Origin of the sequence: Amycolatopsis sp. WAC 04182 (assembly GCF_003947465.1) — a bacterium.
GTDB lineage: Bacteria > Actinomycetota > Actinomycetes > Mycobacteriales > Pseudonocardiaceae > Amycolatopsis.
In genome coordinates this window covers 1-461373 of record NZ_QHJJ01000006.1, presented here as the reverse complement: position 1 = coordinate 461373, position 461373 = coordinate 1, and the positions used below count along the sequence as shown (strand labels likewise).

General features: G+C 68.8%; 396 protein-coding genes, 3 tRNA genes, 1 rRNA gene, 1 other RNA gene and 2 pseudogenes (1 of these 403 only partly in view). 147 read left to right on the top strand and 256 right to left on the bottom strand.

Annotation, left to right across the window (positions count from 1 at the left end):
- A protein-coding gene (locus tag DMH01_RS31280; protein ID WP_125681064.1) for a serine hydrolase crosses the window boundary here: on the bottom strand, positions 1–603 show its 5' end (the start). The gene continues 735 nt to the left of window position 1, outside the view; only the first 603 of its 1338 coding nucleotides appear in the window; the start codon lies at positions 601–603; its stop codon lies off the left edge, out of view.
- A 275-nt stretch (positions 604–878) separates the two neighbouring features.
- Here DMH01_RS31280 and DMH01_RS31275 point away from each other — a divergent pair, with 275 nt between their 5' ends.
- Complete coding sequence (locus DMH01_RS31275; protein WP_125681062.1) at positions 879–2513, top strand: DEAD/DEAH box helicase; 1635 nt, start codon at positions 879–881, stop codon at positions 2511–2513.
- Between the two features lie 171 nt (positions 2514–2684).
- Here DMH01_RS31275 and DMH01_RS31270 read toward each other — a convergent pair whose 3' ends face one another.
- The 4 genes from DMH01_RS31270 to DMH01_RS31255 form a co-directional block, all read right to left on the bottom strand.
- Positions 2685–3617, bottom strand: coding sequence for an acyl-ACP desaturase (locus DMH01_RS31270; RefSeq protein WP_125681060.1), 933 nt, complete (start codon positions 3615–3617; stop codon positions 2685–2687).
- 89 nt (positions 3618–3706) lie between these two features.
- Positions 3707–4600 carry an ABC transporter permease gene (locus DMH01_RS31265; RefSeq protein WP_125681058.1) on the bottom strand — a complete coding sequence of 298 codons (894 nt, stop codon included), beginning with the start codon at positions 4598–4600 and terminating at the stop codon, positions 3707–3709.
- On the bottom strand, positions 4587–5369 hold the full coding sequence (locus DMH01_RS31260; RefSeq protein WP_125681056.1) for an ABC transporter ATP-binding protein: 783 nt from the start codon (positions 5367–5369) through the stop codon (positions 4587–4589). The genes DMH01_RS31265 and DMH01_RS31260 overlap by 14 nt, the downstream gene beginning before the upstream one ends.
- A gap of 16 nt (positions 5370–5385) precedes the next feature.
- Positions 5386–6447: an ABC transporter substrate-binding protein gene (locus tag DMH01_RS31255; RefSeq protein ID WP_125681054.1), complete on the bottom strand. Its 1062-nt coding sequence runs from the start codon at positions 6445–6447 to the stop codon at positions 5386–5388.
- A gap of 216 nt (positions 6448–6663) precedes the next feature.
- On the opposite strand from DMH01_RS31255, the gene DMH01_RS31250 reads away from it, so the two are divergent.
- Positions 6664–8184 carry a sensor histidine kinase gene (locus DMH01_RS31250; protein WP_125681430.1) on the top strand — a complete coding sequence of 507 codons (1521 nt, stop codon included), beginning with the start codon at positions 6664–6666 and terminating at the stop codon, positions 8182–8184.
- A gap of 8 nt (positions 8185–8192) precedes the next feature.
- Here the strand turns inward: DMH01_RS31250 and folP are convergent, their stop codons facing one another.
- Entirely contained in the window at positions 8193–9059 is an 867-nt protein-coding gene (gene folP / locus DMH01_RS31245) for a dihydropteroate synthase (protein WP_125681052.1), read from the bottom strand.
- 158 nt (positions 9060–9217) lie between these two features.
- Between folP and DMH01_RS31240 the strand changes: the two genes are divergently transcribed.
- Both DMH01_RS31240 and DMH01_RS31235 read left to right on the top strand, forming a co-directional pair.
- Complete coding sequence (locus DMH01_RS31240; protein WP_125681049.1) at positions 9218–10378, top strand: glycoside hydrolase family 105 protein; 1161 nt, start codon at positions 9218–9220, stop codon at positions 10376–10378.
- Between the two features lie 143 nt (positions 10379–10521).
- A complete protein-coding gene (locus tag DMH01_RS31235; RefSeq protein WP_125681047.1) occupies positions 10522–11526 on the top strand; it encodes a helix-turn-helix domain-containing protein in 1005 nt (334 codons plus the stop codon).
- A gap of 1 nt (position 11527) precedes the next feature.
- Here DMH01_RS31235 and DMH01_RS31230 read toward each other — a convergent pair whose 3' ends face one another.
- Both DMH01_RS31230 and DMH01_RS31225 read right to left on the bottom strand, forming a co-directional pair.
- Positions 11528–13099, bottom strand: a complete 1572-nt coding sequence (locus tag DMH01_RS31230) for an alkaline phosphatase (protein WP_125681045.1) — start codon at positions 13097–13099, stop codon at positions 11528–11530.
- A gap of 43 nt (positions 13100–13142) precedes the next feature.
- A complete protein-coding gene (locus DMH01_RS31225; RefSeq protein WP_199745694.1) occupies positions 13143–13799 on the bottom strand; it encodes a hypothetical protein in 657 nt (218 codons plus the stop codon).
- Between the two features lie 143 nt (positions 13800–13942).
- On the opposite strand from DMH01_RS31225, the gene DMH01_RS31220 reads away from it, so the two are divergent.
- The 4 genes from DMH01_RS31220 to DMH01_RS31205 all read left to right on the top strand — a co-directional run bounded on the left by DMH01_RS31220 (position 13943) and on the right by DMH01_RS31205 (position 21112).
- A complete protein-coding gene (locus DMH01_RS31220; protein WP_125681043.1) occupies positions 13943–16894 on the top strand; it encodes a BTAD domain-containing putative transcriptional regulator in 2952 nt (983 codons plus the stop codon).
- Positions 16895–17029: 135 nt separating this feature from the next.
- Positions 17030–18256, top strand: a complete 1227-nt coding sequence (locus tag DMH01_RS31215; RefSeq protein ID WP_125681041.1) for a hypothetical protein — start codon at positions 17030–17032, stop codon at positions 18254–18256.
- Positions 18257–18414: 158 nt separating this feature from the next.
- Positions 18415–19800: an FAD-binding oxidoreductase gene (locus DMH01_RS31210; RefSeq protein ID WP_125681039.1), complete on the top strand. Its 1386-nt coding sequence runs from the start codon at positions 18415–18417 to the stop codon at positions 19798–19800.
- A 94-nt stretch (positions 19801–19894) separates the two neighbouring features.
- Entirely contained in the window at positions 19895–21112 is a 1218-nt protein-coding gene (locus tag DMH01_RS31205) for a glycoside hydrolase family 88 protein (protein ID WP_125681426.1), read from the top strand.
- Positions 21113–21145: 33 nt separating this feature from the next.
- Here DMH01_RS31205 and DMH01_RS31200 read toward each other — a convergent pair whose 3' ends face one another.
- A complete protein-coding gene (locus tag DMH01_RS31200; protein ID WP_125681424.1) occupies positions 21146–21610 on the bottom strand; it encodes a DUF4396 domain-containing protein in 465 nt (154 codons plus the stop codon).
- A 269-nt stretch (positions 21611–21879) separates the two neighbouring features.
- Between DMH01_RS31200 and DMH01_RS31195 the strand changes: the two genes are divergently transcribed.
- Positions 21880–22899, top strand: a complete 1020-nt coding sequence (locus DMH01_RS31195) for an autoinducer 2 ABC transporter substrate-binding protein (protein ID WP_370323567.1) — start codon at positions 21880–21882, stop codon at positions 22897–22899.
- Between the two features lies 1 nt (position 22900).
- Here DMH01_RS31195 and DMH01_RS31190 read toward each other — a convergent pair whose 3' ends face one another.
- Together DMH01_RS31190 and DMH01_RS31185 are read right to left on the bottom strand one after the other, a co-directional pair.
- Positions 22901–24109: a serine protease gene (locus DMH01_RS31190; protein ID WP_125681035.1), complete on the bottom strand. Its 1209-nt coding sequence runs from the start codon at positions 24107–24109 to the stop codon at positions 22901–22903.
- A gap of 4 nt (positions 24110–24113) precedes the next feature.
- Complete coding sequence (locus DMH01_RS31185) at positions 24114–24878, bottom strand: DUF4239 domain-containing protein (RefSeq protein ID WP_125681033.1); 765 nt, start codon at positions 24876–24878, stop codon at positions 24114–24116.
- A gap of 453 nt (positions 24879–25331) precedes the next feature.
- On the opposite strand from DMH01_RS31185, the gene DMH01_RS31180 reads away from it, so the two are divergent.
- The gene (locus tag DMH01_RS31180) at positions 25332–26357 is read left to right on the top strand and encodes a family 2 encapsulin nanocompartment cargo protein polyprenyl transferase (RefSeq protein ID WP_125681031.1); all 1026 of its coding nucleotides are present in this window, start codon (positions 25332–25334) and stop codon (positions 26355–26357) included.
- A 56-nt stretch (positions 26358–26413) separates the two neighbouring features.
- Here the strand turns inward: DMH01_RS31180 and DMH01_RS31175 are convergent, their stop codons facing one another.
- Positions 26414–27541 carry a CapA family protein gene (locus DMH01_RS31175; protein WP_125681029.1) on the bottom strand — a complete coding sequence of 376 codons (1128 nt, stop codon included), beginning with the start codon at positions 27539–27541 and terminating at the stop codon, positions 26414–26416.
- Between the two features lie 89 nt (positions 27542–27630).
- Between DMH01_RS31175 and DMH01_RS31170 the strand changes: the two genes are divergently transcribed.
- A complete protein-coding gene (locus DMH01_RS31170; RefSeq protein WP_125681027.1) occupies positions 27631–27981 on the top strand; it encodes a hypothetical protein in 351 nt (116 codons plus the stop codon).
- A 99-nt stretch (positions 27982–28080) separates the two neighbouring features.
- Here DMH01_RS31170 and DMH01_RS31165 read toward each other — a convergent pair whose 3' ends face one another.
- From DMH01_RS31165 to DMH01_RS31140, 6 genes are all read right to left on the bottom strand, one after another.
- A complete protein-coding gene (locus DMH01_RS31165; RefSeq protein WP_125681025.1) occupies positions 28081–29397 on the bottom strand; it encodes a DNA polymerase IV in 1317 nt (438 codons plus the stop codon).
- Entirely contained in the window at positions 29384–29707 is a 324-nt protein-coding gene (locus tag DMH01_RS31160) for a transcriptional regulator (RefSeq protein WP_125681023.1), read from the bottom strand. The genes DMH01_RS31165 and DMH01_RS31160 overlap by 14 nt, the downstream gene beginning before the upstream one ends.
- A complete protein-coding gene (locus DMH01_RS31155) occupies positions 29704–30333 on the bottom strand; it encodes a hypothetical protein (RefSeq protein WP_125681021.1) in 630 nt (209 codons plus the stop codon). The genes DMH01_RS31160 and DMH01_RS31155 overlap by 4 nt, the downstream gene beginning before the upstream one ends.
- Before the next feature lie 20 nt (positions 30334–30353).
- A complete protein-coding gene (locus tag DMH01_RS31150) occupies positions 30354–31085 on the bottom strand; it encodes an ABC transporter permease (RefSeq protein WP_125681019.1) in 732 nt (243 codons plus the stop codon).
- Positions 31082–31984 carry an ABC transporter ATP-binding protein gene (locus DMH01_RS31145; RefSeq protein ID WP_125681017.1) on the bottom strand — a complete coding sequence of 301 codons (903 nt, stop codon included), beginning with the start codon at positions 31982–31984 and terminating at the stop codon, positions 31082–31084. The genes DMH01_RS31150 and DMH01_RS31145 overlap by 4 nt, the downstream gene beginning before the upstream one ends.
- 145 nt (positions 31985–32129) lie before the next feature.
- On the bottom strand, positions 32130–33638 hold the full coding sequence (locus DMH01_RS31140; protein WP_125681015.1) for an alpha/beta hydrolase: 1509 nt from the start codon (positions 33636–33638) through the stop codon (positions 32130–32132).
- A gap of 232 nt (positions 33639–33870) precedes the next feature.
- Here DMH01_RS31140 and DMH01_RS31135 point away from each other — a divergent pair, with 232 nt between their 5' ends.
- Positions 33871–35043, top strand: coding sequence for a macrolide family glycosyltransferase (locus DMH01_RS31135; protein ID WP_125681013.1), 1173 nt, complete (start codon positions 33871–33873; stop codon positions 35041–35043).
- Positions 35044–35117: 74 nt separating this feature from the next.
- On the opposite strand, the gene DMH01_RS31130 is transcribed toward DMH01_RS31135, so the two are convergent.
- The 5 genes from DMH01_RS31130 to DMH01_RS31110 form a co-directional block, all read right to left on the bottom strand.
- Entirely contained in the window at positions 35118–36845 is a 1728-nt protein-coding gene (locus DMH01_RS31130) for an aminotransferase class V-fold PLP-dependent enzyme (protein WP_125681011.1), read from the bottom strand.
- Entirely contained in the window at positions 36842–37609 is a 768-nt protein-coding gene (locus DMH01_RS31125; RefSeq protein WP_125681009.1) for an amino acid ABC transporter ATP-binding protein, read from the bottom strand. The genes DMH01_RS31130 and DMH01_RS31125 overlap by 4 nt, the downstream gene beginning before the upstream one ends.
- Entirely contained in the window at positions 37602–38501 is a 900-nt protein-coding gene (locus DMH01_RS31120) for an amino acid ABC transporter permease (protein WP_125681007.1), read from the bottom strand. The genes DMH01_RS31125 and DMH01_RS31120 overlap by 8 nt, the downstream gene beginning before the upstream one ends.
- Positions 38488–39456 carry an ABC transporter substrate-binding protein gene (locus DMH01_RS31115; protein ID WP_125681005.1) on the bottom strand — a complete coding sequence of 323 codons (969 nt, stop codon included), beginning with the start codon at positions 39454–39456 and terminating at the stop codon, positions 38488–38490. Before DMH01_RS31115 ends, DMH01_RS31120 begins: the two co-directional genes overlap by 14 nt.
- Positions 39457–39803: 347 nt before the next feature.
- Complete coding sequence (locus tag DMH01_RS31110) at positions 39804–41021, bottom strand: glycosyl hydrolase family 8 (RefSeq protein ID WP_199745693.1); 1218 nt, start codon at positions 41019–41021, stop codon at positions 39804–39806.
- Positions 41022–41163: 142 nt separating this feature from the next.
- Here DMH01_RS31110 and DMH01_RS31105 point away from each other — a divergent pair, with 142 nt between their 5' ends.
- Entirely contained in the window at positions 41164–41565 is a 402-nt protein-coding gene (locus DMH01_RS31105; RefSeq protein ID WP_034320079.1) for a PPOX class F420-dependent oxidoreductase, read from the top strand.
- On the opposite strand, the gene DMH01_RS31100 is transcribed toward DMH01_RS31105, so the two are convergent.
- The 5 genes from DMH01_RS31100 to DMH01_RS31080 form a co-directional block, all read right to left on the bottom strand.
- A complete protein-coding gene (locus DMH01_RS31100) occupies positions 41562–42101 on the bottom strand; it encodes a TetR/AcrR family transcriptional regulator (protein ID WP_125680998.1) in 540 nt (179 codons plus the stop codon). The genes DMH01_RS31105 and DMH01_RS31100 overlap by 4 nt on opposite strands.
- Entirely contained in the window at positions 42101–43666 is a 1566-nt protein-coding gene (locus tag DMH01_RS31095; protein WP_125680996.1) for a long-chain-fatty-acid--CoA ligase, read from the bottom strand. Before DMH01_RS31095 ends, DMH01_RS31100 begins: the two co-directional genes overlap by 1 nt.
- Before the next feature lie 69 nt (positions 43667–43735).
- Positions 43736–44938 carry a GTPase gene (locus DMH01_RS31090; RefSeq protein WP_125680994.1) on the bottom strand — a complete coding sequence of 401 codons (1203 nt, stop codon included), beginning with the start codon at positions 44936–44938 and terminating at the stop codon, positions 43736–43738.
- The gene (locus tag DMH01_RS31085; RefSeq protein WP_125680992.1) at positions 44935–46701 is read right to left on the bottom strand and encodes a dynamin family protein; all 1767 of its coding nucleotides are present in this window, start codon (positions 46699–46701) and stop codon (positions 44935–44937) included. Before DMH01_RS31085 ends, DMH01_RS31090 begins: the two co-directional genes overlap by 4 nt.
- A gap of 121 nt (positions 46702–46822) precedes the next feature.
- Entirely contained in the window at positions 46823–47908 is a 1086-nt protein-coding gene (locus DMH01_RS31080) for an IniB N-terminal domain-containing protein (RefSeq protein WP_125680990.1), read from the bottom strand.
- 295 nt (positions 47909–48203) lie between these two features.
- Between DMH01_RS31080 and DMH01_RS31075 the strand changes: the two genes are divergently transcribed.
- Together DMH01_RS31075 and DMH01_RS31070 are read left to right on the top strand one after the other, a co-directional pair.
- On the top strand, positions 48204–49349 hold the full coding sequence (locus DMH01_RS31075) for a molecular chaperone DnaK (protein WP_125680987.1): 1146 nt from the start codon (positions 48204–48206) through the stop codon (positions 49347–49349).
- Positions 49346–51697 (top strand): LuxR C-terminal-related transcriptional regulator, encoded by a 2352-nt coding sequence (locus DMH01_RS31070; RefSeq protein WP_125680985.1) that lies wholly within the window; start codon positions 49346–49348, stop codon positions 51695–51697. The genes DMH01_RS31075 and DMH01_RS31070 overlap by 4 nt, the downstream gene beginning before the upstream one ends.
- A gap of 16 nt (positions 51698–51713) precedes the next feature.
- Here the strand turns inward: DMH01_RS31070 and DMH01_RS31065 are convergent, their stop codons facing one another.
- Complete coding sequence (locus tag DMH01_RS31065; RefSeq protein WP_125680983.1) at positions 51714–52727, bottom strand: NAD-dependent epimerase/dehydratase family protein; 1014 nt, start codon at positions 52725–52727, stop codon at positions 51714–51716.
- Between the two features lie 38 nt (positions 52728–52765).
- On the opposite strand from DMH01_RS31065, the gene DMH01_RS31060 reads away from it, so the two are divergent.
- Positions 52766–53218 (top strand): VOC family protein, encoded by a 453-nt coding sequence (locus DMH01_RS31060; protein WP_125680981.1) that lies wholly within the window; start codon positions 52766–52768, stop codon positions 53216–53218.
- Positions 53219–53269: 51 nt separating this feature from the next.
- On the opposite strand, the gene DMH01_RS31055 is transcribed toward DMH01_RS31060, so the two are convergent.
- The gene (locus tag DMH01_RS31055; protein WP_125680979.1) at positions 53270–54154 is read right to left on the bottom strand and encodes a CU044_5270 family protein; all 885 of its coding nucleotides are present in this window, start codon (positions 54152–54154) and stop codon (positions 53270–53272) included.
- Positions 54147–54719 carry an RNA polymerase sigma factor gene (locus tag DMH01_RS31050; protein WP_199745692.1) on the bottom strand — a complete coding sequence of 191 codons (573 nt, stop codon included), beginning with the start codon at positions 54717–54719 and terminating at the stop codon, positions 54147–54149. Before DMH01_RS31050 ends, DMH01_RS31055 begins: the two co-directional genes overlap by 8 nt.
- 114 nt (positions 54720–54833) lie before the next feature.
- Between DMH01_RS31050 and DMH01_RS31045 the strand changes: the two genes are divergently transcribed.
- On the top strand, positions 54834–55238 hold the full coding sequence (locus tag DMH01_RS31045) for a hypothetical protein (RefSeq protein WP_125680978.1): 405 nt from the start codon (positions 54834–54836) through the stop codon (positions 55236–55238).
- Positions 55239–55441: 203 nt separating this feature from the next.
- On the top strand, positions 55442–56623 hold the full coding sequence (locus DMH01_RS31040) for an HNH endonuclease signature motif containing protein (protein ID WP_125680976.1): 1182 nt from the start codon (positions 55442–55444) through the stop codon (positions 56621–56623).
- A 46-nt stretch (positions 56624–56669) separates the two neighbouring features.
- Here DMH01_RS31040 and DMH01_RS31035 read toward each other — a convergent pair whose 3' ends face one another.
- Complete coding sequence (locus DMH01_RS31035) at positions 56670–57833, bottom strand: HEAT repeat domain-containing protein (protein WP_125680974.1); 1164 nt, start codon at positions 57831–57833, stop codon at positions 56670–56672.
- 155 nt (positions 57834–57988) lie between these two features.
- On the bottom strand, positions 57989–58162 hold the full coding sequence (locus DMH01_RS43360) for a hypothetical protein (RefSeq protein ID WP_233621720.1): 174 nt from the start codon (positions 58160–58162) through the stop codon (positions 57989–57991).
- A gap of 3 nt (positions 58163–58165) precedes the next feature.
- Between DMH01_RS43360 and DMH01_RS31030 the strand changes: the two genes are divergently transcribed.
- The 3 genes from DMH01_RS31030 (at position 58166) to DMH01_RS31020 (ending at position 61093) form a co-directional block, all read left to right on the top strand.
- On the top strand, positions 58166–59344 hold the full coding sequence (locus tag DMH01_RS31030) for a M28 family metallopeptidase (RefSeq protein ID WP_233621719.1): 1179 nt from the start codon (positions 58166–58168) through the stop codon (positions 59342–59344).
- A gap of 38 nt (positions 59345–59382) precedes the next feature.
- Positions 59383–59973, top strand: coding sequence for a hypothetical protein (locus DMH01_RS31025; protein ID WP_125680972.1), 591 nt, complete (start codon positions 59383–59385; stop codon positions 59971–59973).
- Between the two features lie 85 nt (positions 59974–60058).
- Positions 60059–61093 carry a LacI family DNA-binding transcriptional regulator gene (locus DMH01_RS31020; protein ID WP_125680970.1) on the top strand — a complete coding sequence of 345 codons (1035 nt, stop codon included), beginning with the start codon at positions 60059–60061 and terminating at the stop codon, positions 61091–61093.
- Here DMH01_RS31020 and DMH01_RS31015 read toward each other — a convergent pair.
- Complete coding sequence (locus tag DMH01_RS31015; RefSeq protein ID WP_125680968.1) at positions 61080–61784, bottom strand: trans-aconitate 2-methyltransferase; 705 nt, start codon at positions 61782–61784, stop codon at positions 61080–61082. The two genes, DMH01_RS31020 and DMH01_RS31015, sit on opposite strands and share 14 nt — an antisense overlap.
- A 175-nt stretch (positions 61785–61959) precedes the next feature.
- On the opposite strand from DMH01_RS31015, the gene DMH01_RS31010 reads away from it, so the two are divergent.
- Positions 61960–62214, top strand: a complete 255-nt coding sequence (locus DMH01_RS31010) for a hypothetical protein (RefSeq protein ID WP_026467456.1) — start codon at positions 61960–61962, stop codon at positions 62212–62214.
- A gap of 45 nt (positions 62215–62259) precedes the next feature.
- The gene (locus tag DMH01_RS31005) at positions 62260–63054 is read left to right on the top strand and encodes an LmeA family phospholipid-binding protein (protein WP_125680966.1); all 795 of its coding nucleotides are present in this window, start codon (positions 62260–62262) and stop codon (positions 63052–63054) included.
- Between the two features lie 31 nt (positions 63055–63085).
- Here DMH01_RS31005 and DMH01_RS31000 read toward each other — a convergent pair whose 3' ends face one another.
- The 7 genes from DMH01_RS31000 to DMH01_RS30970 form a co-directional block, all read right to left on the bottom strand.
- The gene (locus DMH01_RS31000) at positions 63086–64198 is read right to left on the bottom strand and encodes a peptidase inhibitor family I36 protein (protein WP_125680964.1); all 1113 of its coding nucleotides are present in this window, start codon (positions 64196–64198) and stop codon (positions 63086–63088) included.
- A 130-nt stretch (positions 64199–64328) separates the two neighbouring features.
- Positions 64329–64925, bottom strand: a complete 597-nt coding sequence (locus DMH01_RS30995) for a hypothetical protein (protein ID WP_125680962.1) — start codon at positions 64923–64925, stop codon at positions 64329–64331.
- Positions 64922–66547 carry a substrate-binding domain-containing protein gene (locus tag DMH01_RS30990; RefSeq protein ID WP_125680960.1) on the bottom strand — a complete coding sequence of 542 codons (1626 nt, stop codon included), beginning with the start codon at positions 66545–66547 and terminating at the stop codon, positions 64922–64924. The genes DMH01_RS30995 and DMH01_RS30990 overlap by 4 nt, the downstream gene beginning before the upstream one ends.
- On the bottom strand, positions 66544–67698 hold the full coding sequence (locus tag DMH01_RS30985; RefSeq protein WP_125680958.1) for a toxic anion resistance protein: 1155 nt from the start codon (positions 67696–67698) through the stop codon (positions 66544–66546). The genes DMH01_RS30990 and DMH01_RS30985 overlap by 4 nt, the downstream gene beginning before the upstream one ends.
- Positions 67698–68786 (bottom strand): hypothetical protein, encoded by a 1089-nt coding sequence (locus DMH01_RS30980; RefSeq protein WP_125680956.1) that lies wholly within the window; start codon positions 68784–68786, stop codon positions 67698–67700. Before DMH01_RS30980 ends, DMH01_RS30985 begins: the two co-directional genes overlap by 1 nt.
- Before the next feature lie 139 nt (positions 68787–68925).
- The gene (locus DMH01_RS30975; RefSeq protein ID WP_125680954.1) at positions 68926–70347 is read right to left on the bottom strand and encodes an ATP-binding protein; all 1422 of its coding nucleotides are present in this window, start codon (positions 70345–70347) and stop codon (positions 68926–68928) included.
- Positions 70344–71999: an FAD-dependent oxidoreductase gene (locus DMH01_RS30970; RefSeq protein WP_034320127.1), complete on the bottom strand. Its 1656-nt coding sequence runs from the start codon at positions 71997–71999 to the stop codon at positions 70344–70346. The genes DMH01_RS30975 and DMH01_RS30970 overlap by 4 nt, the downstream gene beginning before the upstream one ends.
- A gap of 26 nt (positions 72000–72025) precedes the next feature.
- On the opposite strand from DMH01_RS30970, the gene DMH01_RS30965 reads away from it, so the two are divergent.
- Complete coding sequence (locus tag DMH01_RS30965; RefSeq protein ID WP_125680952.1) at positions 72026–72751, top strand: hypothetical protein; 726 nt, start codon at positions 72026–72028, stop codon at positions 72749–72751.
- Here DMH01_RS30965 and DMH01_RS30960 read toward each other — a convergent pair.
- Both DMH01_RS30960 and DMH01_RS30955 read right to left on the bottom strand, forming a co-directional pair.
- Positions 72738–73292 (bottom strand): HdeD family acid-resistance protein, encoded by a 555-nt coding sequence (locus DMH01_RS30960; RefSeq protein WP_125680950.1) that lies wholly within the window; start codon positions 73290–73292, stop codon positions 72738–72740. The genes DMH01_RS30965 and DMH01_RS30960 overlap by 14 nt on opposite strands.
- A 104-nt stretch (positions 73293–73396) precedes the next feature.
- A complete protein-coding gene (locus tag DMH01_RS30955) occupies positions 73397–75550 on the bottom strand; it encodes an RICIN domain-containing protein (protein ID WP_125680948.1) in 2154 nt (717 codons plus the stop codon).
- 270 nt (positions 75551–75820) lie between these two features.
- Here DMH01_RS30955 and DMH01_RS30950 point away from each other — a divergent pair.
- Positions 75821–75893 (top strand) — tRNA-Ala (locus DMH01_RS30950).
- A gap of 230 nt (positions 75894–76123) precedes the next feature.
- Here the strand turns inward: DMH01_RS30950 and DMH01_RS30945 are convergent.
- The 6 genes from DMH01_RS30945 to DMH01_RS30920 form a co-directional block, all read right to left on the bottom strand.
- The gene (locus tag DMH01_RS30945) at positions 76124–76468 is read right to left on the bottom strand and encodes a hypothetical protein (protein ID WP_125680946.1); all 345 of its coding nucleotides are present in this window, start codon (positions 76466–76468) and stop codon (positions 76124–76126) included.
- Between the two features lie 177 nt (positions 76469–76645).
- Entirely contained in the window at positions 76646–76915 is a 270-nt protein-coding gene (locus tag DMH01_RS30940) for a hypothetical protein (protein WP_125680944.1), read from the bottom strand.
- 283 nt (positions 76916–77198) lie between these two features.
- Positions 77199–78041 (bottom strand): hypothetical protein, encoded by an 843-nt coding sequence (locus tag DMH01_RS30935; protein WP_125680942.1) that lies wholly within the window; start codon positions 78039–78041, stop codon positions 77199–77201.
- A gap of 79 nt (positions 78042–78120) precedes the next feature.
- Positions 78121–78684, bottom strand: a complete 564-nt coding sequence (locus DMH01_RS30930) for a hypothetical protein (RefSeq protein WP_125680940.1) — start codon at positions 78682–78684, stop codon at positions 78121–78123.
- Positions 78685–78709: 25 nt separating this feature from the next.
- The gene (locus tag DMH01_RS30925; protein WP_125680938.1) at positions 78710–80332 is read right to left on the bottom strand and encodes a PrsW family intramembrane metalloprotease; all 1623 of its coding nucleotides are present in this window, start codon (positions 80330–80332) and stop codon (positions 78710–78712) included.
- A gap of 47 nt (positions 80333–80379) precedes the next feature.
- Complete coding sequence (locus tag DMH01_RS30920) at positions 80380–81060, bottom strand: hypothetical protein (protein WP_125680936.1); 681 nt, start codon at positions 81058–81060, stop codon at positions 80380–80382.
- Between the two features lie 135 nt (positions 81061–81195).
- Here DMH01_RS30920 and DMH01_RS30915 point away from each other — a divergent pair, with 135 nt between their 5' ends.
- Complete coding sequence (locus tag DMH01_RS30915; RefSeq protein ID WP_125680934.1) at positions 81196–83970, top strand: BTAD domain-containing putative transcriptional regulator; 2775 nt, start codon at positions 81196–81198, stop codon at positions 83968–83970.
- Positions 83971–84070: 100 nt separating this feature from the next.
- Here the strand turns inward: DMH01_RS30915 and DMH01_RS30910 are convergent, their stop codons facing one another.
- The 9 genes and pseudogenes from DMH01_RS30910 to DMH01_RS30870 form a co-directional block, all read right to left on the bottom strand.
- Positions 84071–85177 (bottom strand): cytochrome P450, encoded by a 1107-nt coding sequence (locus DMH01_RS30910; protein WP_125681417.1) that lies wholly within the window; start codon positions 85175–85177, stop codon positions 84071–84073.
- Positions 85159–86538, bottom strand: coding sequence for a cytochrome P450 (locus DMH01_RS30905; RefSeq protein ID WP_125680932.1), 1380 nt, complete (start codon positions 86536–86538; stop codon positions 85159–85161). Before DMH01_RS30905 ends, DMH01_RS30910 begins: the two co-directional genes overlap by 19 nt.
- Positions 86535–87131: an ATP/GTP-binding protein gene (locus tag DMH01_RS30900; RefSeq protein ID WP_125680930.1), complete on the bottom strand. Its 597-nt coding sequence runs from the start codon at positions 87129–87131 to the stop codon at positions 86535–86537. The genes DMH01_RS30905 and DMH01_RS30900 overlap by 4 nt, the downstream gene beginning before the upstream one ends.
- Positions 87109–87462, bottom strand: coding sequence for a DUF742 domain-containing protein (locus tag DMH01_RS30895; protein WP_125680928.1), 354 nt, complete (start codon positions 87460–87462; stop codon positions 87109–87111). The genes DMH01_RS30900 and DMH01_RS30895 overlap by 23 nt, the downstream gene beginning before the upstream one ends.
- Entirely contained in the window at positions 87459–87887 is a 429-nt protein-coding gene (locus tag DMH01_RS30890) for a roadblock/LC7 domain-containing protein (RefSeq protein ID WP_005153253.1), read from the bottom strand. The genes DMH01_RS30895 and DMH01_RS30890 overlap by 4 nt, the downstream gene beginning before the upstream one ends.
- Complete coding sequence (locus tag DMH01_RS30885; protein ID WP_125680926.1) at positions 87884–89224, bottom strand: ATP-binding protein; 1341 nt, start codon at positions 89222–89224, stop codon at positions 87884–87886. The genes DMH01_RS30890 and DMH01_RS30885 overlap by 4 nt, the downstream gene beginning before the upstream one ends.
- A gap of 634 nt (positions 89225–89858) precedes the next feature.
- Positions 89859–89975 (bottom strand): annotated as a pseudogene (locus tag DMH01_RS30880) (FAD-dependent oxidoreductase); the annotation flags it as partial.
- A complete protein-coding gene (locus tag DMH01_RS30875) occupies positions 89962–90990 on the bottom strand; it encodes a DUF5914 domain-containing protein (protein WP_199745690.1) in 1029 nt (342 codons plus the stop codon). The gene DMH01_RS30875 and the pseudogene DMH01_RS30880, both read right to left, overlap by 14 nt.
- Positions 90991–91059: 69 nt before the next feature.
- Entirely contained in the window at positions 91060–91950 is an 891-nt protein-coding gene (locus DMH01_RS30870; protein ID WP_125680922.1) for a MerR family transcriptional regulator, read from the bottom strand.
- A gap of 420 nt (positions 91951–92370) precedes the next feature.
- Here DMH01_RS30870 and DMH01_RS30865 point away from each other — a divergent pair, with 420 nt between their 5' ends.
- From DMH01_RS30865 to DMH01_RS30835, 7 genes are read left to right on the top strand one after another with little or no spacing between them, the layout of a single operon-like run.
- Positions 92371–93471 (top strand): polyprenyl synthetase family protein, encoded by a 1101-nt coding sequence (locus tag DMH01_RS30865; protein WP_125680920.1) that lies wholly within the window; start codon positions 92371–92373, stop codon positions 93469–93471.
- Positions 93468–94985: a phytoene desaturase family protein gene (crtI, locus tag DMH01_RS30860; RefSeq protein ID WP_125680918.1), complete on the top strand. Its 1518-nt coding sequence runs from the start codon at positions 93468–93470 to the stop codon at positions 94983–94985. Before DMH01_RS30865 ends, crtI begins: the two co-directional genes overlap by 4 nt.
- Positions 94982–95944: a phytoene/squalene synthase family protein gene (locus DMH01_RS30855; RefSeq protein WP_125680916.1), complete on the top strand. Its 963-nt coding sequence runs from the start codon at positions 94982–94984 to the stop codon at positions 95942–95944. The genes crtI and DMH01_RS30855 overlap by 4 nt, the downstream gene beginning before the upstream one ends.
- Positions 95945–96286: a lycopene cyclase domain-containing protein gene (locus DMH01_RS30850; RefSeq protein WP_125680914.1), complete on the top strand. Its 342-nt coding sequence runs from the start codon at positions 95945–95947 to the stop codon at positions 96284–96286.
- A complete protein-coding gene (locus DMH01_RS30845; RefSeq protein WP_125680912.1) occupies positions 96283–96603 on the top strand; it encodes a lycopene cyclase domain-containing protein in 321 nt (106 codons plus the stop codon). The genes DMH01_RS30850 and DMH01_RS30845 overlap by 4 nt, the downstream gene beginning before the upstream one ends.
- Positions 96600–97319, top strand: coding sequence for a class I SAM-dependent methyltransferase (locus tag DMH01_RS30840; protein ID WP_125680910.1), 720 nt, complete (start codon positions 96600–96602; stop codon positions 97317–97319). Before DMH01_RS30845 ends, DMH01_RS30840 begins: the two co-directional genes overlap by 4 nt.
- Positions 97316–98845, top strand: a complete 1530-nt coding sequence (locus tag DMH01_RS30835; RefSeq protein WP_125680908.1) for an FAD-dependent oxidoreductase — start codon at positions 97316–97318, stop codon at positions 98843–98845. The genes DMH01_RS30840 and DMH01_RS30835 overlap by 4 nt, the downstream gene beginning before the upstream one ends.
- A 75-nt stretch (positions 98846–98920) precedes the next feature.
- Here DMH01_RS30835 and DMH01_RS30830 read toward each other — a convergent pair whose 3' ends face one another.
- Positions 98921–100015: a hypothetical protein gene (locus DMH01_RS30830; RefSeq protein WP_199745689.1), complete on the bottom strand. Its 1095-nt coding sequence runs from the start codon at positions 100013–100015 to the stop codon at positions 98921–98923.
- Between the two features lie 100 nt (positions 100016–100115).
- Here DMH01_RS30830 and DMH01_RS30825 point away from each other — a divergent pair, with 100 nt between their 5' ends.
- A complete protein-coding gene (locus DMH01_RS30825; protein WP_125680906.1) occupies positions 100116–100343 on the top strand; it encodes a hypothetical protein in 228 nt (75 codons plus the stop codon).
- A gap of 50 nt (positions 100344–100393) precedes the next feature.
- Here the strand turns inward: DMH01_RS30825 and DMH01_RS30820 are convergent, their stop codons facing one another.
- On the bottom strand, positions 100394–101458 hold the full coding sequence (locus tag DMH01_RS30820) for a DUF5925 domain-containing protein (protein WP_233621718.1): 1065 nt from the start codon (positions 101456–101458) through the stop codon (positions 100394–100396).
- A 134-nt stretch (positions 101459–101592) separates the two neighbouring features.
- Here DMH01_RS30820 and DMH01_RS30815 point away from each other — a divergent pair, with 134 nt between their 5' ends.
- Both DMH01_RS30815 and DMH01_RS30810 read left to right on the top strand, forming a co-directional pair.
- Positions 101593–102768: a 26S protease regulatory subunit gene (locus DMH01_RS30815; RefSeq protein WP_125680904.1), complete on the top strand. Its 1176-nt coding sequence runs from the start codon at positions 101593–101595 to the stop codon at positions 102766–102768.
- Positions 102765–104474 (top strand): tetratricopeptide repeat protein, encoded by a 1710-nt coding sequence (locus DMH01_RS30810; RefSeq protein WP_125680902.1) that lies wholly within the window; start codon positions 102765–102767, stop codon positions 104472–104474. The genes DMH01_RS30815 and DMH01_RS30810 overlap by 4 nt, the downstream gene beginning before the upstream one ends.
- Positions 104475–104706: 232 nt before the next feature.
- Here DMH01_RS30810 and DMH01_RS30800 read toward each other — a convergent pair whose 3' ends face one another.
- Together DMH01_RS30800 and wecB are read right to left on the bottom strand one after the other, a co-directional pair.
- Positions 104707–106434 carry a DUF2334 domain-containing protein gene (locus DMH01_RS30800; RefSeq protein WP_125680900.1) on the bottom strand — a complete coding sequence of 576 codons (1728 nt, stop codon included), beginning with the start codon at positions 106432–106434 and terminating at the stop codon, positions 104707–104709.
- Complete coding sequence (wecB, locus tag DMH01_RS30795; protein WP_125680899.1) at positions 106431–107630, bottom strand: non-hydrolyzing UDP-N-acetylglucosamine 2-epimerase; 1200 nt, start codon at positions 107628–107630, stop codon at positions 106431–106433. Before wecB ends, DMH01_RS30800 begins: the two co-directional genes overlap by 4 nt.
- A 427-nt stretch (positions 107631–108057) precedes the next feature.
- Between wecB and DMH01_RS30790 the strand changes: the two genes are divergently transcribed.
- Together DMH01_RS30790 and DMH01_RS30785 are read left to right on the top strand one after the other, a co-directional pair.
- Positions 108058–109554 (top strand): glycosyltransferase family 2 protein, encoded by a 1497-nt coding sequence (locus DMH01_RS30790; protein ID WP_125680897.1) that lies wholly within the window; start codon positions 108058–108060, stop codon positions 109552–109554.
- The gene (locus DMH01_RS30785; RefSeq protein WP_233621717.1) at positions 109554–110225 is read left to right on the top strand and encodes a hypothetical protein; all 672 of its coding nucleotides are present in this window, start codon (positions 109554–109556) and stop codon (positions 110223–110225) included. The genes DMH01_RS30790 and DMH01_RS30785 overlap by 1 nt, the downstream gene beginning before the upstream one ends.
- A 3-nt stretch (positions 110226–110228) precedes the next feature.
- Here the strand turns inward: DMH01_RS30785 and DMH01_RS30780 are convergent, their stop codons facing one another.
- Genes DMH01_RS30780 through DMH01_RS30770 form a run of 3 tightly spaced genes read right to left on the bottom strand, consistent with a single transcriptional unit; the run spans position 110229 to position 112221 of the window.
- The gene (locus DMH01_RS30780; protein ID WP_125680895.1) at positions 110229–111317 is read right to left on the bottom strand and encodes an MAB_1171c family putative transporter; all 1089 of its coding nucleotides are present in this window, start codon (positions 111315–111317) and stop codon (positions 110229–110231) included.
- Positions 111314–111796 carry an ImmA/IrrE family metallo-endopeptidase gene (locus DMH01_RS30775; protein WP_125680893.1) on the bottom strand — a complete coding sequence of 161 codons (483 nt, stop codon included), beginning with the start codon at positions 111794–111796 and terminating at the stop codon, positions 111314–111316. The genes DMH01_RS30780 and DMH01_RS30775 overlap by 4 nt, the downstream gene beginning before the upstream one ends.
- A gap of 2 nt (positions 111797–111798) precedes the next feature.
- Positions 111799–112221, bottom strand: coding sequence for a helix-turn-helix domain-containing protein (locus DMH01_RS30770; RefSeq protein WP_125680891.1), 423 nt, complete (start codon positions 112219–112221; stop codon positions 111799–111801).
- Positions 112222–112375: 154 nt separating this feature from the next.
- Between DMH01_RS30770 and DMH01_RS30765 the strand changes: the two genes are divergently transcribed.
- The 5 genes from DMH01_RS30765 to DMH01_RS30745 all read left to right on the top strand — a co-directional run bounded on the left by DMH01_RS30765 (position 112376) and on the right by DMH01_RS30745 (position 114534).
- On the top strand, positions 112376–112642 hold the full coding sequence (locus tag DMH01_RS30765; RefSeq protein ID WP_034313443.1) for a hypothetical protein: 267 nt from the start codon (positions 112376–112378) through the stop codon (positions 112640–112642).
- A 17-nt stretch (positions 112643–112659) separates the two neighbouring features.
- Complete coding sequence (locus DMH01_RS30760) at positions 112660–112941, top strand: hypothetical protein (RefSeq protein WP_125680889.1); 282 nt, start codon at positions 112660–112662, stop codon at positions 112939–112941.
- A 104-nt stretch (positions 112942–113045) separates the two neighbouring features.
- Positions 113046–113486 (top strand): hypothetical protein, encoded by a 441-nt coding sequence (locus DMH01_RS30755; protein WP_125680887.1) that lies wholly within the window; start codon positions 113046–113048, stop codon positions 113484–113486.
- A gap of 139 nt (positions 113487–113625) precedes the next feature.
- Positions 113626–113817 (top strand): hypothetical protein, encoded by a 192-nt coding sequence (locus DMH01_RS30750; RefSeq protein ID WP_125680885.1) that lies wholly within the window; start codon positions 113626–113628, stop codon positions 113815–113817.
- Between the two features lie 159 nt (positions 113818–113976).
- Positions 113977–114534, top strand: coding sequence for a M23 family metallopeptidase (locus DMH01_RS30745; protein ID WP_199745688.1), 558 nt, complete (start codon positions 113977–113979; stop codon positions 114532–114534).
- 3 nt (positions 114535–114537) lie between these two features.
- On the opposite strand, the gene DMH01_RS30740 is transcribed toward DMH01_RS30745, so the two are convergent.
- On the bottom strand, positions 114538–114975 hold the full coding sequence (locus DMH01_RS30740; protein ID WP_125680883.1) for a hypothetical protein: 438 nt from the start codon (positions 114973–114975) through the stop codon (positions 114538–114540).
- Between the two features lie 161 nt (positions 114976–115136).
- Here DMH01_RS30740 and DMH01_RS30735 point away from each other — a divergent pair, with 161 nt between their 5' ends.
- Both DMH01_RS30735 and DMH01_RS30730 read left to right on the top strand, forming a co-directional pair.
- On the top strand, positions 115137–115877 hold the full coding sequence (locus DMH01_RS30735) for a hypothetical protein (protein WP_125680881.1): 741 nt from the start codon (positions 115137–115139) through the stop codon (positions 115875–115877).
- A gap of 197 nt (positions 115878–116074) precedes the next feature.
- The gene (locus DMH01_RS30730; protein WP_233621716.1) at positions 116075–116572 is read left to right on the top strand and encodes a hypothetical protein; all 498 of its coding nucleotides are present in this window, start codon (positions 116075–116077) and stop codon (positions 116570–116572) included.
- 143 nt (positions 116573–116715) lie between these two features.
- On the opposite strand, the gene DMH01_RS30725 is transcribed toward DMH01_RS30730, so the two are convergent.
- Positions 116716–118068 (bottom strand): flavin monoamine oxidase family protein, encoded by a 1353-nt coding sequence (locus tag DMH01_RS30725; RefSeq protein ID WP_125680879.1) that lies wholly within the window; start codon positions 118066–118068, stop codon positions 116716–116718.
- A gap of 112 nt (positions 118069–118180) precedes the next feature.
- Here DMH01_RS30725 and DMH01_RS30720 point away from each other — a divergent pair, with 112 nt between their 5' ends.
- The gene (locus DMH01_RS30720) at positions 118181–118807 is read left to right on the top strand and encodes a TetR/AcrR family transcriptional regulator (protein ID WP_125680877.1); all 627 of its coding nucleotides are present in this window, start codon (positions 118181–118183) and stop codon (positions 118805–118807) included.
- Positions 118808–118859: 52 nt separating this feature from the next.
- A complete protein-coding gene (locus DMH01_RS30715) occupies positions 118860–119846 on the top strand; it encodes a glycosyltransferase (RefSeq protein WP_125680875.1) in 987 nt (328 codons plus the stop codon).
- Between the two features lie 4 nt (positions 119847–119850).
- Here DMH01_RS30715 and DMH01_RS30710 read toward each other — a convergent pair whose 3' ends face one another.
- The 4 genes from DMH01_RS30710 to DMH01_RS30695 form a co-directional block, all read right to left on the bottom strand.
- Complete coding sequence (locus DMH01_RS30710) at positions 119851–120261, bottom strand: hypothetical protein (RefSeq protein WP_125680873.1); 411 nt, start codon at positions 120259–120261, stop codon at positions 119851–119853.
- A 78-nt stretch (positions 120262–120339) separates the two neighbouring features.
- Positions 120340–121551 (bottom strand): peptidoglycan-binding protein, encoded by a 1212-nt coding sequence (locus tag DMH01_RS30705; protein ID WP_034313465.1) that lies wholly within the window; start codon positions 121549–121551, stop codon positions 120340–120342.
- 34 nt (positions 121552–121585) lie between these two features.
- Positions 121586–121900, bottom strand: coding sequence for a hypothetical protein (locus DMH01_RS30700; RefSeq protein ID WP_125680871.1), 315 nt, complete (start codon positions 121898–121900; stop codon positions 121586–121588).
- 275 nt (positions 121901–122175) lie between these two features.
- Entirely contained in the window at positions 122176–122832 is a 657-nt protein-coding gene (locus tag DMH01_RS30695; RefSeq protein ID WP_125680869.1) for a response regulator transcription factor, read from the bottom strand.
- Positions 122833–122918: 86 nt separating this feature from the next.
- Here DMH01_RS30695 and DMH01_RS30690 point away from each other — a divergent pair, with 86 nt between their 5' ends.
- Positions 122919–123806: an oxidoreductase gene (locus tag DMH01_RS30690; protein WP_125680867.1), complete on the top strand. Its 888-nt coding sequence runs from the start codon at positions 122919–122921 to the stop codon at positions 123804–123806.
- Positions 123807–123928: 122 nt separating this feature from the next.
- Here DMH01_RS30690 and DMH01_RS30685 read toward each other — a convergent pair whose 3' ends face one another.
- The 15 genes from DMH01_RS30685 to DMH01_RS30615 form a co-directional block, all read right to left on the bottom strand.
- Complete coding sequence (locus DMH01_RS30685) at positions 123929–125005, bottom strand: 3-deoxy-7-phosphoheptulonate synthase (RefSeq protein WP_125680865.1); 1077 nt, start codon at positions 125003–125005, stop codon at positions 123929–123931.
- A 172-nt stretch (positions 125006–125177) separates the two neighbouring features.
- Positions 125178–125975, bottom strand: coding sequence for an enoyl-CoA-hydratase DpgD (dpgD, locus tag DMH01_RS30680; RefSeq protein ID WP_125680863.1), 798 nt, complete (start codon positions 125973–125975; stop codon positions 125178–125180).
- A complete protein-coding gene (gene dpgC, locus DMH01_RS30675; RefSeq protein WP_125680862.1) occupies positions 125972–127189 on the bottom strand; it encodes a (3,5-dihydroxyphenyl)acetyl-CoA 1,2-dioxygenase DpgC in 1218 nt (405 codons plus the stop codon). Before dpgC ends, dpgD begins: the two co-directional genes overlap by 4 nt.
- Entirely contained in the window at positions 127186–127848 is a 663-nt protein-coding gene (gene dpgB, locus DMH01_RS30670) for an enoyl-CoA-hydratase DpgB (RefSeq protein ID WP_125680860.1), read from the bottom strand. The genes dpgC and dpgB overlap by 4 nt, the downstream gene beginning before the upstream one ends.
- A complete protein-coding gene (dpgA, locus tag DMH01_RS30665) occupies positions 127842–128942 on the bottom strand; it encodes a 3,5-dihydroxyphenylacetyl-CoA synthase DpgA (protein ID WP_125680858.1) in 1101 nt (366 codons plus the stop codon). Before dpgA ends, dpgB begins: the two co-directional genes overlap by 7 nt.
- Positions 128943–129227: 285 nt before the next feature.
- Complete coding sequence (locus DMH01_RS30660) at positions 129228–130931, bottom strand: glycosyltransferase family 39 protein (RefSeq protein ID WP_125680856.1); 1704 nt, start codon at positions 130929–130931, stop codon at positions 129228–129230.
- Between the two features lie 196 nt (positions 130932–131127).
- Complete coding sequence (locus DMH01_RS30655) at positions 131128–131745, bottom strand: dTDP-4-dehydrorhamnose 3,5-epimerase family protein (protein ID WP_125680854.1); 618 nt, start codon at positions 131743–131745, stop codon at positions 131128–131130.
- Between the two features lie 16 nt (positions 131746–131761).
- Positions 131762–132871 carry a DegT/DnrJ/EryC1/StrS aminotransferase family protein gene (locus DMH01_RS30650; protein WP_125680852.1) on the bottom strand — a complete coding sequence of 370 codons (1110 nt, stop codon included), beginning with the start codon at positions 132869–132871 and terminating at the stop codon, positions 131762–131764.
- Positions 132868–133833 carry an NAD(P)-dependent oxidoreductase gene (locus DMH01_RS30645; protein WP_125680850.1) on the bottom strand — a complete coding sequence of 322 codons (966 nt, stop codon included), beginning with the start codon at positions 133831–133833 and terminating at the stop codon, positions 132868–132870. The genes DMH01_RS30650 and DMH01_RS30645 overlap by 4 nt, the downstream gene beginning before the upstream one ends.
- 1 nt (position 133834) lies before the next feature.
- On the bottom strand, positions 133835–135244 hold the full coding sequence (locus DMH01_RS30640; protein ID WP_125680848.1) for an NDP-hexose 2,3-dehydratase family protein: 1410 nt from the start codon (positions 135242–135244) through the stop codon (positions 133835–133837).
- A 5-nt stretch (positions 135245–135249) separates the two neighbouring features.
- On the bottom strand, positions 135250–136320 hold the full coding sequence (locus tag DMH01_RS30635) for an alpha-hydroxy acid oxidase (protein WP_125680846.1): 1071 nt from the start codon (positions 136318–136320) through the stop codon (positions 135250–135252).
- Positions 136317–137378 carry a 4-hydroxyphenylpyruvate dioxygenase gene (gene hppD, locus DMH01_RS30630; RefSeq protein ID WP_125680844.1) on the bottom strand — a complete coding sequence of 354 codons (1062 nt, stop codon included), beginning with the start codon at positions 137376–137378 and terminating at the stop codon, positions 136317–136319. The genes DMH01_RS30635 and hppD overlap by 4 nt, the downstream gene beginning before the upstream one ends.
- Positions 137379–137480: 102 nt before the next feature.
- Positions 137481–138671 carry a cytochrome P450 gene (locus tag DMH01_RS30625; RefSeq protein ID WP_125680843.1) on the bottom strand — a complete coding sequence of 397 codons (1191 nt, stop codon included), beginning with the start codon at positions 138669–138671 and terminating at the stop codon, positions 137481–137483.
- A gap of 14 nt (positions 138672–138685) precedes the next feature.
- Positions 138686–140422 carry an amino acid adenylation domain-containing protein gene (locus tag DMH01_RS30620; RefSeq protein WP_125680841.1) on the bottom strand — a complete coding sequence of 579 codons (1737 nt, stop codon included), beginning with the start codon at positions 140420–140422 and terminating at the stop codon, positions 138686–138688.
- The gene (locus tag DMH01_RS30615) at positions 140419–141249 is read right to left on the bottom strand and encodes an alpha/beta fold hydrolase (RefSeq protein ID WP_125680839.1); all 831 of its coding nucleotides are present in this window, start codon (positions 141247–141249) and stop codon (positions 140419–140421) included. Before DMH01_RS30615 ends, DMH01_RS30620 begins: the two co-directional genes overlap by 4 nt.
- Before the next feature lie 170 nt (positions 141250–141419).
- Between DMH01_RS30615 and DMH01_RS30610 the strand changes: the two genes are divergently transcribed.
- Entirely contained in the window at positions 141420–142706 is a 1287-nt protein-coding gene (locus tag DMH01_RS30610; RefSeq protein ID WP_125680837.1) for a PLP-dependent aminotransferase family protein, read from the top strand.
- Between the two features lie 345 nt (positions 142707–143051).
- Here DMH01_RS30610 and DMH01_RS30600 read toward each other — a convergent pair whose 3' ends face one another.
- The 24 genes from DMH01_RS30600 to DMH01_RS30485 all read right to left on the bottom strand — a co-directional run bounded on the left by DMH01_RS30600 (position 143052) and on the right by DMH01_RS30485 (position 194822).
- Positions 143052–144092, bottom strand: a complete 1041-nt coding sequence (locus DMH01_RS30600; RefSeq protein ID WP_125680833.1) for a methyltransferase — start codon at positions 144090–144092, stop codon at positions 143052–143054.
- 63 nt (positions 144093–144155) lie between these two features.
- Positions 144156–145985, bottom strand: coding sequence for a glycosyltransferase family 39 protein (locus tag DMH01_RS30595; protein WP_125680831.1), 1830 nt, complete (start codon positions 145983–145985; stop codon positions 144156–144158).
- A gap of 13 nt (positions 145986–145998) precedes the next feature.
- Positions 145999–146808, bottom strand: coding sequence for a PIG-L deacetylase family protein (locus tag DMH01_RS30590; RefSeq protein ID WP_125680829.1), 810 nt, complete (start codon positions 146806–146808; stop codon positions 145999–146001).
- 276 nt (positions 146809–147084) lie between these two features.
- On the bottom strand, positions 147085–148212 hold the full coding sequence (locus DMH01_RS30585; protein ID WP_125680827.1) for a glycosyltransferase: 1128 nt from the start codon (positions 148210–148212) through the stop codon (positions 147085–147087).
- Between the two features lie 20 nt (positions 148213–148232).
- The gene (locus tag DMH01_RS30580) at positions 148233–149045 is read right to left on the bottom strand and encodes a class I SAM-dependent methyltransferase (RefSeq protein ID WP_370323564.1); all 813 of its coding nucleotides are present in this window, start codon (positions 149043–149045) and stop codon (positions 148233–148235) included.
- 25 nt (positions 149046–149070) lie between these two features.
- Complete coding sequence (locus DMH01_RS30575; RefSeq protein WP_125680826.1) at positions 149071–150285, bottom strand: glycosyltransferase; 1215 nt, start codon at positions 150283–150285, stop codon at positions 149071–149073.
- 16 nt (positions 150286–150301) lie between these two features.
- Positions 150302–151519 (bottom strand): glycosyltransferase, encoded by a 1218-nt coding sequence (locus DMH01_RS30570; RefSeq protein ID WP_199745687.1) that lies wholly within the window; start codon positions 151517–151519, stop codon positions 150302–150304.
- A 21-nt stretch (positions 151520–151540) separates the two neighbouring features.
- Positions 151541–152698: a glycosyltransferase gene (locus DMH01_RS30565; protein WP_125680823.1), complete on the bottom strand. Its 1158-nt coding sequence runs from the start codon at positions 152696–152698 to the stop codon at positions 151541–151543.
- Between the two features lie 12 nt (positions 152699–152710).
- Complete coding sequence (locus DMH01_RS30560; protein ID WP_125680821.1) at positions 152711–153952, bottom strand: cytochrome P450; 1242 nt, start codon at positions 153950–153952, stop codon at positions 152711–152713.
- 209 nt (positions 153953–154161) lie between these two features.
- On the bottom strand, positions 154162–155358 hold the full coding sequence (locus DMH01_RS30555) for a cytochrome P450 (RefSeq protein ID WP_125680819.1): 1197 nt from the start codon (positions 155356–155358) through the stop codon (positions 154162–154164).
- Entirely contained in the window at positions 155348–156505 is a 1158-nt protein-coding gene (locus tag DMH01_RS30550) for a cytochrome P450 (RefSeq protein ID WP_125680817.1), read from the bottom strand. Before DMH01_RS30550 ends, DMH01_RS30555 begins: the two co-directional genes overlap by 11 nt.
- A 23-nt stretch (positions 156506–156528) precedes the next feature.
- A complete protein-coding gene (locus tag DMH01_RS30545) occupies positions 156529–157704 on the bottom strand; it encodes a cytochrome P450 (RefSeq protein WP_125680815.1) in 1176 nt (391 codons plus the stop codon).
- Between the two features lie 354 nt (positions 157705–158058).
- Positions 158059–158268 carry an MbtH family protein gene (locus DMH01_RS30540; protein ID WP_034313535.1) on the bottom strand — a complete coding sequence of 70 codons (210 nt, stop codon included), beginning with the start codon at positions 158266–158268 and terminating at the stop codon, positions 158059–158061.
- Between the two features lie 14 nt (positions 158269–158282).
- Positions 158283–163844 (bottom strand): non-ribosomal peptide synthetase, encoded by a 5562-nt coding sequence (locus DMH01_RS30535; protein WP_125680813.1) that lies wholly within the window; start codon positions 163842–163844, stop codon positions 158283–158285.
- Between the two features lie 48 nt (positions 163845–163892).
- A complete protein-coding gene (locus tag DMH01_RS30530) occupies positions 163893–175874 on the bottom strand; it encodes a non-ribosomal peptide synthetase (RefSeq protein WP_125680811.1) in 11982 nt (3993 codons plus the stop codon).
- Between the two features lie 784 nt (positions 175875–176658).
- Positions 176659–179808 carry a non-ribosomal peptide synthetase gene (locus DMH01_RS43355; RefSeq protein WP_125680809.1) on the bottom strand — a complete coding sequence of 1050 codons (3150 nt, stop codon included), beginning with the start codon at positions 179806–179808 and terminating at the stop codon, positions 176659–176661.
- On the bottom strand, positions 179805–185987 hold the full coding sequence (locus tag DMH01_RS30520; RefSeq protein ID WP_158633264.1) for a non-ribosomal peptide synthetase: 6183 nt from the start codon (positions 185985–185987) through the stop codon (positions 179805–179807). Before DMH01_RS30520 ends, DMH01_RS43355 begins: the two co-directional genes overlap by 4 nt.
- A 2-nt stretch (positions 185988–185989) precedes the next feature.
- The gene (locus DMH01_RS30515; RefSeq protein WP_125680805.1) at positions 185990–187942 is read right to left on the bottom strand and encodes an ABC transporter ATP-binding protein; all 1953 of its coding nucleotides are present in this window, start codon (positions 187940–187942) and stop codon (positions 185990–185992) included.
- Positions 187943–188248: 306 nt separating this feature from the next.
- On the bottom strand, positions 188249–189091 hold the full coding sequence (locus tag DMH01_RS30510) for a prephenate dehydrogenase (protein WP_125680803.1): 843 nt from the start codon (positions 189089–189091) through the stop codon (positions 188249–188251).
- 131 nt (positions 189092–189222) lie between these two features.
- Positions 189223–190020 (bottom strand): helix-turn-helix domain-containing protein, encoded by a 798-nt coding sequence (locus tag DMH01_RS30505; protein WP_370323563.1) that lies wholly within the window; start codon positions 190018–190020, stop codon positions 189223–189225.
- 1276 nt (positions 190021–191296) lie between these two features.
- Positions 191297–191905 carry a D-Ala-D-Ala dipeptidase VanX gene (gene vanX / locus DMH01_RS30500; protein WP_125680799.1) on the bottom strand — a complete coding sequence of 203 codons (609 nt, stop codon included), beginning with the start codon at positions 191903–191905 and terminating at the stop codon, positions 191297–191299.
- On the bottom strand, positions 191902–192942 hold the full coding sequence (vanA-Ao2, locus tag DMH01_RS30495) for a D-alanine--(R)-lactate ligase VanA-Ao2 (RefSeq protein ID WP_125680797.1): 1041 nt from the start codon (positions 192940–192942) through the stop codon (positions 191902–191904). The genes vanX and vanA-Ao2 overlap by 4 nt, the downstream gene beginning before the upstream one ends.
- Position 192943: 1 nt before the next feature.
- Positions 192944–193975, bottom strand: coding sequence for a VanH-AOV family D-lactate dehydrogenase (vanH, locus tag DMH01_RS30490; RefSeq protein WP_125680795.1), 1032 nt, complete (start codon positions 193973–193975; stop codon positions 192944–192946).
- A 121-nt stretch (positions 193976–194096) separates the two neighbouring features.
- Positions 194097–194822, bottom strand: coding sequence for an alpha/beta fold hydrolase (locus tag DMH01_RS30485; protein ID WP_125680793.1), 726 nt, complete (start codon positions 194820–194822; stop codon positions 194097–194099).
- Positions 194823–194891: 69 nt separating this feature from the next.
- On the opposite strand from DMH01_RS30485, the gene DMH01_RS30480 reads away from it, so the two are divergent.
- Positions 194892–195494 (top strand): TetR/AcrR family transcriptional regulator, encoded by a 603-nt coding sequence (locus DMH01_RS30480; protein ID WP_233621715.1) that lies wholly within the window; start codon positions 194892–194894, stop codon positions 195492–195494.
- A gap of 21 nt (positions 195495–195515) precedes the next feature.
- Here DMH01_RS30480 and DMH01_RS30475 read toward each other — a convergent pair whose 3' ends face one another.
- Positions 195516–196856, bottom strand: a complete 1341-nt coding sequence (locus DMH01_RS30475) for a hypothetical protein (RefSeq protein WP_125680789.1) — start codon at positions 196854–196856, stop codon at positions 195516–195518.
- A gap of 197 nt (positions 196857–197053) precedes the next feature.
- On the opposite strand from DMH01_RS30475, the gene DMH01_RS30470 reads away from it, so the two are divergent.
- From DMH01_RS30470 to DMH01_RS30460, 3 genes are all read left to right on the top strand, one after another.
- Complete coding sequence (locus DMH01_RS30470; protein WP_125680787.1) at positions 197054–197935, top strand: AraC family transcriptional regulator; 882 nt, start codon at positions 197054–197056, stop codon at positions 197933–197935.
- Positions 197936–198092: 157 nt separating this feature from the next.
- Entirely contained in the window at positions 198093–200273 is a 2181-nt protein-coding gene (locus DMH01_RS30465; RefSeq protein WP_125680785.1) for an RICIN domain-containing protein, read from the top strand.
- 146 nt (positions 200274–200419) lie between these two features.
- Positions 200420–201109 (top strand): VCBS repeat-containing protein, encoded by a 690-nt coding sequence (locus DMH01_RS30460; protein WP_125680783.1) that lies wholly within the window; start codon positions 200420–200422, stop codon positions 201107–201109.
- Positions 201110–201229: 120 nt separating this feature from the next.
- Here DMH01_RS30460 and DMH01_RS30455 read toward each other — a convergent pair whose 3' ends face one another.
- The 3 genes from DMH01_RS30455 to DMH01_RS30445 form a co-directional block, all read right to left on the bottom strand.
- Positions 201230–201526: a DUF1540 domain-containing protein gene (locus DMH01_RS30455; RefSeq protein ID WP_016331847.1), complete on the bottom strand. Its 297-nt coding sequence runs from the start codon at positions 201524–201526 to the stop codon at positions 201230–201232.
- Positions 201527–201634: 108 nt separating this feature from the next.
- The gene (locus DMH01_RS30450; protein WP_125680781.1) at positions 201635–202531 is read right to left on the bottom strand and encodes a PDR/VanB family oxidoreductase; all 897 of its coding nucleotides are present in this window, start codon (positions 202529–202531) and stop codon (positions 201635–201637) included.
- 13 nt (positions 202532–202544) lie between these two features.
- Positions 202545–203174, bottom strand: coding sequence for an MSMEG_1061 family FMN-dependent PPOX-type flavoprotein (locus tag DMH01_RS30445; protein WP_125680779.1), 630 nt, complete (start codon positions 203172–203174; stop codon positions 202545–202547).
- A 67-nt stretch (positions 203175–203241) separates the two neighbouring features.
- Here DMH01_RS30445 and DMH01_RS30440 point away from each other — a divergent pair, with 67 nt between their 5' ends.
- Positions 203242–203859 (top strand): TetR/AcrR family transcriptional regulator, encoded by a 618-nt coding sequence (locus tag DMH01_RS30440; protein WP_125680777.1) that lies wholly within the window; start codon positions 203242–203244, stop codon positions 203857–203859.
- 41 nt (positions 203860–203900) lie between these two features.
- Complete coding sequence (locus tag DMH01_RS30435; protein ID WP_233621714.1) at positions 203901–204140, top strand: hypothetical protein; 240 nt, start codon at positions 203901–203903, stop codon at positions 204138–204140.
- Position 204141: 1 nt separating this feature from the next.
- Here DMH01_RS30435 and DMH01_RS30430 read toward each other — a convergent pair whose 3' ends face one another.
- Positions 204142–204957, bottom strand: coding sequence for an oxidoreductase (locus tag DMH01_RS30430; RefSeq protein ID WP_125680775.1), 816 nt, complete (start codon positions 204955–204957; stop codon positions 204142–204144).
- Between the two features lie 147 nt (positions 204958–205104).
- Between DMH01_RS30430 and DMH01_RS30425 the strand changes: the two genes are divergently transcribed.
- Positions 205105–205776, top strand: a complete 672-nt coding sequence (locus DMH01_RS30425; protein ID WP_125680773.1) for a helix-turn-helix domain-containing protein — start codon at positions 205105–205107, stop codon at positions 205774–205776.
- Positions 205777–205834: 58 nt separating this feature from the next.
- Here DMH01_RS30425 and DMH01_RS30420 read toward each other — a convergent pair whose 3' ends face one another.
- The gene (locus DMH01_RS30420; protein WP_125680771.1) at positions 205835–206653 is read right to left on the bottom strand and encodes a peptidoglycan-binding protein; all 819 of its coding nucleotides are present in this window, start codon (positions 206651–206653) and stop codon (positions 205835–205837) included.
- Positions 206654–206908: 255 nt separating this feature from the next.
- Between DMH01_RS30420 and DMH01_RS30415 the strand changes: the two genes are divergently transcribed.
- The 3 genes from DMH01_RS30415 (at position 206909) to DMH01_RS30405 (ending at position 211530) form a co-directional block, all read left to right on the top strand.
- On the top strand, positions 206909–207670 hold the full coding sequence (locus DMH01_RS30415; RefSeq protein ID WP_125680769.1) for an NBR1-Ig-like domain-containing protein: 762 nt from the start codon (positions 206909–206911) through the stop codon (positions 207668–207670).
- A 132-nt stretch (positions 207671–207802) separates the two neighbouring features.
- Positions 207803–208372: a YbhB/YbcL family Raf kinase inhibitor-like protein gene (locus DMH01_RS30410; RefSeq protein WP_233621713.1), complete on the top strand. Its 570-nt coding sequence runs from the start codon at positions 207803–207805 to the stop codon at positions 208370–208372.
- A 32-nt stretch (positions 208373–208404) separates the two neighbouring features.
- Positions 208405–211530, top strand: a complete 3126-nt coding sequence (locus DMH01_RS30405) for a BTAD domain-containing putative transcriptional regulator (protein WP_125680767.1) — start codon at positions 208405–208407, stop codon at positions 211528–211530.
- On the opposite strand, the gene DMH01_RS30400 is transcribed toward DMH01_RS30405, so the two are convergent.
- Both DMH01_RS30400 and DMH01_RS30395 read right to left on the bottom strand, forming a co-directional pair.
- Complete coding sequence (locus tag DMH01_RS30400) at positions 211514–212257, bottom strand: ABC transporter permease (RefSeq protein WP_125680765.1); 744 nt, start codon at positions 212255–212257, stop codon at positions 211514–211516. The genes DMH01_RS30405 and DMH01_RS30400 overlap by 17 nt on opposite strands.
- Positions 212254–213186 carry an ATP-binding cassette domain-containing protein gene (locus DMH01_RS30395; protein ID WP_125680763.1) on the bottom strand — a complete coding sequence of 311 codons (933 nt, stop codon included), beginning with the start codon at positions 213184–213186 and terminating at the stop codon, positions 212254–212256. The genes DMH01_RS30400 and DMH01_RS30395 overlap by 4 nt, the downstream gene beginning before the upstream one ends.
- Positions 213187–213319: 133 nt before the next feature.
- Here DMH01_RS30395 and DMH01_RS30390 point away from each other — a divergent pair, with 133 nt between their 5' ends.
- Entirely contained in the window at positions 213320–214531 is a 1212-nt protein-coding gene (locus DMH01_RS30390; protein ID WP_125680761.1) for a cytochrome P450, read from the top strand.
- Positions 214532–214549: 18 nt separating this feature from the next.
- On the opposite strand, the gene DMH01_RS30385 is transcribed toward DMH01_RS30390, so the two are convergent.
- Both DMH01_RS30385 and DMH01_RS30380 read right to left on the bottom strand, forming a co-directional pair.
- Complete coding sequence (locus DMH01_RS30385) at positions 214550–215110, bottom strand: NADPH-dependent FMN reductase (protein ID WP_125680759.1); 561 nt, start codon at positions 215108–215110, stop codon at positions 214550–214552.
- A gap of 15 nt (positions 215111–215125) precedes the next feature.
- The gene (locus DMH01_RS30380) at positions 215126–216031 is read right to left on the bottom strand and encodes an EamA family transporter (RefSeq protein WP_125680757.1); all 906 of its coding nucleotides are present in this window, start codon (positions 216029–216031) and stop codon (positions 215126–215128) included.
- A 93-nt stretch (positions 216032–216124) separates the two neighbouring features.
- Between DMH01_RS30380 and DMH01_RS30375 the strand changes: the two genes are divergently transcribed.
- A complete protein-coding gene (locus DMH01_RS30375; RefSeq protein WP_125680755.1) occupies positions 216125–216631 on the top strand; it encodes a MarR family winged helix-turn-helix transcriptional regulator in 507 nt (168 codons plus the stop codon).
- A gap of 172 nt (positions 216632–216803) precedes the next feature.
- On the opposite strand, the gene DMH01_RS30370 is transcribed toward DMH01_RS30375, so the two are convergent.
- Positions 216804–219335 carry a phosphocholine-specific phospholipase C gene (locus tag DMH01_RS30370; RefSeq protein WP_125680753.1) on the bottom strand — a complete coding sequence of 844 codons (2532 nt, stop codon included), beginning with the start codon at positions 219333–219335 and terminating at the stop codon, positions 216804–216806.
- A 245-nt stretch (positions 219336–219580) separates the two neighbouring features.
- Positions 219581–219994, bottom strand: a complete 414-nt coding sequence (locus tag DMH01_RS30365) for a hypothetical protein (RefSeq protein ID WP_125680751.1) — start codon at positions 219992–219994, stop codon at positions 219581–219583.
- A 185-nt stretch (positions 219995–220179) separates the two neighbouring features.
- Here DMH01_RS30365 and DMH01_RS30360 point away from each other — a divergent pair, with 185 nt between their 5' ends.
- The 3 genes from DMH01_RS30360 to DMH01_RS30350 all read left to right on the top strand — a co-directional run bounded on the left by DMH01_RS30360 (position 220180) and on the right by DMH01_RS30350 (position 222985).
- A complete protein-coding gene (locus tag DMH01_RS30360) occupies positions 220180–220893 on the top strand; it encodes a Crp/Fnr family transcriptional regulator (protein ID WP_125680749.1) in 714 nt (237 codons plus the stop codon).
- 77 nt (positions 220894–220970) lie between these two features.
- The gene (locus DMH01_RS30355) at positions 220971–221168 is read left to right on the top strand and encodes a hypothetical protein (protein ID WP_199745685.1); all 198 of its coding nucleotides are present in this window, start codon (positions 220971–220973) and stop codon (positions 221166–221168) included.
- Positions 221168–222985, top strand: a complete 1818-nt coding sequence (locus DMH01_RS30350) for an HEXXH motif domain-containing protein (RefSeq protein WP_125680745.1) — start codon at positions 221168–221170, stop codon at positions 222983–222985. The genes DMH01_RS30355 and DMH01_RS30350 overlap by 1 nt, the downstream gene beginning before the upstream one ends.
- 1 nt (position 222986) lies before the next feature.
- Here the strand turns inward: DMH01_RS30350 and fxsT are convergent, their stop codons facing one another.
- From fxsT to DMH01_RS30325, 5 genes are all read right to left on the bottom strand, one after another.
- Entirely contained in the window at positions 222987–227378 is a 4392-nt protein-coding gene (gene fxsT / locus DMH01_RS30345; protein WP_125680743.1) for an FxSxx-COOH system tetratricopeptide repeat protein, read from the bottom strand.
- Between the two features lies 1 nt (position 227379).
- Positions 227380–228462 (bottom strand): MoxR family ATPase, encoded by a 1083-nt coding sequence (locus tag DMH01_RS30340; protein ID WP_125680741.1) that lies wholly within the window; start codon positions 228460–228462, stop codon positions 227380–227382.
- A gap of 13 nt (positions 228463–228475) precedes the next feature.
- Positions 228476–230287, bottom strand: coding sequence for a hypothetical protein (locus DMH01_RS30335; protein ID WP_125680739.1), 1812 nt, complete (start codon positions 230285–230287; stop codon positions 228476–228478).
- Positions 230288–230455: 168 nt separating this feature from the next.
- Positions 230456–231172, bottom strand: a complete 717-nt coding sequence (locus tag DMH01_RS30330) for a trypsin-like serine protease (RefSeq protein ID WP_125680737.1) — start codon at positions 231170–231172, stop codon at positions 230456–230458.
- A gap of 172 nt (positions 231173–231344) precedes the next feature.
- Positions 231345–232379: a CdaR family transcriptional regulator gene (locus DMH01_RS30325; protein WP_125680735.1), complete on the bottom strand. Its 1035-nt coding sequence runs from the start codon at positions 232377–232379 to the stop codon at positions 231345–231347.
- 96 nt (positions 232380–232475) lie between these two features.
- On the opposite strand from DMH01_RS30325, the gene DMH01_RS30320 reads away from it, so the two are divergent.
- The 4 genes from DMH01_RS30320 to DMH01_RS30305 all read left to right on the top strand — a co-directional run bounded on the left by DMH01_RS30320 (position 232476) and on the right by DMH01_RS30305 (position 238209).
- Positions 232476–233378: an alpha/beta hydrolase gene (locus DMH01_RS30320; protein ID WP_125680733.1), complete on the top strand. Its 903-nt coding sequence runs from the start codon at positions 232476–232478 to the stop codon at positions 233376–233378.
- A complete protein-coding gene (locus DMH01_RS30315) occupies positions 233375–235117 on the top strand; it encodes an ABC transporter ATP-binding protein (protein WP_125680731.1) in 1743 nt (580 codons plus the stop codon). The genes DMH01_RS30320 and DMH01_RS30315 overlap by 4 nt, the downstream gene beginning before the upstream one ends.
- Positions 235114–236814 carry an ABC transporter ATP-binding protein gene (locus tag DMH01_RS30310; RefSeq protein WP_125680729.1) on the top strand — a complete coding sequence of 567 codons (1701 nt, stop codon included), beginning with the start codon at positions 235114–235116 and terminating at the stop codon, positions 236812–236814. Before DMH01_RS30315 ends, DMH01_RS30310 begins: the two co-directional genes overlap by 4 nt.
- A 189-nt stretch (positions 236815–237003) precedes the next feature.
- Positions 237004–238209, top strand: a complete 1206-nt coding sequence (locus tag DMH01_RS30305; protein ID WP_125680727.1) for an acyl-CoA dehydrogenase family protein — start codon at positions 237004–237006, stop codon at positions 238207–238209.
- 14 nt (positions 238210–238223) lie between these two features.
- Here DMH01_RS30305 and DMH01_RS30300 read toward each other — a convergent pair whose 3' ends face one another.
- A complete protein-coding gene (locus DMH01_RS30300; protein ID WP_125680725.1) occupies positions 238224–238760 on the bottom strand; it encodes a dihydrofolate reductase family protein in 537 nt (178 codons plus the stop codon).
- 55 nt (positions 238761–238815) lie between these two features.
- Between DMH01_RS30300 and DMH01_RS30295 the strand changes: the two genes are divergently transcribed.
- Positions 238816–239403 (top strand): TetR/AcrR family transcriptional regulator, encoded by a 588-nt coding sequence (locus DMH01_RS30295; RefSeq protein WP_125680723.1) that lies wholly within the window; start codon positions 238816–238818, stop codon positions 239401–239403.
- A 39-nt stretch (positions 239404–239442) separates the two neighbouring features.
- On the opposite strand, the gene DMH01_RS30290 is transcribed toward DMH01_RS30295, so the two are convergent.
- The 4 genes from DMH01_RS30290 to DMH01_RS30275 all read right to left on the bottom strand — a co-directional run bounded on the left by DMH01_RS30290 (position 239443) and on the right by DMH01_RS30275 (position 243901).
- Positions 239443–240426: a sporulation protein gene (locus DMH01_RS30290; RefSeq protein WP_125680721.1), complete on the bottom strand. Its 984-nt coding sequence runs from the start codon at positions 240424–240426 to the stop codon at positions 239443–239445.
- Between the two features lie 126 nt (positions 240427–240552).
- Positions 240553–241878: an erythromycin esterase family protein gene (locus tag DMH01_RS30285; protein WP_125680719.1), complete on the bottom strand. Its 1326-nt coding sequence runs from the start codon at positions 241876–241878 to the stop codon at positions 240553–240555.
- A 193-nt stretch (positions 241879–242071) separates the two neighbouring features.
- The gene (locus DMH01_RS30280; RefSeq protein WP_125680717.1) at positions 242072–242917 is read right to left on the bottom strand and encodes a carbohydrate-binding protein; all 846 of its coding nucleotides are present in this window, start codon (positions 242915–242917) and stop codon (positions 242072–242074) included.
- Positions 242918–242995: 78 nt separating this feature from the next.
- Positions 242996–243901, bottom strand: coding sequence for an AraC family transcriptional regulator (locus DMH01_RS30275; RefSeq protein WP_125680715.1), 906 nt, complete (start codon positions 243899–243901; stop codon positions 242996–242998).
- 135 nt (positions 243902–244036) lie between these two features.
- Between DMH01_RS30275 and DMH01_RS30270 the strand changes: the two genes are divergently transcribed.
- The 3 genes from DMH01_RS30270 to DMH01_RS30260 all read left to right on the top strand — a co-directional run bounded on the left by DMH01_RS30270 (position 244037) and on the right by DMH01_RS30260 (position 247349).
- A complete protein-coding gene (locus DMH01_RS30270; protein ID WP_125680713.1) occupies positions 244037–245215 on the top strand; it encodes a glycosyltransferase 87 family protein in 1179 nt (392 codons plus the stop codon).
- Entirely contained in the window at positions 245203–245952 is a 750-nt protein-coding gene (locus DMH01_RS30265; protein ID WP_125680711.1) for an SDR family NAD(P)-dependent oxidoreductase, read from the top strand. Before DMH01_RS30270 ends, DMH01_RS30265 begins: the two co-directional genes overlap by 13 nt.
- 140 nt (positions 245953–246092) lie before the next feature.
- Positions 246093–247349, top strand: coding sequence for an HNH endonuclease signature motif containing protein (locus tag DMH01_RS30260; RefSeq protein ID WP_125680709.1), 1257 nt, complete (start codon positions 246093–246095; stop codon positions 247347–247349).
- Between the two features lie 236 nt (positions 247350–247585).
- On the opposite strand, the gene DMH01_RS30255 is transcribed toward DMH01_RS30260, so the two are convergent.
- The 4 genes from DMH01_RS30255 to DMH01_RS30240 form a co-directional block, all read right to left on the bottom strand.
- Positions 247586–248029, bottom strand: coding sequence for a hypothetical protein (locus DMH01_RS30255; protein WP_125680707.1), 444 nt, complete (start codon positions 248027–248029; stop codon positions 247586–247588).
- Positions 248030–248197: 168 nt separating this feature from the next.
- Positions 248198–249394 carry an FAD-dependent monooxygenase gene (locus DMH01_RS30250; protein ID WP_125680705.1) on the bottom strand — a complete coding sequence of 399 codons (1197 nt, stop codon included), beginning with the start codon at positions 249392–249394 and terminating at the stop codon, positions 248198–248200.
- 19 nt (positions 249395–249413) lie between these two features.
- The gene (locus DMH01_RS30245) at positions 249414–249974 is read right to left on the bottom strand and encodes a TetR/AcrR family transcriptional regulator (RefSeq protein WP_125680703.1); all 561 of its coding nucleotides are present in this window, start codon (positions 249972–249974) and stop codon (positions 249414–249416) included.
- A gap of 80 nt (positions 249975–250054) precedes the next feature.
- A complete protein-coding gene (locus tag DMH01_RS30240; protein ID WP_125680701.1) occupies positions 250055–250753 on the bottom strand; it encodes a type 1 glutamine amidotransferase domain-containing protein in 699 nt (232 codons plus the stop codon).
- A 120-nt stretch (positions 250754–250873) separates the two neighbouring features.
- Between DMH01_RS30240 and DMH01_RS30235 the strand changes: the two genes are divergently transcribed.
- The 3 genes from DMH01_RS30235 to DMH01_RS30225 all read left to right on the top strand — a co-directional run bounded on the left by DMH01_RS30235 (position 250874) and on the right by DMH01_RS30225 (position 252580).
- The gene (locus tag DMH01_RS30235; RefSeq protein WP_125680699.1) at positions 250874–251776 is read left to right on the top strand and encodes a LysR family transcriptional regulator; all 903 of its coding nucleotides are present in this window, start codon (positions 250874–250876) and stop codon (positions 251774–251776) included.
- An 84-nt stretch (positions 251777–251860) separates the two neighbouring features.
- Positions 251861–252049 carry a hypothetical protein gene (locus DMH01_RS30230; RefSeq protein ID WP_125680697.1) on the top strand — a complete coding sequence of 63 codons (189 nt, stop codon included), beginning with the start codon at positions 251861–251863 and terminating at the stop codon, positions 252047–252049.
- 36 nt (positions 252050–252085) lie between these two features.
- On the top strand, positions 252086–252580 hold the full coding sequence (locus DMH01_RS30225) for a hypothetical protein (protein WP_125680695.1): 495 nt from the start codon (positions 252086–252088) through the stop codon (positions 252578–252580).
- A gap of 7 nt (positions 252581–252587) precedes the next feature.
- Here DMH01_RS30225 and DMH01_RS30220 read toward each other — a convergent pair whose 3' ends face one another.
- Complete coding sequence (locus tag DMH01_RS30220) at positions 252588–253544, bottom strand: GlxA family transcriptional regulator (protein WP_125680693.1); 957 nt, start codon at positions 253542–253544, stop codon at positions 252588–252590.
- Between the two features lie 86 nt (positions 253545–253630).
- On the opposite strand from DMH01_RS30220, the gene DMH01_RS43095 reads away from it, so the two are divergent.
- On the top strand, positions 253631–253774 hold the full coding sequence (locus DMH01_RS43095; RefSeq protein ID WP_199745684.1) for a hypothetical protein: 144 nt from the start codon (positions 253631–253633) through the stop codon (positions 253772–253774).
- 220 nt (positions 253775–253994) lie between these two features.
- Positions 253995–255740, top strand: a complete 1746-nt coding sequence (locus tag DMH01_RS30215) for a BCCT family transporter (RefSeq protein WP_125680691.1) — start codon at positions 253995–253997, stop codon at positions 255738–255740.
- A 64-nt stretch (positions 255741–255804) separates the two neighbouring features.
- Here the strand turns inward: DMH01_RS30215 and DMH01_RS30210 are convergent, their stop codons facing one another.
- From DMH01_RS30210 to DMH01_RS30105, 22 genes are all read right to left on the bottom strand, one after another.
- The gene (locus DMH01_RS30210; RefSeq protein WP_125680689.1) at positions 255805–256170 is read right to left on the bottom strand and encodes a DoxX family protein; all 366 of its coding nucleotides are present in this window, start codon (positions 256168–256170) and stop codon (positions 255805–255807) included.
- The gene (locus tag DMH01_RS30205) at positions 256170–256646 is read right to left on the bottom strand and encodes a carboxymuconolactone decarboxylase family protein (RefSeq protein WP_125680687.1); all 477 of its coding nucleotides are present in this window, start codon (positions 256644–256646) and stop codon (positions 256170–256172) included. The genes DMH01_RS30210 and DMH01_RS30205 overlap by 1 nt, the downstream gene beginning before the upstream one ends.
- A gap of 28 nt (positions 256647–256674) precedes the next feature.
- Positions 256675–257538 (bottom strand): sigma-70 family RNA polymerase sigma factor, encoded by an 864-nt coding sequence (locus DMH01_RS30200; protein ID WP_125680685.1) that lies wholly within the window; start codon positions 257536–257538, stop codon positions 256675–256677.
- Positions 257539–257610: 72 nt separating this feature from the next.
- A complete protein-coding gene (locus tag DMH01_RS30195) occupies positions 257611–259503 on the bottom strand; it encodes a chitobiase/beta-hexosaminidase C-terminal domain-containing protein (protein ID WP_125680683.1) in 1893 nt (630 codons plus the stop codon).
- 70 nt (positions 259504–259573) lie between these two features.
- On the bottom strand, positions 259574–263539 hold the full coding sequence (locus DMH01_RS30190) for a ThuA domain-containing protein (RefSeq protein WP_125680681.1): 3966 nt from the start codon (positions 263537–263539) through the stop codon (positions 259574–259576).
- A gap of 19 nt (positions 263540–263558) precedes the next feature.
- Positions 263559–264572 (bottom strand): multicopper oxidase domain-containing protein, encoded by a 1014-nt coding sequence (locus DMH01_RS30185; protein ID WP_125680679.1) that lies wholly within the window; start codon positions 264570–264572, stop codon positions 263559–263561.
- Between the two features lie 14 nt (positions 264573–264586).
- Entirely contained in the window at positions 264587–265480 is an 894-nt protein-coding gene (locus DMH01_RS30180) for a sugar phosphate isomerase/epimerase (protein ID WP_125680677.1), read from the bottom strand.
- 10 nt (positions 265481–265490) lie between these two features.
- Entirely contained in the window at positions 265491–266495 is a 1005-nt protein-coding gene (locus tag DMH01_RS30175; protein WP_125680675.1) for a sugar phosphate isomerase/epimerase, read from the bottom strand.
- On the bottom strand, positions 266492–269587 hold the full coding sequence (locus tag DMH01_RS30170; RefSeq protein WP_125680673.1) for a ThuA domain-containing protein: 3096 nt from the start codon (positions 269585–269587) through the stop codon (positions 266492–266494). Before DMH01_RS30170 ends, DMH01_RS30175 begins: the two co-directional genes overlap by 4 nt.
- A 316-nt stretch (positions 269588–269903) precedes the next feature.
- Entirely contained in the window at positions 269904–271277 is a 1374-nt protein-coding gene (locus tag DMH01_RS30165) for an alkaline phosphatase family protein (protein WP_125680671.1), read from the bottom strand.
- A complete protein-coding gene (gene eboE, locus DMH01_RS30160) occupies positions 271274–272344 on the bottom strand; it encodes a metabolite traffic protein EboE (protein WP_125680669.1) in 1071 nt (356 codons plus the stop codon). The genes DMH01_RS30165 and eboE overlap by 4 nt, the downstream gene beginning before the upstream one ends.
- Positions 272341–273204, bottom strand: a complete 864-nt coding sequence (locus DMH01_RS30155; protein ID WP_125680667.1) for a TatD family hydrolase — start codon at positions 273202–273204, stop codon at positions 272341–272343. The genes eboE and DMH01_RS30155 overlap by 4 nt, the downstream gene beginning before the upstream one ends.
- Positions 273205–273206: 2 nt before the next feature.
- Positions 273207–274610: an EboA domain-containing protein gene (locus DMH01_RS30150; protein ID WP_125680665.1), complete on the bottom strand. Its 1404-nt coding sequence runs from the start codon at positions 274608–274610 to the stop codon at positions 273207–273209.
- Between the two features lie 65 nt (positions 274611–274675).
- The gene (locus DMH01_RS30145) at positions 274676–275524 is read right to left on the bottom strand and encodes an SCO3242 family prenyltransferase (protein WP_125680663.1); all 849 of its coding nucleotides are present in this window, start codon (positions 275522–275524) and stop codon (positions 274676–274678) included.
- Positions 275521–276678 (bottom strand): inositol-3-phosphate synthase, encoded by a 1158-nt coding sequence (locus DMH01_RS30140; protein ID WP_125680661.1) that lies wholly within the window; start codon positions 276676–276678, stop codon positions 275521–275523. The genes DMH01_RS30145 and DMH01_RS30140 overlap by 4 nt, the downstream gene beginning before the upstream one ends.
- A 109-nt stretch (positions 276679–276787) precedes the next feature.
- Positions 276788–277957, bottom strand: a complete 1170-nt coding sequence (locus DMH01_RS30135; protein ID WP_125680659.1) for a Gfo/Idh/MocA family protein — start codon at positions 277955–277957, stop codon at positions 276788–276790.
- 38 nt (positions 277958–277995) lie between these two features.
- Entirely contained in the window at positions 277996–279048 is a 1053-nt protein-coding gene (locus DMH01_RS30130) for a substrate-binding domain-containing protein (protein WP_125680657.1), read from the bottom strand.
- Between the two features lie 189 nt (positions 279049–279237).
- A complete protein-coding gene (locus DMH01_RS30125) occupies positions 279238–280212 on the bottom strand; it encodes an ABC transporter permease (protein ID WP_370323569.1) in 975 nt (324 codons plus the stop codon).
- Between the two features lie 35 nt (positions 280213–280247).
- The gene (locus tag DMH01_RS30120) at positions 280248–281750 is read right to left on the bottom strand and encodes a sugar ABC transporter ATP-binding protein (protein ID WP_125680653.1); all 1503 of its coding nucleotides are present in this window, start codon (positions 281748–281750) and stop codon (positions 280248–280250) included.
- Positions 281747–283009: an ROK family protein gene (locus DMH01_RS30115; protein ID WP_125680651.1), complete on the bottom strand. Its 1263-nt coding sequence runs from the start codon at positions 283007–283009 to the stop codon at positions 281747–281749. The genes DMH01_RS30120 and DMH01_RS30115 overlap by 4 nt, the downstream gene beginning before the upstream one ends.
- Positions 283010–283348: 339 nt before the next feature.
- Positions 283349–284551, bottom strand: coding sequence for an ROK family transcriptional regulator (locus tag DMH01_RS30110; protein WP_034317955.1), 1203 nt, complete (start codon positions 284549–284551; stop codon positions 283349–283351).
- Between the two features lie 93 nt (positions 284552–284644).
- A complete protein-coding gene (locus DMH01_RS30105; protein WP_233621712.1) occupies positions 284645–285991 on the bottom strand; it encodes a DHA2 family efflux MFS transporter permease subunit in 1347 nt (448 codons plus the stop codon).
- A 92-nt stretch (positions 285992–286083) separates the two neighbouring features.
- Here DMH01_RS30105 and DMH01_RS30100 point away from each other — a divergent pair, with 92 nt between their 5' ends.
- Positions 286084–286650, top strand: coding sequence for a TetR/AcrR family transcriptional regulator C-terminal domain-containing protein (locus DMH01_RS30100; protein WP_125680649.1), 567 nt, complete (start codon positions 286084–286086; stop codon positions 286648–286650).
- A 27-nt stretch (positions 286651–286677) separates the two neighbouring features.
- On the opposite strand, the gene DMH01_RS30095 is transcribed toward DMH01_RS30100, so the two are convergent.
- Both DMH01_RS30095 and DMH01_RS30090 read right to left on the bottom strand, forming a co-directional pair.
- Positions 286678–287340, bottom strand: coding sequence for a response regulator (locus tag DMH01_RS30095; RefSeq protein WP_125680647.1), 663 nt, complete (start codon positions 287338–287340; stop codon positions 286678–286680).
- Positions 287337–288869: a sensor histidine kinase gene (locus tag DMH01_RS30090; protein ID WP_125680645.1), complete on the bottom strand. Its 1533-nt coding sequence runs from the start codon at positions 288867–288869 to the stop codon at positions 287337–287339. The genes DMH01_RS30095 and DMH01_RS30090 overlap by 4 nt, the downstream gene beginning before the upstream one ends.
- Positions 288870–289001: 132 nt before the next feature.
- Here DMH01_RS30090 and DMH01_RS30085 point away from each other — a divergent pair, with 132 nt between their 5' ends.
- From DMH01_RS30085 to DMH01_RS30065, 5 genes are all read left to right on the top strand, one after another.
- Positions 289002–289970 carry a tripartite tricarboxylate transporter substrate binding protein gene (locus DMH01_RS30085; RefSeq protein WP_125681403.1) on the top strand — a complete coding sequence of 323 codons (969 nt, stop codon included), beginning with the start codon at positions 289002–289004 and terminating at the stop codon, positions 289968–289970.
- Positions 289967–290464 carry a tripartite tricarboxylate transporter TctB family protein gene (locus tag DMH01_RS30080; RefSeq protein WP_125680643.1) on the top strand — a complete coding sequence of 166 codons (498 nt, stop codon included), beginning with the start codon at positions 289967–289969 and terminating at the stop codon, positions 290462–290464. The genes DMH01_RS30085 and DMH01_RS30080 overlap by 4 nt, the downstream gene beginning before the upstream one ends.
- Entirely contained in the window at positions 290464–291981 is a 1518-nt protein-coding gene (locus DMH01_RS30075; protein WP_125680641.1) for a tripartite tricarboxylate transporter permease, read from the top strand. The genes DMH01_RS30080 and DMH01_RS30075 overlap by 1 nt, the downstream gene beginning before the upstream one ends.
- A gap of 118 nt (positions 291982–292099) precedes the next feature.
- Entirely contained in the window at positions 292100–292654 is a 555-nt protein-coding gene (locus tag DMH01_RS30070) for a hypothetical protein (protein ID WP_125680638.1), read from the top strand.
- Between the two features lie 168 nt (positions 292655–292822).
- The gene (locus tag DMH01_RS30065; protein ID WP_125680636.1) at positions 292823–294268 is read left to right on the top strand and encodes a DUF1996 domain-containing protein; all 1446 of its coding nucleotides are present in this window, start codon (positions 292823–292825) and stop codon (positions 294266–294268) included.
- A 148-nt stretch (positions 294269–294416) separates the two neighbouring features.
- Here DMH01_RS30065 and DMH01_RS30060 read toward each other — a convergent pair whose 3' ends face one another.
- From DMH01_RS30060 to DMH01_RS30035, 6 genes are all read right to left on the bottom strand, one after another.
- Complete coding sequence (locus tag DMH01_RS30060; RefSeq protein ID WP_034317906.1) at positions 294417–295106, bottom strand: hypothetical protein; 690 nt, start codon at positions 295104–295106, stop codon at positions 294417–294419.
- A 121-nt stretch (positions 295107–295227) separates the two neighbouring features.
- Entirely contained in the window at positions 295228–295929 is a 702-nt protein-coding gene (locus DMH01_RS30055; RefSeq protein ID WP_125680634.1) for a Crp/Fnr family transcriptional regulator, read from the bottom strand.
- 29 nt (positions 295930–295958) lie between these two features.
- Entirely contained in the window at positions 295959–296324 is a 366-nt protein-coding gene (locus tag DMH01_RS30050; RefSeq protein WP_016331763.1) for a hypothetical protein, read from the bottom strand.
- A gap of 50 nt (positions 296325–296374) precedes the next feature.
- A complete protein-coding gene (locus DMH01_RS30045) occupies positions 296375–296881 on the bottom strand; it encodes a hypothetical protein (RefSeq protein ID WP_125680632.1) in 507 nt (168 codons plus the stop codon).
- Between the two features lies 1 nt (position 296882).
- Positions 296883–298637 carry a substrate-binding and VWA domain-containing protein gene (locus tag DMH01_RS30040; protein ID WP_125680630.1) on the bottom strand — a complete coding sequence of 585 codons (1755 nt, stop codon included), beginning with the start codon at positions 298635–298637 and terminating at the stop codon, positions 296883–296885.
- Between the two features lie 54 nt (positions 298638–298691).
- Positions 298692–301295 (bottom strand): P-loop NTPase fold protein, encoded by a 2604-nt coding sequence (locus DMH01_RS30035; RefSeq protein WP_125680628.1) that lies wholly within the window; start codon positions 301293–301295, stop codon positions 298692–298694.
- 137 nt (positions 301296–301432) lie between these two features.
- On the opposite strand from DMH01_RS30035, the gene DMH01_RS30030 reads away from it, so the two are divergent.
- Positions 301433–301984, top strand: a complete 552-nt coding sequence (locus tag DMH01_RS30030; protein ID WP_125680626.1) for a snapalysin family zinc-dependent metalloprotease — start codon at positions 301433–301435, stop codon at positions 301982–301984.
- A 44-nt stretch (positions 301985–302028) separates the two neighbouring features.
- On the opposite strand, the gene DMH01_RS30025 is transcribed toward DMH01_RS30030, so the two are convergent.
- Both DMH01_RS30025 and DMH01_RS30020 read right to left on the bottom strand, forming a co-directional pair.
- Complete coding sequence (locus DMH01_RS30025) at positions 302029–302208, bottom strand: ferredoxin (protein ID WP_125680624.1); 180 nt, start codon at positions 302206–302208, stop codon at positions 302029–302031.
- Between the two features lie 5 nt (positions 302209–302213).
- Positions 302214–303416: a cytochrome P450 gene (locus DMH01_RS30020; protein WP_125680622.1), complete on the bottom strand. Its 1203-nt coding sequence runs from the start codon at positions 303414–303416 to the stop codon at positions 302214–302216.
- A 183-nt stretch (positions 303417–303599) separates the two neighbouring features.
- On the opposite strand from DMH01_RS30020, the gene DMH01_RS30015 reads away from it, so the two are divergent.
- The gene (locus DMH01_RS30015) at positions 303600–304517 is read left to right on the top strand and encodes a helix-turn-helix domain-containing protein (protein ID WP_125680620.1); all 918 of its coding nucleotides are present in this window, start codon (positions 303600–303602) and stop codon (positions 304515–304517) included.
- Between the two features lie 287 nt (positions 304518–304804).
- On the opposite strand, the gene DMH01_RS30010 is transcribed toward DMH01_RS30015, so the two are convergent.
- The 4 genes from DMH01_RS30010 to DMH01_RS29995 all read right to left on the bottom strand — a co-directional run bounded on the left by DMH01_RS30010 (position 304805) and on the right by DMH01_RS29995 (position 313716).
- On the bottom strand, positions 304805–306028 hold the full coding sequence (locus tag DMH01_RS30010) for an HNH endonuclease signature motif containing protein (RefSeq protein ID WP_233621732.1): 1224 nt from the start codon (positions 306026–306028) through the stop codon (positions 304805–304807).
- 196 nt (positions 306029–306224) lie between these two features.
- On the bottom strand, positions 306225–311108 hold the full coding sequence (locus DMH01_RS30005; protein WP_125680618.1) for a DNA repair ATPase: 4884 nt from the start codon (positions 311106–311108) through the stop codon (positions 306225–306227).
- On the bottom strand, positions 311105–313114 hold the full coding sequence (locus DMH01_RS30000) for a flotillin family protein (protein ID WP_125680616.1): 2010 nt from the start codon (positions 313112–313114) through the stop codon (positions 311105–311107). Before DMH01_RS30000 ends, DMH01_RS30005 begins: the two co-directional genes overlap by 4 nt.
- Before the next feature lie 17 nt (positions 313115–313131).
- On the bottom strand, positions 313132–313716 hold the full coding sequence (locus DMH01_RS29995) for a hypothetical protein (protein ID WP_125681399.1): 585 nt from the start codon (positions 313714–313716) through the stop codon (positions 313132–313134).
- 234 nt (positions 313717–313950) lie between these two features.
- On the opposite strand from DMH01_RS29995, the gene DMH01_RS29990 reads away from it, so the two are divergent.
- The 8 genes from DMH01_RS29990 (at position 313951) to DMH01_RS29955 (ending at position 323014) form a co-directional block, all read left to right on the top strand.
- The gene (locus DMH01_RS29990; RefSeq protein ID WP_125680614.1) at positions 313951–314388 is read left to right on the top strand and encodes a hypothetical protein; all 438 of its coding nucleotides are present in this window, start codon (positions 313951–313953) and stop codon (positions 314386–314388) included.
- 23 nt (positions 314389–314411) lie between these two features.
- The gene (locus DMH01_RS29985) at positions 314412–316511 is read left to right on the top strand and encodes a heterodisulfide reductase-related iron-sulfur binding cluster (RefSeq protein ID WP_125680612.1); all 2100 of its coding nucleotides are present in this window, start codon (positions 314412–314414) and stop codon (positions 316509–316511) included.
- A gap of 48 nt (positions 316512–316559) precedes the next feature.
- Positions 316560–317486 carry a metal ABC transporter substrate-binding protein gene (locus tag DMH01_RS29980; RefSeq protein ID WP_125680610.1) on the top strand — a complete coding sequence of 309 codons (927 nt, stop codon included), beginning with the start codon at positions 316560–316562 and terminating at the stop codon, positions 317484–317486.
- Entirely contained in the window at positions 317483–318226 is a 744-nt protein-coding gene (locus DMH01_RS29975) for a metal ABC transporter ATP-binding protein (RefSeq protein ID WP_125680608.1), read from the top strand. The genes DMH01_RS29980 and DMH01_RS29975 overlap by 4 nt, the downstream gene beginning before the upstream one ends.
- Positions 318223–319092 (top strand): metal ABC transporter permease, encoded by an 870-nt coding sequence (locus DMH01_RS29970; protein ID WP_199745683.1) that lies wholly within the window; start codon positions 318223–318225, stop codon positions 319090–319092. The genes DMH01_RS29975 and DMH01_RS29970 overlap by 4 nt, the downstream gene beginning before the upstream one ends.
- A 72-nt stretch (positions 319093–319164) precedes the next feature.
- On the top strand, positions 319165–319980 hold the full coding sequence (locus DMH01_RS29965; RefSeq protein ID WP_125680606.1) for an ABC transporter ATP-binding protein: 816 nt from the start codon (positions 319165–319167) through the stop codon (positions 319978–319980).
- Positions 319981–319997: 17 nt separating this feature from the next.
- The gene (locus tag DMH01_RS29960; protein WP_125680604.1) at positions 319998–320975 is read left to right on the top strand and encodes an iron-siderophore ABC transporter substrate-binding protein; all 978 of its coding nucleotides are present in this window, start codon (positions 319998–320000) and stop codon (positions 320973–320975) included.
- Positions 320975–323014: an iron ABC transporter permease gene (locus DMH01_RS29955; RefSeq protein WP_125680602.1), complete on the top strand. Its 2040-nt coding sequence runs from the start codon at positions 320975–320977 to the stop codon at positions 323012–323014. Before DMH01_RS29960 ends, DMH01_RS29955 begins: the two co-directional genes overlap by 1 nt.
- 62 nt (positions 323015–323076) lie before the next feature.
- Here DMH01_RS29955 and htpG read toward each other — a convergent pair whose 3' ends face one another.
- Genes htpG through DMH01_RS29935 form a run of 4 tightly spaced genes read right to left on the bottom strand, consistent with a single transcriptional unit; the run spans position 323077 to position 328454 of the window.
- A complete protein-coding gene (gene htpG, locus DMH01_RS29950; protein ID WP_125680600.1) occupies positions 323077–324942 on the bottom strand; it encodes a molecular chaperone HtpG in 1866 nt (621 codons plus the stop codon).
- Positions 324943–324971: 29 nt separating this feature from the next.
- Positions 324972–326558 carry an alkaline phosphatase D family protein gene (locus DMH01_RS29945; RefSeq protein ID WP_125680598.1) on the bottom strand — a complete coding sequence of 529 codons (1587 nt, stop codon included), beginning with the start codon at positions 326556–326558 and terminating at the stop codon, positions 324972–324974.
- 49 nt (positions 326559–326607) lie between these two features.
- Complete coding sequence (locus DMH01_RS29940; protein WP_125680596.1) at positions 326608–327228, bottom strand: hypothetical protein; 621 nt, start codon at positions 327226–327228, stop codon at positions 326608–326610.
- Positions 327225–328454 (bottom strand): YncE family protein, encoded by a 1230-nt coding sequence (locus tag DMH01_RS29935; RefSeq protein WP_125680594.1) that lies wholly within the window; start codon positions 328452–328454, stop codon positions 327225–327227. The genes DMH01_RS29940 and DMH01_RS29935 overlap by 4 nt, the downstream gene beginning before the upstream one ends.
- Positions 328455–328598: 144 nt before the next feature.
- On the opposite strand from DMH01_RS29935, the gene DMH01_RS29930 reads away from it, so the two are divergent.
- Positions 328599–329738, top strand: a complete 1140-nt coding sequence (locus tag DMH01_RS29930) for a CdaR family transcriptional regulator (RefSeq protein WP_125680592.1) — start codon at positions 328599–328601, stop codon at positions 329736–329738.
- A 62-nt stretch (positions 329739–329800) separates the two neighbouring features.
- On the top strand, positions 329801–331462 hold the full coding sequence (locus DMH01_RS29925) for a sulfatase (RefSeq protein ID WP_125680590.1): 1662 nt from the start codon (positions 329801–329803) through the stop codon (positions 331460–331462).
- On the opposite strand, the gene DMH01_RS29920 is transcribed toward DMH01_RS29925, so the two are convergent.
- The gene (locus tag DMH01_RS29920; RefSeq protein WP_125680588.1) at positions 331459–332415 is read right to left on the bottom strand and encodes a YafY family protein; all 957 of its coding nucleotides are present in this window, start codon (positions 332413–332415) and stop codon (positions 331459–331461) included. The two genes, DMH01_RS29925 and DMH01_RS29920, sit on opposite strands and share 4 nt — an antisense overlap.
- Positions 332416–332476: 61 nt before the next feature.
- On the opposite strand from DMH01_RS29920, the gene DMH01_RS29915 reads away from it, so the two are divergent.
- Positions 332477–333634 carry an epoxide hydrolase family protein gene (locus tag DMH01_RS29915; RefSeq protein WP_125680586.1) on the top strand — a complete coding sequence of 386 codons (1158 nt, stop codon included), beginning with the start codon at positions 332477–332479 and terminating at the stop codon, positions 333632–333634.
- A 234-nt stretch (positions 333635–333868) separates the two neighbouring features.
- Here the strand turns inward: DMH01_RS29915 and DMH01_RS29910 are convergent, their stop codons facing one another.
- Positions 333869–334411 (bottom strand): transcriptional regulator, encoded by a 543-nt coding sequence (locus tag DMH01_RS29910; protein WP_125680584.1) that lies wholly within the window; start codon positions 334409–334411, stop codon positions 333869–333871.
- A 75-nt stretch (positions 334412–334486) separates the two neighbouring features.
- Between DMH01_RS29910 and DMH01_RS29905 the strand changes: the two genes are divergently transcribed.
- On the top strand, positions 334487–335686 hold the full coding sequence (locus DMH01_RS29905; protein WP_233621711.1) for an MFS transporter: 1200 nt from the start codon (positions 334487–334489) through the stop codon (positions 335684–335686).
- A gap of 25 nt (positions 335687–335711) precedes the next feature.
- Here the strand turns inward: DMH01_RS29905 and DMH01_RS29900 are convergent, their stop codons facing one another.
- Together DMH01_RS29900 and DMH01_RS29895 are read right to left on the bottom strand one after the other, a co-directional pair.
- Positions 335712–337868: a DUF6461 domain-containing protein gene (locus DMH01_RS29900; RefSeq protein ID WP_125680580.1), complete on the bottom strand. Its 2157-nt coding sequence runs from the start codon at positions 337866–337868 to the stop codon at positions 335712–335714.
- A gap of 67 nt (positions 337869–337935) precedes the next feature.
- Entirely contained in the window at positions 337936–338295 is a 360-nt protein-coding gene (locus DMH01_RS29895; protein WP_125680577.1) for an arsenate reductase family protein, read from the bottom strand.
- 92 nt (positions 338296–338387) lie between these two features.
- Between DMH01_RS29895 and DMH01_RS29890 the strand changes: the two genes are divergently transcribed.
- A complete protein-coding gene (locus DMH01_RS29890) occupies positions 338388–338957 on the top strand; it encodes a YdeI family protein (protein WP_125680575.1) in 570 nt (189 codons plus the stop codon).
- Position 338958: 1 nt separating this feature from the next.
- Here DMH01_RS29890 and DMH01_RS29885 read toward each other — a convergent pair whose 3' ends face one another.
- The gene (locus tag DMH01_RS29885; protein ID WP_125680573.1) at positions 338959–340164 is read right to left on the bottom strand and encodes a PP2C family protein-serine/threonine phosphatase; all 1206 of its coding nucleotides are present in this window, start codon (positions 340162–340164) and stop codon (positions 338959–338961) included.
- A gap of 9 nt (positions 340165–340173) precedes the next feature.
- Positions 340174–340869 (bottom strand): TetR/AcrR family transcriptional regulator, encoded by a 696-nt coding sequence (locus DMH01_RS29880; RefSeq protein WP_125680571.1) that lies wholly within the window; start codon positions 340867–340869, stop codon positions 340174–340176.
- 58 nt (positions 340870–340927) lie between these two features.
- Between DMH01_RS29880 and DMH01_RS29875 the strand changes: the two genes are divergently transcribed.
- From DMH01_RS29875 to DMH01_RS29840, 8 genes are all read left to right on the top strand, one after another.
- Entirely contained in the window at positions 340928–341725 is a 798-nt protein-coding gene (locus DMH01_RS29875; protein ID WP_125680569.1) for a thioesterase family protein, read from the top strand.
- A 78-nt stretch (positions 341726–341803) separates the two neighbouring features.
- Positions 341804–343846, top strand: a complete 2043-nt coding sequence (locus DMH01_RS29870; protein WP_125680567.1) for a hypothetical protein — start codon at positions 341804–341806, stop codon at positions 343844–343846.
- A 55-nt stretch (positions 343847–343901) separates the two neighbouring features.
- Positions 343902–344327 carry a DoxX family protein gene (locus tag DMH01_RS29865; RefSeq protein WP_125680565.1) on the top strand — a complete coding sequence of 142 codons (426 nt, stop codon included), beginning with the start codon at positions 343902–343904 and terminating at the stop codon, positions 344325–344327.
- A gap of 307 nt (positions 344328–344634) precedes the next feature.
- Positions 344635–345927, top strand: a complete 1293-nt coding sequence (locus DMH01_RS29860; RefSeq protein WP_125680563.1) for an extracellular solute-binding protein — start codon at positions 344635–344637, stop codon at positions 345925–345927.
- Entirely contained in the window at positions 345924–346910 is a 987-nt protein-coding gene (locus DMH01_RS29855) for a carbohydrate ABC transporter permease (protein WP_125680561.1), read from the top strand. Before DMH01_RS29860 ends, DMH01_RS29855 begins: the two co-directional genes overlap by 4 nt.
- Positions 346907–347737 (top strand): carbohydrate ABC transporter permease, encoded by an 831-nt coding sequence (locus DMH01_RS29850; protein ID WP_125680559.1) that lies wholly within the window; start codon positions 346907–346909, stop codon positions 347735–347737. The genes DMH01_RS29855 and DMH01_RS29850 overlap by 4 nt, the downstream gene beginning before the upstream one ends.
- 3 nt (positions 347738–347740) lie before the next feature.
- Positions 347741–349186 (top strand): glycoside hydrolase family 3 protein, encoded by a 1446-nt coding sequence (locus DMH01_RS29845; RefSeq protein WP_125680557.1) that lies wholly within the window; start codon positions 347741–347743, stop codon positions 349184–349186.
- A gap of 124 nt (positions 349187–349310) precedes the next feature.
- Positions 349311–350282, top strand: a complete 972-nt coding sequence (locus tag DMH01_RS29840; protein ID WP_370323562.1) for an LLM class flavin-dependent oxidoreductase — start codon at positions 349311–349313, stop codon at positions 350280–350282.
- Between the two features lie 14 nt (positions 350283–350296).
- Here the strand turns inward: DMH01_RS29840 and DMH01_RS29835 are convergent, their stop codons facing one another.
- The 4 genes from DMH01_RS29835 to DMH01_RS29820 all read right to left on the bottom strand — a co-directional run bounded on the left by DMH01_RS29835 (position 350297) and on the right by DMH01_RS29820 (position 354248).
- Positions 350297–351172, bottom strand: a complete 876-nt coding sequence (locus tag DMH01_RS29835; RefSeq protein WP_125680555.1) for an NAD(P)-dependent oxidoreductase — start codon at positions 351170–351172, stop codon at positions 350297–350299.
- Between the two features lie 321 nt (positions 351173–351493).
- Complete coding sequence (locus tag DMH01_RS29830) at positions 351494–352231, bottom strand: GNAT family N-acetyltransferase (protein ID WP_125680553.1); 738 nt, start codon at positions 352229–352231, stop codon at positions 351494–351496.
- Positions 352232–352285: 54 nt separating this feature from the next.
- The gene (locus tag DMH01_RS29825; RefSeq protein ID WP_125680551.1) at positions 352286–353380 is read right to left on the bottom strand and encodes a glycosyltransferase family 4 protein; all 1095 of its coding nucleotides are present in this window, start codon (positions 353378–353380) and stop codon (positions 352286–352288) included.
- A 79-nt stretch (positions 353381–353459) separates the two neighbouring features.
- Positions 353460–354248 (bottom strand): inositol monophosphatase family protein, encoded by a 789-nt coding sequence (locus DMH01_RS29820; RefSeq protein WP_125680549.1) that lies wholly within the window; start codon positions 354246–354248, stop codon positions 353460–353462.
- An 18-nt stretch (positions 354249–354266) separates the two neighbouring features.
- On the opposite strand from DMH01_RS29820, the gene DMH01_RS29815 reads away from it, so the two are divergent.
- Positions 354267–354962, top strand: coding sequence for a creatininase family protein (locus DMH01_RS29815; RefSeq protein WP_125680548.1), 696 nt, complete (start codon positions 354267–354269; stop codon positions 354960–354962).
- Here the strand turns inward: DMH01_RS29815 and ribA are convergent.
- The 6 genes and pseudogenes from ribA to DMH01_RS29785 form a co-directional block, all read right to left on the bottom strand.
- A pseudogene (gene ribA, locus DMH01_RS29810) lies at positions 354918–355502 on the bottom strand (GTP cyclohydrolase II); the annotation flags it as partial. The gene DMH01_RS29815 and the pseudogene ribA overlap by 45 nt on opposite strands.
- Positions 355396–356508, bottom strand: coding sequence for a lysylphosphatidylglycerol synthase transmembrane domain-containing protein (locus DMH01_RS29805; RefSeq protein ID WP_233621710.1), 1113 nt, complete (start codon positions 356506–356508; stop codon positions 355396–355398). The pseudogene ribA and the gene DMH01_RS29805, both read right to left, overlap by 107 nt.
- Complete coding sequence (locus tag DMH01_RS29800; protein ID WP_125680545.1) at positions 356505–357323, bottom strand: class I SAM-dependent methyltransferase; 819 nt, start codon at positions 357321–357323, stop codon at positions 356505–356507. The genes DMH01_RS29805 and DMH01_RS29800 overlap by 4 nt, the downstream gene beginning before the upstream one ends.
- Positions 357320–358387, bottom strand: a complete 1068-nt coding sequence (locus tag DMH01_RS29795) for a glycosyltransferase family 4 protein (protein WP_125680544.1) — start codon at positions 358385–358387, stop codon at positions 357320–357322. Before DMH01_RS29795 ends, DMH01_RS29800 begins: the two co-directional genes overlap by 4 nt.
- Entirely contained in the window at positions 358384–358782 is a 399-nt protein-coding gene (locus tag DMH01_RS29790) for a 6-carboxytetrahydropterin synthase (protein ID WP_125680543.1), read from the bottom strand. The genes DMH01_RS29795 and DMH01_RS29790 overlap by 4 nt, the downstream gene beginning before the upstream one ends.
- Before the next feature lie 23 nt (positions 358783–358805).
- On the bottom strand, positions 358806–359786 hold the full coding sequence (locus tag DMH01_RS29785) for a zinc-binding alcohol dehydrogenase (protein ID WP_125680542.1): 981 nt from the start codon (positions 359784–359786) through the stop codon (positions 358806–358808).
- A 60-nt stretch (positions 359787–359846) separates the two neighbouring features.
- Between DMH01_RS29785 and DMH01_RS29780 the strand changes: the two genes are divergently transcribed.
- Entirely contained in the window at positions 359847–360542 is a 696-nt protein-coding gene (locus DMH01_RS29780; protein WP_125680541.1) for a CDP-alcohol phosphatidyltransferase family protein, read from the top strand.
- Here DMH01_RS29780 and DMH01_RS29775 read toward each other — a convergent pair whose 3' ends face one another.
- From DMH01_RS29775 to DMH01_RS29760, 4 genes are all read right to left on the bottom strand, one after another.
- A complete protein-coding gene (locus tag DMH01_RS29775) occupies positions 360543–360905 on the bottom strand; it encodes a tautomerase family protein (protein ID WP_125680540.1) in 363 nt (120 codons plus the stop codon).
- Between the two features lies 1 nt (position 360906).
- Complete coding sequence (locus DMH01_RS29770) at positions 360907–361470, bottom strand: TetR/AcrR family transcriptional regulator (protein ID WP_199745682.1); 564 nt, start codon at positions 361468–361470, stop codon at positions 360907–360909.
- 573 nt (positions 361471–362043) lie between these two features.
- Positions 362044–362625 carry a hypothetical protein gene (locus DMH01_RS29765; RefSeq protein WP_125680538.1) on the bottom strand — a complete coding sequence of 194 codons (582 nt, stop codon included), beginning with the start codon at positions 362623–362625 and terminating at the stop codon, positions 362044–362046.
- Positions 362626–362746: 121 nt separating this feature from the next.
- A complete protein-coding gene (locus DMH01_RS29760; protein WP_125680537.1) occupies positions 362747–365323 on the bottom strand; it encodes an EAL domain-containing protein in 2577 nt (858 codons plus the stop codon).
- A gap of 134 nt (positions 365324–365457) precedes the next feature.
- Here DMH01_RS29760 and DMH01_RS29755 point away from each other — a divergent pair, with 134 nt between their 5' ends.
- From DMH01_RS29755 to DMH01_RS29745, 3 genes are all read left to right on the top strand, one after another.
- Complete coding sequence (locus DMH01_RS29755; protein WP_125680536.1) at positions 365458–366609, top strand: beta-ketoacyl synthase N-terminal-like domain-containing protein; 1152 nt, start codon at positions 365458–365460, stop codon at positions 366607–366609.
- 109 nt (positions 366610–366718) lie between these two features.
- The gene (locus tag DMH01_RS29750) at positions 366719–367384 is read left to right on the top strand and encodes a DUF998 domain-containing protein (protein WP_125680535.1); all 666 of its coding nucleotides are present in this window, start codon (positions 366719–366721) and stop codon (positions 367382–367384) included.
- 55 nt (positions 367385–367439) lie between these two features.
- Positions 367440–368066: an AAA family ATPase gene (locus tag DMH01_RS29745; RefSeq protein ID WP_125680534.1), complete on the top strand. Its 627-nt coding sequence runs from the start codon at positions 367440–367442 to the stop codon at positions 368064–368066.
- A 146-nt stretch (positions 368067–368212) separates the two neighbouring features.
- On the opposite strand, the gene DMH01_RS29740 is transcribed toward DMH01_RS29745, so the two are convergent.
- The 4 genes from DMH01_RS29740 to DMH01_RS29725 all read right to left on the bottom strand — a co-directional run bounded on the left by DMH01_RS29740 (position 368213) and on the right by DMH01_RS29725 (position 373676).
- Positions 368213–369367, bottom strand: a complete 1155-nt coding sequence (locus DMH01_RS29740) for a 4-hydroxybenzoate 3-monooxygenase (RefSeq protein ID WP_125680533.1) — start codon at positions 369365–369367, stop codon at positions 368213–368215.
- 72 nt (positions 369368–369439) lie between these two features.
- Entirely contained in the window at positions 369440–370387 is a 948-nt protein-coding gene (locus DMH01_RS29735; RefSeq protein WP_125680532.1) for a DNA polymerase domain-containing protein, read from the bottom strand.
- A gap of 71 nt (positions 370388–370458) precedes the next feature.
- The gene (locus tag DMH01_RS29730; RefSeq protein ID WP_016331699.1) at positions 370459–370974 is read right to left on the bottom strand and encodes a lytic polysaccharide monooxygenase auxiliary activity family 9 protein; all 516 of its coding nucleotides are present in this window, start codon (positions 370972–370974) and stop codon (positions 370459–370461) included.
- A gap of 212 nt (positions 370975–371186) precedes the next feature.
- Positions 371187–373676, bottom strand: a complete 2490-nt coding sequence (locus tag DMH01_RS29725; protein WP_233621731.1) for a CHAT domain-containing protein — start codon at positions 373674–373676, stop codon at positions 371187–371189.
- Between DMH01_RS29725 and DMH01_RS43350 the strand changes: the two genes are divergently transcribed.
- The gene (locus tag DMH01_RS43350; RefSeq protein ID WP_233621735.1) at positions 373653–373802 is read left to right on the top strand and encodes a hypothetical protein; all 150 of its coding nucleotides are present in this window, start codon (positions 373653–373655) and stop codon (positions 373800–373802) included. The two genes, DMH01_RS29725 and DMH01_RS43350, sit on opposite strands and share 24 nt — an antisense overlap.
- Before the next feature lie 88 nt (positions 373803–373890).
- On the opposite strand, the gene DMH01_RS42790 is transcribed toward DMH01_RS43350, so the two are convergent.
- Positions 373891–374064, bottom strand: coding sequence for a hypothetical protein (locus tag DMH01_RS42790; RefSeq protein ID WP_158633263.1), 174 nt, complete (start codon positions 374062–374064; stop codon positions 373891–373893).
- 367 nt (positions 374065–374431) lie between these two features.
- Here DMH01_RS42790 and DMH01_RS29720 point away from each other — a divergent pair, with 367 nt between their 5' ends.
- A complete protein-coding gene (locus tag DMH01_RS29720; protein ID WP_125680530.1) occupies positions 374432–375064 on the top strand; it encodes a hypothetical protein in 633 nt (210 codons plus the stop codon).
- Positions 374982–375395, top strand: a complete 414-nt coding sequence (locus DMH01_RS29715) for a hypothetical protein (protein ID WP_125680529.1) — start codon at positions 374982–374984, stop codon at positions 375393–375395. The genes DMH01_RS29720 and DMH01_RS29715 overlap by 83 nt, the downstream gene beginning before the upstream one ends.
- 69 nt (positions 375396–375464) lie before the next feature.
- Here DMH01_RS29715 and DMH01_RS29710 read toward each other — a convergent pair whose 3' ends face one another.
- Entirely contained in the window at positions 375465–375923 is a 459-nt protein-coding gene (locus DMH01_RS29710; RefSeq protein ID WP_125680528.1) for a hypothetical protein, read from the bottom strand.
- A gap of 156 nt (positions 375924–376079) precedes the next feature.
- On the opposite strand from DMH01_RS29710, the gene DMH01_RS29705 reads away from it, so the two are divergent.
- Positions 376080–376976: an ABC transporter ATP-binding protein gene (locus tag DMH01_RS29705; protein WP_125680527.1), complete on the top strand. Its 897-nt coding sequence runs from the start codon at positions 376080–376082 to the stop codon at positions 376974–376976.
- The gene (locus DMH01_RS29700; protein WP_125680526.1) at positions 376966–377790 is read left to right on the top strand and encodes an ABC transporter permease; all 825 of its coding nucleotides are present in this window, start codon (positions 376966–376968) and stop codon (positions 377788–377790) included. Before DMH01_RS29705 ends, DMH01_RS29700 begins: the two co-directional genes overlap by 11 nt.
- Positions 377791–377849: 59 nt before the next feature.
- Here DMH01_RS29700 and DMH01_RS29695 read toward each other — a convergent pair whose 3' ends face one another.
- From DMH01_RS29695 to DMH01_RS29680, 4 genes are all read right to left on the bottom strand, one after another.
- Positions 377850–378707, bottom strand: a complete 858-nt coding sequence (locus tag DMH01_RS29695; protein WP_125680525.1) for an oxidoreductase — start codon at positions 378705–378707, stop codon at positions 377850–377852.
- An 86-nt stretch (positions 378708–378793) separates the two neighbouring features.
- A complete protein-coding gene (locus tag DMH01_RS29690) occupies positions 378794–379468 on the bottom strand; it encodes a TetR family transcriptional regulator (protein WP_199745681.1) in 675 nt (224 codons plus the stop codon).
- A 29-nt stretch (positions 379469–379497) separates the two neighbouring features.
- Positions 379498–379911: a PGPGW domain-containing protein gene (locus tag DMH01_RS29685; protein ID WP_125681394.1), complete on the bottom strand. Its 414-nt coding sequence runs from the start codon at positions 379909–379911 to the stop codon at positions 379498–379500.
- A 75-nt stretch (positions 379912–379986) separates the two neighbouring features.
- A complete protein-coding gene (locus DMH01_RS29680; RefSeq protein ID WP_125680523.1) occupies positions 379987–380625 on the bottom strand; it encodes a TetR/AcrR family transcriptional regulator in 639 nt (212 codons plus the stop codon).
- 86 nt (positions 380626–380711) lie between these two features.
- Here DMH01_RS29680 and DMH01_RS29675 point away from each other — a divergent pair, with 86 nt between their 5' ends.
- The gene (locus tag DMH01_RS29675; protein WP_125680522.1) at positions 380712–381539 is read left to right on the top strand and encodes an NmrA/HSCARG family protein; all 828 of its coding nucleotides are present in this window, start codon (positions 380712–380714) and stop codon (positions 381537–381539) included.
- Between the two features lie 64 nt (positions 381540–381603).
- Positions 381604–381945: a YciI family protein gene (locus DMH01_RS29670; protein WP_125680521.1), complete on the top strand. Its 342-nt coding sequence runs from the start codon at positions 381604–381606 to the stop codon at positions 381943–381945.
- Positions 381946–382046: 101 nt separating this feature from the next.
- Here DMH01_RS29670 and DMH01_RS29665 read toward each other — a convergent pair whose 3' ends face one another.
- Together DMH01_RS29665 and DMH01_RS29660 are read right to left on the bottom strand one after the other, a co-directional pair.
- Positions 382047–382631: an FMN reductase gene (locus DMH01_RS29665; protein ID WP_125680520.1), complete on the bottom strand. Its 585-nt coding sequence runs from the start codon at positions 382629–382631 to the stop codon at positions 382047–382049.
- Positions 382628–383704 (bottom strand): LLM class flavin-dependent oxidoreductase, encoded by a 1077-nt coding sequence (locus DMH01_RS29660; RefSeq protein WP_125680519.1) that lies wholly within the window; start codon positions 383702–383704, stop codon positions 382628–382630. The genes DMH01_RS29665 and DMH01_RS29660 overlap by 4 nt, the downstream gene beginning before the upstream one ends.
- 135 nt (positions 383705–383839) lie before the next feature.
- Here DMH01_RS29660 and DMH01_RS29655 point away from each other — a divergent pair, with 135 nt between their 5' ends.
- Positions 383840–385264, top strand: a complete 1425-nt coding sequence (locus DMH01_RS29655; RefSeq protein WP_125680518.1) for a glycoside hydrolase family 76 protein — start codon at positions 383840–383842, stop codon at positions 385262–385264.
- Here the strand turns inward: DMH01_RS29655 and DMH01_RS29650 are convergent.
- On the bottom strand, positions 385248–386189 hold the full coding sequence (locus DMH01_RS29650) for a hypothetical protein (protein ID WP_233621709.1): 942 nt from the start codon (positions 386187–386189) through the stop codon (positions 385248–385250). The genes DMH01_RS29655 and DMH01_RS29650 overlap by 17 nt on opposite strands.
- Positions 386190–386419: 230 nt before the next feature.
- Between DMH01_RS29650 and DMH01_RS29645 the strand changes: the two genes are divergently transcribed.
- The gene (locus DMH01_RS29645; RefSeq protein WP_125680516.1) at positions 386420–388471 is read left to right on the top strand and encodes a type IIA DNA topoisomerase subunit B; all 2052 of its coding nucleotides are present in this window, start codon (positions 386420–386422) and stop codon (positions 388469–388471) included.
- 29 nt (positions 388472–388500) lie between these two features.
- Positions 388501–390987 (top strand): DNA topoisomerase (ATP-hydrolyzing) subunit A, encoded by a 2487-nt coding sequence (locus DMH01_RS29640; RefSeq protein WP_125680515.1) that lies wholly within the window; start codon positions 388501–388503, stop codon positions 390985–390987.
- Positions 390988–391148: 161 nt separating this feature from the next.
- Here the strand turns inward: DMH01_RS29640 and DMH01_RS29635 are convergent, their stop codons facing one another.
- The 5 genes from DMH01_RS29635 to DMH01_RS29615 are packed head-to-tail and all read right to left on the bottom strand — an operon-like array spanning position 391149 to position 395728.
- A complete protein-coding gene (locus DMH01_RS29635; protein WP_125680514.1) occupies positions 391149–392363 on the bottom strand; it encodes an acyl-CoA dehydrogenase family protein in 1215 nt (404 codons plus the stop codon).
- On the bottom strand, positions 392360–393229 hold the full coding sequence (locus DMH01_RS29630; protein WP_125680513.1) for an SDR family oxidoreductase: 870 nt from the start codon (positions 393227–393229) through the stop codon (positions 392360–392362). The genes DMH01_RS29635 and DMH01_RS29630 overlap by 4 nt, the downstream gene beginning before the upstream one ends.
- An 11-nt stretch (positions 393230–393240) precedes the next feature.
- Entirely contained in the window at positions 393241–394086 is an 846-nt protein-coding gene (locus tag DMH01_RS29625; protein WP_125680512.1) for a MaoC/PaaZ C-terminal domain-containing protein, read from the bottom strand.
- Positions 394083–394514 (bottom strand): SRPBCC family protein, encoded by a 432-nt coding sequence (locus DMH01_RS29620; protein ID WP_125680511.1) that lies wholly within the window; start codon positions 394512–394514, stop codon positions 394083–394085. The genes DMH01_RS29625 and DMH01_RS29620 overlap by 4 nt, the downstream gene beginning before the upstream one ends.
- Before the next feature lie 20 nt (positions 394515–394534).
- The gene (locus tag DMH01_RS29615; protein ID WP_199745680.1) at positions 394535–395728 is read right to left on the bottom strand and encodes a lipid-transfer protein; all 1194 of its coding nucleotides are present in this window, start codon (positions 395726–395728) and stop codon (positions 394535–394537) included.
- A 127-nt stretch (positions 395729–395855) separates the two neighbouring features.
- Between DMH01_RS29615 and DMH01_RS29610 the strand changes: the two genes are divergently transcribed.
- A complete protein-coding gene (locus DMH01_RS29610) occupies positions 395856–396563 on the top strand; it encodes an RraA family protein (RefSeq protein WP_125680509.1) in 708 nt (235 codons plus the stop codon).
- Positions 396564–396773: 210 nt separating this feature from the next.
- Here DMH01_RS29610 and DMH01_RS29605 read toward each other — a convergent pair whose 3' ends face one another.
- Positions 396774–397595 (bottom strand): ThuA domain-containing protein, encoded by an 822-nt coding sequence (locus DMH01_RS29605; protein ID WP_125680508.1) that lies wholly within the window; start codon positions 397593–397595, stop codon positions 396774–396776.
- A gap of 125 nt (positions 397596–397720) precedes the next feature.
- Between DMH01_RS29605 and DMH01_RS29600 the strand changes: the two genes are divergently transcribed.
- Complete coding sequence (locus DMH01_RS29600; RefSeq protein ID WP_125680507.1) at positions 397721–398605, top strand: LysR family transcriptional regulator; 885 nt, start codon at positions 397721–397723, stop codon at positions 398603–398605.
- A 274-nt stretch (positions 398606–398879) separates the two neighbouring features.
- Here DMH01_RS29600 and DMH01_RS29595 read toward each other — a convergent pair whose 3' ends face one another.
- Together DMH01_RS29595 and DMH01_RS29590 are read right to left on the bottom strand one after the other, a co-directional pair.
- Entirely contained in the window at positions 398880–399674 is a 795-nt protein-coding gene (locus DMH01_RS29595; protein WP_125680506.1) for a thioredoxin domain-containing protein, read from the bottom strand.
- Between the two features lie 2 nt (positions 399675–399676).
- Entirely contained in the window at positions 399677–400165 is a 489-nt protein-coding gene (locus DMH01_RS29590; protein ID WP_125681392.1) for a MauE/DoxX family redox-associated membrane protein, read from the bottom strand.
- Between the two features lie 91 nt (positions 400166–400256).
- On the opposite strand from DMH01_RS29590, the gene DMH01_RS29585 reads away from it, so the two are divergent.
- Positions 400257–401084: a glutamate ABC transporter substrate-binding protein gene (locus tag DMH01_RS29585; RefSeq protein WP_125680505.1), complete on the top strand. Its 828-nt coding sequence runs from the start codon at positions 400257–400259 to the stop codon at positions 401082–401084.
- Positions 401081–403465 carry an ATP-dependent helicase HrpB gene (hrpB, locus tag DMH01_RS29580; protein ID WP_125680504.1) on the top strand — a complete coding sequence of 795 codons (2385 nt, stop codon included), beginning with the start codon at positions 401081–401083 and terminating at the stop codon, positions 403463–403465. Before DMH01_RS29585 ends, hrpB begins: the two co-directional genes overlap by 4 nt.
- Before the next feature lie 4 nt (positions 403466–403469).
- On the opposite strand, the gene DMH01_RS29575 is transcribed toward hrpB, so the two are convergent.
- A complete protein-coding gene (locus tag DMH01_RS29575; RefSeq protein ID WP_125680503.1) occupies positions 403470–404258 on the bottom strand; it encodes an ion transporter in 789 nt (262 codons plus the stop codon).
- A gap of 135 nt (positions 404259–404393) precedes the next feature.
- On the opposite strand from DMH01_RS29575, the gene DMH01_RS29570 reads away from it, so the two are divergent.
- Genes DMH01_RS29570 through DMH01_RS29560 form a run of 3 tightly spaced genes read left to right on the top strand, consistent with a single transcriptional unit; the run spans position 404394 to position 407085 of the window.
- Entirely contained in the window at positions 404394–405311 is a 918-nt protein-coding gene (locus tag DMH01_RS29570) for an ATP-binding cassette domain-containing protein (protein WP_125680502.1), read from the top strand.
- The gene (locus DMH01_RS29565; RefSeq protein WP_233621708.1) at positions 405308–406342 is read left to right on the top strand and encodes an acetylhydrolase; all 1035 of its coding nucleotides are present in this window, start codon (positions 405308–405310) and stop codon (positions 406340–406342) included. Before DMH01_RS29570 ends, DMH01_RS29565 begins: the two co-directional genes overlap by 4 nt.
- On the top strand, positions 406339–407085 hold the full coding sequence (locus DMH01_RS29560; protein WP_125680501.1) for an ABC transporter permease: 747 nt from the start codon (positions 406339–406341) through the stop codon (positions 407083–407085). Before DMH01_RS29565 ends, DMH01_RS29560 begins: the two co-directional genes overlap by 4 nt.
- Positions 407086–407453: 368 nt before the next feature.
- Here DMH01_RS29560 and DMH01_RS29555 read toward each other — a convergent pair whose 3' ends face one another.
- Positions 407454–407999: a TetR/AcrR family transcriptional regulator gene (locus DMH01_RS29555; RefSeq protein WP_125680500.1), complete on the bottom strand. Its 546-nt coding sequence runs from the start codon at positions 407997–407999 to the stop codon at positions 407454–407456.
- A gap of 43 nt (positions 408000–408042) precedes the next feature.
- Between DMH01_RS29555 and DMH01_RS29550 the strand changes: the two genes are divergently transcribed.
- Entirely contained in the window at positions 408043–409161 is a 1119-nt protein-coding gene (locus DMH01_RS29550) for an FAD-dependent monooxygenase (protein WP_125680499.1), read from the top strand.
- Here DMH01_RS29550 and DMH01_RS29545 read toward each other — a convergent pair.
- Both DMH01_RS29545 and DMH01_RS29540 read right to left on the bottom strand, forming a co-directional pair.
- Positions 409106–409780, bottom strand: a complete 675-nt coding sequence (locus DMH01_RS29545) for a response regulator transcription factor (RefSeq protein ID WP_125680498.1) — start codon at positions 409778–409780, stop codon at positions 409106–409108. The two genes, DMH01_RS29550 and DMH01_RS29545, sit on opposite strands and share 56 nt — an antisense overlap.
- Complete coding sequence (locus DMH01_RS29540) at positions 409755–411335, bottom strand: sensor histidine kinase (protein ID WP_125681388.1); 1581 nt, start codon at positions 411333–411335, stop codon at positions 409755–409757. The genes DMH01_RS29545 and DMH01_RS29540 overlap by 26 nt, the downstream gene beginning before the upstream one ends.
- Positions 411336–411474: 139 nt before the next feature.
- Between DMH01_RS29540 and DMH01_RS29535 the strand changes: the two genes are divergently transcribed.
- Together DMH01_RS29535 and DMH01_RS29530 are read left to right on the top strand one after the other, a co-directional pair.
- Positions 411475–411684, top strand: a complete 210-nt coding sequence (locus tag DMH01_RS29535; RefSeq protein WP_125680497.1) for a hypothetical protein — start codon at positions 411475–411477, stop codon at positions 411682–411684.
- A complete protein-coding gene (locus tag DMH01_RS29530) occupies positions 411681–412439 on the top strand; it encodes a hypothetical protein (protein WP_125680496.1) in 759 nt (252 codons plus the stop codon). Before DMH01_RS29535 ends, DMH01_RS29530 begins: the two co-directional genes overlap by 4 nt.
- Before the next feature lie 27 nt (positions 412440–412466).
- Here DMH01_RS29530 and hutI read toward each other — a convergent pair whose 3' ends face one another.
- From hutI to hutH, 5 genes are read right to left on the bottom strand one after another with little or no spacing between them, the layout of a single operon-like run.
- Entirely contained in the window at positions 412467–413633 is a 1167-nt protein-coding gene (gene hutI, locus DMH01_RS29525) for an imidazolonepropionase (protein WP_125680495.1), read from the bottom strand.
- Positions 413621–414925 carry a formimidoylglutamate deiminase gene (locus DMH01_RS29520; protein WP_125680494.1) on the bottom strand — a complete coding sequence of 435 codons (1305 nt, stop codon included), beginning with the start codon at positions 414923–414925 and terminating at the stop codon, positions 413621–413623. The genes hutI and DMH01_RS29520 overlap by 13 nt, the downstream gene beginning before the upstream one ends.
- Positions 414922–416118, bottom strand: a complete 1197-nt coding sequence (locus DMH01_RS29515) for an allantoate amidohydrolase (RefSeq protein WP_125680493.1) — start codon at positions 416116–416118, stop codon at positions 414922–414924. Before DMH01_RS29515 ends, DMH01_RS29520 begins: the two co-directional genes overlap by 4 nt.
- On the bottom strand, positions 416115–417767 hold the full coding sequence (gene hutU, locus DMH01_RS29510; protein ID WP_125680492.1) for a urocanate hydratase: 1653 nt from the start codon (positions 417765–417767) through the stop codon (positions 416115–416117). Before hutU ends, DMH01_RS29515 begins: the two co-directional genes overlap by 4 nt.
- Positions 417768–417771: 4 nt before the next feature.
- Positions 417772–419298, bottom strand: a complete 1527-nt coding sequence (hutH, locus tag DMH01_RS29505) for a histidine ammonia-lyase (protein ID WP_125680491.1) — start codon at positions 419296–419298, stop codon at positions 417772–417774.
- Positions 419299–419636: 338 nt separating this feature from the next.
- Here hutH and DMH01_RS29500 point away from each other — a divergent pair, with 338 nt between their 5' ends.
- Complete coding sequence (locus DMH01_RS29500) at positions 419637–420422, top strand: IclR family transcriptional regulator (protein ID WP_125680490.1); 786 nt, start codon at positions 419637–419639, stop codon at positions 420420–420422.
- Here the strand turns inward: DMH01_RS29500 and DMH01_RS29495 are convergent.
- The 4 genes from DMH01_RS29495 to ssrA all read right to left on the bottom strand — a co-directional run bounded on the left by DMH01_RS29495 (position 420410) and on the right by ssrA (position 423042).
- Positions 420410–420625: a hypothetical protein gene (locus tag DMH01_RS29495; protein ID WP_125680489.1), complete on the bottom strand. Its 216-nt coding sequence runs from the start codon at positions 420623–420625 to the stop codon at positions 420410–420412. The two genes, DMH01_RS29500 and DMH01_RS29495, sit on opposite strands and share 13 nt — an antisense overlap.
- A gap of 164 nt (positions 420626–420789) precedes the next feature.
- Positions 420790–421587, bottom strand: a complete 798-nt coding sequence (locus DMH01_RS29490) for a nucleotidyl transferase AbiEii/AbiGii toxin family protein (protein ID WP_158633262.1) — start codon at positions 421585–421587, stop codon at positions 420790–420792.
- Entirely contained in the window at positions 421556–422536 is a 981-nt protein-coding gene (locus DMH01_RS29485) for a type IV toxin-antitoxin system AbiEi family antitoxin (protein WP_158633261.1), read from the bottom strand. The genes DMH01_RS29490 and DMH01_RS29485 overlap by 32 nt, the downstream gene beginning before the upstream one ends.
- Before the next feature lie 133 nt (positions 422537–422669).
- Positions 422670–423042, bottom strand: a transfer-messenger RNA (tmRNA) gene (ssrA, locus tag DMH01_RS29480).
- 155 nt (positions 423043–423197) lie between these two features.
- Here ssrA and DMH01_RS29475 point away from each other — a divergent pair.
- The 5 genes from DMH01_RS29475 to DMH01_RS29455 all read left to right on the top strand — a co-directional run bounded on the left by DMH01_RS29475 (position 423198) and on the right by DMH01_RS29455 (position 427457).
- Positions 423198–423875, top strand: coding sequence for a sensor domain-containing protein (locus tag DMH01_RS29475; protein ID WP_125680486.1), 678 nt, complete (start codon positions 423198–423200; stop codon positions 423873–423875).
- Positions 423872–425011 carry a sensor histidine kinase gene (locus DMH01_RS29470; RefSeq protein WP_125680485.1) on the top strand — a complete coding sequence of 380 codons (1140 nt, stop codon included), beginning with the start codon at positions 423872–423874 and terminating at the stop codon, positions 425009–425011. The genes DMH01_RS29475 and DMH01_RS29470 overlap by 4 nt, the downstream gene beginning before the upstream one ends.
- A 52-nt stretch (positions 425012–425063) precedes the next feature.
- Entirely contained in the window at positions 425064–425705 is a 642-nt protein-coding gene (locus DMH01_RS29465; RefSeq protein ID WP_125680484.1) for a response regulator transcription factor, read from the top strand.
- An 81-nt stretch (positions 425706–425786) separates the two neighbouring features.
- Positions 425787–426038 (top strand): hypothetical protein, encoded by a 252-nt coding sequence (locus DMH01_RS29460; RefSeq protein WP_125680483.1) that lies wholly within the window; start codon positions 425787–425789, stop codon positions 426036–426038.
- A gap of 93 nt (positions 426039–426131) precedes the next feature.
- Complete coding sequence (locus DMH01_RS29455) at positions 426132–427457, top strand: acyltransferase (RefSeq protein ID WP_125680482.1); 1326 nt, start codon at positions 426132–426134, stop codon at positions 427455–427457.
- Here the strand turns inward: DMH01_RS29455 and DMH01_RS29450 are convergent.
- From DMH01_RS29450 to DMH01_RS29415, 8 genes are all read right to left on the bottom strand, one after another.
- Positions 427447–428343, bottom strand: a complete 897-nt coding sequence (locus DMH01_RS29450; RefSeq protein ID WP_125680481.1) for an amidohydrolase family protein — start codon at positions 428341–428343, stop codon at positions 427447–427449. The two genes, DMH01_RS29455 and DMH01_RS29450, sit on opposite strands and share 11 nt — an antisense overlap.
- Positions 428340–428822 (bottom strand): SsrA-binding protein SmpB, encoded by a 483-nt coding sequence (smpB, locus tag DMH01_RS29445; RefSeq protein WP_034322147.1) that lies wholly within the window; start codon positions 428820–428822, stop codon positions 428340–428342. Before smpB ends, DMH01_RS29450 begins: the two co-directional genes overlap by 4 nt.
- A 51-nt stretch (positions 428823–428873) precedes the next feature.
- Positions 428874–429767 (bottom strand): permease-like cell division protein FtsX, encoded by an 894-nt coding sequence (gene ftsX / locus DMH01_RS29440; protein WP_125680480.1) that lies wholly within the window; start codon positions 429765–429767, stop codon positions 428874–428876.
- A 51-nt stretch (positions 429768–429818) separates the two neighbouring features.
- A complete protein-coding gene (gene ftsE / locus DMH01_RS29435) occupies positions 429819–430508 on the bottom strand; it encodes a cell division ATP-binding protein FtsE (protein WP_005168409.1) in 690 nt (229 codons plus the stop codon).
- A gap of 135 nt (positions 430509–430643) precedes the next feature.
- Positions 430644–431747 (bottom strand): peptide chain release factor 2, encoded by a 1104-nt coding sequence (gene prfB / locus DMH01_RS29430; RefSeq protein ID WP_125680479.1) that lies wholly within the window; start codon positions 431745–431747, stop codon positions 430644–430646.
- Between the two features lie 66 nt (positions 431748–431813).
- On the bottom strand, positions 431814–432314 hold the full coding sequence (locus tag DMH01_RS29425) for a PadR family transcriptional regulator (RefSeq protein ID WP_034322153.1): 501 nt from the start codon (positions 432312–432314) through the stop codon (positions 431814–431816).
- A 279-nt stretch (positions 432315–432593) separates the two neighbouring features.
- Positions 432594–432667: transfer RNA gene (locus DMH01_RS29420), tRNA-Met, on the bottom strand.
- Between the two features lie 83 nt (positions 432668–432750).
- Entirely contained in the window at positions 432751–433344 is a 594-nt protein-coding gene (locus DMH01_RS29415) for a TetR/AcrR family transcriptional regulator C-terminal domain-containing protein (RefSeq protein ID WP_125680478.1), read from the bottom strand.
- A 93-nt stretch (positions 433345–433437) separates the two neighbouring features.
- Here DMH01_RS29415 and DMH01_RS29410 point away from each other — a divergent pair, with 93 nt between their 5' ends.
- Complete coding sequence (locus DMH01_RS29410) at positions 433438–434889, top strand: FAD-dependent monooxygenase (RefSeq protein ID WP_125680477.1); 1452 nt, start codon at positions 433438–433440, stop codon at positions 434887–434889.
- 197 nt (positions 434890–435086) lie between these two features.
- Here the strand turns inward: DMH01_RS29410 and DMH01_RS29405 are convergent.
- Positions 435087–435160, bottom strand: a tRNA-Met gene (locus DMH01_RS29405).
- A gap of 67 nt (positions 435161–435227) precedes the next feature.
- On the bottom strand, positions 435228–438224 hold the full coding sequence (locus tag DMH01_RS29400) for a UPF0182 family protein (protein ID WP_125680476.1): 2997 nt from the start codon (positions 438222–438224) through the stop codon (positions 435228–435230).
- 156 nt (positions 438225–438380) lie between these two features.
- On the opposite strand from DMH01_RS29400, the gene DMH01_RS29395 reads away from it, so the two are divergent.
- On the top strand, positions 438381–438929 hold the full coding sequence (locus DMH01_RS29395; protein ID WP_125680475.1) for a PPA1309 family protein: 549 nt from the start codon (positions 438381–438383) through the stop codon (positions 438927–438929).
- Between the two features lie 86 nt (positions 438930–439015).
- Here DMH01_RS29395 and DMH01_RS29390 read toward each other — a convergent pair whose 3' ends face one another.
- Positions 439016–440020 (bottom strand): PDZ domain-containing protein, encoded by a 1005-nt coding sequence (locus DMH01_RS29390; protein ID WP_199745707.1) that lies wholly within the window; start codon positions 440018–440020, stop codon positions 439016–439018.
- A 203-nt stretch (positions 440021–440223) separates the two neighbouring features.
- Here DMH01_RS29390 and DMH01_RS29385 point away from each other — a divergent pair, with 203 nt between their 5' ends.
- On the top strand, positions 440224–441573 hold the full coding sequence (locus DMH01_RS29385) for a zinc-dependent metalloprotease (protein ID WP_034322171.1): 1350 nt from the start codon (positions 440224–440226) through the stop codon (positions 441571–441573).
- A gap of 6 nt (positions 441574–441579) precedes the next feature.
- Here DMH01_RS29385 and DMH01_RS29380 read toward each other — a convergent pair whose 3' ends face one another.
- A complete protein-coding gene (locus DMH01_RS29380; protein ID WP_016331633.1) occupies positions 441580–442143 on the bottom strand; it encodes a M48 family metallopeptidase in 564 nt (187 codons plus the stop codon).
- Positions 442144–442306: 163 nt separating this feature from the next.
- Here DMH01_RS29380 and DMH01_RS29375 point away from each other — a divergent pair, with 163 nt between their 5' ends.
- The 3 genes from DMH01_RS29375 to DMH01_RS29365 all read left to right on the top strand — a co-directional run bounded on the left by DMH01_RS29375 (position 442307) and on the right by DMH01_RS29365 (position 445813).
- On the top strand, positions 442307–443341 hold the full coding sequence (locus DMH01_RS29375; protein WP_125680473.1) for a hypothetical protein: 1035 nt from the start codon (positions 442307–442309) through the stop codon (positions 443339–443341).
- 77 nt (positions 443342–443418) lie between these two features.
- Positions 443419–444759 (top strand): AarF/ABC1/UbiB kinase family protein, encoded by a 1341-nt coding sequence (locus DMH01_RS29370; protein ID WP_125680472.1) that lies wholly within the window; start codon positions 443419–443421, stop codon positions 444757–444759.
- Between the two features lie 142 nt (positions 444760–444901).
- Positions 444902–445813 (top strand): hypothetical protein, encoded by a 912-nt coding sequence (locus DMH01_RS29365; protein ID WP_125680471.1) that lies wholly within the window; start codon positions 444902–444904, stop codon positions 445811–445813.
- Between the two features lie 3 nt (positions 445814–445816).
- Here DMH01_RS29365 and DMH01_RS29360 read toward each other — a convergent pair whose 3' ends face one another.
- From DMH01_RS29360 to DMH01_RS29335, 6 genes are all read right to left on the bottom strand, one after another.
- Positions 445817–445996, bottom strand: coding sequence for a hypothetical protein (locus DMH01_RS29360; protein WP_125680470.1), 180 nt, complete (start codon positions 445994–445996; stop codon positions 445817–445819).
- On the bottom strand, positions 445993–446862 hold the full coding sequence (locus DMH01_RS29355) for a bifunctional 2-polyprenyl-6-hydroxyphenol methylase/3-demethylubiquinol 3-O-methyltransferase UbiG (protein WP_125680469.1): 870 nt from the start codon (positions 446860–446862) through the stop codon (positions 445993–445995). Before DMH01_RS29355 ends, DMH01_RS29360 begins: the two co-directional genes overlap by 4 nt.
- Before the next feature lie 104 nt (positions 446863–446966).
- A complete protein-coding gene (locus tag DMH01_RS29350; protein ID WP_125680468.1) occupies positions 446967–447218 on the bottom strand; it encodes a hypothetical protein in 252 nt (83 codons plus the stop codon).
- Positions 447215–447598 (bottom strand): WhiB family transcriptional regulator, encoded by a 384-nt coding sequence (locus DMH01_RS29345; RefSeq protein WP_125680467.1) that lies wholly within the window; start codon positions 447596–447598, stop codon positions 447215–447217. Before DMH01_RS29345 ends, DMH01_RS29350 begins: the two co-directional genes overlap by 4 nt.
- Positions 447599–447765: 167 nt before the next feature.
- Complete coding sequence (locus DMH01_RS29340) at positions 447766–448032, bottom strand: hypothetical protein (protein WP_125680466.1); 267 nt, start codon at positions 448030–448032, stop codon at positions 447766–447768.
- Positions 448033–448248: 216 nt separating this feature from the next.
- A complete protein-coding gene (locus tag DMH01_RS29335; protein WP_125680465.1) occupies positions 448249–450336 on the bottom strand; it encodes an ATP-dependent DNA helicase UvrD2 in 2088 nt (695 codons plus the stop codon).
- A gap of 63 nt (positions 450337–450399) precedes the next feature.
- Between DMH01_RS29335 and DMH01_RS29330 the strand changes: the two genes are divergently transcribed.
- Together DMH01_RS29330 and DMH01_RS43345 are read left to right on the top strand one after the other, a co-directional pair.
- Positions 450400–451128, top strand: coding sequence for a DUF4191 domain-containing protein (locus DMH01_RS29330; RefSeq protein ID WP_125680464.1), 729 nt, complete (start codon positions 450400–450402; stop codon positions 451126–451128).
- Between the two features lie 549 nt (positions 451129–451677).
- On the top strand, positions 451678–452187 hold the full coding sequence (locus tag DMH01_RS43345; RefSeq protein ID WP_233621707.1) for a hypothetical protein: 510 nt from the start codon (positions 451678–451680) through the stop codon (positions 452185–452187).
- A 52-nt stretch (positions 452188–452239) separates the two neighbouring features.
- Here DMH01_RS43345 and DMH01_RS29320 read toward each other — a convergent pair whose 3' ends face one another.
- A complete protein-coding gene (locus DMH01_RS29320) occupies positions 452240–452725 on the bottom strand; it encodes an RDD family protein (RefSeq protein WP_233621706.1) in 486 nt (161 codons plus the stop codon).
- A gap of 172 nt (positions 452726–452897) precedes the next feature.
- On the opposite strand from DMH01_RS29320, the gene glnA reads away from it, so the two are divergent.
- Entirely contained in the window at positions 452898–454322 is a 1425-nt protein-coding gene (gene glnA / locus DMH01_RS29315; protein ID WP_007033879.1) for a type I glutamate--ammonia ligase, read from the top strand.
- Positions 454323–454413: 91 nt separating this feature from the next.
- Here the strand turns inward: glnA and DMH01_RS29310 are convergent, their stop codons facing one another.
- The 5 genes from DMH01_RS29310 to DMH01_RS29290 all read right to left on the bottom strand — a co-directional run bounded on the left by DMH01_RS29310 (position 454414) and on the right by DMH01_RS29290 (position 460570).
- A complete protein-coding gene (locus DMH01_RS29310) occupies positions 454414–454848 on the bottom strand; it encodes a thioesterase family protein (RefSeq protein ID WP_020633826.1) in 435 nt (144 codons plus the stop codon).
- A 127-nt stretch (positions 454849–454975) separates the two neighbouring features.
- The gene (locus DMH01_RS29305; protein WP_125680462.1) at positions 454976–457948 is read right to left on the bottom strand and encodes a bifunctional [glutamine synthetase] adenylyltransferase/[glutamine synthetase]-adenylyl-L-tyrosine phosphorylase; all 2973 of its coding nucleotides are present in this window, start codon (positions 457946–457948) and stop codon (positions 454976–454978) included.
- A 105-nt stretch (positions 457949–458053) separates the two neighbouring features.
- Positions 458054–459184, bottom strand: a complete 1131-nt coding sequence (locus DMH01_RS29300) for an inorganic phosphate transporter (protein ID WP_125680461.1) — start codon at positions 459182–459184, stop codon at positions 458054–458056.
- A gap of 93 nt (positions 459185–459277) precedes the next feature.
- Positions 459278–460033, bottom strand: a complete 756-nt coding sequence (locus tag DMH01_RS29295; RefSeq protein WP_125680460.1) for a type 1 glutamine amidotransferase — start codon at positions 460031–460033, stop codon at positions 459278–459280.
- 84 nt (positions 460034–460117) lie between these two features.
- Positions 460118–460570: a rhodanese-like domain-containing protein gene (locus tag DMH01_RS29290; RefSeq protein WP_125680459.1), complete on the bottom strand. Its 453-nt coding sequence runs from the start codon at positions 460568–460570 to the stop codon at positions 460118–460120.
- A 107-nt stretch (positions 460571–460677) separates the two neighbouring features.
- On the opposite strand from DMH01_RS29290, the gene DMH01_RS29285 reads away from it, so the two are divergent.
- A complete protein-coding gene (locus DMH01_RS29285) occupies positions 460678–461124 on the top strand; it encodes an Lrp/AsnC family transcriptional regulator (RefSeq protein ID WP_125680458.1) in 447 nt (148 codons plus the stop codon).
- A gap of 126 nt (positions 461125–461250) precedes the next feature.
- Here the strand turns inward: DMH01_RS29285 and rrf are convergent.
- A 5S ribosomal RNA gene (gene rrf, locus DMH01_RS29280) occupies positions 461251–461367 on the bottom strand.
- Positions 461368–461373: the final 6 nt, after the last annotated feature.

Below are 461373 nucleotides of genomic sequence, written 5' to 3'. Positions count from 1 at the left end.
GGCGTGACGGCGCGTGAGCACCTCCCACGGCAGGTAATACGACTCGGTCATGCCGAGGGGTTCGAGCAGCCGGGCGCGGACCACGTCCTCGAAGGGTTCGCCCGCCACCACCTCGACGACCCGGCCTGCCAGCTGGAATCCGGCGTTGCAGTAGGAGAACACCTCGCCGGGCGGGAAGTTCTGCGGCAGGTCGCCGAACTTCGCGATCGCGAGGGCCAGTGCGTCGTCTCCCCACCCGGTGGTGAAGTCGACGTCGCCGAGGAAACCGGCCGAATGCGTGAGCAGCTGACGCAGGGTCACCGTCTTCCGCGCCACCGGATCCGCCAAGGGGAGGTCGGGCAGGTACTCGACGACCGGCCTGTCCAGGTCCAGCGCACCGTCTTCGACCAGGGCCAGCACGGCGGCCGCGGCGAAGGTCTTGCTGGTGGAGCCGATCATGAACAACGTGCCGGGATCGACCGGAAGTCCGGTGTCCACACTGGACACACCGGTGGCGAAAACCGACTCCTCTCCCCGGTACGTCACCCCCACCACCGCGCCGGGGACGCTCGCGCGACGCGCCTCCTCGTCGAGCACCCCTTGCAGATCCTGAACGTTCGACACCCGTGTCCCCTTTCGTCCGGTCAGGCCAGCGTTTCACCGCGACGCCGCGCCCGGTTCGTCCGAGCCGACGAACATCACCGGACCGGTGCGGGCGATATCACGTAGCCCGGGAGATCAGGACCCAGTACACTGGACGACGCGGTCCGCTCAGTTCTGCCTCGGGCCGCGTTTCGTTGTCGAAGACCACGCGCCGCGGCCCCCCGAGGTCTGCGCCGGGCAGGACAACCGTTCCTATCCTTACGGAGATACCAGGGCGCCCGTGCGCCCACACGCTTATGAGCACACCTACTTTCACCGAACTCGGCCTGCCCAAGACCCTCGTGGACTCGCTCGCCGAACAGGGCGTCACCAGCCCGTTCCCCATCCAGGCCGCCACGCTGCCGCATTCGCTGGCAGGCCGGGACGTCCTCGGCCGCGGCCGCACCGGCTCCGGCAAGACCTACGGCTTCGTGCTGCCCGTCCTCGCCCGGCTCGCCGAAGGCCCGACCCGCCGCCGCCCCGGCCGCCCGCGTGCGCTGGTCCTGGCGCCGACGCGCGAACTGGCGACCCAGATCGAGGCGTCGTTCCTGCCGCTGGCGAAACCGCTCGGCCTCCGGGTCACCACGATCTTCGGCGGCGTCAGCCCCAACCCGCAGATCACCAGGCTGCGTGACGGCGTCGACATCGTCGTCGCGTGCCCCGGCAGGCTCGCCGACCACATGCGCTCCGGCGAGGCGAAACTCGACCACGTCGAGATCACCGTGCTGGACGAGGCCGACCACATGGCCGACCTCGGCTTCCTGCCCGACGTCCGGCGCATCATGGCCGAGACCCCGGAGCGCGGGCAGCGGCTGCTGTTCTCCGCGACCCTCGACGCGGGCGTCGACGTGCTGGTCAAGCGCTTCATGCACGACCCGGTCACGCACAGCGTCGACTCGGCCCAGTCGCCGGTCTCCACGATGAAGCACCACGTGCTGCACCTGGAGGAGACCCACCGGCTGCCGGTGCTGATCGACCTCACCGCCGCGCCCGGCCGCACGCTCGTGTTCACCCGGACGAAGCACCGCGCCAAGCAGCTGACGCGCAAGCTCATGGCTTCCGGCGTGCCGGCGGTCGAACTGCACGGCAACCTCGGCCAGACGGCCCGCACCCGCAATCTGGAGGCGTTCGCCTCCGGCGCGGCGAAGACGCTGGTCGCGACCGACATCGCCGCACGCGGTATCCACGTCGACGACGTCACGCTGGTCATCCACGCGGACCCGCCCGTCGAGCACAAGGCGTACCTGCACCGCTCCGGCCGGACGGCGCGGGCCGGTGCGTCCGGCACCGTCGTCACGCTGATGACCGACGCGCAGGTCGGCGACGTCCGTGACCTCACCCGCAAGGCGGGCATCAAGCCGACCACGACGCAGCTCGGCCCCGGCCACCCGCTGCTTTCGGAGCTGGCGCCCGGTGAGCGTTCGTTCACCGCGTCGCCGCGTCGGCCGATCGTGGACACGCGGCCGAAGCGGGTCAGCGCCAGCGGTGAAGCCATCCCGGGCAAGGGCGACGACGAAGATCGTCCGGCGAGCGGTGGACGCGGCCGAGGTGGTCGCGGCCGGGGTCCCTCCGCCGGTGGCCGTGGCGCTTCCGGTGGCCGTCGCAGCGGCTCTTCCGACGGCCGTTCGCGTCAGCCTCGCACCGAGGGCGACCGTCGCGGCGCTTCCGCCGGTCAAGGCCGTCGCGCGGCCGAAAGCACCGGACGTCGCGAAGGCGCGCCCAAGGGCGGCGGCCAGGCCCGTCGCGGTTCCGCCGAATCCCAGCCCCGCCGGGGCTCCGGTGCCGCCAAGTCGCAGTCCTCGCGGAACCAGTCCGGCGGCGCTCCGGCCCGTCGCGGCGGTGCCGCCGCTTTCTCCTCGGGGACCCGTGCCGGCTCGCGCCGCTCGCGCTAGCCCTTCACGCGAGTTACGCCTCTGAACACGCGAGTTACGCCTTCCATCACGCGAGTTACCCCTCTAGTCACGCGAGTTACGCCTTCCGTCCCAGCACGGCCGGCCCGACTCAGCGTGCTTGGAGGCGTAACTCGCGTGTTTGAGTGCGTAACTCGCGTGCTTGGGGGCGTATCACGCGTTTCGGGCGGCGGCGCGGGCCTCAGAGGCCGCGCGGCGCTCCTCGAAGCGCGAAGCCTGGGTGTCGAGGGCCTTCAGGAACTGGTCGAGTTCGTCCCGCGCCTTCTCCCCCACCTCGCCGAGCCCTTCGAGCTCGAAGATCTTCCACTGCCGCAGCAACGGCCAGATCACCTCGTCGTGGTGGATCCGCAGGTCGTAGATGCCCGCCTTCGCGATCAGCGCGGCCTTCCGCACGAAGCTCGGGATCACCGCGCCCGGCATCTGGAACTGGACGACCTCGTCGGTGATGGCGCGCATCATCGCGTCGGGTGACAGCTCCAGCGACGCCTGCACCAGGTTCCGGTAGAAGAGCATGTGCAGGTTCTCGTCCATCGCGACCCGCGCGAGCAGCTTCTCGCACAGCGGATCCTGCGTGTACTTGCCGGTGTTGCGGTGCGAAATCCGCGTCGCCAGCTCCTGGAAGGACACGTACGCGAAGACGTTCAGCAGTTCCTTGTCGCCGCTGTCGTACCCGGCTTCCATGGTCTGCATCCGCGACCGCTCCAGCTCGACCGGGTCCACCGCGCGCGTCACCAGCAGGTAGTCGCGGATGCAGATCCCGTGGCGGCCCTCTTCGGCGGTCCAGCGATGCACCCACGTGCCCCACGCGCCGTCGCGGCCGAAAGCGCGCTCGATCTCACGGTGGTAGCTCGGCAGGTTGTCCTCGGTGAGGAGGTTGACCTCCAACGACGTCCGCGCGATCGGCGACACCCGGGACTGCTCGGGATCCCACGCCTCACCGCCGAGATCGGCGAAGTTACGGCCCTCGTCCCAGGGCACGTACTCGTGCGGCATCCATTCCTTGGCGACCGAGAGATGCCGATTGAGGTTCTCCTCCACCGTCCCCTCGAGCTCGAGCATCAGCCGGGTGGTTTCGGGGACCGCCATGCGTTTCGTCCTTCCAGGGTACGGAAAACGCCTACCTACGACACCGTAACTTACGGTGTCGTAGGTTTGCCACCTCCGGAAGGTGAACGCTAAAGCGAGGCCGTCAGCCCCCGTGCCCGCAGGACCGACCGTTCCAGCGGCCGGAACAGCACCAGCTCGATACCGACGCCGACCAGCAGGATCAGGAAGATGGCCGACATCACGGCCTCCATGCTGTTGAACGACGAGCCTTCGTGCAGGTAGGCGCCGAGTCCCTTGCCGAGCGCCGGCGACAGCGCGATCAGCTCGGCGGCCATCAGCGAACGCCACGAGAACGCCCAGCCCTGCTTGAGCCCGGCGAGGAATCCGGGCAGCGCGGCGGGCAGCAGGATGTGCCGCGCGGACGAAAGCCTGCTCGCGCCCATCACCTGGCCCACCCGCGGCAGTATCGGCGGGATCTGGTCGATGCCGGCGACCAGGCCGTTGGCGATCGAAGGCACCGAACCGAGCAGGACCACGAAGTAGATCGACGCGTCGTTCAGCCCGAACCACAGGATCGCCGCGGGCACCCAGGCCACCGACGGAAGGCTCTGCAGCCCGGTCAGGAACGGTCCGACCGCGGCCCGGACGACCCGGACCTTCGCCACCAGCAGCCCGAGCGGGGTCCCGATGACCACGCCGATCAGGAAGCCCAGCGCGGCGCGGTGCACCGACGTCCAGACGAACTCGAAGATCTCCCCGTCGACGGTGATGCCGACGAGCTCGTCCCAGACCGCGAGCGGCGCGGGAAGCATGGCCTCCGGCCAGAACGCGGCGGCCCACAGGGCCTGCCACAGCGCGACCAGAAACACCAGGAAGACCACCGGCGGCACGAAGCCGCGCAAGAATCGCTTTCCCCGGCTTTCCCGGCGTTCCCCGGTGGGGGTGTCGAGCGAGTCGAGTCCCGCGCCGACGGCCTCGTCGGCGTCTTCCGCCGCGGTTGCGGGGCGGTCAAGCCGCGGCATGGGTACTGATCACCTCCCGGAGGTGACCGGTGATCTCCAGCGTCAGCTCTTCGGCGTCGGAGGCCTGGACGTCGCGCCATTCCCGCACGACCCGGCCGGGCCGCGACGAAAGCAGCACGACCCGCTGGCCGAGCCGGACGGCCTCTCGGACGTCGTGGGTCACGAACAGCACCGACGTGCCGGTGCTGCGGTAGACGCGCAGCAGTTCACCCTGCAGGACGTCGCGGGTGATGGCGTCGAGCGCGGCGAACGGCTCGTCCATCAGCAGCAGCGACTGCTCCGGGTCACCGCCGACGCGCAGGGTGGCGGCCAGTGCCCTGGCGAGCGCGACGCGCTGCCGCATCCCGCCGGACAGCTCGTGCGGCCGCTTGTCGCCCGCACCGCCGAGGCGGACGAGTTCGAGCAGTTCGGCCGCCTTTTCGCGACGCTCGGACCGGCCGAAACCGGCGAGGCGCAGCGGCAGTTCCACGTTGCGGGCCGCGGTCAGCCACGGCATCAGCGCGGCCTCCTGGAACATGACCGCGGGCCGCGAGGTCTCGAGCGTGATCGAGCCCGACGTCGGCCGGTCGAGCCCGGCGACCAGGTTGAGCAGGGTGCTCTTGCCGCAGCCGGAGGCGCCGAGGAGACAGACGAACTCGCCGGGGGCGACCGTCAGATCCATCCCGTCGAGGGCCACGACGGCGCGGCCGGTCGGCCCGAAGGCCTTCCGCACCCCGTCGAGGCGCACGGCGACACCGGTGGACAGGCCGGGCTCCAAGGTGGTCGTCATCGCTGATCCCCTCCGGTCACTTCGTCAGCCCGGGCGCGTTCACGCCGGGCTTGCCCTGCTCGGAAAGCACGGCGTTGAGCGGGCCGAAATCGGCGAACCCCTTGAGGTCCACCGCAGACTTCACCACGCCCGCGGTCACCGAGTCCTGTGCGAGCTGGGTGAAGGTCGACGCCACCGGGTCGATGCCGAGTTCGATGCCGGAGAACGCGCGATCGAGAACGGCCTCGCTCAGGGTGCTGCCCGCGAGCGCCTTGAGCTCGCCGTTGACGACCTTCTTCGCCTCGACGGGGTTGGTCTTCGCCCACTCGATGGCGGCGAGTTCACCCTTGAGGATGGCGGTGACGGTCTCCGGGTGCTGCTGCAGGAACTCGCTGCGGACGATCACGACCGTGGTCGGGAACTTGCCTTCCGGCCACAGCGTCTTCTCGTCCAGCAGGACCTTCGCGCCCGCGTCGAGCACGAGCCGCGAAGACCACGGCTCCGGCAGCCAGCCGCCGTCGAGCTCGCCCTTCTTGAAGGCGTCGAACGTCTTCGGGTTGTCGAGGTTCGTGACCTTGACGTCGGACAGCTTCTTCTCGGCGACGAACTTCTTGAGCGCGACGTCCTGGGTGTTCGCCAGCGACGGCGTCGCGATGTTCTTCCCGGCGAGTTGCTCCGGCGTGGTGATCTCCGGCTTCACGACCAGCTGGGCGCCGCCGGTGACCGCGCCGGAGACCAGCTGGATGGCGCCCTTGGACTTGGTGAAGGCGTTGATGGCCGGGCCGGAGCCGATGAACGCGATGTCGAGCGAGTTGCCGAGCAGCGCGTTGACCTCTTCGGGTCCGGCGTTGAACGTCTGGGTGGTGAGCTTCGTCGAGCCGAGTTCCTTGGCGAAGAAGCCGTTCTTGGTCCCGATCAGCGCGGGCGCGTGCGTCACGTTGGGGAAGTACCCGACGCGCACCTCGGCCGCGGCGCCCTGGCTCTTCTGCTCCGCCGGAGCGGCGCCGCTGTCCGCACGCGAACACCCCGCGATCCCGCCGGCCAGTGTCAGGGCGGCGAAGGCCGCGGCCAGCAAGCGGGTTCTGTGGTGGGTGCGCACGGAAGGTCGCCTTTCGGAGGATACGACTCGGCTCGGGTGGTGGCGCGAGAGTCGCATGTTCACCCACGTGCCTGCATCGCCATCCGAATGACGGGAAAGATGCTGAGAATCCTTGACACCAGGCGGAACTCCTGTTCCACATTTCAGGACCGGTGTAACGGATCGGGCCGAACGGGCGAATCACGCTTAGTGGTGACGCACCCTCGTACCGTCGCGATGGCGGGCGTGCTGACCGCCGGGATCGGCATGGGCGTCGTCGCGTCGACGCTCAAGATCGCCGACGGCACGCACACCGTGCTCGACACCACCCTGTCCACGGCGACGGGGTTCCTCTTCCTTCTCGCCGGCGCCGTCGCGCACGTGCGCCGCACCTCGAACCCCATCGGGCTGCTCATCGCGCTGGCCGGGCTCGCGTTGTTCGCCGAGGACCTGCAGTTCGCCGAAGACCCGCTCATACATACGGCGGGCTTGGCGCTGTCGGCCGCGTCGAGCCCGGTGATCGCGCATCTGGTGCTCGCCTTCCCGCACGGGAAGCTCCGGTCACGCTCCGAACGGGTGCTCGCCTTCTCCGCGTACGCCGTGGTCTTCGGGTCGGCCGTCCTCGGCCTGCTGGTCAACGACGATCCGAAGAACCTCGCCGCGGTCGCCGCGTCGCCGGAGGCCGAACAGCTGGTCAAACGGCTGCTGGAGCTCGTCGGCGCGCTGATCGGCGGCGGGGTCGTGGTGGTGCTGCTCTACCGCTGGCTCACCGGACGGATTCCGCAGCGGCGACTGCTCTCCCCCGTCCTCGCGATCGCCGTGGTCGGCGCGCTGAGCACCACGGTCGGCAACGCGCTCGGCTCCGGGCACCCGTTGTCCGGACCGCTGCTGGACGTCTACCGGATCTCGTTCTGCCTGTGGCCGCTGACGTTCCTGATCGGCGTGCTGCGGGCCCGGGTCGGCAACGCGGAGATGATCCGGCTCCTGCTGGAACGCGACGGCTCGGGGCTGGCCGCGCTCGTGCAGGACGACGAAGTGTGGAAGGACAGCCGGTCGATCGACGCGCTCAACGCGGCGGCCGGGCTGGTGCTGGACAACCAGCGGCTCGCCGCCGAACTGGAGGAGCGCCTCGTCGAGGTCCAAGCCTCCCGTGCCCGCATCGTGGCCGCCGCCGACGACGAGCGGAGGCGGGTCGAGCGGGATCTGCACGACGGCGCCCAGCAACGCCTGGTCAGTGTCGTCCTGCTGCTGCGGATGGCGGAGCGACGGCTCGGCGGCGAACTCACCCCCGCCGTCGCGACCCTGCTGAGGAGCACCATCGACGAACTGCAGGCCACGGTCACCGAACTGCGCGAACTCGCGCGCGGGCTCCGGCCCGCGATCCTCACCGAAGCCGGGCTGATCCCCGCGGTCCGGTCACTGCTGGACCGCGTCCCGCTCACCGTCGATCTCGCGGGCGCGGACGTGCCGCGGCTCAGCGGCGCCGTCGAGGCGACGGCCTATTTCGTCGTCTCGGAGGCGGTCACCAATGCGTTGAAACACGCGCGGGCGGGGGAGGTCCGCGTGTGCATCCGCGTCGAGGACGACGGCCTGCGGGTGGACGTCCACGACGACGGCACCGGCACGGCCGACATCGGCGGCGGCTCCGGGCTGTACGGCCTCCGTGACCGGGTCCGCGCGCTCGGCGGCGAACTGACCGTCGCGAGCGAACCCGGATCGGGCACCACGGTTTCGGCCGTCATCCCCTTGGACGGCTAGGCCGTGTCCTAGGCCAGCCCGCGGATGGCGCGCGCGGGCGGCCGCGTCCCCTGGATCGACGCGACCATCTCCAGCACCTGCCGGGTGCGCCGTACCTCGTGGACCCGGAACACCTTGGCCCCCTCGGCCACCGCCCAGGCCGTGGCGGCGAGGGTGCCGTCGACCCGCTCCGCGAGTTCCACGCCGAGTGTCTCGCCCACGAAGTCCTTATTGGACAGTGCCATCAGGACCGGCCAGCCGGTGTCGGCCAGTTCCCGCGCGTGCCGCAGCAGCGCCAGGCTGTGCCACGTGTTCTTGCCGAAGTCGTGCGTCGGGTCGATCAGCACCCCTTCACGCGGGACACCGAGCGCGACGACGGCTTCGGCGTGCGCCGTGGTCTCCGCGACGACGTCCGCGACGATGTCCGGGTAGTGCACCCGGAACGGGCGGGTGCGCGGGACGGCGTTCCCGGTGTGCGAGCAGACGTAACCGGTGCCGAACTCGGCGGCGACCTCGGCCAGTTTCGGATCGGCTCCCGCCCAGGTGTCGTTGATCAGGTCCGCGCCCGCTTCCGCCGCGCGCCTGCCGACCTCGTGGCGCCAGGTGTCGACACTGATCACCAGGCCGGAGTGCAGTTCGCGGATCCGCTCGACGAACGGAACCACCCGTCGGATCTCTTCCTCGACATCGACCTCAGCGCCGGGGCCTGCCTTGACCCCGCCGATGTCCACGATGTCGGCGCCGTCGGCCACCGCCCCGGCGACGGCGGCGAGCGCGGCCGGATCCGAGAAGGTCGCCCCCTTGTCGTAGAAGGAGTCGGGGGTACGGTTGACGATCGCCATGACCAGGGCGCGGTCCCGGGCGACGCGGCGGCCGCGGAAGGTCAGCTCGTTCACGCACCGATCGTAGGCGAGCCGGCGGCTTCGCAGGAGAGTGCCGCCCAGCGGGAAGAGATCGGATCTCTCTTGACTCGCCGACGAGCACCCGGGTAGACGTTGTCCCACAAGGAAATTCAGCCCAGCGACCCGTTTCCCGACGTAGGAAAGGGCCCCGAATGTCCCCAGATCCTCTTCGCGCGGCACGGCTTTCCCGGCGCACGATGCTGGCGGGAACCGCGGGCGCCCTCGGCGCTCTCGCCCTGCCCGGCGTGGCGTCGGCGGCTCCGGTGGATTGGTCGCGCGCCGTCGTCGATTCGACGATGAAGCGGCACACCCCGGCCACCCTCGGCGGCTGGGGCTACACCCGCGGCCTCTACCTGTACGGCCAGTACCTGGTGTACCGGCGCACCGGCGAGAAGTCCTACCTCGACTACATCCTCGCCTGGTACGACCGCTTCGTCACCGAAAGCGGGATCTCGAACAATTTCACCAACCTGGACGCGATGCGCTCCGGGCAGATGTTCCCCTTGCTGTATACCGAAACCGGGCAGGCGAAATACAAGACCGCGGCGGACCAGTTGCGCGCGCGGTTCCCGTCCTATCCCCGGACGTCCGACGGCGGGATGTTCCACGCCACGAGCAGGGTCGGACAGTTATGGGCGGACGGCGTGTACATGGCGCAGCCGTTCCTCGCCCTGTACGGCAAGACCTTCGGGGATGCCGCCTACTGCTATGAAGAGGCCGCGAAGAACGTCAGCGTCTACTTCGACCGGCTCAAGGAGCCCGCGAAGGGCCTGCTGTACCACGCCTACGACGAAGACGGCTCGGAACCGTGGGCGTCGGGCCCCGGACGGCATTCGAAATTCCACTGGGGCCGTGCGATCGGCTGGCTCGGGATGACGGCGATCGACCTCCTCGAAATCCTCCCCCGCGACCATCCGCGACGCCGCCGGCTCGTCGACGTCGTGAAATTCCTCGCCGCGGGGTACACCCGCTGGCAGGACCGGGCTTCGGGCCGCTGGTTCCAGGTCGTCGACCGGGGCGGCGACAAGGACAACTGGCTGGAGACCTCGGCTTCGGCGATGTACACCTTCCTGCTCTCCCGCGCGGTGGAACGCGGCTACGTCGGCGCCGAGTACCGGCCCGTGGCCGCGAAGGGTTATCGCGGGGTTTTGTCCCAGGTTTCGACCGGATCCGACGGATCGACCGATATCTCGAACATCTCCGAAGGCACCAACGTCGGCGATACGGCGTATTACTACGCACGAAAACGCAACACCAACGATTTCCACGGTCTCGGCGCGTTCCTCATCATGAATGAGCAACTCGCCCACTGAGGTCGCCGCACCGGCCGAAGGGCGCTTTCCCCGCTTCCGACCTGGGAAAGCGCCTTTCGGCCTTTTTCCGGCCGGGTGCCGGGTATTGACCGGAGGCGCTAACATCGCGTGCTGCGACGCCCACTCCCAGGAGGGACGACCGGATGCGCGAGACGCCGCCCCCGGCTTCTTATACCCGGCTCGAACTCGGTGACACCAGCACGATCCCGGTCGGTGTGACGGTTTCCCCGCACATCTCGCTGGTTTCGATGCTCGTCGAGGTCGTCGGGGGGTACGACCGCGGCCTGCCCGCCGCCTGGCGCCGTCAGGTGGGTTCGGCGATCCCCGAGCAGGGATACCGCGCGGCGAGCTCACTCGCCCGCCGCGGCACCTCGGTGCAACCGGACTTCATCGTCCCGATCAGTCCCGGGGAGGACTGTTCCGCCGCGGCCCAGGCGGAAATGCTGCGGGAACTGACGGAATCCGACGTCCTGAAAGGCCTGGAAGAGGTCTTCGGAGACCAGGTGCCCGCGCAGTGGCGGCAGGCCGCCGACCATCCGAGACGCTGGGCCGCCTCGCTCGCGGACGCCTTCACCGCGACGAGGCTGGCGACCGAAAACCTCTGGACCAAGGCCCGGCCCCTGCTCGATCGCGAGATCGAACGGATCGGCGTCGCCTCCGTCCGCGGCGGGACGGACGCGGTGCTCGGCCTGCTGCGGCCGCATTTCCGGTTCAGCAACGGCTGTCTGCTGCTGCCCGACGCGGAGCCGGCGAAGTACGCCGTCCACGGCCGCAAACTGATCCTCGTCCCGATGCTCGCGGGCAGCCGCTCGGTGGTGTCCAATTTCGACGAAGAGGACGCCATCTGGATCGGCTACCCGCTGCCCGGACTCGACGGCCTGCTCGACGGCGGCAAGGCCGAACCGGCCCCCGGTATCGACGGACTCGATCTGGTCGTCGGCGCCCACCGCGCGAAACTGTTGCGGCACTTGGGAAAGCCCGCCCGGATGGGCGAGATCGCGAATCTGTTGTCCTGTGCCGCGAGCACCGCGACCTACCACTGCGAACAGCTCGTCTCGGCGGGGCTGATCCAGCGGCACCGCGAGGGCCAGGTGGTGCTCGTGGCCCGGACTCCTCGCGGTGACGCGCTGGTGGATCTGCTGTCCTGACTCAGACCCGCTGCAACCCCGGCTTCCCCGCCTCGACGACGTAACTGCGGTCCGCGGCCAGGACCACCTTCGAGAAGTCGTACTCGGTGGTGTCCGAAACCGTCATGAAATCCGCCCGCATCTGCGTTTGCGACGCCGTCACCCGGACATAACCGCGCTTTCCCCGGCAGTACTTGATGTGCGGGTTGTTCGACAGCCACGTCGACGACGGATCGGTCGCGGTGTCGCTGTTGCTCGTGACCGAGGTCGTCACCAGTTCCGAACCGAACACCGGATCGCTGTGGTTGAAGTAGTCGCGGCGCAGGTCGGCCGCCCAGTGCCGGTGGACGTCGCCGGTCAGCACGATCGGGTTCGGCACCTTGCGGTCCACGATGCCCTTCGCGATCCGGTCGCGGGAAGCCTCGTAACCCTGCCAGGAATCGGGGCTTTCACAGGTCGCCTTGTTGCCGTCTCCGTCACGCGTCGCGAAGAAGACCTGCTGACCGAGGAAGTCCCACTTCGCCGGATGCGTCTCCAGCGCCTTCAGCAGCCAGGCCTCCTGCGTCGTGCCCAGGATGCTGCGCGACGTCGACCGCATGTCGGTGCACGACGGGCCCGCCGAACCGGACGGGTCGGGCACCTGCGCGTTGCGGTACTGGCGGGTGTCGAGCATGTGGAACCGGGCGAGGTTGCCCCAGCCGAACTGCCGGTACAGCCGGATCGACGCGCCGCTCGGCTTGGCGGTGGACCGGATCGGCATGTTCTCGTAGAACGCCTGGAAACCGGCGGCCTTGCGGTCCGCGGTGGCCGGGCTGGCGGTGCCGTTCCAGTTGTTCATCACCTCGTGGTCGTCGAAAACGACGACCCACGGCGCCATCGCGTGCGCGTTCTGGAGGTCGGCGTCGGTCTTGTGCTGGGCGTGCCGGGCGCGGTACTGGGCCAGCGTCGTCACGTCCTCGGTGAACGCCAGCCTGCGCGGATTCCGGTCGGCGGCGGCGCGGCCGGATTTCCGCTCGTACATGTAGTCGCCGAGGAACAGCACCAGATCCGGGTTGTCGGCGAGCATGCCCTTGTACGAGTGGTACCAGCCTTCCTCCCAGTGCTGGCAGGAGGAGAAGCAGTACTTCAGCTGGTTCACCGCGGCACCGGCGGCGGGCGCGGTCCGCGTCCGGCCGACCGGCGAGATGTAGCCGCTGGTCTTGAACCGGTAGAAGTACTCCCGTCCCGGCTCGAGGCCCACCGGTTCGATGTGGACGCTGTGCCCGGAGGCACGGGTCGCGGTCACGGTTCCCTTCTGCGCGATCGAGGAGAACGCCTGGTCGTTGGCGATTTCCCAGTCCACTGTGTACGAAGCGTCCGGCATGCCGCCGAAGCCGTCGGGGTTCAGCGGGGCGGGAGCGAGCCGCGTCCACAGCACGACACTGTCCGGCAGCGGGTCACCTGACGCGACACCGAGCTGGAACGGGTCGTGGATGGCGGGTGCCGCCGCCAGTGTTCTCGCGCTCGCCCACGAAGGCACGGTCGACGACAACGCCGCCGCCGAAACCGCAGCGGCTCCCCCGAGGAGTACCGCCCGCCGATTCACCTGGCCCATGAAAATTCAACCTTTCGAAGTGGGGAAAGAACGGGGAGGGATTTCACGCGGCGTAATCGGTGATGCCGCCACTACAGGCCTCGAGCGTCGGATTCGCGGCGGCGTCGGCGACGCAGACCTTGTAATAGACCCACGATCCCTTCGCGACCGGCACGGCCTTGTCGACGTGGGTGCCGTTGCCGCCGGAGGCCCAGACGTAGAACGGGCCGGCGCCGCCCTTCAGCCAGTACGCGACCACGGCGGACTTGCCGTCGGCGTTCCTGTCGTAGACGAGGAAATGCGCGTCCGACGAGCGGAACTGCCCCTCACCCGCGCAGACGCCGGTGGAACATTCGGCGCTGCCGGAACCGACTCCGCAGTCGGGCGCGATCCGCTGGTCCGAGCCGGTGTAGACGTAGCTGTCCGAGATGTAGCCGCCGAGCGCGGGGACGTAGTCCCACAACGTCGTGGTGCCCAGCGGACCGGTGACCGAGGTCCCGATCGTCTGGCAGTCGATGGTCACCGTGGCGCCGTTGGCCACCGTGCGCACCGCGGTCGCGGAGGTGCTCGGGGCGCGGCGGACGTTCAGCGGATCACCCGCCGTCTTCACGGTCCCGGTGGCCGCGGCCAGTGCGGGAGTGGCTCCGGCGAGGCCCAAGGCGCCCGCCGTCACCAGCACGAGAAAGAAACCGGCGAGCCGCCGGACACTTGAACGCTTCATGACCGCAGCGTCGACCGGCGTCGTACACATCACGTACAAACGCCGACCGCTGTCTGCACATGCATGCGAATGGATCTAGCCAACCATGGCGGGACGGCAATATTATCGGCGGATATGGGGCTCCTGCCGTATTGGCGGTTTAGGTGACTATTCTCGGGTTTCGCGTTCTCGGTCCGCTCGAAGTGGCGGTGGACGGGCAGGTGGTGCCGCTCGGCGGGCCCAAACCCCGGCTGCTGCTGGCCGCTCTCCTGCTCCAGCCCAACGTCGTCGTCTCCACCGAACTGCTGATCGAGGTCCTGTGGCCTTCGTCCGCGCCCAGGTCGGCGGCGGCGAACATCCGCACCTACGTCCATTCACTCCGCAAACGCCTCGCCGACCACGACCCCGAACTCGGGGAGCGCATCGGAAGCCGGGCATCCGGATACATCCTCAAGGCCGCGCCCGACGAGATCGACCACATCCGCTTCGGCGAATTGGCCGCCCGCGCGCAGGACGCGCTCGGCCACGGGGAAGCCGAATCCGCGCTGGGCCTGCTGGATCAAGCCGAAGCGCTGTGGCGCGGCGAGGTCCTCGAAGGTCTCCCCCACGACCACGGCTGGGGCGCGACCGTCGCCAGGCTGACGGAATTGCGGCTCGCGGTCCAGGAACAGCGGCTGCGGGCGAGGATCGAACTCGGCCGGACCGCCGAGGCCGTCGCCGAACTGCGCGGCCTGGTCACCGAGCATCCCCTGCGCGAGGAGCTCTGGCAGCAGCTGATCGTCGCGCTGCGGGCCGACGGCCGCACGGCCGACGCGATCGAGGCCTACGAAACGGCCGAGAAGGTGCTGGCCGACGAGCTCGGCACCGAGCCGGGGCCGCGGCTGCGGGAACTGCGGGCGTCGCTGGTCCTCACGCCGTCCGCGACCCAGGACGCGGTGACCGCCGCCCTCACCGTGCCGATGACGCCGGTCTGCCAGCTGCCGCTGGACCTGCCGGACTTCACCGGCCGCGACGAGGTCGTCAGCGCACTCGTCGCCCTCTTCCACGACCGCCGTGAACAGGGAAAACCCGCGATCGCGGTGCTGTCGGGGGCGCCGGGGATCGGCAAGTCCTCCGTCGCGATCCGGGTGGCGCACGCGGTCCGTGACGACTTCCCGGACGGTCAGCTGCACGTCGACCTCGCCGGGACGTCGTCCTCACCCAGGCCCCCGATGAGCGTGCTCGCCGAGTTGCTCCGCGCCTTGGGTGTTCCCGACGCGGGATTGCCGCGCGATCTTCCCGAGCGCGCGGCGTTGCTGCGTTCCCGGCTGGCGACCCTCCGGATGTGCGTCGTCCTCGACGACGCCGGCAGCGCGGCACAGGTCCGCCCGCTGCTGCCCGGCGCGGGTTCCTGCGCGGTGCTGATCACCAGCCGGATCCGGATGCCGGATCTGGCCGGAGCCACCCCGGTCGACGTCGACCTGCTGCCCGAAGCCGAGGCCGCGAAGCTGCTCGAAGGCATCGTCGGCACCGAAAGGGTCGCCGCGGAGCCGGAGTGCGCGACCGCGATCCTGCGCCACTGCGGGTATCTGCCGCTGGCGATCCGGGTCGCCGGGGCGAAGCTGACCCATCGGCCGGGCTGGACGTTGCGCGTACTGGCCGACCGGCTGCGGGACGAAAGACGAAGATTGGACGAACTCCGCGTCGGCGATCTCGCCGTGCGGGCCAGTGTCACGCTCAGCTACGACCTTCTGCCGATGTCGGCGGCGACCGCGTTCCGCGGCCTCGGCGGGCTCGGCTCGGTCCAGTTCCCCGGCTGGGTGGTCGCGGCCCTGCTCGGCCGCACGCACGGTGAGGACGTCCTCGATGTGCTGGTGGACGCTCATCTGGTCGAGCTCAGCGGCTCGGATGCCACCGGTGAGCCCCGCTACCGCCTGCACGACCTGTTGCGGTGTTACGCCCTCGAACTCCGGGCGCAGGACGTGCCGGCGAAGGCGCGCGACGCCACGAAACGGGTGCTGGAGGGCTATCTCGCGCTCGCGGTCGAAGCCGCGGACCGGATGCCGATCCATTTCTTCGGGCTCTACCGGGACGACACGGCCGTCCAGCCCACGCTGCCGCCGGGCACCGCGCAGCTGATCGGGGATCCGGCCGCGTGGTTCGCCGCCGAGCGGCACACCTGCGTCGCCGCCGTCGCGCTGGCCGCCGACCTGGGCCTCGACTCGCTGGCCTGGCGGCTCGCCGCCGCGCTGGCGCCGTACTTCGACCAGCGCGGTCACCAGGACGACTGGATGCACACGCACGCCGTCGCGCTGGCCGCCGCCCGGCGGTCCGGCGAGGTCCGCGGCGAGGCGATCATCCAGCGCAATCTCGGACAGATCCAGCTGTACCAGGACAGTTACGCCGAGGCCCTGGTCGCGTTCGAGCAGTCGCAACTGCTGTTCGACAAGATCGGCGACGCGCGGGGCGCGGCGATCGCGCTGGCCGGGCTCGGCACCGTGCTGCGGATCAAAGGCGAGGACACCGTCGCGCTGGAGCACTGTCACGCGGCGCTCGACCAGTTCACGGCGGCGGGCGATCCGCACGGCGAGGCCGTCGCGCGGATCGCGATCGGCGCGGTGTGGCTGGCGCGGCGCCGGTTCGCCGACGCGGAACGCTGGTTCACCGAGGCGCTCGACCAGTCCGCCCGGATCGGCGACCGGCATCGCGAGGCGCACGCGTTGAAACGGCTCGCCATGCTGCGCCAACACCAGGGGAACCTCGCGGGGGCACGGGAACGGGTCGACCGTGCCATCGCGATCTTCAACGAACTCGGCGACGACCACTGCGTCGGCTACGCGAACCAGAACCTCGGCGAGTTGTATCTGCACAGCGGCGACCTGGCCCACGCGCAGCTGCTGCTGGTCAATTCGCTGAGCGTGCACCGGCGCAACGGGGACCGCCGATCCGAAGCCGAGGTGTCCCAGCTGCTCGGCGAACTGCACGAGGCGCTGAGCCAGCCCGAGCGGTCGCGGACGTATTCCGAGCGCGCGCTGGCGTTGTGGCGGGAACTCTCCGCGCGGCCACAGGAATCCGCTCTCGCTTCGCGCCTGCAGGAATCGGCCGAAGCCTCGTACAACGATTCCGCGAGCGCCTGACCTTTTCGCCCTTCGGCACCTGTTTGCGGGGTTCACCCACCGCAACCAGGTGCCGACTTGCTTTTGTATCGATCGTGTACACGCCCCGGCGAAGCTCCCTTCGTAGCAACCGAGAGTGCTCGAAGGGAGACCGGAATGGTCCGGACCGTTAAGGCCCGCCGGGTGATGGCGGCCGTGCTGGCCGTGGGGGCGGTCACCGCCTTGGCCGCCAGCCCCGCGAACGCGGCGCCCGAGGGAAGCTGGCGCGCCGACCTGTCCACTGTGGACGGCGACGACGTCAACGTCCGCAGCGACGGCGGCGTGCTCAGCCTGCAAAACGCCGCCTGGCACAGAAAACCCGACTCCATCGGCAGCCAGGGTTACCTGCTGCTGGCCGAGCAGAAGCTCGGGAAGCCGGTCAACCGCGTCACCGCCCAGGTGACCGCCGACGCGCCGAAGGGCACCGAGGTCGAGGTCGACGTCCGAGGCAAGCTCAACTCCCAGGACTGGACGGAGTGGACGCCCACCGAGGGCGGCGCCGCCCAGCTGTCCGCCTCGGTCTCCACGGTCCAGGTCCGCATCGGACTGCGCACGCTGACCGACGGCGTGACCGCGAAGGTCAGCGACGTCACCCTTCAGGGTGAGCTCGGCCCGCAGGTCAACGCGATCGGCGCGGCAGCGGCCCCGCTCACGTACAAGGTCTACGGCACCCGCGAGGGCCTCGTCGGCGGCACCACCGCCAACGGCCACGTGATCAAGTCCCGCGACCACTTCGTCGCCCTCCCCTCGGGCCGCGGCCTGGCGCCGAAGAACACCGGCAACTACACCGTCCGCATCTGCCGCACCGACAACAGCCGCTGCGAGTACGCGCCGGTGTGGGACGTCGGCCCGTGGAACACCAAGGACGACTACTGGAACCCGTCGGCCACCCGCCAGATGTGGAAGAACCTGCCGCAGGGCAAGCCCGAAGCGCAGGCGGCGTACCAGGACGGCTACAACGGCGGCAAGGACGAGTTCGGCCGCAGGGTGGCCAACCCGGCGGGTATCGACCTCGCGGACGGCACCTTCTGGGACGGCCTGAAGATGACGGACAACGGCTGGGTCAACGTCTCCTACCTGTGGACCGGCTCCGGCCCGACCGGCGTCGTCAGCACCGCGGGCGACCCGATGAACGTCCGGGCTTCGGCCAGCACCACCGCGGCGATCAAGGGCCTCGCGGCGAACTACGCGAAGGTCAACATCGAGTGCTACGTCGAGGGCGAGACCGTCACCGGCAAGTTCGGCACCAGCAAGATCTGGGACCGGATCGGCCCCGGGCACTACATCTCCGACACCTACGTGCAGACCGGCTCGGACCTGCCGGTGGCGCCCAAGTGCTCGTGACCCCCTGATCCGCTCGTAATCCCCTGATCGCGAAGGCCCGGCGTACCCCATAACGCCGGGCCTTCGCCCTTTCGTCCGCCCTTTCGCCCACGCGGACGGACCTTGGGCGTCGCTCGCCGCTCGGAGACCGTGCGGTAGCCACGACCTGAGGGGGTCCCATGAATCCGCCTGAAACGACCACGTTGCGCGAGAAGCTCTCCGGCGCGGTGGTCACCGCCGCCGATCCGGGGTACGACGCGGCCCGCGCCGTATGGAACGGGGACATCGACCGGCGCCCGGCGGTGGTCGCCGAATGCGCCACGCGCGAAGACGTCGTCACCGCACTGGCCTTCGGCCGCGAAAAGGGCCTCGAGATCACCGTGCGCGGCGGCGGGCACAGTTTCAGCGGTTCCGCCGTGGCCGACGACGGACTGGTGATCGACCTCGGCGGGCTGCGCCGGATCACCGTCGACCCGGACACCCGCACCGCCCTGGTCGGGGGCGGCGCGTTGTGGGCGGATGTCGACGAGGCGACCCAGCGGCACGGGCTCGCGACGGTCGGCGGCACGGTGAGCGACACCGGCGTCGGCGGCCTCACCCTCGGCGGTGGTTTCGGCTGGCTGACCGCGAAACACGGGCTCACGATCGACAATCTGCTCTCCGCGGAGGTCGTGACGGCCGACGGCCGGATCCTGCGGGCATCCGAGGCGGAGCATCCGGACCTCTTCTGGGCGCTACGCGGCGGTGGCGGGAACTTCGGTGTGGTCACGGAATTCGAGTTCCGGCTGCACCGGGTCGGCCTCGCCGAGGTCGGGATGTTCTTCTGGACACTGGCGGACGCGCCCGAGGCGATGCGCTTCGCGAAGGACGTGATCGCGTCGCTGCCGCCGGGCACCGGTTCCATGCTCGTCGGGCTCAACGCGCCACCCGCGCCGTTCGTTCCGCCGGAGCACCATCTCACGCCGGGTCTCGCGCTGGTCGTCGCCGGCTTCGACGGTCCCGAACGGCACGCCCGGCTGGTCGAGCGGCTCCGGAGCGGGCTGCCCACGGCGTTCGAACTGGTCACCCCGATGCCGTACGCGGCGCTGCAAAAACTGCTCGACCCGACCGCGCCACGGGGCATCCTCGCCTACGAGAAGTCGCTTTACGTCGCTTCCCTGTCCGAAAAGGTCATCGACCTGATCGCCACGCGCCTGCCGGACAAGGCGTCTCCGACGACCGTGATGCCGATCGTGCCGCTGCAGGACACGTTCTCGACGGTGCACGACGACGCGACCGCGTTCGGCGGGCCGCGGACGCCCGGCTTCGTCGTCGGCCTGGCGGCCACCGCCCCGACGCCGGAGCTCCTGGCCGCGGACCGCGTCTGGGCGCGGAGGCTGTGGGAGGAACTTTTGCCGCATTCCAACAACTACGGCGGCTACCTGAACTTCATGAACGAATACGACGAAGACCGGGTGCGCACGGCGTTCGGCGCGGAGAAGTACGCGCGGCTGGCCGCGATCAAGGCGGTGTACGACCCGGACAACGTGTTCCACCACAACGCGAACATCCGTCCCGCTGAGTGAGCCATTTATTCACAACCGCGAATGGTCTTCACAATGCCGTGATCGTCGTGCGAAACTCCCGTGACGCATTTCCCACTGACGAATGGCGGGCATTGTGAGCGTTTCCCGGCGAACCCTGCTGACCACCGCTGCCGGTGCCGCCGTCGCGGCGACGACGATCACTCCGGCCGCCGCGGCCGAGGAAGTATCCGACGGGCTAAGGACTTTCCGCCGAACGGCCGACTACGCGGTGACCAAGCTACGGGCCGTCGCGCCCGGCGTGACGGCCTTTCCGGAGATCACCCGTTTCGAGAAATGGACCTATTCGCAGAACGGCGGCTGGATCGGCGGATTCTGGCCGGGGACTTTGTGGCTCGCCTCGATCTACAGCGGCGATCCGCAATTCCGCACCCTCGCCATGGCGTCGGCGGAAAAGCTCGCTCCGCGCCAGCACGAGACGCGGGACCATGACCTCGGATTCCTCTTCTACCCGTCGTGGGTGACCGGCTGGCGGCTCACCGGCGACGAGAAATGGCGCACCGGCGCGCTCAATGCCGCCGCGTCGCTCATCCAGCGCTACAACGAAAAAGGGAAGTTCATCCGGGCGTGGGGCGCGCTCGGCACGCCCACCAACGCCGGCCGGGTCATCATCGACACGATGATGAACCTGGACCTGCTGACCTTCGCGAGCAAGCAGACCGGTGACCGGAAGTACCTCGACATCGCCGTCTCCCACGCGAAGACCACCGAACGGGTCTTCCTGCGTCCCGATGGTTCGACGCCGCACGTGGTCGATTTCGACCCCGGCACCGGCGCCGAAATCGGCCCGGACACCGTGCAGGGTTACAGCCCGACGTCCTGCTGGTCGCGCGGTCAGGCGTGGGGGATCTACGGGTTCACCACGATGTACCGGCGTTCCGGCGACCCGCTGTTCCTGCGGACCGCGCAACGCCTGGCCGACTTCGCGCTGCGCGCGCTGACCCCCGACAACGTTCCGGTGTGGGACTACCTCGCGCCGCAGGCGCCGCACGACATCAAGGACTCCTCCGCCGGTGCGGTGATGGCGTGCGGCCTGCTCGACCTGGCGAAGGTCGCGAACCGGCCGCACTACCGCGAGGCGGCGATCCGGATCCTCACCGCGTTGTGCGACACCTGCCTGACCACGAAGTCCACCCGTGCCGAGGCGATCGTGGCGCGGGGCACGCGCAACCGCCGGGCGGAGGACGGCGTCGAGGTTTCGCTGCCCTACGCCGACTACTACCTGCTGGAGAGTCTTTTGCGGGTGCTGATGCCGAAGGAGATCGACAAGGCGATCGACCTGTCGAGCGTCTGACCCGGCGGCCGCGAGCCGTGCAGCGAAGAGCGCTCAGTGCGCGTGGTGCCCTTCGTGACCACTGTGGCCACCGTGCCCGCCGTGGTGCGCGTGGACCTTCGCGTGCCCCAGCCCGCGCCCGATCATCCACTTGTTCACCGGCACCGTCAGCACGAACGCGACGGCCAGCGCGAACGCCAGCGCACCCCAGAACAGCGGGCTCGCCAGCCCGGCCTCCATGGCACCCGGCACCACCAGCATGACCCCGTTGTCCACGATCTCCATGACCGCGATCGACACGGTGTCGGCCGCCAGCGCCACCTTGAGCGCGGTGCCGAACGGCAGGCCCGACTTCAGCACGCCGCGCATGGTCAGCGCGTAGCCGAAGACGAAAGCGAGCGCCACCGCGAGGATGATCGTCGCCACGTTGCCGAGGCCGAGCGCCGTGCCGATCACCATGCCGAGGACCTCACCGATCGCACAGCCGGTGAGGCAGTGCAGGGTCGCCGACGCCGCCATCGACCAGCTTGCTCCATGCCGTGTCTCGTTCATGCGGACACCATACCCCCCACCCGTATGGATGGCGCAGTGATCCGCATCTCGCGGTCGCTCACCGTCACCCCCGTAGGCCGACCCGGTAATCAGCCCAGGTCGATGAACTCACTTACGTAACCCTTTGCGCTCATCCGGTTGACCGGGGTAACCGAAGACCCCTAGTTTCGCCGGAGGTCTCCACCGCGCGTAGACCGATCGGCTGGTTCAGGTAGTTCCGTGACTATGGGGTGGAGATGCGAGGGCCGACGAAGACGCTCGTCGTTGCCACTGTGCTCGCTTGGGGCATGGTGTTCGGGCTGACCGGCTGTGGCGGTGGTGACGAACCGGCGGAGACGGCGGTGAAGCCGATCCGGATCGCTTTCGTGCCGAAGGTCGCGGGTATCCCGTACTTCGAGGCGATGAACACCGGCGGGCAGGCCGCGGCCAAGCAGCTCGGTGTCGAATGGTCCTCGACCGGGCCGGTCACGGTCGACCCCGCGGCGCAGGTCTCGATCGTGCGCGGCCTCGTCGACCAGCAGGTGGACGTCATCGCGATCGCGCCGAACGACCCGAGGGCGATCGCCCCCGCGATCACCGAGGCGCGGGCCAAGGGCGTCCATGTGATCACCTCGGACACCGACGCGCCCGGCACCGATCGCGAGCTCTTCGTCAACCAGGCGACCCCGGAGGGCATCGGCAAGGCGCTCACCGACGCTCTGATGAAGAAGATGGGGAACGCGGGCAAGTACGCGATCGTCTCCTGCGGCGAGACCGCCGAGAACCTCAACGCGTGGATCGCCGTCCAGCGTGCGTATACCGCTACGGAGTACCCCCATGCACAGCTCGTCGAAACGGTCTACGCCGGCGAGGACAAGGACAACGCCACCGCGCTGGCCAAAGGCCTGATGGCCAAGTACCCGGACCTCACCGGCCTGGTCGGCGAATGCACGACGTCCGCGCCCGGGGTCGCCGAGGCGGTGCGGTCGCAGCAGAAGATCGGCCGCGTCTTCACCGTCGGCGTCGGGACGCCGCAGGCGATCAAGCCGTACCTGCTGGACGGTTCCGCGTCGCTGTCGGTGCTGTGGAACGTCGAATCGCTCGGCTACCTCACCGCGTGGGCGGGCAAGCAGATCGCCGAGGGCAAACGGCTCGGCCCGTCGAACAAGGTCAACCTCGAACTCCCCGCGATCAAGTACGAGGAGGACACGAAGACCGTGCTCCTCGGCGACCCGCTGCTCATCACGCGCGAGAACGTGGACCAGTTCAAGTACTGACTCACCGGCCCCGCCGGACGGCACCCGCCGCCGCGCCGCCGCCGAGGATCAGCACCAGCGCGGTCAATCCCCACCGCCGCTTCTCCTTCGTACGGGCCAGGGAGTCGGTCTCGGCCGCCTCTTCCTTCCGTTCCCGGGGCGCGGCCGAACGAGACGGCTTCGGCGCGGGAGCGGGCGGCGGGACCACCTGAGGTGCCGGAGTGGGCGCCGGGCTCGACGACGGCGTCGGCGAGGGAGTCGGTGAAGGACTCGGCGACGAAGACGGGCTGGGCGATGGCGTGGACGACGGGCTGGGAGACGAAGTGCGTGACGGCGTGGGCGAAGGCGTGGGAGTCTGCGTGGGTGTCGGAGTCGGCTTGGGCGGCTCGGGTTTCGGCGGTTCGGGCGCGGTGAGGCAGCCCGCGGCGTCCGAACCCGCCAGCGGCGGCCCCGAACGCACCACGGTCACCTGCCCGCCGCGGTCGAGGCGGTAGAGCACGCTGCGCCCGCCGATCCGGTTCGCGGTGGCGTACAAGGCGCCGTCGCGGCCGAGTACGACGGAGCCGTAGACGTCGGCGGGCGGGAAACGCGCGTCTTCGGCTTCGCGGACTTTGCCGGACGCGGGATCGATGGTGATCACGGCGCCCTTCCCCCGCCAGGTGGTGGACACGCCGTAGAGCAATCCGTTGTGGTACGCGAAATCGTTGACGTCGTGGGCAAGCGTGATCGGCCGGAGGAACACGGTCCTGATCACCCGCAGGTACCGCTCCCCCGGCGTCAAGTCCACTGTGTACAGTGTGCCGTTCCTGAGCAGATACCAGGAATTCCCGCCGATCGCGCCGGCGGTCACCCCGGCGACGGGGCTCCACAACGGCAGCCGGTTCCCGGCGCGGGTGATCGGACCGAGGTCCTGTGCCTTCCCGTCACGGTCGATCGTCACCGCGTGCGCGCCCCGGCTGAGTCCTTCCGCGACACCGAAGACCAGGTTCCGCGTCGCGGAGTACCCGAGCGCGTTGAGCCGGTAGCCCGGCTCGGTCACGCGCGAAGTGGTCCCCGATCCGGCATCGAGCCAGCGCAGCTTCGACTTCCCGTGCGACTCGGTCTCCGCCTGCACCATCAGGCAGGCCTCGGCGGCGCGCGCGGCCATCGGGGCCAGCAAGGCCGACGCCCCCACCAGACCGGCGACGGCCACCGTCGCCGCCGTCCGCGTCACCCGGTCCACAGTGCTCACCGGCTCAAGCGATCCTCGCCAGCGCTGAGGTGAACGCGTCCGGCGGGATCCGCACCCCACCGCCGAACGGGTTCTGGAGCTGGTAGATCGCGAACAGCAGCAAGGTGACCGTGCCGGCCAGAGTGGACACGATCACCAGATGGGCGGCCAGCCGGGTACCGCCGAACAGGTTGGGCAACAGCGCCGAGACGAGGCTGCCGAGAATGAGCGCGAACCAGACGACGCCGCCGACCCGGCCGCCGACGACCGCGTTCAGCCGGTCCTGCCTGGCCTCGTAGACCTGCCAGAGCTGGGTGGACGCCTCGGCCTTGCGCTCACGGACCCAGTCGTCGTCCGACGGGGCCTTGTCCACCGCCTTGCGCAGGTTGTCGAGCTGCGTCCAGCCGAGATCGGGGATGCTCGTCTGTCCCCCGGCCATCAGCGGCCACTCCTTCTGCTCGACCGTGGTGATGTACTCCGCGCTCAGCTTCCGCACCTCGTCCTTGACCTCGGTGCCCAGCGAATCGGCGGCCCAGACCGCGGCGACCAGGCTGTCCGCCTCGTGGTACGAGCCCTCGCGCGCCGCGCTCGCGGAGTCGAAGAGCGAGATCAGGATGAACGCGACCAGGACGGCGTGCAGCCCGCCGACGATGGTGAACACCTGACCGGCGGCGTCGTTGTTGTCGGGCCGTCCCTCGTCCCAGCCGAACCTGCGGACGAGGTAGCCGACGAAGCCCGCGAGGGCCGCCGCGCCGACGACCCACGCGATGCCGGTCAGGTAAATACCCATTCGAGTCCTTCCCACGGAGACTGCTGAAGCTAGTTCACCGCTCCACGAGCGAAAAGACCGGTTGAATCAATTCATACCAGCGGCGGACCACGGCGAGTGGATCATCACCGGCTCGGCCCAATTTCCCAGCACTCGAAACAATTTCCGATACACGGCGGAAAGGCGCGTCACCGGTCGGAGAGCGCGGCTTCACGACCGGGTGAGCGGCCACCACAAGACGTCACCAACCCCGTCGTATACCGGCATTTCGCGTAGTGCCGACACCCGAACGGCCGCCCCCGCGGCACGCGTCCGGGGCAGTCCGGCAATCAGGTGAACCTCTCCGCAGACCCGATCGAGTTGTTTGTCCGGGCATTACCCCTTGCTATGTTGACTTTGCACCTGTCCCACCCGAATGGGTATCCACGAATTGCGAAAAACAGCAGTTCACCGGGTCGACTGAAAGGGAGTCCGTTGACGACAACCGAGACCCATACCGGCGCCCGGCCAGCCGGTGAAGTGCTGAGCTGGAGCCGGAATCTGCTCGACCCGGCACTGCGCGACGCCGTCGACGGCCTGCCGGAATCGATGCGGCTCATCGCCGGCTACCACTTCGGCTGGTGGGACGAACACGGTCGTCCGTCCACTTCGGACAGCGGGAAGGCCTTGCGGCCGTCGCTGGCGCTGTTGTCGGCACAGGCGGTCGGCGGGGACGCCGAGATCGCCGTCCCGGTGGGTGTCGCGGTGGAGCTGGTGCACAACTTCTCCCTGCTGCACGACGACGTGATGGACTCCGACACCACCCGGCGGCACCGCCCGACGGCGTGGACCGTTTTCGGCACCGGCGCGGCGATCCTCGCCGGGGACGCCCTGCTGTGCCGGGCCTTCGAGGTGCTGTCCCCGTTCGGGCAGACCGCGCTGCGCGTGCTCAGCACCGCCGTGATCGACCTGCTGGAGGGCCAGAGCGCCGATCTGAAGTTCGAGGAACTCGGTGACGTCGACACCGCCGAATGCGTACGGATGGCCGAGGGGAAGACCGGCGCGTTGCTCGGGGCGTCGTGCACGCTCGGAGCGCTCGCCGGGGAAGGGAGGCAGGATCAGATCGACCGGCTGACCGAGTACGGGAGGGCACTCGGGCTGGCGTTCCAGCACATCGACGATCTGCTCGGGATCTGGGGCGATCCGGCGGTGACCGGGAAACCGGTCCACTCGGATCTGTCCAACCGGAAGAAGTCCCTGCCCGTGGTGGCCGCGCTCCACTCGGGGACCGAAGCCGGGCGAGAACTGGATGCCTTGTACCGCAAGGAAAACCTCGACGCCGCGGAATTGCCCCACGCGGCCGAGCTGGTGGAACGGGCGGGCGGCCGGGCGTGGAGTCAGGAGCAGGCCGACGCGCTCCTGACCGGCGCGCTGCACCATCTCGCCGTCTCGAACCCGGTGCCCCGCCCAGGCGCCGAGCTCGCGGCCCTCGCGAAACTGGTGGTGCGGCGACGGTATTGAAGGCGGGCGCGGTAAGGCAGGGGTGGGCGGGATGAGCCCACCCCTGTTCCCTCGGGTCAGCGGCCGGGGCGGGTCAGCCCCCGGTCGCCCGCGCCACGGCTGAGGACGACCTCGTCGGTGGCCTTGAGCGCTTCCGCGCCGGCGTTCCCGGCCTGCCCCGCGGTCAGGTCGAGCAGGCGGATCGGCGGGCCGAGCTGGACCAGCGTCGGGACGTATTCGGCCTTGTCGACCTTCCAGCGTTCGCCGTCCCGCACGAACCGGAACCGCGCGGCCGCGCCCTGTTCGGTCGACCCCTTCGGCTCCGAATGCCGGGCGACGCTGTTGCCGAGGCCGTAGGCCACCCATTTGCCGTTGATCTGCTCGAAGGGCTGCACGACGTGCGCGTGATGGCCGATGATCAGGTCGATCGAGTCGTCGCCGAGGAGCTTCTTCGCCAGCGAGCGCTGTTCGGCGGTCGGGTCGTGCTGGTATTCGGTGCCCCAGTGCAGGCTCGCGAGGACGACCTGCGCGCCCGCCTTCCGCGCGGCCTTGGCCTCGGCGATCACGTCTTCGGCGTCGATCTGGTTGACCAGCCAGGGTTTGCCCGCGGGCACCTTGATCCCGTTGAACCCGTAGGAGAAGGAGAGCTGGGCGACCTTGACGCCGTTGACGTCGACGATCAGCGGCTTCTTCGCCTCTTCGGCCGAACGCGCCGAGCCGGTGTGCTTGATCCCGGCCTCGTCGAGTTCGTCTAGTGTCCTGGTCGCGCCGTCCACGCCCTGGTCGATCGTGTGGTTGGACGCCGTCGAACAGTTGTCGTACCCGGTGTCCTTGAGCGCGCCGGCGATCTCGGGCGGCGCGCTGAACGACGGGTAGCCGCTGTACGGCCCGCCCTTCGGCGCGAGCGGGGTCTCCAGATGGCAGATGCCGAGGTCGGCCCCGGAGACCAGCGGTTTGATCCCGGCCAGCAGGGGCCGGTAGTCGATCTTGCCACCGCCGTCCGCCTTCGCCTGCTCGGTCAGCGCGGGGTGGATCAGCACGTCACCGGTCGCCACCACGGTGAACGACCCGTCCGGCGCCTGGCTCGTCCTCGGCGCCTCGGACGTCGCAGGCGACGGCGGCTGTTCCGGAGCGCCGCTGCACCCCGCGAGCAGGAGTGCGGCGCCGAGGAGGGCGGTGGTCTGACGGGCACGGGAGCTGAACATCTGTTCCCTCGATCGGGTGAAGGTCTCTCCATCCTGCCTTACGGCCGGTCACTGGACAGCGTCACGCCTGATCGCGGAGTATCGCTGCCATGTCCGCGCACTCCCGGTGGGGCCTGATCGGTTTCGTCGTCGTCGCGTTCTGGGTCGCCGCCGCGTGCGGTTCGTCGCCCGACCGGACGACGGCGGACGGCACCGCCGGGGCGATCGCGAAGGCGATGACCGACGGTGACAATCCCGCGCTTCTGGCCTTGACCTGCCCACGCACGCCGGATAAGCCCGCCGCTCCGGACGAGCTGGTCTCAGGCGAAACGCCGGTCGCCGTCGGCAGTGTCGACCAGAAGGGGCAGGCCGCCATGGCGGTCCTGAACGACCAGCGGAACGAGAAACGCGCGTACGGCGCGCTGCTGATCGAAGGCGACGACGGGAACTGGTGCATCTGACCGGGACACCGTGATCGCCCTCCAATCACGCGAGTTCGCTCTTCAATCACGCGAGATACGTCTCTGATCACGCGAGTTACGCGTTCGAGCACGCGACCCTCAAGCCAGGCAGTCGCCGGGTTCACCCCGCCGCAGCGCCGGATCCTCCTGCGGGAACGTCCGCGCCACCCCGGGCCCGCTGGTGCGCGTCTCGAACCGGACGGTCACCCGCCCGTGCCCGGCGCCCTGCACCCATCCGGCCCCGTACGACTCGTGCACGACGTCGTCCCCGGGCCGCCAGCTCGACGTCGCCACCGGTACCGGCGCGGGCGCTCGTTCGACCACGGGTGTCTCGGCGGCCGGAACGGAAAGAGTGAACAGCGGATCCTGATGCGGCACCGAAAGCCCGGAGAACGCCACCCCGGCCAGCCGCACCCCGCCGAACTCGGTGGGATCGATCAGCAGCCGTTCCGCCATCGCGGCGAGCTGGTCGAATTCGTCGGTGGGCGAGGCCATCGTCTCCGAACGCGTCACGGTGCTGAAATCGGTGTGCCGCAGCTTCACCACCACCGTCCGCGCGACGCGTTCGGCGTTGACGAGGCGCCGGTGCGCGTGCACGGCGAGGTCGCGGACCTCGCGGCGCAGGCTCACCAGATCGATCAGGTCGCGGTCGAAGGTCGTCTCCGCACTGACCTGCTTGAGCTCCGCGCGGTCGGACACCGGCCGGTCGTCGACGCCGGTGGCCAGCCGCCGCAGGTCCCGCCCGACCACACTGCCCAAAGTGGACACCGCGTCGGCGTCGGAGAGCGCGGTCAGCTGACCCAGTGTGCGGACGCCGATCGCCCGCAGTTTCCCTTCCGCCACCGGGCCGATCCCCCACAGGACCCTGGTCGGCAGCGGCGCGAGGAAGTCGCGTTCGGTGCCCTGGTCGACGACGAGCAGCCCGTCCGGTTTCGCCAGATCCGACGCGACCTTCGCGACCTGCTTTCCCGACGCCGCCCCGATCGACGCCACCAGGCCGATTTCGGACCGGATGTGCTCACGCAGGCGCGTACCGAACTCCCGCACCTCGTCGGAAGAGGCACCGGCCAGCGAAGGCGGTTCCGCGAAGGCCTCGTCGAGGGAGATCCGTTCCAGCACAGGCGCGTACTTCGCGACGAGGTCGAACACCTGGGTGCTCAGCAGCTCGTAGAGTTTGAACCGCGGCGGCAGGATCACCCCGGTGGGCGGCAGCAACCGCCGGGCCTGCGACATCGGCATCGCCGATTTGATCCCGTGTTCGCGCGCCTGGTAACTCGCTCCGGCGACGACGCCGCGCGGGCCCGCGCCGCCGACGAGCACCGCACGCCGCGCCAAGGTCGGCCGGGTCAGCTGTTCACAGGAGGCGTAGAACGCGTCCATGTCGAGGTGGATGACCCACCGGTCATGCCCGCCCATCGCCCGGCACCTCGAGAAGACGATGCAGGGCCTTCGTGTACTCCTCGAACGCGGCCCGGCCACGGGTGGTCAGCTCGACCAGGGTCACCGGCGTGCGGTGCTCGAACGCCTTCGTGATGTCGACGTAGCCCGCGTCCTCGAGTTTGCGCAGATGGGTCGACAGGTTGCCCGGGGTCATGTCCAGCAGTTGCTGCAGCCGGGGGAAGGTGATGCTGTCCCCCGGCCCCAGGCTCGACAGCGCCACGGTGACCCGCAGCCGAGCCTGCGCGTGGATCACCGGATCGAGCTGGGGCAGCCCGTCTTCGCTCATCGCGCCCGCACCAGGAAGACCAGCGCCGCCACCAGGAAGCCACCGCCGCCCGCGAGGCTCAGCACGAGGAAGTTGTGCGGTCCCCCGGCCAGCACGCTCGCCGCGCCGCACGCGATGATCCACACGCCGAGGCCGTACTGCAGTCTGCTCTGCCACAGCATCCCGCCGGCGAGGTACATCAGGCCGGTCAGGATGAGCGCGGTCCCGGACCACAGCAACGGGATCAGTCCGGTGTCGAGGCCGAGGCGGATCAGCGCGGTGTTCACCACCGTCAGCCCGCCGAACGCGATCATCCAGCTCCACCCGTACATCGCCCCGACGAGCCGGGACGGCCCGCGCACGCCGCGGCCCGAACGGATGCCGTAGATCGCCGAATACGCCATGGCGCCGAGGAAACCGGCGGCGGCGATCGCCCCGGCGGCCCACATCGGCAGCAGCGCGGTCGGCGGGGCGGAAAGGTAGACGAGCCCGAAGCCGAGCAGCCACACCGAACCCCACACGGCGAGCAGCACCGCCGGATTCGGCCCGATCTCGCGCCGGGTCTTCTCGGACTCCGTGGCGATGAGCGCGAGCGACTCCTCGGGCGTCATCGGCCGCTCGTCGCCGTCCCGTTCATCCTCCACCACCTCGGAAAACTAACACGGGTTCACAGTCTCGCCGTGTCGAGCCGGAACCTCGCCATCACCACGAGCGCGGGGACCACGAGCCACGCCGCGAGCACCGCGACGGCGGTCAGCGTGCCCGAACCGCCGAGCACCGGCGCGCGGCCGATCTCACCGAGCCAGTACGTCGGCATGAGGTGCCCCGCGGTGTTCATCCAGCCGGGCAGGACCTGCAGCGGGATCCACAGTCCGCCGAACATGCCCAGCGGCAGCATCAGCGCGCCGGTCACGGCCTGGACGGTGTCGCCCTTGCCGAACAGGCCGATCATCAGGCCCAGCACCGCGAAGGGCAGCGCACCGAGCCAGAGCGCGCCGAAGATCGTCAGCCATTGGCCGGTTTCGAGCCGGATACCGCGGATCATGCCGGCCGCGAAGATCACCAGCAGTACGGGCAACGCGACGAACAATCCCGCCGCCACCTTGACCATCAGGTAGCCGGGCGCCCGCATCGGTGTCAGCCGCAAGGTGCGCTGCCAGCCGTCGGTGCGTTCGGTGGCGACACGGGTGCCGGTGAACAGCGCGGCGGTCATGGCGCCGTACGCGGCCATGTTCACCATGGTCACCGTCGCGGTCGAGACCCCCGGAGCGATGTCGCGGGCGCCGAAGATCCCGCCGAACAACAGGAACATCGCCAGTGGCATGCCGATGGTGAACAACGCGAACTGCGGGCTGCGGACGATGCGCTTGATCTCCAGCGCCAGGTAGTTCAGGTTCATCGCAATGCTCCTTCAGCCACATCGGCGGTCAGTGCGATGAAGGCTTCTTCCAGTCCCACAGCGGTGATTTCGATGTTCGAGGCGAGCGGGAACTCGCGCAGCAGGCCGCGGATGGCGGCGTCGGAGTCGGCACAGCTCAGCTCCGCGTGCCCGGCGCGCAGCACCGCGCGCGACACCCCGGGCAACGCGGCGAGCGTGGCTTGGGTGGCATTCGGGACGACGGCACGCAGCACGCGTCCGGCGACCGCGGCCCGGACCTCGCCGACCGGACCGTCCGCGACCACCCGGCCGTGCCGCATGAGCACGACGCGGTCCGCGTAGTCCTCGGCCTCGGCGAGGTAGTGCGTCGCGAAGAGGACCGTGCGGCCCGTCTCGGTGTACTCGCGCATCGACGCCCAGAACCGGCGCCGCCCGTCGACGTCCATGGCGGCGGTCGGCTCGTCGAGCACCAGCAGGTCCGGATCACCGACCAGCGCGAGCGCGAACCGCACCCGCTGCTGCTCGCCACCGGAGAGCTTCCCGCAGCGGCGATTCGCGTATTCGGTGACGCCGGCGCGTTTGAGCACCTCACCGACCGGCAGCGCGTTCCGGTGCAGCGAAGCGAACAGGCCGACGAGTTCGGCGACCGTGGCGTCCCTCAGCAACGTCCCGTTCTGCGCCATCGCGCCGACCATCCCCCGGTCCATCGCTTCGGCCGCGGTGAGCCCGGCGACCCGGACCTGACCGGCGTCCGGCCTGCTCAGGCCCAGCAGCATGTCGATGGTGGTCGATTTGCCCGCACCGTTCGGCCCGAGCAGCGCCACGACCTCCCCCGGTGCGGCCCGCACACTGACGTCGTCGACGGCCAGGACGTCGCCGAAGCGCTTGACCAGCCCTTGGAGGCTGAACGCGTCCGCCATGACTTTCCCCCTTCGAGCACTCTGAACTACAAAGCTCACTTCCACTTTGTAACACAAAGTCCCCTGCCGTGGAAACCCCGGGAGTACATGAAGGCCCCCTTCCTGTACCTGGGCGCAAGGAAGGGGGCCTTCATGTACTCCCGGGTTAGGCGGGTACCGGGAGTGGTAGCGGCGCGCATTCGACGTCGGCCGTCCGCCCGGGCTTGCGCTCGGGCAGTGCCCCGGTCGCCAGGTAGTCGGCGATCCGGTTGTCGACGCACGCGTTGCCGCGCGGGGTGATGGCGTGGCTCGTGCCGCCCGGCTGACCGATCAGGCGAGCGCCGGGGAACCGGCTACGCACTTCGAGGCTGCCTTCGTACGGCGTCGCCGCGTCGAGGGTCTCGCCGATCATCAGCACGCTCGGCACCTTCGAGCCGTCGACCTTGACCGGCTTGCCGGGCTTCGCGGGCCAATACAGGCAAGGCGCGTTGAACCAAGCGTTCTGCCAGGTGAAGTACGGCGCCTGCTGATAGGTCCGCCAGTTGTCGCGCTTCCACTGCTGCCAGCTCGGCGGCCACTTCACGTCCGTGCACTGGACGGCGAGGTAGACGGCATAGCCGTTGTCGTCACCACGGCCGCCGAAGCCCTCGAACAGGCCCTTCATCGTCTGCCAGTCGCCCTTGTTGACGAACTTCGCCAGCGCGTCCCCGAGCAGCGGCCAGCGCAGCTGGTAGTAGGAAGCCTGCTGGAAGACGTCGAGGAACTCGTCGGGCCCGATGTAGCCGCCCGCCGGAACCGCCGCCAGCTTCTTCAGCTGCTCGTCGAAGACCTGCTTCACCGCGGCCTGGGTCTTGCCGAGGTGATAGACGCCGTCATGCGACGCGACCCAGCCGAACCAGATGTTGAGATTGACGTCGAACGCCACGTCCTGATTCAGATTGGCCTGGTACCAGACGTTGCGAGGGTCCACAGTGGAATCGAGGACCATCCGGCGGACGTGCTGCGGGAACAGTGTCCCGTAGACCTGGCCGAGATACGTGCCGTAGGAGTACCCGTAGAAGTTCAGTTGCTCCGCGCCGAGCGCCTTGCGGATGCTCTCCATGTCCTTGACCGTGTCGGTCGTCTTGATGTTCTCCAGCAGCGCGCGGCTGTTCTTCTCCGCGCACGCGTCGGCGTAGGACTTCGAGCGCTGCAACCAGGTCTGCTCCAGCTGCCGCGTCGTCGGCACGTAGTTCGGCCGGTTGTAGTCCATGTAGTTCGGGATGCAGGAAAGCGCGGGTTTGCTGGAGCCGACGCCGCGCGGGTCGAAACCGACCCAGTCGTAGGCGTCGCCGGCGTGGTTCGGCACGCGCGTCCCGCGAGTGGCGAGCAGCAGCCCGGAACCGCCGGGCCCGCCCGGGTTGGTGAGCATGACGCCCTGGTACTGCGCGTCGGGTGTCTTGTGCTTGACACGGCTGAGCGCGAGCTGGATCTTTTCGCCACGCGGCCGCGAATAGTCCAGCGGAACGGGCAGGTAGCCGCATTCGGCACCGGCCTTGATCAAGGTCTCGTCGGTACAGGCGCCCCAGGTGATCGTCTCGGCGGGCTGCGTCTCTTCCGCCGCGACGGCGGGCGCGGTCACCGCGACCGACGCCAGCGTGGCGACGGCCAGCGCGGTGATGAGCACACGTCTCAAAGGTTTCTCCCTTTCCCTCCAAAGGTGAAAGCCCCGAAACCCTATCCACGTCCCTGACCCGCGGAAGCCTTGCGGCGAAGGTCCCTACCAACGGCGGGTCCCGATCGCGGCAAACCGGGCAACCCGTTAATCGGTTGGGCGGTCTCGCGGGGCTCGCTACGCTGACGATCATGATCTGCCACGTCCCCATGCCCGCCGTCTGACACCCCTTCACGGAACCGGACAGGACATCATGCGGAACAAGCACATCGCCATGATCGGCAGCACCGCGCCGAGCCATGTCTATCCGTCGCTGGCGATCATCCGTGAGCTGGTCGCTCGCGGGCACCGGGTCACCTACGCCGTGGGCGAACCGCTCACCGGGTTGATCGAGCCGACCGGGGCCGAGGTCGTCCCGCATCCGTCGATCCTCCCGCTCGGCGATCAGGCGGCGTGGCCGGAGGATCCGGCGTCGCAGATGCGGGTCTTCCTCGACGAGGGCATCCAGGCGATGCCGGTGCTCACCGGCTTCTACGACGAGAACCGCCCGGACCTGCTGCTGTACGACATCGGCGGCCTCCCGGCTCCGTTGCTGGCCGAGCGCTACGACGTTCCGGCGGTGCAGCTTTCCCCGACGTATGTCGCCTGGGAAGGCTACGAAGAGGACATGGGCGAGATGCTGACCGCGATCCGGACCTCACCGTCCGGAAAGGACTATTTCGCCACGTTCACCCGATGGCTGCACGAGAACGGCATCGAGGCCGACGCCTGGGACTGGATCTCCCATCCGCCCCAGGTGCTCGCGCTGCTGCCGAAGGCGATGCAGCCGAACGTCGAGCGCGTGCCGTCCACGGTCCGGTTCGTCGGCCCGGCGCTGGACCCGGAACGCCTCGCCGACCGGAGCTGGACCCCGCCGTCGAACGGCAGGAAGGTCCTGCTGATGTCGCTCGGCACGGCCTTCACCGACCAGCTCGACCTGTTCCGCGCTTGTGTCGACGGCTTCCGCGACTCGGACTGGCACGTCGTCATCTCCATCGGCCAGACCGATCCGGCCGCGCTCGGGCCGCTGCCCGAGCACATCGAGGTGCATCCGTTCGTGCCGCAACTCGCCGTGCTGGAGGCCGCGTCGGCGTTCATCACGCACGCCGGCATGGGCGGCAGCACGGAATCGCTCTGGTACGGCGTGCCGACCGTCGCGATCCCGCTGGCCACCGACGGTTTCGGCAACGCCGCGAAGCTGGCGGAACTCGGTGTCGGCGAGCAGCTCCCGGCGGACGAGGTGACGGCCTCGACGTTGCGGGCCGCCGTCGATCGGGTCTCCGGGTCGCCCGAGGTGGCCGCGCGGCTCGCCGAGGTCCAGGCCGAGACGCGCGGGAACGGCGGAATCGACAAGGCGGCCGATGCCGTGGAGTCCTTCCTCGCCTAGCCCCCGCTGCAATGAAGGACGCTTTCATAGCAAATTTTGCTATGAAAGCGTCCTTCATTGCGCGCGCGAGAGCGTCAGGTTCCCCGGATCTCGTTCAGATAGTTGTAGATCGTGTACCGCGTGACGTCGAGTTCCCCGGCGAGGTGGTCCACGGAGTCCTTGATGAGGAAGAACCCGGCCTCGTCCAGTTCCCGGACCACGGCCGCCTTGTGCCGCTTCTTCATCAGGTCCACCGGGATCCCTGCCTTCGCCACGGCGCGCCCGACCAGGAACCGCTGCAGGCTGTCGACGTCCGGCGGGAACGTCTCCGGCTCGTGCCCGTTGGCCTTCGGCGCACCGTCGGACAGCCGGTTGACGCACAGGCAACCGATCGCGACCCCGTCGGCGTCCCGCAGGAACAACGTCGACGAGCGGATCGCGCGCCCGTCGGGGCCGTGGGTCTCGTAGTTCGTCAGGTCCTGCGTGGTACCGCGACGGACCAGGCCCAGCAGCAGATCCGTCATCGGCCCGCCGACCGTCCGGCCGGTGAGGTCACCCGCGATGGCGACGATCGAGTCCGGGAGCCTGCTCAGGTCGTGCAGCAGGACTTCGTTGCCCGGCCCCAGCATCGCCGCGAGCGCGTGCACCGCCGGGACGAGCGCGGTGAGCAGATCCCCTGAAGCCGCCGAAGCGACGACCGGCGCTTCGACCACCGTGACCGGCTTCTTCAGCCGCTCCAACACCGAACGCACCTGTTCGGCCGCGCTCGCCGGAGTCGACGCGTGCGGCGACAGCCGGACATGTTCCGGACGCACGGTCGCGGCGATCCCGGCGTTCGCCAGCGCGGAACCCACCTGTTCGGCCGCGTGCCCGGGAAGCGTGAAGGCGAGGATCCCCGCCCGCCGGTCGACGGCCGAAACCACTTCCCCGCCCACGGATTTCACGGCCTCTTCGAGTTCGCCGACCCGTTCGGCGATCCGTCCGGCGATGGCGCCGACGCCCGCTTCCTCGACCAGTTCCAGCGCGGCCGCGAACGCGCCCGAGGTGATCGGGCTCAGGTTCGAGAGGGACCACGAGGCCGCGGTCTCGTCGGCCGGATGGATCTCGTCGTCGAACAATCCCGGATCGCGGGCGCCGGTCCAGCCGGAGAGGATCGGTTCCATCCGCTCCAGCGCGCGATCGGACAGCACGGCGAAACCGGTGCCCCACCCCGCCCGCAGCCACTTCTGTCCGCCGACGACGAGCACGTCCGCGACCTCCCAGGGCGCTTCGGTCACCCCGAAGCCCTGGATGCCGTCGACCACGAGCAGCCTGTCGCCGACCACTTCACGGATCGCCGCGAGATCGGCGCGGTACCCGGTGCGGAAGTCGACCGCGCTCACGCTGACCAGCGACGTCTCCGGCGTCAGCGCCGCCTTGACCGCGCCCGCGGTGACGTTCCCCAGCGGCAGCCGCCGCACGGTCAGCCGTCCCGCCTGTTCGGCCCGCGCCCACGGGTAGGTGTTGGCCGGGAACTCCGCCGCCGACACCAGCGCCTGGCCGCCGGGCGCGTTGAACGCCGCCTGGAACAACCCGAGACTGGTGTGCGGCAGCAGCACCGTGTGGTCGGTGTCGCTGCCGGAAAGCCGCGCGGCGGCGGCCTTGGCCCTGGTCTCCTGCCGCATCAGGTCGTCCACAGTGGACGGACCGGCCTTGGTGGCGGCGTCGAGCAGGCTCGCCGTCGTGTCGAGCACGGCGTGCGACGGCGGCCCGAACCGCGCGAAGTCGAGGTACCCGGCCGGCTCGTCGAACTGCAGCAGGTACCGCGGGGAGATCCGCGTCATGCGAGGACCCGTGCCAGGAACTGCTTGGTCCGCTCGTGCTTCGGCGCGCTCAGGATCTCCCCCGGCGGCCCGGTCTCGACGACCACGCCGTCGGCCATGAACACCACCTCGTCCGCGGCCTCGGCCGCGAACCCCATCTCGTGCGTCACCACGACCATCGTCATCCCCTCCGCGGCCAACGTACCCATCACCGCCAGCACCTCGCCCACGAGTTCCGGATCGAGCGCCGACGTCGGCTCGTCGAACAGCATCAGCTTCGGTTTCATCGCGAGCGACCGGGCGATCGCGACCCGTTGCTGCTGCCCGCCGGACAACTGCGCCGGATAGGCGTCGGCCCGGTGCGCGAGGCCGACCCTGTCGAGCAGTTCGAGCGCTTGCTCCTTGGCCTCGTCCATGGGGACGCCGAGCACCCGCACCGGCCCTTCGACGACGTTCTGCAGCGCCGTCCGGTGGCCGAACAGGTTGAACCGCTGGAACACCATGCCGATGTCGCGCCGCTGCCGGGCGACCTCGCGTTCCTTCAGCTCGTACAGTTTTCCGTTGCGCAGCCGGAAACCGATCGGCTCGCCGTCGACCCAGACCTGCCCGGCGTCGATCGTCTCCAGGTGGTTGACACAGCGCAGGAAGGTGCTCTTCCCCGCGCCCGACGGGCCGAGCAGGCAGACCACCTGTCCTTTGTGGACTTCGAGGTCGATCCCGCCGAGTACTTCGGTGTGGCCATAGCTCTTGCGGACGCCGACGGCTTTGAGCAGCGGCTCAGACACGTTCACTCCTCACCAGCGGCGCGGTGCGCAAGGCCTTGGCGGCACGGGAGAACGGGCTCCTCGACCGATCCTCGGAGTCGAAGGCTCGCTCCAGATAGTGCTGCCCGACCCCGGCGACGGTCACCACGACCATGTACCAGACGGCGGCGGCCAACAGGGTCTCCATCACCAGCAGGTTGTTGGACGAGATGTTGTTGGCGGCGTGGATCAGCTCGGTCACGCCGATCACCGACGCCATCGACGTCCCCTTGAGCATGTTGATGAAGTCGTTGCCGGTCGGCGGGATGATCACCCGCATCGCCTGCGGCAGCACCACGCGGCGCAGTGTCGCGCCCGGCGACATCCCGATCGACTTCGCCGCCTCGGTCTGTCCACTGTCGACACTGTTCAGCCCGGCGCGGACGATCTCCGCCATGTACGCGCTCTCGTTCAGCGCCAAGCCCAGCAGCGCGGCGGTGAACGCGGTGATCAGCACGTTGGTCTGCTCGTGCAGCAGGTAGCCGCCGAACGGCAGCGGGATCGAGATGAACTCGAAGACCAGCGCCAGGTTGTACCAGATCAGGATCTGCAGCAGCACCGGAAGCCCGCGGAACAGCCAGATGTAGCCCGCCGCGAACCAGCGCGCCACCGGATTCGCCGAGCGGCGCATCAACGCGATCACGATCCCGATGACGATCGCCGAACCCTGCGCGATCACCGCGAGCAGCACGGTGTTGAGCAGACCGACCGCCATCACCCGGTACCACAGGAATTCCGGGACGGAATCCCACTGGATCTGCGCGTTCGCGAGCGCGATCCCGAGCAGCACCAGCAGCGCGAGGATGACGACGGCGCTGACCCAGCGGCCCCAGTGCCTCAGCCGGACGATCGGCAGCGGCTCAGCTTCCGCCATTGAGCTTCGCCTCCTTGACCGCGCCCTGCTCGACGCCCCAGGCCTGCAGGATCTTGCCGTAACCGCCGTCGGCGATCAGGGACTGCAACGCCTTCTGGATCGACTCCGCGAGCGGCTTGTTCTCCTTGTTGACGCCGATCCCGTACGGCCCGCCGTTGATCGGCTCGCCGGGGACGACCTCGAAGAACTTGCCCTCGCCCGCGGTCCGCGAGATGTAGACCGCGCTGGGCAGGTCGTTGAGGATGACGGCGACCCGGCCGGTGCGGAGCTGGTTCTGGTTCTGGGTGTCGGAATCGGTCGCGGTCACCGTCAGCGCGGGCTTCCCGGCCTGCGTGCACTTGCCGTTCTGCTCTTCGGCGAACTTCTGGTGGCTCGTCCCCTGCACGACCGCGACGTTCTTGCCGCACAACGTGTCCGCGCCGGAGATCCCGTCGGGGTTGCCCTTGCGGACCATGATCGTGATACCGGAGGAGAAGTAGTCGACGAAATCGATCTGCGCCTGGCGGGTCTTGGTGTCGTTCATCGCGGCCATCGTGAGATCGACGCGGCCGGACTGGAGGCTGGTGATCAGCGAGCCGAACGCCATGTCCTGGTGGTGCACGGTGACGCCCAGCTTCTTGCCGATGGCCTTGGCGAGGTCGACCTCGTAGCCGATCGGGGTCTTGCCGTCGGCGGCGTAGAAGTTGTTGGGCGCGGACTGCAGGTTCGAGGCCAGGTGCAGCATCCCGGCCTGCGCGTACTTCGCGGGCAGGGTGCCGGCGACGGCGGCGTCCTTCTGGACGGACTCGATCAGCGCGGCCGTGTCCGGGATGGCGGCGGGCGCGCCCGGCGCGGCGGGTTCCTGGCCACCGGCACCGTCGGGCCCACCTCCGCAGGCCGCGGTGACGAGCGCGGCCACGCCGGTGAGCACGGCCAGGCGCCAGGTTCGGGTCAGGGTGAGCGGCGTCGACGGCATGACGGACCTCCACGGGGGCTTCAGGTGGTCGCCGACGCTACAACTGGGTGTTGAAGAGGTCAACTCGCAGTTGAAATCCTGTCCGGTGGATGTCCGTTTCGCGCGTGAAGGCCCCCTTCACGCGGCTTCCGTGGCCCGGGGTCGTGAGTGGTAAGGACGGTTCTAACCGTCCTCACCACTCACGAGACCTTGACCAGCTCGGTACCTGCACCTTGCTCGCCTGAGGTACATGAAGGCCCCCTTCCTGTACCTAGGCGCAAGGAAGGGGGCCTTCATGTACTCGGGAACGCGTGAAGGTCGAGTTTCCTCGGCTGAGCCGAGGGAAGGAGGCCTTCGCGCGAGTTACCTCAGACCGCGACGTAGTTCCCCGACAGGATGATCAGGACCTGCACGGTGATGCCGGTGCCGTAGTAGTCCTTGGCGTTCGGCGACCAGGTGGTGATCGACGTCCACAGCTTGTCGAGCCAGGCCTGGCTGCCCGGGTCGTTCATCGCCGCAATGGCGAACGACGCGGTGAAGCAGGGGTGCTGACCCGTCTCGCCCGGCAGCTTGGACCCGGACAGCGTGTAGCCGGTGGTGATCTTGGCCGGGTTGCCGCCGGTGTTCTGCTGGATCCAGGTGTTCATCTTCCGCACCTGACCCTGCGCGGGGCTCCCCGAAACGGTGATGCCGTCGACGCCGAGCCGCCACGGGTCACGGCAGGCGTTGTAGCCGTAGTGCGGGTCGTGGTCCTCGAGGAAGCCGTCTGGAGCGGGCTTCGGCGTGGAGTTCGTGTTGACGACGAAGTCCGGGATGAGGCCGGTCTTCGGCGCGTACTGCTGCTGCAGCTGCGTGACGGCCTTCTCCTGCCGCGTCCGGACCTGGCCCCAGAACGAGTCGCCGGTGGCCTTTTCGAACGCGCGAAGGTGCCCCGGCATCCAGTCCGAGGAGCGCGAGCTGTTGATGTACTTGCCGCTGTCGGCCCAGTCCGCCAGCCGCATGAACTTGGTGTCGGGGTTGACCTCGCTGCGCTTGATCGCCTTGATGATCCGCAGCGCCTCGGCCTTGTAGTTGACCGAACCCCCGCTGCCCCAGACCTTGTCGGCGAGGAGCAGGCCGTACGCGATCTCGAGGTCGCCGTCGGTCGCCGAGTCACTGCCGTTGTCGCTCTGGCAGCTCTCGTTCTGCTCGGCGGCGTGCAGATCCTTGTCGATCACCGACGGGTGCGCCTTGACGAACTTCAGGATGCCGTCGAAGACCGTGCGCGCCTGCGGGTCCTTGCCCGCCATCATCGCCGCGATGGTCATGCCGTAGCCCTGCCCCTCGGCCACGAAGGCATGGTCGGCGTCCGGCGCCTTGACCGCGTACGTGCCCGCCCCGCACTTGGTGGTCAGGAAGTTCTTCTTCCAGTAGTCGTAGTACTTGGCGAGCGCCGCGTCCTGCGCCGACTGGGCTACGGACGGGCGCAGAACGCCTGGCAGGTAAGGGGTCCCCTGAGCGGTCACCGCGGTGGCGGGGGCGGTCGTGGCGACCAGCCCGGCGGTCAGCGCGGCCGCGGCCAGCACTGTCCGAACGGTCTTTCTCATCGGCTCCTCCGGAAACGTCGTTGATGGCGGCGGCGCGTTTCGAGAGTGACAGCCGGGTGGGGCAAAAACAAGAGAGTTAAGAAAGTTTCCTTACTATTACCTCAAAGGACGCCTGCGTGACGCGTACTTTAGCGTTGACGCCATGACGATCGACCTGAGCGCGCGCGGCGAGTCCTTCCGGGACTTCTGGACCGAACGGCACCTCGCCACCCTGACCACGGTCCGCCCCGACGGGACCCCGCACGTCGTCGCGGTGGGGGTCACGGTGGACTTCGAGGCCGGGATCGCCAGGGTGATCACGTTCCGCTCGTCCAAGAAGGCCCGGCTGATCAAGGAAGCGGGCGAACAGGGCATTCCGGTCGCCGCCTGCCAGATCGACGGGCCGCGCTGGTCCACTTTGGAGGGACGCGCCGTGCTGCGCGAAGACCCGGAGTCGGTGCGCGACGCCGAGAACCGCTACGCCGCGCGCTACCGGCAGCCCAAGCCGAACCCGGAACGCGTGGTCGTCGAGATCACCGTGACCCGGGTGCTCGGCAACGCCTAACCCGCGAGCACGAGCCGGGTGTACTCGTCGAGGATCTCGCCGAGATCGGTGAAGCCGCCCGCCGAGGCCACCTGCTGATACCCCACCAGCATCGCCAGCCCGAGCGAGGTCACGACCTCGGCGCGGCGCCGGTCGGGGATCAGCTCGGCCACCACCTTCCCGACCGTCTTGACCCGGGCGTCGTCGACGCGTTTCTGCGCCACGCGAACGGTTTCGTCGTTCGCCGCCCAGGCGCGGATGGCGGCCTCCGCGCGATGCCGGAGGCCGCGCGTCAGGCTCATCAGCGCGGCGAAGTCCGCCTCGGGTCCGCCGGAACCGAAGTCCAGGTCCCGCAGGATCCGCACCTGCCGTTGCGCCCAGAACTCGAGCAGCGCGCCGACGAAACCGGGCCAGCCGCCGAAATGGTGGTAGAAGGATCCGCTGGTGACGCCCAGGCGTTTGCCGAGCGTGCCGACGTTGAGCCCGGCGAACCCGGACTCGGCGAGGAGGTCCAGCGCCGCGTCGAAGTACTTCTCGCGGCTGACGGTCGACGGCATCAGACGGCCCGCTCCCGCCCCTCCCAGTACGGGCGCCGCAAGGTGCGCTTGAGGATCTTGCCGGTCGCGTTGCGCGGCAACGCTTCCACGATCTCGACCGTACGCGGGCATTTGTAGTGCGCCAGGCGTTCCCGGCAGTACTCGACGAGTTCGTCGACGTCGACCTCTTGCCCGGGCACGGGCGCGACGACCGCCTTGATCTGTTCGCCCCAGCGCTCGTCGGGAATCCCGATCACGGCGACCTCGCCGACCGCGGGATGTTCGGCGAGGACCCGTTCCACCTCGGGCGAGTAGACGTTCTCGCCGCCGGTGATGATCATGTCCTTGACGCGGTCCTCGATGAAGACGAAGCCTCCGTCGTCGACCCTGCCGACGTCGCCGCTGCGGACCCACCCGTCGACGATCGTCTCCGCGGTCGCCTCGGGTTTGCCCAGATAGCCCGCCATCGCCTGGTCGGTGCGGAACCACAGCTCACCCGGGGTCCCCGGTTCGGTGTCTTCGAGGGTCGCCGGGTCGACGACGCGCATCCGCACCGCGGGCAGCACCGTGCCCGCCGACGCCAGCCGCTCCGGACGGGCGGTGTCGCGATGCGCCTCCGGATCGAGCGCCGTCACCACTCCCGACAGTTCCGTCATGCCGTACACCTGCACGAACCTGGTGCCCGGCCAGGCCGCGAGCGACTTCCGCAGCAACGGGAGCGGCATCGGCGACGCACCGTAGCCCAGGTACTTCAACCGCGAGAACGCGGCGACGGCCTGCTCCCCCGCCTGCATGATCCCGGCGACCACTGCGGGCACCAGGAACGCGTGCGTGACACCCTCGGCCAGCGCGCCCAGCAGGGACTTACCGTCGGGCTCGCGGGTCATCGTCGTCGGCTGCCCGTAATGGAAACCGATGATGGCGTAACAACTCCCGCCCACGTGGAACAGCGGCATCGCGACCAGGTTGCGATCGCCTTCCCCCATCGGGAACTGGGCACCGGCGTTCCTGCTGTGCGCCAACAGGTTCCGGTGCGTCAGCACGGCGCCCTTGGGGAAACCGGTGGTACCGCTGGTGTAGATGATCAGCGCGCCGTCGTGTTCGCCGACCTCGGGTGACGGCCCCGCGGGGTCAGCCCCGGCCAGGAAGTCCTCGTACTGGTTGTCTTCCCCGCCGACGACGATCACGCGCTCGACCGACGGCAGCCGATCACGCAGCGCCTCGACCGCGGCCAGCGATTCGGGACCGGCGAAGACGATCCGCGCGCCGCTGTCGCCGAGGACGTACGCCAGTTCCTCCGGGGCGAGGCGCCAGTTGACGACCGCGTTCGCCGCCCCGAGCGAGGACGCGCCGAAGGTCACCTCCAGGCAGGCCGGCGTGTTCTTGTCGACGAAGGCGACCCTGTCGCCCCTGCCGAGCCCGGCGGCCCCGAGCGCACCGGCGACCCGCCTCGCCCGCTCGTCGAGCTGTGCCCAGGTGAGCCGCCGCCCCTGGAACGAGAGGGCTTCCCGCTCGGGGATCGTCTCCGCCCAATACGCGAAAAGTTCACCGAGAAGCCGTACATCCGGACGCGCGTCGTCGGGCATGCCGGACCCCTTTCGCCTGGTCAGAGCCGCCATAGAGAGGTCTATGGTGACTCGGGGGACCGGCAGGCGTCAAGCCACGAACAGGCTGAGCAGCCCTTCGACCGAGCGCACGATCACCCGGGCGGCCGCGCGTTCGGCGTGCGCGGCGTCGGCCCGTTCCGCCTCGTGCCGCCAGCGGACGAGCGCGCTTTCCGCGGCCGCGTGGATCTCGGCCGGCTCCGCGTCGGGTTCGAGACCGAGCCGCTCGGTGGGCGCGAGTCCCTGCGCGCCGAGCAAGCGGACGGCCTCCTCGGCAACCTCTCCGGTCAACGCCGTGCGGCCGCCGCGGATACCGGCGATGAGCCGCAGTTCCCGGAAGTCGTGCGCCGCCGCGGCGAACCGCTCCACCCGCGCGGCGAGCCGATCGCCGTGCGGAAGTGGTTCGGCGGCGAGAAGACCTTCCAGCCGCACGACCGCCGTGCGCGCCTTCAACGCCTCGGCCCGCGCGACGAAACACCCCGCGAGCGTATCCCTCAGGTCGCCGAGACCGCTGCGGTGCACGAGTTCCGCCGAGAGTTTCAGCCTGCTCTCGCACCCGGTGCGGATCAGGGTGATCGCCAGGCGGACCCCGTAGAGTCCGAACCGCGACACCAGGTGCTTCCTCGATTCCGGCGGGACCCCCACCGGGAACGGATCGTCCACAAAGGAATCGACGGACAGGAGGTACCGTTCCAGCTCCGGCCGGGAGACCGACGCGAGCGCGCGCAGCACCTCGAATTCGTCGTCCCGCAGCGCACGCCCCGCGTAACCCAGTTGCCCGGCGACCGCGATGACTCCCTGGAATCCCGCGCAATCAGGGTTCTCGCGCCAGGCCCGCCGCGCCAGCTGTTTCGCGGTGAGCAGGGCGTCGATCCGGCCCGCGCCGACCTCGTCCGCCCTGCCGAGCACCAGCACGGAGTTCACCGCCGTCTGCCGCGCGAACGCCGAACCGCCCACCGGCCGGGTGCCCGCGAGTTCGTCGGGTTCGAGATGGCGCACCAGCCGCACCGTCGCGTCGACGTGTTCGGCGGGCGCCGGGGTGTCGAACAGTTCGATTTCGCGCAGGGCCCGCGTCGGCCATTCCGCGAGCGCGGAGACCAAAGTGGACTTTCCGGTTCCCGGTGTGCCGGTGAAACCGACGCGCAGCGGTTCTTCCAGGCGCTCCAGGCATTCCCGCAGCATCGACACCGCGTGCGGGCGATCCCGGTAGTGCGCCGCGGCTTCGTTCAGGAGTTCCCGTACGTCGGCGGTCACGCCGAAAGCTCCCGGCGCGGCGTGGCGCCGGTGCCGAGCGCCCCCGCCTTCCGGTGCAGGGCGGCCAGCCGGTCGATCTCCTTCTTGACCCGCTGGGTGCGCCGGTCCCGTTCGGCGGATCCGGCGATGATCAGTTCCCGTTGCCGCGTCAGCTCTTCCGACAGCTGGTCGGACACCGCGGCGAAATGGTCGCGCAGGCGCCGCTGCACCTGACGGACCTCGTCCTTGATCTCCTTGCTGAACCGGATGAACACGTCGTCGACGTGGCGCTGCGCGGCGGCCTTCGCCAGCGCCTGACGTCGCTGCAACCGCGTCCCGCCTTCGTCGCGCACGCTCTTCGTCGCGAACGCGACGCCGGCGCCGAGCGACACCGGGTTGATCAGCGGCAGCCCGGCGAGACTGGTGACCAGGCCGAACATCAGCACGCCGCCGTAGGAACCGCGCAATCCGGTGAAGAGTTTCTGCCCGATCTTGAACCGCTCGATCTTGGGAGCGCCGACCTCGGGGATCGAGTCCACTCCGGACCCGGTCAGCGGTAGTTCCGGCGCTTGGCCGTAATGCGACCCGAACGTCGAGGCGACCGCTTGCGCGATCCACTCCGACCGGTCGGACACCCAGTTGTAGTTCGTCTCGACGGCCTCGGCGAGGTTCTCTTCCAGCCAGGTCTGGAAATCCGGCCAGATCTGCACGGGGTCGCCTTCGTCGAAGGTGCGGTCGATATGCCGCACGATCATCCGCGTCCGCTCGCGCAGGTCGTATTCGGCGTCGGAGATCAGGTCGGTGATCTCGTCCGACAACATGTTCTGCCAGCGGACGTTCTGCCGCCGCAGCTCCTCGCTGCGCCGTTGTGCCTGGTGCAACAGCGTGACCTGGTCGACGCCGTTGTCCTGTGAGACCGCGTTGAGCCGCGTCTGCAACGTCTCGACCAGCTCGACCGCCGCCGCGCGGACACTCACCGCGGCGGCGAGCGCACGGGTGCGTTCGATCGGGCGTGCGGCCTGCTCTCCCACCCAGTTCAGCAGTTCCGGGAAACCGGACCGTCCGTTGAGGACGGCGTCACCGGCCTTCGCGGCGGCCTGGCGCACCGTCGCGGACACCGGGAAGACGTCGGCGACGACGCCGGTCTCCGACAGCGCGGCGCGATTGCGGGCGGCGAGTTCCCGCCAGTCCGGGCTCACGTCGATCTTGGTCAGCGCCAGCACCAGCGCCGGGCACCAGGTGCGGATGTGCCTTGCCAGCGCGAGTTCCGCGGGCTGGAGTTCCTGTGTCGCGTCGGAGACGAGGATCACCGCGTGCGCGTCGGCGAGGACATCGAGGGTGGCGGCGGTGCGCGGCGATCGGGGATCCCCTATCGCCGGGGTGTCCACCAGCACCAGTCCCGTGCCGAGCAGTTCGCGCGGCAGGCCGACTTCGACCCGGCGCAGGGAACCGGGCGGCCGGACTTCGAGTTCCTTGGCCAGGTCACCGACCGGGACGCTTTCCCTGGCGTGCCCGACCAGCGTCGCGGCGGGATCAGCGGCGTAGCCGATCTCCGTGGGCACGGCGGGCGTGCTCGCGTCCCCGACCGCGCAGACCGGCGCGTTCAGCAACGCGTTGAGCAGGTAACCCTTGCCCTGCTTGGGAAAACCGACCACCGCGATCCGGGTGCCCGGCGCCCGTTCGTCTCGTCTGCGCCGGAGGCGTTCGGCCAGGTCGGCGCGACTGTGGGCGGCACAGGCGTCCAAGGTCTCGTTGAGCACGTCGAGCCAGGCTGGGGCTGTCACGGGGATGCAGTGTTCCCTTAACCAAGCGCGGAATCAATGTGGCATGGGCCAACAATGCCGTGCGGGCCCCGCGACCTGCTGCGGTCGCGGGGCCCTGGCACAAAGCTGAAAGATGTTCGTATCAGCCGATGTGGATGTCGTTGTTCGACGCGATGTCGCCGGCGCCGATGTTGACGTCACCGATGTGGCCGATGGTGCTGGTGACGTCGGAAACCGTGTCGTGGACCTCGGTGACGCCCGCGTGGTTCGCGACGTTGGCGACCTCGTTGGCCACGTTGCCCGCGACCTCGCCGGTCACGTCGCCGTGGTTGTTGGCGACGTCACCGTAGTTGTTCGCGATGTCGTGCACCTTGGTGGTGACGTCGGCGACGTCGACGTGACCGATGGTGCTGGTCAGGTCGCCCACCTCGGACAGGAAGTTCGGGGCGTCGCCCGCGCCACCGTCGGTGCGCGGCAGGTCACCGGTCAGGTCGCCGACGGCCGGGACCGAGTCGACGGCCGGGAGACCGGCGGTGTCCACGGCGGGGACGCTGTGGGCCAGGTCGGTGGCGGTGCCGACGGCACCGGTGGCGAGGTCGCCCGCCTGTCCGACGGACGCGGCGTCGAGGCCACGCGACAGGTCGTTGGTCAGCCCGAAGCTGCCGACGGTGTTCTGCGCGAGGGCGGTCACGCCGGCGGCGGCGTTCGACACGTCGGTCACGTCGGAGACGGCCGGGACGGCGGGCAGGCCCGGGACGTCGACCGGCAGGTCGCCCACGGCGGGCACGGCCGGGACGGCCGGCAGGCCCAGCTCCGGCAGGCCCGGCACGGCCGGGACACCCGGGAGACCGGCCTCGGGCAGCCCCGGGAGGGCGTCGGCGCCGGGGACGGCGACCGGCAGGCCGGCGGTCAGCGCGGTGAGCTGGTCGATCGCACCCTGGACGCCGTCGGCGCACTCGCCGTCGGTGCCGTCGACGACGTTCGTGACGCCGCCGAAGCCCGCCAGGTTGTCGGCGGTGGCCGCGGTGGTTCCGGTGAGGCCGGTGGCGGTGTCGACCGGGACGAAGTCGAGCACCAGCGGGACGACCTCGTGCACGTCGGCGGCGTTGATGTCACCGAGGCCGGCGTCGGCCAGCACCTGCTGCGGGTCGTTGGCGAACGCCGTGCGGGCCGCGGTGTCGTTCAGCAGGTTCAGCGTGAAGTCGTGCAGGGTCTGGACGGAACCCATGAAAGGACTCTCCTGGAGGTCTAGGTCGGTGGGGCCGGCTCAGCGGCCGGAGGGCACGGCTGAGCGCAGGTCACCGAAGTTAGTGAGCCGGTGCCACTGGGCACATCGGGGATCACTCCTGGTCGTCGCTCACTCAGCCAATAGGGGATCGGTATGACATCGTTAGGGCGTTAGGGGCTTAACCGAGACGCACTCGGTTGGGTTTAATGCCAACCCTCACCCGGATGGGTCAAGCCGTTCAGGTGAGTGGCCCTATTTGGTCCTTAGGGGCTGGTCAAGCGAAGGAGGATGCTCGTTGCCCTACGTCCTCGGCATCGATATCGCCTCGACCCGCACCACCGCCGCCACCTGCGTGGACACCGGTGACGGCTGGGGCGTGCCCGAGCCGTCGTGGCTCGGCGCGCGCGGCCCGGCGGCGGCGTCCGCGGTGTTCCTCGACGACGACGGCTACCTGCTCACCGGCGACGCCGCGGTCGAGGCGGGCCGGTCCGCGCCCGCCCGTCTGCTCACGGGGTTCCACGAACGGGTCGGCGACGACGTCCCCGTGATCGTGGGCGGCGAGCGGTTCCCGCCCGAATCCCTCAGCGCGGTCCTCGTGGACGCCGCGGTGGATCAAGCGGCCGAACGTTTCGGCGAGAAACCGCGCCACATCGTGCTCACGCACCCCGTCGGCTGGGGTTCGTTCCGCCGGGACCTGCTGCGCCGGGCACTGGCCGAGGCCGGATTCCCCCGTGCCGCGCTGGTGGCGGCGCCGGTCGCCGCCCTGCACGCGTACCTCGCCCCGCACGGCGACGTCACCGCCGGTGTCTGCGAATTCGGCCCGGACGGCGCGGTGGTCACGATCGCCGCCGCCGGCGTCAACGGCTGGCAGCCGGTCAAAACGGTGGAAGGCGTCGACCCCGGTGAGGCCGTCGGCAAGGTCTTCGAACTCGCGCACGGCGCCGGGATCCCGCCCCAGGCGCTGGCAGGCATCGTGCTCTGCGGTGAGGCCCCGCCGATCCCCGGCCGAACCCCGTGCCCCCTCTTCGCTTCGAGCGACCCGGTGCTGACGGTGGCGACCGGGGCGGCCAACATCGCCGCGCGACGTGACGTTCCTCAACCCGGCGGGGCCGCGTCGAACGCCGTCGCGACCATCGAAACCACCCTGCTCCCCCGGGTCGACATGCCCGAAGAGCTCACCGAGCGACCCGAACGGCCGCCGGTGGACATCACCCCCTTCCCCTTGCCAGAACGCACCGGGGCGGCGAAACTGCTCAGCCGGCGCAAGCCTCTCGTCGCCGGGGCCGCGGTCGTGGTCCTGGCCGCGAGCACCCTGCTGCTCACCCTGACCACTCGAGAAGCCACCGCGGACAAGGGTCCCGAAGCCCCTCCCACCACTTCGAGCTCGTGCGCGCCGCCCACCCCCGGTGCCACCCCGTCCACCCCCGAAGGTCGCTGTTGAACGCACTGCTCGACAAGCCCGGCATCATCCATCCGGGTGCCCGGCGCCTGCTCGACGAGGTGACCACCGCCCCGGATCTCCCGGTGCGGGTCACCGTCGTCGCCCCCGGCGGGCACGGCAAGACCCATCTGCTCGGCCAGCTCGGACGTCACTACGCGGACGCGGGGGTCGAAGCGCTGCTGGTCGACGACGCCGATCAGCTCGACGACGACGAGATCGCGAAGATCAAGGCACAGGCCGAAGAAACCACCGCTCCCGTGGTGCTGGCCTTCCGGCCGGCGGCGCGGACGACGACCCTGCGCGTGCTCGCCGATTCCTTCGGCAGGTCGGTGGCCTTGGGCGCGTTCGGCGTCGACGACGTCCGGCGGCTCGTCGAGCACGCCGGCGGTGACGCGGCCACGGCGGAGGACGTCCACGCCAGGACCGGCGGTGTCCCGGGATTCGTGCTCCGCGCGGTCACCGGCAGGCTCGCGGACTTCCGCGGTGAGCTGGAACAGCTGGACGACGACGTGCACCGCTACCTGATCGCGGCGGAAGCGGGCGCCGGCCGCAATCTCGATCTGCTGGCCGCGTTGCTGAACCGCGATCGCGAAGGGCTGCCCGAGGTCTTCGACAGCGCCAGGGCGACCGGTCTGCTCGGCGAGGACGACGTGCTGCTGCCGATCGCCGCCGAAGCCATCCGGACCTGGGGTTCGCCAGGGCGGCGGCTGACGGTGCTGCAGCGACTGGTGGAACTCCAGCTGCGGGACGGGCTTCCGGTGCTGGAGCTCGCTCGTTCCTTGCTGGGGACGGGAAGTTCGGGCGCGAGCGCGGCGGCGGCCTTCGAGGCGGCCGCCCGCGAGGCGATGTCCGACGACACGAAACTCGCGGCGCGGTTCTACGAAGCCGCGTCCGAGGCCGGTGGGCGCGGCGCGGCGCTCACCGTCGGCTGGGCGCACGCCGCGGCGCTGGCAGGGGACCTCGACACCGCGCTCCGGCTCGGCGACGGCATGCTCGGCAGCACGTCGGACACCGATGCCAGGGCAGCGGGCGCCGAAGTGGCGGCGACCGTGCTGGCGCACCGCGGCGAACTAGCGCACAGCGCGGAGCTGTACCAATGGTCCGGCCGGGCGGGATCGAAGGCGTTCGCCGCGATCGCCTTGCTGGGCACCGGAAAACTCGAAGCCGCCCGAGGTGTGCTGGAGACTCCGGAAGTCCCGACCCTGTTCGCGGGCGCCGCTTCACGGATGGCGCGGGCGATCACCGGCTCGGTGTCCGGCTGCGGCGCGGAGACGCTGTCGGCCCTGCTGGGCGCGGCCTCGATGCTCGAATCGGCGGGCGCGCCCGCTCCGCTCCCGGACAGCCCGGCGGCCCTCGCGGCGTTGGTGGGCCTGCATTCCGGCGAACTCGCCCTGGCCGAGTCGGTGCTGAGACGCGCGGTGGACGGGCGGATCGGCGGCGACCTGCTCGCGAAACGGCACCGGCTGCTGCTCGGCTGGGTCGCGATGACCGCGGGCGACCTCAAGACGGCCGCCGAGGCCTTGATGCCGCCGGACGGTCTCGAAGCGCGCGACGAACTCTTCGCCGCCACCCTGCAACTGGGCCTGGCGCGGCGGGCGAGCGATCTTCCCGGCCTGCAACGTTCCTGGGACCGGGCGTACCAGGCGTCGATGCGCCAACAGCCGGACCTGTATTCGTTGCTGCCGCTGGGAGAACTCGCGATCGCGGCCGCACGGGGCGGCGCGGGCGCCAAACTGGCTGGCCGGCTGGAGCGGGCGCATTCCGTACTCGACGCGCTCGGCAATCCTCCATTGTGGACAGCCACCCTGCGCTGGCACGAACTCCACGCCGCCATCACCGTCGAAGATCACGCGTCGGCGGGCGACCATCTGGCCGCACTCGACGATTTCGCCTCCTGCGGCCGCTATCCGGCCGCACTCGCCGCCGCCGCGACCGGCTGGCTCGCCGTCTTGACCGGCTCCTTCGACCCCGAAGAGATCACCGCGTCCGCCTCGGAACTGCACGAACTCGGCCTCTGCTGGGACGCTTCGCGGCTCGCCGGGCAAGCGGCGATCCGGACCTCGGACCGCAAGGCGATGGTCCAGCTGCTCGAAGCGGCCCGCCAGTTCCAAGGGCGGGCACCGGAACCCACCACGGCCACCGGGCTGAGCGCGTTGAGCGAACGGGAACTGGAGGTCGCCCGGCTGGTCGTCGACGGGCTGACGTACAAGCAGGCCGGCAGCAAACTGTTCATCTCGGGGAAGACCGTGGAGCACCACATGGCGCGGATCCGCGGGAAACTCGGCGCCGGGGACCGGCGGGAGCTGCTGGCCATGCTGCGGGAGTTGCTTCCCGCGGGCGAGGGCTGAGGCGGATTCGGGCCTGCTACCGCGCCGCGAGGTAGGCGTCCTCTGCGGCGTAGTCGAGCATCGGCGCGAAGTCGTGGTCGAAGCCTGCCGGGAGCCGATCGGTGGAGACCAGCCAATCCAGTTCGGCGGTCACAGTGGTGGCGTAGTCGCCGGCCGGCCGGTAGCCCAGCCGCCCGGCCGCGGTCATGTCCAGCCGGATACCCGGTATGCGGTCCCAGGGATGCAAGCCGAGTCCGGCGGGGGCGTGGTCGTCGAGGAGCACTTCCTCCCACCGATGGCCGAGGTGTTTCGCGACGGTTCTCGAGATGGCCAGGGCGTCGGGTGCGTCCGGGTCGGCGCAGTTGAGGACACGCCTGCCGCGGTTTTCCGCGGCGGTTTCGATCAGCGCGGCGATGTTCCCGGCCGCACTCGGATGGTCGACGCCGCGGCCACCGCGGGACAGGAGCAGGACTTCGCGCCGGTCGGCCACGCGTTTGACGAACACCCATTCGCCGGGCTTGGCCGACCCCTCACCATGGACTTTGGACGGTCGCAGCACGGTGACCGGGTGTCCGCTGTCGAGCAGGACACGTTCCGCGGCCACCTTGTTGGCGCCGTAGCCGTCGCGAGTGCGGTAGTCGACGTCCTCGCGTGGGGCCATGGTGGGCTGCGACTCACGGATCGGGCCGTCGAAAACCGGCGCGACGGCCGAGTTCACGTGGTTGCCCGCCGCGTCGACATACACGGCCTTGCTGGAGATCATCACCGTGGACCCCACATCGTCCAGCAGTGGCAGCAGATCACGGGCGTGTGCGGCGGTGAAACACAGACAGTCGACCACCAGATCGGCTCCCCCACCGAGCGCCGCCGCGAGTCGGCCGGGTTCGCCGCGGTCCGCGGCGACGAACCGGCCACCCGCGAGCGCGATGTCCTCGGGCATGCGCGAGGAGTCTCGGCCGATCACGGTCACTTCCCAACCGGCGGCCAGCAACCGGCGTGCCGTGGCGCAGCCGATCAGCCCGGTCCCACCGAGAACGACCGCGCGCGACATCGATCAACGATAGCGCAGCGAGTTGATAGACAGGACGGGTGAACGCCTTCTACCACCTGTGCTTCGTCGTCCGAGATATCGGACAGGCGACCGAGGACCTCACTCGCACTCTCGGCGTGACTTGGAGTCCGGTCCGTGCGGGCACCCTCGGCGATTGGGACTACGACATCGTGTTCTCGACCGGCGGGCCACCGTTCTTCGAGGTGATCCAAGGACCCGCCGGCAGTCCGTGGGACGCGACCGACGGGTCTCGCTTCGACCACATCGGCTACTGGTCCAAGGACGTCGAGACGGACAAACAGCGCCTGGCGGATCGAGGCGCGCCGATCGAGTTCGACTCCTGCCCCTACGGCCGTTCCTTCACCTACCACCGGCTCGACAGCATCGGGGCCAGGATCGAGCTGGTCGATCTCGCGGTCCAGCCTGGTTTCCGAGACGTCTGGGCCCAGGGCGTGGCGACGATGCCGCCACTCGACCTCGATGGCCCATGACGGTCAGCCCGCGGTGGCCGGGAGCGGGGCACGCTCCCGGCCACCGATTCGCTACTCGGGCAGGGTGTCGGTCCACTCGGCGTTGATCCTGGCGCCGGCGGGGTTGGCCACCTTGTACACCGCCCCGTCCATGGTGACGAAGACCGACGTCCCGTTCACCCGGCCGGTCGCCGGATCGACGACGAGCCGCTCGCCCGTGGGCAGCACCAGGCCTTGCCCGCCCGGCACCGTGCCGAGGTTTTCGACACCTGGGTAGGCGGCGATCATGCGGAAGGCCGTGGCCCGGACCTCCGGCGTGGCCGGCAGTGTGGACACCAGCGAGATCAACGACTGGAAGGCGGCTTGTTCCCGGTCGCTCGCGGTGAACTTGCCCGCGCTCGTCCTGGCGTCACTGCGCTCGAGGGCCTCGGCGATCCAGGCCTTCAACGCGTCCGGGTCCGTCGGCAGGGCACGCAACTGTTCGAGGGTCAGATCGACGGCGACCAGCGAGAACGGGGTGGCCGAGAGCGCCTTGATCGGCATGACCTTGCCTCCCGTCTTCGCTCCCCGCATCCACGACTGACCGTCCGGCTTGATCCAGTACTCATACTCACTCGCAGCAGCGGCGGCGTCCGCCTCAGTCACCTTCACGTGCCAGTAGGTGCCGGACCCCTCGGGGGAACGCTCGGCGGCGGTGGCGGCCGCGAGCAGGATCTGCTGCCCACTGACCGTTTGCACCGGCGGACCGTCGACCGATGCGGCAGGCATGACCGCGATCGCCACGGCGGCAGCGGCGGCCGCCGTGAGTCCGGCTCCCGCGATCAGCCATCCGGTCCGCCGCTGGGAAGTCCGGCCACCGCGAATCCGGTTCTGGAGCCGGTGACGGCTGCGGTCGATCACGTCCTGGGACGGCTCGTCGACGGCCAGCGCGGCGCGCAGTGTCTGCAGGTCATTCATCGAGTGCCTCCGGGGTGAGGATGAGGTTGAGTTTCTTGCGTGCACGGTTGAGCCGGGAGCCGACCGTGCCGGAGGAGATACCGAGCGCCGCGGCCACTTCCTCATACCCGAGCTGGCCGAGCGCCACGAGCAGCAACACGTCCCGTTCCCCCGCGGAAAGCCGGGACAGCGCGTTCGCGAGTTGAGGAAGCAACCGCCGGGCGGCCACCGACGCGACCACCCTGCTCTCGTGGCCCTCGACCACTGGTGCGGCGCTCACCCGTGCCAGCGCCCGATAGTGCCGAGCCTCCCTGCGGCGGTGCCTGGCCACCAGATTCGTGGCGATGCCGAACAGCCAGACCCGCACCTCACCGCGTTCGGCGTCGAACGTGGCGCGCCGGTCGAACGCGACGAGGAACGTCTCCGCCGCGATGTCCTCCGCGGTCTGCGCGTCCAGCCGGCCGGCCACATAGCGGTAGATGGCCGCGAAGTAGCGATCGTGCACTTCGGTGAACAGTTCCGGGTCTTGCGGCAACCGGGCGGCCAGGTCGGCGTCGGTCACCTGCTCCCCCGTTCCCGCTGTCATATGCCCGCCTCTGACATGTGGATCCTTCCCGTCGACGGTCAGCTTTCACCACCACTTCGCCGTCGGCCGGTTTCTTCTTCCCTCGAAGCTCGGTCTCACCGGCATACTCTGGTCGTGACCGATCTTCCGGCGGACGTGGAGACGCGCTACCGACGTCTGGCCGCACAACGGCGCTGGCCGCGGGAGACCGAAGCCGCGTTCCGGGCGAGCGTCGCGCGATACCGGGCGTTGGACCAGGGCTCCGAGCTTCGCCAGTACTACGAGTACGTGGATCATGAGGGCCTGGTCGACGAAGGAGCCCGCTGGCTGTGGGAGGCGGTCGTGGTCGACCACGAAACAGTGGCCATCAAGCAAATCGAGCAGGATTCGTCCGGGGCTGCTCACCGCTACTGGTGGCGGAACATCGAGGATGACGCCGGCGGACTCACCGACCAGGCGCTCGACCTCGCCGAACCCGGCCTCACGCCAGTTTCCCGAGCCACGTTCTACGCGCTCTGGGAGAGCATCACCGACAAGTGAGGCTCGGCGATTCGTCCCGAGTGGCCGGTAGCCCCGTCGACGTGATGGGAGGCGTCGGTCAGTGCAACCGAGAACCGATGGCGACCCACCAGTACGGCCACATGGCCGGCGTTCCGCATGCATGAGAGTACCGTTCACTCTCCGCTTAAATTCGATCACGCTCTCGATCGCATTCGAACGTAAGTTCGAGTATGATCATCGGCATGACCACAACTCTCCCTTATAACCCGAAAGCCGCTCGCTTTCTTGACACCGCGTTCGACGAAGAGCTTTCGCTTCGTCGGACACAGGGACGTCAGGTACGGGCGTTAGCCGACTTCGCCACTCGCGGCGGGTCACGAAGATCTGTGACCGAGGAGGTCGCCCTGCGCTTCTCGGTCACCCGCAATCACGCGTTCCTGCTCGTCGAGACCTCTTGCGCTCTCGTCGCCCGCCTGCCGAACACTCTGGCGGCGTTGGAGCGTGGCGATATCGACCTGTACAAGGCTTCCAAGGTCATGCAACTGACACGGGAAGTATCGGACGAAGTCGCGGCGCAGGTCGACGCCTGGCTGACCAAACGCCTCGCCGATCGTGATCCTGTCGCGATCCGAGGCTCGGTGAGTTACGCCGTGCAGAAATTCGATCCCGACGGTTATCGCGAACGAGCCGCCAAGAAACGCGCGTCGCGGCATATCTCGTTGGAACACCACGACGGGATCATGTCCACCCTCTCCGGCCATCTTCCCACGGAAGTCGCCAGTTCCCTTTACGCATCGATGAGCCGAGCCGCGCGATCCCGGCGGAACAAGGACAAATCCCGCACCCTCGATCAGCATCGCGCCGATATCTTCGCCGAACGCCTGCTGGCCGAGGACGGACACGGCAAGCCGCGTGCGCACATCCATGTCTATGTCGATTTCTTGACACTCGTCGGCGCCGGCAAGGACCCCGCGACGCTCGCCGGGTACGGGCCCATCCCCGATTGGCTGGTCCGCGAGATCGCCTCCGACCCCGGCTCGACCTGGTCGCGGCTGATCACCGACTCCGCCACGGGCCAGCTGCTGGAAGCCGGCGCCGGCAAATACCGGTCACCGGCGTCCTTGGCACGGTTGATCAAGGCGCGGGATCGCGAGTGCACGCAACCGGGCTGTCACCGGCCTGCCGAGTTCTCCGAGATCGACCACATCACCTCCTGGGCTCGGGACGGCAAGACCAACCATCACAATTGCCACATTTACTGCAAAGGCCACAATTTGCTTCGGGAGGAACCAGGGTGGTCGGCCGTGCCCACCGGCGACGGCGGCATGATCATCACCACGCCGAGCGGGGACACCTACGAGACATCGCCAGAGCCGTTCCACGAACCACGTACGGGTCCCGATGACGACGAACCTCAAGCCTGAGCGCCGGTGCGGAGGCTCTACACCGACGCCCAGACGGCAGCGAACATCAGACCTGTGTCCCCAACGCCTTCAACGCCGCCCTGACCACCCGTCGCGAAGGATCCTCGACCATCGGCCGCACCGAATCGACCGGAACGGCATCCAGAATCCGAAGCGCCCCAACGGCTTGCGCCCGCACCCTGGCCACAGGATGCCTCAGCAACGGATACAGCAACCGCCCGTCCTCTGCTCGCCCCGACTCCGCAAATCCCGCGATGGCTCCGAGAGAAGGGTTCGCGACGGAGACAGCGGACCGGTACCAAACGACAGCGTCGACGCCCGTACGCCGGGTGGCATCCCGTGCGAGCGCGCGGATCAGCGTGGAACGGTCGTCCAGCAGACCCGCGATCTCCTCCCAGTGGCCGAGACGTGCGAGTCCGGTCAGCGCGCTGATCCGTACTTCGCCGTGGCGGCAGGCGGCCAGCTTGCGCAGGACGTCCACGCGACCTGTCCAGACGGCGTCGCGGGCGACGGCCTCGCCGGCTCGTACGCGGATGCCCTTGTCGGAATGCGTCAGAGCGAGCCGGACCAGGTCATCGAGTTTGAGATCGCCACGCCGAGTGCGCACCTCGAACGCGAACCGCGGCACCGCGGAGTTCACCGAGCACATCAGCCGCTCGAGCACCTCCGCCGGGACGTCGTAAGCAGCCGCGTACAGCTGTCGCACGCCGAAGCCACCGCGGCGACGGCGCCCCAGGTGAAGCATCGTTTCGGCAGCCGGCCGCAGGTAGGTCGCCGGATCATCGTGCAGCAGCCGGATGACACCCGCGCGGGCGACATCGCTGACCGGAGATGCCCAGTCCGTCATGCGCAACAGCAGGAACGGAAGTGTCGCCGGGCAAGGTTTCGCCAGCAGTCTCGTGACCGCCAGTTCCCGCATCCGGCCGTTGCGGTGCGAAGCCACGATCGCGGTTGCCAGCAGGCCTGCCTTGCCGACCCTGAGCGACAGAGCGAGCTCATCCAGAGCCCGCTCGTTGCGCCAGTACTCGTCGAGAGTCGCGATGAGCGCCGGTGTCTCAGTGATCTTCTCGAAGGCAGCCGCGATTTCAGCGGCATCGCCGGATTTGTCGACGCGCACGAGCGCTTCGACGAGCATGCCCACACCGCTCCCCCGGCTCTCCAGCGTTTCCTGGAGTGCCTCGGCCAAGGACTTCTTTTTCCCGAAGATCACCCGGTGATCCTCCCGCATCTCCCGCCCGTCGCGCTCATCCTTTTCGCGGGTAGACGCTCGAACACAAGGCGCGTAGGAACAGGAGAATGGTTGAGGAAAGGTCCAGACGAGTTTTCCTGTCCACCTCGGCGGCGCTCTCGGCGGCTGCCCTGTCGTCAACTGCCCTCGCCGGTGTCCCGGCCGGCGCCGAAGAACCAGAAGTTCATGGCCCAGGCGAACTCCTCACTCCGCAACGCCCCGACGCCGAGCTCCGGGCGATTCTGCGGGAGATCGACGAACATCGCATCGAGACCACCGTAAGGAGGCTCGCCGCCTTCGGGACGCGGCACACGTTGTCCTCGCAGACCGATCCCGTCCGCGGAATCGGCGCCGCCCGCGACTGGATCTTCGCGGAGATGACGAAATCCGCGCAGCGGTCGGGCGGCCGGATGACGGTCGAATTGCAGTCGTACCTCCAGCAGCCCGCCCCACCCCGGATCCCGGTGGCCACCACGATCACCAACGTCGTCGCCACGTTGCGCGGTTCTACCACCCCAGAACGGGTCTACGTAGTGTCAGGCCACTACGACTCCCGGTGTTCGGATCCGCTCGACGCGACGAAGGACGCTCCGGGCGCCGACGACGACGCTTCCGGAGTGGCCGTCGCGATGGAACTCGCCCGGGTGCTCGCCACTCGCCGCCCGGCGGCGACCATCGTGTTCGCGGCGGTCGCGGGCGAGGAGCAAGGCCTGTTCGGCGCGCGGCACATGGCGACGCTGTACAAGGCGGCGGGCGCGAACGTGCAGGCGATGTTCACCAACGACATCGTCGGTTCGAGCCGGGCGGACGACGGGACAAGGGATCCGCGCACGATCCGGTTGTTCGCCGAGGGCGTGCCGACGTCGGAGACCCCGGTGCAGGCCGACATCCGGCGCGCGGTCGGTGGCGAGAACGATTCGCCGTCCCGCCAGCTGGCCCGGTTCGTGCGGTCGGTCGCGGAGAACGACGCGACCGGCATGACTGTCCGGGTGATCCACCGCCGAGATCGCTACCTCCGGGGTGGCGACCACATCCCGTTCCTCGAACAGGGCTATCCGGCCGCACGGTTCACCGAACCGCACGAGGATTACGCGCACCAGCACCAGGACGTCCGGGTGGAGAACGGCAAGCGGTTCGGCGATCTGCCCGAGTTCTGCGACTTCCCGTTCATCGCCAGGGTCGCGCGGGTGAACGCGGCCACGATGTGGTCGCTGGCGACCGCGCCCGGCACCCCCGAGGACGTCCGGATCCGCACGAACCAGCTGACGAACGACACGGATCTGGTGTGGCGGCGCGGGACGGACCCGGATCTCACCGGTTACGAAGTCGTCTGGCGGGAGACGACGGCGGCCGACTGGACGCACGTGATCAAGGTCGGCGACACGACCGAGGTTAAAGTGGATCTGTCGAAGGACAACGTGTTCTTCGGTGTGCGCGCGGTCGGGAAGAACGGCCGCCGCGGCCCGGTCGCGTTTCCGACACCTCTGAGTTGAGGGGGCACAGAGTTGAGGGACACAGAGCTGATGCCACGATGACAGTCACCCCCGGCGACCTCGACGCGGCGATCAGGAGCGTGACGGACAGCCTGCGCGAGGCGTCGGGCCGTGACTGGACGGCGGCACCGGGCACCGGCGAACTGAACGCCTGGCGAACCGCCGAGCATCTCGGCGACTGCCTCATCTCCTACGCCGGCCTGCTGATCGCGCGGCCACCGACACCTCGGTTCGTCTGCTTCGAAGCCGTCGCCGACCGGGCCGCGACTCCGTCGGAGATGCTGGAGTTCGTCGCGGTAGGCGGCGGCATCCTGTGCGCCACGCTCCGCACGGTGGCCCCGGACGTCCGCGCGTATCACCCGAGCGGCCGCGCCGACCTCGAAGGTTTCGCCGGAATGGGCTGCGTCGAAGTCCTGGTCCACGGCGAGGACATGGCCAGCGGACTCGACGTCACCCTCGATCCCCCGCGCGACGTCTGTTCGCGGGTGCTCGCGCGGATGTTCCCCGAGGTGGACGTCGACGGCGTCGAGCCTTGGACGGCGTTGCTGTGGGCGACGGACCGGGTGGAGCTACCGGGCCGCCCGTCGCGAGCCGGATGGCAATGGCGAGGCGCACCGCTCGGAGAATGACCGCGTGACCGCGGGACCGAGCGGTACTGAAAGCGCTTTCTCATCCCGTAGAATCCCCTCGCCACCGGAGCCGAGGGAGTAACGAATGGCCCACCAGGCCCAGAACACCCTCGGCGACGTCGCGAAGGCGGCCGGAGTCTCGCTCGCGACCGCCTCCAGAGTGCTCAACGGCACCGCGAGCGTCGGCCCGGCGCTGCGCGATCGTGTCGTGCGAGCGGCCGAACGGCTGGCCTACTCCCCCAACGCGCACGCCCAGGCGCTGGCCCGGTCGTCCAGCCGGACGGTCGGGGTGATCTGTCACGACGTCGGCGACCCGTACTTCGCCGGCATCGCCCGCGGGGTGATGCGCGCGGCGAGCCGTCACGACCTCCAGGTCGTCCTCGGCAGCACGTTCCGCGCCCCGGACCGTGAGGTCGCCTACACCGCGATGGTGCGCGGGCATCGCGTGCGGGCGATGCTGATCGGGTCCGGTTTCGAAGACCGGGAGCGCCAGAAAGTCCTGCGCCGGGAGCTGGACCGCTACCGCGCGACCGGCGGACGGGTCGCCGTGCTCAGCAGGCACCGCGGCCTGCGGGCCGACGCGGTCCTGCCGGAGAACCGGGAAGGCGCCGCCGACCTCGCGCGGGCTTTGCTCACGCTCGGACATCGCCGGTTCGCCGTGCTGTCCGGGCCGACGTCGCTCACCACGGTCGTCGACCGCGTCGGCGGCTTCCTCGAAGCCCTCGCCGAAGCAGGCGTCGCAGTAGAGCGCCAGGACATCGTCGAAGGGCCCTTCACCCGCGACGGCGGTTACGAGGCCGCTCAGCGGCTCATCGGCCGCGGCCTGCGCGCCACCTGCGTCTTCGCCTCGACCGACGTCATGGCCGCGGGCGCGCTCGCGGCCATGCGCGAGCACGGGATCGACGTTCCCGGCGACGTTTCGCTGGCCGGGTTCGACGACATCCCGATGGTCCGCGACCTGACACCACCGCTGACCACCGTGGCCCTCCCGCTGGAAGACCTGGGCGAGCGGGTACTGGAACTGACGACGCTGCCGGAACGCGCCGGCCGGACCCGGACGGAGCGGGTCCGCGGGCGAGTCGTGCTGAGGGAGAGCACGGCACCGTTCAGCGAGGCTTGAAGGCCACCACAGCGGCCTGAATGCCGTTCCGCCAAGTCACGCAGGCATCCAAGGCGCCCAACGCCCCCAAAGCACGAAGGTGCCACTCGGCCGGAGGATGCCATTCGACCGAAGGCGAATCACCGAACAACCGGGCCCGTTCCACCACGGCGGGCCCGAGCACCGGATCCACCGCGGCCTGATCCCACCAATTACTCCAGGGATCTTCGCCGTCGTCGCTCGCGGTCGCCACAACCTCCGCGTCCGGCATGTCGTCCACAGTGGCCACGAATCCGCCCACCCGCACGAGCCCGGCGAGTTCGGCGTACAACTCGGTCAGCCGCCCGGGCGGCAGATAATGCAACGCCATGACCGCCAGAACGGCGTCATAGCCCTCGTACGGCAGTCGCGTGCCCCAATCCGGGTCACGCAAGTCGGCCCGGACCACCTCCACCGAGGACGGCAGGGACGCGTCGGCGATCGTCAGCATCACCGGATCCAGATCGACCAACGTGATCTCCGCCCCGGGAAGGCGCTCGAGCAGCCGGGAACAGAGCGTGCCCGTGCCGCCACCCAAGTCCAGCACCCGCGGCGCCGGACCGTCACAGTGCGACGCGACCAGGTCGATCGTCCGCGCGATCGCCCGCTCGCGTCCTGGATGGTACTTCGCCATGAGGCGCTCCCAGCGGTCGTTCCAGTCCCCAAGAGTCATAGCGACAATGATAATCGATATCAGCTGAGCAGCGTTCCGTCACCGGCCGCCTCCAAGCAGTGGGCGAGGTACGGCCGATCGGCGCAACTTGACCGCTGAAGCGTTTGCCACGGCGGAGCCGGGGAACTTTTCCGATATGTCCAGATGGCGAACCACCAGCAGGAGCAACACCGCCGTGCGGGTCATCACCGGCATCGGCGCGGTGTTCGCTTTCATCGAGTTGCTGTACATGGTGATGGTGCTCGCGGGAGCCAATGCGGGCAACGGTTTCTTCATCTTCATCCAGGCACTGGCCAAACCGCTGGCGTTGTTCTGGCCGGGGCTCTTCCCGGTGAGTGACCCGAATCTCGCGGTCATCCTCGACTACGGTCTGGCCGCCGCGTTCTGGGTGATCCTGGCGGGTGTGATCGCCCGTTTCGCGGCCCGCTGACCCCCTGCGGCGGCGATCGGCGTCCCGTTCGGCGACACTGGACGGATGAGCGACGGCAGATGGTTCGACCTGAACCCGCTTCCCGAGCTGTTCGGCCTGGCCGCCGCCGGACGGGCGCTGCTGCCCAGCGTGCCCGTGACCCCGGCCGCGATCCTGAAGACCGTCACCGAACAGCTGGTCGGGCGGCGGCTGACGACCAAGGTGGACGGGCACGACGTCGGACTCACCCTGACCGGGCTCGACTACGAAACCGACAGCCTCAGCCTGGCCGCGACCGGCAAGGTCGGCGACGTCCGCATCGTCGTCGAGGACGTCGACTGGCCGGAGACGCCGCTCGAACGCATCACCGTGCTGGCGTCGAACGTCCGGCTCCGCTCGCTCCCGTCCCCGGCCGCCATCCCCGAGCAGGTGAAGATGGCGATCCGGGTGTCACCGGAAGTCCTCCAGGCGCGCGTGACCGAGGTCCGGCCGGGCATCATCGTGACCCCCGGCGAGGACGGGCATTTCCACGTCCGCTGGGAAAAGCGGCCCGGCTGGGGCCATCTCGCCCTGGAGTCCACTGTGGAGGGTGAAGCCGTCGTCCTCCGGCCGATGTCCGTCCACATCGGACGACGCCGGTTCGGCCCACCGTCCCGGCTCAAGCCGATCGTCCTGCCGCTTCCCGAACTCCCGCAAGGCATCCGGCTCGTCGCGGTCGAGGCGCACGACGGTCACCTGGTCCTGCACGCGCTGGCGGAGGAATGGCCGGAGAAACTGTCCACCATCCCGCTCGGCGATCTGCTGGGCTGGGTGACGACGGCGGTGGCCACGCTGACCCTGCCGGGACTCGGCGGCCGCTGATCGCTCGCGGCCGCCGAGCCGTACCACCTGGCTAGCTGTGCAGCGGCCCCTGCGCGACGCGCACGGCGGGCGCGGCAGGAACGGCGGGCGCAGACGTCGCGGCGGCGTTTTCCGCCTGCGGGGCGGCGGCGGACCGCACGAGCCCGGCCGACTTCCCGCACACCCTCTTCTTCTCGTCCGAAGTCATCTTCTTGCCGACGGTCCGGGTCTGGCCCACGACACCCGGGGCCGGGCCTTCACCGCTGAAGTTCCACACGTACCACTGGTGGTGGCCCCACCTGCGCTTGTCGTACCACATGTCGTACGAACCGCTGGCCACCTTCATCACCGGCGAGCGGTCCAGGCCCGCCCAGTAGCCGGGGTTGACCTCGATCCGGGTTTCGACGCTCTCGCTGGTCTCCCAGCCCCATTCCTGGCCCCATGTGCGCTTGTACGCGACCGACCAGTCGACGAGGAACTTGAAGCCCGCGCTCACGCTGATCTCGTTCGACACCGTGTTCTTCCCGCTGCGCGTGTCCCGCTTGCCGATCACCTGCGTGATCTTGTTGGCGCTGCAGTTGAACACCGTGTCGACCCGGCCCCAGTTGCCGTAGAAGTCCTGACCGCGCTGGTCGACGTGGGCGTTGCAGGTCTTGGTCGCGTTACCGCAGTCCTTGAGCAGCTCGGCGCGGGACGGTCCGCGCGAATACACCACGGAGCTGCCCTTGTCGTTCATGTTCGACCCGTAGTTGCCGCTGTCGTTGGCGTACCACTCCTGGGTGCCGCCCTGGTATTCGGCGTGCTCGTACATCGTGATGTAGCAGTTGTTGAAGGTCTGGAACGAGGAGATCTTGTCGTTCCAGTCACCGAGGAAGCCGAGGGTCTGGTTGGTTCCCTCGGTGCAGGGCGATCCGGTGACCGTGACGCTCGCACCGCCGAAGTTCGCGTGTTCGTACAGCACGCTGATCACCGTCGCGGAGGCGCCGACCTCGCCCGCCGACGCCGCGGCGAAGGAATCGCCGACGCTGTCGAAGCACCGGAACGCTCCGGTGGCCGTGTCGGCGACGCAGTGGTCGCCGCGCTCCTCGGCGTTCGCCGGGACACCGCCGGCGAGACACATCACCACAGCGGCCAGGAAGGCCGCCCCGAGTCTGTACTTGTGCACGTCTGAACTCCCTGGGGCTGACGGAAACCGACCACGACCGGATCGGCTTCCCAAGTCCACCACGGGAAAACAGCCTTGCCCAGGCAGAACGACCGGCAGACTGTTTTTCGCTTGCCACTGACCGGGACGGCTAAACCGATTCGCCGCGCTCGCGCAGATAGCGCGTGTGGTCGGCCTGCTGGTGGACGTCGCCCGCGTAGAACCGCTCCGCGATGCGGTGCGCTTCGGTCTCCAGCAGTTCCAGTTGCGTGAGGAGTTCGTCGGACGTGCTCGGCTCACCACTGGCCCGGCGTTTGGCGGCGAACCACCACGGCAGATTCAAGTACGTCTCCACCGAAAGCGGCAGATCGGTTCGCGCCAACCGGGTGACGGCATGCTGGACGTCCGGGTTGGCCGCCCACCGCTCCGGCCGCGAAAGCAGGTCGTCGAGCACCTCCGCGATCCGCCGCACACCGTCCACAGAGGACTCCGGCATGCGCTGTGCCCGCGCGGTCACTTTGCCCAGCAACGAGTCGAGATCAGCGCGCAGCTGACCGGCCTCGGCGGCGGCGTCCGCCGAGACCAGCCGGACCCGCTCGGGCGGCGCGAGCAGGGCGAACACCGCGTACAGCCCCGCGACGACGAGCGGCCACAGTCCGCCGACGACGCCGGTCAAGTACAGCGCGAGCCCGATCAGCCCGCCGACGCAGCCGGCGAGATTCTTCGTGGAGCCGAGATACCGGATCACTGGTACCCGCGGATTTCCTGGAACACCTTGGGCAGGACGTCGCCTCGCGCGTCGAACACGTTGCCGCCGGTGCGTTTCGCGACCTCGCCGAGTTCGGTCGAGTCGCCTTCGCCGAAGATCACGGTGAACACCGGAATCTGCCGCACGGCCTCCGGCAGCGACGGGAACCTCAGCTGGAAATCGGAGAACTTGGCACCGTTCGCGTTCTGCCCGTCGGTCATCAGCACGATCGAGGTGAACCGATCGGGGTCGCGCGCGACCAGCGGGCCCATGATGTCGTACGCGCGGTGCAGACTGTCGTAGATCGCCGTACCGCCGTTCGCGTCGAGTCCCTCGGCGAAGCGTTTGATCTTGTCCAGCGCGGATTGTGGATCGCCTTCCGGGACGGTGAACGTCTCCGGGCTGCCGGGCACGGTGTCGAACGGCAGCATCGTGACTTCCTCACGGCTGCGGAACCGGCGGTACCGGCCGGTCAGCGAACCGTCGGCGCCGGTCAGCCCGATCAATGCTGCGCGCAGCGACTCGATCCGGTCACCCGACATCGAGCCGGAGGTGTCGAGCACGTACAGCGTCCGCGACGGCCGCCGGATCTTGTCGAAGTAGGCGCCCAGCAACGCGTCGACCGCCTGCTGCGTCGCCGGGAACGGCAGCTCGACGAGGTCCTTCCGGGCGAACTGCTGTCCCAGCTGGACACCCGGCACGACGGGCCGGCGCTGCGTGGTCTCCATGATCTTGCGCTGGGTGTCCGGTGTGCGCAGCCGCTCGGCCAGCTTGCGATGCGCGTCCCGCCCATCGGAATTCGCGCTCTGCACCAACGTCAGCGGGTAGTCCGCCGTGACGACGCCGTCGGACGGGTACACCAGCGTCAGCGGCTCGGGGAGCTTCCCGCTCGCGTTCATCGACAGCAGGACGGACTCGTAGTTGATCAGGCCGTCGACCTTCTTGCCGGGATCCTGGCCGGTCGCCCGTCGTTGGTAGGCCTCGGAAAGCCAGCCGGACGAGCCCGCGGACATCGCCTGCGCGCTGAAGAACTCGGTCAGTTTCGGGGTGACGGAAGCGATCTGCCGCGCGTCGACCGCGTTGCCCGCCCCCGCGAGCGCCGACGCCACCCCGACCAGTGCCGAGAAACCGGAGTTCGACGCCGACGGATCGGTCATGCCGTAGGTGAAGGCCTTCTTCCCGGCCTGCTCGGCGATCTCTCCCCAGCCCACCGGCCGTCCGGTCCAGCCGAGTCGCTGCGCCGACGACGCGGACAGACCGAGGACCACCGGCGAACTCATGATCTTCACCTGCTCGCCCAGCCGTTTCGCGGCCTCCGGAACCGCCGCCGGGTAGCGGTTCGACGAGAACCAGACGGCGTCGTACTGGCCGTCCACCTTGCCGTTCGCGAGCGCCTCGGTGCCCTCAAGCGTGCCGGTGAACTGGAACTTCACCTTGACGCCGGTCGCGGCCGCCTCCTGTTCCAGCAGCGGCTGCAGATCGGCCAGTTCGCTGCCCGCGAGCACCCGCAACGTGCCCGGCTCGGCCTCCCCCAGGTTCTGCGTCCCGCCTTCGCTCGAATCGCAGGAAACCAGCGACAGCGCGCAAACCGCGCTGATCGCCAAGACCGCCCAGCGTTTCACGATGCCCCCTCGGCCGTCGCCGTCTCGTGAGAGCGGCGCAGATGGTCTTCGGCCCGCCGGATCTCCCCGGACAGCGCCTCCACGGTCGCCGCCATCGTCGAGACGGCCCCCGCCTTGAACTCGTCGATCGCGTCGATGCTCCGGTAGATCCGCTCGAACGACTCGCGGATCGTCTCCACCGCCACCGCCGGATCACTGCCGGCGCGCTGGATCTCGGCGCTGCGCAGTTCCAGCATTTCCGCGTTGGCCCTGATCAGCCCGTCGGTGGTGGCCTGCACGGCCTGGACCTCGTCGAGGACGTCCCGCTGACCGGCGAGCGCCGCGCTCACCAGCAACGCGACCCGCAGCGCCGCGACGGTGGTCGACACCGCCCGTTCGATCCCGCGGATCAGCTCGTCGTTGTTGCGCCGCACCAGATCCAGCGCCAGATAACCCTGCGCGCTGACCGCGAGCTGGGTCAGCAGGTCCTGATGCCGTTGCCGGATCGGGTGCAGCGCGTCGGCCCGCAGCGACTTGGCTCGCGCGGGATCGGTGAAGTCGAAGATCCCGGCCTGGCGCTCGACGGCCGTGTCGACGGCTTCGGCGAACGCGGCCGCTTCCGACAGCTTGCCGAGCGTCGTCCACAGCCGCTCCCGCTCACCCTTGAGCGCGGCGTTGTCCCGGCGCAGGACGTCCTGCCGCGCACGCAGGTCCAGTACCAGCGCGTTCACCGGCTCGTTGGCCGCGCGGTAGCGGTCCAGCGCCTTCTTCGCGCTGCCCGCGACCGGGATCAGCCCCATCAGCTTGCGGCCGGTGATCGGCAGTTTCGCCGGGTCGATCTCCGCCACGGTCCGCCGGAGCCCGGCCAGGCTCACCGCCGCCTGCTGTTGCGGTGACCCGATTTCCGCCAGTGCCCGCGTCGAGCGGTCCAGGAGCGCGCCCGCGACGGTCGCGGCCGCCCGCATGTCGGACTCACCGACCGCGAGCAGTTCGTCCAGCACGCGGGTGAACTCCGGCGATCGGACGTCGAGCGCTTCGAGGCGCCGGGCGAAACTCTCGGCGCGCTTCGCGACCTCGGCGTGGACCTCCGGCGCCAGCGTGACCAGGCCCGCGGCCCGCTCGGCCGGGATCGCCTCCACCGGTTCGGGTGGAGTGAGCGTGAAATCGTCCATCAGTACTGCTTCTTCACGGCGTCGAGCAGCCGCTCCAGCGTTTCGAACGACGGCGGTTCGACGGCGTCCACCAGATCCGCGGGCACCGGCGCCTTGGCCGCGGCGACGACGTCGGCGAACAAACGCGGGTCCCCGGTGCGGAAGCCGAAGGTGGCGGCGAGTTTCCCCAGCTCCGGGTCGGTCGCCAGCAGCCTGCCCACCTGGTCGCCGTTCGGCTTCAACGGAACCAGCGTGTGCTTGGAGTACACCGTCGGCGCCGTGTAGAGCAGGCGCATGTCCGGCCGGATCGAACCGTCGGCGCGGACCAGCCTGTCGACGAACTGCGACTCGTAGATCAGCGCCATCGGCGTCTTGCCCATGCCCGCGGCGAGGTAGTCCTCGAACGGGCCTTCGGTGCTGTTCTGCGTGTAGCCCTGGTCGATGAACAGCTTCGACACCGCGGGCAGCACCTTCGCCTCGGCCTCCGGCGTGCTGACCACGTTGTTCCCGTTGGCGACGAAGGAGACGATCGACAGGTACATCGCCGCCGAGTTCGATTCGCGCGGGTCCGTGGTCGTGAGCAGCACGTTCTTGCGGGCCGGGAAGGCGGTGTTGCCGGGAAGCTGGTCCCAGCGCGTGCTCTTCTGCGCCAGTTCGAGGTACTTCGCGATGTCGAGCACCTGGTAGTCCCCGGCGCCCTTGCGCACGGTCCCGTTGGCGCTCAGGAGGTTCACGATCGGTTCGAAGGTCGCGACGGCCATCGGCGACTGGAACGGCGTGTGCACGCCGGTCACCTTGTGGTCGCGCTGGATCCGCTGCGCGGCCGGCGACGAGGACGGGAACGCGAACTCGTACTTCCCGAGATCCATACTCGCGATCTGCCGCGAGCCGGCGGAGTCGACCTCGACCTTCAGCCCGTGCCGGGCGAACGCGTCCACCACCCGATTGTCGGAGAAGAAGGCCAGTTTCTCCGAACCGATGACACCGCGCACCGTGGTCAGATCGGCCCCCTGCGCGGTGTTCTCGTCACCGTCCCGGCCCCAGACGATCACGGCGACCACGGCCAGCAGCAGTACCACTGCCAGGCCGATCGACAGACGGCGTTTCACCGGCCCACCCCCTCGTTCACCAGCTCGATCTTTCAGCCCGTTCGACTCTTTTGACGCGCGAGTGAGCCATTTCGAAGTGAACGATCGATGAACGAAAGAAGTCGTCAGTTCCTGGCGAACCGTTGGGGTAGAAGGAAAATCAGATCACGGACTGCTCCGAGACCGGCAGGCACACGGTGAAGCGGGTGTCGCCGGGCTCCGAATCGACCCGCAGATCGCCCTGGTGCCGTTCGACGACGATGCGCCAGGAGATGTCCAGGCCGAGCCCGGTCCCCTGGCCCACCGGCTTCGTGGTGAAGAACGGCTCGAAGATCCGCTGCCGCACCTCCGCCGGGATACCGGGCCCGGTGTCCCCGATCTCGACGTGCACGTGATCGTCCACTCTGGACGTCCGCAGGGTCAGCGTGCCGTCGGATCCCATGGCGCCGAGCGCGTTGTCGATGATGTTCGTCCACACCTGGTTGAGCTCGCCCGCGTACGCCGGGATCCTCGGCACCGCGTGGTCGTACTCCTTCACGACCCGGATTCCCGGCCCGATCTTGCCGGCGAGCATGACGAGAGTGGAGTCGAGTCCTTCGTGGACGTCGATCCACTGGTGCGGGGCACGGTCCATCTGGGAGTACTGCTTGGCCTTGCCGACCAGCACCGAGATCCGGGTCGTCGAATCCTCGATCTCGCCCATCAGCATCTCGGTCTCGAGCGCGTACGCCAGCCAGCGGACGGCGCCGTCGAGGAAGGTCTCCCCGACCGAGTCGAGCAGCCGGTCCAGATCCGGCACGGTCAGGCCCGCGCGGACGTAGATGTCGGCGAGGTCCCAGCCCTGGTCGATGCCGTGGCCGTCGAACCAGTCGCCGATCTCGTCCTCGCGGTCGGCCTGCTGCATCGCGGTCAGCTTCGGGGCCGAGGCGACCTGCTTGACCAGCTGTTCCTGGATGTCCAGCAACTGCTCCAGCAACGTCGGATCGACGTTCTTCTTCGCCAGCATCGCGAGCTTGTGCCGCATCCCGGCGACCCGCTCCCGCAGCGCCGCCGTCGCGCGGACGGCCGCCGCGGCCGGGTTGTTGAGCTCGTGGGTCAACCCGGCGGAAAGCTCGCCGAGCGCCAGCAGCCGCCGCCGCGAACCGATCACGGTGTCGCTGTTGCGCCAGCCGAGGTACATGCCCTCCAGCAGATGCGTCGCCATCGGGAACCAGCGGCGGAACTCGGTGGCGAACTCCGCCGCGGGCAGGGTCAGGAAGGTGAGGTCGCTGACCGCGTGCACCGAAGCGCCGTAGGTGTGTTCGGTCTCCTGGTGCACGAAGAACTGCGTCGCACCGCAGTAGGCGCCGCGCTGATCGGACCGGATCGTCTCGACCTCGGTGCCGCCGACGAGCCGCGTCATCCGCAGCGCGCCCGACAGCAGGAGATAGAAGCAGGTGGCCGGTTCGCCCTCGCGCATGACCGTGGTGCCGCCGCTGTACTGCTCCAGTACGGCGTGCTCGTCGATCCAGTCGAGCTGTTCCTCGCTGAGATGCTCGAAGAGGAAGAGCCCGCGCAGTTCCTCCCTGGGCAGAACGCTCATTGCTCCTCCAAGTATCGGTGGACGAGAGTGACCGCCATGGCGCCTTCGCCCACGGCCGACGCGACACGCTTCACCGACGCCGCCCGGACGTCGCCCGCCACGAACACGCCCGGGATGGACGACTCCAGGTAGTGCGGGTCGCGGTCCAGCGGCCAGCCGGGCGGCGGGCCGCCGTCGGTGAGCAGGTCCGGACCGGTCCGCACGAAACCGTGGTCGTCACGCTGGATCTCCGTACCGAGCCAGTCGGTGCGCGGGGCGGCGCCGATGAAGATGAAGAGGTGACCGGTGGGCACGGTCTCGGTCGCGCCGCCGTTCTCGCACAGGGTCAGCCGTTCGAGGTGATCGTCGCCGTGCGCCTCGACCACCGTGGTCCGGGTGCGGACGTGGATGTTCGGTATCCCGGCGATCTGCTCGATCAGGTAATGCGACATCGACGCTTCGAGCGACTGGCCGCGGACGAGGATGGTGACGTCGGCGGCGTGCTTGGAGAAGAACACCGCCGCCTGGCCCGCCGAGTTGGCGCCGCCGACGATGTAGACGTGCTCGCCCTTGCACTCGGGCGCTTCGGTCGCGGCCGAGCCGTAGTACACGCCTCGGCCGGCGAGCTCGGCGACACCGGGAGCCTCCAGCGCCCGGTAGGTGACGCCGCTGGCCAGCACCACGGAATGCGCGGCGATCTCGGTCCCGTCGCCGAACATGACCACGCGCGCGGAGCCGCGGGCCTCCAGGCCCACGACGTCGCGGGCGGTGAGCACCTCGGCGCCGAATTTGAGCGCCTGCCGCCGTGCGCGGTCGGTGAGCTGCGCGCCGGAAACGCCGTCCGGGAAACCGAGATAGTTCTCGATACGGGAGCTGGTGCCCGCCTGCCCGCCGGTCGCCTTGCGCTCGACGATGACGGTGCGCAGCCCTTCCGACGCGCCGTACACGGCCGCCCCGAGGCCGGCGGGCCCGCCGCCGATCACGATCAGGTCGTAGAACTCCTGCGCCGGGCGCGTGGACAGGCCGACGGCGTCGGCGAGCTCCGGCCCGGACGGCTGGCGCAGCACCGTGCCGTCCGGGGTGACCAGCACCGGGATGTCCTGCGGCGCCGCGTCCGCCGCCTCGAGGATCCGGCGGCCCTCGTCGTCGTCCACGGAGTACCAGCGGTACGGCACGGCGTTGCGCGCCAGGAAGTCGCGCAGGTGGAACGAGGGCGAGGAGTACCGGTGGCCGATGAGCTTGATCTCGTCGACCGGCCGCTCCCCCACCGCGCGCCAGGTCTCCACCAGCGCGTCGACGACCGGATAGAGCTTCTCCTCCGGCGGGTCCCACGGCTTGAGGAGGTAGTGGTCGACGTCGACGACGTTGATCGCCTGGATCGCGGCGTCGGTGTCGGCGTAGGCGGTCAGCAGCGCGCGACGGGCGTTCGGGAACAGGTCCATCGCCTTCTCGAGGAAGACGATGCCGTCCATCTGCGGCATCCGGTAGTCGGCGAGGATCGCGGCCACGGCGTCGCCGCGCAGCTTGATCTCGCGCAGCGCTTCGAGGGCGTCGGCACCGGAATCGGCCCGGATGATCCGGTAGTCCTTTCCGTACCGTCTGCGCAGGTCGCGGGCGACCGAACGGGACACGGCGGGATCGTCGTCGACGGTCAACAGGATCGGCTGGCTCACCGGGTCAGCCTATTACGTTGGGGGCCGTGCTGATCGAAGCCGAAGAAGTGATCCACGCCCGTGCCGTCGTCGCGAGCGAGGCGGCCACCGCGGCGGGTCTGCCGGGCACCTTCTCCGCATGGCGTGAGGACGGTCTGCTCGCTGTCCTGGCCACCGCGCCGGAGTTGCGGTTCCTGCGCACGATCACCGGCGTCACCGAAGCGAACCTGCCCAGGGCCGTCCGGCTGGCCGGATCGTCGTGCTGGACCGGCGACCCGCCGACGCTGGTGCTGCCGCCGGGCCTGCTCCCCGGCGTTGGCCTCGTGCCCGCCGGCGTCCGTCCGATCGCGACCCTTCCGCTCACTGAATTCGCGCCGCCGGACGCCGATGTCGACGACTCGCCCGACCTCGACGCGTTTCTCCGCGTCCTGCTCGACGGGTACGAAAGCGACGACGTCGTCACGGCGTTCATGGCCGCCGAACACGCCGATCCACGAATCAGGCGGTCACTGCTGGTCGAGGACGGGGTGCCGATCTCCGCCGCGGCCCTGAGTACGCACGGTCCCGGCGTCCTCCTGGGCGGATCCGCCACACCACGGGCACATCGCGGCAAAGGCGCGCAGGCGCGGCTGCTCCTCCACTGCCTGGCCGCGGCCGCCCGCGAAGGCCGTCGGTTAGCCGTCGCGACCGCTGTGGAAGGCTCGCCGAGCCTGTCGAACCTGCGCCGTGCCGGAGCGCGGGTCCAGCTCCGGCAGGCTTTCAGGCTTGAGTGAGCTTCCGCAGGCGGAGGGCCAGCACGAGCAGCATCACGCCGTACAGCAGGGCGTAGATCCCGACCAGCAACGCGATCCCGTACGCGCCGGCGATCGGGTTGACCACGATCACGATGCCCGCGATCAGCGAAAGCGCGCCCGCCGCGATGAGGAACGCCTCCCCCTCGATCTGCTTGCGCAGCCGGATCGCGGCGACGATCTCGACGATGCCGGTGACGATCGCCCAGAAACCGACCAGCAGTGCCAGCACGAGCACCGTGATCCCCGGCCAGATCAGGACCAGGACACCGGCGATGATCCCGAACGCGCCGAGCACTCCGTAGGCGGCGCGATGGGCGGCGTCGCCCGGCCGGAAGGCCTGCATGATGCCGCCGATGCCGTCGAATATCGCGTAGATGCCGTAGAGGATCGCGAGGGCGAGGACGGTCGTTCCCGGCCAGATCAACGCGAGAACGCCGAAGAGGATGGCGAAAACCCCGCGCACGGCGGCCAGCGGCCAGGCCAGGCGGGGTTCGACGACGGTGAGACCGGCGAGAGGCATGCCCCGAGTATCGGAGCGCCGGTGGGCTTACGCGCGGCACGCCACCCGTAGGGGTGAAGGACCGGTGCGCGCCGCGACCGCCATCCCGGCGCGCACCGGGGTCATCAGGGATAGGCGACCAGGTTGGCCACGGTCGATCCCGAGTTCGCCGGTCCGCCGCGATCGTTGATCACCCGGCTGATCGTCCCGTTCCCGCCGAGGGAGACGGCGACCATGCTGCGGAACCGGACGTTCGGGTTGTTCGGCACCTCGATCGCGCGATCGGCCACCACGCTCGGATTCACGTTGAAGTAGCAGTAACTGCCGAGCCCGTAGGCCTCGTGGTTCGTCACCGAATTCGCCACCTTGTAGGCCGCGTAACCCCGCGTCGACCCGTTCATCCAGGCGGCCTGATTCGGTGGGTCGTAAGGCATTTCGTTCTGATAGAAGTAAGTCCGGCCGCGCTCGCCGTTCCAGATCGTCTGGTACTTCTGGTAGTGCTCGACGAACAGGCCGTACATCGTGATGTCGTCACCGTTGACGATCAGACCGGTGTCGGCGGTGTTGGTGGTCCACCCGACGCCGCTGCCGTGGTCCGCGCGCCAGATCCACAGGTGGTCGCCGATGACGTCGTCGCTGTTGACCACCAGGCTGTTCGTGGCCTTGCCGACGCCCGCCCCGCCGACGCGGAAGAAGACGTCGTGCAGCGAGGTCGGGTTGGCCGCGTGGTCCTGCGCCGAATTCGCCGGGCCGACCTCCATGAGCGTGTTCGAGTTCGTGGTGCCCGCGTCGATCAGCACGCCGGCGATCTTGACGCCGTCGACGTCGGCCACCGTCATCGCGGTGATGCCGTTGTCCGGGATCAGCGTCGCCAGGCCGAGACCGAGCACGACGGTGTCCGGCCGGGTGACACGGAGCGTCTCGTTGAGGTGGTAGACGCCCGGGGTGATCAGGAGGTCCTTGCCTTCGGCGAGGGCCGCGTTGATCTGCGCCGCCGTCGTGCCGGGCTTCGCGATGAAGAACCGGCTGATCGGCAGCGAAGACCCCTGCTGACCGGCGCCCCACGTGATGCCGGAGGCGTTGGTGCGCTGGGAAGGCACGAAGACCTGGTACGCGCCCGCGCCGTCGACGTAGAGGAACGGCTTCTCCCGCACGACCGGCGTAGTGTTCACGGTGGTGTACGGCGGATTCGGGAAACTGGTCGACGGCGCGCCGTCGACGCCGGCGAACACCATGTTCCAGTTGGAGCCGCTCCAGCTCCCGAACTGCGAGTTGCGTGAGATCCACTGCTGCTGCGAGCCGGACCGGACCTGGCCGTCGACCTTCACGTCGGACATCCAGCCGCCGCTCGACCAGCCACCGTCGTCGAGTTGCAGGTTGCCGCGGACATGCATGCGGCGGTACGGCGCGGCCTGTGAAACAGCCCAGCGATCGGTGCCGCCTGTGGGATTGACGGACAGATTTTCCGCGCCACGCCAGAAGTTCTGCGTCGCGTTGCCCTGGAACCAGTCGGCCTCCGCGTGCACCGCGCCGTTGATCGTCACGTTGTCGGGAGAAAGGCCGAGCCCGAGCACCTGCGTGTAGAACCCGACGTTGACGTCGACGTTGTACGAGCCCGGCTTGAACAGCAACGCCTTGCGGTTCGAGCCGAACTGACTGGTCTCCTGCTGCGAGAACACGCTGTCGACCTGGGACTGGACCGCCGCCTGCGACATACCGGGGTCGAAGACGAGCACGTTCGGCCCGAGGTCGGGGTTCGCGGTGCCGGAGACCGGGGTGAGCCGGAAGGACTGGGCGCCGGTGCCGTTGCAGGCGTACTGCTGGAGCTGTGTGCTGTCCTGCGTCGAGAGACCGGGGATGTCCAGGCATTTGCCGCTGTTGCGGCTCACGAAGTGATACGCCCCACCCGATTCCTCGACCGGCTGCCACTGCTGGTTGTTCCCGCCGCCGTAGGCCCACAGATGGATCAGCCCGCCATCGGCCGTCGACACCTCGGCCACGTCCCACACCTGCGCCGGATCGTTGCGCGTGGTGACCCGGTAGTACCCGCCCGAGGCGGGCTGGAACTGCCACTGCTGGGAAAAGGTCTGATTGCAGGCGTACTGCTGGACGACCGTCCCGTTCGCCGTTCCGGCGGCACGCGCGTCCACGCACTTCCCGCCGGTGGTCGACACCGTGTACCAGGTGTCGGGGACGATGGCCGCCTGCGCCGCCGGAGCCACCACGATCAGTGCTCCGACCAGCGAAAACAGGGCTATCAGGGCTGCTCTGGCCCTCATCGGGACCTCCTCCGCGTCGTACGGGCAGGGGCGAGCTGAGGCAGAGCCCAGTGGAGACGCGGCGTAGCGGGCGGGGACCTCGGCGTCACGATGGTCGAAAACGTAACGGCGGTCACACGCGGAGTCAATACACGGCTAAAAATAAGGTGCAAAGATGCAGGTCGGCGCGGTTTGCGGGAGCCAGGGGTGCATAGAGTGACCCCCGCGTGAACGGCCTGCGCGGGCGGTGTAATGTATGGACACACGAGATGCGGAGTACAAAGCCGCTCCGGGGCTATGGCGCAGCTGGTAGCGCACCTCACTGGCAGTGAGGGGGTCAGGGGTTCGAGTCCCCTTAGCTCCACAATCAGAAGACCCTCCCGAATCAGCGGAACTCCCGCAGGTCAGGGAGGGTTTTCTCGTGTGGTAGCAGATCTTCGGTGATCACCTGAAGATCCGGGAGCCTCAGCTGGAGGTTTTCTGGAGGGTCGATCTTGCCGCTCTGCCTGCTCGATGATCAGCAGCAGGCGCCAGGCCGAGGGCGCGCGGTGAAGCGAGGCAGGGGAACGTCTCAGCTACTCCGATTTTCACCGCTCAGATCCGGCCGGCTGTGTCGAGCCGGTGCCCGAGCCGCCGGGCTTGGGCGATCTCGGGGATACCGTCAGCGATCATCCACGTCTTGTGGCTGTGCCGTAGTCCATGGAACGTCAGCCTCTGCCGGACAGGCTCGATCGACACGGCAGCGTCGGAACGTCGAAGGTTTCCGTCCGCCGAGGGCGGAAGACCCGTCGACGGCGGCCCGAGCCAGAGCCGATGATTACCTTCATACAAGCAGCCGGTGTCCGGATCGATGACGATGCACCCGTCGTCGAGGTGCGTGTTGACGCGGCGCAGACCGGTCAGTTCGCCCCAGCGTGCCCCGGTCCAGCCCGCGGTCAAGACCAACAGCCCATAACAGCGGCCGCCGGGCAACTCCGCGTTGTCCGAAATCCGGACGACCTGCTCGGGCGTGGCCCGGACCCGTTCCGTGGGAACGAGTGACCGTTCACGGCGCCGACCACGCCGCGCCCTCCTACGCGCCGGCGTAGCGGCGCCGCAACTCCTTGACCCACAACGTCACCGCCAACGCGGTATTCTGGGATAGTTCTCCTCGGTGCGGACCTCCACGTCGAGAGTTTCGGTCCACAAGGCCACCCAGGCGGACACGCTGGTCTTCGCCGCCTGCGGGTCCAACCAGATACCACGCCGTTGATCGGCCTCAATCCGATTGGCATAGTCATCGGCCAACTTCTTGGTACCGAAACCAGAACGCGACCCGATCCTGCCGTCAGCCGTGGGATAACGGACACGCCACGAGCGCGGGCCGATCTTCTCTGCCCAAGCCATACCAACCTCCCGGGCGCCAGCGTCGAAAATGGACAGACCCGGTATGCGCCACCGCTTGACAGTTCGCAACTTGATCTCGGACCCGCCAGCAAACCCGCGGCCGACTTAGTAGGCCTGATGCACCGTCCTACGTGGTAGCCGCTTTGGGAATTGATCCACCGAACTTTGGTTACTGTCCAGTAGGTGAAGCGAATCAGGAGCACGCCGCCCGCTCCTGCCGATTTCCTCGGCTTGCGACGCGTACCCGGCGACCGAAGTTCGATCGATGACCGATCCAGACGCCTTAGAAGCTGCCACCGCAGTAGTTGCTCGGGGGTCCGCCGTGGTACTTCGACCAGATCTGCGGGCTACTCGGATCGTAGGGACGCGGGATGATCACTTCGCCGGTGAGCCGCGCCCACCCGGATACCACGGTTTCGTATTTCTCCTCCAACGCGCGAGCGGTCTCCTGCCCCCAATGCACTCCGGTGTAGCGATGTTCGGTCCGTTCCGCGGTCAGCGCGGCGTGGACCTCCTGCGCGGTATGCTCATTGCCGCCTTCGGCGTCCAAGCTCCTCAGATAGATCCAGAAGCTGCGGTGCCCGCCTGAGCGCTTGCGAATCTCGTAGGCCCACACCGGGCCGGACGCACCGTCGATGGCTTCCGCACGCTTCTTCCTGGCCTGCTCCTCCTCTCGTCGTTTGCGCGCCTTCTCCCGCATGGCGTACTCCTCCAGGTAACCGGGAAGGTCACCCATGCTCTTCTGGTGGTCCGCGAGAGCAGTCTTGAAGTCCGACCGCAGCCGCGCGCTCGCCGCGTCATATCCCTTTCGCAGCAACCAGTTCCGTCGCGCGTACTTGATCCGCCACCCCAGGCCACCCCGAAATGGCGCCCGCAGGTGGCGGCTGACGGCTTCCTCACGTTCCTGCAAGGCGCGGATCTCCACCAGTAACCGGTCCGTCGCCGAGCACCAGCGATCTCGGTCCTCCCGACTCGCTCTGACGAGCCTGTCCGAGATGGAGTGTGCTGAACAGGAGTCCTTGGCGCACAGCAACCGACTGTGCTCACTCAGTTCGGCGCCGATCACGTTACCCGTCCAGCCGCCCAGCAGGCGCCCGAGCTCAGTGACAGAGAAGTCGAATTCCACTGATTCCCTCTCCAGGATAAGGGGCTCTGGCCTTTGCCGGCACGCCATCGCGCCCCACAGCTGCCCGGCGGTGAGCGCATCACCTGACCGGTGAAGAGATCGTGCGGCCACCGATGGTGATCGTGCCCGTGACACGTCTTGCTTGGACGACATTGCCGCGGACCCCACCACCGATCGAATTCGCACCTGCCGGGCCCATTTCGCCGATGACGTTGTGCCGGCCGAGCTGGGCGACGTCACCGAACACGATGCCGGTGATGGTCGCGCCGTCCCACATGACCACATTGCCGTACACGTTGCCCTCGATGGTCCCGCCCTTCATGAACACGTCGCCACGCACGTCACCCTGGATGAATTCCCCCATGAGGGGATTGGCGCGCAGCTCGTGGCTTCCGTCCGCTTTCAAGTAGGTGCAGGGGTTCTGCTCCTCGGGTAGTTGCGCACGACCTCGTGCATAGCTGAACGCGGCGTGGACCGCGGCGGCACCGAGGGCGGCGACCACCGCGGTCACTGACCCGACCGCGGGGTAGATTCCGCCGCAGCCATCGTTTCCCGGACTGTCCAGGGTGTTGACCAGGCCGCCGGTGCACTGGGCGAGCGCTGTGGCCGGAGTAAGCAGCAGCCCGGTGAAGACGGTGGTCACGAGGAGGGCGGCCCGCCCGAGCACGTTACGCATGACGGACCCTTCCCGTGCGGATTTCTTGGCCGGTCTTGAGGTCTTGGATGTGCCGCCGCAGCAGTGCGAGGTCCACGTCCGCCCGGTCGGGGTCCCGGCGTGCCTGGTGCCAGTGGCACATGCCCAGGTCGAGCTGAGCCCGGTACAGGCGGGACAGTCGGCGGTAGGCACGCGGACCGCCGCACCGGAAGGCGTCGACGCCGGCGCGGAACCGGCGAGCGGGGTTGAGGAGCACCGGCAATTCGGCGGCGGTGACCGCGGTGTGCCCGCTGTTCGCCTCGTGTCGGAGCTCGACGGTGAGCGCGGCGCTCTGGTAACGCAGGCCTCGGCGCAACAACACCAGGTACATGACGAGGAACGGGCCGAGGAGCAGCAGGACCAGGAGTGGCAACACGACCATGGCGAACACCGGCTCGCTGACGCGGAACATCAGCGGCAGCAACGAGATCAGGCTGTTGTACAGATAGTGGCCGCAGATCGCGGTCAGCAGCCCGCAGCCGATCATGGTGCGCCGTGCTCTCGGGTTCCGTACCTGCCGGGCGGCGCCGATCGCCGCGCCGACCAGCGCCGAAAAGGCCACGTGCATCAGCATGATTCCGACCACCTGCCGTACCCAGTGCTGGTACACGGCGCCGCCCGTGCCCGGGGCGGCCATGTACAGCATCGATTCGAGGAAGTGGAACCCGAGACCGACGGCGGCCCCGACCACGAGACCGGATACCAGGTCGGTGACCCACCGCCGCGCCGCGAAGGCGATGAGCAGCACGCCGACGGCTTTGGCCAGTTCCTCGGAGATGGGCGCCTTGAACCCGTCGACGATCGCGACGAACCTGTTGTAGCCCAGCAACTGGTCGCTCAGGTAGGTGTAGAGGATCGGCAGCGCGAGGCCGAGTCCAGCGGCCATCACCGCACCCCAGCCGAATCCGGCGACCAGGATCTTGACCGGGATCCGCCGATGGCGCTGCATCCGGTGCACGACCCAGAGCGCGATCGCCGTCGTGGGCACGCAGAGCAAGGCGGCGGACACCACGTCGGCCCCGCTCTGGACCGCCGCGTGCATCAACTTGATCAGGGCCACCAGCGCCGGCAGACCACAGGCGAACGCCAGCAGCGCCTGACTGGTCTGTTCTCGGCGCCGCAGGCGGTCGCCGCCCAGGACCCGGGTGCCGTGGAGCCGGTCGCCGCCCAGGATCACGCACGCCAGCAGCAGCCCGCTCAACCCGGCGTTCGCGTTCGAGGCGGCCATCTCCGGCATCGGATACCCCGGCTGGACGAACTGCACGGCCGTCACCAGCAGATGGAGCACGGACAACGCGGCCAGCAGCGACGCCATGACCACCAGGACACGCGTCACCGGCGCTCCGGGCGTGGCCAGCCGACGACGGCGCACCGCCCGATACAGGACGAAGAGCATCAGAAGCCGGATGACGAATAGGAACCCGGCCGCGAACGACCGGGCCCCGGGCGCCTTCGCGAGCCCGCCGAACGACACGCCGGCCTGCATCTCCATGGTCGGCTTCGCCAGGAAGAGCACCAGCGGCACCAGCACGAGGACGCCGCCGATCACCGCGCAGATCACCAAGGTCCGCCGGTGCGGGTCGGATTCGTATCCCATCGTCTGCCCGGTACCTCCGCCCCCGGAACCACAGAGGGTTTCCCGGGTCACCACGGACGCCCCCCTTGCGATATCCGTGACCGGCGCCATCGCCGATCTCTCCCTCGCCGAACGTGGCCGCCGAAGGGCGGCCCGTCGTGCACGACCCCGAGCACGCGCGCGACCACGGCGGCCAGCAACGAGGCCGCACCGATCCATGCGGAACGAGTTCCGTCCGACACCTCCCCGGCGGGCTGGGTCGCGACCACGCCGGCGGGGTCGTGGACGACGTCCAGCCGGGCACCTTCACCAGCGGCACGGAACGACAGGGACAGGCTCTCCTCGCGTCCGTCTCCACAGACGAGACGGTGGTCGTAGTAGGTGTCCGTGGTCGTGCTCCATTGCTCCCCGTCATAGGTTCGGATGGGCACGCGGCGGGTCTCGATGTCGAGCACCGTGCAAGACGTGCGTATGCCGCGTTCGTACAGCGCCGCGTCGTTCACCCCCGCCTGCACGGCGAAAGCGGCGATCACCGTGGCCGCCGCTCCCGTCAAGATCCATCCCAGAGGTGCGGCGAGGAGAATGGAGGTCAGCCAGAGCACCAGGCCGATGACGAACAGGAGCCCACCCAGCACGCGCGATGAATGTGCGCTGAACCAGGCCCCGGCCAGGGACAAACCGACCACGAGCGCCGGCTGGCCCACGGCGATGACCAACTGCGCCACCGGACCACCGGGGTGGAGCCTCATGCGTGTCCTCCGTCCTCAGGCCGGTACGAGCATCGGCCTTGGGACTACTACTTTGGGTGATCAGTCCTGCACATATCTCGCGTTAATCTTGAATCGGCAGGTAAGAGAGGTCTTGGAGTGCAGCCAGGAGGTGTTGTGGGGGTCGAGTTCGCCGTCCTCGGCGACGTCCGTGTCCGGATCGACGGACAGGATCTGGACATCGGGCACGCTCGCCAGCGGTCCGTGCTCGCCGTCCTGCTCGCCGAGGCGGGCCGCAAGGTGACCGCCGGTCAGCTGGTCGACCGTGTGTGGGGAGAGCGGGCCCCGCTACGAGCTCGAAATGCCCTCTACAGCTACCTCTTCCGGCTCAGAACCGCCCTGCGGGACATCGCGGGGTTCGACATCGCCCACCGAGGTGGCGGATACGTGCTGCAGGTCGACGTCGACACCGTTGACTTGCACCTGTTTCACAGCCTGCTCGGACAGGCTCGCGAAGCAGCCGAAGGACAGCCGGCGTTGGCCCTGTTCGACCGCGCATTGCGGCTGTGGCGAGGTGTGCCGTTCGACGAGTTGGACAGCCCCTGGCTGGCGTCGGTGCGCGACCGACTGCAGAAAGAGCGGTTCGCCGCCCAGGTCCGGCGTCAAGACATAGCACTGAACCTCGGGATGCACGCCGAACTACTGGCCGAGCTGACCACCGCGACAACCGCGAACCCGTTCGACGAGCGACTCGCCGGTCAGCTCATGCTCGCCCTGTACCGATGCGGGCGCCGGGCGGAGGCGTTGACGCAGTACCGCACGTTCCACGCCCGGCTCGTGGCGGAGATCGGCGTCGAGCCCGGCGATCAGCTGCGACGTCTGCAGCAGCAGATGCTCGCCTCGCAGGTGCCGCCTCCGCCCGCCGCCCAGCAGACGGCCCAGGCCCCGGAACCGGTCCCACAGCAGCTACCGGCGGCGTCACCGTGGTTCATCTCCCGCACCCGTGAACTCGGTCTGCTCGACAACGCGCTGAAAGCCGCCGCCGGCGTCGTTCTGGTGACGGGTACCGGAGGATCGGGCAAGACGTCGTTGGCACTGCACTGGGCACACCGCGAAGCCGGGCGGTTCCCCGACGGGCAGCTGTACGTGAACCTCCGCGGATTCGATCAGGTGGGCAGACCGCTGTCTCCGGACGACGTGCTGCACGGTTTCCTGGAAGCGCTGGGCGTGCCGGCAGAGCACGTCCCGGCCGGTACGGACGCGCGGGCCGCGCTGTACCGCAGTCAGCTGGCCCGCCGACAAGCACTGGTGCTGCTGGACAACGCCTATGACGCCGACCAGATCCGGCCCCTCCTGCCGGGTGGCGCGAATTGCCTCACGGTGATCACCAGCCGTGACCGGGCCACCGATCTGATCACCCACGAGGGAGCCGTGCCCGTCCCCCTGACCGTGCTCGACGAGGCCGAGGCCGTGTCGCTTCTCATCAAGCGGCTGGGATCCGACCGGGTGGCCGCCGAACCCGACGCGGTGGCGCGGCTCGTCGCGCACTCCGCCCGGCTTCCGCTGGCCTTGGCGGTGGTGGCGGGTCGCGCGGTGGCCAACCCGTCGTTCCCGCTGAGCGCACTGGCCGACGAACTACACGAGGAGAGAGCGCGGCTGGACGCGTTGGAAGCGGACGGCACCACATCGAGCGTGCGAACGGTGTTCTCCTGGTCGTACCGGACGCTGAGTCCCGAGGCGGCCCGGCTGTTCCGGCTGCTGAGCCTGCACCCCGGCCCCGACGCGGACCGGTTCGCCGCGGCCGCGCTTGCCGGGATCGACGTGTCACGCGCCCGCGCTCTGCTGGACGAGCTCACGCGGACACACCTCGTGGACGAGCATCGCCTCGGCCGCTTCCGCTCGCATGACCTGCTCCGCGCATACGCGACCGAACTGACCGAGAAGGAGGACACCGAGCACGAACGGCGAACGGCCTTGCGCCGATGCCTCGACTTCTACCTCCACAACGGGTTCGCCGCCGAACGACAACTGGCACCGCACTGGCCACCGATCACACTCACCGCGGCACCGGACCACGTCCCGCACCTTCCCATCGCCGACTATCACCAGGCCATGCACTGGCTCACCGCGGAGCACGCCACACTGCTCGCCGCGACGGCGGCGGCCGTCCGCGCACGCCTGGACGTGCACGCCTGGCAGTTGCCCTGGGTGCACAGCACCTACCTGAGCAGGCGAGGACACCTGGCACAGCGCGCCGAGTCCCAGCGCACAGCGCTCGAAGCGGCCGACCGTCTCGACGACGACCTCGCCCGGGCGACCAGCCGACTTCTGCTCGGCAGAGCCGAAATCCTGTTGGGAAACCAGGACCAAGCCCTGAAGCACCTGCGACACGCGCTCGAGGGTTACACGCACCTCGGCGACACGACAGGCATGGCCATCACCCGTTTTTCCCTCAGCTCGGCCTACGACCTGCAGCAGTGCCACACCCTGGCACTCGAGCACGCCCACGAAGCACTACGGCTATGCCGCGAAGCGGGCGACCACGCTTGGGCAGCGTTCACGCTCACCGCCATCGGCTGGTACCACGGCAAAGCAGGCCACCACGAGCAAGCCCTCGCCCACTGCAGCGAGGCCAAACCCTTACTGGACCGCATCGGAGACCGAGACGGCCGAGCCCACAACCTCCACTGCCTCGCACGCGCACACCACAAACTCGGCCGGCACGCCGAATCCGCGCAGTGCTACCGCGACTCACTCGCCCTCTTCCGCGAACTAGGCAGCCCTTACTTGGAAGCAACGACGCTCGACCACCTCGGCGACGCGTTACAGGCAGCGGGCGACCACCCCGGTGCCTTCGACGCATGGACCCGAGCGCTCGAAATCCTCGAACCACTGGCCCACCCCGACACCGTCGAGATCGAATCCAAGCTCCTCAACACCAGCGCGCGCTGATAGCCGGCAAAGGACAGGGCACACGAGTTCGAGCACCTTCAAGGTGGCTCGGTGGGTGTGGCTTCACCGCGGATCCGCGGTGAAGCCACACCCACCGCATTTACTTGAGGCGTACCGGAAGACTCGTGTGCCCGTTCGAAATGAACGACGGCATCTTCTCCAGCTCGGAAACCTCCGCCGCCAGGGCCAGATCGGGGAACCGCTCGAACAGCGCCGGCAGTGCGAGTTCCGCCTCCAAGCGCGCCAAGGGCGCGCCGAGACAGTAGTGCACGCCGTGCCCGAACGACAGGTGATGACTCTTCGACTCCCGCGACAGCCGGAACTCGTCCGAGTCGGGACCGTGCACCTCGGGACAGCGGCCCGCCGCCGCGTACGAAGCCAGAATCGCCTCGCCCGCCTTGATGTGCACCCCATCGATCTCGATGTCCTCCACCGCGTACCGCAGTGGAAGGTTCGCGATCGGCGCCTGCCACCTCATGGTCTCGTCGATCACCTCGGCCCAGGTGTGCTCCCCGGAGCGCACTTTCGCCAGCTCCTCCGGATGCGTCAGCAGCGCCAGGATCGCGTGGTGCAGCAGGTTCACCGTGGTCTCGTGCCCGGCCGAGATCATCAGGATCAGCGTGTCGATCAGCTCGGCCTCCTCCAGCACCGAACCGTCCTCGTCCCGCGCGGCGATCAGGCCGCTGGCGAGGTCCTCACCGGGGTTCTCCCGCCCGTTCGCCACCAGCTGCCCGAGAATCCCGTACATCAGCACGCCGTTCGCCTGCGCCTCCTCGGCGCTGAGCGAGGTGTTGAACACCCCGTCGACCGCGCGCCGCAGATCGGGCCGGTGCTCCTCGGGTACGCCGAACAGCTCGCAGATCACCTCGATCGGCAGCGGGTAGGCGAAGTTTTCCCGCAGGTCCACCGAATCAGGCCCGGCGGCGAGCCGGTCCAGCAGGCCGGTGGTCAACTCCTCGATCCACGGCCGCAGTGCTTCCACTCGGCGCGGGGTGAACGCCTTCGACACCAGCGAACGGAGCCGCCGATGGTCGCCGCCGTAGGCGGTGAACATGTTCTGCACCGAGACCCAGATCCGCAGCGGCCAGTCCTCGGGGATCTCACCATCGCGGTAGGCCGCCCAGTGCAGGTTCGGGTCCTTCGACACCCGCGGGTCGGACAGCAGTTTCCGCAGCAGCTCCGGCTGGGTTACTGACCACGCCACCACTTCGCCAGGGAGTTCCACCAGCGTCGCGGCTCCCCGGGCGCGGAGTTCGGCGCCTTCGGTGTGGATGTCACGGCCGTTGGGATCGAGGACGAACGGGCGGGCTGGTGCCATGGGTGCTCTCCTGTCGGGTCGGGAACGGGACTGACCGGTGCGACGACGGGGGTGAACAGGACCGGGAGACCGGCCAGCGCGCGGTGGAACGGGCCCGGCCGCCAGCGCAATTCGGCGTCCGGCACAGCCAGGCGCACATCCGGCAGCGCGTCGAGCAGGGTCTCGATGGCGGTGGTGGCGATCAGCCGCGCCGGGCCCTGCGCCGGGCAGGAGTGCACCCCGGCGCTCCAGGCGACGTGCGCCCGGTTACCGGCCCGCTGGGCGTCGCCCAGTTCGGGATCGGTGTTGGCGGCGGCGAAACTGATCACCACGGGCTCGTCGGCCGGCAGGCGCGTGCCCATCAGGTCGGCCGCCGGATAGGGGTAACCGGCGGAGTAGTTGGCCATCGGCGGGTCGCTCCAGAGGATCTCCTCCAGCGCGTCCTCCACGTGCAGGCTGCCGCCTGCCAGGTCCCCGGCGAAACGCTCGTCCACCAGCAGCAGCCGAAGCCCGTTGGCGATCAGGTTCTGCTGCGGTTCGGTGCCCGCGCCCATCAGCAGCACCAGCTGGTGAAGCATCTCCTCGTCGGTCAGCCTCGAGGGATGCGCCATCATCCACGAGGGCACGTCCTGGCCCGGCTGCCGACGCTTGAGCGCCAGCAGGTCCAGCATGGCCGCGGTCAGCTCGGCGTTGGCACGCTCCGGATCCACCATGTCGAAGATCCCGCGCATCCCCGCGGTGAGCCGCTCGCCCAGTTCCGGCGGGCAGCCGAAGAGGTGGTTGAACACCTGAAGGGAAAGAGTTCCGGCGTACTCGGTGAGCAAGTCCGCCCGGCCGTTCCTGGAGAACTTCGCGATCAACTCCCGCGCGGCCTTCTCCACGTAGTCCAGAAGGGCGTGCGGGTTCACCCGCGAGATGCTGTCGGTGACCGCGCTGCGGTAGCGCGCGTGCACCGCGCCGTCGGTGAACAGGCAGTTCGGCCGGTAGCCCATCATCGGCATCACCGGGTTGTCCGGCGACTGGTTGGCCTGCCAGCGGCGCGGGTCCCGCGGATAGGTCTGCGGGGAGCGCAGTACGTCCAGCGCGGCCTCGTAGCTCAGTACCAGGCTCGCGTTCACCCCCGGCGCCAGCTCGACCGGCGCGACGTGGCCGTGTTCCTTGCGCATCCGCGCGTAGACCCCAGCCGGGTTCGCTGCGAACTCCTCGTCGTAGAGCGGGGTTCGCGTGGCGTGAGCGGGACAACCGGGGGGTGGGATGGCGGGAACGGTCACGGATGCTCCTGGCGGACGGGAGTGAACAGGTAGTCGACCAGGCTGATCAGCGCCGAGGCAGCGGACGCGCGATCGCGGGCGTCGCAGGTGACCAGCCGGGTCTGGGGTAGCAGATCGAGCGCCTCGCGCAGCTCGGCCTCGGGGAAACGCGGCGCGCCGTCGAACTGGTTGACCGCCACCGCATAGGGCAGGTCCAGTTCCTCCAGCAGGCCCATCACGTCGAAGGAGTCCTGCAGGCGGCTGGGATCGACCAGCACCAGCGCCCCGAGCGCGCCGTGGGCCAGGTCCTTCCACATCTGCGTGAACCGCTGCTGACCCGGGGCGCCGAAGAGGTAGAGCACCACCTCATCGCTCAGTGTCAGACGTCCGAAGTCCATGGCCACCGTGGTGGTGTCCTTGCCGCGCACGCCGGACAGGTCGTCGACCAGTGCGCCGGCCTGGGTCATCCGCTCCTCGGTGCGCAGCGGGCGGATCTCCGAGAGCGTGCCGACAAAGGTGGTCTTCCCCACCGCGAACGGGCCGACGATGAGGATCTTCACCGAGGTCCGGACCGTGGCGGGAACGTATCGGTCAGGTGAGAGCACGGAGGCCATCGAGTACCTTCTGCAGGAGTTGCTGGTCGGGGACTTCGGTCTCGCGCACCGCGGCCCGTGATTCGATGTGCCCGCTGTCGAGCAGGTCCGACAACAGCACCTTGGTGACGCTGGTGGGCAGCTTGAGATGCGCAGCCACCTCCGCGACGGCCAGCGCGCCGCCCCGGCACAGCTCCATCACCCGCCGTTTTTCCGGGCTCAGCCCGGTCATCGGCGCCCAGGTGGCCAGCACCACGGTGGCCACGTCCAGGGTGTTGCGGGTCGGATGCGCCCGGCCCTCGGTGACCACGTGCGGCCGAACCAGCGCCCGTTCCCGCCGCTGCCCGCTCATGCCGGGTTGCCGGGTCCCTCGGCCGGAAAGCGCGGCGGCGCGGTGAGTTCCTGGCCGAGTCTTTGCACCAGCTCTTGCAAGCGCGAGGAAACGCCCTCGATGTCCACCCGGCCGGTGGTGGACACCGCGACGTAGGCGCCCTGTCCGGCGGAGGTCAGGAAGACGAACCCGCCGTCGAATTCGATCAGCGTCTGCCGCCACTGCTCCGGCGGCTGACGGCAGAACTCGCCGGTGGCGCGGGCGAGCGACTGGAGCCCGGAGACCGCGGCGGCGGTGCGCTCGGCGTCCTCCACGGTGATTCCCTGCGAATGGGCCATCAGCAGGCCGTCGGCCGAGAGCAGCACCGCGGAGATGGTCTCCGGCATCTGCAGGGCCTGATCGAGCATCCAGCCCAACCGGTTGTTGGTGGTGACGGAGCTGCTCACTGGAAATCCCTTTCGTCATCGGTGGAAGAAGCGCGGCCCTGGCGGGTGCCGCGCTGCCAGGCCGTGGCCGTGGCGACCGGGCTGTTGTTCACCGGGGACTCGGTCCCTTCCGGCGCGGCGGACGGCGCCACCGGAACCGACAACGTGGTGCCGGCCGATCCGGACACCGGGGCACGTCGCCGACGGCGGGGCAGTCCGTGCGCGGTCGTGCCCAGGTCCTCGGCCGGTTCGGCCGACTGTGGTTCCGGCGCGGGAACGCGCACGTGCGGGGTCGGGCTGGGAGTGATCGCGGCAGGGCTGGCAGGCGCGACCAGCGACGGGACTTCCTGCGGTGCCGGCGCCGGGGCGGCGGCGCGGGTGAGCAGCTCGCTCGGCAGGAACAGCACCGCGCGCACCCCGCCGAAGGGCGAGCGCATGTCCACCGAGACGCGGAAGCCGTAACGTTGGGAAAGCACGCCGATGACGGCGAAACCGATCCGCGGCGGCACACCGAGCGCGGCGATGTCCCGACCGCCGTGGCCTTCCAGTAGCCAGCCCGCGCGCTGCACCGCTTCCACCGTCATGCCGACCCCGGCGTCGTCGATGACGATCGCCAGCCCGTTGTGTGCCTGCTGGAAGGTGACCTGCACGGGTGAGCCAGGCTGCGAGTGGCGGGCGCCGTTGTCCATCAGCTCCGCCACCGCGAGCACCACCGGTTCCACGGCCTGGCTGACCACCGCGGTGTCCGAAGACACCGGGATCTGCACGCGCGCGTAGTCGCGGATGCGGCTGGTGGCCCCGCGCACCACGTCGGTCAGGGTCGCGGCGGAGCGCTGCAGGCCCGGCCACGAACCGCAGAGCACGGCGGTCGCCTGGGCGCGGCGGCCCAGCTGCGAGTTCGCGTGGTCCAGTCCGAGCAGGCCGTCGAGCACGTCGGGATTGTCGTGCTGCTCCTCCATCGCCGAGATCAGCACCTGCTGCTCCCCCGCGAGGTTCTGCACCGTGCGCATCATCGCGCGCAGGGTGGCGGCGGCGGATTCGGCGGCGTCGCGGCGGGTCTGGCCGGTCAGCTCGCTGATCACCCCGAGCAGTTCGCGGTGGGGGTCCTCGCCGTTGACGGCACGCAAGGGGCCGGGCACGGTCACGGCCTGATTGGTCTGCGCCTCGACGATTGCAGGCAATCGCCTGTGCAACAGGTGCCGGTTCTCCTCATCACGGGCGCGGAGTTCGGCCAGCAACTGCTCACCACGACGGCCGGTGTTGACGGTGACCCGGCGCTGGCGCACCAGCAGCAGCGCGAAGGCCGCGGCGAGCAGCGAGACGCAGACCAGCGCTGCCGTCAGCAGGGGGTACTCCATGAAATCCTCACGATCGACAGGGCAAAGGACGCCTGGGCCGAGCCGGGGATCATGCGGCAGCTCCACGGCAGCGGGGATCGAAGGACGTCATCAGCAGCGAGTACCGTAGCGCAAACACGCCGTGAGCGGCAGCCGCTTCCCGCCAGAAAAATGGTTCTGTGCAGGGTAAGCCCGATCGGCCGGGCCGGGCGGGAAAATCCCGCAACGGCGCGACGACGCAGCGGGGCCGAGGAGCCGTACATTCGGGTCACTACGAGCTCGTCGGCCCCGAACGTCGAGTGGAGGCAGCATCTGCCGCTGACTCGCTCAACTCATTCGACGTCCTCAACTTGGCATGAGCGGATGCTGTCGACAACGCGTGCAACTGGTCGACTCAACGTCGCGAGCAATGGTCCGCAGACACGGGAACCGACACTCGCCGGCGACCAGGCATCGCGTCCACGGCGCTCACTCACGGCTGTCACTGGCAGGCCGGCTCTCGCCAATTTTTCTGGAGCACGCCGTCGGTCACAACAGCGCCCAACGACACCGGACCGCATCGAACTGAGCACAACTGCGCCAGCCGACCAGCGGGTTCTCGATAACCTCAGGTCAGCGCCTTCGTCGAATCTGACTGGCAGTGAGGGGGCCAAGGGTCGTCTCCGGCTTCCAGGACCACGCAGGCGATCCCGGCCCGGTGAAGGTGCAGCGCCGCGGCGAGACCGGCGAGGCCCGCACCCACGATCACGACATCGGTTTCATGCCCGGCCATCGGCGACGTCTCCCGCTCGCAAGGCATAGCGCCGCTCGGCGTAGGCGAGGTCGTCCCGCCAGAGACGCGCGGACGCGCGGCGCATCAGGGGCCGCAGAGCCGGTGCGATCCTCGTGGCCTTGGCGAAACCGGGCCGGTCGGACGTGGCTATCGTCGCCTCGATCACGGCGGTACGCGGTCGTCCGTCGGGGCCGTTCCCGAGCGGGGTGGCGTGGGTTTCGACCACGCTGCCCGCGCCTTCGCCGTCGACGATGGTCATCAGCACCGTGCGCGGCTCGGGGCAGGTGAACTCGGCGATCACCGGCACGCCCAGTTTCCCGGCGAGCCGGAAGGTCACCTCGACGACGAACTTGTCTTCGGCGTCACTGACGTCGTTCCCTTGTGGAGCCGACAGGACCTTCAGCCGGGTGAACGAGTACGGATGGAACCACGCGCCGTGCCAAGGGTCGAGCCGGTTCGCGACGACGTCCATCGGTTCGCAGGTCCCGGTCAGCGTCGCGACCGCGTCGATGGTGACGTCGCCTCGCGGACGGACCGGCACGATCGGCCGCTCGGTGGGGCTTTCACCGCCGAAGCGGTCGAGGCGAGCCCAGGCGAGCACCCCGTCGTCATAGGACGGCAACCGCGACCAGCCCGGCCGTCCGGGCCCGACCCGCAATCCGTGCCACCGGCAGACCAACTCTCCACAATGGACACGAGCCTGCTCGAGCGGAGCACCGAGATGCGGGCAGGCACCGGGGCCGATGACCAGCTCACCGTCCGGACCACGCCAGGCCACCAATTCCCGGCCACCGGCGCGCAAGCCCAGTGGCCGGTCCGCGCCGATCTCACGGCTGGCCGCGACGACGAACCAGTTGCCTGCCGGACGCGCGTCGGCACGTTCGACCGCGGCGTCGATCAGCGCGGGGCTGCATTCCCGGTAGGTCGGTTCCTGCCGGGCCCAGGCCGGTTCCCGGAACGGCTGGACCGGCCATTTCGCCGGCCAGCGCTCGACCACCTGCCGCCTGAGATCCACCGGAAGCCCTTTCTGCCGCGCGTCGTCCCTCCAGCCATCCTCAGGCACCTGAAGCGATCCCGCAACGGTTCAGGCTTTGAAGTGAGCGGCGGCGGCATCCAGCGCGGCGGTCAGGTCGTTGACCCAAGGCGCGCCATGAACGTTGAGTCCCTCCCAGCCGGGACCGGCGACGACGACCTCGGACCCCTGCCGCCGCAGACGCTCGCACAGCAGGACGTCGACGGTGCCGGCGGACATCGACCACAGCACCACCAGCACCGGATCCAGTTTGGACGCCAGGCCGGCCATGGTCTCCGCCGGCACCAGTTGACCGAGGTAGAGAGCGGGAATACCGATCTCCAGCAGCGACGCGCGGAGAACTTCGACCGGCAGGCTGTGCCGCTCGTCCGGGCAACAGGCGATGAGCACCCCCCGTTCGGTGGGCACGGTGGCGAACCGGGCGACATAGCGTTGCAGCGCCAGGGAAACCTCGGTGGTGAGCGCCCACTCCGACTCGAAACACACGTCACCTCCGGCCCAGCGGCGCCCGAGGCGGCGCAGGATCGGCAGCAACACGTCGGTCCACGTCGCCGCCGCGCCGACCCCGTCGAGGGTCTCGTCCAGCAGCGCGGCGAGGGAAGCGAACTCGAGGTCTTCCGCGGCCTGCTCCAGTTCGCCGACCAGCCTGCCGACGGGTACGTCGGGGACCGTGACGTCGGCACCGGAGAAGGCCGCCGCGGCCGCCTCCCTGGCAGGAATCCCCCGGTCGATCAGCCGTTGCATATGTTGCAGCTTGCGAACGTCCGCGTCCGAGTAACGGCGGTGACGCCCGTCGGCCCGCAACGTGGGGCCGACGCCATACCGCGAGGCCCAGGTCCGGAGCGTGACCGGCGAGACGCCCAGCAGCTCGGCGACCTTGCCGGGGGTCCACGAACCTCCGGCTTCGGGGCCGCCACGGCCGTTCATCTCGTCGACGCCCATCCATTCCACGTTTCCGGTGCGGTACCCGCTCACAGGGCCATCACTGCGGGCAGCTTACGAGGTCACCGGACGTGGGCGGGCGCATACGTCCCGGAACGAAGAACGCCCGGCGGCGCCACGGCGGGGCCCCGGGGAGGGGACCGGTCCGCACGAGGCGCCGCCGGGCATCCAGAGCCAGGCGCGAGGGGCGCCGGGCTCCTGAGGGTGGCGGGGTCCGGGCCACCCTCGTCCGCAAGACGGTGTTCTTCGATCCGCGAGCGATCCGGGTTTGCGCCGGGAAATCCCGGGAATCCCAGGACTTCCTTGCCCTACAGGCGATATCGCTCGAGTTGCGGGCGCGCCGCCGGATCTAGTAGACAAGGTACACCAGGCATGAAACGGTTATGAAACGAAATCACCGGATCGGCGGAGGGAAGGCGGATGGCGTCGACCATGACGGCGGGAACGATGCCGTCGAAGGAGGCGCAGGCCGCGTGGCTGGACGCCTTGGGCGGGCGCTGCCTCGCCGAGGCCCACGGTTTCGTCGAAGCACGGGCCGCCGAGCACTTCTCCGGCCGTGGCGAGGGTGAACTCGCGGAAACCGTCCTCCCCGAGTTCCTCGCCGGGGGGAAGTTCCTCCGGCCGATGTTCGCCTATGTCGGCTGGCGGTGCGGAGGCCCGGAATCGAACGCCGCTCTGCGGGCCGCGTCGAGCCTGGAATTGCTCCATTGTTTCGCGCTGGCGCAGGACGACGTCATGGACGCCTCGGCGCTGCGACGGGGCCGTCCCGCGCTGCACGTGCGCTTCGCGCGGTGGCATGCCGAACAGGGGTGGAGTGGCTCCGCCGAGCGGTTCGGCGAATCCGCGGCGACGCTCGCCGGCGACCTTTTCCTGGTCTGGTCGGAGCAGCTGCTCCGGGAGTCCGGTCTGGACGCGGAAACGCTGTCGCGCGGCTGGCCAAGGTACGACGCGATGCGCGCGGAGCTGGCGGTGGGGCAACTCGCCGATCTGGTGAACGACGCCCGGACGCTTCCCGGCTGGGACGCGCTGCTCGACGTGCTGCGCCGGAAGTCCGGCAACTACACCGTCCGCAGGCCGCTCGAGTTCGGCGCCGCGCTGGCGGGCTGCGGGCCGGACGTCATGGCCGCGCTCGCCGAGTACGGCGGCCTGGTCGGAGAGGCGTTCCAGTTCAAGGACGACCTGCTCGGCGTCTTCGGTGATCCCGCGGTCACCGGCAAACCCGCGGGCCAGGACCTCCGCGATCGCAAGGCGTCCAGTGTCGTGGTGCTCGCCGTGGAGATGGCCGACCGAGGGCAGCGCGACGAGTTCGGCGAACTGCTGAACCTGACCACGGTCGACGACGACGCCGTCTCCCGCTGGTGCGCACTGATCACGGCGACCGGCGCCCGCGAACGCCTCGGCGAACTCATCCGGGAACGTGCCGACAAGGCGTTCGCGGTCATCGACCCGGCCGTCGTCCCCCGGCAGGCCGCGGACGCGCTGGCCGTCCTCGCCGCCCGGTGCACGGAGCGCGACCAGTGAAAACGGTGCCCGGCCGGACGGACCGGATCGTCGTCGTGGGAGCGGGGCTGTCGGGCCTGGCGGCCGCGTTGCACCTGGCGGGCCGCGGGCGCGAGGTCGTCGTCCTCGAAAGCGACCCCGGCCCCGGTGGCCGCGCGGGGCGCGTCGAACGCGAGGGCTATCTGCTCGACACCGGCCCGACTGTGCTGACCATGCCGTCGATCCTGCGGGACACCTTCGGCGCCGTGGGCGCCGAACTGGACGACGAACTGCCGCTCACCCGGCTCGACCCGGCCTACCTGGCACAGTTCGCCGACGGCAGCACCCTGCCCGTGCACACCGACGCCGCGGCGATGACGGACACGGTACGCGAGTTCGCCGGACCCGCCGAGGCCGCGGGCTACCTCCGCCTGCGCGACTGGCTGACCCGGCTCTACCGCACCGAGTTCGGCCGGTTCATCGACTCGAACATCGACTCACCGCTGGGCATGCTCAACCCGGACCTGGCCCGTCTGGTGGCGCTGGGCGGATTCCGGCGGCTGGACCCGAAGATCGGGTCTTTCCTGTCCGACGAGCGGCTGAAGCGGGTGTTCACCTTCCAAGCGCTCTACGCGGGCGAGTCGCCGATGCGGGCGCTGGCGCTGTACGCGGTCATTTCCTATATGGACACCGTCGGCGGCGTGTACTTCCCGCCCGGCGGGGTCGCGGCCCTCCCCCAGGCGCTCGCCCGGGTCGCCGCCGAGAACGGTGTCACCTTCCACTACGGCGACCCCGTGCATACGCTCGAACGCGACGGCGGCCGGATCCACGCGGTCCGCACGGCCGCCGGCGAACGTCATCCGTGCGACGCCGTCGTCCTGACGACCGAGTTGCCCGAGAGCTACCGGCTGCTCGGCCGAGCGCCGAAGCGGCCTGTTCCGCTGCGGGCCGCGCCGTCGGCGCTGATCCTGCACACCGGCGGCCCCGATACCCGGCCCGGCGTCGGGCACCACACCATTTCCTTCGGTCACGGCTGGCGCTCGACCTTCGACGAGCTGATCACCACCGGCCGCCGCATGAGCGACCCGTCCCTGCTGATCACCCGGCCGACCGCGACCGATCCGGGCCTCGCGCCGCCGGGCCGTCAGCTCTACTCGATCCTCGCGCCGGTCCCGAATCTCGACCGGGGCCCCGCGGATTGGGCCGCCGACGCCGGGCCGTACGCGGAGGAGATCCTCGCCGTCGCGCGGCAGCGGCTCCTGCCGGATTTCGAACCCGAGTTCACCGAGGTCATCAGCCCCGCGGACTGGGCAGGCCGCGGACACGTGGCCGGAACGCCCTTCGGCTACGCGCATTCTTTCGTCCAAACAGGACCGTTCCGGCCACGGAACCTCCCCCGTGGCACCGAAAACGTCGTCCTGGCGGGAGGAGCAACGGTGCCGGGAGTGGGCGTGCCGACCGTGCTGATCTCCGGCAGGCTGGCCGCCGACCGGATCACCGGCGTGCCCGGGCGCCGCTCGCGTGTCCTCGACCTGGCAGGGGAGGCGAGCCGATGACCAGACGCGAACTCGACGCCGCCGACATCCACGAACCGGGCCTGCGGGCCGCGTACAGCTGGTGCCGCGACGTCAACGCCCGGCACGGCCGGACGTACTTCCTGGCGACCCGCATGCTGACCCCCGCGCAACGGCCCGCCGTCCACGCGCTCTACGGATTCGCGCGATGGCTGGACGACATCGTCGACGAGCCCGACGCGGACGCCACCCCGGAGTCCCTTGCCGCACGACTGTCCGAAGTGGAGGATCGGTTTCTCGCCGACCTGACCGCGGGCACGAGTGACGATCCCCTGCTGACGGCGGTGATCGACACGGCGGCCAGGTACGAGCTGGAGGAACCGCTCTTCCGCGACTTCTTCACGTCGATGCGCATGGACTTGAGCGTCACCGACTACGCCACCAGGGGCGACCTCGACGAGTACGTGCGCGGTTCGGCGGAGGTGATCGGCCTGCAAGTGCTCCCGATCCTCGGCGCGGTCGCGCCCCGCGAAGAGGCGGCACCGCGGGCAGCCGCGCTCGGCAAGGCCTTCCAGCTGACCAACTTCCTCCGCGACGTCGCCGAGGACTTCGAGCGCGGCAGGGTCTATCTGCCCGCCGACGAACTCAAGGAGCACGACGTCGACCGCGAACGGCTCTCCTGGTGCGCCGAGCACGGACGAGCCGACGTACGCTTGCGGGCCGCGATCAAGGAACAGATCGCGGTGACCCGGCGCGTCTACGCCGAAGCGCGGCCGGGAATCGCGATGCTGCATCCGGTCTCACGCCCCTGTGTGGCCACCGCCGCGACCCTGTACGGGGAGATCCTCGACCGGATCGAAGACGCCGACCACGACGTCTTCGCCGGCCGGGCGAAGGTGTCCCGGCGCCGCCGGCTCAAGGTCGCCTGCGGCGCGCTCGCTCGTTCGCAGTGGGCTCGGACGCGGCATCCCGCCCCCGCTCCCCCGTCGGCGGTGGGCTGAGTGGGCAAGGTCGAGTATCTGGTCGTACTGGCGGCCTGCGTCCTGGTGACGCTGCCGCTGGAGATCGCAGGCGCCCGGGTCTACCGGCAGCCGAAACGCCTCGCCCGCGCGCTGCTCCCGGTGGCCGTGGTCTTCCTCGTCTGGGACGCGGTGGCGATCGCCGGCGAGGTCTGGAGTTACGCGCCCGAATTCGTCACCGGTGTCCGCGCGCCGTTTTCCCTTCCGCTGGAAGAGATCCTGTTCTTCGTCGTGATCCCGATCTGCGGGGTGCTGACCTACGAAGCGGTCCAGCTCACCCTCGCCGCGGCCCGGCGCCGGGGAAAACAGGCGGTCCGGCGATGATCCCTTGGGGTTACACCGTTCCGGCCCTCGTCTCGGTGATCGTGGTCGTACTGTTCGAGCTCGCCTTGCTGAAGACCGGGCTGTTCCGCAAACCCGCCTACTGGCTCACCATGGTGATCGTCACCGGCTTCCAGATCCCCGTCGACGGCTGGCTGACCAAGTTGTCCGCGCCGATCGTCCGCTACGCGCCCGAACACATCACCGGCTGGCGGTTCCCGTGGGACATCCCGGTCGAAGACTTCCTCTTCGGCTTCGCCATGGTGACCGCCGTGCTGCTGCTGTGGGAACGAGCCCGATCACGAGAGGATGCGCGATGAACGCCATGGCGCGAGACGGTTTGCCCCGCGAGACCGTGCCTTCGGCCTTCGACACCGAAGCCCGGTTCTACGACCGGCTCGTCGGCGCGAATCCCGGCTACCACGAGCATTTGCGCCTTTCCGCCCGTCGGCTCGCCGCTCCTGGACCGCGGGTGCTGGACGCCGGCTGCGGAACCGGCGCGTCCACGGCCGCCCTCCTTTCAGTGCTGCCGTCCGCCCGGATCACCGCCTTCGACGCGTCCGGCGAAATGCTGGAGCGAGCCCGGAGCAAGACCTGGCCCGGCAGCGTCGAATTCGTGCACACCCCGGTCGAGGAGCTGGCCGGGATCCACGGTCCGTTCGACGGGATCTTGGCGGCGTACCTGCTGCGCAACCTCACCGACCCGACCACGCAGTTGCGCCGGCTGCGCGAACTGCTCCGGCCGGGTGGCCGGCTCGCCGTGCACGAGTACTCCGTCCGCGACTCCCGGCGCGCCCGTTGGGTCTGGAACGCCGTCTGCGCGGGCGTGATCATCCCGCTCGGAAAGCTCACCACCGGCGACACCACGCTTTACCGTCATCTCCGCCGCAGCGTCCTCGAGTTCGACGGCGTCACCGCACTCGCCCGGCGCCTCACCGACGCCGGCTTCACCGACGTCCACACCGCGACCGTCGGCGGCTGGCAGCGGGGCATCGTCCACACCGTCGTCGGCACCGCGCCCCCGGAGACGAGGTGACCCGCCCCAGGGATCCCCGCCGCGTCACCCGGCAGGCCCCACCGGGGCTGGCCGACGCCGGACTGCTCGGACGGCGTCCCACCGCCGCGATCGTGGGCGGCGGCATCGCCGGGCTCACCGCGGCGACCGGACTGGCCGAACGCGGCGTCGCCGTCACCGTCTTCGAACGCGAGAACCATCTCGGCGGGCGCGTCGGCGGCTGGCGGGAACGGCTCGCGGACGGCACCGCGGTGACCATGAGCCGGGGTTTCCACGCCTTCTTCCGTCAGTACTACAACCTGCGCGCCCTGCTCGCGCGCACCGATCCGCGGTTGGACCGGCTCACCCCGCTGACCGACTACCCGCTGCTGGACGCACATGGCCGCATCGACACCTTCGCCGGGCTTCCGCGCACCCCGCCGTGGAACGCGATGGCGTTCGCCTGGCGTAGCCCGACCTTCACCCGCAAGGATCTGCTGCACCTCAGCGGCCGCGAGGCGTTGCCACTGGCGACGGTCAGCGTGCCGGAGATCTACCATCGGCTCGACCGCACCGACGCCTCGACCTTCCTCGAAGCGATCAACTTCCCGCCCGCCGCCAAGCACCTCGCGTTCGAGGTCTTCTCCCGCAGCTTCTTCGCCGACCCGCGTGACCTGTCGGCCGCCGAGCTGGCGACCATGTTCCATCTGTATTTCCTGGGCTCCAGCGAAGGTCTGGTCTTCGACGTACCGACCGAGCCGTTCCCCCAAGCGCTCTGGGACCCGCTCGCCGGCTATCTCACCGGCCGCCGCGCCGACATCCGCACCGGCACGACGGTGACCGGCCTCGGCCGGACCCCGGAAGGGTTCGCCATCGAATCAGGCGGCCGGACGGAGAACTTCGACGGCGTGGTCCTCGCCTGCGACGTCTCCGGGCTGCGCGAAATCGTCGCCGCTTCACCGGATATCGGCACCGAGACCTGGCGAGCCGGCGTCGGCGGTTTGCGTACCGCCCCGCCCTTCCTGGTCCGGCGGCTCTGGCTGGACCGCCCGGTCGAGCCGCGTCGTCCACCGTTCCTCGGCACCGGAAGCATCCCGCCGCTGGACAACATCAGCCTGCTCGACCGGTACGAAGGAGAAGCCCGGCGCTGGGCCGCCCGCACCGGCGGATCGGTCGTCGAACTACACGCCTACGCGGCCGCCACCGAGGATTCGAGCGGGTTGGAAAAGGCGCTGGAAAGCCGCCTCCGCGAGATCTACCCGGAAACCCGGGACGCCCGCGTCGTCGGCGACATCACGTTGTGGCGCGAAGACTGCCCGCTGTTCGGCGTCGGCGACTTCGCCCGGCGGCCCACGGTGGCAACCCCGGACCCGGCCCTCGCGCTCGCGGGCGACGGCATCCGGATCGACCTCCCGGTCGCCCTCATGGAACGCGCGGCCGCCACCGGCTGGACCGCGGCGAACACCCTTCTCGGGCACTGGGGCCTCGCCGGGCACCCGATCCGCTCGGTCCCCAACCACGGCCGGATCCGCCTGCTGAACCGGCTGGCCGCCTCGAAGCCCGGCTGAACGCGTCAGCCGCGCGAGCCGTCGAACGCCACGTCGGAAACCGCCAGCCCTCACCGGGGACGGGGGCTCGGCCCCCTATGCGGTGTCGATGCGCTGTTGCTCCGCATCGCGGAGGTTCCGGTAGTGCTCGGCTCTGGTCTGGTCGCCGATCTTGCCTGCCGCTTCGGCGGCGCTTCGCAACACCACAAGTGACAGGCCGGGCATGTCGCGAGCCTGACGGTCCGCCTCGGCGAACACCACCCCGGCGAGTTCGCCCTCCGCGGAGCCGGCGAGCAGGAACAGTTCCTCCACGTACATCCGGCCCAGCCCCAGCTCCGACCATCCGGACACGTCTTCCAGGGCTCGGCGGCACTCACGCAGCGCTTGCCAGGCGGCTTGGTGGTCGCCTGCCTGGCGTTCCAGCCCGGCAAGGGTCTGCCAAGCCGACGCCGAATCCCGACCGTCGCCGGCGAACGCCAGGGTCTCACGCTGCGCTCGAGCCGCCTCGGCGAACGCCCCCAATCCGGCCAGGTAGTAGCGAAGCCGGCTCAGTGTTTCCTTGTCCCGCTCGCGGCCGGCCGCCCATCGGTCCAGCTCCTGACGGGCCAGTTCGCGGTCGCCGATCTGATGGGCGCGCTCGACCCAGGTGAGCGGGTCCTCGGCGGCCGGATCCGTCGGGAAGCGAGAGCGCTTGCGCTGCGACCACTTCGCCAGGCGCTCCTCGGATACGCAGGGCCTGCCCTTGTCGTCGAGCAAACGCTCGAGTACCGCGGCACGGTCGGTATGCCCGCTGCCGCGGACGAAGGCGGTGGTGACCCGTGCTCCAGCGGCGAACAGGTGTTCAAGATCGTAGCCACCCCAGGTGTCGAAATTCGCCACCTTGATTTCCCAGTGCAGCCACACGTCCTCCACCTGCCGGTATTCGGCGAGCAGGAAACCGGCGAGCTCGGTTTCCTCGCTCAGTCCCTGGAACGGCGCCTCGTGACGGCACGACGCCTCCTGCCGGGCCAACCACCGCACCAGCGGGAGATCTTCGGGACGGCGGTCGTATTGCAGCGCCCACAACACCTTGGCGCGCCGCATCGCGTTCCCGTCGCCATCGGCGTCCACGGCACGCTCATAGCGCAGCTCTCGCCACGCATCGGACGATGCTCGCATCCGTTCCAACTCACGCCGCGCGCTCTCCATCATCTGAGCAGATCCTCACCGCGTTCGGGGAGGGGTGCGGCGCGGGGCCGTCGGGCGATTCGCGGTCGTCGTCTTGCGCTGAGTCGTGGTGTGACGCGTCGTCGTGCGCGTCGTGGTGGGCGTCGTGGTGGGCGTCGTCCTCTGGGTCGTGGTGGTCACCGGGGGCTCCGTCGGCCGCGTCGTCGTCGGCACGAGGCCTGTCGCCGGGGTCGTCAGCGTCGTCGAGGGCACCACCTGGCCCCTCCCCGATCCACCTCCGCCGCACGCGCCGAGCAGCGCGACCGCGCCTATGACCAGGCCACACCACCACACCCGCATGGCCGGACCCTAACAGCCCGGCCTCCGCGAATCCGGCGAACGGCGAACCCCGTCCAGCCCGGCCTAGACCGCGGTTCGCAGGCGATACAGCTCGGCGAGGGTGGCGCCCTCCGCGCCGATCTCCGCACCGGTGCCCAGCCAAGTGGCCGCCTCGGCTTGGGGCAGCGGCGGGATCTCGATCTCCGCGAGGCAGCGGCCCGGCCGGACCACCGCGGGGTGCAACCGCGCGACGTTCTCGTTGGTGGTCAGGCAGACCAGGATGTCCAGGCCCTGCCCGAGCAGGCCATCCGTCAGGTTGAGCAGCCGGGACAGGGCCTGCCCGGAGTCGCGCTTCGCGTCCGCGCCGACCAGTTCGTCGCAGTCCTCGAGGATGAGCAGCCGCCATTTCCGCGCGTCCGCTCGCTCCTCACCGAGCACCACCGACGTCAGATAGCCCGGATCGGCGAACAGGACCTCGGGGTCGAGGACGTTGTCGACCTGGCACCAGTCCCGCCATTCGTGCGCGAGTGCGCGCACGGCGGTCGTCTTGCCGGTGCCCGCGGGGCCGTGGAGGAGTATCAACCTGCCGGTGACGTCCTGCGGGCGCACCGTCATGAGTGTGTCGAGCGCGGTCACCGCCGACCGCGGATAGTTGCCGCGGATCTCCTGCCACGGCGGCAAGTCCATGGTCCGGGGTGCGCGCACGCCGGCGCCACCGCACCCTTGCACGTGCCAGAAACCGACCGGTACGGCCGACTCCCCCGGCGTCCCCGTCCGTGCCGTTCGGACAGCGGCCGCGAGCACCTCGTCCGCCAGCTCGCCGGACGTGGCGGACACGCACACGGTCGCGGCACCGGCTCGTCTCCGCAACGCGACGAGTGTCCATTCAGGTCCGAAGGCGAGGTGTGAGTGCCGCCCGTCGAGTTCGTACGTCAGATCCGCGCTGACTCCTGGGGGCAGCAGCGTCGCCTCCGGGGAGACCTCGGTGATTTCGGCGGCCCGTGAGTGTGGTTGCGCACCGGTGATGAACGGCTCCATCGCCAGCGAATTGAGCACGCCTTCCATCGGCGCGTTGCCGCCGAAGAACATCGCCCGGTCGAGCGTATCGGTCGTCAGAGGTCGGGATGACTCGGTTGTCGTTGCTGTCACCACGCCACGATCCATCCGGCGAGGCCGGCGCACATCAGGGACCGTCCCCGATTCGCCCCTGATAGGGATCATGCTCGGGTACCGTCGCCGGAACTGAACCGGACACGGCCGCGGCGCGGACGAGAGAGAACAGAATGACCAGAGAGAACAGCCCCGAACCGGACGACGGCTTCGTCGAGGTGATCGCGCGCGAGGTGGAGGCCGATCCCGGCAACCTGGCGTTGCGCGAAGACTTCATCACGCTGCTGCTGGAGCGGGAACCGGAACGCGCCGCCACCGAACTGGCGGCGTTCGAGGCCCACGGCGGTGATCCGGCGCGGGTCCGGCTGCTGCGCGCCCGGCTGATGGCGGCGCGGTTGCGCACCTCGACCCCGGTCCCGGCTCCGGCCGACGAGGATCCCGAGGAAACCACTGTGCCGGCGTCGCTGTGGGACGCCGAGCGCCCGGCGGTGACGCTGACCGACGTCGCGGGTCTCGCCGAGGTCAAGCAGCACCTGGACACCGCGTTCCTCGCTCCGCTGCGCAACCCCGAGCTGGCGGCGGCGTTCGGGCAGAAGCCCGGCGGGTCGCTGCTGATGTACGGCCCGCCGGGGTGCGGCAAGACGTTCATCGCCAGGGCGATCGCCGGCGATCTCGGCGCGTCCTTCCTCCACGTGACCCTCGCGGACCTGCTCAGCAAGTGGATCGGGGAGAGCGAGAAGGCGATCCAGAGCGTGTTCCGCCACGCCCGCGCGGCGACGCCGTGCGTGATCTTCTTCGACGAGTTCGACGCGCTCGGCGGACGGCGTACCTCCGGCGGTGGCGGATCGCAGGCGATGCGGATGCTCGTCACCCAGCTTCTGGAGGAGCTCGACGGCATGGCGGGCAGGAACGACGGGGTCTACTTCCTGGCCGCGACGAACCGGCCGTGGGACATCGACTCCGCGCTGCGCCGTCCGGGCCGGATCGACAAGACGGTGCTGGTGCTGCCACCGGACGCGGTCGCCAGGGCGGCGATCGTCCAGGGCGCCCTGGCGGGCAAACCCGCCGCCGATGTCGACGTCGTGGCCGTCGCGGCGGCGACCGAGGGGTTCTCCGGTGCCGACCTCAGCCACCTGACGACCACCGTGCTGCAGAAGGCGATGGTCGAGTCGATGAGCAGGGGCGAACTGGTGCCCGTCACCACCGACGCGCTCCTGGGCGCGGTCGGCGGCGTCACCCCGTCCACGACGTCCTGGTTCGACCAGGTCGCGCCGGTCCTCGAATACGGCGTCGACGACGGGACCTTCGACCAGCTGCGGGCGTACCGGGTGAAGCGAGGCATGCGATGAGCGACGACGTCGAGCGCGACCTCGACCTCGCCTGGGAACTCCTCGAAGCACAGCCGACGCATCCCAAGGTCGCCGAGCTGGCGGTAAAGGTGCTCGCGACCCAGCCGGAGCGAAGCAGCGCGTTGATGGTGCTCGGCTACCACCGTGAGACCTGCGGCGACGCGGACGAGGCGCGGCGTCTCTTCCTTCGGGTAGCCGGTCGCCGCGACAGCCAGTTCATCTGGGCGGCTCGGGCGCTTCGGCGTCTGGCGTTGGCCGGACACGACCATCCCGAGGCGCTGCGGTGGGCGCGCACGGTACTGGCCCACGAGCACGAGGGCTGGGACGACTGGATGCAGTTGGGCTCCGCCCAGGCGCTCTCCGGGGACCACGAGGAAGGGTGGCGCCAACTCGACGAGGCGGTGACTCTGTGCTCGCGGACGGCGCCCGGCCAGCTTCCCAAGGCGCTGGGGAAACGCGCGGAGTACCTGCTGGAGAGTGCCGCACCACCCGAACGGTTCGCTCCCGCGGCCGAAGAGGCCATCCGGGCCAACGCGGCGGACCCCTGGGTCGCCATGTTGCTCGGCTACGCCTACCTGGCGCAGTACCGGTTCGACGACGCGGAACAACTCGGTCTTCGGCTGCTGCGTGAAGATCCGACCGACGACCTGCTGCACAGCCTGGTGGACACCGCTCGGACGATGCTGGGGATCGTCGAGAAGGCACGTGGCGACAACATCACCCTGGACGACATCCGCCGCACCGGCGCGCTCGAGATGGCGTGGCGGCAGATCCGCGACATGAAGATCGGCACCGATCTGGGTTCCGCGCTGACGGCGCTGGAAGCGGTGCTGCCCGACGAGCTGCGCGCCACCCTGCGGCCGGGAGCCACGCCCGCCGAGCTGGCCGAGGGCGACGAGAAGGTCGGCGCCATGGTCGCGGAGGATCTGCTCACCTGGCACAACGGCCAGCAGCCCGGTTCCGGTGCGGCCTGGGGGCTGGCGGAGCCGTTCCGGCTGCTGTCGGCGGCCGAGATCCTCGCCATGGACGCCGAGATCGAGGCCGACCGGGCGGCGCACCCCGACTGGCCCGAGAACGAACTCTGGGAACAGGTGATGACCGACGACGACGGGACGTACCTGGTCGCCGTCGCGTTCGGGGCGCTGGTCCGGCGACGGCCAGGTCAGCCCGACGAGCCCGTCGCCGACTCGATGGCCGACTGGATCTGGGACCGGGTGGCCGGCTTCGGCGGCCGGGACCCGCGACCGGCGCCGCTGAAGACCGAGGAGCCCCCTGCCTCCGGGGAGCCGCTGAGCGGCGTCATCGTGACGATGTGCGACGCGCTGGGTGCGCCCGAGGACTCCGCGGCGTACACGGAACTGCGCGAGCTCTTCCCCGGTTCGACCGTCCGGCGCACTGAGCTGGCCCCGGACATGCCGAATGCCGACGGCGTCAACATCGTGGCGCTCGACGGGCTGGTGAAGAGGGTCACCGTCGATGTCGCGCGCTGCCCGAGCGCCGACCGGGTGATCTCCGGGCTCGACCTCGGCGGATACAGCCACCAGGTCGACGACTACCTGCGGGCGGGCGGCGCGCTCGCGCGGGACAGCTGGGTGAACCGCGCCAACGGCGAGACCACGGTCGACTACGACCTCGCCGGGCATCGGCTCGGTTTGGTGTGGGGAGCCGGGAAACTCGTCCGGATCTTCGTGGCCTCCGATAGCTGAGCGGTGGCCCCGAGTGGCAGGTTGCGAAAGCCACTTTCGCAACGTTGAAGGTTGCGAAAGTGGCTTTCGCAACGTCAGCGGAGGCAAACGATGGCCCGGCCCAGGCGGCGGTGAGACCCATTGCCCGGGCGTGTGTCGCGAAAGCCACTTTCGAGACGTCTGACGTCCTGAAAGTGGCTTTCGCGACACGACCGCGGATGGCCATCGCACCCGACACGCGGGCCACCGAAGGTCAGCCCCGGGCGACCTCGCTGGCGGTGGTGAACTCGTATCCCTGCGCCCGCAGGCCGAGGACGACCGTGCTCAGGTGCTCCAGCGGCAGGAACGGGTGGAAGAAGAAACTCGCCACGTTGTCACGGACCACTTTGGACTTCGCACCGTCGGCGATCAGTTCCGCGGGCAGCCGCGCCGGGTGCTGGTTGAACGGTTCCGGCGCGATGTGGTCCAGATTCTCCGGGATCACCACCGCACCGTAGACATCCCTTACCGGGTAAGGAAAGTACTGACCGTATTTGTTCTGATAGGACACGGTCGAGGTGGAACCGCAGGCGCCGCGCGGGCAGTATCCCGCGAAGTAGCTGCCCTGGTCGTAGCGCGCCGCGAAATGCGAGCTGACCTCCTTGTAGTCCACCGCGGAACCGCCGTAATGCGGGAACTCGAACACTTCCGGCTCCGGCAGCCCGACCCGGCGGAACTCGCCGAGCCCGGTGGCGATCCGCCCGCGGAACCATTCGGCGGAATCCCCGGGGACCGGGCCGGTCTCCACGACGTGGTTGTTCTTGTCCACGATCGCCGTGTAGAACTCGTAGTCCGCGGAGCTCGCCCCGCCGTAGGGGTTCGCCATCTCCTCGAACTGATGACTGTAGCCGTGCATGATCATCGTCGCGCCGCGCCGGATCGCGTGGTGCAGCGCGTCGACCAAGGCCGGGCTGTCCACGAGCCTGGCGAAGGTCGGCCTGCCGCCGTTGGCGACGCCGTGCGGGTCCGCGTAGTACGGATAGACCGCCAGCGAGAACGGAATCCCTTGCCCGCCGAGAAGGTCGGCGATCCGGCGGATCTGGCCGGGATCGGTGCGCGGTCCGATGTCCTCGATCCGCACGAGCGCGCGGTGCCGTTCCGTGGTCTTCGGGGCGAGCGTGCCGAGCAGGATGTCGGCGGCGGCGAGGTACCGGTCTCCCTCGTTGACGTAGGAGAACGGCGCCTCCGCGAGGTAGGTGAACGTCCCGGAGCGCACCGCCCACGGCGTGTGCTCGCCACCCGTGACACCGTCCGCGAGCACTTCGTTGACCGCCGGGTTGTCCCGCCGCACCAACGGAATCGAGCCGATCTCGGGGTTGCGTTCGAGCGGCACGTTCTTGTAGCGGACCTCGGTCGGTGAGGTCGGGGTGCGGCCGACCGGCGTCCATCCCCAGCGCGCGGTGATACCGGGGTCGTGTTCCGCCAGGCGATGGATGTTCTCGCCCATCCAGATGACCGGCACCTTCGCGGCCGCCACGTCCGCGAGCAACGCGGCAGGCAATGCGGCCTCGCTGAGCACGCCGACGTAGACCAGCGCCTGGTATCCGCCGATCTCACCGGCCCGGTAATCGGCCGCGGCGCGCATCGTCCAGCTGCCCGCCCGTGAGACCAGGTTCGCGGTCTGCATCGCGTGCGCCTCGGCCATTCCGGCTTCGTCCGCGCTCGCGGGCGGATTCGGCGCGTCCCGCTCGCCCGCGTCGTAGACCACCAGCGTCCGGTGGTCGCGGTTCCCGCCGGGTCCCGGGCTGCCGACCTCGCTGCCCATCGCCAGCCGGTCGCCGAGGGAGACCGGCGCGGCCGCCGGCGACGCGAGGATCGCGCTGGCCGGGCGCGTGTACACGACCAGCGTCACCAGCCCGGTCGCGACGACGACGGCCAGCGCCGCGAACCTCAGCCCGGCGGGCGTCCGACGGCGCCGGTGTCCCTTCCGCTTCCCGGTCATACCAGCACACCTCCCGAAAGCGCGGCGAACTCCTCCACCGGCTCGGTGCTGAGGCCGAGCAACCGGGCCAGCGCTAGCTCGGTGCGCGACGCGGCCTTTCCGTCGCCGAAGGGGTTGCCGTTGCTCATCATGGCCGCCCTGGCCCGCGGGTCGGCGAGGAGTTCCGACGCCGTCCGCACGATCAGCTCGCGGTCGGTGCCGACCAGCTGGGCACAGCCCGCGTGCACCGCTTCCATCCGTTCGGTGACCTCTCGCAACACCAGCACCGGCACCCCGAAGGTCGGCGCTTCCTCCTGGATCCCGCCGGAGTCGGACAAGACCAGCGTGGCCGCCGCGAGCGCGCCGGCGAGTTCGTCGTAGCGCAGCGGCTCGGTGACGACCACGCGAGACACGTCGCCCAGTTCGGCGCCGACCAGCTCGCGGACGGCCGGATTCGGGTGCGCGGGCAGGACCACGTGCACGCCGGGATGCCGGGCGACCAGTTCGGCGACCGCGCGCAGCACCTGGCGCAGGGGTTCGCCCCAGGATTCGCGGCGGTGCGCGGTCACCAGCACCAGCGGCTCACCTCGGGTGGCCGCCTCCACGGCCGCGGCGACCCGTTCGTCCCGGTAGTCCACCGCCCCGCGGTCGGCGATGGCGCGGATCGCGTCCACGGAAGTGTTGCCGGTGACCACGATGCGCTCGGCGGGGACCAGTTCGCGCGACAGGTTCTCCGCCGCGGCGGGCGTCGGCGGCAGATGCAGGGACGCGGCCTGGGTGACCAGCCGCCGGTTCAGCTCCTCCGGGAAGGGCGCGGCCAGATCGAACGAGCGCAGGCCCGCTTCCAGATGCACCACCGGCACCCGGCGCCAGAACGCGGCGAGCGTGCCGGCCAGGGTGGTCGTGGTGTCCCCCTGGACCACCACCGCGGGCGGTTCACGGTCGGCCAGTTCGTCCAGGCCGGTCAGCATCTGGCCGAGCAGTTCGGGCTGGCCACCGTCACGGCGGTGCAGCGGCAACGTCACGTCCGCGCGGACACCGAACGTCTCCAGCGCCTGATCGACCATCGTCGGATGCTGCCCGGTGGCGACCAGCACGGGTTCCATCCGGCCCGCCGCGACGATCGCCTCCGCGACCGGCGCCAGTTTGATCGCCTCCGGCCGGGTCCCCATCACGAGCCACACCCGCGGCCGGGTTCCTTGTTTATTCCAAACCATTACTCCCCCAAGGTTCGAATATTCTTTTCCGCGACTCCACGCACTTCTCAAGATCCATTGTGCGGGGCGCTGTGCCCGATGCGACGCAGAGTGGTTCTGTCCGGTTCCCGGCGAATTTCCTCACCCGATCGAGGGAACCGGCGCAGGACTCTTCACGTCGTAGTCGACGATGCGGGACCGGCCGGGGGGCCCGGCCGCATCGCGCACAATCCTTTCAGCACAAGGATTTGAGCACTTCTAGCTTGGGGGAGAAAAATGTCTGTGATCCGGATCGGACCGGCGGTGGGGGCGACGGCGACCATGGGGCTCGCCGCGAGCGCCGGGCCCTGGCTGCCACTGTCACTCGCCGCGTTCATTCTGTTGCTTTTCGCCACTCGCTCGATTCTCGTCCGAATCGCGCCCGCGCCGAAAAGGGGGCAGTAGCGAAATGGAAACCAGTCTGTCCGTCATCGCCACCATCATGGTCGGCGTCCTGATCTGGTGGCCGCTGCAGAACCTCGTCCTGGCGGTGTTCGCCTGGCGGTCCCCGCAACGACCGCGCAGTGTGCGCCGGACGCCGGATCCGGTGCCGTTCTGGATCGTCATCCCGGCACTGAACGAGGAACGCGTCATCGCGAACACGGTGCGCAACGCGCTGGCCACGGGAACCCGGTACACCCCGGTCCGGGTCGTCGTCGTCGACGACGCCTCCGACGACGCGACACCGCGTATTCTGGCCGGTATCAGGGATCCGCGGCTGCACGTGCTGCGCCGCGAGCTCCCGATGGCCCGGCAAGGCAAGGGCGAGGGCCTCAACACCGCGTACCGCTACATCCTCGACATCGCCCGCAGGGAGGGCACGATCGAGCAAACGGTCGTCGGGATCGTGGACGGCGACGGCCGCTGCAGCGACGGGATGCTCGACGAGATCGCCGAGCTGATGGCGGAGAAATCGGTCGGCGCCGTGCAATGCCGGGTGCGCATCCACAACCGGCACAAGACGCTGGCCCTGCTCCAGGATCTGGAATTCGGCGCGATCGCCGACTCCGCGCAGTCCTTGCGGGACCTGGTCGGCAGTGTCGGGCTGGGCGGCAACGGCCAGTTCACCCGGCTGTCCGTCCTCGCCCGGTTCCACCCGGGACCGTGGTCGGCCTGCCTCGTCGAGGACCTGGAACTCGGTCTGCGCCTGCACCTGGACGGGATCCGCGTGCGCTACACGAAATCCGCGTGGGTCACCCAGCAGGGACTGACCGACGTGAAAAGGTTGCTGCGTCAGCGAACCCGGTGGGCGCAAGGCAATCTGCAGTGTTTCCGGCACCTTCGCAGGCTGACCACGTCGAGGTTCGTCAGCGGCGTCGGCCTCACCGATTTCCTGATCTACCTGCTCTCGCCCTGGCTGACCGTGCCCATGTCGCTGCTGCTGGTCGGGTTGGTCGCGGCTTCCGCGGTGGCACTGGCCACCGGGAGCACCCTGGGCGGGCTGGTGGCCACAGTGGACACTCTGCCGACGTCGGCCGCGATGCTGGTCGGGCTGGCCATGCTGCCGAGCCTGCTCTGGGGACTGGTCTACTGGGTCCGGCTCCGCGACGAGAACATCTTCCGCTGCCTGTTCGCCGGGCTGCTCTACCCGTGGTTCCTGGCGCTGGGCATCATCGCGACGTGGCGGGCGCTGTTCCGGCTGCTGTCCGGACGCAACGGCTGGGCCAAGACCGAACGGCTGGCCGAAGACGGTCAGGCCCCGCCGCCGATGCCGGCGCTGGTCCCGATGCCCGCGCCCGTATCCGTGCCGCTCCCGCTGCCGCGTCCGACCACGCCGCCGGCGACGGTCGATCCCAGTGTCACCCAGCCGATTCCCTCGGAGGTGCTGGCCGCCGCCGAGCGGACCCGGCCGGTGCCGCATCCGCTGGCCGAAGCCGAACCGACACAACGACTGGAGCGAGTGTGATGGCAGGCCAGCACCGGCGCGGCCCGAAACGGAACAAGCTCGTTCTCGTCCTCGCGGCCGCCGTGCTGGCCCTCGCCGCCGCCTCCGCCATCGACCGCGGCAAGTCCGGGAAGGAGTCGTCCGCCGGGTGGTACGTGACCGTGTACTACACCGCCGTCGAAACGCATCACGACGAAGACCCCGTGCCGGTCACCGGCTGCCTGGTGCTCGACTGCGAACGCGGTGACGACAACCTGGGGCGCTACCCCGAAGGGTTCGTGAAGGCCGTCGAAGACGAAGGGACCGGCCGCATCGTCAGCGGGCGGCACGCCGGCCGTTACCTGAACTGGTCGCACGACACCGGCTTCTGGCTGGACAACGCGCCCCGTGACAGCCACGGGCGCCCGCTGGAACCGTTCGTCTCCGCCGCCGCGGATCCGAACGTCCTCTCCGCCGGGCGCGAACTGCGGATCACCGGCTGCGGCACCGCGGAGGACGGCACGGCGATCGACGCGGGTGTCTGCGACCGGCTGCGGTCGGCCTCCTGGCGGATCATGGACGAGTTCACCCCCGGTCTCGGCGGCGACCGGCACATCGACGTCTACCTCGGCGAAGAGACCGGGCCGGACTTCACTTCCGACCCGATGTACTCGTCCCTGCACAACGCCACACTGGAACTCGGCAAGCCTTGACCGTCAGGGAAGGCGCCCGGCCTCGGCCATCGCGCGTTCCCGTACCTCCCGGACGACGAGGGAGTGCGTGAACGCGGACGACACTCGGCTCAGCCAGGCGCTTTCCTCCCGCACGCCGGGATACGCACCGTCCGGCCCGGCCGGAGGATGCGGCCAGCTGCGGCCCGCCTCACGCATCACCAGCGCCGCCGCGAGTTCGGCGGCGGCGCGCGTGGGTTCGTCGACCGGGGTGCGCAGCCAGTCCCCCAGCTGCGGCGGAACGTGGGCCCGCACCGCGAGCAGACCGTCACGGATCTCGATCACCCTGCGGTACAACGTGAACTCGAGATCGTGGCGCACGGGCAGCGCGATCTGCGGATGGGCGGCGACGAGTTCCTTCCACAACGGTGTCACCGCCCGGATCCCTCGCCACGCGCGCACCAGCCGGAGCGCGCCGTCCCAGGTGGTGAACAGGCCACCGAGGACCCACAGCACCATCGCGCCGAGCCCGACTAGGCGGGCGCGTGGCATGAAGTCGAGGTCCGAGAGGTCGGTGATCTCCAGCCACAGCGTGGGAAGCCCGGAGAACAGGATCCACGCGATGGTCGCGACGGCGGCGCCGATCAGGATCCGCAGACCGGTCCGGAAGGTCCCTTGTGGACGATCGGCGGCGCTGCGGACCAGCGTACGGGTGAACATCACCAGGCAGGTGACCCCGTACGCCGAGAGGACCACCTGATACGCGACGACGCTCAAGCGCCACTGGAACGCGGGCGTGCCCAGCTCGAGCCGATGCGGGACGATGTCCACGTAGCACAGGATCATCACCGCCCAGCAGAGCACGATGGGCCAGAACGGGGTCGGCTTTACCGGTGACCGGGTACTGCGGACCACCTGGACCAGCGCGCGCATCGCGAGCAGTTGCAGCGCGTTGGTGACCAGCCTCGGGATCAGGTCGTCACCGAGCAACCGGACCGTGGCGTCGGCGGAGACGGCGAGGCCCGCCGCCATGCTGAGGAAGAACGTGGTCAGATGCCGCGGCCCGGCGCGAACCGCCAGCAGCCGGGCGAAGCCGATCGACGCCAGCAGCGCGGCCGACAGATAGCTGATCACGAACCGAGGGCATGGCGCAGCCGATCGGATTCCGGTCCGGTGCTCACGGCTCGGCGCATGAGCAACGACGCGAAGAGTTCGGCTTCTTTCTCCTGCTCCTGCGCGTACGTCGTACGGCCGAGGACCCGGCGGACCAGGTCCACCGAAAGCGAGGGCGCGACCATCGCGGCGATCGCCTCCGGCCGCACCTCGCCTTCGACGTGCCCGCACAGCAGATGGCCGAGTTCGTGCAGCAGGATGTGCCGCTGGTGCAACGGAGACGTGTCCCGCGTGTAGAACACGTAGTCCGCCCGATCGGTGGCCGCGAGCACCCCGCACGGCGCCCCCGGCCGCGCCTCGAGCGCCACCAGTTCGATGGGCCGCCCGCGCGTCGCCGCGACCTCGCCGAACAACGTGGTGACGTCGAACGGTTCCGGCAGCCGCACGGTGGCCGCGATCCGCTCACATCTGCGCCAGAGCGCGCTCTTCCTGCCGAACATCGCTACTCCCCCTGGTCACGCATGGCCTCGCGCCGCTTGATCGCCTCGACGATGTCGGACACGGTGCCGAGCCCCTCCTCGGACAGCGTCACCGCGCGCAACGCCAGGTTGCGCACCGCGGTGTTGCGCAACGCTCCCAGCAACTCGACCTCTTCGGCAAGAGCCCTTCCCTGTTCGTCGTCGAAGAAGTACGCGGGCGGCACCTGGAAGAACGCCGCGAGCGCTTCGAGGTGCCGTTTGGTCGGGTTGTCCCGGCGGCCCGTCCGCAGCTGCCAGAGGTAGGCGGCGGAAAACGACTCGCCGGTGCTCTCCCGGCAGGCCCGCGCCACCTCCTCGTGGCTGTGCTGGTCGCCGCCTGCCCGCCGGACCACCTGGAAGAGGCGGTCGATCCGGTCGGTGAGCGTGGTCGCCCGTGGTTCGGTCATCTTCACCTCCGTAAGCTGAAATGAATCTCTTCAAGATTGCCGTTCACATGAGTTGACAGTAGATCCGGCACTCCCTTACGGTCATCACGTTAGCTGAGATGAATGACTGAAGGGAGTCAGTCGATTCTGGCTGACGACTCAGAGGGGAGCTCTCATGAAGAAGTTGCTGACCGCGGCCGCACTGGCGGTGGCCGCGGTGACCTTGTCGGCGCCGCCCGCTTTCGCCGTGGAGACGGGGGACTTCCACGCCACCGGCATCGGACCGTACCCGGCGGACGCCATCAGCTCGGCGGAGAAGGTCGCCCGCACCTTCGCGCGCAACACCGGCTGGCTGGACTCGCAGTGCTATCGGCGCAGCGCCGACGTCCGATCGCACACGAGCTACTACAGCGCGACCGTCTGGCTCTACTGCCAGCGATGAAATCAGGAGGGGAAATCATGAACAGAACGATCGCCCGCGCCACGGGGGCCGCCGTGGTCCTCGCGGGACTCATGACACTCGCACCGGGAGTGGCGAGCGCCGAGGAGACCCGCGCGTTCATCGGGACCACCGTGGAGAAGACGTCGGCCTCGGCCAAGCGGACGGCGTTGCTGCAGGCCTACAACGAGGCTTCGATGTACGGGTTCGCGCAGGAGCGATGCGTGACCATCCACCTGTACTCGGTGAGGATCAGCTCCGTGATGTACCGGGGTGAAGCCGGGATCCACTGCACGAAGTAGGCGACGTCGCGAAAGCCACTTTCGGGACACCAGACGTCCCGAAAGTGGCTTTCGCGACACCCGCGCCCCGGCGAACGCGCGGAGCGGCAGGCTAGGTTGGCCGGATGAGTCTTCTCGATGACGTGGCCGAGCGCGACGGCTGGCGCTGCTGGGTGTGCGACGAACCGGTCGACCCGGACATGTCGGTGAACGATCCGCGCGGGCCGAGTGTCGACAGCCGGACCGCCGATCGGAAGGCCAAGATCCCCGAGCGGCTCGCGCATCGCGGGTGCAACACCCGCAAGGGCGCGGTCAAGGTGGTCATCGCCTGGCCGGACCGCCTGCACGTGGTCGAACCCGCGCCGCTGATCACCGTGGCCGGACGGCTGGAACGCAAGGGCGGCCGCGAACTGGTGGCCCGCTGTCCGACCGAGCAAGACGCCAAAGAAGCGGCCGACTGGCTCGAAGACCGGTTTTCCCGCCTGGTACCGGGATTGCCGGTGACCGCGGGCGTCGAGCCGGGCGGAGGCCAGTTCCTCGTCATCCTGACCGCCGGCCGCCGATGACGCGAGCGGTGGCCCCTCCTCCTCGTCGGCTGCGCCGCGCTCTCGGCCTGCCGGGTTTCGCGGCAGGCGGAACCGGACAGTCCGCCGAGCGTCTCCGGTTTCTCCACAGTGGACACCGCCGGCGTCAGGGAAGATCGCCTTGAGCATCGCCGCGCCCCACGGCACCATCGAGGCCCGCACCGACCGGATCCGGTTCAACAGCGTGCCCACCCGCCAGGACATCAGCGAAGTGACCTACTTCCCGGCCACCGGCTCTCGCGACGAATTCTTCGCCTGGATCCGCGAGGGCGTCGAAAAATACGGCGTCGACGGCGAATCGGCGGAACGCTGAAGTCCAGGTCATCATCGTGCACGTCAGCCCTGTGAAATAACCCTTTCGCCGCCTTCGCGCAAGCCCTGAACGCACCATTGTCCGAGCCGTGCCCTGCCTGTTTAGTCAGGGACGCCCTGCCGACGACAGGGCTTTGATCGCTCGGAAAGCGAGGACACCATGGGCGGAACCAAAAAGGCGTTACCGCGCAGGCTGGTCACGATGGCGGCCGCGGCGCTGATGGCGGCGGGCCTCTCGATCACCGGCTCGGGCACGGCTTCGGCCGCGGACTACTACTACGAACTGCCGTACCCGGCGGGCGAGGCCTACACCGTCTCCCAGGGACCCGAAGGAACCTTCTCCCACACCGGCCCCTACAACGAATACGCCTGGGATTTCGCTCTTCCGGCCAACTACGAGGTTTCCGCCGCGCAGGGCGGCCAAATCCTCGTCTCGGGCTGGTCACCGTACTGGCAGAACGGTATCGAGGTGATCATCCGGCACTCGAACGGCACCTGCACGCACTACGCGCATCTGAACCGGGCCATCTACAACGCGGGCACCTGGGTCCCGCAGGGCAGGGTCGTCGGCTGGTCCGGCACCACCGGGGCGTCCACCGACTATCACCTGCACTACCAGGTCATCAACTGCTCCACCCGGGTCGGCCTCTCTTCCAACCTCCAAGGCGGCGTCCCCCGGACCGGTTCCCGGCCGGTCAGCGTCAACACCAGGGCCTGATCGTCAGCCCGCCGTCTTCGTGATGGTGACGCGCGCCGAGCCGCTCTGTTCGTCCTGCACCAGGATCTTCAGCCCGTTGCCCTCGTAGCGGACGATGGCGAGGTTCGCGTTGTGGGTGTCGGCGTAACCGAGGCCCGGCAACGTCTCCGCGTAGAAGCTCTTCGCGGTTTCGGTGTCCACGCCGGAGATCCGGAACGACACCACGGTGTCGGTCGTATGGGGGCCGGACGCCGTACCGCCCGGCGGCATCGGGAACTCGGGCGACGGCCAGCCCGCGGGCATCGGGTACGCCGACGCCGAACCCGATGCCGCCGGGGTTCCGGTCGCCGATGGGCTCGGTCCCTGGCCCGCCGCCGGAGCGGGCTGCGGATCACCACCACAACCCGCGATGGCCAGGCACGCGACCAGTGCGAGCATCGAAAACCCACGCATTTTCGTCATACCGGGAAAACTACCTCACGGGTCGGCGGCGGCGAACTTGAGCCCATAGCGAAAATTTCACCTGAAAGTGGGTACGGCGGCCGTAATTACCCGCATTTCATCGGTATTTCATCGGGGCTCATTAGCGTTCGGCGGGCCAACCCGACAGTGGGGAGAAACCGATGAAAAGAACCGGAGCACGTCTGCTCGCGACCGCCGTCCTGTCCGTCGTCACCCTGGCCGGCGCGATCGCCGGAGCGGGAGCGGCACAGGCGGCACCCGTGCGGCCCGATGGCCCGTGCGGGCCCGTCATGTTCGTCGTGCCGGGATATCAGGACGGCGGGGCGCAGAAACTTCTGGACCGGGCGTTCGCGCCCGGCGGCGCCGACCCGGTGCGCATTCCGTATCCGAACGGCGCCGGGGACGTGAATCTGTACGCCGACGTCGACGCGGGGGTCGCCAATCTCCGGACGGCGCTTTACAACCTCTATGTCACCTATGGCTGCGACCTCGAAACGAAGGTCTACATCGTCGGGTTCAGTCTCGGCGCGCTCGTCGCGGGCACGGTGCTGGAGACCGAGCCGCCCGGGCGGAACATCCAGGGCGTGCTGTTCGCGGACGGGCGGCGGCAGCCCGTCGAGTCGAACTGGCCGGGTGACCCCGGCGGGCTGATCGGGCACCTGCCCGTTCCCGGCCCCGGCGGTGCCGGTTTCCGGCCGGTGGATTCCTTCCGTTATCCGACGCTCAGCCTGTGCAACGGGCCCAGGGCGGCCGGTGGCGCGGATCTGATCTGCTTCGGCGGCACCAATCTGGACAGTTATTTCAGCTCGCACCCGTATTACAGCTTCGAAGTGAACAACGAGCTGAACATCCACGGCGAAGGCCCGTACCCGAACAACCTGCGCAACCGCGTCATCCCGTAACCGGCTTCGCGATCTCCCCGGCGTCTCGCGTTCCATGCCGGGGAGGTTGCGCGGCAAACCGAGGTCGTGCCCTTGCGGACACGGCGGTCCGAACCTTCGGGCACCCCTGCTCCGCACCGCCTCTTCGAAGCAACCCCATTCCGCTCCCGGCGTCTTCCGGAAAAAGCTTCACCAAGGAATGCGAGAGGGGCGCTGAAATGAAATTCACCGCGAAGAAGACCATCAAAACGGCCATTGTGGGCGGGGCGGTCGCCGCCACCGCACTCCTTTCCGCGTGCGGCGGGAACAATGTCGCGGAAAAGGGTTCTCCGGTGAAGAACGCGGCCGTCGAACAGGCGCAGGCGGGCGGTGGCCAGGGGGCGGCCGCGGGCGGTACCGGTGCCGAATCGTCCGGCGGCGACGTCAACTGCAGCGAGCACGGGGGCCAGGTCGGCGCGCCAGGACGGCCGTGGATGGAGCTGATCGCGGTGGCCGCGACCGACGGCACCACGCCCGGCTGCACCGAGGCGTACAACGTGATCACCGAGTACTACGAGAAACTGCCGCAGGCCGAAGGCCCCGGCGAGCGGGTACTCGACGTGCGGGGCAAGTGGACCTGCGCCCGCCTGACGGAAACCGGGACCGAGGTGGTCTGCGGCGTGCCGAACAGCTCCTTGCAGCTGGAGACCAGGCCTTCGGGCGCCGGGGTCAGCTGATCCAGCAGGTGCGGGAAGGCAACCCGGTGCTCGCGCGGATCAGCGTGAACGGTGAGGACCAGATCGCCACGGTCAAGGAGATCTACCGCCCCTGATATCGGAAACCGGCGGCCGGAAATTGACCCGGCCGCCGGTTTTCGCTTTCACTGTGCCAGAAGCGCGAGCACTTCGGCCGCGGCGCGATGCCCGGAACGGACGGCGCCGTCCATGTAGCCGTTCCAGATGTCGGCGGTTTCCGCGCCCGCCCAATGGATCCGCCCGACCGGCGCGGCCAGCGCGGCGCCGTACTGGGTCCACCCGCCCGCGCCGAGACGGCCGCCGTAACAGCCGCGGGTGTACTCCTCCTCCATCCAGTTCTGTTCGACGTAATCGATCGGTTCCGCCGCTTCCGGCCCGAACTGCTTCACCAGCGTGGCCACCGCGGCCTCGCGGCGTTCCCGGGGCGACAGGCGGGCGACCTCGCGGGCGTGGGCGCCCTCGAAGAAGCCGACGAGGACGCCGCAGGAGCCGTCCGGCGGCGAGTTGTCCAGGGTGACGCACAGCGGGTCGTCCAGGTTGAACGCGAACCCGTTGAGCCCGGCGTCGCGCCAGAAGGGCGCCGGGTAGGCCACCTGGATCTTGATCACGCTGCCCATCGGGATCTGCTGGGTCAGCCCGTCGCGTGCCGCCGGGAGCGCCGGCTCGTAGCGCAGCCGTCCCGCCAGCGTGGGCGGGATCGCCACGATCACCCGCTGGGCGGCGATCCGCCCGCCGTCGTGGCGCACCTCGACCCCGTCCGCGTGGTGGGCGATGCCGCGGACCGGCGCGCCGAGCGTGACGACGTCGCCCAACTGATCCGCGAGCCGCTCGGAGATCAGGTGGGTGCCGCCCACGACGCGCAGTTCCTGCGCACCGCCGGTGGTGCCGACGAGGATGTCCAGCGAGCCCGCGGATTTGACGTAGAACAGGAAGTGCAGCAACGACATCTCCGCCGGTTCCGCGGAGAACACCGCGGGGACGACGGCTCCCCAGAACGCGAGGGCCTCGACGTCGTCCGTGGCGGCGCGAAGCCATTCGTCCAGGGTTACGCGGTCCAGCCCCGCGGCTTCGGGTGACGTCCACGGAGAGGCGAGCGACACGGTGCCCGCCAAGGCCTCGAGTTCGAACTTCATCCGGCCGACTTCGAGCGCCGCCTGATCGGACAGCCCGAACGTTTCGTCGGTGTAGGTGGTGCGCCTGCCGTTGTAGACCGTCACCGCCGCTCCGTCGTCGTAAGTCGGGAACGTTTCGAGGCCGAGTTCGGCGACCAGTTTCAGGACCTCGGTCTGCGTCCGGCCGATCCACTGACCGCCCAGCTCGACCGGGACCCCGTTGACCAGCTCACGACCGAGGTTGCGGCCCGCCACCCGGTCCCGCGCCTCCAGCACGGCGACCGTGCGTCCAGAGCCGGTCAGCGCGCGAGCGGCCGTCAACCCCGCGAGGCCCGCTCCGATCACCACGACATCGACAGTGCGCACGGCAGACTCCCCAAATTGTCGGTCGGTTGTCCGACTTAAAGTAGGACGGGCTTGCACCCGACACAAGAGCCGATATGCGAAACTCGGACACTGTCGACGAAGGAGAAGCCGAATGGCCTACGTGAAGGCGGCGGAACGCGAGGGCCAGATCGTCACCGCGGCGATCCGGGTGCTCAGCACCGTCGGCGTACCCGGGACCACTCTTCGCGCGGTGGCCGCCGAAGCGGGAATCTCGCTGGGCACGCTGCACTACGTCTTCCCGAGCAAGGACCAGCTGTTGCGCGCGGTCATCGGCACGGTCGTCGACGACATCTCCGACGCGCTGCGCAGCGGCCTCGACCCGGACCGGGGTTTCGAGCACGCGCTCCGGACGGGCATGACGACGTTCTGGGACAAACTCGTCGAGGGTGACGTGGGGCTCCAGATCATGCAGTACGAGCTCTCCAGCTATTCGTTGCGGAGCGAAGCGCCGGACCTTGCCCGATCCCAGTACGACGGCTACATCTCGCTCGTGACCAGGCTCTGCGAACAGGCCGCCATCGCCGCCGGCGAACGCTGCGCCGTCGGCTTCGACACGCTGGGCAGGCTCGCGCTGGCCTCCGTCGACGGCCTGATCCTGCAGTACGTGGCCCATCCGGACCCGGTTCGCGCCCACGGTGACCTCGAACGGGCACTGGACATGATCGTCTTACTGGCGGATCCGCAGCCTGTCGCGGCGCGCACCAAGCATCCGCGCTAACCTTCAGATGTTGTCAACATCTGGGTTGAACATCTGAACGGAACTGGTGCGCATGCGAGTCCTCTTCGCCAGCCTTGCGTCGGTCGGCCACACCTACCCGCTGATCCCGCTCGCGATCGCCGCCAGGGACGCTGGGCACGAAGTGCATTTCGCCGCCGGCGAGAACGTCCACGCGCCGCTGCTGAGGAACGGTCTCAGGCCTTTTCGCCCGGCGGACGCGTTCTACGAGATCTACGCCGAGGATCTCGAACCGGATCTGGCACGGCTACGGCCCGACCTCGTCGTGCACGAATGGGGACAACCCGGGGTGGCCATCGCCGCGGAGCGCGCCGGGATCCCCGGCCTCTGGCACGGGTTCGGCCGCCTGTTCCCCGGCGGAATCGGGCTCGAGCCGCCGACACGGCCCGCCCGCCCGCATCTCGACATCTGCCCACAGTCCTTGCAGGACAAGAACTTCCTCGCGACGGCCGAACGCATCGCACTGCGGCCCGTGTCCTACTCCGAACCGGCGGTGCCCCCGTGGCGCGTCGAAAGATCCGCTCGTCCGCTGGTCTATCTGACGCTCGGCACCGCCTTCGGCACGCCGGAAGTGCTCACCACCGTGATCCGTGGGCTGGCCCCGCTCGGCGCGCACGTGGTGGTCGCCTCGGGCCGGGTCCGCCCGGAGGAACTCGGCGCCGTACCGGACAACGTGACGGTGCGACCGTGGATCCCGCAAGCGGACCTGCTGCCGCACGTCGACGTGGTCGTGCACCACGGCGGCAGCGGCACGACCCTCGGCGCGCTCTCCGTCGGCGTCCCGCAGCTGATCCTCCCGCAGGGCGCCGACCAGTTCGCCAACGCCGAAGCCCTCTGCGCGGCGGGTGCCGCGCTGAGTCTCCAGCCCGGCGAACCGAGCGCCGAAGCCGTCACCGAACACGTCGGGACCCTGCTGGGACGGAACGCTCATCGCGACGCGGCCAGGACGATCGCCGAGGAGATCGCCCGGATGCCCTCCCCCGGCGAGATCGCCAGCGCCCTGCCGGACTGGACCTCGTGACGGGTCAGAACCCGAAGAGCTCCTGCGGCACTTCGTGCTCGTCCGGCCAGGTCAGCCAGGCGACGTCGGTCGGGCCGATGGCGCAGTTGGCCACCCGCCAGGACCGCGCGTCGTCGTCGACGTTCGTTTCGCTCCGCTTTTTGAGCAGCGCGACGTAGACGTCGGACATGACGCCGTCGGCGCGCTTGTTCTCGTAAATGGTGCCGGCGTAGTACGACCGGCCGGGTTCGGTGCCGCGCATCGTCCCCTGCAGGAAGACCCAGGGACCCAGCCGGTCGAGCTGTTCCACGGCCACCTGGACCCGATCGCCGAATTCCTGGTCGAGCCGGGCGGTGGCGGCCTGGAGTACCGCTTCCCGGACCGGGTCGCCGGGGTTCAGCGACACCGGGACGGGTCGTGCGGACGGGGTGTACATCAAGCTACCTCCCACTGGCGGGCAGCGACGCGAGCGACCGCGTCAGCCGGCCCGGTGATGCTAGGGCGTTCTGTCGGATCAGGTCGGCGGGGTGAGGATCTTCACGAGGCCGCCACCGCCGCCCATGCTGATCTTCTGCGAACCGTCGGGGTTGACGTTGTTCGAGCCGATGAACTGGCCATCGCCCGCGTACAGCACGACGTGCCCGCCGTTGTTCGAGATCACCACGTCGCCCGGTTTCGCTTCGGAGAGCGGCACCGACTTCCAGCCGTCCGCTTCGAGGTTGGCCGTCAGGCCCGCGACCGAGGCACTGGCCTGCCCCTTGTCGATCAGGCCCGCCGCCTCGAGACAGCCGGAGACGAAGTTCGCGCAGTTGACGTTGTTGGGCACCCACGACTGCATGGCGGGCAGTTCACCACTGCCCTTGAGGTCGCCGGCGTTGCGGCCGAGGAACTGCTCGGCGATCTTCGCCGGGTTGTCGCCCCGCGCGTCGATCGGCTTCGCGGGCCTGCCGTCGCCCGGCACCCCGGCGGGGCCGCCGCCACCGCCGCCGCCTCCACCGCCACCGCCGCCGTCTCCCCCGCCGTAGCTGGGCGCACTGCCCACGTTGGAGTTGACCGGCTTCGCGTTGACGCTCGACGCCGTGGTCTGGCCGTCGTCGGCGGGGATGAGCTCGATGAAACCGCCTTCGATCTCCAGCCCGAGCGGCTTGAGGAGATCGTCGATCTGCTTCTCGGCGTCGTCCAGCGCCTTCTCGATCTCGTCCTTCTTGCCGTTCGAGTCTTTTTCGTTGAGCTGCCGGAGCCGCTCGATGTCCGTCGCGGCGGAGGCGATCTCGTTGTCGTCCTTCGAGCTGTTCTTCCGGCGGCGGGCCGCGTCGATCAGCTTGCGGTTGTCCGCGTCCTTGTCGTTGGCTTCCTGGGCGAGCTGTGCGACCTTCTTCTTGACCTCGTCGAGAATCTCGGAAACCCGCTGGAGGATGTTCTTGGCGGCCTCGGCCTTGTCGCTCACCTTGTAGCTGGCCTTGCCGAGCTTTTCGAGGTGTTCGGCGACGGCGTCGGCGTCCTTGCCCTCCCAGTTGCGCAGGACGTCGTCGCGGAAGACCTTGAGGTCGTCGCCGAGGTCGTTCGCCCTCGTCGCCGCGCCGCCGACCTTCCTCGCCTGGTCGTTGACCGCGCTCGAATTGAGCTTCTGCGCCTGCTGGGCGTGTTTGTCGATGGCGTCCAACGACTTCGGACGATCGTGCGACGGGTCGTCGAGCGTGCTCGGATTCCGCTCCGCGGTGGTCATCGGTAAATCCCCCTGGTTCCCGTCTTCAGTCCGATCAGTCCCGCTCGCGGGCGCCGCCGCGGAGGGTGTCGACACCCGCGGCTTCGTCGTTCCGCATCCGCTGGGCGGCGTTGGCCAACGCGTTCGACGCGGCGTCGACCAGCTTCGCGGCGGCCGCGAGTTCGGCGTTCACGCCGCGGTGGAAACCCTTCATCGTGGTCCCCGTGCTGCCCGCGTTCTTCAGGTCGCCGAACGCGCCGCCGGGGTCGCCGTCGCCGAGGTCCTTGCCCGCGCCGCTGTAGCCGTCCTTGAGCCCGCCGACCTTCTTGGCCAGCGCGGCGATCTGCTCTGGATCGAATCGGCGAGTCATGGATGATCCCTCCAGTCCGGCGCCTGCGCGCGTGCTTGCCTGACCCACACTGCTGTACCGCGCACCCTATGAGTTCACACCCACGCGTGCGCACCGTTTCCCGAAACGCGATGACGCCGTTCGTGTACACCGACGCAGCCGGCCGCGCGTCGGTTCCCGGAAGATTTCACCGGCGTCCTCGGCGGCAAGATCTTACCCTCTCGGCGCCGGTGGACAGCGGCATACCGGACTGCCGGAGCTACTTTCCGTAGCCGATACTCACCCGGTCGGGTGGGCTAAACCAAACCCAGTTCGCGGGCCCGGACGCCCGCCTGGAACCGGGACTCGGCACCGAGCGCCGCCATCAGCTCGGCCACCCGCCTTCGGTAGGTCCGCACGCCGAGGCCGAGACTCCGGGCGGCGGCTTCGTCCTTGACGCCGCTGCCGAGCAGATCCAGCACCGCGGGCGCGAGCCGCCGGATCTCGGACACCTGCGCGTCGAAGACGTCGAGCTCGGTCGCCGCTCGCCAGGTCGCCTCGAACAGCGACATCACGCCCTGCACGGTTTCGGGCTGGGTGATGACGCTGTAGCCGCGCTGCCCGGCGACGAGGTCGCCCGCCAGGATGACGAGCCTGCCGTCCATCACGATCGTCTCGTTGACGGCCTCGGTCGAAATCCGGATCTGGGCTCCGAACCGATCGCGGACCCTCGCCAGCTCCTGCGCGGTTCCCGGGTCGAGCAGCAGGTCGGCCCGGTAGATCTTGCGGATCCGGACCTGGCCCGCCCGGCGTTCGGCGGCCGCGGCGAGTTCGTCCGATCGGCGCTCGGCCACCCAGGTCGCGAGGTCGTTGGCGGCGCACGCCATGTCGGTCACGGTCGAGAACAGATGGCCGACGCGGCGGAACAGCTCCTCCTCGCCGCGCACGACCGTCACCGCATCACTCGTCCGCATGGCATCGATACTGCCCGACCCGCGACCGGCTGGCAGGTTGTTGCCATTTCCTGACTACGGACGGGCCCGTCGCGACGCTGGTGGTCATGACGAACTTTCACGACAACGTCTGGCGGCTCGGCGATCTGACCGTCAACCGGATCGGCCTCGGCGCGATGCGGTTGACCGGGATGCCGTGGGACGAGAAGCCCAAGAGCCGCGAGTCCGCGATCGCCGTCCTGCGCCGCGCGATCGAACTCGGCGTCGACCACATCGACACCGCTTCGTTCTATTTCACGCCGACGCGCTCGGCGAACGAGTTGATCAGCACCGCGCTCCAGCCGTATCCCGAGAACCTGGTGATCACCACGAAAGTCGGCGCGGGCCACTCCCGCGACGGCGAATTCTCCTTCGCACGCCCGGACCAGCTCCGCGGTCAGGTCGAAGAGAACATCCGGCAACTCGGTCTCGACCACCTCGACGTCGTCAATCTGCGCTGGGGCGCCGCGATGGGCAAGGAACCCGGCTCGGTGGCCGAGCACTTCGGCGCGCTGGCGGAGCTGCGCGAGGCCGGCCTGATCCGCCATCTGGGTATTTCCAACGTCGTGGCGGACCAGCTGACCGAGGCACTGTCGATCGCTCCGGTGGTCTGCGTGCAGAACCGCTACGGCCTGGCCGACCGCGAGGACGACGCGCTCGTAGACCTGTGCGGCGAGCACGGCATCGCGTTCGTGCCCTTCTTCGCCGTCACCACTTCGCTACCCGGCGCCGCCACGCCCGACGCCGTTCCGGGGCAGGCCGAGGTCGCGAAAGTCGCCGCGGCACACGACGCGACCCCGGCGCAGATCCGGCTCGCCTGGACGCTGCACCGCGGTGCGCACGTGCTCGCCATCCCCGGGACCGGTGACCCCGGGCATCTGGAGGAGAACGTCGCGGCGGGCGGCATTCGGGTGAGTGAGGAGGAGATGGCTTTGCTGGACGGCGTCGGCGGCTGAGGCGCGGGATACAGGTGCCAAACGGACGACACGCGTGATCAGGCGCGTAACTCGCGTGATCAGGCGCGTAACTCGCGTGATCAGAGGCGTAACTCGCGTGTTTGGAGGCGTAACTCGCGTGATCAGGGGCGTGCAGCCCGGCGAGCGGCGGTCGCCGTGGCCAGAGACTGGAGCACCTCCTGGGTGGCGGCGAGGTCGATGCAGGCGTCCGTGATGGACTGGCCGTAGGTGAGCGGACGGTCGGGGTGGAGGTCCTGGCGACCGGCCTTGAGGTTGGATTCGAGCATGACGCCGACGATGCCGCGCTGGCCGTTCTTGATCTGTTCGGCGATCTGGTCGGCGACGACGGCTTGGCGCAGGTGGTCCTTGCGGCTGTTGTCGTGACTGGCGTCGATCACCACGCGCCGGGGCAGTCCCGCGTTCTGCAGGGTGGTGAGCGCCGCGCGGACGGACGCCGGGTTGTGGTTGGGCGCGCTGTTTCCGCCGCGCAGCACGAGATGGCAGTCCGGATTGCCCGCGGTGTGCAGGATCGCGGGCAGTCCGCTGGGGTCGACGCCGGGGACGACGTGGCGCGCTTCGGCGGCACGGATGGCGTCGACGGCGACGGTGACATCGCCGTCGCGGCGGTTCTTGAAGCCGACCGGCATGGACAGCCCGCTGGCCAGCATGCGGTGGTTCTGGCTTTCCACCGTGCGGGCGCCGATCGCGCCCCACGAGACGGTGTCGGCCAGGTACGCCGGGATGGTGGTGTCCAGCCATTCGCATGCGGCGGGAAGGCCGCCCTCGGCGAGTTCGAGGAGCAGATCCCTGGCGATGCGCAGACCGCGGTTGACGTCGCCGGTGCCGTCGAGGTGCGGGTCGTTGATGAGCCCCTTCCAGCCACCGACCGTCCGGGGCTTTTCGAAGTACACGCGCATGACGACCAGGAGATCGTCGGAGAACCGGCCGGCGAGGGCGGCGAGGCGGTCGGCGTATTCGAGGGCCGCGGCGGGATCGTGGATGGAACAGGGCCCGGCGATCACGAGCAGCCGGTCGTCCGTGCCGTCGAGGACACGCAGGACGTTTTCCCTGCCGTGGCGCACCGTGTCGGCCGCGTTGGCGCCGAGCGGCAGTTCGTGGTGGAGCAGGGCGGGCGTGACCAGCGGGACCATCCGGTCGATGCGCTGGTTGTCGAGTTCGACCGTGGCGAGAGTGGTCATCACAGATATCCAGGATTTCTGCCGGCACCGGGGTGCGGGAAAGCCGGGTTTTCCCGGCCCGGACGGCGGTCTCGGGTGAACGAAGAAACAAGCCCGGCAAGTGTTCGAACCAGAAGTCTCTTACCCGGAATCTTCCACCATCCGGCGCACGGAACAATGGTCCAACCCGAATTCAGTGACCGGTCCAGATCGGATCCCGTTTCTCGGCGAAGGCACGGGCTCCTTCGCTCGCGTCCACACTGGTCCGTCGTCGTTCTTCCCACGGATACGAGGTTTTGAAAGCTTCCTCGAGCGGTAGGTCGAGCGATCGCAGCGCGGCCTCCTTGATCGCGCGGACCGAAAGCGGAGCGGCTCGCACCAGGCTGTCGGTCCATCCGGCGACGCATCGGTCCAATTCGGAGAACGGCACGACTTCGTTGAGCAGTCCGTGGTGCAGGGCCGTCGCCGCGTCCATTCTGCGCCCGGTCAGCAAATAGCCCATCGCCACCTTCAGCGGAAGCTGCCGCGGCAACCGGAACACGCCACCCGCCCCGGCGATCAGGCCGAGCCGGACCTCCGGCAACGCGAAGACCGCCTCGTCGGAGGCGACGACGATGTCGCACGCGAGCGCGAGTTCGAAACCGCCGCCCAGCGCGTAGCCGTGCACCCGGCCGACCACCGGTTTGGACAGGGTGAACCGGTCGGTCAGCCGGGGATGCCCCGGCTGACCGCTGCTGCCGAACGTCGACGCCTCGACGCCTTCCTCGGTCAGCCGCGCGCGTTCCTTGAGGTCCTGTCCGACCGAGAACGCGCGGTCTCCCGCACCGGTCAGGACCACGGCCCGGACGTCGTCGTCGGCTTCGACGTCGTCCCAGATCCCGGCGAGTTCCGCGTGCATCCGCCGGTCCATCGCGTTCAGCACTTCGGGCCGGTTCATCGTCACGTACGCGACGTGGTCCTTCTTTTCGTACCGCACAGCGCTTTCGCTCATCGCGCGCCTACCGCGAAGCCGTCCACCTTGCCGATCACGTCCGCGCCGTAGATGCGCAAAGCCTGCTGTAGCGCGAATTCCGCGATATACCGGCGGAATTCCTCAGTGGGCTCCTCGGCCAGGTTCAGCATGCGCCGGTTGGCGACCACGGCCTCCCCGTCGAGGCGGGCCAGCGCGCCATCGATCGCCGCGTCCATCTCCTCCGGCGCGACGACCTCGTCGACGATCGACCGGGCGTCCGGCTCGTCGGCCCGGAGCTTGCGGCCGCCGAGGATGACCTGCCGGGCCACCCGCGGTCCGGCGATACGGGAAAGCCGGAAGTTCGACACCCCGGGGATGATCCCCTCCTTCGCCGCCGGAAGGCTGAGGTACGCGTCGGACGCCGCCAGCACGTGGTCGAAGACCAGCAGCAGCTGGGTGCCACCGCCGATGGCGAAGGAATCGACGGCCGCCATCCAGGGCTTGTCGGTGAACCTGGAGTGCCAGGATCCGTCGGTCAGCAGACCGCGGAAGATCTTCTGGATGAAGCCCGTTTCGCGCCGCAGCAGGAAATCGACGAGCGGGATCTCGCCGGCGCTGAGCTTCTTGAGGTTGATCCCGGCGCAGAACACCCGGCGGCCCAGATAGCGGGGATGGCTCATCACCCCGCCCCGCAGGAGTCCTGCCCGGACGGACGGGTCGAGGAGCGTCAGGTCGACCGCCGTCTCCATGTCGTCGACCTGCTGAGCGTCCTCGGCGTTCAAGCAGTCGTCGCGGCACAGGGTCAGGTGCGCGACGCCGTCACGGCGTTCCAGCCGGACGGCCTCCATCTCCACGACACCGGTCTCGACGAATTCCGGAAGCAGCCGCTGTGCCCTGGCGGTGGGGCGGAGCATCGCGTCGAGCAGATGCGGGCCGGCCTTCGGTGCACGCAGGATCCCGCGCAGGAAGATGCCCTGGTCGATCTCGCGCCCTTCCTTTTCCGCCTGCGGACGCGAACGCTCGGCCGCCATCTGCTGCTCCGAGGGCACGAGGCCGGGGAAGGCGAGCGCGGCGGCCCGGACGAGTTCGTCGATGCGCAGGTACCGCGTCCGGCCGTCGGTGAGTTCGGCGTAGATCTGTTCGGCGTGTGCCTCGACGAAGGCCGTGCGCGCCGCCCGGATCTCGTCGTCGACCCGATGGGCCTCCCCCGCCAGGGCCCGGAGATCGAGCCCTGGCGCGCTGTCCGTCGTCACGACTTGGCTTCCCGCCGCAGGGCGCGGTCCGCCGCGGCCAGGTGGGAACCGAGTGCCTCCTCGAAGGTGGTCGAGCCGGCTTCGAAGATCAGCTGGCGCCGGATCGCCGCCTCGGCGCCGTCCGTGACACCGTCCAATGAGGACAGTGTCGCGGCCGGATCGCCGGACACCTCGTCGATCAGGTTGAGCGCGAGCGCCCGGTCCGTCCCGATCGGGGTGCCGAGCAGCACGGCCCGCCGGATACCCGCCGCGCCCGCCTGCTTGGTGAGCCGGTACACGGTCATCCCCGGCCAGGTGCCGCCACCCGCCGAGGCGAGCCGCAAGGTGGTGCCCGGCTCGGCGATCCGGACGTCGGCGGCGAGCAGGAGATCCAGTGCCATCCCGGCGCATTCGCCCGACGCCACCACGGCCGTGAGCCTGCCGAGGCGTTCGAACCGGCGCACGACCCGCTCCCATTTGGACACCAGACCGACCGCGAGTCCCTTCGCCCAGCCGGCGGGCGGGGCACCCGTGACGTGGACGGTCACCGGTCCCGGCTCGCGCAGGTCCTCGGCACGGTCGCAGAGCGCGGCGATCTCCTCGACGGCCGTCGGGGACAGCGGACGGGAGCCGTCGAAACGCAGCACCAGGCCGCTCTTGATTTCGTTACGCGTCACCATTGAATAAGCGCCATTTCGATTGTGGAGCCAGGCCCCATGGTCATGAGCACGCCGTAGTCCCCCGGGCGGGCGACGTCTTCGTCGGCGAGCCGCTCGTAGGAGAAGAGGAAGGAGCCGCTGGAAAGGTTCCCGTAATCGCGGAGCACGCCGGTGGTGTGCCGGACGTCGTACCGGCTCAGGCCGAGGTTGACGACGACCGCGTCGATCACCTTCTTCCCCCCGGAATGCACCAGCCAGTGGCCGATGTCGCTGCGGCGCAGACCCGTCCCGGACAGGAGCCGGTCGATGACGATTTCGGCGTGCGCCCCGACCACGTAGGGAATCTGCGGGTCGAGGAAGAAACTGAACCGGTCCTGGTCACGGTCCCAGTCGTAGCGCATCGCGTCGACCGCGTCGGTGATGATGTAGCTGGCGAATTTCAGGACGCGCGGACCCGGCACGCGCCCGTCTCCGGACACGAGCGCGAGCGCCGCGGATCCGTCGCCGAAAAGACTGTTGACCACCGCGGTCCGCATCGTGCCGTCCAGGGCGTAGGCGGCGGAGCACGCCTCGCTGCACAGGACGACGCCGAGTTCGCCAGGGTGCGCCGCGGACCAGCCCGCGACCACGTTGAGCGCGTTGAGACCGGCGTTGCAGCCCATGCCCACGATGTCCGACCGGCTGCAGTGCGGGTCGATGCCCAGCTCACGGATGATGAGCGCGCTGAGGCCGGGGGTCAGGAAACCGGTCGAGGTGACGCAGCAGAGGTGACGCAGGTCGGAAAGCGTCGCTCCTGCCGACTTCAGGCAGGCTTCGAGCGCGCGGCAGCCCATGTCGACGGCGATCTTCTTGTGCTTGTCGAGCAGATCGCCCTGCGGTTCGGCCGCGCGTGCGCCGCCGGGCTCCTCCGGCGGCAGGGTGAGGAAACGCCGTTCGATGGCGCTGTTCAGGAAGACCGAGCGGATCTTCGGGTCTTCGATGCCGAGGATCTCGATGAGTTCGGTCTGCGAGTAGGACGCCGAGGAGACCGCGGTCCCCACGCCGGCGAACCGGGTGATCTCGGTGAGTCCGGTGAGGACGGAAAGGTCTTCGGCCGGTTCGACGATGGCGGTCATCGGTACATCCACCCCCATGTTCTGAGCTTGCTACGAAGCAGCTGCTTGACCTGCGCAGCGGGCATTGGTCTCACCTTTCGCGGATCTCAGTGGACAATTCCGAAATTAGGCTTCGCGGATCTCGATGGTCAACGCGTCCAAGGCCGATGCGACCCCGGAAATCGGTACAGGCTCACGATTCGGGACCGGCGGGACCATGTCGCGAAAGCCACTTTCGGGACATCTGGTGTCTCGAAAGTGGCTTTCGCGACATGCGACGACTGTCTCAAGTGGACCGAACGGGTGTCACGGACGGCGGTAGATCGTCATGGAGTGGCCCACTCTCTCGACCGGCGTGCTGCCGGCGATCAGCGCCGCCAGATCGCCGGTCGCGCCGCCGGTCTGGCCGCCTCCGCCGGTGCCACCACCGCCCATGGGGTCGTCGAAGGCGCCCAAGACCGCGGAATCCGACACGGCGAGCACCCCGTGCACCTGGTCCGCGGGGACCGTGAGCGGATCGGCGGCGTCGATGCCGTAGTGGGACGGCAGACCGCTCCCCTGGTAGACGAGCCAGGTGCGTTCACCCGCGTAGTCCTTCTTCAGCCGGTCCGCCAGGCGGCCCAGGTCCTGTCCCCAGTCGACGTTGGAATCCAGCAGGTACCGATGGGTGTTCTCCGGGCCGCCGAACGCCTCGTTGGAGTACGGGAGGTAGTACGGGAACGTCATCAGCGAACTGACCGCGGCGAAGGCCACCACGAGTACCGCGGCCGCTTTCACCCACCGTTTGCGGACGACGACCACGGCGGCCGCCGCGACGGCCAGGAACATCGGCGCGAAGGCCAGGTACCGCACCCCGTTGTCGCGGACGATGACCATGGCCGTGGCCATCAGCAGGGCAGTCGGGAGCAGCACGTACGGCGCGGCCGGGCGCAGCCGCCGGACCGACAGCAGCACGGCGGCGCCCGCCAGCCAGATCGCCAGCGCGCCCAGCGGCGTCTTCACCAGCAACGCGGCGGGCCCGTAGTACCAGAGCGATCCCGTGTAGTGCCTGCCGAACAGGAAGTTGTGCCACACGTGGTCTTCGAGTTCGAACTGGAACCGCATCCCGTCCTTCAACGGCTGTGGGAACGGCAGCCAGTCGACGAGGGTGCGCATCCCGTGGAGTGGTTGCATTCCCTCCGGCGTCTCCCACCGCAGCCGCGGATCCACGACGAGGTAGGACGCCCACACGACGGCGATCGCGATCAGCGCCATCCCGGCGGCCGCCAGCAGGCCGCGTCCGATCAGCAGGGCGGGGGTCTTCAGGTCCAGGCCGCGGGCACGGCGGGCATGCCAGACGGACAGCACGGCCAGCGGGATCAGCACCGGAACCGCCACCAGGGAAAGCACTTTCGTGGCCGTGGCCGCGCCGAGGGCAAGCCCCGCGAGCGGGAGGTAGAGACCTGGTCTGCGCCGGGCGCGCCACACCAGCCAGACCGACGTCAGCAGGAACCCGGCCACCGGCACGTCGAGCGTCGCCAGCGATCCGTGCGCGATGACGTCGGGCGAGAAGGTGAACAGGGTGAGCGCCAGCAGCCCGCCGGCGCGGCCGGTCAGATCGGACGCGAACGCGAAGACCACCAGGCCGAACAGCAACGTCAGCAGGATCACCGGCAGCCGGGCGAACAGCATCAGCCGTTCCGCATCGTTGCCCGCCTCGTAGACGACGTGCTTGCCGAGTTCCCACTCGTGACCGTTGAAACCGGGGGCGACCTTCGGATCGGTGAAGGCCACCCCGGTCGCGATGATGAGCTTGCCCAGCGGGGGATGTTCGGGGTTGTACCGCAGGCTGTGCTCTTCGAGGTAGACCACCGCGGTGCCGACGTAGACCGGTTCGTCGATGGTCGGGGACTGTTCCACGGCGGTCGTGATCATCGCGATCGCCATCTGCGTGAGCAGGGCGATCACGGCGCCCGCGAGCAACCACCGCTGGTGCCGCCGCACCCAGGCGATCCACTTCGAAGTGTCCATTGACGGCTGAAGGCCATCGGTCGTCAAGTTCGGCGTCCTTCCCCCGGCGGACCGGTGCGCCCGGCCCGCCCTGGATATCGATTACCCGGTAAGGCGCCCGCGCCTTCGAGGGCCATCACGGTCGGCGCCGCCGTTCGGGCGACACCGAGTCGGGTCCGTGATGGCCCTCGTCGGCCGGGCTCGGGTGAAGAGAAAGTCAGACGGAGAGCGGGAGAACGGACAGCCGCCGTTCGATTTCCAGGCTGGCGTTGTAGTCGGGGAGCATTCCCTGCCCCTCCGCCTCGCCGAGCGTCAGTGCCGCCGTGTCGCGCTCGGACAGGATCGGCACGACGTCGGTGTCGATCGGCAGGCCGAGGGCGGGGTCCAGGGGCGAGAGGGCGAGTTCGTTCTCCGCCACGTAGGGCGAGGAGATCATGTACGACATCACGGTGTCGTCTTCGAGCGCCACGAAGGCATGGCCGACCCCGACCGGGAAGTACATCGTCCGGAAGTTCTCCTGGTCCATCAGGACCGCGTCCCATTTGCCGAACGTCGGCGAGCCGACGCGGATGTCGACCACGATGTCCAAGGCCCTGCCGCGGGGGCAGTAGACGTACTTCGCGGTGCCCGGCGGGGTCACGGTGTAGTGGATACCCCGCACCACACCGCGTTTCGACCGGCTGTGGTTCGTCTGCGCCACCGGGAAGAGCGGGCCGCCGTGGGCCTCGATGAACGCCTCCTCCTGGTACGGCGAAACGAACAGGCCCCGGTCGTCGGGGAAGACGCGCGGAGTGAACTCGAGCGCGCCTTCGACGGCGAGTTTGCGTGCTTGCACGGTTTTGCTCCTGTGGTCAGAGGGTGGACAGCACTTCGCGGACCGCGTGGACGACCTTGTCCTGCAGGTCGGGCGACAGCGCGGGGTACATCGGCAGCGAGAAGATCTCGCCTGCCAGCTTCTCGGTGACCGGGAGCGAGCCCTTCTCGTAACCGAGGTGGGCGAACCCGGTCATGGTGTGCACCGGCCACGGGTAGCTGATGTTCAGGTGGATGTCGTAGGCCTTGAGGCGTTCGAGGATCTCGTCGCGGCGCGGGTGCCGCACGACGTACACGTAGTACACGTGCTCGTTGCCGGGGACGGTCTTCGGCAGCTTCAGCTCGGTGTCACCGAGGGCGTCGACATAGCGCTGGGCGACCGCCCGGCGGCCCGCCGTGTAAGCGTCGAGCCGCTTGAGCTTGCGCCGCAGGATCTCGGCCTGGACCTCGTCCAACCGGCTGTTGTGAGCAGGGGTCTCGACCGTGTAGTAGCGCTCCTCCATGCCGTAGTACCGCAGCCGGCGCAGTTTCGCGGCCACGGTCTCGTCGGTGGTGAGGGCCGCGCCGCCGTCGCCGTACGCGCCGAGCACCTTGGTGGGATAGAAGGAGAACGCGGCCGCGTCGCCGGTCGTGCCCGCGATCGTGCCGTTCTGCCGCGCGCCGTGCGCCTGCGCGCAATCCTCCAAAATGGACAGTCCGTGCTTCGCGGCGAGCGCCTTCAGCGGCGCCATGTCCACGCACTGGCCGTACAGATGCACGGGCACCAGGCATTTGGTGCGTTCGGTGATCGCGGCTTCGACCTGGCCGGTGTCCATCAGGAAGTCGTCCTCGCAGACGTCGACGAAGACGGGGGTGGCGCCCGTGCCGTCGATGGCGACGACGGTCGGGGCGGCGGTGTTCGACACCGTGATCACCTCGTCGCCCGGGCCGACGCCCAGCGCCTGGAGGCCCAGCTTGATCGCGTTCGTCCCGTTGTCGAGACCGACACAGTGCCCGACGCCGTGGTACGCGGCGAATTCCGTTTCGAAACCGCGCAGGCTTGCGCCGAGCACGAGCTGCCCCGAGTTGAAGACCGTCTCGACCGCGTCCAGCAGATCGAGCCGTTCGGTCTCGTATTCGGCGAGGTAGTCCCATACGCGCGTGGTCATGTGCGAGCCTTTCCGTGAACTGGGGTGGTCAGCGCGGCGACGGTGCGACGCACTCCTTCGGGCAGTGAGATCTCCGGACGCCAGCCGGTGACCGCCCGGAACGGCGTGGAATCGATGGTGACGCTGCGCAGATCCGTCGACGGCGCGTGCGACGGAGGATCGACGCAGAGCACGTCCACCGGGCCTCGTCCGGTGTGCGCGGCCATTTCCTTCGCCACGAGCCGGAAGACGTCGGCCAGCTGGTCTCCCCGGCCGGCGCCGAGCAGCCAGTGCCCGCCGACGAGTGCCTCCGGGGCGGCCAAGGCCGCGGTGAACGCGGTCGCGATGTCCTCGACGTGGACCAGGTCGCGGCGCACGGTGCCGTCGCCCCAGATGGTGAGGTCCTGCCCGTCGAGCGCGCGCCGCGCCATGGCGGACACGACGCCGCGGTCGGAGTTCGCGCCCTCGGTCAGCGTCTCGCCGAACACCGTGGGCAGCCGCAGGCTGATCCCGCGCACGCGGCCGTCGGCCGTGGCCTTCTTGAGAATCTGTTCCGCCGCCAGTTTCTGCCGGTCGTACGGGGTTCCCGGTTCGTCGGTCTCGCTCCCGTCGATCGGCTCGCGGGGCGGGACACCGACCTGCGACGCGGCACCGCCGTAGAGCACCAGCGGCTGTCCGCTCACGACGTCGACGAGGTCCCGCATCACGCCCAGGTTCACGCGTTCGGCTTCTTCGGTCTCGGCGACCCGCCATCCGCCGTCCGCGAGGAGGAGGTACACGATCGCGTCCGAGCCCGCGACCGCTTCGGCCAACGCGGGGCGGTCGGTGAGATCGGCGGCGACGACGGTCGTTTCGGCCTGGCCGCCCGGCAGAGCGAGCCCCCTGCGCGACACCGCGCGCAACCGGATCGGTTGCCGCGCCAGCGCGCGCGTCACGGCCGAGCCGACGAAACCCGACGCCCCCAGCACGGTGATCTGTTTCATGTCATGCCTCTCGTTGCGGCTGTGCCGTCGCGGCGTTGATACAGGCGAGCAGGGTGCGGGCTTCGACGTTGACGTAATGCCCGTGCCGGGTGAGCGCGGTGAGCTGGCCGGGGGTCACCCAGGCGTAGCCGGGCGGAGCCTCCACCGTGTCGTCCGCCTCGATCGCGAGATACCGGGCGCGGACGTTGAGGAAACGGCCGCCTTCTTCGGAATGCATGGCCTCGTAACGGATCCGCGATCGTGGCGCGTTCAGCACGAAGTCGAGGAACGGCGGGCGGCTCTCCGCGGGCAGATGCGCGTAGTTCTGGGGCGTGCACTGGACGGTCGGCGCCAGCTCCACGGTGTCCAGGAATCCGCCGTCGGCGCGGGCGTGTACCAGGACGTGCGGCACGCCGTCGATCTCGCGGACAAGGAACGCGACCACGCCCGTGCCGACGGATTCCAGCAACGGCTGTGTCCAGCTGATCTTCTCGCGGTTGCTCCCTTTCACCGCGACGGCGAGGACCTTGAAGTACCGGCCGTCCTCGTGCTCGATCGCTTCGACGCCCTGCTTCCAGCCGCAGACGTCCGTGAGCGGGATACGCCGCGCGCGCACGTCGTGGCGTGAACGCTCGTTCGTGAACCAGGACAGGAGCTGGACGTCGGACAGCAGCGCGCCGGGAGCCTCGTCGTGGTACGGCAGACAGGACAACACGCTCCTGGCGTTCATGTTGACCGTCTCGTCCTCGTGCATCAGCTCCGCGATCTGGCCGAGGGTGAGCCAGCAGAAATCGTCCCACATCGGCACGTCGTCGACGGTCTCGACGATCATGTTGCGGTTGGACTTGCGGAAGAACCACGAGCCCTGCTCGGCCTGGAGGACGTCGACGATGATCCGTTCCGGGTCGGGCGGGGCGAAGTACTCGATCAGTTTGACGTTCGTGCCGCCGTGCGCCTTGGTGTAGTTGCTGCGCGTGGCCTGCACGGTCGGCGAGAGCTGCACCAGGTTGGGGTTCCCCGGCTCCATCTTGGCCTGCATGAGGAAATGCAGGACGCCGCCGAACTCCTTCGCCAGGATGCCGAGAATCCCCACCTCGGGCTGTTTGATGACCGGCTGCCGCCATTCGCGGTACGGGCCGTCGCCGTGGGGGCCGTCGGCCTCGACCACGTGCAGCCCCTCGATGGCGAAGAACCGCCCGCTGCTGTGCACGAGGTTCCCGGTCACGTCCTCGAACCGCCACTGATCGAGGTCGGCGAAGGGAATGCGTTCGACGTGGAAGACGTTGGCCTCACGGCGTTCGTCGATCCACAGGCGGACGTCCTTGGTCGGCATGTGGACCCCGCCGGTCGTCGCGGCCGACAACGCGATGCGGTCCGCGTGGTCGCGGTCGTCGCGAGGACGCACCGTCACGGGTGCGAGAAGGGGCAGCATGGACCTCACCTTTCGTACCGAGTGCTCAACCGCCGGATCGCGCTCACCGAATCGCAGCCCGCCAGGCCCATCGCGTTCCGGAGTTCGACGGCGAGCAGGTCGAGCACCTGCCGGGCGCCCTCCTGGCCGTCCGCGGCCAGTCCCCACATGACCGGCCGTCCGATGAGGACACCGGACGCGCCGAGGGCGAGCGCCTTGAGCACGTCCCCGCCGGTCCGGATCCCGCCGTCCAGCAACACTTCGCAGCCACCGGAGACCGCGTCCGCGATCTCGCCCAGCATCGCGATCCCCGGTACGGCGCCGTCCAACTGACGGCCTCCGTGGTTGGACACCACGATCCCGGCGGCACCCGCGTCGACGGCCCGCACGGCGTCCTCCACCGCGAGAATCCCCTTGAGCACCACCGGAAGGTCCGTATGCGCACGGACCGCCTCGACGGATTCCCAAGTGGCCGGGGCGAATTCGCGTGCGGTGTGGTCGGCGACGGCGGAAAGCCCTTCGGTACGGCGATGCGCGGCCGCGCCGGCGTCGAAGTTGGCCGCCGTCACCGATTCCGGCAACGCGAAGCCGTTCCGCATGTCCCGCAGCCGCCGTCCCATCCACGGCACGTCGACGGTGAACACGATCGCCTCGCAGCCGGCGTCCTCCGCCCGGCGTACGAGCTCCAGCGACCGCTTTTCGTCGCGCAGCCAGTAAAGCTGGAACCACGGCCGTCCACCGACGGCCGCGATCTCCTCCAGCGGGACACTGCTGAGCGTGCAGATGGTGTACGGCACACCCGCGTCCCGCGCCGCCCGTGCCGCCGCGAGCTCACCCTCGGGATGGAACAGCCGCTGGTACGCGACCGGCGCGACCGCCACGGGGAGCGCGGCGCGCCGGCCGAGAACCTCGGCCTCGGTGGTGCCGCCGGAGAGTTCGCGCAGCATCCGGGGGATCACGAAGATCCGCTCCAGCGCGGTGCGATTGGCCTCCAGCGAGGCCTCGGTCCCGCTGCCCCCGGCGAGAAAATCCCAGATCTCGCCGGGGAGGACCGCCCGGGCGGCACGTTCGAGGTCGTCGAGGCAGAGAGGGGTCATCGCTGGGCGGGGCCGATCTTGCTCTGCCCGGTGCGCTCCAGCTCAACGGCTTCGTACAGGGCCTTGATGTTGGAGCTGCCGAACGTGCCGGCGCCCTGGCGCTCGATGATCTCGAAGAAGATCGTCTTACGCGGGTGGGTGGAGGCGGTGAAGATCTGGAACAGCTGGCCGCCGTGGTCCTCGTCGGCGAGCAGCTTCGTCTCGCGCAGGTCGTCCAGCGAGTGCGTCTCCAGCTCGATCCGCTCGCCGAGCAGGTCGTAGTAGGCGTCCGGCGTCTTCAGGAATTCCACGCCCCGCGCCGAAAGCTCCTTGACCGCGCGGACCGCGTCCGGGCTGGTGAACGCGATGTGCTGGACGCCGGAGCCGTGGTGCTCCTTGATGAAGTCGTCGATCTGGCCGGGGTCGGCGGTCTTGTCGGGCTCGATCAGGGTGAGGGTGACCGCACCGGAGGTGCTCTGCACGACGGTGGAGTTCATCGCCTGGGCACCGACCACGATGTGCTCTTCGAAGATCTGCTTGAACCCGAGGGCGCGCTCGTAGTACGCCACCGTGGAAGCGAGGTCGCCGGCGTTCAGGCAGACCGCGAAGTGGTCGATGGCGTTCAGGTCCACGCCGCCCTTGCCGCGGAAGACCGCCGCCGTTTCCTCGGTGTCGTCGCTCTGGACCAGGGTGTGCACGACATCGCCGAAACCGCTGACGGTGGCCGTGACGACGGAGTCCGCGCGCTTCTCCGGCTCGCGGATGGGCCGCGCGCCCGCCTTCACGGCGGTCTCGAAGGCGGCGGCCACGTCGGGAGTGCGCAGCGCGATGTCCGCCACCCCTTCACCGTGGGTCTGCAGGTAGGTCGCCCCCGGGTGCCGGTCGGTCAGCGGCTCGGTGAGGACCAGGACGATCTCGGCGTGCCGCAACGTCACGCTCCGGTGGTCGTCCGACCGGTCCGTGGCCGCGACGGAGAAGTCGTACCTGTCCATCCAGCCGGACGCGGCGGCCTCGAGGTCGGCCACGTACATTTCCACATAGTCGATCTCGAAATTCTGCGTGCTTTCGTGAGAAGACAAGACATTCCTCCGTGGAATAGATGTGATCCTCATGCACAGGATGGCGCGAAGCCATTTCCCCATCAATGGTGTCCGCTTGACAGCTCAGTCCATATAGGACACTCAGCGGCTCGTGAACCGCACCGGGAGTTCCCGGTAGCCCTGCACTACGACCGCCCGCAACCAGGACGGCTCCTTCGTCAGCTCCACTCGCGACACTCGCTCGGCCACTTCCCGCAGCACGACCGCCAGCTCGATGCGCGCGAGCGCGGAGCCGAGGCAGTGGTGCATACCGTGCCCGAAAGCGATGTGCCGATTGGGTTTCCGCCCCGCGAGGAACGTGTCGGGGTCCTCGAACACGGCGGGATCCCGGTTCGCCGCGGGCAGCCACGCGACCACCGGCGTGCCCGGTTCGAGGTCACGGCCGTTGAGGGTGACCTCCCCGGTCGTCACACGCAGGACGTGCATCGCGGGTGAGGTCCAGCGCAACACTTCGTCCACGACGGTGTCGACGTCCACGTCCCCTTCCCGCACCTGCGCCAGAAGCCCTGGCACGGTGGCGAAAGCGTGCACCGCGCCGGTGATCGCGTGCCGCGTCGTCTCGTTGCCGCCGATCAACACGTTGTCGCAGTTGAGCAGGACGTCGTCGATCGACAGTTCGTCATCGGAAAGCAGGGTGCTGACGAGGTCTTCGCCGGGGCTCGCGCGGCGCGCGGTGATCAGTTCGTCGAAATAGACGAGGATCTCGGTGTGCGCCTGGCGCGGGGTCATCCCGTCGAACAGCTCGTCCTCGCCGCCGAACGCGTGGTTGGTCAGGTCGATGAGCATGTCCTGGTCCTCGGGCGGCACACCGAGGATTTCGCAGACGACGGCGGCGGGGATCCGCGGCCCGATCGCCGCGGCCACGTCGCATACTTCGCCGTCGAGCACGCGGTCCAGGACGCCGGACACCTCGGCCCGCACCCGCTCCGACAGCTTCCGCGCCGCCGCACGCGAAAGCAGCGGCCCGACCAGTTTGCGCAGCTTCCGGTGCTGATCCTGTTCGGAGACCACCATCATCTGGCCGCCGGAGTTGTCGGGATGCTCGCGGTCGAAACCGATCATCATCCCGTACTCGGAGGTGAACGGTGCCGACGGCCCGAGCACCGCGGCACACGCCCGATGCGAGAACACGGACCAGAATCCGCCGGGTGAGCTGCCGGGCTCGCTCCACACCATCGCGTCTTCCGCCGCGTGTTCACGCCACCGGTCGTGCCGCTCCAAGGTCGTGTAGAGGTCGGGATCGCCGAGGTCGACGGCTGTCGTCGTCTGCATGAATGGTCTCCAGGTCAGGTGTGTGCGCCGTCGAGCACCTTGGCCAGCCGGGCCACCGTCGGCGCGTCGAAGAACGCCTGCACCCTCAGCCGGATCTTCAGGCGTTCCCGGATGCGGCTCACGAGCCGGGTCGCGAGCAGCGAATGGCCGCCGATCTCGAAAAAGCTGTCGTCCACGCCGACACTGCTGACGCCGAGCACTTCGGCGAACAGTTCGACCAGGATGATCTCCGTGGGAGTGAGCGGTTCCCGGCCCGCCGCCGCGCGCCCGGCGTGCTCCTCTTCGGGCGTGGGCAGGGCGACCCGGTCGATCTTGCCGTTGGGCGAGACCGGCAGGCTCGGCAAGCCGACGATCACGTCGGGCACGAGATATCCGGGCAGTTGCGCGCGAAGCGGCGTCAGGAGCCGCTCGGCCGGAACGCGCTCGCCACCGGCGCCGACCACATAGGCCACGAGCCTGTTCTCGTGCTCGGTCACCACCGCCTGGGCCACGCCGTCCACCGCCAGCAGCGCGGCCTCGACCTCACCCGGTTCGATCCGGTGGCCGCGCACCTTCAGCTGATCGTCGACCCGGCCGACGAAGACGTACTGGCCGTCCGCGCGGGTCCGGACCCGGTCCCCGGTGCGGTACATGCGCCCGCCCGGCTCACCGAAGGGATCCGGCAGGAACCGTTCCGCGGTCGCGGCCGCTCTTCGGAGATAACCGCGGGCCAGGCCCGGCCCCACCGTGTACAGCTCGCCGACGTCACCGTCCTCGACCGGCCGCAGCCGATCGTCCAGGACGTAGGTGCGGACACCGGTGATCGGCCTGCCGATCGGCGGCGTCTCCTCTCCGGTCAACGGCTCGCTCGCGGTGACCGCGACCGTGGTCTCGGTCGGGCCGTAGGCGTTGATCATCACGCGGTCCACCGCCCAGCGTTTCGCGACCGGGGCCGGGCACGCCTCGCCGGCGACGAGGAGGGTCAGCCCGGCGGGCAGCCCGCCCGACTCCTCCAGCGGCGCCAGCGCGGACGGCGGCAACGTGACATGGGTGATGCGCTGGTCGCGCACCAGCCGGGAAAGCGGCTCGCCGGGGACCAGATCCGGCGCGGAGGCCAGCACCAGGCAGCCACCCGCCTGCCAGATCGGCCAGAACTCGGCGACCGCGGCGTCGAAACTGGGCGAGGCGAAGGCCAGCAACCTGCTCTCCGGCCCCAGTTCCTGACGGCGCACGTAGTCGTCGGCCAGGTTCGGGATCCCCCGGTGCGTGACCAGCACGCCCTTCGGCCGCCCCGTCGAACCGGAGGTGTAGATGACGTACGCCGGGTGGTCGGGGCGCAACGGGCCGAGGCGGTCGCCGTCGTCCAGGTTCGGCTCGGACGGTCCCGGTTCTCGTTCCACGCTCAGGACGACGGGGGCACCGGCCACGTCCTGCCCCGGCAGGCACAGCAGGCAGTGCGCCGCCGCGTCGTCCAGCATCTGCCGCTTGCGTTCCTCCGGGTAGTCCGGGTCGACCGGCACGTACGCGGCGCCGGCCTTGTGCACGGCCAGGATCGCGATGACGAACTCGATCGACCTCGGCATCGCCAGCGCGACGAGCCGCTCCGGGCCGACGCCGTGCGCGACGAGCCGCCGGGCGAGCCGGTTGGCCTCGCCGTTCAGCTCCGCGTAGGTGAGGGTGGTGGTGTCCATCGCCACCGCCTGCCGATCCGGCAGGACGGCGGCGGTCGCCTCGAACAGATCGGGTGTCGTGGCCGCCGAAAGGACGGTCATACGGTCTCTCCCAGTGTCTCGCGCGATCCGGCGCGGAGGAACCGGATCAGCTCGCGGTTCACCGCTTCCGGGTTCTCCAGGTAACCGAAATGCCCGCACTCGGGAATCGTGCGGTACGTCGCGCCGGGGATCGCGGAGGCCAGCTCCAGCCCGCCGGCCGGGGGCGCCACGAGGTCGTGCTCGAACGAGATGACGTGACAGGGCACCTTGATCGCCTGGTAGGCGTCGAGCCGGTCCGGCAGCGCGCTCACCAACAGCTGTGCCCGGACGCCGGGCCCCCAAGCGCTCGACGCCGCGAACAGGTCGAGCCAGTCGGCCGCGGCGTCGTCGTCGGCGAGGGTCGCGGGCCCCAGGTTGTGCATGGCACGGACGGCGGCGAGGAACCCCGGCGGCAACTCGATGCCCTGCTCGATCAGCTTCGCCTCGCCCTCGGCGAGCTCCCGCTGGACGAGACTGCTCTTGCCACAGGCCGCCATCAACACGACCGAATCGAGCAGTTCCGGTTGGGCGAGCGCGAGTTCCTGCGCGATGTACGAACCCATCGACGTGCCGATCACCCGGCAGGGCACCGCGTCGAGATACTCGATGAGGGAGGCCACGTCGTCGACGAGGTCGGCGATCGTGAACCCGCCCGCGCCGTCGTCGCTCGGCGGGATGCCGCGGTTGTCCATGGTGATCACGCGGAAACCGGCGGCGCGGAGCGCGGGAACCTGATGCAGGTCCCACACCGAACTCGGCGCGCCGGTGCCGGTCAGCAGAAGGACAGGCGGGCCGTCACCACAGTCGTTGTAGGACAACCGGATCCCGTTCTCGGTTGTCATCAGCATGATGCTCCTTGAGGGAAAAGGGCCGCTGCGCCGAGATTCGATGAGGGGGCGCGGAGCCGACCGTACCTTCGGGGATCGAGTGTCCGAACCATCGGCGATGGACATTCTCCGAAAATGGCGTCCACGGCCTGTTCTTGACACCTGAACGGCGTATGGAAATCCTAGTATTCATGGATTCAAACGGTCTGTCCACTCACTGGAACGTGGAAACGCTGCATGGATCGCTCACCGATCCGGCCATCTCGTCGATGAATCTGCTCAACGAACTGATCGACGAATACCCTGTGGCCATTTCCATGGCGGCAGGACGGCCGTACGAGGAATTCTTCGACATCCGGCTCATTCACGAGTACATCGACGCCTATTGCGCACATCTGCGCGAAGATCGAAAACTGGACGAGGCGGGGGTGACCCGCACGCTCTTCCAATACGGCACCACCAAGGGCGTCATCGCCGACCTCATCGCCAGGAACATCGCCGAAGACGAGAACATCGACGCCGCCCCGGAATCCGTCGTCGTCACCGTCGGCGCGCAGGAGGCCATGTTCCTGGTCCTGCGCACCCTGCGCGCGGGCGACCGGGACGTGCTGCTCGCCCCCGCCCCCACCTACGTCGGGCTGACCGGCGCGGCGCTGCTCACCGACACCCCCGTGTGGCCGGTGCGCTCGACCGAAAACGGCATCGACCCGGACGACCTCGTCCTCCAGCTGAAGCGCGCCGACGAACAGGGCAAGCGGGTCCGGGCCTGCTACGTGACCCCCAACTTCGCCAACCCCACCGGCACCAGCATGGATCTGCCTTCGCGCCACCGTCTCCTCGACGTCGCGGAGCAGAACGGGATCCTGCTCCTGGAGGACAACGCGTACGGGCTGTTCGGCTCCGAGCGGCTGCCCTCACTGAAGTCACTCGACCGGTCGGGCTCCGTGGTCTACATCGGATCCTTCGCCAAAACCGGCATGCCCGGCGCCCGCGTCGGTTTCGCGGTGGCGGACCAGCGGATGGCCGACGGCGGCCTGTACGCCGACCAGCTTTCGAAGCTCAAGGGCATGCTCACGGTGAACACCTCCCCCATCGCCCAAGCCGTGATCGCCGGGAAACTCCTGCTCAACGACTTCAGCCTCACCAAGGCCAACGAGCGGGAAATCGCCATCTACCAGCGCAACCTGCAGCTGACGCTGGGCGAACTCGACCGCAGGCTCGGCTCGTGCGCCGGCGTCAGCTGGAACACCCCGACCGGCGGCTTCTTCGTCACCGTCACGGTCCCGTTCGTCGTCGACGACGAACTCCTGGAGATCTCCGCCCGCGACCACGGCGTGCTGTTCACCCCGATGCACCACTTCTACGGCGGCAAGGGCGGATTCCATCAGCTCCGGCTGTCGATCAGCCTGCTCACACCGGAACTGATCGAAGAAGGCGTCGCGCGGCTCGCGGCGCTCATCACGCCGCGGCTTCCCTGAGGTCGCTCTGGTACGGGAAAGGCCCCCATCCTCGCGGGATGGGGGCCTTTTCTTGTCTCGAAGTGTTGCGAAAGCCACTTTCGCAACGCTGGAGGTTGCGAAAGTGGCTTTCGCAACACCTCCGGATCCGCGACCGGCCTCGGAAGTACGTGAAGGCCCCCTTCACTGCGTCTAGCGCGATGAAGGGGGCCTTCACGTACTTCGATATGAGCTGCCATGGCACGCAGGGCGCAACTCGCGTGATTGAGCGCGTAACTCGCGTGATTGGAGGCGATCCGCCTCTGATCACGCGAGTTACGCCTCTGATCACGCGAGTTACGCCTCTGAGCCCTGCACCGGCCGTACTCAGGGCTTCGTGCCGGTCACCAACGCGTGCTCGAACGGCAACTCCACCGAGCGGACGTCGACACAGCCGACGGACTTCAGCCACGCCGAGGCCTCGGCCTGCGGCCAGGCCATCCCGCGTCCGGTGGCGAGAATGTTGAGGTAAAGCGAAAGCCGCGCGGAAAGCGGGCCGCCGGTCTCGTCGTCCGCGGCCGCGAATCCGTAGATCGAGATCTTCCCGCCGGACGGCAGCACCTCGTACGCCTTGGCCAGCAGCATGACAGACTGCTCGGCCGTGAAGGTGTCGAGCACGTGGCTGAACAGGGCGTGGTCGGTGCCGCCGGGGAACGCGTCGGTCAGCAGGTCGGCCGGGTGCAGGGTGAGCCTGTCGGTGACCTCGGCGGGCACGCGCTGCTCGGCCAGCTCCACGCTGCTGGGCAGATCGAGCAGCGTGGCCTTGAGGCCGGGGTTGGCCTTCAGCAGGGCCGCCGCCGTGGTGCCGTCGCCACCGCCGACGTCGAGCAGGTGCCGCGACGACTTCACGTCGATGTGCTCCAGCAGCCCCGGCATCGTCTGCAGCGAGAACGCCGACATCGCCGTGTAGAAGATCCGCGCCTTCTCCGGGTCGTTGCCGAGCCGCGCGTACAGCGTGTCCCCCGGGCCGTCGAGGGCGTCGAGGGCCTCGTTGGTGCCGGCGCGCAGCGCGGAGGTCATCCGCGCGAACGCCGGGTAGTAGATGGTCTTCCAGCTGAGCAGGATGTGCTGCCAGCTCTCCGGACCGCTCGTGGCGAGCAGTTCGGTCGCGACCGGGTGATTCACATAGTCGACGCCCCGCTTCTCGATCAGGCCCGTGGTGGTCAGGGCGAGCATCAGCACCCGGACCTTGTGCGGCTCCAGGCCGGTGAACTCACCGAGTGCCGCCGCGTCGGCGCCGCCGCACTCTTCCAGGAAGTCGAAGATGTCCAGCTCGATACCGGACACCACCGCGTTGAACAGGGCGGGACCGTTGGCGATCAGCTGGAAACGACGGTGAACCTCGGTGGAGTCGAGCGATTCCTGCATCGGCAGTTTTCCTTTCCGGCCGGCGGAGATTTCCGCAGACGTTGAGAACGACACCGGCCCGCCTCAGAAGGAGCCGGACGCCGGTCCGGCATTGGCGTCGAAAGAGCTGCCGGAGTAATCGGGATGGAGTACGGAGAAGGCATAGGTGGCGGGCGCGGCGATCATTGCCGCGACACCGAGGACAAGGGCCGCGGTGACCAGTGACTTCGAAGCGGTCTCACGCATTCGGGCCACGATCAGCACGATGAGGGCGGCCACGCCGAGCACGAGCGTGCCCCATTTCGCCCACGGCAGGAAGTTCGGGTAATGGGACCACAGCCAAGCGCCCCAAGCCAGCTCCGCCGCGATGGCGATCGGCAGGATCCAGCCCTGCCTGCCGCCGTTGCGGTACGCCCGCCAGAAGGTGACGATGCCGAGCGCGGAAAGCGCGGCGATCGCAGGGGCGAGAGAGGCCACGTACGCGGTGTGCGCGACAGCGCTCGCGCTGAAGACGAAGAGGAACGTCACCAGCCAGACGCCCCACATCACCAGCCCGCCGCGTACCTGATCGGTGCGCTCGGCGCGGCGCCACCACCAGAGCCCGCACAGCAGCGACAGCAGGGCGAGCGGGAACAGCCAGGCGATCGCGACGCCGAGGTGACCGTCGAGCAGTTTGGTCGCCCCCATCGGATCCGCTCGTGTCTCCATTTTGGACTCGTCCGGCTGGGGGCCGCCCGGCCCGAGGGGCTGGCCGCCTTCGGCCTTCGGGCCGAAGTCCCCGTTCTGTTCGTCCTGATGCTTGGTCCCGAAGTTCCCGTTCTCGTCCAGGCCCTGACCGCCGCCGGGGCCTTGCGGATCCCCGGGGCCACCCTCGGGACCGCCGGGGCCGTCGCCCGGACCACCCTCGGGACCGCCGGGGCCGTCGCCCGGACCACCCTCGGGACCACCAGGACCACCAGGGAAGTCGCCAGGGCCGCCACCGGGACCACCAGGGCCGAGCGACGGAAGACCACCGCGGCCATTGGGGTCCTCGGCGCCGGGCAGGTGGACGCCGACACGGCCGAGACCGTTGTAACCGAACACCATGGCGAACGCGCTGTTGTTCGTGGTGCCGCTGATATGCGGGCGGGAACTGTCCGGGGTGAAGGTGTAGAGCGCGATCCACGACAGCGACACCGCCAGCGTCACGACACCGGCGAGAGCCAGGTGCTTCGCCCGGCGGCGCAGTTCGACCGGGGCGGTGAGCAGGTAGCCGATCGCCAGCGCGGGCAGGATCATCCACGCCTGCACCATTTTCGCCTGGAAGCCGATACCGACCCAGACACCGGCCCAGACCAGCGACCGGAGCCGCGCTTCGAGCACGGCGCGCTGATAGGCGTCGACGGCGAGCACCAGGCACATCGTCAGCAGACCGTCCTGCATGCTGTGCCCGAACATGGGCGCGAGCACCGGGGTGAGGGTGAAGATGCCGGCGGCGAGCAGGCCGGGCACCACGCCCGCCCAGCGCCGCACGACCCGATACATGACCAGTACCGAGATCACGCCCTCGATCACCTGCGGCAGCGCCAGCGACCATTCGTGGTAGCCGAAGATCTTGGCCGAGATGGCCTGCGGCGCGAACGATCCGGCGAGTTTGTCGAGCGTGTACGTCGCCCCCGGGTCGACGGTGCCGTAGAAGAACGCCTTCCAGCTCTCGGACATGCTCTTGGCCGTGTCCGAGTACAGCGGCGCGAAGTCGACCCTCGGCAGGTTCCAGGCGTAGAGCACCAGGGCTACGAAGGCGATGCCCAGGAGCGCCGGCCGGGCCCACCGCGGCTGATCGGCGGGTGAGCGCCAGAACGCCCAGCGGCCGCGCACACCCTCGGGGGCGGGGTCCAGGGACGGTGACGGCAGATGGGTGAGTGTTGCGGACACTCCGGTACCTCGCTTAACCGTTGTTGTCGTCGAGGAGAACGGGCCAGGTGGTTTCGCCGAATCCGCCCCGCGGCGAATTCTTCCGCGCGTGCTCGTCCAGCCTCTCGAACAAATTCTTGTTCCTGCCGTTGAGCATCGTCAGCTGGGAAGAATAGCACTCGACGGCTTCGCGTTTCCGTTTCCAAGTCTCCGTCGTTGCGGACTCGAATTCGGAAGTGCCGAGCCGGAAACCGATGGGGAGTTCGATCGTTCCCGGTTTGAACATCGAATAGGGAAGGTCTTCCCATAGCCGTATCGGAACGTTCATCGCGCGGGCGGCGGACAAGGCGGCGTCACGGGTGGCCAGGTTGTCGGGATGGTCGACGACAGCCGCGCACGTGACGATCAGCGTCGGCTCGAATTCGGCGACGATCGCCTCGATGTCGTCCTTGATCTCGGCGACGAGACCGTCGTCGCCCGGTGAATCCTGGGCCACCGCGAGCTTTTGCCCGCCCTCCACGTGGTCCGTGAGCCATCGGCCGTCCGGCAGCCTCCGGTAGATGGAGTCGAGGAACCGGCCGTGCCGGTACGCCAGCCCGAGATGGGCGAGCGCGGCGATGTCCTCGTTCCGGCGATGGAGCGGCGCGTCGTCCTCCGGGGAAAGACCCCAGACCGCGTGCATTCGCTCCGCCGCCGCGGAATAGGGAGGCGGCGCCGTTCCGGCGAAGACCGTGTCGACGAGCACCTCCGCGCCGTCCCGCGCCGCTTGGGCGAGACTCGCGCCAAGGGAAAGGACCGCGTCGTCCAAATGCGGGGATATCGCCAGCAGCCGGCGTGGAATCATGGTGCTGATTTTGCTTACCGCCTTGTCACGCTTCAACTGATGAGTCTGGACAGCGCTCGAGACCTCTTGAGCAGCAAGGGGAATGTGGTGCGTTTGGGTGACGCAACGCCGAACTCGCGTGATCAGACACGTATCACGCGTGATCAGAGGCGTAACTCGCGTGATCGGACAGCGCACACTCGAGTGTCGTGTCCAGTCACGTGAGTTACGCCTTCGATCACGTGAGTTACGCCCCTGATCACGCGAGTCACGACTTCGTCCTTACCACTCACGAGGTCAGCGCAGAGCCGCCGCGCGCACGAGTTCCGCGGCCACCGTCGTCCCGTCGGTGCGGATCGTGCTGGCGACGACTTTCGCGCGTGCCGAGGTTTCCGGCGCCAGCGCCGTGACGAGCGCGGCGGAAAGCGAATCGACGGTCGGGTTCGGGCCGTCGTGCGCCACTCCGATGCCCAGTTCGGCCACCTTGGCGGCGAAATGCGGGTGGTCCGCGATCTGCGGGACCACGATCTGCGGGACCCCCGCCAGCGCCGCCACATGCGTCGTGCCGGTGCCGCCGTGATGGACGGCGGCGGCCACGCGGCCGAACAGCGCCCGCAGGTTCTCCTCACCGACGGCCAGGCAGTCGCCGCCGTCGTCGGGCAGCGTCAAACCGGCCCAGCCGTGGGAGAGGACCACCCGGCGGCCCTGGCCGCGGATCGCCTCGACGGCCACCTTGGCGATGTCGGCAGGGGCGGGCGAACAGCCGAAACCGACATACACCGGCGGCGCGCCGGCGGCGAGAAACGCTTCCAGTTCAGCGGAAAGCGGCCGCTCGTCGGGCTCGATCCAAGCACCGGTCTGGACACCGCCGTCGGCCGGTGCCAGCAGCGGGTCCGCCGCCAGGAAGGGCTTGTCGGTGGTGCTGAAGTCGTACAGGTTCTTCACCGGCGGGAGAGCGATCGCGGCACGCAGGTCGTTGAGCGCGCCGCCGAACATCCCGTCGGCACCGTTGTTGTACATGCCCCGGTGTTCCGGCGACGGCACGAGCGCCGGCGAGGGAACGACGTAGAAGTACGGGATGCCCAGTTTCTCGGCCACCGAACGGACCCCGATCGCGCCCGACAGCAGGCCGGTCGTCACCACCGCGTCACAGCCTTCGGCGGCCGCCGGGATCTTGTCGAACTGCTCGGCGATCCCCGCGATCGCGGCTTCGGGCGATTCGGGTGGCCCGCCCAGCTTGCCCGCTTCTTCGAGCACGGGCTTGCCGACGACGACGTGCGGCACGCCGACCTCTGCCAGTCGCCCGGTGTAGTCGGGAGGCGCGCACATCCGCACCTCGTCACCCTGCTCGCGCAGCCGCAATGCCAGTGCCACCAGCGGTTCGACCTCGCCGCGGGTTCCGTACGACCAAAACAACACGCGCATTTCGTATCCCCTGGTGTACTTCAGCGCCGGACCGCGGCGATGCCGACCGTGGCGTAGTTGATGGTGAACGACCCACCGATTTCGTCGATGGCCGAGCCGAGATACGCCAGGAACCGGGCGCGCGCGTCCTCCGCGAGGTGGTTGAGCCCGCCCTGCGTCGGGATCTGGTCCAGCCATTCGTCACGCGTGCAGACTCGCGACCACTCGAAGCGCAGTTCCTCCGGCACACTGAACGCGCCGGTCCGGAGGATGCCTTCGGCGGCCTTCACGTACTGCTTGGCGTAGACCTGCTGGACGTATTCTTCGACGTCTTCGTCCTTTTTGGACGGCGGCTCGAACTTCACGTCCGGCATGGCGTGCCGGTACGCCTCGCCCTGCGCCGTCATGACGGCCTCCGGGAGTTCGAAACCGTTGTCGAACAACGCGATCAGCCCGTGCGGGGCGAGCACCTCCGCCACCTTGGCCGCGCCCGCGAACGGGTCCACCCAGTGCCAGGCGGTCCCCGAGGTGACCGCGTCGAAGGTGCGGCCCGCCGGGTCCCAGTCCTCGAACTTGGCGACCTCGACCTCGAGTCCCCGCCTGCGGGCGACCTCCGCCATCCGCGCGTCCGGCTCGACGCCGAGCACCGTGCAGCCCGCCGCCTGGAACGGGCGGGACGAAAGGCCGGTACCGCAGCCGACGTCGACGAAGTTCTTGCCGGGGCTCATCGAGACGACCCGGTCGACCAGTGCTTCGGGATAGGTGGGCCGGGCGCGGTCGTACCGTTCGGCGTCGGCGCCGAACCACTGCGCCATCTGCCGGTTCTCGTGCGGTGCTGCAGCCAGATCGGACATTTTCCTCACCCTGGTCGGTTGATGGTCAGACGGAAACGCGGCCGACGGCGGCACGCAGGCGCTCCGCGGCCACGGTCGTCCCGTCGCCGCTGAGCGTGCCCGCGACGGCTTTCGCGCGTGCCCGGGTCTCCGGGGACAGCGCGGTGGCGAGCGCGGCGGACAGCGAATCGAACGTCGGAGCAGGCCCGAACTCCTCGAACGCCACGCCGATGCCCAGCGCGGCCACCTGCTCGGCGAAGTACGGCTGGTCGGTGATCTGGGGCAGCACGACCTGGGGGATGCCCGCCCGCGCGGCCACGGTCGTCGTGCCCCCGCCGGCGTGGTGGACGACGGCGGCGACGCGGCCGAACAGCGCCTGCAGATTCACCTCTCCGACGGCGAAGCAGTCGGCTCCGTCGTCGGGAAGGGCCATGTCCGCCCAGCCCCGGGAGAGGACCACCCGGTGGCCCTGCGCGCGGATCGCCTCGACGGCCAGCTTCACCGTGTCCGCGATTTCGGGCGTACTGCCGAAACCGACGTACACCGGCGGCGGACCGGCGGCGAGGAACGCCTCCAGGTCCGCGGGAAGAGGCCGCTCGTCGGGCAGGATCCACGCGCCGGTCTGCACGGCGCCGAGTTCGGGCCGGGGCGGGGCCAGCACCGGATCCGCCGCCATCCAGGGCTGCTCGGTGAAGCCGTACTCGACGAGGTTGTCCACCGGCGGCAGGCCGAGCGCCGCGCGACGGCCGTTGAGCGCGTCCGAGTACCGCCTTGAGAAGACCTCGTTGTAGAAGTCCCACAGGGCCCGGTTGTCGTCCATCGCCTCCTCGGGCGGCCGTCCGTCGCCCCGCGACAGGGGCGGCGGGTAGTACGGCGACGGCAGGTAGATCGGGCAGTACGCGGCGTAGAAGTACGGAATCCCCAGGCTTTCGGCCACCGACCGCACACCGATGGCGGCGGACAGGACACCGGTCGCCAGCACCACGTCACAGCCCTCGGCGGCCGCCGGGACCGCGTCGAACTGCTCGGCGAGCTCGTCGGCGGGGCGCCGCGGCTCCGGGCCTTCCGCCATCCCCTGCATCATGGCGCGCAACGACTGACCGACCGGAACGAACGGGACGGCGAATTCGGCCAGCCGTTCCGCGGTGTCCGGCGGCGCGCACACGCGCACCCCGGTGCCGAGTTCCCGCAACCGCACCGCCAGCGCGACCACCGGTTCGACGTCGCCGCGGAGTCCGGTCGTCGACAACAACACACGCATTTCGTATCCCCTGGCTTCAGACGGAAACGCGGTCGACCGCGTCGAGGAGGAATTTCGCGGCCACGGCGGCCCCGTCGGTGCGGACCGTGCCCGCCACGGCCGTCGCCCGTTCCCGGGTTTCGGGGGCGAGCGCCGTCTCGAGCGCGGCTGACAGTGACTCGAAGGTCGGCGTCGGGCCGTCGTGCGCCACCCCGATGCCCAATTCGGCCACCCGGCCGGCGAAGTACGGCTGGTCCGCGATCTGCGGGACCACGACCTGCGGAACACCCGCCCGGGTGGCCGTGGTCGTCGTGCCCGCGCCACCGTGATGGACGGCGGCGGCCACCCGGCCGAACAGCAGCTGCTGGTTGCCCTCCCCCGCGGCGAAGCAGTCACTCCGGTCGTCGATCAGCGCGAGGTCGGCCCAACCGCGGGAAATGATCACCCTGCGGCCGCGGGCTCGCACTGCTTCGATGGCGACCTTGGCGGCCTCTTCGGGGGCACGCATGCTGCCGAAACCGACGTACACCGGCGGCGGGCCGGCGGCGAGGAACGCCTCCAGCTCCGGGGAAAGCGGCCGCTCGTCGGGCAGTGTCCAAGCGCCGGTTTGGACGACGTCGAGATCCGTCGGCTGGAGAGGCGCGAGGGACGCGTCGGCCGCCAGCAGGGGGTGATCGGTGAAGCCGTAGCCGAAGACGTCCTCGACCGGCGGAAGGCCGATCGCGGCGCGCTGGCTGTTCAGCGGCTCGCCGAAGCGCTTGAGGGCGCTCCGGCTGTTGCGCTCCCACAGCGCCCGGTTGTCGGCCCCTTCCGGCGCGGGAGGTTCGCCGAGCGGAGGCGGCGGCGCGTAATGCGGCGACGGGATGAACCGCGGGCAATAGAAGCCGTAGAAGTACGGGATGCCCAGTTTCTCCGCCACCGACCGGACGGCGACCGCGGTGGCCAGCATCCCGGTCGTCACCACGACGTCACAGCCCTCGGCGGCCGCCGGGACCTCGGCGAACTGGACGGCCATCGCCTCGGCCGAAAGCCGCGGCCCGTCCTCGGGAGACGGCGGCTTCGCCCCCTTGATCGCGGTGCGGGTCGACTGGCCGACCGGCACCAGCGGGACACCGACCCCGGCCAGCCGCTCGGAGGAGTCCGGTGGCGCGGCCATCCGCACCTCGGCCCCCGCCTCCCGCAGCCGCACGGCCAACGCCACCAGCGGTTCGACGTCGCCTCGACTTCCGGACGTCGCCAGCAACACGCGCTTCACTTAATTCCCCGTTCTTTCAGCTCAGGCGGGAACCGACGGTTTTTCCCGGCTGACCGCGTCGCACAGCAGCTCCACGGCGACCGTGGTCCCGTCGGCGCGGATCGTGTCGGCCACGGCGACCGCCTCGGCCTTGGTCTCCGGGGCCAGCGCCGTGGTGAGCGCGGCGGACATGGCTTCGAAGGTCGGCGCCGGCCCTTCGAGGGCGACACCGATCCCCAGCTCGGCGACTCGGTCGGAGTAGTACTGCTGGCCGACGATCGACCGCACGATGATCTGCGGCGAGCCCGCCCGCGTGGCGATGTGCGTGGTGCCCGTGCCGTCGTGGTGGATGGAGACGGCGACCCTCCGGAACAGCTCCTGAAGGTTCACCTCGCCGACGGCGAAGCAGTCGTCCTCGTCCTCGGGCAGGTCCAGACCGGCCCAGCCACGGGAAAGGATCACCCGGTGCCCCTTCGCGCGAATGGCCTCGATGGCCACCTTCGCCGCGTCGGCGGTGCCGGACGAGCTGCCGAAACCGACGTACACCGGCGGCGGACCGGCGGCGAGGAACGCCTCCAGGTCCGCGGGAAGAGGCCGCTCGTCGGGCAGGATCCACGCGCCGGTCTGCACGGCCTCGTGCCGCGGCTCCAGCGGAGCGAGGATCGGATCCGCGGCCAGCAAAGGCTTTTCGGTGGAGCAGTAGTCGAAGAGGTTCTTCACCGGCGGCAGGCCGATCGCGGCGCGCTTGGCGTTGAGCGCGTCGCCGAACAGACCGTCGGCACCCTGGTTGTACATCTCCCGCTGCGGCGCATCGAGGTGGCTCGGCAGGTGGATCGGGCACAAAGCGACGTAGTAGTAAGGAATTCCGAGCTTTTCGGCCACCGACCGCACGGCGACGGCGCCGGACAGCAGACCGGTCGCCACCACGACGTCGCAGCCTTCGGCCACGGCGGGCATCTGGTCGAACTGGTCGGCGATCCCGGCGGCGGCGAGCTCGGGATCCCGGCCCTCACCGTCGTTCATCCCTCGGTCCGGCCGGGCGACCGGCACCAGCGGCACGTCGATCTCGGCCAGCCGCTCCGCGCTGTCCGGCGGCGCGCACACCCGCACCTCCGCGCCGGATTCCTTCAGCCGCGCGGCCAACGCCACCAGCGGCTCGACGTCCCCGCGTGACCCGCACGCCCACAACAACACGCGCATTTCGCTTCCCCTCTACCAGGTGACCGGCAATTGATCCGGGCAGTCGATGAACGCGTTCCGGAGTTCGACCTCGTCGTTGGACACCGCCAGGCGCAGCCCGGGAAAGCGCTGCCACAGGGACTGATAAGCCATGCGCAGCACCGACCTCGCGACCGCGGCACCGATGCAGTAATGGATTCCGTGCCCGAAGCCGACGTCCGAAACCGGAGGGCGCCGCGCGTCGAGGACGTTCGGGTTCGGTGTCAACGCTTCGTCCCGGTTGGCCATCAGGATCGAGCAGAGGACGTAATCCCCCGCCTTGATCAGCTGCCCGCCGACGACGACGTCCCTGAGCGCCATCCGCGGATTCGGCTGCTGCACGGGCGAGAGGTAGCGCAGCAATTCGTTGACGACGCGATCCGCTTCTTCCTTGCCTTCGAAGAGCATCCGCTTCTGGTCGGGGTGATCCAGCAGCGCGAGCACCCCGAAACCCAGCATTCCCGCGACGGTCTCGACACCACCGAGCAGCAGCGCCGTGCACAGGCCCTTCAGCTCGTCGTCCGTGACGTTGTCCCCGTGCTCGCGGACGAGCATGCCGAGGAAACCGTCGTCGGGATCCTCGCGCTGGCGGGAGATGAGACCGAGCAGGTACCGGTTGAACGCCGCGCTGTCGGCCGCCCTCGCCTTGAAACCCCGGCTGAGGTCGACGTTCCGCCGAATGCGCCGGATGAACTCGTTGCGGTCGTCGCGCGGGATACCGAGCAGTTCACAAAGGACACCGCCGCCCACCGGGTCGGCGAAAAGTCCTTGTACGTCAGCGGGTGGGCCCTCGGCTTCCACCTCGTCGAGACGTTCGTCGATGAGTTCCTGGATCGCGGGTTCCAGCCGCCGGATCCGCCGGACGGTGAACTCCGGCGTCAGCATCCGCCGCAGCCGCGTGTGCTCGGGCGGGTCGTAGGTCGAGATCTGGCCGACGAACTGCGGCGCCATGGGCACGTCTTCGCCGTTGGTCGTCCGCTCCGCCTCCGCCTCGGTCAGCCGGGGCCGCGTCGTGAAATTCTCGTGGTCGCCGAGGATCTTGCGTACGACGTCGTAGCCGAGCGCCTGCCAGACGTAGCCCGTGCCGAGCTGGGTGGACGCGTCCCCGAGGATCCGGACCAACGGGCCCTTCTCCCGCAACACGAACATGTCCTCGTGCGGATCGCAGTGCGTCCTCATCATGTAGTTCGCCGTCGGCTCCACGGCCGGCGCGACCTCGTCGATTGCGTGCTCCATACCGAGTGGAAGCTCCTTCGGTGACCAGGAAAGGCGGTCCGGCCGTCTGCCGCGCCGCAATCTTCATCCGCGATCGGGCGGGACGTCCAGCGCCGCCATGGACGGGCGGGTACGGGACTCGTGAGGCCATGTCGCGAAAGCCACTTTCGGGACATCCAGCGTCGCGAAAGTGGCTTTCGCGACACCGGCACGTCACCACCGACCGAGCCTCACCACTCGACCATCAGGCTCGTCAGCCCATAAGCCGGAGTAGTCAGGCGGAACATCGTGTCCTTAGCGGGATCCGCGAGCCTCAAGCCCGGAAAACGCTGCCACAGCAACGTGAAGACCGTCCGCAGTTCGAGCCGCGCCAGCGAAGCGCCGAGACAGTGGTGGATCCCGTGCCCGAACGCCACATGCGGCGCGGGCTCCCGCGTGAGATCGAGCCGGTCCGGATCGGGCACCAGCGCGGGATCGCGGTTCGCCATGGGGAGCGAGCAGAGCACGGTCTCGCCCTCCTTGATCACCTCGTCCCCGATGACGACGTCCTCCATGGCCGTGCGGGGTGTCGGGGCGTACGGGACCGTGAGGTACCGGATCAGCTCGTCGACCGCCCGGTCCGCCGCCTGGCCGTCACCCCGCACCGCGGCGAGTTGTTCGGGATGCCGCAGCAGGGCCAGCACGCCGAGGCCGATCATGCCGGAGATGTTGTCGTCACCGGCCAGCATCACCTGAACGCAGAAACCCCGCAGTTCCTCGTCGGTGGCCTCGTCACCGTGTTCGGCGACGACCGCGCCGATCAGCCCTTCGCCGGGTTCCTCGCGGTTCCTGGCGATCATCGCCAGCAGGTACCGGGAGAACGCCTCGCCGGCGGCCGCCCGTCTCCGCTGGCTCAGCGAGGCGTCGAGATGTCCGTGGCACAGCTTCAGGAACATGGCGCGGTCGTCACGGGGCACCCCGATCAGCTCGCACAGCACCGCTCCCGGCACCTCGTCGGCGACGAGCTCGATCACGTCGGCGGGGGATCCCGCGTCCTCCATGGCATCGAGCCGTTCCGTCACGATCTGCTCGATGTACGGCTCCATGCGCCGCATTTTGCGCAGGGTGAATCCCGGCGTCAGTTTCTGCCGCATCCGGGTGTGCTCGGGCGGGTCGTAGTCCATCAGGTTGCCGACGAGCTCCTGCGGCCGGAAGATGCCCCGCCCGCCGACTTCGTCCTGCTCATGCCACCGGCGCCGGGTGCTGAACCGCTTGTGGTCGCCCAAAACCTGCCGGACGACGGAATGTCCCGCGGCCATCCAGATGGTTTCGGCGTCCGCCCCGGTGCCCACCGTCACCTTCGACAGCGGCCCGGCGGCGCGCAGTTCGTCCGCCGGATCGAGGTCCTGCCTGCGGATGTGCAGCGGGCGCGTGTCCTCACCACTCAACGGGGAGCTCCTCGATGTTGAACGGGGCCGGTTTGCCCGCCACGAACCGCAGTTCCTCTTCCGGGACCGCCAGCCGCAGTGCCGGGAACCGGCGCGCCAGGATCGGCAGCGCCACCCGCAGTTCGAGCCTCGCCAGCGGAGCCCCGACACAGTGGTGGATGCCGTGCCCGAAGGCGAGATGCCCCGGGCTGTTCTCGCGGGTGATGTCGAACTTGTCCCCGAGCGCGCGGTTGACCGTCAGCATCGAACAAGTCAGCACGTCACCGGCGTGGATGTCGTGTCCGGCGATGGTCAGATCGACGAGCGCCGTCCGGGGTGAAGGGGCCTCGACGATCGTCGGGAAGCGGAGGACTTCCTCGGTCGCGCTGTCGACCAGCTCCGGACGCTCGCGCAGCAAGGACAGCTGGGCGGGGTTAGTCGCGAACAGGAGCACCGCCATCGCCAGCTGGGCGGCCATCTGCTCGACCGCCACGATCAGGATCGCCTCGGCGAGCCCCGAAAGTTCCTCGTCGCTGACCTTGTCCCCGTGCTCGCGCACGATGAAACCGATCAGCTCGTCGCCGGGATCACGGCGTTCGCGCGCGGCGAGCTTTTCGCAGTAGTTGACGACGCCGAGGCTCGACTGCGCCCGCTGCTTGGGGATCCGGCTTTCCCGGCTGTCCCGGATCATCCGCGACAGATCGGCCTGATCGTCGCGCGGGACACCGAGGAACTCGCACGCGATGAGCGCCGGGATGGGCCAGCCCGCATACCGGACGAAGTCGATCGGCGAACCCATGCTCTCCAGATCGTCGAGGCCCTCCTCGATGACTTCTTCGACCCGGGGCCGCAACCGCTCGATCCGCCGGACACTGAACGCCCCGGCCACCGTCCCGCGCAGGCGGGTGTGGTCGGGCGGGTCGTAGGCCTGCAGGATCCCCGGCAGGTGGGCGCGGTCCGCCTCGTCGTCGACCGGCCGCATCGAGCTGAACCGCGTGGCGTCGGCGAGGATCTCGCGCACTTCGTCGTATCCGGTGACCAACCATTGCCTGCGGCCGTTCAGCCCGGTCTCCGTGTCATACCGATGCAGCGGGCCTTCCTGGTGCAACGCCCAGAGCTCCGGCGCCGGATCGAGCCGGATCCGCTGATGCGGCAAGGGAACTACCATGATTCTCCTCAGGCTTTCTGGCGCTACCAGTCGAGCAGCAGTGCTTCCACGTCGAACGGTGGTGGTCCGAACTTGAGCTTGCGATCGGGCTCGGCGAGCCTCAGCTTGGGAAAACGCCGGGCCAGCGCGGGAATCGCCTCCCGGAACACCATCTCCGCCAGCGGCCTGCCGAGACAGTGGTGGATACCGTGCCCGAACGAGACGTGCGGCGACTTCTCCCGGGTGATGTCGAATTCGTCGTCCGGCGCGGGGAACTTCGCCCGGTTCGCCCCGAGCAGGGAACACGTGACGGTGTCACCGGCCTTGACGAGACGGCCGCCGATCGTCACGTCCTCCTTCGCGATACGAGGGTGGAGCTTCTCGTCGGTGGTGAGGTACCGGTTCAGCTCTTCCAGCCAGTCCGGGATCGTGTCCGGCTGCTCCCGCAGGATGTCGAACTGCTCCGGGAAATCGACCATCAGCAACGCGCCAGCCGCGAGGAACCGGGCCACCTGGTCGCCACCGGCGCCCATGATGAACGCGGCCACCCCGGCCAGCTCCGCGTCGGTGATCTCGTCGCCGTGTTCGCGCACCACGACCCCGAACAGGTCGTCGCCGGGATCGCGGCGCACGCGGGCGACGGCCTTGTTCATGTACTGCATGTACTTGTTGCCCGCCGCGTTGCGCCGTTTGTCGGTCCGTTCGGTGCGGCTGGCGTGCAGCGTGCGGGACAGGTCCGCCTGGTCGTCCCGCGGGATGCCGAGGAAGTCGCAGGTCGCCGTCGTAGCGATCGCCCAGCCGAAATGCGGGACGAAATCCACCGGGCCGCCCATGTCCTCGATGGTGTCCAAGGCGTCTTCGACGATCTGCGCGACCTCGGGCCGGAACCCCTGCATCCGCCGGATCGCGAACGGCGGGGTGACCAGGCGGCGCAGGCGGGTGTGGTCCGGCGGGTCGTAGTGGGTGAGGAAACCGGGCCAGGCGATACCCGCCGCGGTCCCGCCGTAGATCAGGCGCGCGCTGAACTTGTCCGAGCTGAGGACCTGGCGGACCTCGTCGTATCCGGTGGCCAGCCACGCGGTCCGCCGCTCGCCGTCTTCCTCGGTGCCCAAGGCGGAGAGGGGGCCTTCGGCCATCAGGGCGAGGAGTTCCGCTCCCGGATCGAAGCGGTTCCTCCGGTGGATTTCCAGGCCCTTGACGACGTTGAGCTCCTCGAACACGGCAGTTCCTTTCGCCTCAACCGGCCGTCACGCGCGGGATGATGTTCTCGGCCTGGGCGGACGAGCGTCGAGTTCGTCCAACCATCCGGATCTGGGCGTGCTTCTCGTTCCGGGCCCTCGCCGCTCGCGCCGGAGCGTGTCGCGAAAGCCACTTTCGGGACGTCAGATGTCGCGAAAGTGGCTTTCGCGACACGGTCGCCATCGGCTGTGGGCGGGTCGTCCGACCGCCCGGGCGAAGGGCGCTTTCCCCGCATGCGATGCAGGGAAAGCGCCCTTCGCCGCGTGTTACGCGGGGAAAGTCCCCTTCGCCGAGCTCGTCCAACCGCCCGGATTGAGCGGCTGGACACCCTTCGCTCAGCCGTTGACTTCCGCGATGAGGCTCTTCGGCCGCAGGTCGGTCCAGTTCTCCTCGACGTAGGCGAGGCATTCCTGGCGCGAGGCCTCGCCGTGGACGCGGGTCCAGCCGGCGGGCACTTCGGCGAACGTCGGCCAGAGCGAGTGCTGGCCCTCGTCGTTCACCAGCACCAAAAAGGAACCGTCTTCGTTGTCAAAGGGGTTGCTCATGATCGCTTTTCCTTTCAGGCGCCCGGCCGCGGCCGGAGCTTCTCGGCGACGATGGATCCAATCTGGACCAACGCCGCGGGTTGCACCATGTCGTAATGGTTGGTCGGGATCTCGTGGTGTTCGATCGAGCCGCTGGTGAAGTCCTTCCAGCCGGCGACGGCCTCCGACACGGGCAGGTGCGCCGGCCGGTCCTCGGAAGCCACGAACAGCAGGATGTCGCCGTTGAACGGCGAGGCGGTGTGCTGCGGCCCGACCTTCCAGAGGTTCTTCATGACCGCTTCCAGCCGCTCCCGGGCACCGGGGCCCTGGACCATGCCGCCGGCGAGCTCCAGATCCTGCTGTTTCCGTTTCTGGAGGCCGTCTTCGTCGCGCGCGGCCTCTTCGGTCACCGTGCCGGTCGCGTTCCGTCCCATGTAGACGGGATAGGCGTCGAGCAGGGCGAGCAGGCCGAGCTCTTCCCCGTCGGCTTCGAGCATCGCGGCCATCGCCTGCGCGATCCGGCCGCCGAGCGACCAGCCGAGCAGGTGATACGGCCCGGTCGGCTGCACGGCACGGATGTGCTCGAGGTAGTCGGCCGCCATCTCTTCGACGCTCTCGGGCAGGCGTTCGGTCCGCGCGAGGCCGCGTGCCTGCACGCCGTAGACCGGCTGGTTCGCGGGAAGATGCCGCAGCAGCGGCCCGTAGTTCCAGCTCAGCCCGCCGCTCGCGTGCACGCAGAACAGCGGCGGCCGGTCGCCGCCCGCCTGCAGCGGCAGCAGGATCTCGTAATCACCGGTCTTCACCGAGGTGCTCGATCGCCGCCGTTCCCCCACCACGATCAGGGTCTTGGCCGGGGTCTTGCGGGCGAGCAGGCCGGTATTCAGCATCCGGTGCCCCGGCTCGCCGAACGGGCACGACTCGCCCGTCCTGCCTTCGTCGACCGCCGGTCCGGTGACGTAGAGATCGCCGACGACGCCAGGGGCGACGGGTCGCTTCTGTCCGTCGAGCACCAGCGCGCCGAGCGGACCCAGCTCCGCGACCACCGAAGGCACGTCGCCGGCCCACCGCGCCGGCGCGATCGCCGGACGGCCACGTTCGGTGTCGTCGAGGAAGAGGTCCAGGTCGCTGATCCGCCGCTGGGGATCCTGCGCGACCTGCTCCAGGACGTGGACCAGCCGCCGCGCGACCGATTCCGCCGTCGCCTCGTCGAAAAGGTCGGCGGCGTAACGAAGAGTGCCTTCGAGACCGTCCTCGTTGTCGTCCTCGTCGAGCCGTTCGGTGAGCTTGACCGCGAGGTCCAGTTCCGTGGCCTCGGTTCCGCCGGGTTCGAGGCTGGTGCGCAGGGCGGGCAGTTCCGCCGCGTCCCACGCGCCGATGTCCTCCTCGTCGACCTCCAGTCCCACCTGGAACACGGGGTGGCGGGACAGCGAGGCGGGCAGGTCCAGCAGGTCGGCGATCCGCTCGAACGGGACGTCGAGATGCTGACGCGCGGCCCGGACGGCCTCCTGGACCCGGGTGACGACTTCGAGGAACGTCGGGTCACCGGAAAGGTCCGTGCGCAGGGCGAAGGGCCGCGCGAACGGTCCGATCATCGGTTCGAGATCGATGAGGTCCTCGTCCCGCGCCAGCGTCGTCCCGATCACCAGGTCTTCGCCCGCGCCGAATTTGCTCAGCAGCATGGCGAGCGCGGCGTGCACGACGTGGATCGTGTCGGCGCCGAGCCGTTGCACCGCCTCGGTCAGCCGGTCGTACGGCTCGGCACCCAGCCGCAGCGCGACCGTGCCCGCCCGCCGCGACGGGACGGCCGGACGCGGCCGGTCGAACGGGAGCACCGTCTCCCCTTCGATCCCGGTCAGGGTGTCCCGCCAGAAGGCGACCTGTTCGTTGATCAGGCTGCCTTCTTCGTCCTCGTCCGCGAGCAGCCGCTGCTCCCAGATCGCGTAGTCGGCGAACTGCAGCGCCAGCGGCGCGCGCTCCGGGACCCGGCCCGAACGCCGCGCGCCGTACGCGGCCGCCAGGTCGCGGAAGAACACGTCGAGCGAGTCGTCGTCGGCGAGGATCCGGTGCAGCCGCAGGTGCAGCACGTGTTCCTTGTCCGACAGCGCGAACAGGTCGCAGCGCCAAGGCACCTCACTCGTGAGGTCGAAGACCGACGCGCGCAGCCCGGCGAGCAGACCGGGGAGTTCCTCCTCCGTGGCCGGGATCGGTGACAGCTCGATGGCCGAGGGCTCGTGCACGAACTGCCGGACGTTCTGCGCGTCTCCGGGGAACGTCGTGCGCAGGACCTCGTGCCGGGTCGCGACGTCGCCGAGCGCCGCCGCCAGCGCGGCCACGTCCAGCCTGCCGCGCAGGCGCAGCGCGACCGAGATCTGCAGAGCGGCGGTCTCCTCGCCGGGGCTGGCCAGCAGCCAGGCGCGGAGCTGCCGCGCGGTGAGCGGAACCCGCTCGGGCCGCTCGGCGGGCTCCAGCGCGGGACGGGACTTCGCAGCGAGCGCCCTCGCGACACCGGCGGGCGTCGGCGAGGAGAACAGCTGCCGGATGGGCAGATCCACGCCGATCACCTCGCGGATCCGCGCGATGAGCCGCATCGCCAGCGCCGAACTGCCGCCGAGGTCGTGGAAAGCGTCGTCGACGCCCACGTTGTCGACGCCGAGGATCTCGGAGAACAGCTCGCAGAGCACCTTCTCGGATTCGCTCTCCGGCGCCTTCTCCGACGCGCGGCCCGCGAGATCCGGGGCGGGCAAGGCCCGGCGGTCCACCTTGCCGTTCGGCGTGACCGGCAGTCCGGGCAGCGCGACGACCGCCATCGGGACCATGTACGCGGGCAGCACCAGGCCCATCTGACGCCGGATCTCCTCCGGGCCCGCGTCACCGCCGTCGGAGACGAAGTAGCCCACCAGCCGCTTCTCCCCCGGCTGGTCCTCGCGCGCCATGACGACGGCCTCGACCACGCCCGGCTGGGCCGCCAGCACGGATTCGACCTCGCCCAGTTCGACCCGGTAGCCGCGGATCTTCACCTGGTCGTCGGCGCGTTCGAGGAACACGACCTCGCCGTCGCGGGTCCAGCGCGCCAGGTCGCCGGTGCGGTACATACGTTCGCCGGGGACGAACGGGCACGCCACGAAACGCTCGGACGTGAGGCCCGGGCTGTCGAGGTATCCGCGTGCCAGCCCCGTTCCCGCGATGTACAGCTCGCCCGCCACACCCGGCGCGACCGGCCGCAGGAACGCGTCGAGGAGGTAGATCCGCCGGTTCGTCATGGGGTGGCCGATCGGCAGTTCCCGGTCGACGACGTCGCCGGGTTCGATCGGGAGCCACGTCGCGCACAGCGTGGTCTCGGTCGGCCCGTAGGTGTTGCGCACGCGCAGGTTCGGCTGAGCCCGCCGCAGGTTCTCGACGGACTGCGCGGGCACGATGTCCCCGCCGGTGCCGATTTCGACCAGGCCCTCGAAGCACTCCGGCGACGTTTCCGCGAGCGCGCGGAAGGTTCCGGCGGTGAGGTGCACGTAGTTCGCGCCGCGGGCGACGGCCTGCCGCACTCCGGCCGCGTCGAGCACGCCCGGCTCGGTGAGCAGGACACGGGCGCCCGTCGAAAGCGGCACCCACATCGCGTACAGCGAGGGGTCGAAGACGTGCGTCGCGTGCATGAGCACGCCGTCGCCGGGGCCGATCTGCCAGCCGTGATCGCCGGCCAGACCCGCGACGCCGCCGTGCGGGATCCCCACGCCCTTGGGCAGGCCGGTGGATCCGGAGGTGTACATGACGTACGCCAGGTCGTCCGCGCTCGGCCGGAATTCCGGTGCCGTGGCGGGGAAAGCGTCGATGGCGGCCCACGTTTCCGGCGCGTCGAGGACGATCGTGTCCTTCGGGACGACGCCGCTGGTGGCCTGCGTGCACAGGACGATCGAGACCGTGGAGTCGTCGAGGATGAACGCGATCCGCTCGGCCGGGTACTCGACGTCCACCGGCACGTACGCGGCGCCCGCCTTCCAGATCGCCAGGAACGCGATGAGCAGATCGGGCGACCGCTCCATCGCCACACCGACGCGGTCACCGCGGCCGACACCACGGTCGGCGAGGTACGCGGCCAACCGGTTCGAGGCCTGATCGACCTCGGCGTAGGTGAGATCCGCGCCCGCGGCGTCGGTGATCGCCACCGCCTCGGGCGCCTCGGCGACCCGCCGCGCGAACAGTTCGACGACGGAGTCGCCCGGCACGGGACCCTCGGTCGCGTTGAATTCGTTCACCACCAAGGAGCGTTCGGCCTCGCTCAGCAGCGTCAGGCGGCCGACGAGGACGTCGGGCTCGGCGACCAGCCGTTCCAGCACGCGGGCGAGCGCACCGACGACCGATCCGGCGACCGTCTCGTCGAACAGGCCGCGGTCGTAGTCGAGGATGAGCGGCATCTGCTCACCCGGACCGGTGACCAGGGTGAACGGGTAGTGCGAGGAATTGCGCCCACGCTTGACCGGGCGCAGGGTCAGGCCGTCGTGCGCCTGGCCGAGCCCCTTTCGGGGGAAGTTCTCGTAGATGACGAGCGTGTCGAAGACCGCGCCGGGTCCGACGACGGCCTGCACGTCCTGGAGACCGAGGTGCTGGTGGGCCATGAGGGCAGACTGGTCGCGCTGCAGTTCGGCGAACAGGTCGACCGCTCGCCGGGCGCCGTCGAGCCGGACCCGCACCGGCAGGGTGTTGAGCAGCTGGCCGACCATCGACTCGACACCCGCCAATTCGGCGGGACGGCCCGAAGCGGTCGCGCCGAACACCACGTCGGTCCGCCCGGCGAGCTGCGAGAGCACGACGGCCCACGCGCCCTGCACGACCGTGTTCAGCGTGAGGTCGTGGCTCCGCGCCAGATTCGCCAGCCCGTCGGTGAGTTCCGTGGAGAGCTCGACGATCGTGGTGTCGATCTCCGGCACCCGGCCGGGATCGGCGGGCGCCACCGCGGTCGGCGTGTCGAGCCCGGCGAACTCCTCGCGCCAGGCCGCACGGGCGATTTCCTTGTCCTGCTTGCCGAGCCAGGCGAGATAGTCCCGATAGGACACTGTGGGCGGGAGCCCGGACGCGTCCCCGCCCGCGGCGTAGATCGCGGCGAGTTCGCGGTGGATGATCGGCATCGACCAGCCGTCGGTCAGCACGTGGTGCAGGGTGTGCACGAGCCGGTGGCGGTCCGGGCCGAGCCGGATCAGGTGCAGCTTCATCAGCGGCGCCACCTCGATGCGGAGCCGCTCGGCCAGCTCGTCCGCGGCCAGCCGGTCGACCTCGCTGTCGAGGATCTCCTCCGGCAGCCCGGTGAGATCCGTTTCACGCCAAGGGATCTGCGCGTCCCGCGTGATGACCTGCACCATCTGCGCGCCGCTGACGTAACGGAAACAGGCCCGCAGCGCGGCGTGCCGGTCGACGAGTGCCTGCCACGTCGCCCTCAGCAGCGCGGCGTCGAGCGGGCCGTCGATGTCGTAGACGGTCTGCACGGTGTAAGTGTCGGGCCCCTCGTCGTCGAGGGCGGTGTGATAGAGCATTCCCTCCTGCAGCGGGGAAAGAGGCCAGACGTCCTCCACGCTGGAACGCGGTTTCGCGCGAGTGTCGTCAACGGTCACGATCTGCTCCTTGGTGGGTGGTCGAGTGAACTCGCGTTTCGTGTCTGATCACGAGAATCCGGCCTCGAGTTGGTCCAGCTGGTCGGCGGAAAGCGCGACGAGCGAGCCTCCGGCGGGTTCCGGTTCCGGGGCGGTCTCGCCTTCGGCCGGGATCTCCTTGACGAGCGTCGCCAGCCGTTCCGGTGTCTTCTCTTCGAACACCTGCCACGGGCTCAGTTCCAGCCCTTCGCGGCGGGCGCGGGCCGACAGCTGCATCGAGATGATCGAGTCGCCGCCGAGTTCGAAGAAGCTGTCGTCGGGCCCGACCTGCTCCAGGCCGAGCACCTCCGCGAACAGCTCGCACAGCTTCGCCTCCATGGCCGTGCGCGGGTCGCGACCGGAGGACAGGCCGGAGAAGTCGGGCGCCTGGAGCGCCCGGTGGTCGAGCTTGCCGTTCGGGGTGAGCGGCATCTTCTCCAGCGCCACGAACGCCGCGGGCATCATGTACTCCGGCAGCCGCCCGGCCGCCATCTCGCGCAGCACCGAGGTGAGCGAGCCGTCGGCCTCGTCGGCGGGCACGACGTAGGCCACCAGCCGTTTGTCACCCGGCCCGTCCCGATGGACGGCGACCGCCACCTGGGCGACGCCCGGATGTTCGGCCAGCACGTTCTCGATCTCCGCGGGCTCGACCCGGTAGCCGCGCACCTTCACCTGCGCGTCGACGCGGCCGACGAAGATCAGCTCGCCGTCGGGATCCCAGCGGAACCGGTCGCCGGAGCGGTACATGCGCTCGCCCGGGGTGAACGGGTCGGCGACGAACCGTTCCGACGTCAGCCCCGGCCGTCCGAGATACCCGCGGGCGAGTCCGGCGCCCGCGATGTACAGCTCGCCCGCCACGCCCGGCGGCACCGGCTGCAGGTACGCGTCGAGGATGTAGTGCTTCACGTTCCGGATCGGGCCGCCGAGCGGCACGACCTCGTGGCCCGGTGACAACGGGGCGCTCATGGTCGAGCAGATCGTCGTCTCGGTCGGGCCGTACGCGTTGATGAACCGGCGGCCCGGCGACCAGCGGTCGACCAGCGCGGGGGTGCACACCTCGCCGCCGGTCAGGACGCCGCGCAGGGTGTCCGGCAGATCCTCCTCGACCGCCAGCACACTCGGCGACACCGTGAGATGAGTGATCCCCCACCGCCGCAACGCGTCGCCCAGCGTCACCCGCGGCGGCATAGTCTCGGCGTCGGCCAACACCAGCGTCGCGCCGGCCAGCAGGGACATGTACAGCTCCGAAACGATGGCGTCGAAACCGATCGCGGACAACTGCAGGACCCGCGAGGACGCCGTCACGCCCAGGCGTTCGATATGCGCGGTCGCCAGGTTCCCGAGCCCGGAATGAGTGACCTGGACGCCCTTCGGCACCCCGGTCGACCCGGACGTGTAGATCACGTACGCCGCGTCGGCCGCCTTCACCGACGGCAGCACGACTGACGGATCCGCGGTGGGAAGTTCGTCCAGCAGCAGGATTTCTCCGTCGAACTTCGACGGCACGACCGCTCGGGTCGCCGCCGTGCACACCAGGACTTCCGGCGCCGAACTGGTCAGCATCAGCTCGATCCGCTCGGCCGGATAGTCCGGGTCGACCGGGACGAACGCCCCGCCCGCGAACGTCACGCCCATCATGGTCACCACGAGTTCGGCCGACCGCTCGACCAGCACCCCGACCCGGGTCTCCCGCCGGACACCCAGCCCGACGAGCAACCGCGCCAGCGTTTCGACCTCGTCGAGCAGCCCGCCGAAGGTCAGAGTCCGCTTCGCGTCCTCGATCGCCACCGCGTCGCGCGACCGCTCCACCTGACGGCGGAACAACACCGGCAGGGCCTCGGCCTCGAACGGCACCTCGGTCCGGTTCCACTCCTCGATCACCAGACGGCGCTGCTCCGGCCCGATCAGCGCGACCCGCCCGACCGGCACCCGCGGCTCGGTCACCACCTGGTCGAGCGCCCGGATGATCGACGCGACGATCTCCTCGATCCGGTCCCGGCCGAACACGTCCGGCCGGTAGATGACCTCGCCGTGGACGCCGCCGCCCTCGGACGCGCGGATGGACAGCGGATAGTGCCCGGTGTCGTCCGGGATCCCCGCCGGGCGCAGGGCGAGGACGTCGGGATCGTCGGACGGCGGGGGCGGCGGCGGGTAGTTCTCGAACACCACGATCGTGTCGAAGGCCGCGCCGGGACCGGCGAGCTGGTTGATCTCGGTCAGTCCGACGTGCTGGTGCGGCATCAGCGCGACCTGGCGTTCCTGGAGATCCGTAAGCATTTCGAGGAACGGCTGGGCGCCGGTGAGCCTGGCGCGGACCGGCAGCATGTTCATGAACAGGCCGACCGCGGATTCGACACCGGGGATCTCGACCGGCCGTCCGGCCACCGTGGTCCCGAAGACGACGTCCTCGCGACCGGTCAGCCTGGCCAGCAGAAGTGCCCACACGCCTTGGAAAAGCGTGTTCGTCGTGACGCCGTGCCGCCGGGTGAACTCCATCAGACGGCCGCTGAGGTCGTCGTCGAGTTCGAAGCGGACGCGGTCCGGCTCGATGGGCACGGCGATCGTGTCCGGCGAAACGACGTGGGTCGCCTCGTCGAGCCCGGCGAGTTCGGTCCGCCACGCCTCTTTCGCGGCCGCCGTGTCCTGACGGGAAAGCCAGGCGAGGTACTCCCGGTACGACGTCGGCGCGGGCAGCGTCCGGCCGTCTTCGTACGCTGCCATCACTTCGCCGAGGAAGACCGGAAGCGACCAGCCGTCGGCGGAGATGTGGTGCGACCGGAGCACCAGCCGGTGCCTGCGCTCGGTGAACCGCACCAGGTGCAGATGCAGCAGCGGCGCCTTCGCCAGGTCGAACCGCTCGGCGTGGGATGCCGCCGCGAGCCGCTCGAATTCCGCCAGCGCCTCGTCCTCGGGCAGGTGGGACAGGTCGGTTTCCTGCCACGGCACCGGAACATCGCGGACGACGGCCTGGACGGCGGTCCCGGAGCCGAGGCGGTGGAAACCCGCCCGCAGCGCGGGATGCCGGTCGAGCAGGGTCTGCCACGACGCGCGGAACCGGGCGACGTCCAGCGGGCCGTCGAGGATGATGTCGCGGATACCGGCGTAGACGTCCGGGCCGCGCTCGTCGACCGCGTGGAACAGCAACCCTTCCTGCAGCGGCGAAAGCGGCCAGATGTCGTGCAGGCTCGGCACGAGGGCTTCGACGCCGGCCACTTCCTGCTGCGTCAGCGTGATGAGCGGGAAGTCCGACGGCGTGTGTCCTCCCGCGCCGCCCTCGGTGTGGATGGCGAGTCTGGTCAGCATGTCCAGCCACGCCTGGCCGAGCGCCTCCGCGTCGGCTTCCCCGAGCAGGCGTTCCGCCCAGGTCAGAGTCAGCGTGATCTCCCCGTCGAGCACGACCGCGTCGATCTCGACGGCGTGCCTCAGCGGCAGGTCGTCCTCCGCCGTGCCGCCGATGGTCCCGGCCAGCTGCCAGGGTTCCGCGTCGCCCTCGGGCCGGGGCGAGAACCGCCCGAGGTAGTTGAACCCGATCTCCGGCGACGGCAGCGCCGCGAGCACCTTCCCGGTCTCGTCGTCGAGATACCGCAGCATCCCGTAGCCGAGCCCGCCGTCGGGCACGGCTCGCACGTTCTCCTTGACCTGCTTCAGCAACCGACCAGGTGTGTCCGCCCCGGCGGTGTCCAACCTGAGCGGATGGACATCGGTGAACCAGCCGAGCGTCCGTGACAGGTCCATCCCGTCGAGGGGCTGACGGCCGTGGCCTTCGACGTCCACCACGACGGCGGTGCCGCCACGCCACTGGGTGACCGCACCGGCGAGGGTGGCCAGCAGCACCTCGTGGACGCCGCAGTGGAACGCCGTGGTGGCCTTCTCGGCGAGCACGCTCGCGCGGTCCCGCGGCAAGGTCCACGACTTGCGTCCGGAGGTCGCGATGGTGTCGCGCCGGGGATCGAGTTCACCGATCCGCGCCTGCGCGCCGTCGAGGATTTCCTTCCACAGTTCCAATTCCCCGGTCCGCGACGCCGCCTGGCCTGCCAGCGTCCGCGCCCAGCGCCGGAACGAAACGGGCGGCGGGTCGAGCACCGGTTCCTCGCAGGCCGCTTGCAGATCCGCCAGCAGGACACGCCACGACACGACGTCGACCGCGAGGTGATGGGCGGCCAGCACGAGCCGTCCCTCGGATCCCGCGTCCACCCACACGGCCTGGAACATCACGCCCGCGACGGGGTCGAGCCGTCCGGCTGCCTCCCGTGCGTGGCGTTCCGCGATTTCGTCCAGGGCACCGTCTCCGGCTTCGACCCGCTGGAGCAAGGTCGCCGCGTCGACGGTTCCCCGCTCGGCCACGACCAGACCCGACTCGGTGACCCGGCTCCGCAGCAGGTCATGGGTGTCGATCACCACACGCAGCCCAGCCGTCAGCTTCGTCTCCGTCAGGTCGCCGGGCACACCAGCCGTCACCCACTGCGCCAGCGCGCCCCGCGACATCGCGCCGGGATCGCGTTCGAGCAGCGCCCGCACGACCGGCGTCCACGGCACCTCGCCGACACCGTCGGCGACCTCGGGCTGCCGCACACCGCCGCGTTCGGCGACCGCCGCGATCCCCGCGGGGGTCTTCTGCTCGAAGACCTGCTTGGCACCGAAGACGAAATCCTCGCGCCGGGCGCGGGCGGCCAGCCGCATCGAAAGGATCGAGTCGCCACCCAGTTCGAAGAAGCTGTCGTCCGCGCCGACCCGGTCCAGCCCGAGGATCTCGGCGAACAGACCGGTCAGCACCCGTTCGGCCTCGGTCCGCGGCTCCCGGCCTGCCGGTTTCGCGGCGAAGTCGGGCGCGGGCAGGGCCGCGCGGTCGATCTTTCCGTTGGGCGTCAAGGGGAAGGTGTCCAGCACCAGCACCACCGCCGGCACCATGAACTCCGGCAGCCGATCCGCGAGCCGCGCGCGGACCGTCTCGGAGTCCAGACCCGATTCCGCGGTGACGTAGGCGATCAGCCGCTTCTCGCCAGGACGTTCTTCCCGCGCCACCACGACCGCCTGCGCGACGTCGGGCAGTGCGGTCAGCGCCGCCTCGATCTCGCCCGGTTCGACGCGGTAGCCGCGGATCTTCACCTGGGAGTCGGCCCGGCCGCCGAACAGCAGCTCGCCGTCGCCGGTCCAGCGCGCGAGGTCCCCGGTGCGGTACATCCGCTCACCGGCCGCGAACGGGTTCGCGACGAAGCGCTGCGCCGTCGCGCTCGCGGCGCCCAGATAACCGTCTGCCAGACCGGCGCCGGCGAGGTACAGCTCACCGGTCACGCCCGGCGCCACCGGCTGGAGGAACGCGTCGAGCACGTACGCCTGCCTGCCGGCCAGCGGTCCGCCGATCGGCAGGACACTGCCCGTTTCGGCGCCGGGTTCGAGGACGAGCCACGTGGCGCAGAGGGTGATCTCGGTGGGGCCGTACAGCTGACGGAACCGGACGTCCGGGCAGGCGCGGCGCATCCGCTCGACGGAGGCGAGCGGCACCGCGTCGCCGCCGGTCAGGATCTCCCGCAGGCCGGTGAAGGATTCCGGCGCTTCCTCGGCCACCACCCGGAAGGTCCCGGCGGTCAGGTGGATGGTGGTGACACCGCGTTCGACCGCTTCCCGCACCCGCTGCGCGTCGACCGCGCCCGGTTCCGCGACCACCACGGCGGCCCCGCTCACCAGCGGCACCCAGATCTCGACCAGCGACGCGTCGAACGCGTGGGAAGCGTGCAGCAGCACGCGATCGCCGGGGCCCTGCGACCAGCCCGGGTCACCCGCGAGCGCCGCGACACTGCCGTGCGGCACCGAAACACCCTTCGGTACGCCGGTCGATCCCGACGTGTACATCACGTAAGCCGTGTCGTGCGCGCCGACGACGACCGGCGGCGCCGCGTGCTCCGTCGCGCCCATGACGACCGGCTCGACGCCGTCCGGCACCGAATCGCGGCTCGCCGCCACGCAGATCGCCAGCGCCGCACCGGAATCGGCCAGCATCCGCTCGATCCGTTCCGCGGGATAGTCCACGTTCACCGGGACCTGCGCCGCACCGGCCTTCCAGACCGCGAGCAGCGCGATGAGCAGATCCGCGCCGCGGTCCATCACGACGCCGACGCGGTCACCGCGCCGGACACCCCGCGCGGCCAGATACCCGGCCAGCCCATCGGACTCCCGGTCGAGTTCGGCGTAGGACAGCGTGCGTTCCCCATCGACGACCGCTACCGCGTCCGGGGATTCGGCGGCCCGCCGCCGGAACAGCTCCGGCACCGTGACACCCGTCGTCGCCTCGCCCGTCGCGTTCCACCGCTCCACCACGGATTCGCGCGCCGGTTCGCTGGTCACACCGAGGCGGCCCACGGGAAGCGAAGCCTCCGCCGACACCCGCTCCAGGACCCGCACGACCTGCCTGGCGACCTCCGCCGCCGTTCCGGCGTCGATCCGGTCGGGCCGGTAGGCCAGGCGGATCAGCAGGCTCTTGCCGGGCGAAACGCTCATGGTCAGCGGATAACCGGTGCCGGTCCTGGTCTCGACGGCGCTGATCGCGACACCGCCGTCGTCACCGAGACCGTCGGCGTCGTGCGGGTAGTTCTCGATCATCACGATGGTGTCGAAGACCGCGCCCGCCCCCGCCGCGCGCTGTACCTGCGAGAGCCCCAGGTACTGGTGCTCGGTCAACGCGGACTGCCGGGCCTGCAGATCCTGGAGCATTTCCAGCACCGGCAGGTCGCCGTCGAGGCGCACGCGGACCGGGACGGTGTTGATGAACATCCCCACCATCTGCTCCACGTCCGGCACGTCCGCGGGTCGCCCGGACACGACCGTCCCGAACACGACGTCCGTCCGGCCGGCCAGCCGCGTCAGCACCAGCGCCCACGCGCCCTGCACGATCGTGCTCAACGTCAGGCCGTGACCGCGGGCGAAACCGGTGAGCGCGCGCGTCGCCGCTTCGGGCAGCGATTCGGCGTGCTCACCCGGTACGACCATCGCCTTGTCCGCGTCGGCGTCCACCACGGTCGGCTCGTCGGAACCGGCGAGTTCGGCCCGCCACGCCGCCTGCGTCGCCTGCTCGTCCTGGCGGCTCAGCCAGGTCAGGTAGTCCTTATAGGACGGTGACTTCGACGGGGCTTGCCCGCCCGCGTACGCGATCGAAACCTCACCCAGGACGAGCGGTGTGGACCAGCCGTCCAGGAGGACGTGGTGCGACGTCAGCACGAACCGATGCCGCACCGGGCTGAGCTTGATCAGCATCAGCCGGAGCAGCGGCGCCTTGGTCACGTCGAAGCGCTCCGCCTGGTCCTCGGCGAGCAGCCGTTCGATCTCCGCTGCCGCGTCCGCCTCTCCGACGTGCGAGAGATCGACCTCGCGCCAAGGGATTTCCGCTTCGGCGGCGACGACCTGTACCGGCTCGCCGGAGGCCAGCTGGTGAAAACCCGTCCGCAGCGTCTCGTGCCGCGCGACCACCTGGTTCCACGCGGCGCGCAGCCGACCGGCGTCGAGCGGCCCGTCGAGGTCGAGGATCCGCTGGCTCTGATAGACGTCGACGCCGTCGTCGGCGATGGCCCGTTCGAACAGCATGCCTTCCTGCAGCGGCGAAAGCGGCCAGATGTCGGTCAGCCCCGGTGTCGCGGCTTCCAGCTCGGTCACGTCCTGCTGCGCCAGTTCGACGAGCGCGAAGTCGGACGGCGTGTGCCCACCGGCGGCGGGATCGGCGGCGAGCGCCTTCAACGTTGCCAGCCAGGCCTCGCCGAGGCGTTCCACCGTGGCGGGGTCGAGATCCCGGCCGTCGATGGCGAGCCCCAGCCGGGGTCCGTCCGGCGTGTCCTGGACCTCCGCGCCGACCTCGACGGGGTGGGCCAGGATCATGTCCGGCCCGCCGCCGAGCGGTCCTTCACCCGCCGGCTGCCACGCCCTGTCCTTGGCGGAAAGGCTTGTCCGGCCGAGATAGTTGAAGCCGATCTGCGCGGACGGCAGCTCCGCGAGCCTGGCGCCGGTGTCGGGGTTGAGGTAACGCAGGAGCCCGTAGCCGAGCCCGTCACCGGGAACGGCGCGGATCTGTTCCTTGGCGGTCTTCAGCAACTCTCCGGGGCCGACATCGAAACGCACCGGGTGGACGCTGGTGAACCAGCCGACGGTACGCAGCAGGTCCTCGCCGTCGGCGGCCTCACGGCCGTGGCCTTCGACGTCCACCAATACCGCGCCGCCGGTCCCGCGCAACCGCGTCACCGCACCTGCGAGCCCGGCCAGCAGGACGTCCTGGATCCCGCAGTGGAAGGCGCCAGGCAACCGGGTGAGCAGGTCGTTCGCCACCTCGCAGGATACCGTCGCGGACCACGAGTGCGTCTTGCCCGGGCTCAGGTCCACGGCCGGTTCCGCACCGTCGAGGAGGGCGATCCAGCGTTCGGTTTCGGCCACGGTGCGCTCGTCGCGCGCCTGCTCGGCCAGCCGCCGCGCCCACTGCCGGTACGACGTCGCCACCGGTTCGAGCGCCGCGTCTTCGTAGGCCGAGCGCAGATCCGGCAGGATGATCCCCCACGACACCGCGTCGACGGCCAGGTGATGCGCCACCAGCGCCAACCGGCCCTGCCCGGTTTCCGGGGAGTCGATCCACACCGCGCGCAGCATGGTCCCGGCCGCCGGGTCCAGCGCGGCCGTCGCCTTGCGGACCTCGCGTTCGGCGGCCTCGTCCAGGTTCTCGGCGACGACCCGCGTCACGAGGGCGGCCGCGTCCACCGATCCCGGCTCAGGCACGATCAGCCGTCCCGATTCCACCCGTGCCCGCAGCAGATCGTGCGTGTCCAGCACGGCTTGCAGGGCCTTGACCAGCGCTTTCTGGTCGAAGTCCTCGGGGGTGATGATCACCCGTGCCTGCGCGAAGCCGGGGCGCGCGGCGTTCTCGCCCAGAGCGAGCATCACCGGTGTCATCGGGATCTCGCCGACACCAGTGTCCACAGTGGAGGGTCTTGCCGGGGCTTCCTTGGCCAGCGCCGCGAGCCGCTCGGGCGTCCGGTGCTCGAATACCAGCCGCGGCGTCAGGGAGATCCCCTCCCGCCGGGCGCGAGCGGCCACCTGCATCGACGAGATCGAGTCGCCGCCCAGCTCGAAGAAGCTGTCTTCGACGCCGACCCGTTCCAGCCCGAGGACGTCGGCGAAAACTCCACAAAGGACTCGCTCGTCCTCGGTCGCGGGCTCCCGGCCCGCCACCTTCGCGGAGAAGTCCGGCTCGGGAAGCGCCTGCCGGTCCACCTTCCCGTTGACGGTCAACGGAAGCTCGTCCAGTACCAGGATCGCGGCCGGGACCATGAACTCGGGCAGCGTCTCGGCGAGCTGCCCGCTCAGGCGCGCCGGATCGAGATCCTGCCCCGCTTCGGGCACGGCGTACCCGATCAGCTGCTCACCACGGGCGATCACCACGGCCTGGGCGACGCCGGGCAGCCGGGCGAGCGCGACCTCGATCTCCCCGGGCTCCACCCGGTAGCCGCGAATCTTCACCTGGTCGTCGGCGCGGCCGGCGAACGCCAGCGTGCCGTTCTCCGTCCAGGAAGCCAGGTCCCCGGTCCGGTACATGCGCCCGCCGGGCACGAACGGATCCGCGACGAAGCGCTCCGCCGTCAGCGTCGAACGGCCCAGATAGCCTTGCGCCACACCGGCTCCGGCGACGTACAGCTCACCCGGCAATCCCTGGGGAACAGGCCGCAGGAACGCGTCGAGGACGTACACGCGCCGTCCCGCGAGCGGACGGCCGATCGGCAGCACCGACCCCATCTCGTCGCCGGGTTCGAGCAGCCACCACGTCGCGCACAGCGTGGCCTCGGTGGGCCCGTAGAGATGCCGCACCCGCACGTCCGGGCAAGTCCGCCGCACCCGCTCGACCGCCGCGGGCGGCACCGCGTCGCCCCCGGTCAGCACCTCGCGCAGCCCGGCGACCGATTCCGGCGCTTCCTCGGCCAGCACCCGGAAACTCCCGGCCGTCAGGTGGGCGGCCGTGACCCCGGCCGCCACATAACCGGCCAGCGCCGGGCCGTCCACCGCGCCCGATCCGGCGAGCACCACCCGGGCACCCGACAGCAGCGGCACCCACATCTCGAACAGGGAGATGTCGAAAGCGTGCGAGGCGTGCATCAGCACCGCGTCGCCGGGACCGACGTCCCAGCCCGGCTCTCCTACCAGTGCCGCGACGTTTCCGTGCGACACCGCGACACCCTTGGGCATGCCCGTCGAGCCCGACGTGTACATCACGTACGCGACGTCGTCCACCGTGGCGCCGATCGACAGCCGAGCGGACTCCGCGACCGCCCGCCGGGTCTCCGGATCGTCGACGACGATCGGTTCCAGACCGCCGTCCAGGACGGCGTCCCGATGCGCTTCCGTGCACACGACCGCCGACGGCTCGGCGTCCGCCAGCATGAACTTCACGCGTTCCGCCGGATACGCGGGGTCCAGCGGGATGTACGCCGCTCCCGCCTTCCACACCGCGAGCAGCGTCGCGATCAGGTCGGGCGACCGGTCCATCACCACGGCGACCCGGTCGCCGCGCCGGACTCCCTTGCCGCTCAAGTACCACGCGAGCCGCTCGGCGCACTCGGCCAGTTCTCCGTACGACAGCGTTTCGTCACCGGCGACGACGGCGACCGCGCTTTCGTCCTGACGCGAGAACAGATCGGGCGCCAGTACATCCGGTGCCGGCTCGGCTGAGACACCCCACTGACCGACCGTTTCGCGCTCGGCCGCGCTCGACACGTCGATGTCGGCGACGGCAAGGTCACCCGACAGTTGCCGCAGCACGCCGGTGAATCGCTCGACGACGGCGCGCGCGGCGGCCTCGTCGTACAGATCCGTCAGGTAGTCGAGTTTGACGAGCATCGACTCGCCGGGGACGGCGACCAGCGTCAGCGGGTAGTGGGCCGCCTCCTGGCCCTGGTGCACGCGAATGCCGAAGGGCGCGGCGGAATCCGGCCCGCCGAGCTCACGCGGGAAGTTCTCGAAGACGATCATGGTGTCGAAGCTCGCGCCGGGTCCGGCCGCCTGCTGGATGTCCGCCAGCCCGACGAACTGGTCGGGAATCAGCGCCGACTGGCCCCTCTGCAACTCCGCCAGCATTTCGACGACCGGCGCCGAGCCGCGCAGCCGCGCGCGCACCGGGACGGTGTTGAGGAAAAGCCCCACCATCCCTTCCACACCGGGAAGATCCGGCGGGCGCGCCGAAACGACCGCGCCGAACACGACGTCCGTGCGGCCGGTCAACTGCGCGAGCACCATCGCCCACGCGCCCTGCACGACCGTGTTCAGCGTCAATCCGTTGCGGCGGGCCAGGTCTTCCAGCGACCGGGTGAGCTCCGACGGCAGCTCGACCGTGACGCTCTCGGGAATTCCGGGCGCGCGTCCCGGATCCGCGGGCGCCACCAGCGTCTGCGCTTCGAGGTCGCCGAGTTCCTTCGTCCAGGCCGCGAGCGCCTTCGTCTTGTCCTGACGGCTCAGCCACGCGAGATATTCGCGGTACGGCGTCACTTCCTGCAGCTCCGCCGCCGCGTACAGCGCCGACAGCTCGTCGAACACGATGGGCAGCGACCAGGCGTCCATGATCGCGTGATGGCAGGTGACCACCAGCCGGTGGCTGTCGTTGCCGAGCCGGATCAACGTCAACCGCAGCAACGGCGCCGTCGCGAGGTCGAACCGTTTCGTCCGGTCCTCCTCGGCCAGCTCCCGCACGGCCGCGTCGGGGTTTTCGAGGTGGGACAAGTCGATCTCGCGCCACGGCAGGTCCACCTGCCTCGCGATGATCTGCACCGTCTCACCCGATTTGCGCTGCCGGAAACAAGCCCGCAGCGACGCGTGCCGCGCCAGCAGCGCCTCCCACGCCGCGCGCAGCCTCGCCGCGTCGACCGGCCCGTCCAGCTCCAGGATCCAATGTCCGATGTAGACGTCGAGCCCTTCACCGTCGTAGACCGCGTGGAAGACCAGCCCTGCCTGCAACGGCGACAGCGGCCAGATGTCCTCGATCCGCGACTGAGCCATCAATATCTCCCTCGATCAGCGAAGTTCTTCGGCGAATCCCGTCCTGCGCGAAGTCGAGGCGCCGACGTCGAATGCGGCATGTCCCCCCACCGAATCGTCGCCCGAAGGGCCGACCCGGACAACATGTCCAACGGGCCCCGTTTCCGCCGTGAACGCGGGGGTGTGTGGAAATAGGGACGTTGAGTGTCCCTATTTCCACACACCCCCTACTGAACGTCAGCGCACCCGGCGACGCCAGGAGCGAAGGGGACTTTCCCCGCGTCCGATGCGGCGAAAGTCCCCTTCACGCCAGCTCACCCCGGCCGGGGTGTTGCGAAAGCCACTTTCGCAACCTTCAACGTTGCGAAAGTGGCTTTCGCAACGCCTCGCCTGGCCAACTCCGCGTCGCGAAAGCCACTTTCGCGACGTCTGATGTCCCGAAAGTGGCTTTCGCGACACCCAGACACCACAGGAAGCCGGAAAGCGAAAGGCGTCGTGAGTGGCGTTTCGGGTTATGGGGGGTAAGTCAAATGTGTCGAGGTCGCGGGCGGGGTCGCCGGTGAGGCGAAGGCTCCCTTCGCCGCGTCTGATGCGGTGATGGGAGCTTTCGCCCCGGCCACTCATCCGCGCCGGCCACCTCGCCACCGGCGCTCATGTCGCGAAAGCCACTTTCGCGACGTCTGATGTCCCGAAAGTGGCTTTCGCGACACCACCGAACGGTCCGGAAAGCGAAAAGGGGGTCGTGAGTGGCAAGGACGGTTCTAACCGTCCTTGCCACTCACGACCCCAATGCGAACCGCAGCCCTTACACGGTGTCGAACTCGGACTCGAGTTCTTCGATCTCGTCCTTCCCCATGTCGACCAGTTCGAAGTCGGCGGCGGGTTTCCGCGCCGCGGGGACCTCGTCCGGCTCCTCCCCCAGTTCGACGAACGACGCGAGCCCCGCCGGCGTCCGGTACTCGAAAACCTCCCGCGCGCCGAAGGTCATCCCCTCACGCCGCGCCCGCGCCGCCAGCTGCATCGAGACGATCGAATCGCCGCCCAGCTCGAAGAAGCTGTCGTCCGCGCCGACCCGCTCCAGGCCGAGCATCTCGGCGAAGAGTTCGCACAGCAGCCGCTCGATCTCCGTCACCGGCTCCCGGCCGGCGATGTGCCCACTGAAATCGGGTTCCGGCAACGCTTTCCGGTCGACCTTCCCGTTCGCGTTCACCGGCAGCGCGGCCAGCGCCATCACCACCGACGGCACCATGTACTCCGGCAACAGCCCGGCGATCCGCTCGCGCAGCCGCACCGGGTCCGCCCCGGTGCCGGACACGATGTAGCCGATCAGCCGTCCGTCGCGGACCGCCACCACCGCCTGGTCGACGCCCGGCTGGTCCGCCAGCACCGCCTCGACCTCGCCCGGTTCCACGCGATAGCCGCGGATCTTGACCTGGGTGTCCGCCCGTCCGGCGAAGACCAGCTCGCCCTCGTCGTTCCAGTACGCCAGGTCGCCCGTCCGATACATCCGCTCGCCGGGTGTGAAGGGATCGGCGACGAACCGTTCGGCCGTCAACGCGGTCCGGCCGAGGTAGCCGTGCGCCACCCCGGCGCCCGCGATGTACAGGTCGCCCGCGACGCCCGGCGGCAACGGCCGCAGGAAGACGTCCAGCACGTACAGCCGTCGTCCCGGATGCGGTTTGCCGATCGGCAGCGTCGAGCCCAGCTCGTCACCGGGCCGGATCACCTTCCACGACGCGCAGAACGTCGTCTCCGTCGGCCCGTAGGTGTGCAGGACACGCAGGTCCGGGCAGGCCTGCCGCACCCGCTCCACGGCGCCGAGCGGCACCACGTCCCCGCCGGTCTGGAAGTAGCGCAGACCCGCGAAGCAGTCCGGTTTCTCCTGCACCAGCGCGCGGAACTGGCCGGCGGTGAAGTTCACCGACGTGAGGCCCGCCGCCCCGTGCGCGGCGAGGGTGTCCGCGTCGATCACGCCCGGATCGGCGAGGATCACCCGCGCCCCCGCCACGAGCGGCACCAGGACCTCGTACAACGCCGGGTCGAATGTGTGCGGCGCGTGCATCAGCACCGCGTCACCGGGGTGCAGATCCCACACTTGGTAGCCCAGCAGCGCCGCGACGCCGCCGTGCGAAACGGCCACGCCCTTCGGCGTTCCTGTCGAGCCGGACGTGTACATCACGTACGCCAGGTCGTCCGCCCCGACCGGGACCAGGGACGCCCCACCCTCGACCGGATCGTCCACGTGGATCCGCGGATAGCCGGACGGCGTCGCGGTCCCGGCGCGGCACACCACCGCGGCCGCCGAGGAATCCTCCAGCATGAACGCGACCCGCTCGGCCGGGTAGTCCGGATCGATCGGCACGTACACCGCGCCGGCCTTCCACACCGCGAGCCAGGCCGCCAGCAGCTCCGCCGACCGTTCGACCACGACCCCGACGCGGTCGCCGCGCCGCACGCCCCGCGCCGTCAGCACCGTCGCGAGTTTGCCGGACCAGTCGTCGAGTTCCGCGAACGAATACTCCCGGTCCGCGGCCACGATCGCCGTCGCGTGCGGAGTCCGTTCCACCTGACGGCCGAACAGCTCCACCGCCGACGACGCGTCGACGATGTCGTCCGTTTCGTTCCAGCGCTCGATCACCAGCGCACGGCCGGCCTCGTCGAGGACGTCCAGCCTGCCGACCGGCGTCCCCGGTTCCGCGATGATCCGCTCCAGCACCAAGGTGAGCCCGTCCAGCGCCGCCTTGGCGACCGAGGCTTCGACGGCGTGATACTGCAGTTCGATTTCGAGGCTTTCGCCCGGCATGACTCCGAGGGTGATCGCGTACGGCGTCGCCTGGTTGAAGTCCCGCAAGGTCAGGCTGAGTTCAGACTGCGAACCGGTCGCCGGGTCGGCGTAGTTCTCGAACACGACGATCGTGTCGAAGCCCGCCTCACCCAGCTTCTGGATCTCCGGCAGGCCGAGATGGTGGTGCGCCATCATCTCCGACTGCCGCCGCTGCAGTTCCGTGAGCATCCCGAGGACCGGCTGGCAGGCGTCCAACCGCACCCGCACCGGCACGGTGTTGATGAACAGCCCCACGGTCTGCTCCGCGCCGGGCAATTCGGCGGGCCGACCGGAAACCACCGCGCCGAACACGACGTCCTGACGGCGCGCCAGCCGCGCCAGCACCAGCGACCACGCCCCTTGCACGAGCGTGTTGAACGTCAACCCGTTGCGGCGGGCGAACTCGGCCAGCGCGGAGGTGAACTCCGGCGAATGGCGGACGACCTCGCTCTCGGGCAGCCCATGCGCCTTTCCGGGATTCTCGGGAAGCCCGAGCGACGTCCCGTCGGCCCCGTCCAGTTCCGTGCGCCAAGCCGCCTTGGCCGCCTCCTTGTCCTGCTTTCCCAGCCAGGCCAGGTAATTCCCGTAGGAACCAGGGGCACGCGCGACGCCACCCGTCGCGTAGATCTCCAGGAGATCCGCCTCGATGATCGCCCGCGACCACCCGTCGATGAGCAGGTGATGGCTCGTGGTCACCAGGCAGTGCTTGTCCGGGCCGAGCCGGATCAGCATCAGGCGCAGCAGCGGTGGCCGCGTGAGGTCGAACCGCGTGGAGCGCTCCTTCTCCGCGATCACGCTCGCCTCGGCCAGCGCGTCCTCGTCGGACAGATCGGAAAGATCCCGTTCGGCCCACGGAAGCTTGACGTCCCGCGGGATGAGCTGGATCGTCTCGCCGTTCTTCCGCCGCTGAAAACTCGCCCGCAGCGCCGCGTGCCTACCGAGCACGATCTCCCAGGATCTCCGGAATCGCTCCGTGTCCAAGGGCCCGTCGATGATCTGCGACTGCTGGATGAGGTGGATGTCGGGCGCCTCGTCATCCAAGGAGGCGTGGTAGAGCATGCCCGCCTGCATCGGGGAAAGCGGCCAGACCTCGGCCAGTGCTGATCCAGAATTCGTCGTCGAAGTGTTCACGATGCCCGGCCTTCGCTGAGTTCCGCTGCCAATGCTTCGAAGCTCTCGATCTCGTCCTGGTCCAATTCGAGGAGACCGAAATCGGATGCGGTGTGCCCGCCCGCGGCGGGGTCTTCCGCTTGGGAAGCCAGTCCGGACAACACGGCCAGCAGTTCCTGGACCAGTCGTTCGATTCCGGCTTCGTCGAACACGTCGTCCGACCATTCGAGCAGGAGGATCAGTTCCGGTCCGTCCGGCAGATCCTGGATGATCGCGTTGACGTCCAGTGCGTGCGGCAGCCGCATGTCCGCGTCGATCGAGCCGCCGATCTCGCCGACCTGCTGCCACGCCCGCACATCACCACTTTCACCGGCGGCGAACCGGCCGAGGTAGTTGAACCCGATGCTCGCCGACGGCAGCGCCGCCAGCAGTGGTTCCGTCTCGGTGTTGAGATGCCGCAGCAACCCGTACCCGAGCCCGGCGCCGGGCACCGCGCGCGACTGTTCCTTGACCGCCTTCAGCAACGTCCCGGCCGCCGCGTCACCGGCGAGCACCCCGGCCAGGTCGATCCCGGAGACGTCGAGGCGCACCGGATGCGTGCTGGTGAACCAGCCCACCGTCCTGGACAGGTCCATTCCCTCGGCCGGATGACGGCCATGGCCTTCGACGTCCACCAGCACCGAGGCCGACGCGCTCCACCGAGCCACCGCTCCCGCGAGCCCGGCCAGCAGGACCTCGTGCACTCCGCAGTGGAACACCACCGGGGCCCGCCCCACCAGCACCGATGTCTCCGCCGAAGGCACCACCCACGACCGCGAACGCACCTCGCCCACCGGCTGCGGCTGTTCACCTTCCCCGAGAATCGCTTGCCACGCCGGGAGTTCCGCGACCCGCTCGGCCGAGACCGCCCACTCCTCCAGCAGACCCGCCCAACGCCGGAAGGACACCGTCACCGGCTCCAGTTCGGGTTTCCGCCCGGCGGCGACGGCCTCGCACGCCGTTCGCAGATCCGCCGCCAGGACTCGCCACGAAACCCCGTCGACCACGAGATGATGCGCCACCACGATCAGACGGCCGACCCGGTCCGGTCCGGCGTCCAACCACACAATTTGGACAACCACGCCCGCGGCGGGATCCAACCTTCCGACGGCCTCCCGCGCCGCCGCGGTCTCGTCCAGCTCGCCTTCGACCTTCACGTGCGTGAAGGTCCCGGCCGAGCCGCGCTCACCGACCACGAGCCGTCCGTCGACCATCCGCGCTCGCAGCATGTCGTGCGTGTCCAGCACCGCCGTCACCCCGGCGGTCAGCGTCTCCCCCGTCAGATCCGCCGGAGCGCCCAGGACCATCCACTGCGCGAATCCCGGCGCCGCGACCCCGTCCCCGAACAGTCGCATCACCGGCGTCAACGGGACTTCACCGACCCCGTCGGCGATCGATTCCCGCTTTGGCGCAAGCGCTTTCACCACCAACTGCGCCAACCGTTCCGGAGTCCGGTGTTCGAACACCTGCTTCGGAGTCAGCGCGATGCCGTCGCGACGCGCGCGGGACGCGACCTGCATGGACGAGATCGAATCCCCGCCCAACTCGAAGAAACTGTCCTCGACCCCGACCCGTGCCAGCCCGAGCACTTCGGCGAAGACCTCGCACAGGATCCGCTCGGCCTCGGTCGCGGGTTCCCTGCCGACCGTCTTCGACGAGAAATCCGGTTCGGGCAACGCCTTCCGGTCGATCTTCCCGTGCGCGGTCAGCGGCAGGACGTCGAGTGCCATCACCGCCGCGGGCACCATGTACGCCGGCATCCGCTCGGCGAGTTCGTTCCGCAGCGCCTCCGGATCGACGTCTCCCGGCGACACGTAGGCGACCAGACGGCCTTCGCGAACGGTCACCGTGGCCTGCGTGACCCGAGGATGGTTGGACAGCGCGAACTCGATCTCACGCGGCTCGACCCGGAACCCGCGGATCTTGACCTGGTCGTCGGCCCGGCCGGCGGACACCAGTTCGTCCTCGTCCGTCCAGTAGGCCAGATCGCCCGTCCGGTACATGCGCTCACCGGGGACGAACGGATCGGCGACGAACCGCTCGGACGTCAGCGCCGCGCGGCCCAGATATCCCCGCGCCACACCGATTCCGGCCAAGTACAGCTCACCGACGACTCCGCGCGGCAACGGCCGCAGGAACGCGTCCAGCAGATAACCGCGCACCCCGCCGATCGGCCCGCCGAACGGGATCACCTCGCCGTGCGGCGCCAGCGGCATGCTCACCGTCGCGCAGATCGTGGTCTCGGTGGGCCCGTAGGCGTTGAGCATCCGACGGTCGGCCGAGAGCCGGTCCACCAGTCCGGGCGGGCAGAGCTCCCCCGCCGCGGTCACCGTCTCGACCCCGGCCGGGAACACGTCGACGGTGGCCAGCACCGAAGGCGGCGCCTTCACGTGCGTGACGTCCCACCGCTCCAGCGTGTCGCTCAGCGAAGCCTGCGGCGGCAGGTCCTCGTCCGGCGGCATCACCAGCGTCGCCCCGGAAAGCAACGCCATCATCACCTCGGACACGATGGTGTCGAAGCCGAGCGCCGCGAACTGCAGGACGCGGGACGACGGCGTCACGGCCAGCCGGTCGATATGCGCCATCGCCAGGTTGCCCAGGCCCGAGTACGTGACGATCACGCCCTTCGGGGTTCCCGTCGATCCCGACGTGTAGATCACGTATGCCGCGTCGCGCATCCCCACCTTCGGCAGGACCGCGTCCGGGGCCGTCGAAAGGTCCAGCTCGTCGAGCACCATGAGCCGGTCCGCGAATTCCTCCGGCACCGCGTCGCGTGTCTTTCCCTGACACACCACCAGCATCGGATCCGCGCTGCCGAAGATCAGCTTCACCCGCTCGGCCGGATACGCGGGATCCACCGGGACGAAGACGCCGCCCGCCAGTGACACCCCGAGCATCCCGATCAGCCACCACGCGGACCGTCCGGCCACCAGGCCGACCCGGCGCTCCCGATCGACGCCCGCCGCCCGCAGCACGGCGGCGAACCTCCTCGCCCGGTCCCACAGTTCCGCGTAGGTCAGGTCGCCTTCGCCGTCGGTGACCGCAACGGCGTCCGGCCGTTCGGCCGCCATCCGCCCGATCAGCTCCGGCAGCGGCTCACCGTCGATCAACGCGGGTTCCCAACGGGGCAACGGGATCTCGCCCATGCCGGTCCGTCCGACGAGACCGGACGGATCCTCGACGACCGCTTCGAGCGCACCGGCGAACCAGTCCAGCAGGGAATCGGCGACGGCCCGGTCGATCTGCCCGCGCCAGAAGGCGAGCTGGATGCGGAACTCGTCGCCAGGGATCACCCCGACCGTCACCGGGTAGTGGGTCCCTTCGACCGTGCCCAGATACGAGAACTGCTCGGCGAAGTCCCGCGGGTAGTTCTCGAACACCAGCAGCGTGTCGAACATCGCGCCGGGGCCGGCCGTCTTCTGGATCTCCGTCAGCCCCAGGTGCTGATGCGGCATCAAGTCCACCTGGCGGCGCTGCAGACCGGCGAGCATGTCCACCACGGACTGCTTTCCGTCGAGCGAGACCCGCACCGGGATCGTGTTCATCATCAGCCCCGGCATCGCCTCCACGCCGGGAAGTTCGGCGGGACGGCAGGCGACCGTGGTACCGAACACCACGTCGGTCCGCCGCGCGAGCCGCGCCAGCACCAGCGCCCACGCGCCCTGCACCACCGTGTTGAGCGTCAGCCCGTGGTCGCGGGCGAACGTGGTCAGCCGGGTGTAGAGCTCCGGTGCGAGATGCGTGACGCGGTAGTCGTAGTCCGTCGCGGAGTCCGATTTGGCGACCAGCGCGGGCACGTCGATGTCGGACAGCTCGGCCTGCCAGGCCGCCCGCGCCGCTTCCTTGTCCTGCCTGTCCAACCACGCCAGATAGTCGCGGTACGAGGCGGCCGTCCGGTCCGGGAAACCACCGGAGGTGTAAGCCGCGGACACCTCGTTGAGGATCACCGCCACCGACCAGCCGTCGGTGAGGATGTGGTGGTTGACGACCAGCAGCCGATGCCGGTCCTCGCCGATCTTGAGCAGCACGAGCCGGAACAGCGGCGCCTTGGCGAGATCGAACCGGTCCCGCTGTTCCTCGGCGGACAGCGCCTTGACGGCCTGTTCGACATCGCTCGCGCCGGTCAGGTCGACCTCGCGCCACGGCAATTCGACGCGGCCGGCGACGGCCTGCACCGCCTTGCCCGACGCGAGCCGGTGGAAGGTCAGCCGGAGTTCGGGGTGCCGGGCGAAGACCGCCTCCCACACCGACCGCAGCCTGGCCACGTCCAGCGGTCCGGTCAGCTCCACGATCCACTGGGTCTGGTAGATGTCGGGACCCTGGTCGTCGAGGGTCGTCTGGAAGAGCAGCCCCGCCTGGAGCGGCGCCAGCGGCCAGACTTCGACGGCGTCCGGGACCGCGGCCGCCAGTTCCGTCTCGTCTTCCGCGGTCAGCTCGACCAGGGGTCCGTCGACGTGCTGGTCGGCCTCCACGGCGCCCGCCACCGCGGCCAGCCGCGCGGGAGTCCGCTCCCCGAAGATCTGCGAAGGCGTCACCAGCAGACCGGCCTTCGCCGCACGGGCCGCGACACGCACCGCGAGGATCGAATCCCCGCCCAGTTCGAAGAAGCCGTCGTCGACACCCGCACGGTCGATGCCGAGCACTTCGGCAAATAGTCCACAAAGGACACGTTCCGCCTCGGTGACGGGTTCGCGTCCGTCGGCCTTCGCCGTGAAATCGGGCGCGGGCAACGCCGCCCGGTCCACCTTGCCGTTGCCGGTCAGCGGCAGCGCCGCCACCGCCATCACCACGGCCGGGACCAGGTAGTCCGGCAACACGGCTCCGAGCCGCTCACGAACGAGCGCGGGGTCCACGTCCGCCACCACGTACCCGATCAGGCGGCCGTCGATCGGCACCACGACGGCCTCGTGGACGTCCGGCTGCGCGGTCATCGCGGCTTCGACCTCGCCGGGTTCGATCCGGAACCCGCGGATCTTCACCTGGTCGTCGACGCGGCCCGCGAAGAGCAGGTCGCCGTCCGGTGTCCACTTCGCGAAGTCACCGGTGCGGTACATCCTCTCGCCCGGCGCGAACGGATCCGCCACGAACCGCTCGGCGGTCAGCCCGGGCCGGTCGAGGTAGCCGTCGGCCAGCCCGGCACCGGACAGGTAGAGCTCGCCGACCACGTCCGGGGCGGCCGGCCGCAGCGAGTCGTCCAGCACCCACGCCTGCCGTCCGGCGAGCGGACGGCCGATCGGCAGGACCGCCACCGGGTCGTCCTCCGGTTCGAGCACGTGCCACGTGGCGCACAGCGTCGTTTCCGTCGGCCCGTACAGATGCCGGATCCGCGCGCCGGGCGCGGCGTGGCGCACCCGGTCCACCGCGTGCGCGGGCACCAGGTCCCCGCCGGTCAAGATCTCGCGCAGCCCCGCGAACGACTCCGGCGCTTCCTCCGCCACCGCACGGAAACTGCCCGCCGTGAGATGCGCCCGCGTCACCCCGCCCGCGACCGCCTCCCGCAGCCGCCGGGCGTCCACCGGCCCCGGGGCGGCGATCACGACCCGGGCGCCCGACACCAGCGGCACCCAGATCTCGCACAGGGAAGCGTCGAAGGAATGCGGCGCGTGCATGAGGACCGCGTCGTCGGGTTCCATCGCCCAGCCGGAATCCCCCACGAGTTCCGCGACGCTGGAATGCGGGACGGCGACACCCTTCGGCTTGCCCGTCGAGCCGGACGTGTACATCACGTACGCCAGGTCCTCCGGGCTCGCCGGAACGATCGCGACGTCGCCCGCGTCGTCCGTCACGACGATCGACTCGGTCCCTTCCGGGACGTTGTCACGCGTCGCGGCCGAGCACAGCACCAGGGACGCGCCCGAATCCGCGACCATGAACGCCACCCGCGGCGCGGGATACGAGGCGTCCACCGGCACGTACGCGGCGCCCGCCTTCCAGACGGCGAGCAGCGCGACGAGCAGATCCGCCGAACGGTCCAGCATCACCGCGACCCTGCGGGCGCCACGGGCGACCAACCGCCCGGACAGCCTGCCCGCGAGTTCGTCGAGCTCCCGGTACGTGAGGACCCGGTCCCCGTCGACCACGGCCACCGCGCCGGGGGCCCGGCCCACCTGCCTGGCGAAGAGATCGAGCACCGTCGGTGCGGCCTGTGCTGCGGAACTCATCGTCATCCTCCGTAGACCACGGTGTCCAGCGGTTCCGGCTCTTCGTCGAACTCGTCTTCCTCGGGTTCCGGCTTGGGTGCGTTGTTCTCCGGCCTGGCGAACTGCGTGTGGTACAGCTCCGAATACAGCCCGCCCCGCGCCAGCAACTCGTCGTGCGTCCCGCGTTCACGGACCGTTCCGCCGTCGATCACGAGGATCTGGTCGGCCTCGCGGATCGTGGACAACCGGTGCGCGATCACCAGCGACGTCCGATCGCGCAGCGCGGTCTTGAGCGCCCGCTGGACGGCGGCCTCCGACTCGGAGTCCAGATGCGCGGTGGCCTCGTCCAGCACGACGACCGTGGGCGCCTTCAGCAGCAACCGGGCGATGGCCAGGCGCTGCTTCTCCCCACCGGACATGCGGTAGCCGCGGTCGCCGGTGACGGTGTCGAACCCGCGGGGCAGCGACTGGATCAGCTCCCAGATCTGCGCCCCCTTGCAGGCTTCGACCAGCTCTTCCTCGGTGGCGGTCGGGCGGGCGTAGAGCAGGTTCTCCCGGATCGTGTCGTGGAAGAGGTAGGCGTCCTGGCTGACCACGCCGACCGTGCCGCGGATCGAGTCGAAGGACAGGTCGCGCAGATCGTGCCCGTCGAAGCGGACCGCGCCGGCGTTCGGGTCGTACAGCCGGGAGACCAGGTGCGTGATGGTGCTCTTCCCCGCACCGGACGGGCCGACGAGCGCGGTGAGGGTCCCCGAGGGCGCCTCGAAGCTGATGCCGCGCAGGACGTCCGCAGTCTTGTCCCCGTTCTCGCGTTTGGTCCGCAGGTGTTCGAGCGACGCCAGCGAGACCTCGTCCGCGGTGGGATAGCGGAACACCACGTCGTCGAACTCGATACCCGGCGCCTTGCTCTGCTCGAGTTCCTTCGCGTCCGGGCGTTCCTGGATCAGCGGCTTGAGGTCGAGCAGCTCGAAGATCCGCGCGAAACTCACCACCACGGTCTGCGCGGTCTCCTGCAGCCCGGACAGCTGGGTGATCGGCCCGAACAGCCGCCCGAGCAGGGTGGCGATGGCGATGAGCGTCCCGAGCTGGAACGCCCCCTCGATCACGAGCCCGCCGCCGACCCCGTAGACGACCGCCGTGGCGACCGAGGCCATCAGCGCCATCATGACGAAGGACATCCGGGCCCAGATGGAGATGCTCACGCCGATGGTGCGGATCTTCCCGGCGCGCTTGCGGTAGTCGGCCATCTCCTCGTCCGGGCGGCCGAAGAGTTTCGAGAGCATCGCGCCCTGGACGTTGAACCGCTCGTGGAGGAGCCCGCCGAGCCCGGCGTTCGTCTCCATCAGCGTTCCGGTGCGGCGCTGGATGATCCGCCCCACCCAGATCCAGGGGAGGACGAACAGCGGGACCAGCACCAGCGTGACCACGGCGACCAGCCAGGACAGGTAGAACAGCTCGACCAGCACGAGCAGGACGGTGACCACACTGGTGGCCGCCATCAGCAGATGACCGAACGCCTGCTGCGCCATGATGAGCTCGGTGTGCAGCCTGCCGACCAGCACCCCGGTCTGGGTGCGGGTGAAGAACGCGATCGGCAGCCGCCGGACGTGGTCGAGCGCCTGCACCCGGAGGTCGTAGGTGACCCCCTCCCCGATCTTCGCGGAGACGTAGGCGGACAACAGCGACAGCAGCGCGCCCGCCACGGCGAGGCCGGCGGTCAGGACCGCCATCAGGATGACGACCCCGAAGTCGTTCTTCAGGATGCCGCCGTCGATGAGCTCCTTCATCAGCAACGGAGTCGCGACGACGACGAACGCCTCCATCGCGGCGATGAGGACGAAGATCGCCACCTTGCCGACGTGGGGGCGGAAATACGCGAGGACTCTGCGCACCGTCCCCGGACGGACCCGGTTCGACCAGGGATCGGGGTCGTCATCGCTCTTGGGCGACGCCCCGAAGCGCAACATTACTTCCATTTGGGCATCCCTCTCACGCACGAAGTCGGCAAGCTCAATCGTGCTGAATCGTGTCGATGTCCACGAGTGGCCCCCGGCGAACATCTCGGGTCTGTTCGTCCACAAAGGACGTTGTCCGTTCCGTGGCCGTGTCGCGAAAGCCACTTTCGCGACGCCTGATGTCCCGAAAGTGGCTTTCGCGACACGCCTCGGCCACCTGGGCAGGCCGACGTGGGCCGAAGGGGCCCATCACCGCATCAGACGCAGCGAAGGACGCCTTCGCCCCGCTACCGCGCCACGGTCCCCGCTACCGCGCCTCCACCCCCACTACCGGGCCACGGCCGGACCGGCAGGAATCCGGCCCTGGCCGTCCACCCCGCGCCACAGCAGATCCGTCACGTCGTCCAGGTCGCCCGCCCGCAGCGCCGACGCCGCCGCGGCCAGATCGGCCGCGACCCGGTCGAGCACCGCCGCCACCGGCAGCGCGTTCCCGGCGAGGATCTTCCGCCACAGCAAAGGATTTCCGGCCGCGATACGGGTGACGTCGCGCAACCCCTGCCCGGCGAGGCGCAGGGCGACGTCGTCGCCGCCCGCCAGGCTCGCCGCCACCGCCGAGGCGGCCACGTGCGGAGCGTGCGACACCAGCGCCACCGCCGAGTCGTGCTCGGCCGCGCCGACGGTGACGGCCTCGGCCCCGCACAGCGACACCAGTTCGCGAGTCAGCCGTAGTGCCTCTGCCCCGGTTTCGAGGCCGGGACACAGCGCCCACGGGCGGCCCGCGAACAGGCCGGCGCGCGCCGCGGCCGGACCGGATCGCTCCCGTCCCGCGAGCGGATGCCCTGGCACGTAAGAGATCAGGTCGCAGCCGAGCCGTTCCGCGTCGGCGATCGGGCCGGCCTTGACGCTGGCGACGTCGGTGTACGCCCGTGCCGCGCCCTGCTTCTGGAGCGCGGCCAGCCGCTCCCCCACCAGCTGCGGCGGGACGGCGATCACCGCCAGATCCACTTCCTCGCCGGTCCATTCGCGGCCTGCGCCGAGCTCCCGCGCCACCCGGACGGCGTGTTCGTCGATGTCGGTGAGATGGACGGCGACACCCTTTTCCCTCAGGGACAACGCGGCCGACGTGCCGATCAGGCCGGTGCCGACGACAAGCGCCTTCTCGATGGTCACGACTACTTCTTAGGCCGCACTCCCGGTGATGTCGAGCCGTGGAGCTGGGCACCGCGCGGGGAACACGAAGGGGACTTCTCCGTGTGCGGTGCGGAAAAGTCCCCCTCGGGCCTACGCGATGTCGTCCGCGATCACCGTGCGGCCAGGTCGGTCGCCCTGCTCTCCAGATGATCCGCGAACCCCGCCCAGACCCGGGCGTGATCCCTGGCGAATCCGGCGACCACGCCGTACAGGTGCGGCGGGACACCGTGCAGGATCCGTTCCCATTCCTGCCCGTCCATCGAGTGCATGGCGAGCATGCGCAACAGGATCCGCCCGACCTCGCTCAGCCGCAGTGCCGGGTCGGCCTTGAGCCGCTCCAGCACGGTGAGCCGTTCCCGGTCCAGCGAGTGCCCGAGGTCGGTTTCCGTCAGGCTCAACGGATCCGGCTTCGCGCGCAGCCTCCTGCTCCCGTCCGGGGTCGGGCTTTCCCCGCGTTCCAGCCTGCCGCGCACGTCCCGGACCGTCTCCGGGGAGATGCCGACCTGCTTGGCGACCTGACGCAGGGAAAGACCGGGATCGTTGCGGATCAGATCGGCGGCGAGCTTCCGCCGCTCCGAGCTGTCGACGGGCCGGATCCGCCCGTCCCGCCCGATCCTGGCGCCGTTTCCGCCTTCGCCGCCACGCCTGCGCAGGTCGGCCACGGTTCCCGCGGAAATGCCGGTCGCCGAAGCCACCCGCCGGTCGGACCACTGCGGATGCGTCCCGATGATCTGGACGGCCGCCCGTTTCCGATCCGCCAGTGAAAGCGGCAGACCGTGCCGGATGTTCGCTTCCACCGCGAGCACGAAGGCGTCGGATTCGGCGCCGTCGATGAACCTCGCGGAGATTTTCGTATCGCCTCGTACTCGTGCCGCCTTCAGCCGGTGCAGGCCATCGACCACCTGCATCGTCGGTCGGTGAACGAGAATGGGCGGTAACTCCCACTCCGCCGACAACAGTGTCTCGACATGCTCTGGATCCTCGCCCGAAGTACGCGGCGAACAAGCAGTGGACAGTCTCGACAGCTCGATTTCGACGACAGGGAGAGCGGACAAGTCAACTCTCGTCGGATCCACCTAGCCCCCATTGAATCTGTTGATTCAGCAACTTTCAGACACGGCACGGAAACCCCACCGTCCAACTGCCCGGCTTCGGTGGTTGGACACCATGAACCCGTCCGACGCCGGCTTCGGCCGCAGGGCGGGATGTCCTCGACGGTGAGGAACCCTCAAGCGCCACAGGCAGAACCGCATGCGGCGGCCCGCCTCGACGGCCTCCCAGCTGACCGTTGGCGCGTATTCCGACGAACTACCGAAGCTGAACGGCATCCTCCCATCGCCCCGACGGCGATCTGCGGGACGAACGCTCGACGGCTTCGGCCGGCAGGACCGACACTTGGTCAGCCTGACGAAACCGACACCCGCTTCGGCGCGAGGTCCCGGACATGTCCGATCTTATGACTCCATACCTGCTCGGTTCAGAGGATCGGCGAGTGAAGTCTTTGGTTTGGCTCGTGGTCGCGAGTCACCGACGCACCCCCTCTGTCCCCAGCAAAGCGTGCACACCATGTCAGCCCCAGCTGATGCGCACCTGTGCAGCATGGCATGAACAATCCATGTCGGCAATTGACGAACAGTGTGATTTTCGTAGTGAACGAGGCGCTCAAGATCAATATCCGGAACTCCGCATGCGGTATTGACTCGTTTGACGAACATAAGTAAAGGGCCCGCGTACAAGCTTGTTCCCGGTTGTCCCGTTAGCCTGTTCGCAGGTCTTGTTAGGCCGTTCGCGCGGCTCGTCTTCTTCCCGGATGATCACAGCACCGGCGGTTCACGTTCCGTTCTTCGACACTTGTTCACACGAACGGCCGAGCCCGCGTCCCAGGGTCCGGGCGAAATATCACCCTCCCGGGGATCACCCACGAGCAAAGCGAAGGGTGGCAGGCTGGAAGCCGGCCCCGGTTCGCCGTCCACCGATCCCGGAAGGAGGTTCGTGCGCACAGGACAGGAAAAGGACAGCGTTCGACCTCCGCCGGGGACCGGCCGGGCCACGCCGTACTCACATTCATGGGATGAAATGGTGTTCGCGGCAATTGTCGCCGCGTGAGCCTTCACGAACCCCGAAGCGCGTGAAGGCCCCCTTCCCTCGGCTGAACCGAGGGAAGGGGGCCTTCACGCGCGACACCTAGGCGATGGGGAAATCGAAATAAGTGTCCGGGTAGGGCTCGTCCTTCAGGTTGTAGTGCCACCACTCGCACTCGTACGACCTGAAGCCCGATCCCTCCATGACCGCACACAGGTGCGCGCGGTTCTTCGTGGCCTCTTCCGTGACGCCCGCCGCCCCGTGATGCGAGACGACGTCCATCAGGTCGTGGTCGCCACCCATGTCGGCGAGCTCGCCGGTGTCCAGGTGGTAGAGCGTCAGGTCCACGGTGCTACCGCGGCTGTGTCCCGATTTGGTGGCCACGTAGCCCTGTTCGAACATCTGCGGCCGGTCGATGTTCGGATAGTGCCTGGCCTTCTTCCGGCCGTCTTCGGGCTCTTCCGCCCAGCGCATGAAGCGGTCCACGGCGCGCTGCGGGCGATACCCGTCCCACAGGAGCAGACCGAAGCCGAGCTCCTCGGCCTTGTCCCGCGCCTTCTCCAGCGCCGCGCAGAACGCCCGCGTGCCGACGATCCGGTTCACCAGGTACCCGTCCACCGGCTTGCCGGTGAAGTTGTCCCACGTGGCGTACTTGGCGTCCCAGCGAATTCCGGAGACGACCTCGTCTACGAAGACGAAATCATCCTTCATTCGTCACGGCCCGCCAGCGTCAGGTTCACCAGCCGGTCGATCACGTCGCCGAGCGAGAGGCCGGCGGCGTTCATCATGCGCGGGTAACGGCTGTACGAGGTCAGGCCCGGCAGGGTGTTGACCTCGTTGAGCACCACGCTGCCGTCCTCCTTGAGGAACAGGTCGACGCGGGCGAGACCGCGGCAGCCCAGGGCACGGTAGATGACCTTGGCCGTCTCCTGGACGAGGTCACGCGACTCGTCCGGGATGTCGGCGGGGACGATGAAGCTGGAGTTCTCGGAGCCGGTCTCGGGGCTCTTCTCCTGGTGGATCTTGAAGAAGCCGTGGGTCAGCGCGACCCGGTCGACCTCGCCCGCGAACAGGTCCTCGTCGTTGCCGAGGATCGAGCAGCCGATCTCGCTGCCGATGACGGCCTCTTCGATCAGGACCTTCGCGTCGTACTGGCGCGCCTCCGCCAGCGCGGCGGGCAGCTCTTCCTTCGCGGAGACCTTGCTGACGCCGAACGACGAGCCGGAGCGGGCGGGCTTCACGAAGACCGGGTAGTTCAGCTGGTCCGGGTCGACGTCGTTGTCCGGCGTGACGATGTAGAACGTCGGAGTCGCGATACCCGCGCCGCGGACGACGGAATAGGTGAGGGCCTTGTCGATGCACATGACCGAGCTCGGGAGGTCGCAGCCGACGTAGGGGATGCCGGAGATCTCCAGCAGGCCCTGCATCGCGCCGTCTTCGCCGAACTTGCCGTGCAGCACCGGCAGCACCACGTCGAGGGCGATCGTCTCGTACTTGCCCTCGTCCAGCACCAGCAGACCGTGCACACCGCGGTCCGGCGACAGCACGGCCGGGCGGACGTTCCCGCTCTCCCAATCCTCGGCGGGGCCGTCGCAGAGCATCCAGGAACCGCTCTGGGTGATCCCGATGTAGTACGGCTCGTACTTCTCGAGGTCGAGGTGCTTCTGGACCTCGCGCGCAGATTTGATGGAGATAGGATGTTCTTCGGAAAGCCCGCCGAACAGAATTCCGATTTTCAGCCTACCCATACTACTTCCCGCTTTCGAATTGGAGACAATTGATGATGGAGTTTTCAACAGTGTCACTCAGCGCGTGGTCCGTGTAATAGGCGGTATGCGGACTGATGAGCACGTTCGACAGTTTTTCCAACCGCAGCAACGTCTTGCTCTCTATCGCCTTGTTCCGGCAGTCGGCGTAGAAGATGCCTTCCTCTCCTTCGAGGACGTCCAGCGCCGCTCCGCCCAGTTTTCCGCTTTCCAGTGCCGAAATGAGGGCTTCGGTTTCGATCAGCGGGCCACGTCCGGTGTTGATGACGTACGCGCCGTCCTTCATCCGCTCGATGTTCTTCTCGTCGAGGAGATGATAGGTATCCGTGGTGAGCGGCACGTGCAGTGTCACGATGTCGCTCTGCTGCAGCAATTCGTCGAGAGGGACGTACTCGGCCGACGCGGTCAGCACCGTGTCGTAGGCGAGCACCTTGCAGCCGAAACCGCGCAGCCGCTCCAGGACGGCGACCCCGATACGCCCTGTTCCGACCACTCCGACGGTCAGATCGCGCAGTTCTTTCCCGCGCACCTCGTTCAGCCGGTAGTCGTGGACCTCGGTGCGGCGGATGATGGACTTGGCGTCGCGCACCGCCATCAGCATGAGCATGAGCGTGAAGTCGGCGACACTGTCCGGCGAGTAGGCGACGTTGCCGACGGTGATGCCGACGCTCGCCGCGTACTCCACGTCGATGTGGTTGAAGCCGATGCTCCGCGTGGAGATGTATTTCACGCCCGCATTGCCGAGCGCGAGAAGAATGGAGTTCGTGACCTTGGTCTTGTGCCCGATACTGATACACCTGTTTCCGGCGACCAGTTCGATATTGTCCTCGGAGACCGGCTCATCGACAATGGTCGGCACAATACCGAAACGAGGTGCCATCTCCCGGAACAGGGCGGCCTCGTCCTGCCCGCATCCATAAATCGTGATTCCCGTTGCCAAGACGGCCGAGGAGGGGGCGGACGCCAGCGATCCGGTGCGGGGGGCAGCTGATCGCGCTGGTTCGCTGTAGGTCATGCCCGACATTGTAGGCAGCGCGATGTTGCCGCTTCTTATGGGGTTTTCGATGCCCCGACAATAAGTTACCAACTGGTAGCGCCGAGTGCACGACGTTGTCCTTCACCTGCGCCGCACAGCTCTATCGCAGATCTTGCCCGCCTGCCCCTGGCGTCGAAACCGTCCCGTGACGGATGCCACAAAGCCACCCTGACACGAGGTCCGCGAGGGCTTCCGGAGCATCCCTCGCCACGAGGTGCCCCGCCGCCGGAACACCGGCGACGGCGACCCTGGGGTTGGCCTTGCGCAAACGATCCACATCGGCGTCGCGGAGCGGTGAGCCCTGTCCGGCGTGCACCACCAGGATGGGCAGGTCCAGGGCCCCGGCCGTCGCGAGCAGGGCGGAACCCGAGCCGAGGACGTCCTCCACCAGGCGGGTGTAGCGGCCGGCGAGCCCGTGGAAGTCGAGCCACGCACGCGCCCTGGCGGGTTCGATGTCCGGTACGACGTCGACGAGCACGAGCCCGGAGGCCCTGGCCGCGACGGCGGGATCCGCCAGCGCGGCGATGGCGGCCAGGCCACCGACCGAGGCACCCGCGAGGACGATCGGCGCGGGCTGGCTTTCGACCATCCCGGCCACGTCGCCGGCCAGCGCCCGGAGCGTGGTCGCCCGGCCGGAACTGTCCCCGTGACCGCGCAGGTCGAAGGCCACCGACCGGAAGCCACGCCGGGCCAGCACCGCGGCGACCGGCGCCCAGACCGCACGGCGCTCCCCGCCCGCGTGCAGCAGCAGAACCGTCGGACCGGCGCCGGTCACCGTGCCCCGCAGAGTGACATCCCCCAGCTCAAGACTGATTTCGGTGGTCATGACAGCCCCCTTACCTTGGCCTGTCAAGGTAGCGCAGATACCTTGGCGCATCAAGGTACGATGCCGATCGTGACGACACCCCGAGCACGACGGACCCCCGAAGAGGCCCGGCGACTGATCCTCGACGCCGCCGCTTCACTGCTCAGCGAGTCCGGTGTCGCCGCCGTCCAGATGCGTGCCGTGGCCGCGCGGGTCGGCATGACCGACGCCGGCGTCGCCCATCACTTCGGCAACCGCGAGAAACTGCTCGCCGAACTCCTCCGGCATGGTGGCCGCCGTCTCCGGGACGCGCTTCGGGACCTCCTCGCGAGCTGGCTGGACCGCGGCGCCGACCTGCTCGAACTCGTCGAGGCGCTGCACGATCTGTACCGGAACGGCTACGGCGAGCTCGCGGTGGCGCTGCACGCGGCGGGCTGGCACGACCCGGGCAGCGGGATGCTCGACCCGGTCGTCGACGCCCTCCACCGGCTCCGGCCGCCCGGTTGCTCTCTGGACGACACGCGGCTCGCCGTCGCCGCCCTGCATCAGGCGATGGCCACGGAAACCCTGTACGGGAGCGATTTCCGGCGCAGCGCCGGGCTCACCGGAACCGCGGCGGACGACTCGGCCGCGCAAGTGCGCTGGTGGGCGCGGCAACTGCACCTCGCCCTCGTGAGCGGTAAGGACGGTTAGAACCGTCCTTACCGCTCACGATCAGGACAGACGCTCCCCCAGGCCTTCGACGGCGCCGAGCGCTGTTCGCAGCTCGGCGGCGTACTCTTCGGCCCCGGCCCGCAGGCCCCGTTCGACAACGCCCACGGCATCGAACGCCTCGACGTCCCCGCCGCTCAGCGCGGCGACCGACTCCTTGACGATGGCGCCGAGCAGCAGTTCTTCCGGCACCTCCGGCGTTCCTTCCAGCGGCCAGACGAGGTCGTCGAGCACACTCTGCCCGCCGACTTCGCGGACCAGGCCCGCCGCGGTGATCCCCGGAACCCGGAAACCCTCCGGCAGTACCGCGCGAAGGCTCAGATTGTGCGAAAGCCAGTACAGCAGCTGCCCGTTCACCTCCAGCTTGACCGGCTTCGGCGCCAGCCACAGCGTGAGATTCACGTAGTACTCGGTGAGGCGGTCGAGCACTTCGCCGCCTTTCTCGAAGCCCCACAGGTTGATGTCGAAATAGTGGTGCCACGTGGCGTCGGCGACAATCCGCCCGACCCCGGCCGCCGCACCGTCGTACGCACTGGTCACGCCGTAGACCTTGCCGTCGCGTTTGTCGGTGCCCTGCGCGATGATCTCGGGTTTCGGCTGGCCCGCGCGCCCCGACGGCCACACGTCCGCCGGAAGCCGCTCGGGAATGAGCAGCTGTCCTTCGTGCATGTGGTCGGGGAAGACGGTGATCGGGCCCCGCCTGCCCTGGAACAACACGTGCGGCCTGCCCAGCCGCCTCCGCAGGATGAGCTCCTGCGGATACGGGTCCAGGTCGTTCGGGATCGGGTTGTTGATGTCACTGCCCCACGGGTCCGGCTGGTGGGTGTTGTGGCTGAACTCGATACTCGAGTCCGGCCGGTCGTTCCACTCCCGCAGCTCACCCGCGCGCGGGACCCGGTGCCCCAGCGCCCGGCCGAGGTTCAGGTAGTCGGGCAGCGACGGATCCGCTCCCGGCGGGCGCGGATTCGAGTGGTCACCGGTGATGAGCACGCCACCGCCGGCGTCCATCCAGGCCCGCAGCGCGGCGACCTCCGCGTCCACGAGCTCGTTTTCCGGCTCTCCCGGCATATTGGACGGCAGGAAACCGAAGAACCACACCTGCTCGTATCCGGTGAGAACGTCGGAAGTGAGTTTGTTGGCGGCGTGCCCGCCTTCGTGTCTGTTGATCAGATCGATCTCGAACTCGGCGAAGAACGGCTGATTCGCCAGAATGAGATCACGGACGATTCCCAAGGAAAAGCCGTTGTTCCCGGTGAAGCCGACAAGATCGGTGTAGAACAGAATTCTGATCTTCGGTTTGGCCAGCGGACTGACCTGGTCGGCGACAAGACGTGCGTCGAACATTTTTGATTCCCCCTAGCTCGCGGCGCCCTGCCGTCCTCCCCGGCGGCGCCGTCCCTTCCACGTATACCGGAACTTCCGGCGATTCCGCAGAGACGATGCCGCGCTGAGGATTTCGCCGCGATCAAGAAGTGAATCGCACGAAATCCTTTTCCCGGCCCCGCGAAGCCGCCCCGGAGTGCCTGCGCGAGGATGCGGGGATGGGTTACCGGACCTGGATGCGGTACTTCACACCGTCCGCCGTGCATCGACGGCTGGGCCTGGTGTGCCTCGGTGTCGGGCTGCAGCACGGAACCCTGCCCGTCGTGGGGCCGCGCGTGCTCGACCATTACGTCGCCGTCGTGGTGTCCAAGGGACGCGGCTGGTTCGCCGTGGCGGGCGGCGACCGCCAGGAGGTCGTCGCGCCCGCGTTGCTGTGGCTCGTCCCCGGCGTCGGGCATCACTACGCGCCCGACCCCGCGCACGGCTGGGAAGAGTGCTTCGTCGATTTCGACGGCAGCGCCGTGGACGCCTACGTGGAACTCGGTTATGTCACGCCCGCGACGCCGGTGGTACCGCTGGGCGACGTCGAGGTCGTCCGCGACATCGTGAGCCGGATCGTGCGCTGCGCGCGAGGCGGCAGCCCGCTGGCCCAGGTCGACGCCTCGGCCGCCGTGCATCACCTGCTGGTGGCCTTGCGACGCGCCGCCGACAGCACCCCGAGTGACGGCTCCCTGCTGGAGGCCCTGGCGCGGGACGCCCTGTTGCCGATCAGCGTCGCGGAGATCGCGGCCCGCCGCGGCATGACGCTGGCCGAACTGCGCGCCGCCGTGCGCCGGAGCACCGAGACCGGTTTGAAGGACCACCTGCTGACCCTCCGCCTCAACCGAGCCAAGGAACTCCTTGCCACCACGCGAATACCGGTGCAGGAGGTGGCGCAGGCGATCGGTTACGAGGACGCCGCCTACTTCAGCAGGCTCTTCACCCGCCGGGTCGGCGTCTCCCCCGCGCGTTTCCGCGAATCGCGCGTCCAGGCCGTCCCCGGCGGCTGGAGTTCGCGCGTTCCCCCTCCCGACGACCCTCCGCTCGTGCCGACGGACTGAGCTTGGACTTCCGCACCGCACCGCTTGGACTTTCCGCGCAATAACTGCATGAACAACGCTTGAAGTTGAGCGAACTCGTTGACTTACGCGCAACAACGTTCATAACATCGGCGCCCGCCCCGCCAACTGTGGTGCGGGTCACCCTTGGGAGAGAGTCATGCGGACCCTGCCTCTTCTCGGCGCCGCGGCCTTGGCCGTGGCGGCGACCACGGTGGTTCCGGCGTCGTCCGACGCCGCGCCGCCGGACGCGACGTACACCATCACGGTCGACGCCAAGAAGTCGTTCAGCCCGACCACCGACACCCCGGCGAGTACCTATGTCGACAAGGACGGCACGTTCTACTTCCAGCAGGCGGCCGCGCTCTACGGCGCGGACCAGCCGCGCGAATGGGACTTCTACAGCGGACGCGATTTCGACAGCTTCACCAAGCACCCGATCAGCACCGCGGTGAACCCGGCCAACCCCGCCGACCGCAACGACGACACGACCTGGCGCTGCAACAACAGCCCCACCGGCAAGGAATCCACGGACCCGCCGGCGGGCTCGGGTTATTCGCAGCGCAACTTCTGCGATCTCGTCGGCACCTGGGTCGATCCGGACACCGGCGACTGGTACGGCCTGATCCACAACGAGTTCACGCCCGAACCGTTCGGCGCGTACTCGTTCTCCCACTACGACGCGATCGACATGGCCGTGTCGAAGGACCAGGGGAAGACGTGGACCATCAAGGACCACGCGATCACCTCGCCCTACAGCACCAAACGCGGTGACACGGCGGCGTTCCCGCATCAGACGTTCGACTACGGCGACGGCGACCCGCGCCTGTTCGTCGACACCGCCTCCGGGTACTTCTACGTCTACTACGGCTCGCGCATCGTCCCGAAGGCGGGCGCGGGCGGCCCGATGACCGGGCTGGCGCACGTCGCCCGCTCGCCGATCTCGGCCAAGATGGCGTCCGGCTCGTGGCAGAAGTGGTTCGACGGCGGCTGGACCCAGCCGGGCGTCGGCGGCCGCGAGAGCAACATGGTCCCCGTTTCCGCCTCGGGCGACACCGGCTACACGCCCGTCGCGGACGACTACGACCCCGCCAACACCGGCAACGTCAGCCAGCAGATCGCCGCCGGGCAACTGCCGCGCAAATCGGATCTGTTCATCATGAACATCGCCTACAACGCGCATCTCGGGCTCTACATCGGCGCGCCGGAAGCCGTGGACAGCGTGGTCCCCCAGCGCTATTACGTGACCGACGATCTGACGACACAGAAATGGCGGCTGATCGGCGACACCGGGAGCTACACCAACCAGTCCTGGTACCGCTGGTTCGTCGACGCCGCGAACAAGACGAATTCGACCATCATCGGTAAACAGTTCCGTTCGTACTGCGCGGTCGCCTGCTCGAACAACGCGGGCGGCGAGTACACCACCCAGACCATCACGTCGTCCGCCCCCGCACCGTCCCCTGTGGACACTGCACGCAAGTACCGGATCGGCCTCGGCGACGGCCGGGTTCTCGCGCAGGGCACCGGGACCGCGACGACGTCGGTCGCGAGCACGACCGGCTCCGACCGCGAGGCGTGGCAGTTCTCCCCCGACGGTGACGGCTCGTACCGCATCGCCAACGCCGCCACCGGCCAGCTTCTCGGCGTCGACACCGTGCAGGCCGGCCGGGCGTGGGGCGCGAAACCCACCGTGACGTCGTCCTCGACGGTCGGGCAGCAGTGGTTCGTCATTCCGTCCACTGTGGACAAGGGAGGCTTCCGACTGGTGAACCGCTACAGCGGGCTCGTGCTCGGCCTGTCCGGCAAGACCTCACGCCTCGCGGAGACCACCCCGCCGCGATCGTGGACCGACACGACCGGGAGCGCCGTGGGCGGCGGCCGGACCTCGGCCGAGCAGACGCTGAAGTTCACCGATGCCGGCGCGGGCACGCTCGGCGGGGTCCACACCCTGGCCGCGTCCGGTAAGAACCTCGACGACCCGGACTCGTCGACGGCGGCCGGCACCCCGCTGGTCACCTGGACGCCGAACCAGGGCGCGAACCAGAAGTGGCTGTTCACCCGGCAGTCCGACGGTTCCTACACCCTGACGAACACCCATTCGAAACTGTGCGCCGACGTCGAAGGCGGCTCCACCACGGCCGGCGCGCGCGTCATCCAGTGGACGTGCACCGGCGGGCCCAACCAACGCTGGACCGCGGCGAAACAGCCTGACGGCAGCTACAAGCTCGCGAGCGTCCGCTCCGGTTTGCTGCTGACGACCGCGTCCACTTCGGACGGTGCCGCGGTCACCCAACGGGCCGACACGGGCTCCGCGCTCCAACTGTGGAAGATCGGCTGACTCAGGTGGCCCGTCCGCGGGCGGGCCACCCGGGTTGCGTTCGTGTGGCACATCGCACTCTCACTGCACGCTCCCCGGTCCGCGACCGTCTCCCCTTATGAGAGCACTTTCGGTGAAAAGTTCACCGAGCGTGGAGGGAGCACACCATGAAGCACACCGGCATCGTCCGTACCGCCACCATCACCGGCGTCGCCGCCGCACTGAGCCTGGCCGCCGTCGTCCCGGCGCTGGCGAGCCCGCTGAGCAGCCCGCCGGCCACGCCTTCCGGCGACCCCGTCGGCACCGTGGCCGACCTCGACGGCGACGGCGAGATCGAGACCGTCACCGCCCAGCTCACCGGCGACAACGACCAGGTCGTCTCCGCCACCGTGCACGGCACCTTCACCTCGATCCACCTCGGCGCCGACAGCTCGGTCCCGCTCGAAGCCCCGCGCGTCACCGACCTCAACGGCGACGGCCGCGCCGAACTGATCGTCACCCAGTCCGTCGGCGCCAACACCACGTTCTTCACGGCTTTGCATTACGACGGCCGCAATCTCGCCCAGGTCGTCGACAACGACAGCAAGCCGCTGTCGGTCGCCGAGGGCGGCGGTGTCGCCGCCCATCTGGGTTACCAGTGCACCCCGCTCGACGGCGGCGGCCGCACCTTCGAAACCGTCGCCGCCGAAGCCGACGACGTCGGTGCCGACCCGCTCACCTACTCGGGCACCCGCACCGTCTACACGCTTCGCGACGGCGCGCTGACGACCCAGAAGATCGTCCCGATCAAGAACCGTCCGGTGACCGACCCGGTGCTCGGCACCGACGCCGCGAGCTGCGACCAGGCCGGGAGCTGATCGCCGCTCCGCGGCGTTGCGTCACGTCGCGAAAGCCACTTTCGGGACGTCTGATGCCCCGAAAGTGGCTTTCGCGACGCGAGACCCGACCTCAGCCTGACCCCTCCGCGTGAAGTGCGGCTACGGGGCGTAGGTCAGGCAATTGGCGGCGTGGTCACCCTCGCCCGGTCCCACCCGGACACTCGATGCGGTGCATTCCAACGCCGAATTGTGGCGGCAGTCGGACCGGGAGCAGGCTCCCACCTGTGCGGTCACTCGATCGAGTCCACCCTTGGTGTTGAGCGGGACGAACGTTCCGCAATCGGCCGATCCGTTGCCGCCACCGACCGTGATGGCGAAAGCGTGGCAGCCGTCGTGGTTGTACGAACAGCCGCTGACCGTGCATTCGTGGACAGCGGGCATTTCGGTGGTGGTCATAACGACTCCTGTACTTCGTGGTGGTGGTGTCGTTCGGTATGACCAGGGTTACACCGGCCCGTTCCGGCGGCAATTCGGGGAAATTTCTTCACGTCCGAGGAAGCCGAATCAAAGGTCGAGGTCGAGACGTGACGACGCGCGGGAGACACAGCAGTACATCCGTCCCGGTGGCGCGCCGATGTCGTCGCGGTGCTCCGGTTCACCGCCGACGACGCCGATCTCACAACTGCCGCAAACCCCTTCACGGCACCCGGACGGGATACGGAACCCCGCGTGGTTCAAGGCGTCCAGCAGCGAGTCTTCCGCGGCGACCGGCACCGTCCGCCCCGATCGGACGCAGTGCACCTCGAATGGCTCCGCGGGCGCGAATTCCTTGGCCACCGGCCGGAAACGCTCGATATGCAGTCCCTTCGCGGGGAACGCCGCTTCGGCCGCGGCGAGCATCGGCTCCGGACCACAGCAATAGACCAGCGCGCCCGGGCCGAGCCCGGCGGCCAGCGCGGTGAAGTCGGGTCTGCCGTGCTCGGCGGTGGCGTGAAGGCGCACCCTGTCGCCGTACGCGGCCTTGAGCTCGGCGGCGAACGGCATCGTCGCTTCGGACCTGCCTACGTACACCAACTTGGCCGAAGGTCCCGCCGCCGCCAGCATCGGCATCAGGGGTGTGATGCCGATACCGCCGGCGATGAACAGGTGTTCCGGCGCGGGAAGCAACGGGAAGTTGTTGCGCGGCAGGGAAACATCGAGTGTCCGGCCCTCTCGCAGGAACAGGTGGACGTACTCCGAACCGCCCCGGCTCAGCCGGTCGTACCGGACGGCGACCCGGTAGCCGCCGCGATCGGCCGGGTCCCCGCACAGCGAATACTGCCGGGTCAGCCAGTTCGGCAACGCGAGATCGACGTGCGCGCCCGGTTCCCAAGGCGCCAAAGGGCCTTCGGCGCCGCGCAGGACGAGCGAGACGGTGTCTTCGGCGACCGGTTCCACGCGGTCGAGAACGGTCTTCTGCATCAACAAGTTCACCTCAGTACAACTGCCGGTAGCCGGTTTCGAGCATGGCCTCCACCACGGCCGGATCGACGTCGAGGCCCATCTGCTCGGCGGCGACCTCGCCGACGGACGGCAGTTCGTCCGCCAGCGCCTGGCTCGCGGGATCCCAGAGCCGGGACCGGATCAGCGCGCGGCCGCAGTGGAATAAGGTCTCCACCACGTCGACGATGATCGCCAGCTCCGCGGATTTGCCCTCGGTGCGCATCCTGGCGAGGACGTCCGGCTCGTCGGTGGGATAGGCGCGGCCGTTGACCCGGAACACCTCCCGCACGCCGGGGACCACGAACATCAGGCCGATGCCGTCGTTCTCGGCGAGATTGCGGAAGGAGTCGGCGAGCTTGTTGCCCGGCCGGTCGGGGATCGCCAGGGTGCGCTCGTCGAGCACCTTGACGAAGCCCGGGTAGTCGCCGCGCGGTGAGCAATCGGGCAGGCCCGTCGCGTCCGCCGTCGCCATCGCCGCGAACGGGGCATGGGCGATGAACCGATGGCCGTGCCGGTCGATCCGGTCGTGGACCTTGGCCTTGATCATGGCCTCCGGCTCCCCCAGCCGGGCACGGACCTCCTCGGGCGAAAGTCGGCGCGGACGCGTATCACTGCTGGTCATGGCACAATTATGAGCAATTGTTCAGTCCGCTCGCTACTCGCTTTCTCGCCGCTTCACCGGGAGTGTCATGACGTCGGAGCAACGACGGCTTCAGCCACGTAAACAGCCACGCCAGGTCCGGGCCGAGCTGACCAGGCAGCGCATCCTCACCGCGGCTGCTCACGTTTTCGCCGAGCACGGGTACGCCGCGGGGACGACGAACCGGATCGCCGAACGGGCCCGGATCTCGATCGGCTCGCTGTATCAGTACTACCCGAACAAGGACGCGATCCTGGCCGAGCTGCTCACCCGCCACCTCGACGGCGACCGGGCCACCGAAAAGCTGCGCCGGTACAAGAAGTCGCCGGAACCGCTCGAAACCATCATCCGGGAGTTCGTGCGCACGGTGATCGAGAACCATCTCGACGATCCGCGGCTGCTGCAGGTCATGATCGAGCAGGCACCCCGCTCCGGTGAACTGCTGGAACGCGTCACCCGGCTGGAATGGGAGATGATCGGTGATCTGCGGGAACTCCTCCACGGCCATCCCGAAGCCCGCGTGCGGGACAAGGACACCGCGGCCAGGCTCGTGGCGTCCACTGTGGAACTGACGGTGCACCAGCTCATCGCCGCGCCCGGCTCCATCGACGTCACCCGGCTCGAGAACGAGCTCGTGGCGATGATCACCGGCTATCTCCGGGCGTGATTTCCGGGGGTTGACCAGGCGATGAGCGGGTATCCGGCGGTGTGAGCCGAGTACGGGGAAAACTGAGCGGCCTCACCGCCCGGTGGCGGCGGCGGGGCGGCACCCTCGCGTTGATCTGGACGCTGATCACCCTCGGCCTGGCCACGATGCTGTGGTTCTCGGGGTTCCGCGCGTGGCCGGTGTACCTGACGGCGGTGCCGGGCGCCGTCGTCTCCGTCCTGTTGTGGATCGGGGTCGCCCGCGCCCGGCGCAGAAGGGTCGAGAAGCAGCCGAGCGGGTGAGCTACTTCGTCGCGCGCATGGCCAGCTGATCGAACTCGCGGTCCGGCAGGGTCCTGTTGAGTTCCAGGAGTTTCTCGGCGAGGTGGCCGACCGCGTAACGCGTTTCCGGGTTGTCGGACTCGATGGCACGGCGGATGGCGTCCACGACGACGGACGGGTCGGAGCCGTCGCTGAGCCCGGTCTCACCGTGCCGCGCCATGGCCTCCGCCATTTCCCGATACGCCCCGCGGCCGGAGTTCTCGCGGAGCTGCGCGGCGGTCTGGTCCTCGAACTCGGTTTTGATGATGCCCGGCTGGATGATCACGACGTCGATGCCGAACGGCGAGACCTCCATGCGGAGCGTGTCGGAGAACGCTTCGAGCGCGTGCTTCGACGCGTAGTACCAGGCTCCGAAAGGCAGGGCGATCTCGCCGCCGATCGACGAAACGTTGACGATCGTGCCGGACCGTTGGGCCCGCATGGCGGGCAGAACGAGCTGAACGAGCCTGGCAGGCGCGAGCAGGTTGACTTCGAGCTGGTCTCGCGCGCTGTCGAGCGGCACATCCTCGACAGCACCGTGCAGAACGGTGCCGGCGTTGTTGACCAGGACGTCGATCCGTTGGTGCTCATCGAGAACGGTGCCGACCGCGCGGCGGAGATCGTCGTCGTCCCTGGCGTCCATCTTCAGCGGATGGCCGCCCGCCGCGCGAAGGTCGTCCATCTTCTGCACGCGCCTCGCGGCGCCATAGACGATGTGTCCCGCGCGCACCAGTTCCAGCGCGGTGGCGTGGCCGATCCCCGACGAAGCGCCGGTGACCAGGCATACCTTGGCCGTCATTCCGTACCCTCCCGATCTTTTCGCTTCCCCCGGAACACTAGGCCCGTTTTTCCAGCCCCGGCAACTTCATGAATCTGTTTACCGAGGTGAAGGCCCTACAATCGATGCAATGACCCTGGAGCTGAATGCATCGGGACGGGAGGACGAGTGCCGGGAAGACGCCTGACCCACGACGAGCGCGGGCAGATCGCCTCGGGACTGTCGGCGGGCCTCACGTACGCCGAAATCGCCCGCCGGATGGACCGCCCCAAATCGACGGTGATCCGCGAAGTCGCGCGCAACGGCGGCGCCCACGGCTACCGGGCCGGCCAGGCGCAGCAGGCGACGCGATGGCGGGCTCGCCGTCGCAAACCCGGCCCGCCGCCCCTCACCGCGCGGACCCCGGAGACGGTGCGGGACTTCGAAACCGAATTCGCCGAGACGATGGCCGCGACCGGTGTCCCGTCGATGATGGCCCGGGTCCTGGCCTGCCTGTTCACCGCGGACACCGGCGGCAGTACCGCCGCCGAACTGGTCGCCAGACTGAAAGTCAGCCCCGCGTCGGTGTCCAAGGCCGTGGGCTGGCTCGAACAACGCGGCCTGATCACCCGCGAGCGCGAAGGCGGACGGCAGCGGTACGTCGTCGACGACGACTTCGGCTACCGCGCCTGGCGCACCAGTCTCGACGCGATGACCCGATGGGCGGAGGTCACCCGGCGGGGCGCCGGGCTGATCGACGGGCAGGCGGGGGCGCGGCTGGACGCCACCAGCCGGTTCTTCCGGCATCTGCACAAGGACATGAGCGAAGCGGCGGAACACTGGCGGCGCACGGCGCGGTGATCACCACACGACAGGGCGAGCGGCCGAAGCCGCCCGCCCTGTCCGGACCGCCGTGGGGTCACCCACGCTTGAATTCCTCCCAGGTCACCTTCTTCACCTTGGGGCCGTCGTCCTTGGCGTGGCTCGCCAGGCCGTTGAGGCCCTTGAAGTAATCACCGGCCTGAGCCTGCGCCTGCGGCGACATGTCGGTGTCGCTGATCGCGATCCCGTGGATGTGCTCCGCCCAGTTGCCCTGGCTGGGAGTGCGGTGCCACGCCGCGAAACCGACCTCGCGCAGCGCCTTCACCGCGGCGGTCTTGTTCGAGATGTTGTTCACCGAGATGTCGACGGCACCGCCGCCGTCGTGCGTACCGCCCGAGGCACCTACACCGCCGGCGTTGTACGAGCCCTGGGTGATGGTGAACTTGACCCCGGCCTTCTTCTCAGCGGCCGCGATCATGTCGGCGGTGCGCTTGTTGACCGTCTTGCCGTCGAGGCTGGTCTTCGAGCCGACGCTGATCGGGGCGGTCACGGTGTAGCGGCCTTTGCCCAGTTCGGTCAGCGAGCCCTTGCCCGGCAGACCGCTGGCGGCCAGGCCGCTGTGCCCGAGCGACTTCTGGTACTTCTGGTACGCGGTGACCGTCGACGTGCCGAAGTGACCGTCGACCTGCTTCTTGTCGAGCAGGTTCTTCGCGGCCAGCGCCTGCTCGACCGCCTTGACGCTGTCCCCGGAGCCCGGCGTGATCGATTGGTCGGACTTGTACGGATCCCACATGGCCGCCTTGACCACGGCCTCCATGTTGACCGACGGCGCGGCCGCCGCGGGCTGTCCCGCCGTCATCCCCAGCGCGGTCGCGGACAGTGCGGCGAATATCGCGGCGGTTGCCACCTTGCGCATGACTGCTCCTTCACTCGATGGCTGCTCCCCGTGAGCAGCTTGTGACCGACACTGGCCCCGAAGCGGTGTCAGCCGGAACCGCCTGTACGGAACGTCTGACGTCAAAACCCGCAGGTTGACAGCGTTTGACAGCGCCAAGGCCCAGTGGATTCCGCAGGTCGGCGCGGCGATCCGGACACTCTTCGCGATATAGTCACCAGGCCGCGCAGAGTGACGAAAATCGTTGTCACGTCAGACACGATCGCGAGGGGGAGCGTGCCGGAACCGCGAACAGGAGAACGGGCACCCGAGCTGGAAGCGTTCATGGACGGGCTGCGGAAGCTCCGGACGCGGGCCGGGGAGCCGTCCTTCCGGAAGATGGCGGCGAAGTCCGGCGCGGTGTCCCACGCGACCCTGCATCTCACCGTCACCGGCACGCGGTTGCAGCCGTGGGAGACGGTCCGCGAGTTCGTCCGCGCCTGCGACGGTGACGAAGAGGAATGGCACGCCCGATGGCAGGGCGTCCAGCTCGTGCTCTCCGCCGACCGCGAACCGGAACCCGCACCGCGGTGGCGATCCAAAAGCTTCCTGGTGCCGCTCGCCCTCGTGCTCGTCGCCGCGATCGCCGCCGTCGTGGTCATCCTGCTCCCGGGCGAGCAGGACACGCCCGCACCGCCGCATCACGGCGACTCGAGCAGATTCGTCGCCGACGTGACGATCCCCGACGAGACCGTGGTCAAACCCGGCACCCAGTTCGTGAAGGTGTGGGAACTCGAGAACACCGGCACCGTCGAATGGCGGAAGCGGTACCTGCGCCGCACCGATCTCCCGGTCGCGCCGGGCGCCTGCCGCACCCCCGACCGCATCCCGGTCAACGACACCCCGCCGCGAGGGCGCGTGCAGGTGACGGTCACCGTGAGCACCCCGCCGAACGCCCCGGTGGATTGCAAGGTGTTCTGGAAGATGGTCGACGAACAGGACCGGGAACTCTTCCCGTCCAGCAGGCCGATCTACTTCTCGGTCCTCGTCCGCGCCTGAGCCGTAACTCGCGTGGTTCGGACCCGGCGAAAACACCTCGATAGACCGGAAAAGTGCGCTAGCCGCCCCTTTCCGCGGTGCCTACGCTGAATCGGGCGCACGAGAACCACAAAACGTCCTCGGGAGTCTCCGATGAGAGCAACGAGAATCGTGTTCTGCGCCCTGGTCGCCCTCTGCGCCGCCTGCCTTTCCCCGACGGCGTCGGCCGCCCAGAACGCGTTCACCCTCTCCAGTACCGCGTTCGCCGACGGCGGCCTCATGCCCAAGGTCCACGAGTGCACCAGCGGCGGCGGGCAGGATCCGGCCAAGAAGAACGAGTCGCCGCCGTTGGCCTGGTCGGGTGCTCCCGCCGGGGCGAAGAGCTACGCGATCGTCATGCGCGACCTCGACAACGCCGCCCTGATCCACTGGGTCATCTACGACATCCCGGTGGCCACGGCCTCGCTCCCCCAGAACGTCCAGCACGTCTACCGGCCACCGGTGCCGGCCGGCTCCAGGCAGGTCTACTACCGCGGGAGCGCGAGCCTCTACGGCTACCAGGGCCCGTGCTCGCCCTCGACCGTGAACACCTACGAGTTCGTCGTGCACGCCCTCGACCAGACGTCGCTCACCGGCCTGAACTCCGGTTCGACGACCCGGGCCGCGGCGCACGCGATCACCGCGGCGTCGATCGGCTCGGCGAGGATCACCGGCGAGTCGTAAGTCCCCTGGTCACCCGTGGCAAAATCGGCCCAATGCAGATCGGGATGCTGGGGCCCTTCGAGGTGCGCACGGACGACGGTGGCTTCGCCGACGTGCCTGGCGCCCGATTGCGCGGGCTGTTGATCGCGCTCGCGCTCGAACCGGGCAGGGTGGTCCCGAAGGCGACGCTCGTCGACTGGATCTGGGGCGAACAGCCGCCCGCCGACGCGACGAACGCCTTGCAGCGCTTAGTTTCCCGGCTGCGGAAGGTACTGCCGGAAGGGGTCGTCGAGGGACAGACGGACGGCTACCGGCTGAAGGTCTCGCCCGACGCCGTCGACGCCGTGCGGTTCGAGCGTCTCGTCGGCCAGGCCCGCGGCGACGAGGAGCCGAAGCGGCTGCGTGAGGCCCTCGCCCTGTGGCGCGGCGCGGCCATGCAGGACGTCGGCCTTCAGGACAGTGGCGCCTTCGACGCCGCGGTCACCCGGCTCGAAGGGCTTCACCTGACGGCGTTGGAGGATCGGTTCGACGCGGAGCTCGACCTCGGCCACGGCGCGACGCTGGTCACCGAACTGACCGATCTGGTGGCCGCGCATCCGCTGCGTGAGCGCCTGGTCGCCGCTCTGATGCGGGCCCTCGCGGCGACGGGCCGCGACACCGAAGCGCTGCTCGTGTACCAACGCACGCGGGAAGCCCTGGCCGACGCGCTCGGCGTCGATCCGTCGCCGGAGCTGTCCGCGGTGCACGTCGCGCTGCTGCGGGGCGAGCTCGGACGGCGTGAAGAGAACCGCAAGACGAACGTGCGCGCCGAGCTGACCAGCTTCGTCGGCAAGGACGCCGACGTCGCCAAGGTCCGCGACCTCGTCGCCGGGCACCGGCTCACCACCCTGATCGGTCCCGGCGGCTCGGGAAAGACCAGGCTGGCCACGGAAACCGCACGCACCTTGCTCAACGACCTGCCGGACGGCGCGTGGCTGGTGGAACTCGCGGCCATCGGCCCGGAAAGCGATGTCGCGCAAGCGACTCTCGCCGCGCTCAGGCTCCGGGACGCCCTGCTCGGCGACTCGTCGAACGCGGAACCCGTCGAACGGGTCATCGCCGCGATCCGGGACCGGGAAGTCCTGCTGATCCTCGACAACTGCGAGCACGTGATCGAGGCGGCCGCGGCGTTCGCCCATCGCGTGCTCGGGGAATGCCGCCGTCTCCGGATTCTGGCCACGAGCCGGGAGCCGCTCGGCATCACCGGCGAGAGCTTGTGGCATGTCGTGCCGCTGACCGTGCCGGACCGGCACGCCGACGCCGCCGAAATCGAAGCCTCCCCCGCCGTGCGGTTGTTGCGGGACCGAGCGAGCGCGGTGCACAAGGATTTCGTGGCCGACGAAGCGACGTTGTCCACCATGGCGCGCGTGTGCCGCATCCTGGACGGGATGCCGCTGGCGATCGAACTGGCCGCGGCCAGGCTGCGCACCATGTCCATCGAGCAGCTCGCGAACCGGCTCGACGACCGGTTCCGCCTGCTGACCGGCGGCAGCCGGACCGCGCTGCCCCGGCACCGGACGTTGCGCGCCATGGTCGACTGGAGCTGGGAGCTGCTGTCCGACGCCGAACGGACGGTCCTGTGCAGGCTCTCGGTGTTCTCGGGCGGGGCGAGCCTCGAAGCGGCCGAGCGGGTCTGCGTCAGCGAGGCGGTCGAGCAGTACGAGGTCCTCGAACTGCTCACCACGCTGACCGAAAAGTCGCTGCTGGTCGCGGCGGGCGACGAAGCGCCGCGCTACCGGATGCTCGGCACGATCAAGGAGTACGCCGCGCAACGGCTCGCGGAGGCGGGCGAAACGGTGGTGGCACGCCACGCGCATCTCGCCTATTTCACCGAGCTCGCCGAGGCCGCGGAGCCGATGCTCCGCCGCGCCGAGCAGCTGGAATGGCTCGCCAAACTCAAGGCCGAGCACGACAACATCACGTCGGCGATGCGGGGCGCCCTCACCGCGGGCGAGGGCCCGGAGGCGATGCGGCTGGCGGCGGCCTGCGGCTGGTACTGGTGGCTCAGCGGGCACCGCACGGAGGGCATGGAGCTGGTCAGCGCGGCCGTCAGGACGCCGGGCGAGGTGTCCGACGACGTCTCGGCCGTGGTGTACGGACTCGTCTCGTTGTTCGTGAGTTCCGGTTTCGCCGACGAGCACACCGCGGCGAAGTGGATCCACGAGTCGTACCGGCTCGGCTTGCACAGCGAGTCGCGGCACCCGTTGCTGGGGCTCGTCGTTCCGCTGGAACGCATGCTGGCCGGGGACGAAGCGCTGTCCGCGTGGGAACCGGTGCTGGAGGACGAGAACGACTGGGTCCGCGCGCTGGGCAGGCTGCACCTCGGCAAGATGCGGATCACGCTCGGCCATCCCGGCCGGGAGGCCGACGAATATCTCGAGCAGGCGCTCAGGGAATTCCGGGCGATCGGCGAGCGGTTCGGGATCTCGTTCGCCCTGACCGAACTGGCGGACCGGATCGCCACTCGCGGCGACTTCGCCACGGCTTGTGCGTACTACGAAGAGGCGGTCACGGTCGTGACCGAGGTCGGCTCGGTCGAGGACCTCATCCGGCTGCGGTCGCGGCAAGCGCAGCTGTACTGGCTGATGGGCGACGAGGAGGCCACCGCGGCCGCGGTGGCCGAAGCGCAGCTGTACGCCGAACGCGTCACGTGGCCGGGCGCACTGGGCATGCTCGCCCTCGCGAACGCGGAACTCGCCCACTGGCGCGGGGAAACCGAGGAGGCGGCGCGGCAGCTCGACATCGCGACGACCGTGATGGGCGACGAAGCCGGCCTCGGCCACGTTCGCGCCATCAGCCACGACCTTCTCGGCTATTTCGCGGAGGAGCTCGAAAAGTCCCGTGAACACCGGCAGGCGGCCTGGCACGCGGCCGCCGAGGTGCGGCACGTGCCCCTGATCGCCCACATGCTCGTCGGGATCGCGGATCTGGCCCTGCGTCAGGACGATCCCGAGCAGGCCGCACGGCTCCTCGGGGCGGCCGACGAGCTGCGCGGGCTGCCGGACCGGTCCCGTCCGGACGTGACCCGGATCGAGGAGACAGTGCTGCGCCGCCTCGGCGAAGCGAAATTCGCGGAGGCGGCGCGAGAGGGCACCGAAGCGGACTGGAAGCGGCTGGCCGAGGTCACGCTCGCTTCTTGAACGTCGAGGACGCCCACAGGTATCCGGCGAGCGCGATCCCGGCGCACCACCCGAGGGCGGGGAGCACGTCGCCGGCGGCCGGTGCCCCGTTGAGCAGCCCGCGCAGGGTCTCGATGATCGGCGTGAAGGGCTGGTACTCGGCGAACTCCCGGAGCCCGGGACCCATCTTCTCGGCGGGAACGATCGCGCTGCTGAAGAACGGCAGCATGACCAGCGGCACCGAGGCCATCCCCGCGGTTTCCGGCGATTTCGCCGACAGCCCCAGCGCGACCGTGAGCCAGGCCGCCGCGAAACCGAGCAGGACGACGATCCCGACCACACCGAGCCAGTCGAGGAAACCGGCCGCCGGGGAGAAGCCCAGCAGGAAGGCCACCCCGGTGAGCGCCGCGATGGCGAGCAGGTTGGTCAGCACGCTGGCGACGACATGCCCGTTCAGCACCGCGCCGCGCGAGACGTCCATGACCTTGAACCGGTTGATGATGCCCTTGGTCATGTCGGAGTTCACCGCGGTCGCGGTCGCGCCGAGCCCGTAGCAGACGGCCAGCAGCATCAATCCCGGCGTCGCGTAGTCGACGTAATCGACGCCGACGCTGAACGCGTCTCCGAACACGTACACGAACATCAGCATCATCACGACCGGCATCAGGATCGCGTTGAACACCGAGGTCGGGTTGCGGACGAGGTGCTTGAAATTACGGCGCAACATCACCGTGGACGCGGATTTCATTTCACTGCCTCCGTGCTGTGGCCCGTCAGGGCGAGGAAAACGTCATCGAGATCGGGGGTGTGGACGGAAAACTCTTCGGCGGCGACCGCGTACTCGTCGAGCCGGTCCAGCAGCGAGCGCAGGGATTTTGTCCCGGCGTCGCTGGGGACCCGCAGGGCGAGCGCCTCGTCGTCGCGGGTGGCGCCGGGGAAGATCCGCGCGGCCGCGTCGAGTTCGGCGACGGTGGTGAACCGCAGCCGGACATGCGTTCCGGGCATCCGGCGCTTGAGTTCGCCGGGCGTGCCCTGCGCGACCAGGCGGCCCTGGTCGAGGACCGCGATCCGGTCGGCGAGCTGGTCTGCTTCTTCGAGGTACTGGGTGGTGAGGAAGACGGTGACGCCGCCGTCCACCAGTTCGCGGATGATCGACCACATCGTGCGGCGGCTGCGCGGGTCCAGCCCCGTGGTGGGCTCGTCGAGGAAGATGATCCGCGGATCGCCGACGAGCGTCATCGCCAGATCCAGTTTCCGGCGCATACCGCCGGAGTAGGTCGACGCCGGTTTCCGTGCCGATTCCACCAGGTCGAAGCGTTCCAGCAGGTCGGCGACGACCCGCTTGCCCGCGGTCCCGCGGCTCAGGTCCGCCATCAGCTGCAGGTTCTCCTGGCCCGTCAGCAGTTCGTCCACCGCCGCGAACTGGCCGGTGACGCCGATCGCCGCGCGCACCGCCTTGGCCTCGGTCACGAGGTCGTGGCCGGCGACCTTCGCCGTCCCGCCGTCGGCCTTCATCAGGGTGGTCAGCAGGTTCACCGTCGTGGTCTTCCCCGCCCCGTTCGGGCCGAGCAGGGAGAAAATGGTGCCGGCGGGGACTTCCAGGTCGATGCCGTCGAGCACGACCTTGTCCCCGAAGGTCTTTCGCAGTCCCGAAACCGCGATCGCTGTTTCTGTCATGGGCACCACTCTGGGCGGCCACGCTGACACGCCCCCGCCACGGCGCTGACACGGGTGGTGTCAGCGCCGTGTCAGCCCGATGTCAGGACTCGCGGGGACAGTGGTGGTCACAACCACCACGAAAGGCGAAGCGATGACTCAGACGGTTCCCATCCCGCAGGGCCTCCCGATGGACCGCGACGCGGGCCCCTTCGACCCGCCCAGCGAGATCACCCGGCTGCGCGAGGCCCGCCCGGTGAGTCCCATGGTCTTTCCCGACGGTCACGAGGGCTGGCTCGTCACCGGCTACGACGAGGCCCGCCAGCTGCTGGCCGACACCCGGTTCAGCTCACGCCAGGACATCGGCATCCTCCACGCGCCGTACGAGACCCCGGGGATGCCCACCCCGACCGAGCCCTCCCCGCCGATGCCGGGCATGTTCGTCGCCATGGACCCGCCGGACCACGGCCGGTTGCGCAAGCGGCTCACCGGCGCTTTCACCGTCAAGCGGATGAAGCAGCTCGAAGACCACATCGTCGAGATCACCGAACGGCAGCTGGACGCGATGGCCGCGCTGGTCCCGCCGGTCGATCTGGTCAAGGAGTTCGCGTTGCCGGTGCCGTCGCTGGTGATCTGCGAACTGCTCGGCGTCCCCTACGAGGACCGGGAGAACTTCCAGGCCGACTCCGCCCAGCTCATGGTCAGGGACCAGACGCTGGAGGAGAAGATGGCCGCGTTCATCGGGATGAACACCTTCCTCACCGAACTGGTCACCCGCAAACGCGAGACGCCCGGCGACGACATCCTGTCCGACCTCGGCCGCCACGAAGACCTCACCATCGAGGAGCTGGCGGGAGCCGCGTTCCTCCTGCTGCTCGCCGGCCACGAGACCACCGCGAACATGCTGTCACTGGGCACTTTCGCGCTGCTGGAGCACCCCGAACAGCTGGCCGAACTGCGTGCCGACGCGGAGCTGCTGCCCGGCGCCGTCGAAGAGATGCTTCGCTACCTGTCCGTCGCCGACATCTTCTTCCGCTACGCCACGGAAGACCTGGAACTCGGCGGCGAAACGATCCGCGCGGGGTCGACCGTCATCATCTCGCTGCTGGCCGCCAACCGTGATCCGCGGCGGTTCGAGAATCCCGACGCGCTGGACCTGCATCGCAACGCCCGCGGCCTGTTGTCCTTCGGGCACGGCATCCACCAGTGCCTCGGCCAGCAGCTGGCGCGGATCGAGATGAAGGCGGGTTTCGAGGGATTGCTGCGCCGTTTCCCGACGCTCGCGCTCGCCGTCCCCGCCGACGAGGTCAAGCTCAAGACCGACATGAACATCTACGGCGTCCACGAATTGCCGGTCACCTGGTGAGAGGTGAGAACCCAAGCCTCACCTGGCGAGCGGGCGGATGGTCCCGGCGAGCGCGGCGAGCAGTTCGGCCAGCAGCGACGCGGTGAAGTCGTCGGTCAGTGTGCCCTCGCCGTCGAATCGTTCGTGACTGCGGAACACCGTCACCTCGGGTTTGACCACGACGTCGGCGCCGATCGACGCGAGGATCTGCCGGAGCGCCTGCTGGGCCCGGACCGAACCGAAAGCGCCCGGTGAGGCACCGACGATGGCGATCGGCTTGCCGGGGAGCGGCGATTCGGCGGCCGGCGTGCTCGCCCAGTCGATCGCGTTCTTCAGCGCCGCGGGCAGGGACGCGTTGTGTTCGGGGGTCGCGATCAGGAGCCCGTCCGCCTCGGCGACCCGGCGCCGGAGATCCGCCACCGGTTCCGGTGGCGAGGCGGTGTCGAGGTCCTGACGGTACAGCGGCAGGTCGCCGAGTCCCCGGTACAGCTCGATGGTCATCCCGCCGGGGTTCCTCTTCCTGGCCGCGTGCAACAGGGCCGTGTTGTACGAGCCGTCGCGCAGGCTGCCGGAAATCGCGAGGATCTTGAGTTCGGTCATGATCGGTTTCCTTCGTCAGTTCTTGGGGCGGGCGAGGGTTTGGCTCAGCGTCAACGCGGTGAGCGCGATGGCGAAGCCGGTGAGCTGCCAGCCGGTGAGGGTCTGGCCGAGCACGAGGAACCCGGCGGCCGTGGCGACGAGGGGGTTGGTCAGCGTCAGCAGGGAGACCGACGCCGGGGCGAGGCGGTCGATGCCGCGGAACCACAACGGGTAGGCCAGCGCGGTGGTCACGATGCCGATGTAGCCGTAGCCGAGCAGGTTCGCGGTCGTCAGCGAGTCCGGGAGACCTTCGAACAGGAGCGTCGCCGGGGCCAGGACGACACCGCCCAAGGTCAGCTGCCAGCCGGTCATCGCCAGCGGATGCTCGGGACGGCCCCATTTCTTGGTCAGGATCAGGGAAACGGCCATGAGCCCGACGGCGGCGAGCATGGCGGCCAGGCCGAGCGGGTCGAGCCGGGCTTCCGCCGAAAGGGTCAGCAGGGCGACACCACCGGCGCCGACGATCGAGGCGAGCACGATCGGCGCCGGTGTCCGGACGCGGAGCATCGGCAGCGCGAGCAAGGCGACCAGCAGTGGCTGGAGGGCACCGAGGGTCGCGGCGACCCCACCGGGAAGGCGGTACGCGGCGAGGAAGATCAACGGCAGGAAGGCGCCGAAGTTGAGCATTCCGAGCACCGTCGTCTTCCACCACCAGGATCCGTGCGGGAGCCGTCTGGTCAGCGCCAGCAGGAGCAACCCGGCAGGCAGCGCCCGCAGCGCGGCGGCCAGCAACGGCCGGTCCGGGGGCAGGAGGGTCGCGGTGACGACGTACACGGTGCCCCAGCTGGCAGGTGCCAGTGCGGCGAGCCCGGCGTCACGAAGCGTCGGTTTCGCGGCCGTCCGCTCGGTCGGAGCGACAGGCCGTTCGGCGATGACCGCCATGATGTCTCCTCACTGATAATCTCAACGTTGAGATAACAGCAAGGACTTCTGTCAATGTCAAGTCTCTTAACGTTGAGACGATTGGAGGGCGTCATGGCCGACGCGGTGGACGCGGTGATCGCGCTGTGGCGGCACGAGCGGCCGGACCTCGAAGACAAGCTCTGGCCGGCCGAGGTAATCGGCCGCGTTCAGCGGCTTTCCCGGATCCTCGACCGGAAGCTCAAGGAGTTCAACGCCCGGCACGACCTGGAGTCGTGGGAGTTCGACGTGCTCACCACGCTCCGCCGCTCAGGCGAAGCCGACGGCCTGACACCCGGCGCGTTGCTCAAGGCCGCGATGGTCACCTCGGGGGCGATCACGAACCGGATCGACCGCATGGAGGCCAAGGGCCTGGTCGAGCGGGTGCGCGACAGCGACGACCGCCGCTCGATCAAGATCCGGCTGACCGGCAAGGGCCGCGAAGTCGTCGACGAGGTCTTCGAACTCCACCTTGAGAACGAAGCCCGCCTCCTGCCCGAGCTGAAACCGGCGCAGTGGGCTGAACTGATCGGCGGCCTGCGGCTGCTGCTCGAACACTTCGGGGACACGTCACTGGAGTAACTTCAGCGCGGCGGCGGCATCAGACCCGGGCCACGGCTTCAGGCGGGATCGGCGAGGATTCCGTTCACGTAGGCGACGACGGCGAGCACGCCGACACAGGCCGCGATTCCCTTGCACCCCGGCGGCCGACGCGCATCTTTCCCTTTGGGGCAAGGAATTCTGCCCGTTCGGGTCACGTCCAGCCGAGCGGGACGACCTCCGCCACCGACGTCCACGGGCCGCGCCCGCCCGCCTCGGTGAGGGCGCGGAACCGCACATAGCGCGCCCGGGCGGGCCAGAACCGCAGGGTCTTGCGGGCGGCATCGTCGGCGAAGGTACCCGTGGCGACGGGGCTTCCCCAGGCCGACCCATCGGCACTCAGGTAGACCTCGTACGCGCCGACACGGCCGTTGCCGGAGCCGTCCTGGCGCGGCAGGTAGGCCAGGCCCGTGACGGTGTGAGCGGTGCCCAGATCGAGCTGGATTTCGTGGGGCAACGGGTCTGCCCCGCCGGACCACTTGGTGTGCCAGAGGGTGGCGGGATCACCGTCGACGGCGTTCGTCGCGGCACCGGACTCGCCCACGGTCTCCTGACTGTCGGCCGAGCGGACGGTGGCCGCGAGCGGTCCGGAGCCCATCACCGGGTCGCTGATGGTCTCGGCGCCCGTCTCGACATGCCCCGCGAAACGGCGAAGGAAGCCGTCCGGCCCCTGAGCGGTCAGGTCGTACCAGCCGCCCATACCGCCTTCGATGCTGAACCAGTCCTCGACCGTCGCGCCTTGGGCGACCGTGTACTTCCACGGTCCGCCACCCCGGTTGCCGGTGCGCACGGTCAGCTCGCACGCGGCGCCGGCATTGGTCATCTTCAGGTACACGACGCCGGAACCCGGCCGCAGCACGACTTCCGGATTCGGCTTGCCGCCGGTGGTCGCGGTGATCCGGTTGCCCGCGAACCGCCGCAGGAAACCGTTGGGGCCGTGCGCGGTGAGGTCGTACGCGCCGTCCGGGGAACCCACCTGCCAGTAGTCCGAGAGCGTCGCGTTCCCGCCGAGCGTGTAGCGCCAAGGCCCGTCGGTGCGGTGCGCGTTGGCGTAGACGTAGAAATGAGCGCCGGCGGATCCGGTGTTGGCGAAGTCGATCCAGAACCGCTCGGCCGTCACTCGTCCGGAAACCGTCAGCTGATAGGGCAAGGGCCGCGCGGTCCGCACCCCGGTCTCGGAAACGGGAAGCTTCTGCACCGAAGGAGGCTGTGGCTGGGTGTTCCACGGCCCGCTCGTCGGCACAGGTTTCGTCAGCGCCGGATAGGTCGCGTTCGGCGCCGTCGTGTCCAGCGCCGAGGTCAGGTCGCCGCAGACGGTGCGCCGCCACGGCGAGATGTTCGGCTCGGCGACGCCGCTCCACTGTTCCAGGAAGCGCAGCACGGAGGTGTGGTCGAAGACCTCCGAACACACCTTCCCGCCCCGGCTCCACGGCGAGATGACGAACATGGGCACCCGCACGCCCAGCCCGATCGGTTCACCGGAGACGAGTTCGTCGGTCGTGGCCACGGAACTCTTGCCCTCGTCGTCCGACGCCGGCGGCGCGGGCGGTGGCATGTGGTCGAAGAAGCCACCGTCCTCGTCGTAGGTCAGCAGGAACAGGGTCTTGTTCCACACGTCGGGTTTGGAGGCGATCGTGTCGAGGATCGACTTCACCAGCTCGGCCCCGGTGTTGGGTCCCCACGCGGGATGCTCGGTCTGCGATTCCGGCGCGACGATCCACGACACCGACGGCAACCTGCCCGCGTCGACATCGGCCTTGAAGGCGACCGGCAACTGCTTCGGCGCGACCCTGGCCAGGCCCCGGTCGTACAGAGCGCGCTCGGTCGCGGTCAAGGTCGCCACCCCCGCGGCGAGTCCGTCGAGCAGCCGGGTCCGTTCGGCGGCCGAGGCCGAATCCAGGGCGTAGTAGAAGTACTCCAGCTTCGGGAAGGCTTTGCCCGCGGAGTCCTTCACCTTCGACAGGGCCTTGGTTCCGACGGCCAGGAAACTGCTGAAATAGTCCAGCGAATTGTCGCCGTAGTTGTCCCATTCCTGATAAACCCGCCAACTGCGGCCCGCGGCCTGGAGCCGCTCGGCATAGGTCTTCCAGGTGTAGCCGGTGTGCCCGGGGTTCTGCCACGCGTCGTTGCCGATCGCGCGGGTCGTGCCGTCCGGCTCGAAGCCGAGCTTGCCGGTGAACAGATACATCCGGTTCGGGTTGGTCGGCCCCATTTCCGAGCAGTGGTAGGCATCGCAGACCGTGAACGCGTCGGCCAGTTCGTGGTAGAACGGCAGCGCCGAACGCTTGTGATAGGTCAGGGAGCGAACACCCTTGGCCGCACGCCACGCGTCGTGGCGGCCCTTGTTCCACGCCCGGTGCCCGCCGGACCAGCTGTGGTCGACGTCGGCCATGAACTGGTCGTCGATCGCATACGGCAGCAGGGTCCCCGTACCGTCCGGCTGCTGGAAGACCGACGCCCCGGAAGGGAGCTTGATCGCGGCCGGATCGGCGAATCCCCGCACACCGCGCAGCGTCCCCAGATAATGGTCGAACGACCGGTTCTCCTGCATGAACACCACGACATGCTCGATGACTTCGAGCCCGCCCGTCGGCGCTTCCGCCGCGAGCGCCTGCCGGACGCTCGCCGGGAGCAAGGTGAAGGCGGAAGCCGCACCAGCGGCCTTCAGCAGGGTACGACGGCGCACGGAGCCCTCCAGGAACTGCGTTGAACCCGGTTCAATCATGTTCGAAACTGCACCTTTTCGGCGAGTATCGAGCAGATAGAAGCATATGGTCCTGATGGGTTCAAGGGTTCCGCTTGCGGGCCGCATGATCGGAGCAACAAGACGCGACTTTCGGATGGTGGATCCGGTACCCCGGAAACCGTGGCGGGGGCCGCCCCCCTTGAGCGTCCCCCACCCGGTCCACCCGGCCGGAAACCGGCCGGACGTCATTTCGTGTCGTTGTCCGGACGGCCGGACAACGCCGCCACCGCGAGCACCATGACCACAGGCCAGATCACGGCCATCAACGCGGCCCCGCCGAAGGTGATCGCCGTGACCGAGACCGCCGTCGCGATCAGCCCGCCGACGGGTGACACATAACAAAAGCCCAACGGCCCGAGAAAGAGCACCCACGACAACGCCACCTTCACCGATTTGGCAGGCGGACGCGGAACCGGATACCGCCCCGGCCCGACGACCTCTTGGTCGTCGCCCTGATACCACCCGCCGGACATCAGCGGCGGGTGAGGCGCGAAGAAGGCCGGTCTTCGGCCGAACGCCTTGGGCGTCCGCGGATTCGGCACGGCCGGTTCACGCCGGTGATCCTTCGGCCGTCCCATGACACTTTCGGCACTGCGCATGACATCCTCCCCCGTCGCCGGCCCGAGGCCTGGTGAAGTCACCCCTTGCCTGGCACAATTACCGGTTGCGGTGCGAAACTTCCGGGTCGTTCTGCCCACTGACCATGCTGACGAGTCGGGGGAGTGGCTGATGCGTCAAATGGAACACAGCGCGAATCCGGCCCCCGGCGATCCGGAGGGCCAGGATGACCGGTTCTCCAACGGGTGACCACGGGGGCTTCGGAACCTGGGGCCGGTTGACGCCCGCGGAGCAGTCCGCGCTCCGGAGCGCGGGCCATGTGAAAGTGTGGCGGCCCGGCCAGATCCTCGCCCTCCAAGGCAGTCCGCCCACCAGTATGTTCGTCGTGCTCCACGGCTGGGTGAAGATCAGCGCCACCAATTACCGCGGCGAGGACGCGCCGCTCGCCGCGCGCGGCCCCGCGGAGATCGTGGGCGAGCTCGCCCCGATCAGCGGGCTCCCCCGGTCCGCCACCATGTCGGCGATCGACGAGGTACGCACCCTCGTCGTGCCGAGGGAGAAGTTCCTCGGCGTCCTGCGGGACCGGCCGCGGATCGCCGAAGAGATCTTCCGTACCGCGGCCATCCGGCTGCAGCAGTCCGACCGGCTGCGGCTCGAAGCAGGCGGGCCGGATTTCCCGCAACGCCTCGCCGCGGTCCTCCTGGAGCTGGCGCTGCAGCACGCCGTCGACTGGACGGACGGGCAGCAGGTCGATCTCCGGTTCAACCAAGGGGAATTGGCGGGCTTCGCACGTGTCTCGCGCAGCACCCTGATCCGTGGCCTCGAAGAACTCCGGCGACTGGGTGTCGTACAGACCGCACGTCAGCGCGTCACCATCACCCGTCCTCGCGCATTACGGGAATTGGCGGCCGGACGGCCACCGCCGCCCACTGGGGCCTGATCAGGCGCGAAATCTCGGCTATCCTTGTCGAGGTTCAACTCTCGCAACCGTTTCACGGGGTGGAGGGAATCGGCACGATGAGTTCTTTCTCGGCAAACACCGAACCGGACATCGAATCGGCGTTGATCGATCTCGACGCGGTCTCCTTCACCGCGTTACGGGAGCTGGACGGGGAAGCCTTCCGCCAGTCCGCGCTCCACGTCGTCGAACGGACCCGACGCGTCCACGCGCGCTACAGAAGCACCAGCAACGCGGCCGGTGAGCGCATCGACTGATGCAGCCGCCTGCCGAAGCTCGCCCCGCGTTCCATCGTTTGTCGTGGCGGGACTTCGACGCGCTGGCGCGCCTCGACGGTGACGAGGACATGGCCCGGCGGCTACGGCGAGCCGAACGAAGCCGCCGCAAACTGCTGATCCACGCGTTACTGACCGAGGCCACGAAGACACCGGGCCATTCGGGTCCTCTGCCGCCGCTGGATTCCGCCTGGGAACTCCTCGCACGTGCGGAAGCACGAGCACCCAGAGCGGTGAACCGGATGCTCACCAACCCGTACACCGGAAGCTGGGCGGGCTACACGACTCGGCTCCTGCGCAACGGAATCGACGGTGTCGGTCCTTTGTGGATGCACCTTGGGCACGCTCACGCGATCGCGGCGGCCGCGGCGATCCGGGCGGAGCTCGACTTCGAAACGGCCATCCCGGCCTGGCACGGCAACGCCATGCTCCCTTCCCTCGGCATGGCGAGATTTCCCGGTACCGCGGCGTTTTCCTCAGCCATCGTGCGAGGCGAGAACGGCCGCTACTTCGTCTCGAACGCCGAAACGACGATCCGTCTGCCCAGCGCGCCCGACACCGATGCCCCCGGATGGTGGGGAATCCGGCGGGTGCGAAGCCGAGTCGGCGCGCACCGGTTCACCCTGTGGCTGGACGATCTCGATCCCTATCGAGGGCTTTACGAACCGGTCCCACCGGAAAGACTGCCTGGCAAGGAATTGGCGGATTGGCAACGGCTGATCGACGAAGCGTGCCGCCTGATCGCCGCCCATCTCCCCGGCCTGGCCCGCATCATGCCCGTGGGGCTCGCCTCACTGGTGCCGAAACCCCAGGTGCTCTTCCGGAATCCGAGCGCGTCGACCGGGGAGGCGTTCGGCAGCGCGGTGGTCGGCCTGCCCGCCGACGGCGCGTCCCTCGCCGAAAGTCTCATCCACGAGTTCCAGCACATCGTGCTCGGCGGTCTACTGCACCTCGTCGAGTTGTACGAGCCCGACCCCGGTGAACGAATCTACGTGACGTGGCGGGATGATCCACGGCCCGTGAGCGGTGCCCTGCAAGGGGTCTACGCCTTTTTCGGCGTCACCGCGTTCTGGCGCGCGTTGGGCCGTGCCGGTCAAAGCCCTCGGCGCTCCGCCTTCGAATTCGCGTTCTGGCGCGAGCAGACGTGGCGCACTCTGCGGGTTCTGCGCGGGGATCCGACACTGACCGACGCCGGACGCCGGTTCCTCGACGACATCGCCGAACGCCTCGGTCCTTGGCAGGACGAGCCCGTGGCGGCGGAGGCGGGCGCACTGGCCGCGGCCGCCGGCCGGGATCACCTCGCCGGCTGGCGGGTCCGCCACCTGCGGCCGGACCCGTCCGTGGTCACCGAGCTGGCAGCGGCCTGGCTCAGCGGAAGACCGAGGCCGCCGATCACCCCCGAGTCCCCGGATCTTCCCCCTACGCCGGTACCGGACGGAGCCTGGTCCCACGCCAGAACAGACCTGATCCGACTCGCCGTCAGCGGCACACCGCTGTCGCACGACGGCCGCCCGCCGACGGTTCCCGGCGCCACCGCCGCGGATCTCGCTTACACCGCGGGCGACTTCCTCGAAGCCGTCCAAGGCTACCGACGGGAACTCGCCGTGGCCCCGGACCGGCCGAACTCCCTGGTCGGCCTGGGCCTCGCGCTCGCCGCACGAGGCCCACACCCCGCCGCCCGCGCCCTGCTGCACTGCCCCGAACTCGTCCGGGCCGTGCATCGGTCCTTGCGAGCCGTTCCCCGGCCACCGACCGTGGAACAGCTCGCCGCGTGGATCGGGCAACTCGTCCCGGGCTGACTCACATCAGGATCGGGTCGATGTCGCAGTTGGCGCGGGCACCTCGGCCCGCCGCCTGCGTTCCGGGGTGGGCCTCGCCGAGGACCCGCCGGTACCGCACCAGGATCGGGTCGCGGAACTGTACGGCCTCGTCCGTTCGCCCGAGCGCGGCCAGATCCAGTCCGAGGTTGAAGGATGCCGCCAGTACCGTCGGATGCTCTTCGCCGAGTACCTGCGTGCCGCGCTCGACCGCGTCCCGTCCCAGTTCGACCGCCCGGTCGAACTCACCCAGTGCCGCCAGGTCACTCGCCAGGTTGATCGTGGCGGCGACGGCGTAGGGGTGGTCCGGGCCGATGCCGGCCCGGAACTGCTCGAGGGCGCGCTCGTCGAGGACGCGGGCGCCCGCGGCGTCGCCCATGAGCCGCAAGGTGACCGCCAGGTCGACATTGGCGACGAGGGTGTGCGGGTGATGCTCGCCGAGTCCGCTCCGGTATCGCTCGAAGGTCTCCTCACCGAGCCGCTTCGCCGCGGCCAAGTCACCCGAGTGACGAAGATCGAGCGAATGGGCGAGAGCGCAGCCCATCGTGACGGAGTGGTCGTCACCGTAGGCCAGCCGGAACCTTTTGAGGGCGTCCGTGGACAGGCTGAGCGCGCCCGGATGGTCGCCGTCCTTCCGCCGTGTCACGGAAAGCAGGAAGGAATGGGTCGCGCTGTCCAGCTGGTCCGCGCCGAAGCGCGCGTGGAAGTTCTCCGTGAGCCTTTCCTGCTGAACCCGGGCCTGGCCGTAGTCTCCCGCCTCGCGCAGGTCCACGATCAAGGAACCGTTGACGCTGAAGGTACGGACGTGATCACGGCCGAGGACCTCGATCCGGCGCCGGAGGGTGTCCTGGTCCAGTTCCACGGCGGCGCGGTAGGCACCGGACAACCGGAGGCTGATGGCGTGCTGGTACGCGGCGTTGAGCGCCTCCGGGTCGTCCTCGCCGAACATGCGCTTGGACTTCTGGTACACCTCTTCGCTCAGTTTGCTCGCCGCCGCGAAGTCGCCCTGTGCCCGCAGGTCGATCGTGATGTTCCGCTGAAGTGCGAAGGTCTCCTCGTTCTCCTCACCGGACACCTGAAGGCGCAGCGCGAGCGTGCGCTGATTGAGCTCCGCGGCTTCGGAGTACCGGCCGATCGCCCACAGATAGAGCCCCAGCCTCGACGAGACTTCGAGCGTCTGCGGATGGGTGGGACCGAGGGCCTCGGTGAACCGCTTCCGCGCTTCGAGGCCGAGCCGGGCGGCCTCCTCGTGATCGCCGTACTCGAACAGGTAGCGCATCAGGTTGATGTAGAGCTGACGCGGCCAGTCGTCGTCGCAATCCAGCACGTTCGCGGCGTAGGCGTGCGGCAGCAGTTCGCGGTAGCGCGACCAGTGCCTGCTGGACTCGGGGTCGTTCGGGTCCAGCGCGGCCAGGAGCTGGTGTGCGCCGTGCTGCATCCGCGCGTGCACCTGACGGGCCATGACCCGGTTGCGCAGGACCAGCTGGACCAGCCGGTGCAGCTGGAGGGTGTTGTTGCCGTGGTCGATCTTCGCGAGGCCGTACCGGTTGATGTCCCGGATGGCCCGCGCGAGCTTGATCGGGTCGCGCAAGGCCGCGTCGAGCTCCGGAGAGATCGACACCCGGTTGACCCCGGTGAGCAGGTCACGCGAAATGGGCTCCGGCGAGAAAAAGGCGCAGATGTGGAGGATCTGATGCGCCGCCGGGTTGCGGGTCTTCAGTTCCTCGAACGAAACGTTCCAGGCCGCGGCGACGGAGACCTCGTTGTCGGGCGCCGAGGCCGTGTCGAGGATTTCCTCGACCGACTCCTCGAACAACCGCAGATACTCCTGCACCGGCATCCCGGTCACCGCGCGCCAGGCCGCCGCCTGTTCGACGGCCAACGGCAGATCACCGAGTTTTTCGGCGAGTTCGTCGGCGTCGGCCGGGTCGATCTCCGGACCGCGGCGGCCGAGCAGCTCGACGCTTTCCTCGCGTTTGAACACCGCCAGTTCCAGCGGGCGCGCGATACCGGCCCAGTCGGAGTTCCGCGAGGTGATCAGGATTTCGCCGGGACCGTTGCGCGGGAAGAACGGCAGCACGGTGTCCGGGCTTTCGGCGGCGTCGAAGACCAGGAGCCAGCGGCGGAACGGCCGCCCGGTCCGGAGCGCCTCGATGACCGCCGGGACCGCGACGCTGGCTTCGGACGCGCCTTGCAGGCCGAGCATCCCGGCGAGTTCGGTGAGACCGGCGCGGATCTGGGTCGTGTGCGCGGCGTCGATCCACCAGACGAGGTCGTAATCCTGGAGGTGCCGGTAGATGTACTCGGTCGCCATCTGGGTCTTGCCGATACCGCCGAGACCGTGCAGCGCCGAAGGGAGCACGGCGGTGGTACCGCTGCTCAACCGTTTGGTCAGCTGGTCGAGCAGTTCGTCGCGACCGGTGAAGTTGGGGTTCCGCGGGGGGACGTTCCCGAACACCAGCGGCGGGTCGTCGGGCTGGCGGTTGGGGAAATGCCGGGAACTGTCCGACGCCGAAGGGTGGACGATCCTCGTCGTCGGTTCGTTCGCGTCGGGCTCGCTGAGATAAGTCGAGCGTCCCTGTGGCGCAGGTGTCGAAGCAGGTGGACGTTCGGCCGTCTCAGGCATCTTTGGGCTCACAGCCTTCTTTATTGATTCAGTGTCGAATGCGACGAGACCCTGGCCTTGTACCGCGTTCCGCAGCCGGTCGGCCCGGGACAGGTAGGGTCCGGAAAGCGCGCGCATGAGCGCGCCTTCCAATTCCACATCGGCCGGGGACTCGCGGGTGAGGTCTGGATCCGGTGTGTTGTTCGGGTCGGCGATGGCGTCCCGGAGGTGACCGAGCAACCTGATCCGGTCACCGAAATGCGTGGCGGCCACCCGGACGACACTGGCCGTCTCCGACCGTCGCGCGCCACTGAGCAGCAATTCCCGGACTGCCTCGGGAAAAGCGAAGACCCCGTCGGTGTCCCAAGTGGACTCGCCCTCCCTGAGTGCGGGAGCGTACATCATCCCCGACAGCAAAAGTTCGAGGAGGTGCTCCACTCCCGCTTCCGGTACGAACCGTTGTCCCACCAGCTTCGCGATGTCGAGACGGACCGGTACCGCCGCGAGCAACTGCGCCAAGCGTAGGGCAGGCGGCGACGCAACACTGCGGAATCTGTGCACTCTTTCGGCGGGTGACAAAGTTACCGGCGGGTCGGCGAAATCGGACCGGGAAATCCGTTCCGTGGCGAGGACGACCGTTCCTTCGGCGGCACCGGGGTTTTCGCCGGTCATCAGTCCGGCCCACCAGCCCAGCGACCGCGGCCGCAGTTCGAGGACCGGCACCGGGACGAGGTGACCCGGAACTTTCGAGCCGGGTTCGAGCCAGGCGTCCGCGAGGTCGCACCCCCATCGGCTGTTGGGTGCCAACGCGTTCGGGACACGGAGCCACGCCTTGTGCGGATCCATGCCGCACCGGCCCCAAAGCCATGGCGGCAGCAGGTGGACGATGCTCACCGGCATCGTCCTTCCCCAGCGTGCCAGCACCGGGTACAGCGCGTCCTTGTTCTGCCAGGCATCACCGACACCGTCGGTCAGCAGCAATACGGCCCGCCGACCCGAAGAATCCATGATCTCGTTCGGGTCGCGGGCGGGCGCGCCGGGCGTGCCACCACGAAGAACGAGACCCTCTTCGCTGTCCTTCGCGGTTTCCAGCAGCCGGACCTGAATGGTCCGGAAAGCACCCACCTGCCGGAGTAATTCGACGAACGCCGACACCCTCGGCCGCCACAAGGCCATCGAGGGACCATTGTCGAGGACGAGCGTCAGGTCCAGCCAGCGCTCTTTTCTCGATCGGGTGACCGGCCACCACCGGCCGGTCTCCGCGACCCGGACGGCGGTCGCCACTTCGTCCAGGACCACATTGTTGTGTCGCCGCGAGACCGTCTCCCGTTTCAGCGATCTCAGTGCGCGGAAGTACTCCAGCGATTCGAGGAGTACCACTCCCCCCGGCCCGGTGCCGTCCACCGCGGGTTCGGGCAGCTCACCGGGTACGGCTTCGATCGCGACGACCTGATCGTCGTCCTCGGCCGGCGTCTCGGCGTCGGCGATCCGGGACAGCTCCGACCCGGGAGGTTCTTGGATCTCCCCACGCTCGGCGGGAGCGTTGCGGATCCGCACTTTTTCGGCGGGCCGCTCCGGCTCCTCGGCCGGATCGGATTCGCCGTCGGCCCGCCGCGGCGAGATGGCCGCGGCCAGCCACACGATGTCGGCGACGTCGGTCCAGCTCAGGTCCTCGAACCCGAACCCCTTGCCCCCTTGGGGGGAACCGGTCTTCCGCCGCTCCGCCACCGAGGCGGAACGCGAGTCGGACACACCGCCCGGCTCGTCCATGTCACCGCACCGTCAGTCGTTGCCAGAGGGCGTCCACCAGCCGCGGCCATGCCTCCTGATCCGGCTGGTACGCGCCCGACGTCGCGAGATAGACGGCGTCGAGCAGCCTGTCGGTGGGGAGACCGCCTTCCGCTTTGCTCCGTTCGGCGAATTCCCGGATGAGCCTGTCCCGGTGCTCGCCGTCCTCGCCGACCAGATGGCCCGCCACGATCGCCGCGAGCTGCTCCTCGTCCGGGTTCTCGATCCGCAATTGCAGGCAGCGGCGCAGGAAAGCGGGCGGGAACTCCCGTTCTCCGTTGCTGGTCATGACGATGATCGGAAAGGCGTGGCACGCGATCCGGCCGTCGCGGACCACCGCGGTGCGCTGCGGATCGGCGGTGTGCACGGTGACCTCGGGATGCCGGTTGCGCACGCGCGCCAGTTCGTCGATGGAGAATTCGCCGTCCTCGAAGAGCGACAGCAGATCGTTGGGCAGATCCGCCTCGGATTTGTCCAGCTCGTCGATCAGCAGGACCCGCGGCAGCCTGCTCGGGAGAAATGCGGTGCCCAGCGGCCCGAGCCGGACGAAATCGCCGATCGGAGGTTCTTCCGCCTCGCCACCCCGTTGCGCCTGACTGGTCGCCGCGGCCTGGACCCGGCCGATCGCGTCGTAGCCGTACAGCCCGGAACTCAGCGCGGTGTGACTGGTGATCGCCCAGCGCAGCACCCTGCCGAGACCGAGTTCCCTGGCGATCCGGTACGCGAGGCTCGACTTCCCGGTCCCCGGGTTTCCGGTGACCAGCAACGGACGGCGCAGGTACAGGGCGGCGTTGACCATGTTCAGCTCGCCGCCGTCGACCGTCAGCTCCGAAAGCGTGAACGCGGTGCCGAGCCGGCGCTCCGCCTCGCCGTCGTCCGGCGGCGGCACGTCGTCCTCCGGTGGCGGATCCCCGCGATACGAACGCCACGGCGGCGGCGCCGGCAGCAACTGCGCCAGATCGATGTCGTGAATGGGCCTTCCGGTTCCCCGGTAGATCCACCAATCGGGGGCGTCGTGCTGAGGCGTCCGGCCGTTCACGGCCGCGTCCTGATCGATCCCGCTCATCCGCGGTATCCCCTTACAGTCGAGTCGGGATCAACGGCTGGTCCAGAACGATCACACGTTTCGGGTCGTCCCACATTACCACCAGATCGTGAGCCAGAGAATTCTTGAACGGTACCGCCGCACCCGAATTCGCCAGTTTGCGGCGATCCGGAAGTTCGATAAAACCGCTGTCCGCGGCCAATACCCAGTCCAGCAACTCGCGCAGGTTCTCCGGTTCGGCGTCCGGATGCCAGAGCACCACGGGAAGGCCGCTGCGGAGCGCGCTGGTCAGTTCGTCCGGCACGCCACCCGGTACCGCCTGGGGCGACGGGGGTTTCGCCAATACCAGGCCGACCCAGTGATCGTCGCTCAGGATGGCGTCGATCGGGTGATCCTCGAACTCCGCGCACCCGGAATAGTGCAGCCGGTCGGCGGCGGGGTCCTTCACCATCGAATCCCAGCGAACGTGCCATGCGCGATGCCAATGCCTCGCCCGCATCCTCTCCAACGACCGTATTCCGAGCCGGTACCCGTAGCGCAACGGCTGGGGATGGCCGGTCTCGTGCTCCTTCGCCCAGCGCTGCACGGGCAAATTGATCAACGTCCTCGGCAGCAGGAATTCCACAGACGCGGACATGCTCTGGCCGGACCAGACGCCTTCAGTCTCCAAGATGACGTCATCGACCCTGAACTCGACCTCTTCTATCCCGATTTCGCGCACTCCACCGAGTGACGGCGGCCAGACCTCCGGATCGTCCTGCCGCCAGAACGCGAGCGTGCATCGCGTGGGGTCCCCGGAAACCGGTTCGAGCATGATCATCAGATGCAAATGCGGCCGCTCCGGAATCGGTGGCCTGCTCTGCCGCTGGTGCCCGAGCGCGGGACCGAGCCGCAGTGATCGGGCCTGGTCACCGATCCAGTTCGCGATCATGGCCACGTGCTCACCCTCCACGTTTTCCGCCAGCAGGCGCAGAAAAGTCAGGGCGGGCGGGACACCGTCCGGGCCGGCGTTGAAGTCCGTGAGCAGCTGGAAAGCACCCCATGCGTCGGTGATCCCCTCCAGTCGCGGCAACGGGACCGCGGGACCGAGCGCGCGGCTCACCATGACCGCCAGATGGGGGACTTCGAGCCGGGTCAGCCTGCGGTGCAGGCCGACGAGATCCTTTCGGGGGATCAAATCCAGAACGGCGCTGTTCAGCTCGGCCAGAAACAGATCTTCGGCGGCCAAGACCACCGGCTCGGGGGATTGAGCGGCCGGCGCGAGGACTTCTCCGTGCAGTCGTAAATAAGCCGTTCCGGTGAAGGTCTTCACCGAAACGGGTATCGGACTGTACGACTCGGGCAACAGACCCGGGTCCTTTTCGATGACATCGGCGAAAAAACGCTGCGAACAGATGAACGCGATCATCCGGCCGGATTCCGCGAACGCGTCCTTCGCCTGCTGCGCGTCCAGAATGCGGAAAGCGATGTCGACCGCTTCCCCGACCCATCCGTTGCCGTCGTCGACGACCTCACCGGAGTTGAGGCTCACCCGAAGCCGCATCTGCGCCTGCGGCGTCCGCGTGTGGTTGTACCGGCGGAGGGCGACCGCGATGCGATCCGGTAGCAGGTCGGCGACCAGGCTTTTCGTCGTTCCCGGCGGAAGGAGGACCAGCACGCCGTCGCCGCGGTCCTCGTGGGCGCAGGAATCGAAGTCGATGCCGCTTTCGGCGAAAGCGGTCTTCAGCACCTCGTACATGCCTTGGTGCACGGCGAGTCTGTCGAGCCGGTTGCGGTCCGGCGCGGTGAACCCCACGACGTCCACCACGACGATCGTGCGGTCGAGAGCCCGCGTCGGTCGCGCCACTGGCCCCCTCCCAAGGTCCATGGCGCCGCCCCACCGGCGCCGACCGCCACATTATCGCGTCGATCGGCTCGAAGTTGAGTGTCAATTGACAAATTGGACCCGGCAGGAGGGTGCCAGGTCCGTGAGTGGTCAGGACGGTTGGAACCGTCCTGACCACTCACGAGCCGGTCAGACGCCGGCGATCTGCTGGATCCAGCTGCGGTAACGGGTGATGTTGGTGTACGCGGTGTTGTTCGACCGGTCGCTGGTCGAGGCGACGCCGACCTGACGACCACCGGAGAACATCGGGCCGCCCGAGTCACCGCCGGCGGTGATGCCGTCGACGCGGTTCGCGCAGACCGCGACCCCGCCGTTGTAGTCGCTGCAGCTGACCGAGTTGACCCGGACGGTGGCGACCTTCAGGTAGCGGGACTGGCAGTTGATCTCCGAACCGCACTGGCTGGTCGCGCCCCAGCCGTAGACCTGGACGTTCTGGCCGACCGCGACGTTGCTCGTGGTGCCGAGCGGCGCGTAGGTGGCGTTGACCGAGCTGGTCAGCCGGACGATGGCGAGGTCCGCGCCCGAGTGACGGGTGATGCTCGCCGCGGTGGCCATGGTCCCGCCGCTCTGCTGGTCGAGGCTGCCGACCCGGAACGTGTAGCTGCCGCTGCCGGCGACACAGTGCTTCGCGGTGAGGATGTACTGCGGCGCGATGATCGTCGCGCTGCAGTTCTGCTGGCCGTTCACGAACAGCCGGGCCGCCCAAGGAGCGTTCTGCGCGTACTGACCACCGATGATCATCGGCTGCACGCCCGAGGGTTCGGCGGCGGTCGCGGCGGGGGCGGTCGAGCCGAGCAACGCCATGAAGGCGGTGCCGGCCAGCAGGACAAGAGAGCGCAGTCGCATGTTCCGACTCATTTCTGCGGCGGGGTTCCGGCCGCTTCAGTGGGGACGAACGCGCTGATTCTGTGTCGTGCCAAGGGAACCCGGAAACCGACGAAAGTTCGCGCGGGCTACCTATTTATTTCCATGACGGACGGCGGTGATCTTTGAGTACCCGGCGAAGATCATTAGGTAGTCATTCGCCGAGCAGCCGCCACGCGGTGAGGGCGAGCCTCGCCCGGGTCAGCCCGAGCGGATCGGTCAGGTCGATGGCCAGGCTCTTCCCGATCTGCGCGATCCGTCGCGCGACGCTGCTGTGGTGCAGGTGCAGCGAATCGGCGGCTTGACGCACGGAACCCGTGGCGCAGTAGGCGTCCAGCGTGCGCAGGTCCTCGGGATCCGCCGCCAGCTTCGTGATCGCGACGACGTCGGCGTTGGCGCGTGTGTCCTCCTCCGGGATCCGCGCGAGCAGCGCCAGCGCTCCGAGGTCGTCGTAGTGGATCACCGGGCGGCGCGCGGTCGTGAACCGCAACGCCGTCCTGGCGTGCTGCCAGGACCGGTGCGGGCATCCGGTCTCTCCGATCCCCGCCCGGACGCTGTCCGGAAAGCGGTCCGGATCCACCGCCGTGGCCAGGATGATACCGACGTCGGTGAGAGACGCCGCCTTGACCGGGCGTCCGGGGCAGATCAGGTTCCCGATCTTCTCGAGCGGGAGCGCCGACCGGACGGCGAGCACCCGGATCGGCGCGTCGGCGGGGAAACCCAGCAGCCGCAGGGCCCGGCTCCTCGCGGCGTCGTCGCCGCCGGCGCTGATCACGAGTTCCACCAGTGCCGGGTCGGCCATGGTGGTGCGGGCCGGTCCGTACCGCTCGACGACCGTCGCCACGGCGATCGCGAGCCGGTCCAGCACCGCGTCGTCGAGGGCGACGGGCGCACCCTCGCGTTCCAGCCACACGGTGCCGATCTCCTCCTCGTCGAGGGTGATCGCCATCGTGACGGACGCCGGTGCGGAAGCGGGAGCGGCTTCGCGGCCGTCGGGTGCCATTCGGATGGTGCGTCCCGTGCTGTGGAGCCGGATGCCCGCCACGCATTCCGCCAGGCCCGCGGTGGCGCGGGCGAGCGCGGAGAGATCGACTCGGCGCCGCATCAGGGTGTCGTAGAACATCACGACCCGGATCGCGCCTTCGACGTCGGGATCCAGATGCGACAACCGTGCGGCCAGTGCCTCCATGCCCGCGAGCGTACGCGGCGATCGTCGCGCGAAGGGGCGATCACACGCGACGGATGGCGGCCGCCCTCCTGGCCGGGAGCCGGAAGGATCATGGGCATGGATCCCGAACTCGAAGCCTTCATCGCCCTGTTCCCCCAGGCGAAACTCGACGACCCCGTCGCGGACCGCGAGAGCTTCGCGAAACTCGCCACGTCCGTGCCGCAGCCCGACACGTCGGCCATGGAGGTCGAAGACCGGACGGTGCCCGGCGAACCCGGCGTCCCGATCCGGATCTACCGGCCGCGTGAAGCACAGGGCGCCATCATCTGGCTGCACGGCGGCGGCTGGGTCATGGGCAACCTGGCGACCGAACACCCTTGGGCGGCGCGGCTCGCCGAAGCCTCCGACGCGACAGTGATCTCGGTCGAGTACCGGCTGGCACCGGAAAACCCGTTCCCGGCCGCGTTCGACGACGTCTACGCCGTGCTGAACTGGACGGCGGACCACGCGGCCGAACTCGGGGTCGACCCCGGCCGGATCGCGATCGGCGGGCACAGCGCGGGTGGCGGGCTGGCGGCGGCGACGGCACTGCGAGCCCGCGACGAAGGCGGCCCGCGGATCTGCTTCCAGCTGCTCAACCAGCCGGGACTCGACGACCGGCAGGAGACGTGGTCGGCGCGGAACTTCACCGACACGCCGTGGATGAACCGCGCCAAGATCACCGCGGCGTGGGGGCACTACCTGGAGGGAAAGCCCGCGTCCTCGCCGTATGCCGCCCCTTCGCGGGCCACCGATCTCTCCGGCCTGCCGCCCGCGTACGTGGCCTCCGCCGAGCTGTGCCCCAACCGCGACGAGAACATCGAGTACGCGCTCCGGCTGCTGCAGGCGGGAGTCTCTGTCGAACTGCACCAGTGGGCGGGCACCTTCCACGGGTCGCAGGCCATCCTGTCCGCCGAGGTGTCCCGCCGTCAGATCGACGAACTCGGCGGCGTCCTGCGCCGCGCCCTGGCCGGGTCATGACAGCCCCTACAACGGCCAGGCTGCTGCGCCCGTTCGCCGGAAGTTTCGCCGCAGTCGTCGTTCTGCAGGTCATCGGCGCCGTCTCGGGGTTGGCGCCGCTGCTGGCGGTCGTCGAACTGGGCAGGGCGCTGCTGGTGCCCGGCCCGGCCGACGAAAGCCGGGTCTGGACCGCGGTGATCGTGGGCGCGGCCGGGCTGTTCGTCCGGCTGGTGCTCACGGCCGCGTCGTCCGGGATCGGGCATCTGCTCGACGGCCGGGTCCAGCTCACGTTCCGCCGTCTGCTGGCCGAACGCCTGGGCCGGGTGCCGATCGGCTGGTTCTCGAGCCGCCGCACCGGGGAACTGGCCAAGGTCGTCGGTGAGGACGTCGGTGCCGTCCACCCGTTCATCGCCCACACCCCCGGCGAACTCGTGTCCGCCTTCGTCGTCCCGCTGGTGTCGCTGGTCTACCTGCTCACCATCGACTGGCGGCTCACCTTGATCACCCTGATCCCGGTGGTGCTGGCGGTGGCCATGGTCCCGCTGATGATGACGCCCTCCCGGTTGCGTGAGCAGGAGGAGTTCGACCGGGGAATGGCGGGGATCTCGGATTCGGTCGTCGAGTTCGTCCAGGGCATCGCCGTGGTCAAGGCGTTCGGCGGCGCGGGCCGCGCCCATCGCAGGTTCCGCACCGCCACGGACGCCTTCGTCGCCACCTTCACCCGGTGGGTGCACGGAATGGCCGGGCCGGCGGCGGGGATGCAGCTGGCGCTGTCGCCGCCGTTCGTCCTGCTGGTGGTCCTGATCGGCGGCACGCTCCTGATCACCGGCGGCGGCCTCGCCCCGGTCGATCTCCTGCCGTTTCTGGTACTCGGCCTGGGCTTGACCGCACCCGTGGCCGCGCTCGGCCACGGTTTCGACGAACTCCAGGCCGCCCGTCGCGCGACCGGCCGGATCCGCGAAGTGCTCGGCGTGCCATCGCTGCCGGAGCCGTCTGCGCCTGTCGCGCCGCGAGGCCACCGGGTTGAACTGCGCGGCGTCCGGTTCGGTTACGAGCCGGAGCGCGAGGTCCTGCGCGGGATCGATCTGGTCCTCGAACCCGGGACGGTCACCGCGCTCGTCGGGCCATCGGGCGGCGGGAAGTCCACTTTGGTCACTCTGCTGCCACGGTTCTTCGACCCGACGGAAGGTTCGGTGCTGCTGGGCGGCGTCGACCTGCGCGAGATCGGCAGCCGGGAGCTGTACCGCAAGGTCTCCTTCGTGTTCCAGGACGTCCGCCTGCTGCGCGCGTCGGTCGCGGACAACATCGCGTTGGCCGTCCCGCACGCCGATCGCGAAGACGTCGTGCGCGCCGCCCGGCTCGCGCATGTCCACGACCGCATCCTCGAACTGCCTCGCGGCTACGAAACGGTGCTACACGAGGAAACCGGGCTTTCGGGCGGCGAAGCGCAGCGGATCTCGCTGGCGCGTGCGCTGCTCGCCGACACTCCCGTCCTGGTGCTCGACGAGGCCACCGCGTTCGCCGATCCGCGCACCGAACTGGCCGTGCGCCGGGCGCTGACGACGGCGCGCGCCGACCGGACGGTCCTGGTCATCGCCCATCGCCTGGAGACGGTCGTCGACGCCGACACCGTCGTACTGCTGGAGAACGGCGCCATCACCGAACGCGGGAAGCCCGCGGAGCTACTGGCGCGGAACGGGAAGTTCGCCGCCTTCTGGCGTTCCCACCGCTCCGCCGAACCACTGGGGGAACCTCGATGATCCGGATGTTGCTGAGCGTCCTCGGCCCCGACCACGCCCCGCCGGTGCGGCGCACCGTGGCACTGATGACGGCGACCGCGATCGTCGAAGGACTGTCCTACGCGCTGCTGGTCCCCCTGCTGCGGGCGCTGCTCGGGAGCACCCCGGGCGACGCCGTCCCCTGGCTGATCGCGTTCGGCGCGGCCTTCTCGGTGTTCGCGATCCTGCGCTACCGCGCCGATCTTTCCGGATTCCGCGCCGGGACGACGTTGCTGCGCGGGATGTACCACCGCCTCGGCGACCATCTCGCCCGGCTGCCGATGGGCTGGTACAGCGGGAAACGGGTCGGTGAGGTGTCGTCGCTGGCCGGACCCGGTGTCCTGCGGGCGATGGGTGTGATCGCGCATCTGCTGGCGCCGTTCGTCGCCGCGTGCGTCACCCCGCTGACGATCGTGTTCGTGATCCTCGCCTTCGACTGGCGGCTGGGGCTGGCCGCGCTGATCGCGGCCCCGGTCGTGGCGGCCATCCAGGTCTGGACGGGCCGTTCGATGGCCGCCGCCGACGAGGAGGCCGCGGAACGCGGGAACGAGGCCACCGGACGGGTCATCGAGTATCTTCAGGCACAGCCGGTACTGCGCGCGGGCGGGCGAGCCGCGGAACGATTCGAGTTGCTCGACGACTCGCTGCGGGACCTTCAGCGGGCGAACCGCCGGTCCACGCTGTCGGCGCTGCCCGGTGTCGTGGGGCTGACGTTCACGGTGCAGGCGATGTTCACCGGCCTGCTGGTGCTGGGCGCGTTCCTCGCGCTCGGCGGGGACATCGGGGCACCCGAGGTGCTGACGATCCTCGTCCTGGCCGCCCGCTGCGCGGATCCGCTGCTCTCGCTGACCGACATCGGCGGCAAGCTCCGCGGCGCGCGTTCGGTGCTGACGAGGCTCGACGCGTTGCTGCGGACCGAACCGCTGCCGGAACCACCGGATCCCGTCCGGCCGGAGCGGCACGACCTCGAATTCGAGTCCGTCGTCTTCGCCCGCGGCGGCCGCACGGTGCTCGACGGCCTTTCGCTGACCGTCCACGAAGGACGGAAGCTCGCCGTCGTCGGGCCTTCGGGTGCGGGGAAGAGCACGGTGCTGCAACTGCTCGCGCGGTTCCACGACGTGGGTTCGGGAGCGGTACGCGTCGGCGGGGTCGACGTCCGCGCGATGGGCACCGAGGACCTGATGTCGCGGATCGCGATCGTCTTCCAGGACGTCCACCTCTTCGACGGCACGATCGAGGAGAACATCCGGCTCGGCCGTCCGGACGCCGACGACGCCGAGGTACGCGCCGCCGCGACCGCGGCCCGGCTGGACGACGTGATCGAACGACTGCCCGGCGGCTGGTCCGCGAACGTCGGCGAAGGCGGGGCGCTGCTGTCGGGCGGCGAACGCCAGCGGGTCTCGATCGCGCGTGCCCTGCTGAAAGACGCGCCGATCGTGGTGCTCGACGAGGTGACGTCGGCACTGGATCCGGTCAACGAAACGGCCGTCCACGAAGGGATCGAACGACTCATGGCGGGCCGGACCGTGGTGATGGTGGCGCATCGGCTGCGAACCGTCGAACGCGCCGATCACGTGGTCTTCCTGGACGACGGCCGGATCGCGGAGGAGGGAAGCCACGACGAACTGGTCCGCCTCGGTGGCCGGTACGCCGGATTCCTCGAGCTGCAAATCGCTTGACGCGACGCGAGGGGCCCGGTCCCAGAGCGCGGACGTTCGTTGACACCCCGTAGCGCCACTGCTCTACTCGGACGCATGCGCTGTACGGCCTGAGTCAAAGTCCGCTCATTTCGGGAAACACCCGGGAATTCCGGGCGCTGCGCCCTGCCCGGAAAACCCGTTCACCCTCGCACAGAACGGAAGTCACCCATGACCACGACCGAGAACCGAGTCCGATCGGCCACCGAATGGCTGACGGCCGCGAAAGACGTCGCCGACGAACTCGCGGTGGACGCGGCCGAACGCGACCGGAAGAACGAGACGCCGTACGCGGAAGTACGGCTGCTCAAGGATTCCGGCCTGGTGACCCTGCTCGGCCCGGCCGAGCACGGCGGGGGTGGCCAGAGCTGGGAGACCGCGTACCGCGTGATCCGCGAGGTCGCGCGCGGCGACGGCTCGATCGGCCAGCTGCTCGGCTACCACTACCTCTGGGCATGGGCCGCCCGGCTGGTGGCGACCGACGACCAGATCGCCGCGGTCGAAGAACTGTACACGCGGAACGACTTCGTCTTCGGCGGCGCGGTCAACCCCCGCGACTCCGACCTGAAGATCACCGAAGACGGCGACGAGATCGTCTACAACGGACACAAGTCGTTCTCCACCGGCAGCAAGGTCTCCGACCTCACCGTGCTCGAAGGCATTCTCGAAGGCACCGAGGAGCATGTCTTCGCCATCGTTCCGTCCGAACAGGACGGTATCGTCTTCCACGACGACTGGGACAACATCGGCCAGCGACTCACCGAATCGGGCAGCGTGACCATCTCCGGCGTGCGCGTCCCGTGGGCGAGCGCGGCAGGCTACGTCGACAAGAAGTTCCGTCCCCTGACCTACAACACGCTCAACGTCCCGGCGATCCAGCTGGTGTTCACCAACTTCTACCTCGGCATCGCGCAGGGAGCACTGGAAACCGCGTTGGCGTACACGCGCGAGCACACCCGCGCGTGGCCGTACGGCGGCGACAACAAGACGTCCGCCGGCGAGGAGTGGTACATCCTCGAAGGCTACGGCGATCTCCAGTCGAAGCTGTGGGCGGCCGAGGCCTTGGCGGACAAGGCCGGAACCGCGATTTCGGCCGTATTGCACGCGCCGCGCGAGGAACTGACGCCCGAGGCACGCGGCGAGGTCGCGGTCCTCATCGCGGCCGCCAAACAGCGCGCCATCGACACCGGCCTCGAAATCGGCACGAAGATCTTCGAGCTGACCGGCGCCCGAGCGAGCGCAACGAAGTACGGACTGGACCGCTTCTGGCGGAACCTGCGCACACACTCGCTGCACGATCCGGTGGCCTACAAGCGCCGCGAAGTCGGTGCGTACGCGCTGCTGAACGAACTCCCGGAACCCACCTGGTACACCTGAGCCGAGGTGGCCGGCTAACGCGCGACGGCGTAGGTGAGCAGCAGCGCGCCCGAGGCGAACCTCCGGTCGCCGACGAGCGTGAGCGCCGTCTTCGCGTACTCGCCGTCGAACAGCCGCGTCCCGCCGCCGAGGAGCACCGGGTTCACCACGAGCCGGACTTCGTCGAGCAGCCCGAGCCTGGCGGCGGACGTGGCGGCCTCTCCCCCGGCGAAGAGCGCGATGTCACCTTCGAGACCGGCGAGTGCCGTGGCGTCTTCGAGTACGTGGGAGTTGTGCCAGTCCGTGGTCCGGAGCGTGCCCGAGAGGACGTACTTCGGCAGTTCGTGCATCCGGCGCCGCTGCGTGGCCGAGACCTCGTCCCCGGCGGTCGGCCAATAGCCGGCGAGTTCCTCGTAGGCCTTGCGGCCGAAGGCCATGCCGTCGATCGACTCCAGCAGTTCGTCGATGTGTCCTTGGAACTCGTCGTCGGCGAACCGCCAGTCGATGTCGCCCGCGGCGTCGGCGATGTAGCCGTCGAGCGAAACGTTGATGTGCAGGAAGAGATGCCCCATGCGATCTCAAGGTACACTTCTTGAACGCACTGTCAAGAAGTCGTACGATGACGCCATGCCACGCACAGGACGGCCGCGATCCTTCGACGAGGACCAGGTGATCGGGGGCGCGCTCGACGTCTTCTGGCGGCGGGGTTACGCGGCCACGTCGATGCGCGACCTGAAGGAGGACCTCGGCGTCCTGCCGGGAAGCCTGTACGCCGCGTATGGCGACAAGCACGCCCTCTTCCTGCGAGCACTGGAACGCTACGCGGGCGGCGCCGCGAACCAGGCGGACGCTCTCGCCGAAGGCCCGGTGCTCGGACATCTGCGCGAGCTTCTGCTCAGCGTCCTGGAAGCCGCGCGGGAATACCCGGGGCGAGGGTGCCTGCTGGGCAACACCGCCGCCGAATTGCTTCCCGCCGACGAAGCCGCCGGGAAGATCGTCCACAGTGGATTCGAAGCGCTGGAAACCGGTATCGCGCAAGGGCTCGAAGCCGCCCAACGTTCCGGCGAGGTCCGTGCGGACCTCGACTGCGGAGCGCAGGCGCGGCTCCTGCTCGTCGTCATGCAGGGCCTGCACGTGGTGGCCAGGGCGGAGACGGATCCACGCCGGCTCACCGACGCGGTCGACGCCGCCTTGGCGCCCTTGACCGCGAAGTGACTCCTGGGCGCACCGGCACCGGTGCGCCCAGGAGCCGGATCACTCCTCGAAACCCTCGTCGTCGCCGTCGAAGGCGTCCTCCATGACCTCGCCGAGGATCATGCCGCCGACGACGCCCGCCGCGGCACCGGCGACCATGCCGCCCATCCCCGGACCACGCCTGCCGTGGTGCCCGTGATGACCGTGATGTCCGTGGTGGTCGTAGTCGTGGCCGTAGTGCTCCTGGTGCCCGCCGAACATGGCGTGCCCGCCACCGGACTCGGCGACCTTGGCCAGCCAGCCGTCGATGGCCGCCGCCCAGTCGGTGCGCAGGGCCTCCTCGTGCGAGACGTGGAAGCGGCCGAAGGAGTCGCCGCCGGAGCGGAACATGCCACCGCGCCGATCGGCCTCCAGCACCACCACGAGGTCGTCCGGGCTCGCGACGAAGGTCAGCTCCACCTGGCTGACGCGGCCCGCGTAGCGCGACGGCGGGAAGAACTCGATCTCCTGGAAGAACCCGAGTTCCTGCCGGACGCCGTGCAGCCGCCCGGCCTCGACGTCGGCGCTGTGGAACGAGAAGCCCAGCTCGCCGAACGCCTCCAGCACCCGATCCTGCGATTCGAGCGGCCCGACCAGCACCGGGTCGAGGTCGCCCTTGTCCGGAGCGCCGGCGATGACGAGCTCGGTCCGCACGCCGACGACCACGCCCGGCAGTTCACGTCCGCCGACCGCGCTGATCGGCGTCTCCCACGGCAGCGCGATCTGGAACGGAACGGTGGTCAGCTGCCCCGCCGTCACCTTCACCTTGCGGCCCGCGCTGACCCGCAGGAACTCCGCGGTCCCGGCGCGCTCGTGGTCGCCGTGCTCGACCTCGACCCTGGTGACCAGCGAAAGCAGGATCTCCTCGATCTGGGCGTCGCTCGAGCCGCCCTGGATGCGGACCTGGCCGGTGATCACCTCGCCGGGAACGGCGTGCGGTGAATCGAGCACGGTGTCGACGGACGGGCCGCCGACCCCGAAGGCGCTGAGCATCCGTTTGAACATCAGGGATTTCCTCCGCTGGCTACTGGAACAAAAGAAGGGAGTACCGGAACACTTCGACTACTACCGAGATCCGTCGCGGCACGCCAGGTAAAACGGGTTAAAACCCCCTAAACGGGCGCGACGTCACTACCTTCTCAGCTCGGCCTGGCGGACGTCGTGCAGGTGGATGACGACGTCGTAGGACCGCCCGAGCGAGACGGTCGCGGGGTCGACCGGGAACTGCGTGCCGATGGTGCGGGTGGGCCGGGCGGTGTCCAGCCAGGCCCGCGCGGACGGCGGCGCGGTACGCACGTCCAGGTAGAAGTCCTCGAACCGGACCTGGTCGAGGGCGTGCTCGTTCGAGCCGGACGGCGCGGCTGGAACGGAGAAGCGTTTCCAGTCGCCCTCGAGCGCCTTGTCCTTGGACAGGAAGGAACCCCGGTCGAAGCTGAACCCGACCGGCAGGTAGCCCCGGCCCAGCGTTTCGCGCAGGAAGGCGCCCTGGGTCTTCGGGTACATCGCGGGGTTGTCGGTCTCGTAGGAGACGTGGCCGTTGTGCGCGGAGAGCAGGACCCGGTGCCCGGTCCGCCGCTGCCACCACGCGACGTTCTGCGCCATCGCCCGGTCACGCAGGATCTGCGCGGTGGGCAGACCCTGCGGATCCGAGAGGTCGACGGCGAGGAACCTGGCGGTCTGCGCGACGAACCTGGCGTGCTGCTCGGCCCAGTCCCGGGCGTCCGCGCCGGGCAGGCCCTTGATCAGCTCGTAGGCCTGCTCCGCCTGCGTGGCGAGCCGCAGCCGCTCGTCGAGCGGTTTGCGCAGGTACGCGAACGCGTCGTCGATCGGGCGCAGGCCGGTGTAGAGCCGGTTCAGCCGGGGCAGGTCCGCCGGATGCCGTTGCCCCACGTAGCCGGTGATCCTCGCGAAGAACGCGTCGTTCACCGAAGGCGCGCCGAGATCGTCGCCGACGAAGTGCACGGTGCGGCCGGGGTGCGCGCGGTTGTACTCGCGCATCCACCGGATGAGGCTCACGAACTCCTCGCGATCCCACGGGGAACCGGCCAGCGTCCGCTTCGCGAGCTCCCGGGCGTCGCCCTTGCCGGTCTGGACGTACTCGTCGATCTCCAGGCCCGCGGACCAGCTCAGCTCCAGTGCGAAGGCTCGGAAGCCCTTTTCCTCGACGAGATAGCGGAACACCCGCTCCTTCATGGTGAAGAACTCGTGGGAACCGTGGGTCGCCTCGCCGAGGCCGACCACCTTCGCGTTCCCGATCATCCCGCCCAACGCCCGCAGGTCGGCGTTGTTCCGGCCTGGTTCGGTCGAACGCAGCGGATGCGCCGCCCGGTCCAGCGAGCGCACCGGGACCGGGCCTTCGTCCGCGTAAGCCGGGCTCGCCAAAGGAGCGAGCAGCGCTCCGGCCACCACCGCGGCGACCACTCCCCGTCTCCCCCACCGCTTTCGGCGCTCTGTCATATCCGTCCACCCCTTCGTCCGCTGTCGAAGACGATCATCGTCCGAGGGCGGGGGTCCGCGCGCTGCAGTAAAGCTCCTACTTGGGGTGAGGAAAACCCCACCCCCGTGAAAAGCGGGTGGACCCCGCCGCCGGGGTGTGGGTCCCGGCGGCGGGAGTCCACCCGCGTTTATCTCCCTCCGCAGCGGCTGTCCGTCACTCCGCGCGCCACAACGCGGGTGTGGACGGCGGCTCCCAGCCAGGCTGGGCGGTGTGCGCCTGCAAGCACACATAACCGCGACCGCTGTAGGTGACCCGGGCGCCCGCGGAATAGCCGGTTCCCGCCGCCCAGGCCGTCCCGCCGGGCGGGTTGGAGGTCGAAGTCGACGTCGTCGGCGTCGTCTGCGTCGTACTGGTCGGCCGGGTGGTCGACGTCTGCGGCACGTTCAGCACGAAGTCGAACGCGGCCTGTTTGCCGGGAGGCTGATCGCGCACGGTCATCAGCAGCCGCGGGTCGAAGATCGAGTCGGTGTTGTTGCGCGGCTCGTTGGGGAAGTAGAGCTGCGTGGTCAGCACCGGCCTGCCGGGCGCCTGGACCTTGACGTGGATGTGCCGCGTACGGCCGGGGTACAGGCCGGGCACGATGGTGCTCAGCGAGAACGCGCCCTGGTCGTTGGTGAACTGGTGACCGCGGAAGGTGTACCCCACGTTGTCGTAGGCGCCGTTGACGTCCGCCTGCCAGAAGTCCAGCAGCACTCGCGCGATGGGCAGGCACCCGAGGCCGAAGACGTAGCCGGAGACGGTGAGTCTCGTCCCTTGCGTGTTCGGCGTGACGAGCGAGGTCCGCTGCGGGGAATTCGGCTTGAAGTAAGGACCTTCGGTCTGCTGCGGGGTGGGGTCGTCACCATCGTCACAGGCGGGGGTCAGCTCAGGTGCCTGGCCGTTCTCGACGGTGGTGCGCGCGAGAGCGGGACCGCCGATCAACGCGACCGGAGCCGCCACACCCGCGGCGAGCGCGGCCTTCAGCACGGTCTTCCGGCTGAGCTTGTTTTCTTCGTCCATACCTGCTCCTCGTGGGGGCTTCGGGAATCACCCTCGACGGTATGGAGAAGATCAGCTGTGGACGATGGACTGAGGTGGTCAGTCGTGGTGAATCTCCGGGGGCGCGTCACCGGTCCGGCGGTAATCACCGGGGCTCAACCCCGTTTCCCGCCGGAAGAACCGGCAGAAATACGCGGGATCCGCGAATCCGACCCGGCTGGCGACCTGCCGCACGGTGAGATCGGTGCCGCGCAGGAATCGTTTCGCCTCCCTTGTCCTCGCCTCGCGCATCAGTTGTGCCGCCGTCCGGCCGGTCGCCGTTTTCACCGCGTCGGTGAGATATCCCGGGGTGACCCCGATTCGCTCCGCGAGCGCGCCCACCGACCAGAGCCCCAGATCGGGTCGGCCGAGCAACCGGGCGAATTCCGTGCCCACCGCCTGCGCCCTGGCCGGCGGGCGCGGGTCCGCCAATCCCGGCAGACGTCCCGCCCGCACGATCAGCACGTGCATCAACGCCCGCAGCACCGAATCGGTACCCTGGCCGCCACAACGGAATTCCTCGTCGAGTTCGGCGACCAGCCGCGCCGTCTCCTCGGCCGCTCGCTCGTCGAGGCGCCACGGCTGCTGACTGAGCCTTCGCAGGGTTTCGCGATCCGCCGGATGTTCGAGCAGGAAATCGTCGGTGAACAACACGACGAATCCGCTGAGATCGCGGGCATCCCAATGATGCACCTGCCCCGGTGTTATGACCGCGAGTTGGGGCGGCCCCAATTCCCAGCGGGTGAAATCGATGACGTGGTCGCCGGTGCCGCCGGTGACGTGGACGATTTCGTAGAAGGTGTGCCGATGCGGGAACGCCGCCCGCGACATCGGCCCGATCGTGTCGAAGGTGCCGACCGTGAACGGCAGGGCGTCCGGCGCGCGGACCTCCAGCCGATGCAATGGCAATTCCCCCGCCTTCGGTTCGAGGCAAGGCGTCCTCGGCAACACCGTCGTTCCGCGCATGGACCGGTCCCTTTCACCACACTGGGAATAAAAAGTCTAGACCAATACCGGGTGCGCTGACTGCCGACGGAAGTCGCTTGTCGCCGCCGGGGTACAGTCGGGATCATCGACGCACGTCCGAAGGGTCACCACGCGATGTCTCCCACCAAGTCGCGCGGTCGGACCTGGTGGCCGGTCGGCGCGTTCGCCGCGCTGGTACTGGCGTGTGCCGTGGCCTGGGCGACGACGGGCGCTTCCCACAGCGACCTCGAAATCTACCGCTTCGGCGTCGACACCCTGTGGAACGGCGGCGACCTCTATGGCGCGTTGCCGCTTTCCGACGCGGGGATCCCGCTGCTGTTCATCTATCCGCCGTTCGCCGCGCTGGTGCTCACCCCGCTGGCCCTGGTGCCCTGGAACGGCGCGGTGCTGCTGCTGTTCGCGCTCAGCCTGGCCGCGCTGGGAATCACCTTCTACGGGATCGTCCGCACGCTGTGGCCGTCCGGGGACCGGCGTAAGGCGCTACTCGTCGCGTCGCTGGCGATCACGCCGGCGCTCTTCCTCGAACCGGTCCGCCAGACGCTCGGCTTCGGCCAGATCAACCTGCTGCTGATGGGTCTCGTCGCGGCCGACTGCCTGCTGGCCAGGGGCCGCTACCGGGGCATCGGCGTCGGCCTCGCGGCCGCGATCAAGCTGACACCCATGGCGTTCCTGTTGTTCTTCCTGGTACGCAAGGACTTCCGCGGCGCGCTGACCGCGTCGGGCACGTTCGTGGCCGCGTCCGCCGTCGCGTTCGCGGTCGCCCCGGAGGCTTCCGCGCGCTATTGGTTCGGCGGACTCGCCGGGGCGTCCGGCATCAGCGGCACCTCGTTCCACACCAACCAGACCTTGCAGGCCGTGCTGGCGCGATTCGGTGTCGAAGGCGCCGCCAAGCCGCTGTGGATCATCCTCACCGGCGTCCTGCTGGTTCTGGTGACCCTGACCATGTACCGCTCGGCGGTGGTGCCGGCGCTGCTGCTGAACGCGACGTTCGCGCTGCTCATCTCGCCGACGTCGTGGTCACACCACTGGGCGTGGATCGCTCCGGCTCTGTTCACCACTGCCGCCTACGTGGTGCTCAAGCCCCGGAGGGTGGTTTGGCTCGCCGTCACCGGGGTGGTCGCCACGATCTTCGTCGCGGCACCGTTCCGGTACTTCCCCGCCTTCGATCGCCCGGGCCAGACCTGGACGACCGCCCAGCAGTGGCTGGGGAACTGCTACGTCGCCGCGGGCCTGGTCTTCCTCGTCGTCGCGGCCGTCCTCGCGCTACGGAAAGGACCTCGATGCTCGACCTGAGCGGCACCACAGCGCTCGTCACCGGGGCCAGCGGCGGCATCGGCCACGGCATCGCCCTGCGCTTCGCCGAAGCGGGCAGCGCCGTCGCCGTGCACTACCACCGCGATGAGGCCTCCGCGCTCACCGTCGTCGAGCGGATCCAGAAGGCGGGCGGCGCCGCCAAGGCGTTCTCCGCCGACCTCACCGACGACGGCGAATGCCGGCGTCTCGTGGCCGCCGCCGCGACCTGGACCGGGCGGCTGGACACGGTGGTCAACAACGCCGGCGTACAGCCGATCGAGCCCTTGCCGGGTATGTCGGCGGAAAGCTGGCGCGCCGTCCTCGACGCGAACCTCACCAGCGCGTTCTCCTGCACGCAGGCCGCCGCCGAGGTGATGGACGGCGGCAGCGTCATCCACATCGCCTCGATCGAAGCGGCCCATCCCGCGCCGGGACACGCGCACTACAGCAGCGCGAAGGCCGCCCTGGTCATGCACGCCCGCGCCGCCGCGCTCGAATACGGGCCGCGAGGCCTGCGCGTCAACGCCGTCTCCCCCGGCCTGATCGACCGCCCAGGCCTCGGCGACGACTGGCCGGAGGGCGTCCGACGCTGGGAACAGGCCGCACCCCTCGGCAGGCTCGGCACCCCCGGCGACGTCGCGAACGCCTGCCTGTTCCTCGCCTCGCCGCTCGCGGCGTGGATCACCGGGCACAACCTGACCGTGGACGGGGGCGTTTCCGCGCATCCCACTTGGTGAGCACGGATTCGGTTCTACTACGGGTTCTTTAAGCCCCTTCGCGCGCTTAAGAGCCCCTTCGGGATGCCATTCTTTGGCAATTTCCTTCGTTGGGCCGTTTGAGCTAGCGCAGGTGTTCGATTCGGAGTAGCTTTGAGGTCGTGGCCAGCGACGATGCACCTCCAGGGACGTCCACCGAGTGGTGGCGCGTCGACACCGCGACGCTGCATGCCCGTAAGCAAGAATTGGAAGTTGTGAAGCGTCGGGCGGATGCGGAACAGAACGCGATACTCGCGGAAATCAATTCGCGTGGGGTCCGCGGATGCAGCGGACATTCAACACTGGCCGCACTGATTTTCGAGGACTTCCTCGTGTCGGACAAGGAAGCCAGTGACCGCGCCGACCGTGTCCTGGCACTGCACCCCGGCCCGTCCATCGGTGGAGACCCCGAGCCACCGTTGGCGCCACTGACGGCCGAAGCTGCCGCTGAGGGCGCGATCGGGGGTTCGCAGATCGACGCCATCATCAAGACTCTGGCGCGGATCCCCTCCACCGTTCCCGAGGAAGAGGTGCGGGCCGGGGAGAAGATCCTGGTCGAACTGGCTCGTCGCGCGGGGCCGCGGCAGATCGCCCGCGCCGGACGCCGCCTCCTGGACAAGCTCGACCCCGACGGCAAAGAACCCCGCAACGAGGACCCGAAGGAGACCCGGCCGGAGTTGCGGTTCGTCAAACACCGCGACGGCACCCTCGGCCTCAAAGCGAGACTGGACCTCGAAACCTACGCCCGCCTCAAATCCGACCTCGACCCGATGGCCAAACCGCACAAAGCCATCGACGGCGTCCGGGACTCCCGCAGCCAGGACGAACGCTACGGAGACGCCTTCACCGACTACGTCCGGTTGAAGACCACCAGCCGCAACCTGCCCGGCCAAGCCGGGGAAGCGACCCACATTCTGGTCACCATGTCCTACGACGACTTGATCCGGGACATCGGCGAAGCCCACCTCGACCTCGTCGGGCCGATCAGCGCCACCGACGCCCGCATCCTCGCCTGCGACGCGCGGGTGCGACCGGGTGTTCTCGGCACCGCAGGCGAACCCCTCGACATCGGCCGCTCCAAACGGACCGTGTCCTTGGCGCAGAAGTACGCGTTGACGATCCGCGATGGTGGCTGCGCCTTTCCTGGCTGTGACATGCCGGTGCCGCGCTGCACGGCCCATCACATTGTTTTCTGGCGTCATCACGGCGAAACGAAGATCGATAATCTCGTGCTGTTATGTACCCGGCATCACCGGCTGATCCACCGCAGTGAATGGAAGGTCCGGATCGCCCAAGACGGACTCCCCGAATTCACCCCACCCACCTACCTCGACCCCACCGGCACACCGAGACGGAACACCATGCACCTCAGAACATAGGCCGACCCCGTGAACCCCTGAATCGGGCTCGCCCAGCCACACCACGCATTGGGGCCTTTGCGGTTCTCGTGATCGTGGCGTCGAGGCCGAGGGCCTGCCGCGGCCCTGCTGGTCTCTGTTCGGGGATGACCGCCTTGAGACCGCGTACGCGCAGGTGCCGTCGGATCGCGCGGGACGAGCCTGACCGGGCGTGATCAGCGATCCCGCGCCGAGGGGATCCTCCCAAGGGCTCCGGTTCAGGCCCGCTTGCGGCTCGCGATCTCGTCGGAGAGCTGCCGCACCTGGGCGGGGTCCGCGTCCCGGGCAAGGGCGACGTAGTGGTCCATGACGGCCGGCCGGTAGCGCACGGGCAACGTCTGTCCTGGCGCGAGTCGGGTGAGCTCGGTGATCGTGAGGTCTTCGTCCGCGACACCGCGGAACGTGATGCCGCCGGCGGTCTCCACGTCGAACATCAGCACCACGCGTGGACTGCCGTCGCCGCCGACCTCCCGCCAGTCGACGAGAACGCCGATCGCGAGCGCCCCCGTACGCAGTTCCGCAGTGCGCTTCCGTGCGTCACTGCTCAGGAGCGGATTCGGGGCGACGCCTGGGAAAACGGGCCCGACGCCGAGCGATTCCCGGCTCAGGTCGGGTCTGAGCTGCGCCATCAGATCGTTGATCTTCTTCTTCGAACCGAACATCCTGGCCCCTCCCTCACACCGGTGCCGGGATCTCGGCCTGGCGCTTCGCCTTACCGCGATTCTACGTCAGGGCCATGCCCGACCACCGTCACATCGCCCCGTCCCGACGCGTTCCCGGACGGGCTCGGTCGAGAGCACCTGAAGATGCGAGATGGGGCTGCCGGACCATCACCGGCTCCGGATTTCGGTCCCACTCCTCAGATTCGTCACCAGCGCCGTCGACTTGCCCGTGACGGCGGCCGCGAGTGGTCGTTCGAGGCCGGGAAGGCGTGCCACGTGCAGGAAAGCCCGACGTACCTGGAGCAGGAATCGGTTGGCGGGCAGGAACCATCGCGCGCCACGGCGAGCGACCTGCTGCTTCTCGGTCACCACCGGGCGGACCAGTTTTTCGTACTCCGTGAGGGCGGTCTCGATCGAGGACGACCGGGTGAGCTGTTCGGCCAGGACGAACGCGCCCGCGATCCCCAGCGAAGCGCCCTGGCCGGCGAGAAGGGAGACGGCATAACAGGAATCGCCGACGAGCACGACCCGGCCGCGGCTCCACGACGGCATCTCGATCTGCGCGACCTGGTCGTAGTACACCTCGCCGGAAGGCGGACACAGCGCGAGCGCTCGGGGTACCGCCCAGCCGAGCGAACCGTAGGTCGCGCGCAGGGCGGCTCGGGCGTCGTCCGGCAGGGCCGGATCCGTCGTGCGGTGCACGGCGAACGCCGCGAGCTTGCCGTCGCGGAGACCGTAGAAACCCATCTGCCTCCCGATCGTGTCGGTCAGGCAGAACCGCTCCCCCACCCGCTCACGGATCTCCTCGTCCTCGAAAACGAAGGCCGCCGTATGAAAACCGAGATGACGCAAGAACCGGCTCTCTTCGCCGAAGACCAGCCGCCGCACGGTCGAATGGATCCCGTCGGCCCCGACCAGCAGATCGGCTTCGAGCGTTTCGCCGTCCGCCGAAGTGACCCGCACCCGGTCGCCGAGGTCCTCGACTCCCGTGACCCCGACACCGAACCGGACGTCCACTGTGGACGGGAGGCCGGCGCGCAGGACACGTTCCAGGTCGGGCCGCATGATGCTGCAGAGCCTGCCCCGCACCGATTTGGCGAACCGGACGTAGTCGATGGCCGCCCGGCGGCGACCGCGTTCGTCCAGCAAACTCGCCTCGTCCACCCGGTACGCCACGTCTTCGACCCGAGGCAGCAGGCCCATCTCCTCGACGGCGTCGAAACCGGGGCCGAAGAAGTCGATCATGTAGCCCTGCTCCCGTGGCCCGGCTGCCCGCTCCAGCACCGCGACCTCGACACCCAGCGTCGCGAGCCGGTGCGCCAGCGCCAGCCCGGTGATCCCGGCACCGCAAATCGCCACCTTCATGGTGGTCCTCCCTTTCGGTTCAGTCGACCAGCCTGCGCAGGACGGCGGGAGAGACTTCTCCCGACCCTGGCCCGAGCGCCCGATGGAGCAGAAGCCCGTCCACCGCCGCGAAAAGGACCGCGGCCGTGTCCTCGGCATCGGCCACCCCATGCCGCGCCAGCCAGCCGCCGAGCCGGGCCCGCAGGTCGGCGAGCAGCTCGCGGATGCCTTGGCGCAGGGCGTCGTCGCGGGTCGCGGCGAGGTAGGACTCCGCGAACAGCAACGACATCGGGTCGGTGCCGGAGTAGCCGCCGACCGACGCCAGCAGCGCGTCCACCGCCTCCGCGGGCGTTTCGACGGTTTCCAGTGCCGGCTCGAAGGCGAGCGCGACCTCGCGCATCGCCCCCAGTACGGCCTCGGTCAGCAAGGCCTGCAGCGAAGGGAAGTGATAGTGCACGACGCTCGGCGTGACACCCGCGCGTTCGGCCAGGATCCGGGTGCTGACCGCGGACCAGCCGAGTTCGGGCACGAGCGCGACGGCCGCTTCGAGCAACCGCCGCCGAACAAGCTGGCCGCGCGCCGCGGCCGGGGAGCCTGCCACCGGTTCATCTCCTAGGGCGTTCGTCCTGTACGACTGACCTGATCGTATGTCCGGATCCGGCCGTGGCGCAAACCCGGTGCTCAGACCGCCTTCAAGAGCTCCACCACGCGCTCCGCGGTCGCGACGCTGGACTGCGGGTTCTGGCCGGTGACGAGGTTCCCGTCGACGACGACCTCGCTCGACCAGGCGGCGGCCGGAGTGACGATCGCGCCCTGCTCCCGAAGCCGGGTCTCGACGAAGAACGGGCTCTTGTCACCCAGCCCGCCCTGCCGTTCCTCTTCGTCGCTGAACGACGTCATCGAGCGGCCGGCGAAGGTGAACGAACCGTCTTCGCCACGCGCGCTGAGCAAGGCGGCGAGCCCGTGGCAGAGCGCGGCGATGGTCTTGCCACGCCCGTCGGCGTCGTTCAGCAGGGCGCCGAGATCGGCGTCGTCCACCAGGTCGGTCATCGGACCGTGCCCGCCCGGGAGGTAGACGGCGTCATAGGCGTCGGCCGAGACATCGGAAAGCTTGAGCGGCGCCGAAAGATCGAGCCCCTTGAGGTATTCCGCGAACTTCGCGCCCTCGGCGGGGTCGACGCCGCCGCGTTCGTCGAGGCTGATGGGATCGACGGTCGGCCGAAGCCCGGACGGCGTCGCGATCTCCACCTGATGACCCGCCTCGGCGAGCACCCGATGCGATTCGGCGACCTCTTCGGCCCAGAAGCCGGTCGGGTGGTCGGTGCCGTCGGTGAGCCGCACGTGGTCGGCGGCCGAGACGATCATGAGGATCCGCGCCATGACTGTTCCTTTCGTTGTTGCGGGGCGGTGTGCCCCACTGCCGCTTCAACGAGGTCATGGCCGCGCGTACTCCGCCGCGGCGGCTACGATCCATAAGATTTCTTATGGAAGGTGATTTGCATGCCCAACTTGGATCGGCTCGCGACCTTCCTGGCCATCTACCGGCAAGGCTCGCTCTCCGCGGCCGCGGCGGAGCTCGGGCTGACCCAGCCCGCCGTCACCGGACAGCTGCTCAAGCTCGAGGAAGAACTCGGCGAGCAGTTGTTCGTCCGGTCACGGCAGGGCGCGGCGCCGACCGCCCGCGCGGCCGAACTCGCCGCCAGGATCGGCACCCGTATCGACGAACTGCGGGGCGCGCTGACGGCAGGCGACGACGACGTCCAGTACCGCGAACGGGTGGCGGTGGGTGGTGCGAGCGACGGCATGGCGACGCGGTTCCTGCCCGCGCTGGCCCCGCTGACCGAACGCGGGCTGCGCATCACCGTCACGCTCGGGCTCGCCGACGAACTCCTGTCCGCGCTCGAAGCCGCGCGTCTGGACCTCGTCCTCTCCTCCGTCCGCCCGCGCCGGCGCGGTATCACCGCCCTTCCGCTGATCGACGAGGAATTCGTCCTCGTCGCCGCTCCCGCCCTCGCGCGGAGCGTCGATCCCGCCCTGCTCGCGACCGACCCGGTGCCCGCGCTGGCCCATCTGCCGCTGATCGCGTACGCCGACGATCTGCCGATCATCCGCCGCTACTGGCGCAGCGAATTCGGGCGGCGGCCGCCGAACCGGGTCGCCATGGTCGTTCCCGACCTCCGCGCGATCCTCGCCGTCGTCGTCGCGGGCGCCGGGGTGAGTGTGCTGCCGCGCTACATCGCCGCGGCCGCGCTCGAAGCGGGCTCGGTCTCGATCGTGCACACCCCGGTGGTGCCGCCGCTGAACACGATCTATCTCGCTCACCGGTCGGGGACGGCACGGCCGGTGGTGACCCTCATCCGCGACAGGCTGCTTGAACGCGCGCGCTCCTGGGGTTCGCTTTGAAAGTCCCGGCCCGGCAAAAATGACCTCTTTCTCCTGCAGAACCGTCGCGAGGCTTGCTCTTCCGAACCGTTTCATGGAGGACACATGGTCTCGAAACCCCGCCTCGCACTGGGAATGCTCGTCTTGGCCGCCTTGGCGGCAGGACTGCTCGCTTTGCTCATCTCGCTCGACGTCGGCGCCTTCTGGGCGAAGACGCTGCCGCTCGTCCTCCTGGCGGGCGGGGCGGCGTTCGCTCAATCCCTCGGCCTGTTCACCAAGGCACCGAAGGATTAGGGACCGGTCCCCACACCCGCCGTTAGCGTCCTGCCCGTGACCGAACTGGGTGCGTACGTCGAACGCTTCGAGACGAATTGCCGCAGGCGTGCGCTCCGGGGTGTGGCCGCGATCGTGATCGGCGCGCCGGTCGCGGTCCTCGGTGTCTTCGTGTTCTTGCTGGGTCAGGAGGCCGGGGTTTCCGGCGGGGAGGTGATCATCGGCCTCGTCATCGGCTGCGGACTGGGGCTGGCACTGCTGGGCGCCTGGGGTTGCTGGCACGCCATCGGCAAACGGGGCGAGATCTTCACCTTGTACGAACAGGGTTTCGTGCACACCTGGCGGAAATCGACCACCGTCGTGCCGTGGAGCAAGGTCGAGGCGGCCGTCGACCACGCCAAGAAGAACGCCCTCGCCAAGGCGTTCGGTGGCGATGTCGGCTGCCTCGTCAAACTCACCGACGGCAGGAAGATCCTCATCAACGGCTTCACCGAAGGCGCCGATCTGTTGGCCCGCACCATTTTCGAGGCCGTCGGGCGGCGTTCCCTCTGAAGGACGGTCAAACTCGCTGCGGCGCGAAGGTTCGGCGATAGTCCTGCGGGGAAACGCCGACGACCTTGTGGAAATGGTGCCGTAGCAAGGCTCCCGAGCCGAAGCCGCAGCGGCGCGCGACCTCGTCGATGCTCATCGTCGTCTCCTCCAGCAGCGACCTCGCGTGCAGAACCCGTTGCGTCGAAAGCCATCGGTGCGGCGTGGTGCCCGTCTCCGCGACGAACTTGCGCGCGAAGGTGCGCTCGGACATCCGGGCCCGTCGGGCGAGATCGGCGACCGGATGTTCGTGGGCGATGGTGTCGAGCATCCAGGTGAGCACCGGCTGAAGGCTGTCCCCGGTGCACTCCGGGATCGGCACCTCGACGAACTGGCGCTGCCCGCCTTCCCGTTGCGGCGGCACCACCATGCGCCGCGCGATCACGGTGGCCGCGGCGGAGCCGAGTTCGCGACGGACCAGATGCAGGCAGGCATCGATACCGGCGGCCGTGCCCGCGCTGGTGACGATGTCGCCGTCGTCGACGAACAGGACGTCCGGATCCAGCTGGGCCTGCGGGAACCGTTTCCGGAACGCCGCGCTGTGGCGCCAGTGGTTCGTGCACCGCCGCCCGTCGAGCAACCCGGCGGCGCCCAGCACGAACGCGCCGGTGCAGACCGAAAGCAGCGTGGCGCCACGTTCCGAAGCCGCACGGAGCGCTTCGAGCACCGCCGGCGGATATTCGTCGCGCACATCGCAGGCGGGGACGACGACGAGATCCGCGTCCTCGGTCGCTTCGAGACCGTGTTCCGGGGTCACCTTGACACCGTGACCGAGGCTGAGCGGCTCTCCCGCCCGCTCCCCGCACACCCGGAAGTCGAGCAGTGGCACTCCGTCATCGGTGCGGTCGTAGCCGAACACCTCGCAGACGACACCGAACTCGAAGGCGGCGAAATCGTCCAACAGCACCACGGCGACGCTTTTCAGCATGGCCGGAGCATAGCTGGCAGGATTTTGCCGCACAACGACAGAACTGCCACTTTTGGCAGGATGTCGAGCGGCGCAAACTTACTGCCATGACCGCACTCATCGTCACCCTCGCCCTGATCGCCCTCGTCACCTACCTCTTGAACCGCAACCACACGCGGCAAGGACGCCCGAACGTCGCAGGTGGCGACCCGCTCGGCCGCCCCTTCTGGAGGGGTGGCGCCACGATCTGAGGACACCGGGCACCACGAAGCCCGGTGTCACGAGCGCCACGTTCCCCGCCGAGACCCCCGCCCGGCCCCGCATCCGCCGAGGTCAAGCCCGCAATCACAGCTTTAAACCACTTCGCCCGTATTTTCTGCCGGTTACCAGTTTTCTGGTTAGGGTGCAGTGGTGCAAACGGGTTAACATCGGGCGGAAGGAGCGCGCGCCGCAGTCGGCGCGTCACTGGACATGAGTTCGCAGGACGGTAAACAAGCGGAAGAAGAGGTCGTCGCGGAGACCGCGGCCGACCTTGCCCACGCACCGGACACGACGGGTCCGGGCCACCCGCCCGATGAGCACGTCCCCCTCGACCTCGCCGCCGAACGACCCGCCGAGACCGACAAGACCGTTTTCGGGGTCGCGGCGGTACTCGCGCTCGCGATCATCGTCTGGGGCGTGCTGGCCCCGGAAAATCTGGCGAGTGTCGCGTCGACCCTGTTGAACGACGCCGTGATCCCTTACGGCGGCTGGGCTTTCGTGCTCACCGCGAGCGGTTTCGTGCTCTTCGCGGTCTGTCTGGCCATAAGCCGCTACGGCCGGATCCCGCTGGGCGGGGACAAGGAACTGCCCGAATTCCGCACGTCGTCGTGGATCGCGATGATGTTCAGCGCCGGTATGGGCATCGGCCTGATGTTCTTCGGGGTGTACGAACCGGTCTCCCACCTCGCGAGCCCGCCTCCGGGCACCGCGGCCCCGAATTCCGACGAAGCCGTCCACACCGCGATGGCGACGACGTTGTTCCACTGGACCGTGCACCCGTGGGCGATCTACGCGGTCGTCGGTCTCGCGATCGCCTACAGCACCTTCCGCAAGGGCCGCACCCAGCTGATCAGTTCGGTGTTCGCGCCGCTGCTCGGCAAGCGGCGCACCGAAGGCCCGCTGGGCAAGGCGATCGACATCATGGCGATCTTCGCCACGCTGTTCGGTTCCGCCGCTTCCCTCGGTCTCGGCGCGCTCCAGGTCGGCGGCGGCATGGGCGCCGTCGGCTGGATCGACGACCCCGGCAAGGGACTGCTGGTCGCGATCATCGCGATCCTCACCATCGCGTTCATCGCTTCGGCGGTTTCCGGTGTTGCCAAGGGCATCCAGTGGCTGTCCAACATCAACATGGTGCTCGCCGCGGTACTCGCGGTGTTCGTGCTGGTGGTCGGGCCGACCGTGCTGATCCTCAACATCGTGCCGGGCGCCATCGGCGACTACTTCCGCGAACTGGCGGAGATGTCGGGCCGCACCGGGATGACCGGCGGCGAGGAGATGCAGACCTGGCTCGGCGGCTGGACGGTCTTCTACTGGGCGTGGTGGATCTCGTGGACGCCCTTCGTCGGCATGTTCATCGCGCGGATCTCGCGCGGCCGCACGATCCGGCAGTTCATCTTCGGTGTCATCGCGATCCCGAGCATCGTGAGCCTGATCTGGTTCGCGATCTTCGGCGGCGCGGCGATCAGCAGGCAGCGGGCGGGGACGGACATCGCGGGCGCGGGCAGCGCCCAGTCGGCGACGTTCGAACTGCTCGAGACGCTGCCGTGGTTCATCCCGATCGCGATCCTGGTGATGATCCTGGTGTCCATCTTCTTCGTCTCCGGTGCGGACGCGGCGTCGGTGGTCATGGGCACCTTGTCCCAGCGCGGAAGTGTGCATCCGAAGAAGGGTGTCGTGATCTTCTGGGGCGTGCTGATGGGCGCCGTCGCGGCGGTGATGCTGCTCGTCGGCGGGGACAAGGCGCTGACCGGTCTGCAGAACCTCACCATCCTGATCGCGGTGCCGTTCGTGTTCGTGATGGTCGGGTTGTGCGTGTCGGTCTGGAAGGACCTGCGCAACGACCCGCTGATGAAGCAGGAAGACGCGATGATGTTGTCGCTGAAGGAACTGCACGAGGAACGCACGAACGGCCACGGCCGCCGTCGCATCCTCGGACGGTCGAAGCAGCGCACCTGATCTCGTAAGTACATGAAGGCCCCCATCCTTGCGCCTAGGTACAGGATGGGGGCCTTCACGCGTGTCAGGCGCGTCCGATGGCGACGAAAGCGCACAGCGCGAGGTAGCCGAGGTCCAGCAGCGCGACCAGGGGCTCCCGACGACGCAGCCGCACGACCACGGCGCCCGCCATGACCAGCGCCAGCCCGAGAGCGGCCAGCGGCACGAGTTCCGGCGCGATGTCGAGCAAGGCCGGGACGACCAGACCGACCGCGCCCAGGATCTCGACCAGCCCGATGAACTTCACGGCGCCGGGGCTGAAATCCAGCACCCAGCCCGCGGCCGACGCCACCCCGGCGATCTTTTCCCTTTGCAGGAACAGTTTCCCGACGCCGGACACGACGTACATGACGGCCAGCACCCAGGCGACGATCCACAGTGCGGTGTCCATCAATGCCCCGCGAACTGGCCGGGCGTGTAGTCGCCCGCCGGCTGCCGGGTGATGACGTTGAGCCGGTTGAAGGCGTTGATGAGCGCGATCTGGGTCACCAGCGCCACGAGCTGCTCGTCGTCGTAGTGCTTGGCTACGGCCGCCCACGCCTCATCGGTGACGCCGATGCCGTCGGCGAGACGGCAGCCCTGCTCGGTGAGCTCCAGCGCGGCGCGTTCGGCCTCGGTGAAGACCGTCGCCTCGCGCCAGCACGCGATCAGGTTCAGCCGGGTCGTGGTCTCCCCCGCGTGCGCCGCGTCCTTGGTGTGCATGTCGAGGCAACCCGAGCAGCCGTTGATCTGGCTGGCCCGGATGTTCACCAGTTCCCTTGTCGCCAAAGGAAGTTCGCTACCGTCGACGACCTTCGCGGCCGAAACGAGATGCTTGACCAGTTTCGGTGCGAGAGCGGTCTTGAGGTAATCGAGCCTTGCCTGCATGGGTTTTCTCCTTCTCGTCGGTGTTCACTTACTTCGACGAGGAGGACTCCCGAGAGGTAACACCCATGGCCGCGAGGCGACGCGGGTCACTCACGGAATCGATTTCGACGATGCGGCCGTCGACGATGGTGCAGGACATCACGCCCAGCAGCCTGCCGGTCCTGCTCCACGACACGATCCCCGGTTTGCCGTTGACCAGCGCGGGACGAGTGGTGACGACGGCGCGCGCTCCGCGCTGGACCCGCGTGGCCACCTCGGCCGCGCCGAGCCGCACGACCTCGCCGTGCCGGCTCTGCGAACGCCACGTCACGTCGGGATCGAGCATCTCGACCAATCCTTGGAAGTCCCCTTCGCGCGCGGCCGCGAGGAACGCCTCGACGACCGCGTGCTGCCGAGGCTCGTCGGTGGGACGACGTCCCTGCACCTTCCGGCGGGCGCGGCTGGCGAGCATCTTGGCCGCGTCGGCGGATTTGCCGAGGATCTCGCCGACCTCGGCGAACGGGACCGCGAACAGGTCGTGCAGGACGAAGGCCAGCCGCTCGGCCGGGCCGAGGGTGTCGAGCACCACGACCAGCGCCACCCCGACGGATTCGGCGAGCAGCGCGTCCTCTTCCGGCGAGTCCTCCAAGACGAGCAGCTCGGGCGGCTCGTCGTAGGAATCCTCGGGACGGGTCTTGCGGGAGCGCAGGACGTCGATGCAGACGCGGCCGACGACGGTGGTCAGCCAGCCGGACAGGTTGTCGATCGTGTCGGCGTCCTGGCGGGCCAGGCGCAGCCAGGCCTCCTGGACGGCGTCCTCGGCGTCCGCGCGCGAGCCGAGCATCCGGTGGGCCACGGCCACCAGACGCCCGCGCTGCTCCTCGAACGCGCTGGCCAGGGCTTCGCCGGTCATGTCGTTACCTTTCTCGCGCCGAATCCGTCATGGACATGACGAGCCCGACGCGAGAAAGGTAACCGACCACGCTCAGACGTCCCGGATGGGCGTCTTCACGGTCTTCTTCATGCCGGGGTTCTTCGTCTCCGGCTTCTTCTTGCCGGGCTCCGGTTCCGGCTCCGCGGTCGAGCCGCCGATGCCGGAGTCGATCGCCGCCGTGACGATCAGGTTCCGCTCGTCGGACGAGATGACCTCGCCGTCGAGGAGTTCCTGGGTCACGGCCCGCACGTAGGTCACGAACTGCTCGTTCGACGCGTAGTCCGACTCGTCGTCGATCACGTCGTTGATCGTGCAGCCGTTGCCGGTGTCGCGGTTCTCGACCTGGCTGTCCGCCGTTCCGAGGATCACGGTGTCCCGGACGTCGGAGTCCGGGCAGGCGTCCGGGCCCGGCGGCGCGGCGACGATGGTGAACGCGCCGCCCTGTTCCGCCGAGACGTTGCCCGCCTTGTCCGACGCGCGGTAGGCCAGCGTGTGCGTGCCCAGCGTGGTCACCTTCACCGGCGCGGTGTAGACCGTCCAGGCCCCACCGTCCAATGTGTACTCGATCTTGTCCACACCGGACCCGGTGTCGGTCGCGGTCAGGTTGATGGTCGCGTCTTCGATGTAGGACCAGCTTCCGTCCAGATCACCGCTCACCACCACCGAAACGGCGGGCGCGGTGTTGTCGTCACCCTCGACGATGGTGAACGTCGCCGTGCCTTCCGCCGACACGTTGCCCGCCTTGTCGGTGGCGCGATACTTCACCGTGTGCGCGCCGACGACAGTGAGCGCGAGCGGCGCCGAGTACGTCAGCCACGGTCCGCCGTCCAGCTGGTACTCGACCTTGCCGACACCCGAACCGGCGTCGGTCGCCGTGAGGGTCACGGTCGCCTTGCCGACGTAGTTCCCCGCGGTGTCCTTGGTCCCGGTCACCTCGGAGGTCACCGTCGGCGCGGTGGTGTCACTGCTGACGATGGTGAAGTGCGCCATGCCCTCCGGCGAGACGTTGCCCGCCTTGTCCGAAGCGCGGTAGTGGACCATGTGCATCCCCGGCGCGGAGACCGCGACCGGAGCGGTGTACGCGGTCCACGCGCCTTCGTCCACTTTGTACTCGACCTTGTCGACGCCGGTGCCGCCATCGGTCGCGGTGAGCTTCACGGTGGCGGTGTCGAGATAGTTGCCCGCGGTGTCCTTGGTGCCCGTCACCTCGGACGTCACCGTCGGCGGAGTCGTGTCACCGGGCTGCCCGGTGACGACGGTGAACGACGACATCCCTTCCGGCGAGACGTTGCCCGCCTTGTCGGAAGCCCGGTAGTGGACCATGTGCGCGCCGGCGGCGGAGACCGCCACCGGTGCCGTGTAGGCCGTCCAGGCGCCGCCGTCGAGCTGGTACTCGACCTTGTCCACTCCGGACTGGCTGTCCGAAGCGGCCAGGTTCACCGTCGCGGAGCCGACGTAGTTCCCGGCGGTGTCCTTGGTACCGGTCACGTTCGCGGTCACCGTCGGCGGAGTGGTGTCGGCGCCACCGCCGTCGGTGACGACGAACTCGCCCATCATCTTGGTGTGGCCCTGGATCGTGCAGTAGTACCGGTACTTGCCGGGGGTCAGCGTCACCGTGGCCTGGTGCACGCCGTTCTTGTCGTCGTAGGGGTTGGCGAGGATGTTGAGGGGGACGTCGTGGTTGTAGCCCGGGGTCTCGGTGTCGAACGTCAGCGTGTGCGACATCGTCGAGCCGAGCTCTTCGGTGTTCTTGAAGACGATCGTGGTCTCACCGGCCACCGCGGTGGACGGCGCGCTGAGGTAGTGGTCTGTGCTGTCGCCCGCGGTCCATTCCAGGGTCTGGACGGGAGCGGCGGAGGCGGGGGTGGACGAGCCCGGTAGCACCAGGCCCGCCAGCGCGAGCGTCGCGGCCACCAGGGCCACGACGAGGGTTCTTGGGGACATCGCAGGGAAACCTTCCGTACAGGGGACACCGGCCGGGCACGCGAACCCGCGCGCCCGGCCGGCTTTCGCGCTACAGCTGCCGCACCCGGATGTTGCGGAACTCCATCAGGTCGTTGTCACCGTGGTTCTGCAGACCGATGAACCCGCTGACGAACTGCCGGAAGTCGGTCGACGGGTCGCCCGCCCGCGACGAGTTGATCCCCGGCGCGTTCTCGAACTCGTTGATCACGACACCGTTGCGGATGATCGTGTACTTCTGCCCGACGACCTTGACCTCGTACTCGTTCCAGGTCCCCTTCGGCTTCACGCCCGCCTGGTCCAGCGGCCGCGGGTCGAAGTTGTAGATCGACCCGGTCTTCTGCGGTTCACCGGTGGCCCCGTCGTACAGCTGGACCTCGTGACCGCAGTAGATCGCGACCCAGGCCTGCGACGTCCTGGCCGAACCGACCGTGCCGCAGCTGCCCGGCGGACGCTGCTCCAGCGGCGTGCGCGGATCCGGGAAGCGGACGAACACCCCGCTGTTGGCGCTGCCGTTCGGCGCGATGTCCTTGAACTGCAGCTTCACCGAGAAGTTGCCGAACTGCCGTGCCGAGTACCACAGCATGCCCAGCCCACCGGACGGTCGCAGTGACCCGTCCGGCTGGATGGCGAACTGCCCGGACGGCGCCTGCGACCAGTTGCGGAACGATTCGGGCGTGCCGTCGTAGATCGCGTCGTAACCGGTGACGCCCTTGTTGCCGATGGGCGACGCGGCGGCCGCGGCGTTGATCTTGTCCGACTCGGCCGCGTTCAGCACGCCGAGGTCGCCCAGCCGGTCGACGGCCTGCGTGACGTGGTTGACGAAACCGGCGTGGGAGGTCCACGTGCTCTCGTCGTCGATCATGTCGTCGACCGTGCAGCCGCCACCGGCGTTGCGGTTGGTCACGCCGGTATCGGTGTCACCGATGGTCACCGTGGCGCTGGGATCCGCCACGAGACACCCGACGCTCACCGAGTTCCGCGTGGTCACCGTCTCGCCGTTCGCGTAGGTCACGGTCAGCTTGGCGGTGTACAGACCCGTGCGCGGGTAGGTGTGGCGCGGGTCGGGCTGCGTCGAGATCGTGCCGTCGCCGAACTCCCACTTGTAGGAGACGCCGCCGGACTTCGATCCGGTGAAGGCCGCGGTGAGCGGCTTGTTCTGCACCATGGTCGACGACGCCGCCGCGGACGGCGTGGCCTCGCCACCGGTGTAGCTGATCTTCAGCAGCTTCTGGTTGTTGGTCAGGGTGAAGAAGCCGCCGCCGTAGTCGAGCACGTACAGCGCGCCGTCCGGCCCGAACTTGGCGTCCATCCACTGGTTCAGCTTCGTGTCGCCACCACCGGTCGGGATGATCTGCCGCACGGTCTCGGCGAACACCGGCGGATCCTGCTTCGGGACGCCGTTCGGGTCGACGGTGACCGCGATCCGGTTCTGCCCGTTGCTCTGGTCACCGATGAACCACTTGTCGTTCCAGTAGGCGGGCCAGGCGACGCCGCTGTTGGTGTTGACCAGTTCGCGGTGGTACGTCGGCCCGGTCATGACCGCCTGGCCGCCGCCCTTGAGGTAGGGCTGCGTGTAGGTGGCCTCGGCCGCGTTGTACGTCGGGATGGAGCTGTTGGGGCGGTTGGGGAACACCGGCCCGCCGCCGTCCGGCGCGTACCAGATCATGTTCTTCTTGACCGGCGGCAGGTTCACCAGGCCGGTGTTACGCGGCGAGGTGTTGACCGGGTTGTCGCAGTCGTACCAGCCGGTGAGCACCGCGGCGTCGGTGCTGCTGCGGTCACGGTACGGCTGCTTGTTGCCCATGCAGTACGGCCAGCCGTGGTTGCCCGCCTCGGTGATGATCGTGGCGGTCTCGTACTTGGCCGGGCCGAGTTCCGGGCTCGGCGAGGTCGCGTCCGGGCCGACCCACGCGGCGGTCAGCCAGTTGGTCTTCTTGTCGACTTGCAGACGCGAGATGTTCCGCACGCCCATCACGTAGATCTCGGGCCTCGTCTTGTTTCCGGGGTCGTTGGCCTCGGGGAACAGGTTGCCCGCCGGGTTGGTGTAGGTACCGTCCGGCTCCGGGTGGATCCGCAGGATCTTGCCGTTGAGGTCGTTGGTGTTACCGGCGGTGCGGCGCGCGTCCTGGAACGAGACGCCCTTGTAGTCCTGGGTCCAGTTGTTGCCGGAGTACCCGTTGGAACCCTGCGACGAGTTGCTGTCACCGGAACCGATGTAGAGGTTCCCGTCCTTGTCGAAGTCCATCCCGCCGCCTGCGTGGCAGCAGCTGTGGACCTGGACGTCCCAGGACAGCAGGTCCTTGCGGGTCGCCTGGTCCAGCGTCTGGTTCTTCAGGTCGTAGGTGAACCGCGAGACCGTGCGCTTGCCGATCCGCTTGTCGATGTCGACCGACTCGTGCGGCATCCAGTAGGCGTACATGAAGCCGTTCTCGCTGAACTTCGGGTCCAGCACGAGACCGAGGAGGCCTTCCTCGTTCTTGACCAGCTCGTCGCCGCTGCCGCGGTTGCCCATCACCTTCAGCGTGGTGAGCAGCTTCGGCTTCTTGGTGACCGGGTCCCATTGGTGGATCGTGCCGCAGCCGGCGCCGATCTGGGGGTTGGTCCAGTCGTTCGGCGCGGGCACCGTGTTGCCGGCGCAGGCGGCGCGGCCGATGTAGAAGACGCGGCCGTTCGGCGCGATGGTGAGCCCGTGCGGCTCGCCCATCTGGTCGAGCTGGCCGGGCTGGTTGATCCCGGTCAGGCGTTCGACCTTGTAGTTGGCCGCGATCCCCGCCTTGCAGTCACCGCGCACCATGCCGGTGGTCCACTTCAGCGCGCCCAGGATGTGGCTGCGGAACTGGGCTTCGCCGTAGCTCGCCTCGGTCCGGCCCATCCCGGTGTAGAAGGAGCGGCCGCCGTCGTAGTCACGGCACCACGAGATCGGGTGGAAGGCGCCGTTCGCGCCGACACCCGGCTTGTAGGTCGACTCCTCGACCTGCGCGACCGTGTGCACGGTGCCGACCGGGTTGACCTCCCAGTTGAGCCACCGGTCGGTGCGGACCCACTTCTGCGGCAGTCCCGCGGTGGCCGGGTTCGCCTTGTCGAGGACGTCGACCGTGGCTTCGGCCGGCGGAGCCTCCGGTGGCGGCGGGGTGGTCGAGTTGTCCTTGTACAGCTTCCAATCGGCCAGCTGGATGAGCGGCTCACCCGCGTTGGCGGTGATGTTCAGCCGGTAGTTCGCGTACGCCGTGGTGTTGGTGAAGGTGAACTTGCGGCTCACGAACCGGTCGGCGAACGTCTCGTTGGTGCGAGTGTCCAGATCGGTCCATGTGGTCCCGTCGTTGGAGCCCTGCAGGGTCCAGCTCTTGGGGTCACGTCCGGGGAAGTCGTTCGCCGACACGAGGTCGTAGCTGCTGACGGCGACCGGGGCGGCCATCTTGTAGGCGACCCAGCCGGTCGGCTGGAACGCCAGCCACTTGGTGTTCTCGTTGTTGTCGGCGAGCTTTTCCTTGCTCTCGTTGGGCGCGTTCTCCGCGCTCGCGGTGACCGAGGCGACCGCCTCCGGTGTGGGACGCGCCCCCACCGGGCGGGCGCCGATCAGCCCCGAGAACCACTGCGAACCGTCCTGTGCCCGCGCGGCGTCGGACAGGCCGAGGAAACCACCGCCCGCCTTCATGTAGTTCTGCAGCGAGGTTTCCTGGTCGCGGTTGAGCGTGATGCCCTGTGCGGACAGGAAAACGACGCCGCGGTACTTCGCGAGGTTCGCCTGCGTGAACACCGCGGGGTCCGAAGAGGACGAAACGGAGATGCCGTTCGCCTGGCCGAGGCTCGCGATCGCGTCCGTGGCGCGCAGGACGGGGTCCTTCTGGTCCGCGGCGGTGCCGTGGAAGACCAGGACGTTGATCGGGACGTTCGTCGCGGCTTCGGCGGTCACCGGTGCGATGGCCAGCGGAAGCCCGGAGGTGACGACGGCGCCGACCGCCAGTGCGGCCAGCGAACGTCTGCGGAGCCGACGTTGCGAAAATACTCGTCTCAAGTTCTCGCTCCTTTCGAGTCTAGTGGTGGTGGGCCGAAGCGCCGGTGGCGTCCGGAGTGGACGTCGGGTGCTGATGTCCCTTGAAGCGGTCGATCGCCTCCTGGGCGCCTGCGGGCATCCCGCCGTCGGCGTTGCGGACCAGGAACACCCCGGACATGCCGTCGTCCGAGTGCTGCTGGACGTGGCAGTGGTACATCCACGCGCCCGGCCCGACGCCGTCACCGGCGATCACCTGGAACCCGAAGGAGTTGCCGGGGTCCAGGGTCTTGTTGTCGAGGATCGGGGCGTTGTCGGTCGCGCTGGTGAGCATGCCGGTGCGGGTGTCCGCCCAGCGGTGCGCGTGCAGGTGGAAGGTGTGCATCAGGTTGCCGTGCCCGATGCAGATGAACTCGACGCGTTCGCCGAGGTTCGCCTCGAAGATCGGCGTGTTCGGGGCGACCTGGTGGTTGATCCACATTTCGGTGAACACCACGGTGAACTGCTTGCTGGGCAGCAGATCCCCGCGTTTGCGCACGATCAGGCCGCCGTAGAGACCCTTCATCAGGCCCGCGGTGCCGTGGTCGCCGCCGAACGCGTGGTCGTGGTAGTGCCAGTACCCCGCGCTGCCGGGCATCCAGAAACCGTTGGCCGCCTGATACGCCGTCCGCGTCCGCCAGGTGTAGGTCTTGGTCTCGTACGGCTTGTTGAAGGAATCGTTGAACGGCGAACCGTCCGACTTGGTGTCGTAGTTGACGCCGTGCGGGTGGATCGACAGCCGCTGGTCGGTGTTGTTGACCAGCTCGATCACCAGCGTGTCACCCTCGTAGCACTCCAGGAGCGGCCCGGGGATCGTCGGTTTCCCGGGCTCCAGCCCGTAACCGACCCGGGTCGAGCCGGGAACGTAGTCGGCGTAGATGGTGATGTGGCGGGTCATCCCGGCCGCGGCGGCCGGTGCCGAACCCGCGCTGGCCGACACCACGACCGGGGCGATGACCCCGGCCGCGGTGCCCGCGAGCATCGATCTGCGGGACAGCCCGCGTTTCTGCTTGTCCATTGTGGATTCCCCAGTCAGAAGCGGACGTTACGGAGATAGGTGAACCCGGTCTGGGCGGTGCTCAGGGGATCCGTGGGGTTGTCGTGCTCGACGATGTATTCGGCGAGGTGGGGGCGGGTGTGCCGGAAGATGCGGGGGAAGTCGATGACGCCCTTGCCCGGGTCGACCATCTGACCGTCCGCGGTCCGGTCCTTGACGTGGTACTGCACCACGCGCGGACAGTGCCGCCGGTACAGCGAAACCGGGTCCATCCCGCCTTCCACCGCCCAGAACAGGTCGATCTCCAGGTGCACGTAACGCGGGTTCGTGTTCCTGGTGAGCACGTCGTACGGGCGCACGCCGTCGATGGGCGCGAACTCGTGCGCGTGGTTGTGGTAGCCGAGTGGGATACCGGCCTGGCGGAACTTCCGGGCCGCCGTGTCCATCCGGCCGGCGAACTGCTTCCAGCCGTCGATGGTGTCGAAGTTCGCCCACGGCACGTTGGCGCGGGTGTTCCCGAGGATCTTCGCGTCCGCGATGGTCTTGTCGAGGTCACCGTCGATGCCGACGTGGGTGGACGTCGCCTTGATGTGGTTCTTGTCCAGCAGCCCGCGGAACTCCTCGGCCGTGCGGCCGTAGGTGCCCGCCAGTTCGACCTTCCGGTAGCCGATGTCCGCCAGCGCGGACAGGGTTCCCGGCAGATCGGCCTGCAGCGCGGTGCGCAGGGAGTAGAGCTGGATGCTGATCTTGTCCACCGGGACCCGGCCCCGGCCGTGGTGGCCGTGTCCCTGGGCCGCCGCCTCGTCCGAGGTGGTGGCGTTGGCGAGGCCCGGCAGGGCTACCGCCGCCCCCACCGCGACCGCGGCCGTCGCCGCGCCGCGGAGGAGTGTCCGTCGCGAGTGGAACCGCTCAGCTTCTTCACCGCACATGAAACCGCCCTCACTTCTGGTTGCTGAAAGCCGCGTCGAAGGCCGCCGACGGCTTGTCGAACAGGAGCCCCCGCAGAAAGGTCACGGCTTCCGCCGCGCCCCGGAGCCGGTCCATGCCGGCGTCCTCCCACTCCACCGAGATCGGACCGGCGTAGCCGATCGAATTCAGTGCGCGGAAACAGTCCTCCCAGGGCACGTCGCCGTGCCCGGTCGAAACGAAGTCCCAGCCGCGTCGGGGATCTCCCCAGGGGAGATGCGAGCCGAGCCGTCCGTTCCGTCCGTCGAACCGCTTCCTGGTGTCCTTGCAGTCCACGTGGTAGATCCGGTCGGCGAAGTCGAGGATGAAGCCGACCGGGTCGAGGTCCTGCCAGATGAAATGCGAAGGATCCCAATTCAGCCCGAATGCCGGACGGTCGCCGACAGCTTCGAGCGCTCGTTTCGTGGTCCAGTAGTCGTACGCGATCTCCGACGGGTGGACCTCGTGGGCGAACCGCACGCCCACCTCGTCGAAGACGTCGAGGATCGGGTTCCACCGGTCCGCGAAGTCCCGGTAGCCGTCGTCGATGACCGCCTGCGACACCGGCGGGAACATCGCGACGTACTTCCACGTCTTCGAACCGGTGAAGCCGATCACCGTGTCCACGCCGAGTTTCGCCGCCGCGCGGGCGGTGTCGGCCATCTCCTTCGCCGCCCGCTGCCGGACGCCTTCCGGTTCACCGTCGCCCCACACCCTGGACGGGATGATCGCCTGGTGGCGTTCGTCGATCGGGTCGTCACAGACGGCCTGGCCGACGAGGTGGTTGGAGATGGCCCACACCTTCAGGCCGTGGTCGGCGAGCAGCTTCAGCCTGCCGGGCACGTAGTCCTCTTCGGACAGTGCGCGGTCGACCTCGAAATGGTCGCCGGAACACGCGATCTCGAGGCCGTCATAGCCCCATTCGCTGGCCAGCCTGCACACCTCGGTGAACGGGAGATCCGCCCACTGGCCGGTGAACAGGGTGATCGGACGGCTCATCGGTTCTCCTCGAAAGTGATCGCGTCTACGTCGAACAAGCCGCCGGAACCGCCCTTGAACACGAGGAACAACGGGCCGGTCCCGCCGGGGTCGGTGAGGGCGGACGCCGGGATGTCGGCATAGGTGTCCCAGCCGCCGGTGTTGGCGACAGTGACCGTCTGGACGAGCGGACCGTCCACCGCGCCCGAGCGGACCTCGATCGTGCCGCCGGCCCCGCCGGAGGAGACCCGGTAGCCGATACCGCGGACACCGACGAGGTTCACCGGGTCGAATTTGATCCAGTCACCGGATTCGATGTGTCCGACCCGTTTGCCACCACTGGCGCCGGCGTGCACGACGACCTCGATCCCGCTGGACTGGGTGTAGAACTCCGCCTGCTTCAGCTTCGGCTGCAGGATGGACTCGGCCTCGCCGGTGAGCGCGGGCACGCCGTTGCCGCCCCCGTTGTCGGTGTAGCTGGCGTTGATGACGCCGAAGACGTTGGCGTCCGCGCCGTGCCCTTCGTCGGCGGGCGTGGCGATGGTGCCCTCACAGCCGGTCGCACGGCTGAGCGGATGCCCGTGGCCTTCGTGGCCGAGGATGTATTCGACGGTCACCTTCGAGCAGTCGATCGGGTTGTCCTCGGCGTCGGTCACCTCGACCTTGAACGGGACCATGTCCCCGAAACTGAACACACTGCCGTTGACCGGCGTCTTCAGCGTGACCACCGGCGCGGTATTGCCGACGGTGACCACCACGCTCGCCGAGCCGGTCAGCCCGGTGGCGTCGGTGACCGAGAGCTTCGCCGTGTACTGGCCGTTCGCGCTGTAGGTGTGGGAAACCGGGTTGGCCTCGGTGGAATCGGTCGTGCCGTTCCCGTCGAAGTCCCAGGCGTAGGTCAGCGCCTGGCCGTCGGGGTCGTTCGTCCCGGCCGGGTCGAAGTTGACGGTCAGCGGCGCCTGTCCGGACGTCTTGTCCGCGGCCACCTTGGCGATCGGCGTCCGGCGTCCCTTGGTGTAGTCGATGCGATAGACGGCGGATTCCTTGGAGCCGCCGAAGTAGCCGGTGCCGTAGTCGAGGACGTACATCGCGCCGTCCGGGCCGAACTCGACGTTCATCGGGCGGACGAGATCCATCGAGTCGAAGAACGGCTTGATGGCACCGCGTTCACCGTTCGGTCCGACGGTGATCTCCTTGATCCAGCCGCGTTCCCATTCGTAGGCGAAGGTCTTGCCGTCGAAGTACTCCGGGAACTTGGTCTGCGACGGGTTCTTCGCGTCGAACTGGTAGACCGGTCCGCCCATCGGCGACTCGGGGCCGGTGCCGAACTCGGGCAGCGAACCGCCGTCGTAGGGGATCCACGCCTTCTCGACCGGCGGGAGGTCGGTCAGCCCGGTGTTGCGCGGGCTGGTGTTCTTCGGCTTGGCGCAGTCGAAGGCCGCGCCGGACTGTTTGGTGGCGAAGTCGTAGTCGATGAACGGCTGGTTGTCCCCGATGCAGTACGGCCAGCCGAAGTTGCCGGGCTTCTTGATCAGGTTGAACTCGACCGTGCCACCGGGGCCGCGCTTGGGGTCGGCCGCACCGGCGTCGGGACCGTAGTCGGCGAGGTGGATCCAGCCGGTCTCGCGGTCGACGGCGAACCGGAACGGGTTGCGGAAGCCCATCGCGTAGATCTCGGGCTTGGTCTTGGCCCTGCCCTTCGGGAACAGGTTGCCCTTGGGGATCGTGTACTTCCCGTTTGCGCCGACCTTGATCCGCAGCACCTTGCCGCGCAGGTCGTTGGTGTTGGCCGAGGTGCGCTGCGCGTCGTAGACCGGGTTGCGGTCGGCGCGCTCGTCGATCGGGGTGAACCCGTCGGAGGCGAACGGGTTGGAATCGTCCCCTGTGGACAGATACAGGTTGCCCTGTGCGTCGAAGTCGATCTCGCCGCCGGCGTGGCAGCAGATGCCGCGTTCGGCCGGGACCTGGAGGATCTTCTGCTCACTCGCGAGATCGAGCTTGTTGTCGGTACCCAGCTTGAACCGCGAGAGCTGGTTGTAGCCCTTGAACGGTGCGAAGTCGGCCGGGGTGCCGTTCTCCGGCGCGTCACCGGCCGGGGTGTTCAGCTTGGGCGCGTAGTACAGGTAGACCCAGCGGTTCTTGGCGAAGTCCGGGTCGATGGCGACACCCTGGAGGCCGTCCTCGTCGTGGTTGTAGACGGGGATCTGCCCGGCCAGCGACGTCGTCGCGGAAGAGCTGGTGTACCAGACGCGGCCGTCGCGCGAGGTGTGCAGGACGTCGCGGTTGGGCAGCACGGAAAGCGCGATCGGCTCGCCGGTCTTCTCCTCGCCCTTGGCCAGGGTGATCTGGTCGAAGTCCGCGTCGACGGGAGCTTCCTGGGGCTTGGCGCAGCCGGGCTCGCTCAGCTTGGTGGCGTACTTGATGCCGCCGGCCAGGTGCTTGAGGAAGGCCGGTTCGGTGTAGGACGTCTTGGTGTGCCCGCCGCCGGTGTACCAGGAGCGGCCGCCGGAGTTCTCGTGGCACCAGGCGATCGGGTGGTCACCCATCGCGCCGTCACCGGGCTGGTAGCTCTTCTCGTCCAGGCTCGCGAGGACGTGGACATCGCTCCGTGGGTTCTCGCGGTAGTTGTACCACTCGTCGGTGCGCGGCCAGGTTTCCGGTAAGTCCACAGTGGACACGTGGTCGTGGTCCTCGACCTTGACGTTCGCCTGCTGGATCTGCGGATGGGACTTGAAGTACGCCCCGACCAGTTCGCCGTACCAGGGCCAGTCGTACTCGGTGTCGGAGGCGGCGTGCACGCCCACGTACCCGCCGCCTCCCTTCACGTAGCGCTCGAACGCGGCCTGCTGATCCGCGTTCAGCACGTCACCGGTGGTGGAAAGCCAGACCACCGCGTCGAAGCGCTTGAGGTTCGCGTCGGTGAAGGCCGCCGCGTCCTCGGTGGCTTCCACGCCGAAGTGGTTCTGCGCCCCCAAATCCTTGATCGCCTTGATCCCGTCGGGGATCGAATCGTGCCGGAAGCCCGCGGTCTTGGAGAACACGAGCACCGTCGCTGCTTCGTGCGCCGATGCGGTCTGCACCGGTAGCGCGACGCCTGTCAGAGCCGTGACCATGGCTGTGACGAGCACACCCAGTCGTCGTTTCAAAGACATAGCAGTAGCGATCCTTTCGATGAGCGGCGGCGATCAAGGAAGGGGATGCGGGTGGAGCTTTCCTTTCGTTGGAAATGAGGTGTTCGGACGAGAGTCAGCCAGGGTGAGGTGTTGCGAAAGCCACTTTCGCAACGTTGAAGGTTGCGAAAGTGGCTTTCGCAACGTCGGTGGCGACGAGAGCGGGCGACGTTGTCCCGAAAGCCACTTTCGGGACATCAGACGTCGCGAAAGTGGCTTTCGCGGCACGCACCGACCACCCCACCCCCGCCACCTCCTCCTACTTCAGGCCTTGCAGGGACAGGAGCAGCGGGTGAACGTCGGTCGCCCCGACGCGACCGGACGGCTGGAAGGCCGGATCGGAGCACAACAGCACCGGACCGTCCTCAGTGGAATCCGGCAGCCGTCCGTGCGAGCCGCGCACCCAGCGCGGATCGGTCGGGACGACGTCCATCGCGTACCGGAGCCCGGCGAACTTCTTCGCCAGGTTCAGCCCGGCCCGCGCCTTGGCGAACTTGTCCTCCGGGTCGAAGAACAGCTCGGCGGGGTCGTAGCCCGGCTTGCGGTGGATCTCGACGCCGCGCGCGAAGTCGGGCTTCCGCTCGTCGTCGAGCCAGTAGTAGTAGGTGAACCACGCGTCCGGCTCGGCGACCGCGACGAGTTCGCCGGCGCGTTCGTGATCCAACCCGTAGCGAGCCTGTGCCTCGCGGTCGAGCACCTCGTCGACGCCGGTCAGTTCGCCGACGATCGAGCGAACCCGCTCGACATCGGCGGAATCGCGGACGTAGACATGCGCGACCTGATGGTCGGCGACGGCGAACGCGCGCGACGCCCACGGGTCGAGGTATTCCATCCCCGCCTGGGTGTAGACCTCCAGCAGGCCCTCACGCCGCAACGCGCGATTGATGTCGACCGGCCTGCTGACGTTCGTGATCCCGTACTCGCTGAGCGCGACCACGGTCGCCCCGGCATCGCGGGCGTCGTCGAGCAACGGCGCGAGCGCGTTGTCCAGTTCCCGTGCCGCCAATGCGGCTTGCGGAGCGTCGGGGCCGAAGCGCTGCAGGTCGTAGTCCAGGTGCGGGACGTAGGTCAGCAGCAGATCCGGCCGCTTCTCCCGCAGGATCTGCCGCGACGCGCCGATGACCCACTTGCTCGATTTGATCGACGCGGTCGGGCCCCAGTACTGGAAGAGCGGGAACTCTCCCAGCGCACCGGTCAACTGGTCGTGCAGTTCGGGCGGCCGCACGTAGGCGTCCGGCGACTTGCGGCCGTCTGCGTGGTAGATCGGCCGCGGGGTCACCGTGACGTCGGTGCTCATCCCCATCGCGTACCACCAGCAGACGTTCGCCGACGTGTAGCCGGGATGCGCCGCCCGCGCGGTCTCCCACAGCTTCTCGCCGCCGACGAGCCGGTTGTGCTGGCGCCACAGGAAGATCTCGCCGAGCTCGCGGAAGTACCAGCCGTTGCCGACGATCCCGTGCTGCGCGGGCATGAGCCCGGTGAGGAACGTCGACTGCGCGCTGCAGGTGACGGCGGGCAGCACCGTGCCGAGTTCGGCCTGCCAGCCGTCGCGGGCGACAGCGGACAGTTTCGGCATGTCCCGCAACGCCTTCGGGGTCAGCCCGACGACGTCGATGACGACCAAGGGTTTCACGCGGACGCCCTTTCCTTGACGAGGTTCGCCTGTGCCCACTCGAGTTCCGCGGCGATCCCGCCGACGAGGTCGCCCGCGTCCGGGAGCACGCTCCAGGTGTAGGTCTCGACCTCGATATGCGGTTCGCCGGGCAGCCCGGCGGCCACGGTGCGCAGGACGTCGGTGGTGGTGGACAGCGGCGCGGCCGGGGCCTGGTGCAGCGGCATGTGGAAATGCACGCGCCACGGCCCCTCCCCCGGCAGGTCGGTCCACGCCTCGGGCAGGTCGTCGGCCTTGCGCACGACACCGCCCGAAAATTCGCGGACCTGGTGCAGGTAGCGCGGTTCCGCGAACGCGGCCAACGCCTCACGCGCCTCGGCGGGATCTTCGACGTGCAGAGCGGCGGAAGCCTGCACCTTGACGATGTCCACATCGGACTCCGCGATCGCCTTGAGGGTCTCCGACGGGTCGGCGAACGCCACCGCGAGATGACAGGTGTCCAGGCACAGCCCGACGTGCTCCGGGTCGACGCGGCCCGAAAGCCAGGCCAGCGCGTCGGCCACGGTGTCGAGCACACAACCCGGTTCCGGTTCGACGGCCAGCTTGATCGGCCGGTCACCGATCGCCCGGACGACCTGACCGAACGCCTCGGCCGCGAGGCGATCGTCCTGATCGGTCCACGGTTCACGCCAAGCCAACGGCAGCGTCGATATGCTGCCGTAAGAAGCATCCTCGGCGAGCAGCTCGGAAAGCACGTTGACACAGTCGATCGTGTACGCCACCCGATCGGGGTTCGTCCACTCAGGACGGTAGACCGCGTGCTTGACGACGTCGTCGTGAAAACCGCCGTACGGGAACGCGTTCAGCGTGTACACCGAAAGGCCGCGAGCATCGAGTTCGGCGCGGAAACGCTTGCGTGCTCCGATGTCTTCGGCGAGCCCGCGCGCGACCGGCGCGGAGAGCCACAGTCCGACGCCGAGCCGGTCGGCGCCCAGCCGCTCGCGCACCGGGAGCGCGTACCGCTCCAGCTGCGCGACGATGCCGTCGACGTCTTCGGCCGGGTGGACGTTCGTACAGTAGGAGATCATTTGCGGGCACCTCGCAGCACCGAGTTGCCCTCGAAAGTCACGGCCTCGCCGGTGAAACCGGGCAACGGGTCGAGCGTGAGCCTGCCGCTCAGACCGTAGAAGTCGACCGGGTTCTGCCACAGCACCTTGTCGACGTCGGCCTCGGTGAAACCACCGTCGAGCATCGCCTGTCCGGTCTTGGCGGTCTTCAGCGGATCGGACCGGCCCCAGTCGGCGGCCGAGTTGACGATCATGTTGTCCAGCCCGTACTGGCGCAGGATCTCGACCATCCGGTGCTCGTCCATCTTGGTGTCCGGGTAGATGGAGAAGCCCATCCAGGCGCCGGAATCCTTGACCAGCTTGACGGTGACCTCGTTCAGGTGGTCGACGACCACGCGCTCCGGCGCGACGCCGGCCTCACGCACGACGTCGAGGGTGCGCTTGGTGCCTTCCAGCTTGTCGCGGTGCGGGGTGTGCACCAGCACCGGGAGGTCGTGCTCCAGCGCCATCGCCAGCTGCTGCGAGAAGACCTCGTCCTCTTCCTTGGTCATCGAGTCGTAGCCGACCTCGCCGACCGCGACCACGCCATCCTTGGCCAGGTACCTCGGGAGCACGTCGAGCACCTCGCGGCAGCGGGGGTCGTTGGCCTCCTTGGGATTCAGCGCGATCGTGCAGTGGTGCCGGATGCCGAACTGGGCGGCGCGGAACCGTTCCCAGCCGATGAGCGCGTCGAAGTAGTCCGTGTACGAGCCGACGCTGGTGCGCGGCTGCCCCAGCCAGAACGCCGGCTCGACCAGCGCGCGGACACCGGCCGCGTACATGGCTTCGTAGTCGTCGGTGGTGCGGGAGGACATGTGGATGTGGGGATCGAAGATACGCACGGTCAGTGGCCTTCCTTGAGCAAGGAGAGGGCGTCGGCGGGTACGTCACGTCCGGCCGCCCTGCGTTCGTCGGCGAAGTCGGCGAGCATGCGCCTCAGCTCGTCGTCCGCGCGGGAAGGGAGATCCGCGACGGCGGCCAGCGGCACACCGACGAAGACGCATTTGAGGACGCCATGACGCCACGTGTGGTCGTCCAGGAACCGGGCGAAGGCCCCCATGGCGGCGGCGACCAGCCTGATGTCGTTGGCGCGCAAGGCGTCTTCGACCAGCTTGATCCCGGCATCGGTGACTTCGGCGCCCGGGGACTCCAGGGAGTTGAGCGCCCGCAGGACCCCGCGCCGCTCGGCGTCGTCACCGAAGCGGTAGAGATCGCGCAGTTCCGTGGCCAGCGCGGCATCGTCGAGGACGTCGGCCAGGACCGCCACGAGCCGGACCCGCGTCCGGTCGTCGACGGTGCCGTGGACGAGGCCTTGCGGATCGGTGTCCGGCCGCAGCGCCGCACGGCCGACCTCGCGGCCGACGGCCGGGAAGAGCGAGCCGATCACCGACGGCTTCTCCCGGATCCGGCGTTCCGCCTTGGCCTGCCACGTCTGCGGCATCGCCGCGGTCAGCGCCTCGAAGGCCCGCCGCGCGGTGTCCGGCGCGGCGTGGCTGTGCCGGGGCAGTTCGACCGCGGCCAGCCCGGTGTAGCCGATCTCCGCCAGCGCGGCGAGCGTCCCCGGCAGATCCAGGTGCCCGTCGCCGAACTCCAGATGCTCATGGACCCGGGGCAGCATGTCGTCGAGCTGCACGTTCCACAGCAGCGGACCGGCGAGGCGGACGCATTCGGCCGCGTTGACCGGTTCGACGGCGACACAGTGCCCGACGTCGAGCGTGACCCCGAACAGTTCCGGCTCGCCGAGTTCCTTGCGCAGGTCCAGGACCTGGCCCAGATGCTGCACGAGGTGCCCGGGCTCGGGTTCCATCGCCAGCCGCACGTTCAGCCGCGCGGCGTGCTCCAGGACCACCGCGACACCTTCGCGCAGCCGGGACCAGGCGATGTCGGAGTCCACAGTGGACACACCGGACCAGAACGAGACGCAGTCGGCACCGAGGTCCCCGGCGATTCGCATGGCCCGTTCCAGGAAGTCGATCCGAAGCGCGGGATCGTCCGACAGCAGTGTCGGCGAGTGCTTGCGCCACGGGTCGAGCAGGTAGCGCGCGCCCGTTTCGATGACGACACGGTTCAGGCCGAGCGCCGAAAGCCGCGACGCCACGTGGTCGACCTGCCGCGCCAGATCGTCGGCGAACGGGTCGAGGTGGTCGTGGTCCAGCGTCAGCGCGACGCCGGTGTAGCCGAGGTCGGCGATGATCGCGAGGGCGTCGTCGAGCCGGTGGTTGGAGAAGCCGTTGGTGCCGTATCCCAAAGAAAGGGGGGTCTGGGGGGCTCCCCCCCAGCGGGGTCTGGGGGCTTGGCCCCCGGAGAACACCGTCATGTGGGGCTCACCTTCCGCGACAGCTTGCGGGCGATCGGCAGCGCGGCCGCGACCAGCACGGCCCCCAGTACCGAGCCCTTGGCCGTGACCGCCGCCTGCAGCGGGACCATGCCGTGGATGCCGGATTTCGTCGCCGAGCGCACGGACTTCGCCGACGGGTCACGGACCGCGTCCGCCTGCGCCCGGCCGACCAGGCCCGCGTAGCCGGAACCGGCCGCCATCGAGGCCGCGCGATGCCAGCCGCCCCGCGCCGGTCCGCTCAATGCCAACGTTGTCGCCGCACAGCTGGTGGCCAGTGCGGCACGGGCCGTCGCCGGATTCGCGCCGTGCACTTCCCCGGTGGACAACGCCGTGACACCGAGCGTGTGGACCCCCACCGCGGCCGCGGCAGTAGCAGCGCGGCGAGTTTCACCACCGGCGCCCAGCAGGACGTCGAGCGTGCGGCAGGCCGCCATCGCCACCGGCCCGGCCGGGGTCGGCTTGAGCACGGTGTCGTAGGCCCACACCGCCGCCGCGAGCGGGACCGCGACCCGCATCTCCCGGCGGCCGCCGCCGAGCGCTGCCAGGCCGAGTCCGGCAGCGGTCAGCGCGGCCCCGGTGGTGAGCGCCGCGCCGGCGCTCACCCGCCCGGACGGGATCGGCCGCTCGGGACGCTCCACGGCGTCGAGCTTCCGGTCCGCCCAGTCGTTGAGGGCCATCCCGGCCCAGTAGAAGGCGACCGACGACAACGGCAGCAGCAGCCGTCGCCCGGTCATCTTGAGCCCCGCCGCGGTGGATCCGGCGACCGTGTCGCCGAGCACCGTCAGCGCCGCGGGCGCCCGGACCAGCTCTACATAGGCCTTCACAGGGTTCCCGCCCAGCTGATCAGGCGAGCGGTCTGCTCGGCGAACCGGTGTTCGTCGCTGCCCAACGGATCTTTGAAGAAGAACCCGAGTTCGGTCAACGCGCCGCTCTGGCCGCCGGCGTGCGCCGCGGTCACCAGCCTCGCGAGGTCGAGGATCAGCGGCGCCGCGAGTGCGGAGTCGTAGCCGGTCCAGGTGAACTGCAGGCTCATGCGCGCGCCGAGGAAACCCTCGAACGACACGTGGTCCCACGCGGTCTTGATCTCGCCGAGGTCGGGCACGTTGTCGATGTGCAGCGGCGCGGTGACGTCCTCGCCGAGCAGCGCCGCGAGCCCGCGGGCCTTGGATTCCAGCTTGCTGTTCGCGGTCACCGGGTCGGCGAGGGTCTCGCCGTCGCCGCCGCCGAGCAGGTTGGTGCCCGCCCAGGAGCGGACCTTCAACGCCCGCGCGCTGAACATCGGCGCGAGGACCGTGCGCAGCAACGTCTCGCCGGTCTTGCCGTCGCAACCCGCGTACGGCAGGCCTTCCCGCTCGGCCAGCTCCCGCAGCGCGGGCAGGGTGATCCCGGCGGACGGCGTGAACTCGACGTACGGGCTTCCCGCCTTCAGCGCCGCGTAAGCCGACAGGGAACTCGACGGGAGCACCGCCCGCGCCGGATCGACCAAAGCCGCTTCCAGCGCGGCGAGGTCGTCGTGTTCGGGCAGGTGGGGACAGGGAGCTTCGGTGGAGGACACGTTGACCACGACGACCCGCGCGAGATCGTGCCGGTCGGCGAAAGCTCGGATGTCCGCCGTCAGCCGGGCGGCCGCGTCGGCCTGGGCACCGGTGTGGGACGCCGGGTGGTAGCCGTCGCGGATCTCGGCGTCCACCTCGGCCAGCCCGGACCGGACCGCGGCGAACACCGCGTGCCCGAACACGCCGGCGTGCGCCAGCTGCTCGGCCCGCTTCTCCAGCGGCGTATGCGCGATGTCGTGCCCGCCGAGGACCAGATCGTCCCAGCCCGGCAACGGAACCCCGGCGAACGCGGGCAGCTCGGTGACGCAGCCGCCACCGCCGGTCACCCCCGCGCGCAGCGCGAGGAGCCCCACCGCGGCCGTGGTGGCCACCGACCCCCTCGCCCCGATCAACCAGATGCCCGTACGCTTGTGAGCAGGCATTTCCTCCACCTTTCCCAGCCCGAGAACACCAACCTCCGATGGTCGGATGTTTCGGATCGAACCAAGTCGCAGTGATAGTCGTCATGCGACTTTCGGCTGGATCTCTAGCTCAGTTACTCCCCTTCGTGGTGACGGCTGGCACAGCGGTCCATCGCGCCTCGTCTGACGCGCTGCGCTCGACCGCGGCCAGAACCTGCTGAACCCTCAACCCGTCCTCGAAGGACGGTTCGGGATCCGTGCCGTCGCCGATCGCGGTGAGCAGATCGGCGACCTCGTTGGTGAAGGTGTGCTCGTAGCCGAGGAGATGCCCCGGCGGCCACCAGACCCCGACGTACGGGTGCTCGGGTTCGGTGACCAGGATCCGGCGGAACCCCGCCTCGGTGGCGGGCTGGCCGCCGTCGAAGAAGGACAGTTCGTTCATCGACTCGAAGTCGAACGCCAGGCTCGCCTTCGAACCGTTGATCTCCAGCCGCATCGCGTTCTTGCGGCCCAGCGCGAACCGGGTCGCCTCGAAACTCGCCACCGCGCCGCCGGTGAACCGGCCGAGGAACAGCGCGGTGTCGTCGACCGTGACCTGCCCGGTGCCGCCGTCGCCGTCCGGCCGCTCCTTGACGAAGGTGTTGGTCAGCGCGGAAACCCCGGTGATCGTCTCTCCGGTGACGAACTGGGCGGCGTCGACGATGTGCGCGCCGAGGTCGCCCAGCGCGCCCGAGCCCGCCTTGTCCTTGTGCAGCCGCCAAGTCATCGGCGCCTGCGCGTCGGACAGCCAGTCCTGCAGATACACCGATCGCACGTGGCGGATCTCGCCGAGCGCCCCGCTCGCGACCAGCTTCCTGGCGTGCGCGAGCGCGGGCACCCGGCGGTAGTTGAAGGCCACCATCGACCGGACGCCGTTGGCCCGCGCCTTCGCTGCCGCCTCGGCCATCGCTTCGGCCTCGGCGAGGGTGTTGGCCAACGGCTTCTCGCACAGCACGTGCTTTCCGGCTTCGAGCGCGGCGATCGCGATTTCGGCGTGGCTGTCGCCCGGCGTGCAGATGTCGACCAGGTCGACGTCGTCACGGGCGATCAGCGCGCGCCAGTCCGTCTCGACGTCTTCCCAGCCGAACCGTTCCGCCGCGACCTTCGTCCGCACCTCGTCACGGCCGCCGAGCACGGCGAGTCTCGGGATCAGCGGTGGCGCGAAGAACCGGTGCACACTGCGCCACGCGTGCGAATGCACCGCACCCATGAACGCGTGGCCCACCATGCCGATCCCGATCGTTTCCTTTGCCGTGCTCATGCCCCTCCTAGATGCGTGCGTGTGTCGGGTACGCGGGTTTACGAGTCGAAGCCGACGTCCATGTACTTGTCGACGTTCTCCTTGGTGACCACCGCGGAGTACGTGGTGATCTCGGCGGGGATCTCGTGCTCGGCGAAGTCGCCCGCCCCCTTGCCCTGACCGAGAAGCCGCGCGAGCGAGATCGCCGAAGACGCCATCGACGGGCTGTAGAGCACCGTCGCCTTCAACGGCTCAGCGTCGGACTTGATCAGGTTCATCGCGTTCTTCGAGCCCGCGCCGCCGACCATCAGGAAGTTCTTGCGGTTGGCGTTGTTGATCGCCGCGATGACGCCGACCCCCTGGTCGTCGTCGTGGTTCCAGAGAGCGTCCAATTTGGACGCGGACTGGAGCAGGTTCGAGGTCTGCTGCTCGCCCGACTCCGGGGTGAACTGCGCCGAGACACGCGGTCCCACCTGGAAACCCTGACGCGCCAAGGCGTCCTTGAAGCCCTTGCTGCGTTCCTGGGTCAGCGGCAGCGAGTCGATGCCCGCGACCTCGCCGATCACCGGGCTGGCGATGTTCTTCGCCTTCATCTGCTGGGCGATGTAGTTCCCGGCGTTGACGCCCATGCGGTAGTTGTCGCCACCGATCCAGGTGCGGTACGCGAGCGGGGTGTCGAAGACGCGGTCCAGGTTGATCACCTGGATACCGGCGTCCATCGCCTGCTGGCCGACCGCGGTCAGCGCCTTGCCGTCGAACGGCAGGATCACCAGGACGTTGACCTTGGCGTTGATCAAGGTCTCCACCTGGGAGATCTGCTGGTTGACGTCGTTGGTGCCCTCGGTCGCGTTGAGCGTGACCTCACTGAACTTCTGCGCCTGCGCGCGGGCGTTCTTGGTGATGGCCGCCATCCAGCCGTGGTCCGCGGCAGGAGCCGAGAACCCGATGGTGACCGGGGTTCCGGGCTGCGAGTTCGCCCCGGCGTTGGCCACGTTGGCCGCGTTGTTCTGCGCCGGTGCCTCGTTCGAGGTGCACGCGGTCAGCAGCGCACCCGCTCCGACGGCCGCGCCTCCCAGCAGGAAGCGGCGGCGGTGCAGGGATTGTTCGGTCATGACGACTCTCCATCCACGGTGATGAGTGGTTGCCATCGGATGCCCTTCGGGGGTATTCGGCGGATCCGGGTTTCCGCTGGGCGTGCGGCCGCGAGGTCCTCGTACCGGTGTCGTACTCGGGCCTTGCGGCCGTGCGTCCAGCGGGAAGCTGGGCCGTCGAGACCCCCGGAGGACATCCGATGGTGACCGCTAGGTGCTCGTCTTTGTCTTTTTCACGGAGCGGAACTGCAGTAGCGCGGCCAGGACGATGATCACGCCCTTGGCGATGTTCTGGATGTCGGTGTCCAGGTTGTTGAGCGTGAAGATGTTGGACAGCACGGTGAAGATCAGCACGCCGATCAAGGTGCCGATGAGCGAGCCGCGGCCACCGGTGAGCAGCGTGCCGCCGATGACGACGGCCGCGATGGCGTCGAGTTCGTAGAGCATGCCGTTGGTCGAGGCGCCCGCGGTGGTGCGGGCGACGACCATCAGCGCGGCGATGCCGCAGCACAGACCGGCGACGCCGTAGACGAGGGCGGTGTGCCGCTTGACGTTGATACCCGCCAGCCGCGACGCCTCGGCGTTGCCGCCGACGGCGAAGGTGCGGCGGCCGAACGTGGTGCGGTTCAGCAGCACCCAGCCGATCACGAACACCAGCGCGAACATCCAGATCAGCACCGGGATGCCGAGCAGATCACCGCGGAAGAAGTCGAGGAAACCCGCCTCCGCCACCACCTGCGTGCGGCGGCCGCTGATGCGTTCCGCGAGCCCGCGGGCCGAGACGTACATCGCCAGTGTCGCGATGAACGGCACGATCTTCCCGTAGGACACCAGGATCCCGTTGATCAGCCCGCAGCCGAGGCCGACCAGGAGTCCACAAAGGATCATCACGAACGGGCCGTAGGACTGGGTGGCCAAGGTGGTCAGCCAGACACTGGAGAGCGCCACGATCGACCCGACCGAGAGGTCGATGCCGCCGGCGATGATCACGAACGTCATCCCGACACTGACCACCCCGATCGCCGCGGCGAGCCGCAGGATCGTGGAGATGTTGCCGTCGGTGAAGAACTGGTCGGGCCTCGTGATCTGGCCGACGATGCACAGGATCACCAGCACGCCGGCCAGCCCGAGCAGCCGGGTGTCGAGCGAGAAATTCCGCTTTTCCTTGGGTGGCACAGGTTCCACGGCGGGTCCCGTACGCACCGATTCGGCTTGGTCGGTCACGCCGCACTCCCCTCGAGAATCACGTCGAGCACATCCGCCTCTGTCAGCTCCGCAGACGGCTTTTCAGCCAGGACACGTCCTTCACGCAGCACCAGCACCCGGTCGGACAAGCCGAGCACTTCGGGGATCTCGCTGCTGACGAGCACGATCGCGACGCCGGTCACGGCCAGCTCCTCGATCAGCCGGTACAGCTCCGCCCGCGCGCCGACGTCGACCCCGCGCGTCGGCTCGTCCAGCAGCAGGACCCGACAGCCGCGGACCAGCCAGCGGGCGAGCACCGCCTTCTGCTGGTTGCCGCCGGACAGCGTGCGGATGATGCGGTGCGGGTCGGCCGGCCGGAGATCGAGGCGCCGCAGGCTTTCCCCGGCGTCGTCGAGTTCCCTGCCCCGCTCGGTGAACCCGAACGTCGCGTATTTGCCCAGGCTCGCCAGGGTCACGTTGTGCACGACGGGCAGGTCCAGCAAAAGCCCCTGGCTCTTGCGTTCTTCCGGCGCCAGCCCGATCCCGGCCTTGACCGCCGCGGACACGCTGCCCGGCCGGACCGGCTCGCCGTCGACCGACACCGAACCCGTGTCCTGCTTGCGAGCGCCGAAGATCGTCTCCAGGAGTTCGCTGCGTCCCGAGCCGACGAGGCCTGCGATGCCGACGACCTCGCCGGCGTGCACGGTGAAGTTCACGTTCTCGAATTCGCCGACGGTGGTCAGGTTCTCCACCTTGAGGACCTCGCGGTCCGGGTCCACGTGCTCCTGGTGGCGCGGGCCGAACACGGTCTCGACCTTGCGGCCCGCCATCAGCGCGACAAGGTCTGAGGTCGGCGTCTCCTTGGCGTCGAGGCCCGTGGAAACGGTCTTGCCGTCCTTGAGCACGGTGACGCGGTGGCCGATCCGGCGTAGTTCTTCGAGCCGGTGGGAGATGTAGATGATCGCGACGCCCTCGGCGGTGAGTTCGCCGACGATACGGAACAGGTTGTCGACCTCTTCACCCGCCAGCGCCGCGGTCGGCTCGTCCATCACCAGCAGCTTCGCGTCGTACGCGAGCGCCCGCGCCATCGAGACCAGCTGCTGACCCGCGGCGGAGAGCTTGCCGACCTCGGTCGACGGCGCGATCTCGGGGTGACCGAGCCGCGCCATCAGCTTCGCGGCCTTGTTCCGGGACTCGCTGATCCGCGTGAACCCGAACGACGCGCGCTCACGGCCGAGGAAGATGTTGTCCGCCACCGAAAGCCCGGGCACCAGGTCGAGTTCCTGGTACATGGTCGCGATGCCGATCTTCAGCGCGGCGACCGGCGACGGCAGCGTGACCGGCTCGCCCTGCCAGAAGATCTCGCCGCCGTCGGGGCGATGCGCGCCGGCGAGCGTCTTGATCAGCGTGGACTTGCCCGCGCCGTTCTGGCCGAGGAGACAGTGCACCTCACCGGGTTCGACGTCGAAGTCGACCCCGTCGAGCGCACGGACCCCGGGGAAGGTCTTCACGATCCCCCGGACGGATAGCAGCGTCATGCCGGAGCCTCCTCGGTCACGAAGGGAACTAGCGTCGGGTCGGCGAAAAGCCGTTCGGTGGCGAGATGCGCGGCGCCGCGCAGCGGGGCGGTGGTGCCCAGCGGCGACGGCTCGACGCGGCAGGTGGGCTCGTGCCCGAGCGGACGCGCGGACAGTTCGCGGCGCACCGGCTCGACCAGCCATTCGCCCAGTTCGGCGAAGTAGCCACCGAGCACCACGACGTCCGGGTCGAGTACATCGACCACAGTGGACACCGCGATGCCGAGCGCGACCCCGAGTTCCGAGACCGCCGCGACCGCGCGCTGGTCACCGCGCTGCACGCGATGCTTGAGCAGCCCGACCCGGCCGTCGACACCCAGGGCGGGATCGTGCAGCGGGTCGCCGGGCGAAGCCGCGCCGCGCAGGACGGCGTTGAGACCGGCCTTCGTCTCCAGGCAGCCGACCCGGCCGCACTGGCACTGTTCGCCGGACGGGTCGACGGTGATGTGCCCGACTTCGCCCGCGAAACCCCTGGCACCACGCAGGATCGCGCCGCCGGACACGAGTCCGCCGCCGACGCCCGTACCGCCGCTGAGGTAGAAGAGCTCCCGCACACCTTGACCGGCTCCGGCGACGGCCTCGCCGACCGCGCCGAGGTTGGCCTCGTTGTCGACCGCGATCGCGTCGGCGGGCAGGCCGAGCCGGGCGGCGAGGAGGTCGGCGATCTCGGCGTCGCGCCAGCGCAGGGTCGGCGCGAACCGCAACACGGCGGCGGCCGAATCGACCAGACCGGGCACCGAGACGGTGACCCCGACCGGCTGGTCGTCGAGCAACACGTTCCGGGCGAGGAAGGCGAGTTCGTCCATGCTCCGGTGCAAACCGAGGGCGGCGACGTCGGCCGTCTCGGTGCGTTCGGCGACGACGCGGCCGTCGAGGTTCGTGACGACGGCGGCGAAACGATCGGCCTCGACACTGAGCGCGAGCCCGCAGGCGCTGGCGCCGTTCAGCTCGACCAGCTGACTGGGCCTGCCGTTGCCGCCGCCCTGGAGTCCGGCGGAGCGGACGAGACCGCGTTCGGAAAGCTCGGTGATCAACCCGGAGACGGCCGCCTTGGTGAGCCCGCAGCGCGCGGCGAGCTGGGTACGCGAGAGCGGCCCCGCACGCAACGCCCGCAGGAGCGCGGCGAGGTTCGAGGTACGTTTCCCCGCCGAGAACCCATCGGCACCGTTCGCCGTGCGTGGGCTGACCGGGTCGAGCTGCCCGGATTCAGTCGCGGCCACACTGCCTCATCAGACGACGCCTCACTTACGAATCGGCCGTAACAAACTTTGTTACTTAGCCAGCGAAAGTAGGGTGGTCCGTGTCACTCGTCAAGGTGACAACAGGACAGAAATGGGCGTCATCACCCGAATAGCCGTCCAGAACCGCGCATACTTTCGCACTAATCGAGCGAAAGCCTGTACGATCTTGCCGTTACTAATCGGAATCAGGTGAGTGCTCAACGTGCTACCGGGTGTGCCCAAGGACGGGCTGAAGGACGCTTTCCCCGCATGCGATGCGACGAAAGCGTCCTTCGCCGCGTGGCATGCGGTGAAGGACGCTTTCAGCCCACGGCCCGGTCAGCTGCTCAGCGTGAAGGCCCGATCAGTAGCCGACCAGGCGGCCCCGATAACGCCCGCGGTGTCCCCCAGCTCGGACAGCACGATCGGCAGGTTCCCGGTCGCGAGCGGCAGCGACCGCCGGTAGACCGAGCTGCGGATCTCGGCGAGCAGCTGATGCCCGAGCTGCGCCACGCCGCCGCCGATCACGACCATGCCCGGGTTCACGAAACTCACCAGCGAGGCGACCACCTGCCCGAGCCTGCGCCCGCCGTCACGGATGAGGTTGACCGCGCCGAAATCGCCCGACGCCGCCGCGCGGCCGACGTCCTGCGCGGTGATCACGCCGCGGTCCGCGACGACGTCGGCCAGGTATGCCGACCGGCCGCTGCGGGCCAGCGTCAGCCCGTCGCGGGCCAGCGCGGCGCCGCCGAAGTACGCCTCGAGACAGCCCGTCTCACCGCAGGCGCACGTCGGCCCGTAGTCGTCGAGGCGGATATGCCCGATGTCGCCCGCGGTGCCGGCAACGCCGCGGTACACCTTGCCGCCGAGCACGATCCCGCAGCCGATACCGGTACCGATCTTGACGAACACCAGGTCGTCGATGGAGCGCGCGACCCCGGCGTGCCGTTCCCCGAGCGCCATCGAGTTCACGTCGTTGTCGACGGTGACCGGGCAGCGCAGCAGCCCGCCGAGATGGTCGCGCACGGAGAACCGGTCCCAGCCGGGCATTATCGGCGGCGCGACCGCCATGCCCTCGGCGAAACTCACCGGCCCCGGGAGGCCGATCCCGGCGGCGATCAGCTTGCCCGGGGCCTCTTCGCGGATCTTTTCCGCCAGCGCGACGACGCGTTTGAGCACGGCGTGCGGACCCTGCCGGACGTCGCAGTCCTCGACGGTGTGCACCAGGACCTCGCACGAAGCGTCGGTGAGGGCGACCCCGACCGAGGTCGCGCCGACGTCCACCGACAGCACCCGCAGGTCTCCCGCCAGCCGCACCAGCGTGGAGCGCCTGCCGCCACGGCTCGCCGAAGGACCCGCGGTCTCGACGAGGCCGACCTCGGCCAGCCGCGCGACCTCGGCCCCCACCCGGGCACGCGGCAGCTCCAGCCGCTCCCCCAGTTCGACCCGGGACATCGGTCCCTCATCCCGCAACAGGGTGAGCAGCTGGGTCTGGTGCCGGGTTTCGACCATCGGATGCTCCGAGGTGGGTGCCGTGCTCATTCACCTGAGCCTACGGCGTTGTCCACCCACTGTCCCGAATGCCACTCGGAACCTTCGGGGCGCATCGGGCGGGAACAAACCCACCGCGACACCTCAGTCCACTGTGGACGATTCGGCGCGGACGAGCAGCCACGCCGGGATCAGCACGATCGTGGTGATCCCGGCGATCCACCAGTGGGCGTGCGCGATGGCCGCCACGGTCCCCGGAGCGGCGAGCACGGTGAGAATCGAGGTGCCGAAGGATCCGCCGACCCGTTGCAGCATGGCGAAGAGCGGCATCGCGTGGGAAATTCGCTCCTTGGGCACCGAAACCAGCCCGGCGGAGAGCGCCGGGACCGTGGTGAGTCCGATACCGCAGCCGCGGACGACCTGCACGGCGGAGAGCCACCAATAGTTGTCGGTTCCGGTGAGCAGCGCCAGCGGCACCGTCCCGGCGATCGTGACGAGCAGCCCGGCGAAGATCACCCTGGCCCCGCCGATCCGGTCGGTCAGCCTGCCCGCGAGCGGAAGCGCCAGCACCGTGCCGAGTGCCAGGGGCGCGGTCAGGAACCCGGTGGCGACGAGGCTTTCGTGCCGGACGTCCAGGTAGTACAGCGGCAGGACGATCATCGCGCCGAACAGCGCGATCCCCATTCCGAAGATCACGGCGGCGGCCGAGGCGAACGTCCGGTCGCGGAACAGCCGTAGCTCGAGCAACGGCGCGGGCGATCTCAGCGCGGTGACCGCGAAGACGGCGAGCAGGATCGCGCCGGCGGCCGCAGCGATCGGGACGGCTTCGGCGAAGCCGTACACGAGCAACGGCAGCCCGGTCACGGTGAGCACCAAGCCGCGCCAATCCAGCCGGCGGGTGTCGACGGGGCGCTCCCTCGGCAACCGTTTCCGGCCCAGCAGCAGGCAGAGCAGCGAGAGCGGCACATTCACCAGGAACAGCCACGGCACACCGAACCGCTCGGTGAGCACGCTGCCGGCCAGGGTGCCGAGCACGGGCGCGAGGTAGATCGGGATGCTCAGCACGGCCATCATTCGGCCGAGCCGCTTCGGCCCCACCGTCGTCGCGAACAGGATCTGTCCCGCCGGGACCAGCAGTCCGCCCGCGGCGCCTTGCAGGACTCGGAAGGCGATCAGCGCCTCGATCGACGTCGCCGTCGCGCAGAGCGCGGAAAGCACCGCGAACAGACCGACGCACACCAGCCACAGCCGCGTCGTGCCGAAGCGGCGGCACGCCCAGCCGCTCACCGGCACCATCGCCGCGAGCGCGAGCAGATAGCCGGTGGCGATCCACTGGACGGTACCGAGCGGTGCACGGAATCCGGCCGCGATCGTGCCGAGCGCGACGGTGACGACGGTCGAGGTGAACATCGACAGGAACCCGCCGAGGGTCAGGATCGACGCCATCCCCCACAACGCCGGGGTTATGCGCTCCTCGGGACTTCCGATCATCCTACCTGCCGATCTTATCACCGTTAAGATCTTAACAGTGATAAGCTACTGTCGAGTTGTCAAGTCCGATACGGACCGGCGAAGGTGTGCGCATGGTCGTGAGACGGGATGGCTACGTTCGAGCCGCGCTCGAACTCCTCGACGAGGTCGGGCTGGACGGATTGAGCCTGCGCAAGCTCGGGGAAAAGCTCGGTGTGCGGGGTCCCGCGCTCTACACGCACTTCAAGAGCAAGCAGGCGTTGCTCGATCAGATGGCCGAGACCATGCTGGACGACCGGCTGGCCCCGCTGGACGAGACCTCGGCGATGGACGACTGGGCCGAGTGGCTCGCGCGGCGCGCCCGCACCATCCGCCGCACGCTGCTGTCCTACCGGGACGGCGCCCGGCTGCACGCGGGCTCCCGCCCGACCGGCCGGTCGGCGATGACGCCGCTGATCAAACCGTTGCTGCGGGCCGGTTTCACCGAAGAGGACGCGACGCACGCGATCCTCGCGATCAGCCGGTACACGCTCGGCTGCGCGATCGACGAACAACAGCACGTCGAGGGCGACCACGACGAGGATCCGGCCGCCTCCTTCGAATACGGCCTCGCGCGCCTGATCGCCGGGCTCCGCGCGGACGTCGATGTCGCGAATCCGCCAGACCAGGATGTCGCCTAGCGCAATTAGAGGACTGAATGCGGCGGGTCAGGACCAGAGATAGCGTCGCTCCGGCCGCCCGGTCCCGCCGTACTTGAGGGTCACCTCGGCCTTCCCGGTCGCCACGAAGTGCTCCAGGTACCGGCGCGCGCTCACCCGCGCGACGCCGGTCGCTTCGGCGCATTCGCTCGCGGACATCCCGCCGGCCGCGCCGCGCAGCGCGGTCTCCACCAGCCGCGCGGTCTCCGCCGTGAGTCCCTTGGGCAGCACGGGTTTCGCGCTCGGGCGTGCGCCGAAGACCTGGTCGACATCGGCCTGCCCGGCCTCCGCCAGCCGGTCGAGCCGCTGGTGCAGCGACGCGAAATGGGTGAGCTGATCGCGCAGGGACGCGTACTCGAACGGCTTGATCAGATAGTGCAGGACCCCGCCCCGCATCGCCTGCCGCACGGTTTCCACGTCGGTCGCGGCGGTGATGAGGATGACGTCGACGTCCTCGGTCGCGCGCAGTTCCCGCAGCACCGAAAGCCCGTCGAGATCGGGAAGATAGACGTCGAGCAGCACCAGATCCGGTTTCAGTTCCCGCGCGAGGCGGAGCGCGTCTGCGCCGGTGTGCGCGACCCCGACCACGGCGAACCCTTCGGTGCGGGCGACGTATCCACTGTGGACTTTCGCGACCATGAAATCGTCGTCGACGACGAGCACCTTGATCATCGCGGCAACCTCGCCGTGAACACCGCGCCACCGGAGTTGTGCACCTCGACGGAACCACCCCGCCGCACGCACGCCTGCCGGATCAGCGCGAGCCCGAGCCCGCGCTGGCCGTGCGCCGCGGCCTTCGTGGTGAAGCCGTGCTCGAACACCTCTTCCGCGATCTCCGGGGCGACTCCCGGTCCGGAATCACGGACCACCACGCGCACCTCGTCCTCCTCCTGCCACACCCCGACCTCGATCCAGCCCTGCTCTCCGCCCAGCGCGTCCAGCGCGTTGTCGACGAGATTTCCCAGCACTGTCACCAAATCGGTGGAAAGTGCGTCCTCGACGCGGTCGAGTTCGCTGTCCGGCGCCATGCGCAGCCCGACCCCGCGTTCCGCGGCCAGCGACGCCTTCGCGATCAGCAGTGCCGCCACCGCCGGGTCGCCGACCCGCGAGCCGACCTCCGCGCGCCACTCCCCCTGCGCCGAGCTGATCCGGCTGACGTAGCCGCGAACCTCTTCGTATTCCCCGAGTTCCAGCAGCCCGGAGATGGTGTGCAGCCGGTTGCTGAACTCGTGCGCCTGCGCCCGCAACGTGTCGGTGGCGTGCCTGCTGGCGTCGAGTTCGTCCCGCAGGGTCATCAGGTCGGTGCGGTCGCGCAAGGTGACGACGGCTCCCCGCACGTCGATCGGCATCCGGTTCAGCGTCAGCACCTTCCCTTTCCTCAGCACGATCTGGTCGGCGCCGGTCGCGCGGCCGGTGAGCAGGTCGCGGATCCGTTCGTTGAGATCGAGGTCCTCGACCGAGCGGCCGACGGCGTCCTCCGGCAACGCCAGCAGTTCGCGGGCCTGGTCGTTCACCAGGGTGATCCGGTGCTGCGGGTCGAGGCCGACGACGCCCTCCTTGATGCCGTGCAGCAGCGCCTCCCGGTTCTCGACCAGCGCGGTGATCTCGTGCGGTTCCAGGCCGAGCGTCTGGTTCTTCACCCGCCGCGCCAGCAGCAGCGAGCCGCTCACGCCGATCACCAGCGCGACACCCAGCACCCGCAGCGCGTTGTCCGGCGAGTCGAGCACGCCGGCGAAGAACCCGGGGGACTTCGAGCCCACCGCGACCATGCGGACGACCTTTCCGCCCTTTTCGTCGAGCACCGGGACGTGCGCCACGATCGAACCGTCGAGTTCGCCGACCCACGACCGTCCAGAGAGGACAGTGCTCTCGCCGGTGTCGAGCAGCGTCCGCACCTGACCCGGATCCGGTGACGCGAGCACATAGCGGTCCGCTCCCGCGATCACCACGAAATCCACCCCGGAGAAGCTTCGCGCGGTCGCCGCGGGGGCGTTCAGTTCGAACGGGCCGTTCTCGAGGTCGCCCACGACACCCTGCGCGGCGACACTCTCCGCGACCGAAAGCGCCCGGCGTCCCTCGGTCGTGCGGAAGTTGTTCCCCGCCTGGACGACGGCCAGCACGCCCACCGCGCACAGTAGGCAGGTCACGACTACGAGTTGCCATACGAGGAGCTGGCGGGCCAAGGAACCCCGAGCACCCATCGCCACCTCCGCGTGACCAAAACGAACACAACAACCATTGGGCCCGCAAGCGGGACATCTCTGTTTACACGAGTGCAACATGTCCAACCACGCGGCAGAGAGGCGGGGATCACAGTGAAGCCCAGTAGCTGGTTGGCCATCGCGGCGGCGCTCGTCGCCGTTTTGCTGGTGCCACCGTTGCTCACCCCGGGCAGCGAGGCCGACGAGGGCTCGCAGATCCGGTCGTTGCGGGTGCTCGTGCCCAACGCGCCCGGCGGCGGTTACGACATCACGGCGCGGACCGCGACCAAGGCGATGGAAGACGCCGACCTGCTCGGCAACGCGGAGGTCTTCAACCTCCCCGGTGCCGGAGGCACGGTCGGCCTCGGCCGCACGGTGGCCGAACGCGGCAACGGCAAACTCGTCATGTCGATGGGCCTGGGCGTCGTCGGCAGCGTGTTCACGAACAAGTCGCCGTCTTCGCTGCTCGACACCACACCGGTGGCGAAGCTGATCGAAGAGTCGGACATCGTCGTGGTCGGCAAGGACTCGCCGTACCAGAACATCGGTCAGCTGGTCGAGGCCTGGAAGAAGGACCCCGGCGCGGTACAGGTCGGCGGCGGTTCGTCGCCCGGCGGGCCGGACCACCTGGCGCCGATGCTGATGGCGAAGGCCGTCGGTCTCGCACCCAAGGCGGTCAACTACGTCCAGTTCGACGGCGGCGGTGAGCTGCTCGCGTCGGTCCTCGGCGGCAAGGTCGCGTTCGGTGTCTCTGGTGTCGGCGAGTACCGCGACCAGATCGCGGCGGGCACGCTCCGGGTGCTGGCGGTGACCAGCGGGAGCCGGATCCCCGGAATCGACGCGCCGACGCTCGCGGAGTCCGGGGTGGACGTCAAGTTCACCAACTGGCGCGGCATCGTCGCTCCGCCCGGGATCACCGACGCCGACCGCGCGAAGCTGGTGAGCCTGTTCGAGCGGTTGCAGAAGACGCCGCAGTGGCAGGAAGCCTTGCAGCGCAACGGATGGACCGGCGCGTTCGCGCCAGGTGAGCAGTTCGGTTCGTTTCTCAAAGAGGAGAACACTCGAGTGGCAACGGTGCTGAAAGAGCTGGGTCTGGCATGACGACCACGTGGCTGAAGGAGCGCTCCGAACTCGGGGTGAGTGTCGGGCTCGTGGTGCTCGGCGTCCTGGTGCTCACCGACGCGCTGAGCATTCCCACCGACTTCGCCCAGCGCGGCCCGGTGGGCCCGAAGGCGGTGCCGATCCTGGTCGGCTCGCTGCTGCTGCTCGTCGCCGTGCTGCTGGCGCGCGACGTGCTGCGCGGCGGCAAGGGCGAGGCCGAGGGCGGCGAGGACGTCGACCTGACCGCGCCCGCCGACCTGCGCACGGTGCTGTTGCTGTGCGGCGCCTTCCTCGCCAACGCGGCGCTGATCGGCCTGGTCGGTTTCCCGATCTCGGGCGCGATCCTGTTCTGGGGCGCGGCGTACGCGCTCGGCAGCCGCAACCTGGTGCGTGACCCGCTGATCGCGGCGGGCATGTCCGTCGTGACCTTCCTGGTCTTCAACAACCTGCTCGGAGTCCCGCTCCCCGGTGGCCCGTTGATGGAGGTGTTCTGATGTTCCAGCAACTCATCGACGGCTTCGGCACCGCGCTGACCCCGACCCATATCGCGATGGCGGCGATCGGGGTACTGCTGGGCACCGCGATCGGTGTCCTGCCGGGGATCGGCCCGGCCATGGCGGTGGCACTGCTGCTCCCGGTGACCTACGGGCTGGAGCCCACCGGCGCGTTCATCATGTTCGCCGGCATCTACTACGGCGGGATGTTCGGCGGTTCGACGACGTCGATCCTGCTGAACACGCCGGGTGAGAGCGCGGCGGTGGTCGCGGCGATCGACGGCAACCCGATGGCCCGCAAGGGCCGTGGCGCGCAAGCGCTTGCGGCGGCCGCGATCGGGCATTTCATCGGCGGCATCCTCGGCACGATCGCGCTGGTCGTGCTGGCCCCGGTGATCGCGAAGCACGCCGTCGACATCGGCGCGCCGGATCTGTTCGCGATCATGGTGCTGGCGTTCATCGCGGTCACCTCGGTGCTCGGCAGTTCCCGGATCCGCGGCGTGGCGTCGCTGCTGATCGGGCTCACCATCGGGCTGGTCGGCCTGGACGAGATGACCGGGCAGCAGCGGCTGACCTTCGGCTCCCTGCATCTCGCCGACGGGATCGACGTCGTGATCGTGGCGGTCGCGCTGTTCGCGGTCGGCGAGTCGCTCTGGGTCGCCGCGCATCTGCGGCGCAACGCGTTCAAACCGATCCCGGTCGGCAGGCCGTGGCTTTCGCGTGCCGATCTGAAGCGGACGTGGAAGCCGTGGCTGCGCGGTCCGGTCATCGGGTTCCCGTTCGGCGCGGTGCCCGCCGGTGGCGCCGAGATCCCGACTTTCCTCTCCTACGTCACGGAAAAGCGGCTCTCGAAGCACAAGGACGAGTTCGGCAAGGGCGCCATCGAAGGTGTCGCGGGCCCGGAAGCGACGGCGTCGGCTTCCGCCGCCGGGACGCTGGTCTCGATGCTGACGCTCGGCCTGCCGACCACCGCGGTCGCGGCCGTGATGCTGGCGGCGTTCCAGCAGTACGGCATCCAGCCGGGACCGCTGCTGTTCGAGCGGGAGTCCTCACTGGTGTGGGGCCTGATCGCCTCGCTGTTCGTCGGGCTGACGCTGCTGCTGGTGCTGAACCTGCCGCTGGCGCCGCTGTGGGCGAAGCTGCTGCGGATCCCGCGGCCGTACCTCTACGCGGGCATCCTGTTCTTCGCCAGTGTCGGCGCGTACGCGGTCAACGCGGACATCTTCGACCTGCTGGTGATGTTCGTGATCGGCCTGATCGGCTTCGCGATGCGCCGGTACGGGTTGCCGGTGCTGCCGGCGATCATCGGTGTCATCCTCGGCCCGGCCGCTGAACAGCAGATGCGGCGCGCGCTGCAGCTCAGTGACGGAGAGTTGACCGGGCTGGTCAACACCCCGTTCGCGATCGTGGTCTACGTGATCATCCTGGTGATCCTGTTCTTCCCGTTGATCAAACGTTTCCTGCCTGCCCGTCCCACCGCCTCCGAGGCGGAGCCCAAGGACAAGGTGGACGTCTGACCAGTGGGAATCCGGCCCGGCCTCGACTGCCCCGAGGCCGGGTCTTTCCCTCTCCGGTAGGAGGACACTTGTCCGCGCGAGTGATCTTCCGGCGCCCCACGGCGACACGATCAGTCTCATGAAGATCCTCCACCGGCCCCCGGCCGTCAGCGACACCGAACGGCCGGTTCCCCGCTGGGCGACGCGTCTCGCCTACGCGCTCCCCTGGCTTCTGCTGCCTTCGTGCCTGTGGCGGCTGCCCTTCGCCGTGCATTTCGAGATGGGGCAGGTCCACGATCGCGAAATGCCGGAACTCTGGTTGAGCATCCCGTACGTCCTCACGCTCAGCGTGCTTTCCGAGGTCATCGCGATCCTGGCCATCGGGCTCGTCCGGGGCTGGGGCGAGGTGGCGCCCCGATGGATTCCCTTCCTCGGCGGTAAACCGATCCGGCCGATGGCGGCAATCGTTCCCGCCGTGGCCGGAGGCCTGCTCCTCACCGCGCTCTTCAGCTCGATCCCCCTCGGTGACGGGCGACGGCTCACCCTGTTCGGCGTCACCGAAAACGCCGCCTACGTCAACGAAGCCTGGGAAACACTGGCGACGATCTGCATCGCGCCGCTCGCCCTCTGGGGGCCGATCACCATCGTTCTGGGGCTCGCTTATCACCGCCGCCGCAAGATAACGAAAGCATAACGGCGAGGTCGCGTTTTGAACCGGGTGTCCGCCGGGGCCGTTTCAGCCAACACGGAGTCAGTGACGTCGGCGGGTGCCGGCGCCGCCTCCCCCGGGCTCCGGGCAACGACACCGAACGAGGTGAACAAGTTCATGCCCCGTAACCAAAGAACCGCCGGCCGCCACCGCATGGCACGTCGTACCAAGGTCGCCACCGGCGGCCTCGCGCTCGCCATCGCGGTCGGCGGGATCGTCGTGGTCACCACGACCGGAACCCCCGACGCGGCCAGGGCCGACGGCGCGGACAAGTCGTTCTTCATCGACATCACGAAGGTTCCCCGCGGCAACAACGTCAACCTCGACCTCGCGAAACGAGGCGCACGAGGGACGTTCACCGTGGACTGCGGCCGCAACGAGAACGGCCACTTCAACGGCGACAACTTCATCGCGCAGCCCGGTGTCCGCAATGGAGCCGAGCACCTCCACGACTACGTCGGGAACCTGTCGACCAACGCGGATTCGAACAACAAGAGCCTGCTGCGCGCGGGCACCACGTGCAAGAACGGGGACAAGTCGGCCTATTTCTGGCCGGTCATCCGGATCAACACCGAAGAAGAGGAAGAGAACGAGGCGGCGAACGAGGAGAAACTCGCCGCCGACCGCGCGAACGCGGCCAAGGACGAGGCGGCCGCCCAGGTCGACTGCCCCGACGTCGCCAGCGAACTCAGTGAGCTCAGCGAGGTCCCCGACCAGGCCATGCCCGCGGTCGACGAGAACCTCGACAAGCTCGACCAGGAGTCCGACAACGCGAACAACCAGCTGGCGCAAGGAAAACAAGCGGGCCAGGTACTCGACGAACTGAAGAACAAGCGGAAGCCGTCGATCGAGAAGATCGCCGACACCATGCGGCAGGCGGGCAAACCGGTCGAAAAGAACGAAGACCAGCTGGCCGGCTGCGCCGTGAAGCAGAACGGCGAGGGCGGCCTCGACAACGGCGGCGACAACAGCAACGTCAACGCGGCGGGCGACGCCGAAAAGAAGAAGGCCGACGGCGAGGCCGCCGACCTGCCCGGCGTGAACGACAACAACGAGATCGGCGACAACGAAGGCGAGATCCAGCGCGCCGAGAAGGTCGATCTGACCTTCACCAGCGGCGGCGCCCGCCGGGTCGTCGCGATGCCGAAATTCCTGCGCGTGCTCTACGGCGACGCCAAGCAGAGCACCAACGGCCCGGCCAACGCGCGGCCCAGCTGGACCTGCACCGGCTTCGAGGACCGGCTCACCGAGCTGTACCCGATCTGCCCGCGGGGCAGCAAGGTCACGCGGATCCACTCGTTCCCGAACTGCTGGGACGGGAAGAACACCGACAGCGCCAACCACCGCACGCATATCGTGTTCTCCGACCGCAACGGGAAATGCCCGCGCGGCTTCAAGAACGTGCCGCAGCTGCGGATCACGCTGGTGTACGACATCCCGCCGGAGATCCAGGCGGCCGGGCAGTACGCGGTCGACGCGTTCGCGCAGGAGAAGCACAATCCCCGCTCGGATCACGACGACTTCGCGAACGTCATGTCGCAGCGGCTGATGAACCAGCTGGTGAAGTGCGTCAACAGCGGTAAGAGGTGCAAGCAGTAGCGGAGCAAGTGGGGGCGCGGCGGGGATGACCCGCGCCCCCACCCCCCGCGCCGGGGGTCCGGTTCCCGGCCCGGCGTAGGGGTACCGGGCCGGGAACCGGCGAGCGATACGGCTTTCCCTCCCTGGAAACCGGACCGCCCGGTCTGGGTCAGGCCGTCGTGGACAACCGGCTCACCCGGTCGAACACGAGCGGCACCGCGACAGCGGGGTTCAGTTCGGCGAGGACCGCTTCCGCGTCCAAGCCCGGCAGGTGGATCCACGCGCTGTCCGCGAAATCCGGTGTCGTGACGCTGATGCGGGCGCAGCGGGCGGGCGGGACCAGCGCGACCCCGAACGGCTCGACCACGTTGCGCCACACCGATTGCGAGACGATCATCCCGGCGCCGAACTTGTCGCCCGTCGGATCCGAACGGCACCAGTAGCCCACGGCGTCGTTGAAGGTCGACGCGCACAGCAACCGGGTCAGCGTGATGTACGTGCGGTGGTAGCGGTGGTTGTCCGCCATCGGTCCCATGTGGACCGCCACGCGCGCCCGCATCGGGACACGGGCGTAGCGGTTGCGGGTCCGGAGGAGATGGTCCAGGTGGAACACGACCTCGCAGAGCTGGCCGACGGCGTGGTCCGGATACGCGACCATCAGCCCGTCCCCGGTCTCCCGGAAGTGACGCGCTTCCCCCGGCGCGAGCCCGACCGCGGTGAACGAGCGGGAAACCAGCGTTTCCATCTCGGTCTTCATCGGGTCCAACAGGTCGTCGCTGGCCTTGGACGAACCGACGATGTCGACGGACAGGACGGCGTGGGTGTGCGCGTTGTATCGGCCTGAGGTCAGCACCTGCATCTCTGCGACCCCTCCCCTGATCGGTGAAAACTGGCGGCAGGAAGCAGTGTTCCCACTCCTCACCGGAAGTTCTGTTCGGAACCGAACAAAACATGACCTCGCGCAGGTCAACGCCAGTGAGCTAAGTCACACCTTTTTCCGTGACCACCCGCAATGCCTCGCGGTCGATGACGGTGATCGCACGGCGCGAACTGGCCACCACTCCCGCCTTCCGGAGTTTGTCCAGCGCCTGCGCGACCATGGTCCGGCCCATCGGGATGAACTGCGCGAGTTCGTCCTGGCTCAACGGGATCCCGATCCGCCAGCCGGCGGGTGTCCGGATGCCACAGACGTCGACCAGATAGTCCAATCTGGTCGCGACCCTGGCCACCGCCTGCGGTTTCCAGGACTGGGTCCGCTGCCGCTGGGCGAGCACGAACCGCCGGGCGACGCTGACGAGCACCTCCCGCATCGCCGCCGGATGCTCCAGCAGGAACCGGTTGAACTCACTCGCCGCGATCCGCCGGACGTGCACTTCCTCGATGGCGACGACGTCGGCCATCCGGATACCGCCCGCGATCACCGCGATCTCGCCGTGCAGATCGCCGGGGACCCCGACGTCGAGGATGACCGTCGCACCCATCCGGTCGGCGCTGGTCACCTTCACGTAGCCGTGCCGCAGCAGCATGACGAAGTCGCCGGGTTCGCCCGCCCGCATCAGCGCCTGCCTGCCCTCGTAGGTCTGCGGGGTTCCCATCTCCAGCAACCGGGCACGGACGGGTTCGTCCAGTCGCTCCAGGAACGGACGTTCTCTTTCTTCGGCGGCCTCCTGGCCCAAACCCACGAAACACCCTCCCAGGCAGTCGTGAACACCTATCGCGGAGAGTAACCGAGTCGGCCACCCGATCCGGCGGCGGAACCGTCGTGAGTGGTGAAGATGCCCAGCCGGACCAGCTCCGATCTGATCCACTCGGCCAGCCGGTGCAACGGTCCGTCTTCGGCCTCGACGAAATAGCTGTCCACGATCTGGTGTCGCCTATCGGCGTGTTTCGCCGCATAGAGCAGCGCTGACCGTACCTCCGACACCTTCAGCGGAGCGACCTTGATTCCCGGAGCGGGCCGCACGGTGCTTTTGGCGGCCATCACCGCCAGCACGGCCTCCTCCAGGCTGAACCGGTGCTCCACCGGTACGACCACATGTTCCACGCCCTCGACAACCCGGCGCCCGATCAACGGCATGCCCTCAGATCAGCACGACGCACGGCCGTAGTCTGTTCGGCACCGAACACTCACCTCGGTTCGACCGCCGCGAGGGCGTCTTCGAGCGTTTCCCGGTACAGCCGCATCCGTTCGACGAGCATCACCGGATCAGGGTTCTCGTCCCGCGCGTGTCGCTCCAGCTTCTCGGTGGTCTGCTTCACCGTCACCCGCAGCTCGACGACTTCGGGACTGTTCCGATCCGTGCGGCTTTCCAGCCTCGCCACCGCCCGCCGGAAGACTCCGGCGAGGTCCGTCTCGCCCGGCCGCAGCGTTTCGATGGCCGTCAGCGCCCGTCCGAGCAGGCTGTAGTGGTCGGACGGCGGTTCCGGCGCACGTTTCGGCTGCGCCTGCCTCGGCCGCCTTCCGTTCAGCACGAAGAACGCGGTCTCGGCCGGGATCAGCACGGCCAGGACGGCGACGCCGCCGAACAGCCAGGCCTGCGGATGCGGATAGGTCACCGCGCGGCCGATCAGCCCGGCGATCAGGCTGAGCACCACCGCGACGACGTGGAACGGGCGGTTGTCGTGATCGGCCATGTCAGAAGTTGCTGAAGACGTTGACGAACATCTTGTCGATGCCGTGCGGGTCGACGGCCTGGTAGCTGCGGGCCTTGGACTTCTGCGCGATCTCGTCGAGGACCCGGCTGTCGGCCTGCGCGCCGTAGGCCATCGTGAAGATGCGGACGGAGTTGTCCAGCCGCTCGGCGTCGACGTTCTGCAGCACCTGCTCCTTGGTCCCGGCCTCGGTGTTCTCGCCGTCGGTCAGGAAGACGACGGCGTTGATCAGCTTCGGGTCGAACTCCCGCCGCATCTTGTCGTTCGCGGCCATCACGGTCTGGTACAGCGCCGTATCGCCTTTCGGGGTCAGGTTTTCGACCAGGTCCAGCATCGGGCCGCGGACGTTCTTCACCTTGCCGATCGGCATCTTTTCCTCATACCCGTCGGAGAACGTCCACAACCCGACCTCGTCTTCGGGATGCAGGTACTCGAGCTGTTTCCGGATCGCGGGTTTCAGCAGCGCGATCCGGCTCTCGGAGTACGGCTTGTCCTTGCGGTTCTTGTCGAACGGTTCGTTCATCGAGCCGGACAGGTCCAGCACCAGCAGGATCCGGCCGCGCCGCTGCGTGTACTCCCAGCCGTCCAGCATCTTCTGGATCTGCTCGCCGGTCGGGACGCCGATCTTCGGCGGCTCCTGGGTCTCCTGCGTGCCCACGACCTTGGCCAGCTCCGGGTTGCCGCTCCCACCGGGGTCCCGGAACCCGAGATCACGGAACCGTTTCTGCTGTTCGGCTTCCAGGAGGAAGTCGTAGAAGTCCTTGGCCGCCGCCTGCTGCTCCGGTGTCGCGTTCGCGGTGGTCAGGAAGGGATGGTCGATCAGCATCGTCCCTTCCCTGGGGTGGACGGCGACCAGCGGGCGCAGCGGCGCGACGGGGTCGCCCTTCAGCTGCGCGGGATCCCCGGTCGGCACGCCGCGGTTGTAGAGATAGACCATCTGCTCCTGCATCGCCATCGCGCTGATGTAGGGCGTCGGCTTCTTGCGGTCCTCTTCGTACAGCGTCTTCAGGAAGGCCACCGAATCGTCGCTGTAGTAGGCGACCGAGGCCTCGATCCCGCGGACGAACTGCACGGTCTCCGCGGTCCCGATCTTGCCGTAGTCGCCGCCCGTCGCCGCGAAGTAGGTCGCGATGGTCGCGGCGAGCCCGGACGTCGACCGTCGCGGGTTGTCCTTGCCGAGCGTGAAGTTCCCCCACTGGGCGTACGCCGCGCCCTTCGAGGCCCAGCCGCCGTTGCGGTTCATTTCCAGGACGTCGCCCCAGCCGGGCGTTCTTTCCGGCCAGCCCAGTGCCTTGGCCATCGGCTCCGGCATCGCGATCACCATCGGGCTGGTCGCGAGCGAGGTCTTGGGCCCGGTCCTGATCCGCTCGCCTTTTCCGCGCTGGCGCAGCAGATCGAGCCAGAGCGACGAACTGGGCAGCCAGACCTGGGGTTCGGGCTGGCGTTCGTCGATGTCGTTCCAGCCGTCGGCGATGAGGTCGAGCGTGGCACCCGAGGTCTTCTTGTACGCCTCGACCTTCGCGCACCGGCCACGGTCGAACGTCCGGCCGGTGTTGTTGTACCGCTCGGCCAGTTCGGCGATCAGGTCGCCCTTCTCCGTGGAGGAACTGGTGACCAGGCGGACGCAGTCGGCCCTGCTCGCGTTCGAGGGCGGGGTGACCGTGGTGGCGAGCAGGACGATCACGAGCGTCCCGACGAGCGCGCCGAAGACGAGCGAAAGCCAGCCTGATCTCCGCATGCGCCGCCCCCTAGCCGTTGTAGCGGGCAAGTGTAGCTACAACGTGGTTCCCGGTTATGTCTCCTCGGTCACGAGATCGTAGGTTTCGAAACCGAACCGGGCGAGGGTGCCCACCCAATTCCGATAGACCTGTAGATCATCGAAGGATTCGGCGTCTAGCCGCCATTCAGGTGGAAAGGCCTCCCGTAACGATTCGCCTGCCGAAAGGGCGACGAACGTCTTGCGCGCGGCGTCCGGATCGGCGACCAGCAGGGTCAGCAGGACGAGCACCGCACGATAGGGACCGCCGACGAACCGCGCCAGTTCCGCGTCCGGGATGCCGATGCGCACGAGCCGGTAGAGGTTGACCAGCTTGCGGATCTCGCGTGGCGTGTTCAGCCTTTTCCGCAGCACGTGGACGAAAGCGCGTTCGACCTCGGTGAGCCGCAACCGGTCCGGCCGCATGTTGTAGAACGTCGGCGGGGCCGTCTCCTGGACGACCACCTCCCTCGTTTCGCCGTCTTCTGGGGCGCCCTCGTCCTCCGGCCATTCTTCGGGCTCGGACGGCTCCGGTTCCCGTTCCTCGATCGGCATCAGGGCGTCGATCAGCTCGTCCGCCGCGGTTCCCATGGGGCGCAGGGCGAACACGATCTGGAAGATCTTGTCGAGGTACTCCGCCTGTCGCGCCTCCCCGCTGCCGAAAAGTTCTTCGTGGTGCTGGTCGAGGCAGCGCCGCAGCCACCGCGAATCGACCGCGACCACCACGACGAACGCGGGCAGCGCCAGCAGCAGATGCACCGCGGCCAGTACTTCGATCACCTTCGGCGGCGGGCAGCGGTCGAGATCGTCGATGTAGAGCACGATCCGCTCCAGCGGCGGCTTGCCCTTGCCGCCCGCCCGCAGCCATTCCTCCCTGGCGTCCACCAGATCGGCGCTCAGGTTCGCGAGGTCTTCGCGAACCCGGGCGAAAACCCCTTGGTAGTCCCCGTATCGGCCGGTTTTCGCCTCTTCGATCAGCTCGCCGAGCCTGCTGGCCGCGTCCAGCCGCCGGAGCCGTTCCTCGGTCTCCCGGACCTCGGTCTCGAACCGTTCCGCGCGTTTGTCGACGTCGTGCCGCAGTTTGTCCAATGTGGACTTGAGTGGCGCGAGGGCGGCCCTGGCGGTGGTGAGCGCCGGGGTCAGCACGGCGCCGAGCGCGACGATGGCGCCCGCCGCGGCGAGGATCGCGTTGTGCCACAAGGCCCAGCCGGTGATCGCCGCGGCGACACCGAGCACGCCCAGCACCGCGTACCCCGCGACGGCGAGCCTCCGCCGGCGGCGTTCGGCCCGGTCCACCCCGGACACCAGCAGCCGCCAGCGCCAGGTGTGCGGGGAATCCGCCTTGACCGCCTTCAGCCCCGCGAGCCGAGTGCGCAGCTCCTCGCGTTCGGCGCGGACCTCGCCGGCGTCCGCGTGCGTCTCGGGCGCGCCGAGGTTGCGGAACAGGTGGTCCACCAGCCCGACCCACAGATGGTCGTCGTGGTACTGCCAGGCGTTGAACCGGATCTGCCGGATCTCACCGGCGAACACGCTGTTGGCGGCGTCGCCCCGGGACCGGCGCGCCAGTTCGGCCACCCGGTCCGTCACCTGGCGGACGAAACTCGACTTGCCGGAGCCCCAGGGGCCCAGCAGCGCGACGCACAGCGGCGGGCTGGTCTCGCGGTCGGCGATGACCGCGGCGAGCGTGCGCACGTCGTCGTGGAACCCGATCAGGTCGACCGGGCTTTCGACGTCGGGCGTGATCCGCGGCCGCGCCCGGCCCGGTTTGGGTTCGACGAAGCCGGTGCCGTCGATCTGGTTGCCGAAGCGGTCCCACACCCGGATCGTGCGGTCGTCCCCGACCGTGACGATCTTCTCGTTGCCCGCGGTGCAGACGATCGCCCGGACGTTCCCCTGATGTCCCTTGAGGAGCGTGTAGTCCCGCGGGTCGTCGATCTCGCGGACGCGGACCTCGCCGTCGGAACCGCCGGAGAGCACCAGCTTGCCGTCCGCGCCGAAGGCCAGCGCCCGCACCACGCCGGTGTGCCCGGGGAAGACGAGGGCCGGATCGCCCTTGCGCCCCCACAACCGGACCATCTCGCCTTCGGCGGACAACACCTGCCGGCCGTCGGCCGAGATCGCGACCACATGGACCGCGCCCGCGCCGCCGAACCGGTAGTGGGAAACGATTTCCCTGTCCCACAGCCGCACGCCACCGGCGTCGTCCCCGGCGACGACGACCCGGCCGTCCGGGGTCACCGCGACCGATTCGACCTCCGGGCCGCCGGTGCGCAGGGCCCGTACCGTCGCGCCGTCCAGCCGCCGGACCTCGACGGTGCTTCCCGCGCCGGACACGGCGAAATCCTTCGCCACCGCGACCGCCACCGTCCGCTTGGTGGTCTGGACCTCCGGGGGATGCGCGCCGGAACCGGTGATCCGCCAGCGCCGCACCGTCGCCCCATCGCAACCGACCACGTACTGACCCGAGATACCCACCGCCAGCACCGGCCGATCGTGGCCGCTCAGCGCGAAACGCTGCTCTCCGGTTTCCAGGTCCCATACCCGCACGGTCCGGTCCGCGCCGCCGGTGACCAGCCGGTTTCCCTTCACCGCGACCGCGAGGATCGGTTCTTCGTGTCCGGTGAAACGCGCCGTCGTCATAACTGCACAGTCTTCCGGTCGCGTCAAGATCATGGTTAACGACAGGCGACTATCGGCGGGTACCCCGAGCGCCGCGAAAGGGTCAGGGTCGACAGTGCTCCGAAATTCCAGCACGCTTTAAACGCGAGGAGTTCAACGTGCTTCGACGTACCTTCGCCGCGGTGCTCACCGGCGCCGCGCTCTCCGTCTCGGTGCTTTCGGCACCCTCCGCCGGTGCCGCCGAGATCATGGCGACCACCCTGACCTACGACGACAGCCAGGCCGCGGAGTTCAAGGACGCGGTGGCCGCCGGCGTCAACGTCTGGAACACCAACGTCACCAACGTCCGGATCGTGAAGGCGACGCCGGGGCAGCGGGTCAACATCCGGGTCATCGCCGACAACGGCTGGCCGCGCGCCACGCTCGGCCCGGTCCGCCCCAGCGGCACGGTCACCGTGTGGATGGGGCGGCAGGCCGTCCAGCAGGGTTACTACACGCCGCGGATCGCTTCCCACGAACTCGGGCACAGCCTCGGCCTGCCCGACGTGAAGCCCGGCCCGTGCTCGTCGCTGATGTCCGGCTCGACCGGTGGCGTCAGCTGCAAGAGCGTGAACCCGAACGCGCAGGAGAAGTCCAGGGTCCAGCAGCTCTACGCCGGCACCGCGGTGCAGAGCGCCGACGCGGGCAAGGTCCTCGCGGACGTCGGCTGATCCCGCGCCAGGGGGTGCCCGCCCGGCACCCCCTGGCCCGGTTTCTAGACCTTCGCCGTGATCGCCGCCGCCGGGCACGACTGCACGGCGTCGCCGATGTCGGCCGGTTCCGGGTCCAGCAACCGGACCCGGCCGTCCTCATCGTCCTGTGCGAACACCTCGGGCGCGGTCAGCACGCACATTCCGGCGCCCACACAGCGGTCCCGGTCCACTTCGAGTTTCATCGCGATCAGTCCCACGCCACCGGGAGCGCGTAGACCCCGTAGATGTCGGAGTCCGTCCGCATCGGGATCTCTTCGGCCGGAACGGCGAGGCGCAGCCTCGGGAACCTGGCGAGCAACCCGGTGAAGGCGACCTTCATCTGGACCCGCGCGAGCTGCTGGCCGAGGCACTGGTGGACCCCGTGCCCGAAGGAGGCGTGCCCGGCGGCGTTCCGGCGGACGTCGAGCCGGTCGGGATCCGGGAACTTCAGCGGATCACGGTTGGCCGCCATGCCCGACAGCGCGACCGCCTCCCCCGCTTTGACGAGCTGACCGCCGATCTCGACGTCTTCGAGCGCGGTGCGCGCACCGGTGTGCGCGATCGTCAGGTAGCGCAGCAGTTCCTCGATCGCGCCTTCGATCCGCTCCGGGTCCTCGCGCAAGATCGCGAGCTGGTCCGGATGCTGCAGCAAGGCGAAAGTGCCCAGCGCGAGCATATTGGCCGTGGTGTCCAAACCGGCTCCCAGCAAGAGGAACGCGATACTGGTGAGCTCCTCGTCGGTGAGTTCCGTGGTCGTCAGTTCGCCGAGGATGTCGTCGGTCGGCTCGGCCCGTTTCGCCAGGATGAGCTTGTAGAGGTACTCCCCCAGCGCGTTGATGGCGGCTTCCTGCTCCTCGGCGGGAGCGTCCGGCAGGTTCAGCGGCAGGACGTTGCGGCGGAAGAACTCGTGGTCTTCGTAGGGGACGCCGAGCAGCTCGCAGATCATCAGCGCCGGAATGGGCTGCGCGAAGGCCGTCACCAGGTCTGCCGACGCTCCTTGCCGTTCCATCGCGTCGAGATACTCGGTGGTCACCTGCTCCACCCGTTCGGAGAGCAGCCGCATCCGGCGGACGGTGAACTTGCCGGTGAGCAGCTTGCGGTACCGCGCGTGCTCCGCGCCGTCCATCCTGATGAACATCCCCGGGGCAGCCGGCGGCATCTCCACCATCGCGGCCGCGCCCGGCAACGGCGAGTGCATCAGCTCCTGCCGGGCACTGAACCGCGGATCCGCGAGGACGGCCCGGGCGATCGCGTGCCCCGTCGCCAGCCAGCCTTCGTGCCCGTCGGGGAACGTCAGCCGGACGAGCGGGTGCTCGTCGCGCAGCGTGCCGAGCTCGGCGGGCGGGTCGAACGGGCAGCCCTTCGGCCGTTCGAGGGGTATCTCGGTGAGATGAGGGACCGAGGTGGTCATTTCTGTTCCTCCCAGTTTTTACCGATACCCAAAGGCTACGTTGCATTTACATCTGCCTCAAAGCTACGGACTGGCCTTTTTGCTGTTGTTGCTGGTAGATTTCGGCAAATCGTTGCAACGGTCGTGACGCTGAATGCAACGTCTCGTTGCAATGATCTGCGCCTGAACGCACAGGAGGTGCCCTTGCCCGGTGGCAGGCTGACCCAGGAGGACCGCCGGCTGATCGCGTCCTGGCTCAAGGACGGTCTCGGTTACGCCGAGATCGCCCGGCGGCTCGGGCGGCCGACGTCGACGATCAGCCGCGAGGTCGCGCGCAACAGCGGCCGGTCCGGCTACCGCGCCGAAGAAGCGAACCGCGTCACCGGCGAACGCGCCCGGCGCCGCAAACCGCAACCGCGCACCGCCCCCGTCGTCGAGAACGGCTACGGCCGGGACCCGGAAGCCGTACGCGCCTTCGAAACCGACTTCGCCGAAATGATCGTGGCGACCGGACTCCCCCGCATGACCGCGCGCGTCCTCGCGTGCCTGGCCGTCAGCGACGACGGCGTGCTCACCGCCGCCGAACTCGCCCGGCGGCTCCAGGTCAGCCCGGCCTCGATCTCGAACGCCGTCGCCTACCTGGAAGCACAAGCGATGCTCCGGCGGGAACGGGACGGCCGCCGGGAGCAGTACGTCATCGACGAGGAAATGCCGCAGCGAGTCTGGGCCGAAAGCGTCCGCTCGAACCAGGAATGGGTGAAGGTCTCCCGCCAGGGCGCCGAAGTCCTCGGCGTCGCGACCCCCGCGGGCGCCCGCTTGGACGACCTCTCCCGCTTCCACGCACGCATCGACGAAGTCATGCACGACGACCGCGTCGCGATCTTCGCCGGTGACGCTTTGACCGTACTCACCGCACTTCTGCACGCCGGCCGCGCGCTGTCACTTCCGGCTCTCGCTTCGGCCTTGGAGTGGTCGACCGAGCGGGTCGCGGCCGCCTTGCGGGTGACGGAGGACCATCCGCATATCGCCGGCCCGGTCCGGGTGGATTGTCGTGATGGGGAGTATCGGGCGGTTCCTTTGGTGGAACGGCTCACTGGTGCGCAGATGGCTGCTTTGTCCTAGGGGTTGCCGTTTTCCGGCGAGGGCTGCTCGCCGGGGGCGTCGGCTCTTGAGGGTGGATCGTCGCGACGGCGTGGTAGCCGGAGAGCTAGCTACCGCAGGGGTCAGTCGTTGCCGTTTTTCGGCTATGTGGCTGGTGCGTCGTGGAGCCCTGGTAGTTGAAGACCCTTTGTGGAGAGGGCTGTTGCCATTCTCCGGCAACGCGCCAGCGCGCCATCGCCGTTTCCGGCTCGGGCAGGGTGCATGGCGGCAACCCCGGCAGGGGCTGTCGCCGTTTTCCGGCGACCGGCTCAGAACGGTGGCGGTCCGTCGGCTGGTGGCCGGGGTGGGTGAAGCGGGGGTGTTGTGCTGTCGTAGGTCTGACCGGTGGGGGTGGTGATGGTGAGGGTGCCGTCGGAGGCGAGCCGGTAGGTCCAGCCGGGTTCGTCCTTCAGCCGATGATCCCGGCGGCAGAGATCGACCAGCTCGTCGGCGTTGGTGTGGCCGCCGTGCTGCCACGGCAGCGAATGATCGATGTCGCAGGCCTGGGCGGGCCGGTGGCAGCCGGGTCTTCGGCACTCGCGGTCCCGCACCCGCACGAACTCGTCCAGCCCCGCCGTGGGCCGGTAGCGGTCCCGGCCCAAATCGAGGACCTGCCCGGAGAGCGGGTCGGTGATGATCCGCCGCAACACCGTGTTCGGCCCGGTCGCGATGTGCCGGGCCAGCCCCGCAGGCAGCGACCCATGCCCCGCCAGCTCCGCCGGCTCATCATTCAGGCCGAGGTAGGTGAACAGGTCCATGTACAGAAACACCTCACAACGCTCACTCGCACCACCCTGGCCGCCGAGGAGGAGATCGAGAGCGACATCGGCACGCAACTGGTCCAGGGTGCGGGTCTCACCGCCGGTTTTCAGGGATCGCGCTTCGCGATCGATGCGCTGGTAGGCGGCGGCCGCCTTCTCCACGGGGGCGTCTTCGACCTCGATGGAGGCGACCCCGGTCTCGCCGTGACGCAGGGTGAGACGGCGGCCGTCACGATCACGCGAAGCCCGCCGGTCGGCACCCTCGGGATCGATCGTGTTGGCCGCATGGTTGGCGGCTTTGCGGATCTGGTCGGGGTTTTTGTCCGCGATCCGGTCCTCCAAGACCGCGTCGACGGCACGCGCGTCGTCGTCGGAGAGCCACGAGGTGGCGGTGGCGACTTTCAGCGCACCGAACCCGCCGAGTTTCCCTTGATCCATCAAACCCAGGGTGCGGGGCAGACGAGTGGTCAACGCCTCCGCCGCGGCGACCAGAGCACCCGCGTGATTGTCCACAACGGACAGGGCGAACGCGACTTCTTGGGTGACGCTGCGGGCGCCGTCGCGGTGCCGGTTCAGCTGCGCCACAGCCCGGAACCGGATCGCCTCCAACCGTGCGATCCCCGCCGACGCCGCCTCGGCAAGCGCCACGGAATCCTTGTCGTCCAAGGAATCCACAACATCATTCACCGAGGCCAGCACAGCTGGGTCGGTGAGGTTTTCCAGAAGCGCCACCGGCGCGGAATGAGTATCCACCCCACGAACATACGACCCACCACCGACAAAAACCGACCCTGAGGACACCACAAAGCATTACCGATTTTCGGCAACGAAGGGTGCCGGAAAGGGGTGTCGCCGATAGCCACGACAAAAACCAGGGCGGCCCATCGCCGTTTCCCGGCAATGGGCCGCCCAGCAAGCCAAACCCGGACTACATCACGTCCCGCACGACCATCCGCTCCGAAGCGCGCTCGATAGCCGCTTCGACCGCGCCCACCCGGTCCGCCAGCAAGCCCATCGCGCCGACCGCGCGGCTCATCGGGTCCTCGTCGTCCCCACCCAGGGCTTGTGCGCGCAGGTAGGCCGCCTTCACGTCCGCCCACCGTTGCGCCTGCGCCGCGCTCAGACGGCCGCGAAGTTCCGCCAGTTTCAGCAGGTTCGCTTCGGCGCCGGAGGTGAGCGTCTGCGCTTCGCCGGCGTAGTGGTCGTCGATCAGTGCTTCCAGCTCGGCGTCGTTCATCGCGGGCACGATCCGACCGGCGAGTTTGTTCATGTTCCGGTACGAGCCTTGCAGCTGGAACGGCGGTTCGACCCGGGACGAGTCCGCTTGCGCCGCGGAAGCGATGTACGCCTGGTTGTTCGTCAGGATGATCCGCTGCACCTTGATCAGTTTCCGCAGTACGGCGAGGATCTGCTCCAGTTCGGTCGCCGAGTACGCGTGCTTCAGCTGATCCGCCCGCACCGAACCGTCGCCGCGGGCCAGCCGGACGAGAACGTCCACATCGGACCGTTCGCGTGAGACCAGTGGGGCCAGGACGGTGTTCGCGGTGAGCGAGTTCTCGATGTAGCTCAGCGCGAACAGTTCTTCCTTGCCCGACAGTACATCGCCGAGGTTCCACACGTCCGCGCGGTTGGCGAGCATGTCCGGGATCCGGAAACGCTTGCCCTGCTCGGTATACGGGTTACCCGCCATGCAGACCGCGAACCGCTTGCCCCGCAGGTCATACGTCCGCGTCCGGCCTTCCCAGACGCCTTCCATCCGCCGTTGCGCGTCGCACAGCGAGATGAACTTCTGCAGCAGTTCCGGCGAGGTGTGCTGGATGTCGTCCAGATACAACAACACGTTATTGCCCTGCTCCAGCGCGAACGAGATCTTTTCGACCTCTTGCCGCGCGGTCGCGTTGGGCGCGTCCGCCGGATCCACCGACGTGACCTCGTGTCCGAGCGCCGGGCCGTTCACCTTGACGAACACCAGCCCGAGGCGGCTCGCGACGTACTCCATGAGCGTCGTCTTGCCGTAACCGGGCGGCGAGATGAGCAGCAGCAGACCGGACTGGTCGGTCCGCCGCGCGTCGCCGGTCGCGCCGAGTTGCTTGGCGAGGTTGTCGCCGATCAACGGCAAATAGACCTCGTCGAGCAACCTGTTGCGCACGAAGGCACTCATCACCTTCGGCTTGTACTCGGACAGCCGGAGCCTGTCGCGTTCGGCAGCCACCAGGTCGTTGCGCAGCCGTTGGTACGCCCGGAAACCCGGCACCCGGTCACGCCGGAACCGGAGCGTCCTGGCCAGCGTCTCGTCGAGCCGCAGGGTCAGGGACCGGTTGACGATCCGTGGATGCGAGCCGAGCAGACCGTCCACAGTGGCCGAAAGCTCCGCCGATGAATCGTAGCGGGGCAAGTCGGCCAGTTCGATCACGACGGCCTCTGCGAGTTCATCCCTAGAAAGACCGGCTGAGTCCACAAAGGACCAAAGCCAGGCCTCGGCGAGCTGGTGACGATCCGCGAGGTCTTCGAGGGCACGCAGGTCTTCGGCGAAGCTCCGGCGGTCGAGCCGGAACTTGTCGAGCAGGGTCCGCGCGCCGGCGCTGGTGACGAAACCCGGCGACGCGTCGGCCAATTCCTCGAACAGGTACTCGCCGGCGAGTTCGAGGTCCAACGTCAGGCCGGACGACGTGGCGAACGCGCTCATCGCCTCGGTGAGTTCCCGAGCCAGCGAATCGATCGCCGTGGTGTGCCCGAACGCCTCGCGCACTCGCGCGAGCGACGCGGAGCGCGTCGTCCACGCGGCCTTCGTCGCCTCATCGGCACCGAAGGCCCAGAACAGCTGGGCGGCGGCCCGGGCGGCGGGCGGATAACACAGGAGCCCGGCCCCGGATCGCAGGCGCACCAACACCGACAGGATCGCGGCGGCGTCGTGGTCGTGCACTCCACGCGCGTAACCCTCGTCGTAGCGGTCGCCCGCCACCCGCCGGACGACGTCCAGCAGATCGGCTTCCTGCAGCTCCGGCTGTTCGGCCAGGATCGACGTCGCCAGGTACTCGGCGCGATAGACCTCGGGCGATTCCGAGACCAGCAGCTGGTCCCAGTACTGCCGCGTCGCCTCGAACGAGGAATCCCGTACGGGCGAGCGGTAGTCGGTCCCGGTGATCGCGAACTTCATCCCGCCGTCGTGCGGCACCAGGGTGAGGTCGATGTCCTGCGTGTTGACCGCGAAGGTGTTGCGGCCGAGGCGGATCGTCTCGCCGCCCTCGCCGTAGAGGTCGAGCCGGTCACGCAGCGCGCGGCCTGCCTCCTGACGGGCGGCCTTGACCCGGCCTTCGAGTTCTTCGGCGCGTACCTGGTCGCCGAGGTCCCGCAGTTCGGCGACGACGCTGCGCAGCTTCGCGACCATCGGGTCGGAGGCGAAGTAGGTGTTGATCTCGTCGACCGAACCGAGCGTGCCGACCCGCCTGGTGACGCTCGAAAGGATCCGCTCGGCCGAGTCGACCAGCCGATCCGCCCGACGCGCCCGCTCGTCGAGCAGCGCCTGCTTGCGAGAGGAGAACGCCTCGTAGACGTCGGTGCGCTTCTCGCCGAGCGACGCGAGGAAGTCGTCGAACTCGCCGAACCGCGACTCGAGGTTTTCCAGCTGCAGCAGCAACCTGCCGAGCTGCTCGTCGCAACGGTCGGGAGTGTCCGCGACCGCGAGACCGCCGGTGATCGCCTGCGCGAGCAGCGCGAACTCGGCGGCGAACTCCGCCCGGCCCTCGGTCTCCAGCAGTTCCTTGCGACGCGCTTCGAGGGTGGCCCGTGCCCGGTTGACCGCGCCGATGACCTCGCCGACGCGTTCGAGGATCTTCGTCCGCACCACGGCGTCCGCGATGTCCAGGCCGCCGACGACGTCGGTGAGGACTTCGAGTCCGCCGGACTGTTCGTCCAGCTGTTCGGCGACCGGGACGGCCTCGGCGACCGTGGAGATCGCGCCCGCGGCCTCGATCAGCCCGTCGACCTCGGCGTGGTAGCTCGTGAACGCGTCTTCGCCCTGCAGGAACCGGACGGCGCGCTGAGCGGCCTCGCCGAATTCCGTGTCGAGGTCGGCGATCAGCTTGTCGACGCGGCCCGTGTCGACATAGCGCAGTTCCCGGACGGTGACGAGATGTCCTCGCGCGCGGTGCATTTCGGCGAGCCTGCGCACCCACGCGTCGGCCGCGTTCAGCGCCTCGCCCCGCACCTTCCGCACGAGCGAGGCGGTTTCCGCGGCGGCTTCTTCGACGGCGTCGGCCGCCTGCGAGGTGAGCGCGGTGACCGTCTCGAACTCGTCGAGCACCTGTTCCGCGGTGACCCGGACGTCCGACAGCGGCGACCGCAGATCGCCGAGTTCGGCCTCGCCGAGCCAGTGGTAATGGTCGAAGACCCTCGCGCACGCGGCGATCAGAGCTTCGAACACCGCCGCCGACGGCGCCATCTCGCCGACCATCCGGCCGATCGAGAGACAGTCGGAGATCCCGCGGACCAGATCGGCGTTGCCGACCCGCTCCAGCGGCCCGGTCCCGGCGGGCTGCGACGCGGCGTACGTGTCCGACTGGAACGGCGTCCGCCACACCTGCATCGGGTGCACACGGCTCGGCTCGTCCGACAGCGCGCGGAACAGCACCATCGTGCCGTCGTCGAACAGCGAATACCCGTGGCACGGGATCGGGTTCGAGACCTCTTTGCGGATCACGTTGTACGGCAGGAGAAGCGAACGTCCGTCGGTCCGCGCGTGGAAGACGTAGAGCACGTCCTCGCCGTTGGGCGAGCGGATCACCCGCTCGAATTCGAGACCGTCCACGGTGGTGTCGAACGTCTTGCTGACACCCGTGTCGAGGTAGTAGCCGCCGGGGAAGATGATCCCGTGGTCCTCGGGCAGCCGCTGGCACGCCTGCCCGATCCCGTCGAGGCGCACGACGTCGCGCGTGCGGGTGTTGAACACCAGGTACCGGTGCACGGTCTCCTTGTACGGCAGCACCCGCAGCAGGATCAGCGGGCCGATCCTGGCGTAGGAGACCTCGGCGTCGGCGAGGCTCTGCAGTGGCTCGTCGACTGCCTCGGCGTAAACGCCCTCACCGGTTTCGGTGTTGTTCTCGACCTTGATCGTCAGGTTGCCGCCGACGGTCTCGACGAACACCTCGTCCTCGATCGAGATATGCGGATGCCGTCCGAGGACGTGCTGTTCGCGGCTCGTCTCGATCCATTCGAAGTCGTGCGACGGCGGGAAGACGTGGTCGCGTTCACCTCGGCTGTCCACATAGGACACCGCGCCGTCGGCGGCGATCCCCCAGCGCAGCACGCGGATGTCCTCGGTCCGCGGACCGATCTGGAACACCGCGAGCAGTTTGCCCTCGACCCGCCGCAGCTGCAGCAGCTTCGCCTGCCGGTAATACCGGTACAGCTCGGCGAAGTCGCGGACGAACCGCTCGTCGCGCAGCAGCTCCGGCAGTTCCTCGGCAGGCACGTCGTCGAAGCGGAACGCTTCTTCGTCATGACTGAAGCCGTGCAACGAAAAGACGTCATCGACCGTCGTCTCGGGCTTGAGGCCGATGAAGACGTTGTAGCCGAACAACATCCGCCCGCCGACCGACACGACGTCCCGCGGCACGCAGTTGTTCGCGGTGCGGATCCGCTCCGTGCCGATCAGCGCGAGCTGCGCGCTGCCGAAGACCCCGAGCCGCGCCGTGTTGAGCTCGTCCGCGCGTTTCGCCAGTTCGGCGGCCTGTGCGGCGAGCCGGGCGCGGAGCACCTCATAGGTGCCCGCGTCCAGCTGCTCCGTTCCTGCCGCCGGTTCGGTCGTCGTCACTGCTTCGCGGGGGCGAGGGTGGCGACAGAGGTCTCGGCGAGGCCGAGCCGCTGCGCCATCGACAGCAGCTCACGCAGCTTGTCGCTGTCCGGGCCGCCCGCCTGCAACTGCTTGGCCAGGAAGGCCGACAGCGTCAGGTTCTTCACGTCCTCCGTGCTCACCGAGCCGACCAGTTTCGTCAGGTCGTCGGTGAAGCTGCCCGAACCGTCGAGCCATGACTTCCCGAGCGTCTGGACGACGTCCGAGTGCTCGACGAAACCGTCCACGCTCTTGCCGAGCCCGATCGAGCCGATCACCTTCTCGAAGAACATCGTCTCGCCGCCGACGATGTCGATGTCGGCCTTCTCCAGCCCGATGCCCAGCACCGTGGCCTGCGCCTCGGCGACCTCGCGCTGCACGTTGAGCGCGGCGAGCCGGATCTCCTTCTCGGCCTCCAAGCGCAAGCGGTATTCCTCGTGCTGACGGCTGGCGGTGTCGAGCGCGGCCATCGCGGCGGCCTTCTCGGTGAGACCTTCGGCCTCGCCCTTGAGCTTGTCGCGCATCCCGTCGGCGAGCACGATCGCCTTCTCGCGTTCGACGATCGCCTCGGCCCGGCCGACCTTCTCCAGCGCGTCGGCGTCGCGCTCCTTGACCTGCGCCGCGGCCAGGCCGATGGCGGCCTCCTCGGCCTGGATGCCTTCGGCCAGCCGGATCTTGGCGCGGGTGTCCAGCTCGGCGGCCTGCTGGCGTGCTTCGGCCAGCGTCAGTTCCTCGCGGGCCTTGTGCTTCGACGCGGCCTCGGCGGCTTCCGCGGCCTTGATGTCCTTGACGAGGTTTTCCTGCGCCTCGGCCTCGGCACGGATGATGATCGCCGAGCGCTGCCGCTCCGCCTCTTCGACGACGCGGAGCTTCTTGATGTTCTCTTCCTGCTCGGCCACGGTCTTCTCGACCGCGATCCGTTCGCGGATCACCTCGGCGATGGACCGCTTCTCGGTCTCGACCTCCTTGTCCTTGGCGATCCGGGACAGCTCGGTCTCGCGTTCGCGGCCGATGACCTCGAGCAGCCGGTCCTTCTCGATGCGCTCGCTCTCGATGGCGATGACCCGCTCACGGTTCTTGCCCGCGACCTCGATCTCACGCTGCTGGTTCTGGTGCTGGATGCCGAGCTGCTCGTCGGTGCGCAGCTGCGCGGCCTGCGACTTGAGCCGCTCCTCCGCCTGCACCTTCGCGATCTCGGCCTCTTCACGCGCCCGCATGGTCTCGACCTCGCGGTTCTGCTTGATCTCCGCGTCGGCCTGCCGCCGCTCCAGTTCCAGGATCGCCTCGCGGGCGTCCACGTTCTGGCGGGTGATCTCTTTTTCCTCGCTGCGGCGGAACTCGTTGGTGCGCACGTGCTCGATCGCGGTCAGCTCGGTGATCTTGCGGATACCCTGCGCGTCGAGGATGTTCGCGGAGTCGAGCTGCGCCATCGGCGTCTGCTCGAGGTAGTCGATGGCCGCGTCCTCCAGGCTGTACCCGTTGAGGTCGGTGCCGATGACGCGGATGATCTGATCGCGGAATTCGTGACGTTTGGTGTAGAGGTCCACGAAGTCGAGCTGCTTGCCGACGGTTTTCAGCGCCTCGGAGAACTTGGCGTTGAACAGCTCCTGCAGGGTCGCCTCGTGGCTCGCGCGTTCGGTGCCGATGGCCTGCGCGACCTTGATGACGTCCTCGACGGTCTTGTTGACCCGCACGAAGAACGAGATCCGGATGTCGGCGCGGATGTTGTCCCGGCAGATCAGGCCCTCACGGCCGGTCCGGGTGATCTCCATGGCCTTGACCGAGGTGTCCATGATCTCGGCCTTGTGCAGCACGGGCAGGACGATCGCGCCGGTGAACGTCACGTCGACGCGGCGGACCTTCGAGATGATCAGCGCCTTACCCTGCGGCACCTTTTTGAACAACCTGGTGATCGTGAAGAGCAAGACCAGGAGGATGACAACTATCACGGCGATCAGTACGCCGGCCCCCACGCTGATGGCACCCATAGTGTTCCTTTTCTGCTTCAGATGTCCAAGGACTCGACCCAGAAGAACTCGCGTTCGGAGTCGTAGTCATAGAGAACTACGCGGCTGCCCGCCGTGAGGTTGCCTTCGCCTGCCTGCCGAACGTCCACAATGGCCGTGGACCCGTCGGCGGCGGCGACTTCGGCCTGGCCGAAGTCATGGGTGACCGACGAGGTGCGGATGACCGCGGCCCGGCCGATGAAGTCTTTCCTGCTCGGTTCCTTCGCGGGACCGAAGACGCGACGTAGCGGCACCACGATCACCCTTGTCCCGAGTGTGCCGAGCACGAGCGCGACGGCGAGCACGCCGGTCCCGAGCCCGATCCTCGATGGTGTCGAAAGCTCCAGGTCATCGAGTAGAACCGTCCCTGCCAGGCTGGCGAACCAGGTGAATGCGATCAGTAAAGAGAGCGAAAGGGACAGTGGGACGCCGCCGAAACCGGCCAGGAGCCCGTCGCCGCCGTCGAACTCGTCGAGGTCGAAGGCGCCCAGCAGGGCCAGCAGCCAGTAGCCGATCACCACGATCAGCAGGAAGCTGAAGAGCACGGCCGGAAACCCCAGAGCCGCGGTGACGAACCCGCCCATCGCCGTCGTTCCCTCCCCCATTACCCCGGGTCAGGACTATAACCAGCGCGTGACGGCGGGCGGGCCGTTTTCGGCTACGACTGGGTCACGGTGCCCGGAGGCGTGCGGGTCGCGGAGCGTTACGCCGACCGGCCGCTCCGAAGCCATCCGGTTGGGCCTGTCGCACCAGCGGAGCGAGCCCTACTCTCCAGTATTGAGAGTGACACAGGACACACCACGGTCTTGGGAGGCTCCATGGGGTGGCACGTTCGCGAAACGATCGACGAGGATCGGCGCGAACGGCGAATCCGCCACGTCACCCGATGTCTGAGCTGCACGCTCACCTGTGTCCATTGTGGACTCCCCGCCAGATTCTCCGTTCCCTCAGGGCATCCCGGCCTCGGCGTCGTCGAGCATCTGCCGGGCGTGACCACCCCCGGCCTCCCGGATCTCGCCCTGCTGCACCGATTCTGCCGGGACACTCTCGCCGCGGAGCCGGGGATCGCGCTCAGGCGCGCCTATCTGGGCCTGGCGACCGAACTCTTCGAAACGGGGCGGCGGATCCGCCGTCACCGCAGGCTCGGCGTGCATCCGCCACGGCCGGGACATCTCGAGGCCTACCGAAAACGGTGGCGAGTGGCCAAAATGCGGTACGCCTGCAAGGCGTGCCGGTACTACACCGGCTCTCACTGAGCCGATTCTCCCCCGGAGGACTCGTGCTCGTTCGTCTCATCCTCGGTCTGCTCATCACCGTCGCCGGTCTCGCCTTCGCCGCCCGCCGCGCGGTCTGGCTCGCCAAACTGATCCGCTCCGGCCAGCCGGACGAAAAACGCTCGGACGTCATGGCGGTCCGCGCGAAAACCCATCTGGCCGAGGTCTTCGGACAGCGCAAACTGCTCAAATGGTCCGTCCCCGGGCTCGCGCATCTCTTCACGTTCTGGGGTTTCGTGATCCTCGGGTCCGTTTACGTCGAGGCGTACGGCGCCCTGTTCGATCACGACTTCCACATCCCGCTCATCGGGCATTGGGCGGTGCTGGGCTTCCTTCAGGACTTCATCGCGGTCGCGGTGCTCGTCTCGCTCGCGGTGTTCGCGGTCATCCGGATCCGCCAGGCCCCCGAACGGAAAGACCGCGCGTCGCGGTTCTTCGGGTCGCACACCGGCGGCGCCTGGCTGATCCTGTTCATGATCTTCAACGTGATCTGGACGATGTTCCTCTTCCGCGGCGCGTCTGCGGCGGTCGGCGTCTTCCCGTACGAGTCCGGCGCGTGGGTTTCCCTTGGCGTGGGCGAACTCCTGGAGCCGCTGGGCCCGTCGGTCACCGAGCCGCTGGAGACCGTCGGACTGCTGCTGCACATCGGCGTGATGCTGGCGTTCCTGTCGATCGTGCTCTACTCCAAGCACCTCCACATCTTCCTGGCGCCGGTCAACGTCACCGCCAAACGCCTCCCGGACGCGCTCGGCCCGTTGCTGCCGATGGAGTCCGGCGGCAAGCCGATCGACTTCGAGGACCCGGGCGAGGACGACACGTTCGGCCGCGGCAAGATCGAGGACTTCACCTGGAAGGGCATGCTCGACTTCGCCACCTGCACCGAATGCGGCCGCTGCCAGTCGCAGTGCCCGGCGTGGAACACCGGGAAACCCTTGTCCCCCAAGCTGTTGATCATGGATCTGCGCGACCACCTCTTCGAGAAGGCGCCGTACATCCTGGACGGCAAGGAAGCGCCCGAAGAACGTCCCCTGGTCGGCACCAAGGAGGACTTCGGCGTCATCGATCCGGACGTCCTCTGGTCGTGCACCACCTGCGGCGCCTGCGTGGAACAGTGCCCGGTCGACATCGAGCACGTCGACCACGTCGTGGACATGCGCCGCTACCAGGTGATGATCGAGTCGGCGTTCCCGAGCGAACTCGGTGTGCTGTTCAAGAACCTCGAAACCAAGGGAAACCCCTGGGGCCAGAACAACTCCGACCGCCTGGCGTGGACGAAGGACCTCGGCTTCGAGGTGCCGATCTTCGACGGCGAACTCGCCGACGACGTCGAGTACGTCTACTGGGTCGGCTGCGCGGGCGCGTTCGACGACAACGCCCGTAAGACCGTCCGCGCCACCGCCGAGCTGCTGCACCTCGCCGGGGTGAAGTACACGATCCTCGGCACCGACGAGTCCTGCACCGGCGACCCGGCGCGCCGCTCCGGCAACGAGTTCCTCTTCCAGATGCTCGCGCAGCAGACGGTCGAGACGCTGAACGCGGTGTTCGAAGGCCGCGAACCGGGCACGCGCAAGATCGTCACGACCTGCCCGCACTGTCTCAACACGCTCGGCCGCGAGTACCCGCAGCTGGACGGGCACTACGAGGTCCTGCACCACACGCAACTGCTGAACCGGCTCGTCCGGGCGGGCAAGCTGACGCCGGTCAAACCGGTCGACGCCGGGCCGGTGACCTACCACGACCCGTGTTACCTCGGCCGCCACAACAAGGTCTACGAGCCGCCGCGCGAACTCGTCGGCGCGACCGGCGCCACGCTGAGCGAGATGCCCCGGCACGCGGACCGCTCGCTCTGCTGCGGCGCCGGCGGCGCGCGGATGTGGATGGAGGAGCAGATCGGCAAGCGCATCAACCTCGAACGCGTCGACGAAGCACTCGGCACGGACGCCGAAACCATCGTCACCGGCTGCCCGTTCTGCCGCGTGATGCTGAACGACGGCCTCGTCCAGCGACAGAGCGAGAAGCGTGGCGAGAATGTCACCGTGCGCGACGTCTCCCAGCTCCTGCTGGAGACCGTGCGGGAGCGGGACCGGACCGCGACGGAGATTTAAGGCACACGAGAGTTGGAAGTTCGGCGCACCGAACTCTAAGCTCGCGGTATGGCGAATCTGCGCAAGACCGTGTGCGCGCTGGCGGCGTCCGCACTCGTCCTGTCCGCTTGCGGCAGCGCGGGCGACACAACGAGCGGCGGCGGGGACGACAAGCGGCCCGTCGTGCTGACCACGTTCACGGTCCTGGCGGACATCGCCTCGAACGTCGCGGGCGACAAGCTCCGGGTCGAGTCGATCACCAAACCCGGCGCCGAGATCCACGGCTACGAGCCCACGCCGGACGACATCAAGAAGGCCGCGAAGGCCGACCTGATCCTCGACAACGGACTGAACCTGGAGGCGTGGTTCGCCCGGTTCGTCAAGGAGAGCGACGCGCCGCACAAGGTGGTCAGCGAGGGTGTCCAGCCCATCGCCATCGGCGAAGACGCCTATCAGGGAAAGCCGAACCCGCACGCGTGGATGTCTCCGACGAATGTGGGTATCTACGTGGACAACATGGTGAAGGCGTTCAGCGAGCTCTCCTCCGGCGACGCCGCCGTGTTCAAGGCCAACGGCGATGCCTACAAGGCGAAACTGAAGGAGGTGCGGGACGAGATGACGGGTGCGCTGAGCGGCCTGCCGCAGAACGAGCGAGCGCTGGTCACCTGTGAAGGCGCCTTCTCCTATCTCGCGCGCGACACCGGCCTCACCGAGCGGTACATCTGGGCGGTCAACGCCGAACAGCAGGCCACGCCGCAGCAGATCACCCGCGCCATCGAGTTCGTCAAGCAGAACAAGGTCCCCGCGGTGTTCTGTGAGTCGACCGTCTCCGACGCCCCGATGCAGCAGGTCGTCTCCGCGACCGGTGCCGCGTTCGGCGGCGTGCTGTACGTCGATTCCCTGTCCGGCCCCGAAGGCCCGGTGCCGACCTACCTCGACCTGATCCGCCACGACTCGAAGACGATCGTCGCCGCGCTCACCGGAGCGAAGCCGTGACGGCCGCGATCCGCGTCGAAGGCGTCACCGTCCACTATGGCGACGTCCTCGCGCTCGACGGTGTCGACGTCACGCTCGAACACGGGCACGTCTGCGGGCTGGTCGGGATGAACGGCTCCGGCAAGTCGACGCTGTTCAAGACGATCATGGGCATGGTCCGGCCGGACATCGGCACGGTGTCGATCGACGGCGGCACCCCCGTCCGCGCCCGCAAGACCGGCGTGATCGGGTACGTGCCGCAGAGCGAGGACGTCGACTGGTCGTTCCCGCTGTCCGTGCGGGACGTGGTGATGACCGGCCGCTACGGGCATCTCGGCTTCACCCGGCGTCCGCGCCGCGCCGACCACGAAGCCGTCGACCACGCGCTGGAGCGGGTCGAACTGACCGAACTCGCCGGACGCCAGATCGGCCAGTTGTCCGGCGGACAGCGCAAACGCGCGTTCGTCGCGCGCGGCATCGCCCAAGGTGCCCGTGTCCTGCTGCTGGACGAGCCGTTCGCCGGCGTCGACAAACGGTCCGAAGCCACGATCACGCGGCTGCTCAAGGAACTCGCGGCCGACGGCGCCGCGGTCCTGATCTCCACGCACGACCTGCACGCGCTGCCCGGCCTTGCCGACGAGGCGATCCTGCTGATGCGCAAGGTGCTCGCGCACGGCTCCCCCGGCGAGGTGCTCCGGCCCGAAAATCTCGCGCTGGCCTTCGGACTCGATGTCCTGCAACGGGAAGAGGAACTCGCGTGAGTCTCTACGACCTGTTCCTCGAACCGCTGAGCTACGACTTCATGGTGCGGGCGCTGGCGTCCACGGTCATCGCGTCGGCGGTCTGCGCGGTGCTCTCCTGCTGGCTGGTGCTGATCGGCTGGTCGCTCATGGGCGACGCGGTCTCGCACGCGGTGCTGCCCGGCGTCGTGCTCGCGTACGTCCTCGGCGCGCCCTTCGCACTGGGCGCCGTCGTCTTCGGTTTCCTCGCCGTGGCGCTGATCGGCGTCGTCCGCGACACCAGCCGGGTCAAGGAGGACGCCGCGATCGGGATCGTGTTCACCACGCTGTTCGCGCTCGGGCTCGTGCTGATCTCGGTGACGCCGAGCCAGACCGATCTGAACCACATCATCTTCGGCAACCTGCTCGGCGTCGACACCTCGGATCTGATCCAGATCGGCGTCCTCGGCGCGATCACGCTCACCGTGCTCGTGCTCAAACGCCGCGATTTCACCTTGTACGCCTTCGATCCCACGCACGCGCACGCCATCGGGCTGAACCCGCGGGTGCTCGGCGCCGCGCTGCTCGGGCTGCTCGCGCTGACCGCGGTGGTGGCACTGCAGGTGGTCGGCGTGATCCTCGTGGTGGCGATGCTGATCATCCCCGGCGCGACGGCGTACCTGCTGACCGACCGGTTCGGCCGGATGCTCGTGATCGCGCCGTCGTTCTCGGTGCTCGCGGCGGTGACCGGGCTGTACCTGAGCTATCACCTCGACACCGCGTCCGGCGGGATGATCGTGCTGGTCCAGGGCGCCGGGTTCACGCTGGTGTACCTGTTCGGGCCGCGGCACGGAATCATCGGGAAGCGGCTGGCCAGGCGCAGGCGGGAACTGGCGCGAACGGCGTAACCGCGCGATCACCCCGCGCTCTGTGTCTCTCGTGACATGGGTACCGGCCCGACCTTAGGTTAGGCTCCCCTCATGTCTACGGAAGACGCGCTGCTCACCGGCCATGACCTGGTGCTCGCGCACCAAGAGCGGGCCGTGGTGGACGGCGTGTCCCTGTCGCTGCGCGCCGGCCTGGTGACCGCACTGGTCGGGCCGAACGGCTCCGGCAAGTCGACGCTCCTGCGTTCGCTGGCGCGGCTGCACAAGCCCCGCGAGGGCGACGTCCGCCTCGGGGAACGCGCCGTCTGGGGCGGGAACGCGTTGTCCGGCAAGGAGTTCGCCCGGCGGGTCACGTTGCTGACCCAGCACCGGCCCACGCCGAGCGGTGTTTCGGTGCGCGACGTCGTCTCCTACGGCCGGTACCCGTACCGCTCCGGCTGGCGCGGGGTCGACGTCGACGGCGCCGCCGCGATCCGCCGCGCGATGGAGCTGACCGGGGTGACGCCGATGGCCGAACGCGGCGTCGACGAGCTCTCCGGCGGCGAACTCCAGCGCGTCTGGCTCGCGTCCTGTCTCGCCCAGCAGACCTCCGTGCTGCTGCTCGACGAGCCCACCAACCATCTCGACCTGCGCTATCAGGTCGAGATCCTCGACGTCGTCCGCGATCTGGCCAACGAAGGCGTCGCGGTCGGCGTGGTGCTGCACGACCTCGACCACGCGGCGATCATCGCCGACGAGGTCGTGCTGCTGAGCGAGGGAACCATCGTGGCCACGGGTGACATCGGGGAGGTGCTCACCACCGAGCACCTTTCCCGGGCCTACGGCGTCACCGTCCACGTCGCGAACGACCCGGTGACGGGCGCGATCCACTGCAGGCCACTCGGGCGGCATTCGCCCAGGCCCGCCTGAGAAATCCAGGAAGAACCATGCGTTTGCCAATCCCTGCCGCCCTCGTCGCGGCGACGGCCCTGCTGCTGTCCGCCTGCGGCACCACCGAGAACACCGCCGCCGCGCCGAGCGACACCGCCGCCGCGAGCGGACCGGTCACGGTGACCGACGCGCGCGGAAAGGCCGTCACCCTCAAGGCCCCGGCCAAGCGGGTCGTCGCGCTCGAATGGGGCGAGGCCGAGATGGTCGCGTCGCTCGGGGTCATGCCGGTCGGCGCCGCGGACGTCGCGGGCTACAACGTCTGGGACAAGGCCGCCCCGCTGACCGCCGAGGTCAAGGACGTCGGCAAGCGCAACGAGCCCAGTGTCGACGCGATCGTCGGGCTGAACCCCGACGTCGTCATCATGGCCGAGGAGCGCGACTCGACGCTGGTGCCGCAGATCGAGAAGTACGTGCCGGTCGTGGTCACCAAGGCCAGCGACGCGAGCCGCAACTTCGACCGCCTGCGCGAGGACTTCAAGCTGATCGCGAAGACGGTCGGCAAGGAGTCCGAAGCGGACAAGCAACTGTCCGAAATGGACGCCAAACTCGCCGAGGGCAAGAAGGCCGTCGAGGCGAAGGGCGTCGCGGGCACCCCGTTCCTGATGGCCGACGGCTACCTCGAAGGCAGCACCGTCAGCATCCGCCCGTTCGGCAAGGGCTCGCTGGTCTCCGACACCGCCGAGGCCGTCGGCCTCAAGAACGCCTGGACCGGCAAGGTCGACCCGCAGTGGGGTCTCGGCCAGACCGACGTCGAGGGCCTGACCGCGCTCACCGACCCGAAGACCGTGCTGTTCTACAGCGCGTCCGAAGAGGACGTCTTCACCACCGGGCTCGTGCAGAACGCCGTCTACCAGCGCCTGCCGTTCGTGGTCTCGAAGAAGATCCACAAGCTGGAGGCGGGCACGTGGACCTTCGGCGGGCCGAAGTCGGTCATCATGACCGCCGACCAGATCGTGAAGGCCATCACCGCCTGATGATCAAGGAACTGCGCGCGCCGCAAGCCGTGCGCACCGCGGTGGTGTCGGCGGGGCTGGTGGTGCTCATCGTCGTCCTCGCCGGCGTCCACCTGACCCAGGGCACCTCGACGTCCGGTCCGCTGGACGTGGTGAAGGCGATCTTCGGCCAGGGCGACGCGCAAACCCTCGCGGTACTCGAGGGTTCGCGCGTCCCCCGGCTGCTCGCCGCGTTGCTCCTCGGGGTCGCGCTCGGCGTCGCGGGCGCGGGAATGCAGTCCGTGGCACGGAACCCGCTCGCCTCGCCCGACACGCTCGCGGTCAACGCGGGCGCGCATTTCGCCGTGGTGGCCATCTCCGCGTTCGGGCTTTCGCTGCCGCTCGTGCCGGTGGGCGGGGCGGCGTTCGCGGGCGGGCTCGCCGCGGCCGTCATCGTGCTGGGACTGGCGGGCGGCGGTTCGGCGAGCCCGCGGCTGGTGCTCGTCGGCTCGGCCGTGCTGCTGGCGCTCCAATCGGTGACCATCCTGATGCTGCTCATGTTCGAGCAGGAGACGTCCGGGCTGTTCGCCTGGGGCAGTGGTTCGCTCACCGTCTCCGATCTGCGGGCGACCGCCCAGATGACGCCGATCGTGGTGATCGCCGTGGCGGCGCTGATCGCGATGGGCCGCAAACTCGACGTCCTCGCCCTCGGCGACGACAACGCGACCGTGCTCGGCCTGCGGGTGCGCCGGACCAGGGTCGGCGCGGTCGTGCTGACCGTCGCGCTGACCGCGGCGGCGGTGACCGTCGCCGGACCGGTCGGGTTCGTCGGGCTGAGCGCGCCGGTGATCACGCGGCTGCTGCTGCCGATCGCCAAACACCGCGCGCTGCTGCCGGTCTCCGGCCTGGTCGGCGTGGTGACGGTGCTCGGCGCCGACGTCGTCCTGCGGGCGATCATGGGTTCGGCCGCCGCCGTGCGGGTGCCGACCGGGGTGGTGACCACGATCGTCGGCGCCGTCGTGATGGTGTGGCTGGCGCGGCGCGGACGGGGCAGCGGCTCACGTCGTCCGGCTCCGGCAGGACGGGTCGGGGTCGCCGGATCGACCCGGCGGCTCGTGGTCATTTCCGTCGTCCTGGTGGCGCTGCTCGCCGTTGTCCCGGTCGTGGGACTGATGCTGGGCGACCGCATGGTGCTGCTCGGCGACCTCGCGAACTGGGTCACCGGCAACACCGGCACCGCCCTGACCTTCGTGCTGGACCAACGACTTCCGCGGGTGCTGGCCGCGCTGCTCGCCGGTGCCGCGCTGGCGGTGTCGGGCTGCGGGATCCAGTCGGTCAGCCGCAACCCGCTCGCCGAACCGGGTCTGCTCGGCATCACCGCGGGTGCCGGACTCGGCGCGATCACGCTGATCACCATCGTCCCCACGGTCGGCGCCTGGTCGATCGCCGGAGCCGCCGGTATCGGCGCGGCCGTCGTGTTCGTGCTGGTCTACGGGCTGGCTTGGCGGTCGGGGCTGGATTCGGACCGGCTGGTGATCATCGGCATCGCGGTCTGGTCGGCCGGAATGGCGCTGATCACGCTGCTGATCGTGGTCTCCGACCCGTGGAACTCGGCCAAGGCGCTGACCTGGCTTTCGGGGTCGACCTACGGCCGCACGCTGGAACAGGTCGCGCCCGTGGCGCTGGCGCTGGTCGCGCTGACGCCGTTGTTGTGGATCAAGCACCGCGAACTGGACCTGCACGCCCTAGACGAGGACACCCCGCGGGTGCTCGGGATGCGCATCGAACGGTCGCGGCTGATCGTGCTGGCCGCCTCCGGGATCCTGGCGGCCACCGCCGTGTCCGCGATCGGCGTGGTCGCGTTCGTCGGGCTGGTCGCGCCGCATCTGGCGCGTTCGCTCGTCGGCGGACGGCACGGCCGGGTGATCCCGGTGGCCGCGGCGCTCGGGGCGCTGCTGGTGAGCGTCGCGGACACCCTCGGGCGGACGGTCATCGCGCCGGCCCAGATCCCGGCGGGCCTGGTCATCGCGATGGTCGGGACGCCGTACTTCGTGCTGGTGCTCTGGAAGACCCGGCCGTAGAAGTACATGAAGGCCCCCTTCCTGTACCTAGGCGCAAGGAAGGGGGCCTTCATGTACTTGAACTACAGGGTCTTCTGGAGGTGGGTGGCCAGCAGCTTGGTGAAGCGGGCGGGGTCGCCCAGTTCACCGCCCTCGGCCAGCAGAGCCATGCCGTACAGCAGCTCCGCGGTCTCGGCGAGCCCGTCGTTCTCGCCCTTCTCAGCGAACGAGGACCGCAGCCCGGTGACCAGCGGGTGGCCCGGGTTGAGTTCCAGGATCCGCTTGATCTGCGGCATTTCCTGGCCCATCGCGCGGTACATCTTCTCCAGCGTCGGGGTGACGTCGTTCGTGTCGCCGACGATGCAGGCGGGCGACGTCGTCAGCCGCGACGAGAGCCGGACCTCCTTGACCTGGTCGGAAAGGGTCTTCGTGAGCCAGGTCAGCAGACCGGAGAACTCTTCCTTCTGCTCGTCGGTGGTGTCGGAGTCGAGTTCGACCTCGCCCTTCGCGACCGACTGGAACTGCTTCTCCTCGAAGCCCGGAACCGCGTCGACCCACATCTCGTCGATCGGGTCGGTGAGCACGAGCACCTCGTAACCCTTGGCCTGGAAGGCTTCCAGGTGCGGGGAGTTCTCGATGCTCTGCCGCGACTCGCCGGTCAGGTAGTAGATGTGCTCCTGGCCGTCCTTCATCCGCTCGACGTACTCACGCAGCGACGTGAGCTTCTCCGGATCGTTCGTCGAGGCGAACGAGCAGATGTCGAGGATCGCGGTGCGGTTCTCGTGGTCGTCCAGCAGGCCTTCCTTGACGGCGCGGCCGAACTCCTTCCAGAACGTCTCGTACTTGTACGGGTTCTCGTCGGCCATCAGGGTCTTGACCGTCGACAGGACCTTCTTGACCAGGCGACGGCGGATCAGCTGGATCTGCCGGTCCTGCTGCAGGATCTCGCGCGAGACGTTGAGCGAGAGGTCCTGCGCGTCGACGACGCCCTTCACGAAGCGCAGGTACTCCGGCATCAGCGCTTCGCAGTCGTCCATGATGAAGACGCGCTTCACGTACAGCTGGACGCCGCGTTTGCGCTCCCGCATGAACAGGTCGAGCGGCGCGTGGCCCGGCAGGAACAGCAGCGCCTGGTACTCGAAGGTGCCCTCGGCCTGGAGCCGGATCGTCTCCAGCGGGTCGTTCCAGTCGTGCGCGACGTGCTTGTAGAACTCGTTGTACTCGTCTTCCGTGACGTCGCTGGACGAGCGGGCCCACAGCGCCTTCATCGAGTTGACCGTGACGACCTCGTCGCCCTCGGTCATCCGGATCGGCCAGGTGATGAAGTCCGAGTACTTCTTGACGATCTGCTTGATCTTCGTGGCCGAGGTGTAGTCGAAGAGCTGGTCTTCGGTGTCCTCGGGCTTGAGGTGCAGGACGACGGACGTGCCCTGCGGCAGGTCCGGCACCGTCTCGATGGTGTACGTGCCCTCGCCCTCGGACTCCCAGCGGACGCCCTCGTCCGATCCGGCGCGGCGGGTCAGCAGCGTGACCTTGTCGGCCACCATGAAGCTGGCGTAGAAGCCGATGCCGAATTGGCCGATCAGATCCTGCGAGGCCGCGGAATCCTTGGTCTCCTTCAGTTTCTTCAGGAATTCGGCGGTGCCGGATTTCGCGATCGTGCCGATCAGCGCCACGACGTCGTCCCGGCTCATCCCGATTCCGTTGTCCCGCACGGTCAGCGTGCGCTTTTCGGTGTCGGTCTCGATCTCGATGTGGAGATCGTCGGTGTCCGCCTTCAGGTCCTTGTCGCGGAACGCTTCGAGGCGGAGTTTGTCCAGTGCGTCGGAGGCGTTGGACACCAGTTCCCGCAGGAACGTGTCCTTGTTCGAGTAGATCGAGTGGATCATCAGCTGGAGCAGCTGACGTGCCTCCGACTGGAACTCGAGTGTTTCGGCAGAGGTTGTCACGCGGCGATATTACCGAGCGCGGGACCGGGTCAGGCCAGCCTCTGCCTGGCCACCTCGGTCAGCCCGTCACCGATGGCCTGTTCGATCGTCGTGACGCACGCCCGGCCCTCGGTCTCGACCGTGGCGATGACGTTGCCGAAATGCGGGCCGGACACCTTGGACCAGGTCAGCGGATCGGGTGCGACGCCGCCGCGGCGGGCCCACCGGCGCGCGATCGCGGCCACCGGGGACGACCAAGTGGCGGCGAAGGCCAGCCGGAGCGCGCGCGGCATGGCGTTGTGGACCGGGGAGCAGGTGAGCTGGAAGACGGTCGAGGTGACCGGCTCCGGATAGCGCGCCTCGGCGATGTAGGCGTGATGGACGTCGCCGGAGAGCACCGCGATGGTGGCGGGCGGATCGTCCCGGCGTCCCTCACGCGCGATCATCGCCGCGAGCCGGTCGAACGACGCCCGGAACGAGGCCCAGTGTTCGAGGTCCGCGGCCTGACGGATCTTCTCCGCGAGCCGTCCGCGCCACCCGGGACGGTCGCAGGAACGCTCGTTCAGCGACTGGAGATGGGAGATCACCGGCGGCAGCAGCCACGGCAGCGAGGAGCCGATGAGCAGGTGGTCGCAGGCGTCGGCGGCGTTGTTTTCGATCCAGTCGAACTCGTCGTCGTCCACCATGCACCGGGCGCCGCCGGCCAGGATCCGGCCCGCCCGACTGTCGATGACCAGCAGTCGCACGCCACCGAAGTCGCGCCGGTAACTCCATCGCGCGCCCTTGGTGCCGTCGCGGTCGTCGTCGGCCTCGTCGGCGAACGCGACGAGCAGGTCGGCGTTGTCACCGCCGGAGGTGATGGCCTTCTGGAAGGTCGGGTCCTCGGCGAGTTCGGCGGGGCCGAGATTCCCCAGGTGCTGGTAGACCCAGTACGACATGATCGCCCCGCGCAGGCGCTCCCGCCACCACGGCTGCGCGCGCATCTGCTCCCGCCAGGTGTGCGAGGTGTTCCAGTCGTCGCGGACGTCGTGGTCGTCGAAGATCATCGACGTCGGCACGGTGGACAGCAGCCAGCGGATCGCCGGTTCGCCCCAGGCTTCGAGGTAGAGGTGCGTGTACTCCTCGAAGTCCGTCACCTCGGTCCCGGGCGGCTTCGAGATGTCGCGACGCCGGGCGAGCCATTCTTGCGTCTCGTCCGTGGTCTCGTCGGCGTAGACCTGGTCGCCCAGCATCAGCAACGCCTGCGGCCACTCGGCTTCCTCGCCGCCGGCCATCCGGCGGGCGTACGCGACCAGCGCGTCCGGGCCGAAGGCGTCACCGTCGTGCGGTTTCCGGCACGAGCCGAACACGAGCCGGACCCGCGACTCCTCCGCCGGCAGTGTCCTGATCCGGCTCGGCGGGAACCCGGAATCGGCGACGGGCCACACTTTTTCGCCGTCCACGCGCACTTCGTATTCCACACACGAGCCGGGTTCGAGTCCGGTCAGCACGAGCAGGGCGTAGTGGTGTCCCCGGATCTCGAACGTCCTCGCGGTCGTGCCGAGTACCTCGACCTCACTCGCGGTGGCGGTCTCGACCCACACCGTCGCCGAAGTCTCGTCGACATGCCGCAGCAACGGACCCAGGAGCAGACTCATTCCCCGAACGGTGCCACAACGGAGCCAAGATCGTGCGCTGAGCGGAGCCTCAGCCGAGCCGCGCGAAGATCTCCCGGATCTCGGCCAGGGCCTCGGCCCGTTCCACGTCGTCGTCTTCGTACCAGCCGTCGGCGGCCCGCTCCTCGACGATCGCCTCGGGGGTGAATTCCTCGCCGAACCGGTAGGGGCCGACGCAGTAGGCGAACCCCGACTCGCTCAGCGGGTCCAGCTCTTCCCGGCGGCAGTGCTCCAGGAAGCCTTCGGCCTGCGCCCACCGCTCGCCGTCGAACCAGAACACGCCACCGGCGTAGTGGATCGACGCTCCCGTCCCCGCGTCGACGAGGTTCAGCGACTCGTAGTTTTCGGGCCGGTTCCGCACCAACGCGACGAGGCTTTCCGGAACGCCGCCGTAAAGCGCCTCCTGCACCGAGTAGTCCTCTTCGGCGTACAGGTTCAAGTCCGTCTCGTGGTCGAAGGTCAGCAGCAGCGCCTGCTTGTCCGGCGTGAAATACCAGACGGCCGACTGCCCGCCGCAGTCGTTCCAGGCGAACCGCTCCGCGCCGTCCACCTCGACCGGCGTGATCTCGGTGATCGCGTCGATCACCGCGGCCCGCCGCCGCACCTCGTCGAGGGATGTCGCACCGAGGGCCGCCCAGATCTCTTCGCTCACCCGCGCAGACTACCGGTGCGCACGTGGCCGATCCGGATGCGCTGCGGGTGGTCGCCGACGGGCACGGACTTGACCTTCGCGCCGGTCGCGAAGTCGATCGCGGTCACCTGGTCCGAGCCGCTTTCCGAGATGACGCAATGCTTTCCGTCGCCGCTCACGGTCGCCCAGTACGGCTTCGCCGCCGTCACGAGCTGTGCCTCGCGCAGGCTCGCACGGTCCACAATGGTCGCGTAGTCGTCCATCGTCCCGGCGACGCAGAGCTTGTCGCCCGCGGGACTCATCGAGAGCCCGTGGTGGCGCGAGTCGTTGACCCAGGTCGTGCGGTCCTCACTGGTGTTCGGGTTCTTCGGCAGCGTCTTCGACCTGGTGATCCGGTCGGTGGCGACGTCGTATTCGAGGAGTCCGTTGAAGAAGGACACCTGGAAGTACAGCTTCGACTCGTCAGGAGTGAACGCCACCGGCCGGACCGCGTCGGAGAGGTCGCTACGCCCGAAGGCGTCCAGGCGCGGGCGCATGTCGATCACCTTGACCTGCTGGAAGGTCTTCGCGTCGACCACGGTGAGTTTCCGGTCGCCCTTGGTGAAGTCCTGCCACGGCGCGTCGAGCGCGGTGTTCACCTCGCCGATCGAGCTGTTCCAGAGGTAGCGGCCGCCGTCGGTGTAGGTGTTCTCGTGCGGTTTGTCGCCGGTCTTGAACGAGCCGAGCTGCCGTCCCGTCTCGATGTCGAGCACGTGGACGGTGTTCGACGTCGAAGCGGAGACCGCGATGCTGCGGCCGTCCGGCGAGACCGCCATGTGGTCGGACCGGAAACCCGACACCGGGAAGCGCCAGTTGACCCGGCCGGTGGCGAGATCGATCGACACGACGTCGGCGAAGCTCGGGCGGGACGCGACGACCGCCCGGCCGTCCGGGGTCGTGTAGAGATCGTCGACGAGCTGGTCGTGCCCCTCGCCGACACCGTTGCGGATGCCGAGGAAGAACGCGAGTTTGATCGGGTTCAGGTAGATCTCGGTGAGCCGTTCGTCCTTGTCCGGCACCATGTTCACGCGCGCGATCTTGGCGTAGTCGCCGGAGGGCGCGATGACGTCCGCGGTCCCCTCCCAGTTGTTGCCCACGAACAGGACCTGCCGCAGGCTTTCGTCCGCCCCGGCGGCGGGCACCGGGCCCAGTGCCGCGAAGGCGAGGCAGGTCACGAGGACGGTGTTCAGCAACCGGCGTTTCCGCATCGGGCGCACCTTTCGGCGAGGGCCTGTTACCTTTCGGTAGCTCACAGGAAACCAACCGGCCGGACACCCTCGGTAGGAGACGGTCGCCAAGGACCGCCGGCTTCGTTGTGCACCGCGCACAATCCGCGCGGGAAGGCGGTGGCGATGGCGCACCGGTCGCTCCACGACCTGCTGGCCGAGATGGCGGCCGACGCCGCCGTCGTCGACGAAGTGGTCCGGGCCGCCCGCACGGAGTCTCCCGAAGTGGCGCGATTGCCGGTGGGCGAGAACCGGCGGCACGTCGCGATCGTGCTCGCGGCCGGGCTCGCCTCCTTCGACCGGCCGGGTGGAGCCGGGGAACAGGACTACGCCGCGGCCGCCGTCCTCGGCGCGGACCGGGCCGCGCAGGGTGTGCCGCTCGCCGCGCTGCTGCGCGGGGTGCAGGCGGGCCGCAGCCGCGCGGTCGAGATCGCCGTCGAACGCGGCAAGGCGGCCGGGGTGCCGGACGGCGTCATGCTGGCGGCGCTGGTCGATTTCGACCGGAACACCCGCGCGCTCGAACGCCAGGTCATCGCCGGATATCACGAAGCCGAACTCGAACTCTCCCGCACGGTGCACGACAGCCGCGCCCGGTTGCTGCGGCGGTTGCTGGGCGGCGACACGGCGGCGCCTTCGGCCGAGGAGGTCGCGAACGCCGGGCTGAACCCGGGCGGGCGCTACCACTGCCTGCTCTCCGACGTCGGAGATCCGTACCAGGCACGGGTCGTGGAGCGGCGGCTCGGCGCGACGGGTGGCGTCTTCGGCCTGGTCGAAGGGCGGCTGGCCGGGCTGGCACCGCGGCTCCCCACGCACGCGGCGCTCGGGGACGACGTGCTCATGGTGGCCTCCCCCGCCGTCCCGCTCGCCGAGGTCCGCGGCACCTACACCCTGTGCGTGATGGCCCTGCCGACGGCCGCGCGATCCCGCGGCCTGCACGCGGTGGCGGATCTCGCCGTGGAGACCGCGCTCGCCGCCCAGCCTGGGCTCGCCGCCCTGCTCGAAGGCACTCTGCTGAACGCGCTGACGCCAGGCGATCCCTTCCACGAACAACTCGTCACGACCGCGCTGGCCTACCTCGACCACGGGCGGCGGCTCGACCAGACGGCCGCCGCGCTGCACGTCCACGCGAACACCGTCCGGTATCGGCTTTCCCGACTGGGCGAGATCACCGGGACGTCGCTCGACCCGCCGGAGGAAGACGGCGGAACGCATGTGCGGCACACCGTCAGCTGGTGGTGGGCGCTGCGCACATGGCGATCGGCCTGAACCGCCGGAGCCCCTCGTCCGTGTAACCCGATGAAGGCAGCCCACCCCGGAAGGAATCCGCCTTGTCGGTTTTCCCGCGTCCCGCACTGGCAGGCCTGCCCGGCGACCGGACGACAGCTCGCGAAATCGCGTCCAGCGCGGCGACGACCGCGTCCGCGGTGCTCGTGCTGTTCGCCCTGCTCGCGCCGGAGGACCTCGACGGGCTGACGCCGGAGGTGTTCGTGCGGCTGCCGGTGGAGGCGCTGCTCGGGGTGGCGGTCGTGCTCATGCTGCGCGACGGCGCACGACGCGCCGTCGCGGTGTCGGCAGGCGCGTTCCTCGGGCTGCTGACCGTGCTCAAGGCCATCGACATCGGGTTCGGGCTCGCGCTGAACCGGCGGTTCAACCCGGTGTTCGACTGGGGTGTGCTCAGCAACGGTGTCGACCTGCTCGGCACGTCGATCGGCCGGGCGGGCGCGCTCGCGTCGTTCGCCGGGCTGACACTGCTGGCCGTGGTCGTGATCGTGCTGATGGCGCTGGCCGTCCTGCGGTTGAGCCGGGTGGTGGCCGGACGGCGCACCGCGTCGACCCGGGTGACGGCCGTGCTCAGCGTGCTGTGGATGGTGTGCGCGGTCTCCGGCGCGCAACTCGCTCCGGGGCAGCCGTTCGCGTCACGCAGCGCGGTCGCCTTCGCCTACGACGACCTCCGCCAGGTGCGGGCCGGCATCCGGGACCGGGAGGCCTTCGCCGAGGAGGTCGCCGTCGACTCCTTTCGAGACACTCCGGCTTCCGGGCTGCTGAACGCGTTGCGCGGCAAGGATGTGTTGTTCACCTTCGTCGAAAGCTACGGTCGGGTGGCCGTCCAGGACTCGGACATCGCGCCGAAGGTCGACGCGGTTCTCGACGCCGGGACGGCGCGGCTGAAGAGCGCCGGATACGGCTCGCGCAGCGCGTTCCTGACGTCGCCGACGACGAGCGCGGGCAGCTGGCTGGCGCACTCGACGTTCCAATCCGGGGTCTGGGTCGACAGCCAGCACCGCTACGACGACTTCGTGAAGACCGACCGGTTCACCCTCGGCGGCGCCTTCAAACGCGCGGGCTGGGAGACGGTCGGCGTCGTCCCGGCGCATACCGAGGACTGGCCGGAAGGCAAGGTCTACGGCTACGACCGGTACTACGACTCACGCGGCATCGGCTATCGCGGCCCGCCGTTCTCCTACGCCACGATGCCGGACCAGTTCACGCTTTCGGCTTTCCAGCGCGCCGAACGCGCGAAGCCGGACCGTGCGCCCCTGATGGCGGAGATCGATCTGGTCACCAGTCACTGGCCGTGGACGCCGCTCCCTCGCATGGTCGACTGGGCCGCCGTCGGGGACGGGTCGATCTACAACCCCATGCCCTCGCAAGGGAAAACACCCGAAGAGGTGTTCACCGACCCGGCCAAGGTGCGCGGCGCGTACGGCGACTCGATCGCCTATTCGCTGAACTCGCTCATCTCGTACGTGGAGACGTACGGGGACGACGATCTCGTGCTCGTGTTCCTGGGCGATCACCAGCCGAACCCGATCGTCGCCGGCGCGGGCGCGGATCACGACGTCCCGATCACGGTGGTCACGCGGGACAAGACGGTCCTCGGCAAGATCGCCGGCTGGAACTGGCAGGACGGCCTGAACCCGGACCGGAACGCGCCGGTGTGGCGAATGGACACGTTCCGGGACCGGTTCCTGACCACCTTCGCCCGCTAGCCGATCGCGTCGCGGTACCGGTCGGCCAGCTCCCGCAAGTAGTCGACCAATTGCGGGGGTTCGGTCACCCGGAAAGGGGCGTTGAGGAGTCCTAAGTGGACGGCCAGGGTCTCGATGGTGTCCGCACCGGTGTGCAGGACGCACGTGTTCGCGTCGACGGCCTCCACCGTCCCGACGGCCGGGTTGATCCGCGAGGTCACCTCCTCCGCGGACGCGTGCACGGTGACCTCGGCCCGGTAGCGCCATGCGGCGGACGAGACGCCGCGCCGCACCCGGTCCGTGACGTCCTCAGGCAGTTCGCGCGCGGTGAACCGCGGACCGGTGGGGACGCGCGGCGTCAGCCTGTCGACGCGGAAAGTGCGCCAGTCGCCGCGGTCGAGATCCCAGGCCACCAGGTACCAGCGGCGTCCCCAGTTCACCAGGCGATACGGCTCGACCTTGCGGACGCTTTCCGCACCGTCGTGGGTCAGGTAGCCGAACCGCAGCACCTCCCGATCCCGGCAGCACGCCGTCAGCACGGTGAGCGTCTCGGCGGCGACTCGCGGGCCGGGTTCGTCCCTGGGCACCGGGACCGTGTACGCCTGCAAGGCGTTCACCCGGCGGCGCAACCGGGACGGGAGCACCCGCTCCAGCTTGGCGAGCGCGCGCAACGACGTCTCCTCCACGCCCGCGATGGTGCCGCCGGCCGCGGTGCGCAGGCCGATCGCGACGGCGACGGCCTCCTCGTCGTCCAGCAGCAACGGCGGCAGATCGGCACCCGCGCCGAGGCGGTAGCCGCCGACGGACCCCCGGGTCGCGTCCACCGGATAGCCGAGCGCGCGCAGCCGCTCGACGTCGTTGCGGATCGTCCGGGCGCTGACTTCCAGGCGTTCCGCCAGTTCAGTACCGGTCCAGTCACGGGGAGTCTGCAGGAGGGAGAGCAAACGGAGTAATCGTGCCGAAGTTTCCAACATTTCTTCAGGCTGCCCCTCCATTAGGAACGGAATGTTCCTAATGGCACTCTACCTTGGTCTCATGAACGAGAACACGGAGATCAAGCCCTTCCGCATCGACGTCCCGCAGGCCGAGCTGGACGACCTGGCCGACCGCCTGGCCCGCGTCCGCTGGGCGAACGAACTGCCCGCCGACCAGGTGACCGACGGGGTGCAGCGCGGACCGGTCACGCCGGGCTGGGAGTACGGCGTGCCCCTGGAGTACGTGCAGCGCCTGGTCTCGTACTGGCGCGAGGGCTACGACTGGCGCAAGTGGGAGGCGAAGCTCAACGAGTACCCGCAGTTCACCACCGAGATCGACGGGCAGAACATCCATTTCCTGCACGTCCGCTCGCCGGAGCCGGACGCGAAGCCGCTGATCCTCACCCACGGCTGGCCGAACTCGGTCTTCGAATACCTCGACCTGATCGACCAGCTGACGGACCCGCGCTCCCACGGGGACGATGCGGCCGACGCGTTCCACGTGGTGATCCCGTCTCTGCCCGGGTTCGGTTTCTCCGGCCCGACGCGAGAGAAGGGCTGGAACCGATACCGCACCGCTCAGGCTTGGGCCGAGCTGATGCGCCGCCTTGGCTACGAGCGCTATGGCACGCACGGCAACGACGCCGGTTCGTTCGTCGCCCCCGAGGTCGGCCGCGTCGACGCGGACCACGTGATCGGCGTGCACGTCACGCAGCTGTTCTCCTTCCCCAGCGGTGATCCGGCGGAGTTCGAGGGCATGACCGAGAAGGAACTGGAGTACATGCAGTTCCTGCAGTCCTTCAACGACGACATGTCCGGCTACGCCAAACTCCAGGAGAGCGCGCCGCAGAACCTCGCGCACGCGCTGGCCGACTCGCCGACCGGACAGCTGGCGTGGAGCGCGCAGCTGCTCTCGGCCACGAGCGACGACCACGTGCTCACCAACGCCACGCTGTACTGGCTCACCAACACCGCGGCCTCGGCGGCGCGGTTCTACTACGAGGACAAGCACAGCGAGCACCCCACCGAGCCGACGACCGCGCCGACCGGGCTGGCGAGCTTCGCCTACGACTTCCGTCCGCTGCGCCGCTTCGCCGAGCGGGACCACGCGAACATCGTTTCGTGGCAGGAATTCGACCGCGGCAGCCACTGGGCGACGCAGGACGCGCCGGATCTGCTGCTGGGCGACATCCGGGACTTCTTCCGCAAGCTGGCCTGAGGCCTCGTGAATGGCGTCCCTTTGTACATGAAGGCCCCCTTCCTTGCGCCTGGCGCAAGGAAGGGGGCCTTCATGTACTGGGGAAGGGGTGAAGGCCTCCTTGAGGGACCCAGAGTCCCTCAAGGAGGCCTTCACGGACCGGACTTCGGCTCTATCGCTCACGACCGCTGTACCGAGTCGGCGGTTTCGTGTGTCTAGAGGGACGACACGCGAGTCGTCCCTTCAGTCAAGAGGTCACTCGGCCATGCGGTGCAGCAGGAAGATCCCGTTCAGCAACGGCCGATCGAGCCGTTGCCCATCGGTGGCGACGTACTCGTCGAGGATGTCCAGGATGCGGTTGTCGAGTTCGGTGGCTTCTTCCGGCGAAAGGTGGAGCGCGAACCGCTCGACCACCCGCACCGAACCCGGCCCCGCCTCGCGGAGTTCGTCCTGGAACGCCTCGATCGGCCCGAATCGGGTGTCTTCGTCCTCGCCGTTCAACGGCCCGTCCAGCCACCAGGACTTTCCGGCGCTGCGGTAGGGCTTTTCGAGCGCACCGCTCGCCCCGGTGCGCACAGGCGCCTGCTCCAGCAGGCCGGCCTCGGTGAGCTGCCGCACGTGGTAGAGCACGGTGCCGGGGTCCTTGCCGAGCCGGTCGGCAAGCTCCTTGTTGGTCAGTTCCCGCTCGCCGCAGAGCCGGAGAATGCGCAGCCGCAAGGGATGTCCGAGCGCTTTGGCCTCGCGCGCCGTCGCCTCGCGCCGCCGGTCCGCGACCCTCGCGGCGACCTGATCGTCCATGACCGGAGCGTAGCCGACCGATGGAGAAGAGAAACATCGATGGAGTTTTCTCAATCGATGTGCAATCCTCGATCGATGACCTCGCTGGGGAGCGCTTATCGGCGGCTGTGGAGCGCGTCGGGCCTGTCGAACCTGGCCGACGGGATCGTCAAGATCGCACTCGGCCTGGTGGCCGTCCAGTTCACCCGGTCGCCGGCGCTCATCGCGGGACTGGCGTTCGTGTCGTCCTTGCCCTGGCTCCTGTTCGCCCTGCACGCCGGGGTGCTCGCCGACCGCGTCGACCGCCGCCGCGCGATGCTCGCCGCCAACCTGGTCCGCGCCGGCCTGCTCGCCGCGCTCGCGGTGGCGATCGCCTTCGGATTCGGGTCGCTCTGGCTGCTCTACGTGGTCGCGCTGGGGATCGGGGTCGCCGAAACGGTCCACGACACGGCCGCGCAGGCGATCCTCCCTCAGCTCGTCGGCCGCGATCGGCTGACGCGGGCCAACAGCCGCCTCTACGCCGCCGAACTCACCGCCAACGAGTTCGCCGGGCCGCCGCTGGGCGGCTTCCTTGTCGCCGCAGGCGCTTTCGCCGCCTTCGCGGCACCCTCGGCGCTCTGGATCATCGCGGTCGCCGCGCTCTTCTTCGTCCAGGGTTCGTTCCGTGTCGAACGGACTCGCGAGACGAGCGTGCGCGAAGACCTCGTCGAAGGACTACGTTTTCTGTGGGAGAACCGGATTCTCCGCATTCTGGCGATCATGGTCGGCGGGTTCAATTTCGCCACGAGCGCCGTGATCACGATCTTCGTGCTGTACGCGGTGGGCACTTCGTCGGCGATGGGCCTGACGGACCAGGCCTACGGATTCCTGCTCGCCACGATCGCCATCGGCAGTTTCGCGGCTTCGTTCGTGGCCGAGCGGATCGAACTCGCGCTCGGCCGTTCACGGACCCTGGCCCTCAGCCTGCTCACCGGCGCCGCGTTCGCCGGAATCCCGGCGGTGACCACGAATCCATACGTGATCGGCGCGGTGTTCCTCCTCGGCGGGGCCGGAGTCATGGCGTGGAACGTCATCGTCGTTTCACTGCGGCAGCGGCTCGTCCCGGACCACCTGCTGGGGCGGGCCACCAGCGGCCACCGGCTCGTCGCATGGGGCACCAAACCGCTGGGCGCGGTCGCGGCGGGGCTGTTCGCCGAGGTCTTCGGGCTGCGTCCGGTGTTCGCGGGAGCGGCGGCGCTGATCCTGGCGCTGCTGCCGGGACTGCGGGTCTTGACGAAGGAACGGCCGGCGACGTGACGCAGCGGGCCTCCCTCGCGCGGATTCACCGGTCCATCACCCGGCGAGCGTGGTCGAGCAGGTCCGCGGCGGAGGCACCGGCCGCGTACCGGGCCGCGTTCAGGGTGCCGATCGCGGCACCGAGCGGGTCCGGGTTGGTCGCGCAGTGGATCGCTTGCCACAACCAGGCGTGTTCCCGGTGCGCGTGCAGTTGCGACCTCCTGGCCAGTAGCTCCGCCTCCGGGCTCAGCCCGCGGCGCGCCAGCGTATCCGCGAAGACGGGCTCACCCACCACACCGGCGTTTTCGGCCGCGACGGTAGCGGCGTGCCAAGCCAGGTCCCGCAACGTCTCGGCGGGGAGGAAGGCCAGGCGGTCGGTGTCGGCACCCAGCGGGCCGTGGCCAGGGTATTTCCGTGAACCGTCCGCGTTCCGCGCCTCGGGATACAGCTGCGGCAGCCGCGGCACGATCCGGTACGCGACGTCCGCCGCCATCATCCGCTCGATGTCCTCGGCCTTCATCCGATATCCGGTGTACCGCTCGACGGCGACGAACGCCTTCTCCCGCCGGTCGCGATAGCTGTCGAAATCGAGGTCCGCCAAGGCTTCGCGCACACCCTGGTCCGCGATCTCCTCTTGATGCCCGAGTTCGAACCCTGCGAGGACCTTTCCCTTGTCCGCGAACGACAACCGGGTCAACCCGTTGATGTTCCAATACATACTCGCCGTCCGGCCCGCCAAGGACAGCGGCGCCAGGACCGGCCCGTGCGAACCCTGGTAACCGTTGAACTCGACGGCCAGCACCCCACCGTCGACGCGGAGCGCGACCACCCACGGGTCCAGCTCGAACTGCTGCGACAGTTCCAGCGCGGACACTGGCTCGGCGGGGTCGGCACCGAAACCGCGGAGCGCTTCGACCGCGTCGCCTCCCGCGATCACCGTGACGGTCGCCGCTTCGCCGAGCGCGCTCTCGCCGATCCACCGGTAGTCGGCCTCCGGCGGGTTCTCCCTCTCGGGCACGGGCTCGCCGCGAAGGACGTAGCCGAGCCGGTCCGCTTGCTTGTGCACGACGTCCGGCGCCGGTGGCGCTTCCCAGATCATCAGTTCATAGCGTTCGCGCTCGTCGCCGTCCCTGCCGATCGCGTGCACCCGGACCCGGAAATCTCCCGGCCACGGTGGGGTCGCCGGCCGGCGGCGGTCATCTTCGCCGAAGGTCGCGTCGCCCCGCTCCGCCCGCCAGGAGATCTCGACGACCTCGTCCCACCAGTCGACGTCCAGCCTCTCCGGTGGCCCTTCGAGGATCTGCGTCGACACCTGCATCTGCCCCTCGCCAAGCCCGGTCCGGACGGCGATTCCGCCGGGAACCGTCGCGACGAGGCCATTTCCGCCGAAGTCCGCCTCACCTTCGACCGGCCGTTCGGCCAGCACGAAGCGATGCCCGCGCACGGTCGCCGAACCCGACGAATGTGACGGGAGCAGATACGCGGCTCGGCGTTTCTCGAGCAACGCGGCCGGATACGCGGACGGCATCGGACTTTCGCGCAACAGAGCCGAGACGGCACCGAGCGCGACACCCACGACGGCCGACGGCTTTCCGGCGAGCATCGGCGCCTCGATCCGCTTCAGGATCGGCATCGCGACCGCGACGGCCAGCGCGAGGTGCGCCGCGCCGTGTTCCGCGGCGAGTTCCTCCTCGCCGGTGGACCCCGGCGTCGGCCGCAGCATCGGGCTCACGTCCGCGTGCGCGGCCAGCTCCGCGACCAGCGCCACGATCAACCCGGACACCCCGGGTCTGAGCTGATCGAGCAGCCGCATCTCGGTCACGGTTTCGGCGACCGGCCCGTCCATCGTCATGAAGCCGAAGGCCTGCGGCGTCCGCTCCGGCCCCGGCACGGCCTCGGCGACCTCGTCCGGGACAGCGACCGATAGCCCGTCCAGGGTCAGTTCGAGCGCGCCGAGCAGCCGTTCGGAGACCGGGTCCCCGAGAGAACGCAACAGGCTCAACGCTTCCGACTCGCCATGCCCGGTCACCAGCCGCCCTGTTCGCACCGTGAAGGCGTCCGGCCTGGCCTCCGGCGCGCCCAGCCTGCCGAGGGCCGCGGCCGGACCGCGAGGGATCCGGGCGCGGACCACCGGGGCCAGCTCGGCGACCACCGGCACGAGTGCCTCCACCAATTCCGGCGGTATTTCGACGTGCTCGTCCACCCCAGACCTCCTGCGCTTCGTCGTCGGCAGGCACCGTAGCGATCCCCACCGACAACTTCCGGCGCCGTCAGCCGGGCAGCACCGATCGCACGGCCTCCGGGGTCCGCCCCACCACGGTCGTGCCGTCGTCGGCGGTGATGATCGGCCGCTGGATCAGCTTCGGATGGGTGACGAGCGCCTCGATCCAGCGGTCGCGGTCGGCGGGGGTGCGCCCCCACGTCTTCAGCTCGAGTTCCTTCGCGATCGGCTCGGCGGTGCGGGTGATGTCCCACGGCTCGAGTCCGAGCCGCTTGAGGACGGCCTTCAGTTCCTTCGCCGTCGGCGGCTCTTCGAGGTACTTCCGCACGGTGTACTCGGCTCCCGCCTCGTCCAGCATCGACACCGCGGACCGGCATTTGGAGCACGCCGGGTTCACCCAGATCTCCATCCGGGGCACCTCCCCTTTTCGAAAAGCGCTCACTTGGTGAGCACTTTGCTTCCGATGATGGTCACAGACGTTACGACGAAAGGAACCCGGCCATGGACGAGACCACCTTCACCGCCGCTTCCCCCGCCGAGTGGCGCGCTTGGCTGGCCGAGAACGCCGGGACCGCGAAGGAGGTCTGGCTGGTCATCCACCACAAGGGCAGCGGTGTCCCCAGCGTCCGGATCGAAGAGGCGATGGAGCAGGCCCTGTGCTTCGGCTGGATCGACGGGCTGCACCGCAAGAACGACGCCACGAGTTCCCGTCTGCGGTTCACTCCGCGCGGCCCCCGGAGTTCGTGGAGCCGGGTCAACCGTGAGCGAGCCGCCCGTCTGATCGCCGAAGGACGGATGACCGAACGCGGGCAGGCGATGATCGACCTCGCCAAGGAGAAGGGCCGCTGGCAGGTCGTGCCGGACGGCGACGGCGTCCCCGAGGACCTGCGTAGCCGGCTCGACGCCGACGATGCCGCCCGCACCCATTTCGAGAAGTTCCCGCCGTCGTCGAAAAGGCTGATCCTGGAATGGATCCTGACGGCGAAGAAGCCGGAAACCCGGGAGCGGCGGATCGCCAGGACCGTCGAGCTCGCGGCCGTGAACCTCCGCGCCAATCACCCGGTCCGGTGACTCAGTTCCGTTCGCACCGGGCCACGAGGAGGGCGATGTCGTCCTGCGCCGGCGTGGTGCCGACGAGCGCGGCCATCACCCGCGCGCACACCGCCGAAGGCGGGTCGGCGGTGACCACGTCGGCGAGCCGTTGCAAGCCGACGTCGATCAGCTGGTCCCGGCGCTCCACGAGACCGTCGGTGTAGAAGGCGAGCACGCTGCCGGGCGGCAGGTCGATCTCGGTCGTTCGGCGCCGCGGTCCGGTGACACCGATGGGCGGGTCGACCGGGGCCTCGACGAACACCGAAGGCCTGCCTGGTGCCGCGAGCACGGGAGGCAGGTGCCCGGCCAGCGAGATCACCGCGCTGTCCCGCGAAGCCGACACCGACCCGTACACGACGGTGGCCAGCGCCCCCGGCTCGAAATGCTGGACCTTCCGGTCCAGTTTGGACAGTACTTCCGCCGGGTCGTCCGATTCGAGCGCGTAAGCGCGAAGCGCGCTGCGCAGCCGCCCCATGATCACCGCGGCGTTGAGCCCGTGCCCGGCGACATCGCCCATGACGATGCCGAGGCGGTCGTCCGGCAACGGGAACAGGTCGTACCAGTCACCGCCGACGCCGGGCTCGGTCCCCGGCACGTACCGGGCGGCGAGCTTCATCCCGGGGACGGCGGGCAGCCGGGCGGGCACCAGGCTCCGCTGGAGCGCCGCCGCGGCCGCGCGATCGCTGGCGGCGACCTCGATCTGCACCTCCAGCGCGAGCCGCGCGGCCACCAGCCGCAGCAGTTCGACGTCGGTCTCGGAGAACTCCCGCGCCGTCACCGACCCGACGTGCAGGACACCGACCAGCTCGTCCTCGGCCACCATCGGCACGCCGAGCAGGGTGCGCAGCCCTCGTTCCCACAGGAGCGCGTTCACCACCGTGGTCTCGTCCACGTGGTCGATGATCACCGGTCGCCGTTGCTCGGCGACCCGTCCCGCGAAACCGGCTCCCACCGGGACCCGGACGTCCTGGTAGACCTCCTCCTCGATCCCGGAGGCGGCGATGGCCTGCAACTGCTGCGCCGTCGGGTCGAGCCGGAGCACCGTGGCCGTGTCGACGCCGAGGACTTCGCGGACACGCGTGAGGAGCGTGGCCATCACCTTGTCCTGACCGAGTTTCCCCAAGGACGTGTCGGTGATGGCCTCGAGCACCTGGAGCCGGTCGTCGGCGGTCGGGGTCTCGGGCATGCGCAGAGCCTAGCCAGTCCGCCCCGCCCGCACCGCCCAGCCCGCCGTCACTCCGTCGAGATCCTCCGCCAGTACGGCACTCGGCGGAATGGCGTCGCGCGGGACGCGGCAGGCGAGCGCCGTGCCGAGACCGGCCATCCGGATGACGGTGTCGATCAGCGCCTCGGATTCTTCCGGCCAGCCGAAGCCCGGCTGGGCGATCAGCAGGCTCACGCAGCCGTGCATCGCCGACCAGAGGCCCATCGCGAGGACTTCCGGTTCGCCGTGCAGGATCCCGGCCCGCACGCAGGTGGCCGTCGCGTCGGCGAGATACTGGAAACAGGCGACCGCGCCCGGAGACGAGCCGCCGGAGGGACGCATCAGGAGCACCCGGTACTGCACCGGATGGTCGAGCGCGAACCGCGCGTACACCCGCGCGCACCGGCTGAGCGCGCGCATCGGATCGGCGACCTCGACGGCGTGTTCGCGCATCCGGTGCGCGAGTTCGTCCCACACCCGCAGGCAGACCGCCTCCAGCAGGGCGTCGCGGCTCGGGAAGTGGGCATAGACCGACGGCGTGGAGACTCCGGTCCGGCGCGCGACGGCACGCAGCGTCAGGGCCTCGTCGGTCCCCGCCTCGCCGAGCAGGGCGTCGGCGGCGGACAGGATCTCGTCCCGCAGCTTCTCCCCTTCACCCGGCCGCGCCTTCGTCCGTTTCGCGCCCATGCCGTGATGCTGCCAGCATTGACTTGACACCGTCAACTTGACGATGTCAGCTTGAGTCATGGCGCCTTTCCAGACCGCGACCGCCCTCGTCCGCCGGGGCGAGCGCCCGGTGTTCGACACCGAACTCGATCCACAGTGGACGATCGGGACGAAGCTGCACGGCGGCTATCTGCTCGCCGTGCTCGCCAGGGCCGCCGCCGAGGTCTCCTCGCATCCGCAGCTGACCGCGATCAGCGGCTCGTTCTCCGTGGCCCCGGACCCCGGCCCCGCGGTGGTCGAGGTCGAGGTGCTGCGCGAAGGCCGCGGCCTCACCCAGTTGCGCGCGCGGCTGAGCCAGCACGGCAAGCCCTGCACCGAAGCCCTGATCACGCAGGGCGTCCTGACCGACGGTGACGCCTGGTGGTCCGGAGTAGACCCGGTCGAGATCCCGCCGGAGCAGGACTGCCTGCCCGTGCCGTCCGACGGCGGTGGCGGATTCCGCATCGGCCTGATGGACGTCGTCGAGCAGCGGATCGACCCGGCCTCGGCGGGGTTCGCGGTGGGACAGCCGTCCCGGAAAGGCGTCATCTCGTCCTGGCTGCGGCTCGCCGACGGCACCGACTGGGACCCGGTGAGCCTGCTCGTGGCACTCGACCCGGTACCGCCGATCTCCTACGACCTCGGCATCGAGGGCTGGGCGCCGACCGTCCAGTTCACCGCGTATCTGCGCGGGATCCCGGCGCCGGGCCCGGTGCGGGTGCGGATGCGCGCGGGTGAGATCGGCGGCGACCGAATGGACGAGGTCGCCGAACTTTGGGACGAAAAGAACAGGTTGATCGGGCAAGCGACGCAAATCGCCGCCGTACGCGTTCCGTGAACCACCCGAAAGCAGGACCATGACGCGGCGCCGGGAGTTAAGATCCGGCGTCGACGTCATTGTTCTGGGGGCAGGACCATGGAAGTGGAACCGCGCCGCGCGGACGGCTCCGGCGGGGCCGAGATCACCCGGCTCTGCCGGACGCTGGTGCCGCTGGCCGCCGCGGGCAAGTACGCCGAGGCCGCGACGACCTACCGATGGGTGACCAGGGCGTCCACCGGGGATCCGCTCCATTACGGCGATCACGCGCTGCGCCTGGAGTTCTGTGCCCTCACCGGCAACGAGCACACCGGTGTCGATCTTCTGTCGCTTTTGGACGGTGTCGGTGACCATGCGGACGCCGTGGAGAGGCTGGAGTTCTTCGCCTCGGCCGCGCTGCTCACCCGCCGGTTGACGGAAACCGGATACGGCGAGATCCCGTTCGTTCTCAACGGTCCGTACGACGGTGTCCCCTTGAGCAGGCTGCACCGGCGAATGCGGGCGGCGGCGCTCGTCGAAGCCGAAGAACTCGACGAAATCGATCGAACCGGCTACTTCACCGCGTACGCCGAACGGAAAATGGCCGCGAACCCGGTCGCGGAATTCGTGCCGCTCCTGCCTTCCGCGCTCCCCAGGGTCCCGATCGCGCCCCCGCCGGGATTGTCCGCGGAGGAACTCGTCATCCGCGCGGAAATCCACAATCACCGGTGCGAACCGGAGGAGGCGCGAGCCTGTCTCGCGGCGATCGAAACCGTCCCGGACGAAATCGCCCCGCGGCTGACCGAGCTGCGCGCGATCTTCTTCCAGGGCGACGACACCGAGGAACGGCTGCGCGACGCCGCGGCCGGATTCCGGCGCCAGAACGACGAAATCCGGTTCCTGCTCAACCAATGCTGGCTGGGGCTGTGGCTCGTTTTCGGCGATCAGGCCGAGACCGGGGTCGCGCTGACGACGGTCGCCGCGGCGCGGTTGCGCGCCGGAACGGACGAGCGCGCCGCCTGCTGGGGCGAATACTGGCTGGCGCACGTGCTTTCCGGGCAGGGCAGGACTTCCGAGGCCTACGAGGCCTTGCGACGGGGAGCCGGGCGGGCTCGCGAAGCGGGCGATCCCCTGCTCCACGGCACCCTCCTGTGCCTGGAAGCGTCGCTGCGCAACGGCGACGGCGAGGATCCGGTGACCACGCTGGAACTCGCGCGGGCGGCGACGGACGCCTTCATCGTCGGAAACGTCGGCGAGAAGGCCGTCGAGGCGGTCGAACAGGTCCGGATCGCCTACGAGCGCACAGGATCGCTTGACGAGCTGGACCTCTTCGTCGAGCACATGCTGTCGACGCTGCCCGTGGGCGGCCCGGAACGGTTGCGTGGGCATCTCCGCCATCTCCGGGCGCTTTCGCTGATCGGCACCGGCCGGTTCGCGGAAGCCGTCGACGACGCCTACGCGGCCCTTGGTGTCGCCGCGTCGAAAGGCAAGGACACCGCGGAACACTGGTACGTCCTCGTCACCGCGCTGCACGGCGCCGGCCGCTACGACGACGTGCTCGACGTCGCGCCCCGCACCATCACCCTGCTCACCGCGTCACCGGACTGGGCGCACCGCTGCCGGTGGATGTACGCCGACAGCTACCGCGCGCTGGGCGAATCCTCCCGCGCCTTCAACGAATACGCCGTCCTCGCCGAAATACTCCAGGACTCGGGTGACACCGGGCATTCCTACATCTCGGTGAGCATGGCCGCCGCCGAGCAACTCGACCTGCTCGGCTACGGCGCGAACGCCGCGGACTTCTACGCGCGGGCCGCCGACGCGGCCTCGGCGATCGGCGGCGGCTACGTGGCCGCCACTTGCCGCAACGCCGCGACGCTGTCCCGGCTGCGGTCCGGCGACCTGGACGCGGCACTGACCGCGCTCGACGCCGCGGAATCCGCCGTGCACGCCGTGGAAACCGAGACGGCGCCGGTCAGGGAGCATCTCGTCGCCCAGCTCGACCACGTCGCCGCCCACGTGCTCAGCGCCGCGGGCCGGGTGCGGGAAGCCGCCCGCCGCGCGCTCCGTGCCGCCGAAACATTCCACCGGATAGGCGAAGCCGAGTCCGCCCGGGACGTGGACCTGTTGCTCGAGCAGATACTCCTCGGCGAACAGAACTGACGCGGTGGAGGGAGCTCCCTTGCCACCCCCGCCCACCAGGAGAAAGATGCCCGGCATGTCCGACGGAGCCAGCGGTACCCGAAGCCTGCCGATCGGTTCGATCGTCCTGTGGGTCGTGCGCGTCGCGCTCGCCGCCGAGTTCCTCTACAGCGGATACCTGCTGTTCGCGGGCGGCCACACCGAACAGACCTTCGCCGAGATCGGGCTCGGGCAGTGGCTCCGGTACGTCACCGGCGTACTCGAGGTCGGCGGGGCGATCGGGCTGCTCGTCCCCCGCCTCGGCGGGCCGTCGGCGCTCCTGCTGGCCGGGGTCATGGTCGGCGCGAGCATCACGGAGCTGTTCATCCTCCCCAACGGCGGCCCGGTTCTGCCGCTCATCCTGCTGATCGTCTCCGCGACGCTGGCGTGGTTCCTGCAGGATCAGACGCGCGCGCTGCTCGGCATCAAGCCGCCTGCCGAAGACGACGAGGACCAGCGCTAGCCCGCTCGGCGAACGCGAGCCCGGCCTTCCTCCGAACGGCGCAGCGGGCTCCCGCCGAATGCCCCGGTCACCGGTACAGCCAAAGAAAAACCGCATGTCAGCGCGCCTCGCGAGGCATTGGCGACAGTGCCGAAATCCGATCATCAGCGTGATCATGCGCTCACTCAAGGTGAAAGATTGCGGCTCGTTTACAACGAACCGGCCACCTGCTTGACAGTCGGAGTGGTACGTACCACGCTGCCCGCATTGGTCTACACCATTTTGTGGGAGCCCGGCATGGTGGCCGGGCATCGAAAGGACGGCACGAGTGAAGCGCTGGCTCAAGATGGCTGCGGGCGCCGCCGCCATCACCCTCGCGACGGCGGGCTGCGCCGGTTCCGGCAGTGGCGACAGCACGAATTCGAGCGCTCCGGCCTCGAACGGCACGCTCACGGTCTGGCTCATGACCGGGACCGCCCCGGAAGCCCTGACGAACTCGCTCCACAAGGAATACGAAGACGCGCACCCCGGCGTCAAGGTCAAGTACGAGATCCAGCAGTGGAACGGCATCCAGCAGAAGCTGACCACCGCGCTGGCGAGTGACAACCCGCCGGACGTGATCGAGCTGGGCAACACCCAGACCCCCGCGTTCGCGAACCAGGGCGTGCTCGCCGACCTCACCTCGAGCGTCGGCGACTTCAACGGCGCCCAGTGGCTCCAGGGCCTCAAGGCCTCGGGCGAATTCGACGGCAAGACCTACGGCGTCCCGTTCTACGCGGCCAACCGTGAGGTCATCTACCGCAAGGACATGTTCGAGCAGGCCGGTGTCACCGCGACGCCGAAGACCCGCGCGGAATGGCTCGACGCGATCACCAAGCTCAAGGCCAAGTTCGGCAGCGACCCCGAGTTCCAGGCCGTCTACCACCCCGGCCAGAACTGGTACGAGCTGCTGTCCTACATCTGGGACGAGGGCGGCGACATCGCCCAGGCCAACGGGAAGTCCTTCAAGTCGACCCTGGACACCCCGCAGGCGAAGGCCGGCCTGGAGTTCTACAAGCAGCTCACCGAGGCTTCGGGCACCAAGGCGCCGAAGGACGCCGACGAGGCCACCCCGCAGCAGGCCGGTATCTACGGCGCGGGCAAGGTCGCGATGATGATCGGTGTCCCGGGCGAGGTCGACACCGCGGCCAAGACCGACCCGAAGATCAAGGAGAAGTCGGGCGCGTTCCCGATCCCGGGCAAGACCGCCGACAAGTCGGCGCCGGTCTTCCTGGGCGGCTCGAACCTGGTCATCCCGGCCAACAGCAAGAACGCGGCCGCGGCCAAGGACTACGTCAAGCTGTTCTCCACCCCGAAGTACCAGACCGAGCTGGCCAAGGCCGGTTACGTCCCCGGTACCTCGACCGACGTGTCCGCGCTCGACGCGAACCCGCTCACCAAGGTCATGGCCGAGGCGTCCAAGAACGGCCGCGCCGTGCCGACCAGCCCCAAGTGGGGTGACGTCGAATCCGGTCAGAACCCGATCAAGGACATGCTGACCGCCTACCTGACCGGAACCAAGACGCTCGACCAGGCGACCGCCGACGCCAACGCAGCGCTCGACAAGCTCATCGGCGGATGACCACGACCAAAGATGTGACGACGCCGGCGGGGTCCTCCCCGCCGGCTTCGCCGCGCATCAAGCCGCCGAAGTCCAATCGGCGCCTCCGTCTCGGCGAACGGACGGCGCCGTATCTGCTGATCCTCCCCGCGCTGGTCGCGATCCTGGTCCTGCTGGGCTGGCCGACACTGCAGCTGATCGGGATCAGTTTCCGCAAGCTCGACCTCCGTGAGCTGGTCTCCGGAGAGATGGTCTGGGTCGGGTTCGAGAACTTCTCCGAGATCCTTTCCGACCCCGAATTCTGGGAGATCACCGTCCGCACGCTGGTGTTCACCGCCGCGGTCGTGATCACCACCCTGCTGCTCGCGCTGTTCATGGCGCTGCTGATGCGGCATCTCAACCCGGTCGTCCGGGTGGTCCTGCAGGTCGCGCTGATCCTCGCGTGGGCGACCCCGGTGCTCGCGACGACCACGGTCTTCCAGTGGATCTTCGACCAGCAGTACGGGATCCTGAACAAGACGCTCGCGAAGCTCGGTTTCGAAGGCTTCATCGGGCATTCCTGGTTCTCCACCGGCCCCAGCACGCTGACCGTGATCGGTCTGCTGGTCGTCTGGCAGGCCGTGCCGTTCGTGGCGTTCACGCTCTACGCCGGGCTTCTCGGTGTCCCGAAGGAGCAGTACGAGGCCGCGGGCATCGACGGCGCGAACGCCTGGCAGGCGTTCTGGGCGGTCAGCTGGCCGGCGATCCGGCCGATCCTGACCATGGTCACGTTCCTGTCGGTCCTGTGGGACTTCAAGCTGTTCGCCCAGGTATGGGCGATCCGCCAGGGCGGGCCGGACGGCGCCAGCACGACACTGCCGGTCTACATGTACCTCAAGGGCCTCGCGGGCAACCACTTCGGCCTGGCGGCGACCGCCGCCCTGCTGATGATGCTCGTGCTGATCCTGCTCACCGCCCGGTACGTCCAGCTGCTGGTGCGCACGAAGGAGGCCGACCTGTCATGAAGAAGTCCCTGATCCAGCGGATCGGCCTCGGCACGTTCGGGGTGATCGTGGCCCTCCTGTTCGTCTTCCCGACGTACTGGATGGTCACGTCCTCGCTCAAGACGCCGGGCCAGGTCCTGTCCCCGGACTACGACCTGATCCCGTCCGCGGCGACGTTCGACAACTTCGTCACGGCGCTGACGAAGCCCGGGTTCACCACGTACCTCACCAACAGCCTGATCGTCACGCTCGGCGCGGTGCTGTGCTCGCTCGTCGCGGGGGTGCTGGCCGCGGTTCCCTTGTCCCGGATGCGTTTCCGCGGGCGCAAGGGGTTCCTGCTGCTGGTCCTGGTCGCTCAGCTGGCGCCGTTCGAAGCGCTGCTGATCCCGATGTACCTGCTGATGCGCGACGCCGGGTTGCTCAACCAGCTGCCTTCGCTGCTGCTGGTGTACTTCGCGGCGACGCTGCCCTTCACGTGCTGGATGCTCTACGGCTTCGTCAACGGCATCCCGTACGACCTCGAAGAGGCCGCGATGATCGACGGGTGCAGCCGGGCGGGCGCGTTCCGCCGGGTGACGCTGCCGTTGCTCGCGCCGGGACTGGTGACCACCTCGGTGTTCAGTTTCATCACCGCGTGGAACGAGTTCCTGTTCGCGTTCGTGTTCATGCGCGACCAGGGCAAGCAGACGCTGCCGGTGTGGCTTTCGTCGTTCCGGACGGCGTTTTCCGTGGACTGGGGCGGCATCATGGCGGCGTCGGTGATCTACGCCGTGCCCGCGCTGGTGTTCTTCATCCTGGTGCAGCGCAAGCTCGTGTCCAACCTGACCGCAGGCGCAGTGAAGGGATAAGTGTTGTCTTCACCGGAAAAGTTGGCCGGATCCGTTCTCGTGTCGGGCTTCGACGGCACGACCGCACCGGATTGGCTGCGGCGCAAGGTGGCCGACGGCCTCGGCGGCGCGATCCTGTTCGGCCGCAACGTGGTCGACGACGAGCAGGTGGCCGCGCTGAGCGCGCAGCTGCGGGCGGAACGGCCCGACGTGCTCGTCGGCATCGACGAGGAGGGCGGTGACGTCACCCGGCTCGACGTCGCCACCGGCTCGTTCGTCCCGGGACCGCTCGCACTCGGCGCCGCGGACGACGTCGAGCTGACGGCGTCGGTCGCCGCGGCGCTCGGCGAGCGGCTGGCCGCCTGCGGGGTCACGATCAACTTCGCCCCGTGCGCGGATCTGACGCTCGCGGCGGAGGACCCCTCGATCGGGGTCCGGGCGTTCGGTTCGGATCCGGCGAAGGCGTCGCCGCATGTCGCGGCGTACATCACCGGCCTGCAGAAGTACGGCGTCGCCGCGTCGGCCAAGCATTTCCCCGGGCACGGGGCGGCCACCGACGATTCGCATCACGCGCTGCCGGTGCTGCCCCGGACCGAGGCGGAACTGCACGAGCTCGAACTCGTCCCGTTCAAGGCCGCGATCGCGGCCGGCGTGCGCTCGGTGATGACCGGGCACCTCGTCGTGCCCGCGTGGGGTGCACTGCCCGCGACGCTCAACCCGAAGGCGCTCACCGACGTCCTGCGCGGCGAACTCGGCTTCACCGGCGCGGTGATCACCGACGCGCTCGACATGGGTGCCGTCGCGGGCGAACTCGGCAAGACCGAGGGCGTCGGCCGGGCGGCGGTGCGGGCGTTGATCGCCGGCGCCGACGCGCTCTGTCTCGGCGGTGTGTCGTTCGAAGAGGACGAGCTGAACCGGATCGCGGCGGTCATCGCGGCCGCCGTCGAGTCCGGTGAGCTGCCGCTCGAGCGGCTGGCCGAGGCGTCGGAGCGGGTCGCGGCGCTCGGCACTCCCCCGGTGTCGACGCCGATCTCGCCGGTCGATCACCGGCTCGGCCTGGAGGCGGCGCGCAAGGCGTTGCGGATCCAGGGTTCGCCGAAGCTGGCCGGGCCGCCGCTGGTGATCGACATCGAGACCGAGCCGATCGTCGCGGCCGGGCCGATGCCGTGGGGGCTCGGCTCGCATCTGACCGAACTCGTGCCCGGCACGCGGACGCTCAAGGTCGGCGCGGACGGGATCGCGACCGCGATCGAGGCCGTCCACGGCGCGCGCGACCTCGTGATCGTGACGCGCGAAGCGCACCGGCACCCCGAGGTGCGCGAGTTCCTGAGCTGGCTGCGTGAGTCCACTGTGGACTACATCCGGGTCGAGACCGGCGTGCCGGGACCGGATTCGGGCGACGGCCCGCGGATCGACACGTTCAGCGGGTCCTACGTCAGCCTCCGGGCCGCCGCGGAGTACCTGGCCTGACATCGCGCGTGAAGGCCCCCTTCCCTCGGCTGAGCCGAGGGAAGGGGGCCTTCACGCGCTAAATGGGTTGCGGTGCGGGGACCGGGGTGCTGTAGTCCCTGAAGATCTGTTCCCGGCTCAGGAGATGATCGACTTGGTTGCACGGCTCGGAGTCAGGATCCCTCGCGAACTGCCCGCCGCCCGGCTGACCGGCCTCGCCCGGCGCGCGGAACAGGAGGGCCTGGACGAGGTCTGGATCGTCGAGGACTGCTTCTACGCGGGCGGGATCGCGACGGCGTCGGCGGTGCTGGCGGCCACCGAGAAGATCACCCTCGGCATCGGCATCATGCCCGCCGTGGCGCGGAATCCGGCCATCGCGGCGATGGAGATCGCGGCGCTGGCGGAGTTGTACCCGGGGCGGCTGATCGTCGGGTTCGGGCACGGGGTGCCGAGCTGGATGCGGCAGATCGACGCGTGGCCGAAGTCGGCGCTGGCCGCCTTCGAGGAGACGCTCACGGTCATCCGGCGGCTGCTGGCGGGCGAACGCGTTTCCTTCGAGGGCAAGCACGTCCGGCTCGACGAGGTCGAGCTGGAGTTCCCGCCCGCGCTGCCGCCGAAGCTCATCGCCGGTGTCCGCGGCCCGAAGTCGCTCGCGGCCGCGGGCCGGGTCGCCGACGGGACGCTGCTCGCCGAACCGGCGACACCGGAGTACGTCCGCGCGACGCGGGACCTCATCGGCGTCGAAGGTCATACGATCGCCACCTACAACTGGCTCGCCCTCGACGCCGATCCCGAACGGGCCCGCGAGCGCGCCCGGGCCGACGTCGCTTCCGCGATCGGGCCGAACTCGGGCCCGGCGCTGGAGCCGCTGGACTTCGGCGCCGAACTGCTGGCCGAGGTCGCGGCCTCCACTGACCGGAAGGACTTGGCACGGCGGCTGCGGCCCGAGTGGATCGACCGGCTGAGCATAAGCGGCCCGCTCGACCGCTGTGTCGAGCAGATCCGCGCGCTGTACGCGGCCGGGACCGAATCCGTCATCCTGCTCCCCCTGCTCGGCGAGCCGGAGGAAGAGTCCTTCGCCGCGGCGGGCCGGATCGCTGCGGCCCTGCGCGGCTGACCCCCTACCCGCGTTTAGTCCTCTGAATGCGGTCGGGCGTCGAGGGCCTTGACGACGGCGACCATGTCCTCCCCGCCGAAACCGAGCCGCGCGGTCTCGGCGTAGAGCGCGCGGGACGCCTCGATCAGCGGCAACTCGAGTCCCGCCTCCCTCGCCGCGGCCGCGATCAGCTCGACATTGGCCAGGACGTTCGCGATGGACGCCTGCGGCGCGAAATCCTCCTCGACGAGTTTGGGCGCCTTGACGCGCAGGATCGGACTGGCCAGCTGTCCCGCGCCGAGGACGTCGGCGAGCAGACCGAGGTCGAGTTCGTGGGCCCTGGCGAACCGCACGGTCTCGGCCAGGCTCGTCACGACCGCGGTCAGGTGCACGTTGACGGCCAGCTTCATCAGGAGCCCGTTGGGCACCGGCCCGCAGCGCACGGTTTCCCGGCACATCGGCGCGAACAGCTCCCGGACCTCCTCGATCGTGCCGGGCTCCCCCGCGAGCATCGCGACTAGTTCACCCGCCTCCGCCGGGATCCGCGAGCCGGAGACCGGCGCCTCCACGTACTTCGCCCCGGCCGCGAGGAGGTCGGTCTCGAGTGCGCGGGAGTGGCCCGGCGCCGTCGTTCCCATGTGGACGATCGTGCGGCCCGCCACCCGGCCGCCGAACGCGGGCCCGCCGCGATCGAGCACGGCGTCGACGGCCTCCGCGTCCTTGAGCATCAGGATCACGACGTCGCACCGCGCGAAGAGCTCGGCCACGTCCTCGACCGCCTCGGCCACCCCGTCCGCCTTGCCAGGGGTGCGATTCCAGACGAGCAACGGGATTCCGGCCCGCGCCAGGTTCAGTGCCATCGGCCCGCCCATACTTCCCAGCCCGGCGAAACCGACTCGCGAGATACCCATGGGCCCACTGTGCGGCATGACCGTGCGCGGGCGCGGCCGATGAGACGATCCTGCCGGAAAGCGCGAGGAATGGCCGAGACATGGAGTGCCGCGGCGCCAGCCATCCCGTCCGGCGCCCTCGGCCGGAGCGTGTCGCGAAAGCCACTTTCGGGACATCAGACGTCGCGAAAGTGGCTTTCGCGACACCGTCGCCCCACATGGCCACGGCGCCCTGATATCCCGGCACCGCTGGGGGTTGCGAAAGCCACTTTCGCAACCTTCAACGTTGCGAAAGTGGCTTTCGCAACCTCCCTCGCGACCACCCCAGCCCAGGAGCACGGCTCAGAACGGGTGCTCCATCCACACGTTCGCCTCCACGTACACCCCACAGTCCCGCTCGACGTTCGCGTGCACCGGCGCGATCCCGCCCGGGATCAGGTTGTCGCCGTCGGCGAGTTTGACCCCGGTCCACTCGTGCCAGTCCGCGATCGAGCCGGAGATCGTCACGGCGAACGGGCACACCTTGATCATCCGCGCGCCGAGCCGTTCGTGGGTGCGCAGCCAGCGGTCGGCGAAGAGCCCGTCCTCGCGCCGCCGGACGGCGTAGTCCTCCATGGGCACGTCGGGTTCGTCCTCCTTGCCGATCGGGCGCACGGAGACGATCAGCCGCTTCAGCCCCGTCTCGGCCGCGCGCGCCTTCAGCGCCTTGAGCATCGGCGTGGACAGGCCCGTCCCGCGCATCCGTGGCGCCACAACGACTTCGAGGGCGCACAGGGTGTCCGGCGCGCGGCCGTCCATGAGGTCCTGCGCGGCCCACTGGATCGCCTCGTCCCAGCCGTGCGCCGGCAGTTCACGGCGGTCCTCGGCCGGATAGGTCAGCGGGACCGACAGCGCCCGCGCGATCGGTTCGCCGTCGTCGTCCAGCGCGATCAGGAAGTACCGGGACCAGTGGCGCAGAAACCGTTCCGGGGTGATCATCTTGCCGCTGAACCCGGCGTAGATGAACTCACCGCCGACATCGCCGAGGTTCAGCGCGGATTCGAGGAGATCGGGACGGGACGCAAGATCGACGATTCGCATGCCGCCAAGTCAAGCGAGCCGGTGACCGGCCCGATAGCTGCTTCCGGGCGATGATCAAGCAGGCTGACGCGGCGCCGCCTGCAACCGGGAAAGGACGTCGGTGAGCCTGCCCGCGGCGACGTCCCATTCCTCCAGGACGCTGCTCCGCGCGAGCGCCGACGTCCGCAGGGAATGCCGGAGTTCGGCGTCGAGCGACCAGCGCAGCAATGCCGCCGCGAGCGCCGACGGGTTGTTCGGCGGCACCAGCATGCCGGGGACGCCACCGCCGGGCGCCGTGCCGAGTGCGTCGTGCGCGCCGGCGGTTTCGGTGGCCACCACGGGGATTCCGCGCGCGAGCGCCTCGGCGACGACCAGCCCGGACGTGCCGCCGCGGGCGGGGAGGACGAGCAGATCCGCGCCGTCGTAGACCAGGTCGAGGTCGTCCGGCGGCTGGATGAGGCTGATCCGGGAGCCGAGCCCGAGCCGTTCGACCGTCCAGCGCAACTCGTCGACGTAGGCGGGATCGTGCCGGGTCGCGCCCGCGAACACGCATTTGAACGCCAGTTCGTCGACCATCGAAAGCGCGCGGATGAGCACGTCCTGGCCGTGGCGCGCGGTCATGGGCGCGAGGCACAGCAGCCGCGAGACGCCGTCGGCTCCGGCGGCGAGCGGGGCCGCGTCCGTGCCGGGTGTCGCGACGTAGACCCGCGTCGGGTCGAGGTCGTGCCGGTCGATCAGCTGCCGCGCGAGCCACGGTCCGGTGGCGACGATCATCCCCGTCAGCCGCAGGGTCTCCCGTTCGCACGCGTCGAGCTCGGCGGCCTGCGCGGGATCGAGCGCGGGGTCGTCGGCGAGCGGCCGGTGGACCAGGACGGCCAGCCGTAGCCGCCGCGCGTGCGGGACCACGATCTCCGGGACCCCGCAGGCGACCGTGCCGTCGATCAGGACGACGGTGTCGTCGGGCAGCGCGGCGAGCGAACGGGCCAGTCTCGACCGGGACAGCGGCCCCGGCATCGGCCATTCGCCGGCGATCGGCAGTTCCAGCAGCGGAAGGCCGGTGGCCGGGAGGTTCTGGCACATCCGGCGGTCGTATTCACCGCTGGTGTCCTCGGTGTCCCCCGGCAGGACGAAGACGACCGGTTCGGTCACGCGGACATTCGAGGTGAACACGGTTACCTCCAGATGCGGGCGCCTTATCTGGAGACACGGATACGGAACCCGGTCGGTTCAACTCCGGCGGAAGAAAGTTTCACCCGTTCACGCGGGCGATCGCGGCGACGAGATCGTCACGCAGCCCGGCGCCGACCGCGATGGTGGCCGCCGAACGCACCGTGTGGTCGCCGCCGTCGGTGTCGACGACCACGCCTCCGGCCTCGCGCACCAGCAGGACCCCCGCCATCGTGTCCCACGGCTGATTGGCCAGTATCACGCTCGCGTCGAGTTTGCCGTGCGCGACCCAGGCCAGGTCGATCGCCGCGGAGCCGAGGAAACGGACCCGCTGCACCCGGCCGCCGAGTTCGGCCAGCAGCGCCATCCGGACGCGGTTCTTGACCTCCGCGCCCTCGCCGACCGCGAAGTCGCCGATACTCACGATCGCGTCGGACAGCTTCGTCGCTTTCGAGGCCTCAAGACGCTCTTCGCCCGCGTACGCGCCTTGCCCCTCGGCAGCGGTGTAGGTGACGTCGAGGAACGGCAGGGAGATCGCCGCGACCGTGCTCTTGAGACCGTCGACGAGCCCGAGCGAAACACCGCACAGCGGGATGCCGCGCGCGAAGTTCGCCGTGCCGTCGACCGGGTCGAGCGCCCACCAGAGGTCCTTGTCGCCCTGGTGCCCGCGTTCCTCGCCGAGGATGCCGATCTCCGGCGTCTCGCGCGCCAGGAATTCGCGGACGGCGTCCTCGACGGCGAGGTCGACGTCGGTCACCATATCGCGATCACCTTTGGCGGCAACGGAAAACGACGTCATCGAGCGGATGATCCCGGTCGCCTTGGCGACGGCCTCGCGGGCCACGGACAACAATGCGGCGTGGTCGGTCATATGGGTACCGTAACCGGAATGGACCTGTACCCGACGGCCACGACGGCCGACGAGCGCGCCCGCGGCGCCGAGGTCGCGGTGCTGCCCGTCGGCAGTTTCGAACAGCACGGAGCGCACCTCCCCCTCGCCACCGACGCCCTGATCGCGACGACCATCGCCGGCGCCCTCGCCGCGGCGTACCCGGTGCTGCGGCTCCCGCCGATCACGATCGGCTGTTCGCACGAACACGCGGACTGGGCGGGCACGGTCAGCGTTTCGGCCGCGACCCTGTACGCCGTGGTGAACGACGTCGCGGCCTCCCTGCGCCGTTCCGGCGTACCGAAACTGGTGCTGGTGAACGCACACGGCGGCAACTACGTCCTGTCCAACGTCGTCCAGGAGTCGACGTCGCCGATGGCGCTCTTCCCCGGCGTCGAAGGCTGGCAGGCGGCGCACGACGCGGCCGGGCTGGAGACGTCGCTGGACAGCGACATGCACGCCGGGGAACTGGAGACCTCCCTTCTCCTGCACGCACACCCCGCGCTGGTCCGGCCCGGTTTCCCGGAGGCGGATCACCTCGCCGACGACAGGCGGCACCTGCTCACGGTGGGCCTGCGGCCGTATTCGGAGTCCGGTGTGGTCGGGCGGCCTTCGCTGGCGACGGCGGAGAAGGGACGGCTGGTGCTGGAGTCATTGGTGGAGAGCTTCGGGGACACTCTGGCCGCTCTCGGCTGACTCGATCAGGTCCAGATGCGGCAGGAAGTGGTGCATCCGCTCTTGTTTCGTCCGCAGGTACCGCAGGTTCTCGTCGTTCGGCGTGACCAGCAGCGGCACTCGCTCGCTGATCCGCACCCCGTGCTGTTTCAGCTGGTCGACCTTTGCCGGGTTGTTGGACAGCAACCGCACCGATCGCACCCCGAGGTCGTTGAGGATCTCCGCCGCGGCGCGGTAGTCGCGCGCGTCCACCGGCAGGCCCAGCGCGATGTTCGCCTCGACGGTGTCGAGCCCTTCGTCCTGCAGCCGCATCGCCTTCAGCTTCGCGAGCAGGCCGATTCCCCGTCCTTCGTGACCTTGGGCGTACACGAGGACTCCGGCCCCCTCGTCGACGATCGCTTGCAGCGCGGCGGCCAGCTGGTCGCCGCATTCGCAGTGCATCGAGCTGAAGACGTCACCGGTGAGGCATTCCGAATGGACCCGCGCCAGCGTGCCGGAGGTCGCGACGTCGCCGTGCACCAGCGCCATCTGTTCGGTGCCGTCGGCGTCCAGATACCCATACGCGCGGAAGACGCCGTACCGGGTGGGCAGTCTGGTCTCCACGACCCTCTCGACGGTCATCGGGTTTCTCCTCTGTTCGGTGACTCCTGACGGAACGCACGAGCAGGACGCCCGCACCGGGAAGGCTGGAGAAGAGCGCGAGCACGCCGTAGACGACGGCCACGGTGACGCCCTGCGCCGACCCGAGCCCCGCCGCGCCGAACAGCAGCGCGCAAACCCCTTCGCGCGGGCCCCAGCCGCCGATGTTCAGCGGCAGGCCCATCGCGAGCAGGGCGAGGATCATCAGCGGCAGCAGGTCGCCGACCGGCGCGGTGACCCCGGCCGCGCGCGCGGCGACGACGAACAGCGCGAGATGCCCGGCCAGGGTGGCGGCCGAAAGCAGGCTCACGCCGGGCCAGGTCTCCTTGGTCAGCAGACCGAGCCGGACGTCGGCGAGGGAAACGGCGAAGCCACGGCGCCATTTCGATCCACTGTGGATCCACCGCTTCCCCGCCGTCATCCCGGTGACGATCAGTGTGAGGGCGAGCGCGACGACCACGATCCCGGCGCCCGTGACGACTCCGCCGATCGGCGGCGGGACGACGGAAGGCGCGCTCAGCACGACGGCGACCGAAGCGCCGATGACCGCGATCTGCCCGGCCGTGCGCTCCAGCACCACCGCGCGGACGCCGCGCGGGACGTCACCGGTTTCGCGGCCGTGGTGCACGGCCCGGTTGACGTCGCCGAGGACGCCCGCGGGCAGGACACCGTTGAGGAACAACGCGCGGTAGTACTCGCCGACGGCGCTCGGCAGCGACAATCGCAGACTGAGCCGCCGCGCGACCAGGCACCAGCGCCAGGCGCTGAAAACCGTGGTGGCGAAACCGATCCCGAGCGCGGCGGCGATCCCGCCGGCGTCGACCTCGCGCAGCCCGGCCAGGAACGCACCCGTACCCAGTTGCCACACGAGCACCCCGAGGATGCCGAGCGCGCCGAGGATCCGAAGCCACGGCCAGAACCGTTTCACGCAGGCACCACCAGGAGGTCTTCGTGCTGGATCATCGCGTCCAGCTCACCCGCCGCGCACTGCGCGAGCCGCCACCGCAGATAAGCGTCCCCGTCCGCCGCCAGCTCCGGCCGCTGCTCGCAGGCTGCGCCGACCCAGCCGGTGAGCCATTCCGCGGTCAGCGCGGCCTGTTCGGCCCCGAGCCGCCACGGGCTGGGAGCGCGCCGCACGGTGGCGCCGAGCCGTTCGAAGACGCCGAAGGCGACGTCCACCGCGTCCGGGCCGAGCAGCCATCGGCCGTCGGTCACCCGGCGCTGGTGCGCGTTGAAGGCGTCGGAGATCTCGATGTCGAACTTGTCCTTGGGCGACAGCACCACGCGGCCCGAAACGCTGAGCGTGAACAGGACCGCGCAGCCCGCTTCGACGCAGGCCTCCGCCAGCCGGGACATCTCTTCGGCGGTGAGCAGGTCGAGCAGCGCCGACGCCGCCACGAGCGAGGTTCCGGCGAGGTCCTCCGCGCGCAACTCGGTGATGTCACGCTGTTCGGTGACGACGGTGACCTCGCTTCCGTCCAAAGCGTGGTCCGGAAGGCTGGTGCGCGCCAGAGCGTGGGTGAGCAGGTCGGTGTCGCGATCGTGCAGGATCCAGCGCTGCCGTCCGGGCAGCCGCCTGGCCAGCCAGCGGCCGAGCGAACCGGTGCCACAACCGAGATCCCGGATGACGACCTCATCCTGCCCGCGCAGGAACGCGCGCACCGGTTCGATCAGCTCGGTCGCGCGGGCGACGGCGTCGGCGTCTTCACGCAACTGAAGCCAGCTGGGGGCGTACTTGGTCATGCCGCCGTCCTTTCACTCAGCAGTACGGCGGCGACACCGCGGGCCGTCTCGTCCCAGCCGGTCAGCGTCTCGCGGCGAAGGCGGGCGGAGGCGCGAAGACGGTCACGCAGTTCAGGTTCGGTGAGCCAGCGGCGAAGGGCCGAGGCCAGCGCGTTGACGTCCTCGCCGGGGACGAGCATCCCCGGCACGCTGCCGTCGGACGCCTGTCCGAGGGTGTCCGGCAGGGCGTCGACGGCGGTGGTCAGCACGGGAATGCCGTGTGCCAGCGCCTCGGTGACGACCATCCCGTAGGTCTCCGCGCGCGACGGAAGCACGAGAAGGTCTGCGGCCGCGTACGTCGCTTCGAGCGCTTCGCCAGACCGCGGGCCGGCGAGAGTGAACCGATCGCCGAGCGCGTGTCGCCGCAGGCGTTCGACGTAGCGCGTCTCGCGCGGGATGGCGCCGACGCACTCACAGGTCCACGGGAGTTCCTTGAGCGACTTCAACGCGTCCGCGAGCAGGCCCTGTCCCTTGCGCGGCGTCACGTTGGCGACGCAGACCAGCCGCGTCCCGCTCAGGCTCCCGGAAGCGACTTCGGCCTTGTCGACCCCGGGCGGCACCACGTGCACGCGATGCGGGGCGAGGTCGTGGTGCTCGATCAGCCGCCGCGCCGCCCACTCACTGGTCACGACCACGGCCTCGACCGCGCCGAGCGTCTCCCGCTCCAAGCGGTCCAGCTCGGCGGCGAGCGAAGGCGACAGTCCCGTCTCGTCGGCGAGCGGGAGATGCACCAGCACCGCGATCGACAGCCGTCGCGCCGACGGCTCGATCACGTCCGGCACCCCGCAAGCGACCAGCCCGTCGAGCAGGACGGCCGAACCGTCGGGCAGTTCGGCGAGTTTGCGCGCCAGCACGGTGCGCGCCTCGGTGTCGGGCCGCGGCCAGTTCCCGCGCACGGCGATCTCGTGGACCTCCACCCCCGCCGCGGCGAGGCTGTCGCACAGCCGCCGGTCGTAGACGTTGCCGCCGCTGGGCGCGCTCACGTCGTCGATGTCGTTGGGCAGGACGACGTGGAGACCGGTCACAGCGCACGCTCGTAACTCGCCCACGCGACGTGGGATTCGTGCAGCGAGACGGTGAGCCCTTCGAGTCCGCGCGCCCCCTCGCCGAGCGCTCCCGTGTGGACGCGGTCGGCGAGCCTGTCCGCGATGACCTTGGCGAGGAACTCGGTCGAGGTGTTGATCCCGGCGAACTCGGGCACGTCGTCGAGGTTGCGGTAGTTCAGGTCGGCGAGCACCGCTTTGAGCTCTTCGGTCGCCTTGCCGATGTCGACGACGATGTTGTCGGCGTCCAGTTCGGACCGGCGGAACGTCGCGTCCACCAGGAAGGTCGCCCCGTGCAGCCGCTGCGCGGGGCCGAAGACCTCGCCTCGGAAGCTGTGGGCCACCATGACGTGGTCGCGGACGGTGATACTGAACAACGGACCTCCTCCGAATCGAGCCCTTAACGCGTGTCCTCCATCTGATAGGTCACACGGAGGCAGAGCGTTCCTGGTTCATTCGCGGCCAGACGCGGCAAGACGTCCGGTAGTTCACGGAACAGACATTCCCCGCTGACCAGCACTTCGAATCCTGGATCGGCCAGAAGGCGCAGGGCGAGCGCCAAGCGGTCGGCGTAGTCCCGGTTCAGGCGGCGGGACGGCGAGACCATGCCGACCTGGCTGGAGCGGATCGCCAGCCGCCGGGAATGGAAGTTCTCGCCGAGCGGGACGCTGACGCGGCGGTCGCCGTACCAGCTCAGCTCGATGACCTCGCCCTCCGGCGCGAGCAGCTCCAGTGCGCGCGCGAGCCCCGCCTCGCTCGCGCTGGCGTGCACGACGAGGTCGCAATCGCCCAGCGCGTTCTCCGGTGTCGAGAAGTCGACACCGAGCGCCTGCGCGATCTTCGCGCGGTCCGGGTCGACGTCGATCAGCTGGACCCTGGTCGCCGGGAAACCGGCCAGCAGTTTCGCGACGCTGCTTCCCACCATCCCGGCGCCGACCACGGCGATCCGGTCGCCGAGTTTCGGCGACGCGTCCCAGACGGCGTTCACCGCGGTCTCGATCGTCCCCGCGAGGATCGCGCGCTCCGGCGGGACCTCGCGCGGCACCGGCGTCACCGCCGACGCCGGGACGACATAGCGCGTCTGGTGCGGATAGAGGCAGAAAACGACTTGCCCGGTCAGGTCTTCCGGACCACGTTCGACCACGCCGACATTGAGGTATCCGTACTTCACGGGCCCCGGGAATTCGCCGTCCTGGAACGGCGCGCGCATGGCCGCACGTTGACTGGGCGGGACCTCGCCGCGAAAGACGAGAGTCTCGGTGCCCCGGCTCACGCCCGTGTACAGGGTGCGGACCAGTACGTCCCCGTCGCCGACCGGAGGGAGCGAGACCGGCCTGATCTCACCGTCGCCGGAGCCACTGAACCAGAAGGCGCGTTCCATCGTGTCCTCTCATGTCGGACCCTGGAAGCGGGGTCACCGCCACCATAACGAGGAGGCCTCGTGATCAACCCCGGAGTTTTCCTGGGGGTCCTCGTCCAGCTGGCGCTGCTGGGAACGCTGGACGCCGTCACCGGGCTGGGCCCGCTGGGCTGGCTCGCCGGAGCGGTCTACGGCCTCGCCGTGGGCGGATTCCTGACCTACGGCCTGAACCGGAGCACCGCGCGCTCCCTCGGCCCCGCCGACGCCGTCACGCTCGGCCGGTCCGGGCTGGTCGGCTGCGTGACCGCGCTCGTCGTCGACACCGCGGGCCGGGAAATCGTCGCGATGGTCGTCCTCGCGTCGATCGCGCTCGTCCTGGACGCGGTCGACGGCCAGGTCGCGCGCCGCACCGGAACGGCGTCCCCACTCGGCGCGCGGTTCGACATGGAGGTCGACGCGTATCTGATCCTGATCCTGAGCGTGGTCGTCGCGCAGTCGCTCGGCCCGTGGGTGCTCACGATCGGCGCGATGCGCTACGTGTTCGTCGCCGCGAGCAGGCTTTGGCCGTGGCTGAACGCGCCGCTTCCGCCGAGCATGGCGCGTAAGACGGTCGCGGCGGTCCAGGGCATCGTGCTGGTCGTGGCGGCGTCGACGATCCTGCCGCTCTGGGCCGGTTTCGTGGTCACGCTGGGCGCGCTGGCGCTGCTGACGTGGTCGTTCGGGCGGGACACGTGGTGGCTGCTGGAGCAGCACGCCTTCACCGCCGCGCCCGCCTGATCACGCGTACTGCGCTTCGCCGTTCCCGATCGACCAGTTGACCGCATCGGTCTCGGTGATCGTGACGAGCATGTTCCGCGGCTCGGTTCCCGAGTACTCCTCGGCGAGCTCCGTGATCCGCCGGTACAGCGACTTCTTCTGTTCGTCGGTGCGCCCCGGCCGCATCGTGATCCCGACGAACACGACTCCCTCGTCGCGGTGGATCCCCAGGTAATCGTCGTATTTCAGGATGCTCTGGCCGTTGAGGACCTGGAAGCGGTCGTCGGCCGGGATGCCGAGCGTTTCGACCAGCGCGTCGTGGACGGCGTCGCCGAGGGCTTCGAGCTTGCCGGTCCCGATGGCGTCGATACGGACGAGGGGCATGTCAGGTCTCCTTGGTGGCGAGCAGGCCGAGGGCGCCGTCGACGGCTTTCGCGAACACGTCCGGGGAGTCGGCGGCGCGGGCGAGGATGTACCCGCCCTGCAGCACCGCGACCAGCGCGGTCGCCGTGGCGAGCGGGTCGAGCGTTCGGTCGAGTTCGCCGGCCGCGCGGCCCTCGTCGAGCAGCTCGGCGAGACGGCCGGTGAGCCAGCCGAAGAACTCCTCGACCGGCTTTCGCAGATCCACGTCGGCCATCACGTCGGGATCCTGGGCGAGCCTGCCGACCGGGCACCCCTTGAGCACGGCGCGTTCGCGGCGCAGGTAGACGGTGATGCGCTCGACGACCTTGCCGGGACCGGAGAACTCGGCCTCCGCCCTGGCGCGCAGATCGTCGGCACTGCGGGCGATCGCGGCGAGCGCGAGTTCGGACTTGCCCTGGAAGTGGTGGTACATGCTGCCCTGTCCGGCGCCGGACCGTTCCTGGATCGCCTTCGGGCTGGTGCCGACGTAGCCGCGCTCCCACAGCAGTTCGCGAGTGCTCTCGATGAGCCTTTCCCTCTTGTCCACGAGCTGACCGTACATACTAGTAGGTACAGAAACAAGCTCCGCGCGCCGGGGAGCAAGGGACCTTTGCTATCACTTTCGCGCTTATCCGCAGGTCAGCGCCCACATTCCGCAGCCAGCCGACTAACTGCGCCCACGAGCCGCCGCCGGTCCGTGAAGGCCTCCTTTCCTACTCTGAGAGTCAGGGTCCCGGCAAAGTCGCATAGGTGCTGTTCGGTTCAGGGTCGTGAGTTACTCGAGGCACGCGTCAAGCCCCCGAGTGTCCACAAGGGACACTTTCGGGCGGCTAAATGTCCGATTGATGGCTAGATGTGCGGTTCTCGATGGGGGTCGTGAGTGGTAATGATCGTTCTAACGATCATTACCACTCACGACCCCTTCGAAAAACGCCCGAATCGGGCACTGTTACCTGGAAAGTGTCCGCGTGGACAGGCGAGAAGGTGTCGGCCACTGTGACGAGCCCCCACCGTCATCAGAACCCGCATCGCCACCCACCCCACCAGCGGTTATGTGACTTTGCCGGGACCCTGACTCTGAGGTAGGGAAGGAGGCCTTCACGGACCTCCCAGGCCAGCCTCAAGACCGCGAGCCCTGCCCGAACCGTTCCCACTCCCGGTCCCAAGCCGCCCGCCGCGCCCGGTTCAGCAACTGCCGCGCGACCAGATACCCACCAGCCAGCAGCGTCACCGCGGCCAGCCACACCCCCACCCCGACGCCGATCCCCGTACTGGTCGCGTCCATCGGCAGCACCGGCGGCTCGACCACGGCGCCGGACTCGTCGAGCCACACGGTCACCGCGTCCCCCGCCGAAGCACCGAGGTCGGCGGTCACGAGAGCCTCCTGAAAGGCCCCATCCGGCAACGCCCACCGCGCCGCCACCGAAGCCGTCTCCGCGGAAGGCGTCCCGTCGACGCCGACACGCGCCGGCGGCGCGTCCTCGAGCAGGAAAGCGGTCGTCGAGTGCCGCGAAGCCGTCTCGAGAGCCGAGCGTTCCATCATGGTCGCGTAGGCCTCCGAGCCGGCCGCCGCGGCCAGCGGTACACCGAGCAACGCCGCGACGACGCCGCCGACGAGGATCGCCGCCTCGATCCGGTCCGGGATCCGGGCCAGCGGATTCCGGCCGAGATGGATCCGGCGCCACAGGAACACGAGCCACATGACGGACCTCCTTCACCGGTCCCCCACCGACAAGATTGCGCCGGAAAGAACCGGAGCGACAGGAGGCTTTGGTCCCGTCAGTGGCGCCCACCCGGAACCACGTACGCGGCGGCCGCGCGGTTCATCGCACGACGTGTTCGTACGCGCACTTCAGGTCCTCGACCCGGCCCGGCGACGCGACCAGCGGCCCTTTCGCCCAATCGCAGCCGAGTTCGTGCAGGACCTCCAGCTGCCGCGCGGTTTCGACTCCTTCGGCGACCACGACGAGGTCGACGGCGTGCGCCATCGCCATGATTCCGGCGACGATCGGCTCGGCGTCGCTCGACCGGCCGAGATCGGCCACGAACGACCGGTCGATCTCGATCACGTTCAGATCGAGGCGGCACAGCTGGGCGAGCGACGAGTACCCGGCGCCGAACCGTTCCGCGGTCACCCGCACGCCGGTCTTCCGCAGCGCGTCGACCGCGTCGGCCGCGTCCTTCAGCGCCGTCTCGTCGACGTCGAGGCTCAGGTCCTGCGGCCCCAGCCCCGCGGCTTCCAGGGTTGTCTGAACCACTTGCAGCAGCGCGGGATCGCCCAGTTGGCGGACCGAAAGACTCACATTCACATTACAGTGCACACCATGATCGGCACGCCATCGAGAGATCTCGCGGGCGGCCTTGGCGAGAACCTCCGCCCCGATGACCGTCAAAAGATCGCCGTCGTCGGAGATCTCGGCCAATTCCGCCGGATCGATCGGTCCGCGCTCCGGGTGATCCCAACAGGACTTCGCCTTCACCGCGACCATCTCACCGGTCCGCAAATCGACGACGGGTTGATAAACGGTCTCGATCAGGCCTTCGGCGACGGCGTTGCGCAGATCCTGCTCCAGCGCGAAACGGTCTTGTACTCGTTTCCGCATGATCGGCGCATAGAACGCATATCGCCCCGGCCCGAACGTCTTGGCCTGATACATCGCCAAATCGGCGTCTTCCAGCAATTCGTCGGCGCTGCGCCGATCGCCTGGTTCGGCGATCACTATTCCAATACTCGTATTTATATGCAGTTCGCGGCCGTGCACGGTGAGCGATTCGGCGAGCCGTCGTTGCAGGTGGTCGGCCAGCGCCCGCACCTCGGCGGCTTCGGTATAACCGGTGGTGATGACCAGGAACTCGTCCCCGCCGAGCCGTCCGACCAGGTCCGAAGGCCCGGCGGCGGCCCGCAGCCGGTCGCCGATGATGCGCAGCACCTGGTCGCCGACGGTATGACCGAGCGAATCGTTGATGATCTTGAACTTGTCGAGGTCGATGAACATGACCGTGGTCGTCCGCACCGGATCGGCGATCGTGCGGCGCAGGCGGTTCAGCGCGAGCGTGCGGTTCGCGAGCCTGGTCAGCGGATCGTGGGTGGCCTCGTAGGCCAGCCGTTCGCTGATCGCCCGCCGCTCGGTGATGTCGGCGAAGGACGTCAGCACGGAGGGCACGCTCTGCCCCGGCGCCATCAGCGGACCGGAGGTCAGCGAAAGCCATCGGTGCGCGCCGTCGCGCCGCCGCACCTGCACGACCCGTCCGGTCTCGACCTTCCCGGAACGCCGCACCCGCGCGGACGGCAGATCGTCGACGGGCACCGGGGCGCCCTGCTCGTCGTGCAGCCGCAACGTCCGGCTCTCCAGCCCGACCAGGGAACCCGGCGGCACCCCGGCGATGCGGTGCGCCGCGGAGTTCGCCAGTTCGATCCGCCCGCCGGGGCCGACCAGCAGCACTCCTTCGTCGAGCGTCTCGACGACGGTGGCGAATTCGGCTTCGGCCCGGCGCTGCGCGGTCTCGTCGGCGCACAGCAGCACGTAACCGTCGAACATCTCGGCCGCGGAGACCCGCACCGCCAGCGCCGTGCCGTCGGCGCTGTAATGCGTGGCCTGCACGACACCGCCCGCGGCGACGACCTGCCGCGGGCTCATCGGCGCGCCGACGACCTCGGCCACCGGGACCCCGATGACCTGGTCGAGATCGTGCCCGTAGACGGCCTCGGCCGCCGGGTTCCAGCTCGTCACCAGCCCGTCGGGGGAGGTCGCGATGATCGCGTCGCTCGCGTGCCCGACCAGCGCGGCCTGAAACCGCAGACCGGCCTCGGCCGCCTTCTGCGTGGTCAGGTCGCGCATGATCACCTGGTACGCGGGCTTGCCCTCCCACGTCGTGAGCACCGCCTGCGATTCGACGGTGACACTTCGGCCCTGGAGGGTCCGCAGCGTCATCTCGGTCGGCTCGCTGAACGAGCCGGGCGAAACCAGGGAGCCGATCCGTGCCAGCAGCGCGTCCTGCGAGCCGGCGTCGACCAGATCCGTGATGTGCATCCCGATGATCTCGGTCGACACGTTCGCGCCCACGAAGCGCATCGTGGCCGAGTTCACGAAGACGACTTTGCCCCGCTGATGGACACAGATCCCGTAAGGACTCGCCTCCACCATCGTGAGATATTGCGTTCCCAATGCGCCGCCGTCGGAATTTTGCTCCAAAAGGCGGTACCCCTGACCGAGAAAGGCGAGCGCGGGTTCGCCACGCTGATCCCTCTCGGCGGACAACTCGGTCAGCAGACGGACGAGCGACGCGTGCCGGTCGGGTTTTCCCACCGTGCGGGTCGCGGTGCCGTTCGCTGGCGAGGAATCCTGATCCGAGGGCCGGTGGGTGTCGGGAGTCCCACCGTCGAGATCGTCAGGATCCATCTGATCCAAACCCCCTACTCGACTGATGTAGCTTCCGATTAGATCACTAAATCGACGTAGCCGTCCTCCTCGGACAGCTGATCGGTGCGGCTATTCCACCCCAGCGTTGACTGAATGTAGTTGAAGGGAAACACGTGCGGAGCAAAACAGACATCTGCGGCATCGGCGCCGTAACCGCCTACGGCTGGGGGCGCGAATCACTGTGGGAGGGCCTCGCGAGCGGCGTCCCCTGCGCCCAATTCGCCGAAGGCTTCGGGGAAACCCCCGATCAACCGGGCTGGGTCGCGCACGTCCCCGAGGGCGGACGGGCCAGGGACGGCAGCCTGCACGCGCGGGCCCTGCTCGCCGCGGCGCGGGAGGCGATCGAGGACGCCGGCGCGCGGGGCTGGACGCCGGGACGCCGGGTCGGCGTCATCTCCGGCGGTGTCCGCGAGGACCTGCGCACCTGGGACCGGCTCACCGAGATGGGCGAGCAGCTCATGTACCGGCGCGAATTCATCGGCATGATGCCCTCGACGCCGATCGCCACGCTCATGGCGGAGTTCGGATTCCACGGCCCTTCCATGGCCACGTCCGCGATGTGCGCGACCGGCAGCGCCGCGGTGCTCACCGCGAAGATGTGGCTGGACGCCGGCATGGCCGACGACGTGGTCGTGGTCACCACGGATCTGTCCGCGACCAGGCCGATGGTGCGCAACTTCGTGCACTGCGGGGTGGCGGTCACCGATGTGCCCCCGCTCGAGGCGTGCCGTCCTTTCCAAGAGGGCACAAGGGGTTTCACCTTCTCCGAAGCCGCGGTCGCCGTGGTGCTGACCCAGCGGAAGACCGAGTCGTACGCGACGCTGCGAGGCGGCGCCATGACCCACGAGGCGCACAACGCGATGGCGCTCGACCCCGATCCGACGAATGCGGTCGCGGCGGTGACCGGGGCGCTGGAGAACGCGAACGCCGCGCCGTCCGACGTCCGCTACCTGAACGCGCACGGGACCGGCACGAAACTCTGCCACCGCACGGAATCCCAGATCCTCGAAGCGGTCTTCCCCCGGGAGACCGAGATCTACTCGATCAAACCGCTGACCGGGCACAGCCAGTCGGGCAGCGCGCTGACCGAGATCGCGGCGATCTGCCTCGCGGCGGAGCGCGACCTGGTCCCGGCGCCGAAACCGGTGGCGGAAGGGCATGCGCAGCTGATGGAGGGGCCGTCACGGCCCGAAAGCGGGCTCACCGTCAAGACGTCGATCGGGATGGGCGGCTACGTCGCGGCTGTCGTGTTGGAGACCGCCTAGCGAGCAATTCGATAACACACGGTCTCAACGTCGTCACGAACCGTCATTTTCGGTGCTCAGCTGGTCGATACTTCCGAGTAGCGACAACGCACCGAGCACGGAGGCGACCATGAGCCCGCGAACGGCGACCGACAACCTCGTCCACAACTACCTGTTCTTGCGGCGTGCCATAGGTTTCCTCGGGATCGGACTGCCCTTCGTGCTGGTCTTCGGGAAGCTGGTCGTCGACGGCGGCGGCCTGCTCAACTCGATCAGCGGGTACTACTACTCGGGAATGCGGGACGTCTGGGTCGGCGTCATGTGCGCCATCGGCGTCTTCCTGTTGTCCTATCGGGGTTACGGCCGGGTCGACGACATCGCCGGGAACATCGCGGCCGTGGCCGCCGTCGGGGTGGCGCTCTTCCCCACGACACCGGCGAACGGCGACCGGACGGACGAGATCGTCGGCCTGCTGCACCTCGGCTTCGCCGCGGTCTTCTTCCTCACCTTGGCGTTCTTCTGCATCGTGCTGTTCACCAAGTCGGACAAGGAGATCCCCGGTGCCCGCAAACCCGCGCGGAACCAGCTGTACGTCGCGTCCGGCGTGATCATGCTGGTGTGCCTGGCGTTGATCGTGCTCTGCGGGCTCGTCTTCGACGATCTGACGAAGGATCTCTACCCGGCGCTGTGGCTGGAGTCGATCGCGATCCTCGCGTTCGGTGTCGCGTGGCTCACCAAGGGCGGGACGCTGCTGCCCGACAAGCCGGTGACGGCGGGGACCCGCGTGACGGCCTGACTTGCACCGGCCAAGGTAAAGGAACCTTTGCACTCGGCCGGGTCGTTGACGCCTTATGACCGATCGCATCGCATTCCGCCTCGGCCGCCGCGACCTGCTGGTGGTCGCGGGGATTCCCGGGGCCGGCAAGACCACCCTGCTGTCCCGGGCGGCGACCGGCGCCCTACCGGTGCTCGACTCCGACCAGGTCCGCGCGCGGCTGCGCGGACGGCTGCCGCCCGCGTTGCCGTACCGGTTCTACCGGCCGGTGGTCCACCTTTGGCATCGCGCGCGGGTCATCCGGTTCGCGCTGGCCGACGGCGGCCCGCTGATCGTGCACGAGCCGTCGACCCGCGCGACGACCCGCGGGCTGCTGGCCCTGCTCGGCTTCGTGAGCCGCCGCCCGGTCCGGTTGCTGTGGCTCGACGTCAGCCCGGAGGACGCCCGCGCGGGCCAAGTCGCGCGCGGGCGCGTCATCCGGCGGCACTCGTTCGCCCGCCACGTCAAGAGGGCCGAGAAGGTGCGCCGTGCCCTGCGCGAGGGCTGGGTGCCGTCAGGCTGGCACGGCGCGCGGATGGTGACCCGTGAGGTCACCGGGGCGCTGCGATTCGTCACCGAAGAGGAGCCGGGGAGAGACCGCTCAGGCGACGTCCGGCTCCTTCGCGTCGAGCGGCCCGCAGCGCCCGCCGTCCGCGCCGGCTAGCGGCTCCGGCTCGGGTTCGTCCGCGGGCACGGGACGGTTCGGGTGCGGGTTCAACGGCGTCCAGCGGATGCGTACCGGCATCGTCGTTCGTCCTTCCACTCCGCGAACCCCTCTTCACCGGGATACGGATGCGACGGGCGATCGGTTCAGATGCCCACGTAGTTCTCGGCGAAGAAATCCTGGTGCGCGCGGGAAACCCGCAGGCTCTCCAGCCGCGCGTCCCGCAGGGCCCGCTGGAAGACGGCCTCGTCGTCGTATCCGGCGGGGCCGTGCAGAAGGTTGATCATCCAGAGGGAGAACTCCTGCGCGCGCCAGATCCGCGGCAGGCATTCGGCGGAGTAGCGGTCGAGTGCCGTCGTGTCGCTCTCGGTGTGGGCTTCGATCAACGCGTGCGCGAGGATCTCGGCCTCCATCAACGCGAGATTCGCGCCCTTCGCCGCGGCGGGACTGATCAGGCTCGCCGCGTCCCCCGCGAGGAACAGGTTCCCCCGCTGGATCGTGTCCATCACCCGCGAAGCCATGTCCACGATCCGGCGTTCGATGATGGCGCCGCGTTTGAGCTCGCCGTAGCGGTCGGCCCGCATCCGCACGTGCAGTTCGTCCCAGATCCGGTCGTCTCCCCAGTTCTCCGGATCCTCGCCGCGCGGTACTTCGAGGTAATAGCGCGTCACCGTCGGCGTCCTGGCCATATGCCCGGCGAATCCGCGTTCGTGGATCGCGTAACCGATCGCGGACATACTCGGCGGCGCCTCGGCGAGGATCGCGAGCCACGAGATGTCGTGGTCCCGCCGGAAAACCCGGGCGGGCACGGATCTCAGCGAGATCCCGCGCCTGCCGTCGCAACCGGCGATGTACTTGGCACGCAAGAGAAGATCGTCGGCGATGACCGTCGCGTCCATCCCCGACACCGAGGTGACCTCGGCCCCGAACCTGATCTCCCCGCCACGGGCGAGGAATTCCGCGATCAGGTCGGTGACCAGGAACTGCTGCGGGTAAACGGTGTGCACCTCGCCGTTCCCGAGTTCGCTGTACCTGAGCTCGAATTCGGCTTGATCATTACGGAAGGCACAGGTGTCGTGTCTCAGGCCTTTCTCGATCAGCCCCGCGGCGAGCCCGTTCTCGGTGAGCACACGGACACTGTTCGCGGCGAGAAAGCCCGCCCTGGCCCGGTTTTCGACATGCTCACGGCTGCGGCGTTCCAGGATCACGCAGTCGATTCCGGCGGCCCGTAACAGGTTTCCCAGCACGAGCCCCGCCGGACCGGCCCCCACGATCAGTACGTCGGCATCGATCTTTCCCACGAAAGCCCCCAGTACCTTCGCCCGCCCCCAGTGCGGTCCAAGGTACACAAAACGCCGTGGCGTCGTGGGCGTTCAGTCCTTCTGAGCGCGCGCCCTCGCCCTGCGTTTCCCTTCGTGCATCGCCACGACGCGGGCGATCGGGATCGTGTGCCCTTGTTCGACGAGGTCGGCGGGCAGCGTCTGCGGCTCCGGCATCGACTCGGCCCACGGATCCTTGTCCCCCAGGAGACCCGGCGCGGTGTGGACGGTGAAATCGGCGGGGACCACGTTTTCGAGCTCGTCCCAGGCCACCGGGAACGACACCGTCAGCCCCGGCCGCAACCGGGGGCTGTACGCCGCCGCGACCGTGTTCCCGCCCGCCCGGGTCGAATCGAGGAACACTTTTCCCTCGCGGTCTTCCACGATGTACGCGGTCGTCGCGACCGCCGGGTCGACCTGTTCCGCACGGGCGGCGAGGGCACGGGTCGCGGCCGCGACGTCTTCGAAGCCTTGCCCCGGCGTCAACGGGACGAAGATGTGCACACCCTTGGAACCACTGGTCTTCACCGCCCCGGCGAGCCCGGAGCCGGCGAGGGCCTGCCGCACCAGCATCGCGGCCTTCACGACGTGGGCGAAGTCGTCCCCCGCGGGCGGGTCGAGGTCCAGCACCAGGTGGGTGGGGCCCGCGTCGACGTCCGCGGTCATCAGCGTCGGGTGGTATTCGACGGCGCGCTGGTTCGCGAACCACAGCAGCGTCCGGCGGTCGTCGCAGAGCGCGTACGACACCTGCCGTTTCGACGTCTCCGCCCACATCCCGTACCGCTTCACCCAGCCGGGCGTGTATTTGGGCAGGTTCTTCTGCATGAACGGGTCTTGGCCGCGAAGGATGCGGATGACCGAAAGCGGCCTGTTCTCCAAAACCGGGAGAATGCGGCCCGCGACGGCGTCGAGATAGTCCACCAGGTCGCGTTTGGTCGCCCCCTCGAACAACGGCTGGTCGAGGTTGGTCAGCTTGACGCCGTCACGCTCCTCATCGCTCATGAGGTGAGCGTGGCACAAAAAAACTCGTGAGTGGTAGTGACCGGGTCACTACCACTCACGAGAGTCGGTACCTAGCTGATGTTGGCGTCGATGCAGGCGTAGAAGGCGTTCGCCGTGTCGTAGACGTTCCAGCGGGCGAGGATCTTGTGCCGCCCGCTCTGCTGCAGGTTCACGCTGTGCGTGACCGTGGCACCCGGCTGCGCGCCGCCGTCGTTGAAGCTGGCGACCTTGGCGCCGTCGACGAAGTACTCCCAAGTGCTGGTGCGGTGGCGAGCCGTCAGCGTCCACCGGAACGTGGTGGTACGGCCGAGGGAATGCACCTTCCAGCCCTTGCTGTCGTCGTTGAGGTCCGCGAAACGGCCGACGCCGCCGTTACAGCTCATGAGACCCTTGGGGCCCTCGACACTTTGCGGCTCCCATTTGATGGAGCCACAGGAAACGGTGTTCTGCGCACACTGCGCCTGCCTGCTCGCAGGCGAGGAAACGTAACCGTGCGCGCTGGCGGTGCCCGCCGGGATCGCGACCAGAGCCGCCGGCACCATCGCCGCACCTGCCGCCAGGGTCAAAAGCCGTCGTTTGAAGCTCATGCCTACCCCTTTCCCAATCTCTACACCCACCGCCGACTCGAGATTCCTGGGTCACAGCGAGCGAAATACCAATGAAGGTCGGGACACATCCGCCGAAGCGCCGAGCAGGCGAATGTGGTCTAGACCATAATTGGTTCAGACGACTCGGTCAAGAGTAACCAACCGGGCACTTGGAGTCGTGAAGATCGAACAGGGGTTGTCAAGCCGGAGGTTCAGCCCGCACCCAAACAGACGAACGGTCGCCGGAACGGATCAACGGCGACGGTGTCCGCCAAGGCCGTCGCCGGTCCGGCCCCCTCGGCGAGTCCGCGGTGGTAATCGTCCATCGCGGCCGCCGCGGCCTCGTCACCGACTCGGCTCAACGGCGCGATCACCGTCCGCGAACCGCTCGCGAGCAACGCGCTGGCGAAACCGAGGACCTCGTCGCCGGGCCGGATCCGGTTCAGCGCCAGTTCACAAGCCGCGAAGACGACCTGTGCAGGCGGCTGCGCGAGCCCGGCCATCTCGTGCGCGAAGAGCGTGCCGTCGGCCAGTTCCAGCCGGGAGAACAAGGCGTTCTCGGGTTCGTGCGCGCCGTGTGCGGCGATGTGCGCCAGTTTCGCGCCGTCCAGTGCGCGCAAGACGGAGGAAACTGTCGCGTCGGCCCCGGCCAGCGTATGCGCGGCCAGGTAATGCGTGGCGAGTTTGTCCAGCTCACCCCTGGTCCCGACAAGACCGGGCCCGCGGACGAGGACGACCTTCCGCGCACGGGGCATCGCCGCGCGCTCCGCGCCCAGCCACGCCGTCGCCGACGGGGCCACGACGATCGGCCGCGACCGCAGCGCCGGCAGCACTCCCCAAGGAACGGCGAACAACGGGCCGGTCGGCACGACGACCAGACCCCGGTCCCCGAGCAGCGCCTCGAGCGGCCTGATCAGCTGGGCGTCCAGCCGTTCCGCCTGTTTGCGCGCCGAACCGAGCACCGCCTGCACCAGCGGCGCCGGCAACCGGTCCGGTGCGAGGGCGTCGAGATCGATGTTCAGCATCCGCGCGGCCTCCGCCGCCCGCTCGGCCGAACCGAGCCGCACCAGTTCGCATCGGCCGCCGACGACGACCATCGCCACCAGGTCGTCCCCCGACGACGCGAAACTCACCAGCACGCGTTCGCCCATCTCCTCGGCCACCTCCGCGAGCCGCGCGACCGGCCGCGGCCTCCCCCAGCGCCCCGTATGCCACCCGAGCCGGTGCGCCTCGCGCAACCGCTCGGCGTGCTTCGAACGCAACGCCGCCGTCGGATGGCCGTCGTGCTGCGCCTGGTGGATCGCCTGATCGAGCCCGCGGACCTCACCGACCCGCTCAGCGAGCTCCGGATCGGCCGCCACAACAGGTTCGTACCGGTAACTTTGGGCGCGGGTCCGCTCCGTCCAGCCGAACAACCGGGCCGCGTCGGCACGCTCCAGCACGATCTTGACGGCCAGATCCGCCAGCTCCCTGCCGTGCAGCGCCGTCCCGGACACCAGCTCGATGCCGCCCATCCGATCGCGGACACGGTCGAGTTCGGTGAGCCCGGCCCGGATCTCGGCCAGCGCCCTGGTCTTGTCGCCCTCGGCCACCGCGAGTTCCGCACGGCAAAGCCTGCGCAACATCCGATAATCGACGGAGGTCAGCCGTCCCGGCCGTGGAATCCGTTCGAGCAATTCGGCGGCACGTTGGCGTTTTCCCTTGCGCAGCTCGACCCGGACGGCCAGCATCCGCGCCAGCGCCGCCTGATCGGCGAGCCGCGGCATCGGCATCCCGTTCGCCGCCCGCAGCGCGCGGGACGTCAGGGTCGGCGGGATCACGTTGGTGCGCAAGGCTTCCTGCACGTCGGCGCGGAGGCCGACGATGGTCGCGTTGGCGACGCAGGTCTGGCAGCCCCACCGAAGCGTGCGACGCCGGGCCGAAGCCGCATACGTCCGCGCGAGCTCCAGGTCATCGGTCATCAACGCGGCGGACGCGCGGAACAACTCCACCCCACCCAGATCTCTCGTGATGCTCCGCTGTTCCAGCATCACCGGCAGGATCTCGTCGAGATGCGCTCCGGCCTCTTCGGCCAGACCCGCGGTCAACAGCGCTTCAGCCCGCTCCCACCTCAGCAGCGGCGGGATGTCCAGGTCGAGCGAGCGGTAGATCCTCTCGCTTTCGTCGTAGAGCCGCAGCGCGGCGGGAACGTTACCGACACGGAGTTCCAGCGTGCCCAGCGGACGGCGTACATCCGCCGCCTCGGCCCGCAGACCGTTTCGTTCCGCGAGTTCCACGGCACTGGCGAGGTCTCGCCTGGCCCGCCGGACGTCACCCAGCCTGGTGTAAGCGAGTCCCCGAGTGGTCAAGGTGCCCAAGTACGGGCCGAGTGACACGGAGGAATCCTTTTCCATGGCCAGCGCGGCCTCTTTGTGCGCCAAGGACGAATCGAAGTACGCCGTGCTTTCCTCGTTCCGTCCCACCGCCATGAGCAGGAGTCCGTAATTGTGGTCGAGTTGGCCACGCAATTCCGCATAAAGCCTGGGATCGTCCACCGCCTTCAGCAGAAGCCGGACGTCGTCCAGACCAGCGAGACCGGAAGCGACGCCCCCGCTGGTCTCCGACCCCACGGTCGCGATACTCGAAGCGAGCCGGATGCGGGCGGCGAGCCAGTCGTGCCTCATCCGTTCGGGGACCGGATGGATCGAATCGAGCAAGGCCATCCCCCGGCGAAGCAGGAGAATTCCTTCGCGCTGACGGGCCGAACACGCGGCATCGATACCGGCGCGCTGGAGTTCGCGCGCTTTGCGAATGACCTCGGCCTGATCGAGCTGTGTTACCGCCACTGATCTATGACAGCACACTCCGTAGCCGAGAGTCGCCCGCCACCGGTTCGAAACCGGGTGACGGGCGGACCACTTCAGCCAGGAGCATTGCTCAGGGAGTGGGCGGCGGCGTCTGAGCGCATCCGCCGGGGCAGTCCCGGACCCGTCCATTCTGGTGCTCACAGTCGGGGCTGTGCTGGTGTTCCCCCTGGTCGGGCTTGGGCTGAGCCGGGTCGACCGGCTCCTCCTCGCCGATGGGGTCCTTGACGTCCGTAGGCGTCGACATGTGACGATCTCCTCCCCTGATGATCTTTCTTTGTCGTACCAGGCAGCCTCGCTACGACGGCCCCCTCTGTTCGCAGGCCCTCTTCCTGCGAACGGGGCAATAGTGCCACAACGGAGCAGTGATCGGGAGTTTTTACCTACACTGAGTCATCGTCGGCACCCGAAAGAGGGACGCCTGGTTAGCGAGCCTCACGACCTCCGCCGAATGGCCGCGCCGCCCCATGCGAAGACCGCGAATCGAGATCATTCCACTGCGCCATCCGGCCTAAGATCCAAAACTTCTTGCGGCACAAGGGTTTCCGGCCGCCGAACCGGGGAACTCGCGACCTGTCGGGGGTTGACCGGCGAAACATCCGGAGGAGATAACGATGCCCACGTGGTTGGTCATCATCATCGTCATCGCCGCGATCCTTGTGGTGGGCGTGGCCGCTTGGTTCGTACTCGCGGAACAACGCAAGCGGCGATTGCGCGACACGTTCGGTCCCGAATACGACCGGGCGGTCGAGGAACACGAAAGCCCAAGGGAAGCCGAGCGTGAGCTTTCGTCGCGAGTGAAACGACATTCGGATCTCGACATCCGGCCGCTGCCGGAGACCACAAAGGACCGGTACGCCCAGGAATGGGCGCTGATCCAGGAACAGTTCGTCGACCGTCCGTCCGGCGCCGTCGTCGAGGCGGACCGGGTGCTGGTCTCCTTGATGGCCGAACGTGGCTACCCGACCGAGGGGTACGACCAGCAGCTCGCGGATCTGTCCGTCCGGCACGCGAACGCGTTGCGGCACTACCGCGCCGGACACGACACCCTGGTGCGCCATCGGGAATCCGAAATGTCCACAGAGGACATGCGCGAAGCGATGAAGCACTACCGCGAAGTGTTCGAAGATCTGTTGACCGATGCCGGCGAAGGAGCGGAAAGCCATGGAAAGCAGGCCCCTGGAAACCGAGGGAACGGAACGCGTCGCGGGGACGACGGATCCGCTCGGCGAGGAACGGACCGCTGACGAGCAGGCCTTGAGCACCGAGGACCTGGTGGCCACCGATTCCGGACGCACCAACGAAGACGAGGCGCAGACGTTGTTCGCCGACGCCGACGTCGACCGATTCCGCGAGAGCTGGCAAGGCATCCAAACGGCCTTCGTGGACGATCCGCGGCGGGCGGTCAAGGAGGCCGACGAACTCGTCGCGGTCGTGATCCAGAACCTGGCCACGACGTTCGCGGACCACAAGAAGGAACTGGAATCCGCGTGGAGCCAGGGCGAACCGGCGACCGAAGATCTCCGGATCGCGCTGCGCCGCTACCGGTCGTTCTTCAACCAGTTGCTGAGCGCGTAGGCGAAACCTCGTGAGTGGTAAGGGCGGTTAGAACCGTCCTTACCACTCACGAGATCGGGCCGGAGTCATTCAGGCGCCAGTGGTCGATCCAGGCCGCACGATCATCAGTACCGTCACCACGGCCCAGAGCAGATTGAACATCCCCGTGTACATCGCGACCCGCCCGGCCGTGAGCGGTTCCGACGGCGGTTCGGTGTCCAGCGCCGCGAGGATCGCGTTCTGCCCCGGCAGGACCAGCAACGCCAGCACCCCGGCGGCGGCCGCGGTGAGCACGATCGACACGATCACCCACATGTCGCCGAAGACCCGCATGCTGCCCGCCGTCGCCAGTCCGAAGAACGGCACCGCGATACCGAAGATCGCGTAGACCCGGCAGATCCGGTTGAGTGCGCGGAGCACGGACAGTCCGGAACCCGGTTCGGCGAACGCTTTGCGCGCGGCGGCGGGGAACATGCTCGCCGCGACGGTGACCGGACCGACCGCGATGACGGCGGCGAGCACATGGAGAATCAAGAGGATTTTCGACACGCCACCGAGCCTATGATCGTCACCCAGGCCTCCGGTACCGGTGTTTTCGACAGATGTCGCAGGATTCCGGCCATCCGGCTACGTCCGGCGACGTACGCGGAGTGCCGCCTGTGAACGGATGTGGCGACGGCCTCTCCCGCGACACCATTCGTCACCATGAACCTTCCCGTGGACACAGACGAACTCACGAAACGGTACGGCGAGCAACTGGCCGTCGACCGGATGAAGCTGACCGTGCTGCCCGGCGAGATCTACGGTTTCCTCGGCCCGAACGGCGCGGGCAAGACGACGACGTTGCGGATGCTGCTCGGGCTCGTCCGGCCGACGTCCGGCAGCGTCCGGCTGTTCGGCAGGCCGCCCGGTGACCTCGACGGGGTCGGCGCGCTGATCGAATCACCGGGGTTCTACCCGTATCTGTCCGGTTCGGACAATCTCAAGGTGCTGGCCCGGTACAGCGGAACGGATCCGCTCCGCGTCGGCGAGGTCCTCGCGATGGTCGACCTCGCCGACCGCGGCAAGGACCGGTACTCCACCTACTCCCTCGGTATGAAGCAGCGGCTCGGTGTCGCGGCGGCGCTGCTGAAGGATCCGCGGCTGCTGATCCTCGACGAGCCGACCAACGGGCTCGACCCGGCCGGGATGGCCGACATGCGGGTGCTGATCCGCAGGCTCGGCGCGGAGGGCTGCACCGTGCTGCTGTCGAGCCACCTGCTGGGCGAGGTCCAGCAGATCTGCGACCGGGTCGGCATCGTCTCGCGTGGGCGGCTGGTCGCGGAGAACACGGTGGCCGAGCTGCGCGGCGGCACGGTGCTGCACATCGAAACCGACGAGATCATGCGCGCCGCGGACCTGGTGCGGCACTGGATCGGCGCGGAGAACGTGCGCGCGAGCGGGACCGGTCTCGACCTGACCGTCGACCCGGAGCGCGCATCGTGGCTGAACCGCGAACTGGTCACGGAAGGGATCCCGGTGCGCGAACTGCACGTCCGCGAACGGGATCTGGAACAGGTCTTCTTCGAGCTCACCGGAGAGGTGGCAGGTCATGTGGGGTAGTTGTACCGCCGAGCTGGCGAAGCTCGTCCGGCGTCCGGCGAACTGGTTCATGCTGGGGATCGCGGTCGTGCTCGGCCTGACCTTCACCTATCTGCTGCCGCTCGCGGGCGCGGCGGGTTCGTCGAGCGGGGCGCCCGGTACCGACCGCGGGCTGGCCGCGACGCTTCCGGCGAATCTGGTCGGCAACTCGATCGGCGGGCTGCCGGTGTTCCTCGGGGCGATCCTGCTCGTGCTCGGGGTGCTGGCCGTCGGTACCGAATACGGTTGGGGCACGTGGAAGACCGTGCTGACACAAGGACCTTCGCGGCTGACCGTCTACAGTGGAAAGTTGTTCGCGCTGGCCGTCGCGTCCCTGACCGTCGTGCTGACGAGCTTCGCGACCGGCGCGGTCACGAGCGCGCTCATCGCCTCGTCGGAGGGCGAGCCGATGAACTGGCCGTCGTTCGGCTCGCTGCTGACGGGGATCGGCGCGGGCTGGCTGATCGCGATGACCTGGGCGGCACTCGGTGCGGCGCTCGCGATCGCGATGCGCGGGGTGGCGCTGCCGATCGGGCTCGGCCTGGTGTGGCTGCTGGTGGTCCAGAACCTGCTGTTCGGGGTCGCGGCCCCGCTGGTGGACTGGGTCGGCACGCTCCAGCTGGCGCTGCCGGGAGCCAACGCCGGTTCGCTGGCCGCGTCGCTGGGTGCTTCGGGCGCGACGCCGGGGATCGGGGAACTCGTCGGTGTCTCCCAGGCGACGCTGGTCGTGGCCGGCTACCTGGTGGTCTTCGCCGGTCTCGGCGGCTGGCTGCTGCGGCGCCGGGATGTCCTCTGAACGCGCGTGAAGGCCCCCTTCCCTCGGCTCAGCGAAGGGAAGGGGGCCTTCACGCGGGATCAGGCGAGGGCGTCGAGGTCCGCCAGGACGTCCGCGGGCAGCTCGAGTTTCGCGGCGGCGATGTTCTCGTGCAGGTGCAGCAGCGACGACGTGCCCGGGATCAGCAGGATGTTCGGCGACCGCTGGAGCAGCCACGCGAGCGCGACCTGCATCGGCGTCGCGTCGACCCGGCGGGCGCAGTCGTCGAGCACGCCGGACTGCAGCGGCGTGAATCCGCCGAGCGGGAAGTACGGCACGAACGGGATGTTGATGGCCGCGAGGGCGTCGAGGAGCCCGTCGTTGGCGCGGTTCGCGACGTTGTACTCGTTCTGCACGCAGACGACCGGCGCGATGGCGCGGGCTTCCTTGACCTGTTCCGCCGAAACGTGGCTCAGGCCGAGGTGCCGGATGAGCCCCTGCTGCTGAAGTTCGGCGAGAACCTCGAACGGCTCCGTGATCGAGACCGGGATCGGGAAGACGCCGTGCTCCCCCGCGAGCCGCAGGTTGACGACGTCGAGCACGTCGACGCCGAGGTTGCGCAGGTTGTCGTGGACCGCGGACGTCAGCTCCTCCCGTGAGAGCGCCGAAGGCCAGCCCTTGTCCGGAGTCCGCTTCGCGCCGACCTTCGTGACGATGTGCAGGTCGTCCGGGTACGGGTGCAGCGCCTCGCGGATCAGCTCGTTGACCGTGTGCGGACCGTAGAAGTCGCTGGTGTCGATGTGGGTCACCCCCAGCTCGACAGCCTCGCGGAGGACGGCGATCGCGGTTTCGCGGTCGCTCGGCGGCCCCCAGATGCCGGGGCCGGACAGCCGCATGGCGCCGTAGCCCATCCGGCTCACGGTGAGATCGCCGAGGGTGAGGGTGCCGCCTGGGCTCATGATCGCTCCTTGTGCAAGTGGGTTCGGCTCACCTTATGCAGGCTCGCCCGTCCTGGCGCGTGCGGGAAGGGAGCAAGGGACCTTTGCTACCACTCGGGGCTCTGACCTGCGCGAACGAGCAGACCCACGAGCTGGTTCGCCAGTCCTTCGGTCAGCCCGTCGACGAACATCACGTGGCCGGCGGGCGCTCCGCGTTCGGCCAGGACCGTCGCCACGGCCTCCCCTGGGTTCGCGTAGGGCCACAGCCCCGCGACCAGGATGAACACGGCCTTCGCGAAGTACGCGGCCGCTTCTGCGTCGAGCGGGGCATGGGCGCGGACGAGACCGGCGAGCCGTTCGGTCCGTTCACCCGCCCGGTTCTTGAACGTCCGCGCGGTCTCCACGGAGATGTTGCGTTCGAGCACGGCGGCCATCGTGCTGATCAGCTCGCACAGCAGGCGCTGTCGCGAGATCGACGTCGCGATGACAGCCGCGACACGCTCGCACGCCGGCTTCGCGTCGTCAGGAACGCTTAGTTCGGCGTCGAGTTCGTCGAGCCACGCAACCCAAACCGAATCGAGGACTTCCAGGAAGACCGCCTCGCGACTGTCGAAGTACCGCAGCACGTTCGACTTCGCCAAGCCCACCCGGTCGCTCAGTTCTCGCAGGCTGATCCGCGAGACGGGCCGCTCGGACAGGAGTTCGCGCGCCGCACCGAGGATCGCCGCGCGCCGGGCCTCGACCTGTTCCGGCCGCCGTGCGCGCTGGAAGTCGGGGGCCACGCGCCGCACGGTACCAGGCCACCCGGCTGTTATTCGGCGTTCGCGGCCCTCCTGGCCTGCACCCGCTTGTAGCTCCAGATCAGCAGCGCGAACAGGATGAGCCCGGACAGGATCAGGCTCGACCCGGTGCTCCAGCCCCCGAGCGGCAGCCCCGGCACGAGGCCCCACACGACCCCCGCGGCCAGCAGCCCCAGCCCCGCCAGCACCGATCCCGCGATACGCAGCGGCGACGAAACGCTGTCCTCGGCCGCCTTCATCGCCCTGTCGCGGATCGGATCGACGTACTTCTCCACCACGGGGAACTCCGAGGCCAGCACGAGCAGACCCGCGAGCACGAGCAGCAGGCCCGGCCCGGGCAGCACGAGGAGCGCGATGCCGACCAGCAGGAGAACGCCGCCCGCGATCAGGATCAAGACCTGCTTCACGGGTTTTCCAATGCCCACCATCGTCTCCTCGCCGTCGCCTTTCCCTCGATTGTGCCGGTCGGGCCGGAAACGCGCTGGTCCTGCCGGGTGGCGCTAGGAGTTCCGCCAGAGCGACTCGTGCTCCCGCCGCTCCGGTGGGTCACCCGGGAGCGGCTCGACGGCGCCGGCACGCAGGCCCGCGACGGCGATCGCGACCAGCCGCCGCCGGACGTTCTCGTCGTGATCCACCTCCGGCACCGGACCGCGCCTGCTGAACTGGCCGATCAGCAGGGAGATGTCCAGGGTCGTGACATCGCCGCGCAGGACCCCGGCGGCATGCGCGCGAGCGACCACCTGACCCGCGAGGTCCTGCGCGATCCCGGTGGCCTCCCACATCTCCTCGGTGGCTTCGATTCGCCCGGCGAGCGGCGCGAGGGCGCCGAAGCCGAACTCGACGCAGCGCTCGATGTACCTCGTGAGACCTTGCCAAGGATCATCGACGGCCAGCCCCTCCCGGGCCGCGTCCGCGACGTGCGTCAAGGAGTCGACGCAGAGCCGTTGCAGCAGTTCGTCCTTGGTGCGGTAACGCCGGTAAAGGCTCCCCATCCCGATCCCGGCGCGTTCGGCGACCGCCGAGACGGGCGCGTCGAACCCGCGGCTGATGAACACCTCGCGCGCGGCTTCGAGCAGCTTGCGGCTGTTGCGGGCGGCTTCGGCCTGCCGTCCGCGTCGCGGCGGAGGGGAACTCGTCATGCCCGGATCCTAGCCCTTGCGGAGTGATTCGCTCCGATATAGCTTAACGGAGCGAATCACTCCGATAAAATCCACGAGGAGCTCACATGTCCCGATCCGAAGTCGTGCTCGTCCTCGGCGCGACCGGCAACCAGGGCGGCGCGACCGCACGCCACCTGCTCGCCCGCGGCCGCCGCGTGCACGCGCTGGTCCGCGACGCGGGCAAACCCGAGGCCAAAGAGCTGGCGAGACTCGGCGCGGTCCTGATCGAAGGCGATCTCGACGCACCGGCCTCGCTGCGCGCGGCGATGACCGGTGTCGACGGCGTCTTCAGCGTGCAACCCTTGGCATGGGAGGAAGAAACCCTCGCCGCCGAGGTCAGGCGAGGCCGTTCGGTCGCGGACATCGCCGCGGAAACCGGCGTCGGGCACCTGGTCTACAGCTCGGTCGGAGGCGCCGAACGCGAGACCGGTATCGACCACTTCGAAAGCAAGGCGGAGGTCGAACGGCACATCGCCGCGCTGGGCCTACCCGCGACCCTGCTCCGGCCGGTGTTCTTCATGAACAACCTGCTGCACTACGCCACCCCGCCCGCCGGCGAAGACCGCGTACTGGCCCTTCCGGTGGATCCCGCGAAACCGATGCAGATGATCGCCGCCGACGACATCGGGTTCTTCGCCGCGACGGCGTTCGAGGACCGCGAAGGCCTCCTCGGGCAGGCACTCGAAATCGCGGGCGACGAACTCACCTTCCCCGAGGTCGCGGCGAGCTACGAGCGGGTCACCGGGGTCCCGACCCGCTTCGAACCGAAGCCGATTGAGGACCGCATGTTCGAATGGTTCGCCGAGAGCGGGTACGCGGCGGACGTCGCGGGGCTGCGGTCGCGCTATCCAGGACTCACCCGATTCGAGGACTTTCTGCGCGAGAACCTCTAGCGACCTGTCTGTTTCGGACGAGACCGTTCGTCGGGGTGACGGAAAGACCAGCCAAGGAGGACTGATGCGCTACCTGGCGCTGATCTGCGGAAGCCCGTACCCCGGCGCGGACGACAGTGACCACCCACTGGACGAAAAGACGCAGGCGTGGGTCGACGAGATGACCGCTCGCGGGGTCCGGCTGTCCGGCAGCAGGCTCCGGTCGGCGGCCACCGCGACCACCGTCCGCCACCGCGACGGCGAACTGCTCGTCTCGGACGGGCCGTTCGCGGAAACGAAGGAACAGATCCTCGGTTACGACCTGATCGAGTGCGCCGATCTCGACGAGGCGATCGAGATCGTGTCGAAGCATCCGGTCGCGAAGTTCGCGACCATCGAGATCCGGCCGCTCTGGCCGACCCCCTGAAGCGCGTGAAGGCCCCCTTCCCTCGGCTGAGTCGAGGGAAGGGGGCCTTCACGCGCTTTTACCGCACCCGACCTGCGGAAGTGATAGCAAAGGTCCCTTGCTCACTCCCCCGCGCGCAGCAGCTGCTCGAACGGCACGAACCCGCTGTCCGGAGCCGGGGCCGTCCCCTCCGCCGACAACCGCGAGGCGAACTCCCGCCCCGCCCGCGAAGCCCGCGTGTCGAGGTCGCCCGGAGACGCCCAGTCCGACGAAGCCGCGTACACCGCCGTCGCGACAGGCTCGGCGCGAAGGTAGGCGAAGAGCGGACGCAGCGCGAAGTCGAGCACCAGCGAGTGCCGTTCGGTTCCGCCGGTCGCGCCGAGCAGCACCGGCTTCCCGTCGAGCGCCTTCTGGTCCAGCACGTCGAAGAACGACTTGAACAGCCCGCTGTACGACGCGGTGAACACGGGCGTCACGGCGATCAGGCCGTCCGCGGTGGTCACCTTGTCGATGGCCGTGCGCAGGGCCGGGGAAGGGAATCCGGTCAGCATGTTCTTCGTGACGTCGACGGCCAGGTCGCGCAGTTCGATCACCTCGATCTTCGCGTCCGGCAGCACCGACAGGGTCGCCGAAGCGAGTTTGTCGGCGAGCAGCCGCGTCGAGGACGGCTGGCTCAAACCCGCGGTCACGACGGCGATCGTGGTCATACCGTCACCTCCGAACGAAGAGAAGCGTGCGTGGGAGCCTCGGGCACGTGCGCGGGGCGAAGCGCGTCGAGTTCCTTGCGCAGCACCGGAATCACGTGCTCGCCCAGCAGGTCGAGCTGTTCCAGCACGGTCTTCAGCGGCAGTCCGGCGTGGTCCATCAGGAACAGCTGACGCTGGTAGTCGCCGAAGTGCTCGCGGAAGGTCAGCGTCTTGTCGATCACCTCTTGCGGGCTGCCGACGGTCAGCGGCGTCTGCTCGGTGAACTCCTCCAGCGACGGCCCGTGCCCGTACACCGGCGCGTTGTCGAAGTACGGCCGGAACTCCCGCACCGCGTCCTGCGACTTCGGCCGCAGGAACACCTGACCGCCCAGGCCGACGATGGCCTGGTCCGCCTTGCCGTGCCCGTAGTGCTCGTACCGCTCGCGGTAGAGGTTGATCAGAGCCTGGAAGTGCTCCTTCGGCCAGAAGATGTGGTTCGCGAAGAACCCGTCTCCGTAGTAGGCGGCCTGTTCCGCGATCTCCGGGCTGCGGATCGAACCGTGCCACACGAACGGCGGAACACCGTCGAGCGGGCGCGGGGTCGAAGTGAACTCCTGCAGCGGCGTCCGGAACTTGCCGGACCAGCTGACCACGTCCTCGCGCCACAACCGGTGCAGCAGGTGGTAATTCTCGATGGCCAGCGGGATGCCCTGGCGGATGTCCTGCCCGAACCACGGGTACACCGGGCCGGTGTTGCCGCGCCCCATCATCAGGTCGACGCGGCCGTCGGCGAGATGCTGCAGCATCGCGAAGTCCTCGGCGATCTTCACCGGGTCGTTCGTGGTGATCAGCGTGGTCGAAGTGGAAAGAATGATCTTCGACGTCCGCGCGGCGATGTAGCCGAGCATCGTCGTGGGCGAAGAAGGCACGAAGGGCGGGTTGTGGTGCTCGCCGGTCGCGAAGACGTCGAGGCCGACTTCTTCGGCCTTGAGCGCGATGCGCACCATCGCCTTGATCCGCTCGTACTCGCTGGGCGCCTCCCCGGTGGTCGGGTCGGTCGTCACATCGCCCACCGTGAAGATTCCGAACTGCATGACCTGCTCCCTGGGCCGGGGTTACGTTGCTTGAGCGTTCAACCTCACGCGCGCAAGAAGTATTCCAGACCATCGGCGCGAGCTGAAAGGGTGACTTGATCGGCCCGGAAAGTGGCCGCCCTCACACTCGAATCCATGTGGCTCACCTCCCTGCTTGTGACAACGTTGACATTCGCTCTCACGCCGGCCACCACCACTCCCGAACCCACCGTCGCGGCGACGATCTGCGCCAAGTACTGCGACAGCCGCGACCCCGCACTGGCCGTCGGCGAAAGAAGACCCGGCACGACGACCGTCTGGGGCCGCGGCATCACGCTGCATCTCTCCGACGGGGACGACATGGGCTGGGGCAGCATCGCCGACGGCGATCCCGGCGACGAGGTCTGGCTGGACCGTTCCTTCGACGGCGGCCGCACCTGGGCGGGCGACAGCCGGATCGGCGACACGAAGATCCCCACCGGTCAACGCGGCTGGCGGACCCTGATGTTCAACGTCGACGACCCCGCCACCCACCGCTTCGGCGCCCTGCGCGCCTGCGGAAAAGCGAGCAACCGGCCGGAAATCGCCTGCACGCCGTGGTTCCGCACCACGGTCGCCGCGAACAATCGCACCGAAGCCGCCGCCACCGCGCTCATGCAGTTCTACGACAACGGCACCGGGCTCTGGCAGACCACGGGCTGGTGGAACTCGGCGAACGCGCTCACCGCGATCCTCGACTACAGCACCAGGACCGGCTCGCAGAACTACCGCTACGCCATCGCCAACACCTTCGATCGCAACCGGGGCAACAACTTCACCAACGAATACATCGACGACACCGGCTGGTGGGCGCTCGCCTGGATCCGCGCCTACGACCTGACCAAGGACCGCCGCTATCTCGACACCGCCATCATCTCGGCGGACTACATGTACTCCTACCGCGACGGGACCTGCGGCGGCGGGCTCTGGTGGTCGACGGCGAAGACGTACAAGAACGCCGTCACCAACGAGTTGTACGTGAAGGTCGCCGCGTCACTGCACAACCGGCTCCCCGGCGACACGCTCCAGCTCGCGCGGGCACGCGAGGTCTGGGACTGGTTCCGCGCCAGCGGCATGATCAACGGGAGCGGTCTGGTCAACGACGGCCTGAACTCCTCCTGCGCCAACAACGGGCAGGCCGTCTGGAGTTACAACCAGGGCATCGTCCTCGGCGCGCTGGTCGAACTGAACCGCGCGACCGGTGACGCCGCCCTGCTCACCACGGCCCGGCGACTCGCGGACGCCTCCACCACGACGTCGCTGCTTCACTCGAACGGACTCCTGCGCGACCCGTGCGAGTCCGGCGACTGCGGCGCCGACGGGCCGTCGTTCAAGGGCGCGTACGCCAGAGGTCTCGGCGAGTTGGACCGGGCGCTGGCCGGCAGGCCGTACCGCGCTTACCTGACACGACAGGCGAACTCGACGATCGCGAACAACCGCACGTCGCTCGATCAGCACGGCCTGCGCTGGGCCGGACCGGTCGACAAGATCGACGCCGCCCGTCAGCACAGCGCGCTGGAGGTCCTCACGGCAGCTCTCTGAGTACCGGATCCGGGACGTGCAACCAGGCGCGGACCTCGGTCTCCTTCTCGTGCACGAGCACCTGCCGGTAGCTCATCGTGTCGAGACCGGGGCCGCCCTGGTCCTGGACGTCCTCGTGGAACCGGTCCGACACGAGCACCACCACGGGCGACTCGTCCGGCGCTTCGGCGAGCGCGTCCCGCAGCACCCGTGAATCGAGCAGGCGGGCGAGCAGCACCTTCGGCCGTCCCGTCACGCCGTACTCGTCGAGCGCGATCTCGCCGGCGTGGATCGCCACCCGCACGCGGATCCGCAGGCCGGGCTCGGTGACGACGTTGTACCTGGCGAGTTCCGCGGTCAGCCGGGAAACGAGCGGATACACCAGGCGGAACTTCGGGAAATGCGGGGGGACCACGACGATCATGCCGTCGCCGGTGTCGCGTTTCAGGCAGGCTTCCCAGGCGATCCCGCTGGTCTCGAAGGCGCCGGCCAGGACGCCGAACAGCATCCGCCGGACCTGGACGAAGATGTCGCTGCTGCGCCCGACCTGGCCGAATCCGGCGATGTCGATCGAGAACAGCCCGCAGTGCATGCCGGACTCGACCCACGCCGTCGGCGGCGGATAGAGGATCTTCTTCCGCAACAGCGCGAGATGGACGCAGGTCCCGGTGATGAACAGGATGGTGCCGAAGAGCCAGGCGAACGAGAGCGCCGCCTCCGACTCGCCCTCCGTCGCCGCCCGCTCCAGCAGGAACGTCATCCCGACCGCGATACCGCCGTAGCCCAGCACGAACAGCCACAGGACGGCACGCCGCAACCGGATCGCGGCGTGCGCCACCGGTAACAGCGCCAGCATGCCGAACGACCCGACGACCACCACGAAATACCAGAGACTCACGACGCGTTGTGCGGTCGAGACGCGTGTGGGACCGGTTCCGACGGCCACCTTCTTCCCCCCGTCACCGTGTGACACCGGGAACGATAACGCCTCATCCAAGCCCTGAGGAAGCGGCTTTCCCCAGCCGTGACCCGGCCAATGGGACGGCGTGATCCGCCACACCCGGGGCTCGGGAGGACGAAGCTGTCGGAGGGGACGGATATCCTCCAGTACGGTGTCGCGTTGAACACCACCTCCACGAGCTAGTTCGCGAGCCATGACTCCAGGAGAAGTACCCAGTGACTGCTGAGACCCTGTACGGGGCCGACGACCTGACGCATCTCGAGGGTCTGGAAGCGGTCCGCAAGCGCCCCGGGATGTACATCGGTTCCACCGACAGCCGCGGCATCAACCACCTGTTCTCCGAGGTCGTGGACAACTCGACCGACGAAGGTGTGGCGGGTCACGCCACGAAGATCGTGGTCACCCTGCACGCCGACGGCAGTGTCCAGGTCGACGACGACGGCCGCGGCATCCCCACCGGCACGCACGCCAAATCCGGTTTGTCGGGTGTCGAGCTGGTGCTGACGAGGCTGCACGCGGGCGGCAAGTTCGGCGGCTCGGGCTACAAGACCTCCGGTGGCCTGCACGGTGTCGGCGCTTCGGCGGTGAACGCGCTGTCGCACCGCTTCGACGTCACGGTGAAGCAGAACGGCAAGGTCCACCAGATGTCGTTCGCGCACGGCGTCCCCGGCGTGTTCGACGGTCCCGGCCCGAAGGCGAAGTTCACCCGCAAGTCCGGGCTGAACATCACCGGCAAGATGAAGCGCGGCGAGCGCTCCGGCACGTCGATCCGGTACTGGTACGACGCGCGCTACTTCGAAAGCGGCGCCGCGCTCGACGTCGAAGGTGTCCGCACGAAGATGCGCAACACCGCCTTCCTCGTCCCCGGCGTCACGTACGTGCTGCGCACCGCAGTCGACGACTCGATCAGCGAAGAGACCTTCCACTACCCCAACGGCCTCGCCGACATGGTCGACTTCCTCGCCCCGGACAGCGAGAAACCCGTCTGCGGCACGCTGATCATCAACGGCGAGGGCACGTACAAGGAGAACGCGGCCGACGCCAGCGGTGTCATGCAGTCCAATGTGGTGCGTCACGCGGAGATCGAGGTCGCGCTGCGCTGGGGCACCGGCTACGAGCGCACGGTGGAGTGCTTCACCAACACCATCCGCAACGTGCACGGCGGCACGCACCGCCGCGGTTTCGACCGCGCGGTGCTGAAAGCCTTGCAGGACGCCATTTCCAAAACCCGCGGGCTGCTCAAGCCCAAGGAGGACATGCCGACCGTCGAGGACGTGCTCGAAGGCATGACGGCGGTCGTCCACGTCCGGCTGCCCGAGCCGCAGTTCACCTCGCAGACCAAGGACGAGCTGTCCACCGCCGGCATCACCCGCGTCATCCAGGGCGTCGTCGACAAGCACATCCGGTCCTGGACCGAAGAGCGCAAGACCAAGTCCGAGGCGAAGATCGTGCTGCAGAAGGTGGTCGACGCGGCACGCGTCCGGCTCACCCAGAAGCAGCAGAAGGACGCCGCCCGGCGCAAGACCGCGCTCGAAGGCGCGGCCATGCCGCCGAAGCTGGTCGACTGCCGCACCACCGGCGTCGCCCGCAGTGAACTGTTCCTCGTCGAGGGTGACAGCGCGCTCGGTTCGGCGCGGATGGCGCGCGTGTCGGAGTACCAGGCGCTGCTTCCCTTGCGCGGCAAGATCCTCAACGTCCAGAAGGCGTCGCTCGGCGACACCTTGAAGAACGCCGAGATCGCCTCGATCGTGCAGGTGCTCGGCGCGGGCAGCGGGCGCACGTTCGACCTGTCGACCATGCGCTACGGCCGGGTGATCCTGATGGCCGACGCGGACGTCGACGGTTCGCATATCCGCACGCTGCTGATCACGCTGTTCGCCAAGTACATGCGGCCGGTCATCGAGGACGGCAGGCTCTACGCCGCGATGCCGCCGCTGCACAAACTGGTCACCAAGGGCCGCAATCCGGAAACCCATTTCACCTTCACCCAGAAGGAGATGGAGACCAAGTACGCGGCGCTGGAGCGGGCGGGCAAGCAGATCGTCACGCCGGTGCCGCGGTTCAAGGGTCTCGGCGAGATGGACGCCGACGAACTGTGGGACACCACGATGAACCCGGCCACCCGCTCGGTCCGCCGCATCACCCTCGACGACGTCGAAGCCGCGGAGAACGCGCTCGAACTGTTGATGGGCGAGAAGGTCGAACCCCGCCGCAACTGGCTGGTCGAATCCTCCGACCGGGTCGACCGCGAAGCCATCGACGCCTGATTTCGTTGCTATTCAAGGAGCTTTGAGCAATGGCACGCCGTAAGGGCACCACCACCAAGGTCGACCCCTCCGCGTTCGACAAGCCCGGCGCGAACGTCTTCGACAACTCGCTGAAGACGGAGATCGAGGATTCGTACCTGGAGTACGCCTACTCGGTCATCCACTCGCGGGCGCTCCCGGACGCGCGGGACGGGCTGAAGCCGGTGCACCGCCGGATCATGTACTCGATGAACGAGAACGGCTACCGGCCTTCGCACGCGTACGTGAAGTCGTCCCGCGTGGTCGGCGACGTGATGGGCAAGTACCACCCGCACGGCGACACGGCGATCTACGACGCCATGGTCCGGCTCGCGCAGGACTTCTCGCTCAACGTCCCGCTGGTCGACGGGCACGGCAACTTCGGCTCCCCCGACGACGGCCCGGCCGCCTCGCGGTACACCGAGGCGCGGCTGTCCCCGGAGGCGATGCTGCTGGTCGGCGAACTCGGTGAGGACACCGTCGACTTCCGGCCGAACTACGACGGTTCGCTCGAAGAGCCGTCCGTGCTGCCGGCGGCGTTCCCGAACCTGCTGGTCAACGGCACCTCCGGGATCGCGGTCGGGATGGCGACCAACATGATCCCGCACAACCTGACCGAGGTCATCGGCGCGGCGCGGTGGCTGATCAACCACCCGAACGCCACCCTCGACAAGCTGATGGAGTTCGTCCCGGGCCCCGACCTGCCGACCGGCGGTTCGCTGCTGGGCCTCGACGAGGTCCGCCGCGCGTACGAGACCGGCCGCGGCGTCGTGCGGATGCGCGCCAGCGCCGAGACCGGACCGCTGGAGGGCAGCCGCGGCCGCCAGGCGATCACCGTCACCGAGCTGCCGTACGGCGTCGGCCCGGAGAAGGTGATCGAGAAGATCACCGACGAGGTCAACAAGTCCAAGCGGCTCACCGGGATCGCCGACGTCAAGGACCTCACCGACCGCGAGAACGGCACGCGGCTGGTCATCGAATGCAAGGTCGGCGTGAACCCGCAGGCGCTGCTCGCGGACCTGTACCGGCTCACGCCGCTGGAGCAGTCGTTCGGTATCAACAACCTCGTGCTGGTGGACGGGCAGCCGCAGACGCTGGGACTCAAGGCGCTGCTGGAGGTCTTCCTCAGCCACCGCTACGAGGTCGTCACCCGCCGCACGCGGTACCGGCGCCGCAAGCGCGAAGAGCGGCTGCACCTGGTCGACGGTCTGCTGATCGCCCTGCTCAACATCGACAAGGTGATCAAGCTGATCCGCGAGAGCGAGAACGCCGCGGCCGCGAAGGACGGCCTGATGAAGCGGTTCAAGCTCTCGGAGATCCAGGCGACGTACATCCTGGACACCCCGCTGCGGCGGCTCACGAAGTACGACCGGATCGAGCTCGAAGCCGAGCAGGACAAGCTGCGCGAGGAGATCGCCGAGCTGTCGAAGATCCTCGACGACGAGTCGGTGCTGAAGAAGGTCGTCTCGGCCGAGCTGGCCAAGATCGCCAAGGACCACCCCACCGAACGCCGCACCGCCCTGATCGACGGTGACCTCAAGGAGGTCCTCGCCGCGTCGAAGCCGTCGGGGCCGCTGGAGGTCGCGGACGATCCGTGCCAGGTGATCCTTTCGGCCACCGGGCTGGTCGCGCGGACGGCGGCGGAATCGGAGGAGGCGTCGGAAGTGCGGCGCCGCAACGGCCGCGTGAAACACGACTCGGTGTCCGCGGTGGTCCATTCGACCGCCCGCGGTCAGGTGCTGCTGGTGACCAACCGCGGCCGCGCGTTCAAGACCGACGTGCTGCCGCTGCCGGTGCTGCCCGAGCAGGCGGGCACCGTTTCGCTGCGCGGCGGGATGGCCGCGAAGGAACTGGTGCCGCTGGAGAAGGGCGAGCGCGTCATCGGGCTGGCCCCGCTCGGCGAACAGGCGGCCGGCTCCCCGGGTCTCGCGCTCGGCACCAAGCACGGCGTCGTGAAGGTGTGCGCGCCGGAGTGGCCGGTCCGCTCGGACGAGTTCGACGTGATCAGCCTGAAGGACGGCGACGAGGTCGTCGGCGCCACCTGGCTCACCGACGGCGAAGAGACGCTGGCGTTCCTGTCCTCCGAAGCGTCCCTGCTGCGCTACCCGGCTTCGCTCGTGCGGCCGCAGGGCCTCAAGGGCGGCGGCATGGCCGGGATCACCGTGCGCGGTGAAGCGGAAGTGGTCTTCTTCGGCGCGATCCGCACCGACGACGCCGAACACGGCGAGCCGATGGTCGTCACGGCGACCGGCGCGAGCGTGAAGGTGACCCCGTTCAGCGAGTACCCCGCCAAGGGCCGCGCGACCGGCGGTGTCCGGGCGCAGCGGTTCCTCAAGGGCGAGACGCGGCTGGTCGTCGGTTGGATCGGCCCGCGTCCCGCCGGCGCCTCGCGCACCGGTGACCCGGTGGAGCTGCCCGAAGTCGACGTCCGGCGCGACGGCTCCGGCCACGCGCACCCAGGCCCGGAGGTCGTCGGCCACCTGATCGAACGCGACTGACCCCATGCCTGGAGCCGTAACTCGCCCGCGACGCGAGTTACGGCTCCAAGCACGCGAGTTACGCGCTCAAGCACGCGAGTTACGCCTCCAGTCACGCGTGATGCGGATCCGGGCACGCGTGAGCTCGGGCCCGAAGTGGTAGCAAAGGTCCCTTGCTCTCCTCAGCGACCCAGCAGGCCCTTCGCGATGTGCGTCACCTGGATCTCGTTGCTCCCCGCGTAGATCATCAGCGACTTCGCGTCCCGCGCAAGCTGCTCCACCCGGTACTCCGCCATGTACCCGTTCCCGCCGAACAGCTGCACGGCCTCCATCGCGACCTCGGTGGCCGCCTCCGAGGAGTACAGCTTCATCGCCGAAGCCTCGGCCAGCGTCGGCATCTTGCCCGCGCGCAGGGTCTCGATCAGCTGGAAGACCATGTTCTGCACGTTGATCCGCGCGACCTCCATCTTCGCCAGCTTGAGCTGGATCAGCTGGAACCGCCCGATCTCCTGGCCCCACAGCTTCCGGTTCTTCGCGTAGTCCACGCAAAGCCGGTGGCATTCGTTGATGATCCCGAGCGCCAGCGCCGCGACGCCGATCCGCTCGACGGCGAACCCGGACTTCACCTCGGCCTTGCTGTCGCCGTCGCGGCCGGTCTCGGATTCGCCGAGCAGCCGGTCCCGCCCGAGCCGGACGTCGCTGAAGAACAGCTCGCCGGTCGGCGAGGACATCATGCCCATCTTCTTGAACGGCTTGCCCTGCGTGAGCCCGGGCATGCCCTTGTCCAGCACGAACGTCAGCACCTTGCGGTCGCGAACGGCGGCGCCGTCGCCTTCGTCGAGCTTCGCGTACACGATGATCGTATCGGCGTACGGGCCGTTGGTGATGAACGTCTTCTGTCCATTGAGGACGTACTCGTCACCGTCGCGCCGCACCGACGTCTTCATCCCGCCGAAAGCGTCCGAGCCCGAGTCGGGTTCGGTGATCGCCCACGCGCCGACCTTCTCGAACGTCGCCAGCCCGGGCAGCCAGCGTTCCTTCTGCGCCTGCGTGCCCTTGGTCAGGATCGTCTGCGCGGTCAGCCCGATGCTCACGCCGAGCGAAGCGACGATGCCGAGGCTGACCCCGGCCAGTTCGCTCACCGCGATGAGCGCCATCGCCTCCTGCCCGCCGAACGCCAAGCCGCCACCACCGGAGCCGCGCTCCTGAGACAGCAGTTTCGACACCGATTCCCGCGCGAGCGCGTCGATGCCGAAGGACGCGAACATCTTCCGGATGATGTCGTACGGCGGCAGCGTCCCGCTTTCCAGCGCGTCGAGGTGCGGCCGGATCTCCTTGTCGACGAACTCCCGGATGGCGTCCCTGATCAGCAGTTCGGTCTCGGACCACTCGATCACGGCAGCCTCGCGGCGATGTCGTCGATCTCCCAGGCGGCTTCGGTTTCGATCACCTTGACGTCGTGCCAGCCCGCGAGTTCGGAGATCGCGCCGCCCTGCACCGCGAACACCTTGCCGGTGAGCGGGCATTTCTCGGTCGCGAGGTAGGCCACCAGCGGCGAGATGTTCGCCGGGGAGAACGCGTCGAACTCCCCTTCCTCGACCTCCTGCGCGAAGATCGCGCCCATGCCCGGCGTCGCGAGGGTGAGCCGCGTGCGCGCGATCGGCGCGATCGCGTTGACCCGCACGCCGTAGCGTTCCAGTTCCTCGGCGGCGACCAGTGTGAGCGCGGCGATCCCCGCTTTCGCCGCGCCGTAGTTCGCCTGCCCCGCGTTCGGCAGCGTGGTCCCGGACGCCGAAGCGGTGTTGATCACCGAACCCGCCACCGATTCGCCGGCCTTGCTCGCGGTCTTCCAGTACGCGGCCGCGTGCCGCAGCACCGCCGCGTGCCCCTTCAGATGCACCGCGATCACGGAATCCCATTGGGACTCCTCGAGTCCGGCGATGAACGCGTCGCGCAGGATGCCCGCGTTGTTCACGACGACGTCCAGCCTGCCGAACTCACCCACCGCCTGCGCGACCAGCTCCTCCGCGCCCGCCCAATCGGCGACGTTGGCCGTGTTCGCCACGGCCTTGCCGCCGGCCGCGCGGATCTCGTCGACGACTTCCTGTGCGGGCCCGGTGTCGCTGCCGCTGCCGTCGTTCGCGCCGCCGAGGTCGTTGACCACGACGCTCGCGCCTTCCCGCGCGAACAGCAGCGCGTGCTCGCGGCCGATCCCGCGTCCGGCGCCGGTGATGACGGCGACCCGCCCGTCGAGTGCTCCCATGGCTTTTGCTCCTACTCCGCGAATTCCGCGAGGCCGTCTTTGATCACGACGGTTTCACCGACGGTGGTTTCGAACGCGTAGCTTCCGCCACCCGCGCTCCAGATGGACGTCGTCAGGTCCTGCCCGGGCAGCACCGGTTTGGCGAACCGCACGGCGAACCGCTTCAGTCTGTCCACATCGGACCCGGCGACCTCGGTCAGCAGCGCCCAGGAGGTGAACGCCATGGTGCACAAACCGTGCGCGATGATCCCTGGCAGTCCCGAATCCTTCGCGACCTCTTCGTCGAGGTGGATGGGCATGGGATCGCCGGCCGCGGGCGCGTACCGGTACGTCTGGTCGTCGTCGACGTGCTGGCTGACCTTCGCCACCGGCGCCCGCGAACGCAGGGCTTCGTCGAACTTGTGCTCCGGTCCGAGTTCGCCGCGCGTCTCGCCGGTGTCGAACCCGCGTACGAACAAGGTCACGTACTGCTCGTTGACCAGATCGCCGCCCTCGGTCCGGCATTCGAGGTGGATGGTGCCGCGCGTGCCGTTCTCCAGCCCTTCGTAGCCGGTCATCCGCGCTCGTGACACGAGCTTGTCGCCGGGACGGATCGGCCGGTGGAACCGGAATTCCTGCTCCCCGTGCACGATCCGGCCGAACAATCCGACCGGGACGACCTCGAGCGCGGGTTCCATCAGCGACTCGAACACCGGCACGATCGCGAACACCGGACTCGCGACGTCCCCGGCGAGATGCGCCGGGATCGGATCGTTGGTGGCCTTGGCGTACTCGATCAGCCGCTCACGGGTCACCTCGAACCGGGACTCGCCGGTCCACTTTCCGAGCCCGCCGGGGTCGAATCGCTCGCCGGTCACGCGACCAGCGCCTTGAAGTTCTCGAGGGAGGCGTCGAGGTTCTTCTTGCCGTCCTTCTCGACGGCCTTGCCGAGCGCGCCGACGATCATCTGCCCGGCGAACTCCGCGTCGATGCTCGCGAGCGAACCCTCTCCGGACGCCTCCACCGACAGCTCGAACTTGACCTTCACCCCGGCCATCCCGGTCCCGGAGATCGCCAGCTTCGACGGCGCCTCGAACTCGTCGACGGTCCAGGTGATCGTGTTCGGCATCCCGAGCATCGTGACGACCTCGGAAGCCTGCGCTCCCTTGGAGAATTCGGCCGGGACCTCGCCCTTCCACTTGGTGTGGATGGTCAGCCACTTCTCGAAGTTGTTGGGGTTGGAGAACTCCGCCCACACCTTGTCAGGGGCGGCGGGGAGTTCGACGGAGGCACTGATCTTGCCCATGGTTCGTCCTTTCGGTGGGATCAGCGCTCGGCGCGCTGGTAGGCGGTGACGACGGCGGCGCCGCCGAGTCCGATGTTGTGCTGCAACGCGGCCTGGACGCCGTCGACCTGGCGTTTGTCCGCGGTTCCCCGCAGCTGCCAGGTGAGTTCGGCGCACTGCGCGAGGCCGGTGGCGCCGAGCGGGTGTCCCTTGGAGATCAGCCCGCCGGACGGGTTGACGACCCACTTGCCGCCGTAGGTGGTGTCCCCGGAGTCGACGAGCTTCCCGGCTTCCCCTTCGGCGCAGAGCCCGAGCGCTTCGTAGAGCAGGAGTTCGTTGGCGGAGAAGCAGTCGTGCAGTTCGATGACCTGGAAGTCCTCCGCGCCGAGCCCGGCCTGGTCGTACACCTGGCGCGCGGCCTGGACGTTCATGTCGTAACCGATGATGTTCTTCGCGGTGCCGTCGAAGGTGCTGGCGAAGTCGGTGGTCATCGCCTGCCCGACGATCTCCACGGCCTGCCCCGCCAGCCCGTGCGAGTCCACAAAGGACTCGCTGGCGAGGATCGCCGCGCCGGAGCCGTCCGACGTCGGTGAGCACTGGAGCTTGGTCAGCGGGTCGTAGATCATCCGCGAGTCCAGGATGTCCCGCAGCGAATAGCTTTCCTGGAACTGCGCGTACGGGTTGTTCACCGAGTGCCGGTGGTTCTTCTCGCCGATCTTGGCGAAGTGCTCGGCGGTGGTGCCGTAGGTCTTCATGTGCTCGCGGCCCGCCGCGCCGAACATCCACGGCGCGGGCGGGAAGAGCACCTCGGAGATCTCCGCGAGCGCCTGGATGTGCCTGCCCATCGGCTGCTCGCGGTCGTCGTAGGTCGAACCGAGTGATCCAGGCTGCATCTTCTCGAAACCCAGCGCGAGCGCGCAGTCCGCGCGGCCGCCCCGGATCGCCTCCGCGGCGAGGTACAGCGCGGTCGATCCGGTCGAGCAGTTGTTGTTGACGTTGACCACCGGGATCCCGGTCATGCCCAGCTCGTAGACCGCCCGCTGCCCCGAGGTCGACTCGCCGTAGACGTAGCCGACGTAGGCCTGCCGCACCTCGGCGAAGGAGATCCCGGCGTCTTCGAGCGCCTTGGTCCCCGACTCCTTGGCCATCTGCGGGTAGTCCCAGTCCTCGCGCCTTCCGGGCTTCTCGAACTTCGTCATGCCCACGCCGACGACGTACACCTTGTTGGCCACCACGACGCTCCTTGTCGTTGCTGTTGAAACTGAAGATACAGACAGGACTGTATTTATCAACCCCTTACATACAGGTCTGCACGGATGTTACTTGCGGCACGCTGCGTGGCGCCGTGGCTAAAGTCGGGATATGGATCCCGAGGAGCTTCGGCAGCGGTTCTCCGTGTTGACCACCGCGCATCTGACCGACGGCTGCGTCCGCGCCGGCGTCCCGGTCCGATGCGCGCCCGCCGGCACGCACACGGTCGTGCCCGGCGGCCGCGTCGCCGGGCGGGTCACCCCCGCCCGGCACGTCGGCAGCGTCGACGTCTTCCTGGAGGCGTACGAAACCGCGAACCCCGGCGACGTCCTCGTCGTCGACAACGGCGGCAGGCTCGACGAGAGCTGCGTCGGGGACCTCGCGGTGCTCGAAGCCGAGGCCGCCGGGCTGAGCGGCGTGGTCATCTGGGGGCTGCACCGCGACACCGCCGACATCAAGAAGATCGGGCTGCCGGTGTTCAGCCTCGGCTCGATCCCGACCGGCCCGCTCTCGGTCTCCGCCCGCCCGGACGGCGCGCTCGAGTCGGCCGTCGTCGGCGAGTGGACGGTGACACGGGAAGACCTCGTGTTCGGCGACGAGGACGGAGTCCTGTTCGTTCCGGCCGACCGGGCGGACGAGGTCCTGGACCGCGCCGAGGGCATTCGCGACACCGAGCGGCTCCAGGCCGACCGGATCCGCGCCGGAGAGTCCCTTCGCGAGCAAGTGCGCTTCGCCGACTTCCTCGCGGAGCGCGCGAAGTCGCCTTCGCTGACGTTCCGGCAGCACCTGCGGTCGGTCGGCGGCGCCATCGAGGAGTAGCAAGGGACCTTTGCTACCGCCTGACTCCCGGCGCGCCGCGAAGGCCGTCCGTGAAGGCCTCCTTGAGAGACCCAGGGTCCGTGAAGGGCCCCTTCACTACCTTCAGGGTAGGCAAGGAGGCCTTCACGTCACCTGCGGACCACTTCATCCCGGCAGCGGTGGAACTCGCCAAGAATTGGCATCGCGCGAACCTGGCCCGTCTGGCCCTGCTCATCCTCGTGCGGTTTGCCTTCCGCCGAGCCACAGCAGACCGTCGATGACGAAGCGGTTCTGCACCTCGCTGGCGAAGGTCGACGAAAGCGGCTGGTTCGTCTCGTAGTTCATCTTGTCGTGGCCGAAGTTGGCGTACAGCATCTTGTACTTGGCGTTGCTCCAGAGGATCGGGTAGTACCCGCCGTACCAGGACTGATTCGGATCGGTCCCGAGCGGGAAGCTCACCGGATCCACCGAGGCGAGGATCCGGATGTCCGGGTTCTCGCGCAGGTCCCTGTTCCAGGCGTACCACTCGCTCACCGAAGAGGTGAAGGTCGCGGGCAGCCGCGCGGTCGACGGATGCGGCCGGTTCTCCACCTTCAGCGTCGCCGTCGTCGGCCCCCAGGTGTTGGACTTGAACGCGCCCGTGCCGAGGAACCGGTTGTGATACCAGTCCCAAGTGGACGGACTGGTGGTGAACGCCGCCACGTGGAAGCCGAAGAACGCCCCACCCGCGTTCATGTACCGCTCGAAGCCCGCACGCTGCGCCGAGGTCTGCGGCAGATCGTCCAGGAACAGCACGACCTGGTACTGCGAGGGCTGCAGCGAGTTCAGCCGGTTCCAGTCGTTGGTCGCGGTGTAGCCGAAGTTGAGCTGCGAAGCGGTTTTCGGGAACCACCGGTTGGCTTCCTTGACGAAACTGATGTGCGCCGGGTCGTAGGTGCCGTTGTAGAAGGCCAGCACCTGGAACGCGGGTGCCGCCTGCGCCGTCACCGGCGCCAATGCCAGTGCGAGACACGAAACGAACAGCAGAGCGAGTTGGACCGCGAATTTCCTCATACCTCACCACCCATGCCGAGAGTGCGTAAATTCATATCTTGAATTAACACATGACAAAGCGCTAGACCTGAAGAAAAGTCGGTTCCCACTGAACGACACCGGGCCAGACCGATAACCTGTGGATTATGGAACTGCGGGACATCGAGATCTTCCTGGCGCTGGCCGACGAACTGCATTTCGGCCGCACCGCCGAACGCCTGCACGTCTCACAGGCTCGGGTGAGCCAGACGATCAAGCAGGTGGAACGCCGGATCGGCGCGCCGTTGTTCGCCCGCACCAGCAGGCGGGTCCGGCTCACGCCGATCGGTGAACGGCTGCGGGACGACCTCGGCCCCGCCTATCGCGCGCTGCACGACGGCATCGACCGCGCGATCGCGGCCGGACGCGGGATCGGCGGCGTGCTGCGGCTGGGTTTCGAAGCACCCGGCGTCGCCGACCTGATCGAAGACCTCCTGGACCGTTTCCGGCAGCGCTACCCGGACACGGAACTTCTGATCCGCGAAGCCGATTTCGCCGACCCGATGGCGATGCTGCGATCGGGTGAGATCGACGTGCTGGTGACCCTGCTTCCGGCCGACGAGCCGGATCTCACGACCGGACCGGTCGTGTACACCGAACCGATGGTGCTCGCGGTGTCGTCGAAACACCCTTTCGCGCGACGGAAATCAGTGCCCCTGGACGACCTCGCCCGCGACACCGTCCTTCGCGCGGCGCATCCGCCGGAGCCGTACTGGGTCGAAGAACCGCGGCACTGGCTGACGCCGGCAGGGCACCCCGTGACCCGGGGCAACCCCTTCGCGACCTTCCAGGAACTGCTCGCCGCGATCGCCACCGGCGCCGGCATCTGCCCGCTCGCCGCGCACGCGCGGGAGTACTTCAGCCACCCGCGAATCCGCTTCGTGCCCTTCGCCGACTCACCCGACGTCGAGTGGGGCCTCGTCTGGCCGCGCTCCGCGGAGACGGCCCGCGTACACGCCTTCGCGACCGTCGCCGCCGCTTCGCGCCCCTGACCTGCGAAAAGAGAGCAAGGGACCTTTGCTACCGCGGCGGAGGGTGTGTGGAAATAGAGACGTTGAGTGTCCCTATTTCCACACACCCCTTGCTCCACGGAGCGGCGCGTACCGACCGTGTGGGTTTTGGGACGTCAGATGTCCCAAAACCCACACGGTCACCTGCGAAAAGAGAGCAAGGGACCTTTGCTACCACTCGGCCGCACGCCCCGAACAGCGTGAAGGCCCCCTTCCCTCGGCTGAGCCGAGGGAAGGGGGCCTTCACGGGAACCTGCTAGCCGACGACCTTCTGCACCCAGTCCTGCTCCAGCTTCACGACCTGCCCGTTCGCGGTGACGGTCGGCGTGCCGAAACCGGGGCCGTTGCCGAAGTCCTGCTGCAGCGACGGATCCGTGGAGATCTTCTTGTACGCGTCCTGGATCTCCTGGTCGTACGCGCCGCTGTTGACCTTGAGCGCGAAGGCCGGGTCGGTGATGCCGACGTCCTGGCCGAGCTTGATCAGCTGCGCCTTGTCGAACCCGCGTCCGCCTTCTTCCGGCTGATCCTTGAACAGCGCGTCGTGGAAGGCGACGAATTTGCCCGCGTCGGCCGCGGCGAGCGAGGCGTTGGCGGAGTCCAGCGAGTAGCCCGGCGGGTCGGAACGCTGGTTGAGCATCGGCAGCATGTGGTACCGGACCTGCAGGGTCCCGTTGTTCACCTGCTCCTCGAGCTGCCCCTTGAACGACTCCTCGAACTGCTTGCAGACCGGGCAGAGGAAGTCGGCATAGATGTCGACGGTCTTCTTCGCCTCGGGCTTGCCGACGACCACGGCCGCGCCCTCGCGCTTCTCGACGACACCGGGCGCCGAAGCGGTCGGCTGCGCCCCGATCACCTTGCCCGCGGTGCTGTCCTTGCTGGACGTCGTCCAGATCACGCCGCCGATCACCAGCGCGGCGAGCACGACCACCGCGACGGTGATCGCGACGACCTTCTTCTTGTCGCCGCCCGCGACGCCCCTGGCCTGTGCCACCGAGCGCGACGCGGTCTGCTGCTGCTTGCGTTTCCGAGCGTTGCGCTCAGCTCCACCCACGATTATTCGTTCCCTTCAGCGATATCCACATAGTCGTCGTCCGCGGGGGCTTGAGAGTTCCCGAGCCAGCCGTCCACGGACAGCCAGGTCCGCGGCCGCACGATCAGCCAGACACCCAGTAGCGCGAACCCGAGGTCCCTGGCGATCTCCTGCGGATACCTCGTCTGATCCGCGGCGATCTGACCGCCACCGCCGAAGCAGCCACAGTCGATGCTCAGTCCGCGCGCCCAGGATTGGGCGATCGCGGCGATGAGCACCGCGAGCAGCAGCACCGACAGCACCGACACCCACCGGGTCACGAACCCGGCGAGCAGGAACAGGCCGAGCGCCAGTTCGACGAGCGGCATCCCGATCGCGACCGGGCGGACGAGCCCGTCCGGCAGGACGTCGAAAGCCTGGACCGCGATGTAGGTCTGCCCCGGATCGCTGATCTTCAGCGCTCCGGAAACCAACCAGACGGCGGCCAGTCCGAGCCGGGCGAGTGTGCCCACGGCGTCGAGTACGACTTGGGGCGGTCTACGCACGGGCCTAGGCTAACCGCCGACCCTGAGAACAACGTGAGGCGGCGGACGGAGGCACCCGATGAGGGGACGCGCCCTGCTGGTGGCCTGCTTGATGCTGGTCACAGCGGCGGCCTGCGGCGATGAGGCCGGCCCGTCGGATTCTCTCGTCGCGCGCGCCGTCGCGTCCAACAAGCTCACCATCGGCATCCGCTTCGACCAGCCGGGACTTTCGCGCAGGACGATGGACGGCCGCTACGTCGGCTTCGACGTCGACGTGGCGAAGTACGTCGCGAGCGAATTGGGGGTCGACGAGGATCACATCACCTGGCACGACAGCAGGCCGTCGTCCCGCGAGACGGACATCACCTCGGGGATCACGGATCTGATGGTGGCGACCTACTCCATCACCGAAAAACGCAAACAGGTGGTCGGCTTCGCCGGGCCCTATTTCGACACGGGCCAGGATCTGCTCGTCCGCCTCCGGTCGACCGACATCACCGGCCCCGAGAACCTCAACGGCCGCAAGCTGTGCGCCGTGGGCGGCACCACCTCCGCCGAACAGGTGCGTGACAAGTTCGCGCAGGCCGTCCAGCTCGTCGAGTACCCGCGCTATCAGGATTGCGTCACGGCGCTGCTCGCCGGCCAGGTGGACGCGGTGACCACCGACGACGTCATCCTCGCCGGTTACGTGGCGCAGAACCCGGAGCTGCTGCGAGTCGTCGGCAAACCGTTCTCGAAGGAGAAGTACGGTGTCGGCCTGCGCAAGGAGGACACCGAGGGGCGGGCGGCGGTGGCCAAGGCGATCCAGAAGATGATCTCGTCCGGGGAATGGCTGGAATCGCTGAACCGCAACATCGGCCCGTCCGGCTACCGGATCCCGCCTCCGCCGCAGGTCACCGAGAAGTGACCCTTCCCGATCTGCCGGTTCGCGCCGTCCTGCCCGAACTCGAAGCCGCGCTCGGCGCCCATGGCACCGCCGTGCTCGTCGCGCCCCCGGGAACCGGCAAGACCACGTTGGTGCCGCTCGCGCTGGACAAGGGCGAAGGCCGGGTGATCGTCGCCGAACCGAGACGCCTGGCGGCGCGGGCCGCGGCGGCGCGGATGGCGTCTCTGCTGGGTGAACGGGTCGGTGAGACGGTCGGCTATTCGGTCCGCGGTGACCGGAAGGTGTCTTCTTCGACGCGGATCGAAGTGGTGACGTCGGGACTACTGGTCCGGCGTGTGCAGAGCGACCCCGAACTCGCCGGGGTGTCGACCGTCCTGCTCGATGAATGCCACGAACGTCATCTCGACGCGGATCTGCTGCTCGCGCTGCTGCTGGACGTGCGCGCCGGGCTGCGCGACGACCTGCGCCTGCTCGCGACGTCCGCCACCGTGGCCTCCGGACGGCTGGCCGCGCTGCTCGGCGACGCACCGGTGATCACCGCGCACGCGAGGACCTATCCGGTCGACGTCTCGTACTCCCCGCCCGCGCGCGGCGAACGGATCGAGGCGACCGTCGCCCGAGTGATCCACAAAGCACTGTCCGAAGGGGACGGTGACGTGCTCGCGTTCCTGCCCGGCGCCGGGGAGATCGCCAGGGTGAGCGGCTTGCTCGGCGGCCTCGACGCCGACGTGCTGCCTCTGCACGGGCGACTGTCGGCGGCGCACCAGGACGACGCGCTGCGCCCGCGCGCCCGCCGTCGCGTGGTGCTCTCGACGTCGGTCGCCGAGTCCAGCCTGACGGTGCCTGGGGTACGCGCGGTGGTGGACTGCGGGCTGTCCCGTGTGCCTCGCGTCGATCATCGACGTGGCCTGCCCGGACTGGCGACGGTGCGCGTGTCGGCCGCGGTCGCGGAACAGCGCGCCGGTCGCGCCGGGCGTGAGGCACCGGGCCGCGCGTACCGGTGCTGGGCGGCACACGAACAGGGTTCTCTGCCCGCGTATCCCGAACCCGAGATCCGGACGGCGGAGCTGGCGCGGTTCGCCTTGGAACTCGCGTGCTGGTCCACTCCGGATGGTTCCGGCCTGTCCTGGTGGGATCCGCCCGGCGAGGGTGCGCTGGCCGCCGGGCGCGCGTTGCTGACCACGCTCGGGGCGACCGCGGAAGACGGCTCGGTGACCGAACGCGGCCGGAAAATGGCCGGTCTGGGCCTGCATCCGCGGCTGGCGAGGGCGTTGCTGGACGGCGCGGCGAGGACCAACGCGCGTTCGGCGGCCGAGGTCGTCGCACTTCTGGACAGCGGCGGAACGCTGACCGACCTCGAAGCAGAGCTGCGGCGAGTGCGCGGTGACGAGCGCTGGAAGCGTGACGTACGAAGGCTTTCCCAGCTGGTTCCCGATGGCGGCAAAGCGTCCGACCCGGCACTGGTCGTGGCGCTGGCGCATCCCGAGCGGCTCGCGCGACGGCGTTCGGCGGGCACACCGGTGTATCTGATGGCCGGCGGAACGGCGGCCGAACTGCCGCGCGGCAGCGGACTGGCCGACGTCGAATGGCTCGCGGTGGCCGAAGCGACCCGGGACCCCGGCCGCGCGCAAGGGATCATCCGGCTGGCCGCGCCCGCGGACGAAGACCTCGCCGTACGCGCCGCGCCGAATCTGGTGTCCACAGTGGACGAAGTGCACTGGTCTTCGGGTGACGTCGTGGCACGGTCGGTGCGGCGGCTCGGCGCGATCACGCTGTCGGAGAAACCGTTGCGTTCGCCCTCGCCGGACGCGATCCGCGCCGCGCTGCTGGACGGGTTGCGTACCGAAGGGCTCGGTCTGCTGCGGTGGTCGGAAGACGGGAAGAGACTGCGCGAGCGGCTGTCCTTCCTGCATCGCGTGCTGGGGTCGCCCTGGCCGGCGGTCTCCGACGCGGATCTTCTGTCCACTTTGGATAGCTGGCTGGACCTCGGATCGGCCCGTCGCCGATCCGACCTCGCCGCGCTGGACGCCGGCGCCGCACTGCGCGGGCTGCTGCCCTGGCCCGAGGCGTCGCGTTTGGACGAACTGGCACCGGACCGGCTGGAGGTACCGTCGGGTTCGCGGATCAAGGTCGACTACTCGGGTGAACAGCCCGTGCTCGCCGTCAAACTGCAGGAGACCTTCGGCTGGCTCGCGACGCCGGAACTGGCGGGTGTCCCCGTCGTGCTGCACCTGCTCTCCCCCGCCGGACGGCCCGCGGCGGTCACCGCGGATCTGGAATCGTTCTGGCGCAACGGTTATGCGGCCGTGCGGGCCGATCTCCGCGGGCGTTACCCGAAGCACCCCTGGCCGGAGGACCCGCTGAACGCCGCACCCACCCGGCGCACCACGCGCCGGTCGTGATCATTCAGTCCATCAGCTGATGCTGAGGCTTGGTCGGCAACTGCGCCGCCAGCTCCTCGTCGTCCTCGCGTTCGTTCAGCCCCAGCTGCACGGCGCTGCGGATCTGCTCGCGGTTCTCCCGCACCACATGCGCGAAGAACTCGTCGGTCCGCGGATCGGTCAGCACTTCGAGGATCACGCGCATCGCGGTGTCGATCACCGAACGCACCACCTCGTCGTGGAATGGCAGCTTCGAAAGCCGCCCTGCCTGCGGATCGTTCTTGAGCTTCTCCGCGATGATGCCTCGCAACAACGTCTGGTTCTCACCGAGTGAGCGCGCGAGGTTCTGCGGATAGTTGCCGGTTTCCAGCACTTTGACGACCTCGTCGAGCACCGCGATCGTGATCGGTTTCTTGATCGCGAGCACGATCGGCCGGGAAAGCCGTTCGACCAGCCGCTGCGTGAACCGCTCCCCGAACGCGCGGTCGGCGGTGCGCGCGAGCCGGACCAGCACCACGATGATCCGCAGCAACCGGAATCCGCGCAGCGCCGGATGCGCGATGGGGATCATGCCGAGGATCTCGTACCAGTTGCGCAGGGGGAACCGCTTCTCCCAGCCGGTGCCCCGCCACCGCCAGAGGAATTCCAGCGCGAAGATCCCGCACACCGTCGTGTCGATGACGAAGACGCGGTGCGCCGTCTCCTCCGAATGCGGGAAGAACGTCACGTAGGCGAGCAGCCCGACGGAGAACACGGCGAGTACGAGCATCACCAGGTCGAGCGGATTCACGCGCCGTTGTTCGCGGGTGGTCATGGCGCCGATTGTGCCTTTTCGCGGGGACTCGTGCCGAGCGGCACCTGACGAAAGTAAGGGATGGCCGATGACTTCGGGGCGATGTCCGCGGGTGTCCCCGCATCGGAGGATTCAGGGACACGAAGGAGGACGCGGATGATCACGCTTCGAGGACTCACGAAGCGCTATGGCGAGAAGACGGTGGTCGACGGGCTGACGTTCGCCGTCGAGCCGGGCAAGGTGACCGGTTTCCTCGGCCCCAACGGCGCGGGCAAGTCGACGACCATGCGGATGACGCTCGGCCTCGACGCGCCGAGCGCGGGTGAGGTCAAGATCGGCGGCAAGAGGTACGAGGACCTGCGATTCCCGCTGTGTGAGGTCGGCGCGCTGCTGGAGGCCAAGGCGCTGCATCCCGGCCGAAGCGCGGGCAAGCACCTCCTGGCGATGGCGCGCAGCAACGGGATCCCGGCGAGCCGGGTGGACGAAGTGCTCGCGACGGTGGGCCTCACCGACGTCGCGGGCAAACGCGCCGGGACGTTTTCCCTCGGCATGGGGCAACGCCTCGGGATCGCCGGTGCCCTGCTCGGTGACCCGGGCGTGCTGATGTTCGACGAACCGGTGAACGGCCTCGACCCCGACGGCGTCCGCTGGGTGCGGCAGCTGATGCGGTCGCTCGCGGAGGAGGGCCGCACGGTTTTCGTGTCGAGCCATCTGATGAGCGAGATGCAGCTGACCGCGGACCGGCTGGTCGTCATCGGCAAGGGGAAGCTCCTCGCCGACGCGCCGGTCGACGAGTTCATCGCGGGCAATTCGCGGACTTCGGTCGTGGTGCGGGTACCCGCTCCCGCCGATCTGCGTGTCCTCGAGCAGCGCCTTCGCGCGCTCGGCGCGACCACGGAGTCCGATCAGGACGAACTGCTCGTGCACGACCTGCCCGTGCACCTCGTCGGTGACGCGGTGCACGAACTCGGGATCCGCGTGCACGGGCTGGCCGAGCGGACCGCGTCACTGGAACAGGCGTACATGGAACTGACCGCGTCGTCGGTCGAATACGGAACGGGAGTCGCGGCGTGAAGTCACTCATGGTCATGGTGGCGGTGATCGCCGGCCTGCTGGGGGTGCCGGCGGCCGCGTCGGCGGCACCGGAACTGTCGCTGCCCGCCCCGGGCGGCCCGCTCCCGATCGGGCTGCGCACGCTGCACCTCACCGATCAGCGGCGAGCCGACCCTTGGGTGCCGGAAAAGCGGCGCGAGCTGATGGTCAACGTCTGGTACCCGGCCGTCCCGATCGGACGCGCGTCGCTGTACATGACCAACGCCGAGTCGGCGGCGGCGGTCGCCGGGCGGAAACTCGACCTTCCGCCCGACGCCCTGAGCAAGGTGCGGGTCCACTCCCGGGAGAACGCGCCCTCGCTGCCCGGACGGCGTCCGCTGGTGGTGCTTTCGCCGGGCGCGGGCAACAACCGGATCACCCTGACCTCGGTGGCCGAACACCTTGCCGCGCAAGGCTTCGTGGTCGCCGGGATCGACCACGCCTACGAAGCATGGGCGACGGAGTTCCCCGACGGGCTGCGCCACTGTGTCGCTTGTGGACAACCGAACGATCCGTGGCCCGCCGCGATCGCGAACCGCGCTGTGGACACGACCTTCGTCATCGACACCCTGCTGAAGGACCGTCGATGGTCGATCGACGCGACGAAGATCGGGATGGCCGGTCACTCCGCCGGTGGTTCGGCGACCGCCGCCGCGATGGCCGCCGACCGGCGGATCAAGGCGGGCGTGAACGTCGACGGCCCGTTCTTCGGCACCGTCTCCCTCGATCGGCCGTTCCTGCTGCTGACCAGCCCGACCGGCGAGAAGTACTACCGGGCGTCCTGGGACGAGACCTGGCCGCGGCTCACCGGGCCGAAGAAGCAGGACCTGGTCGAGAACAGCGGCCATTCGTCGGTGACCGACGCCGCGATCCTGATCGACCAGCTGGGGCTGCGCCCGCACCTCCCGCCGGCCGAGGTCGAGAACCAGTACGGATCGGTCGACTCGTGGAAGGCGCTGAAGTTCTTCCGTGACGAGCTGACCGGCTTCTTCAAGCAGTGGAGCGCACGATGAACGCGATCTCTTCGGAATGGACCAAGTTCTGGTCGGTCCGGTCCACCTGGTGGTGCCTGATCGGCGGGCTCGCCCTGATGCTCGCCTACTCGGGCGCGGTGGGTCTGGCCGCGAACGCCGGCGTCGAACGCTCGATGGCTCCGCACGCCGTGGTGGCCGGGGCGGCGTTCTACCTCACGCAGTTCGCCGTGGTCGCGCTGGCGACGCTGGTCATCACGAGCGAGTACGCCAGTGGCAGCATCCGCTCGACCCTGCAGTGGGTCCCGGTGCGGAACCGGGTCCTCGCGGCGAAATCGGCCGTCCTGCTGCCGGTGCTGTTCGGCTACGGCGTGCTGAACACCCTCGCCGGCGTGGCGGTCTCGGCACCGCTGATCCCCGCGCCCGGCTCCTCGGTGGGCGAGATCCTCGCGACCGCGGCGGGTATGGGCGCCTACTTCGCGCTGCTGGGGCTGCTCTGCCTCGGCCTGGGGACGGCGCTGCGCTCGACGGCGGGCACGATCGTGACGGTGTTCGTGCTGCTGGTGATGATCCCGATGTTCGCCGGTTCGCTGGGCTGGGAAGACCTCGTGAACTACTTCCCGGGCTTCGCGGGGGTCAACGCGATGGTCACTTCGGGGCAGCCGAACCCGATCTTCGGCGGCGTCGCGCCCTACGCGCCCTGGGTCGGCGTCGCGCTCTGTGCGGCTTGGGCGGCGGCTGGTCTGGTCACCGGTTCCACGGTCCTCAGGCGGCGGGACGCCTGAGGGAGAGCAAGGGACCTTTGCTACCGCTTGGGCCCCGAGCACGTCGCGAAAGCCACTTTCAGGACATCAGACGTCCCGAAAGTGGCTTTCGCGACATCCTCCGTTCCAGACCGACGAGCCGGTGTCTCAACATTGAGAGAAGCGAGAGCAAAGGTCCCTTGCTCCCTTTCCGCAGGTGACCGTGTGGATTTTGGGACGTCAGATGTCCTAAAATCCACACGGTCACTACGCGGCGTACAGGGTGTGTGGAAATAGGGACACTCAACGTCCCTATTTCCACACACCCCCCGACGGCAGCAAAGGTCCCCCGCTCCCCCAACGTCACAAAACCGCAGGTCAGAGCCCCAGGTGATAGCAAAGGTCCCTTGCTACCCCGCCACCCCGAGCCCCGCCAACACCTCCCGCGCCCCCCGCGTCAGCTCCTCCAGCCCCGGCGGCCGTAACGACCCCGTCCCGGCCAGCGCGTCGAAAACCGTCCCCTCCAGCCACGCGACGAGCACCCGCGCGTGCCGCTCCGGCTCCGCCGATCCGCACACGGCGAGCACCTCCGCGCACCGCCGCCGGATCACGAGGCCACCCCGGTCATAGGCCTCCCGCAGCTCCGGCCGCCGCGTCGCTTCCAAAGCGAACTCGTATCGCGCGAGCATCCGCGTCCGCCCGTTCGTGATCGCCGCGTGCGCGAACCCCGCCACGTACTCGGCCAGCCGTCCGGGTGGCGGGTCGAGGGTGACGTCGTCGAGTTCGACCATCCGCGAGATCGCCAGCTCCAGCAGCGCCGCCCGCGTCCGCGCGTAGTAGGAGGTCGAACCCGGCGGCAGCCCGGCGCACCGGTCGACGGCGCGATGTGTCAGCCCCCGCATCCCCTCGGCCGCGATGACCTCGATGGCCGCGTCCCCGATCGTCGCCTTTCGCACTCTACAAGTGTAGTAGTACTCTACAACTGTAGAGGAGGTCGACATGCGCAAAGCGATCGTGATCGGCGGAGGAATCGGCGGACTGAGCGCCGCCATCGGGCTGCACGGCATCGGCTGGGAGGTCACCGTCCTCGAGCAGGCGCCGGAGCTCACCGCCGTCGGCGCGGGCATCTCCCTGTGGCCGAACGCCCTGCGCTCACTCGAAACGCTGGGCGTCCGCCTCACCGGACAACAGGAGCAATCCTCCGGAGGCCTCCACGACCGCGACGGCCGCCGCATCACCCGATGGGACGCCGAGGCGTTCCGCCGTCACCACGGCCGCCCGCTCGCCGCCATCCACCGCGCGGATCTCATCGGCGCGCTCCGCGACGCCCTGCCCGACGGCTGCGTCCGCACCGGCGTCGAGGTCACGAGCCTCGACGATCTCGACGCCGACGTCATCGTCGCCGCGGACGGAATCCACAGCACAGCCCGTAAACAACTCTGGCCGCGGCATCCCGAACCGGTGTACAGCGGCAGCACGGCCTTCCGCGCGGTGACCGCCCTCCCCCACCCGACGGAACTCAGCACGAGCTGGGACGACGGCGCCGAGATCGGTGTCATCCCGCTGCACGACGGCCGCGTCTACTGGTGGGCGAGCTACGTCGCCGAAGCGGGCGTCCGCCACGAGGACCCGAAGTCGTATCTGCGAAACCGCTTCGGCGGCTGGCACGAACCGATTCCCGAGCTCATCGAGGCGACCACGCCCGAGACCCTGCTCCACCACGATCTCTGCCTAGGCACTCCGCTGCCTTCATACGTGAAAGGCCGCGTCGCACTGCTCGGCGACGCGGCCCACGCGATGCCGCCGTTCCTCGGGCAAGGCGGCTGTCAGGCGATCGAAGACGCCGTCGTCCTCGCCGCCGCGCTCAGCACCACCGAAGACGTCGACGCGGCACTGAAGAGTTACGACGAGCAACGCCGCCCACGCAGCCAATCGGTCGTCAAAGCCTCGGTCCAGGCCGGAAAAATCGGGCCACAGCTGCGCAATCCGCTCGCCGTGGCCGTCCGCAACGGCGTGTTCAGGCTGCTCCCCGGAGCGCTCACCGCCCGCATCGGCGCCGGCGTCAGCGGCTGGACGCCCCCGGTTCCCCGCCGACCAGCCCCGCCTCGTACGCGGTGATCGCGGCCTGCACCCGGTTCCGCGCGCCGAGCCGGTTCAGGATGGTGCTGACGTAGGCCTTCACCGTGCCTTCGACCACGAACAGCTTCGCGGCGATGTCCGCATTGGACAGTCCCGAACCGAGCAACGCCAGCACTTCCTGCTCGCGCGGAGTCAGTTTGCCGATCCGCGCCTTCGCCTCTTCGGCGCGGGAGACCTGATTGCCGGAGAAGCGGGCGATGACCCGCTGCGCGACCTTCGGCGAAAGGAACGCCGCGCCACCCGCGACCGCATGGATCCCGCCGAGCAGTTCACGAGGGTCGCCGGATTTCAGCAGGAACCCGCTCGCGCCGAGGCCGAGCGCGCGCTCGATGTAGGCGTCCTCGCCGAACGTGGTCAGCATGATCACGCCCACCTCGGGCAACAACCGGCGGATCTCCTCGGCAGCCTTGAGCCCGTCCATGACCGGCATCCGGATGTCGAGAAGCACGACGTCCGGCCTGGTCGCGCGCGCCTGCACGACGGCGGCACGGCCGTCTTCGGCCTCCGCGACCACTTCGATCCCGGCATCCGCGGCCAGGATCGCCGACACGCCGGCGCGGATCATCGCCTCGTCATCGGCCAGCACGACCCGGATCATCCGGGTTCCCCCTTTGCTCGTCTTCACTGATCATGTCCTTCGCCACGAGCTTCCCGTCGGCGAAGCACAGTCTGTAGGCCTCGTAGTTCAAGTTGAACACGGTGCGCTCGGTGCCGTAGTACTCGCATGTCGCCCCCGCGGGCACCGGGGGCTCCACCACGCGCGGCCGGGCGATCCGCTGGCTGCCGGGGAGGACGGACGCGATCTCCGCCCGCGTCTGGCCGATCCGGATCCGGTCGTAGTCGCCACCGGCGAGCACGGAGCCGTACCACTGGACGAGGAACACCACCCCGCTGATCCCCACCACCACGCCGAACAGCCCGATCGGCACGACGATCGCCTGGATCAGGCTGCGCCGGACGTCACGGCGGGCGCGTTCCAGCTCCCTGGCCGAGATCGACTGTCCCACCTCGGCGTCCATCGCCGCCTGGCTCTCGGGCGATTCCTCCGACGGCGCGGCGTCGTGCGGCAAGGTCGCGCCGACCTCGAATCCACCGTCACGCGGCCCCGCGCGCAGGGTCCCGCCGACCAGCCGGACCCGCTCGCGCAGGCCGATCAGCCCGCGCCTGCCCGAAGTCCGGCCCGGCAACGGCCCCGCGGGCGGCACGGCGTTGGTGACCACGACGTCCGTCCGTCCCTCGCACCGCGTGACCCGGACCGTGACCGCGGCACCGGGCGCGTGTTTCACCGCGTTCGTGACCGACTCCTGGACCACGCGATACGCGGCGCGGTCGACCATTTGCGGTTCACCGTCGAGCCGTGCGTCCACAGAGGACTCGATCTCCACGCCGGACGCCCTGGTCCGGTCGAGCAGTTCGTCGATGCTCTCGTGCACCGGCTCGGTCGGCGCGTCGTCCTCGCGCAGGACCCCGATGATCTCGCGCAGGCGTTCGGTCGCCGTCGCGGCGCTCTGCCTCAGCTCGCCCGCGGCCTGCCGCTGCTGCTCGTCGAGACCGCCCGCGACCTCCAGCGCCGCCGCGCGCACCGCGATGAGGCTCAGCTCGTGACCCAGCGAATCGTGCATGTCGCTCGCGATCCGGGTGCGCTCGCGCAGGCGCGCGCGGTCGGCGATGAGCCGCTGACGGCTCTCCATCTCTTCGGCGCGGCGCCAGCCGTCGCGCGCCATGTCCTCGCGCTGCCGGATGTAGCGGCCCATCAGCCACGGCGTCACCGACGCGAAAACGAGGACACCGAGCAGCGCGCCCCAGGCCGCGAAGCCGTCCTCGCTCCACAACAACGCCACGGGGACCGCGACGACGGAAACGACCGCGAACAGGCGCAACATCGGCTTCGCGACCGGCTGCCGGTAGCCGGCGAGGTAACTCACCGCGACGAGGACGAACCCTTCCCAGATCGGCACCCGGCCGCCGAAGCTGCCCAGGACGATGAAGCTCGCGACCATGGCGATGCCGAGGGAGACCAGCGGATACCGGCGCGACACCGCGATCGCGGCCGTGGTCGCGACGAGCCCGAAGAGCAGCTCCCAGTGCTTCGTGCTGGATCCGGCGTCGATGACCACCCAGCCGCAGAGGCCGAGCCACAGCGCGACATCCATGACCAGCCGCCGCCCGCGCCGCCCGGGCTCCTCAGCTTCCTTCACACGACAGGACGCTACAAGCCGTGACGAGCGCTCCGCCATGGACGAAAGTAAAGGTCCCCTGCTTCCCGCGTCCGATGAGGCATGATGATCGACCATGGCCGAGCGCACACTCACCGGTCAGCTAGGCGGTCCTGTCCCGGCAGGTATCGAAGCGCTGGCCGACAACGAGAAGCAGGACCTCTCCGCCGCGCTGCGCGACGCGCGCCACCGCCAGGCCAAGGCATTGGCCGAAGCGGGCGAAGAGGGCCTGAAGTACGTACCCGCGCTGCTGCGCGGCACCGTCCGCAAGGTGGTCGGCCTGTGACCACCGAAAACTTCGCCTCGCAGGCGGAGATCCTCAAACTCGCCCGCGTCCTCGGCACCACCCCGGAGCGGCTTTCGTACCTGGAGAAAGTGGACGCCGCCGAGCTCCAGGCATTCCGCGAACAGGTGACGGACACGCTGTTCGACGCCAACCTCGCCGCCCTCGAGCGGATGGCGATGGCGAGCAAGCTCGTCCCGAACCCGATCCTCGCGAAGATCGCCGAGAAGGTCTTCGGCCCGCTTCTGTGCGCGCGGATCGCCGGGCTGGTGGACGTCTCCCGGGGCGTCGACGTCGCGAAACGGCTGAAGCCGCCCTTCCTCGCCGACGTCGCGGCCGAGCTGGACCCGCGCCGCGCGAGCGCGATCATCGCCAAGATCCCGCTCGACACCGTCGTCGCGGTCGCCGGCGAACTGGTGCGCCGCGAGGACTGGATCACCGTCGGCCGGTTCGTCGGCCACCTGCCCGATCCGACGGTGCGCCGGGCGCTGGCCGTCATCGGCGACGAGGCGCTGATCCGGATCGCGTTCGTCCTCGACGACAAGAGCCGGATCGATCACGTCCTCGGGCTGCTCCCCGAAGCCCGGTTCCGTGGCCTGCTGGGGGTCGCGGCCGCCGACGAGGACCTGTGGGCGCCGGTGCTCGACCTGCTCACCCACCTGAGCGAGAAGCGGGTCGAGCAGTGGTCCCACCTGCTCGGCGAGCTCCCGCCCGCGCTGCGAGAGCGCGTCGAAGAGACCCTCGACCAAGCGTCCTGACCTCAGCGGGGGAGCAAGGGACCTTTGCTACCACTTTGAGACGAAACCGCTGGTCAAACGCTTGCCGCGCCGCCACACACCGGCCGTCAGCGGCACCCCCGGCCGGTACGCGAGGTGCGTCGTCGAAGGCGCCTCCAGCACGTGAAGGTCGGCGCGCGCCCCCGGCCGCACGAAGCCCACGTCGTCACGCCGCAACGCGCGAGCCCCGCCCGCCGTCGCCGACCACACCGCCTCGTCGATCGTCATCCGCATCTGCAGCACCGCGGTCGCGACGCAGAACGCCATCGACGTCGTGTACGAGCTGCCCGGGTTCGCGTTGCTGGCCAGCGCGACCGTCGCCCCCGCGTCCAGGAGACGCCGCGCCGGCGCCAGCGGCTGCCGCGTCGACAGGTCGCACGCCGGCAGCAAGGTCGCGACGGTGTCCGAAGCAGCGAGAGCCTCGACCTCCGCTTCGCTCAGGTACGTGCAGTGGTCGACACTCGCCGCCCCCAGCTCGACGGCCAGCCGCACACCCGGCCCCTCCCCCAGCTGGTTCCCGTGCACCCGCAGCCCGAGCCCGCGTTCCCGCGCCGCCTTCAGCACCCGCCCGGACTGCGCCTCGTCGAACGCGCCGGTCTCGCAGAACACGTCCGCCCACCGCACGAGTGGCGCGACGGCGTCGAGCATGTCGCCGCAGACCAAGTCCACATAGGACTCCGCGTCCGCGCCCGGCGGCACCAGATGCGCGCCGAGGAACGTGACCTCGTCGGCCACCTCGGCGGCGATCCGCGCCGACCGCGCCTCGTCTTCGACGTTGAGCCCGTATCCGGTTTTCGTCTCCAGACAGGTCGTGCCCTGCCTCGCCGCTTCATCGACGTGACGCCGCAGGTTCGCCGCCAGCTGTTCGTCGGACGCCGACCGTGTCGCGTCGACGGTGACCGCGATCCCTCCGGCGCTATACGCCTTCCCGGCCATACGTGCTTCGAACTCGGCCGTCCGGTCCCCGGCGAAGACCAGGTGCGTGTGGCTGTCCACCCAGCCGGGCAACACCGCACGGCCCTCGACATCGACCCGCTCGTCCGCGTCGGGAGCCTCCGCGGCCGCGCCGACCCAGGCGATCGTTTCGCCCTCGACGACGACGGCCGCGTCGCGGAGCTTGCCCAGTTCGGCGTCGTTCGTGGTGAGCTCGCCGATTCCCGTGATCAGGACTGCCACAATGCCTCGATCTCCTTGGCCAAGACCGTTTCCGGCCGATCGATCAGCTGATGCACGCCATCGCGGACGATCTCCCGCCCGGCGACGACGACGTCCCGGACGTCCGCGCCGGAAGCGGCGAAGACCACCCCGGACGGCTCGATCCCCGCGGTCCGCACCGAACCGAGCCCGACCGTCACCAGGTCCGCGCCCGCGCCCGGAGCCAGCGCGCCGACCTCGTCCCAGCCGACCGCGCCGTGATCCGTCGCCGCCGCGAGCAGTTCCTCCGCGGTGAACCGGCCGCGTTTCTCGCTGGCGAGCCGCTCGTTGAGTTCCAGCGCCCTGGTCTCCTCGAACGCATCGACGACCGCGTTGCTGTCACTGCCGAGCGACAACCGCACCCCCGCGTCCAGCAGCGTCCGCGCGGGGCCGATCCCGTCGCCGAGATCCCGTTCGGTCGTCGGACAGAAGCAGGCGCGGCTCTCCGCCTCCCCGAGCCATTTGATGTCGCCCGAGGTCAGGTGCGTCGCGTGCACCGCGGTGAGCCGCTCGCTGAGCACTCCGTGGTCCCAGAGCAGCCCGGTCGGAGTCCAATGATAAGCCGCCATGCACTGTTCGTTCTCGGCCCGCTGCTCGGAAAGATGGATGTGCAGCGGTCGATCCTCGGGCGTTCCGTTGTCCACTTCGGACAATTCGTCCTCGGGAACGGCGCGCACGGAATGGATCGCCCCACCCACCCGGAACGTCTCGTCCTCGCGCAGTTCGCCGGCTCGTTGCGCCCACTTCGTGGCCGTCCCATCGGAGAACCGCCGCTGGACTTCGTCGGGTTCGACGCCGATCCCACCCGCGAGATAACACGCGTCGAGCAACGTCAGCCGGATCCCGGCGTCCCTGGCGGCCTGCCGCAACGCCTCGCCCATCGCGTTCGGCTCGGCGTAAGGCTTTCCGCCCGGCGCGTGGTGCAGGTAGTGGAACTCGCCGACGCTCGTGTAGCCGGCCAGCACCATCTCCGCGTAGACCCCGCGCGCCAGCCGGTAGTACGAATCCGGATCGAGCCGTGCCGCGAGCGAGTACATCCGCTCGCGCCACGTCCAGAAGGTCCCGCGATCGTGATGCGTCCGGCCACGCAGCGCACGATGGAACGCGTGCGAGTGCCCGTTGGCGAACCCCGGCAAGGTCAGTCCATTGAGGACAGTCCCCTCACGAGGCGCGTTCGCCGTCACCGAAGTGATCTCGCAGCCGTCGACCTCGATTCGGACGGCATCGGCGATCCCGTCCGGCAGCCAGGCACGTTCACACCAATATGTCGTCATGTCGACAGTTTCTCCAGGACGTCCGCGAGCGCGCGGGCACCGTGGTCGACGTCCTCCGCCTCGGAGAACTCCTCCGGCGAATGGCTGATGCCGGTCGGATTGCGCACGTAGAGCATCCCGGACGGGACGAACCCGGCGAGGATCGCGGCGTCGTGCCCGGCGCCGGTCGGCAGTTCCGGCGGCCCGCCCAGCCAGGTGCCCAGGTCGCGGCGCAGCGCGTCATCGAAGACCACGTCGTCCGAGTACGACTCCCTGCTGACCTCGACGCGGCAACCTTCTTGCCCTGCCGCCTCTTCGGCCAGCTTCGCGATCTCCGCGACCAGTTCGGGCGTATCCGTACCCGGCACCCGCGCGTCCAACCACAGGTCCACAGTGGACGCGATGACGTTGGTCCCGCCGGGAGTCGGCACGAGCCTGCCCACGGTGGCCCTCGCGTCGGCGGTCGCCTTGGCCAGCTTCCGCACGGCGAGCACCGTCTCGGCCGCCGGGATCATCGGGTCACGACGATCGCCGATCAGCGTCGCACCGGCGTGGTTTCCCTGCCCCTGGAAGGAGAATCGCCACCGGCCGTGCGCGATCACGGTGTTGCCGACGGCGACCGGCGAGCCGAGGTCGATCAGCCCGCGACCCTGCTCGACGTGCAGTTCCAGGAACCGCCCGATCAGCCCGAGCCGCTCGGAGTCCCGGCCGACCCGATCGGGATCGAGTCCCGATTTCGCCGCCGCTTCGGCGAACGTGACGCCGTCCGGGTCACGCAGGCCGCGCGCCTTGTCCGCGTCGATGGTCCCGGTCAGCAGCCGCGAGCCGAGGCACGGCACGCCGAATCGGCCGCCCTCCTCCTCGGCGAAGACCACGACGGCGAACGGTTTCGCGGGACGGAACCCCTTGGCCTGCAAGATCTCCACCGCGTCGAGCGCACTCGCGACACCAAGCGGTCCGTCGAAGGCGCCACCGCCGGGAACCGAGTCGAGATGGCTCCCGGTGACGACCGCGTCCGGGCCGGGTGTGCCCCACCAGGCCCAGATGTTGCCGTTGCGGTCGGTCTCGACGCCCAGTCCCAGCCGCCCGGCACGCTCGACGAACCACGCGCGGAGTTCGGTTTCGGCCGCGTCGAAGGCGTGGCGGGAGTAGCCGCCGCGCTTCGGGTCGCGGCCGACGTCCGAGATCTCCTCCAGCAGCGAGGACGCGGTCACTCGGCGTCCCGCATGGGCACGCGCACTCCGCGCTCGTCGGCGACATCGGCGGCGCGGTCGTACCCGGCGTCGACGTGCCGGATGACGCCCATGCCCGGGTCATTGGTGAGCACACGCTCGAGTTTCTGCGCCGCCAGCGGGGTTCCGTCGGCCACGCTGACCTGGCCGGCGTGGATGGAGCGGCCCATGCCGACGCCGCCGCCGTGGTGGATCGACACCCAGCTGGCCCCCGACGAGGTGTTGACCAGCGCGTTCAGCAGCGGCCAGTCGGCGATCGCGTCGGAACCGTCGGCCATGCCCTCGGTCTCACGGTACGGCGAGGCGACGCTGCCCGAGTCGAGGTGGTCACGGCCGATGACGACCGGCGCCTTCAGTTCGCCGCTGGCGACCATCTCGTTGAACCGCAGGCCCGCGAGGTGCCGCTCGCCGTAGCCGAGCCAGCAGATCCGCGACGGAAGCCCCTGGAACGCGACGCGTTCACCGGCCAGCTTGATCCAGCGTGCGAGGGATTCGTTCTCCGGGAACAGTTCCAGCATCGCGCGGTCGGTCGCCGCGATGTCCTCGGGGTCACCGGACAGCGCCGCCCAGCGGAACGGGCCGTTGCCCTCGCAGAACAGCGGGCGGATGTAGGCGGGCACGAATCCCGGGAAGTCGAACGCGCGCTCGCAGCCGCCGAGTTTCGCCTCGCCGCGCAGGGAGTTGCCGTAGTCGAAGACCTCGGCGCCCTTGTCGAGGAAGCCGAGCATCGCCTCGACGTGCTCCGCCATCGACTCGCGGGCGCGCTCGGTGAACTCGTCGGGCTTCTTGTCCGCGTAGTCCTGCCACTCGTCGACGCCGATACCCTTGGGCAGATAAGAAAGCGGGTCGTGCGCGGAGGTCTGGTCGGTGACGATGTCGACCTCGACACCACGGCGCAGCAGTTCGGGCAGCACCTCTGCGGCGTTGCCGACCACGCCGACCGACAGCGCGCGCTTCTCCTTCTTGGCGGCCTCCACCCGGCGGATCGCGTCGTCGAGATCGTCGGCGACCTCATCGAGGTAGCGGGTCTCGACGCGGCGGTGGGCGCGCTGCGGGTCGCATTCGATGACGAGCGCGACGCCGTCGTTCATCGTGACGGCCAGCGGCTGCGCGCCACCCATGCCGCCGAGACCGGCGGTGACGGTGAGCGTGCCCTTGAGGCTGCCGCCGAACCGCTTCTTCGCGACGGCGGCGAAGGTTTCGTACGTGCCCTGCAGGATTCCCTGCGTGCCGATGTAGATCCAGGACCCCGCGGTCATCTGGCCGTACATGGTCAGGCCCTGCGCCTCCAGGCGGCGGAACTCGGGCCACGTCGCCCAGTCGCCGACGAGGTTGGAGTTCGCGATGAGCACGCGCGGCGCCCATTCGTGCGTGCGGAACACGCCGACCGGCTTGCCCGACTGGACGAGCAGCGTCTCGTCCTGCTCCAAACTGGTCAGTTCGCGGGTGATCGCGTCGAAGCTGGCCCAGTTGCGGGCGGCCTTGCCGGTGCCGCCGTAGACGACCAGGTCCTCCGGGCGCTCGGCGACCTCGGGGTCGAGGTTGTTGTGGAACATCCGCAGCGCGGCTTCGGTCTGCCAGTTCTTCGCGGTGAGCGTGGTGCCTCGGGCGGCACGGACCGTGCGGGTCATGGGCTCAGACCTCCAGTTGGGCCGCGGCGAGGACGGCACCCGACGCGACGAGTTCTTCGGCGGCGGCGATCTCCGGCGCCAGGTGACGGTCGGGGCCGGGGCCCTCGACCTTGGTGCGGACGAGATCCCGGACCCGGCCGGTGACCGGCGACGGGACCAGGGGCGCGCGCATGTCGAGTGCCCGCGCGGCGGTGAGCAGTTCGATGGCGAGGACGGTGTTGAGGCCCTCGACGGCCTTGCGCAGCTTGCGCGCGGCCGACCAGCCCATGGAGACGTGGTCCTCCTGCATGGCGCTGCTCGGGATCGAATCGACCGACGCCGGCACCGCGAGCCGCTTGAGCTCGCTGACGATGGCCGCCTGCGTGTACTGGGCGATCATGTGGCCGGAATCGACGCCGGGGTCGAACGCGAGGAACGGCGGCAGGCCGTGCGAGCGGGCCTTGTCGAGCATGCGGTCCGTGCGGCGCTCGGCGATGCTGGCGACGTCCGCGAGCGGGATCGCGAGGAAGTCGAGCACGTACGCGACCGGGGCACCGTGGAAGTTGCCGTTCGACTCGACGCGGCCGTCGGATAGCACGACCGGGTTGTCGACCGCGGAGTGAAGCTCACGCTCGGCGACGAGTTCGGCGTGCGTGAGGCTGTCGCGGGCGCCGCCATGCACCTGGGGCGCGCAGCGGAGGGAATACGCGTCCTGGACGCGGTTGCAATCGGGGCCGCGGTGGCTCTCGACGATCTTCGAGTCCTGAAGCGCCGTCCACATCCGCTGGGCGCTCAGCGCCTGGCCCGGGTGCGGGCGCAGCGCCTGGAGGTCGGCCGCGAAGGCGCGGTCGGTGCCGAGGAGCGCTTCGACGCTCATCGCCGCGGTGATGTCGGCGGTGTCGAGCAGCTTGCGAAGGTCGGCCGCGGCGAGCAGAAGCATGCCGAGCATGCCGTCGGTCCCGTTCGTGAGGGCGAGCCCCTCCTTCTCCGCGAGAACGACAGGCTCGATCCCAGCGTGCTTCAGCGCTACGCCTGCCTGGACGACTTCGCCGTTGTACTCGACTTCGCCCTCTCCCATCAGCGCGAGTGCGACAGCGGCGAGAGGCGCGAGGTCACCGGAGCAGCCGAGGGAGCCGTACTCGTGAACGAGCGGGGTGATCCCGGCGTTGAGCAGGGCCGCAAGCGCTTGCGCCGTCTGCGGGCGGATGCCGGTGTACCCGCTGGCGAGGGTGCGGAGACGCAGCAGCATCAGCGCGCGCACGACCTCGGTCTCCACGACCGAGCCCGCGCCGGCCGCGTGCGACCGGATCAGCGACCGCTGCAGGGCGGTACGGCTCTCGAGCGGGATGTGCCTGGTGGCGAGCGCCCCGAAGCCCGTCGAAACGCCGTACGTCGGCGTCTCGGCGTGCGCGAGGTTGTCGATGTGCTGCCGCGTCGCGGCGAGGTTCTTCTCGGCCGCTTCGCTGACCGCGACGGGCGAGTGGTCACGGGCGACCGCGACGACCTGTTCGGGCCGAAGCGGTTCGGAGCCCAGAAGTACGGTTTCCGGCATAGCCCCATTGGACAACGCCATGCCCGCTGGTGGGCGGCCCCAACCGGTGGTTGTGTCTGGTATCCAAGACACGCACGGTGGGAGCAAGGGACCTTTGCTACCGCGGCGGCGGGGGTGTGTGGAAATAGAGACGTTGAGTGTCCCTATTTCCACACACCCCTTGCTCCGCGTAGCCATGCATACCGATCGTGTGGATTTCGGGACATCTGACGTCCCAAAATCCACACGGTCACCTGCGGAAAGAGAGCAAGGGACCTTTGCTACCACTTACCTCAACGTTGAGAGAAGTGGTAGCAAAGGTCCCTTGCTCCCCCGCCGAAGCGAAACAGGAGGTCGGCATGGGTGAGAGCAGCGAGGTCCCGGCTCTGCGACGCGGCCTCGGCATCCTTCGCGCCCTCGCCGCGCGCCCGGGCCCGGTGTCGGCGGCCGCGATCGCGCGCGAACTCGGCCTTCCGCGTTCGACGACGTACCACCTGCTCGCCGAACTGGAAGCCGCCGGTTTCGTGACGCACTTGCCCGCCGAGCGCCGGTACGGTCTCGGTATCGCCGCGTTCGAGCTCGGCTCGGCCTACCTACGGCACGACCCGCTGGAACGGCTCGCGCTCCCGCTGCTGCGCAAACTCGCCGACCGCGTCGGCCACACCGCGCATCTGGGCGTGCTTCACGGCAACGAGTCGCTCTACCTGGTCAAAGAGCGCCCCACCCGCCCGGAAACCCTGGTGACCGAGGTCGGCGTCCGGCTGCCTGGCCAGCTCACGGCGTCGGGCAGGGCGATATTGCGGCATTTGCCGTCGCCGCACGTCCGCGCGCTCTTCCCGAACGCGTCGGCGTTCGTCCTGCGCACCGGTCGCGGCCCGCGCACCCTCGCCGAGCTACGCCGGACGCTGAACGCGGAGGGCAGGCTCGGCTGGGCGGTCGAAGATGGACACGTCACCGAAGGATTCGCCTCGGTGGCCTGCCCGGTCTTCGACCACGGCGGCCGGCCGATGGCCGCGATCAGCGTGACCCTCCGCCACCTCTGCCCGGGAGCCGAGGGGTGTGAGGAGACTTGGCCGGACCTCGCCGAGGAGGTCCGTCTGACCGCGGCCGAACTGACCACCCGGATCGGGGGTCAGATGCGCTGAGCGTGCTTCTTCTGGACTCCCTCGAGCCCGAGCATCGCCAGCAGTTCAGCACAGTCGAGAGCATCCGAAGCGTGCCCTGCGACGGTTCGCGCGGCCCTGCCGTTCTGCAGCGTGAGGCGGACTTCTTCCTCCGCTCGCACTCCGGCCATCCGGCTCTGGTCTTCAGCGGGGTCGGGACGACTGGAATGCCTAGCCCAGGTCATCTGCCACCTTCTTCCGGCCCTCCGGCGACACGGGGTCGTTTCGAAAGAGGGCCATGGTCGGACACTCAGCATGACATCCCACCGCGCGACAGTTCCCGGCGCGGGTGAATTGAGACAAAAACGATCTAGATTTCACTACTCTGCGTGATTCAAATGCCCCATCCCTACAAGACCGCGTCCTTGATCCCCTCGGCCAACGCACCGACGAGCTCCGGCCCACGCGTGACACGAACGTCGTTGCCCAACCGGCCCAATGCGTCCGCGTCATCGACGATGCCGAGCAGCACCGCGACGCCTGCGGGATCCAACAGACCAGGCATATGCGACCCCAGTAGCCAGGCGCCCGAGAGCGCCGGATCGAAGCCGTGCCGTTCGAGGACTTCGAGCTCCTCGTCGTAGAGCCGGTCCCAATATGGTCCCGCCGAGTACCAGCCGATCATCGTCCCGAGGTCGACAGCGTCGCGCGTGGTCGTGGCTCGCCGATCCCACCAGGTCAAGAGCTTGAGCAGAGCCAATGCCGGTACCGCGGGAACCTTGGTGAGGACCCCGCCGGGCAGGAGCACCGACTCGGCCGATGCCACGGCTTCGCGCAATCCGCGGACGTTCATCCGATGGTCGTCGGGCCAGAGGACGGTCCGGTCTTCGTCCTCGATGCCGCCATAAGGCAGCACATCGACCTCGACGCCCTCCACCAGGAACGAATGCGCGCTCCGGCCATGTCGCTCCAGCCGACTGACGAAGTGTTCGAAATCGTCCCAAGTGCCCATCGCGGCGGCGATGTCGATGTCCTGGGTTGCCCGCTCGGGTGGTCCACCGACCAGCCCGATCGACAAGATCGTGCGCGCCGTCGCCCCGACCACGAGGTACTCGACTCCCGCCGCGCGCGCTACGGCATCGACCCGAGCCAGGACTCTCGCGGCGAGCCGGAGATCAGGTTCGGTCGATGCGCTTAAGTCGATCATCATCGCTCCGAATCCGGTCGCCGTGCTCGCGCTGACGCGGATCGCCCGAGGCCAGCAGGTCAGCGTAGATCAGCGGCGACGGCACGATCCACGACTCCGGCTCGGGCGCCTGCCAGAACCGGCGTCTGATGTGGACGTTGCCGCCGTTTTCCGCTCGTGCCAACCGATTCCGGCCGATGACCTGCGCCGGCAGCCCGTCGGCGTAAAGCGTGAGCGAGGCGGGCCGCAGATGCGGATCGATGAGGCTCGCCCCGGCTTCGCCGCCCACCTGAACCCCCGAGGAAAGCAAGTCGGCTTCCGCGTCGCGCCACCACGAAAGGTCGGCCGCGGCGAACTCGCCGAGCGCCAACGAAGTGTCCAGGGTGATCGAGTAAGCCTCCGACCACCGGTCGAGCAGCTCGGCCCCTCGGGCGAGCCGTCGCTCATCCCCGCGCTCGTACAGGTAGCCGGCGCGGGTGAGCTCATCGACGACGGTCTTGACCGTACCGAGCGACGCACCGCTCATCTCGGCCAGCCGACGGTACGGAACGGCGGCCGTCTCCGGCCAGCTGAGCAGGACGAACATGACTTGAAGCCCGGCCCGGCCGAAGGCTCCCGCACCTCGCGACGAGGCTCGTCCGGCCGGCACGGTGCGTTTGCGGCGACCTCGGACATCGATCAGGACGTCATCCCAGGCGAGGTGTGCGTTGCCCGCCGTGTCCAGGTAGTCGATGCCCCGGGCGCGCAGCCGCTCGGCGACCGGTTCACTGAGGTACGTGGTGAAAAGCAGTGGTGGAGGAGACGGCGGGAAGTGGACCGCGGTGGCCAGTTCCGCGGTCATCCGCTGCTTGAACTCGACACCATAGGTCCGGACAGCACCGGACCGCGTGGTGAGCTTCAGCAGGGCGCCGTCGAGTACTTCACTCCCGAGCCCCAGCTCTTGGAGCCGGGATCGAAGCTCCTTGTTCAACAAGTCATCATGTTCATTCAAATTGAACATACACATATATTGAACGCATCACCGCCCGCGCGCAACCCTGTCACCTCGGCCCACACGCAAAGAAGCGGCCCCGCCCCCTCAGGGGCAGGGCCGCTTCGTCGACCAGTGGAGGTGCCGGGAATTGAACCCGGGTCCTCTGGCGCATCACCAGGGCTTCTCCGTGCGCAGTCCGCTATGTCTCTACTTGGCCCCTTCAGTCACGCGAACAAGCTGAAGTGACGAGCCCAGCCACTGTTTGTTTCCCAACCACACCCCGTAGCCGAGTGTGGCGGTAAGCCTCCTAGCTGATGCCGGTGACCGGGTCGGAGGCGACCCCGGACCGACAGAGTTGCTCTACTGCTTAGGCAGCAAGAGCGAACTCGCGCTGGCTCTTAGGCTCGGCGCTTATTGGTTTGCGATGACGCTTACGGTGGTCTCTCGCCTGCACCGGCACGCTTCTCCTGATTCAACGACCAAAGTCGAAACCGTTCACCCCCTTGGTGGGACACAACCTGTACATCATAACTCGGTCGGCAACCGGGTTATTCCCGCAGGTGGGGCTAGCCCCACCTGGGAGATGCCCGTGGGCACCATGTCAGCGAGCACGCGCGAGCGCGATGCTGGACTCCTCGCACCAGAGAGGAGCACGACCATGAGCTCGCTAGCGGCCGAGCGGGAGCTGAGCAGGGCCGATCCGTCGTTCGGCGGCTCGCTGGTCTACCTGCTGATGAACCTGCCGATGGGCATCGTGGCGTTCGCGCTCCTGATGTCATTCGGCTGGCTGGGCATCGGCACGGCCATCGTCTGGATCGGGCTGCCGATCCTCGCGCTCGTGATCCTGTCGGTCCGCGGCGCGGCCCGGATGGAGCGCGCCAGGGTGTACGCCCTGCTCGACCGCTACATCGACCTGCCGTATCTCCCGCTGCCCGCCGCCGGCCAGTCCGTGCGCTGGAAGGCCCGGTTGAAGGACGGCTCGACCTGGCGCGACCTCGCCTACTTCTTCCTGCTCTTCCCGCTGGGCATCATCGAGTTCGTCCTGGTCACGACGTTCTGGTCGACCAGCCTCGGCCTCGCCGGCCTGCCGATCTACTACCGCTTCCTGCCCGGCGGCGAGTACCGCTTCCCGACCTGGGAAAACGCGTGGTTCACCGTCGATTCGACGGTCTCGGCGCTGCCTTGGGCGGCGCTCGGGGTGCTCTGCATCGCCCTGTCGGTAGCGTTGACGAAGGCGCTGGCCGGGATGCACGCCCGGCTGGCGACGGCATTGCTCGGGCCGACCCACGCCCAGCGCCGCCGTCTGGAGGATTCATGGGGCGAGGTTCACGGATGACGATCGACCAGCAGGTACCGCAGGTGGGGATTCCGCGGCCGCGGCCGTTGAGGTCGATCGTCTACATGATCGTCAGCTTCGTGTTCCGGCTCCTCCAGTTCGTTCTCATCGTCGTCGGCCTGGCGGTCGGCATCGCGACGGCGGTGGTGTGGATCGGCTTCCCGATCCTCATGGCCACGACCAGCTTCATCCGCTGGTCCGCCGACCGCGAACGGGGCTGGGCGCGCACGATGCTCGAGACTCCGCTGGAGCCGGTCGAACGCCTGCCGGTCGAGGGGCTTTCGCTGGTCAAGCGCTGGCTGACCCGGTTGACCGACGCGACGACGTGGCGCGACCTCGCCTACCTGATGGCGGCGTTCCCGTTGGCGTGCCTGGAGCTTCCGATCGCGATCGCGTCGATCGTGCTGCTGCCGATGGCCATCTGGGTCACCCCGTGGCTCGGCTGGCTGCACGGCAACCTGGCGTTCTCGCTACTCGGCCCGAACCGCACGCAGCGGCTGGAGCAGAAGGCCGAGCGGTTGCAGGCGTCGCGGGCTCGCGGGGTCGACGCCGCCGAGGCCGAACGCCGCCGCATCGAGCGGGACCTGCACGACGGCGCACAGCAGCGCCTGGTCGCCGTCGCGATGAGCCTCGGCCGCGCGAAGTCGAAGTTCGACCAGGATCCGGACGCGGTGCGCGAACTGATCGACGAGGCGCACCTCGACGCCAAGCTCGCGGTGTCGGAACTGCGCGATCTCGCCCGCGGGATCTACCCGGCCGTGCTCGGCGACCGCGGTCTCGACGCCGCCTTGTCCGCGCAGGCCGCGAAATCGCCGATCCACGTCGACGTCGAGGTGGACGTCGAACCGCGGCCCCCCGCCGCGGTCGAGACCACGGCCTACTTCATCGTCGGCGAGACGCTGACGAACATCGCGAAGCACTCGGGAGCGACCGAAGCGGGTGTGAAGGTGTGGCGCACCGACTCGATGGTCATCGTCGAGATCACCGACAACGGGCACGGTGGTGCCGAAGTCCGGCCAGGTGGCGGCCTCGCCGGGCTCGCCGACCGGGCGGCCACGATCGACGGCGTGATCACAGTCGTCAGCCCGCCCGGTGGCCCGACCGTGATTCGCGCGGACCTGCCGTGCCAATGGTGACCCGCTCGTGAGTGAATAGGCTCTGCCATTCACTCACGACGCTGGGGGCAGCATGCGGGTTGTCATCGCCGAAGACGCGGTTCTGTTGCGCGCGGGGGTGATCCGCCTCCTCGCCGACGAGAACATCGAGACCGTCGCGGCCGTGGACAACGGTGACGACCTGCTGGCCGCGGTCAAGGAGCACCGGCCGGACCTCGCGATCGTCGACGTGCGGATGCCGCCCACCTTCACCGACGAGGGCCTGCGCGCCGCACTGGGCGCCCGTGACGCCATCCCGGGCCTGCCTGTTCTCGTGCTTTCCCAGTACGTCGAGGAGAGCTACGCGGTCGAGCTGCTGTCCGGCGGCGCGGGCGGAGTCGGGTATCTGCTCAAGGAACGCGTCGCCGACGTCGGGGACTTCCTCGACGCGGTCAAACGTGTCGCCGGCGGTGGCACGGCCATCGACCCGGACGTCATCGCGCAGCTGATGGCCCGTGGACGCAAGAACCCGCTCGACGCCCTCACCGCCCGCGAGTCCGAGGTGCTGGGCCTGATGGCGCAGGGCCTGTCGAACACCGCGATCGCGAACTCGCTCGTCGTCTCGCACGGCGCGGTCGAGAAGCACATCGGCAACATCTTCTCGAAGCTCGGTCTCGAAGCGAGTTCGGTGGAACACCGCCGGGTCCGCGCGGTCCTCACTTACTTAGGACGCTGAAGTAGCTCTTGGTGGCGAAGCCGTCACTCACCTAACATGGGCAGACTGTAGGTGGGTGACGCGCCGGACCGAGGAGGACCCATGACCGACAGGCCCTCCCACAGCGCCCGTTTCTTCGGCGGCCCTCTCGACGGACGCGTCCAGGAGCTCGGTGACACCGAGCCGGTCGCGGGCACCGTCCTCAAACACGTCCATCTGCACGACGGGCCCAAGATCGAGACCCGCTACGAACTCGGCCTCGCCGAGGACGACTGCTGGGAATTCCGGCTGTGCGCCGCCCCCGTCCCGGAGCCGGCGCCGCGGCCGGAGCCCGAGCCGGACGGCGTGGGGTAGGGAAAACTCCACCTTCCGAGGGCGAAAACAAGAAGATCGATACGGCGGCCCGCACCGCTGTTTTCACGGTCCCGAAGCAGCAGGCTCTTTTCCATGCACACGAGCCAGAAACAGGGCCGGGACAGGTTCCTGGACATCGTCCGAGCGGTCGCGATCCTCGCGGTCGTCGTTCAGCACTGGGGAATGCCGGTGCTCTCGTACGCCGACGGCCACCTCTCGACCGGGAACGCCCTCGCGACCCCCGGCTGGTGGGTCATCACCTGGCTCAGTCAGGTCATGCCGCTCGTCTTCTTCGCCGGCGGTGCGGCGAACCTGATCTCGTTGAACCGCGCGGAAAGTTCCCGTTCCTGGCTCGCGGCCCGCCTCAAGCGGCTGATGATCCCGGTGCTGCCGCTGGTGGCCGTCTGGCTGTTCGTCCCGGACATCCTGCGCGGGATGGGCATTCCGGAGCAGCCGCTGCAGGTCGGCGGAGCGATCGCCGCGCAGCTGCTGTGGTTCCTGGCCGTGTACGTGCTCACCGTGCTGCTCACCCCGCTGATGGCCGCCGCGCACCGGCGCTGGGGCCTCAAGGTCCCGCTCGTGATGCTCGCCGCCGCCGTCCTCGTCGACGTCGCCCGCTTCAACGACCTCGGCCTGATCGGTTTCGCGAACGCGATCTTCGTCTGGATGGCCGTGCACCAGCTCGGTTTCCACTACACGCAAGGCCGTCTCGGTGCGCTGAGCCGCAACGCCGCGCTGGGCATGGCGGGCGCCGGTTTCGGTATCACCGCGCTGATGGTCGCCTTCGGCCCGTACCCCGCGAGCATGATCGGCATGCCGGGCGCCCCGGTGTCGAACATGAGCCCGCCGACCGTGCTGCTGGCCTTCCTCGCGATCGGCCAGATCGGGCTCCTGCTGGCCTTCAAACCGCAGCTGAACGCCATGGCCACCCGGCCGGGTCTCGACGCCGCGCTGAAGTGGATCGGCCCACGGTTCATGAGCGTCTACCTGTGGCACATGCCGGCGCTGATCGTCGTCTCCGGTGTCGCGGTCTACGGCCTTGGCTACGAAACTCCCGAGCCGGGTTCCGTGCTGTGGCTGACGATGCTCCCGGCCTGGCTCGGCGCCTGCGGACTGGTGCTCTTCGGTCTGCTGCGGATGTTCGCTCGTTTCGAAACGCAGAATTCCGGCCCCGCCTCGACCGCCCACACGCCTCAGCTGGTGGTGGCCGGGCTGGCGATCGCGGGCGGCCTGCTGGGCTTGGCAGCGCACGGTTTCGCCCCGCTGAGCGACGGTCTCGCCCAGGGCCCGGCACCGTGGGTGGCGCTGGCGACGGGCGGATTCCTCCTGACGGGCAAGCAGATCCAGGTTTCGGAGCTGGGAACGCGGTTGCTCGGCCGCGCCGTCTCGGTCACCGAGGTGGCACAGCTCAAACGCTGAGCAGTTTCGCGGGGGTGTCGTGCAGCACCGCTCGCAGGAACGGCTCACCCAGGCGATCGTCGGCGGCCCAGCCGGCGATCGCCTGCAGCTGTGTGGCGTACGAGTACGGGATGTTGGGGAAATCGGTGCCGAGAACGACGCGGTCGGGGAATTCGGCCAGCAGGTCCGTCCAGTCCGGCGGGAGCGGGTTGCCGCGCGAAGTGAATTCCACCCCGACCATCGTGGTGTCGAGGTACACCCGCGGATACTTCCTGGCCAGCTCGAACGCGAAGTCGATCTCCGGCATGCCGGCGTGCGCGAGCACCAGTGTCAGGCCGGGATGCCGCACGAGGATCTCCTCGAACAGCCGTAGCCCGGTGTAGGCGCCCTTCAACGGACCGTGTCCACAGTGGACGACCACCGGGACACCCGCGTCCGCCAGCGCGCCCCAGACGCCGTCCAGCAGCTCGTCACGCGGGTCGTAGGCCCCGACCTGGACGTGTGCCTTGAAACAGCGGGCGCCCGCGCGCAGCGCTCCGTCCACAACGGACAGCGCGGACGGCTCCGGGTAAAAGGTGCCGGTCGGCACCGCCTCGGGGACGCGTTCCGCGAACTCCAGCGCCCACGACGTCAGCCATTCGGCCATTCCCGGCTTGTGCGGATAGACCAGCGGCGCGAACCTGCGCACGCCGAACGAGCGCAGGGTTTCGATCCGCTCTTCTTCCGGCGTGCGGTAGTGCACGGGCCAGGCCATGCCGTAGTGCTCTTCGGCCTGGTCGAAGTAGGCCCACACCTTGTCCATGACCTGCTTCGGCAGGAAATGCAGGTGAAGGTCCACGAGTCCGTCGATACCGAGCGCCGAGATCCAACCGGGGATCTCGGCGTCCGACGCTGGCCCGTGGATCAATCGTTGTACCGGCCCTTCAGCGCCCGGCCCATGGCCCGGCTGATGGTGCGGTCCGCGTCCCGCTTGGCGATGTCCTGCCGCTTGTCGTAGGACTTCTTGCCCTTCGCCAGCGCGATCTCGACCTTGACCTTGCCGTCCTTGAAGTACATCGACAGCGGGACCAGCGAAAGGCCGCTCTCCTTGGTCTTGCCGATGAGCTTCTCGATCTCCTGGCGGTGCAGCAGCAGTTTCCGGGTGCGCCGCGGCGTGTGGTTCGTCCACGTGCCCTGCACGTACTCCGGGATGTGCACGTTCCGCAGCCAGACCTCGCCGTCGTCCACCGTGGCGAACGCGTCCGCCAGTGATGCCCGTCCTTCACGCAGGCTCTTCACCTCGGTACCGACGAGCACGAGACCGGCTTCGTAGGTATCGAGGATGGAGTAATCGTGGCGAGCCTTGCGGTTCGACACGATCACCTTGTGTCCACGTTCCTTGGGCATAGCGGCGACTCTACGTGAGTTTCTGTGTTCGGGCAGGTGGTTATCGGGCGGCTAGTGGCGCACGTACAGGCGCAGCGTCACGTAGCCGGTGATCGCCGAAATGACGATCGAGACGGCGAGCAGGATCGGCGCCACCGGGAACAGCAATTCGAGCATGCCGACCGCGGGGAACACGTCCCCGGTGAGCACCAAGTCGAGCAACAGCACCTTGGTGAGCACGAGGAAGACGATGCCGATGATCGCACCGACCAGGCCGGCGACCACCGCCTCCAGGAGGAACGGCAGCTGCGTGTACCACCGGGTCGCGCCGACCAGCCGCATGATGCCGACCTCGGTGCGCCGGGTGAACGCCGACACCTGGATCGTGTTGGCGATCAGCAGCAGCGCGGCGATGGCCATGATCAGCGCGGCGCCGAAGGCCAGGTTCCGCACACCGTTGAGCGCGTTGAACACGCGGTCCAGTGCCTTCTGCTGGTCGTCGACCTTGCTGACGCCCGGTTTGCCGGTGTACTCCTGGATGATCGCCTGGCTGCGCTCGGGGTTCTTCAGCTTGACGTGCAGCGACGCGGGCAGCGCCTCCGGCCCGGTCAGCGCGAGCAGTTCCGGCTGGCTCTCGAACATCTTCTTGAACCGCTCGTAGGACTGCTCGCGGTTCTCGAACACGACCGACTCGACGCCGTCGTTGCCCTGCAGGTCCTGGCGCAGCGACTGGCAGGCGGACTGCGAGCAGTTCGGGTCACCCGCGCTGATGTCGTTGACCAGATAGACCGAAACCTCGACGTCGGCGAGGAAGTTGGCCTTCATCTTGTCGATCGTGCCGACCGCCAGCAGGCCGAAGCCGAGCATGGCGAGGGAGACCGCGGTGGTGAGGATCATCGCGATGGTCATCGTGACGTTCCGGCGCAAGCCGGTGACTACCTCGCTGAAGACGAAACTGGCGCGCATCGGGGTTGATGTCCCTTGGAAGTCGTGGGTTACGGAGGAGGGCGGGGCCGGTCAGCGGCCGATGCCGTAGACGCCTCGGGCGTCGTCACGGATGACCTTGCCGAGCTGGAGCTCGACGACCCTTCGCCGCATCGAGTCCACGATCGAATGGTCGTGGGTGGCCATCAGCACCGTCGTGCCGGTGCGGTTGATCCGCTCCAGCAGCAACATGATGTCCTGGCTGGTGTCGGGGTCCAGGTTCCCGGTCGGCTCGTCGGCGAGCAGCACGAGCGGGCGGTTCACGAAGGCGCGGGCGATCGCGACGCGCTGCTGCTCACCACCGGAGAGTTCGTTGGGGAGACGGTCGGCCTTGCCGTCGAGGCCGACGAGTTCGAGCACCTCGGGCACGACCTTGCGGATCGTGGGGCGCGGCTTGCCGATGACTTCGAGCGCGAAGGCGACGTTCTCGGCGACGGTCTTGTTCGACAGCAGACGGAAGTCCTGGAAGACGCAGCCGATGGTCTGCCGCAGCCGCGGCACCCGGCGACGGGCGAGCTTGGCGACGTCGAAGTTGGAGACCATGACGCGACCCTTGCTCGGCACCTCTTCGCGCAGCAGGAGACGCAGGAAGGTCGACTTCCCGGATCCCGAAGGACCGATCAGGAAGACGAACTCGCCTTTGTCGATCTCGACCGACACCCTTTCGAGGGCGGGACGGGTCGAGGTCTTGTAGACCTTGGAAACCTCTTCGAGCCGGATCACGGTTCGGCATACTACCCATGCCCGTCGTTAAGCCCGGGTAGCCCGGTCCCGGCGGCCAAGCGAGCAAGGGACCTTTGCTCTCACTCTCTTTCGGAAAGTGAGAGCAAAGGTCCCTTGCTCTCTCACGCAGGGTTGTTACGCGGCTCCGGACTGCTTGCGCCAGCGGATGCCGGCCTCCAGGAAACCGTCGATCTCGCCGTCGAGCACGGACGACGGGTTGCCGACCTCGAACTCGGTCCGCAGGTCCTTGACCATCTGGTACGGGTGCAGCACGTAGGAGCGCATCTGGTTGCCCCAGCTGGAGCCGCCGTCCTTGAGCGCGTCCATCTCGGCGCGCTCCTCTTCCTTCTTCCGCTGCAGCAGCCGCGCCTGGAGGACCTTCATCGCGGCCGCCTTGTTCTGCAGCTGCGACTTTTCGTTCTGACACGAAACGACCACGCCGGTCGGGATATGCGTGATCCGCACCGCCGAGTCCGTCGTGTTGACGCTCTGGCCACCGGGGCCGGACGAGCGGTACACGTCGACGCGGATGTCCTTCTCGGGGATGTCGACGTGGTCGACCTCCTCGACCTCGGGCATCACCTCGACGTGCGCGAAGGAGGTCTGACGGCGGCTCTGGTTGTCGAACGGCGAGATGCGCACCAGGCGGTGCGTGCCCTGCTCGACCGAGAGCGTGCCGTAGACGTAGGGCGCCGTCACCTTGAAGGTGGCGGACTTGATGCCCGCTTCCTCGGCGTAGGAGATGTCGTAGACGTCCGTGGGGTAGTTGTGGCGCTCAGCCCACCGCAGGTACATCCGGAGCAGCATCTCGGCCCAGTCGGCCGCGTCGACGCCGCCCGCTTCGGACCGGATGGTGACCACGGCGTTGCGCGGGTCGTATTCACCCGACAGCAGGGTGCGGACCTCGAGCCCGTCGATGTCCTTGGTGAGCGCCGTGAGCTCGGTCTCGGACTCGGTCACGCTGGCTGAGTCGCCCTCGGCCTCGGCCAGTTCATACAGGACGCCCAGATCGTCGAGCCGCTGCCGCAGCTCGGAAATGCGTCGCAGCTCACTCTGCCGGTGGGACAACTGGCTGGTGACCTTCTGCGCCGCTTCGGGGTCGTCCCAGAGGTTCGGGCTGGACGCCTGTTCCTCCAGCTCGGCCACCTGGGCACGCAGCGCATCCAGGTCCATCACCGACTCGATCTGCGTCAGCTTGCCGGCCAGGTCCTTCAGTGCCGCATCGAACTCATCACTCACGTCGGCCAAGGTTACGGCAAAACCCACGGCCGGTTGCGGGGAACCGGCCGTGGGCACCTGTCCGGGTCAGGACTGGGGGATGGAATCCAGCAATTTCAGTGCGGCTTTCGCCTGCGCCTGCGCGAACTCGGCGACGGCCTTGGCGTACGGACCGTCGGCGGCCTTCGTGGCGGCCTTGGCCTCGTCGAGCTGCTGGGTGTAGCTCGCACGGGCCGACTCGAGCAGGGCCGAACGCTGCTTGACCGTCAGCGAACCGGCGTGCACGAGACGCAGGATCAGCGGGCTGCGGAGGTGGTCAGGACCGGCTTCGGAGGTCAGCCACGTCTTGAACGCCTTCTTGCCCGCCGCGGTGATGAGGTACTGCTGGCTCGACCGCGGGCCCTGCTTGCCGAGGCGGACGAGGCCCTCCTTCGACAAGGCGGGGAGCTCCCGGTACACCTGGCTGCGGGTCACGCTGAAGAAGGCGCCGAAACGCTCACCCGCCCCCGCGACCAGTTGCCCGCCCGTGGCGGGACCGTCGTGGAGAAGACCGAGCAGTGCGGCGGCTGTTGCATTCAATTCGGACACGTCCTCTACGGTCCCACTTTTCGGAACCTGTGTCCACTGTGGTCAGCACATCTGTCCATTGTGGCTAGTGATATGCGCTCATTCGGCCCAACGCACTACGCCTGTCCACAATGGACCGGACACGCTACGCAACCGGCGTTCGTCACGGACAGCGGAACCCGTCCCCCGCCCCGCCCAACAACGGGGAGTGATCGCCTCGAAGGGCGCACTTGCTACGGAACAGGGCAACAAAGAGGCGCGGGTCTGCGATTTCCGCAGACCCGCGCCTCGTTTTCTCTGTAGCGGGGACAGGATTTGAACCTGCGACCTCTGGGTTATGAGCCCAGCGAGCTACCGAGCTGCTCCACCCCGCGTCGTTGTGTTAATAGATTACATGGGGCCGAAACGTGCTTTCAGGCGGGTACCCCTAACTTCCGGAAGGGCCTTTGACCAGCCTTTATGGCGCAACTTTGTCATCCAGCCAGCCGAAGACGCCGTTGAGCACCATGGTCAGCCCGTCGGCGAACCTGCCCTCGACGTCCTCGTCGAACACCCAGGCCGTGGGCGTGACGTCGTAACGCGGGTCCCGTTCACCCGGAACCGGGTAAACGGCCTGCTCTTCGATGGTGAAACCGACGACGTAGCTGTAGACGGTGAACAACGCCCGTCCGGCCAGGTGCGGTTCGAGCCCCGCGTCGACGCGCCCTTGAAGCGGATTGTCACCGAGAAGGCTCTCGTCGGTCAGAAAAGTCCCAGCGAACACCTTCGCCCCGTCACGGTAAGCGAGCATCATCCGGCGCAAAGCCCGTGACGCCAGCTCGAGAGCCTCCCTCTCCCCCGCGTTTTCGGGAACACGACCCGGCATCGCGTCCGCGTACATCAGCGTCGCCATCTCGTCGAGCAGCTCCTGCTTGTTCTTCACATGCCAGTACAGCGCGGGCGCCTTGACGCCGAGTTCCTGCGCGATCAGGCGGAGCGTCAGTCCGTTGAGCCCGACGTCGTTGAGCAGTCGAAGCCCGGCGCGGACGATGTCCTGCCTGGTCAGACCCACTTTCGTCCCTCTTTTCAGTGGAAGCTCCTTGACAATTTAACGATGTTAAGGGCACGCTGGCCGCAGGTCAATTTAACGTCGTTAAGGAGTGGTATGAACAACCTGGGGACGGACGTGATCGTGGCCGGAGCAGGGCCGACGGGGCTGATGCTGGCCCACGAACTCGCGCTCGCCGGCGTCGATGTCGTGGTCCTGGAACGGCATCACGAACGCACAGGACTGTCGAAGGCACTGAACCTGCAGCCGCGAACCGCGGAAATGCTGGAGCTGCGCGGACTTCTTGACGGCGCCGAGGAGCGTTCGTTCGCGACGGTGCAGGACGGGCATTTCGCGATGATCCCCCTCGGCTACGACGGGTGGGGCACTCGATTCCCTTTCCAGCTGGGGATTCCGCAGGCACAGGTCGAGGCGTACCTCGAGGAACGGCTTGCCGCACAAGGAACGAAGGTGAGCCGCGGCGCCGAGGTAATCGATTTCGCGCAGGAGAAGGACTTCGTCTCTGTTCGGTACCGAACAGACGGTGGCGATAACCGGCTGCACGCGAAGTTCCTCGTCGGCTGTGACGGCGCTCGAAGCGTTGTACGCAAAGGACTCGACGTGGACTTTCCCGGTGTGGACGGTGAAGGTTTCGGGGTGGTCGCGGACGTGCTGTTCGACAAAATCCCCGCCGGTGCGCAAAAACAGTGGCGAACGATGCGGAACGTCGGCGAGCCGACCGGTGCGACCACGTTCAAAGGCCTGATCCCGCTGGGAGAACCGGGCCTCTACCGCTTCGTGTACGGCGACAGGGCCTCGCGGCCCAAGGACATCCGGTCCGCCATCTCCCACGACGAAGTCCGGCAGGCCCTGCTCGACTCGTACGGTGAGACGGCGACGGTGTCGGAAATCCGCTGGGCGTCACAGTTCTCCGACGCGGCGCGGCAGGCGGAGCACTACCGCGCCGGGCGGGTACTGCTGGCGGGCGATGCCGCGCACATCCATTTCCCGGCAGGGGGCCAGGGGCTGAATCTGGGCGTGCAGGACGCCATGAACCTGGGCTGGAAGCTCGCCGCGACAGTGCGCGGATGGGCCGGTGACGACCTGCTCGACACCTACGAGGCCGAGCGGCACCCCGTCGGCGCGCAAGTGCTGCACAACGTCGCCGCTCAACTGGGGCTGACTCCGCGGTCTCACGAGACTCGCGCGCTTCGCGATCTTTTCGCCGACATGACCGCGCTGCCCGACGTGAGTCGATACTTGGCGGGCATGGTCTCCGGCCTCGGGATCCGCTACACGACGCACGGGACGTCGCATCCCGCGCTCGGCTCGCGGCTCACCGACCAGGACGTCAACACAGAGGACGGCCCGCTTCGTCCGAGCACGCTCTTCCGCGACGGCGGCTTCGTGCTCCTGACGACCACTCAGGCCCACGTCGACGCCGCCCGGGCCCACGCCCACTCGCCGCGTCTGACCACCCAGCTGGTCACCACGCTGCCGTGGCCGTCCACGGAAGCCGTCCTATACCGCCCCGATGGCTATGCCTGCTGGGTCGCCCCCACGCGGTAGCAAAGGTCCCCCGCTCCCCCGCAGCGATAGCAAAGGTCCCTTGCTCCCACCACCACCGGGAACACCTACCCGACCGACCGCTCCGGGGGTCCAGGGGGCGGAGCCTCCCTGGCGGGGGTCCGGGGGTTCGACCCCCGGGACAAAAACGAAGGAGGCCCGTGTCTGCGTTTTCCGCAGACACGGGCCTCCTACCTCTGTAGCGGGGACAGGATTTGAACCTGCGACCTCTGGGTTATGAGCCCAGCGAGCTACCGAGCTGCTCCACCCCGCGTCGTGACACCTACCTTACGCCTGCGTTTCCAGCAGGCGCAAAGCAGGTGCCCTTTAGGTAAGCGACGTCACCCTCCGGGCTGGCCGGAGGTCGGGGGCGCACCGGATGCCGGCGGGGTGGCCTTGGCCGACTCGTAGGCCTTGGAGGCCGCTTCGAGTGCGGCCAGGGCGGCGCCCTGGTCGGCGTAGTTCCCGGATTGCTGGGCGGCGCGGAACTTGACCCAGGCGTCGTGCATGTCGCCCGCGGCCTTGTCGAGCGCCGGGTTACCGCCGGCCGGCGGCTGTGGCGTCGTCGTCCCCGGCGGCGGCGGTGTCGTGGGCCCGGGGGTGCCGCCGGTCTGCGGCGGTGTGACCCCGGAGCCCGTGCCCGCCCCGAAGACCTGGTCGAGCGCTTCGTTCAGCGTCGGCGCGAACCCGATCTTGGTGCCGTAGGAGACCAGGACACGGGCCAGCTGCGGATAGCTCAGCTGGTTCCGTTGCCGGATGTAGACCGGTTCCACGTAGAGGAAGCCATTGGCGACGGGGAGCGTGATCAGGTTTCCGTAGGTGACCGTGACGTTCGGGTTGTTGAACAGTGTCCGGTCCTGCGCGACCCGTGGGTCACTCTGGAATCGGTTCTGGACCTGGACGGGACCATCCACCTGGGTGGATCCGCTGGCGCCTGTCGGCAGTCTCAGGACGCGCATCTTCCCGTAGTCCTCGGGATCCGAAGACACCGACATCCAGGCCGCCAGATACTGCCGTTGGAGACCGGTCAGCGAACTGGTGAGCTGGAACCGCGACTTGGAATCGCCCGGCGCGGTGGCCAGGACGTAGTAGCCGGGCTGATTGGCGATCCCGGAGGCGGACGCGTTCACGCCGCCTTCCTGCGTCGGGTCCTGCGGAACGCTCCAGAAGGCCTGCTGAGCGTAGAACTCCGCGGGGTTGTTCACGTGGTACTTCGACAGGAGTTCCCGCTGCACCTTGAAGAGGTCTTCGGGGTAGCGGAAATGCGACCGCAGGTCCGGCGAGATCTCGCTGCTCGGCTTGACCAGGCCCGGGAAGACCTTCTTCCAGGCGTTGAGCACCGGCTCGTTGTCCTCGACCCCGTACAGGGTCACGGTGCCGTCGAACGCGTCGACGGTGGCCTTGACCGAGTTGCGGATGTAGTTGATCGAGGAGTTCGCCTGGCGGGTGGTGCCGCTGAGCGAGTCGTTGGTCGCCTGGCCGAGCTGGGTCTGCTGGGCGTACGGGAAGTTGTTCATCGTCGTGTAGCCGTCGACGATCCACTTGATCTTGCCGTCGACGACCGCCGGGTACGGGTCGCCATCGAGGGTCAACCACGGGGCGATCTTGGCGACCCGATCACGGGGTTCGCGGTTGAACATGATCTTGGATCCGTCGCCGATGGCATCGGAGAAGAGGATGTTGCGCTCTCCGTACTCGGCGGCGAAAACGAGGCGGTTGAACCAGTTGTCGATCGGCACGCCGCCGGAGCCCTTGTAGATGTAGGCACGGTCGACGGCGGTGTCGTACTCGCCGGGAGCCTGACCCGCCTTGCCGCCGACGATCGCGTACGCGGCGTCGGTCGCGAGCTCGCCGTAGTAGATACGGGGCTCTTCCACCTTGATGCCCGGCTTGTTCGGGTCGGTCGACCCGGCGCCCGACGGGTTCTGGGTGTCGCTGGTGGTGGCGATCGGGTAACCGCCGTCGGAGTTGGCGTCCTTCAGCGCGCGGTCGATCGTGTTGGCCGGCGCGGCGACGAAACCGTTTCCGTGCGTGTAGACGAGGTGCTTGTTGATCCAGTTCGTCTGGTTGCCGGTGAGGCCTTCGGTCTTGATCTCCTTGGCCGCGACGATGTAGTCCTGCGTGACCCCGTTGAGGGTGTAGCGGTCGATGTCCAGCTTGGACGGGAAGCCGTAGAAGTTCTCACGGCCGACGCGCTGGGTGAACGTGTCGCTCAGGACGTTCGGGTCGAGGAGGCGGATGTTCGGGACGGTCCCTTTGTCGGCCTTGATCTCCGCGGAGGTCGCCTCGGACTTGCCGGTGTAGTCCTTGTATTCGACGTTGGTCAGGCCGAACGCCTGACGGGTCGCGTCCATGTTGCGCTGGATCGACGCGGATTCCTTCTCGTTCGCGTTGGGCTTCACGGAGAACTGGTCGAGTACCGCGGGCCACGCGACGCCGACGAGCACGTTCGACAGGATCAGCAGCACCAGTGCGATGGCGGGCAGCTGCAGATTGCGCAGGAACGCACCGGCGAAGAACGCGACGGCACAGATCACCGAGATGCACAGAAGGATCAGCTTCGCGGGCAGGACCGCGTTCAGGTCGGTGTAGGTCGCACCGACGAACAGCGGAGCTCCGCGATCGGACAACAGAAGGTTGTAGCGGTCGAAGAAATACTCGACCGCCTTCAGCAGCACGAAGATGCCGATGGTGATGGCGAGCTGGGCTCGGGTCGGGCCGGCGAGCTGGCCGCCCTTACCCGCGAGCCGGATGCCGCCGAAGATGTAGTGCGAGATCAGCGCACCGAAGAACGCGATGACGACCGAGATGAACAGCCAACCCAGGAGCCAGTTGTAGAACGGCAGATCGAAGGCGTAGAAGCCGACGTCGTTGCCGAATTCGGGATCGGTCTGGCCGAACGGCGTGCCGTTCAGGAACAGCTGCACGACCTGCCAGTCGCTCTGCGCGGACGCGCCGGCGATGAGCCCGGTGAGCACCGGGATACCGATGCCGAACAGCCGGATCCGGCCGACGATCGCCGACCGGTAGCGCGCGAGCGGGTCGTCGTTGCCGGAAATCGGCACGAAGACAGGCCTGGACCGGTACGCGATCATCAAGCTGACCGCGAGCGACCCTCCCACCAGGAGGCCTACTGCGAAGAACAAGACCACACGAGTGATCAACACCGTGCTGAACACCGTGCGGGCGCCGACCTCGCCGAACCACAACCAGTCGACGTAGGTGTCCAGCAGTCTCGCGCCCAGCAGCAGGGCCAGAATGACGACGGCGGCGATGATCAGCAGTATCCGGCTGCGCCGGGACAGCTTCGGCAGGCTCACGGGGGGCCGAGTGGCCACTGCACACGCTCCTGGTTTGGTGAACTTTTCGCGGGGGCGCGCGTACCGCGTGCGGCCCCTGATGCTCTAACTCTACGGATGCCGTCGGAAGTTCCCGGAACCCGCCCAAACCGGACTCGGAAGGCCACTGTCCCGGCCGCCTGGAACGATGTGCCAATGGCACCGAGTGAGCAGCAGGGCGTGGCCGGCCTGGCCCGCGAAGTCGAGGAGTTCGTCGCTTCGGGAGGCTGGGACCAGCCCCCGCAGTTGTTCGCGCTGGTCCCGACCGCGGCGCTGCTGGACGAACAACCCGAACTGGCCGGGCAACTCGACGCGTCCGCCCCGCTGACGCCCGTCGCGCAGGAGGCTCTGCCGGACGGTGACCTGGGTGAAGCGCTGGCGCAGATCGCGTGGCCCGATCTGGTGCTGGGCTGCGCGCTCGCGCAGGAGATCATCGTGCTGCCGCCGGACGCCGAAGCCGAGCTTCCCGTCGTGCCCGAGACCGATGCCGAACGCCTGCGTCAAGCGGCCGCCGACCACCCGCGCCGGACCGAAGCCCGCCTCGTCGCGGCCGTGCTGCGGGATGGCGCCGGAGCCTGCGTCATGCGGCTTCGCGGGGCCGGGCAGCCCTCCGAACCCGGTGACGTCCCTGTCGACGAGATCATCGAGAACCCGGAACTGGCCCCCAACCTGCTCGAAGCACTGAAGGCGACGTTGCTGCCCTGACCTGCGAAAAGAGAGCAAGGGACCTTTGCTATCGCCAGCCCGGGCGCGCGGCGGGCGATAGCAAAGGTCCCTTGCTCCCCCGGCGGTCAGCAGGAGGCGGTCGGCCTTCCCGCCTTCAGGTTTTCGAGCTGCGCGATCGCCTCGTCCAGCGTGGACACCTTGATCAAGTTCAGCCCCTCGGGCGCGGCGGTCTTCGCCTCGGCGCAGTTGTGCGCGGGCACGAGGAAATCGGTGGCGCCTGCCTCGCGAGCGCCGACCACCTTGAACGAGATGCCGCCGATCGCGCCGACCTCACCCTTCTCGGAGATCTCGCCCGTCCCGGCGATATGCCTGCCACCGGCGAGGTCGCCGGGTTCCATCTTGTCGACGATCGCGAGCGCGAACATCAGGCCAGCCGACGGGCCGCCGACGTCCTGCAGCGAGATCTTCACGTCGAACGGAACGTCGGCCCGGTCCACCGCAGTCAGGCCCATGAAACCTTCCGGCCCATCGGGCCGCTGCGCGAGCGTGAGCGGCACGGTGCGTTCGGCCTGCCCGTCGGATTTGAAGGTGATCTGGACGGTCTGCCCGGGCTTCGTCCCGTTGAGGGCGGCGCGCACTTCGGTCGCCTCGGTGACGGTCTGCCCGTTGACCACCAGAAGCCGGTCGCCGGGAGCGAGCACCTTGTCCGCGGGACTGCCGGAGACGATCGTCTTCGCGAGCACCTTCACCGGGAACTTGCGGCGCAGCGCGGCGACCTGAGCGGCGGTCTGCGAGTCCTGCAATTGCTGGATGTTCTCCTGCCGGACCTGCTCGTTGGTTTCGCCCGGCTTGAAGTATTCCTCGCGCGGCGCCAGCGCGTACCGGCCACTCGCCCAGAGCCCGAGCGCGTTGAACAGCGTGATGCCGCCATCGCGCAGGGAGACCGTCGTCATCCGCAGCTCGCCGGAGGTCTGGAAGATCTCGTGCCCGTTGACCTGGATCACGGACTGCCCGGCGGCGTCCTTGCCGAGGGTGTCGTAGGTCGGCCCGGGACTGATCGCCACATACGGCACGGGGATGAAGAACCCGACCAGCGCGAAGGCGACGAACAGCGTGCCGCTGACCAGCAGCGTCCAGCCGCGCCGGGTCAGCCGCCGTTCGGAGCGGTCCTGGTCACCCGCGGAGCCCGCACGGCTCCGCGCTCCTGTGGTCTCCTCCGAGGGCTCTGTCACGCGTGACAGCGTACGGTGACGGTGTTCGCTTCTCGGTGAAGGCCACGCTCATCTCTCCACTTGACGAGCTGTGAATCCCTGGACCCGCGTACGGTGGTGCCATGAGCAAACCCCCGTTCGGCTTCGGACCGCCCGATCCCGACAAACGAGGCGAGAACGAGCCGTCGGACTCCGGCGGCCAGCCCTCCGGCGCCGAGGCCTTCAATCAGCTCGGTCAGATGCTCAGCCAGCTGGGCCAGATGCTCAGCCAGGCCGGCAGCTCGACCGGGCCGGTCAACTATGACCTGGCGAAACAGATCGCGTTGCAGAACCTCAGCAGCAGTGGAAGCGCCGACGTCCAACTCGGCTTTTCGTCGTCCAGCGGCGGCGACTCGAGCACGGCCGTCCGCGACGCCGCCCACCTGGCGGAGCTGTGGCTGGACGCCGCGACGATTCTGCCCGCCGGAGCCACGACGACCGTCGCTTGGTCCGCGCGCACCTGGGTCGAGAAGACCTTGCCCACGTGGCAGCGCCTGTGCGACCCCGTCGCCCAGCAGGTCTCGGGCGCGTGGGTCCAGGCCCTGCCCGAGGAGGCCAAGCAGGCCGCCGGTCCGCTGCTCTCGATGATGGGGCAGATGGGCGGGATGGCCTTCGGCTCCCAGCTCGGTAACGCTCTGGCTCAGTTGGCTTCCGAAGTGCTCACCTCCACCGAGGTCGGTCTCCCGCTTGGCCCCGCGGCCACCTCCGCGCTGCTGCCGGCGAACATCGAGAAGTTCACCGAGGGCCTGGAGCTGCCGACCAGTGAGGTACTGGTCTTCATCGCCGCACGCGAGGCCGCCCACCAGCGGCTGTTCGCCCATGTCCCCTGGCTGCGGCAGCGACTCCTGGCCACCGTCGAGGAGTTCGCGAGCGGTATCTCCGTCGACACTTCGGCCCTGGAGCAACTCGCGGGCCAGATCGACCCGTCAAACCCGGCCAGCATCGAAGAAGCCATGTCCTCCGGCCTGCTCGAGCCGCAGACCTCGCCCGAGCAGAAGGCGGCGCTGAACCGCCTGGAGACCCTGCTCGCGCTGGTCGAAGGCTGGGTCGACGTCGTGGTCGCCGAGGCCATCGGTGACCGGCTTCCGGGCGCGGACGCGCTCCGGGAGACGCTGCGCCGCCGCCGCGCCACGGGTGGCCCTGCAGAGCAGACCTTCGCCACCTTGGTCGGGCTTGAGCTCCGGCCAAGGCGGATGCGCGCGGCCTCCTCGCTGTGGAAGCTGGTCGGCGACCAGCACGGCATCGAGAAGCGGGACGGCCTCTGGTCCCACCCCGACCTGATGCCGACCGCCGACGATCTCGACGAGCCGCTCGACTTCTCCGAACGCCTCGGCGATGGCGAGTCGACGCTCGAAGGCATCGACCCGATCGCCGAGATCGAACGCACCGAGCGCGAGAAGAACAAGCCCAAGGGCGACGAAGAAGAGAGCTGAGGCACGTCAGTCCTCCGCCGCGATGCCCCATCCGGCGGCGGAGGACAGACCCTCCAGGTAGCCGATGGCGCGTTCGGTCTTGGGATAACGGCGAACGAGCTCCCAGAACGCCGCGTTGTGCCCTGGTTCCTTCAAATGCGCGAGTTCGTGCACGAGGACGTAGTCCAGCACCCATCCCGGCACCCGGCGCAGACGATCACTGACCCTGATCGTCGCGTCGACCGGCGTGCAGGACGCCCACCTCGTCCTCATCGGCGGGACCCAGCGAACGCTCGCGGGTATCGCCTTCCCGTCCAGATACTTCGCCGAGAGCACGGCGCAGCGTGCCAGCAGCGCCTCGTCCGAGGCTTTTGGCGGCGCGGCCTGCCGCGGGCCTTTGCGCAGCAACTTGCGCTGCATCTCGGCAACCCAGTGCTTTTCCTCAGCCCGGGTCATCCGGGCAGGGATCAGCACGACGAGGGTGTCCTCGTCCCAGTACGCGGTGACGGTCCGGTGGCGGCGTTGGCTACGCCGTACCTCGACCTTGTGTTCGGGAGTGTCCGACGGATTCGTCGTGTCCCGGCCCCTCAATGAGGGCGTCCGTGCTTCGACCACTCGACCACGGTAAGGCCAGTCACCGACAAGTCCGAGAGCCGAAAGGTCACAGCCTCCAGTTGTCCACAACGGGGTCAACCTGTGGATAACTCGCGTTCTTCCGGGCGGGCGGACGGTCGGCGGGTGCGATCCTGCGATCATGAACCTGCGCGAACCGGACCTGCGATCGATCATCCTGCCCGCCTTCCCCGCTCTGCTTCCCGGGCTGGATGTGCTGGAACGAGGAAACGGCGAGATCCAGATCGGCCTCGACCCCACACACGCCGTGGTCATCGCCGGCGTCGCCACCGAAGTGGCCGAAGCCCTCCGCGGGCTGGACGGGAAACAGGCCGCGGACGACATCGTGCTCGCGCAGAGCGAACACGATGAACAACTTCGCGACCTGATGACGGATCTGACGGCCCGAGGTCTCGTGACCGATGCGGGCGAGTCCGAACGGCATCCGAGACCGAGACCGGAGACAGGGCTCTGGTCGCTTCGCGCCCGCCACCACCAGACGGCCATGACGGCCCGCCGCAAACGCACCGCGGTGGCGATCCACGGCGACGGCAGGCTGGCGGTGGCCATCGCCGTTCTGCTCGCCAACGGCGGAATCGGGCATATCGACGTCCGGGCTTCGGGCACGGTCCTCGAAGGCGACCTGGGCTCGGGCTACACCGAAGCCGAAATAGGCATGGCACGCCGGGACGCGATGGCCCAGGTCGTGCACCGCACCAGGGCGAGCACCGTGACAACGCGGCTCTACTCGGACCGCCGGCCGGAACTCGCCCTGCTCACCGACGCCGTGGTGCCTGCTCCCGAAGTGGTCGACGAACTCGTCCGCGACGGGATCAACCACCTGCCGGTGCGCGTCCGGGACGGGGTCGGCATCGTGGGACCTTTGGTGGTGCCCGGCCGCAGCAGCTGCCTGCGCTGCGCCGACCTGCACCGGGCCGGTCGCGACGATTCCTGGCCGCGGGTCGCGAGCCAGCTGGTCGGCCGTGTGCCGCGAGCCGATCTCGGGTCCGTTCAGGCCTGCGCCGCGCTCGCCGCCGCGCAGGCGCTCAGGCTTCTGTCCCCGAGCGACCAGGCGCCGCCCGCTTGGAACGCCACGCTGGAGATCGACTTCTTCGACGGCAAGATCCGGCATCGCGACTGGCCGCCGCACACCGCATGCGGATGCGGTGCTCGTTGATACGGCAAGCGACGTAGCCCACATGCACTCCCTCAACAGGCTGCGCGGGCGCAGTGAATCAAGGCAGAATCGCGAAGGTGACCGACTCCCGCAACGCCGAGGACCGTGAAGCCGCCATCCCCCGCAACGGGGCCGCGCGAACGGCGAAGCTGGCCAGTATCCCGCTCGGCATAGCGGGGCGGGCGGTCGGCGGCTGGGGCAGGCGGCTGACCGGGCAAAGCGCCGAAGAAGTCAACGCGACGCTGTCCGCCAAGGCGGCGGAGCAGCTCTTCGAAGTCCTCGGCACGCTCAAGGGCGGCGCGATGAAGTTCGGCCAGGCGCTGAGCGTCTTCGAGGCCGCGGTGCCGGACGAGATGGCGAAGCCCTATCGCGAGGCCCTGACGAAGCTTCAGGCCGCCGCGCCGCCCATGCCCGCCCGGCAGACCCACCGAGTCCTCGCCGAACAGCTGGGGCGCACCTGGAAGCAGCGGTTCGCGGCCTTCGACGACGAGCCCGCCGCTTCCGCGAGCATCGGCCAGGTCCACCGCGCGACCTGGCACGACGGCCGCGAAGTCGCCGTCAAGGTGCAATATCCCGGAGCCGACGACGCCTTGCGGAGCGACCTCCGGCAGCTCCAGCGTTTCAGCAGGTTGTTCCAGGCCTTCGTGCCGGGGACCGAAGTGAAGCCGCTCTTGGCGGAACTCGCCGAGCGGATGAACGAAGAGCTCGACTACCAGGCCGAAGCACAGAACCAGCGTGATTTCGTCAAGGCGTTCGAAGGCGTTCCCGGCTTCCTGATCCCCCGCGTGGTCGCCAGCGCGCCGAAGGTCGTCGTCACCGAGTGGGCCACCGGCACCCCGCTGTCGAAGATCATCGCCGGCGGAGACAAGGAGACACGAGACCGCGCCGGCCGCCTGCTCACCGAGTTCCACTACTCGTCGCCGGAACGAGCCCGGCTCCTGCACTCGGACCCGCATCCCGGCAATTTCATGCTGACCGCCGACGGCAGGCTGTGCGTCATCGACTTCGGTGGGGTGTCCCGGCTGCCCGAGGGGATCCCGCAGCACCTCGGCGAGATGACCAGGCTGGCGCTCGACGGCGAGTCCGCGAAACTGATGCGGCTGCTCAGGGAGTCCGGCTTCATCCGAGGCGACGCGGACCTGCGGGCCGACGACGTGCTCGCCTACCTGGCGCCGTTCACCGAACCGCTGGCGGGCGACACTTTCCACTTCACCCGTCGCTGGATGCAGCGACAGGCGGGCCGGGTCGGCGACACCCGCGGCCGGGATTTCCGGATCGGCCGCTCCCTCAACCTGCCGCCCGAGTACCTGATGATCCACCGGGTGACCGCCGGATCGACCGGCATTCTCTGCCAGCTCGACGCCGAGATCCCCGCCCGCGCGATCGTCGAACGGTGGCAGCCGGGCTTCGCGGCCTGAGAGGTTATCCACAGGGAACGGGGCGACTGAGCCGAAAACGGTGTTGCCCGGGCGAGTTGTCCACATGTTCGCGGAAGTGGTTCCACCCGGTCGGCCCAGCGGCCATCCTCGATTCATGACCATTACACGAAGCGCCCGACTCATGGCGCTCAGTAACACCAGCGAATCCGGGATCGTCACCAGCCGCGAGTTGCGAAAGGCGGGCGTCACCGCACGCTACGCCGCGAAGCTCTGCGGCCCGGGCGGTCCTTGGCGAAGGCTGATGCCGGGCGTGATCCTGTTGCGTGACTCCACGCCCACCCGGCTTCAGCTGCTACAAGCCGCTGTCGCGCGGTTCGGGCCGGAGGTCGTGGTGACCGGTGCCGACGCGCTACGCGCACGAGGTGTCGGCTGCCCGCTCACACGAGAAGTCCATCTTCTCGTCCCCGACTACCGGCGCGTGCCTGCGGAGCCCGGCATGCTGCCGCGAAGAACCACCCGGATGCCGCCGCCGACCACGATCGACGGCGTCCCGTTCGCTCCACCGTCCCGGGCGGCGCTCGATCTCGCCCGGCTGGAGCTCGACCCCACGCGAATCGACGAGCTGATCTCAATGCCGCTGTATTGGGGTCTGTGCACACTCGACGAACTCAGTGAGGAGCTCGATTCCGGTAACCGGCGGGGCTCGGCCGCGGTGCGCGCGGCTCTGCGACGGATCGATCCCGAAGAGACGTACGCGCATGGGCTGGCGAAGAAGGTCCTCAGCGGCTGCCCGCTGCCCGCGCCGTCGTGGAACACGACGCTCTGCGACAGACGAGGGCGCCCCATCGGCACCGCCGACGCCTGGTGGGACGACATCGGCATGGCGTGGCAATTCCGGACCCCGAAACAGGGCGCCGCGAATTTCCACCCGCTGGCGCTGACCGCGACCGGGACCGTACTGGTCCGCTGCACCATCGACCAGCTGAAGAAGGTTCCGCTGGAAGTCGCGGCGGAGCTCGTCAGGGCGTTCGGCGAAGCGACGCGGACGCCGAGGCCGAAGGTCCACACGATCGGTCGGATCGACGCCGCCTGAAGCTCACCAGTACTCGTCCGGCAGCTTTCCTTCGATGTCGCGAGTGTGGCGGCGAGCACAGGCGGGGCACATCCAGCGCATGACGTTCTTCTCGCGGGTGGAAACCCAGGCGAGTGTCTGCGCAGGGTCCTCGTCGCCACCGCGGATCCGGCCGCACAACGAGCAAGTGGCCTGGTCACTCACGATCGCCGTCCACAATGGACTGTCTTCGCCCCTTGCAGGAACAGGTCACCGCGAGTGCCCAGGAAGGCCGGGTTCTCCGGGTCCACCAGCGCGGCTGCGGTCTCGCGATCGTCATCGCCGAGGCGATCGCCCGCGACCTCTTTCAGCCAGGTCACTCGCTCGATGACGAACTCGCGCAGCAGCTCCGGGCCGGGTGCCGGGTGGTGGATGAGCGCTCCGAAAGAATCGACGTCGGCGAGGCCGGCTCGCTGCAGCGCGATGTTCCAGCCGTAGGGCATGGAAACGGAACCGGGGATTCCTGCCCTCATCTCGGCGAACCACTCGCCGCGCGCGGCGAGGAGCCTCTCCTCGAGCCCGGGGCGGCCGATGCCGAGATCCCAGGGGAGGCAGTTGAAGTCCAGGCCGCCCTCGGAGATGGCGACCAGCCCGCCGGGGCGGGCGAGCCGGGCGAGGGTGTCGATGGCCGCCTGCTGGTCGGGCAGGTGGTGGATCACTCGGGAAGCCCAGACCAGATCGGCGGCAGGGAGCTTGGCCGGCAATCCGTCGTCGGCCACGTCGGCATGGACCGTCTCAACGACGGCCCTCTCCCCTGCGGCCGCGCTGACGACTCGGTGCGCTTCGGCGAGCAGATGTTCGGTCGCGTCGACCAGCACGATCTTGGCGCCGGCGGCGGCGAGCTCCTCGGCGAAAAGCACGCTCATCCCGCCCGCGCCACAACCGACGTCGAGGATGGTCGGCCCGTCCGGCATGCCCTCGAGCAGCCGTCGAGCCGCCGCCCGCATCGGCTCGGCATCGAGTGCCTCGGCCATGCGAAGCGAACGAAGCCGATCAGACCAGTCGATGTCGTCATGCGTGTGTACGGCCATTCCCCCAGTGAACACCACGCCGAGCCGCACCACGCCCCAAAAGGGGAGCGGGGGACCTTTGCTATCGCGGCGCGATAGCAAAGGTCCCCCGCTCCCCCGAGTGGTCAGGCCTGGAAGCGCTCGGCTCGCCGGGTCGCCCAACGGGCGACCTTGGTCCACCTGCGCGCGGCGCGTGGGCCGCTCCGAGCCCGCTGCGCGCGGACTCCCTCCTCGAGGTCTCGTATTCGGGCCCTGGACAGTTCTTCATAAAGCAACATTTCGCTGGTCTCCTCGACCTTGATCTCGTTCAATTCGGACGGCGCGTGAGTTCCCGTCAGCGCCTCGTAATCCCTGGTGGTGATGAGTTCGACGGTCATGCCGCGGCGCTCCGCTCGACCTTGCGCGCGACGGTGCGAGCTTCGGCGGCGGGCTCGACGACCGGGTTCTTCCGGGGGCGGCCACGGGGCCGCTTCCGCGCGACGACAACGCCACGCTCGAAGATTTCGCCACCCCAGACGCCCCACGGCTCACGCCGCGAAAGAGCGCCCGCGAGGCAGGCGGAACGGACCGGGCAGTCCGCGCAGAACGCCTTCGCTCGCTCGAGCTCTGCCGGCGACTCGGCGAACCACAGGTCCGCGTCGCCCGAACGGCAGGGAAGCATCGACTCGGGCGAGTCGATGGCGTCGAGCAGGTCGACGACACCTGCGTCGGCGAAGGGCAGAGCCTCCCCCGGCGCGAAAGCTATGGCCGATGACATAAGTGCACTCCTCTGTGCCGTAACGGATTTCGTACTCACGGTGGAACTGGACAACGCTGAACCCCAATTAGGTTGTGCAGCCAACTTGTTTGTGCAGCAAAAAACACGAAGGCCGCGGATCCGGTAACCGGTTCCGCGGCCTTCGTGAGCCTCTGATCCTGACTAGGTCAGGAACTTCGCTCCCGTTGGTACAACGGAACACGGAACTGCTTGATGACCGGCAGATCGACGCCACCGTTCACGTACGCCCCACCGAAGGCGGCAGCGTGCGCGAAGGTCTCGTCGGCGGTAGCCCAGCGCCGGTTGAGACGCTGAGTGCCGCGGGCGGCAAGGATGCTCACGGGCATGAAGGTGCCCTGGCGCTGTGCCTGCGGGACTTCCGCGACGCAAGACAGACGGGTGCCAGGGTTCGTGAGCTTCATGTTGATCCTCATTTCACTGACACCACCTTTCTCTGTCGCGCGCGAGCCGCCCTGCGGTCTACGCTGTGTTGTAGAAGTTCTTCCCCAGACCAGGCGCTTCCCGCCCGGTACCTGCAGGTTATTGCCCCCGGCCGCACCGGGGCAACTTATTTTCCAGAAAATCCGTCGAAGTTGCGAAGATCCGCTCTGAGCAGCAGGTTCGCCGCGTGGATCACGCCTGGGACGCGGTCAAGTCTCCACCGAGGCCCGCACGACGTCGAGAACCTCCGCTCCGAAACGCTCGAGCTTCGTCGCGCCGATCCCGGAGATGGCACACAACGCCGTGTCGTCGGTTGGCCGCTGCTCGGCGATGGCGACGAGCGTCGCGTCCGTGAAAACGACGAAGGCCGGCACCTTGAGCTCCCGCGAGCGCTCCCCTCGCCAGGACTTCAGCTTCTCGAGCAGCTGCTCGTCCACGTTGGACGGGCAACGGGAACACCGGCCGAGCTTGATGTCGAGAGTCTCGAGCAACGGCCCGCCGCACACGCGGCACCGGGCCTTGCTACCGGACTGCTTCGGCTGCTGCGATCGGGCGACCCTCGCCGCCGGGTGATCTTCTGGGATGAGGCCGTAGAGGAACCTGCTGCGCCGCCGATTACGGCGATTGCCCGATGTCCTGGCCAGGGCCCACGACAGCGACAGGTGTACTCGAGCTCGTGTGACGCCGACATAGAAGAGGCGGCGCTCTTCTTCGATGGCCGCGTCGTCGCCGTCGGCATGGAGGATCGGCATGGTCCCCTCGGCGAGTCCCACGAGGAACACGGCATCCCATTCGAGACCTTTCGCCGCGTGAAGCGAGGCCAGGGTGACACCCTCCACCGTCGGTGGATGCTGCGCTGTCGCCCGCTGTTCGAGCTCAGCCACGAATCGAGGGAGATCCGCATCTTCCACAGTGGAAGCCAGTTCCTCGGCCAGCTCGACGATCGAGAGAAGCGCGTCCCACCGCTCTTTCGCCGCGCCTCCGGCGGGAGGCTGGTCGGTAAGCCCTACCTTCGCGAGGACGGAGCGAACGCGGGTCACCAGCTCGCCGGTGTAGGCGTCGGTCGACGCCATCCGCAGCGCTGACATCGCCTGCCTGACCTCGGCCCTGGCGAAGAACCGCTCGCCGCCGCGGACCAGGTACGGGATGCCCATCTCCGCCAGAGCCTGCTCGTAGGCTTCGGACTGGGCGTTGACGCGGTAAAGCACCGCGATCTCGCTGGCCGCCACTCCGCTGTCGAGCAGATCGCGGATCCTGCGCGCGACGGCCGCGGCCTCAGCGGTCTCGTCGTCATACTCGGCGAACCGCGGGGGCGGGCCGGAAGGACGCTGGCCGATCAGCTTCAACCTCGACCCCGCGGGACGGCCGCGCGCGGCGCCGATCACTTGATTGGCGAGAGCGACGACCTCCGGAGTCGACCGGTAGTCCCGCTCGAGCCTCACGACCGTCGCCTCGGGGAACCTCCGAGTGAATTCCAGGAGCGGCCGGGGAGAAGCACCACCGAACGAATAGATGGTCTGGTTTGCGTCGCCGACGACGGTCAAGTCGTCACGGCTGCCGAGCCAGGCGTCGAGCAGCCGCTGCTGCAGCGGGGTGACGTCCTGATACTCGTCGACGACGAAGCAGCGATAGCGCTCGCGGAACTCCTGGGCCACCACCGTGTGCTCCTCGAGGACGGCCGTGGTGTGCAGGAGCAGGTCGTCGAAGTCGAGGACCTGCGCGGCGTTCTTGACCTTCTCGTAGTTGCGGTAGACCTCCGCGACCTGCGAGGCGGGCGCCGGCGTGTCCCGCTGTGTCCGTGCGGCTACCGCCGGATAGTCGTCCGGCGATACCAAAGAGGCCTTGCTCCACTCGATCTCGCTGGCGAGGTCACGTAGCAGTTCGGTCTCGGTGCCGAGACCGGCCTTGTTGGCGGCTTGGCTGATGTAGCGGAACTTGTTCTCGAGCAGCTCCCAAGGCCGGTCCCCGACGACCTGAGGCCAGAAATACCGCAACTGGCGACGGGCGGCAGCGTGGAACGTGAGCGCCTGGGCGGCGTCCACACCCAGTCCTCGGAGGCGCGTGCGCATCTCGCCCGCGGCGCGGGTCGTGAAGGTCACGGCGAGAACCTGACCAGCGGCGACGTGGCCGGAACGGACCAGGTGCGCGATGCGGTGTGTGATCGTCCGGGTCTTGCCGGTCCCCGCTCCCGCGAGGACGCAGACCGGCCCCCTCGGCGCGCAGGCGGCGGCGCGTTGCTCGGGATCGAGCCCATCGAGCAGGCCTGGACGACTCTTCGGGGACGATGCGCTAACCACGTCCCGATCCTCGCAGAGGGCCCGACGGGATCGGCGCAGGGCACGCGGCCGTATCCTGGTCACATGGCGGGAAAGCAGGACAAGGAAGCAGCGAAGCTGGCCAAGAAGGAGAAGCGTGCCGCGAGCAAGGCTCGCCGCGGGCAGATCTTCGAGGCCTTCAAGATGCAGCGCAAGGAAGACAAGGCGCTCATCCCCTGGATGGTCGGCTCGCTCCTGGTCATCACCGGTGTCGTGTTCGGCATCGGGTTCATCTTCGACGTCCACTGGGTCGTGCTGCCGCTGGGCATCCTGCTCGGCGCACTGGCCGCTGTGATCATCTTCGGCAGGCGAGTCCAGAAGACCGTGTACTCGAAGGCCGACGGCCAGCCGGGTGCCGCGGCCTGGGCGCTCGAGAACATGCGGGGCCGCTGGAAGGTGACGCCGACCGTGGCTGCCACCACTCAGCTCGACGCCGTGCACCGAGTGCTCGGTGGTCCCGGTGTCGTGCTCGTCGCCGAAGGTGCGCCGCACCGCGTGAAGTCCCTGCTCGCGCAGGAGAAGAAGCGCGTGTCCCGCCTGATCGGTGAGACACCGATCTACAACGTGATCATCGGCAACGAAGACCAGCAGGTGCCGCTGAAGAAGCTGCAGAGCCACTTGATGAAGCTGCCGCGCAACCTGAAGCCCGCCCAGGTCGACGCGCTGGAAGCGAAGCTGGCCGCACTCGGCAGCCGAGGTGCCGCCATGCCCAAGGGCCCGATGCCCGCCGGCGCGAAGATGCGCAACGTCCAGCGCACCATCCGTCGACGCTGACGAAACGAGGATCAGGGGTCCTTTGCTACCGCCGCGTGCGGTAGCAAAGGACCCCTGATTCGTCTCCGGGCAAAAACTGTCGGTGGGTGGTCGCATGATCACTGTGTGGACCCAACCTCGAGCGCCCGACAGAAGGCGCTGGCAGCGATGTTCCCGGACGGCGTGGCCGCCCGGGCGAAACTTGTCGCCCTCGGGCACTCCCATTCCTCGATCTCGCGCCGTTGCCGCGAAGGCGGCCCGTGGCGCCGTCCGATACCCGGTGTCATCCTCCTGACCAGCGCCCCGCCGACCAAGCACCAGCTCTTGAAGGTCGCACTGACTCACGCGGGCCCTGAGGCGATGCTCACCGGAGTACAGGCCGCCAGGATGTACGGGGTCCGACGACTCCCGCCAGAAAGACGGGCGCACACCCTGATCCCTCACCGGAGCAAGGTTGCGACCTGGGGATTCGCCGTTGTAGAACGAACGATCCACCTGCCGGAACCGGTAGAGATCGACGGGCTGCCTGTCGCTCCGCTAGCCCGAGCCCTGATCGACGCGGCTCGGCGTATGGACGAACTCAAAGCGGTGCGGGCGATGATCCACGACGCCGTCCATCGCGGGCTCTGCACTCCAGAGGAACTTCGAGACGAACTGGCCCAGGCCAGCACGATCGGCTCGGCGCTCCCTCGAATAGTCGTCAACGCACTTCAGGATGGCGTCGACTCCGCCGTCGAGCAGTGGCTGGAGTCCGCAGTCGAGCGCAGCGGTTTGCCCAAACCCGTGTGGAAAGCAGAGCTACGGACTCCGGACGGAGTGGTTGTCGGGATCGCCGATGCCTGGTGGCCGGAGGTCGGCGTGGCGCTACAAGTCCGCCACGACGAGGTCGCTCTCGAACCGGACAAGGTGTCCGAGATGCCGGCCCTGTCCGCGCCAGGACTCATCGTCGTCCAGGTGAGTCCGGCACAGCTGCGTGACGAGCCGCTAGTGGTGATCCAAGACCTGCGAGCAGCCCACCGCCGCGCCCGAGAACGACCGCCTCCAGATCTCGGGAGCGTCCCTGCGGCACCGGCAGCCTGACGACTGCCGATCCCTCCGGCGAGAGCAAAGGTCCCCTGCTCCCCACCTGAGGTCATCGCATGCGGATTACCACGGTTCCGGTCAGCCGATCGAGCCAGCTTCGCCCGTCGATGTTGCGGATCGCGGCCGGAATGATCACGAAGGTCAGCGCCCCCCGTACGACGGCGCGCCATATCCCGACCATTTGCGCGCCGTCGAGCCTGGCGACGCGGATTCCGACCACTGCCATACCAGGGGTGAACCCGAAGAAGGCGGCGGGAATGACCGTGATCGCCGCCCAGACGCCGACCGACCAGAGGTTGAAGGTCTGCATGACGGCCGGATCCTGAAGGCTGGGAGTCACGAAGAGGGTGGTGACCAGCGAGGCGAGAACCAGGTCGATGAGCAGGCCGAGGAGGCGTGCGCCGCCGCCCGCTACCGAGCCGACACCCGATTGGGGCAAGCCGAGTCGCTCACCTCGCCACCGCTGCGTACCCTCGCCAACGGCCGTCGTCTCATCGCCGGCTCCGGGCAGCCATTCTCCGGTCCATCTCGCCACCCATCCAGGGTATGCCGGTGGCGCGGGCCACATTCGCCCTGGTCGACTACCCGATATCGCCGCCCCGTTAACACCGGCGAAACATACGGGTGACGGTCGGGCAACACCGCGCTCTTAGCGTGAGCCGAAGAGAGTACTGCCGCCGGCAACGAACGAGAAGGAGTCACCGAGGGTGCCCACTACTCCAGACGACATTCAGCGCCTAATCGCCGACGAGAACGTAGAGGTCGTCGACGTCAGGTTCTGCGACCTGCCCGGCGTTATGCAGCACTTCACCGTTCCGGCGAAGGCGTTCAACGAGGAAGCCTACGAAGAAGGCCTGGCCTTCGACGGCTCCTCGGTGCGTGGTTTCCAGTCGATCCACGAATCCGACATGCTGCTCCTCCCGGACCCCGAGACGGCTCGTATCGACCCGTTCCGCAAGGCGAAGACGCTCTCGCTGAACTTCTTCGTGCACGACCCGTTCACCCGCGAGGCGTACAGCCGCGACCCGCGCAACATCGCGCGCAAGGCCGAGCAGTACATCTCCGAGTACGGCGTCGCGGACAACGTGTTCTTCGGCCCCGAGGCCGAGTTCTACATCTTCGACTCGATCCGGTTCGACTCGGCCGAGCACGCCTCGTTCCACGAGATCGACTCCGTCGAGGGCTGGTGGAACACCGGTGCCGACGTGCCGGGCGGCAACCAGGGTTACAAGACGAAGTTCAAGGGCGGCTACTTCCCCGTCCCGCCGGTCGACCACTTCGCCGACCTGCGCGACGAGATCGTCCGTAACCTGCAGGGCTCCGGTTTCGAGATCGAGCGCGCGCACCACGAGGTGGGCACCGCCGGCCAGACCGAGATCAACTACAAGTTCAACACGCTGCTGCACGCTGCGGACGACCTGCAGCTGTTCAAGTACATCGTGAAGAACACCGTGTTCGCCGCCGGCAAGACCGCGACCTTCATGCCGAAGCCGCTCGCCGGCGACAACGGCTCGGGCATGCACTGCCACCAGTCGCTGTGGAAGGACGGCACGCCGCTGTTCCACGACGAGTCGGGGTACGCGGGTCTGTCCGACACCGCCCGCCACTACATCGGCGGCCTGCTCAAGCACGCGCCGAGCCTGCTGGCCTTCACCAACCCGACCGTCAACTCGTACCACCGGCTCGTGCCGGGCTTCGAAGCCCCGGTCAGCCTGGTGTACTCGCAGCGGAACCGGTCGGCTTGTGTCCGTATCCCCATCACGGGCAACAACCCGAAGGCCAAGCGCGCCGAGTTCCGGTGCCCGGACTCGTCCGGCAACCCGTACCTCGCGTTCTCGGCGATGATGATGGCCGGTCTCGACGGCATCAAGAACAAGATCGAGCCGCCGGAGCCCATCGACAAGGACCTCTACGAGCTTCCGCCGGAGGAGGCCCAGAACGTCAAGCTCGTCCCGGGCGACCTCGGCGCGGTTCTCGACACGCTGGAAGCCGACCACGACTACCTGCTCGAGGGTGGCGTGTTCACGCCCGACGTGATCGAGACGTGGATCTCCTACAAGCGTGAGAACGAGATCGACCCGCTGCGGCTCCGTCCGCACCCGTACGAGTTCTCGCTGTACTACGACGTGTGATCGTGCGGTAGGAAACACCAAGAGCACGCCGGTGGTGAGGTGCAGAAGCGCCCTCACCACCGGCGTTTCTTATTGGGCCAGGTAATACGGGCTACTCCGAAGTGGAAAGGACCTTCAGGTCGACGCCCGCCCGCTCGATACGGCCACGCGGATCGTCCACCAATTTTCGTCGCTCGAGATCCATCAACCCCAGCGTGCACGTGATCTCCGCGGAGAGCGTGCCGTCGACCTTGTAGATGTTCGAGTCCATGTGGAAGGTCTTGCCGGTGCCGAACTTGGCGTCGCAGGTCACGTCGACGACATCGCCGGCCCGAAGCTCGCGTCGGAACACGATGTGGGATTCGAGCAGCACGAAGGCAAGATTCGCATCGCGCATGCCCGAGTTGAGGCCACCTGCGAGCTCCATCAACTCGAGTCTGGAGACCTCGCCGTACGAGTGGTAGACAGCGTGGTTGAGATGGCCGAGGGTGTCCAGCTCGTAATGACGCACCTTGATCCGGGTGCGAAATGGCTCGCGCACAGTCACCGGTCCACTGTAAGCGCCACTTTCCGTCCGCGACGCCGAGTGTGAGCAAGGGACCTTTGCTGCCGTCTCCCCAACCCGGGCAAGCGACAGCAAAGGTCCCTTGCTCCCTAACCGCAGGTCAGAGCGGTCAGCCCTGATAAAAAAGGGTCTCCACGACCGCATGGGCACGTCGCGTCGTCCGCCGGTAGGCATCGAGGAACTCGCCTGGATCGTCATCGGCCGAGTAGCCGAGCACTCGCGCGACAGCGGCGAGGTCACGACCGGAGCTGGGAATCTCGTCAACCGCCTTACCGCGGACCAGCATCCCGGCGTTGCGGACGCGCGTCGCCAGCAACCAGGCCTCGGTCAGGGACTCGATCTCGGCAGGCTCGGCGAGCCCCGCCTCCGCCGCGGCCTTCAGCGCCTCGATCGTCGAGGTGGTCCGGAGCCCCTCGACCTCGTGCCCGTGACGCAGTTGCATGAGCTGCACGGTCCATTCGACGTCGGCGAGTCCTCCACGGCCGAGTTTCGTGTGCCGGGTCGGGTCGGCACCCTTGGGCATCCGTTCCGTTTCCACGCGCGCCTTGATTCGCCTGATCTCCCGCACACGGACCGCGTCGAGGCCTGCCTCCGGATAGCGAATGGGGTCGATCATCTCGATGAACCGCGCACCGAGGTCGTCGTCACCGGCGATGAACCGCGCACGGAGCAGCGCCTGCGATTCCCAAACCTCCGCCCACCGCCCGTAGTAGCTGCGGTAGGACTCGAGGGTTCGCACCAATGGGCCGCTCCGTCCCTCTGGACGGAGGTCGGCGTCGACGACCAGTGCAGGGTCGGGGCTGGGGGCACCGAGGATCTTGCGGACCGTCTCGGCGACGGAGGAAGCGAACTTCGCTGCTTCGGAGTCCGACACACCCTCGGCGGGCTCGCACACGAAGAGAACGTCCGCGTCGGATCCGTAGCCGAGTTCGGCCCCGCCCAACCGCCCCATACCGATGACGGCGATCTTCGCGGGGGTCTGGCCGAGCTCAGCCTGGCGCTGGCGAAAAGCAGCCGCCAGGGCACCTTGAAGCACGGCTGCCCACACGCTGGACAGCGCCTCGCAGACGGCTGGGACATCGAGCAACCCCAGCAAGTCCGCCGACGCGATCCGGAGCATCTCGTGCCGGCGCAACGATCTCGCGGCCGCGACCGCGGCATTCAACCCCGGCTGACGCCGCACGGTGGCTCGCAGCGAAGTGGCGACCTCCGCCGGAGTACGGCCGGCCAGCCTCGCTGGATCACCGAGCAACTGCAGTACTTCCGGCGCTCGAGCCAGCAGGTCGGGAACGAGACGTGACGTGCCGAGCAGAAATGCGAGCCGCTCGACGACGGCACCTTCGTCCCGAAGAACCCTGAGATACCAAGGCGTTTCTTCGAGTGCTTCCGAGACCTTCCGGTAGGACAGAAGGCCACGGTCCGGGTCCGGAGTATCGGCGAGAAGGTCCAACAAGACCGGCAGCAGGGCTTGCTGGATAGCCGCCCGGCGGGACATTCCCGCGGTCAGCGCCTTGATGTGCTGCAGCGCCCCGTCCGGCGCGGCATAGCCGAGGGCAGCCAGGCGGCTCTCGGCTTGTTTCGTTGTCAGCCGTAGTGCTTCGGTCGGTACATTCGCGACCGATTGCAGCAGGGGCCGATAGAAGAGTTTCTCGTGAAGACGCCGGATGCTCTGCAGGTGGCGGCGAAACTCCGCCACCAACACGTCCCCTTCACTTCTGCCCCGAGCCGGCCGCACGCCGCTCGCTCTCGCGATCGTTCGCAGCTCGCTCACGTCCGAAGCTGCGGGGAACAAGTGCGTACGCCGTAGTCGGCGAAGCTGGAGCCGGTGCTCGATGGTCCGGAGGAACTCGTAGGACGATGCGAGCTCCGCAGCGTCCTTGCGGCCGACATACCCGCCGTCCCCCAGGGCAGCGAGCGCGTCCATCGTGGACGGGGAGCGCAGCTCTGCGTCGATCCGGCCGTGGACCAGTTGCAGTAACTGCACGGCGAACTCGACGTCGCGAAGGCCACCGCGTCCCAGCTTGAGCTCACGTTCGGCGTGCGCGGACGGCACATGGCCTTCGACGCGGCGCCGCATCTTCTGTACCTCGGGGACGAAATTCTCCCGATCGGCCGCTGCCCACACCTTCGGTGCGACCATCTCCGCGTAGTGACGCCCGAGCTCGGCATCGCCTGCGACAGGCCGAGCTTTGAGCAAGGCCTGGAACTCCCAGGTCTTGGCCCACTTCTGATAGTAGGCGGCGTGGCCGTCGAGGGTTCGGACCAAGGCGCCCGCCTTGCCCTCCGGGCGCAACGCCGCATCGACCTCGAAACAAGCCTTGCCGACCACACGCATCATCGTGCTGGCCAGCCGCGTGGAGACCGAAAGATCTCCATTCCCGACGAAGATGACATCCACGTCGCTCACGTAGTTCAGCTCTCGACCGCCGCATTTGCCCATCGCGATCACGGCCAGCTGCCCTTCGGCAGCGGCGCCCACCTCGGCTTCCGCGACCAGCAGCCCTACGGTCAGCGCGGCCTCGGCCAGCATCGTGAGCTGGGCCCCGATCTCGGCATAGGGCGGCTGGCGGAGGCCGGGTTCGACGAGATGCCCGAGGTCGGCCGCGGCTATTCCAAGCAGCAGTTCGCGGTAGCCGATGCGAAGAGCTTGCTCCGAGTCGAGCCCTGTGAGCAGTTCTCCGTCCGGTCGCAAATGGTCGAGAAGACTGCTCACGTACTGATCCGGGGCAACGTTCTTCTCACCCTGGAGGGTCTTCCAGCAGTCGGTGTTCGCGACCAGGAAATCCGCGAGCGCACCCGAGGTGCCCAAGACACCGAGCAACCGGCCGCGGAAGGTGCGGTTGGTACGGAGCGCCTGGTCGAGCTCACTCCAGGTACCAGGGTCGGCTTCCCTGATCCGGTCCAGTCCGCTCAGGGCGAGATCAGGATCCGCCGCACGGGAAAGCGCCGACATCACGTCGGCGGCGGAGCCGTCCGGACCGGATTCGGTCCACCAACCGGCAGCACGCAGCTGCCCGTCGGCACGGGGGTCGGTGAAGCCGTATCTCGCCACGGAAGCGGTCGGCCTGGCGCGCTCAACCATCGGGTTCCACCGTAGTCGCCCTTGCGCCCGAGGCCAGACGGACGCGCAAGGGAGCAAGGGACCTTTGCTATCGCGCGGGGGCGGTAGCAAAGGTCCCTTGCTCTCCTAAGCGGCGATCCTGCCGACTTCCTGTTCAGGAACAGTCGGGGTGGGACTGGCGAAGCTGCCCGCGTTGACCGGGCTCCGCCGGGAAAGGAGGTAGATCCCGATGCCGATCGCCAGGCCCGCGACACCGACGGCGATCGTGCCCACCGTGCCTGTCGAGGTCACGAGACCGGCCGCGGCACCGACGATGGCAGCGGCGGGAAGTGTGAACAGCCAGGCGGTCACCATGCGGCCGGCTGTGCGCCACCGAACCGGTGATTCGTTCCTGCCCACCCCGGAGCCGACGATGCCACCGGAGCAGACGTGGGTCGTCGAGAGCGGAAAACCGAAATTCGTCGAGGCGAGAATGACCGCCGCCGAGCTGGTCTGCGCGGCGAAGCCCTGCGGGCCGTCGATATCCGTCAGACCTTTACCCAGCGTGAAGGTGATACGCCAGCCGCCCAGGTACGTGCCGAGCGCGAGCGCCAGCGCCGCACTGACGATCACCCAGAGCGGCGGGCCCGCCCCAGCGGGGAGCGTTCCGGCGGTGATCATCGTCAGCGTGATGACGCCCATGGTCTTCTGCGCGTCGTTCGTGCCGTGGGCAAGCGAGACCAGCGAGGCCGAGATGATCTGGCCGACCCGGAAGCCGGCGGTGCGGCCGCGGCGGACGAAGATCCGGTAGACGAAGTACGTCACGATCATCGCGACGAGGCCGGCCAACACCGGTGACAGCGCCGCCGGGACCAGTACCTTCTCGACGATCTTTCCGAAATGGACGGAGTCCGTTCCGGCCGATACCCACGTGGCACCGATCAGCCCGCCGAACAGCGCGTGGGACGAGCTGGACGGTAGTCCGACGAACCACGTGATCAGGTTCCACACGATCGCCCCGACCAGGCCGCCGAACACGATCGCCGGCCCGATCTTGGAGTCGTCGACCAGTCCATTGGAGATGGTCTTGGCCACCTCGACCGACAGGAAGGCTCCGACCAGGTTCAGGACCGCGGAGATCGTCACCGCGACCTTGGGACGCAACGCCCCGGTGGCGATCGACGTCGCCATCGAGTTGGCCGTGTCGTGGAACCCGTTCGTGAAATCGAAAATTAGGGCCGTGACGACGACGAGCACGACCAAGACTGAGGGCTCCACCCCGACCTCCGAACCCTTCGAAATTCCCTTCGCAAGGTACCTGACGGCAAGACCCGAGTGTTAATAACCCATACGTATTTGAGACATAAGTCGTTAAGCCATCGGCAATGTACGTTGACGGTCCGCAGCCGGGGCGAGGTCGCCGGACACCAGACGGACGAAGCGATGGGCGAACGGCCGCCAGGTTTCGGTGATGTCGGCATGCACCCGAGCGAGGTTTTCAGGGGTCAGTGCGTCCGGCCGGGTGAGTTCTGCCATTTCCGGCGACTGCCGTGCCCAATCGAGGACCACATCCGGTGTCGTCTCGATGTGGAACTGGACACCGTAGGCACAACGGTCGAATCGGAAGGCTTGGTAGGCGTACCGCGGCGAGGAGGCGAGAAGCTCGGCGCCCGCGGGAAGCCGGGTGATCGCGTCGTTGTGAAACTGCAGGACGTCCTGCATGAGCGGCAAGTCCGCGAAGAGCGGGTCGGTCCAAGCAGCGTCCTTCTTGGACACAAGGCCCGGGCCGACCTCAGGCCCTTGATCACCTGTGGCGACGCTGCCACCCAATGCCACCGCCAGGAGCTGACCGCCGAGGCAAATCGCGAGTGTCGGGATGCGCGCACCCGCGGCCTTCGAAAGAAGCTTCCGCACGTCCGCCAGCCACGGATGATCGCCGTCATCGTTGGCGCCCATCCCGCCGCCGAGGCATACGACGCCTGCGTACCCATCAAGATCGGCGGGGAGTGCCTGATCGGGCAGCAACCGGATGTCGAGCTCGGCGCCCGCCTCGGTGAGCCAGTCACCGAGTGGGCCGATCGGGTCTGATGCATCCGGCTGGATGACGAGCAACTTGGAAGCGGTCACGTCACCAGCCTACGACCGCCGGGAGAGCAAGGGACCTTTGCTATCGCTCGGGGCGGCGGTAGCAAAGGTCCCTTGCTTCTTTGGTCAGCAGGCGCAGCGGGGAGTGGGCGTCGAGGTGATGGAGGATATCGAGGTGTCCCGGTCAACGGGATAGCCGGCTGCTTCCCAGGCGGTGATGCCGCCGGACAGGCGCTTGACCTTGAAGCCGAACTCCGCGAGTTTCAGAGCTCCCTTGGTCGCGGCGTTGCAGTGGATGCTCTCGCAGTAGCAGACGTAGACGAGTTCGCGGTCCAGCTCGCGGACCGACTCGGGTGTCATCTCCCGATACGGGAGATTGATCGCGCCGGGGATGCGAGCTGACGCGAAGGCTTCGGGGGCTCGAGTTTCGACGATCATGTACCCCTGCTGAGCACCAGAGGCGAGGTCCCGGACCAGGTCGTCCGGGTCGACCTCGAGAGCGAGTTCGGCGCGCAGGTGCGCGGCGGCCGCCGCGCTGTCCAAGGCCGGGAACGTGAGTACGCGGGGTTCGGTCGTCATGCCTCAATCCTGCTGCCCAGTGATCATCCACAACATCGGACAATCGAGGCCTTGCCGGCGATTAGCCTGGAGTTTCCTGGTGGACACGACGATCAACCTGGAGTTCTGTGAACCTCGACGATCTCGACTGGCAGCTACTCGAACTGCTCCAGTCCGACGGCCGGATGACCTTCTCGGAACTCGGTCGGCGCGTGTCGCTGTCCGCGCCTGCGGTGACCGAGCGAGTACGTCGGCTCGAGGAGAAGGGGATCATCACCGGATACTCGGCCAACGTCGACGTGGCGAAGCTCGGGCTACCGATCGAGGCGATGGTCCGGGCGAAGGTGCGGAGTTTGGACACGGCTCGCTTCCGCGAAACCATCCTTCCGCTCCCCCAGGTTGTCGACGCCGATCACGTCACGGGTGACGAATGCTGGCTGATGCGAGTCTCCTGCCGGAGCACCGCGGAGTTGGAGGAACTCGTAGAGCGGATGCAGCGCTATGGGGAGACGACGACTTCGCTGGTCTTCTCGTCCCCTGTGCGCCGGCGCGCGGTCGGCCGGCCGAGCTGCTGAGCGACGCCGCTGGGAGCAAGGGACCTTTGCTACCACTTGGCGAGGGCAGACATGAGAAAAGGGTCCAGGCCCCGGGAGAACTCGTGGTTCTCGACCGGGGCCTGGACCCTTCCTTTTCTAATGTTAGTCCGGCGGTGTCCTACTCTCCCACAACCCTTCGGTTGCAGTACCATCGGCGCTGTCAGGCTTAGCTTCCGGGTTCGGAATGGGACCGGGCGTTTCCCTGACGCTATAACCACCGAAACACTA

Coding starts and splice junctions, on each gene's coding strand:
- DMH01_RS31265 (WP_125681058.1), bottom strand. CDS start 4,600: ATGCCGCGGCTTGACCGCCCCGCAACCGCGGCGGAAGACGCCGACGAG.
- DMH01_RS30300 (WP_125680725.1), bottom strand. CDS start 238,760: ATGGGGCATCTCTTCCTGCACATCAACGTTTCGCTCGACGGCTACATC.
- DMH01_RS29575 (WP_125680503.1), bottom strand. CDS start 404,258: ATGACCACCCGCGAACAACGGCGCGTGAATCCGCTCGACCTGGTGATG.
- DMH01_RS30695 (WP_125680869.1), bottom strand. CDS start 122,832: ATGCGGACGAGTGATGCGGTGACGGTCGTGCGCGGCGAGGAGGAGCTG.
- DMH01_RS30765 (WP_034313443.1), top strand. CDS start 112,376: ATGAAGAAGTTGCTGACCGCGGCCGCACTGGCGGTGGCCGCGGTGACC.
- DMH01_RS30650 (WP_125680852.1), bottom strand. CDS start 132,871: ATGACCACGCGCGTATGGGACTACCTCGCCGAATACGAGACCGAACGG.
- DMH01_RS29890 (WP_125680575.1), top strand. CDS start 338,388: ATGGACGAGACCACCTTCACCGCCGCTTCCCCCGCCGAGTGGCGCGCT.
- DMH01_RS31095 (WP_125680996.1), bottom strand. CDS start 43,666: ATGCCCGACGACGCGCGTCCGGATGTACGGCTTCTCGGTGAACTTTTC.
- DMH01_RS30050 (WP_016331763.1), bottom strand. CDS start 296,324: ATGCCGTTGATCGGGCGCCGGGTTGTCGAGGGCGTGGAACATGTGGTC.
- DMH01_RS29330 (WP_125680464.1), top strand. CDS start 450,400: ATGGCGGGAAAGCAGGACAAGGAAGCAGCGAAGCTGGCCAAGAAGGAG.
- DMH01_RS31235 (WP_125681047.1), top strand. CDS start 10,522: ATGCGCGAGACGCCGCCCCCGGCTTCTTATACCCGGCTCGAACTCGGT.
- DMH01_RS30230 (WP_125680697.1), top strand. CDS start 251,861: ATGGTCTCGAAACCCCGCCTCGCACTGGGAATGCTCGTCTTGGCCGCC.
- DMH01_RS30785 (WP_233621717.1), top strand. CDS start 109,554: ATGGCAGGCCAGCACCGGCGCGGCCCGAAACGGAACAAGCTCGTTCTC.
- DMH01_RS29290 (WP_125680459.1), bottom strand. CDS start 460,570: ATGACGACCGAACCCCGCGTACTCACGTTCCCGGCCTTGGACAGCGCG.
- DMH01_RS29535 (WP_125680497.1), top strand. CDS start 411,475: ATGGCCGAGCGCACACTCACCGGTCAGCTAGGCGGTCCTGTCCCGGCA.
- DMH01_RS29920 (WP_125680588.1), bottom strand. CDS start 332,415: ATGTTGGAAACTTCGGCACGATTACTCCGTTTGCTCTCCCTCCTGCAG.
- DMH01_RS31105 (WP_034320079.1), top strand. CDS start 41,164: ATGACGATCGACCTGAGCGCGCGCGGCGAGTCCTTCCGGGACTTCTGG.
- DMH01_RS31080 (WP_125680990.1), bottom strand. CDS start 47,908: ATGGGTTCCGTCCAGACCCTGCACGACTTCACGCTGAACCTGCTGAAC.
- DMH01_RS29765 (WP_125680538.1), bottom strand. CDS start 362,625: ATGTGGCTCGTGTTCCTGTGGCGCCGGATCCATCTCGGCCGGAATCCG.
- DMH01_RS30790 (WP_125680897.1), top strand. CDS start 108,058: ATGGAAACCAGTCTGTCCGTCATCGCCACCATCATGGTCGGCGTCCTG.
- DMH01_RS43345 (WP_233621707.1), top strand. CDS start 451,678: ATGGACGAACTCAAAGCGGTGCGGGCGATGATCCACGACGCCGTCCAT.
- DMH01_RS29760 (WP_125680537.1), bottom strand. CDS start 365,323: ATGGATCCTGACGATCTCGACGGTGGGACTCCCGACACCCACCGGCCC.
- DMH01_RS30090 (WP_125680645.1), bottom strand. CDS start 288,869: ATGGGTGCTCGGGGTTCCTTGGCCCGCCAGCTCCTCGTATGGCAACTC.
- DMH01_RS30235 (WP_125680699.1), top strand. CDS start 250,874: ATGCCCAACTTGGATCGGCTCGCGACCTTCCTGGCCATCTACCGGCAA.
- DMH01_RS30520 (WP_158633264.1), bottom strand. CDS start 185,987: ATGAGTTCCGCAGCACAGGCCGCACCGACGGTGCTCGATCTCTTCGCC.
- DMH01_RS30420 (WP_125680771.1), bottom strand. CDS start 206,653: ATGCGCAAGGTGGCAACCGCCGCGATATTCGCCGCACTGTCCGCGACC.
- DMH01_RS43095 (WP_199745684.1), top strand. CDS start 253,631: ATGACCGCACTCATCGTCACCCTCGCCCTGATCGCCCTCGTCACCTAC.
- DMH01_RS30455 (WP_016331847.1), bottom strand. CDS start 201,526: ATGACCACCACCGAAATGCCCGCTGTCCACGAATGCACGGTCAGCGGC.
- DMH01_RS29545 (WP_125680498.1), bottom strand. CDS start 409,780: ATGATCCGGGTCGTGCTGGCCGATGACGAGGCGATGATCCGCGCCGGC.
- DMH01_RS30045 (WP_125680632.1), bottom strand. CDS start 296,881: ATGGCCGATCACGACAACCGCCCGTTCCACGTCGTCGCGGTGGTGCTC.
- DMH01_RS29345 (WP_125680467.1), bottom strand. CDS start 447,598: ATGTCATCGGCCATAGCTTTCGCGCCGGGGGAGGCTCTGCCCTTCGCC.
- DMH01_RS30275 (WP_125680715.1), bottom strand. CDS start 243,901: ATGCGCGGAACGACGGTGTTGCCGAGGACGCCTTGCCTCGAACCGAAG.
- DMH01_RS30040 (WP_125680630.1), bottom strand. CDS start 298,637: ATGCGGAGATCAGGCTGGCTTTCGCTCGTCTTCGGCGCGCTCGTCGGG.
- DMH01_RS29815 (WP_125680548.1), top strand. CDS start 354,267: ATGGACCTGTACCCGACGGCCACGACGGCCGACGAGCGCGCCCGCGGC.
- DMH01_RS30960 (WP_125680950.1), bottom strand. CDS start 73,292: ATGCCTCTCGCCGGTCTCACCGTCGTCGAACCCCGCCTGGCCTGGCCG.
- DMH01_RS30280 (WP_125680717.1), bottom strand. CDS start 242,917: ATGGACGAAGAAAACAAGCTCAGCCGGAAGACCGTGCTGAAGGCCGCG.
- DMH01_RS30130 (WP_125680657.1), bottom strand. CDS start 279,048: ATGACCGAACAATCCCTGCACCGCCGCCGCTTCCTGCTGGGAGGCGCG.
- DMH01_RS30975 (WP_125680954.1), bottom strand. CDS start 70,347: ATGAGCGTTCTGCCCAGGGAGGAACTGCGCGGGCTCTTCCTCTTCGAG.
- DMH01_RS29910 (WP_125680584.1), bottom strand. CDS start 334,411: ATGGACGATCAGGTCGCCGCGAGGGTCGCGGACCGGCGGCGCGAGGCG.
- DMH01_RS29895 (WP_125680577.1), bottom strand. CDS start 338,295: ATGGAGATCTGGGTGAACCCGGCGTGCTCCAAATGCCGGTCCGCGGTG.
- DMH01_RS30715 (WP_125680875.1), top strand. CDS start 118,860: ATGCGAGTCCTCTTCGCCAGCCTTGCGTCGGTCGGCCACACCTACCCG.
- DMH01_RS29880 (WP_125680571.1), bottom strand. CDS start 340,869: ATGGGCGCGAAACGGACGAAGGCGCGGCCGGGTGAAGGGGAGAAGCTG.
- DMH01_RS30870 (WP_125680922.1), bottom strand. CDS start 91,950: ATGGGCGTCGACGAGATGAACGGCCGTGGCGGCCCCGAAGCCGGAGGT.
- DMH01_RS29655 (WP_125680518.1), top strand. CDS start 383,840: ATGTGGCTCACCTCCCTGCTTGTGACAACGTTGACATTCGCTCTCACG.
- DMH01_RS31185 (WP_125681033.1), bottom strand. CDS start 24,878: ATGGGTATTTACCTGACCGGCATCGCGTGGGTCGTCGGCGCGGCGGCC.
- DMH01_RS30920 (WP_125680936.1), bottom strand. CDS start 81,060: ATGAGGCTCCACCCCGGTGGTCCGGTGGCGCAGTTGGTCATCGCCGTG.
- DMH01_RS31115 (WP_125681005.1), bottom strand. CDS start 39,456: ATGCCGTCGACGCCGCTCACCCTGACCCGAACCTGGCGCCTGGCCGTG.
- DMH01_RS29350 (WP_125680468.1), bottom strand. CDS start 447,218: ATGACCGTCGAACTCATCACCACCAGGGATTACGAGGCGCTGACGGGA.
- DMH01_RS29460 (WP_125680483.1), top strand. CDS start 425,787: ATGACCGACAGGCCCTCCCACAGCGCCCGTTTCTTCGGCGGCCCTCTC.
- DMH01_RS30250 (WP_125680705.1), bottom strand. CDS start 249,394: ATGAAGGTGGCGATTTGCGGTGCCGGGATCACCGGGCTGGCGCTGGCG.
- DMH01_RS29835 (WP_125680555.1), bottom strand. CDS start 351,172: ATGGGTATCTCGCGAGTCGGTTTCGCCGGGCTGGGAAGTATGGGCGGG.
- DMH01_RS30295 (WP_125680723.1), top strand. CDS start 238,816: ATGCCACGCACAGGACGGCCGCGATCCTTCGACGAGGACCAGGTGATC.
- DMH01_RS30985 (WP_125680958.1), bottom strand. CDS start 67,698: ATGGACGATTTCACGCTCACTCCACCCGAACCGGTGGAGGCGATCCCG.
- DMH01_RS30350 (WP_125680745.1), top strand. CDS start 221,168: ATGCAGCCGCCTGCCGAAGCTCGCCCCGCGTTCCATCGTTTGTCGTGG.
- DMH01_RS29680 (WP_125680523.1), bottom strand. CDS start 380,625: ATGACGAGTTCCCCTCCGCCGCGACGCGGACGGCAGGCCGAAGCCGCC.
- DMH01_RS30660 (WP_125680856.1), bottom strand. CDS start 130,931: ATGGACACTTCGAAGTGGATCGCCTGGGTGCGGCGGCACCAGCGGTGG.
- DMH01_RS30530 (WP_125680811.1), bottom strand. CDS start 175,874: ATGGCTCAGTCGCGGATCGAGGACATCTGGCCGCTGTCGCCGTTGCAG.
- DMH01_RS31130 (WP_125681011.1), bottom strand. CDS start 36,845: ATGACGCGGATCTCCCCGCGGTACCTGCTGCAGTTCGACGAGCCGGCC.
- DMH01_RS29520 (WP_125680494.1), bottom strand. CDS start 414,925: ATGACGACATATTGGTGTGAACGTGCCTGGCTGCCGGACGGGATCGCC.
- DMH01_RS29660 (WP_125680519.1), bottom strand. CDS start 383,704: ATGCAGTTCGGAATCTTCACGGTGGGCGATGTGACGACCGACCCGACC.
- wecB (WP_125680899.1), bottom strand. CDS start 107,630: ATGGTTTGGAATAAACAAGGAACCCGGCCGCGGGTGTGGCTCGTGATG.
- dpgA (WP_125680858.1), bottom strand. CDS start 128,942: ATGACCGCCATCGTCGAACCGGCCGAAGACCTTTCCGTCCTCACCGGA.
- DMH01_RS30105 (WP_233621712.1), bottom strand. CDS start 285,991: ATGATCGGAAGTCCCGAGGAGCGCATAACCCCGGCGTTGTGGGGGATG.
- DMH01_RS30585 (WP_125680827.1), bottom strand. CDS start 148,212: ATGCGCGTGTTGTTTTGGTCGTACGGAACCCGCGGCGAGGTCGAACCG.
- DMH01_RS29675 (WP_125680522.1), top strand. CDS start 380,712: ATGTCCCGATCCGAAGTCGTGCTCGTCCTCGGCGCGACCGGCAACCAG.
- DMH01_RS30710 (WP_125680873.1), bottom strand. CDS start 120,261: ATGTACACCCCGTCCGCACGACCCGTCCCGGTGTCGCTGAACCCCGGC.
- DMH01_RS30625 (WP_125680843.1), bottom strand. CDS start 138,671: ATGCAGACGACGACAGCCGTCGACCTCGGCGATCCCGACCTCTACACG.
- DMH01_RS30940 (WP_125680944.1), bottom strand. CDS start 76,915: ATGGCTTGGGCAGAGAAGATCGGCCCGCGCTCGTGGCGTGTCCGTTAT.
- DMH01_RS30240 (WP_125680701.1), bottom strand. CDS start 250,753: ATGGCGCGGATCCTCATGATCGTCTCGGCCGCCGACCACGTGCGGCTC.
- DMH01_RS30220 (WP_125680693.1), bottom strand. CDS start 253,544: ATGCTGAAAAGCGTCGCCGTGGTGCTGTTGGACGATTTCGCCGCCTTC.
- DMH01_RS29915 (WP_125680586.1), top strand. CDS start 332,477: ATGAACGAGAACACGGAGATCAAGCCCTTCCGCATCGACGTCCCGCAG.
- DMH01_RS30305 (WP_125680727.1), top strand. CDS start 237,004: ATGACCACGACCGAGAACCGAGTCCGATCGGCCACCGAATGGCTGACG.
- DMH01_RS30290 (WP_125680721.1), bottom strand. CDS start 240,426: ATGTTCAAACGGATGCTCAGCGCCTTCGGGGTCGGCGGCCCGTCCGTC.
- DMH01_RS30450 (WP_125680781.1), bottom strand. CDS start 202,531: ATGCAGAAGACCGTTCTCGACCGCGTGGAACCGGTCGCCGAAGACACC.
- DMH01_RS30075 (WP_125680641.1), top strand. CDS start 290,464: ATGTTCCAGCAACTCATCGACGGCTTCGGCACCGCGCTGACCCCGACC.
- DMH01_RS30840 (WP_125680910.1), top strand. CDS start 96,600: ATGAACGCCATGGCGCGAGACGGTTTGCCCCGCGAGACCGTGCCTTCG.
- DMH01_RS30375 (WP_125680755.1), top strand. CDS start 216,125: ATGGCCGACGCGGTGGACGCGGTGATCGCGCTGTGGCGGCACGAGCGG.
- DMH01_RS30755 (WP_125680887.1), top strand. CDS start 113,046: ATGAGTCTTCTCGATGACGTGGCCGAGCGCGACGGCTGGCGCTGCTGG.
- DMH01_RS30310 (WP_125680729.1), top strand. CDS start 235,114: ATGATCCGGATGTTGCTGAGCGTCCTCGGCCCCGACCACGCCCCGCCG.
- DMH01_RS29855 (WP_125680561.1), top strand. CDS start 345,924: ATGACCACGACCAAAGATGTGACGACGCCGGCGGGGTCCTCCCCGCCG.
- DMH01_RS30830 (WP_199745689.1), bottom strand. CDS start 100,015: ATGATGGAGAGCGCGCGGCGTGAGTTGGAACGGATGCGAGCATCGTCC.
- DMH01_RS30800 (WP_125680900.1), bottom strand. CDS start 106,434: ATGACCGGGAAGCGGAAGGGACACCGGCGCCGTCGGACGCCCGCCGGG.
- DMH01_RS29385 (WP_034322171.1), top strand. CDS start 440,224: ATGAGCAAACCCCCGTTCGGCTTCGGACCGCCCGATCCCGACAAACGA.
- DMH01_RS29995 (WP_125681399.1), bottom strand. CDS start 313,716: ATGGGCGGGTTCGTCACCGCGGCTCTGGGGTTTCCGGCCGTGCTCTTC.
- DMH01_RS30285 (WP_125680719.1), bottom strand. CDS start 241,878: ATGACAGAGCGCCGAAAGCGGTGGGGGAGACGGGGAGTGGTCGCCGCG.
- DMH01_RS29955 (WP_125680602.1), top strand. CDS start 320,975: ATGATCAAGGAACTGCGCGCGCCGCAAGCCGTGCGCACCGCGGTGGTG.
- DMH01_RS30100 (WP_125680649.1), top strand. CDS start 286,084: ATGGTCGTGAGACGGGATGGCTACGTTCGAGCCGCGCTCGAACTCCTC.
- DMH01_RS30430 (WP_125680775.1), bottom strand. CDS start 204,957: ATGACGGCCAAGGTATGCCTGGTCACCGGCGCTTCGTCGGGGATCGGC.
- eboE (WP_125680669.1), bottom strand. CDS start 272,344: ATGATCTCCTACTGTACGAACGTCCACCCGGCCGAAGACGTCGACGGC.
- DMH01_RS30560 (WP_125680821.1), bottom strand. CDS start 153,952: ATGGAGCACGCAATCGACGAGGTCGCGCCGGCCGTGGAGCCGACGGCG.
- DMH01_RS29665 (WP_125680520.1), bottom strand. CDS start 382,631: ATGACCACGATCGCCGTCGTGACCGCGGGTTTGAGCCAGCCGTCCTCG.
- DMH01_RS31200 (WP_125681424.1), bottom strand. CDS start 21,610: ATGGCGGCGTCGGCGACCCTGCACTGCCTCACCGGCTGTGCGATCGGT.
- DMH01_RS29670 (WP_125680521.1), top strand. CDS start 381,604: ATGCGCTACCTGGCGCTGATCTGCGGAAGCCCGTACCCCGGCGCGGAC.
- DMH01_RS29750 (WP_125680535.1), top strand. CDS start 366,719: ATGAGCCCGCGAACGGCGACCGACAACCTCGTCCACAACTACCTGTTC.
- DMH01_RS30255 (WP_125680707.1), bottom strand. CDS start 248,029: ATGTTCGGTTCGAAGAAGAAGATCAACGATCTGATGGCGCAGCTCAGA.
- DMH01_RS31040 (WP_125680976.1), top strand. CDS start 55,442: ATGACCACAACTCTCCCTTATAACCCGAAAGCCGCTCGCTTTCTTGAC.
- DMH01_RS31240 (WP_125681049.1), top strand. CDS start 9,218: ATGTCCCCAGATCCTCTTCGCGCGGCACGGCTTTCCCGGCGCACGATG.
- DMH01_RS31160 (WP_125681023.1), bottom strand. CDS start 29,707: ATGAGCGAAGACGGGCTGCCCCAGCTCGATCCGGTGATCCACGCGCAG.
- DMH01_RS29820 (WP_125680549.1), bottom strand. CDS start 354,248: ATGACCGACCACGCCGCATTGTTGTCCGTGGCCCGCGAGGCCGTCGCC.
- DMH01_RS31175 (WP_125681029.1), bottom strand. CDS start 27,541: ATGTTCAGCTCCCGTGCCCGTCAGACCACCGCCCTCCTCGGCGCCGCA.
- DMH01_RS31065 (WP_125680983.1), bottom strand. CDS start 52,727: ATGTCGCGCGCGGTCGTTCTCGGTGGGACCGGGCTGATCGGCTGCGCC.
- DMH01_RS29775 (WP_125680540.1), bottom strand. CDS start 360,905: ATGCCCCTCGTCCGTATCGACGCCATCGGGACCGGCAAGCTCGAAGCC.
- DMH01_RS30590 (WP_125680829.1), bottom strand. CDS start 146,808: ATGATTCCACGCCGGCTGCTGGCGATATCCCCGCATTTGGACGACGCG.
- DMH01_RS30020 (WP_125680622.1), bottom strand. CDS start 303,416: ATGACCACCTCGGTCCCTCATCTCACCGAGATACCCCTCGAACGGCCG.
- DMH01_RS29865 (WP_125680565.1), top strand. CDS start 343,902: ATGTCCGACGGAGCCAGCGGTACCCGAAGCCTGCCGATCGGTTCGATC.
- DMH01_RS30720 (WP_125680877.1), top strand. CDS start 118,181: ATGGCCTACGTGAAGGCGGCGGAACGCGAGGGCCAGATCGTCACCGCG.
- DMH01_RS30270 (WP_125680713.1), top strand. CDS start 244,037: ATGTCTCCCACCAAGTCGCGCGGTCGGACCTGGTGGCCGGTCGGCGCG.
- DMH01_RS30395 (WP_125680763.1), bottom strand. CDS start 213,186: ATGACAGAAACAGCGATCGCGGTTTCGGGACTGCGAAAGACCTTCGGG.
- DMH01_RS30195 (WP_125680683.1), bottom strand. CDS start 259,503: ATGTCCCCAAGAACCCTCGTCGTGGCCCTGGTGGCCGCGACGCTCGCG.
- DMH01_RS30540 (WP_034313535.1), bottom strand. CDS start 158,268: ATGAGCAACCCCTTTGACAACGAAGACGGTTCCTTTTTGGTGCTGGTG.
- DMH01_RS29785 (WP_125680542.1), bottom strand. CDS start 359,786: ATGGAACGCGCCTTCTGGTTCAGTGGCTCCGGCGACGGTGAGATCAGG.
- DMH01_RS29735 (WP_125680532.1), bottom strand. CDS start 370,387: ATGAGCGATGAGGAGCGTGACGGCGTCAAGCTGACCAACCTCGACCAG.
- DMH01_RS30385 (WP_125680759.1), bottom strand. CDS start 215,110: ATGACCGAACTCAAGATCCTCGCGATTTCCGGCAGCCTGCGCGACGGC.
- DMH01_RS31025 (WP_125680972.1), top strand. CDS start 59,383: ATGACAGTCACCCCCGGCGACCTCGACGCGGCGATCAGGAGCGTGACG.
- DMH01_RS30475 (WP_125680789.1), bottom strand. CDS start 196,856: ATGTTCGACGCACGTCTTGTCGCCGACCAGGTCAGTCCGCTGGCCAAA.
- DMH01_RS31195 (WP_370323567.1), top strand. CDS start 21,880: ATGCGAGGGCCGACGAAGACGCTCGTCGTTGCCACTGTGCTCGCTTGG.
- DMH01_RS29945 (WP_125680598.1), bottom strand. CDS start 326,558: ATGAGTCTGCTCCTGGGTCCGTTGCTGCGGCATGTCGACGAGACTTCG.
- smpB (WP_034322147.1), bottom strand. CDS start 428,822: ATGCCCAAGGAACGTGGACACAAGGTGATCGTGTCGAACCGCAAGGCT.
- DMH01_RS31015 (WP_125680968.1), bottom strand. CDS start 61,784: ATGACTCTTGGGGACTGGAACGACCGCTGGGAGCGCCTCATGGCGAAG.
- hutU (WP_125680492.1), bottom strand. CDS start 417,767: ATGACCCGCACGGTCCGTGCCGCCCGAGGCACCACGCTCACCGCGAAG.
- DMH01_RS30140 (WP_125680661.1), bottom strand. CDS start 276,678: ATGCCTGCTCACAAGCGTACGGGCATCTGGTTGATCGGGGCGAGGGGG.
- DMH01_RS30080 (WP_125680643.1), top strand. CDS start 289,967: ATGACGACCACGTGGCTGAAGGAGCGCTCCGAACTCGGGGTGAGTGTC.
- DMH01_RS31275 (WP_125681062.1), top strand. CDS start 879: ATGAGCACACCTACTTTCACCGAACTCGGCCTGCCCAAGACCCTCGTG.
- DMH01_RS30635 (WP_125680846.1), bottom strand. CDS start 136,320: ATGACCCCTCTCTGCCTCGACGACCTCGAACGTGCCGCCCGGGCGGTC.
- DMH01_RS30355 (WP_199745685.1), top strand. CDS start 220,971: ATGAGTTCTTTCTCGGCAAACACCGAACCGGACATCGAATCGGCGTTG.
- DMH01_RS29340 (WP_125680466.1), bottom strand. CDS start 448,032: ATGAGGATCAACATGAAGCTCACGAACCCTGGCACCCGTCTGTCTTGC.
- DMH01_RS30315 (WP_125680731.1), top strand. CDS start 233,375: ATGACAGCCCCTACAACGGCCAGGCTGCTGCGCCCGTTCGCCGGAAGT.
- DMH01_RS29570 (WP_125680502.1), top strand. CDS start 404,394: ATGATCACGCTTCGAGGACTCACGAAGCGCTATGGCGAGAAGACGGTG.
- dpgB (WP_125680860.1), bottom strand. CDS start 127,848: ATGGTGACGCGTAACGAAATCAAGAGCGGCCTGGTGCTGCGTTTCGAC.
- DMH01_RS29305 (WP_125680462.1), bottom strand. CDS start 457,948: ATGGTTGAGCGCGCCAGGCCGACCGCTTCCGTGGCGAGATACGGCTTC.
- DMH01_RS30815 (WP_125680904.1), top strand. CDS start 101,593: ATGACCAGAGAGAACAGCCCCGAACCGGACGACGGCTTCGTCGAGGTG.
- DMH01_RS31170 (WP_125681027.1), top strand. CDS start 27,631: ATGTCCGCGCACTCCCGGTGGGGCCTGATCGGTTTCGTCGTCGTCGCG.
- DMH01_RS29355 (WP_125680469.1), bottom strand. CDS start 446,862: ATGGCCGTACACACGCATGACGACATCGACTGGTCTGATCGGCTTCGT.
- DMH01_RS29935 (WP_125680594.1), bottom strand. CDS start 328,454: ATGCGGAAACGCCGGTTGCTGAACACCGTCCTCGTGACCTGCCTCGCC.
- DMH01_RS30700 (WP_125680871.1), bottom strand. CDS start 121,900: ATGACTCGCCGATTCGATCCAGAGCAGATCGCCGCGCTGGCCAAGAAG.
- DMH01_RS29620 (WP_125680511.1), bottom strand. CDS start 394,514: ATGGGCAAGATCAGTGCCTCCGTCGAACTCCCCGCCGCCCCTGACAAG.
- DMH01_RS30645 (WP_125680850.1), bottom strand. CDS start 133,833: ATGAAACAGATCACCGTGCTGGGGGCGTCGGGTTTCGTCGGCTCGGCC.
- DMH01_RS31120 (WP_125681007.1), bottom strand. CDS start 38,501: ATGGCGGAAGCTGAGCCGCTGCCGATCGTCCGGCTGAGGCACTGGGGC.
- DMH01_RS29395 (WP_125680475.1), top strand. CDS start 438,381: ATGGCACCGAGTGAGCAGCAGGGCGTGGCCGGCCTGGCCCGCGAAGTC.
- fxsT (WP_125680743.1), bottom strand. CDS start 227,378: ATGGACGAGCCGGGCGGTGTGTCCGACTCGCGTTCCGCCTCGGTGGCG.
- DMH01_RS30575 (WP_125680826.1), bottom strand. CDS start 150,285: ATGCGTGTGTTGTTGTCGACGACCGGACTCCGCGGCGACGTCGAACCG.
- DMH01_RS31215 (WP_125681041.1), top strand. CDS start 17,030: ATGGTCCGGACCGTTAAGGCCCGCCGGGTGATGGCGGCCGTGCTGGCC.
- DMH01_RS30000 (WP_125680616.1), bottom strand. CDS start 313,114: ATGGGTGCCATCAGCGTGGGGGCCGGCGTACTGATCGCCGTGATAGTT.
- DMH01_RS29550 (WP_125680499.1), top strand. CDS start 408,043: ATGCGCAAAGCGATCGTGATCGGCGGAGGAATCGGCGGACTGAGCGCC.
- DMH01_RS31055 (WP_125680979.1), bottom strand. CDS start 54,154: ATGAATGACCTGCAGACACTGCGCGCCGCGCTGGCCGTCGACGAGCCG.
- DMH01_RS30955 (WP_125680948.1), bottom strand. CDS start 75,550: ATGAGGGCCAGAGCAGCCCTGATAGCCCTGTTTTCGCTGGTCGGAGCA.
- DMH01_RS30070 (WP_125680638.1), top strand. CDS start 292,100: ATGAAGATCCTCCACCGGCCCCCGGCCGTCAGCGACACCGAACGGCCG.
- DMH01_RS29800 (WP_125680545.1), bottom strand. CDS start 357,323: ATGACCAAGTACGCCCCCAGCTGGCTTCAGTTGCGTGAAGACGCCGAC.
- DMH01_RS30770 (WP_125680891.1), bottom strand. CDS start 112,221: ATGACCGAACCACGGGCGACCACGCTCACCGACCGGATCGACCGCCTC.
- DMH01_RS30745 (WP_199745688.1), top strand. CDS start 113,977: ATGGGCGGAACCAAAAAGGCGTTACCGCGCAGGCTGGTCACGATGGCG.
- DMH01_RS29600 (WP_125680507.1), top strand. CDS start 397,721: ATGGAACTGCGGGACATCGAGATCTTCCTGGCGCTGGCCGACGAACTG.
- DMH01_RS29905 (WP_233621711.1), top strand. CDS start 334,487: ATGACCTCGCTGGGGAGCGCTTATCGGCGGCTGTGGAGCGCGTCGGGC.
- DMH01_RS29930 (WP_125680592.1), top strand. CDS start 328,599: ATGGCGCACCGGTCGCTCCACGACCTGCTGGCCGAGATGGCGGCCGAC.
- DMH01_RS29695 (WP_125680525.1), bottom strand. CDS start 378,707: ATGAGCCCAGGCGGCACCCTCACCCTCGGCGATCTCACCGTGAGCCGG.
- DMH01_RS31250 (WP_125681430.1), top strand. CDS start 6,664: ATGGCGGGCGTGCTGACCGCCGGGATCGGCATGGGCGTCGTCGCGTCG.
- DMH01_RS30180 (WP_125680677.1), bottom strand. CDS start 265,480: ATGTGCGGTGAAGAAGCTGAGCGGTTCCACTCGCGACGGACACTCCTC.
- DMH01_RS29870 (WP_125680567.1), top strand. CDS start 341,804: ATGGAAGTGGAACCGCGCCGCGCGGACGGCTCCGGCGGGGCCGAGATC.
- DMH01_RS29885 (WP_125680573.1), bottom strand. CDS start 340,164: ATGCCCGAGACCCCGACCGCCGACGACCGGCTCCAGGTGCTCGAGGCC.
- DMH01_RS30705 (WP_034313465.1), bottom strand. CDS start 121,551: ATGACCACCGCGGAGCGGAATCCGAGCACGCTCGACGACCCGTCGCAC.
- DMH01_RS29640 (WP_125680515.1), top strand. CDS start 388,501: ATGGCACGCCGTAAGGGCACCACCACCAAGGTCGACCCCTCCGCGTTC.
- DMH01_RS30440 (WP_125680777.1), top strand. CDS start 203,242: ATGACGTCGGAGCAACGACGGCTTCAGCCACGTAAACAGCCACGCCAG.
- DMH01_RS30895 (WP_125680928.1), bottom strand. CDS start 87,462: ATGAGCGGGCAGCGGCGGGAACGGGCGCTGGTTCGGCCGCACGTGGTC.
- DMH01_RS30035 (WP_125680628.1), bottom strand. CDS start 301,295: ATGACGACGGCGCGTTTCACCGGACACGAAGAACCGATCCTCGCGGTC.
- vanA-Ao2 (WP_125680797.1), bottom strand. CDS start 192,942: ATGGGTAGGCTGAAAATCGGAATTCTGTTCGGCGGGCTTTCCGAAGAA.
- DMH01_RS30330 (WP_125680737.1), bottom strand. CDS start 231,172: ATGCGACTGCGCTCTCTTGTCCTGCTGGCCGGCACCGCCTTCATGGCG.
- DMH01_RS30360 (WP_125680749.1), top strand. CDS start 220,180: ATGACCGGTTCTCCAACGGGTGACCACGGGGGCTTCGGAACCTGGGGC.
- DMH01_RS30730 (WP_233621716.1), top strand. CDS start 116,075: ATGAAATTCACCGCGAAGAAGACCATCAAAACGGCCATTGTGGGCGGG.
- DMH01_RS30615 (WP_125680839.1), bottom strand. CDS start 141,249: ATGCTGATGACAACCGAGAACGGGATCCGGTTGTCCTACAACGACTGT.
- DMH01_RS30550 (WP_125680817.1), bottom strand. CDS start 156,505: ATGGTAGTTCCCTTGCCGCATCAGCGGATCCGGCTCGATCCGGCGCCG.
- DMH01_RS29455 (WP_125680482.1), top strand. CDS start 426,132: ATGCACACGAGCCAGAAACAGGGCCGGGACAGGTTCCTGGACATCGTC.
- DMH01_RS30110 (WP_034317955.1), bottom strand. CDS start 284,551: ATGAGCACGGCACCCACCTCGGAGCATCCGATGGTCGAAACCCGGCAC.
- DMH01_RS29610 (WP_125680509.1), top strand. CDS start 395,856: ATGGATCCCGAGGAGCTTCGGCAGCGGTTCTCCGTGTTGACCACCGCG.
- DMH01_RS30320 (WP_125680733.1), top strand. CDS start 232,476: ATGGATCCCGAACTCGAAGCCTTCATCGCCCTGTTCCCCCAGGCGAAA.
- hutH (WP_125680491.1), bottom strand. CDS start 419,298: ATGCCGGAAACCGTACTTCTGGGCTCCGAACCGCTTCGGCCCGAACAG.
- DMH01_RS30265 (WP_125680711.1), top strand. CDS start 245,203: ATGCTCGACCTGAGCGGCACCACAGCGCTCGTCACCGGGGCCAGCGGC.
- DMH01_RS31270 (WP_125681060.1), bottom strand. CDS start 3,617: ATGGCGGTCCCCGAAACCACCCGGCTGATGCTCGAGCTCGAGGGGACG.
- DMH01_RS31020 (WP_125680970.1), top strand. CDS start 60,059: ATGGCCCACCAGGCCCAGAACACCCTCGGCGACGTCGCGAAGGCGGCC.
- DMH01_RS31135 (WP_125681013.1), top strand. CDS start 33,871: ATGCGGAACAAGCACATCGCCATGATCGGCAGCACCGCGCCGAGCCAT.
- DMH01_RS30405 (WP_125680767.1), top strand. CDS start 208,405: ATGCAGATCGGGATGCTGGGGCCCTTCGAGGTGCGCACGGACGACGGT.
- DMH01_RS29495 (WP_125680489.1), bottom strand. CDS start 420,625: ATGACCTGGGCTAGGCATTCCAGTCGTCCCGACCCCGCTGAAGACCAG.
- DMH01_RS30600 (WP_125680833.1), bottom strand. CDS start 144,092: ATGCAGGAATCGCTCGACTCCACCGAGGTTCACCGTCGTTTCCAGCTG.
- DMH01_RS30170 (WP_125680673.1), bottom strand. CDS start 269,587: ATGGTCACGGCTCTGACAGGCGTCGCGCTACCGGTGCAGACCGCATCG.
- DMH01_RS31210 (WP_125681039.1), top strand. CDS start 18,415: ATGAATCCGCCTGAAACGACCACGTTGCGCGAGAAGCTCTCCGGCGCG.
- DMH01_RS29875 (WP_125680569.1), top strand. CDS start 340,928: ATGGCGCCTTTCCAGACCGCGACCGCCCTCGTCCGCCGGGGCGAGCGC.
- DMH01_RS30465 (WP_125680785.1), top strand. CDS start 198,093: ATGCGGACCCTGCCTCTTCTCGGCGCCGCGGCCTTGGCCGTGGCGGCG.
- DMH01_RS30885 (WP_125680926.1), bottom strand. CDS start 89,224: ATGGAGTACCCCCTGCTGACGGCAGCGCTGGTCTGCGTCTCGCTGCTC.
- DMH01_RS29745 (WP_125680534.1), top strand. CDS start 367,440: ATGACCGATCGCATCGCATTCCGCCTCGGCCGCCGCGACCTGCTGGTG.
- DMH01_RS30025 (WP_125680624.1), bottom strand. CDS start 302,208: ATGAAACTCGAAGTGGACCGGGACCGCTGTGTGGGCGCCGGAATGTGC.
- DMH01_RS31050 (WP_199745692.1), bottom strand. CDS start 54,719: ATGACAGCGGGAACGGGGGAGCAGGTGACCGACGCCGACCTGGCCGCC.
- DMH01_RS29840 (WP_370323562.1), top strand. CDS start 349,311: ATGATCGACTTGGTTGCACGGCTCGGAGTCAGGATCCCTCGCGAACTG.
- DMH01_RS31225 (WP_199745694.1), bottom strand. CDS start 13,799: ATGAAGCGTTCAAGTGTCCGGCGGCTCGCCGGTTTCTTTCTCGTGCTG.
- DMH01_RS29980 (WP_125680610.1), top strand. CDS start 316,560: ATGGCGAATCTGCGCAAGACCGTGTGCGCGCTGGCGGCGTCCGCACTC.
- DMH01_RS29560 (WP_125680501.1), top strand. CDS start 406,339: ATGAACGCGATCTCTTCGGAATGGACCAAGTTCTGGTCGGTCCGGTCC.
- DMH01_RS31145 (WP_125681017.1), bottom strand. CDS start 31,984: ATGGCGGACGCGTTCAGCCTCCAAGGGCTGGTCAAGCGCTTCGGCGAC.
- DMH01_RS29990 (WP_125680614.1), top strand. CDS start 313,951: ATGGGGTGGCACGTTCGCGAAACGATCGACGAGGATCGGCGCGAACGG.
- vanX (WP_125680799.1), bottom strand. CDS start 191,905: ATGAAGGATGATTTCGTCTTCGTAGACGAGGTCGTCTCCGGAATTCGC.
- DMH01_RS31260 (WP_125681056.1), bottom strand. CDS start 5,369: ATGACGACCACCTTGGAGCCCGGCCTGTCCACCGGTGTCGCCGTGCGC.
- DMH01_RS30445 (WP_125680779.1), bottom strand. CDS start 203,174: ATGACCAGCAGTGATACGCGTCCGCGCCGACTTTCGCCCGAGGAGGTC.
- DMH01_RS30690 (WP_125680867.1), top strand. CDS start 122,919: ATGACGAACTTTCACGACAACGTCTGGCGGCTCGGCGATCTGACCGTC.
- DMH01_RS29700 (WP_125680526.1), top strand. CDS start 376,966: ATGTGGGGTAGTTGTACCGCCGAGCTGGCGAAGCTCGTCCGGCGTCCG.
- DMH01_RS30200 (WP_125680685.1), bottom strand. CDS start 257,538: ATGACCGGCGAAGCCCTGGCCAGCGCGTTCGAGGAGCAGCGCGGGCGT.
- DMH01_RS30740 (WP_125680883.1), bottom strand. CDS start 114,975: ATGACGAAAATGCGTGGGTTTTCGATGCTCGCACTGGTCGCGTGCCTG.
- DMH01_RS30775 (WP_125680893.1), bottom strand. CDS start 111,796: ATGTTCGGCAGGAAGAGCGCGCTCTGGCGCAGATGTGAGCGGATCGCG.
- DMH01_RS31150 (WP_125681019.1), bottom strand. CDS start 31,085: ATGAACCTGAACTACCTGGCGCTGGAGATCAAGCGCATCGTCCGCAGC.
- DMH01_RS29830 (WP_125680553.1), bottom strand. CDS start 352,231: ATGCGAATCGTCGATCTTGCGTCCCGTCCCGATCTCCTCGAATCCGCG.
- DMH01_RS29960 (WP_125680604.1), top strand. CDS start 319,998: ATGCGTTTGCCAATCCCTGCCGCCCTCGTCGCGGCGACGGCCCTGCTG.
- DMH01_RS30685 (WP_125680865.1), bottom strand. CDS start 125,005: ATGACCACTCTCGCCACGGTCGAACTCGACAACCAGCGCATCGACCGG.
- DMH01_RS31005 (WP_125680966.1), top strand. CDS start 62,260: ATGAGCGACGGCAGATGGTTCGACCTGAACCCGCTTCCCGAGCTGTTC.
- DMH01_RS31110 (WP_199745693.1), bottom strand. CDS start 41,021: ATGAGAAAGACCGTTCGGACAGTGCTGGCCGCGGCCGCGCTGACCGCC.
- DMH01_RS30205 (WP_125680687.1), bottom strand. CDS start 256,646: ATGCAGGCAAGGCTCGATTACCTCAAGACCGCTCTCGCACCGAAACTG.
- DMH01_RS29470 (WP_125680485.1), top strand. CDS start 423,872: ATGACGATCGACCAGCAGGTACCGCAGGTGGGGATTCCGCGGCCGCGG.
- DMH01_RS30515 (WP_125680805.1), bottom strand. CDS start 187,942: ATGGAAGTAATGTTGCGCTTCGGGGCGTCGCCCAAGAGCGATGACGAC.
- DMH01_RS30095 (WP_125680647.1), bottom strand. CDS start 287,340: ATGATCAAGGTGCTCGTCGTCGACGACGATTTCATGGTCGCGAAAGTC.
- DMH01_RS30470 (WP_125680787.1), top strand. CDS start 197,054: ATGGGTTACCGGACCTGGATGCGGTACTTCACACCGTCCGCCGTGCAT.
- DMH01_RS30900 (WP_125680930.1), bottom strand. CDS start 87,131: ATGGCCTCCGTGCTCTCACCTGACCGATACGTTCCCGCCACGGTCCGG.
- DMH01_RS30065 (WP_125680636.1), top strand. CDS start 292,823: ATGGCACGTCGTACCAAGGTCGCCACCGGCGGCCTCGCGCTCGCCATC.
- DMH01_RS31100 (WP_125680998.1), bottom strand. CDS start 42,101: ATGCCGTCGACCGTCAGCCGCGAGAAGTACTTCGACGCGGCGCTGGAC.
- DMH01_RS30810 (WP_125680902.1), top strand. CDS start 102,765: ATGAGCGACGACGTCGAGCGCGACCTCGACCTCGCCTGGGAACTCCTC.
- DMH01_RS30185 (WP_125680679.1), bottom strand. CDS start 264,572: ATGGACAAGCAGAAACGCGGGCTGTCCCGCAGATCGATGCTCGCGGGC.
- DMH01_RS30865 (WP_125680920.1), top strand. CDS start 92,371: ATGGCGTCGACCATGACGGCGGGAACGATGCCGTCGAAGGAGGCGCAG.
- DMH01_RS30060 (WP_034317906.1), bottom strand. CDS start 295,106: ATGCAGGTGCTGACCTCAGGCCGATACAACGCGCACACCCACGCCGTC.
- DMH01_RS30565 (WP_125680823.1), bottom strand. CDS start 152,698: ATGCGCGTGTTGTTGTGGGCGTGCGGGTCACGCGGGGACGTCGAGCCG.
- DMH01_RS30365 (WP_125680751.1), bottom strand. CDS start 219,994: ATGCGCAGTGCCGAAAGTGTCATGGGACGGCCGAAGGATCACCGGCGT.
- DMH01_RS30210 (WP_125680689.1), bottom strand. CDS start 256,170: ATGGACACCGCACTGTGGATCGTCGCCTGGGTGCTGGCCGTCATGTAC.
- DMH01_RS30410 (WP_233621713.1), top strand. CDS start 207,803: ATGAGAGCAACGAGAATCGTGTTCTGCGCCCTGGTCGCCCTCTGCGCC.
- DMH01_RS30485 (WP_125680793.1), bottom strand. CDS start 194,822: ATGACCACCGAAATCAGTCTTGAGCTGGGGGATGTCACTCTGCGGGGC.
- DMH01_RS29705 (WP_125680527.1), top strand. CDS start 376,080: ATGAACCTTCCCGTGGACACAGACGAACTCACGAAACGGTACGGCGAG.
- DMH01_RS30845 (WP_125680912.1), top strand. CDS start 96,283: ATGATCCCTTGGGGTTACACCGTTCCGGCCCTCGTCTCGGTGATCGTG.
- DMH01_RS29725 (WP_233621731.1), bottom strand. CDS start 373,676: ATGGCCTTGCTCGATTCGATCCATCCGGTCCCCGAACGGATGAGGCAC.
- DMH01_RS29540 (WP_125681388.1), bottom strand. CDS start 411,335: ATGGATGTCGCGCTGTGGCTCGGCCTCTGCGGCTGGGTGGTCATCGAC.
- DMH01_RS30120 (WP_125680653.1), bottom strand. CDS start 281,750: ATGACGCTGCTATCCGTCCGGGGGATCGTGAAGACCTTCCCCGGGGTC.
- DMH01_RS30580 (WP_370323564.1), bottom strand. CDS start 149,045: ATGTCCGATCTGGCTGCAGCACCGCACGAGAACCGGCAGATGGCGCAG.
- DMH01_RS30340 (WP_125680741.1), bottom strand. CDS start 228,462: ATGAGCGGGATCGATCAGGACGCGGCCGTGAACGGCCGGACGCCTCAG.
- DMH01_RS30215 (WP_125680691.1), top strand. CDS start 253,995: ATGAGTTCGCAGGACGGTAAACAAGCGGAAGAAGAGGTCGTCGCGGAG.
- DMH01_RS30175 (WP_125680675.1), bottom strand. CDS start 266,495: ATGAGCCGTCCGATCACCCTGTTCACCGGCCAGTGGGCGGATCTCCCG.
- DMH01_RS31165 (WP_125681025.1), bottom strand. CDS start 29,397: ATGGGCGGGCATGACCGGTGGGTCATCCACCTCGACATGGACGCGTTC.
- DMH01_RS30400 (WP_125680765.1), bottom strand. CDS start 212,257: ATGAAATCCGCGTCCACGGTGATGTTGCGCCGTAATTTCAAGCACCTC.
- DMH01_RS29630 (WP_125680513.1), bottom strand. CDS start 393,229: ATGGGAGCACTCGACGGGCGGGTCGCCGTCATCACCGGCGCCGGACGC.
- dpgD (WP_125680863.1), bottom strand. CDS start 125,975: ATGAGCGAAAGCGCTGTGCGGTACGAAAAGAAGGACCACGTCGCGTAC.
- DMH01_RS30460 (WP_125680783.1), top strand. CDS start 200,420: ATGAAGCACACCGGCATCGTCCGTACCGCCACCATCACCGGCGTCGCC.
- ftsX (WP_125680480.1), bottom strand. CDS start 429,767: ATGCGCGCCAGTTTCGTCTTCAGCGAGGTAGTCACCGGCTTGCGCCGG.
- DMH01_RS30325 (WP_125680735.1), bottom strand. CDS start 232,379: ATGGAGGCACTGGCCGCACGGTTGTCGCATCTGGATCCCGACGTCGAA.
- DMH01_RS29475 (WP_125680486.1), top strand. CDS start 423,198: ATGAGCTCGCTAGCGGCCGAGCGGGAGCTGAGCAGGGCCGATCCGTCG.
- DMH01_RS29465 (WP_125680484.1), top strand. CDS start 425,064: ATGCGGGTTGTCATCGCCGAAGACGCGGTTCTGTTGCGCGCGGGGGTG.
- vanH (WP_125680795.1), bottom strand. CDS start 193,975: ATGACCTACAGCGAACCAGCGCGATCAGCTGCCCCCCGCACCGGATCG.
- DMH01_RS29720 (WP_125680530.1), top strand. CDS start 374,432: ATGCCCACGTGGTTGGTCATCATCATCGTCATCGCCGCGATCCTTGTG.
- DMH01_RS30505 (WP_370323563.1), bottom strand. CDS start 190,020: ATGCAGGTGGTCGATGGCCTGCACCGGCTGAAGGCGGCACGAGTACGA.
- DMH01_RS29585 (WP_125680505.1), top strand. CDS start 400,257: ATGAGGGGACGCGCCCTGCTGGTGGCCTGCTTGATGCTGGTCACAGCG.
- DMH01_RS29605 (WP_125680508.1), bottom strand. CDS start 397,595: ATGAGGAAATTCGCGGTCCAACTCGCTCTGCTGTTCGTTTCGTGTCTC.
- DMH01_RS30855 (WP_125680916.1), top strand. CDS start 94,982: ATGACCAGACGCGAACTCGACGCCGCCGACATCCACGAACCGGGCCTG.
- DMH01_RS29410 (WP_125680477.1), top strand. CDS start 433,438: ATGAACAACCTGGGGACGGACGTGATCGTGGCCGGAGCAGGGCCGACG.
- DMH01_RS29375 (WP_125680473.1), top strand. CDS start 442,307: ATGAACCTGCGCGAACCGGACCTGCGATCGATCATCCTGCCCGCCTTC.
- DMH01_RS42790 (WP_158633263.1), bottom strand. CDS start 374,064: ATGTCGACGCCTACGGACGTCAAGGACCCCATCGGCGAGGAGGAGCCG.
- DMH01_RS31230 (WP_125681045.1), bottom strand. CDS start 13,099: ATGGGCCAGGTGAATCGGCGGGCGGTACTCCTCGGGGGAGCCGCTGCG.
- DMH01_RS29500 (WP_125680490.1), top strand. CDS start 419,637: ATGGGTGAGAGCAGCGAGGTCCCGGCTCTGCGACGCGGCCTCGGCATC.
- DMH01_RS30735 (WP_125680881.1), top strand. CDS start 115,137: ATGAAAAGAACCGGAGCACGTCTGCTCGCGACCGCCGTCCTGTCCGTC.
- DMH01_RS43350 (WP_233621735.1), top strand. CDS start 373,653: ATGGATCGAATCGAGCAAGGCCATCCCCCGGCGAAGCAGGAGAATTCC.
- DMH01_RS30135 (WP_125680659.1), bottom strand. CDS start 277,957: ATGAGCACGGCAAAGGAAACGATCGGGATCGGCATGGTGGGCCACGCG.
- DMH01_RS30380 (WP_125680757.1), bottom strand. CDS start 216,031: ATGGCGGTCATCGCCGAACGGCCTGTCGCTCCGACCGAGCGGACGGCC.
- DMH01_RS30925 (WP_125680938.1), bottom strand. CDS start 80,332: ATGGGATACGAATCCGACCCGCACCGGCGGACCTTGGTGATCTGCGCG.
- DMH01_RS29730 (WP_016331699.1), bottom strand. CDS start 370,974: ATGAGCTTCAAACGACGGCTTTTGACCCTGGCGGCAGGTGCGGCGATG.
- DMH01_RS29365 (WP_125680471.1), top strand. CDS start 444,902: ATGGCGCTCAGTAACACCAGCGAATCCGGGATCGTCACCAGCCGCGAG.
- DMH01_RS29850 (WP_125680559.1), top strand. CDS start 346,907: ATGAAGAAGTCCCTGATCCAGCGGATCGGCCTCGGCACGTTCGGGGTG.
- DMH01_RS29715 (WP_125680529.1), top strand. CDS start 374,982: ATGGAAAGCAGGCCCCTGGAAACCGAGGGAACGGAACGCGTCGCGGGG.
- DMH01_RS30390 (WP_125680761.1), top strand. CDS start 213,320: ATGACTCAGACGGTTCCCATCCCGCAGGGCCTCCCGATGGACCGCGAC.
- DMH01_RS30610 (WP_125680837.1), top strand. CDS start 141,420: ATGGATTCAAACGGTCTGTCCACTCACTGGAACGTGGAAACGCTGCAT.
- DMH01_RS30760 (WP_125680889.1), top strand. CDS start 112,660: ATGAACAGAACGATCGCCCGCGCCACGGGGGCCGCCGTGGTCCTCGCG.
- DMH01_RS29490 (WP_158633262.1), bottom strand. CDS start 421,587: ATGATCGACTTAAGCGCATCGACCGAACCTGATCTCCGGCTCGCCGCG.
- DMH01_RS30640 (WP_125680848.1), bottom strand. CDS start 135,244: ATGCTGCCCCTTCTCGCACCCGTGACGGTGCGTCCTCGCGACGACCGC.
- DMH01_RS30620 (WP_125680841.1), bottom strand. CDS start 140,422: ATGACCGTCCTTTCGGCGGCCACGACACCCGATCTGTTCGAGGCGACC.
- DMH01_RS29965 (WP_125680606.1), top strand. CDS start 319,165: ATGTCTACGGAAGACGCGCTGCTCACCGGCCATGACCTGGTGCTCGCG.